421 protein-coding genes, 2 tRNA genes, 3 rRNA genes, 1 other RNA gene and 4 pseudogenes (1 of these 431 running past the window's edge) are annotated in these 461,373 nt (G+C 42.1%); 163 read left to right on the top strand and 268 right to left on the bottom strand.

Annotation, left to right across the window (positions count from 1 at the left end; translation table 11 throughout):
* Nucleotides 1-23: 23 nt before the first annotated feature.
* Entirely contained in the window at nt 24-1,205 is a 1,182-nt protein-coding gene (locus AC0KVP_RS12300; protein ID WP_473336975.1) for an OmpP1/FadL family transporter, read from the top strand.
* Nucleotides 1,206-1,283: 78 nt separating this feature from the next.
* Here the strand turns inward: AC0KVP_RS12300 and thrH are convergent, their stop codons facing one another.
* Entirely contained in the window at nt 1,284-1,901 is a 618-nt protein-coding gene (gene thrH, locus AC0KVP_RS12305; protein WP_473336978.1) for a bifunctional phosphoserine phosphatase/homoserine phosphotransferase ThrH, read from the bottom strand.
* 202 nt (nt 1,902-2,103) lie between these two features.
* Here thrH and AC0KVP_RS12310 point away from each other — a divergent pair, with 202 nt between their 5' ends.
* The gene (locus AC0KVP_RS12310; RefSeq protein ID WP_473336981.1) at nt 2,104-2,838 is read left to right on the top strand and encodes a phosphoadenylyl-sulfate reductase; all 735 of its coding nucleotides are present in this window, start codon (nt 2,104-2,106) and stop codon (nt 2,836-2,838) included.
* Nucleotides 2,839-2,999: 161 nt separating this feature from the next.
* Nucleotides 3,000-4,379, top strand: coding sequence for a WS/DGAT/MGAT family O-acyltransferase (locus AC0KVP_RS12315; RefSeq protein ID WP_178896256.1), 1,380 nt, complete (start codon nt 3,000-3,002; stop codon nt 4,377-4,379).
* 63 nt (nt 4,380-4,442) lie between these two features.
* On the opposite strand, the gene AC0KVP_RS12320 is transcribed toward AC0KVP_RS12315, so the two are convergent.
* The 6 genes from AC0KVP_RS12320 to AC0KVP_RS12345 all read right to left on the bottom strand — a co-directional run bounded on the left by AC0KVP_RS12320 (nt 4,443) and on the right by AC0KVP_RS12345 (nt 9,192).
* Nucleotides 4,443-4,616 carry a PA1571 family protein gene (locus AC0KVP_RS12320; RefSeq protein ID WP_162841312.1) on the bottom strand — a complete coding sequence of 58 codons (174 nt, stop codon included), beginning with the start codon at nt 4,614-4,616 and terminating at the stop codon, nt 4,443-4,445.
* A 131-nt stretch (nt 4,617-4,747) separates the two neighbouring features.
* Nucleotides 4,748-6,202 carry a ribonuclease G gene (rng, locus tag AC0KVP_RS12325; RefSeq protein ID WP_004981336.1) on the bottom strand — a complete coding sequence of 485 codons (1,455 nt, stop codon included), beginning with the start codon at nt 6,200-6,202 and terminating at the stop codon, nt 4,748-4,750.
* Between the two features lie 38 nt (nt 6,203-6,240).
* Nucleotides 6,241-6,807 carry a Maf family nucleotide pyrophosphatase gene (locus AC0KVP_RS12330; protein ID WP_126035664.1) on the bottom strand — a complete coding sequence of 189 codons (567 nt, stop codon included), beginning with the start codon at nt 6,805-6,807 and terminating at the stop codon, nt 6,241-6,243.
* Nucleotides 6,795-7,286: a rod shape-determining protein MreD gene (mreD, locus tag AC0KVP_RS12335; RefSeq protein ID WP_126035663.1), complete on the bottom strand. Its 492-nt coding sequence runs from the start codon at nt 7,284-7,286 to the stop codon at nt 6,795-6,797. Before mreD ends, AC0KVP_RS12330 begins: the two co-directional genes overlap by 13 nt.
* Nucleotides 7,273-8,130 (bottom strand): rod shape-determining protein MreC, encoded by an 858-nt coding sequence (mreC, locus tag AC0KVP_RS12340; protein WP_004694667.1) that lies wholly within the window; start codon nt 8,128-8,130, stop codon nt 7,273-7,275. The genes mreD and mreC overlap by 14 nt, the downstream gene beginning before the upstream one ends.
* A 15-nt stretch (nt 8,131-8,145) precedes the next feature.
* Nucleotides 8,146-9,192 carry a rod shape-determining protein gene (locus AC0KVP_RS12345; RefSeq protein WP_004694670.1) on the bottom strand — a complete coding sequence of 349 codons (1,047 nt, stop codon included), beginning with the start codon at nt 9,190-9,192 and terminating at the stop codon, nt 8,146-8,148.
* A gap of 133 nt (nt 9,193-9,325) precedes the next feature.
* Here AC0KVP_RS12345 and gatC point away from each other — a divergent pair, with 133 nt between their 5' ends.
* From gatC to AC0KVP_RS12365, 4 genes are all read left to right on the top strand, one after another.
* Nucleotides 9,326-9,640, top strand: coding sequence for an Asp-tRNA(Asn)/Glu-tRNA(Gln) amidotransferase subunit GatC (gene gatC, locus AC0KVP_RS12350; RefSeq protein WP_004694671.1), 315 nt, complete (start codon nt 9,326-9,328; stop codon nt 9,638-9,640).
* A gap of 53 nt (nt 9,641-9,693) precedes the next feature.
* Nucleotides 9,694-11,172 (top strand): Asp-tRNA(Asn)/Glu-tRNA(Gln) amidotransferase subunit GatA, encoded by a 1,479-nt coding sequence (gene gatA / locus AC0KVP_RS12355; RefSeq protein ID WP_473336987.1) that lies wholly within the window; start codon nt 9,694-9,696, stop codon nt 11,170-11,172.
* A complete protein-coding gene (gene gatB / locus AC0KVP_RS12360) occupies nt 11,172-12,647 on the top strand; it encodes an Asp-tRNA(Asn)/Glu-tRNA(Gln) amidotransferase subunit GatB (protein WP_058952198.1) in 1,476 nt (491 codons plus the stop codon). Before gatA ends, gatB begins: the two co-directional genes overlap by 1 nt.
* Before the next feature lie 111 nt (nt 12,648-12,758).
* Entirely contained in the window at nt 12,759-14,063 is a 1,305-nt protein-coding gene (locus AC0KVP_RS12365) for an IS4 family transposase (RefSeq protein ID WP_032048861.1), read from the top strand.
* 17 nt (nt 14,064-14,080) lie between these two features.
* On the opposite strand, the gene AC0KVP_RS12370 is transcribed toward AC0KVP_RS12365, so the two are convergent.
* Nucleotides 14,081-15,955: a DUF4209 domain-containing protein gene (locus AC0KVP_RS12370; RefSeq protein WP_473336989.1), complete on the bottom strand. Its 1,875-nt coding sequence runs from the start codon at nt 15,953-15,955 to the stop codon at nt 14,081-14,083.
* A 370-nt stretch (nt 15,956-16,325) separates the two neighbouring features.
* Between AC0KVP_RS12370 and AC0KVP_RS12375 the strand changes: the two genes are divergently transcribed.
* Nucleotides 16,326-16,799 carry a hypothetical protein gene (locus AC0KVP_RS12375; protein ID WP_473336991.1) on the top strand — a complete coding sequence of 158 codons (474 nt, stop codon included), beginning with the start codon at nt 16,326-16,328 and terminating at the stop codon, nt 16,797-16,799.
* A gap of 222 nt (nt 16,800-17,021) precedes the next feature.
* Nucleotides 17,022-17,600: a DJ-1/PfpI family protein gene (locus AC0KVP_RS12380; protein ID WP_473336993.1), complete on the top strand. Its 579-nt coding sequence runs from the start codon at nt 17,022-17,024 to the stop codon at nt 17,598-17,600.
* A 172-nt stretch (nt 17,601-17,772) separates the two neighbouring features.
* Here AC0KVP_RS12380 and AC0KVP_RS12385 read toward each other — a convergent pair whose 3' ends face one another.
* The 4 genes from AC0KVP_RS12385 to sbmA all read right to left on the bottom strand — a co-directional run bounded on the left by AC0KVP_RS12385 (nt 17,773) and on the right by sbmA (nt 21,714).
* Nucleotides 17,773-18,291: a hypothetical protein gene (locus AC0KVP_RS12385; protein ID WP_473336995.1), complete on the bottom strand. Its 519-nt coding sequence runs from the start codon at nt 18,289-18,291 to the stop codon at nt 17,773-17,775.
* A gap of 110 nt (nt 18,292-18,401) precedes the next feature.
* Nucleotides 18,402-19,265 carry a hypothetical protein gene (locus tag AC0KVP_RS12390; protein WP_473336997.1) on the bottom strand — a complete coding sequence of 288 codons (864 nt, stop codon included), beginning with the start codon at nt 19,263-19,265 and terminating at the stop codon, nt 18,402-18,404.
* A 59-nt stretch (nt 19,266-19,324) separates the two neighbouring features.
* Nucleotides 19,325-20,377 carry a hypothetical protein gene (locus AC0KVP_RS12395; RefSeq protein WP_473336999.1) on the bottom strand — a complete coding sequence of 351 codons (1,053 nt, stop codon included), beginning with the start codon at nt 20,375-20,377 and terminating at the stop codon, nt 19,325-19,327.
* A 143-nt stretch (nt 20,378-20,520) separates the two neighbouring features.
* Complete coding sequence (sbmA, locus tag AC0KVP_RS12400) at nt 20,521-21,714, bottom strand: peptide antibiotic transporter SbmA (RefSeq protein ID WP_126035649.1); 1,194 nt, start codon at nt 21,712-21,714, stop codon at nt 20,521-20,523.
* 451 nt (nt 21,715-22,165) lie between these two features.
* Between sbmA and AC0KVP_RS12405 the strand changes: the two genes are divergently transcribed.
* The gene (locus AC0KVP_RS12405) at nt 22,166-22,360 is read left to right on the top strand and encodes a hypothetical protein (RefSeq protein ID WP_004694700.1); all 195 of its coding nucleotides are present in this window, start codon (nt 22,166-22,168) and stop codon (nt 22,358-22,360) included.
* A gap of 456 nt (nt 22,361-22,816) precedes the next feature.
* On the opposite strand, the gene AC0KVP_RS12410 is transcribed toward AC0KVP_RS12405, so the two are convergent.
* Together AC0KVP_RS12410 and AC0KVP_RS12415 are read right to left on the bottom strand one after the other, a co-directional pair.
* Nucleotides 22,817-23,602: a 3-hydroxybutyrate dehydrogenase gene (locus AC0KVP_RS12410; RefSeq protein WP_473337002.1), complete on the bottom strand. Its 786-nt coding sequence runs from the start codon at nt 23,600-23,602 to the stop codon at nt 22,817-22,819.
* 37 nt (nt 23,603-23,639) lie between these two features.
* Nucleotides 23,640-25,064, bottom strand: coding sequence for a GntP family permease (locus tag AC0KVP_RS12415; RefSeq protein ID WP_336955478.1), 1,425 nt, complete (start codon nt 25,062-25,064; stop codon nt 23,640-23,642).
* Between the two features lie 575 nt (nt 25,065-25,639).
* Between AC0KVP_RS12415 and AC0KVP_RS12420 the strand changes: the two genes are divergently transcribed.
* The 3 genes from AC0KVP_RS12420 to AC0KVP_RS12430 all read left to right on the top strand — a co-directional run bounded on the left by AC0KVP_RS12420 (nt 25,640) and on the right by AC0KVP_RS12430 (nt 28,110).
* Nucleotides 25,640-26,521 (top strand): LysR family transcriptional regulator, encoded by an 882-nt coding sequence (locus tag AC0KVP_RS12420; protein ID WP_473337005.1) that lies wholly within the window; start codon nt 25,640-25,642, stop codon nt 26,519-26,521.
* A 234-nt stretch (nt 26,522-26,755) separates the two neighbouring features.
* Nucleotides 26,756-27,460: a CoA transferase subunit A gene (locus tag AC0KVP_RS12425; RefSeq protein WP_234951319.1), complete on the top strand. Its 705-nt coding sequence runs from the start codon at nt 26,756-26,758 to the stop codon at nt 27,458-27,460.
* Nucleotides 27,461-27,462: 2 nt separating this feature from the next.
* On the top strand, nt 27,463-28,110 hold the full coding sequence (locus AC0KVP_RS12430) for a CoA transferase subunit B (protein ID WP_473337008.1): 648 nt from the start codon (nt 27,463-27,465) through the stop codon (nt 28,108-28,110).
* Between the two features lie 65 nt (nt 28,111-28,175).
* On the opposite strand, the gene AC0KVP_RS12435 is transcribed toward AC0KVP_RS12430, so the two are convergent.
* Nucleotides 28,176-28,352, bottom strand: coding sequence for a hypothetical protein (locus AC0KVP_RS12435; RefSeq protein ID WP_473337011.1), 177 nt, complete (start codon nt 28,350-28,352; stop codon nt 28,176-28,178).
* Between the two features lie 12 nt (nt 28,353-28,364).
* Between AC0KVP_RS12435 and AC0KVP_RS12440 the strand changes: the two genes are divergently transcribed.
* Nucleotides 28,365-28,751, top strand: a complete 387-nt coding sequence (locus AC0KVP_RS12440; RefSeq protein ID WP_473337013.1) for a carboxymuconolactone decarboxylase family protein — start codon at nt 28,365-28,367, stop codon at nt 28,749-28,751.
* Nucleotides 28,752-28,850: 99 nt separating this feature from the next.
* Here AC0KVP_RS12440 and AC0KVP_RS12445 read toward each other — a convergent pair whose 3' ends face one another.
* From AC0KVP_RS12445 to AC0KVP_RS12510, 14 genes are all read right to left on the bottom strand, one after another.
* Nucleotides 28,851-30,998, bottom strand: coding sequence for a TonB-dependent receptor domain-containing protein (locus tag AC0KVP_RS12445; RefSeq protein WP_473340515.1), 2,148 nt, complete (start codon nt 30,996-30,998; stop codon nt 28,851-28,853).
* Between the two features lie 93 nt (nt 30,999-31,091).
* A complete protein-coding gene (locus AC0KVP_RS12450) occupies nt 31,092-33,515 on the bottom strand; it encodes a glucose/quinate/shikimate family membrane-bound PQQ-dependent dehydrogenase (RefSeq protein ID WP_473337015.1) in 2,424 nt (807 codons plus the stop codon).
* Between the two features lie 178 nt (nt 33,516-33,693).
* Entirely contained in the window at nt 33,694-34,971 is a 1,278-nt protein-coding gene (locus tag AC0KVP_RS12455; protein ID WP_473340517.1) for a carbohydrate porin, read from the bottom strand.
* 105 nt (nt 34,972-35,076) lie between these two features.
* Complete coding sequence (locus AC0KVP_RS12460) at nt 35,077-36,537, bottom strand: NosD domain-containing protein (protein WP_473337017.1); 1,461 nt, start codon at nt 36,535-36,537, stop codon at nt 35,077-35,079.
* 44 nt (nt 36,538-36,581) lie between these two features.
* A complete protein-coding gene (gene aroD / locus AC0KVP_RS12465) occupies nt 36,582-37,439 on the bottom strand; it encodes a type I 3-dehydroquinate dehydratase (protein ID WP_473337020.1) in 858 nt (285 codons plus the stop codon).
* A gap of 149 nt (nt 37,440-37,588) precedes the next feature.
* A complete protein-coding gene (pcaG, locus tag AC0KVP_RS12470) occupies nt 37,589-38,218 on the bottom strand; it encodes a protocatechuate 3,4-dioxygenase subunit alpha (protein WP_473337022.1) in 630 nt (209 codons plus the stop codon).
* Between the two features lie 15 nt (nt 38,219-38,233).
* Nucleotides 38,234-38,959: a protocatechuate 3,4-dioxygenase subunit beta gene (pcaH, locus tag AC0KVP_RS12475; protein ID WP_087014105.1), complete on the bottom strand. Its 726-nt coding sequence runs from the start codon at nt 38,957-38,959 to the stop codon at nt 38,234-38,236.
* 26 nt (nt 38,960-38,985) lie between these two features.
* Entirely contained in the window at nt 38,986-39,420 is a 435-nt protein-coding gene (gene pcaC / locus AC0KVP_RS12480; protein WP_473337025.1) for a 4-carboxymuconolactone decarboxylase, read from the bottom strand.
* A 14-nt stretch (nt 39,421-39,434) separates the two neighbouring features.
* Nucleotides 39,435-40,790 (bottom strand): 4-hydroxybenzoate transporter PcaK, encoded by a 1,356-nt coding sequence (pcaK, locus tag AC0KVP_RS12485; RefSeq protein ID WP_100355949.1) that lies wholly within the window; start codon nt 40,788-40,790, stop codon nt 39,435-39,437.
* A 42-nt stretch (nt 40,791-40,832) separates the two neighbouring features.
* The gene (gene pcaD, locus AC0KVP_RS12490; RefSeq protein ID WP_473337030.1) at nt 40,833-41,609 is read right to left on the bottom strand and encodes a 3-oxoadipate enol-lactonase; all 777 of its coding nucleotides are present in this window, start codon (nt 41,607-41,609) and stop codon (nt 40,833-40,835) included.
* On the bottom strand, nt 41,606-42,961 hold the full coding sequence (pcaB, locus tag AC0KVP_RS12495; protein ID WP_473337033.1) for a 3-carboxy-cis,cis-muconate cycloisomerase: 1,356 nt from the start codon (nt 42,959-42,961) through the stop codon (nt 41,606-41,608). The genes pcaD and pcaB overlap by 4 nt, the downstream gene beginning before the upstream one ends.
* Nucleotides 42,962-42,983: 22 nt before the next feature.
* The gene (pcaF, locus tag AC0KVP_RS12500) at nt 42,984-44,189 is read right to left on the bottom strand and encodes a 3-oxoadipyl-CoA thiolase (RefSeq protein WP_473337037.1); all 1,206 of its coding nucleotides are present in this window, start codon (nt 44,187-44,189) and stop codon (nt 42,984-42,986) included.
* 66 nt (nt 44,190-44,255) lie between these two features.
* Complete coding sequence (locus AC0KVP_RS12505) at nt 44,256-44,909, bottom strand: 3-oxoacid CoA-transferase subunit B (protein ID WP_473337040.1); 654 nt, start codon at nt 44,907-44,909, stop codon at nt 44,256-44,258.
* 13 nt (nt 44,910-44,922) lie between these two features.
* Nucleotides 44,923-45,603, bottom strand: coding sequence for a 3-oxoacid CoA-transferase subunit A (locus AC0KVP_RS12510; RefSeq protein WP_336955493.1), 681 nt, complete (start codon nt 45,601-45,603; stop codon nt 44,923-44,925).
* 279 nt (nt 45,604-45,882) lie between these two features.
* On the opposite strand from AC0KVP_RS12510, the gene pcaU reads away from it, so the two are divergent.
* The gene (gene pcaU / locus AC0KVP_RS12515; protein WP_473340519.1) at nt 45,883-46,707 is read left to right on the top strand and encodes an IclR family transcriptional regulator PcaU; all 825 of its coding nucleotides are present in this window, start codon (nt 45,883-45,885) and stop codon (nt 46,705-46,707) included.
* A 79-nt stretch (nt 46,708-46,786) separates the two neighbouring features.
* On the opposite strand, the gene alr (AC0KVP_RS12520) is transcribed toward pcaU, so the two are convergent.
* The 8 genes from alr (AC0KVP_RS12520) to AC0KVP_RS12555 form a co-directional block, all read right to left on the bottom strand.
* Nucleotides 46,787-48,013 carry an alanine racemase gene (gene alr, locus AC0KVP_RS12520; RefSeq protein WP_473337043.1) on the bottom strand — a complete coding sequence of 409 codons (1,227 nt, stop codon included), beginning with the start codon at nt 48,011-48,013 and terminating at the stop codon, nt 46,787-46,789.
* A 55-nt stretch (nt 48,014-48,068) separates the two neighbouring features.
* On the bottom strand, nt 48,069-49,568 hold the full coding sequence (locus AC0KVP_RS12525) for an amino acid permease (protein ID WP_168158444.1): 1,500 nt from the start codon (nt 49,566-49,568) through the stop codon (nt 48,069-48,071).
* Between the two features lie 403 nt (nt 49,569-49,971).
* Nucleotides 49,972-50,949, bottom strand: a complete 978-nt coding sequence (astE, locus tag AC0KVP_RS12530) for a succinylglutamate desuccinylase (RefSeq protein WP_183173258.1) — start codon at nt 50,947-50,949, stop codon at nt 49,972-49,974.
* Between the two features lie 21 nt (nt 50,950-50,970).
* On the bottom strand, nt 50,971-52,311 hold the full coding sequence (gene astB, locus AC0KVP_RS12535) for an N-succinylarginine dihydrolase (protein ID WP_183173259.1): 1,341 nt from the start codon (nt 52,309-52,311) through the stop codon (nt 50,971-50,973).
* 23 nt (nt 52,312-52,334) lie between these two features.
* Entirely contained in the window at nt 52,335-53,804 is a 1,470-nt protein-coding gene (gene astD / locus AC0KVP_RS12540; RefSeq protein WP_183173261.1) for a succinylglutamate-semialdehyde dehydrogenase, read from the bottom strand.
* Nucleotides 53,804-54,835 carry an arginine N-succinyltransferase gene (gene astA / locus AC0KVP_RS12545; RefSeq protein WP_183173262.1) on the bottom strand — a complete coding sequence of 344 codons (1,032 nt, stop codon included), beginning with the start codon at nt 54,833-54,835 and terminating at the stop codon, nt 53,804-53,806. Before astA ends, astD begins: the two co-directional genes overlap by 1 nt.
* 13 nt (nt 54,836-54,848) lie before the next feature.
* Nucleotides 54,849-56,066 carry an aspartate aminotransferase family protein gene (locus AC0KVP_RS12550; protein ID WP_201706150.1) on the bottom strand — a complete coding sequence of 406 codons (1,218 nt, stop codon included), beginning with the start codon at nt 56,064-56,066 and terminating at the stop codon, nt 54,849-54,851.
* A 77-nt stretch (nt 56,067-56,143) separates the two neighbouring features.
* Complete coding sequence (locus AC0KVP_RS12555) at nt 56,144-57,418, bottom strand: Glu/Leu/Phe/Val family dehydrogenase (protein ID WP_171065411.1); 1,275 nt, start codon at nt 57,416-57,418, stop codon at nt 56,144-56,146.
* A 203-nt stretch (nt 57,419-57,621) separates the two neighbouring features.
* Between AC0KVP_RS12555 and AC0KVP_RS12560 the strand changes: the two genes are divergently transcribed.
* Nucleotides 57,622-58,044: an Lrp/AsnC family transcriptional regulator gene (locus AC0KVP_RS12560; RefSeq protein ID WP_004981435.1), complete on the top strand. Its 423-nt coding sequence runs from the start codon at nt 57,622-57,624 to the stop codon at nt 58,042-58,044.
* Nucleotides 58,045-58,473: 429 nt separating this feature from the next.
* Here the strand turns inward: AC0KVP_RS12560 and AC0KVP_RS12565 are convergent, their stop codons facing one another.
* The 3 genes from AC0KVP_RS12565 to gabT form a co-directional block, all read right to left on the bottom strand.
* On the bottom strand, nt 58,474-59,406 hold the full coding sequence (locus AC0KVP_RS12565) for an IS5 family transposase (RefSeq protein ID WP_473336427.1): 933 nt from the start codon (nt 59,404-59,406) through the stop codon (nt 58,474-58,476).
* Nucleotides 59,407-59,613: 207 nt separating this feature from the next.
* A complete protein-coding gene (locus AC0KVP_RS12570; protein ID WP_473340521.1) occupies nt 59,614-61,062 on the bottom strand; it encodes an NAD-dependent succinate-semialdehyde dehydrogenase in 1,449 nt (482 codons plus the stop codon).
* A 16-nt stretch (nt 61,063-61,078) separates the two neighbouring features.
* On the bottom strand, nt 61,079-62,341 hold the full coding sequence (gene gabT, locus AC0KVP_RS12575) for a 4-aminobutyrate--2-oxoglutarate transaminase (RefSeq protein WP_473337048.1): 1,263 nt from the start codon (nt 62,339-62,341) through the stop codon (nt 61,079-61,081).
* A 578-nt stretch (nt 62,342-62,919) separates the two neighbouring features.
* Between gabT and pdxR the strand changes: the two genes are divergently transcribed.
* A complete protein-coding gene (gene pdxR, locus AC0KVP_RS12580; protein ID WP_419326514.1) occupies nt 62,920-64,422 on the top strand; it encodes a MocR-like pyridoxine biosynthesis transcription factor PdxR in 1,503 nt (500 codons plus the stop codon).
* Between the two features lie 413 nt (nt 64,423-64,835).
* Nucleotides 64,836-66,281, top strand: a complete 1,446-nt coding sequence (locus tag AC0KVP_RS12585) for an amino acid permease (RefSeq protein WP_058952237.1) — start codon at nt 64,836-64,838, stop codon at nt 66,279-66,281.
* A gap of 116 nt (nt 66,282-66,397) precedes the next feature.
* Here the strand turns inward: AC0KVP_RS12585 and AC0KVP_RS12590 are convergent, their stop codons facing one another.
* Entirely contained in the window at nt 66,398-67,624 is a 1,227-nt protein-coding gene (locus AC0KVP_RS12590; protein WP_473337052.1) for a heparin lyase I family protein, read from the bottom strand.
* Between the two features lie 464 nt (nt 67,625-68,088).
* Here AC0KVP_RS12590 and AC0KVP_RS12595 point away from each other — a divergent pair, with 464 nt between their 5' ends.
* The 6 genes and pseudogenes from AC0KVP_RS12595 to AC0KVP_RS12620 all read left to right on the top strand — a co-directional run bounded on the left by AC0KVP_RS12595 (nt 68,089) and on the right by AC0KVP_RS12620 (nt 74,555).
* Complete coding sequence (locus tag AC0KVP_RS12595; RefSeq protein WP_473337054.1) at nt 68,089-68,916, top strand: OmpW/AlkL family protein; 828 nt, start codon at nt 68,089-68,091, stop codon at nt 68,914-68,916.
* A 309-nt stretch (nt 68,917-69,225) separates the two neighbouring features.
* Nucleotides 69,226-69,923 (top strand): annotated as a pseudogene (locus tag AC0KVP_RS12600) (alpha/beta hydrolase).
* A gap of 551 nt (nt 69,924-70,474) precedes the next feature.
* Nucleotides 70,475-71,935, top strand: coding sequence for a cytochrome ubiquinol oxidase subunit I (locus AC0KVP_RS12605; protein WP_473337057.1), 1,461 nt, complete (start codon nt 70,475-70,477; stop codon nt 71,933-71,935).
* The gene (gene cydB / locus AC0KVP_RS12610; RefSeq protein ID WP_473337059.1) at nt 71,928-72,932 is read left to right on the top strand and encodes a cytochrome d ubiquinol oxidase subunit II; all 1,005 of its coding nucleotides are present in this window, start codon (nt 71,928-71,930) and stop codon (nt 72,930-72,932) included. Before AC0KVP_RS12605 ends, cydB begins: the two co-directional genes overlap by 8 nt.
* Nucleotides 72,933-72,946: 14 nt before the next feature.
* A complete protein-coding gene (locus AC0KVP_RS12615) occupies nt 72,947-73,069 on the top strand; it encodes a hypothetical protein (RefSeq protein ID WP_004694789.1) in 123 nt (40 codons plus the stop codon).
* A gap of 79 nt (nt 73,070-73,148) precedes the next feature.
* Nucleotides 73,149-74,555 (top strand): aminotransferase-like domain-containing protein, encoded by a 1,407-nt coding sequence (locus AC0KVP_RS12620; protein WP_473337061.1) that lies wholly within the window; start codon nt 73,149-73,151, stop codon nt 74,553-74,555.
* Between the two features lie 133 nt (nt 74,556-74,688).
* Here AC0KVP_RS12620 and AC0KVP_RS12625 read toward each other — a convergent pair whose 3' ends face one another.
* The 6 genes from AC0KVP_RS12625 to AC0KVP_RS12650 all read right to left on the bottom strand — a co-directional run bounded on the left by AC0KVP_RS12625 (nt 74,689) and on the right by AC0KVP_RS12650 (nt 80,055).
* The gene (locus tag AC0KVP_RS12625) at nt 74,689-75,615 is read right to left on the bottom strand and encodes a hypothetical protein (protein ID WP_473337064.1); all 927 of its coding nucleotides are present in this window, start codon (nt 75,613-75,615) and stop codon (nt 74,689-74,691) included.
* 18 nt (nt 75,616-75,633) lie between these two features.
* On the bottom strand, nt 75,634-76,344 hold the full coding sequence (locus AC0KVP_RS12630; RefSeq protein WP_339421538.1) for an LrgB family protein: 711 nt from the start codon (nt 76,342-76,344) through the stop codon (nt 75,634-75,636).
* On the bottom strand, nt 76,337-76,753 hold the full coding sequence (locus AC0KVP_RS12635; protein WP_473337066.1) for a CidA/LrgA family protein: 417 nt from the start codon (nt 76,751-76,753) through the stop codon (nt 76,337-76,339). The genes AC0KVP_RS12630 and AC0KVP_RS12635 overlap by 8 nt, the downstream gene beginning before the upstream one ends.
* A 1-nt stretch (nt 76,754) precedes the next feature.
* On the bottom strand, nt 76,755-78,407 hold the full coding sequence (locus AC0KVP_RS12640; RefSeq protein ID WP_473337069.1) for a nitrite/sulfite reductase: 1,653 nt from the start codon (nt 78,405-78,407) through the stop codon (nt 76,755-76,757).
* Nucleotides 78,408-78,476: 69 nt separating this feature from the next.
* Complete coding sequence (locus tag AC0KVP_RS12645; RefSeq protein WP_473337072.1) at nt 78,477-79,298, bottom strand: hypothetical protein; 822 nt, start codon at nt 79,296-79,298, stop codon at nt 78,477-78,479.
* A 295-nt stretch (nt 79,299-79,593) separates the two neighbouring features.
* The gene (locus AC0KVP_RS12650; protein ID WP_473337074.1) at nt 79,594-80,055 is read right to left on the bottom strand and encodes an Lrp/AsnC family transcriptional regulator; all 462 of its coding nucleotides are present in this window, start codon (nt 80,053-80,055) and stop codon (nt 79,594-79,596) included.
* 108 nt (nt 80,056-80,163) lie between these two features.
* Here AC0KVP_RS12650 and rarD point away from each other — a divergent pair, with 108 nt between their 5' ends.
* Nucleotides 80,164-81,069 (top strand): EamA family transporter RarD, encoded by a 906-nt coding sequence (gene rarD, locus AC0KVP_RS12655; protein WP_473337076.1) that lies wholly within the window; start codon nt 80,164-80,166, stop codon nt 81,067-81,069.
* 159 nt (nt 81,070-81,228) lie between these two features.
* On the opposite strand, the gene AC0KVP_RS12660 is transcribed toward rarD, so the two are convergent.
* Nucleotides 81,229-82,140, bottom strand: a complete 912-nt coding sequence (locus tag AC0KVP_RS12660; protein ID WP_473337078.1) for a LysR family transcriptional regulator — start codon at nt 82,138-82,140, stop codon at nt 81,229-81,231.
* Between the two features lie 147 nt (nt 82,141-82,287).
* Between AC0KVP_RS12660 and AC0KVP_RS12665 the strand changes: the two genes are divergently transcribed.
* Together AC0KVP_RS12665 and AC0KVP_RS12670 are read left to right on the top strand one after the other, a co-directional pair.
* The gene (locus tag AC0KVP_RS12665) at nt 82,288-83,490 is read left to right on the top strand and encodes an MFS transporter (protein WP_473340524.1); all 1,203 of its coding nucleotides are present in this window, start codon (nt 82,288-82,290) and stop codon (nt 83,488-83,490) included.
* A gap of 13 nt (nt 83,491-83,503) precedes the next feature.
* A complete protein-coding gene (locus tag AC0KVP_RS12670) occupies nt 83,504-83,839 on the top strand; it encodes a gamma-glutamylcyclotransferase family protein (RefSeq protein WP_473337080.1) in 336 nt (111 codons plus the stop codon).
* Nucleotides 83,840-83,967: 128 nt separating this feature from the next.
* Here the strand turns inward: AC0KVP_RS12670 and AC0KVP_RS12675 are convergent, their stop codons facing one another.
* The 9 genes from AC0KVP_RS12675 to madL form a co-directional block, all read right to left on the bottom strand.
* Complete coding sequence (locus AC0KVP_RS12675) at nt 83,968-84,885, bottom strand: acyltransferase domain-containing protein (RefSeq protein WP_473337082.1); 918 nt, start codon at nt 84,883-84,885, stop codon at nt 83,968-83,970.
* Nucleotides 84,863-85,741, bottom strand: coding sequence for a triphosphoribosyl-dephospho-CoA synthase MdcB (gene mdcB, locus AC0KVP_RS12680; protein ID WP_473337084.1), 879 nt, complete (start codon nt 85,739-85,741; stop codon nt 84,863-84,865). The genes AC0KVP_RS12675 and mdcB overlap by 23 nt, the downstream gene beginning before the upstream one ends.
* On the bottom strand, nt 85,719-86,399 hold the full coding sequence (mdcG, locus tag AC0KVP_RS12685; RefSeq protein WP_473337087.1) for a malonate decarboxylase holo-[acyl-carrier-protein] synthase: 681 nt from the start codon (nt 86,397-86,399) through the stop codon (nt 85,719-85,721). The genes mdcB and mdcG overlap by 23 nt, the downstream gene beginning before the upstream one ends.
* 10 nt (nt 86,400-86,409) lie before the next feature.
* Nucleotides 86,410-87,126: a biotin-independent malonate decarboxylase subunit gamma gene (mdcE, locus tag AC0KVP_RS12690; RefSeq protein ID WP_473337089.1), complete on the bottom strand. Its 717-nt coding sequence runs from the start codon at nt 87,124-87,126 to the stop codon at nt 86,410-86,412.
* 4 nt (nt 87,127-87,130) lie between these two features.
* Nucleotides 87,131-88,018 carry a biotin-independent malonate decarboxylase subunit beta gene (locus AC0KVP_RS12695; RefSeq protein WP_473337091.1) on the bottom strand — a complete coding sequence of 296 codons (888 nt, stop codon included), beginning with the start codon at nt 88,016-88,018 and terminating at the stop codon, nt 87,131-87,133.
* A gap of 3 nt (nt 88,019-88,021) precedes the next feature.
* On the bottom strand, nt 88,022-88,330 hold the full coding sequence (mdcC, locus tag AC0KVP_RS12700; protein WP_062035317.1) for a malonate decarboxylase acyl carrier protein: 309 nt from the start codon (nt 88,328-88,330) through the stop codon (nt 88,022-88,024).
* A gap of 5 nt (nt 88,331-88,335) precedes the next feature.
* The gene (gene mdcA, locus AC0KVP_RS12705; RefSeq protein WP_183173284.1) at nt 88,336-89,991 is read right to left on the bottom strand and encodes a malonate decarboxylase subunit alpha; all 1,656 of its coding nucleotides are present in this window, start codon (nt 89,989-89,991) and stop codon (nt 88,336-88,338) included.
* A 21-nt stretch (nt 89,992-90,012) separates the two neighbouring features.
* A complete protein-coding gene (madM, locus tag AC0KVP_RS12710; RefSeq protein WP_062035313.1) occupies nt 90,013-90,774 on the bottom strand; it encodes a malonate transporter subunit MadM in 762 nt (253 codons plus the stop codon).
* A gap of 63 nt (nt 90,775-90,837) precedes the next feature.
* On the bottom strand, nt 90,838-91,239 hold the full coding sequence (madL, locus tag AC0KVP_RS12715; RefSeq protein WP_062035311.1) for a malonate transporter subunit MadL: 402 nt from the start codon (nt 91,237-91,239) through the stop codon (nt 90,838-90,840).
* Nucleotides 91,240-91,375: 136 nt separating this feature from the next.
* Here madL and AC0KVP_RS12720 point away from each other — a divergent pair, with 136 nt between their 5' ends.
* Both AC0KVP_RS12720 and AC0KVP_RS12725 read left to right on the top strand, forming a co-directional pair.
* Nucleotides 91,376-92,044, top strand: coding sequence for a GntR family transcriptional regulator (locus tag AC0KVP_RS12720; protein WP_062035309.1), 669 nt, complete (start codon nt 91,376-91,378; stop codon nt 92,042-92,044).
* 305 nt (nt 92,045-92,349) lie between these two features.
* Nucleotides 92,350-93,306: an NAD(P)-dependent oxidoreductase gene (locus AC0KVP_RS12725; RefSeq protein ID WP_473337098.1), complete on the top strand. Its 957-nt coding sequence runs from the start codon at nt 92,350-92,352 to the stop codon at nt 93,304-93,306.
* A gap of 105 nt (nt 93,307-93,411) precedes the next feature.
* Here the strand turns inward: AC0KVP_RS12725 and AC0KVP_RS12730 are convergent, their stop codons facing one another.
* The 4 genes from AC0KVP_RS12730 to kdgD all read right to left on the bottom strand — a co-directional run bounded on the left by AC0KVP_RS12730 (nt 93,412) and on the right by kdgD (nt 97,129).
* The gene (locus AC0KVP_RS12730) at nt 93,412-94,125 is read right to left on the bottom strand and encodes a FadR/GntR family transcriptional regulator (RefSeq protein ID WP_168158475.1); all 714 of its coding nucleotides are present in this window, start codon (nt 94,123-94,125) and stop codon (nt 93,412-93,414) included.
* Between the two features lie 216 nt (nt 94,126-94,341).
* Nucleotides 94,342-94,533, bottom strand: a complete 192-nt coding sequence (locus AC0KVP_RS12735; RefSeq protein ID WP_004981514.1) for a type II toxin-antitoxin system Phd/YefM family antitoxin — start codon at nt 94,531-94,533, stop codon at nt 94,342-94,344.
* Nucleotides 94,534-94,600: 67 nt separating this feature from the next.
* On the bottom strand, nt 94,601-96,187 hold the full coding sequence (locus AC0KVP_RS12740; RefSeq protein WP_473337102.1) for an aldehyde dehydrogenase (NADP(+)): 1,587 nt from the start codon (nt 96,185-96,187) through the stop codon (nt 94,601-94,603).
* Between the two features lie 30 nt (nt 96,188-96,217).
* Entirely contained in the window at nt 96,218-97,129 is a 912-nt protein-coding gene (kdgD, locus tag AC0KVP_RS12745) for a 5-dehydro-4-deoxyglucarate dehydratase (RefSeq protein ID WP_168158477.1), read from the bottom strand.
* Nucleotides 97,130-97,609: 480 nt separating this feature from the next.
* Between kdgD and AC0KVP_RS12750 the strand changes: the two genes are divergently transcribed.
* The 3 genes from AC0KVP_RS12750 to AC0KVP_RS12760 all read left to right on the top strand — a co-directional run bounded on the left by AC0KVP_RS12750 (nt 97,610) and on the right by AC0KVP_RS12760 (nt 101,564).
* Nucleotides 97,610-98,971 carry an MFS transporter gene (locus AC0KVP_RS12750; RefSeq protein ID WP_473337104.1) on the top strand — a complete coding sequence of 454 codons (1,362 nt, stop codon included), beginning with the start codon at nt 97,610-97,612 and terminating at the stop codon, nt 98,969-98,971.
* Between the two features lie 76 nt (nt 98,972-99,047).
* Nucleotides 99,048-100,598 carry a galactarate dehydratase gene (gene garD / locus AC0KVP_RS12755; protein ID WP_473337106.1) on the top strand — a complete coding sequence of 517 codons (1,551 nt, stop codon included), beginning with the start codon at nt 99,048-99,050 and terminating at the stop codon, nt 100,596-100,598.
* A gap of 75 nt (nt 100,599-100,673) precedes the next feature.
* Nucleotides 100,674-101,564, top strand: a complete 891-nt coding sequence (locus tag AC0KVP_RS12760) for a DMT family transporter (RefSeq protein WP_336955658.1) — start codon at nt 100,674-100,676, stop codon at nt 101,562-101,564.
* A gap of 171 nt (nt 101,565-101,735) precedes the next feature.
* Here AC0KVP_RS12760 and AC0KVP_RS12765 read toward each other — a convergent pair whose 3' ends face one another.
* Both AC0KVP_RS12765 and AC0KVP_RS12770 read right to left on the bottom strand, forming a co-directional pair.
* Nucleotides 101,736-103,577, bottom strand: a complete 1,842-nt coding sequence (locus AC0KVP_RS12765) for a monovalent cation:proton antiporter-2 (CPA2) family protein (RefSeq protein ID WP_473337108.1) — start codon at nt 103,575-103,577, stop codon at nt 101,736-101,738.
* A 414-nt stretch (nt 103,578-103,991) separates the two neighbouring features.
* Nucleotides 103,992-104,852 carry a DMT family transporter gene (locus AC0KVP_RS12770; RefSeq protein WP_473337109.1) on the bottom strand — a complete coding sequence of 287 codons (861 nt, stop codon included), beginning with the start codon at nt 104,850-104,852 and terminating at the stop codon, nt 103,992-103,994.
* Between the two features lie 127 nt (nt 104,853-104,979).
* On the opposite strand from AC0KVP_RS12770, the pseudogene AC0KVP_RS12775 reads away from it, so the two are divergent.
* Nucleotides 104,980-106,376 (top strand): annotated as a pseudogene (locus tag AC0KVP_RS12775) (aminotransferase-like domain-containing protein).
* Between the two features lie 50 nt (nt 106,377-106,426).
* Here AC0KVP_RS12775 and AC0KVP_RS12780 read toward each other — a convergent pair.
* Both AC0KVP_RS12780 and AC0KVP_RS12785 read right to left on the bottom strand, forming a co-directional pair.
* Entirely contained in the window at nt 106,427-107,203 is a 777-nt protein-coding gene (locus AC0KVP_RS12780) for a class II aldolase/adducin family protein (protein ID WP_004696021.1), read from the bottom strand.
* Nucleotides 107,204-107,369: 166 nt separating this feature from the next.
* Nucleotides 107,370-108,194, bottom strand: coding sequence for a helix-turn-helix transcriptional regulator (locus AC0KVP_RS12785; RefSeq protein ID WP_473337112.1), 825 nt, complete (start codon nt 108,192-108,194; stop codon nt 107,370-107,372).
* Nucleotides 108,195-108,261: 67 nt separating this feature from the next.
* Between AC0KVP_RS12785 and AC0KVP_RS12790 the strand changes: the two genes are divergently transcribed.
* Both AC0KVP_RS12790 and AC0KVP_RS12795 read left to right on the top strand, forming a co-directional pair.
* The gene (locus tag AC0KVP_RS12790; protein WP_346311890.1) at nt 108,262-108,675 is read left to right on the top strand and encodes an Mpo1-like protein; all 414 of its coding nucleotides are present in this window, start codon (nt 108,262-108,264) and stop codon (nt 108,673-108,675) included.
* A gap of 455 nt (nt 108,676-109,130) precedes the next feature.
* Nucleotides 109,131-110,372, top strand: a complete 1,242-nt coding sequence (locus AC0KVP_RS12795; RefSeq protein WP_473337114.1) for an OmpP1/FadL family transporter — start codon at nt 109,131-109,133, stop codon at nt 110,370-110,372.
* 43 nt (nt 110,373-110,415) lie between these two features.
* Here AC0KVP_RS12795 and AC0KVP_RS12800 read toward each other — a convergent pair whose 3' ends face one another.
* Together AC0KVP_RS12800 and AC0KVP_RS12805 are read right to left on the bottom strand one after the other, a co-directional pair.
* A complete protein-coding gene (locus AC0KVP_RS12800; RefSeq protein ID WP_473337116.1) occupies nt 110,416-111,579 on the bottom strand; it encodes an alanine racemase in 1,164 nt (387 codons plus the stop codon).
* A gap of 186 nt (nt 111,580-111,765) precedes the next feature.
* Nucleotides 111,766-113,046, bottom strand: a complete 1,281-nt coding sequence (locus tag AC0KVP_RS12805) for a D-arabinono-1,4-lactone oxidase (protein ID WP_473337118.1) — start codon at nt 113,044-113,046, stop codon at nt 111,766-111,768.
* Between the two features lie 156 nt (nt 113,047-113,202).
* On the opposite strand from AC0KVP_RS12805, the gene AC0KVP_RS12810 reads away from it, so the two are divergent.
* Nucleotides 113,203-114,291, top strand: coding sequence for an AraC family transcriptional regulator (locus AC0KVP_RS12810; protein ID WP_473337120.1), 1,089 nt, complete (start codon nt 113,203-113,205; stop codon nt 114,289-114,291).
* 76 nt (nt 114,292-114,367) lie between these two features.
* Here the strand turns inward: AC0KVP_RS12810 and AC0KVP_RS12815 are convergent, their stop codons facing one another.
* The 6 genes from AC0KVP_RS12815 to AC0KVP_RS12840 form a co-directional block, all read right to left on the bottom strand.
* Nucleotides 114,368-114,985, bottom strand: coding sequence for an ATP-binding cassette domain-containing protein (locus tag AC0KVP_RS12815; RefSeq protein ID WP_473337122.1), 618 nt, complete (start codon nt 114,983-114,985; stop codon nt 114,368-114,370).
* Between the two features lie 4 nt (nt 114,986-114,989).
* Nucleotides 114,990-115,682, bottom strand: coding sequence for a molybdate ABC transporter permease subunit (gene modB / locus AC0KVP_RS12820; RefSeq protein WP_004982482.1), 693 nt, complete (start codon nt 115,680-115,682; stop codon nt 114,990-114,992).
* Nucleotides 115,682-116,422: a molybdate ABC transporter substrate-binding protein gene (gene modA, locus AC0KVP_RS12825; protein ID WP_473340527.1), complete on the bottom strand. Its 741-nt coding sequence runs from the start codon at nt 116,420-116,422 to the stop codon at nt 115,682-115,684. The genes modB and modA overlap by 1 nt, the downstream gene beginning before the upstream one ends.
* A gap of 279 nt (nt 116,423-116,701) precedes the next feature.
* The gene (locus tag AC0KVP_RS12830; RefSeq protein ID WP_078389621.1) at nt 116,702-117,052 is read right to left on the bottom strand and encodes a winged helix-turn-helix domain-containing protein; all 351 of its coding nucleotides are present in this window, start codon (nt 117,050-117,052) and stop codon (nt 116,702-116,704) included.
* Between the two features lie 84 nt (nt 117,053-117,136).
* Nucleotides 117,137-117,937: a formate dehydrogenase accessory sulfurtransferase FdhD gene (gene fdhD / locus AC0KVP_RS12835; RefSeq protein WP_473337125.1), complete on the bottom strand. Its 801-nt coding sequence runs from the start codon at nt 117,935-117,937 to the stop codon at nt 117,137-117,139.
* A 91-nt stretch (nt 117,938-118,028) separates the two neighbouring features.
* Nucleotides 118,029-120,440, bottom strand: coding sequence for an FdhF/YdeP family oxidoreductase (locus AC0KVP_RS12840; RefSeq protein ID WP_473337128.1), 2,412 nt, complete (start codon nt 120,438-120,440; stop codon nt 118,029-118,031).
* A 376-nt stretch (nt 120,441-120,816) separates the two neighbouring features.
* Between AC0KVP_RS12840 and moaA the strand changes: the two genes are divergently transcribed.
* From moaA to AC0KVP_RS12870, 6 genes are all read left to right on the top strand, one after another.
* A complete protein-coding gene (gene moaA / locus AC0KVP_RS12845; RefSeq protein WP_473337130.1) occupies nt 120,817-121,824 on the top strand; it encodes a GTP 3',8-cyclase MoaA in 1,008 nt (335 codons plus the stop codon).
* Between the two features lie 145 nt (nt 121,825-121,969).
* Nucleotides 121,970-122,893, top strand: a complete 924-nt coding sequence (moaCB, locus tag AC0KVP_RS12850; protein ID WP_279735445.1) for a bifunctional molybdenum cofactor biosynthesis protein MoaC/MoaB — start codon at nt 121,970-121,972, stop codon at nt 122,891-122,893.
* Nucleotides 122,890-124,107, top strand: a complete 1,218-nt coding sequence (locus tag AC0KVP_RS12855; protein ID WP_473337132.1) for a molybdopterin molybdotransferase MoeA — start codon at nt 122,890-122,892, stop codon at nt 124,105-124,107. The genes moaCB and AC0KVP_RS12855 overlap by 4 nt, the downstream gene beginning before the upstream one ends.
* 140 nt (nt 124,108-124,247) lie before the next feature.
* Nucleotides 124,248-124,853, top strand: coding sequence for a molybdenum cofactor guanylyltransferase (locus tag AC0KVP_RS12860; RefSeq protein ID WP_473337133.1), 606 nt, complete (start codon nt 124,248-124,250; stop codon nt 124,851-124,853).
* A 194-nt stretch (nt 124,854-125,047) separates the two neighbouring features.
* Nucleotides 125,048-125,299, top strand: a complete 252-nt coding sequence (locus AC0KVP_RS12865) for a MoaD/ThiS family protein (protein WP_151836062.1) — start codon at nt 125,048-125,050, stop codon at nt 125,297-125,299.
* Between the two features lies 1 nt (nt 125,300).
* Complete coding sequence (locus tag AC0KVP_RS12870; RefSeq protein WP_473337135.1) at nt 125,301-125,759, top strand: molybdenum cofactor biosynthesis protein MoaE; 459 nt, start codon at nt 125,301-125,303, stop codon at nt 125,757-125,759.
* A gap of 344 nt (nt 125,760-126,103) precedes the next feature.
* Here AC0KVP_RS12870 and AC0KVP_RS12875 read toward each other — a convergent pair.
* Nucleotides 126,104-126,851, bottom strand: a protein-coding gene (locus AC0KVP_RS12875; RefSeq protein WP_473337137.1) for an IS5 family transposase whose coding sequence is annotated in 2 segments (ribosomal slippage) — nt 126,104-126,409 and nt 126,411-126,851 — 747 coding nt in all. Because the reading frame shifts where the segments join, the coding sequence is not laid out codon by codon here.
* Nucleotides 126,852-126,994: 143 nt separating this feature from the next.
* Here AC0KVP_RS12875 and AC0KVP_RS12880 point away from each other — a divergent pair.
* The 3 genes from AC0KVP_RS12880 to AC0KVP_RS12890 all read left to right on the top strand — a co-directional run bounded on the left by AC0KVP_RS12880 (nt 126,995) and on the right by AC0KVP_RS12890 (nt 130,023).
* Entirely contained in the window at nt 126,995-127,924 is a 930-nt protein-coding gene (locus AC0KVP_RS12880; protein WP_473337139.1) for an XRE family transcriptional regulator, read from the top strand.
* 343 nt (nt 127,925-128,267) lie between these two features.
* Nucleotides 128,268-128,999, top strand: a complete 732-nt coding sequence (locus AC0KVP_RS12885; protein ID WP_473337141.1) for a Fic family protein — start codon at nt 128,268-128,270, stop codon at nt 128,997-128,999.
* A gap of 73 nt (nt 129,000-129,072) precedes the next feature.
* Complete coding sequence (locus AC0KVP_RS12890) at nt 129,073-130,023, top strand: LysR family transcriptional regulator (RefSeq protein WP_473337143.1); 951 nt, start codon at nt 129,073-129,075, stop codon at nt 130,021-130,023.
* Here AC0KVP_RS12890 and pcaF (AC0KVP_RS12895) read toward each other — a convergent pair.
* From pcaF (AC0KVP_RS12895) to AC0KVP_RS12905, 3 genes are all read right to left on the bottom strand, one after another.
* Nucleotides 130,007-131,212 carry a 3-oxoadipyl-CoA thiolase gene (pcaF, locus tag AC0KVP_RS12895; protein ID WP_473337145.1) on the bottom strand — a complete coding sequence of 402 codons (1,206 nt, stop codon included), beginning with the start codon at nt 131,210-131,212 and terminating at the stop codon, nt 130,007-130,009. The two genes, AC0KVP_RS12890 and pcaF (AC0KVP_RS12895), sit on opposite strands and share 17 nt — an antisense overlap.
* A gap of 66 nt (nt 131,213-131,278) precedes the next feature.
* Nucleotides 131,279-131,932, bottom strand: coding sequence for a 3-oxoacid CoA-transferase subunit B (locus AC0KVP_RS12900; protein WP_473337040.1), 654 nt, complete (start codon nt 131,930-131,932; stop codon nt 131,279-131,281).
* 13 nt (nt 131,933-131,945) lie between these two features.
* Nucleotides 131,946-132,626 carry a 3-oxoacid CoA-transferase subunit A gene (locus AC0KVP_RS12905; protein ID WP_336955493.1) on the bottom strand — a complete coding sequence of 227 codons (681 nt, stop codon included), beginning with the start codon at nt 132,624-132,626 and terminating at the stop codon, nt 131,946-131,948.
* A 153-nt stretch (nt 132,627-132,779) separates the two neighbouring features.
* On the opposite strand from AC0KVP_RS12905, the gene AC0KVP_RS12910 reads away from it, so the two are divergent.
* Complete coding sequence (locus AC0KVP_RS12910) at nt 132,780-133,148, top strand: nuclear transport factor 2 family protein (protein ID WP_473337147.1); 369 nt, start codon at nt 132,780-132,782, stop codon at nt 133,146-133,148.
* Between the two features lie 36 nt (nt 133,149-133,184).
* Here the strand turns inward: AC0KVP_RS12910 and AC0KVP_RS12915 are convergent, their stop codons facing one another.
* The 10 genes from AC0KVP_RS12915 to AC0KVP_RS12960 form a co-directional block, all read right to left on the bottom strand.
* Nucleotides 133,185-134,393 carry an OprD family outer membrane porin gene (locus AC0KVP_RS12915; protein ID WP_473337149.1) on the bottom strand — a complete coding sequence of 403 codons (1,209 nt, stop codon included), beginning with the start codon at nt 134,391-134,393 and terminating at the stop codon, nt 133,185-133,187.
* Between the two features lie 15 nt (nt 134,394-134,408).
* The gene (locus tag AC0KVP_RS12920; protein WP_473337150.1) at nt 134,409-135,338 is read right to left on the bottom strand and encodes a formylglycine-generating enzyme family protein; all 930 of its coding nucleotides are present in this window, start codon (nt 135,336-135,338) and stop codon (nt 134,409-134,411) included.
* 82 nt (nt 135,339-135,420) lie between these two features.
* Entirely contained in the window at nt 135,421-136,350 is a 930-nt protein-coding gene (locus tag AC0KVP_RS12925; protein ID WP_473337152.1) for an MBL fold metallo-hydrolase, read from the bottom strand.
* A 16-nt stretch (nt 136,351-136,366) separates the two neighbouring features.
* Nucleotides 136,367-138,082 carry an arylsulfatase gene (locus AC0KVP_RS12930; RefSeq protein ID WP_473337154.1) on the bottom strand — a complete coding sequence of 572 codons (1,716 nt, stop codon included), beginning with the start codon at nt 138,080-138,082 and terminating at the stop codon, nt 136,367-136,369.
* 117 nt (nt 138,083-138,199) lie between these two features.
* Nucleotides 138,200-138,532, bottom strand: a complete 333-nt coding sequence (locus AC0KVP_RS12935; protein WP_473337156.1) for a Rieske (2Fe-2S) protein — start codon at nt 138,530-138,532, stop codon at nt 138,200-138,202.
* Between the two features lie 2 nt (nt 138,533-138,534).
* Nucleotides 138,535-139,392: a dioxygenase family protein gene (locus AC0KVP_RS12940; RefSeq protein WP_473337158.1), complete on the bottom strand. Its 858-nt coding sequence runs from the start codon at nt 139,390-139,392 to the stop codon at nt 138,535-138,537.
* 36 nt (nt 139,393-139,428) lie between these two features.
* Nucleotides 139,429-140,496 (bottom strand): maleylacetate reductase, encoded by a 1,068-nt coding sequence (locus tag AC0KVP_RS12945; protein WP_473337160.1) that lies wholly within the window; start codon nt 140,494-140,496, stop codon nt 139,429-139,431.
* A gap of 1 nt (nt 140,497) precedes the next feature.
* Nucleotides 140,498-142,033 carry an aldehyde dehydrogenase family protein gene (locus tag AC0KVP_RS12950; protein WP_473337162.1) on the bottom strand — a complete coding sequence of 512 codons (1,536 nt, stop codon included), beginning with the start codon at nt 142,031-142,033 and terminating at the stop codon, nt 140,498-140,500.
* A gap of 50 nt (nt 142,034-142,083) precedes the next feature.
* Nucleotides 142,084-143,088, bottom strand: a complete 1,005-nt coding sequence (locus tag AC0KVP_RS12955; RefSeq protein ID WP_473337164.1) for a hydroxyquinol 1,2-dioxygenase — start codon at nt 143,086-143,088, stop codon at nt 142,084-142,086.
* A gap of 13 nt (nt 143,089-143,101) precedes the next feature.
* Nucleotides 143,102-143,593, bottom strand: coding sequence for a cupin domain-containing protein (locus AC0KVP_RS12960; protein WP_473337166.1), 492 nt, complete (start codon nt 143,591-143,593; stop codon nt 143,102-143,104).
* Nucleotides 143,594-143,781: 188 nt separating this feature from the next.
* On the opposite strand from AC0KVP_RS12960, the gene AC0KVP_RS12965 reads away from it, so the two are divergent.
* Nucleotides 143,782-145,041 (top strand): MFS transporter, encoded by a 1,260-nt coding sequence (locus AC0KVP_RS12965; RefSeq protein WP_473337167.1) that lies wholly within the window; start codon nt 143,782-143,784, stop codon nt 145,039-145,041.
* A 121-nt stretch (nt 145,042-145,162) separates the two neighbouring features.
* Here AC0KVP_RS12965 and AC0KVP_RS12970 read toward each other — a convergent pair whose 3' ends face one another.
* Together AC0KVP_RS12970 and mobR are read right to left on the bottom strand one after the other, a co-directional pair.
* Complete coding sequence (locus AC0KVP_RS12970; protein ID WP_473337169.1) at nt 145,163-146,446, bottom strand: MFS transporter; 1,284 nt, start codon at nt 146,444-146,446, stop codon at nt 145,163-145,165.
* Between the two features lie 208 nt (nt 146,447-146,654).
* Nucleotides 146,655-148,340, bottom strand: a complete 1,686-nt coding sequence (mobR, locus tag AC0KVP_RS12975; RefSeq protein WP_473337171.1) for a phenol degradation transcriptional regulator MobR — start codon at nt 148,338-148,340, stop codon at nt 146,655-146,657.
* A 391-nt stretch (nt 148,341-148,731) separates the two neighbouring features.
* Here mobR and AC0KVP_RS12980 point away from each other — a divergent pair, with 391 nt between their 5' ends.
* The 8 genes from AC0KVP_RS12980 to AC0KVP_RS13015 all read left to right on the top strand — a co-directional run bounded on the left by AC0KVP_RS12980 (nt 148,732) and on the right by AC0KVP_RS13015 (nt 155,480).
* Complete coding sequence (locus AC0KVP_RS12980) at nt 148,732-149,022, top strand: phenol hydroxylase subunit (protein WP_336955551.1); 291 nt, start codon at nt 148,732-148,734, stop codon at nt 149,020-149,022.
* Nucleotides 149,023-149,040: 18 nt separating this feature from the next.
* Nucleotides 149,041-150,045, top strand: a complete 1,005-nt coding sequence (locus AC0KVP_RS12985) for an aromatic/alkene monooxygenase hydroxylase subunit beta (protein ID WP_473337173.1) — start codon at nt 149,041-149,043, stop codon at nt 150,043-150,045.
* A 12-nt stretch (nt 150,046-150,057) separates the two neighbouring features.
* The gene (locus AC0KVP_RS12990) at nt 150,058-150,327 is read left to right on the top strand and encodes an MmoB/DmpM family protein (RefSeq protein WP_473337175.1); all 270 of its coding nucleotides are present in this window, start codon (nt 150,058-150,060) and stop codon (nt 150,325-150,327) included.
* A gap of 64 nt (nt 150,328-150,391) precedes the next feature.
* A complete protein-coding gene (locus AC0KVP_RS12995; protein ID WP_473337177.1) occupies nt 150,392-151,930 on the top strand; it encodes an aromatic/alkene/methane monooxygenase hydroxylase/oxygenase subunit alpha in 1,539 nt (512 codons plus the stop codon).
* Nucleotides 151,931-152,005: 75 nt separating this feature from the next.
* Nucleotides 152,006-152,371, top strand: coding sequence for a phenol hydroxylase subunit P4 (locus AC0KVP_RS13000; protein ID WP_336955556.1), 366 nt, complete (start codon nt 152,006-152,008; stop codon nt 152,369-152,371).
* Nucleotides 152,372-152,383: 12 nt separating this feature from the next.
* Nucleotides 152,384-153,445, top strand: a complete 1,062-nt coding sequence (locus AC0KVP_RS13005) for a 2Fe-2S iron-sulfur cluster-binding protein (protein ID WP_473337181.1) — start codon at nt 152,384-152,386, stop codon at nt 153,443-153,445.
* Between the two features lie 143 nt (nt 153,446-153,588).
* Nucleotides 153,589-154,509, top strand: a complete 921-nt coding sequence (gene catA, locus AC0KVP_RS13010; RefSeq protein ID WP_473337183.1) for a catechol 1,2-dioxygenase — start codon at nt 153,589-153,591, stop codon at nt 154,507-154,509.
* Between the two features lie 89 nt (nt 154,510-154,598).
* Nucleotides 154,599-155,480: a SphA family protein gene (locus AC0KVP_RS13015; RefSeq protein ID WP_473337185.1), complete on the top strand. Its 882-nt coding sequence runs from the start codon at nt 154,599-154,601 to the stop codon at nt 155,478-155,480.
* A gap of 122 nt (nt 155,481-155,602) precedes the next feature.
* Here AC0KVP_RS13015 and AC0KVP_RS13020 read toward each other — a convergent pair whose 3' ends face one another.
* From AC0KVP_RS13020 to AC0KVP_RS13060, 9 genes are all read right to left on the bottom strand, one after another.
* Nucleotides 155,603-155,863: a YkgJ family cysteine cluster protein gene (locus AC0KVP_RS13020; protein WP_473337188.1), complete on the bottom strand. Its 261-nt coding sequence runs from the start codon at nt 155,861-155,863 to the stop codon at nt 155,603-155,605.
* Nucleotides 155,860-157,545, bottom strand: a complete 1,686-nt coding sequence (locus tag AC0KVP_RS13025; RefSeq protein ID WP_473337191.1) for a DNA repair protein — start codon at nt 157,543-157,545, stop codon at nt 155,860-155,862. Before AC0KVP_RS13025 ends, AC0KVP_RS13020 begins: the two co-directional genes overlap by 4 nt.
* 74 nt (nt 157,546-157,619) lie before the next feature.
* Nucleotides 157,620-158,693 (bottom strand): chemotaxis protein, encoded by a 1,074-nt coding sequence (locus AC0KVP_RS13030; RefSeq protein ID WP_473337192.1) that lies wholly within the window; start codon nt 158,691-158,693, stop codon nt 157,620-157,622.
* Nucleotides 158,694-158,763: 70 nt separating this feature from the next.
* Nucleotides 158,764-159,666, bottom strand: coding sequence for a helix-turn-helix transcriptional regulator (locus tag AC0KVP_RS13035; protein ID WP_473337194.1), 903 nt, complete (start codon nt 159,664-159,666; stop codon nt 158,764-158,766).
* A gap of 114 nt (nt 159,667-159,780) precedes the next feature.
* Nucleotides 159,781-159,957 carry a hypothetical protein gene (locus AC0KVP_RS13040; RefSeq protein WP_473337197.1) on the bottom strand — a complete coding sequence of 59 codons (177 nt, stop codon included), beginning with the start codon at nt 159,955-159,957 and terminating at the stop codon, nt 159,781-159,783.
* A gap of 330 nt (nt 159,958-160,287) precedes the next feature.
* A complete protein-coding gene (locus AC0KVP_RS13045) occupies nt 160,288-160,992 on the bottom strand; it encodes a M48 family metallopeptidase (RefSeq protein ID WP_473337199.1) in 705 nt (234 codons plus the stop codon).
* Complete coding sequence (locus AC0KVP_RS13050; protein WP_473337202.1) at nt 160,989-164,081, bottom strand: type I restriction endonuclease subunit R; 3,093 nt, start codon at nt 164,079-164,081, stop codon at nt 160,989-160,991. The genes AC0KVP_RS13045 and AC0KVP_RS13050 overlap by 4 nt, the downstream gene beginning before the upstream one ends.
* On the bottom strand, nt 164,078-165,943 hold the full coding sequence (locus AC0KVP_RS13055; protein ID WP_473337203.1) for a DUF262 domain-containing protein: 1,866 nt from the start codon (nt 165,941-165,943) through the stop codon (nt 164,078-164,080). Before AC0KVP_RS13055 ends, AC0KVP_RS13050 begins: the two co-directional genes overlap by 4 nt.
* A gap of 30 nt (nt 165,944-165,973) precedes the next feature.
* Nucleotides 165,974-167,047: a restriction endonuclease subunit S gene (locus AC0KVP_RS13060; RefSeq protein WP_473337205.1), complete on the bottom strand. Its 1,074-nt coding sequence runs from the start codon at nt 167,045-167,047 to the stop codon at nt 165,974-165,976.
* A gap of 65 nt (nt 167,048-167,112) precedes the next feature.
* Between AC0KVP_RS13060 and AC0KVP_RS13065 the strand changes: the two genes are divergently transcribed.
* Entirely contained in the window at nt 167,113-168,138 is a 1,026-nt protein-coding gene (locus AC0KVP_RS13065) for an IS30-like element ISAba125 family transposase (RefSeq protein WP_004994718.1), read from the top strand.
* Here AC0KVP_RS13065 and AC0KVP_RS13070 read toward each other — a convergent pair.
* The 3 genes from AC0KVP_RS13070 to ssrA form a co-directional block, all read right to left on the bottom strand.
* Nucleotides 168,129-168,308 (bottom strand): hypothetical protein, encoded by a 180-nt coding sequence (locus AC0KVP_RS13070; RefSeq protein WP_473337206.1) that lies wholly within the window; start codon nt 168,306-168,308, stop codon nt 168,129-168,131. The two genes, AC0KVP_RS13065 and AC0KVP_RS13070, sit on opposite strands and share 10 nt — an antisense overlap.
* 2 nt (nt 168,309-168,310) lie before the next feature.
* On the bottom strand, nt 168,311-169,507 hold the full coding sequence (locus tag AC0KVP_RS13075; RefSeq protein WP_473337207.1) for a tyrosine-type recombinase/integrase: 1,197 nt from the start codon (nt 169,505-169,507) through the stop codon (nt 168,311-168,313).
* 183 nt (nt 169,508-169,690) lie between these two features.
* Nucleotides 169,691-170,049: a transfer-messenger RNA gene (gene ssrA / locus AC0KVP_RS13080) on the bottom strand.
* 130 nt (nt 170,050-170,179) lie between these two features.
* On the opposite strand from ssrA, the gene glpK reads away from it, so the two are divergent.
* Complete coding sequence (glpK, locus tag AC0KVP_RS13085; RefSeq protein ID WP_473337209.1) at nt 170,180-171,664, top strand: glycerol kinase GlpK; 1,485 nt, start codon at nt 170,180-170,182, stop codon at nt 171,662-171,664.
* A 96-nt stretch (nt 171,665-171,760) separates the two neighbouring features.
* On the opposite strand, the gene AC0KVP_RS13090 is transcribed toward glpK, so the two are convergent.
* From AC0KVP_RS13090 to AC0KVP_RS13100, 3 genes are all read right to left on the bottom strand, one after another.
* A complete protein-coding gene (locus tag AC0KVP_RS13090) occupies nt 171,761-173,290 on the bottom strand; it encodes a DHA2 family efflux MFS transporter permease subunit (RefSeq protein WP_114837482.1) in 1,530 nt (509 codons plus the stop codon).
* Nucleotides 173,291-173,296: 6 nt separating this feature from the next.
* Nucleotides 173,297-174,448 (bottom strand): EmrA/EmrK family multidrug efflux transporter periplasmic adaptor subunit, encoded by a 1,152-nt coding sequence (locus AC0KVP_RS13095; protein ID WP_473337212.1) that lies wholly within the window; start codon nt 174,446-174,448, stop codon nt 173,297-173,299.
* A 247-nt stretch (nt 174,449-174,695) separates the two neighbouring features.
* Nucleotides 174,696-175,193: a thioesterase family protein gene (locus AC0KVP_RS13100; protein ID WP_473337214.1), complete on the bottom strand. Its 498-nt coding sequence runs from the start codon at nt 175,191-175,193 to the stop codon at nt 174,696-174,698.
* A 108-nt stretch (nt 175,194-175,301) separates the two neighbouring features.
* Here AC0KVP_RS13100 and hemB point away from each other — a divergent pair, with 108 nt between their 5' ends.
* On the top strand, nt 175,302-176,315 hold the full coding sequence (gene hemB, locus AC0KVP_RS13105) for a porphobilinogen synthase (protein WP_242760079.1): 1,014 nt from the start codon (nt 175,302-175,304) through the stop codon (nt 176,313-176,315).
* A 27-nt stretch (nt 176,316-176,342) separates the two neighbouring features.
* Nucleotides 176,343-177,452, top strand: a complete 1,110-nt coding sequence (gene thiO / locus AC0KVP_RS13110) for a glycine oxidase ThiO (RefSeq protein WP_473337216.1) — start codon at nt 176,343-176,345, stop codon at nt 177,450-177,452.
* A 7-nt stretch (nt 177,453-177,459) separates the two neighbouring features.
* On the opposite strand, the gene AC0KVP_RS13115 is transcribed toward thiO, so the two are convergent.
* The 3 genes from AC0KVP_RS13115 to AC0KVP_RS13125 form a co-directional block, all read right to left on the bottom strand.
* On the bottom strand, nt 177,460-178,380 hold the full coding sequence (locus tag AC0KVP_RS13115; protein WP_473337217.1) for a TIGR01777 family oxidoreductase: 921 nt from the start codon (nt 178,378-178,380) through the stop codon (nt 177,460-177,462).
* Between the two features lie 53 nt (nt 178,381-178,433).
* A complete protein-coding gene (locus AC0KVP_RS13120) occupies nt 178,434-178,886 on the bottom strand; it encodes an ABZJ_00895 family protein (protein ID WP_473337219.1) in 453 nt (150 codons plus the stop codon).
* Between the two features lie 334 nt (nt 178,887-179,220).
* Nucleotides 179,221-180,198, bottom strand: a complete 978-nt coding sequence (locus AC0KVP_RS13125; RefSeq protein ID WP_473337221.1) for a GGDEF domain-containing protein — start codon at nt 180,196-180,198, stop codon at nt 179,221-179,223.
* 397 nt (nt 180,199-180,595) lie between these two features.
* Here AC0KVP_RS13125 and AC0KVP_RS13130 point away from each other — a divergent pair, with 397 nt between their 5' ends.
* Both AC0KVP_RS13130 and AC0KVP_RS13135 read left to right on the top strand, forming a co-directional pair.
* Nucleotides 180,596-181,849 (top strand): exonuclease SbcCD subunit D C-terminal domain-containing protein, encoded by a 1,254-nt coding sequence (locus AC0KVP_RS13130; protein WP_473337223.1) that lies wholly within the window; start codon nt 180,596-180,598, stop codon nt 181,847-181,849.
* Between the two features lie 9 nt (nt 181,850-181,858).
* Nucleotides 181,859-185,455, top strand: coding sequence for an AAA family ATPase (locus tag AC0KVP_RS13135; protein WP_473337225.1), 3,597 nt, complete (start codon nt 181,859-181,861; stop codon nt 185,453-185,455).
* 116 nt (nt 185,456-185,571) lie between these two features.
* On the opposite strand, the gene AC0KVP_RS13140 is transcribed toward AC0KVP_RS13135, so the two are convergent.
* Nucleotides 185,572-186,306, bottom strand: coding sequence for a hypothetical protein (locus tag AC0KVP_RS13140; RefSeq protein WP_148826638.1), 735 nt, complete (start codon nt 186,304-186,306; stop codon nt 185,572-185,574).
* Between the two features lie 190 nt (nt 186,307-186,496).
* On the bottom strand, nt 186,497-187,186 hold the full coding sequence (locus AC0KVP_RS13145; RefSeq protein ID WP_473337227.1) for a YggS family pyridoxal phosphate-dependent enzyme: 690 nt from the start codon (nt 187,184-187,186) through the stop codon (nt 186,497-186,499).
* Between the two features lie 122 nt (nt 187,187-187,308).
* Here AC0KVP_RS13145 and AC0KVP_RS13150 point away from each other — a divergent pair, with 122 nt between their 5' ends.
* Nucleotides 187,309-188,346: a type IV pilus twitching motility protein PilT gene (locus AC0KVP_RS13150; RefSeq protein ID WP_004694862.1), complete on the top strand. Its 1,038-nt coding sequence runs from the start codon at nt 187,309-187,311 to the stop codon at nt 188,344-188,346.
* 26 nt (nt 188,347-188,372) lie between these two features.
* On the top strand, nt 188,373-189,494 hold the full coding sequence (locus AC0KVP_RS13155) for a PilT/PilU family type 4a pilus ATPase (RefSeq protein ID WP_473337231.1): 1,122 nt from the start codon (nt 188,373-188,375) through the stop codon (nt 189,492-189,494).
* 59 nt (nt 189,495-189,553) lie between these two features.
* Here AC0KVP_RS13155 and fur read toward each other — a convergent pair whose 3' ends face one another.
* The gene (fur, locus tag AC0KVP_RS13160; RefSeq protein WP_004694866.1) at nt 189,554-189,991 is read right to left on the bottom strand and encodes a ferric iron uptake transcriptional regulator; all 438 of its coding nucleotides are present in this window, start codon (nt 189,989-189,991) and stop codon (nt 189,554-189,556) included.
* A gap of 112 nt (nt 189,992-190,103) precedes the next feature.
* Between fur and AC0KVP_RS13165 the strand changes: the two genes are divergently transcribed.
* On the top strand, nt 190,104-190,502 hold the full coding sequence (locus AC0KVP_RS13165) for an outer membrane protein assembly factor BamE (RefSeq protein WP_004694868.1): 399 nt from the start codon (nt 190,104-190,106) through the stop codon (nt 190,500-190,502).
* Nucleotides 190,503-190,548: 46 nt separating this feature from the next.
* On the opposite strand, the gene AC0KVP_RS13170 is transcribed toward AC0KVP_RS13165, so the two are convergent.
* The 9 genes from AC0KVP_RS13170 to AC0KVP_RS13210 form a co-directional block, all read right to left on the bottom strand.
* Nucleotides 190,549-190,872 carry an RnfH family protein gene (locus AC0KVP_RS13170; protein WP_473337233.1) on the bottom strand — a complete coding sequence of 108 codons (324 nt, stop codon included), beginning with the start codon at nt 190,870-190,872 and terminating at the stop codon, nt 190,549-190,551.
* Nucleotides 190,872-191,954 carry a hypothetical protein gene (locus tag AC0KVP_RS13175; protein ID WP_473337235.1) on the bottom strand — a complete coding sequence of 361 codons (1,083 nt, stop codon included), beginning with the start codon at nt 191,952-191,954 and terminating at the stop codon, nt 190,872-190,874. Before AC0KVP_RS13175 ends, AC0KVP_RS13170 begins: the two co-directional genes overlap by 1 nt.
* 142 nt (nt 191,955-192,096) lie before the next feature.
* Nucleotides 192,097-192,552 carry a bacteriohemerythrin gene (locus tag AC0KVP_RS13180; protein WP_005400160.1) on the bottom strand — a complete coding sequence of 152 codons (456 nt, stop codon included), beginning with the start codon at nt 192,550-192,552 and terminating at the stop codon, nt 192,097-192,099.
* Nucleotides 192,553-192,826: 274 nt separating this feature from the next.
* On the bottom strand, nt 192,827-193,675 hold the full coding sequence (locus AC0KVP_RS13185; RefSeq protein ID WP_183173953.1) for a class II glutamine amidotransferase: 849 nt from the start codon (nt 193,673-193,675) through the stop codon (nt 192,827-192,829).
* A gap of 167 nt (nt 193,676-193,842) precedes the next feature.
* The gene (argB, locus tag AC0KVP_RS13190; RefSeq protein ID WP_004984290.1) at nt 193,843-194,745 is read right to left on the bottom strand and encodes an acetylglutamate kinase; all 903 of its coding nucleotides are present in this window, start codon (nt 194,743-194,745) and stop codon (nt 193,843-193,845) included.
* A gap of 10 nt (nt 194,746-194,755) precedes the next feature.
* On the bottom strand, nt 194,756-196,183 hold the full coding sequence (locus AC0KVP_RS13195; protein WP_473337239.1) for a phosphomannomutase/phosphoglucomutase: 1,428 nt from the start codon (nt 196,181-196,183) through the stop codon (nt 194,756-194,758).
* Nucleotides 196,184-196,379: 196 nt separating this feature from the next.
* Complete coding sequence (dut, locus tag AC0KVP_RS13200; protein ID WP_004694889.1) at nt 196,380-196,832, bottom strand: dUTP diphosphatase; 453 nt, start codon at nt 196,830-196,832, stop codon at nt 196,380-196,382.
* 43 nt (nt 196,833-196,875) lie between these two features.
* Nucleotides 196,876-198,915: a UvrD-helicase domain-containing protein gene (locus AC0KVP_RS13205; RefSeq protein ID WP_004694892.1), complete on the bottom strand. Its 2,040-nt coding sequence runs from the start codon at nt 198,913-198,915 to the stop codon at nt 196,876-196,878.
* 126 nt (nt 198,916-199,041) lie between these two features.
* Nucleotides 199,042-199,692: a YiaD family glycine zipper/OmpA-like lipoprotein gene (locus AC0KVP_RS13210; RefSeq protein ID WP_062034242.1), complete on the bottom strand. Its 651-nt coding sequence runs from the start codon at nt 199,690-199,692 to the stop codon at nt 199,042-199,044.
* 257 nt (nt 199,693-199,949) lie between these two features.
* On the opposite strand from AC0KVP_RS13210, the gene AC0KVP_RS13215 reads away from it, so the two are divergent.
* The 6 genes from AC0KVP_RS13215 to AC0KVP_RS13240 all read left to right on the top strand — a co-directional run bounded on the left by AC0KVP_RS13215 (nt 199,950) and on the right by AC0KVP_RS13240 (nt 204,363).
* The gene (locus AC0KVP_RS13215; protein WP_286407116.1) at nt 199,950-200,882 is read left to right on the top strand and encodes an acyltransferase; all 933 of its coding nucleotides are present in this window, start codon (nt 199,950-199,952) and stop codon (nt 200,880-200,882) included.
* Nucleotides 200,883-200,892: 10 nt separating this feature from the next.
* Nucleotides 200,893-201,942, top strand: coding sequence for a preprotein translocase subunit SecA (locus AC0KVP_RS13220; protein WP_473337242.1), 1,050 nt, complete (start codon nt 200,893-200,895; stop codon nt 201,940-201,942).
* Between the two features lie 123 nt (nt 201,943-202,065).
* Nucleotides 202,066-202,797 carry a septum site-determining protein MinC gene (minC, locus tag AC0KVP_RS13225; protein WP_473337244.1) on the top strand — a complete coding sequence of 244 codons (732 nt, stop codon included), beginning with the start codon at nt 202,066-202,068 and terminating at the stop codon, nt 202,795-202,797.
* A 69-nt stretch (nt 202,798-202,866) separates the two neighbouring features.
* Nucleotides 202,867-203,679, top strand: a complete 813-nt coding sequence (gene minD / locus AC0KVP_RS13230; RefSeq protein WP_039889843.1) for a septum site-determining protein MinD — start codon at nt 202,867-202,869, stop codon at nt 203,677-203,679.
* A gap of 2 nt (nt 203,680-203,681) precedes the next feature.
* The gene (gene minE, locus AC0KVP_RS13235) at nt 203,682-203,954 is read left to right on the top strand and encodes a cell division topological specificity factor MinE (RefSeq protein WP_004694905.1); all 273 of its coding nucleotides are present in this window, start codon (nt 203,682-203,684) and stop codon (nt 203,952-203,954) included.
* Between the two features lie 121 nt (nt 203,955-204,075).
* Nucleotides 204,076-204,363, top strand: a complete 288-nt coding sequence (locus tag AC0KVP_RS13240) for a PA4642 family protein (RefSeq protein ID WP_004694907.1) — start codon at nt 204,076-204,078, stop codon at nt 204,361-204,363.
* 64 nt (nt 204,364-204,427) lie between these two features.
* Here the strand turns inward: AC0KVP_RS13240 and AC0KVP_RS13245 are convergent, their stop codons facing one another.
* Nucleotides 204,428-205,333 (bottom strand): AEC family transporter, encoded by a 906-nt coding sequence (locus AC0KVP_RS13245; protein ID WP_473337247.1) that lies wholly within the window; start codon nt 205,331-205,333, stop codon nt 204,428-204,430.
* Between the two features lie 57 nt (nt 205,334-205,390).
* Nucleotides 205,391-208,483: a DNA translocase FtsK gene (locus tag AC0KVP_RS13250; RefSeq protein WP_473337248.1), complete on the bottom strand. Its 3,093-nt coding sequence runs from the start codon at nt 208,481-208,483 to the stop codon at nt 205,391-205,393.
* Nucleotides 208,484-208,778: 295 nt separating this feature from the next.
* On the opposite strand from AC0KVP_RS13250, the gene trxB reads away from it, so the two are divergent.
* The 3 genes from trxB (at nt 208,779) to AC0KVP_RS13265 (ending at nt 211,387) form a co-directional block, all read left to right on the top strand.
* Nucleotides 208,779-209,732, top strand: a complete 954-nt coding sequence (gene trxB, locus AC0KVP_RS13255; protein WP_004694912.1) for a thioredoxin-disulfide reductase — start codon at nt 208,779-208,781, stop codon at nt 209,730-209,732.
* 86 nt (nt 209,733-209,818) lie between these two features.
* Nucleotides 209,819-210,550 (top strand): leucyl/phenylalanyl-tRNA--protein transferase, encoded by a 732-nt coding sequence (gene aat, locus AC0KVP_RS13260; protein WP_234965346.1) that lies wholly within the window; start codon nt 209,819-209,821, stop codon nt 210,548-210,550.
* A gap of 21 nt (nt 210,551-210,571) precedes the next feature.
* Nucleotides 210,572-211,387: an arginyltransferase gene (locus tag AC0KVP_RS13265; RefSeq protein WP_087528314.1), complete on the top strand. Its 816-nt coding sequence runs from the start codon at nt 210,572-210,574 to the stop codon at nt 211,385-211,387.
* A 29-nt stretch (nt 211,388-211,416) separates the two neighbouring features.
* Here the strand turns inward: AC0KVP_RS13265 and rimI are convergent, their stop codons facing one another.
* From rimI to AC0KVP_RS13300, 7 genes are all read right to left on the bottom strand, one after another.
* Entirely contained in the window at nt 211,417-211,875 is a 459-nt protein-coding gene (rimI, locus tag AC0KVP_RS13270; RefSeq protein WP_058869027.1) for a ribosomal protein S18-alanine N-acetyltransferase, read from the bottom strand.
* A 104-nt stretch (nt 211,876-211,979) separates the two neighbouring features.
* A complete protein-coding gene (locus AC0KVP_RS13275; protein ID WP_130235181.1) occupies nt 211,980-212,861 on the bottom strand; it encodes a metal-dependent hydrolase in 882 nt (293 codons plus the stop codon).
* A 293-nt stretch (nt 212,862-213,154) separates the two neighbouring features.
* Nucleotides 213,155-214,345 (bottom strand): elongation factor Tu, encoded by a 1,191-nt coding sequence (gene tuf / locus AC0KVP_RS13280; protein ID WP_010325730.1) that lies wholly within the window; start codon nt 214,343-214,345, stop codon nt 213,155-213,157.
* Between the two features lie 93 nt (nt 214,346-214,438).
* Nucleotides 214,439-216,574, bottom strand: coding sequence for an elongation factor G (fusA, locus tag AC0KVP_RS13285; RefSeq protein ID WP_010326001.1), 2,136 nt, complete (start codon nt 216,572-216,574; stop codon nt 214,439-214,441).
* A gap of 130 nt (nt 216,575-216,704) precedes the next feature.
* A complete protein-coding gene (rpsG, locus tag AC0KVP_RS13290; RefSeq protein ID WP_004694929.1) occupies nt 216,705-217,175 on the bottom strand; it encodes a 30S ribosomal protein S7 in 471 nt (156 codons plus the stop codon).
* A gap of 177 nt (nt 217,176-217,352) precedes the next feature.
* Nucleotides 217,353-217,727: a 30S ribosomal protein S12 gene (gene rpsL, locus AC0KVP_RS13295; protein WP_002050319.1), complete on the bottom strand. Its 375-nt coding sequence runs from the start codon at nt 217,725-217,727 to the stop codon at nt 217,353-217,355.
* A 154-nt stretch (nt 217,728-217,881) separates the two neighbouring features.
* Nucleotides 217,882-219,339 carry an EcsC family protein gene (locus AC0KVP_RS13300; RefSeq protein WP_473337252.1) on the bottom strand — a complete coding sequence of 486 codons (1,458 nt, stop codon included), beginning with the start codon at nt 219,337-219,339 and terminating at the stop codon, nt 217,882-217,884.
* Nucleotides 219,340-219,617: 278 nt separating this feature from the next.
* On the opposite strand from AC0KVP_RS13300, the gene AC0KVP_RS13305 reads away from it, so the two are divergent.
* Nucleotides 219,618-220,847, top strand: a complete 1,230-nt coding sequence (locus AC0KVP_RS13305) for a beta-ketoacyl synthase N-terminal-like domain-containing protein (protein ID WP_004694933.1) — start codon at nt 219,618-219,620, stop codon at nt 220,845-220,847.
* 23 nt (nt 220,848-220,870) lie between these two features.
* A complete protein-coding gene (locus AC0KVP_RS13310; RefSeq protein ID WP_005011820.1) occupies nt 220,871-221,323 on the top strand; it encodes a CopD family protein in 453 nt (150 codons plus the stop codon).
* Between the two features lie 81 nt (nt 221,324-221,404).
* On the opposite strand, the gene AC0KVP_RS13315 is transcribed toward AC0KVP_RS13310, so the two are convergent.
* The 5 genes from AC0KVP_RS13315 to AC0KVP_RS13335 form a co-directional block, all read right to left on the bottom strand.
* A complete protein-coding gene (locus AC0KVP_RS13315; RefSeq protein ID WP_473337253.1) occupies nt 221,405-222,511 on the bottom strand; it encodes an acyltransferase family protein in 1,107 nt (368 codons plus the stop codon).
* Between the two features lie 183 nt (nt 222,512-222,694).
* Nucleotides 222,695-224,137 carry an amino acid permease gene (locus AC0KVP_RS13320; protein ID WP_004984251.1) on the bottom strand — a complete coding sequence of 481 codons (1,443 nt, stop codon included), beginning with the start codon at nt 224,135-224,137 and terminating at the stop codon, nt 222,695-222,697.
* A 143-nt stretch (nt 224,138-224,280) separates the two neighbouring features.
* Nucleotides 224,281-224,640, bottom strand: a complete 360-nt coding sequence (locus AC0KVP_RS13325; protein WP_004694941.1) for a RidA family protein — start codon at nt 224,638-224,640, stop codon at nt 224,281-224,283.
* 37 nt (nt 224,641-224,677) lie between these two features.
* Nucleotides 224,678-225,775: an alanine racemase gene (gene alr / locus AC0KVP_RS13330; protein ID WP_473337256.1), complete on the bottom strand. Its 1,098-nt coding sequence runs from the start codon at nt 225,773-225,775 to the stop codon at nt 224,678-224,680.
* Nucleotides 225,776-225,811: 36 nt separating this feature from the next.
* Nucleotides 225,812-227,071 (bottom strand): D-amino acid dehydrogenase, encoded by a 1,260-nt coding sequence (locus AC0KVP_RS13335; protein ID WP_004694945.1) that lies wholly within the window; start codon nt 227,069-227,071, stop codon nt 225,812-225,814.
* A 137-nt stretch (nt 227,072-227,208) separates the two neighbouring features.
* Between AC0KVP_RS13335 and AC0KVP_RS13340 the strand changes: the two genes are divergently transcribed.
* Both AC0KVP_RS13340 and AC0KVP_RS13345 read left to right on the top strand, forming a co-directional pair.
* The gene (locus AC0KVP_RS13340) at nt 227,209-227,673 is read left to right on the top strand and encodes an Lrp/AsnC ligand binding domain-containing protein (protein ID WP_004694947.1); all 465 of its coding nucleotides are present in this window, start codon (nt 227,209-227,211) and stop codon (nt 227,671-227,673) included.
* 84 nt (nt 227,674-227,757) lie between these two features.
* Nucleotides 227,758-228,501, top strand: coding sequence for a sporulation protein (locus AC0KVP_RS13345; RefSeq protein WP_473337260.1), 744 nt, complete (start codon nt 227,758-227,760; stop codon nt 228,499-228,501).
* A 98-nt stretch (nt 228,502-228,599) separates the two neighbouring features.
* Here the strand turns inward: AC0KVP_RS13345 and AC0KVP_RS13350 are convergent, their stop codons facing one another.
* Complete coding sequence (locus AC0KVP_RS13350; RefSeq protein ID WP_473337262.1) at nt 228,600-229,244, bottom strand: HAD-IA family hydrolase; 645 nt, start codon at nt 229,242-229,244, stop codon at nt 228,600-228,602.
* Between the two features lie 93 nt (nt 229,245-229,337).
* Between AC0KVP_RS13350 and AC0KVP_RS13355 the strand changes: the two genes are divergently transcribed.
* A complete protein-coding gene (locus AC0KVP_RS13355) occupies nt 229,338-230,105 on the top strand; it encodes a hydroxymethylpyrimidine/phosphomethylpyrimidine kinase (RefSeq protein ID WP_473337265.1) in 768 nt (255 codons plus the stop codon).
* Between the two features lie 120 nt (nt 230,106-230,225).
* Here the strand turns inward: AC0KVP_RS13355 and AC0KVP_RS13360 are convergent, their stop codons facing one another.
* The 9 genes from AC0KVP_RS13360 to rpe all read right to left on the bottom strand — a co-directional run bounded on the left by AC0KVP_RS13360 (nt 230,226) and on the right by rpe (nt 237,169).
* Nucleotides 230,226-230,879: a nuclease-related domain-containing protein gene (locus AC0KVP_RS13360; protein WP_228254591.1), complete on the bottom strand. Its 654-nt coding sequence runs from the start codon at nt 230,877-230,879 to the stop codon at nt 230,226-230,228.
* Nucleotides 230,880-231,000: 121 nt separating this feature from the next.
* Complete coding sequence (locus AC0KVP_RS13365; RefSeq protein WP_183174419.1) at nt 231,001-231,486, bottom strand: methylated-DNA--[protein]-cysteine S-methyltransferase; 486 nt, start codon at nt 231,484-231,486, stop codon at nt 231,001-231,003.
* Nucleotides 231,487-231,519: 33 nt separating this feature from the next.
* Complete coding sequence (gene sugE, locus AC0KVP_RS13370; protein WP_010325989.1) at nt 231,520-231,837, bottom strand: quaternary ammonium compound efflux SMR transporter SugE; 318 nt, start codon at nt 231,835-231,837, stop codon at nt 231,520-231,522.
* An 82-nt stretch (nt 231,838-231,919) separates the two neighbouring features.
* Nucleotides 231,920-232,237: a DMT family transporter gene (locus AC0KVP_RS13375; RefSeq protein WP_148826663.1), complete on the bottom strand. Its 318-nt coding sequence runs from the start codon at nt 232,235-232,237 to the stop codon at nt 231,920-231,922.
* Between the two features lie 233 nt (nt 232,238-232,470).
* A complete protein-coding gene (locus tag AC0KVP_RS13380; RefSeq protein ID WP_183174420.1) occupies nt 232,471-233,397 on the bottom strand; it encodes a copper resistance protein B in 927 nt (308 codons plus the stop codon).
* Nucleotides 233,384-233,677 (bottom strand): hypothetical protein, encoded by a 294-nt coding sequence (locus AC0KVP_RS13385; RefSeq protein ID WP_183174421.1) that lies wholly within the window; start codon nt 233,675-233,677, stop codon nt 233,384-233,386. Before AC0KVP_RS13385 ends, AC0KVP_RS13380 begins: the two co-directional genes overlap by 14 nt.
* Nucleotides 233,664-235,532: a copper resistance system multicopper oxidase gene (locus AC0KVP_RS13390; RefSeq protein WP_473337267.1), complete on the bottom strand. Its 1,869-nt coding sequence runs from the start codon at nt 235,530-235,532 to the stop codon at nt 233,664-233,666. Before AC0KVP_RS13390 ends, AC0KVP_RS13385 begins: the two co-directional genes overlap by 14 nt.
* A 45-nt stretch (nt 235,533-235,577) precedes the next feature.
* Entirely contained in the window at nt 235,578-236,051 is a 474-nt protein-coding gene (locus AC0KVP_RS13395) for a hypothetical protein (RefSeq protein WP_183174423.1), read from the bottom strand.
* Between the two features lie 431 nt (nt 236,052-236,482).
* Nucleotides 236,483-237,169, bottom strand: a complete 687-nt coding sequence (gene rpe / locus AC0KVP_RS13400; RefSeq protein ID WP_004694978.1) for a ribulose-phosphate 3-epimerase — start codon at nt 237,167-237,169, stop codon at nt 236,483-236,485.
* Between the two features lie 178 nt (nt 237,170-237,347).
* On the opposite strand from rpe, the gene AC0KVP_RS13405 reads away from it, so the two are divergent.
* On the top strand, nt 237,348-237,623 hold the full coding sequence (locus tag AC0KVP_RS13405) for a DUF2218 domain-containing protein (RefSeq protein WP_010325984.1): 276 nt from the start codon (nt 237,348-237,350) through the stop codon (nt 237,621-237,623).
* Nucleotides 237,624-237,640: 17 nt separating this feature from the next.
* On the opposite strand, the gene AC0KVP_RS13410 is transcribed toward AC0KVP_RS13405, so the two are convergent.
* The 9 genes from AC0KVP_RS13410 to AC0KVP_RS13450 all read right to left on the bottom strand — a co-directional run bounded on the left by AC0KVP_RS13410 (nt 237,641) and on the right by AC0KVP_RS13450 (nt 245,902).
* Nucleotides 237,641-238,696 (bottom strand): M48 family metallopeptidase, encoded by a 1,056-nt coding sequence (locus tag AC0KVP_RS13410; protein ID WP_473337271.1) that lies wholly within the window; start codon nt 238,694-238,696, stop codon nt 237,641-237,643.
* Between the two features lie 10 nt (nt 238,697-238,706).
* A complete protein-coding gene (locus AC0KVP_RS13415; protein ID WP_004694984.1) occupies nt 238,707-239,816 on the bottom strand; it encodes a YjgN family protein in 1,110 nt (369 codons plus the stop codon).
* Between the two features lie 125 nt (nt 239,817-239,941).
* On the bottom strand, nt 239,942-240,778 hold the full coding sequence (fghA, locus tag AC0KVP_RS13420) for an S-formylglutathione hydrolase (protein ID WP_473337274.1): 837 nt from the start codon (nt 240,776-240,778) through the stop codon (nt 239,942-239,944).
* A 23-nt stretch (nt 240,779-240,801) separates the two neighbouring features.
* Nucleotides 240,802-242,178 carry a C13 family peptidase gene (locus tag AC0KVP_RS13425; RefSeq protein ID WP_176537205.1) on the bottom strand — a complete coding sequence of 459 codons (1,377 nt, stop codon included), beginning with the start codon at nt 242,176-242,178 and terminating at the stop codon, nt 240,802-240,804.
* A 123-nt stretch (nt 242,179-242,301) separates the two neighbouring features.
* The gene (locus AC0KVP_RS13430) at nt 242,302-243,120 is read right to left on the bottom strand and encodes a class I SAM-dependent methyltransferase (protein WP_126035432.1); all 819 of its coding nucleotides are present in this window, start codon (nt 243,118-243,120) and stop codon (nt 242,302-242,304) included.
* Nucleotides 243,114-243,938: an undecaprenyl-diphosphate phosphatase gene (locus AC0KVP_RS13435; protein WP_335999707.1), complete on the bottom strand. Its 825-nt coding sequence runs from the start codon at nt 243,936-243,938 to the stop codon at nt 243,114-243,116. The genes AC0KVP_RS13430 and AC0KVP_RS13435 overlap by 7 nt, the downstream gene beginning before the upstream one ends.
* A gap of 12 nt (nt 243,939-243,950) precedes the next feature.
* Complete coding sequence (gene tsaB / locus AC0KVP_RS13440; RefSeq protein ID WP_419271935.1) at nt 243,951-244,616, bottom strand: tRNA (adenosine(37)-N6)-threonylcarbamoyltransferase complex dimerization subunit type 1 TsaB; 666 nt, start codon at nt 244,614-244,616, stop codon at nt 243,951-243,953.
* A 129-nt stretch (nt 244,617-244,745) separates the two neighbouring features.
* On the bottom strand, nt 244,746-245,276 hold the full coding sequence (locus AC0KVP_RS13445) for a gamma carbonic anhydrase family protein (protein WP_058868999.1): 531 nt from the start codon (nt 245,274-245,276) through the stop codon (nt 244,746-244,748).
* 23 nt (nt 245,277-245,299) lie between these two features.
* Entirely contained in the window at nt 245,300-245,902 is a 603-nt protein-coding gene (locus AC0KVP_RS13450) for an NUDIX hydrolase (RefSeq protein ID WP_183176127.1), read from the bottom strand.
* Nucleotides 245,903-246,025: 123 nt separating this feature from the next.
* Between AC0KVP_RS13450 and AC0KVP_RS13455 the strand changes: the two genes are divergently transcribed.
* Nucleotides 246,026-246,574: an NUDIX hydrolase gene (locus tag AC0KVP_RS13455; RefSeq protein WP_010325974.1), complete on the top strand. Its 549-nt coding sequence runs from the start codon at nt 246,026-246,028 to the stop codon at nt 246,572-246,574.
* A 60-nt stretch (nt 246,575-246,634) separates the two neighbouring features.
* Here AC0KVP_RS13455 and filF read toward each other — a convergent pair whose 3' ends face one another.
* From filF to filA, 6 genes are all read right to left on the bottom strand, one after another.
* Nucleotides 246,635-248,554 (bottom strand): putative pilus system protein FilF, encoded by a 1,920-nt coding sequence (filF, locus tag AC0KVP_RS13460; protein WP_473337280.1) that lies wholly within the window; start codon nt 248,552-248,554, stop codon nt 246,635-246,637.
* Nucleotides 248,555-248,573: 19 nt separating this feature from the next.
* Complete coding sequence (filE, locus tag AC0KVP_RS13465) at nt 248,574-249,797, bottom strand: putative pilus assembly protein FilE (protein ID WP_473337282.1); 1,224 nt, start codon at nt 249,795-249,797, stop codon at nt 248,574-248,576.
* Nucleotides 249,798-249,826: 29 nt separating this feature from the next.
* Nucleotides 249,827-251,491: a putative pilus system OmpP1/FadL family transporter FilD gene (filD, locus tag AC0KVP_RS13470; RefSeq protein WP_473337284.1), complete on the bottom strand. Its 1,665-nt coding sequence runs from the start codon at nt 251,489-251,491 to the stop codon at nt 249,827-249,829.
* Nucleotides 251,492-251,503: 12 nt separating this feature from the next.
* Nucleotides 251,504-252,649, bottom strand: coding sequence for a putative pilus system protein FilC (gene filC / locus AC0KVP_RS13475; protein WP_473337285.1), 1,146 nt, complete (start codon nt 252,647-252,649; stop codon nt 251,504-251,506).
* Nucleotides 252,650-252,708: 59 nt separating this feature from the next.
* A complete protein-coding gene (gene filB / locus AC0KVP_RS13480; RefSeq protein WP_473337287.1) occupies nt 252,709-253,542 on the bottom strand; it encodes a putative pilus system C39 family peptidase FilB in 834 nt (277 codons plus the stop codon).
* Between the two features lie 187 nt (nt 253,543-253,729).
* On the bottom strand, nt 253,730-254,677 hold the full coding sequence (filA, locus tag AC0KVP_RS13485) for a putative pilus system protein FilA (RefSeq protein WP_473337289.1): 948 nt from the start codon (nt 254,675-254,677) through the stop codon (nt 253,730-253,732).
* A gap of 253 nt (nt 254,678-254,930) precedes the next feature.
* Between filA and pabB the strand changes: the two genes are divergently transcribed.
* Nucleotides 254,931-256,280 (top strand): aminodeoxychorismate synthase component I, encoded by a 1,350-nt coding sequence (pabB, locus tag AC0KVP_RS13490; RefSeq protein WP_473337291.1) that lies wholly within the window; start codon nt 254,931-254,933, stop codon nt 256,278-256,280.
* A 71-nt stretch (nt 256,281-256,351) separates the two neighbouring features.
* On the opposite strand, the gene hisC is transcribed toward pabB, so the two are convergent.
* A complete protein-coding gene (gene hisC, locus AC0KVP_RS13495) occupies nt 256,352-257,443 on the bottom strand; it encodes a histidinol-phosphate transaminase (protein ID WP_473337293.1) in 1,092 nt (363 codons plus the stop codon).
* A gap of 174 nt (nt 257,444-257,617) precedes the next feature.
* Nucleotides 257,618-258,919, bottom strand: coding sequence for a histidinol dehydrogenase (gene hisD, locus AC0KVP_RS13500; protein WP_473340529.1), 1,302 nt, complete (start codon nt 258,917-258,919; stop codon nt 257,618-257,620).
* Nucleotides 258,920-259,095: 176 nt separating this feature from the next.
* Here hisD and AC0KVP_RS13505 point away from each other — a divergent pair, with 176 nt between their 5' ends.
* Nucleotides 259,096-259,350, top strand: coding sequence for a nuclear transport factor 2-like protein (locus AC0KVP_RS13505; protein WP_473337294.1), 255 nt, complete (start codon nt 259,096-259,098; stop codon nt 259,348-259,350).
* A 164-nt stretch (nt 259,351-259,514) separates the two neighbouring features.
* Here the strand turns inward: AC0KVP_RS13505 and hisG are convergent, their stop codons facing one another.
* The 5 genes from hisG to AC0KVP_RS13530 form a co-directional block, all read right to left on the bottom strand.
* Entirely contained in the window at nt 259,515-260,216 is a 702-nt protein-coding gene (gene hisG, locus AC0KVP_RS13510; RefSeq protein ID WP_004984172.1) for an ATP phosphoribosyltransferase, read from the bottom strand.
* Nucleotides 260,213-261,472 carry a UDP-N-acetylglucosamine 1-carboxyvinyltransferase gene (gene murA / locus AC0KVP_RS13515; RefSeq protein ID WP_004695018.1) on the bottom strand — a complete coding sequence of 420 codons (1,260 nt, stop codon included), beginning with the start codon at nt 261,470-261,472 and terminating at the stop codon, nt 260,213-260,215. The genes hisG and murA overlap by 4 nt, the downstream gene beginning before the upstream one ends.
* Before the next feature lie 6 nt (nt 261,473-261,478).
* On the bottom strand, nt 261,479-261,730 hold the full coding sequence (ibaG, locus tag AC0KVP_RS13520; RefSeq protein ID WP_004695019.1) for a BolA family iron metabolism protein IbaG: 252 nt from the start codon (nt 261,728-261,730) through the stop codon (nt 261,479-261,481).
* Between the two features lie 136 nt (nt 261,731-261,866).
* Nucleotides 261,867-262,199 carry a ribosome hibernation-promoting factor, HPF/YfiA family gene (hpf, locus tag AC0KVP_RS13525; RefSeq protein WP_004695021.1) on the bottom strand — a complete coding sequence of 111 codons (333 nt, stop codon included), beginning with the start codon at nt 262,197-262,199 and terminating at the stop codon, nt 261,867-261,869.
* Nucleotides 262,200-262,370: 171 nt separating this feature from the next.
* Nucleotides 262,371-263,825: an RNA polymerase factor sigma-54 gene (locus AC0KVP_RS13530; RefSeq protein WP_005400217.1), complete on the bottom strand. Its 1,455-nt coding sequence runs from the start codon at nt 263,823-263,825 to the stop codon at nt 262,371-262,373.
* A gap of 325 nt (nt 263,826-264,150) precedes the next feature.
* Here AC0KVP_RS13530 and AC0KVP_RS13535 point away from each other — a divergent pair, with 325 nt between their 5' ends.
* Nucleotides 264,151-264,705 (top strand): DJ-1/PfpI family protein, encoded by a 555-nt coding sequence (locus tag AC0KVP_RS13535; protein ID WP_473337297.1) that lies wholly within the window; start codon nt 264,151-264,153, stop codon nt 264,703-264,705.
* Nucleotides 264,706-264,765: 60 nt separating this feature from the next.
* On the opposite strand, the gene AC0KVP_RS13540 is transcribed toward AC0KVP_RS13535, so the two are convergent.
* A complete protein-coding gene (locus AC0KVP_RS13540) occupies nt 264,766-265,077 on the bottom strand; it encodes an ankyrin repeat domain-containing protein (protein WP_473337299.1) in 312 nt (103 codons plus the stop codon).
* 23 nt (nt 265,078-265,100) lie between these two features.
* Nucleotides 265,101-266,411: an ATP-binding protein gene (locus tag AC0KVP_RS13545; protein ID WP_473337301.1), complete on the bottom strand. Its 1,311-nt coding sequence runs from the start codon at nt 266,409-266,411 to the stop codon at nt 265,101-265,103.
* Between the two features lie 41 nt (nt 266,412-266,452).
* On the opposite strand from AC0KVP_RS13545, the gene AC0KVP_RS13550 reads away from it, so the two are divergent.
* Nucleotides 266,453-267,385, top strand: a complete 933-nt coding sequence (locus tag AC0KVP_RS13550; RefSeq protein ID WP_031953526.1) for an IS5-like element ISAba12 family transposase — start codon at nt 266,453-266,455, stop codon at nt 267,383-267,385.
* 243 nt (nt 267,386-267,628) lie between these two features.
* Here AC0KVP_RS13550 and AC0KVP_RS13555 read toward each other — a convergent pair whose 3' ends face one another.
* From AC0KVP_RS13555 to AC0KVP_RS13580, 6 genes are all read right to left on the bottom strand, one after another.
* Nucleotides 267,629-268,978 carry an aromatic acid/H+ symport family MFS transporter gene (locus AC0KVP_RS13555; protein WP_473337303.1) on the bottom strand — a complete coding sequence of 450 codons (1,350 nt, stop codon included), beginning with the start codon at nt 268,976-268,978 and terminating at the stop codon, nt 267,629-267,631.
* Nucleotides 268,979-269,450: 472 nt separating this feature from the next.
* Nucleotides 269,451-269,565, bottom strand: a 5S ribosomal RNA gene (gene rrf / locus AC0KVP_RS13560).
* Between the two features lie 179 nt (nt 269,566-269,744).
* Nucleotides 269,745-272,638: ribosomal RNA gene (locus tag AC0KVP_RS13565) — 23S ribosomal RNA — on the bottom strand.
* 338 nt (nt 272,639-272,976) lie between these two features.
* Nucleotides 272,977-273,052: transfer RNA gene (locus AC0KVP_RS13570), tRNA-Ala, on the bottom strand.
* A 68-nt stretch (nt 273,053-273,120) separates the two neighbouring features.
* Nucleotides 273,121-273,197: transfer RNA gene (locus AC0KVP_RS13575), tRNA-Ile, on the bottom strand.
* Nucleotides 273,198-273,258: 61 nt separating this feature from the next.
* Nucleotides 273,259-274,796, bottom strand: a 16S ribosomal RNA gene (locus AC0KVP_RS13580).
* Together the 16S, 23S and 5S rRNA genes with 2 tRNA genes alongside form the textbook arrangement of a ribosomal RNA operon.
* Before the next feature lie 548 nt (nt 274,797-275,344).
* On the opposite strand from AC0KVP_RS13580, the gene AC0KVP_RS13585 reads away from it, so the two are divergent.
* The 5 genes from AC0KVP_RS13585 (at nt 275,345) to AC0KVP_RS13605 (ending at nt 279,566) form a co-directional block, all read left to right on the top strand.
* Nucleotides 275,345-276,247, top strand: a complete 903-nt coding sequence (locus AC0KVP_RS13585) for an MlaA family lipoprotein (protein ID WP_114836809.1) — start codon at nt 275,345-275,347, stop codon at nt 276,245-276,247.
* A 98-nt stretch (nt 276,248-276,345) separates the two neighbouring features.
* The gene (gene gigA, locus AC0KVP_RS13590; protein WP_473337306.1) at nt 276,346-277,314 is read left to right on the top strand and encodes an RsbU family protein phosphatase GigA; all 969 of its coding nucleotides are present in this window, start codon (nt 276,346-276,348) and stop codon (nt 277,312-277,314) included.
* Between the two features lie 112 nt (nt 277,315-277,426).
* Complete coding sequence (gene gigB, locus AC0KVP_RS13595) at nt 277,427-277,948, top strand: anti-anti-sigma factor GigB (RefSeq protein ID WP_004692241.1); 522 nt, start codon at nt 277,427-277,429, stop codon at nt 277,946-277,948.
* Nucleotides 277,949-277,971: 23 nt separating this feature from the next.
* Nucleotides 277,972-278,796, top strand: a complete 825-nt coding sequence (locus AC0KVP_RS13600; RefSeq protein WP_224467375.1) for a carbon-nitrogen hydrolase family protein — start codon at nt 277,972-277,974, stop codon at nt 278,794-278,796.
* Between the two features lie 344 nt (nt 278,797-279,140).
* On the top strand, nt 279,141-279,566 hold the full coding sequence (locus tag AC0KVP_RS13605; RefSeq protein ID WP_005400731.1) for an organic hydroperoxide resistance protein: 426 nt from the start codon (nt 279,141-279,143) through the stop codon (nt 279,564-279,566).
* Between the two features lie 43 nt (nt 279,567-279,609).
* Here the strand turns inward: AC0KVP_RS13605 and AC0KVP_RS13610 are convergent, their stop codons facing one another.
* Nucleotides 279,610-280,188 carry a hypothetical protein gene (locus AC0KVP_RS13610; RefSeq protein WP_473337310.1) on the bottom strand — a complete coding sequence of 193 codons (579 nt, stop codon included), beginning with the start codon at nt 280,186-280,188 and terminating at the stop codon, nt 279,610-279,612.
* 117 nt (nt 280,189-280,305) lie between these two features.
* Entirely contained in the window at nt 280,306-281,793 is a 1,488-nt protein-coding gene (gspE, locus tag AC0KVP_RS13615) for a type II secretion system ATPase GspE (protein WP_473337312.1), read from the bottom strand.
* 114 nt (nt 281,794-281,907) lie between these two features.
* Here gspE and AC0KVP_RS13620 point away from each other — a divergent pair, with 114 nt between their 5' ends.
* Together AC0KVP_RS13620 and AC0KVP_RS13625 are read left to right on the top strand one after the other, a co-directional pair.
* Nucleotides 281,908-282,720 carry a hypothetical protein gene (locus AC0KVP_RS13620; RefSeq protein ID WP_332477296.1) on the top strand — a complete coding sequence of 271 codons (813 nt, stop codon included), beginning with the start codon at nt 281,908-281,910 and terminating at the stop codon, nt 282,718-282,720.
* 9 nt (nt 282,721-282,729) lie between these two features.
* A complete protein-coding gene (locus AC0KVP_RS13625) occupies nt 282,730-283,653 on the top strand; it encodes a mechanosensitive ion channel family protein (RefSeq protein WP_473337315.1) in 924 nt (307 codons plus the stop codon).
* A 49-nt stretch (nt 283,654-283,702) separates the two neighbouring features.
* Here AC0KVP_RS13625 and AC0KVP_RS13630 read toward each other — a convergent pair whose 3' ends face one another.
* Nucleotides 283,703-286,399, bottom strand: a complete 2,697-nt coding sequence (locus AC0KVP_RS13630) for a DUF2339 domain-containing protein (RefSeq protein ID WP_473337317.1) — start codon at nt 286,397-286,399, stop codon at nt 283,703-283,705.
* 162 nt (nt 286,400-286,561) lie between these two features.
* On the opposite strand from AC0KVP_RS13630, the gene polA reads away from it, so the two are divergent.
* The gene (gene polA / locus AC0KVP_RS13635) at nt 286,562-289,327 is read left to right on the top strand and encodes a DNA polymerase I (RefSeq protein ID WP_473337320.1); all 2,766 of its coding nucleotides are present in this window, start codon (nt 286,562-286,564) and stop codon (nt 289,325-289,327) included.
* 143 nt (nt 289,328-289,470) lie between these two features.
* On the opposite strand, the gene AC0KVP_RS13640 is transcribed toward polA, so the two are convergent.
* From AC0KVP_RS13640 to ppx, 5 genes are read right to left on the bottom strand one after another with little or no spacing between them, the layout of a single operon-like run.
* Nucleotides 289,471-290,040 carry a YggT family protein gene (locus AC0KVP_RS13640; RefSeq protein ID WP_004979206.1) on the bottom strand — a complete coding sequence of 190 codons (570 nt, stop codon included), beginning with the start codon at nt 290,038-290,040 and terminating at the stop codon, nt 289,471-289,473.
* A 25-nt stretch (nt 290,041-290,065) separates the two neighbouring features.
* Nucleotides 290,066-290,896 carry a pyrroline-5-carboxylate reductase gene (gene proC, locus AC0KVP_RS13645; protein ID WP_168157940.1) on the bottom strand — a complete coding sequence of 277 codons (831 nt, stop codon included), beginning with the start codon at nt 290,894-290,896 and terminating at the stop codon, nt 290,066-290,068.
* A 28-nt stretch (nt 290,897-290,924) separates the two neighbouring features.
* Nucleotides 290,925-292,271, bottom strand: coding sequence for a tRNA lysidine(34) synthetase TilS (gene tilS / locus AC0KVP_RS13650; protein WP_473337323.1), 1,347 nt, complete (start codon nt 292,269-292,271; stop codon nt 290,925-290,927).
* A complete protein-coding gene (locus tag AC0KVP_RS13655) occupies nt 292,208-293,032 on the bottom strand; it encodes an acetyl-CoA carboxylase carboxyltransferase subunit alpha (protein ID WP_078388708.1) in 825 nt (274 codons plus the stop codon). The genes tilS and AC0KVP_RS13655 overlap by 64 nt, the downstream gene beginning before the upstream one ends.
* A gap of 30 nt (nt 293,033-293,062) precedes the next feature.
* Entirely contained in the window at nt 293,063-294,586 is a 1,524-nt protein-coding gene (gene ppx / locus AC0KVP_RS13660) for an exopolyphosphatase (RefSeq protein WP_473337327.1), read from the bottom strand.
* 263 nt (nt 294,587-294,849) lie between these two features.
* Here ppx and trxA point away from each other — a divergent pair, with 263 nt between their 5' ends.
* The 3 genes from trxA to AC0KVP_RS13675 all read left to right on the top strand — a co-directional run bounded on the left by trxA (nt 294,850) and on the right by AC0KVP_RS13675 (nt 297,438).
* The gene (gene trxA, locus AC0KVP_RS13665) at nt 294,850-295,176 is read left to right on the top strand and encodes a thioredoxin (RefSeq protein ID WP_004692264.1); all 327 of its coding nucleotides are present in this window, start codon (nt 294,850-294,852) and stop codon (nt 295,174-295,176) included.
* A 330-nt stretch (nt 295,177-295,506) separates the two neighbouring features.
* The gene (rho, locus tag AC0KVP_RS13670; protein ID WP_004692266.1) at nt 295,507-296,775 is read left to right on the top strand and encodes a transcription termination factor Rho; all 1,269 of its coding nucleotides are present in this window, start codon (nt 295,507-295,509) and stop codon (nt 296,773-296,775) included.
* A gap of 411 nt (nt 296,776-297,186) precedes the next feature.
* Entirely contained in the window at nt 297,187-297,438 is a 252-nt protein-coding gene (locus AC0KVP_RS13675) for a hypothetical protein (protein ID WP_336956341.1), read from the top strand.
* Nucleotides 297,439-297,580: 142 nt separating this feature from the next.
* Here the strand turns inward: AC0KVP_RS13675 and AC0KVP_RS13680 are convergent, their stop codons facing one another.
* From AC0KVP_RS13680 to pheS, 3 genes are all read right to left on the bottom strand, one after another.
* Entirely contained in the window at nt 297,581-297,877 is a 297-nt protein-coding gene (locus AC0KVP_RS13680; protein ID WP_004649746.1) for an integration host factor subunit alpha, read from the bottom strand.
* A complete protein-coding gene (gene pheT / locus AC0KVP_RS13685) occupies nt 297,874-300,255 on the bottom strand; it encodes a phenylalanine--tRNA ligase subunit beta (protein WP_473337332.1) in 2,382 nt (793 codons plus the stop codon). The genes AC0KVP_RS13680 and pheT overlap by 4 nt, the downstream gene beginning before the upstream one ends.
* Before the next feature lie 136 nt (nt 300,256-300,391).
* A complete protein-coding gene (gene pheS / locus AC0KVP_RS13690) occupies nt 300,392-301,372 on the bottom strand; it encodes a phenylalanine--tRNA ligase subunit alpha (RefSeq protein WP_004979194.1) in 981 nt (326 codons plus the stop codon).
* A gap of 157 nt (nt 301,373-301,529) precedes the next feature.
* Between pheS and AC0KVP_RS13695 the strand changes: the two genes are divergently transcribed.
* Nucleotides 301,530-302,546 (top strand): hypothetical protein, encoded by a 1,017-nt coding sequence (locus AC0KVP_RS13695; RefSeq protein ID WP_473337334.1) that lies wholly within the window; start codon nt 301,530-301,532, stop codon nt 302,544-302,546.
* 61 nt (nt 302,547-302,607) lie between these two features.
* Here AC0KVP_RS13695 and AC0KVP_RS13700 read toward each other — a convergent pair whose 3' ends face one another.
* The 4 genes from AC0KVP_RS13700 to rpmI all read right to left on the bottom strand — a co-directional run bounded on the left by AC0KVP_RS13700 (nt 302,608) and on the right by rpmI (nt 304,219).
* A complete protein-coding gene (locus AC0KVP_RS13700) occupies nt 302,608-302,820 on the bottom strand; it encodes a KOW domain-containing RNA-binding protein (protein WP_004692273.1) in 213 nt (70 codons plus the stop codon).
* Nucleotides 302,821-302,949: 129 nt separating this feature from the next.
* Complete coding sequence (locus AC0KVP_RS13705) at nt 302,950-303,501, bottom strand: P-loop NTPase family protein (RefSeq protein WP_473337336.1); 552 nt, start codon at nt 303,499-303,501, stop codon at nt 302,950-302,952.
* A 152-nt stretch (nt 303,502-303,653) separates the two neighbouring features.
* Complete coding sequence (gene rplT, locus AC0KVP_RS13710; RefSeq protein WP_004692276.1) at nt 303,654-304,013, bottom strand: 50S ribosomal protein L20; 360 nt, start codon at nt 304,011-304,013, stop codon at nt 303,654-303,656.
* 11 nt (nt 304,014-304,024) lie between these two features.
* On the bottom strand, nt 304,025-304,219 hold the full coding sequence (gene rpmI / locus AC0KVP_RS13715; protein ID WP_004278281.1) for a 50S ribosomal protein L35: 195 nt from the start codon (nt 304,217-304,219) through the stop codon (nt 304,025-304,027).
* Nucleotides 304,220-304,440: 221 nt separating this feature from the next.
* Between rpmI and AC0KVP_RS13720 the strand changes: the two are divergent.
* Nucleotides 304,441-305,694 (top strand): annotated as a pseudogene (locus AC0KVP_RS13720) (MFS transporter).
* 104 nt (nt 305,695-305,798) lie between these two features.
* On the top strand, nt 305,799-306,530 hold the full coding sequence (locus tag AC0KVP_RS13725) for an energy transducer TonB (RefSeq protein WP_473337337.1): 732 nt from the start codon (nt 305,799-305,801) through the stop codon (nt 306,528-306,530).
* Nucleotides 306,531-306,636: 106 nt separating this feature from the next.
* Here the strand turns inward: AC0KVP_RS13725 and AC0KVP_RS13730 are convergent, their stop codons facing one another.
* The 3 genes from AC0KVP_RS13730 to AC0KVP_RS13740 all read right to left on the bottom strand — a co-directional run bounded on the left by AC0KVP_RS13730 (nt 306,637) and on the right by AC0KVP_RS13740 (nt 308,096).
* Nucleotides 306,637-307,065: a YqaA family protein gene (locus tag AC0KVP_RS13730; protein ID WP_473337340.1), complete on the bottom strand. Its 429-nt coding sequence runs from the start codon at nt 307,063-307,065 to the stop codon at nt 306,637-306,639.
* A gap of 1 nt (nt 307,066) precedes the next feature.
* Nucleotides 307,067-307,360, bottom strand: a complete 294-nt coding sequence (locus AC0KVP_RS13735) for a hypothetical protein (RefSeq protein ID WP_473337342.1) — start codon at nt 307,358-307,360, stop codon at nt 307,067-307,069.
* A 115-nt stretch (nt 307,361-307,475) separates the two neighbouring features.
* Nucleotides 307,476-308,096, bottom strand: a complete 621-nt coding sequence (locus AC0KVP_RS13740) for a glutathione S-transferase N-terminal domain-containing protein (protein WP_473337343.1) — start codon at nt 308,094-308,096, stop codon at nt 307,476-307,478.
* Nucleotides 308,097-308,217: 121 nt separating this feature from the next.
* Between AC0KVP_RS13740 and AC0KVP_RS13745 the strand changes: the two genes are divergently transcribed.
* Complete coding sequence (locus tag AC0KVP_RS13745) at nt 308,218-308,856, top strand: class I SAM-dependent methyltransferase (protein WP_473337345.1); 639 nt, start codon at nt 308,218-308,220, stop codon at nt 308,854-308,856.
* 91 nt (nt 308,857-308,947) lie between these two features.
* Here the strand turns inward: AC0KVP_RS13745 and infC are convergent, their stop codons facing one another.
* Together infC and thrS are read right to left on the bottom strand one after the other, a co-directional pair.
* Nucleotides 308,948-309,499 carry a translation initiation factor IF-3 gene (gene infC, locus AC0KVP_RS13750; protein ID WP_050796974.1) on the bottom strand — a complete coding sequence of 184 codons (552 nt, stop codon included), beginning with the start codon at nt 309,497-309,499 and terminating at the stop codon, nt 308,948-308,950.
* Between the two features lie 5 nt (nt 309,500-309,504).
* Complete coding sequence (gene thrS, locus AC0KVP_RS13755; protein WP_004692292.1) at nt 309,505-311,427, bottom strand: threonine--tRNA ligase; 1,923 nt, start codon at nt 311,425-311,427, stop codon at nt 309,505-309,507.
* Nucleotides 311,428-311,935: 508 nt separating this feature from the next.
* On the opposite strand from thrS, the gene AC0KVP_RS13760 reads away from it, so the two are divergent.
* Entirely contained in the window at nt 311,936-313,579 is a 1,644-nt protein-coding gene (locus AC0KVP_RS13760) for an acyl-CoA synthetase (protein ID WP_473337346.1), read from the top strand.
* A 79-nt stretch (nt 313,580-313,658) separates the two neighbouring features.
* On the opposite strand, the gene yjgA is transcribed toward AC0KVP_RS13760, so the two are convergent.
* The 9 genes from yjgA to mazG form a co-directional block, all read right to left on the bottom strand.
* Nucleotides 313,659-314,192: a ribosome biogenesis factor YjgA gene (gene yjgA / locus AC0KVP_RS13765; RefSeq protein ID WP_005400753.1), complete on the bottom strand. Its 534-nt coding sequence runs from the start codon at nt 314,190-314,192 to the stop codon at nt 313,659-313,661.
* A gap of 2 nt (nt 314,193-314,194) precedes the next feature.
* Nucleotides 314,195-314,464, bottom strand: a complete 270-nt coding sequence (locus AC0KVP_RS13770; protein ID WP_010325935.1) for an HPr family phosphocarrier protein — start codon at nt 314,462-314,464, stop codon at nt 314,195-314,197.
* Nucleotides 314,461-315,312: an RNase adapter RapZ gene (rapZ, locus tag AC0KVP_RS13775; RefSeq protein WP_004692298.1), complete on the bottom strand. Its 852-nt coding sequence runs from the start codon at nt 315,310-315,312 to the stop codon at nt 314,461-314,463. The genes AC0KVP_RS13770 and rapZ overlap by 4 nt, the downstream gene beginning before the upstream one ends.
* A 26-nt stretch (nt 315,313-315,338) precedes the next feature.
* Entirely contained in the window at nt 315,339-316,181 is an 843-nt protein-coding gene (gene panC, locus AC0KVP_RS13780; RefSeq protein ID WP_473337350.1) for a pantoate--beta-alanine ligase, read from the bottom strand.
* Between the two features lie 3 nt (nt 316,182-316,184).
* On the bottom strand, nt 316,185-316,994 hold the full coding sequence (gene panB / locus AC0KVP_RS13785) for a 3-methyl-2-oxobutanoate hydroxymethyltransferase (RefSeq protein WP_004692301.1): 810 nt from the start codon (nt 316,992-316,994) through the stop codon (nt 316,185-316,187).
* Between the two features lie 36 nt (nt 316,995-317,030).
* The gene (folK, locus tag AC0KVP_RS13790; RefSeq protein WP_004692303.1) at nt 317,031-317,519 is read right to left on the bottom strand and encodes a 2-amino-4-hydroxy-6-hydroxymethyldihydropteridine diphosphokinase; all 489 of its coding nucleotides are present in this window, start codon (nt 317,517-317,519) and stop codon (nt 317,031-317,033) included.
* Nucleotides 317,516-318,985, bottom strand: a complete 1,470-nt coding sequence (pcnB, locus tag AC0KVP_RS13795; protein ID WP_473337352.1) for a polynucleotide adenylyltransferase PcnB — start codon at nt 318,983-318,985, stop codon at nt 317,516-317,518. Before pcnB ends, folK begins: the two co-directional genes overlap by 4 nt.
* 137 nt (nt 318,986-319,122) lie before the next feature.
* Nucleotides 319,123-319,521 carry a ComEA family DNA-binding protein gene (locus AC0KVP_RS13800; RefSeq protein ID WP_473337355.1) on the bottom strand — a complete coding sequence of 133 codons (399 nt, stop codon included), beginning with the start codon at nt 319,519-319,521 and terminating at the stop codon, nt 319,123-319,125.
* A gap of 18 nt (nt 319,522-319,539) precedes the next feature.
* Nucleotides 319,540-320,301 carry a nucleoside triphosphate pyrophosphohydrolase gene (gene mazG, locus AC0KVP_RS13805; protein ID WP_473337357.1) on the bottom strand — a complete coding sequence of 254 codons (762 nt, stop codon included), beginning with the start codon at nt 320,299-320,301 and terminating at the stop codon, nt 319,540-319,542.
* A gap of 118 nt (nt 320,302-320,419) precedes the next feature.
* Between mazG and AC0KVP_RS13810 the strand changes: the two genes are divergently transcribed.
* Nucleotides 320,420-321,187, top strand: a complete 768-nt coding sequence (locus AC0KVP_RS13810) for an SDR family oxidoreductase (protein WP_473337360.1) — start codon at nt 320,420-320,422, stop codon at nt 321,185-321,187.
* Between the two features lie 39 nt (nt 321,188-321,226).
* Here AC0KVP_RS13810 and AC0KVP_RS13815 read toward each other — a convergent pair whose 3' ends face one another.
* The 4 genes from AC0KVP_RS13815 to cysM are packed head-to-tail and all read right to left on the bottom strand — an operon-like array spanning nt 321,227 to nt 326,735.
* On the bottom strand, nt 321,227-323,533 hold the full coding sequence (locus tag AC0KVP_RS13815) for a RelA/SpoT family protein (protein ID WP_004979149.1): 2,307 nt from the start codon (nt 323,531-323,533) through the stop codon (nt 321,227-321,229).
* Nucleotides 323,534-323,566: 33 nt separating this feature from the next.
* Nucleotides 323,567-324,955: a 23S rRNA (uracil(1939)-C(5))-methyltransferase RlmD gene (gene rlmD, locus AC0KVP_RS13820; RefSeq protein WP_010325927.1), complete on the bottom strand. Its 1,389-nt coding sequence runs from the start codon at nt 324,953-324,955 to the stop codon at nt 323,567-323,569.
* 6 nt (nt 324,956-324,961) lie between these two features.
* Nucleotides 324,962-325,783, bottom strand: coding sequence for a 3'-5' exonuclease (locus tag AC0KVP_RS13825; protein ID WP_004692313.1), 822 nt, complete (start codon nt 325,781-325,783; stop codon nt 324,962-324,964).
* Between the two features lie 22 nt (nt 325,784-325,805).
* The gene (gene cysM, locus AC0KVP_RS13830) at nt 325,806-326,735 is read right to left on the bottom strand and encodes a cysteine synthase CysM (RefSeq protein WP_005400763.1); all 930 of its coding nucleotides are present in this window, start codon (nt 326,733-326,735) and stop codon (nt 325,806-325,808) included.
* A 153-nt stretch (nt 326,736-326,888) separates the two neighbouring features.
* Between cysM and AC0KVP_RS13835 the strand changes: the two genes are divergently transcribed.
* The 5 genes from AC0KVP_RS13835 to rsfS all read left to right on the top strand — a co-directional run bounded on the left by AC0KVP_RS13835 (nt 326,889) and on the right by rsfS (nt 332,804).
* A complete protein-coding gene (locus AC0KVP_RS13835; protein ID WP_473337361.1) occupies nt 326,889-329,702 on the top strand; it encodes a GacS-like sensor histidine kinase in 2,814 nt (937 codons plus the stop codon).
* 113 nt (nt 329,703-329,815) lie between these two features.
* The gene (locus AC0KVP_RS13840) at nt 329,816-330,604 is read left to right on the top strand and encodes a crotonase/enoyl-CoA hydratase family protein (RefSeq protein ID WP_004692317.1); all 789 of its coding nucleotides are present in this window, start codon (nt 329,816-329,818) and stop codon (nt 330,602-330,604) included.
* Nucleotides 330,605-330,638: 34 nt separating this feature from the next.
* Entirely contained in the window at nt 330,639-331,514 is an 876-nt protein-coding gene (locus AC0KVP_RS13845) for an NAD(P)-dependent oxidoreductase (RefSeq protein WP_473337363.1), read from the top strand.
* A 15-nt stretch (nt 331,515-331,529) separates the two neighbouring features.
* Complete coding sequence (locus AC0KVP_RS13850; protein WP_473337365.1) at nt 331,530-332,324, top strand: hydroxypyruvate isomerase family protein; 795 nt, start codon at nt 331,530-331,532, stop codon at nt 332,322-332,324.
* A 75-nt stretch (nt 332,325-332,399) separates the two neighbouring features.
* The gene (rsfS, locus tag AC0KVP_RS13855) at nt 332,400-332,804 is read left to right on the top strand and encodes a ribosome silencing factor (protein ID WP_004692321.1); all 405 of its coding nucleotides are present in this window, start codon (nt 332,400-332,402) and stop codon (nt 332,802-332,804) included.
* Between the two features lie 47 nt (nt 332,805-332,851).
* Here the strand turns inward: rsfS and AC0KVP_RS13860 are convergent, their stop codons facing one another.
* The 6 genes from AC0KVP_RS13860 to AC0KVP_RS13885 form a co-directional block, all read right to left on the bottom strand.
* Nucleotides 332,852-333,460: a hypothetical protein gene (locus AC0KVP_RS13860; RefSeq protein WP_078425177.1), complete on the bottom strand. Its 609-nt coding sequence runs from the start codon at nt 333,458-333,460 to the stop codon at nt 332,852-332,854.
* A 16-nt stretch (nt 333,461-333,476) separates the two neighbouring features.
* Nucleotides 333,477-334,814, bottom strand: coding sequence for an ammonium transporter (locus AC0KVP_RS13865; protein WP_473337366.1), 1,338 nt, complete (start codon nt 334,812-334,814; stop codon nt 333,477-333,479).
* 184 nt (nt 334,815-334,998) lie between these two features.
* The gene (locus tag AC0KVP_RS13870) at nt 334,999-335,700 is read right to left on the bottom strand and encodes an FG-GAP repeat protein (protein WP_473337369.1); all 702 of its coding nucleotides are present in this window, start codon (nt 335,698-335,700) and stop codon (nt 334,999-335,001) included.
* A 97-nt stretch (nt 335,701-335,797) separates the two neighbouring features.
* Entirely contained in the window at nt 335,798-337,252 is a 1,455-nt protein-coding gene (locus tag AC0KVP_RS13875) for an NAD(P)(+) transhydrogenase (Re/Si-specific) subunit beta (RefSeq protein ID WP_004692329.1), read from the bottom strand.
* Between the two features lie 3 nt (nt 337,253-337,255).
* Nucleotides 337,256-337,579, bottom strand: a complete 324-nt coding sequence (locus AC0KVP_RS13880) for a proton-translocating transhydrogenase family protein (protein WP_004692331.1) — start codon at nt 337,577-337,579, stop codon at nt 337,256-337,258.
* A gap of 11 nt (nt 337,580-337,590) precedes the next feature.
* On the bottom strand, nt 337,591-338,718 hold the full coding sequence (locus AC0KVP_RS13885) for an NAD(P) transhydrogenase subunit alpha (protein ID WP_473337371.1): 1,128 nt from the start codon (nt 338,716-338,718) through the stop codon (nt 337,591-337,593).
* Nucleotides 338,719-339,784: 1,066 nt separating this feature from the next.
* Between AC0KVP_RS13885 and AC0KVP_RS13890 the strand changes: the two genes are divergently transcribed.
* Nucleotides 339,785-340,975 carry an MFS transporter gene (locus AC0KVP_RS13890; protein ID WP_473337373.1) on the top strand — a complete coding sequence of 397 codons (1,191 nt, stop codon included), beginning with the start codon at nt 339,785-339,787 and terminating at the stop codon, nt 340,973-340,975.
* Nucleotides 340,976-341,037: 62 nt separating this feature from the next.
* Here AC0KVP_RS13890 and AC0KVP_RS13895 read toward each other — a convergent pair whose 3' ends face one another.
* The 3 genes from AC0KVP_RS13895 to AC0KVP_RS13905 form a co-directional block, all read right to left on the bottom strand.
* Nucleotides 341,038-341,682 (bottom strand): hypothetical protein, encoded by a 645-nt coding sequence (locus AC0KVP_RS13895; RefSeq protein WP_473337375.1) that lies wholly within the window; start codon nt 341,680-341,682, stop codon nt 341,038-341,040.
* Nucleotides 341,683-342,414: 732 nt separating this feature from the next.
* Nucleotides 342,415-343,293, bottom strand: coding sequence for a DUF3037 domain-containing protein (locus tag AC0KVP_RS13900; protein ID WP_473337377.1), 879 nt, complete (start codon nt 343,291-343,293; stop codon nt 342,415-342,417).
* Nucleotides 343,290-344,174, bottom strand: a complete 885-nt coding sequence (locus AC0KVP_RS13905) for a hypothetical protein (RefSeq protein ID WP_473337379.1) — start codon at nt 344,172-344,174, stop codon at nt 343,290-343,292. The genes AC0KVP_RS13900 and AC0KVP_RS13905 overlap by 4 nt, the downstream gene beginning before the upstream one ends.
* A 157-nt stretch (nt 344,175-344,331) precedes the next feature.
* Here AC0KVP_RS13905 and dusA point away from each other — a divergent pair, with 157 nt between their 5' ends.
* Entirely contained in the window at nt 344,332-345,375 is a 1,044-nt protein-coding gene (dusA, locus tag AC0KVP_RS13910; RefSeq protein ID WP_473337381.1) for a tRNA dihydrouridine(20/20a) synthase DusA, read from the top strand.
* 62 nt (nt 345,376-345,437) lie between these two features.
* Here dusA and AC0KVP_RS13915 read toward each other — a convergent pair whose 3' ends face one another.
* From AC0KVP_RS13915 to AC0KVP_RS13960, 10 genes are all read right to left on the bottom strand, one after another.
* Nucleotides 345,438-345,947 carry a hypothetical protein gene (locus AC0KVP_RS13915; RefSeq protein ID WP_473337383.1) on the bottom strand — a complete coding sequence of 170 codons (510 nt, stop codon included), beginning with the start codon at nt 345,945-345,947 and terminating at the stop codon, nt 345,438-345,440.
* A gap of 64 nt (nt 345,948-346,011) precedes the next feature.
* The gene (locus AC0KVP_RS13920; protein ID WP_473337385.1) at nt 346,012-347,121 is read right to left on the bottom strand and encodes a DUF695 domain-containing protein; all 1,110 of its coding nucleotides are present in this window, start codon (nt 347,119-347,121) and stop codon (nt 346,012-346,014) included.
* A gap of 96 nt (nt 347,122-347,217) precedes the next feature.
* Nucleotides 347,218-347,985, bottom strand: a complete 768-nt coding sequence (locus tag AC0KVP_RS13925; RefSeq protein ID WP_010325913.1) for a tRNA threonylcarbamoyladenosine dehydratase — start codon at nt 347,983-347,985, stop codon at nt 347,218-347,220.
* Nucleotides 347,986-348,099: 114 nt separating this feature from the next.
* The gene (gene acnA / locus AC0KVP_RS13930) at nt 348,100-350,853 is read right to left on the bottom strand and encodes an aconitate hydratase AcnA (RefSeq protein WP_473337388.1); all 2,754 of its coding nucleotides are present in this window, start codon (nt 350,851-350,853) and stop codon (nt 348,100-348,102) included.
* Between the two features lie 127 nt (nt 350,854-350,980).
* Entirely contained in the window at nt 350,981-351,796 is an 816-nt protein-coding gene (locus AC0KVP_RS13935) for a TatD family hydrolase (protein WP_473340532.1), read from the bottom strand.
* Between the two features lie 12 nt (nt 351,797-351,808).
* The gene (locus AC0KVP_RS13940; RefSeq protein WP_473337391.1) at nt 351,809-352,759 is read right to left on the bottom strand and encodes an RsiV family protein; all 951 of its coding nucleotides are present in this window, start codon (nt 352,757-352,759) and stop codon (nt 351,809-351,811) included.
* Nucleotides 352,760-352,806: 47 nt separating this feature from the next.
* Nucleotides 352,807-353,625 carry a hypothetical protein gene (locus tag AC0KVP_RS13945; RefSeq protein WP_473337393.1) on the bottom strand — a complete coding sequence of 273 codons (819 nt, stop codon included), beginning with the start codon at nt 353,623-353,625 and terminating at the stop codon, nt 352,807-352,809.
* 90 nt (nt 353,626-353,715) lie between these two features.
* Nucleotides 353,716-355,305 carry a peptide chain release factor 3 gene (locus AC0KVP_RS13950; protein WP_473337395.1) on the bottom strand — a complete coding sequence of 530 codons (1,590 nt, stop codon included), beginning with the start codon at nt 355,303-355,305 and terminating at the stop codon, nt 353,716-353,718.
* A 168-nt stretch (nt 355,306-355,473) separates the two neighbouring features.
* Nucleotides 355,474-357,552 carry a bifunctional diguanylate cyclase/phosphodiesterase gene (locus tag AC0KVP_RS13955; RefSeq protein WP_473337398.1) on the bottom strand — a complete coding sequence of 693 codons (2,079 nt, stop codon included), beginning with the start codon at nt 357,550-357,552 and terminating at the stop codon, nt 355,474-355,476.
* Between the two features lie 265 nt (nt 357,553-357,817).
* Nucleotides 357,818-360,013, bottom strand: coding sequence for a carboxy terminal-processing peptidase (locus tag AC0KVP_RS13960; protein ID WP_058868923.1), 2,196 nt, complete (start codon nt 360,011-360,013; stop codon nt 357,818-357,820).
* 241 nt (nt 360,014-360,254) lie between these two features.
* On the opposite strand from AC0KVP_RS13960, the gene nagZ reads away from it, so the two are divergent.
* Together nagZ and AC0KVP_RS13970 are read left to right on the top strand one after the other, a co-directional pair.
* Nucleotides 360,255-361,271, top strand: coding sequence for a beta-N-acetylhexosaminidase (gene nagZ, locus AC0KVP_RS13965; RefSeq protein WP_473337405.1), 1,017 nt, complete (start codon nt 360,255-360,257; stop codon nt 361,269-361,271).
* A gap of 158 nt (nt 361,272-361,429) precedes the next feature.
* Nucleotides 361,430-362,305 carry a class I SAM-dependent methyltransferase gene (locus tag AC0KVP_RS13970; protein ID WP_473337409.1) on the top strand — a complete coding sequence of 292 codons (876 nt, stop codon included), beginning with the start codon at nt 361,430-361,432 and terminating at the stop codon, nt 362,303-362,305.
* 62 nt (nt 362,306-362,367) lie between these two features.
* On the opposite strand, the gene AC0KVP_RS13975 is transcribed toward AC0KVP_RS13970, so the two are convergent.
* Nucleotides 362,368-363,699 (bottom strand): alpha/beta fold hydrolase, encoded by a 1,332-nt coding sequence (locus tag AC0KVP_RS13975; RefSeq protein ID WP_218288705.1) that lies wholly within the window; start codon nt 363,697-363,699, stop codon nt 362,368-362,370.
* Nucleotides 363,700-364,005: 306 nt separating this feature from the next.
* Here AC0KVP_RS13975 and AC0KVP_RS13980 point away from each other — a divergent pair, with 306 nt between their 5' ends.
* The 6 genes and pseudogenes from AC0KVP_RS13980 to AC0KVP_RS14005 all read left to right on the top strand — a co-directional run bounded on the left by AC0KVP_RS13980 (nt 364,006) and on the right by AC0KVP_RS14005 (nt 372,369).
* A complete protein-coding gene (locus tag AC0KVP_RS13980) occupies nt 364,006-365,271 on the top strand; it encodes a glutamate-5-semialdehyde dehydrogenase (protein WP_168158291.1) in 1,266 nt (421 codons plus the stop codon).
* 609 nt (nt 365,272-365,880) lie between these two features.
* A complete protein-coding gene (locus AC0KVP_RS13985) occupies nt 365,881-367,098 on the top strand; it encodes an acetate/propionate family kinase (RefSeq protein ID WP_004979078.1) in 1,218 nt (405 codons plus the stop codon).
* 55 nt (nt 367,099-367,153) lie between these two features.
* Nucleotides 367,154-369,295: a phosphate acetyltransferase gene (gene pta / locus AC0KVP_RS13990; protein ID WP_473337414.1), complete on the top strand. Its 2,142-nt coding sequence runs from the start codon at nt 367,154-367,156 to the stop codon at nt 369,293-369,295.
* A 399-nt stretch (nt 369,296-369,694) separates the two neighbouring features.
* Nucleotides 369,695-370,460 (top strand): annotated as a pseudogene (locus tag AC0KVP_RS13995) (IS5-like element ISAba31 family transposase).
* A complete protein-coding gene (locus AC0KVP_RS14000) occupies nt 370,461-371,042 on the top strand; it encodes a N,N-dimethylformamidase beta subunit family domain-containing protein (protein ID WP_473337416.1) in 582 nt (193 codons plus the stop codon).
* A complete protein-coding gene (locus tag AC0KVP_RS14005) occupies nt 371,038-372,369 on the top strand; it encodes a N,N-dimethylformamidase beta subunit family domain-containing protein (RefSeq protein ID WP_473340536.1) in 1,332 nt (443 codons plus the stop codon). Before AC0KVP_RS14000 ends, AC0KVP_RS14005 begins: the two co-directional genes overlap by 5 nt.
* Nucleotides 372,370-372,710: 341 nt before the next feature.
* Here the strand turns inward: AC0KVP_RS14005 and AC0KVP_RS14010 are convergent, their stop codons facing one another.
* Nucleotides 372,711-373,616 carry a DMT family transporter gene (locus AC0KVP_RS14010; protein WP_473337418.1) on the bottom strand — a complete coding sequence of 302 codons (906 nt, stop codon included), beginning with the start codon at nt 373,614-373,616 and terminating at the stop codon, nt 372,711-372,713.
* Between the two features lie 179 nt (nt 373,617-373,795).
* Between AC0KVP_RS14010 and AC0KVP_RS14015 the strand changes: the two genes are divergently transcribed.
* The 3 genes from AC0KVP_RS14015 (at nt 373,796) to AC0KVP_RS14025 (ending at nt 377,481) form a co-directional block, all read left to right on the top strand.
* Nucleotides 373,796-374,656, top strand: a complete 861-nt coding sequence (locus tag AC0KVP_RS14015; RefSeq protein WP_473340539.1) for a helix-turn-helix transcriptional regulator — start codon at nt 373,796-373,798, stop codon at nt 374,654-374,656.
* Between the two features lie 646 nt (nt 374,657-375,302).
* Nucleotides 375,303-376,829 carry a fumarate hydratase gene (locus AC0KVP_RS14020; protein WP_004692421.1) on the top strand — a complete coding sequence of 509 codons (1,527 nt, stop codon included), beginning with the start codon at nt 375,303-375,305 and terminating at the stop codon, nt 376,827-376,829.
* Between the two features lie 103 nt (nt 376,830-376,932).
* Nucleotides 376,933-377,481: a DUF2059 domain-containing protein gene (locus tag AC0KVP_RS14025; RefSeq protein ID WP_234304072.1), complete on the top strand. Its 549-nt coding sequence runs from the start codon at nt 376,933-376,935 to the stop codon at nt 377,479-377,481.
* A gap of 5 nt (nt 377,482-377,486) precedes the next feature.
* Here AC0KVP_RS14025 and AC0KVP_RS14030 read toward each other — a convergent pair whose 3' ends face one another.
* The 4 genes from AC0KVP_RS14030 to tig form a co-directional block, all read right to left on the bottom strand.
* On the bottom strand, nt 377,487-378,203 hold the full coding sequence (locus AC0KVP_RS14030; RefSeq protein ID WP_010325895.1) for a DUF2846 domain-containing protein: 717 nt from the start codon (nt 378,201-378,203) through the stop codon (nt 377,487-377,489).
* A gap of 158 nt (nt 378,204-378,361) precedes the next feature.
* The gene (clpX, locus tag AC0KVP_RS14035; RefSeq protein WP_473337421.1) at nt 378,362-379,672 is read right to left on the bottom strand and encodes an ATP-dependent protease ATP-binding subunit ClpX; all 1,311 of its coding nucleotides are present in this window, start codon (nt 379,670-379,672) and stop codon (nt 378,362-378,364) included.
* Between the two features lie 28 nt (nt 379,673-379,700).
* Nucleotides 379,701-380,306, bottom strand: coding sequence for an ATP-dependent Clp endopeptidase proteolytic subunit ClpP (gene clpP / locus AC0KVP_RS14040; RefSeq protein ID WP_004692427.1), 606 nt, complete (start codon nt 380,304-380,306; stop codon nt 379,701-379,703).
* A gap of 192 nt (nt 380,307-380,498) precedes the next feature.
* On the bottom strand, nt 380,499-381,830 hold the full coding sequence (tig, locus tag AC0KVP_RS14045) for a trigger factor (RefSeq protein WP_004979052.1): 1,332 nt from the start codon (nt 381,828-381,830) through the stop codon (nt 380,499-380,501).
* A 272-nt stretch (nt 381,831-382,102) separates the two neighbouring features.
* Between tig and AC0KVP_RS14050 the strand changes: the two genes are divergently transcribed.
* From AC0KVP_RS14050 to rdgB, 10 genes are all read left to right on the top strand, one after another.
* Complete coding sequence (locus AC0KVP_RS14050; protein WP_473337425.1) at nt 382,103-384,379, top strand: TonB-dependent receptor domain-containing protein; 2,277 nt, start codon at nt 382,103-382,105, stop codon at nt 384,377-384,379.
* 330 nt (nt 384,380-384,709) lie between these two features.
* Complete coding sequence (locus tag AC0KVP_RS14055; RefSeq protein ID WP_473337427.1) at nt 384,710-386,989, top strand: TonB-dependent receptor; 2,280 nt, start codon at nt 384,710-384,712, stop codon at nt 386,987-386,989.
* 116 nt (nt 386,990-387,105) lie between these two features.
* Complete coding sequence (locus AC0KVP_RS14060) at nt 387,106-387,789, top strand: Fe2+-dependent dioxygenase (RefSeq protein WP_126038226.1); 684 nt, start codon at nt 387,106-387,108, stop codon at nt 387,787-387,789.
* Nucleotides 387,790-387,838: 49 nt separating this feature from the next.
* Nucleotides 387,839-388,945: an alpha-hydroxy acid oxidase gene (locus tag AC0KVP_RS14065; RefSeq protein WP_473337431.1), complete on the top strand. Its 1,107-nt coding sequence runs from the start codon at nt 387,839-387,841 to the stop codon at nt 388,943-388,945.
* 358 nt (nt 388,946-389,303) lie between these two features.
* The gene (gene leuA / locus AC0KVP_RS14070) at nt 389,304-391,001 is read left to right on the top strand and encodes a 2-isopropylmalate synthase (protein ID WP_004979043.1); all 1,698 of its coding nucleotides are present in this window, start codon (nt 389,304-389,306) and stop codon (nt 390,999-391,001) included.
* 101 nt (nt 391,002-391,102) lie between these two features.
* Nucleotides 391,103-392,263, top strand: coding sequence for a homoserine O-succinyltransferase MetX (gene metX, locus AC0KVP_RS14075; RefSeq protein ID WP_473337434.1), 1,161 nt, complete (start codon nt 391,103-391,105; stop codon nt 392,261-392,263).
* Nucleotides 392,263-392,856 (top strand): methionine biosynthesis protein MetW, encoded by a 594-nt coding sequence (metW, locus tag AC0KVP_RS14080; protein ID WP_004979039.1) that lies wholly within the window; start codon nt 392,263-392,265, stop codon nt 392,854-392,856. The genes metX and metW overlap by 1 nt, the downstream gene beginning before the upstream one ends.
* Nucleotides 392,853-393,443, top strand: a complete 591-nt coding sequence (locus AC0KVP_RS14085; protein ID WP_473337438.1) for a tetratricopeptide repeat protein — start codon at nt 392,853-392,855, stop codon at nt 393,441-393,443. The genes metW and AC0KVP_RS14085 overlap by 4 nt, the downstream gene beginning before the upstream one ends.
* 78 nt (nt 393,444-393,521) lie before the next feature.
* A complete protein-coding gene (locus AC0KVP_RS14090; RefSeq protein WP_473337440.1) occupies nt 393,522-394,022 on the top strand; it encodes a hypothetical protein in 501 nt (166 codons plus the stop codon).
* A gap of 133 nt (nt 394,023-394,155) precedes the next feature.
* On the top strand, nt 394,156-394,782 hold the full coding sequence (gene rdgB, locus AC0KVP_RS14095; RefSeq protein ID WP_473337442.1) for an RdgB/HAM1 family non-canonical purine NTP pyrophosphatase: 627 nt from the start codon (nt 394,156-394,158) through the stop codon (nt 394,780-394,782).
* Between the two features lie 119 nt (nt 394,783-394,901).
* Here the strand turns inward: rdgB and AC0KVP_RS14100 are convergent, their stop codons facing one another.
* A complete protein-coding gene (locus AC0KVP_RS14100; RefSeq protein ID WP_473337444.1) occupies nt 394,902-395,786 on the bottom strand; it encodes an AEC family transporter in 885 nt (294 codons plus the stop codon).
* 159 nt (nt 395,787-395,945) lie between these two features.
* On the opposite strand from AC0KVP_RS14100, the gene tatA reads away from it, so the two are divergent.
* The 4 genes from tatA (at nt 395,946) to AC0KVP_RS14120 (ending at nt 399,834) form a co-directional block, all read left to right on the top strand.
* A complete protein-coding gene (gene tatA / locus AC0KVP_RS14105; protein ID WP_473337446.1) occupies nt 395,946-396,167 on the top strand; it encodes a Sec-independent protein translocase subunit TatA in 222 nt (73 codons plus the stop codon).
* Between the two features lie 17 nt (nt 396,168-396,184).
* Complete coding sequence (tatB, locus tag AC0KVP_RS14110; protein ID WP_473337448.1) at nt 396,185-396,631, top strand: Sec-independent protein translocase protein TatB; 447 nt, start codon at nt 396,185-396,187, stop codon at nt 396,629-396,631.
* Nucleotides 396,628-397,407, top strand: coding sequence for a twin-arginine translocase subunit TatC (tatC, locus tag AC0KVP_RS14115; RefSeq protein WP_176537127.1), 780 nt, complete (start codon nt 396,628-396,630; stop codon nt 397,405-397,407). The genes tatB and tatC overlap by 4 nt, the downstream gene beginning before the upstream one ends.
* Before the next feature lie 174 nt (nt 397,408-397,581).
* On the top strand, nt 397,582-399,834 hold the full coding sequence (locus tag AC0KVP_RS14120) for a PhoX family protein (protein ID WP_473337450.1): 2,253 nt from the start codon (nt 397,582-397,584) through the stop codon (nt 399,832-399,834).
* A gap of 46 nt (nt 399,835-399,880) precedes the next feature.
* On the opposite strand, the gene AC0KVP_RS14125 is transcribed toward AC0KVP_RS14120, so the two are convergent.
* Nucleotides 399,881-400,663 (bottom strand): NRDE family protein, encoded by a 783-nt coding sequence (locus AC0KVP_RS14125; protein WP_473337451.1) that lies wholly within the window; start codon nt 400,661-400,663, stop codon nt 399,881-399,883.
* A gap of 93 nt (nt 400,664-400,756) precedes the next feature.
* Here AC0KVP_RS14125 and lgt point away from each other — a divergent pair, with 93 nt between their 5' ends.
* From lgt to AC0KVP_RS14140, 3 genes are all read left to right on the top strand, one after another.
* Nucleotides 400,757-401,569 (top strand): prolipoprotein diacylglyceryl transferase, encoded by an 813-nt coding sequence (gene lgt / locus AC0KVP_RS14130; protein ID WP_004979021.1) that lies wholly within the window; start codon nt 400,757-400,759, stop codon nt 401,567-401,569.
* A gap of 100 nt (nt 401,570-401,669) precedes the next feature.
* On the top strand, nt 401,670-402,053 hold the full coding sequence (locus AC0KVP_RS14135) for an AzlD domain-containing protein (protein ID WP_058868896.1): 384 nt from the start codon (nt 401,670-401,672) through the stop codon (nt 402,051-402,053).
* 3 nt (nt 402,054-402,056) lie between these two features.
* The gene (locus AC0KVP_RS14140) at nt 402,057-402,425 is read left to right on the top strand and encodes a hypothetical protein (RefSeq protein ID WP_473337455.1); all 369 of its coding nucleotides are present in this window, start codon (nt 402,057-402,059) and stop codon (nt 402,423-402,425) included.
* A 39-nt stretch (nt 402,426-402,464) separates the two neighbouring features.
* Here AC0KVP_RS14140 and AC0KVP_RS14145 read toward each other — a convergent pair whose 3' ends face one another.
* Complete coding sequence (locus AC0KVP_RS14145) at nt 402,465-402,974, bottom strand: CHAP domain-containing protein (protein ID WP_087011366.1); 510 nt, start codon at nt 402,972-402,974, stop codon at nt 402,465-402,467.
* Nucleotides 402,975-403,500: 526 nt separating this feature from the next.
* On the opposite strand from AC0KVP_RS14145, the gene thyA reads away from it, so the two are divergent.
* The 5 genes from thyA to msrA all read left to right on the top strand — a co-directional run bounded on the left by thyA (nt 403,501) and on the right by msrA (nt 407,246).
* Complete coding sequence (gene thyA, locus AC0KVP_RS14150) at nt 403,501-404,343, top strand: thymidylate synthase (protein WP_005400836.1); 843 nt, start codon at nt 403,501-403,503, stop codon at nt 404,341-404,343.
* Between the two features lie 115 nt (nt 404,344-404,458).
* Entirely contained in the window at nt 404,459-404,971 is a 513-nt protein-coding gene (locus AC0KVP_RS14155) for a dihydrofolate reductase (RefSeq protein WP_473337460.1), read from the top strand.
* 26 nt (nt 404,972-404,997) lie between these two features.
* On the top strand, nt 404,998-406,050 hold the full coding sequence (locus AC0KVP_RS14160) for an Lnb N-terminal periplasmic domain-containing protein (protein ID WP_473337462.1): 1,053 nt from the start codon (nt 404,998-405,000) through the stop codon (nt 406,048-406,050).
* A 95-nt stretch (nt 406,051-406,145) separates the two neighbouring features.
* Complete coding sequence (locus AC0KVP_RS14165; RefSeq protein ID WP_183173518.1) at nt 406,146-406,604, top strand: META domain-containing protein; 459 nt, start codon at nt 406,146-406,148, stop codon at nt 406,602-406,604.
* A gap of 114 nt (nt 406,605-406,718) precedes the next feature.
* Nucleotides 406,719-407,246 (top strand): peptide-methionine (S)-S-oxide reductase MsrA, encoded by a 528-nt coding sequence (gene msrA / locus AC0KVP_RS14170; protein ID WP_234965256.1) that lies wholly within the window; start codon nt 406,719-406,721, stop codon nt 407,244-407,246.
* 57 nt (nt 407,247-407,303) lie between these two features.
* On the opposite strand, the gene AC0KVP_RS14175 is transcribed toward msrA, so the two are convergent.
* The 5 genes from AC0KVP_RS14175 to AC0KVP_RS14195 form a co-directional block, all read right to left on the bottom strand.
* On the bottom strand, nt 407,304-407,708 hold the full coding sequence (locus AC0KVP_RS14175; RefSeq protein WP_058868889.1) for an ExbD/TolR family protein: 405 nt from the start codon (nt 407,706-407,708) through the stop codon (nt 407,304-407,306).
* A complete protein-coding gene (locus AC0KVP_RS14180; RefSeq protein WP_004692475.1) occupies nt 407,708-408,331 on the bottom strand; it encodes a MotA/TolQ/ExbB proton channel family protein in 624 nt (207 codons plus the stop codon). The genes AC0KVP_RS14175 and AC0KVP_RS14180 overlap by 1 nt, the downstream gene beginning before the upstream one ends.
* A gap of 19 nt (nt 408,332-408,350) precedes the next feature.
* Complete coding sequence (locus tag AC0KVP_RS14185; RefSeq protein WP_183173516.1) at nt 408,351-409,118, bottom strand: energy transducer TonB; 768 nt, start codon at nt 409,116-409,118, stop codon at nt 408,351-408,353.
* 215 nt (nt 409,119-409,333) lie between these two features.
* Nucleotides 409,334-410,200, bottom strand: coding sequence for a formyltetrahydrofolate deformylase (purU, locus tag AC0KVP_RS14190; protein ID WP_004692478.1), 867 nt, complete (start codon nt 410,198-410,200; stop codon nt 409,334-409,336).
* A gap of 71 nt (nt 410,201-410,271) precedes the next feature.
* Nucleotides 410,272-410,973: a TetR/AcrR family transcriptional regulator gene (locus AC0KVP_RS14195; protein ID WP_005400842.1), complete on the bottom strand. Its 702-nt coding sequence runs from the start codon at nt 410,971-410,973 to the stop codon at nt 410,272-410,274.
* Between the two features lie 116 nt (nt 410,974-411,089).
* Between AC0KVP_RS14195 and AC0KVP_RS14200 the strand changes: the two genes are divergently transcribed.
* From AC0KVP_RS14200 to AC0KVP_RS14215, 4 genes are all read left to right on the top strand, one after another.
* A complete protein-coding gene (locus AC0KVP_RS14200; RefSeq protein ID WP_183173515.1) occupies nt 411,090-412,538 on the top strand; it encodes a coniferyl aldehyde dehydrogenase in 1,449 nt (482 codons plus the stop codon).
* Nucleotides 412,539-412,697: 159 nt separating this feature from the next.
* Nucleotides 412,698-412,934, top strand: a complete 237-nt coding sequence (rpmB, locus tag AC0KVP_RS14205; RefSeq protein ID WP_000048256.1) for a 50S ribosomal protein L28 — start codon at nt 412,698-412,700, stop codon at nt 412,932-412,934.
* A gap of 12 nt (nt 412,935-412,946) precedes the next feature.
* A complete protein-coding gene (gene rpmG, locus AC0KVP_RS14210) occupies nt 412,947-413,102 on the top strand; it encodes a 50S ribosomal protein L33 (RefSeq protein ID WP_003654787.1) in 156 nt (51 codons plus the stop codon).
* A gap of 144 nt (nt 413,103-413,246) precedes the next feature.
* Nucleotides 413,247-414,962 carry a cation:proton antiporter gene (locus AC0KVP_RS14215; protein WP_279686733.1) on the top strand — a complete coding sequence of 572 codons (1,716 nt, stop codon included), beginning with the start codon at nt 413,247-413,249 and terminating at the stop codon, nt 414,960-414,962.
* Between the two features lie 57 nt (nt 414,963-415,019).
* Here the strand turns inward: AC0KVP_RS14215 and AC0KVP_RS14220 are convergent, their stop codons facing one another.
* The 6 genes from AC0KVP_RS14220 to AC0KVP_RS14245 all read right to left on the bottom strand — a co-directional run bounded on the left by AC0KVP_RS14220 (nt 415,020) and on the right by AC0KVP_RS14245 (nt 420,043).
* The gene (locus tag AC0KVP_RS14220; RefSeq protein ID WP_004692486.1) at nt 415,020-415,298 is read right to left on the bottom strand and encodes a hypothetical protein; all 279 of its coding nucleotides are present in this window, start codon (nt 415,296-415,298) and stop codon (nt 415,020-415,022) included.
* A gap of 105 nt (nt 415,299-415,403) precedes the next feature.
* The gene (locus AC0KVP_RS14225; protein ID WP_473337474.1) at nt 415,404-415,907 is read right to left on the bottom strand and encodes a DUF6586 family protein; all 504 of its coding nucleotides are present in this window, start codon (nt 415,905-415,907) and stop codon (nt 415,404-415,406) included.
* Nucleotides 415,908-415,982: 75 nt separating this feature from the next.
* A complete protein-coding gene (locus AC0KVP_RS14230; protein ID WP_062035019.1) occupies nt 415,983-416,345 on the bottom strand; it encodes an ASCH domain-containing protein in 363 nt (120 codons plus the stop codon).
* 40 nt (nt 416,346-416,385) lie between these two features.
* Nucleotides 416,386-416,646 (bottom strand): RNA recognition motif domain-containing protein, encoded by a 261-nt coding sequence (locus AC0KVP_RS14235; protein WP_004692489.1) that lies wholly within the window; start codon nt 416,644-416,646, stop codon nt 416,386-416,388.
* 98 nt (nt 416,647-416,744) lie between these two features.
* Nucleotides 416,745-418,733 carry an ATP-dependent helicase gene (locus tag AC0KVP_RS14240; RefSeq protein ID WP_473337478.1) on the bottom strand — a complete coding sequence of 663 codons (1,989 nt, stop codon included), beginning with the start codon at nt 418,731-418,733 and terminating at the stop codon, nt 416,745-416,747.
* 155 nt (nt 418,734-418,888) lie between these two features.
* Complete coding sequence (locus AC0KVP_RS14245) at nt 418,889-420,043, bottom strand: glycerate kinase (protein ID WP_473337480.1); 1,155 nt, start codon at nt 420,041-420,043, stop codon at nt 418,889-418,891.
* A 300-nt stretch (nt 420,044-420,343) separates the two neighbouring features.
* On the opposite strand from AC0KVP_RS14245, the gene AC0KVP_RS14250 reads away from it, so the two are divergent.
* Nucleotides 420,344-420,793, top strand: coding sequence for a carboxymuconolactone decarboxylase family protein (locus AC0KVP_RS14250; protein ID WP_473337482.1), 450 nt, complete (start codon nt 420,344-420,346; stop codon nt 420,791-420,793).
* A gap of 81 nt (nt 420,794-420,874) precedes the next feature.
* Here the strand turns inward: AC0KVP_RS14250 and AC0KVP_RS14255 are convergent, their stop codons facing one another.
* The 7 genes from AC0KVP_RS14255 to AC0KVP_RS14285 all read right to left on the bottom strand — a co-directional run bounded on the left by AC0KVP_RS14255 (nt 420,875) and on the right by AC0KVP_RS14285 (nt 427,527).
* A complete protein-coding gene (locus AC0KVP_RS14255; RefSeq protein ID WP_348937803.1) occupies nt 420,875-421,444 on the bottom strand; it encodes an HdeD family acid-resistance protein in 570 nt (189 codons plus the stop codon).
* A gap of 119 nt (nt 421,445-421,563) precedes the next feature.
* Nucleotides 421,564-422,322: a hypothetical protein gene (locus AC0KVP_RS14260; RefSeq protein WP_473337484.1), complete on the bottom strand. Its 759-nt coding sequence runs from the start codon at nt 422,320-422,322 to the stop codon at nt 421,564-421,566.
* A 47-nt stretch (nt 422,323-422,369) separates the two neighbouring features.
* Nucleotides 422,370-422,816, bottom strand: a complete 447-nt coding sequence (locus tag AC0KVP_RS14265) for an NUDIX hydrolase (RefSeq protein WP_114836435.1) — start codon at nt 422,814-422,816, stop codon at nt 422,370-422,372.
* A 96-nt stretch (nt 422,817-422,912) separates the two neighbouring features.
* Entirely contained in the window at nt 422,913-425,555 is a 2,643-nt protein-coding gene (gene topA / locus AC0KVP_RS14270; RefSeq protein WP_473337486.1) for a type I DNA topoisomerase, read from the bottom strand.
* Between the two features lie 36 nt (nt 425,556-425,591).
* The gene (locus AC0KVP_RS14275; RefSeq protein ID WP_004692510.1) at nt 425,592-426,041 is read right to left on the bottom strand and encodes an ammonium transporter; all 450 of its coding nucleotides are present in this window, start codon (nt 426,039-426,041) and stop codon (nt 425,592-425,594) included.
* A 70-nt stretch (nt 426,042-426,111) separates the two neighbouring features.
* Nucleotides 426,112-427,101: a hypothetical protein gene (locus AC0KVP_RS14280; RefSeq protein WP_473337490.1), complete on the bottom strand. Its 990-nt coding sequence runs from the start codon at nt 427,099-427,101 to the stop codon at nt 426,112-426,114.
* A 180-nt stretch (nt 427,102-427,281) separates the two neighbouring features.
* A complete protein-coding gene (locus tag AC0KVP_RS14285) occupies nt 427,282-427,527 on the bottom strand; it encodes a SlyX family protein (RefSeq protein ID WP_004692513.1) in 246 nt (81 codons plus the stop codon).
* A gap of 35 nt (nt 427,528-427,562) precedes the next feature.
* Here AC0KVP_RS14285 and AC0KVP_RS14290 point away from each other — a divergent pair, with 35 nt between their 5' ends.
* Nucleotides 427,563-429,449 carry an ATP-binding cassette domain-containing protein gene (locus tag AC0KVP_RS14290; protein WP_473337492.1) on the top strand — a complete coding sequence of 629 codons (1,887 nt, stop codon included), beginning with the start codon at nt 427,563-427,565 and terminating at the stop codon, nt 429,447-429,449.
* 92 nt (nt 429,450-429,541) lie between these two features.
* Here the strand turns inward: AC0KVP_RS14290 and AC0KVP_RS14295 are convergent, their stop codons facing one another.
* Nucleotides 429,542-429,985, bottom strand: a complete 444-nt coding sequence (locus AC0KVP_RS14295; RefSeq protein ID WP_473337495.1) for a hypothetical protein — start codon at nt 429,983-429,985, stop codon at nt 429,542-429,544.
* A gap of 730 nt (nt 429,986-430,715) precedes the next feature.
* Here AC0KVP_RS14295 and AC0KVP_RS14300 point away from each other — a divergent pair.
* Nucleotides 430,716-431,654, top strand: coding sequence for an LpxL/LpxP family acyltransferase (locus AC0KVP_RS14300; protein ID WP_473337497.1), 939 nt, complete (start codon nt 430,716-430,718; stop codon nt 431,652-431,654).
* A 290-nt stretch (nt 431,655-431,944) separates the two neighbouring features.
* On the opposite strand, the gene AC0KVP_RS14305 is transcribed toward AC0KVP_RS14300, so the two are convergent.
* Nucleotides 431,945-433,054: an endonuclease/exonuclease/phosphatase family protein gene (locus AC0KVP_RS14305; protein WP_473337499.1), complete on the bottom strand. Its 1,110-nt coding sequence runs from the start codon at nt 433,052-433,054 to the stop codon at nt 431,945-431,947.
* Between the two features lie 186 nt (nt 433,055-433,240).
* Between AC0KVP_RS14305 and asd the strand changes: the two genes are divergently transcribed.
* From asd to truA, 5 genes are all read left to right on the top strand, one after another.
* Nucleotides 433,241-434,359 (top strand): aspartate-semialdehyde dehydrogenase, encoded by a 1,119-nt coding sequence (gene asd / locus AC0KVP_RS14310; RefSeq protein ID WP_004692521.1) that lies wholly within the window; start codon nt 433,241-433,243, stop codon nt 434,357-434,359.
* Between the two features lie 141 nt (nt 434,360-434,500).
* Nucleotides 434,501-435,868, top strand: a complete 1,368-nt coding sequence (locus tag AC0KVP_RS14315; protein WP_473337501.1) for a type IV pilus assembly protein FimV — start codon at nt 434,501-434,503, stop codon at nt 435,866-435,868.
* 65 nt (nt 435,869-435,933) lie between these two features.
* Entirely contained in the window at nt 435,934-437,238 is a 1,305-nt protein-coding gene (locus AC0KVP_RS14320; protein WP_473337503.1) for a hypothetical protein, read from the top strand.
* A gap of 49 nt (nt 437,239-437,287) precedes the next feature.
* Nucleotides 437,288-438,256, top strand: a complete 969-nt coding sequence (locus AC0KVP_RS14325; RefSeq protein WP_473337504.1) for an asparaginase — start codon at nt 437,288-437,290, stop codon at nt 438,254-438,256.
* Between the two features lie 12 nt (nt 438,257-438,268).
* Nucleotides 438,269-439,066: a tRNA pseudouridine(38-40) synthase TruA gene (gene truA, locus AC0KVP_RS14330; protein ID WP_473337506.1), complete on the top strand. Its 798-nt coding sequence runs from the start codon at nt 438,269-438,271 to the stop codon at nt 439,064-439,066.
* Nucleotides 439,067-439,153: 87 nt separating this feature from the next.
* Here truA and AC0KVP_RS14335 read toward each other — a convergent pair whose 3' ends face one another.
* Nucleotides 439,154-440,161 (bottom strand): AraC family transcriptional regulator, encoded by a 1,008-nt coding sequence (locus AC0KVP_RS14335; protein ID WP_473337508.1) that lies wholly within the window; start codon nt 440,159-440,161, stop codon nt 439,154-439,156.
* A 230-nt stretch (nt 440,162-440,391) separates the two neighbouring features.
* Here AC0KVP_RS14335 and infA point away from each other — a divergent pair, with 230 nt between their 5' ends.
* From infA to AC0KVP_RS14350, 3 genes are all read left to right on the top strand, one after another.
* Nucleotides 440,392-440,613, top strand: a complete 222-nt coding sequence (gene infA / locus AC0KVP_RS14340) for a translation initiation factor IF-1 (protein ID WP_004692529.1) — start codon at nt 440,392-440,394, stop codon at nt 440,611-440,613.
* Nucleotides 440,614-440,769: 156 nt separating this feature from the next.
* Entirely contained in the window at nt 440,770-441,144 is a 375-nt protein-coding gene (locus AC0KVP_RS14345) for a hypothetical protein (RefSeq protein ID WP_473337510.1), read from the top strand.
* A 117-nt stretch (nt 441,145-441,261) separates the two neighbouring features.
* Entirely contained in the window at nt 441,262-441,690 is a 429-nt protein-coding gene (locus AC0KVP_RS14350; protein WP_473337512.1) for a hypothetical protein, read from the top strand.
* A gap of 53 nt (nt 441,691-441,743) precedes the next feature.
* On the opposite strand, the gene leuB is transcribed toward AC0KVP_RS14350, so the two are convergent.
* The 4 genes from leuB to leuC all read right to left on the bottom strand — a co-directional run bounded on the left by leuB (nt 441,744) and on the right by leuC (nt 445,626).
* Entirely contained in the window at nt 441,744-442,823 is a 1,080-nt protein-coding gene (gene leuB / locus AC0KVP_RS14355; RefSeq protein WP_473337516.1) for a 3-isopropylmalate dehydrogenase, read from the bottom strand.
* A gap of 37 nt (nt 442,824-442,860) precedes the next feature.
* Nucleotides 442,861-443,421: a hypothetical protein gene (locus tag AC0KVP_RS14360; protein ID WP_473337518.1), complete on the bottom strand. Its 561-nt coding sequence runs from the start codon at nt 443,419-443,421 to the stop codon at nt 442,861-442,863.
* A 99-nt stretch (nt 443,422-443,520) separates the two neighbouring features.
* Nucleotides 443,521-444,171, bottom strand: coding sequence for a 3-isopropylmalate dehydratase small subunit (leuD, locus tag AC0KVP_RS14365; protein WP_473337521.1), 651 nt, complete (start codon nt 444,169-444,171; stop codon nt 443,521-443,523).
* A 21-nt stretch (nt 444,172-444,192) separates the two neighbouring features.
* Nucleotides 444,193-445,626: a 3-isopropylmalate dehydratase large subunit gene (gene leuC / locus AC0KVP_RS14370; protein ID WP_087011311.1), complete on the bottom strand. Its 1,434-nt coding sequence runs from the start codon at nt 445,624-445,626 to the stop codon at nt 444,193-444,195.
* A 500-nt stretch (nt 445,627-446,126) separates the two neighbouring features.
* Here leuC and AC0KVP_RS14375 point away from each other — a divergent pair, with 500 nt between their 5' ends.
* Both AC0KVP_RS14375 and AC0KVP_RS14380 read left to right on the top strand, forming a co-directional pair.
* A complete protein-coding gene (locus AC0KVP_RS14375; protein ID WP_004692541.1) occupies nt 446,127-446,363 on the top strand; it encodes a DUF2061 domain-containing protein in 237 nt (78 codons plus the stop codon).
* Nucleotides 446,364-446,523: 160 nt separating this feature from the next.
* Nucleotides 446,524-447,381 carry a LysR family transcriptional regulator gene (locus tag AC0KVP_RS14380; RefSeq protein ID WP_004692542.1) on the top strand — a complete coding sequence of 286 codons (858 nt, stop codon included), beginning with the start codon at nt 446,524-446,526 and terminating at the stop codon, nt 447,379-447,381.
* A gap of 58 nt (nt 447,382-447,439) precedes the next feature.
* Here AC0KVP_RS14380 and AC0KVP_RS14385 read toward each other — a convergent pair whose 3' ends face one another.
* The 3 genes from AC0KVP_RS14385 to AC0KVP_RS14395 form a co-directional block, all read right to left on the bottom strand.
* Nucleotides 447,440-447,946, bottom strand: coding sequence for a DUF2628 domain-containing protein (locus AC0KVP_RS14385; protein ID WP_473337523.1), 507 nt, complete (start codon nt 447,944-447,946; stop codon nt 447,440-447,442).
* A 70-nt stretch (nt 447,947-448,016) separates the two neighbouring features.
* Entirely contained in the window at nt 448,017-448,262 is a 246-nt protein-coding gene (locus tag AC0KVP_RS14390) for a DUF2789 family protein (protein ID WP_004978928.1), read from the bottom strand.
* Between the two features lie 212 nt (nt 448,263-448,474).
* Nucleotides 448,475-449,125, bottom strand: a complete 651-nt coding sequence (locus AC0KVP_RS14395) for an HAD family hydrolase (RefSeq protein ID WP_473337526.1) — start codon at nt 449,123-449,125, stop codon at nt 448,475-448,477.
* Between the two features lie 182 nt (nt 449,126-449,307).
* On the opposite strand from AC0KVP_RS14395, the gene AC0KVP_RS14400 reads away from it, so the two are divergent.
* A complete protein-coding gene (locus tag AC0KVP_RS14400; protein ID WP_004692547.1) occupies nt 449,308-449,790 on the top strand; it encodes an RNA pyrophosphohydrolase in 483 nt (160 codons plus the stop codon).
* Between the two features lie 81 nt (nt 449,791-449,871).
* Entirely contained in the window at nt 449,872-452,169 is a 2,298-nt protein-coding gene (gene ptsP / locus AC0KVP_RS14405; RefSeq protein ID WP_078389544.1) for a phosphoenolpyruvate--protein phosphotransferase, read from the top strand.
* Nucleotides 452,170-452,175: 6 nt separating this feature from the next.
* On the opposite strand, the gene AC0KVP_RS14410 is transcribed toward ptsP, so the two are convergent.
* A complete protein-coding gene (locus tag AC0KVP_RS14410) occupies nt 452,176-452,364 on the bottom strand; it encodes a DUF7230 family protein (protein ID WP_004978921.1) in 189 nt (62 codons plus the stop codon).
* Between the two features lie 189 nt (nt 452,365-452,553).
* Nucleotides 452,554-453,168 carry a LysE family translocator gene (locus tag AC0KVP_RS14415; RefSeq protein ID WP_473337529.1) on the bottom strand — a complete coding sequence of 205 codons (615 nt, stop codon included), beginning with the start codon at nt 453,166-453,168 and terminating at the stop codon, nt 452,554-452,556.
* Nucleotides 453,169-453,318: 150 nt separating this feature from the next.
* Between AC0KVP_RS14415 and AC0KVP_RS14420 the strand changes: the two genes are divergently transcribed.
* Together AC0KVP_RS14420 and AC0KVP_RS14425 are read left to right on the top strand one after the other, a co-directional pair.
* Nucleotides 453,319-453,771: an Lrp/AsnC family transcriptional regulator gene (locus AC0KVP_RS14420; RefSeq protein WP_473337531.1), complete on the top strand. Its 453-nt coding sequence runs from the start codon at nt 453,319-453,321 to the stop codon at nt 453,769-453,771.
* A 281-nt stretch (nt 453,772-454,052) separates the two neighbouring features.
* Nucleotides 454,053-455,189: a DUF389 domain-containing protein gene (locus AC0KVP_RS14425; protein ID WP_259233684.1), complete on the top strand. Its 1,137-nt coding sequence runs from the start codon at nt 454,053-454,055 to the stop codon at nt 455,187-455,189.
* A 6-nt stretch (nt 455,190-455,195) separates the two neighbouring features.
* Here AC0KVP_RS14425 and AC0KVP_RS14430 read toward each other — a convergent pair whose 3' ends face one another.
* Nucleotides 455,196-456,848, bottom strand: coding sequence for an acyl-CoA dehydrogenase family protein (locus AC0KVP_RS14430; RefSeq protein ID WP_473337534.1), 1,653 nt, complete (start codon nt 456,846-456,848; stop codon nt 455,196-455,198).
* Between the two features lie 78 nt (nt 456,849-456,926).
* On the opposite strand from AC0KVP_RS14430, the gene AC0KVP_RS14435 reads away from it, so the two are divergent.
* Nucleotides 456,927-457,544: a TetR/AcrR family transcriptional regulator gene (locus tag AC0KVP_RS14435; RefSeq protein ID WP_473337536.1), complete on the top strand. Its 618-nt coding sequence runs from the start codon at nt 456,927-456,929 to the stop codon at nt 457,542-457,544.
* Nucleotides 457,545-457,664: 120 nt separating this feature from the next.
* On the opposite strand, the gene AC0KVP_RS14440 is transcribed toward AC0KVP_RS14435, so the two are convergent.
* The 3 genes from AC0KVP_RS14440 to AC0KVP_RS14450 all read right to left on the bottom strand — a co-directional run.
* Nucleotides 457,665-458,174, bottom strand: a complete 510-nt coding sequence (locus AC0KVP_RS14440) for a hypothetical protein (protein ID WP_473337539.1) — start codon at nt 458,172-458,174, stop codon at nt 457,665-457,667.
* A 139-nt stretch (nt 458,175-458,313) separates the two neighbouring features.
* Nucleotides 458,314-460,506, bottom strand: a complete 2,193-nt coding sequence (gene katG, locus AC0KVP_RS14445; protein ID WP_473337541.1) for a catalase/peroxidase HPI — start codon at nt 460,504-460,506, stop codon at nt 458,314-458,316.
* 434 nt (nt 460,507-460,940) lie between these two features.
* Nucleotides 460,941-461,373: the 3' end of an MBL fold metallo-hydrolase gene (locus AC0KVP_RS14450; RefSeq protein WP_473337542.1), read on the bottom strand. 623 nt of this gene lie beyond the right edge of the window; the window shows 433 of its 1,056 coding nt (coding positions 624-1,056); the start codon falls outside the window, past its right edge; its stop codon occupies nt 460,941-460,943.

The following is a 461,373-nucleotide window of genomic DNA, read 5'->3' on the forward strand; positions in this document are numbered from 1 at the left end:
AGCTACAACAAGGAATGTTCCCTATGAAGCTTACAGCTCTTCGCTCGGCTATTTTGCTCAGCTTAATCCCAACAACTTCAGTATTTGCTGCAGGTCTTGATCGCTCAGGTCAATCTATTCTGCCATTTCTACAATCTGGAAATTATGCAGAAGCATCGATTAGTGTGCTCGACCCAAGTGTAAGTGGCAAAAGCAACAACGGCGCAACTGTTACTGACATGGCGGATGACTATTATTTCCCATCTGCTGCACTTAAAGTTCAAGCAACCGACCATTTTTCTTTCGGTTTACTTTATGACCAACCTTATGGTGCCGACTCACAATATTCACCAGATCTAGGCGCTTTTGGTGATGGTACTGAAGGAACAAGTGTAAAAGTACGCACCAATAATCTTTCATTAATTGTAGGTTACCAACCAACCGAAAACTGGAACATCTACGCAGGTCCTGTTTACCAAACAGTTAAAGGTAATGTATCTTTACGCGGTACAGCCTACTCATTACTTTCTGGCTACAACATTGACCTAAAAGAAGGTGATGCATTTGGTTGGTTAGCTGGTGCAGCTTACCAAATCCCTGAAATTGCACTAAAAGCAGCGATCACGTATCGCTCTGAAATTAAACATGAATTAGATACTACAGAAACTTCAAATGTTTATATTCCACCAAACTATTTACCAACATTACCAAGCGGAATCGATTTACGCTCTATTAGTAGCCAAACTGAGGTAGTAACACCTCAATCGGTTAATCTTGATTTTCAAACAGGTATTGCAAAAGATACTTTAGCTTTTGCCAATGTACGTTGGGTACATTGGGATCAGTTTGCCGTAAGCCCAGCAGCTTTAGCAAGTGCTAGTAAACTCGCTAAAGGTAAAGCTCAGAATTTAATTGACTACTCAGATGATCAAATTTCTGCAACCGTTGGTGTAGGTCATAAATTTACTAGCAAATGGTCTGGTTCTGCATCTGTAGGTTGGGATTCTGGTGCAGGTAACCCTGTAACCACTTTAGGCCCTGTTGAAGGCTTCTGGAGCGTAGGTTTAGGTGGACAATACAGCCCAGCTGAGAACTATTTCTTACAAGCGGGTGTAAAATACTTCTGGTTGGGTGATGCAAAAGCTCAAACTGGGGGTACAGTTGCTGGCGACTTCAGCGATAATGATGCTATCGCTTATGGTCTAAAATTTGGTTATAAATTCTAAAACGTAGCACTATATCCAACAAAAAAGGCGTATCTATTGAGATGCGCCTTTTTGTTTTCGTAGATATAGCTGTTTGTTTTAAGCAGGAATATCACGAACTGAAGCATTACGAATTGCCTCTTTTAAAGCTTCATAACCATGAATTGCAGGGAATTGTGGGAATTCTTTAATCACATTTTCTGGTGCATCAAACAAAAAGCCTTTATCCGCTTCACCCAGCATAGTGGTGTCATTATAAGAATCACCTGCGGCGATCACACGGTAATTTAGTCCATGCAATCCTTTAACTGCTTGACGTTTTTGGTCAGGTTGGCGCAGCTTATACGCTGTAATCATACCCTTTTCATCAGTTTCTAACTTATGGCAAAAAATTGTTGGCCAGCCCAGTTGCTTCATTAAAGGATGGGCAAATTCGTAGAAAGTATCTGATAAAATAATCAACTGAAAGTGTGTGCGCAACCATTCAACAAATTCTTTTGCCCCTGGAAATGGGCCCATCTCTGCAATGACTTCTTGAATATCATTTAAACCTAAACCATGTTCTTTTAATATGTTCAAACGCTGTGTCATGAGCACATCATAATCAGGAATATCACGTGTGGTTGCTTCAAGCGCTTTAATGCCTGTTTTTTTAGCAAAGTTAATCCAAATCTCTGGAACTAACACCCCTTCTAGATCAAGGCAAACAACTTCCATGAATACTCCCTTTTATTTACGTGGAAAAATTTTGAACTATCATAGCTTAATATTTGTCTAATGCATTGCTGTTTTTTAAATCTATTTTTTTCATAAGCATTTATTTTTTAGTGATAAGTGGCTTATTTCAACTCTATTAAAATACGCAGCAAATAACGTAATATAGGTCTTGTTAGATTCCAAGCCTATTGCCAGGATACTCATGACAACCATTCCAACTATTGATCTTGTTGATGCTCTCGCAGCTGAATATGCTGATAAATCTCCAAGTGAAATTTTAGCACTCGCACTAAATCAAACGGGTGAAATTGCCATCTCGTTTTCAGGTGCAGAAGATGTCGTACTTATTGATATGGCTGCTAACTTAGGTAAACCCTTTCGTGTCTTTAGCTTAGACACTGGACGTTTACATGCAGAAACCTATCAATTTATCGAGACTGTACGTAAACACTACAACATTAATATCGAAATTTGCTTCCCAGAAGCAGATGCAGTTCAACAATTGGTCAATGAAAAAGGTTTATTCAGCTTTTATCAAGATGATCATAAAGAGTGTTGTGGTATCCGTAAAGTTCAGCCTTTACGTAAAAAATTAGCGACTTTAGATGGTTGGATTACGGGTCAACGTAAAGACCAAAGCCCAGGCACACGAACTGAGATTCCAGTTGTTCAAGCAGATGCGGGCTTTTCAGGTGAAGGCAAACAGTTGATTAAATACAATCCTCTTGCCAACTGGTCCAGTGCCGATGTGTGGAGCTACATCCGCATGATGGAAGTGCCTTATAACCCATTACATGAACACGGTTTTATTTCTATCGGCTGTGAACCATGTACACGTCCAGTGTTACCAAACCAACATGAACGTGAAGGACGTTGGTGGTGGGAGGAAGCGACACACAAAGAATGTGGCCTGCATGCAGGTAATTTGAAAAAGTAAAGACTAAAACCACTGCTTCGCAGTGGTTTTTCGCAACCAATGGATACACACAAAGCGCTCCCATTGTTAAAAAAAATCGATATACTAGCTTTAAGTTCTATAATTCTAACAAGATTGCTCACATAGGAGCGGTCAGATATTGCAGTGAGGCAATCCAGACTATGCGTCCATTACATCCGATTGACTTTATTTTTTTATCGCTTGAAAAACGCCAGCAACCCATGCATGTCGGTGGATTATTCTTATTCCAAATCCCTGAAAATGCACCTGCCAGCTTCATTCAAAATTTAGTTGCAGATATTCGTAACTCCAAATCTATTCCTATTCCTCCATTTAACAACAAACTCAACGGTTTATTTTGGGATGAAGATGAAGAGTTTGATCTTGATCACCATTTTCGTCATATCGCACTCCCACAACCGGGGCGTATTCTTGAACTGCTCACCTACATTTCACAGGAACACAGTAGTTTAATTGACCGCGCTAAACCGTTATGGACCTGTCATATTATTGAAGGCATTGAAGGGAATCGTTTTGCCATGTACTTCAAAATTCACCATGCGATGGTGGATGGTATTGCGGGTATGCGTTTGGTGGAAAAATCATTATCACAAGATCCAAACGCAAAGAGTATTGTGCCACCATGGTGTGTTGAAGGCCCTCGTGCGAAGCGTTTAAAAGAACCGAATGTTAGTCGCTTTAAGAAAATAATGAATGGCGTAATGGGCCAGCTTGAGTCCACACCGCGTGTCATGTATGAATTGTCACAAACCGTCATGAAAGACATGGGACGTAATCCTGATTATGTTTCAAGCTTCCAAGCACCCAGCTCTATTCTTAACCAGCGGGTTAGCTCCTCCCGCCGTTTTGCAGCACAGTCTTTTGAGTTTGACCGTTTACGTCATATTTCTAAAAGTTTGGGTGTCACGATTAATGACATCGTACTGGCGATTTGTTCAGGTGCCTTGCGTGAATATTTATTGTCCCAAGACGCACTTCCTAAAAAGCCTTTAATAGCCATGGTACCTGCCTCGGTTCGCGATGATGATTCGTCTATGTCGAATCGTATCACCATGATTTTGGCAAATTTAGGCACGCATAAAGAGGATCCTTTAGAGCGCCTTGCAATTGTTCGTCGCAGTGTGCAAAATGCCAAAGAAAAGTTCAAACGCATGAACTCAAACCAAATTTTGAACTATAGTGCGTTTGTTTATAGTGCGGCTGGACTCAACATTGCCTCAGGCTTACTGCCTAAGCGCCAAGCGTTTAATCTAGTGATTTCAAATGTTCCTGGCCCACGTGAACCATTGTATTGGAACGGGGCACGACTCGATGCGCTATACCCTGCCTCAATCATTTTGGATGGTCAGGCACTCAACATCACTATGACCAGTTATTTAGATAAACTTGAAGTTGGTTTGACGGCTTGTCGAAATGCGCTGCCGAAGATGCAGAATCTACTCACGCACTTAGAAGAAGAGATTCAACGCTTTGAAGCGATTGTGGGGGTCGAAGGCCCAAAGCTGCAAGCGGTCAGTTGATGCCGCAAAACGAATCAGAAACACAAGAATAATCAATAAAACTAAGGGGCTTCGATAAGCCCCTTAGTTTTTAATGCTACGACATTGTTTTAATAATTGATGACACGCAGTACGAATCATGGCAGTTGTAATTTGAACTTCTTTACCCTGATCATCCACGATATACGCATTATGCGTTACTTTCGCATCTAATAAATGTTTCAAACTAGGTTGAATAATTGCTTCTCTAACACCCATATCACACCTCATTTGCTAAACCTATTTGGGAGAATAAGCTTTGGCTATTTCCGTGTTTCTAGTATTAAAAATCTAAGATCGAAAGTAAAATTTCAGTTGTAACAACTATTTAACCATATATTGTTACAATTTCAGCTCAGAATGATATCGTATTGCTCTTGCGTATATAAATTTTCCACCTGAAATTTAATCACACGACCAATGAAATGCTCTAAATCAGCGACTGCTGGCGCTTCTGCGGTTAACAAGCGGTCAATCACTGATGGATGCGCAACGACAGTAAAGCCAGTCTGAGATTGATACGCACGTGTATATCTCATGATTTCTCGAAAGATTTCGTAACATACAGACTCAGCTGTTTTCACATAACCCCGTCCCTGACAGGTCGGGCAAGATTCACATAATAAGTGCTCTAATGATTCACGCGTACGTTTACGTGTCATTTCGACCAAACCAAGCTCAGAAACCTGTGTAATTTTGGTTTTTGCATGGTCTTGCTCAAGCATCCGTTCAAACTGAGTCATGACCTCAGTTCGATGTTCCTGCTCTTGCATGTCAATAAAGTCGATAATAATAATACCGCCTAAATTGCGTAGTCTCAGCTGCCGCGCAATGACCTGTGTCGCTTCCATATTGGTTTTAAACACAGTATCTTCTAAAGAGCGGCCACCCACATATGACCCTGTATTGACATCGATAGTCGTCATAGCTTCAGTCTGGTCAATCATCAAATAACCACCTGACTTCAACGCAACGCGCGTCTGTAGAGCTCTTTGAATGTCTTCTTCGACATTATACAAGTCAAAAATTGGGCGCTCACCCGGATAGTGAATGAGACGTTCTTTGATATTAGGGACAAATTCTTCTACGAACTCTTGGAGCTTGCCATGTATTTCACGCGAGTCGACTGAAATTTTAGCAGTCTTTTCACTCGCAAGATCGCGAATAATGCGTTGGGGTAAAGGCAGTTCTTCAAAAATTAACGATGGCACCGCAATACTGATTTGCTTGCGCTGAATAAATTCCCAAAGTTTTGCCAAATAAGCCATATCTTGTGCAATAGCAGCTTCCGCAATCCCATCAGCAGCTGTACGAACAATCACTGAACCCGGAAGTTTATGTTCCGCTTGAATACGCTCAATCATCGAACGTAAACGATCACGCTCAGCTTCAGACTCAATACGTTGAGACACACCCGTATGATTGCCATAAGGCATCATCACTAAATAGCGCGAAGGAATGGAAAGATCAGTTGAAAGCCGAGCCCCTTTGGTGCCCAGCATATCCTTCATGACTTGAACAGTAAGAATTTGTCCCGGCTGTAAGAGCTCAAAAACATTGGGTGTGGGTTGATTACGTGACCAAACCATATCATTAATATGTAAAAAAGCAGTTCGTGACAGTCCAATATCGACAAAAGCAGCCTGCATTCCCGGAAGAACACGCACCACTTTACCTTTATAAATATTGCCCACTAAACCACGTTTCACCGTACGCTCAATAAATAATTCATTGACCGTGCCGTTTTCAATTAACGCGACGCGACATTCCATAGGCGTGACGTTAATTAATAACTCGTCAGACATAACAAACTCAAAACATTATAAAAAATCTTTTGAGACAGTTAATTTAGTGCCTTAACTGCCTGTAATAACTGTACCGTTTCATGCAACGGTAGTCCCACGACATTGCTATAGCTTCCCTCTATACGTGGAATATAACGTGCTGCAATGCCTTGTATGGCATAGGCTCCCGCCTTGCCAATGGGTTCAGATGTAGCCCAATATGCTTCCATATCATTCGGACTCAAATGCTGAAATTCGACTTCAGTACGAACTACTATACTTGAAATTTGCGTATTTGTACGAACACAAACCGCAGTATATACATCATGCTTGCGCCCAGAAATTTTTTCCCACATTTCAAATGCATGCTGCTTAGACTCAGGTTTGCCTAAAATCTCTTGATCGACCCCTAAACTGGTATCGGCAGCTATCACAATTGCATCAGGATATTGAAGCTGTACTGCCTCAGCTTTGGTACATGCCAGTCGCTCCACATAATGAGCTACTGGCTCGCCTACTTGTACAGATTCATCAATATCTGGGCTATAGATATCAAAGACTAGACCAAGCTGCTCCAGCAGCTCGCGGCGACGGGCCGAACTGGACGCTAAAATTAAACGCGCCATTTTTTCAAGATGAAGTAGACAATCGGGAAAGTCAGCACACTACTCAACAGCGGTTGCCAATGACGTGCAAGGGAAAACTGTGCCCCAATCATAATTTGCGCGATCCAGGTAATAAACAGATGCGCGACCACAGCCAAGGTAGCGATGACCCAAATATTGGCAAAGGTCATAATCCGACGTTCACGCGTTAAAAAACGGGACACAAAAGTAATCAGAACAAAACTGAGTGCGTTTAAACCCAAAGGTGCATCGAGCAGTAAATCGGTAAAAATCCCAACTGCAAAGGCAAACCAAATCCCGCTCCATGTCGGCTGGCATAGCACCCAAAATAGCATCACCATCATCATAAACAGTGGACGCCAACCAGAGAGCGCATAAGACAAAGGATAAACCATCAACACTGAAGCAATGATCACTGAAAAAATGATCGGAAATAAAGGGTCACGCTGTTTGGCAGCACGAAGTTTAGCGATCGGCATGCGGTTGCTCCATCGCTAAAGAATCGGAAAATAACACAACGACATGATGCCCACCCGCTAACTGCGCAGCAGGAACAACATCAATTTGAGCAAATTCGCCTGAATTATGACGACTGATTTTTGAAATGGTGCCCACCAGATAACCTGCTGGAAAATGCTCACCTAAACCAGAGCTATACACTTTTTCACCCACTTTGATTTCGGCACTGGTCGGCACGTATTCCATTTTCAAATGACCCAAATCTCCAGTCCCTGAAACAATGGCACGCATTCCAGATCGCTCTAAGCGAACCGAAAGAGAATGTTCTTTATCTGAAAGCAACATGACACGACTACTATGCGGATAGACATTAATAATCTGTCCCATAATACCTTTGTCATCGAGCACGGTTTGCCCGACCTTCAACTGACTGTTGGCACCACGGTTTACCACAATAATATGACGCAATGGATCGGCATCTGTCCCAATGACTTCTGCAATTTCCATACGACCATCAATGATCAAAGGTGTATCTAACAGACCGCGTAAACGCGTATTTTCCGCAGATAATTCAGATAATTTTTGTAAACGCACCTGCGCCTGCAATAACTCGGCTTGCATCGCGGTATTTTCACGGCGCAATTGAGCTTCAGACTTGGTTTGTTGATTCAGCCACTCTCGCGATAACACGGGATAACTTGCTACGGCATAAATTGGATTATAAGCGGCGTACAAGACATCTCTTGCAGGTTGAATCACATGCGGCATGCGCCAGTTAAAAAACAGCACGACCAAACATGTGATCACTGCAATGATAAATGAGCGAAAAGATGGCGGTTGTCTGGAAAACAGATTTGTTTGCACCCGCCGATTCCTTTATTAGCCTACAAATAACATGTCGTGATTTGGATTATCGAAGAATTCTAAAACTTTACCACCACCACGAGTGACGCAAGTTAGAGGATCTTCTGCAACCACCACAGGTAAGCCTGTTTCTTGTGCAAGAAGTTTATCGAGGTTACGGAGTAATGCACCACCACCTGTCAACACTATACCGCGCTCAGCGATGTCTGAAGACAACTCAGGAGGCGTTTGCTCAAGTGCAGATTTCACTGCTGAAACAATACTTTGTAATGGATCAGAAATCGCTTGCGTGATTTCGTCCGAAGTCACAGTGATCGCACGTGGCACACCTTCAGCAAGGTTACGGCCGCGAACTTCAATTTCAAGTGCTTTGGCATCGGCTTCTGGTAAAGCCATACCCACTTCTTTCTTGATAATTTCAGCGGTAGTTTCACCAATCACGCAACCATGTGCTTTACGTACGTAGTTAATGATTTGTTCATCAAATACATCACCACCAATACGTAGTGAGTCAGCATAGACACAACCTTGCAGCGAAATAATCGCAATTTCAGTTGTACCACCACCAACATCGACCACCATAGAGCCGCATGCTTGTTCAACTGGCATACCTGCACCAATTGCAGCAGCCATTGGTTCTTCAATCAAACGAACATCACGCGCGCCTGCATTAAATACAGCTTCACGAATAGCACGACGCTCAACCAAAGTTGATTTGCAAGGCACACACACCACAACACGAGGTGCAGGTGGGAACAGACGTTTTTCATGTACTTTACCAATAAATTGGTTCAGCATGGTTTCGGTCACTTCAAAATCGGCAATCACGCCATCCTTCATTGGACGAATGGCAGAGATATTTGCAGGTGTACGGCCCAGCATTTGCTTTGCATCAAGACCTACCGCGGCAACGATTTTTTGTGAACCACTGTGACGAATTGCCACAACTGTCGGTTCATTTAATATAATGCCTCGTCCTGGTGCATAAATAAGTGTATTTGCTGTACCTAAATCAATGGCTAGATCGGGCGAAAACAAGCCAATTAGTCTTTTTAGAATCACGGAGACGTTCTCGATTAAACTTTATGTGGACGCAAGGTGGCAACTTTAACTAAATGTGATGATTTGAACAAGTCAATCGCTTATTATAACGCACGATATTTTGAAATTTTTTAATACTGACTCAGGTGATGTTATGTCTACATCGGATGCACAGCATTCTGCAGATTTAAATGCACAAACAGTTTCAGCAATCGCCAATCTTGCTCGATTGTCGCTAGATGATACGCAATCTGCTGAATATGCTCAAAGTCTAAATAAAATTTTAGGCATGATGGAAACCTTAAAAGGCATCGACACCGATGGTGTTGAGCCGCTTAAAAGCCCATTTGATCACCCACAACCCTTACGTGAAGATGTGGTTTCAGAAACCAATCATCGTGATGAATATCAAGCCATTGCACCGCAAGTGCAAGACGGTTTGTACCTAGTTCCTCGCGTGATTGAATAATTTCTATTCAGTTAAACCATTATTTTGTAAAAATTAACGTAAAGACATTTCTCATGACAGATTTACATCGCTTATCGATTCGTGAACTCTCTGAGGGTTTAGCTGGGGCTAAATTTTCATCTCGCGAACTGACTGAACATTATTTAAAGCGCATTGCAAAACTGGATACACAAGTTAAATCTTATGTAACCGTGACTGCAGAACAAGCGCTTGCACAAGCCGATGCTGCCGATGCTGCAATTAAAGCAGGCACAGCAACCGCATTGACAGGTGTGCCAATTGCACACAAAGACATTTTTTGCACCCAAGGCATTAAAACCACTGCGGGCTCAAAAATGTTGGATAACTTTATCTCTCCTTACGACGCTACCGTTGTAGCGAAAGGTAAAGCCGCTGGTCTAGTCACTTTAGGTAAAGTGAACATGGACGAGTTCGCAATGGGTTCAACCTCTGAGAACTCATTCTACGGCGCTACAGCAAACCCTTGGAACTTAGGTCATGTGCCGGGTGGTTCATCTGGTGGCTCTGCAGCGGCTGTAGCGGCTGATCTTGCTCCATTTGCAACAGGTACAGATACAGGCGGTTCGATTCGTCAGCCTGCATCATTCTGTGGCTTAACTGGTCTTAAACCGACATACGGTCGTGTGTCGCGCTTCGGGATGATTGCTTATGCATCATCACTGGATCAGGGCGGGCCAATGGCGCGTTCGGCTGAAGACTGTGCCTACCTCATGAATGTCATAGCAGGTCATGACGCGAAAGACTCAACATCGGTTGAAAAAGACGTTGATGACTATGTGGCGAACCTAAACGGCACAACAGTCAAAGGCTTACGCATTGGTATTCCAAAGCAATACTTCAATGTCGCTGGTTTAGACGCAGACGTAAAAGCACGCGTTGAAGAATCATTGAAAAAGTTAGAAGACATGGGCGCGACCTTGGTTGAGATTGATCTCAACATGACTGAAGCTTATGTTCCGACCTATTACTTGATTGCGCCTGCTGAAGCATCATCAAACTTGTCTCGTTACGATGGCGTACGTTATGGCTACCGTGCAGAGAACCCTGTTGACCTGATGGACTTATACAAACGTTCACGTTCTGAAGGTTTTGGTGCAGAAGTACAACGTCGTATCTTGATTGGTACATATGCGTTGTCTGCGGGTTACTACGATGCTTACTACGTGAAAGCACAAAAAGTCCGTCGTCTAATTCAACAAGACTTCTTAAAAGCGTTTGAATCGGTTGATGTGATTGCTGCACCTGCTGCTCCAACCACGGCTTATAAAATTGGCGCGAACTTGTCTCCCGTTGAAATGTACTTGGGCGACATTTACACCATCGCGGTTAATCTTGCTGGTCTTCCTGCGATTAACGCACCTGTTGGTTTTGACAAAGACAACTTACCTGTGGGCTTACAGCTAATTGGTAACTATTGGTCAGAATCTCAACTGTTGTCTGTGGTACATCAGTACCAACAAGCGACGGATTGGCATACGAAACGTGCGGCAATTGCTGAGGAGAATGCATAATGACTAAAAATGCTGCTAAACCAAAATCATTATTGATTGATGGTTGGGAAGTCGTTATTGGGATCGAGATTCACACTCAGCTTGCGACCCAATCTAAAATCTTCTCAGGTTCATCGACTGAATTTGGTCAAGACCCAAATACACAAGCCAGCCTCGTTGACTTGGCAATGCCGGGTGTACTGCCTGTATTAAACAAAGAAGTGGTCGATTTAGCCATTCGCTTTGGTTTGGGTATCGATGCTTATATTGACCAGGCATCTGTGTTTGCACGTAAGAACTACTTCTACCCTGACTCGCCAAAAGGCTACCAAATTAGCCAGATGGATAACCCGATTGTGGGCTTGGGTCATATCGACATTCAACTTGAAGATGGTACGGTAAAGCGCATTGGCGTAACGCGTGCCCACCTTGAGGAAGATGCAGGTAAATCGATCCATGACCAGTTTGAAGGTATGTCAGGTATCGACTTAAACCGTGCAGGTACACCTTTACTTGAAATCGTGTCTGAACCCGATATGCGTTCGGTTGAAGAAGCGGTGGCTTATATCAAGTCGATTCACACTTTAGTGCGTTGGTTGGGTATTTCTGACGGTAACATGGCGGAAGGTTCATTCCGTGCTGACTGTAACGTGTCGTTACGTCGTCCGGGTCAACCGTTCGGTACACGTTGCGAGTTGAAAAACCTCAACTCATTCCGTTTCATTGAACAAGCGATCAATGTTGAAATTGAACGCCAAATGGAAATTTTGGAATGGGATGGCACGATTGACCAAGAAACGCGTCTATTTGACCCTGTGAAGATGGAAACACGTTCGATGCGTTCGAAAGAAGAAGCGAACGACTATCGCTACTTCCCAGACCCTGACTTGCTGCCTGTGATTATTTCAGATGCGCAAATTGAAACTGCTCGTGCTGCATTGCCCGAACTTCCTGCGGCACGTCGTGAGCGTTTCGTAGCGGACTTTGGTGTTACTGAGTACGATGCGCATGTGTTGACGTTGACCCGTGAAATGTCAGACTTTTATGAAGTGGTTGTGGCTGCTGCTGGCGGCGCTGCACAAGGTAAAGTGTCTGCAAACTGGGTGATGGGCGAATTCTCAGGTGCTTTAAACAAAGCAGGCTTAGAACTAGCAGACTCTCCTGTTTCTGCTGAAAAGCTTGGCGGCATGGTTGCACGTATCGTAGATAACACCATTAGCGGTAAGATTGCGAAGCAAGTATTCGGCTTTATGTGGGATGAAGGCAAAACTGCGGATGAAATTATTGCGGAAAAAGGCTTGAAGCAGGAAACTGATACAGGTGCGATTGAAGCGATTATTAAAGACGTTCTTGCTGCCAATGAGAAGATGGTTGAAGAGTTTAAATCTGGTAAAGAGAAAGCTTTCAATGGTCTAGTGGGTCAAGTGATGAAAGCATCTAAGGGTAAAGCCAACCCTGCGCAAGTAAATGAGTTGATGAAGAAATTGATTGGTTAAGGCTAATTGATGTTGAATAAAAAACCCGTCTTAGGATTAATGCCAGTCAGTTAAGCAAATATTAGAAAAATGTAGTAAAAATGAGTGTATGTAAATACGCTCATTTTTTTTATGTCTTTATCTGAACATTTAGAATCCACTCTTGAACATGCTCTCCCATCACTTAGCCATTTTTGTGAACTTATTGACTTAAATTGGATTGAAACATCTCTGCATCAAACAGGTAAGGCATCGATCAGAAGGAGAAAATTACCTGCTGAGCACGTGGTTTGGCTTGTTCTTGGGCTTGCCTTGTTTCGCAATCAACCCATCAGCTATGTGGTAGAACAATTAAAACTCGTGTTTGGTACAACAGATTATTGTGTTCCTAGTGCAGCTGTCCAAGCTCGACAACGTTTAGGTCGAGAACCCTTAGCTGCCTTATTCTCCTTAATCAGCCAAGCATGGTTTGATGAATCACAACAACAATATTCAACCTTTCAAGGTCTTAGTGTATGTGCTGTTGACGGGGTGGTTTGGTCTATGCCACTGACCAAGGAGAATTTTAATCATTTTGGCTCATCTAAAGGTAAAACTGCTGTAGCACCTTACCCACAAGTTAGAGCCACGTGTCTAGTGAATACCAATACTCATGAAATCATAGATGCCCAAATAGGCAGTATGGATCAAGGTGAACTCACATTAGCAAATCAATTATCTCCTCCAGCACAAAGTATTACTTTGTTTGATCGAGCTTATTTCTCTGCTGATTTTTTAATAGGCTGGCAAACACGTGGAGAATCAAGCCATTGGCTTATGCGAGCTAAAGATAATTTACGTTATGACATAATTAAACGGAATTCCCCACATGATTTTCATATCAGGATGCCAATATCAGCAAGAGCCAAAAAACTTAATCCAGCATTAGGAGATTACTGGGAAGCACGTTTAATTGAAGTTGAGCAGGCAGGAAAAATCAGACGTTACATTACTTCATTATTAGATTCAAAGACATACCCACTTATAGCCTTGGCAAAGTTATATGCTCAGCGTTGGGAAATTGAAATGTGTTACCGAGAAATTAAAAGCAATTTACAGGAAGGTAAGCACTTAAGGAGCAAACAGCCAGACTTAATTTATCAAGAATTATGGGGTGTCTTGATTGCTTATAATGTTCTAAGAAGACAAATGAAATATATGGCTCAACGTGCCAAAGTAAGCCCGTTGAGGATCAGTTTTCATATTGCATCTATTGCCCTTCTTAATTTACTCAGATTCGACTCTTTGGCTTCTGCAGGTAATCTACCCAAACATCTGGAAAGTTTAATGGAGAAATCTGATAGATATGTTTTACCTGAGAGACGGATGAGGAGTTACCCAAGAGTTGTAAAAGGAAAACCTCAAAAATACCCAAGAAAAAGCCAGTCAATCTCTTAACTGACTGGCATTACGTCTTAGGATGGGTTTTTTACTAAATCCTGAAAACCATCTTCGTCTAAACTTTGTACGTCTCTATAAAAATGCATAAAGGTAATCCTTAATACAAAATACCAAGCATAGAAAAAGCCAACCTGATTGTAATTATCAGAACTTACTAAACCATGAGCCACATCATTTCTAATATTGAAACCACTTGGGTGCGTAAATATTGTTTTTAACTCAATTATCAAAGCTTCATGAAATACTGTTTTTGTCTCTTCTTTTTTTAATAATGCATTAAGACTTAGCTCTGTTTCGACACCATCTTCAATCATGGTAGTTTTTACATCTGAATTCTTCAGATGATATCGAACAATATGCTCAATCTGAGGTGCTAACAAATGAAGTGACGTCAAAAAATCACCGTCGTAGCCAAAATATAAGCCTTTAGCTATATCTCTTGATCTATCTTCTGGGATAAAAGAAGAAAGTTTAGTTAAGTGAAAAAAATCTTCCAGTCTAAGGTTATGTTCTCTTTGTAAAATTTTGAAACCCTCTATTAGCGCTGATTTTGTCCAAAATTCTGTATCACGCTTACACTCTTCAATAATTTTTTCTTCTAAATGTTCATTAGTACCTATTGCCACTGATCTCTTAATGACTCTTGCATCCCCTGAAAAATGCTTTTCTCCAAACAAATTTGATAAAAAATTATTATTCGTTTTTTCAAATACTTCCTCTTGTAAATCATCAAGTTTAGCCATAGGCTTTATGGACAAAAACCTATGTAAGGCTATTGGAAATTCTTTACCACTAGTTTCAGATTTAACCCAATCTAATATGTCCTTTATATCAAATTGATGACTAATTTGAGGGACAGTTTCTAAAAATAATTGGGCAGCACCATGCATTTTCTCATATAGTTTTTGCTCTATTCGGGCATATTTAAATTTTCCTCTAAACTTTCTTGGTATAGTCGCTATAATTTGCAATGCTTTTTCATAGAAATCTTGGGCTAATACAGCTCCTACTACTTCTTTTCTTAAATGCTTATCACCTTCTTTTTCATAAATTTTGACTCGTTGCATAATAATTTCAGAGGTTTTATCAAATTGTTTTAGGTTCTCATATATACCTATAACTGCTTTTAAGTAACCATCAGCCAAATGAATATTATCTTCTTTACAAAAATCAGCCAATTCAAGGTACTTTACAATTAATTGATTTTCATAATTTTCGAGCAAACTATAATTAGCCAAAAGCTCTCCCATCTGTAAAACAATAAAATTTGGAGACTTATACTCATTCAAAATAATTCTTATTTTAGCATCTCTCATTTTTTCTATATCGACATTTACCTTTGGATTTCTTCCAAATTTGGCAACTAGAAAAAATGCTCTTTCATGGCAAAGCCCTACATCTTTAGACCAATTTCCCATTGTTTCTTTCATTGATAAATAGCAGTCGATCGCTGTTTGTATCCAACTTATATTTTTAGGCTTTTTTACTAACCATAATATTTCTGCTACACGTGCTTTTAACCATGCATTAGTTAAATTTTCATAGGTATTCTCTAATATTTCAATCTCAACTTCGGACAAATCTTCAGGTCTAGCACTTCGACCATGCTCAAAAAAATTAAGCCTTTCTTTCAATGGCTGATTCATGCTATCGGGTACAAGCATCATGAAACATATTTTTGAGCAAACTTTTAAAACTTCTTTTAGAGTATCATTAGCATCTTCAATTTTTTTATCCAACAACGTACTAATACTTGAATATCCATAAAAACCCTCCCCCTGACAAAAAACATCCAATTCTTCCTCAAAATATTTCCATTCAACCATAATAGTGCTACCTATCTGTTCCCTATATTTATAATTTTTTAACATATCAAAATTTAATGTCATATTTAAAAAATCAATTCAAATACTTCATATATAAAAACATACCATTAAAAAGTATCATCTATCGCTAAACTCGAAGACTTAGGACGTGTTCAACTTTCAAAGTCATTCTTTATGCGCGACTTCCAATACCCTCATCCCCCGCCTTCTCCCACTGGGAGAAGGAGCTTTCATTGTAAATTTGAAAGCACCATATATTTAATAATGAATGTCCCCTCTCCTTTTTAAGGAGAGGGTTAGGGAGAGGTATTTAAAAATTCAAAACTCTGCTTCGTAAAAAGATAATTAAAACTACCTAGCTAATTCCCCAAAACTACTACACTAAACGTGTTCTATTAATTAAAAATCCATCACTTTCAAAAAAAAGACAAAAATGAAAACTACCATCCTCACACTTTCCACTCTTGCCTTCCTCAGCACCACTGCCTTTGCAGAAACCAAACCCAATGTTCTTACCATAGAAGCTAACCAAATATTTAAAGCCGCAGGCTTTTCAAAAACCAAACATGGCTGGGAAGGTAGCTGTGACACAGGTGAAATCACCACATACAGAGACCTCAATGGTGATGGCCTAAAAGACGCAGTTATTTCAGACTACAGCACCATGTGCTATGGCAACACAGGTGTCGGCTATTATATCGTTACTCAGCAAAAAACTAGAAATTGGAAGCTCATTTTTGAGAACATGGGCATCCCTACTTTCCTAAAAACCAAAGGAAAAGACGGCTGGCCAGATATTGAAAATGGTGGCCCCGGATTTTGTTTTGCAGTTTACCGTTGGAATGGTCAAAAATATGATGTCAACCGTTATGAATATCAGGGCAAAGCCTGCACATTAAACTATTAACATGTCTGCAAGGTAATTTCATATCAATGAATATATAAAATGATTGATTTATTATGCTTTTATATACAGTTAAAGTGTCTCAATCAATTGGGGCTTTTTTATAAAAATGACATCAGCTATACAACTAAAGAGCACTGAATGACTTAAAAATGACATCTGAACTGTGCTAATTTAGATCAAAATTGAACATAAATATGCACAAACAATTAAGAGGGTTTAAAGATGTCAAAACAAATTTTAATGCTCGTTGGTGACTATGCTGAAGACTATGAAACCATGGTGCCTTTTCAGTTTTTAACAGGTCTCGGTTATACCTTACATGCGGTCTGCCCCGATAAAAATGAAGGAGAAAGCATCGCCACAGCCATTCATGACTTTGAAGGCGAGCAAACCTATAGTGAAAAACGCGGTCATAACTTTGCCATCAATTACAACTTTGAAGCCGTACACACTGCGGACTATGTTGGTTTAGTCATTCCCGGTGGCCGTGCGCCCGAATACTTACGTATGAATGAACGTATCCTTGAAATCGTGCGGGAGTTTGATGCTGCGAAAAAACCTATTGCAGCAGTTTGTCATGGTGCACAAATTCTTGCAGCAGCCGATATACTCAAAGGCCGTACTTGTTCAGCTTACCCTGCGTGCGCAGCCGAGGTGAAACTAGCAGGCGGGACTTATGCGGACATTGAAGTGACACAAGCTGTAACCGATGGACACTTGATCACAGCACCTGCTTGGCCTGCACACCCTGCTTGGATGGCACAGTTTATTCAAGCTTTAGGGGCGACTGTGACGATTTAATTGTGTTGTTCCTCAAATGAATCTTTTATGAGATGGCCTATCAGCCTTTAGATTCAAAAATAAAAAAGCTCCTTCGATTCAAGGAGCTTTTTTAATGGCTTTTTTTATAACATTAATGCTTTCGATTCAGTTTATAAATCGCTCTCACTATTCATAATCTTCAAAGGCCGAACTACCTCGTTACACCCAACTTATTCCAAATCTCTGGGGTTAAAAAAGTCGTGACCAATTTATTCAAATCCACATAGCGCAGTACACCTTGCAACTGCCCATTCACTTCAGGGTTCTTTAAAATTTCTTCACCCGTAATCTGCCCAAGTTCCTGAAAACTGTCTCCAACCGCTTGTAAGCCTTCAGCTTGAATCACTGCTTTAGTCTGAGCTGAACATTGCTCCACTAAAATGCGTTGTAAAACCTGTGCGAGATTTTTATCTAGCTGTGTCCGCTGCGCATCGGTGACATTACTATATACCTTCAGATCTGGATGTGCAGCCAGTGCCGCAAACGTCCACTGCAACACGGTAGTTTTATCTGTTGCTGTCGTTGACTTCACCAAACAATTACTCAGTTGATCGACTGTGGTACTGGCCGTGGCAACTTGGACTGAACCACACAAGGCTGCTGCCAAAAGAACATGACGAAAAATAACCGAAGACCGACCACGTAAAACGCTTAAAACAGGCTGTGACATAAACTCGACTCCAATCAACAATTGCATTCTTTGTATCACAAAGCCCGTCTATCAGCCTGTTATGGAACTGTAAAATTACCGTGTAGTTCAAGGAAAAAATAAAGCTCAACTCAAGCAATTTCTCTATTTAGCTCAGTAGTTTCAAATGCAGTGAGCTGTGGGTGTATGGTCGGACAGCCATTCCAAAACCAATAAAAATAACCGTTGGGGTCAAGCAAAGTATGCATCTGAATCGTAGACTGACTACTTTCGCCCTTCCAACACGCTAAAGCAGCATTACGGTTATTATGTAAATCGATAAATTCAGGAGCGACTTGCTTCGGCATTTCAGGAATATAAAGTGCGTCACCATGTTCTACCCACAAATCAGCCAAGTAAATCTTTCGGTCTTTGGGAAAATATCGTCCTGCTGAAATCACCAATGGCAAATGATTGAGATCGGTCGAAGCAAACACATGCGGAAAGTCATGATGTTCTAAGTCTGTGATGACAAAGGGGTATAAGGTTTTTGCGACTAGATTGATTTGAGTTGGGTCATAAGGAAAAAAATGGCCCGCCAACATGCCATATTGATATTCAATTTGAGACAACTTTTTCTGCGTAGCCTGCACCTCTATCGCCTGTCCAGCTTTCACTAAAGTCATACCAAATGCAGCAGCTGTTTCAGGCGTGGCTTTGAGTGGCATAAACTCAAAAAAGTTTCCTGCGAACGCTAATTGGGTCTGCTCTCCCCAATGGGTTTGGATCGTCGCAATTTCTTCAGGCACACTATAAACATGCCCCCTACTCATACGGGCATTGGTTGAGGATACTTGAATCAACTCAATAGCATCTGATACTTCGGCTAAATACTCGGGTGTTCCGCCATTGTTGTAAAAATAAGGCTGAGCTGAAATATCAACGTCTATTTCTTGCATGGTCTGATCCAGCAAAGGCGCAGTAAAATATGTGGCCGGTGTTTGGACATTACTCATGATGTATTTCCTTTGGTTGAGGTGCTCACATGAAGTGCGGTCGCAAACAGCCGAAAATCTTACTTCATTTGCTTGAGCATATTTTTAGCACCTGTGTGGTTATGGTTTTTGGCTAAGTTCTGCAAAACATATTTTGCCTGCCCTTTAGGGTTGGAAAAACGACTGCTATAACTTGGAATACCCGTTAAACAACGTGCAACTAATATGCCCGATTCGGTATAGACATTTGAGGCATCCGACCCCGGCAAACGACCATAGTTATATGCGCGTTGTGCACTGTTACAGGCAGCGACTTGGTTGCGCCCACTGTTAATGTCACGGCGTGCAGACACATACAGTTTGGCCTGTTGCTGCTGTGGTGTTTCTACAGCTTTGGTGGCTTTAGGCGGTACTTCCACTTTGTTTTCTTTTTTAGGCTCAACTTCTTTTTTGCTTTCTTCCTCTTTCTTCCCTTCTGCCTTGGTCACGGGCGCCTTCGTCACCGTTTTTTTGCTTGGCGTAATAGGGGGCATACTTCGTGGTGCTGGCTCAGTCAATACTTTGCTTTGTAGATTAACCACACGAGTATCATTTGAGTTAGGCAGTTTACGTTCAGACAATGCCTCAATACTCACCAGCCACTTTTCACCATTATTGAGCTGGCAACGAAAAGTACCCGTGCCCTGTTTTAAACTGTTATAGGTGCGAAGTAACTTTTTCGCCCACGGATCTTTCACTAAGCTGAAACTACTTTTTTGTGTCTGAGTAAAACGCCCACCATGTGCTTGGCAATACTGACTAAACATGCTGCGTGGGTATAACGCCTCAATATCTTTTTCATTTTTTACGCCTACCGTGTGATACACGTATTCTTTGCTGTTTTTATCGCTATCATTAATTTTTCGTTCTACGATTAGTTCTTGTGGTGATGCAATATTTGTAAAAGCTGTTTGTGCTATATTTCCCAGACTGGTACAGCCCTGCAACACACTCCCCAAAACCCCGAATACACATAAAATTTTATAATTCACTACGACTTTACTCTTAAACACCCGCATAAAAACATTAGCGGAAAGCTCATAAAATAACAAACTTAAACAACTGTTTTTATTATTTATTTTAGCTTGACGCACACATCATTCTGCTTTGTTTTATGATAACCTCAACAACATTTCATAAATTTAGTTTGAACCGCACAACAAAAGTTACAGACAAGATGATGCTTGAGCACATAAAAAACCTGCCGTGAAAGGCAGGTGAGATACATCAAAAATATTTAGTCATCCAAAGTCGATTCAAAAGCTTTTAGACGCTTATAAATCGAGAGCAGTTCAATAATGGTTTTCCATGACAAAATTAGATATTGAAATGACTCTCGTACTTTATCAAACACATTACCAATTTGGTTGATTAAACCTAGAGTCATTTTCCCTGCTGCAATTGCGGGAAATAACACCACCAAACTGTATAAAATATCCAGTTGTCGATACCATGTCGCGACTAAGTTAAAATAAGCATAGTGAAAATAAAGTCTAAAATAATTCTTTCTTACTCTGCTAAACAGTTCGACCAATGTTGCAGGTTGGGCACGGTCTGCATGGTCTTCCCCATACACCAACTCTTTACGGTAAGCCGCTTCAACCTTCTGATTATTAAACTCTAAACCTGGTAGTTTACTTCCCACTACCATTAACAAGACCGTACCAAAAATAGCCCAAATAATAGAAGCCCAAACTAGGGAATGCTTTACTTCACCCACAATAGGCAATTCAGGAACATGCTTTGAAAGCTCAAATAGAATTGGTAAGAAAGCCACCAACACCATCACAGCCTTGATCAACTCAACGCCCAAATCTTCTAAAATAGTAGCAAAGCGCATAGTGTCTTCTTGCACACGTTGTGATGCCCCTTCTATATGACGTAATTTTTCCCAGTGTTGGGTGTAGTATTCATTCATCGCTGTACGCCACCGAAATACATAGTGGCTGGTGAAAAAGGCATTGATCACTGCGAAAGTGACCGCAACCATCGCAATATACAAGAAGGTTAAAGTACCCATATATAGGTCTTTAATATTCCCTCCTTTGCCAAGCATGCTTTGAATGAGATCCCAAAATGGTCCATACCATGCGTTGATGGCAACACTGACCTGTACACCAAACCAGATGTTAAACAGAATAAATGCGGAGCCCCAAATCGACCATCGTTGCCATTTATTGTCTGAGACAAAACGCCAAAATAAAGCAAAAAGTGTTGTTGCTATAAAAAACCAGAGATAGAACCACAGAAAAGACGGAGACCAAAAACGGCTCACTCCAATAGGCAGTTCAGCCGTTGCATATCCTTGCGGCCAACCTATGGCGCTTCCCCATGTATTTCCCCCTGTGTACCACAGTACGACATTGATCACCGACCAAAGTAATACCGAAATGAAGAACCATCTAGGGTTTGGGAAAAATGACTTAAACATGAACGATATATATCCCTTTTATATTTCAGGTATGCAATCCGTGCATACTAATCCTTATTTCTTAATTTAGTACAATCGCATTACAGCAAGTTTGTACACTTTACTTATCCTTATTGAGTTATACGTTATTTGATTTGTATGTCCCTCCACAAGAGCTCAGGACATTATTTTCCGACTTGATCAGTCACATCACAATCAAAATAAATTATTTCAATAACTTATGAAAATAGGAAAGGACTTGGCCCCAGATTTAAAATAATATTTTATTGCTTACAACTTTTGGGTTTCAAACTGAAAAATTGCTTAGGATTTAAAGCGAGTGCACTAACGGTATTTCTCTGAAGCAACTATATGATTACTTGTTGATTTTATGTATAAAAGAATCAAACTTGCACATTTTAAAATGACTTCATGCTACTATCTTTTCATTAAAAACTATTGGATCTATGACATGGAAACCCTAGTACTTGAACTGATCAAACCACTCACACTGACAAAAGAAGACTTTCCACCCATTAACTTTGAAGAAGGCACTGTGCTCAAAGTTCTCATGAAAACACCTACAGGTTACTTGGTAACGGCAGATTCTCGTTTTAATTTTACGGTGTCTTTTGATGATGAAAATCAAGTGTGGCAGAAGCTGTAATTTGCAACGCACTTTAATAAAAGAATAATCCATTCAATAAGATAAAAATAAAAATCCATCTTTTTTTATTGATTTAAAACTGATTATTTTTATTAAAATTTAGTTTTTTATACCCAATCAGCAAATGAATACCGTGCTGAGAGTTTTCTGTACCTATTGATTTTGTGATTTCTAGGACTCATTTGTAGCATCGTTATGCATTCATTTTCTCCTTAATCTATTGATTTAATTACTCTACATTAAGCCCTTCATCCTTGGTATTTAAAATAATGAACTATAAATCAGAAAAAGAGAAAGGATTTGAAAATCTTCAGTCTATAACTCTATATTTACCGGCTCATTCACCAAGCTCACCACTTATTTAAACCTAGGTCTTTCTGCAAAACCTCTCGCTATAAAAAAGCCTCAGATACGAACATCCGTGGCTTTCAATTTTTAAACGTGTACTGAGGTAAATTATTGCGCGGTATAACCACCGTCCATCACCACGGCTTGACCCGTTACACCACCGGCCTTATCACTGGCAAGAAAGATCGCATAATCCGCAATTTCTTCTACACTCAATAAGCGTTTTTGCGGCACCATTGCCAAAATCACATCTTCTAATGCACTTTGCTCACTGACATTTCGGGTTTTAGCCAAGTCATGAATTTGACCGCGTACCAACGGTGTATCGACATAGCCCGGACACAGAGCGTTCACAGTGATGCCATCGCGCGCGCACTCTAAAGCCGCAACTTTGGTCAAACCAATCACACCATGCTTAGCACTGTTGTAGCCGGCCTTGCCAGCAAATCCAATCAGACCGTTAATCGAAGCCATATTAATCACGCGACCAAACTGCTGTGCTTTCATGATTGGAAATGCGTACTTAATGCCAATGAACGACCCCACCAACATGACATTAATCAGCTTTTGATAGACTGCAGTTGGAAAGTCTTCAATCACTGCAACATGCTGAAAACCCGCATTATTGATGAGGATGTCCAACCGCCCATAGGTTTTCTGAGTCAGTTCAATCGCTGTTTTATATGCCTCTTCATCGGTCACATCACAAGGCGCAGACAATGCTTCAAAGCCTTGCTTTTGAAGTGCCGCCACAGTTTCAGCACACTTCTCTGCATTCATATCAGAAATGACAACTTTTGCACCTTCACTGGCAAATTTCTTTGCAATTTCATGTCCAATACCACTGGCTGAACCAGTAATAAATGCAACTTTATCTTTTAACAGTTGACTCATGATGTACTCCGTTGTCTTCTTTTTTCATTCCAAAGTCTTAAACAATACCAAACCAAGTAAAGGCAGCAATAGCAACAAATACCGCGATGGTTTTAATAATCGTGATGGCAAAAATGTCTTTATACGATTGTTTATGGGTTAAACCTGTCACAGCAAGCAAGGTAATCACTGCGCCGTTATGCGGTAAGGTATCCATACCGCCAGAGGCCATCGCGACAATACGGTGCATCACTTCAGGTGGAATCCCCATGGCTAGAATCGCAGCATTGTACTGATCAGCCATCGCACTTAAAGCGATACTCATCCCGCCAGAGGCTGAACCTGTCACACCCGCTAAGACTGTCGTGGTAACCGCACCATTGACCAGTGGATTGGTAAAGGTATTGCCCAATGCATGACTAATGATCGCAAAGCCCGGTAAGGCCGCAATAATCGCACCAAAACCATATTCAGATGCGGTATTCATCACTGCAAGTAAAGACCCGCCAATACTGGCATTGACGCCATCTTTGAAGCCCGTATAGACACGACGGAAGTCAAATGAAATTGCCGCAATGATCCCCACAATCAAGGCCAAACCCACGGCCCAAATGGCAGAAGTTTTGGCAACATCGACAGTGTAAGCTGCAAGTCCAATGGCATTGAAATCAAAACCGTTTGGATACCATTCTTTAATTGCAGTGGATAAATACTTATTGGTCACAGCAACTAAAATAAGAGGTACAAAAGCCAACCATTGACGCGCGGTAGAACCATTCGAGGTTGTATCTAAGTTTTGCTTCAGTTGTTGTTGCTCGGCCTCAGTCAGCTCAATACCTGTGGCATAACCATCGCCATTTCGAGCAGCTACACGGCGACGCCATTCCAAATAGCTCAAACCTGTAACAAGAACAAATACACCACCAATCAAACCGAGAAAAGGCGCTGCATAAATGTCTGTACCAAAAAAGGTCGTCGGAATAACGTTTTGAATCTGCGGGGTTCCCGGCAAGGCATCCATGGTAAACGTAAATGCACCAAGGGCAATGGTTCCCGGAATCAAACGCTTTGGAATGTTGGCTTGTCTAAAGAGTTGATTTGCAAATGGATAAACTGCAAAGACCACCACAAAGAGACTGACACCGCTATAGGTTAAAATCGCCCCTAAAAGCACAACGGTTAACATTGCATTTTTAGAACCAATCAGGTTCACAATGGTTTTGGCAATGGATTCTGCAATCCCTGACATTTCAACCACTTTACCGAAGATGGCCCCGAGTAAAAACACCAAGAAATAATCTTTAATAAACCCAACCATTTTGGGCATAAACACGCCTGAATAAAAAGGCAAAACGTTAGCAGGGTTAATCAGTAAAACCGCCAACAAGGCACAAATCGGTGCCATAAGAATTACGGAAAAACCTCTGTAGGCTGTATACATCAGTAGCCCAAGAGACAATAAAATTACACCCAAATCCCACATATTTTTTACTCCATCCTTAAAGAAAATATGTCTTGATGTGCTGTGATATTAATGGCGAATGATGTCAAATCTAGTTGAGTCACAGTGCAATCAGCCTGTGTGGAAAGACCGAATACGCATTCATAGACCGTCTATTTCCCTCATGACGAGATGTCTATTTGCACTCTGATCTATGTACTATATTTATCCATCAGAGCATTAATGTTTCAGCTTATGGGTCAGACTATAATGCATATAAACCCACTCATTGTTTGAAAATAATCATTGAGTAAGAAGAAAAATTGATTAATATCTAAGCCCTAGTAAGACTGATAAAACTAATTGCATCAAGTTAAAGGTAAAATTTCACAATCGCACGAAATGACTATTTTTTATATTTTTCATTCAGTTAAAACATATTTTTACAGACTATCACGTTGTTCGATTTATACTGCTTTGACGACTTGATAAAAATGACATCCACTTCCATCACTTGATCTGTTTTGACCGTCTGTTGTATTTTTCATGTAAACCATTTGAGAAAAACACGTTCATTTTCATTCAACATCGTGTTGCATCATTGCTCAGGGAAGCTCATGACACTCAAACAATTAAAAGCCTTTTTGGTCCTTGCACGTACGCTTAATTATGCCAATGCAGCCAATGAACTGTGTCTGAGCCAATCTGCTTTAAGCTTAAGCATTAAAACATTGGAAGAAGAACTGGGTGGAAAACTGTTTAAACGCAACACGCGTCGAGTAGAAATCACTACTGAAGGTCAGTCCCTCATTCCCTATGCCAAAAAGCTTCTGGCCAACTGGGAGGATATGGAAAAAGATGTCAAACAGCGCTTTAAACTCAACCGTGGCACTTTAAATATTGCCTCAATGCCCTTTGCCACTCATGCGGTACTCCCCGCAGTGATGCATGATTTTTCACAGTTACACCCTAACATCAGTTTTTCAATCCATGACATCACCAATGAAAAAATCATTGAAAAGGTTCAAGAAGGCATTTTTGAGATTGGTATTTGTTTTGAACCCAAGGCCAATGACCAACTGATTTTTCAGCCTATATTCAATGAAGACTTTTTGGCTCTCTTGCCCAAACACCACGTCTTAGCCAAACAAAAAAGCGTGACATGGCTTGAACTCTGCTCTTGTCCTTTTGTGACCTTACAAAACCCCTCGATTATTCGCCATGTGATTGAGGAACATTGTGCTGCGCATCAAGTGGTGTTGGATTTAAAAGTCGAATGCCACCAAATCAGTTCGCTTTCACACTTCGTTGCCTATGGTATGGGCGTCAGTGCTATTCCACGACATTTCCAAAAATTCATCGACCTTGAAAAAAATGTGTTGGTTGAAATTGAGGACAACCAAGCGCAACTCGCGGTGGGCATTATTTATAAAAAAGATTATGAACTGTCTAACATGTCGTCTCAATTTATTGAAACCACACTTTGGCATCATTTCTAGGCTATGTTCCCCCTTTCACTAAGCGAAACTGAAGCTAAACCTTAATAGCTCAAAATAAGCCGTATGATTGTTTGCACAGCTTTCACACATGCTTTGACTCTTCTTTTATTTATTTTTCTTCGTAAATATTCTGCATTAATGAGTTTTTCTTATTATACGTTAGAAAGATTCAATTTCTAAAAAGTGCAGCGCAATGCTAAAAAATAACAAGCAAGGAAGATAAGGAAATAAAAGATGAATAAAGTCGTCGCAAATGCAGCCGAAGCATTGGCTGATGTAGTTGCCAATAATCAAACTATTGCCGTGGGTGGTTTTGGCCTCTGTGGTATTCCAGAAGCATTAATTGATGCCTTAAAAGATACAGGTGTCACAGGTTTAACCTGTATTTCGAATAATGCAGGTGTGGATGGCTTTGGTTTGGGTAAATTATTAGAAACCAAACAAATTAAAAAAATGATTGCCTCTTATGTCGGTGAAAATAAAGAGTTTGAGCGACAGTATCTCAATGGTGAACTTGAAGTTGAGCTCACCCCGCAAGGCACACTCGCAGAAAAACTACGTTCAGGCGGCGCAGGTATTCCTGCATTTTTCACCCAAACAGGTGTAGGCACCCTCATTGCCGAAGGTAAAGAAGTCCGTGACTTTGATGGTCGTCCGCATATTTTAGAAATGTCCCTTACTGCGGACATTGCTTTAGTGAAAGCCTACAAAGCCGATAAAGCCGGTAACTTGGTATTCCGTAAAACAGCACGTAATTTTAACCCTGACTGCGCCATGGCAGGCAAATTCACCATTGCCGAAGTTGAACAGGTGGTTGAAATTGGTGAAATCGATCCAGATGACATCCATTTACCGGGTATCTACATCAACCGTGTTGTACTGAATGCCACCCCAAAAAAGCAGATCGAACAACTGACCATTAAAGCAGAGGAAGCTTAATCATGGCTTGGACACGTAATGAAATGGCGCAGCGTGCTGCCCTTGAACTCGAAGATGGTTTTTATGTCAACTTAGGTATTGGCTTACCGACTTTAGTGGCCAATTATCTGCCAGAAGGGATCAATGTTTGGTTGCAGTCAGAAAATGGCTTGCTCGGTATTGATGAGTTTCCAACCCGTGATGCAGTCGATGCAGACTTGATTAATGCAGGAAAACAAACCGTCACCGCACATAAAGGGGCTGCATTTTTCTCAAGCTCAGAATCTTTTGCCATGATTCGGGGTGGACATGTCAATATTGCTATATTAGGCGCAATGGAAGTCTCTGAAACGGGCGACTTAGCAAACTGGATGATTCCGGGTAAAAAAGTCAAAGGCATGGGCGGTGCAATGGACTTGGTTTCTGGTGTACAAAAAGTCGTAGTTCTGATGGAACACTGCGCCAAAGATGGCACGCCAAAAATTGTGCCTCAATGTGCCCTACCACTCACAGGTAAAGCTGTCGTCAGCCGTATCATTACTGACTTAGGCGTGATGGATATCACTGCTGAAGGTATGAAACTGGTTGAACTGGCAAGCGATGTGAGCCTAGAACAAATCCAGAAAGCGACTGGATTAGAACTTATCATCAATGACTTTAAAGCCGCTTAAGTACAAAACAGCATCATTCAAAGCAGCTTCGGCTGCTTTCTTATTGGGCTCAATCAAAAAGATTTTCAGTTACCAATAGGCATTTTTATAGCCTTTAAATCAGACATAAAACCATCATTACCTTGATCAAGAGTATTTCTATACTCCCAAATATATTGAAGGATGACTCCCGCGCACATCTTTTTAACCCAAATACCTGATGAAAAACCAAACCGCTCGGCTACTATATTTGCATTCCACATTCAGAGGTTCCCATGTCACAACAAGATTATGAAAATGGTTTAAAAGTTCGCACAGAAGTCATGGGCGAATCTTTTGTTAAACGTGCTCAAGACAATACTGTACCTTTCACCCAACCTTTGCAGGACTGGATTAATGAACATGCTTGGGGCTCAACATGGCAACGTGAAGGTGTTTTACCACGTAAATATCGCTCGTTAATTACCATTGCATTTTTGACGGCACAAAAGAGTCCAACTGAGCTGAAAGGTCACGTTCGCGGTGCGCTAAATAACGGTGCAACGGTTGAAGAAATTCAAGAAGTCCTTTTACACAGTTTGCCTTATTGCGGCGCACCTGCGACTCAAGAGGCATTCCGTGCTGCGCTGGAAGTGATTCATGAATATCAAAGCAATTCATAAATAGATTAAGCGCCCATACAAAAGCGTCTTTTGCAGTCGTATGGCGCGATTCATCTGGTTTGGCTATGCAGCATTTTTTGCCTAGCCAAACCATTTCCATTAAAAGGCTTTGGTTACACTCATGCCAACGCTAAAGTTTCGACCATCGGCAGGTTCAAAGAAGCGACTATTGCCGTCATTCACAATCACTGAGCCAACATAGTTACGGTCAAATAGGTTATCGACTCGGGCATAGCTGTTTACTTTCCAGTCACGGTTTACCCATAAATAGCCGACATTTGCAGCCACAACGGTATAACTTGGTGCAGTATCTGAGTTGATATCATCGACATAAATTTTATCCATATAGCGTGCTTCTAAGCCTGCTTGGAAACCCTGTTCAGGTTGCCATGCAATACGGGTAAACGCTTGGTTTTTGGCAACTCCGGGAATCTTATTTCCTTTATTAATGGCTTTCGCATAAGGTTTTTTTGAATCATCTGGATTCGCTATTTCTGCTGTATAACTATCAAATTCAGCATCGATATAACTAAAGCTCGATTGTATGTTGAGCTGTTTCCAGATCGTTTGTTGCCATGAAAGCTCTAACCCTTGTCGCGTGGTTTGATCTGCATTACGAAAAGTCGCACGACCATCACGTGTTCCCGCTGTCACTATATCGTTTTTTGTATCTGTCTGGAAAACAGCTAAAGTGAAGAGCCCGAATGGATTCTGCGACTTTAAACCTAGCTCGTAATTATCACTACTCGCAGGTTTTAACGCAAAATTCATACCCGATTTCGAAGGATCAGTGTTATAAGCCATTTCTGTAAAGGTTGGCGTTTCAAAGCCTTTGCCATAACTGGCATAGGCATAAAGTTCAGGTGAAATTTCCAAACCTAATGCCACAGATGGCAATAATTTTTGATAATCGGTTGAGCCACTGTCATCACCATTGCCAGCTACAATGTAATGGTCATCTGATTTGTAATGCACATTGCTATAGCGTAAGCCTGTATCAAGATGCCACGTGGGTAAGAACTGCCATGAGGCCTGCACATATGGATCTAAATTCCACAGGGTATTATTTTCATTACGGCGTAAATTACCTTTAACACCATAAAATTCTTTACCATTTACCATTACAAAATTATTATAGCCCTTACGGTCTTCATCCATATTGTCTAAAGCAATACCAGCACTAAATGTAGTATTCGGTAATAATTCTTTACCTGTCCAACGGAAATCAGCACCATAATAATTACGCTCGAAATCAATCACAGCACCGGCATGAGTAGGTAGCTTCTGGGAGGTAGCTCCATTAGGAATTGCCTGATATTGAGTGACTTGGCGGTTGCCTAAATATGCCATGGCATAGAGTTCATTTTTATCATTAATCGGTTTAAACCAAGTCACACCTGTTTGAGTTTGTTCAATATCTTTGCGCGCGTTAAACCCCATATTTTTTACATAAGGAGCGATTTGTTTTGGGTTTGCTTGCCAATCCTTACGCTCTAACCCCATTGGGTCATCTGCATGGATTTTGACATAGTTGGTGACCCAGTTGATTTTACTGCCATCTTCAAAGTTCCACGTCAATTTGGCATTATTCAATACTTTTTGTGCTGCACTATGGTCTCGAAAACCATCGGTATCAAAATAAGAGGAACTAATCACATAAGCGGGTTGATTGGCCTGTTCGGAACCCCCTTGTAATTGGATATTGGCTTGTTGCTTATGGTGGCTGCCTGCATTTAGACCCACTTGGATTGAGTCTTTCCCTTGTCCTTCTTTGGTCTCAGCCAAGATGGTTCCCCCTGATGAGTTACCATATAAAGATGAAAATGGCCCTGTCAGTACTTCGATGTGATCTAAACTATTGAGGTCAATATTGGAACTTTGCCCTTGACCATCAGGCATGGTCGCAGGAATACCATCGACATACATCCGAATGCCACGCACGCCAAAAGTCGAACGAGCGCCAAAGCCACGCATCGAAATCTGTAAGTCTTGCGCATAGTTTTCACGGTTATTAATTTGTAAGCCTGCAACCCCTTGTAAAACTTCCGATAAATTCACATTGGCATTGTTTTGTACTGTAGCCGCTTGGACTTTTTGAATGGATGCAGAAGTCGATAACAACTCGCTATCGATATGTACCGCTTGGACAGTAATAACGGAGAGTTGATATTCTGTCGTTTCTGCATAAGCATGCATAGATTGTAAAATAACCGCAGTCAATAAGGCTTGTTTAAAAGGCGCAGGCATCAAATAAGTTAATCGCACAATATTTCCTTGCTTATTATTACCATAAAATGGGAAGCCTATCATCTCGACAGGCTTCCCATACAATAAAACGTTTTAATCGGCTAAGCTATACGCAACCACATAATCACCATGATCAGGCGACTGACGTGCCCCACCTGCGGAAATGACCACATATTGCTTGCCTGTTTTTGGAGACATGTAGCTCATCGGTGTACCTTGGCTACCTACAGGTAAACGCGCTTTCCATAACTCTTCACCATTAGATGAATTGAAGGCGCGCAAGTAGAAGTCTTGCGTTGCAGCAAAAAACACTAAACCACCTTGAGTCGCCATTGGACCACCAATGGTTGGCATACCAATCGGCGCTTTTAAGCCCATTTTAATGCCCATTGGACCCGTATCTTCAACCGTACCTAAAGGCACCTGCCAAGCCACTTGACGGGTTTTCATATCAATCGCCGTCATGGTTCCGAAAGGTGGTTTTTGACATGGAATGCCCAATACCGACATAAAACGGTTTTTATTCACTTTATACGGTGTACCTTTCATTGGCACTGCGCCCATACCTGTGTTGACCTTCTCTCCACCACTTGCTTCAAGTTTTAAATCTTCAGGCGTTTGTTTAATCAGCTGAATCCACAGACCTAGGCGCATGTCGTTGACAAACATATAACGATGCGTTGGGTCAAATGCGATACTGCCCCAATTCATCCCACCCAGCGAACCCGGAAAACTTAAAGATATATCAGAACCCGGTGCTGTAAAGAGACCGTCATAACGCATCGATTTAAAGTTAATGCGACACATCAACTGGTCAAATGGCGTTGCGCCCCACATGTCCGATTCAGTCAAAGTTTGATTGCCAATTTGTGGCATTTCAACTGAACGTGGGTGAGTTGCACTGTATTGCTCATCAGGAATATCTGCAGCTTTTACAGGTTGCTCAACCACTTTGGTTAAAGGCTGACCCGTAATACGGTCGAGTACAAAGAACTGACCTGACTTGGTGCCAATGACAACAGCAGGTTTGGTTTGCCCATTTTGCATTGGAAAATCGACCAAGCTTGGCTGCATGGGTAAATCGAAGTCCCAGAGGTCATTGTGAACGGTTTGATAAACCCACTTCTCTTGACCTGTGGTTGCATCTAAAGCCAAAACGGAAGAATTATACTTATGATCGACAGGTTGACGGTTTCCACCCCAGACATCAATCGACGAACTTCCCATCGGTAAGAACACCGTGTTCATTTGCGGGTCGTAGGACATTGCCGCCCAAGAGTTAGCTGAACTACGTTTATAGATTTCACCCGGTTTTAGGACATAGTTTGGATTTGGGTTACGTGGATCAAAAGCCCAACGCAGCTGCCCAGTAATCACATCATAGGCACGAATCACACCACCCGGCATATCGGCTGCAAAGTTGTCAGCAATACGACTCCCGACGATGATGCTGGTTCCCGCAATGGTTGGCGCCGAGGTCACTTCAAAACGAGGCGCTTGCGTGCCCGCACCTAGACCTTCCAGTAAGTTCACCGTTCCATCGACACCAAAGTCTTTACAGCGTTCGCCTGTATCGGCATTGACTGCAATTAAACGACCATCAGGTGTATTGGTATAAACACGACGTGGACATGCGGTATTGTTTGCCACCGCAGTGACAGCACTTGCACCGGCTAAAGTCGGTTGTACCAAGGCTTGAGTCGAGTCAAAGTAACCCACACCACGGCAACGCTCCCAAGCATCGGCTTTAGAGTTCACTTCGGCCTTCCAGATTTGTTTACCTGTGTCCGCATCTAAAGCAATAATGTTGTTATGCGGTGTACATAAAAAGACTTTTTCACCGACCTGTAAAGGGGTGAGCTGGTCTTCTGCGCCATTACCCGTACCTGTGGTCATATCGCCTGTTTGAAAGCGCCATGCTTCCTTTAACTTAGATACATTATTTCGGTTAATCTGATCCAACGCAGCAAAACGACTCCCACCAGCATCATTACCATAGTGCGACCAATTCACTTGTTGGGTTTGAGCTGTTACAGGCACTAGGGGTAGCTCTTCACCACTGGCTTTGACTGTAGGATGTGGAATAAACATGCCATATAAACCACCGAGCATACCTAACACTGTCAAACCACCTAAGGCATAAGCAGGTGCTGAAGATGCTATTTGAAATTGGTACTTACGAATAGCAGGTAAAGTAAAACATAGTGCGGAAAATAAACCCGCAGGGAACATTAAACGTGAATGGAGTGCCCAAAAATCCCAACCTGCATCAAACAGTGCCCAAACCACGGTTCCAAGAAAAACCAGTGCAAAAATCCAGACACCCAATGCTTTTTTTCTAAAAATAAATATTGCGGAAATGGTGGTCAATAAACCTGCAATGAGGAAGTACCATGAACCACCTAAACTAATCAGTTTTCCACCACCGATTAAATAAAATAAGCCAGTCAGCAATAAAGCTAAGCCTAATATAAAGCACCATATTTTAAATATGGGTTGAGATTGCGCTTCGGACATACTTTTTACTCCAAATGCTGTGTTTTAAATGATCTCGCCTACTTTGTTTTGAGCATCATTCACACCACATCCAAACTTTGAGCATCCACAATTAACTTGCTTCAACAATGAAAAAAGAGTGTTTAAATTCAGCAACAGTATTGCTGATATTTTAAACACTCTTTCACTTTAAATACGATTAAAAATTCACCTTAACGCTAAGGCCCGCCACCCAAGCATCATCCACTTCTTTTACGCCAGAAGGTTGATAGATATATTGCAGGTTGGGTCTGAGCATCACCGCAGGTGACCATTGATAGGTATAGTTCAACTCAACATTGAGTTCGTCATGTTGAATTGGGACATAATCGCTGGCGAGCGCGTCATAACTGTAATAACCACGACTTTCATTGGTGGCTATTTGCTTATCTGTCACACGGTCATTCACCACATAGTTGGCTAAACCAAAGCCGATGGAATCATTTGGACGGCTATCGAATGGACCTTTATACCAAAGTGCGAGCTGTTGTGTACTTTCTACAAATGTTGTGGCCTTATCGTTCACTACCCCATTAAAGCTAATGTATAAACCACGCTTCGGATCAGCCCCGTGTTGAGTCAGTTGTTGTTGAGCATTCAACCAAAAACTATATTTGCCATCGTGGATTTCTCCTGATGTGCCCACATCTTTTGCTTCTGCTGTGGAATACAGTGCACCGAGTTTATATTCGCCCGGTAAACTATTAAATGTGGCAAGTTTTGGTTTCCATGCCAGTTCAACTGGAATGGTAGCCCCTTCGACATTGTCCATATCGAGGTTAAAGCCATCACTGTCTGAGTCTGTTTTGACATTGTCTGGGTTGACTTCATAGACGCCAATGCCAAGTGACCAGTCTGGTGCAAATTGGTATTTAACATTGGTGCCCCATAAGCTGACAGGCCAGTTATACCAAATCGAACCGATGGATTTTCCAAGCTGCCCACCACACAAAAGTAAGTTCTGAAACTCACATTGTGAGCTGTTAAAGTCATCGGACATGCCCATACGACCAATCTTAAATTGGACGCGGTTGTCGTCAAATCCTGTTTTGATCCATGCTTGGGTTAAGCGCCAAATTTTGCCACGACCATAAATTTCTTGGCTGTTGCCCAAGGTACTAGCACGAGGGTCTTTAATGCGTTCAAGCGTTAGGGCGTTACCATCACGTTTTGTAATCATTAAGCCGGCTGTGGTATTTTCCCAACCTGCAATTTTATTTAAATCAAAATTGGCACCTAAGGTCAACTGTGCAGCATTGTCAAAACTTCTGTCATCGTTATAACCACTAGCCAAATTGGTCGCTGCTTGGCTCATAATTGAAGCTGTAAATTTATAACCTTGATCTTCCAGTTGCTTCCGTTCACCGTTCCAATCACCGAATAACCATTGACGATCTGCCGAATAAAATTCATTGGCTGAAGCCAATTGGCAAGTCATAAGCGCCAAAGACAATGTGCCGATTCTTAATAATTGTTGTTGCATCCCAAACATCCTTTTCTGTGAGGAAAGCTCAACTCAAGTGAGCTTTCCATGCGGTTTTTATTATTTGACTCGAACGGCTGGACTCAGTTCAGAAGTTGCCCCTAAACGGTCAGTCACATTGGCGGTGACATTCGCCACACCACTGGCTACTTTCCACATTGCTTGACCTTGACCTTGTGCATTCGTAGTCACCACTTGAGTACCTAAATACTGCTCTGCTTCTTGACTCTTCGCTTGACGATTCGCAAAGAATTCAACTTGATAGCGTTGATTTGGCTGTGCTTGAACTGTAGCGGTGACTTGACCTTTGCTATAGCTTAAACGTGGTGCTTGGATGTTTTGGTTTGGCATCGCATTACAGCCCTGCTCATTTGGCTGGGTACAGGTTTTTTGCAGTTTCGCCGCTTCAATGACCACACCACCCCCACGAGAACCGACAAAGCCCGCATGTTCAAGCGCAGGCACAGCAAACACAATTGCGCCTAAACGCTGATTAGGTACACACGAACCACCTGCTTCACAGCGTTTAATATCTTTGCCATTGTCCCAAATTAGGTTTTTGGTCAAGGTTGTACGGGCATTGGCATCTTTTTCTGAACGAATGGCTATCCCTAAACGGTTACCATGAACTTTGTTACTGTCAAAAATGTTGCCATCACCGGTGAGGTTAAAACCTATCGAGTTGTTGGTCAGTTCGTTATAAGCGATGTAATTGCGCTTACCCCAGTTGATTTGCAAACCATCCGAGTAGTTTTCAAATTTGTTCCCCACCACCGCGTTGTCATTACCCCACAGGATCTCGATACCTTGTGACGGTTCTGGATTGGCTTTGGTTGAAGTAAATAGATTATTAGCGACAAGGTTAAATGCCGCGCCACGCGTCAGCTCTAGACCATCACCATTATCTATAAACAAGTTATTTAAAACTTTGTTGTTATTGGTGGTGGTTGAGGTTGGATTGCCCTTACCATCATCACCTGTCAGCATCACGCCTGAACCACCGTAGTTATTACTGATACGGTTATGTTGAATCAAGTTATTGCTTGAACGGTTCACCAAAACGCCAATACAGAAACGGTGAATATCCAGACCTTTTAGCGTCACACCATTCACATCTTGCAGCACTAAACCGGGTAAAGTCATGGTACGGACATTGGTGCCATACTGTTCAGGATTTGCCCCCGGGCATGCTTTAGCACCTTCACCTTTAATATAGTTGGAACCATCAATCGCAATAAACTCGCCTGTTTTGTCCCACTGCGTCCCAATGATCTTCACTGAAGACTTAATTGGCGGTAAAGCTTGATTCAGTTTAATTACATAGGGTGCTTTACCCACAGCTTGGATTTGAATTTCATTTTCTTGCGTCGCATTGGCATTTGATTGTTCAATCGCCCAACGTAGTGAACCTTTTGCAGTATCGTCCTGATAACGATCCACAATATAAGTTTCTGCACTGGCAAAACCTGATGCCGCTAAACTCAAAACCAATGTGGTCAAACGTAAAGTTGATGGTTTCATATTTTAAATCCTTTTCTATCCTTGAAGATGAATAACACAGTGCATTAAGGGGTCGGTTGTACTGTTTTGAGCAACTGTTTGAGTTGAATCACATCAATTTGACCCGGTGCAGAGGCTTCACCAATCATGCCGAAACTTAGGCTGCCGCCCATATTGGCAGTCGCGACACGTGAAATCGTACCCAACTGCCCCATCGACATGGTTAGCAGTGGTTTCTGACTTTTTTGGCTGACCGCCAACGTGGCATTCATGAGGGTAAAGACATCTTGTTTTGACTTTGGCATCACCGCAATTTTTAGAATGTCGGCACCCATCTGATCTTGTTTTAGCAGACGGTTTTCAATGTCTTGTTGCTCAGGTGTTTTGGCAAAATCATGATTTGACATGATCACCAACACTTTCTTGTCATGTGCCAATTGGGTTAATTTCGCTACACTGCCAGCATCGCGGAACATTTCGATATCCAGCAATTGCATAAATGGCTTTTTCAGGTATTCACGATAAATCTTTTCATAGTCTTGATCAGACACCGTCATTTTACCGCCTTCGTTATGGGTACGAATGGTCGCAATCAACGGTTTGTCTTTTAAAATTTGATTCAACTGCTGACCCAGTGCGATGACTTTTTTTGTGTCAGCAGAAAATTCCAATAGGTCGATACGAAACTCAGCCACGTCAGCGTTTGGATTGTTGGCAATCACTTGCGCTTGGGCAATGGCTTGCTCCGCTGTCTTTGCGGTAATCGGCACAATAGTTTTGACAGGTAAGTCACCAATATTAAGGTTTTTCACCATATAGTGTTGTGTTGTAGGAGCAACTTCGGCTGAAAATGCCGTAGGCATTCCCGCTAAAACAGCACTGCTTAAACAGAGTTGCATCGCAATTTTTTTAATCTTCATCATTACATTTCCTTGTATTTACAAACTATTGCCTGACTTCTGGCATCAACGGCAAACATACGTGGGATGGATGAAATGGGTCATACCATCACCACGTATAAACTTTTATCTATCGAGCCTGTGCAAAGTGTTCTGCACTGAACTGAATCAACTTAGATATCTAAAAACACGGTTTCGTCTTCGCCTTGAATACGAATGTCAAAGCGATACACCACTTCTCCATCACGTTCTTCACGTTTCGCAATTAAGGTTTGACGACGAGGTGCCCACTCAATGCCTTTGAGTACAGGATCTTGTGCATTGGCTTCAGCTTCATCTTCAAAATACACACGGGTGTTTAAGCCAATATTGATACCGCGTGCGAAAATGATCAGTGCAATATGCGGTGCCTGAGTTGTCCCTTTACGTCCCGGAACCGCACCCGGTTTAATGGTATTGAAACTCCAAAAACCAGTTTCAAAGTCTGCGCCTGTACGACCCCAACCATGGAAATTTGGGTCAACTGCTTTGCCTTGAATATCGGCTGCACTTGGATACACACCGTTGGCATCCGCCTGCCAGATTTCAATCAATACATCACGTAACGGCAAGCCTAAACCATCGAACACTTGACCTTCTAAGCGAATACGTTCGCCTAAGGTTTTTTCTTGAACCAACTGATTATTAAAGTTGTTTTCAAAGACTTCAATGTTGGCTTGTTGTGGTAACAAACCAATGTGTACGTATGGCCCACCTGTTTGAGATGGCGTTTCATGCAATTCTTGAAAGTTCCAATGGTTCATGTTGTTCTCCCTGAATTAAGTCAAATCATTTTCGAAATAAGTCGCACGACGACCACGTAAAGTGATGTCAAAACGATAACAACGGCTGTCTGCTTCAATGAAGTTGCTCTTGTCTTCCAAGGCAATCAATGCACGACGTTGTTCTTCCGAAGGAATGGTTTTAATAATTGGACACGAATCAATCAGCGTATCGCCTTCAAAATAGAACTGTGAAATAAGACGCTGCGCCCAACCATCTGCAAGTAAAGAGAAATGGATATGCGCTGGACGCCATTCATTAATACGGTTACGCCATGGGTAAGGACCCGGCTTAATGGTACGGAATACAAAATAGCCATTGGCATCGGTCATCATGCGACCACAGCCGCCAAAGTTCGGATCCATCGCACCAATAAACTGATCATTTGGATGGCGATAACGACCTGAAGCATTGGCTTGCCACACTTCGAGTAAGGCATTTTTGACTGGACGACCAAACTGATCACGCACATAACCATGCACAATAATGCGCTCGCCAATCGGCAAACCTTCTTTGGCGTAGTTCAAAATCAAATCGTTATCTTTAGGCCCAAACTGCTCCGCACTAAACTGCGGTGAAGTCACTTCAGTTAAGGTTTCTGCAATCGAAATCAACGCATTTTTTGGCGAGCGTAATACACTGGTTTTATAGCCGGGTGCATATGCTGGCGGATGATCATCGGTATTGCGTTGTGCATAAGCACCTAAAATAAGTTGCGACATGTGACGTCCCTCTTAATCTTGTTCCATTACTCTTGATTCGTTTGTTCTTGGCTCAGCTGCTGTTCGTTCAGCTTTTGCGGGGCAATACCCAAATCTTCGAAAACTTCTTCTGCCATGTGCATGGCTGCATTGGCTGCAGGTAAACCGGCATACAGGGAACAATGCAAAATCAACTCTTTTAAATCGTCCTTGGTCACACCATTGTTAAAACAAGCACGTAAATGCATACGTAGTTCGTCTTCACGGCCCAGTGCCAATAAAACGGCAATGGTGACTAAGCTACGGGTATGGCGCGGCATGCCTGGTCTAGACCAGACTTCGCCCCACGCAAAACGGCTAATAAAATTTTGAAAGTCAGCATTGAAATCATTCAAGTTCTCAAGTGAACGACCGACATGCTTTTCACCCAGCACTTCAGTGCGTACAGTGATTCCTTGTTCATAACGTTGTTCATCATTCATGGGAGAAACCTCAATTAGGTCGCATCGGTATGTGCGACCAGTGATTTAACAAAAATAGCGACCGCTGCTGCTGTTGCTGGAATTAACAGTAGACTTAAAATAGCTGTAAACGACCAGTCATTGCCCAGTAAAACTGCGCCGATCCATGCACCAAATACCGCACCGAAACGACCAATCCCAGACATCCAAGCCACACCTGTTGCACGGCATTGGGTTGGGTAAAAACGAGCGCTGAGTGCTGGCATAGCCGACTGTGCACCATTAATTGCAACACCAGCGCAAAGCACTAAAATGGCAAGTAAGGTTGGATTTGCTAAGCTCTGACCTACGGCAAAGGCAAAGATTCCAGCGACAAAGTAGAAGCCTGCAATAATGCGGTTCGGGTTGAAACGGTCCATTGCCCAGCCAATAAATAAAGCACTGAGGACACCGCCAAACTGGAATAAACCACCAATAAATGCAGCACGTTCCATCGTTGCGCCAGTTTCACGCATTAAGGTTGGTAACCAACTGGTGAGCAGATAAATCATCACCAAACCCATAAAATAGGTCAGCCACAATAAAACCGTGCCTTTGACATATTTCTGAGAGAACAGCATGCCAAACACACCTTTCTTCTCTCCACCTTCCGTTTTTTCTTCAGGTACATGAAACTCAGTAACACCATGTACTTGCGTCGGTGCAATACGCGTTAGAATTTTGCGAACTTTTTCGGGGTCACGACCTTTCACAATCAAGAAACGATAAGATTCAGGTAAGAAGAAAATCACCAAGATCATCAAAATCAGTGGCGACCAACCGCCTAGCAAAAATAAGCTGTGCCAACCAAAGGTTGGGATCAACCAACTGCTAATAAAACCACCTGTCGCCATCCCCAAGTTGTATCCACAGAACATACAGGTCACGAGTAGCGAGCGAGAGCGTTGTGGGCAATATTCAGAAAATAGCGTGGTTGCATTCGGCATCGCTGCACCCAAACCAATACCGGTTAAAAAGCGCAGGACCACCAAGGTATTTAAATCAGCTGCATATGCCGATGCCAAAGTAAAGCCACCGAAAATCAGCATCGAAACACTTAAAACAATCTTTCGCCCAAAGCGGTCAGCGGTTGGACCAGACACCAAAGCACCAATAATCATGCCGCCTAAAGCCGCACTCATGACTGGACCCAATTGCGAGCGGTCTATTCCCCAGTCTTGTGCCAAGGCTGGAGCAATAAAACCCATTGCCGCAGTATCAATACCATCAACAAAAACAATGAGAAAACATACAATTGCGATCAACCACTGATATTTGCTAATCGGTGCATCATTAATCAGTGCTTGTGCGTCTATACTCGTTTTTTGAGTAGCGTATTCCTGAGACGCCATACCTGCCTCCTTGGGCTGAAAGTCCTTTTAAAAATCCTTAAACTATTGAATCGATCCAATGAACTGACTGAGAGTTTGGTTAAACAGCTCAGGTTGCTCAATATTGGAAAGATGCGATGCATCAATCACCGCTAATTCACTCTTTTGAATCTGTTGTTGCATAAAGACGCCATCTGCTACTGTGGTAACTGGGTCAAGTGCGCCTGCAATCACTAAAGTTGGAATCTGAATCTGTTGAATTTGAGTAGATAGATCTGCTTGCGCGAGCGCTCGGCAAGATTCTGCATAGCCCAGTGCTGGTGTAGTCGCTAAAGATTGGATGGTACGCTGCGCCAAAGTATCGTGTTGATAATCAAACTGCTCACTAAACCAGCGTGTATGCGTGGTCGCGACCAAATCTGCTAAGCCATTGGCTGTCACAGCATCTGCACGTGCATTCCAACCTTCTTCAGTCCAAATTTTGGCTGCTGAATTCGCCACAGTGATACTATGAAAACGATCTGCATGGTGAATACCGAGCCACAAAGCCGTCATGCCGCCCATTGAAATCCCGCAAAAATGCGCTTTTTCAATGTTTAAACCGTTCAGAATATCAATCACATCTTCAGCAAGGTTTTGTACAGTGGTCTGCTCAATCACATCACTTTGCCCATGACCACGCGTGTCATAAGTCACCACTTTGAACTGCTGTTCGAAGGCAGCAACTTGTGGCTGCCACATGCCTTTATCTGTACCCAATGAGTTTGAAAATACAATCACAGGTGCATGGTCTTGCCCACTGATTGCAACAGATAAAGTCTTGCCTTGACGATTGGTCATCGTGATATTCCTTTTGCTTCCCGCAAAACCGAATCAATCTGGTCTTGAATATTGCCTAGATATGACGCGGGTTTAAAAATTTCTGAAATCTGAGCTGCACTAAAATAGGCTTTGACTGGATCGAGTTCAGTAATGACCTCTTTTAAGTGAACACCTTTTTCAACCGCTATTTTGCATGCTGCTTCCACTACATGATGTGCCTGTAAGCGCCCCATATGTGGTGCCAAAGCCATCATCACCGCTTCCGCCATAATCAAGCCTTGGGTACAATCCAAATTGCGTTGCATATTTTCAGCATTGACTTGCATGCCTTGTAACACATCCAGAGTCCGCTCTAAAGCACCCGCACAGAGTTGGAAAATTTCAGGCAATGCCAACCATTCTGCATGCCATCCACCTAGACTACGCTCATGTTCCTGCACCATGCTTTGATACAAACTCGACATCAACACAGGTACACGATTGGCTGCTGCCAAAACGGATGCCGCAGCAACAGGATTACGCTTGTGTGGCATGGTCGATGATCCCCCACGCCCTTTCGCTGCCGGCTCAAACACTTCTGCAATTTCAGTTTGCATCATCAACGACCAGTCACGCGCCATTTTGCCCAGACTACCTGTCACTATCGCTAGAACACTCGCCACTTCGACAATACGGTCTCGTTCACCATGCCAAGTACAATTTGGGACTGAAAGCTGTAGCTGAACGGAATAAGCATGAACCACAGCAGTACCTTGTGCTTGCAATGAAGCCAATGAACCCACAGCACCGCCTAATTGAGCAGTAAAAACACGTGCTTTCATGGCTTCAATACGGGCTAAATCACGATGAAATGCCGAGGCCCAACGCGCGAATTTATGCCCCAAAGTAATCGGCAACCCTTGCTGCAACCATGTGCGTCCAATCATCACTTGTGAGCGATACTGTTCAGCTTGGGTCAATGCAGTGCGGTAACATTGGTGAATTAAAGCTTCAACATGCGTCATTGCAGCACGACATTGTAAAATACAGGCAGTGTCTAAAATGTCTTGACTGGTTGCGCCCCAATGCACATAACGCGCTGCATCTTCATCATTTTGTTTCACAATCGCAGTTAATTGCTTCACAAAAGGAATCGCAATATTGCCCGCCAAGCCTGTAGCAATAGCTAAAGCATCAAAGTCAATCTGATCAATTGCAGTTGCTGCAATGTTTGAAATTGCTGTTGCCGCAGATTCTGGAATGACACCGACCTGAGCCTGTGCTTGTGCCAAGGCAACTTCAGCCTCAATCATGTATGACACCAACACGCGATCACTGAAAATTTCAGTCACCTCGTTTTGGTAAAATAAGCTGGCATATAACTGGCTCATGATCGCTATCCTTAACTCTGCTTTAAACGCGCTGAATAATCAAAGCAATGCCTTGACCGACACCAATACACATTGAACATAGCGCATAGGTGCCACCGGTTTGTTCCAATTGATTTAATGCTGTGGTGACCAAACGTGCACCCGATGCACCCAGTGGATGACCAATCGCAATTGCACCGCCATTTGGATTCACTTGTGTGCTGTCATCCGTTAGACCAAGGTCACGCGTTACCGCCAGTGCTTGTGCCGCAAAGGCTTCATTCAGTTCAATCACATCCATCTGTTCTAATGTCAGATTGGCTTGTTTCAGTAACTTTTTGATGGCAGGTGCTGGCGCAAAGCCCATGATGCGAGGTTCTACACCCACTGCTGTTGAAGCAATGATTTTGGCACGTGGTTTAAGCTGGTACTCTTTAATCGCTTGTTCTGAAGCGATCAGTACAGCAGCCGCACCGTCATTGATGCCTGATGCATTCCCCGCAGTGACGGTGCCTTCTGCTGTCACGACTGGCTTAAGTTTGGTTAAACCTTCTAAGGTAGTCGATGCACGTGGATGTTCATCGGTATCGATCACAATTGGATCACCCTTACGCTGCGCAATGCTCACCGGGATGATCTCATGTTTAAAAAAGCCTTGAGCTTGCGCGGTTGCGGTGCGCTGTTGACTCGCCAAGGCAAACTGGTCTTGATCTGCGCGATCAATATTAAATTGTTGTGCCACGTTTTCTGCGGTTTGCGGCATGGTGTCTACACCATACATCGCTTTGAGCTTCGGATTGATAAAACGCCAACCCATGGTGGTGTCTTCAATCTTCTGGCTACGGCCATAGACAGTTTCTGATTTGCCCATCACAAAAGGTGCACGAGACATACTTTCGACGCCACCTGCAATGATTAAATCCGCTTCTCCGGCTTTAATTGCACGGGCTGCCATGGCAATCGCATCCAAAGATGAACCACATAAGCGATTCACAGTCGTGGCAGGAACTTCAACGGGTAAACCTGCAAGCAGTGCAGACATGCGACCGACATTACGGTTGTCTTCACCGGCTTGGTTGGCACAGCCATAGATCACGTCATCGACTTGGGTCCAATCCACGCTGGGATTGCGTTGCATCAAGGCTTGAATCGGCACTGCACCCAAGTCATCGGCACGGACTGGGGCGAGTCCACCGGCATAACGTCCGAATGGGGTACGAATAGCGTCAATAATGTAAGCGTTTTTCATATTTCATTTTCCCTTTGAATCCCCCTTTTTAAAGGGTGAGAAGCACTGCTTCGCAAGAGGGATTAATTATCCTTGTGTCGCATCCACTAAAGTTGCACTGGTCATTGCCTGCAATTCTGCAAAGCTTAGACCGTCGACTTTTTCAATCACTTTAAGACCGTCCGCGGTCACATCGATTACACACAAGTCGGTGTAGATACGATCAACACACTTCAAACCCGTGGCTGGATAAGTCAGTTCCGCAACAATTTTCGGTTCACCTTGTTTGGTGACATGATCAGTGGTGATAAACACTTTCTTAGCACCAACAGCTAAGTCCATTGCACCACCAACAGCAGGAATCGCATCAGGTGCACCGGTATGCCAATTGGCCAAGTCACCATTGGCTGCCACTTGAAAGGCGCCCAATACAGCAATATCTAAATGCCCGCCACGCATCATGGCAAAAGAGTCCCCATGATGGAAAAAGGCACCGCCTTGCAGCATGGTCACATATTCTTTACCTGCATTGATCAGTTCAGGGTCTTCTTGACCTTTTTCAGGTGGTGGACCAAAAGCCAATAAGCCATTTTCAGAATGTAAGAACACGTCTTTGTCACTTGGTAGGTAACTGGCAATCTTGGTCGGTAAGCCAATCCCAAGATTCACATAAGCCCCATCGGGAATATCTTGTGCCACACGTTCTGCAATTTGGTTACGGCTGAGTTTTTGATAGCTCATGATGTTCTCCCGATTACACAGCAACTGGTTCAGGTTTAACCTGCACCACGTGTTGAACAAAAATACCTGCGGTGATGATGTGTTCAGGGTCTAAAGCCCCTAAGTCCACGACTTCAGAGACTTGTGCAATGGTTACACCTGCGGCCATAGCCATAATCGGGCCGAAGTTACGTGCCGATTTGCGGTAGACCAAGTTACCCCAACGGTCACCTTGCTGTGCTTTAATCAAAGCAAAGTCAGCTTTGATTGGATATTCCAGTACATAATCTTTACCGTCGATGTGACGGGTTTCTTTGCCTTCGGCCAATAAGGTGCCATAACCTGTTGGGGTGAAGACTGCGCCGAGTCCCATGCCTGCAGCTTGGATACGACAGGCCAAGTTGCCTTGAGGTACCAATTCCAGTTCGATTTTGCCTGCACGATAGAGTTCATCGAAGACCCAAGAGTCGGACTGACGTGGGAACGAACAGATGACTTTTTTCACGGCACCCGCTTTGAGTAATTTCGCCAGACCATAGTCGCCATTACCTGCGTTGTTACTGACGATGGTGAGGTCTTTAATGCCGAGTTGAATTAAGCCATCGATCAGTTCAGCAGGTTGTCCTGCTGTACCAAAACCACCAATCATGATGGTTGAGCCGTCGGTGATTTGGGAGAGCACTTCCGCGAGGGATGCCGCGCTTTTATCTATCATTAGATAACTCCATTGTGCATCATGCAAATTTGAAAAGGCGCGGAAAACTAACTTATACTGGAGGATGATTCAGCTAAAACCACATTCCCTAGTTTTTTAGTTCGATTTCCTTATCTGTTCATTTTTTATAATTTCTCCACTTTAGGATAGATAGTGACCATAGGTTTTGTTCGATGATCGAACAAAATTCCTATATATCGAACAAAACCTGATTATTTCACTCTGATTTCACGTTATAGTAAAAATAATGAAGAAATAAAAATGGATAAAGGGAACACGATGGAAGAAGCAACTGAGACAACAGAAAAATGTCTTCAACATAAAGACAAAAAAAAAACCATTCGACATGAAGATTTTGTCGCAGGTATTAGTAAAGGCATGGCCATTCTCGACAGCTTTGGTACTGATCGACATCGTTTAAATATCACTATGGCCGCAGAACGCACAGGCATGACCCGTGCCGCGGCACGACGCCATTTACTCACCCTTGAATATTTAGGCTATTTAGAATCTGATGGTCATTATTTTTATTTAACTCCTAAAATTCTTAAGTTTTCAGGCTCTTACTTGGGTGGAGCACATCTTCCTAAAATTTCACAACCTTTGCTGAACCTGCTCACCAATCAAACCTCACTCATTTTTTCCGTTATGGTTCTCGATGGCTATGAAGCCATTACCATTGCACGCAGTGCCGCGCACCAGCAAACAGACCGTGTCAATCCTTATGGTCTACATTTGGGAAATCGCTTACCCGCACATGCGACATCGGCAGGCAAAATTTTACTGGCCTATCTAGATGATCAGGAACAGTGTGAATGGCTGAATCAGTATCCGCTACAACGCCTAACCAAATACACCCATACCAACAATGAAACGTTTCTGGCCTTATTGCATGAAATTCGAGAGCAAGGTTGGTGCTATTCATGTGAGGAACATGAATTGGGCGTACATGCCCTTGCCGTTCCGATTTATGGGCAACAGTTAAAAGTGATTGCCGCCTTAAATATTGTTTCACCTACCATGCGCACAACCAAAGAGTATTTGATTCAACACATACTGCCATTACTACAAGAAACCGCACGCGAACTACGTAATATTCTGTAACTGTTGCGCGTTCGGCATAACTTTAGTTAATTTCATGCTGTACACACTTCAGCACGTACAGCATTTTCTGTTGAAAATATTATTTCACCACAACTTTCGGATTAGAGTTACCCCACATGGTGTAGACATCTGCCAGCAAAGCGCTATTGTATTCTTCCAAATCACTTTGCTTCACTATTGCGCCCCCTTGTTCGCCAAACAGAACCACTTCATCATTGGCACGAATATCTGGAAAATCAGTGACATCCACCATAGTAGTATTCATGGAGGTACGCCCGACTACAGGCACTTTATGCCCTCGAATCAGTACATAGGCTTTGTTACTAAATGCCCGTCGATAACCATCTGAATAACCAAGCGGCAAGTTCGCCAATAGTGAATCACGCTTCAAAGTATACGTTTGGTCATAGCCAACTGTTGTGCCTTTCAAATAGGCATTGACTGTTGCCACTTGAGTTTTAAAGGTCATCAGCTTTTTATATTCAACTCGATCTGGCAGGCTGTCACCATAAATCACACCGCCTGCACGTACCATATCTAGGTGTGACTCTGGAACCGTCAAGGTCGCAAAAGAATTTGCAGTATGTAAAGTCAGCGCTTCTCGCTTTAATTTGGCTTTTTTAATTAACCACTCTGTTTGCTGGTTAAAGACAGCCAAACGTTCACGCACATATTTTTCATCTTCCACAGCATAATGCGTCATGATGCCCACCAGCTTTAAATTTGGCAGTTTGGTCATGCGTAGCGCTTCCTGTTTACCTAGTGCACTGTCCAGCTCTAAACCGTTTCGGTCCATACCCCCTGCATTTAAACCCAAATGATACGCAAGGGTTAAACCTTGTTGTTTTGCCCATTCTGACAGGCGCTGTGCTTGTTCATAGTTCCCCAACAACTCTTCCATGTTTAAGGAAGCAGCATTTTGGATTTCTTGATCAGTCGCAGCACGTAGTCTTAACAGCCGTCCCTGATAACCAGACTTGCGCACCATCGCTGCTTCAGCATTACTGGTGATGCCAACACAGGGCACATTCAACTTGATAATACTTGGCATCAACAGTTCAATTCCGTGACCATAAGCATCGGCTTTCATGACCGCACAAATCTGGCTTTTGTCTTGTAGTTGCTGTTGTAAGGTCTGAATATTCTGCTCGAAGGTCTGAACATTAATTTCAACCCATGCATTGGCCTGTGGTGCTGCCACTTGTGTCGCTGAAAGATGTGGCGTCAATAACGGTGCGGCAAAACTGCTCTGTATATGTAGTAATCCAGCACCCAATATGCATGCCCAAAGTGTTGCTTTTTTCAAAATAAATCCCTCTGTTTTGCGATAAAAATAAAGGGGGAATATTCCCCTCTGCTCCTTAATTATTTTCTGGCATTTCATCCTGTTCAATGCGGCGACCATGGGTCAAAATCCAGTTACGCTCAGCATATTTTTTCGTTTTATAGTAATAAGCAATACCCAGTCCAATAAACCAAATTGGTGAGAACGCCAAAGAAATCATGGTGTCATGATCGAGCGCCAAAATCGCGACCACAAAGATTAAGAACAACAAGGTAAACCATGCCATAAAACGTCCACCGGGCATTTTATACGCCGACTGTTCATGCAATTCAGGCGCTTTTTTGCGATAAGCCAAGTACGACAAAATAATCATGGCAAAGGTGAAAATACACAAAATCGAAGTGAAGGCTGAAATGATGATAAATGCCGTCATGACATCAGGCACAATGAACAAAATTGAAGTACCCACCACCACACAGAACATCGAGAACATTAAGCTGAGTACTGGCACTTTACTTTTCGACAGACGAGCAAAGCTTTTCGGTGCATCTTTTTCTACCGCTAAACCGAACAACATACGACTGGTGGCAAACACACCGCTGTTCGCGGAAGACATCGCTGAAGTAGCCACGACAAAGTTGACAATACTGGCTGCTGCGGGCAAACCAATTAAAGTAAACATTTCAACAAATGGACTCTTGTCAGGTGAAATCTGCGACCAAGAAGTGACTGCGATAATACAAACCAAAGCACCGATATAGAACAATAAAATACGTAATGGAATTGAGTTAATCGCGCGTGGTAAAGCATGATGCGGATCTTTAGTTTCTGCTGCTGTGGTACCCACCAATTCAATACCAACAAAGGCAAATACTGCGATTTGGAAACCAGCCAAGAAGCCCGTTAAACCATAAGGGAACAGCGACTCTTTCTCGACCACATGTGCTAAAGACGCTTTCACACCATCTGGAGAGACAAAACCAATCGTAATCAGATAGACACCGACCAAGAGGAACATAATGATCGCGATAATTTTAATTAAAGCAAACCAGAACTCCACTTCACCAAACAGTTTTACCGCAACAAAGTTCAATAAAGTCAAAATGGCAATGGAGGTGAAGGCGGGTATCCATGCGGGGAGATCGGGATACCAAAACTGTGCATAACCTCCAATCACAATCACATCTGCAATTGCGGTGACAATCCAACTGAGCCAGTACGACCAACCTAAAAAGAACCCTGCCCACGGTCCCAAATAAGCCGTTGCAAAGTCTGCAAAAGATTTGTAATTGGTATTAGAAAGCAGTAGTTCCCCCATCGCACGCATGACGAAGAAGAAGAAGAAGCCAATAATGAGGTAAGTTAAGATGATCGAAGTACCCGACACAGCGAGTGTCTTGCCCGACCCCATAAAAAGACCCGTACCAATCGCACCACCAATCGCAATCATCTGAATATGACGATTGGTCAGTGAGCGTTGCAGTTGTTCTTCCTCAACTGACTCGTAATGATGTCCACCCAGTAAATCACCTTCTAAGGGCTCTTTTTGTTGATGGGTCTGTTTTCCATTCATCATGTTTTTACTCCAATTTACAACCCAATGGGTGTAAATATGGGACTCAGATTTAGATAATTCCTTATTTCATCTCAGTCCCAAATTAAGCTACATATTATTTTTCAATAACATTAATTTTTATTATTCAGCGCCACACTATTTATCTCTTTATGGCGGCAAAATAATACTCACACAGGCTGCAAAAACCATGCCTAATATAATTATTTAATATTAAAAAACAATAGCTTAGTTAAAACACAACGCAAAATCATCCATCGATTATAAGTCCCCTTATGATCGACAGATGAAAATATTGAATTAATATTTTTCTCAATATCCATATATTCAATTCCATTGAAAATTAATTTAACGACTTAAGTTCGATAAACCACCATCATCACATTTAATAAATTAACTGAAATCATCAAGGATGAATCTCAGTTAATATCAGCCCTGCTCTTAATCCCTTTTTCACTTGAGTATTCGGAAATAAAATTCGAACCTGCTCAGGTGCAGTCACATACGGTTTGCCCTGTTGTAGAGCAATCACGGCATCGGTTTCGAACACGGAAAAATTAGGTGCAGAATCTGCCAAATTAAGCTGGAAGTCATCTTCAGTTTTGATGATCGAATCAACGACTCGAAAAGTTTGAATTGCTTGTTTCTGACGTACAGGTAAGGACTGTTCACTCACCACGGCGCGAAGCACATGATTAATCGCGGCGAAAGCCGCCAAATCATTTTGTCCAAAGGGTTTGGCATGACCAAGTTCGAGGGTCGAACTGGCTGCTTGAAACTGAGAACTGCTAAAGTGCGTAAAGGTACGGCCTACTGCATTGTGATACACCAAGGCATCTAGTTCCGCAGCTTTTAGGCTATCCAACATCGCAGCATCATAGTCATGGGTTTGATAAGGAAATAAGGCAAAAGTCGGCAACAAAGATGGGCGAATTGCAGTGTGCAAATCGTAATGATAGCGCCGTACTTGAGCTGGACTATCATTAAAAAAAGCGGTGACGATCTGTTCTAAGACCGCCACCCGCTGCGCTTCAACTGTGTCGGTAAATTGTTGATAGGCCCCGCAGAACATGCGATTCATATCATTTTCAACATAACGTTGCCCTGTGCGAATCGCGATAGGGTTACCTAAAATCAGTAATAACTTAACCTTGAGCTCTAATGCCCCTGCAAACAAATCTTGACTCAGCTGCGCCAACAACTCGATTGGCGCAGTTTCATTGCCATGCACACCCGCGGAAAGCACGACCGCTTTTTCATAAGCCTGTTTCGGCGTAAAAGATAAAACACCTTCAGCCAACCACTCCCAACAAAAATCATGCTGTACGCCATACGCTACAGTCGGGACACGTTGTGCTAAAACATCACCTAGAAAATCTATCATCTGCTTTCCCTGCACGATTGCTTAACGTTGGAAGTGATACACCGAACCTAAGTTCAAAATTTGCGTCAGTTCATCTAACGCAGTACGGCTTTCAATCAGTAATTGCGGGTCAGCCAAATCTTGCTGCGCCAACTGGTCACGATAGTATTGATCCACCCACGCATTTAAACGGGTAAACAAGGCATCATTCATGAACAGGTTTGGATTGATTGCATTCAACTCCGCTTCATTCACCGCCACACGTAAACGTAAACATGCAGGACCACCGCCATTGCGCATACTTTCACGCAGGTCGAAGACTTTGATGTCATCAATCGGCGTGCCCATTTGGATCATGTCGTTTAAATAGCCCCACACTGCTGGGTTTTGACGTGACTCTTCAGGCACCACAATGCTCATACCGCCATCGGCACGCGTGAGCAATTGGCTATTGAACAAATAGGTATTGACCGCATCTTTAACCGAAACACGCTGATCAGGCACTTCAATGGACACGAATTCTTGACCCAAGCGCGCCATTTTTTCGCGAATTTCTGACAATGCTTCAGATTGATGCAAAAATGCATGCTGATGGTGAAACAGGACGTTTTGGTTACTCACCGCAATCACGTCGTTGTGGAAGACACCTTGGTCAATCACATCGGGATTCTGCTGTACAAACACTGTTTGTTCCGCTTTGAGCTGATGTAAACGTGCCACTGCTTCACTCGCCTCACGCGACTGGCGTGCAGGATAGTGTTTCGGACCAATACCACCACCGAGGAACTGCTGACCATAGACAAACACTTGCACGCTGGCTTGATCATAAGCACCGCCTAAACGGTTATGGTTCGCCGCACCTTCATCACCAAACAAAGCCACAGGTGGCAGTGCTTCATGATGGGCGAAGTGACGCTCATCCTTAAACATGGCTGCCATCACGCGAGACGTGGTGTCATGCTCAATTGAACGGTGGAATTTGTTGTTCAAATTTGCCGCAGTAAAATGCACACGGCCATCTGCACTGTCCGCCGACGGTGAAACCGTTGCTGCATTGGCAGTCCACATGCACGATGCAGAACTCAAAGCGGATAATAATGCAGGCGAAGTTCGCATCGCTTGTTCAATCACACTGTGATCATCCCCACGGAACCCCAATTTGCGCAAAGTCGGGACATGTGGGCGTTCTTGCGGTGCAAATACACCTTGCTTTAAGCCCATGTCGGCCAAAGCTTTCATCTTTAACAGACCTTGCTTGGCAGCCAACTTCGGGTTGGAAAGATTATTTTGGTTTTTGGTGGATGCTTCGTTTCCGAATGACAATCCCGCATAGTGATGCGTTGGACCGACTAAACCATCAAAATTAATTTCATAGCCTGACATTTCTAAACTCCCTTTTTGTCGACTTACAGCACAATGCCTGGCGATAATTTTTCAGGTAGGCTTACCTGCTGACTTTCCAATGATGCCATTGGCCATGCGCAATAATCTGCGGCATAGAAGGCACTGGCACGATGATTCCCTGATGCACCTACACCACCAAAGGGTGCAGCACTTGACGCGCCTGTTAACGGTTTGTTCCAGTTCACAATGCCTGCACGGGCTTCAATCAATAAGCGATCAAACAGTTCACGGTCTGGTGAAACTAGACCCACCGACAAACCGAATCGAGTACCATTCGCTAGTGCCAAAGCTTCATCGAAATGGTCATAACGATAGATACAGCTCAATGGGCCAAAATATTCTTCATCTGGCACATCGCTGATATGGGTCACATCTAAAAGACCCGGACTTAATAAGCTGCTGTTGACATCCGCTTGAGTGACAGGCAATAACACCTCAGCGCCCAAATCCACCAAACGTTGTTGTGCTTGTAAAATTTGCTGTGCAGCATGCAATGAAATCACACCACCCATAAACGGTTGTGGCTGAGCATCCCACTGACCCACCACCAAATTACGGCTGACTTCAACCAAACGTTGAATGAAGGCATCGCCTGCTGCACCATTTTTGATAATCAAACGGCGTGCACAGGTACAGCGCTGACCTGCAGAAATAAAGGCAGATTGGACGGTTAAGTTCACCACCGCATCAATATCGGCAATTTCATCGATAATTAATGCGTTGTTACCGCCCATTTCTAGAGCAAGAATTTTTTCTGGAGCACCAGCCAATTGTTTATGCAGGTGGTAACCTGTATTGGCACTGCCTGTGAACAACAAGCCATCAATTTCATGCGACTGCGCAAGTGCCTCACCTGTGCTACGACCACCTTGCACCAAGTTCAATACGCCTGCTGGTAAGCCTGCTTCTTGCCATAATTTGACTGTTTCTTCTGCGGTCCACGGCGTCAATTCACTTGGTTTAAAGACCAAAGTGTTCCCTGCAATCAGCGCAGGAACAATGTGCCCATTGGGTAAGTGACCTGGGAAGTTATACGGGCCGAATACAGCCAATACCCCATGTGGGCGGTGACGTAAAGACGCTGCACCATCTGGCATTTCCGTCAGACTTTCACCTGTACGTTCGTGATAAGCACGTACTGAAATCCCCACTTTGCCAATCATTGACTGGACTTCAGTCAACGTTTCCCAAATCGGCTTACTGGTTTCACGACTAATAATCGTTGCAAGCTGTTGTTTATTTTGTTCTAACAAGCTGGCAAATCGTTGAATAATTTCAAGGCGCTCAGCTAAAGGACGGCGTGCCCAAGCGGCAAATGCTGCGCGTGCAGACTGACAAGCCTGTTCAACTTGCTCAGCTGTTGCTTCTGTACCATGCCAAATTGTTTCTTGCGTAACAGGATCGAGTTTGTCCCATGCTGCACCTTGCGCTGGAGACCATGTCCCGTTTATATATAAATTCCCTTGTGACATTATTTTTGCTCCATCTTATCTAAAGGCAACATACGAATGCTTTGCCCTGCTTGCACACCAAGGGCATGCGCTTGTTCTACCGTTAAACTTAAACTGTCTGTCTCAGCCGCATGCTGAATTAAAATCGCGCGATAGTCTTGATAGCGATCATTCGCCACCAAATAACGCCCTGCACCTTCTGGTACGCTATCGACAATTTTGACGGCACAAGTGTGACTTTCTTTGACTGCACGCAGGCTACTGACTTCGGCTTCAAGCGTCGGGCCTGCATCGAAAATATCGACATAACCTTGGTAACACAGCCCTTCTGACTCCAACACACGAGAGGCAGGAACAGTCTGAGGATGCACCTGTGCAATCACTTGTTGCGCAGCCATCGGCAGCAAGTCGATATACACAGGAAAACGTGGCATCAACTCTGCAATAAAGACTTTTTGCCCAATACCGCTGAGATAATCCGCAGTTGAGAAGTCCATATTGAAAAAGTGATGGCCTAAGGCATCCCAAAATGGCGAACGACCATTTTCATCCGAATAACCACGCATTTCTGCAATCAGCTTATTTTGAAAAGCCTGTTTGAAAGCTGTGATAAACAGAAAACGGATCTTCGACAGCAGTTTTCCATTTTGGTCTTTGCGGTACTCTGGGTCTAAAAACAGCGTGCAGAGTTCGCTACAACCAGTATGGTCATTGCTTAAAAACAGCGTATTTAAGGTTTTATAAACATTCAGAGTTTGTGAGGCATGGACTTGTTTGCCCACATGGTAGTTATAGAAAGGCTCAGTTAAACCCACTGAAACTTCAATTGCACTCACGCCAACCACACGTTGTAACAAGGTATCTTCTAATACAAATAAATAGCCCTGTTCACTCGGTGTTGCCTGACCCGCTAAAGTCTTTTGCGTACGTGCAATACGAGCCGATAAGATCTCTTTATTTTGGGGTAAAGAAGTCAGGCCAATGCCAGACTTCCCCGCCAGAATGTAGATATCATCTAAATCTCGATGCTCTGCATGTCTAACAATCATCATAACCAGTGGCCTATCACGCGCCAACAAAGCGCGCGAGCGCACGTTCAAAGCGTTGTAAACCTGCTTCGATATCTGCTTCTGGAATAATTAATGATGGCGTGAAACGAACGACATTTGGACCTGCAACCAGCGCCAATAAGCCTTCTTCGCCCGCTAAAGTCACGATGTCTTTGGCTTTGCCTGCATATTCCGCTTTCAGTACACAGCCAATTAATAAACCTTGACCTCGGACTTCTTCAAATAGACCATAGCGTGCATTTAACTGATTTAAACCGTCGGCAAAAATTTGCGCACGTGTACGTACACCATTCAACACTTCTGGGGTATTGATCAAACCAAATACGGCATTGGCTACTGCAGACGCCAATGGGTTACCACCATAAGTCGTACCATGGTCACCCACCACAAACATGTTGGCAAACTTATCTGTTGTGATCATGGCACCAATTGGAAAACCACCACCAAGTGCTTTAGCTGTAGTTAAAATGTCTGGGGTTACATCAGTGTTCATATACGCATATAAAGCACCTGTACGACCAACACCTGTTTGCACTTCATCAAAAATCAGTACCGCACCATGTTGGTCACACAGTTCACGTAAGCCTTTTAAAAATTCAGGGCTTGCCGTAATGACACCACCTTCACCTTGAATCGGCTCAACAATCACCGCACACGTGTCTGCATCAATCGCTTCACGTACTGCATCTAAATCATTGAATGGTAAGTGGTGAATACCTTCTGGAAGCGGTGCAAAATCTTGTGAATATTTCGGTTGACCACCAGCCGTAACAGTAAATAAAGTACGACCGTGGAAAGCATTTTTAAATGCAATAATTTTATTTTTACGTGCAGAGCCTGAAAGTAGGCCCACTTTGCGCGCAAGTTTCAAAGCCGCTTCATTGGCTTCTGCACCAGAGTTACAGAAGAACACTTTATCTGCAAAGGTGTTATCAACTAATTGTTTTGCAAGCGCAAGTACGGGTTCATTGGTATAACCATTGCCAATGTGCCAAAGCTTTTGACCTTGTTCGACCAAAGCTTTAACCGCCACAGGGTGAGCATGTCCAAGCGCATTGACCGCAATACCACCTGCAAAATCGATATATTCCTTACCTTGCTGATCCCATAAACGAGAACCTTCGCCACGCACAGGAATAAACTGAGCGGGTGCAAAAACTGGCACCATGTACTGATTAAAATCTTGGCGATTTGGTTGACTATTCTGGTTCATGGTTTGTTCGTCCTTAATAAATCTGATGTTGTTCTTTCTAATAATGTGGTGTGCCCCGAAGGGCACGAAACTTCCCCTTAACCTGGGAAAATTCCTCGTTCTTTACGTGCTTTTAAGATACGTTTACACGCCAAGATGTATGCTGCTGTACGTAGGCTGCACTGCTTTTCGCTTGCAGTGAACCAAACGTCTTCAACTGCTGACATCATGAGTTTGTCTAAACGTTGGTTAATTTCTTCTTCTGTCCAGAAGTAGCTCGCCATGTCTTGAACCCATTCGAAGTAACTCACGGTTACACCGCCTGCGTTACACAGTACGTCAGGTACAATCGTAATTTGACGTTCTAATAGAATGTCTTCTGCATCTGGATACGTTGGACCGTTCGCACCTTCCAAGACTAATTTTGCAGTCAATTTTTGTGCACGTTCAGGCGTAATCTGACCTTCTAAAGCCGCTGGAATTAAAATATCCATTTCAACCGACCAGAACGCTTCGTCTTCAATTAAAGTCGCATCTGGGAAGCCAGCTACACCTTTATGAATCGCAACGTAGTCTTGTAACTGCTTAACGTCCATGCCTTCAGCATTAAAGATCGTGCCTGTATGGTCTTGCACACACACCACTTTCGCATTGGCTTTATGGAATAAGTAACCCGCTTCGCTACCCACGTTACCGAAACCTTGGATTGCTACACGGCTGCCTTCAAGCGCGAGATTGATTTTCTTAGCAACTTCTAAACCAGTCACAAATACGCCACGACCTGTTGCACGTACACGGCCTAAAGAACCACCCAAGTGCACAGGCTTACCTGTCACCACACCTGTTACGGTATGACCTTTGATACTTGAATAGGTATCCATCATCCAACCCATGATGTCTGCATTGGTGCCTACATCTGGAGCAGGAATATCGACCTGTGGGCCAATCACTAGGCTAATTTCGCTGGTAAAACGGCGAGTCAGGCGTTCAAGTTCACGTGGAGACAATTTGCGAGGGTCTACACGAACACCACCTTTAGCACCGCCATACGGTAAGTTTAATACCGCAGTTTTAATCGTCATCCACGCTGAGAGTGCCATGACTTCATTGAGTTCTACGTCTGGATGATAACGAATACCACCTTTACCCGGTCCACGCGACAAATTGTGCTGTACCCGATAACCTTCGAAGTGCTGGATCGAACCATCGTCCATCACGATTGGTACATCAACAATCAAAGCGCGCTTTGGACGCTTTAAAGTATCGATGAATGGAATTAAGTCGTCTTCCAGATATGGCGCAACACGGTTAATCTGTGCAAGATAGGTCTGCCAAGCGCCACTATTGTCCATTTCATATGACAAAGACATGATGTTTCCCTTTGAAAATTTGGTGAATCAAATCCATTAAATAGATATGAGACATCACCCGCAGAACACATCGCCTCAGCTCGATGTAACGTTCATGTGAATACTGCTCAATATGCATAGTATGAAAAATCAAACTGCGCCGAAAAAGTTGTAATTTTGATTAAAATGAAATAAATTTCATCAAATTGATAATAGGAAAAATCAAAATGAATGATACGGATAGTCAAATCCTCGGCTTACTGCAAGACAATGCGCGTATCTCGATTACCGAGATTGCAAACAAGCTCCGTATCTCTCGAAATACGGTACAAAAGCGTATTGAATATTTGGAAACCAGTGGCGTCATTACAGGCTATACGGTGCGGATTAAACCGGGGACTGAGAAGAATAGTATTCGTGCATGGATGAATATTATGGTCGAAGGCACCAAGACCAGTGCGGTCGTCAAAGAGCTCAGAATCGACCCTGCTGTGCATACCTTACATAGCACCAATGGCAAGTGGGATCTGTTGGTAGAATTGAAGTCTGATAGCTTAGAGAATTTTGACCGAATTTTAGAACGAATTCGAAATATTTCAGGTATTTATAACACTGAAACCAGTATTTTACTTTCTACCTATAAAGTTTAAAGTCACTCAAATATCAACCTGAACATTCTGCCCTCAATACAAAAAAAAGTATCAATGATTCGATCAATATAGAAACGCACACTTGCTAAAAAGCGAAAGTATTTCTATTTTAGAATAAACATGGCTGATGAAAGATGATAAACCTATTTACTGCGCATTTTTAGATTTGGTCTCTTTCATCAATCGAAAAGAAGTCAAATATTCTACAAAGTTAAAATCATGATCTGTTGGTTGGAGGGGGGGCTGTGTTTAAGATTATATTTATTTCTGTTGTTTGTTTTATTATTGGAGGGTGTGTTAATAAAGAGACTGAGGGTATAGAGGATTTTAAGATTCAAATAATTTCTAAGAATAGTGAGAAACATCTAAGTCTAAACGGCTTTGTTGCACAAAGATTTAAAAATTAAGATTTCCCATATCTACTCAAATTTAAGTGGCAACTTGGGTGTGAGGTCGGCCTAACTCTGTGAATTTATTTAATACTGCTACACGTGCATGCATCTCATTGACTTGGCTTTGAAAGTTTCTCGAACTGAGTTTATCCCCCAATAATTTGATGCAATGCATCTTAGTTTCGACCAAACTTCGCCGATGATAGCCTGACCATTTTTTCCATAGTGTCCTGCCTAAACGTTTAACTGTTCGAAGTAATTCATTTCGCTCTAGCGAGCTGATCTTTGTATCTTTCCAAGGTTTCGCATTTTTTCTTGGCGGAATCACCGCATGCGCTTGCCGATCTGCAATGACCTGACGGCATTGCTTGGTGTCATAAGCTCCATCGGTATAAACAGAGTCAATCTGATCATCTTGTGGAATCTGATCGAGTAAATCACCAAGCACTTGTGAATCACTCACATTATTTGTAGTGAGTTGAATAGCGCGTATTTGAAGGGTTTCAGCATCTATACCAATATGAAGTTTACGCCATTGGCGACGATATTCAGGTTGGTGTTTCTTACGCTTCCATTCACCTTCGCCTAGAAACTTTAAGCCAGTAGAATCGACGAGTAGCTGGAGACCATTACTGCTTTTTTGATAGTTAATTGCAATATCAATATGCTTTTGTCTTCTGCAGATGGTGGAATAGTCTGGTGCTGTCCAATCTAATCTACAAAGATGAATGAGACTTTGCACAAAGCCAGTGACCATGCGTAAAGACAATCGAAATAGGGATTTGATCATCAGACAGCATTGGATGGCTGTATCTGAATAAGTTTGATTTCGACCATGTTTACCTTTGGGTTGAGCGTACCATTGAGTCTTGGGATCGAACCAAATTGAGAGATTTCCTCGATTTATTAATGCACTGTTATAAGAAGACCAATTGGTTGTACGATAGATTTTAGGTGTGGGCTTATTCATTTGCGAATTATATTGCCGAATAAGACTTTATCGGTAGGTTTGTGCAACAAAGCCTCTCATAACTATAAGTTTCAGGGTCAGACTAATGTTAGATATTACAATATCTTAAAATAAATCCCCCAATAATACTCCCCCATCTATACGCCCAAAAAAAATCAGCCTTGAATGGGCAAGGCTGATTCTTTAACTGATGGTTGCGGGGTTATCTTAAACAGATAAGTCCACACACATATATTTCATTTCGAGATATTCGTCTATACCGAATTTAGAGCCTTCACGACCTAAGCCTGACTGCTTCACACCACCAAATGGAGCCACTTCATTTGAAATTGCACCCGTGTTGATGCCCACCATACCGTATTCAAGCGCTTCACCAACACGCCACTGACGTGCGGTATTTTGCGTAAATAGGTAAGTTGCTAGACCAAACTCAGTGTCATTGGCCATTTGAACCGCTTCTTCTTCCGTTTTGAAACGGAACAACGGTGCTAATGGACCAAAGGTTTCTTCTTTCGCGACTTTCATCTCTTGCGTCACTTCGATTAAAAGTGTCGGTTCAAAGAAAGTTCCACCTAGGCTTGAGCGTTGACCACCGGTTTTAACCTGCGCACCTTTACTGATGGCATCGGCGATATGCGACTGTACTTTTTCAATCGCAGCTTCATCGATCAGCGGGCCTTGTGTTGAAGTCTCAACTCGGCCATCACCCACTTTTAAGTTCGCTACAGCAACTGCCAGTTTTTCAACCAAAGTATCGTAAATACCGTCTTGTACATAAATACGGTTGGCACATACACAGGTCTGTCCGCTATTGCGGAACTTGCTGGCCATAATGCCTTGTACAGCTTGCTCAAGATTGGCATCATCAAACACCAAAACAGGTGCATTACCGCCTAATTCTAAAGACAGTTTTTTGATGGTTGGCGCACATTGTTGCATCAAGATACGACCAACTTGAGTTGAACCTGTGAAGCTCAACTTTTTCACCGTGTCGCTTTCACACAGTGTTTTACCCACTTCGCTTGAATCACCACTGATGTGTAATAACACGTCTTGTGGCAAACCCGCACGTAGCGCTAACACTTCTAAAGCATAAGCTGTTAAAGGCGTTTGCTCAGCAGGTTTCACAATCATCGAGCACCCTGCTGCAATTGCAGGTGCGGCTTTACGTGTGATCATTGCTGCTGGGAAGTTCCACGGCGTAATTGCTGCCGTAACCCCAATCGCCTGTTTGATTACCAACAAACGCTGAGTAGCAACCGTTGGCATCAACACTTCACCATCGATACGGCGGGCTTGTTCTGCAAACCAACGAATAAATGAAGCAGCATAGCCAATTTCACCACGTGCTTCTGCTAAAGGCTTACCTTGTTCAGCAGTCAAAATCTGAGCCAATGACTCTTTATTTTCCTGCATCAAATCAAACCAAGCCCAAAGTACATCAGCGCGTTGTAGAGCTGTTTGCGCTTTCCACGCAGTTTGTGCCTTTTGAGAGCGAGCGATCACTTGCTCAACTGACGCGCGGTCATGGGATTTCACCCATGCCAAGGTGTCATGTGTTGCTGCATCTTTGACTTCGATGTAACCGCCATTTTCAGGCTGATCAAAACGAATATCTGGATGCTGTAATAAGTCTTTATATTGCGCTTGAAGCATAGTCATTACTCTTCAATTATGCTGCAGCAGAAAGTGCAAAACCTTGTTTTAAAATGTTTAAGCCAGCACGGAATTGTTCTGCAGGAATCGTTAAAGGATATAAGAAACGGATCACATTACCATAACGACCACAGGTCAAAATAAGCAAGCCATTTTGCATTGCATAGTTTTGAATTGCTTTCGCTTGATCCGCCGTTTCCAACTCAATCGCGACCATTGAACCCAACGCACGAATTTCTTGGACTGTAGACGAAGACTGTTTTAGTTCATTCAGAACTTCAACCAACTCTGCGCCCAATACATTTGCACGTTCGCAAAGGCCTTCTTCTTCAATCACGTCTAGTACGGCATGTGCAGAAGCCACAGCCACTGGGTTACCTGCATAAGTACCACCTAGACCACCTGGGTTTGGTGCATCCATCACTTCAGCACGGCCAACCACACCAGAAATTGGGAAACCACCACCAAGACTTTTCGCCATAGTGATTAAGTCCGCTTTGGTCTCATAGTGATCCATGGCAAATAACTTACCAGTACGGGCAAAGCCTGTCTGTACTTCATCTGCAATAATCAAAATACCGTGTTGATCACACAGCGCACGTAAACGTTTTAAGAATTCAGCTGGAATAACATTGAAACCGCCTTCACCTTGCACAGGTTCAAGCACAATAGCGGCTACATCATGTGCCGCAATGTCTTCTGCAAAAATGTCTTCAATGCTTTCAATCGCAATATCTACAGTAATGCCTTTTGACTCTACAGGGTAGCGTGCATGGAAAACACCTGAAGGCATCACACCAAAGTCACGTTTGTACGGTGCAGTTTTACCCGTCATTGCCATAGTCATAAATGAACGACCGTGGAAACCATTACCAAAAGTCACAATGCCATGACGACCTGTGTAAGAGCGTGCAATTTTCACTGCATTTTCTACAGCTTCAGCACCAGTAGAGAAGAATGTTGTTTTCGCTTCACCTGCAATTGGCGCACGTGCATTAATACGTTCAGCTAAAGAAACATAGCTTTCATACGGTACAACTTGGTACGCTGTATGGGTGAATTTAGTTAATTGTTCAGTAACAGCAGCAATAATTTTAGGATGACGGTGACCTGTGTTCAGTACCGCAATACCGCCCGCGAAGTCTGTATATTGATTCCCTTCAGCATCCCAAATAGTGGAGTTTTCTGCTTTCTCCGCATACCATTGACACATGACACCCACGCCACGGGGAGTCGCTTTTAATTTACGTGCGTTCAGTGCAGAGTGTTTACTGTCCATTTTGTATCCTCATTCTTGATTCATACATTTATAAAATTTCAGCGTCCCGATCATGCTTTTTGCTGATATACAAAGGACGTGGGGTTTATTGCATTTTGCGCTTTTATTGGCACTAGACGAGAGCCACTTTTCATCAGACAGATGGAGCCAATTCACCCCACCCCTTTATAGTTATTTTCCAGATAAAATATTTATTCATTAAAAATAAATGACTTAAATAATATAAATTTTAAAAAGGCATACTTATACAAGAGAGCCATTACGGTATTCAACCGAATCACCCAAAATGCTAAAGAAGCCCAAAATTCAGCAAATGACTATGCCAACTCAGAACCTATTTATATCCAGCCTTAAGCTTTTCTGATTGTATTTTCAAGCCGTTGTATTCGATTATGTAAATCATCTAAAAAAACTTTTGCTTTGGATGCGACTTGTGTATATTTCCAGCCCCTTAGTCGCGGGCATTTGCTCCCAACGTCTACAAGCGAAATGCTTTACAACGGCTGCCTGACGAGATAATTTTGCATTTATGGTAATCGCTCACGAAAAGCCATTTTAATATTGTAGGAGAGAGCCAATTGCGTAGCTTGCTTGGAGATTATTTACTGCAACGATTACAGCAAGATATTGACGGAACCCTACAATTGCGGTTGTTTCGCTGCTTACGCAACGCCATTATTGACAGTGTGCTCGCCCCCAAAACTCGCTTACCTGCATCACGTGATTTGGCCAAAGAAATTAAAGTCTCACGCAATACCGTGCTCAGTGCGTACGAACAATTACAAGCGCAAGGCTATGTTGAAGCACGTACAGGCCAAGGCACTTGGGTGGCTGAAAAACTGCCTGAATCCTTTTTGGTCAAAGCTGAAAATACCAATAGCCAAACTCAAGAAAAAAAGCCCCAGCAGAATTACAATTTGTCGCAACGCGGTTCCTATCTCATCGGCTATTCAGCGGCATCGCCTTACCAATGGGGTGCTTTTGTGCCTGGTGCCCCCGATGTCACAGAGTTTCCGCACCATATTTTTAGCCGTATTCAGACCCGCCTCAGCCGTGAACCCGAGATTAACAGTCTCATTTATAGCAATGCGGGCGGTTGTTTAGAGCTGCGCCAAGAACTGGCGGAATACCTCAAAATTGCGCGTTCGGTGCAATGCGATGCAGACCAAATCATTATTACTGAAGGGACACATCAGGCGATCGATTTGGTTTCACGGACCTTAAGTGACCCAGGCGATGAAGTTTGGATTGAAGATCCTGCTTATTGGGGGGCACGTAATATTTTACGCATTAATGGCGTGAATCTACGCTCCTTACCTGTCGATCAAGAAGGCATTATTCCTGACCTAGAGCCAAAAACCCCGCCTAAACTGATTTTTGTGACGCCTTCACATCAATACCCTTTAGGCTCTCACTTAAGTTTAGAACGTCGTAAACAACTGATTGCCATTGCGCGCCAGCATAAAAGTTGGATTGTGGAAGATGACTATGATAGTGAGTTCCGCTTCTCGGGTCAGCCCTTCCCTTCTTTGCAAGGTTTGGAGCCTGATGCACCTGTCATTTATATGGGAACCTTCAGTAAAACCATCTACCCTGCCTTGCGCATTGGCTACTTGGTGGTCCCTAAAAAGTTGTTTTCACCACTGCGTATTGTGGCATCGGAGTTATATCGGGGCGGGCATTTACTGGATCAAAAAGTCTTGGCAGAGTTTATCCGTGAGGGCCATTATGAAGCACATATTCGTCGTATGCGTTTACTCTATAGCAAGCGTCACGCCTTTTTAATCGATCTGATTACACGTCATCTTGGGGCAGACTTCCTGCATGAATACAATACCGCTGCTGGTTTACATTTGATTTTAAAGCTGCCGAGCAACATGGATGATGTGTTGATTGCCAGCAATGCACTTGATCAAGGCGTAAAAGTTCGAGCGCTGTCACAATACTATACCAAGCATTATTCAACACGGCAGAAAGGACTGCTATTGGGCTTTGCCTGTGTCCGAGAACAGGAAATATTGGTGGCTTTTGGTGTGTTACTCAAATGTCTGCGAAATGCAGGAGTTCGTACGCTGAGTTGATTATTTTTATAAATTAGATACTTAAGTTTTTCTACAAGCATTCGACTTGCGACTAAAGCCGCAGTTACAAAGCTGAGTTTTGCTGCTTCATTCTATAAATTATTGAGATGAGAGTAAACATTGGCTCCCCAGCTTTTCATATTTTAGCTGCAATTGGCTCCTTCCAAATGCTAAAAAATGGCTCTCGTTTACTGAGAACAAAAAAGAGAGATTAGGTGCATACATAAACAACATGTAACCGTTTTGTAGCCAAAGTGTGATTTTTCATGCTTTGACAGGAATATCAGATTTATTCATTTTTGCCTTAATAATGATAAAGCCTCTGATCACTCGGTTACAGTTTTAAAGGAAAAGTAGTCCGAAAAAGGCTTTGCCCATTTTGAAACTACCTCCTTAAGATTAAGGAAAATTATATGGAAGCACCTAAACAAAGCGCTGTGCCGGATGCATCTCAAGGCTTAAAAAATGGACTTAAGTCGCGTCATCTCACCATGATCTCGATTGCGGGTGTCATTGGTGGTTCACTATTCATCGGCTCGGGAAACGTTATCTATTCGGCAGGCCCTGCTGCAGTTTTGGCCTATGCGTTTGGTGGATTACTCATTCTGTTAATCATGCGTATGCTGGGTGAAATGGCCGTTCTCAATCCAGACAGTGGGTCATTTTCAACCTATGCTGATCGTGCCATTGGGCGTTGGGCTGGTTTTACCATTGGCTGGCTGTATTGGTGTTCTTGGGCTTTGCTGATGGGTTGGGAAGCCTATGTCGCAGGTAAAATTCTCAACAGTTGGTTTCCCTTTATCCCAATCTGGGGTTACATGCTGGTCGTAATTGTGTCCTTAGTTTTGGTTAACTTACAAAATGTCAAAAACTATGGTGAATTTGAGTTTTGGTTTGCACTCATCAAAGTAATTGCGATTGTCATTTTCTTAGTGATTGGTAGCTTGGCTATCATGCATTTATGGCCATGGGGTCAAGCAACTGCATCAGGAATCACGCATTTAACTGCGGACGGCTTCATGCCAAACGGTTTCTCGGCAGTCATCACCGCCTTACTTGGGGTTATGTTTGCCTACATTGGTGCTGAAATTGTTACGGTTGCGGCGGCAGAATCAGAAAATCCTGCCCGTGAAATCCGCAAAGCATCTAACTCTGTGGTTTGGCGGATTATGTTGTTCTATGTCGGTTCAATGTTTATTACCGTCTGCCTAATTCCACATAACAATCCACTGTTAAAAGATCCAACTTGGGGAACCTATAGTGTGACTTTGTCAGCACTTGGCATTCCAGAAGCAAAACACATTGTTAACTTTGTGGTCCTGACCTCGGTATGCAGCTGCTTTAACTCGGCACTTTATACCTGTTCACGGATGTTATTTTCACTGTCAAAACGTGGCGACGCACCGAAAAGCTTCGGTTCAATCAACCGTAATGGTAGTCCGTGGATGGGCGTTCTGGTGTCGTCATTATTTGCTCTGGTGGCGACGTACCTTACTGCAACTGAAAGTATGAATGTCTATGACATCTTCATGTTAGCAACAGGTACAGCAGCGTTGTATGTCTACCTGACCATTGCCTTCTCACAATTACGTATGCGTAAAAAATTAGAAGCCGAAGGACAAGTGATTGACTTTAAAATGTGGTTATTCCCTTGGCTTACTTATCTTGCCATCGTCTTTATCATTGGTGCACTCATTACCATGCTTGTGGAAGGCACCTACTTCAAAGAAGTGACTTACACTAGTTTACTTGCCTTGTTTATTGTTGGATTAGGCATCTGTGCACAGAAGTTTAACTGGGGAAAACATGCTCAGGATAAACCTATGAACACTCAAGCCGATTTGAGCAATAACCTTTAATTTTAAAATAATGTGGTAATGATCTAAGGTCAAACCAGATTCGACCGATGGCTTTCAAGTGAGAGCCATCGGTTTTTTAGTGATAAGAAATGACCACTTAGATGAAACTCAAAATCTTAATTGAGATCTTTAATCACCACGTTTTTATGGTAAGCCTCGACAGGCTGCCCCACGATTACACGGTTCTTCAGTGCCCCTTCACGCCAACTTGAACGGTAAATGCCCATTTGGAAATAAGGCGACCACTTTTGATGGTAATTATTGACCCCACTGATGTTGGCTACTTCTTTTCCATTGTGTTTCACTACCACTTTCCCGGGAATCAGTTGATTGTTTGCATCAAGTTCTGACCATTGGATATCAAAATTCCAATCATTCCACTGGTTATACGCCACAGGCACATCTAAGACATAACGCTTCAAAAGCGTTTCTGGAACCGCCAATGGTGAACTCATTGGCTTTAACTCATATAAATGTAACTGCCATTCAGGTTTTAGACCTGAAAGCACCAAGGCTATTGGAGGGTTCAAATCCTTTCCATTTAGGTTAAAACCATGCCACTGCGCCAGTATTGTTCCATACTGAAATGCTGGCCATGTTGAGGGAATATAATGAGAAAAAGAATAGTTGTAATGCCCCCAGCCAAATTGCTTTCGTTGTATTTCCGCGCGATAGCACTGCCCATCATCAGGCACGACAAATTTGGCAACATTCTGCCCTGTACCAACAGGATCTTTAACTATCGTGGCTGAACTACGATTTTCAAAGTGGAGAGCCATTGCATTCCACGTCGACAGATCATTACTGTATTTATCAACACGAATCGTCCCCGTCTCAAAGCCATCACGAAAAATGACCTTACCCTTTTCTTCTGTATTGTCGACCAATACATCATCATTTTCTGGGTCTGGTATCACATCAGATGGATTGACTACTTGCTCTGTATTTCTTGCGAAGACTTGTAGTTTGACCGTGGTGGTTTGACTGTCTTGTTGACCATCATTCACCACTAAACTCAGTTCATAATTTCCTGTACGGTCTGGAATAAAATGAAATGTTTTATCTGTACTGGCACCCAGACTGGGAAAGCTATTTTCAGGCTTTTTAACAACCGACCAACGATAGTTCAATGTCGTCGCGCCATCATCGATACTTTCAGAACCATCTAAAAGTATACTATCGCCCACCATTGCACTGTCTTGCGTTGACTGAATTACGGCTACAGGCATTTCATTTTGAACATCTTTTACCGTTGCTGTTGTTGACTGCTCATCCTCACCGCCCCCGCAAGCACTCATCCCCAAAACTGTAGCGAAAACTAAAAAATATCTAATTTTTTTCATGCAAATGCACTCTATTTATACCCACCTAAAATCTGCCATGCTCCTTACCTCACCCATTTCTCGTTGAGAATAGGAAGCAATGGAACATGGCCAAATTCAATTTTTAAAACCCTAAAAACGAGCTTCATTTGAAACAATGAAACGTGCTGCTTTAGTTGTTGATAAATGATCAATTTTCCCCAAAATCAACCATTCAGCACAGCCTGCTCATCTTATAACATTATGAAAATTCAGCTCTGCTTTTTTTAATGACTGAACACCACAAAAAATGAGTATCAGTGATAAATATTTTAAAAAAACTAAAAACAGAACTAAGAAAAACCAAAAACACTGCTTTAAAATCAATATGTTATTTTTTGTATCTTGATATGTATTTTATATCAAACAGTAAATAATATCTAAAACAGATTTCCTATAGGATTTTAGGGAATTGATAAAAAAAATTAAGAAAGGAATGTATTATTATGAAGTTAACTTTAAAAACTGCTTTACCAATTGCCTTGATTTGCGCAGTTCCAACCGCTCAAGCTGCCACTTCTGATGGAAAAACATGGGGTGTTTCAGCAGGCTGGTTACATGTAATGCCTCAAAGTGAAAAACAAGGTGTATACGGCAGTACGACAGAGAAAGCCCCCTTGATCCCTAATACTGCTGCATCATCCCCTCAAGCTGGTTTTGAAGTACAAGATGCCGACACCGCAGGTTTAATCCTCGATTATTTTGTGAATGATAATGTGTCTCTTGAATTGGTTTTAGGTGCGCCGCCTGAAATGGAACTCTCAGGGAAAGGTCTCATTACTGTTCCTCTTGGGGGCATGGAACTCACAGCCGCCAATTTGAATAAGTTTGATAAAATTGCGACCACAGATGCTTATACGCCGACCTTTTTAGCCAAATATCATTTTGGGGCAATTAACAATAAACTCCGCCCTTATGTCGGTGCTGGGGTCATGTATGCACATTTTAGTGATGTCAAAGCAGATCCAAATGTAAATGCTGAATTGAACAACGATAATATCCTAAAGTTACTAAAACCTGAGCTTGGAAAAATTAAGGTCGATGATGCTTTTGCACCTGTGGTGATTGCAGGTTTAGATTACAACATTAACTCAAATTGGTTCGCCACAGCATCCGTAAGTTATGCTCATCTTTCCACCAAAGCCGAGTTAAACGTTATTGGTAATACCACTATATTTGACCCGAATAGCCCACGTGATAGCATTCTCAAAGGTGAAAGTAAAATTGAAATTAACCCAATTGTGACTTATTTAGGGATTGGTTACCGTTTCTAAGATTTGAGTATCTATTAGTTGATTTTATTGAGGTTACTCTGGCGACAGAGTAGCCTTTAAAGCACCTAATTCACCGATAAAAATGCGTTCATCCAAAACTTCACTTCATCAATAAAATCTATATAAAAATAAAACATTAATCACATAAAATGCCCGTTTTTTAGTCTAATTGACATTTTTATAAGTCTTTTATCTATATTTTTTTAACTTACAATTAGTTAAATTAACTTGCATTGATAATCATTAGCTCAACCTAGCACGACCACTTTTTTAACTATAAGATGATATTTTTACTCTAGGGATGAGAAGATGAATAAGAAGCCAACAATTATTTTAGTACATGGATTTTGAGGCGGCGCTGCCCATTGGTCTAAAGTCATTACTGACCTATCTCACCGAGGTTACGAAGCCCTCCGTGCCGTTGAACTGCCTCTCACCTCTTTGGCTGATGATGTCGAACGAACCCGTAAAATGATCGCACAAGTACAAGGCGATGTACTTTTAGTTGGCCACTCCTATGGGGGGGGGCGGTCATTACCGAAGTGGGTAATCAACCTAATGTTGTAGGTTTGGTTTATATTGCTGCTTTTGCACCTGATGCTGGTGAAAGTCCAGGTGGCATTACGCAGCAACATTTACCCGTTGGTGCACCTAACTTAGAACCCGACAGTGACGGATACCTTTGGGTTAAGGCCGATAAATACCATGAAAGCTTCTGTCAGGACTTAACGAATGATGAAGGACTGGTTATGGGTATCACCCAGAAAGCCCCTGTTGCGAGTACCTTTGGCGATACCAGTTCAAACCCAGCATGGAAAAACAAACCATCTTGGTACCAAATTTCAACTGAAGACCGCATGATTCACCCTGAAAACCAAGCCATGATGTCTTCACGCTTAAATGCTCAAAAAGTCATTTCTTTAGATGCCAGTCATGCCTCACTCGCGTCTCAACCCAAAGCCGTTGCTGATTTAATTGATGAAGCCGCAACTTTCCTTGCGCGTTAAACTATCTATATTGAAGGGAGTCTACAGACTCCCTTTTTTAAAGGTGTTTTAACTATCAAACGACTTTCGAATCACAATAGATAGCGCAATATCATTATTCTGTAGGTGTGAATATTCACACATACTCGGTTCGATTGCTTTCAGCTAGATCTCGGTTTTTGCTACTGAAGCTATCCTTCATAATAAAACTCCTTTGTTAAAGTTTTTATTCAAACTAGGCTATTTCAAACAATGTGTTATGCGAGTTTTGAATAACATTTTTTAACTAACTCAGCGTCCAAACTTTGTGTATATTTTAATGAAGTAATAAGAATGAATAGATCATAAAAACAGTTCAAAAAATATAACAGACTAAGTGCAATTTTCTATTTTGTTATATTTTTTCTCTCCAATTCTTGTACCTACATCTTCTAGACATCCTGATGCAAGATCATCATCAGTATTTTAAGTAGGTAGTTTTTAATGAAACGATCTATGCTTTTTTATCATTCCGATCTAGACAGCAACTGGGTATCGAACCGTCGATATTCCTGCCAGCCATGGAGGATGCAATGAGCCTCGGATTAACCGCACTTGAGTTGGCAAGAATTCAATTTGCCTTTACTGTTTCCTTTCATATTATTTTTCCTGCAACCTCTATTGGTTTAGCCTGCTTTCTTGCCATGCTGGAATGGAAGTGGCTTCGCACCCAAAATCCAATTTATAAAGACTTATTTAAGTACTGGATTAAGATTTTTGCCGTGGCATTTGCTATGGGGGTTGTTTCGGGCATTGTCATGGCCTACCAGTTCGGAACCAACTGGAGTGAATTTTCACGCATCGCAGGTAGTGTCACTGGACCACTACTCACGTATGAAGTCATGAGCGCCTTCTTTTTAGAGGCCGGTTTCTTAGGCATTATGCTATTTGGTTGGGGACGCGTCAGTCCCAAAGCCCACTTTTTTGCCACGTTAATGGTCGCCATCGGTACCTGTATTTCCATGTTCTGGATTTTATCCTCCAACAGTTGGATGCAGACACCTCAAGGTTTTGCCATCGAAAATGGCATTATTGTCCCCACAGACTGGTGGGCCATTGTGTTTAACCCATCCTTCCCCTACCGATTTGCCCATATGGCTGCAGCGGCCTTCCTTGTCTCATCACTTTTAGTGGTTGGCACCGCAGCATGGCATTTGCTGAAAGGTCGTCGTGATGAGTTGGTGAAAAAGTCTTTTTCCATGGGCTTATGGATGGTACTGGTCACATCTTGCTTACAAGTTGTGATTGGGGACAATCACGGTTTAAATACCTTAAAACACCAACCTGCAAAATTGGCAGCCATTGAAGGCCATTGGGAAACCAATCGTGATCATGGCATGCCTTTATTACTGTTCGCTTTACCGAATATGGAAACAGAGTCGAATGATTTTGAGATTGGTATTCCCAATCTGGGCAGTTTGATTCTGACGCATTCCCTAGAGGGTCAGGTCACTGGTTTAAAAGACTTCGCAGCTGAAGACCGTCCGAATGCACTGATTGTGTTTTGGAGTTTCCGAGTCATGGTCGGCTTGGGCATGTTAATGGTTTTACTCTCATTAACAGCACTGTGGCTACGTAAAAAAGGCTCTCTATACGAAAGCAGTTGGTTTCATAAATTTGCCATCATTATGGGACCTACAGGTTATATCGCGCTCCTAGCAGGTTGGGTCACTACAGAAGTTGGCCGTCAGCCTTGGGTCGTGTATGGCGTCATTCGGACTAAAGACGGTTTATCGCATACAGTCACCGCAGATCAAGTCGGCTTGAGCCTGATTATTTTTGTTCTGGTCTATACCGTCGTCTTTGGCGCGGGAATTTACTACATGCTACGCTTGATCAAATTAGGCCCTGCTTTTTCTACACCTTTAGATGCCGTGCAAGATACTGGTCCGGGGCATTTTAAAACCCCTTTACGTCCACTCAGTGCTGTTGAAGAATCTATCGATACCACTGATCCTTCTGCTCAAAATAGTAAGGAGAAACCACATGATTGATCTCGCTTTGGTTTGGGTCGGTATCATCGGGCTCGGTGTGCTCATCTATGTGGTTATGGATGGTTTCGACTTAGGTATTGGTATTCTGTTTCCCTTTATGAATGGAACGCAAGAACGCGATGTGATGATGAATACCGTTGCGCCCGTTTGGGACGGCAATGAAACATGGATGGTCCTAGGTGGTGCTGGGTTATTCGCTGCATTTCCTTTGGTCTATTCAACTGTTTTATCGGCACTGTATTTACCCATTATCTTTATGGTGGTTTCCTTGATTTTCCGCGGTGTGGCCTTCGAGTTTCGTTTCAAAGCCACGCGCACCAAATACCTCTGGGATCTCGCGTTTATCTGGGGCTCTATCTTATCGAGCTTTTTCCAAGGCGTGATTTTAGGGGCTTATATCCAAGGTATTCAGACCACCAGTGGTATTTACAGCGGTGGTGGATGGGACTGGTTCACGCCATTTACATGCTTTACAGGTCTAGGGGTCGTGGTGATGTACGCCACTTTAGGTTGTGGTTGGCTCATTTGGAAAACCGAAAAAGAGATACAGCAGCGGATGTTTCATCTCATGCCTAGGCTGATTATTGCTTTGCTCATCATCTTCGGTGCCGTGAGTTTGTATACGCCGCTGACCCATCCTGAAATTGCACAGCGTTGGTTCTCTCTGCCGAATCTATACTATTTTAGCCCAGTGCCAATTTTAGTCTTACTGTTTGTTGGCTTGATTCTATCTGCGTGCAAAAAGCAGCATGAACTAAAACCGTTTATCTATACTTTGGCTTTAGTCTTTTTGGCTTTTACTGGCTTCGTCATCAGCTTATGGCCCAATATTATTCCGCCATCGGTCACGATTTGGCAGGCCGCTGCACCTGAGTCAAGTTTGAAGTTCACCTTGGTGGGAGCTTCAATTTTAATCCCAATCATCATTGCCTATACCTTCTTGTCCTATTGGGTGTTCCGTGACAAAGTACGTATAGGGGATCAGGGTTATCATTAATTGAGGAGATAGACATGAAAAAATTTGTTGATCGACTCAGCCCACGATTATGGTTTATTTTATTGTGGTGCTTTGGCTTTATTTCTCTCGCACTGATTGCGGGTTTCTTTAAGTTGTTGCTGAGTTTTGCTTACTAAAGCCAGCCAAGCATTTTTTATGAATTAGGCACAGGACTTTCAATACATGTCCTGTGCCTTTTAATTGCAGCGAACCCATATGTATAAATCAGAAAAACTTGCGCTCAGCCTGAAACATTTGATTGAAAGTGGTTTTTGGAAAGCCAACGATAAACTGCCTTCTCTACGTCAACAAGCTGAAACATCGGGTTTTAGCCTGATGACGGTGATGAATGCCTATCAAGAACTCGAAGCGCAAGGGCTGATTTATTCACAAGAAAAACTCGGTTACTTTGTGACAGGCGATGCGCGCTCAGAAAACAACTCCAATAGTGTCATCCTCAACGAAAAAATTGAAATCAACTCTAAAATTTTCAGATACTTAAAATCGATCCAATCTGAACAAATGATTCCCTTTGGCATTGCCTTTCCCAACAGCCAACTGCTCTACTCTGCCAAACTGATGCAAACGTTGGGACAACGCGCCAAACACCGTCTTAGTTATGAACAGATGCCAAGTTTACCCCCCGGGAACTTTGAGCTGAGGAAACTGATTGCGCAGCGCTACTGTATGCAAGGGATTCCAACAGACCCGTCCGATATCGTAATTACCTCGGGCGGATTAGATGCCTTAAACCTTTCCTTACAAGCTATGACCCAACCGGGTGACTATATTTTACTTCAAAAAACAATATTTTATGGCGCATGGCAAGCGGCTGAACATTTGGGCCTAAAAGTCATTAGTATTCCGGAACATGAAGAACACGGTATTGACCTTGAGGCATTTAAAGATGCAATTGAACGTTATCCAATTAAAGTCTGTTTGCTGATGCTCAACAGTCACAACCCAATTGGTTTTACGGTCAGTGATGACATCAAATATCAACTGGCAAAGCTACTGCATGAGCGCGATATTTATTTAATTGAAGACGATGTTTATGAAGAACTTTATTTTGATCATAAAAAACCGCTGTCGATGAAATACTTTGATCAGAAAAATTTGGTTTTACACTGCTCTTCTTTTTCAAAAACTTTAGGTGCGGGTTTTCGGATTGGTTGGGTCTATGCGGGTAAATTTTCGGAGCATATTCAGCATCTACAGCTGATGAGCACGCTTTCCGTCAACTCGTTTATTCAAAATGCCTTGGTCGATTATTTATCGCATCGACACTATGAAAAGCACTTAAAAACCTTACGCAACACCTTAAAGCGCCTCAAGAATCAGTATTACACTTATTTATCTGAACATTTGTCTGAAGATTATCAAATTCATTATTATCCATCGGGCTATTTCTTATGGATTACTTTGCCCGAGCAGATCAATGGCAATTTAATTTATGAGCAGCTTTTAGAGAAAAATATCAGCATTGCGCCCGGCTCATTATTTTATCAAACGGATAATATCCCACATCATATTCGGATCAATTGTTCATTTGAAATCAATGAACGTATTCAAAATGCCTTAGATGCCTTGATCCAATGTATTTATCCAGAAGCCTTTGAATAAAAGTTGAATGGTTTAAATCAAGGCTGATTTAAACCATCTTTTTATTTGAAGAGACTCACTGCCCATACTGCAAATATCACTATCCCATAGATAAAATGACATGATCAAATCGGATCATATCATTCCTCTCAAGCTAGGTATAAGATTTCTCAGCACTCATATTTTGAAAATAGGTGCGATAGATATAGACACAGCCAAGTGAAAAACCAGCCATCAGGCCAGATGCCATGGGTAAATGCATCACACTGTCTTGTGGAAAGACGAAAACCAAAAATGGAAAGGCATATACTGCTGGAATTCGCATATCAAAGAGCTTGAGCAAAAGAAACATCAAGGGCATATATATGAGGGTGAGCAAGATCCAATCTTGAATCCACAACTGCATAAGCACAGCCATTGAAATCGACAGTGTCAACACAGCAACCTGCTTAAGATACATTTTCAACGAATACATCATCATATTTAATGATTCGTACACCACCACTGTAATCGGTGGAATCAGTGCCATCGCTTCAACCTTGAAAATAGCAGCGAGTGCAAAAACAATTAAAGTAATACTGGCATATACACCTATTTTTCGTCGATCAAAATTGCCTTTTCTCTCCACGCCTTGGTTCAGTTTAAAGAGCACAACACCCAACATCAGGATAAAACTGGTGGCAAAAATCGAAATCAAAAACGATATTTCATAGGCTTGGGTCACAATCGGCAAGAAACCTGTGGCCAGTGCAGGTAGTAATATATAGTTAAACATCCGCATCACGAGCAACATGGCACAGAGAACCAAAACCAGTTTGAACAGATATGAAATCGGCATCAAGTTAATACAGAAGCCTATAACAGCGGTCAGACTCGGTAAAATAAAAATTTTATCTGGCTGATTCAGCCACTGTTTATCTCGATAGACCCACAGCCCAACCGCCATCGCCGCCATTTCAGGCAGAATAATTTCACGGTCATTCAGGGCATAGGCAACCGCCACCATAAGCCCTATAAAGACAAAGGCCACTAGATAGCTTTTGGGACTTAAGATTGTCTTTGCATGTGACATAGGATTCATATTCGATTCCTTATTGATTTAAAACGATATAAAGCCAAGTAAATACTTCGTCACTGCAATCAGCGATGGCGCAAATAGCACCATAATGATTCCTGAAATAATCATCGAGAGACTGGCAATGACGCCTTCCAATTCATGCCGCTGTCTTGCCCGAGCTATGCCCATAGCATGTGCGGCATTACCTAGTGCTGCGCCCGAAGCAAGATGATTTTTATATTTCATCCAAAGCAAAAGGAGGTCTCCCAACAACATACCGACCAAACCTGTAATCACAGTAAATAGCGGAATCAGGCTGATAGAGCCCCCCACTTTTTCGGTAAGCACCAAAGCGAAAGGAATCGAAATGGAACGCGCCAACAGGCTATTTTTAACGATGTCATCAAAATCCAATAGGCTCGCCAAAAACCAACTGCTGAAAATACCCACCAACATGGCGAGGCTAGAACTGAAGAGCAACACTTTAAAATGTTGCTGAATCATGCGGCGATAACGAAAAACAGGAATAGCAAAAGCCACTGTGATTGGACCGAGCATGGCCACCAAATATTGGGTATAAAAGTAATAGTCTTGGAACTGATGCTGTAAAAGAAAGATCAGTACGATGCTCAAGCTAGGAACAACAATAATGGGGGATAAATAGATTTTTTGTGTTCGAACAAAGAGCCTCTTTGCCATGAAATAGCACAGCACGGTCCAAACCAAGTAAAAAATTCCCCAGAATTCAGTCATTCTGATCTTCCAGTTTTGGTTCTTGATTTAGCTCTGGCTGCTTTAACAACAACCGCACGCTATATACAGAAACCATCATCACTAAAGCGGTGCTGATTAAAATCACCAGCAGAATTTTCCAACCACTGGCAATCAATAAATCCTGATATTGAATCACGCCGACCACCGGCGGAATGAAAAACAGCAGTAATTCCGCCAGTAACAGTTCTGCACCGCGTTCAACGTGGGCTAATTTCAACCACTTCATTTCAAGTAAGAACAACAGCAGAAAAAAACCTAACACCCCTGATGCCACAGGCAAATTCAACAGCTTTTGCAAGACATAAGCACAGCTCCAAACGGCCAAAATAATGATGATTTGGCAGCTCGCGGTTTTTAGCGTCTTCAGCCGAGTTCGGTCATCCAACATCTTAATTTATGTCCGCATATGCCCGCGCTTTAAATGGCTGAATCGAGACACGTTTGTAGGTTTCTAAAAAAGATTCATGCTCCAAACGCAAATCCAGATAAGTATTCAGAATTTCTTCGAGCACATCGGGAATATCTTCTGCAGGAAATGATGGCCCTAAAATATCACCGATGGATGCATCATGATCTGAGTTACCGCCTAAACTAATTTGGTAATATTCAGCGCCTTTTTTATCGACACCTAGAATACCAATATTGCCGACATGGTGGTGTCCACACGCATTCATACAGCCTGAAATGTTCAAATCAACCTTGCCTAAATGATATAAAGCATCCAGATCATCAAAACGGCGAGCTATCGCCTCATACACCGGAATAGATTTGGCATTTGCCAATGAACAAAAATCGCCACCTGGACAGCAAATCATGTCAGTCAGAAAGCCAATATGCGCACGAGCCAAATTGCCACGATCTAAGACTTGCCACAGTTCAAACAGATCCTTTTGGCGTACATCGGTTAAGGCAATATTTTGCTCATGCGTGGTTCGCAGCTCACCAAAGGTATATTGGTCAGCCAAATCTGCAATTAAACGCATTTCATCGGAAGTCATATCCCCCGGTGCTACACCCGCCCGTTTTAAGCTGATTGTGACTATGCGGTAGCCCGCGACTTTATGTGCATGGGTATTGATACTGAACCAGTGTTTAAACTTCGGATACTGTTGGAACAACGCCTCAAAATTTTCCGCATCTAAAGCTTCATAGGCAAACGGTCGAAATACGGCATCCATTTGCGCTAAAACACTAGGCTGAACTTTGAGCAGTGTTTGAGTATGTGCAAACTCAGCTTCCACTTTTTCCGCAAAGCCAGCTGGAGTGAGGGCTTTCACTAAAATTTTAATACGCGCTTTGTATTTATTATCACGGCGACCATGCAGGTTATATACGCGCATAATGGCATCTAAATAAGCAATTAAGTCTTCACGAGCTAAAAATGGCTTAATGACATGTCCCGCTAAAGGTGTACGTCCAAGCCCACCACCGACTTTAATTTGATAGCCCAATTCTCCTGCTTCATTTTCCACCAGATAAACCCCAACATCATGGAAGGTCGTGGCAGCACGATCTTGTTCAGGGTGTGCACAAACTGCAATTTTGAATTTACGCGGAAGGAATGAAAACTCTGGATGAAAAGTACTCCACTGACGAATCAGTTCACAGGTGGGACGCGGGTCTGTGAGCTCGCCCTCAACTACACCTGCATACTGGTCTGTGGTGGTGTTTCGAATACAGTTGCCACTGGTCTGAATAGAATGCATGTGTACCGTAGCGAGTTCCTGCAAAATATCAGGAACATCTTCAAGCTGCGGCCAATTCAGTTGAATATTTTGACGCGTAGAAATGTGTGCATAACCACGGTCATACTTCTGTGCAACCTCAGCCACCTTCCGCAGTTGTGCTGAGTTCATTAAGCCATAAGGCACTGCCAAACGTAGCATGGGAGCATAGCGTTGAACATATAAACCATTTTGTAAGCGTAAGGGACGATATTCTTCTTCAGTCAGTTTTCCCTCTAAATAACGCTGGGTTTGGTCGCGAAACTGTGCGACACGTTCATTTAATAAATTTTGATCAAAGTCTGTATATAAAAACATGGGGATGACCTAGGTATATGCATCAATATGAAAGAAAAGCTGTTTTGAATGGGAGATCAAAAATGCAAGTTAGGCGAAAAAAGTCGCCTGCTTTCGGGACACGCCATGTTGTAGACAGGTCTGCATATACTCGGCATAGACCGATAACTTTTCATAAATATGCTCGGCATAGAACATATCTTCAACCAACTGGGTCGCTTGCTGCTGGTTATAACTGCCATAACTCAACAATAACTGCGCATTCAATGTGGCGAATTTTTCACATAAATCGATATATTGCTGATCTTTGTTTTTAAAGAACAATTTCCGCATATTCCATTCACTACTGTCGATGATGGCATCTTGTGGATGGGTAGAAATATAGTTAATTTTGACTTTAAAAAACTGTTCCAGCTCCGCAAGTTTTTGTGTATTGAGCGCTAATGATGTCACCAAAAAAATCTGAGAGACATCAGTTCGACATAGTGCTTTGATCAATGAAAAATAGAAAAAATCGACATCATTTAATACGCTATCACTCAAATCTAAATAAACATTGAGTGCCTCAAGTACATCATCTATTTTTAGGTTTTGTTTTTGCTCTGCTTGATAGTAACGATTGAGGATATTAAGTACGGTTGGCGTTGCAGGACTGCTATAAATCACAGGATGGTTCAAATTTGCCAAGATAAAAGGCGCAAATAAAAATGCGACCTCGGCATGTTCTGCTTGAATGGCAGACTGCACAATATACTGAACTTTAGCGCTTGAAAAATCACGTAAAACTTTAGCACGTAACAAAGTCGCTTCTAAGTTTAAATACTGCTGCGCAAGTAGATGTTGCAGTTGATCTGAAAGACTCTGCCCCTCAACCAATTCAGAAATTGTATTCAGTTGCTGTGTTATAAACATTACGCCACCATCAAGATTGTGATCCCTTCTTGAATCAAATTTTCAGCTAGTTTGGTGCGAATGAGTAGCTACAGTAAGGCTTGAAAAAACTATAACAGCGTGCCTCCTTCTCAAGTTTTATGGGTACAAAACCATCAAAATTAGAAAAATAAATTCGCTATTTAAATAGAAGCCAATCCGATCATGGCGTTATTTTGAGTGCCTAAAAATTCAGAAACTACTCTTCTCTTTTCCTATTTCAAGCTGACTGTTTAGCCATTGAATCTAAAATGGAATATAAAAAGGAGAATAAAAGTTATGGCTGACAAGACACTTCTAAAGTTGTTTTGATCCGTTCTAACACAACGGTGGTTTTAAACCATTGCACATTGGCATTATGATGAAAAAGCTGATCACATAAGGCTTGAAACCGGCTCATACTTGGCACCATAAGTACCAGCATAAAATCTGCCTCGCCTGTTACGTAATAACACTGCTGCACTTCTGGAATTGAAAAACTTGCTTTCAACTCGTCAAGGTCAGTCACGTGGGTTTGATTGACGCGAACCTCAACAAAAATCGTAATCACTTGCCCCAATTTGTCTGGATCAAGCACCGCGGTATTGCCAATAATATAGCCTCTGTCTCTTAATTTTTGAATGCGACGTTGTACCGAGGCAGTTGATAAATGCACTAAATCGGCCAATTCTCGGAGTGGCGTTAAGCAATCTTTTTGCAGATGCTCCAATAAAGCGAAATCAAATTTATCCAATTGCATGAGCAGCTTCCTGCGAGAAATTTTCTCATTCAAAATAATAATTACAAGCCATTTTATCAATAGGATTGCAATAAAATATCATCCATCCATACAGTTTTAGAACCGCCTATGTCTACGCATCCCAATACAGCACTTGGTATTAGCTTAAATGTCACGGCCTCGGTATTATTTGCTTTAATGTTTGCCTATACCTCACTTTTGGGCACGCTGGCAGGTACAGAAATTTACGGCTGGCGCATTGTATTGACTATTCCATGCCTGACGCTTTTTATTTGGCTCAAAGGCAATTGGCCTCAAGTGATTGTTATTTATCGCCGCTTCTACCAAGAGCGCTTTTTCTTTTTAACGCGAATTTTATCTTCGTTTTTAATTGGGATTCAATTATGGCTGTTTATGTGGGCACCCAGTCACGGCTATGGACTGGATGTTTCACTCGGTTATTTTATGATGCCGATTAGCATGGTGATTGTCGGTCGGATTGCCTTTAAAGAGCGAATGTCACGCTTTCAGCAACTGTCCTGTATTTTTGCAGTGCTGGGGATCTTGAACCTCTTGGCGATTTCTCAAACACTGGCGTGGCCCACTCTACTGATTTGCTTAGGTTATCCGATCTATTTTTGGCTCAGACAAAAAACGGAGACGAATAATATAGGCGGACTTTGGTTTGACATGATGCTGAGTCTCCCTGTCTGTATTTTCTTTATCATGCAAGGCAGTATCGTCACAGAAAGCCTATCTGAAAGCTCACATACGCTTTGGCTCATTTCAGGACTTGGACTAATCAGTGCACTGGCTTTGGCATTTCAGTCCTTATCTGCCCCGCATTTAAACTTAAGCCTGTTTAGACTGTTGGTTTATGTTGAACCAATATTGTTAGTGGCCGTTTCAATCACCTTAGGGGAAAGCATTACTTCAGCAGAATGGCCAACCTATATCGCCATTTGGCTCGCAGTTTTTACCCTCATGCTTGAAGGATTACGCAGCTTTAAAAAGAATCGTAAACTTGCAACATAGGCATTTTTTATGCATATTTTCCTCTAGATCGCTTAAATTTAGCCGTCTAGACATGTTTTGGTGCTGAATCGAGAACTGACTTTCTGATTGTATTTAAATGGCTATTTGACTCAGTGAGTGACGTGCTGACAATTCATATTTAAAACGACATAGAGTGAATTACAGCGAACCTTTTAAATGATGATGCTGCCTCACAATACTATTCAATAAACTGGAAAAGTTGATTGCAGGTTGGCTATGCAAATCCGCCTTGAAGGCAATACCGAGTCCAATCGTAGCGGTCTTATTCTTCAGGTATTTATATTTAATCCCTTCAATTTTGAGCTGTTGGGTGGACTCAGGCACCAAAGAAATGCCCAAATTCGCCGCAACCAACGATAAAATTGAAACAATCTGAGGGGCTTGCTGTCCAATTTTAGGCGTGAAGCCATGCTGTTGGCAGCTATTTAAAATCGCGGCATACAGCCCCGCACTCACCTCTGGTGGAGAGACAATAAAGCTTTCATGCTTAAATTCTGCCAAATCTACTACCTCATCTTCTGCGGAATATTGAATCGGTAAGGCTGCAATCAATTTTTCATCGATCAAATTACGAATCGTAATGGCTTTAGGATACTGTGCAGGTGGTCGTACAATTGCAATGTCTAATTCATTATTCAATAAACTTTCAATCAAAATCAAAGAATTGGCTTCTTTTAATACCAAATTCACCTGAGGGTATTGCTGTTGAAATACTTGAATGGCTGTTGGAATTAAAGAGTTTAAAATTGAAGTGCCTGTAAAGCCAAGCCGTAGTTCTCCCAATTCGCCATTGGCCGTACTTTGGGTCAATTTCACCGCATTTTTCAGTTGGTTCTGAACGGGCAAGACCATTTTAAGAAAAGTTTCCCCTGCTGGTGTCAGAGCTACACCATGAGAGTAGCGATAAAAAAGTTCAACGCCGATTTCCCTTTCCAATTTTTTAATTTGCATACTCAACGGTGGCTGACTTATGCCAAGACGTAAGGCTGCTTTAGAGAAACTTTGCTCTTCCGCGATAGCAATGAAATATTGAATATTGCGCAGCTCCATATATTAAAGCTATACCATTATTGAGTTATATATATTATACATATATGTATGTAGTTATTAAAATAAAGCTTCTCTCCATTTTAAATCCGCCATGTTATGAAACTGAGCTCTTCACTAGAAGCAGATTGGTCTACCCCTCAACAGCCGATGCCACAGACCATCAGCCAAGGTACAGTTGAATATAAAAGAGCGGGCATGGCGCTGTTTTTGTTGGGCTTTGCCAGTTTTTCACTGATCTATTGCGTACAACCCTTACTACCGAACTTAAGTCAGAGCTTCCATATTGCACCCAGTGCAAGTGCTCTAGCACTGTCCTTAACCACAGGCTTTTTAGCCATGTCAATCGTGCTATCCAGTGCTTTTTCACAAACATTGGGCAGAAAAGGCCTCATGTTTTTCTCTATGCTTTTGGCTTCTATACTCAATGTGGTATGCGCAGTTTCACCGAGTTGGCATGTGCTCATGGTTTCAAGAAGCTTAGAAGGTTTTGTTCTAGGTGGAGTTCCCGCTGTTGCAATGGCTTGGATTGCAGAAGAAATTAGCCCCAAAAACCTAAGTAAAACCATGGGGTTATATATTGCAGGCACAGCATTTGGCGGCATGATGGGACGTGTTGGCATGGGCATTTTGACCGAGTTTTTCTCGTGGCGTATTTCCATGGCCATTCTCGGCGTCATCTGTCTGTTCTGTGCATTAGGTTTTTTGAAACTCTTACCCAATTCACGAAATTTCATTGCCCAGCAAAGTATTTCTTTTAAGTTCCATATACATGCATGGTATGCACACTTAAGTCATACACGGCTGTTAAAAATCTATGGGATTGGCTTTTTACTCACCAGTGTATTTGTCACGCTGTTTAACTATGTCACCTTCAGACTGTTTGCAGCACCATATCATTTAAGCCAAACCCAGATTAGCCTCATTTTTTTATCTTATAGTTTGGGTATTATTTCCTCTTCGATTGCAGGCAATATTGCAGACCGAATAGGCAAAAAGCAGGTAATGATTTTGGGCTTTTTGTGCATGCTCTTAGGCGTGCTACTCACTCTTTCTGCCTCGTTGTTTTTGATTATTCTCGGGATTGGCTGTGTGACCACTGGCTTTTTCATTGCCCATGCCATTGCCAGCAGTCGTGTTGGAGAGCTCGCAACATTCAATAAAGGTCATGCCACTTCCTTGTATCTGCTTTTTTATTATTTAGGTTCAAGCATTATAGGTGCCTATGGCGGAAATATCTGGCAAAGCCATGGCTGGAATGGCATCGTTATATTAAATATTTTTCTGATTCTAATTGCACTCATCGTTATTTTTTCAATAAAACCGCTTCATTCTCCATCTGTTACCCATTAGGAACATCTACATCATGCAACAACACTTATTTGTCTACGGTACTTTAGGGCCAAACAAACCCAATGCTCATATTTTAGAAGTGATTGCCGGTACATGGAGCAAAGGTTCTGTGAAAGGTTTGCTTAAGGAAGCGGGTTGGGGTGCAGAACTTGGCTTTCCTGGGCTAATGCTGAGCCCAGATGGACCAACTGTTGATGGATATATATTTAGTTCAGAGCAATTAGAGACGCTGTGGAACAGCTTGGATGAATTTGAAGGAAGTGAATATCAGCGTGTTTTAACTGAGGTCACTTTAGAGAATGGGCGAATACAACAGGCTTATGTTTATGCGTTAAACCCAAATACATAAAAAGCATGACATCATATCGTTAGCGTATAAATGTTGTGCATACATCGAAAACTTGTGTGGTATTTGAATGTTGTCCCTAATATTCAAATACCCCTAATTTTTTGAATCCCTTAACCTCATTATCAAATTCATGCAAAGTTCTGTTTTTCTAACCATGCCTGCAAGCCAGACCAACTCTTAAAGTCATCCACCGCACGTACGATACAATTTGGATTACGTTCTAATAGCATTTTACTTAAGGCGCTGCCCGGCCCAATTTCTAAGACAACATCAGGCTGATTTTCTTGTATTGCACTTAAACAAGCATCCCAATCAATCGCATGATTCATTTGGTGAATTAACGCATTCACTGCGTCTGTAGTCTTAAAAAACTTATGTCCACCCGAACCGCTAATCATGGCCGTACATAAACGAGCAAAGTCTTGCTGCTGTAAAACCTGCTGATAGGGCTGAACCGCGGCATCCATACATACAGTATGCGATGCTATGGTGACATTCAAGCGTTTAACAAAACGTGTTCCTCTCAATTCGAGTTGCTGAGCCAGCTGCTGTAAATTGGCATCAGCCCCACCCACGACAAAACTACTATCACTCAGTTTGATGGAAAGTGCGGTTGACGTTTCAGTCAACAACGGTTCAAGCGTATTAAGATTGATACCTTGAACGGCCATTAAGCCACTTGCGTGCTGAGTGGCTGAAGACATCAACGAGGCACGCTGCTGGGCTAAATACAGGCCTTGCTCTAGGCCTATCTGCGTAGCACAAATAAGTGCGCTTAACTCTCCGAGTGAATAACCTGAGAAGCTCATAAGGTCTTCAATCTCAGGTTTTAACTTTTGCCAACGACACCATTGCAAAGCAAAAATAAAAGGCTGCGCGAACTCATTCGGATACAGATCCGCTTCGGTTAAATCGGAACAAAATAGCTTCGGCAAATGCTGCTTTAAAATATCTGATACATGAAGCTCACCGGCCAGAGTCAGCAGCTCTTGCACATGCGCTAAGCTTTGGAGTCCTTGCCCACTAAATATGATTGCGAAATTCATGTTCCACCTTCAGCATGAACAAAGTCACCCCCAATAAATCAGCACTGCCCCCCGGACTTAAGCGATGCTGAACGAAATAATCTTCCACTTTAGCCACATCTTGCATCCAATTGTGTTGTAACACACCACCACGGCCCAAAAACTGCTTAGCTAGATCCTGCACAATATATAAGGCAGATAAACCACCACGCCAAACAATATTGGTATCTTGTACATAGGCCATAAGACTGAATAAGGTCTGAGTTGCAGCCTGCTGTGTATTGGCTGTTTTGGTATAAATGTCGATATACGTTGGCAAGGCAACATCCATCACCGTTTTAAAACCTGAAGCCACTTCTTCAATCGCCCCTGTGATGCCATATTGACTACGCATACGTTGCCCATGACTGTTGGGATTTCGCTCTAAATGATGTAACAGTTCATCCTGCCAAGTGCTTTGAATTTTTTGACTGATCGAGCCTGCATTCAAGGGACTATTATCTGCTAGACATTGCCCGACTGCTGCACTGGCAAAACCTAAATTAAAAATCGCCCCTTTATGGGTATTGATCTGCTGAGTTGCAATCATCATTTTTTGTTCAGCTAAAATGCCACACTGGCGAATCTCGTCAAAATCGACATCGTGATACCCATTCAAACATTGTGCCTGAAAATAGCCCTGTAAAGCATCCACACTACATTGGAACAAGCTAAAGTCCATGTCACGATGACTGCCCTGCGAACTTGGGCAAACCAAACCGGGCTTATGTTCTAAACTGGCTTCATCCAATAACGCCATACATGCCAAACAGTCTAAAGTTTCAGCAGTAGTGATAATGCTTGGACATAAAACTTCATGTGGTTGTGGTATCTGCATATTCAAGCTTCCTTTCGAATAATTGTTCTAATCTCAGCATCTCGACACGCTGAATTCCTTTTACGATCACTTGCTGTTTCATTTCAGAAAAAACCGCAATTAGTTCATTAAATGACACATGCCAGTCCGGATGGATTTGAATCTCGCCATCTAACTGAATAGAACTCTGGGCTTGGACTTGTTGAATGAACTGTAAAATTTCCGGTACATCATGTTGATGCTGTGGATACAACAACAGATCTAAGTCTGAAGTCGGTCTGACATAAGCCTCCTGCGTAAGAGACTGGTAGGCATAGGAGCCATAGACATACACTTTGCAACCCAATTGTTCTAAGTTGTCTGCAAAATCACTCCACACTTTAGGTTGTAGGAGCTGCGAGTCAGCTTCTAACAAAGCCTGTAGAGAAAGTGGTCGAGTGATCTGCTCGATCTCGTGTTTCTCTACTAAGCACGCCACACGATATTTATAACCCTCAAGCAAGCAGTTGATCGCCAGCTTCACTTGTCCCGTATCCACATCTTCCTGCCGACAAACGGTCATTGGAATATGTTGATTCAACAACTGATACACCTTTTGTTTCACTGTTTCTGGTAAAGAAACATCTAAAAAATGTAGGGTTGCTGAATCACGAAGATAAGCTAAGTCATGACGATCCATATCTGCTTCCTTAACTGTGGACAACTTTCTCGATGATGGTATTACACAACACACGTCCTTGACGCTGCTGCCCCACCACACGGCGTTGATCTGTCATATAACTGTCCAGATGTTGCTGTTGCTTTAATAATGCTTGGCTGACCCAGTCGGTCTCCAAATCTGGCCAAATAGCATTGATTGCGCCCATTTTGTAAAAGTTTTCTGCCCCTGGGGCAAAAATAGCTGAGCTTTGTGACAACTCTTTTAACTTTTCGACTGGAATTTTAGTTACCCGTGCCATCGCATTTAAGTCCATGACTTTCACTTGCGAATCACTGAGTGCATAAACTTCGTTTGCCATTAAGCCATAAGAAAGGAAGCCGCCACTGACCGCTTGACCAAAAATAATCGCGAGATTGGCATGTCCACTTCTGCGCAGTAGATCAACACAAGATGCCAAATGCGCGAAGGTACGGTTTAAGCACAATAACTCATCCGCACGGGAAAGATCTTGGCCTTGCGTATCCACAATAAATACCACGGGAGTTTTATTGCCTTGTTGTACCAATTTCAAAATTTCTGAGGATAATTGAATGGCAATGTCTTGATTGATGGGCGCTGCATTAACTGTACCCAAAATCCGTACTGGACCTGCATCCGTCTGCGCATTACCCTTAATCACATAACCTTCGATCTGATAATCCAGTTGACGCGGAAACAACTGTTGTAAAAGTAATTCTGTATTCATGAGCTCATCCTTGCTTTAACAACACAACTTCATGGGCAGACAACATCGGAATTTTTTCTGGCTGTGAAATTCCCATGTCATGCCAAATCTGTAAACCATCATTTTTACCAAACCAGCGTTGGTACTGCTGCTCAAGCTGTTGCTGCTGTTGCAATAATTGTTCTAAGTTTAAAGGAGCAGCTTTGGCGTCTAGTTGCGTTAAAATCGCATCACGAATATCTGCAATATCATCCTCGACCAAAGCCTGTACATGGTTCAGTAAATAACGATGTTTACCGCCTGTAACGCGCCAAACCAGAGCACGGTCTTTCGAGTCAAATTCTTCTACGCCTTTCACTGTTTCAATCACTTCTGGGCCAGACAGTGCCAAACGCCCTTCTTCCGTCATGATGATGGCACTGCTCAAACAGGCACTGATGCCCATCCCACCGAAAGCGCCACAGGTTCCGCCAATCACGGTAATAATGGGAATGCCTGCATTTCTTACCTGCAACATGGCACGCATAATTTCGGAAATGGCAATGAGACCTGCATTGGCTTCATGCAGACGCACACCACCTGAGTCGACAAAAAACAGTACCGCTTGCGCTTGATCTTGAATGGCTTTATGCAAGAGACCGACAATTTTCGCCCCGTGGATTTCACCCACAGCCCCACCCATGAATTGACCTTCTTGAGCCATGATATGCACTGGTGTTCCGTTTAAACGCGCTGTACCAATAATCACGCCATCATCAAAACTACCTGGAATATCCAAAGCAGACAGGTGTGGGCTAACTTCAATTTCAGCCGGTTTGAGTATTTCATTAAAACTCTGAGCATCGACGACCGCTTGAATACGCGCACGTGCGGTTTTTTCATAAAAACTATTTTTGAGCATCACTTGATCCATGTTCTATACTCCCTTAAACATAGATATTGCTTGGCTTAAGCGTAGATTCACCACCGCTGGGGTCGCGCCCATATCATTTAACTGAAATTTAAGCCCTGCTACCGCATGACGTTGTGCAAACTCGTTCAGTACAGACTGCCAAACATGTTGAAAACCGACGGCTGATGTCGTGACTTCAATCTGACAAATATCCGCCTGATCATGCTGTGAAACCAAAACTTCTAAATTTCCAGAACCAACCACACCACAAATGACTGCCGCTTGTTCAGCGCTCAGCGGTGTTGATTGCAATTCAAATTTTAATTTTTCCATGTCGATCACCAATTTCTGAAACGGCTTGGCGGGTTGTATAAACCACCTGACCATTTAACTAAATCTTTTACTGATTTTGCTGCCAACAAATCACGGCTGACTTGGGTGGGATCAATGCCTAAATCTTCTGGGCGTTGAATAATCCCACGCTTGCGTAACTCATCCACTTTGGCCGTATCGCGTTTCATGCCAACAGGGGTATAACCTGCAACACCACGGATGGCTTGCTCGCGTTCTTCTGGTGTACGACACAACAACAGGTTGGCAATCCCTTCCTCCGTCACAATGTGTGTGACATCTTCACCATAAATCATGATAGGTGGCAGTTCGCTGTCCATTTTTTCTTGCAATTGCCACGCATCAAGTTCTTCGACAAAAACGGGATGCATATGCTCACGATAGGTTTCAACGGTTTGCACCACCAGTTTGCGACCTTTAATGAGTTTGCCATCCACTGCTTCACGGCCTGCTTTGGTATAGGCATAACTGGCATGACGACGCCCGTGCGGATCAGAACCCATATTCGGTGCACCACCAAAACCCGAAATACGGTCTACAGTTGCGGTTGAACTGTTGCCTTGTAAATCAATCTGTAAAGTCGAACCAATGAAGAGATCGCAGGCATATAAACCCGCAGTTTGACTAAAAGCACGATTGGAGCGCATGCTGCCGTCACTACCTGTAAAGAACACATCTGGACGTTCTTTAATATAATCTTCCATCCCCACTTCAGAACCAAAGCTATGAATCGATTCGACAAATCCACTTTCAATGGCAGGAATTAAAGTCGGGTGCGGATTCAAAGCCCAATTGGTACAAATCTGTCCCTTTAGTCCTAAGGATGCCCCATAGGTAGGCAGTAACAATTCAATCGCCGCGGTATCAAAACCAATACCATGATTTAAACGTTGAATTTGATATGGTGCATAAATACCTTTAATAACCATCATCGCCATTAAAATTTGCACTTCGGTAATTTGTGCAGGATCACGGGTAAACAAAGGTTCTATATAGTTATGCTTGGGACTTTCGATATAAAAATCGACCCAATCCGCAGGTACATCGACACGCGGTAACTTATCGACAATTTCATTAACCTGCACAATCACAATACCGCTTTTAAATGCTGTCGCTTCAATAATCGCGGGCGTATCTTCCGTATTCGCACCTGTATAAAGGTTGCCCTCACGGTCAGCCGCATGTGCCGTAATCAGGCAGACATTTGGCGTCAGATCGATAAAGTAACGCCCATACAGCTCGAGGTAAGTATGGATCGAACCAATACTGATTTTTTGCTGCTGAACCAATTGTGCTAGACGTAAACTTTGTGGGCCTGCAAAGGAAAAATCGACCTTAGAAGCAATGCCTTTTTCAAAGACATCAATATGACTGGGTAAAGCCAATACTGACTGCACGATATGTAAGTCATGAACCACCTCTGGATTACACTGACTTAAACTCTTTGACAAAAAGTCGGCCTGCTTTTGGTTATTACCTTCTAAACAAACGCGATCACCACTGGAAATTACCGTTTCCAAAAGTTCAATCACCCGAGCATGCTCAACTTGTTTTGCAAAGCCTTTTTCTTTGGCAAGATTCAACTTTTCTTGTCTACGGGTGCGCTGCTTATCCCATAAGCGCGTCTTAACCATTTGGTTCATAGGGTCACCTTTATGCTGTGCTTAGCCGAAGATGGCATTAATTGTGAGAAAAAATACAGAGGGTCCAAGTAAGCAACCAAGACCGGTATAGAAGGTTGCGACCAATGCACCATAGGGTACTAAACGCACATCAGTTCCTGCCAAACCTGCTGCTGTACCACTGGTCGTTCCCGCCATTCCACCAAAAACCATGGCAGAACGTGGACTTTTGAGATACATAAATTTTGCGAACAACGGCGTACCCACCATGAAAAACACCGCCTTGATCAAACCAATTGCAATTGATAATGCAATCACTTCTGAGCTTGCACCAATGGCTGAACCTGTTACTGGTCCAACAATATAGGTCATCGCACCTGCGCCAATCGTGGTCATCGAAACGGGATCTTTATAGCCCATCAACCAGGCCACCATTGCACCAATCAAAAATGGAATCACGCAACCCAGTGCAAGCGCGATCAAGCCCACTTTTCCTGCTTTTTTCACTTCTTTGACGTCGACTTCAAACGCCGTTGATGCGATGGCCAAATCACGAATCATGGCACCACCGAGTAAAGCAAAACCTGAGAAAATAGCGATATCTGAAATGCCCTTTTCACCTTGAGTATAAATCCCTGCAAAATAAGCCAAGACTAACCCCATAGTGATGGCAATGGCTGAGCTTTGTAACTTCCCTTTGGTAAGATATTTAGACAAAAGATGCGACACATACATCATCAACCCAGTCACTGCGAGCGCCGCGACGAGGGAATTTTTGGTAAAAACCGTAATTATTTCTTCCATTGCGTTTCTTCCTTGTAACCGTACAACTGATTGTTATTTCGTGTTATGACAACACCCTTGTCCTTAAGCGGCTTTTTCAGTCTGCTCTACAGCCCATTCATAGCTGTCATAATCGCCACTGGATTTATTCAACCAACGAATCACCAAGACGGTACCAATCAAAGATGCAAGCGAAACAATCAGACCTAACATCCCGCCCGACATAGCAGCAACTACGTTTTGACCTGCCGACATGGCAACCACAATCGGGATATACATACCTGACCAGTACAACACACCAAATTGAGTCACTTGTGGTAAGTGCCCACGTTTAGCTAACAGTTCCTTCGATAGAATTAATAAAATCATGGCGATGGCCACACCACCTACATTGGCTTGGACACCAAGGGCAATCCCGAGGGCATTGCCTAGATAAACACCAAGTAAATGGCAGACTGCCAATATGGCTGTTCCGTAAATAATCATTGCTGAATCCTCCCTGGATCATGCAGCGCTTCTAATAATCTGACTTATAATTTGCTATAGTTATAGCTTATCTGTATCCAGTGTACAATGCTTTGTACTCAAATAAACATAAATTGTATACAATTTTTGGTGATGTATGACTTCAATTGCGGAACTTCCTCTTTCTATTCAAATTAGTAAAAAGTTAGAGGATGATATTATTTATGGCTTTTTCCTACCTGGGACTAAGCTAGATGAACAAGAGCTTTGCGACCGCTATGGTGCTTCACGCACCCCGATTCGTGAGGCATTAAAGCTATTGGCCGCTGAAGGTTTAGTTGAAATTCGCCCACGTCGTGGTGCAATTATTCCAGCCATTAATTCACTTACCCTTTGTGAAATGTTCGAGGTGATGGCTGAATTAGAAGCCATGTGTGGACGTTTAGCAGCACGGCGCATTCAACCTGAAGAAAAGCAAGAATTACAGCGCTTACATCAGTTATGCCAAGACTATTTAAATCAGAACGACTCAGAAAATTATTATGAGGCCAACCGTTTATTTCACTTTGCCATTTATCAAGCCAGTCATAATGCCTTTTTAATTGAACAAGCATGTACCTTGCACAAACGTTTGCACCCCTACCGTCGCCTACAACTCCGCGTTAACCATCGAATGAATCATTCATTTTCAGAGCATAGCGCAATCTTAGAGGCCATTTTTTCAGGTCATGAACAAGAAGCTGAGGCCTTGCTGAAAGCGCATGTGGTGATTCAAGGTGAGAAATTTACGGACTTTATTTCAACCTTAGAGCATTTAAATACTTAACTAAAAACTGGACTTGTTTGAGCTGAGTTGTTCATGCTTTTTGATGTTTAGCTTCATGTTTAAGACCATTCATGTAGCGAAGATAAATACCAAGAAATACGTATCGATTTCTTGGTATTTTTTCTTGATGAGTGCCTTGATTAGAGCAGTATCAGGCCCCTCTCCTTCCTAAAAACTCACCGAATTGAAATCAAAAAGTGGCTTGAAAGATGCGCAACTGCCCTGCGTATAATGATGTGATATAGAAATCAGCACCCAGATGACATATGATGTCTTATATCCAGTTTTATATTGAATACTTTCTTATGTCGACTCTCAAAGTAACCTGTGCCGAAAAATATGTCTTAATTGATCAAGCATTTCAATTCGATTTTCCTGTGCAATACAGCGAATTTCAGCAACTCGATCAAGAACAGTTTCAAACACAAGTCCATAATCAAGATGTCATTATCATTAGTGATTTAAATGTTAACGAACAAGTTTTAGCCAACAACCCCAATCTAAAGCTCCTCGCACTCTGCTCAACTGGCTTTAACCACGTCAATCTGCCTCTGCTCAAACAACATGGTGTGCAGGTCTGTAATATCCGTGGCTATGCAGGCGATGCCGTTGCCGAACATGCGTTTACCTTAATGATTAATTTAATTAAAAATTTTCCTCAACAGGTTGATGGCGTTAAACAAGGTCTCTGGTCAAATGGCAACAGTTCATTTTATCTTGCTGCCCCAATGGGTGAACTTAAAAACAAGACCCTAACCATCATGGGTAAAGGTGAAATTGGCTTATCGCTAGCGCAAAAAGCCGAAGCATTTGGCATGAAAGTCATTTTTAGTGAGCGTAAAAATGCGGCGCAATGCCGTGATGGATATGTGCCATTTGAGCAAGCTATACAACAAGCAGACATTCTGTCTTTACACTGTGAGTTAAATGCTGAAACTCAACATATGATTGATGCAGCTGTACTCAATCTCATGAAAGACAAAAGTATTTTAATTAATGTCGGACGTGGTGGATTAGTGCATGATGCCGATCTGATTACAGCAATTGAAAGCAAAAAAATTGCAGGTTTTGGTGCTGATGTATTGGATCAGGAACCGCCTGCCGATGACCATCCGCTACTCCAACTGCAACGCCTGCATGCCAATGTCATGATTACTGGGCATATTGCTTGGGGTACAGACGAAGCACAACAACGTTTATTTGACATTTTACAAAGTAATATCAATCAAAATATGCAAGGTGTAGAACAAAATCTTGTTTAAATACATCATACCTCAATAGGCTTTGTATCAATAAAAAAGCAGCAGACTCGAATTAAGTCATGCTGCTTTTTTATATCAGAACTTTAATCGTCGTTAAGTCCGAAACTATTGCTTAAACTTTTTAATGCTTTTTGATAGATGAGCACGCATCATTTGACGCGCCAAAAGTCCATCTTGATCTACAATCGCATTGAAAATATTGACATGATCATGGTGTACTGTTTTTAAATAATCTTCACGATTCACAGGGCTGTGTTCAATGGATTTTACTCGCGCGCGCGGAATAATTTTTTCACCTAAGTATTTCAGAAAATCAACAAAATATTGATTTTCAGATGCCTCGGCAATTGCAATATGAAAGTCATAATCAGCTTTCACTGTACCGTCATTCACATCAGACGAAATATGCTTTTCAAAGTCATCCAGTGCTACTTTCATTTTATCGATATGCACTTGTTTACGGCGTTCCGAAGCAAGAAATACTGCCTCTGACTCCAAACTAATCCGCAATTCCAGTAAGGCCACAATGTCATTGATGGTTTCTAGGCTGGCATTTGAAAGTAAAAAATTTTGTTCAATAGAATGTTCTTTGACAAAAGTACCAATGCCATGACGGGTCTCGACATAACCGAGAGAACGTAATTCGGTAATAGCCTCTCGAATAACCGAACGACTCACTTCAAACTGTTCAATCAGTTCAAGTTCTGTCGGAATTTTTTCTCCAACCGTAAAGTCTCCTGATTGAATTTTTTCAATCAATTGCGCGACGATGATTTGGCTTAATTTTTTTGTTGATCTAGATTTAATCGCACTAGACATAATGAAAGAGACTCACCAAATATTGGAAAATTAGAGACTTAGTTTACTATAACCCGACCCAATAGTCCTATAGTAAGTTGTTTGGACTTCAGTTGTTATCGGGAGTGGGGATACATCATATCAGTCTGATCCTGCCATTCAAACTAACACTGTTTATTCAAAAAAGGAAATACACGCCTGACATGCTCGGGCACTATATTTTGAAGCCCCAAGCCTTCAGTAAGATTCGGACTGTTTTGGAAATTTCGCCTCAAATTCTGCTTTTTTATAAGCCTCATAGGAAGCCTTGCTGATCATGACCGCAGACTCTCGGCCTTTTCTGGTGATTTCGACAGGATCACCCGCGACTGCTTTATCCATAATCATGGACAACAGCGCTTTAGCATTACTGCAATTAAAACTTTCCATAGAATACTGTCCTAAATAAAGCCACGCCATGATCAATCACAGCGTGGCTTTTGTTTAATCCATTGAATTAAAGTGCTGCTTTAGTCAATTCACCATTAATCAAACGATTAATTTGTAATGGATTTTCATCTTTAAGCGCTGCTGGCAACAGAGCTTGTGGGGTATTTTGATAACACACTGGACGCATGAAACGTTCAATTGCGCCCGTACCAACCGAAGTACCACGCGCATCACTTGTCGCAGGGAATGGACCACCATGTACCATGGCATCACACACTTCTACCCCTGTTGGGAAGCCGTTAAACAACACACGACCCGCCTTACGCGTAAACAAAGCCAACAATTGAGCTGCCGTTGCTAATTCAGCATCTTCACCAATAATGGTTGCCGTCAATTGACCTGCAAGTTGCTCTAGCCCTTGTAACAGCGTTGCTTCATCATCGACTGCAATCACAATTGACATTGGACCAAACACTTCGTGTTGTAATTTGGCATTACCTGCCAATAACACACTTTGGTCTGCTTGGAACAAGTTCGCTGATGCTTGTGAAATCAACGTCGCTTCTTGACCTTGAGCAATCAATTCAAAGCCAGCTTCGGTTTTTAACTCAGCAACACCTTGTTGATAGCTTTTTAAAGTATCTGGATTCAACATCACTTGTGGCACAGCTTGCTGTGTATGTGCAATTAAGCCTGCAACAAACTGATCAAACTCAGGGCTTTTCACGCCTAAAATTAAACCCGGTTTGGTACAGAATTGACCACAACCCATGTTAAATGAAGCAACCGTGTCTTGTGCAATTTGTGCACCACGTGCAGCTAATGCCTGTGGCATCACCACAACTGGGTTCACGCTCGACATTTCGGCAAATACAGGAATGGGTTGAGGACGGTTTTGCGCAATATTGTATAGCGCCATACCACCTTCCAAAGAACCCGTGAAACCTACTGCTTGAATCAGTGGATGTGCCACCAAATCTGCACCAATACGACCACCAAAGATCATATTGAATGTACCCGCTGGCATTGCACAGTTCACAATGGCTTTTTCAATCGCTTCACCAACCAGTTCCGCAGTCGCCATATGACCTGAGTGAGCTTTAAACACGACTGGACAGCCCGCAGCCAAAGCTGCAACCGTGTCACCACCAGCGGTAGAAAACGCCAATGGGAAGTTACTTGCACCAAATACTGCAACAGGACCTACAGCCACTTTGCATTGGCGAAGGTCAACGCGAGGCATTGGCTTACGTTCTGGCAATGCAGGATCAATACGTGCGCCATAGAAATCGCCACGACGTAACAACTGAGCAAATAAACGCAACTGGCCCGTTACACGACCTGTTTCACCTTGCAAACGAGCCAAAGGTAAACCTGTTTCCAACGATGCAACTTCTTGAAGCTTTGGACCCAAAGCTTCAATCTGCACTGCAATTTCTTCTAAAAATTCAGCACGTTGCTCTTGTGTCGTTTGGCTATATACAGCAAAGGCAGCATCTGCAGCTTTTGCAGCAGCATCCACTTCTTCAAGCGTTGCTTGGCTGTAGACATAACCCGTCAGTTGGTAGTCAGTTGCGTTAATGCTTTCAATTGCAGGTGCATGTGTTGCGACACGCTGACCATTGATAAATTGCTTACCATTATTAATTGCCATGAATAAACTCCAATGCCTAAATTTCTAAACTTATTGCGGACCTAAAGTTGCAATTAATGCAGCCAAATCTTCGTAGTCTTTCGGAGTTAAATCACTTAATGGTGGACGTACAGGACCTGCATCATAACCACTAATTTTCGCACCCGCTTTAATCATACTTACACCATAACCTGCTTTACGGTCACGAATTTGGATTAATGGCAAGAAGAAATCTTTGATTAAACGATCAGTTGTAGCTGTGTCGTTGGCACGAATTGCGTTATAGAATTCCATTGCCGTTTTTGGAATAAAGTTAAATACCGCAGATGAATACACTGGGCAGCCCAATGCTTTGTAAGGTGCAGCAAATACTTCAGCAGTTGGTAAACCACCTAAGTAAGATAAACGGTCACCTACAGTTTGCGTAATACCTGTCATCATGTCGATTTGACCAGAACTGTCTTTGAAACCAATCAGGTTTGGACATGCTTCTGTTAATTGTTGTAATGAATCAAGATTTAAAAGAGATACGCTACGGTTATAGAAAATTACACCGAAGTCTACAGAGTTACACACTTGTTTAACGTGTTCGATCAAACCTTCTTGGCTCGCTTCAGTTAAATAGTGTGGCATTAAAAGAATACCTTGAGCACCTAAACGTTCAGCTTCTTGCGCTTGTGCAATCGCTTGACGAGTTGGACCACCCGCACCTGCAATAATCGGCACACTGCCCTTACAAGTATCCACAGCAGTCTTGATGACTTCAGAATATTCATTGCCCGTTAATGAGAAAAACTCACCTGTACCACCTGCAGCAAAAAGTGCACTTGCACCGTAAGGTGCTAACCACTCTAAACGCTTTGCATAGGTTGCTTTGTTAAAATCGCCATTTTTGTCAAAGTCAGTTACTGGGAAAGAAAGTAAACCGTCAGAAATAATACTCTTTAACTCAACTGCTTCCATTGTAACTCTCCGTAGTCATCTATAAGTTGTCTGACATCCTACAACATAAAATTGAAAAGTCCAATCTTTTTTGTGCGAAAGTCTCGAAAAGCGCCGCTAATATGCATCAAAAGCAAGAAAATCTATACTTATTCAACTAATTGATGATTCAATTCTCTTTTAAAAAAGAATAAAATACTTTGTTAGGTGCATAAAAATAACTCAAATTTAATCCAATCACTCAGTCATCATACCTCTAAATTTATTTAATTTATTAATTTTCAATAGTTTAATAAACAACAACCCAAAACTTCAAAAAAACAAATTGCAAACAATTCCAAAATAATCATAAGATGTCATACATCTTTAAAGACTGCTTTGAGCATTTTGGAAGAAATCGGTATTTAATCATGATGAAAAAATACCTATTTCGTTAAATAGACATGAAGTCACTCTAATTTGATTGCGCACAAATTAGGTTACGGATAGAAGAGTTTGTGTATGGAAAATTTACAAACGCAAAGTGCCGCTGCCGCTACTACGGCTAGTCACAAAAAGACCCGCTATTTTATTTTAGCGATGATCTTTATTATCACCTCATTAAACTATGGTGATCGTGCAACCCTTTCAATGGCTGCTTCACCAATGACACAAGAGTTAGGTATTGACTCTGTGACGATGGGATATATCTTCTCTGCGTTTGCTTGGGCATACGTGATTGGACAAATTCCAGGTGGTTGGTTACTCGATAAATACGGCGCACGAAAAGTATATTTCGGCAGTATTTTCTTATGGTCATTATTCACCGTTCTTATTGGCTTCTCTGATATTTTCGGCAGCACTGGCGCAGTCATTAGTGTCTTATTTTTATTGCGTTTTATGGTTGGTTTAGCGGAAAGCCCTGCGTTCCCTGGAAATAGTCAGATCGTGGCTGCATGGTTCCCGACCAAAGAACGCGGTACGGCTGCTGCAATTTTTAACTCTGCACAATATTTCGCAACGGTTATTTTCGCTCCATTCATGGGCTGGCTTGTTGCACAAGTCCACTGGCAATCTATTTTCTGGATCATGGGTGGTCTAGGTATTGTGATGTCATTTGTGTGGTTGAAAGTTATTTATAGCCCAGTCAATCATCCAAGTATTAATCCTGCCGAACTTGACTACATCAAAGAAGGTGGTGGTTTGGTAAATATGGGTGAAGATAAAAATAATACTCAGCAAAAGAAAAAGACCTCTTTTGCCGATATTAAACAGCTTCTTTCTTCGCGTATGTTACTGGGGATATTCATTGCGCAGTATTGTATTAACTGCTTAACCTATTTCTTCTTAACTTGGTTCCCTGTGTACCTTGTAAAAGAACGTCATATGACTATTTTGCAGGCTGGTTTCGCTGCGGTTGCACCTGCACTCTGTGGTTTTATTGGCGGTATTTTAGGTGGTTTGGTATCAGATCGCTTAATCAAAATGAATCACTCAGTGACTTTCGCACGCAAGTTGCCGATTATTTTAGGTCTATTCTTATCGACCAGCATTGTGATCTGTAACTATGTGGAATCACATACTGCCATCATCTTCTTTATGTCATTGGCTTTCTTTGGCAAAGGCTTTGGTTCTTTAGGTTGGGCGGTGATGTCAGATGTCGCACCAAAAGAAATGATCGGTTTATCGGGCGGTTTGTTCAATACCTTTGGTAATACCGCGGGAATTGTGATTCCAATCGTAATTGGTTACATCATCAGCTCAACAGGTTCATTCAATAATGCTTTAGTCTTTGTGGGTATCCATGCTGTGATCGCACTGCTGTGTTATCTATTCATGGTTGGCAAAATCGAACGCTTCCAACTGAAAACCACTACACCTTAATTCATCCGCTTCATGCTTTACCAGAGCTGGCTATCTTCTAGCTAGCTCTGTTTGCCACTTAATACAAGGAACGATCATGCAACAAAGACCACTACTCATCAAAATTAATCCGCAAGACAACGTCGCGATCGTGGTGAACGATGGTGGTCTTGCACAAGGAACTTATGTTGAAGCACAAGACATCACTTTGGTTGAAGCTGTCCCTCAAGGACATAAAGTCTTATTAACAACATTGAAAGAAAATGATCCGATTGTGCGCTACGGTGAAATTATTGGATATGCAAATAAAGCGTTAAATGCAGGCTCATGGGTCAATGAAGCGGTTACACTGATGCCTGAAGCACCAACTTTAGACTCTTTAGAACTTGCGACTCGTCCTGCACCAAGCCTTGAACCCCTTTCTGGCTATACCTTTAAAGGTTATAAAAACAAAGATGGTTCTGTTGGAACCAAAAACTTATTGGCAATTACCACCAGCGTGAACTGCGTTGAAGGGATTGTCGATCATGTGGTTAAAATCGTAGAACGTGAATTACTGCATAAATATCCAAATGTCGATGGTATTGTCGGACTCAACCACTTATATGGCTGTGGTGTCGCGATTGATGCCCCTGCGGCGATTGTACCGATTCGTACCATTCATAACTTAGCGCTCAATCCAAACTTCGGTGGTGAAGTGATGGTGGTCAGCTTAGGTTGTGAAAAAATGCAGCCTGAACGTTTATTGAATATTCCTGCTGAAAACAAACGTATTCCTGTCGAAGACCAAGATATCATTCAACTGCAAGATGAACGTCATAATGGCTTCCAAAGCATGATCGACCATATTTTGGCTGTAGCTGAACATCATTTAGAAAAGTTAAATCAACGCCAACGTGAAGATGTCTGTGCCTCTAATTTAGTCGTTGGTATGCAATGTGGTGGTAGTGATGCTTTCTCTGGGGTTACCTCTAACCCTGCTGTAGGCTTTGCTTCTGACCTGATTGTCCGTTGCGGCGGTACAGTGATGTTTTCAGAAGTCACTGAAGTCCGTGATGGCATTCATTTATTGACCCCTCGTGCTGAAAATGAGCAAGTTGCAAAAGACCTCATTCGTGAAATGCAATGGTATGATGACTACCTCGCCGCAGGTAAAGTAGACCGCAGTGCCAATACCACCCCAGGTAACAAAAAGGGGGGGTTAAACAATATTGTGGAAAAAGCCATGGGCTCAATTGCTAAGTCTGGCAGTTCTGCCATTGTTGAAGTCTTGGCACCAGGACAAAAACCAACCAAGAAAGGGCTGATTTTTGCTGCGACTCCATCTAGCGACTTTATTTGTGGTACACAACAAATGGCGTCTGGTATTACTGTACAAGTCTTTACCACCGGTCGTGGCACACCTTACGGTTTAGCCGCAGTTCCTGTGATTAAAATGGCGAGCCGTAACACCATTGCCAACCGTTGGTATGACCTGATTGATATTAGCGCAGGTGATATCGCGATTGGTAAACGCAGCATTGAACAAGTGGGTTGGGAGTTATTTGAACTCATTTTACAAGTTGCAAGCGGTGAAAAGAAAACTTGGTCAGATCACTGGGGAATTCATAATTCACTTGCAGTCTTTAACCCTGCCCCTGTGACCTAAACTTTATAAGCTAAGTAGAGGAATCGGCTGATTCTTCTATTTACCTGTTTATGTACTCGGAAACACAATCTTATGATGCAAAACACATCATCGCCCTCAACGGCTGTGAGTAAAGCACTGCTCTGTTTAATGACTTCAGCCTTGCTGTTTTCGATTATGGGCGTGTGCATTCGTTTTGCATCTGAAACGGTAGATAATCCGACAGTGGTCTTTTTTAGGAATGCTGTCGGATTATTTATTTTTATTCCTATGCTGTTTAAGCAGGGTTTAAGCTTTATTAAAACCGATAAATTGTGGATGCATACTTGGCGCAGTGTCGTCGGTTTAGCTGCAATGTATGGTTTTTTCTATGCCATTGCACATCTAAAACTGTCCAATGCGATGGTGTTTAGTTACTCCTCACCGATTTTTATTCCACTGATTGCCTACTTCTTTCTCAAAGAAAAAATAAGTCTCGGCATGATTATCGCGGCAGTTGTCGGTTTAATTGGGGTGCTGTTGGTGGCAAAACCCGATCAAGGGATGTTTAATGCATTGTCTGTGATTGGTCTAGGTGCTTGCTTCTTATCCGCAATGGCCTTTGTCACTGTACGTGCGCTGACCAGTACCGAGCCACCCGAACGAATTGTTTTCTATTTTTGTATTTTTGGCACGCTCATTTCATCTATTCCAATGTTTTGGCACTGGCGTATCTTCACACTCAAAGAATTGGCCCTACTGATTACCGCAGGGCTGTTAGCCAACATTAGTCAGCTGTTTATGTCTTATGCCTATAGTTTAGCCCCTGCTGGGCAAATTGGGCCGATGAATTATATTGCCATCGTATTTGCAGGGATTTGGGGCTTTATTTTTTGGCATGAGATTCCTGACATGTTCAGTATTCTCGGTATCTCTATTATCTTAATTGCAATTTTGGCGTGTAATCCTATGATTACGAATAAAGTTAGGCATCTTTTGAAGTTTTAAGTTAGCCGATTAACCGAGATAGTTCATTCATCAATTGGATTTATATATGTATATGATCATTCAAGAATAAATTTACTGACTGCAGTGCGACCTTAGAGTATTTAAATACTTAAACAGAAAAAGAGATCTGTCATAGACCACTTTTTATTCAAGATGATGCAACTCACATTTTTAAGTCCGATCATCTACCTCACTCGTTTTTTCTAGTTCTGCATCATTTAACAACTGCCCCGTATGTTGTGGCTTAATCAAGGGTGCAGTCGGACGTGGGTTGCGCTGCGTATATTGTATGCCTATGCCCGCTTTGACATCATCAGCGGCAACTTCCGTTTCAAAACGTTGATTATCTAAAGCTCGGATATCATCACTCACCTGCTGAATTTCATCCTGACTTGCGCCCAATTCCTGCAAGGCCATTTGACCTAAAGCCAATGCAGACTCAAAGGTTTCTCGAACCATCAGACTGACATTTTTCTTGGACAAATACAGCGCGTGTTCACGGTCATAGGAACGAACAATCAGCTTAGCCAAAGGAAATTCAGCATTCACCAACTCTACAATTTTATTAATCGTTTCTTTGTGGTCAACACAGACTAAAATTGCTTCTGCGGTATCTGCCCCTGAAGCATGTAAAATATCTAAACGACATCCATCGCCATAGTAGACATCAAAACCAAACTTTTCCGCGTTTTGGATCATGTTGACGTCATTATCAATAATGGTCACATCCACACTCCGTGCCAATAATAACTGACTGGCCACTTGACCAAAGCGACCAAACCCAATCATCAATACTTTACCCGTTAAGCCATCGGCAACCCTGACCTGATCAAGTGAGCTTTCATCCTGTTCAAGGGTAAAGCGTTTAAATAACACGCCGATGATTGGCGTTAGCACCATAGACAATACGACAATCGCGGTTAAATTGGACTTGATGGTGTTATCGATAATTTGGGCTGTCGTCGCAGCACTAAACAATACAAAGGCAAATTCGCCCCCCTGCGCCATCAGTAATGCACGATCTAAAGCTTCGGGATGATTACTCTTGGTCAAACGCGCGACTACATAGATCATCAGCGCTTTGGTCAACATCAACGCAATTACACCACTGACAATCAGCGGCCAATTTTGTCTGACCACTGCCAAGTCTAAAGACATCCCGACGCCCAAGAAGAACAAGCCCAGTAATAAGCTTCGAAAGGGTTCAATATCTGCTTCAATTTGATGACGGAAAGTCGATTCGGACAGTAACACTCCTGCTAGAAATGCACCCAGTGCCATGGATAAACCACTGAGTTGCATCAGCAATGCCGCGCCCAATACCACCAACAATGCCGCAGCAGTCATCACTTCACGTGCTTTAGCAGCAGCTAAAATTTTAAATAATGGATTGAGTAACCAATGCCCTGCAACAATTAATCCAGCGATGGCCAACAGTCCGATGCCAATCCCTTGTAAATCGATAGATGAGCTTTCCGCTACTTGATTGGGTGCCATAAAGGCAACCAATGCCAATAAAGGAACGATCAATAAGTCTTCAAACAATAAGATCGCAACGATCTTTTGACCACGTCGTTGATGCAGCTCTCCGCGATCATTTAACAGTTGCATCACTATCGCAGTCGACGTCAGAACAAAGCCCGCAGCACCAATGAACGCTATTTTCCAGCTAAAGCCAAACAACATGCCCATACCCGTTAAGGCAATGACCGAAATAAGGATTTGCAAACTGCCCAATCCAAAAATCTCTTTCCGCAAACTCCATAAGTGCGAAGGCTGCATCTCCAATCCGATGATAAAGAGGTACATCACGATGCCGAGTTCAGCAATATGTAAGATAGCTGTGGGATTGTTAAAAAAGGCAAAACCAAACGGCCCAATAATCAATCCAGCAATTAAGTAGCCTAATATCGAACCTAGACCAATACGTTTAAAAATAGGGACGGCAATGACCGCTGCACTCAACAGTACAACAGGCCCAACCAGTCCTAGTGAATCTACTTCTGCACTCATCTTGTTCCCATCTTGGTTGTTGGCAATCCATGCCAATTTAACGCTATTTTAATTTTATTCACTAAGGTCTACGCCTGTACGGATAGGATGTCTCAGCGGTGATCTTTTCACTCTGCATGTCCGAAGACTTATCATCAACACTCAACATGCTGCGAATTTAAGCATCGCCTGACCTGTCTATGTTTAAAACTATATACAGCATTGTTGCTATACAGCAAGATTTTATTCGAGGAATAAAAAACACCTCACTACTTATTGAACAGAAGATAATCAAGACCAGATTTTTATAACAGATAGATACTTAACAATAGTGTTTAGTAAGATTCTATCGTCAAAGATAAATTGTATCTTTGACGATATAGAGCTGACATTCAGAGTTTTTACTTCATCAAAATAAAATTGGACGCCGTATGTTCAAGCATATTTTCTCGCCCCAGCCACACAGATAATGGCTGCCAAAGTGACGGCCAACATCATCCAACTCACGCTTTCATGTAGTAATAGAGCGGCAAGTGCAAGTCCCATAAAGGGTTGGAATAATTGCAGTTGACCAACAGATGCAATGCCGCCTTGTGCTAATCCTCGATACCAAAACACAAAACCCAGCAACATGCTAAAGACAGAAACATAAGCTAAACCCATCCATGCCGCTGGACTGACATGCTGAAATGACATAGGCATGCTCAATAATGCTATTGGCAACATCACAGGTAACGAGAGCAGTAAAGCCCAACTAATGACTTGCCAACCACCCAATGTTCGTGAAAGTTTTGCTCCTTCTGCATAGCCTAGTCCGCATAGAATAATTGCTGCCAACATGTATAAATCACCTTTCCATGCGGTACTCGTCTCTCCAAGTGCAGCATAGCCCGCTACAAAAATGGCTCCCAGTACTGAAAACAACCAAAAAAGTGGCTTGGGGCGTTCACCTCCGCGTAGAACTGCAAAAATCGCAGTACTGATAGGTAATAATCCTAAGAAAACGATGGAGTGTGCAGAACTTACATGCTGTAGGGCCAAAGCAGTTAAGAGTGGAAATCCAATGACCACGCCCAATGCACTGACTGCAAGTGCAGGTATGTTTGAAGCGGTCGGGCGTGCTTGGCGAAGTAAAACCAGAAAAAAGAATCCTAATAGCGCTGCAATTGTGGCCCGTGCACTGGTTAAAAATATGGGCGTAAAATCGGCAACGGCGACCCGTGTTGCAGGTAAAGACCCCGCAAAAATAGCGACACCGATTAATCCGTTTACCCAGCCGCTGGTTGCCTGTTTCATGGCGTGATTCTCTTATCTTTAATCGCTTAAGTTGAACATAGACCGCATGTTTGAATCGAGATACAATCCAGTACAATAAATAAAAACTGTTATGCATAAAAAGCCCATACAGTTTAGGAGAAATGGAATGCGCAGCCAAACTCGAATTGATGCAGTCATGGATGAAATTAAACTCAAAATTAGCTCACGCACCTATCTCCCCAGTCATCGCCTTCCCTCTGTGCGCCAACAAGCACGTACATTGCAGGTCTCTGTTTCAACCGTTGTCGAAGCCTATGAACGTTTAATGGCTGAAGGCATCATTCTTTCTAAACCCGGATCAGGCTTTTATGTGTCTGGCCCCGTCGCGCCACTGGCTTTAACCCAAATGGGGCCTAAGCTAGATAGAGAGGTCGATCCTTTATGGGTCTCTAGACAAGCCTTAGATACAGATCACAGCACACTCAAGCCGGCTTGCGGTTGGTTACCGCCCGAATGGTTATATGAGACAGGTGTTCGGCGTGCTCTGCGTAGCATGGCAAAAGCAGATAGCTTAGAACTGGTGGAATATGCAACAGCAGCAGGACATCCTGAACTGCGACAATTAATTTCTCGTCGTTTAACCCACATTGGCGTTGAAGCTTCGACTGAACACATCATGCTCACCGAATCTGGCACGCAAGCGATTGATTTGATCTGTCGTTTTTTATTGGAAGCTGGCGATACTGTCATTGTCGATGACCCCTGCTATTTTAATTTTCATGCGCTCCTCAAAGCCCATCGCATCAATATTGTGAGTGTACCGTATACTCCCCATGGCCCACAGATTTGGAGATCTTTCAGTCTGTTTTAGCTGAACACTCACCACGGCTGTATATCACCAACTCAGGCATACACAACCCAACTGGCGCAGTGCTTTCTCCCGTCACGGCGCATCGCTTACTTAAACTGGTCGATCAAACCAATTTAGTCATTGTGGAAGATGATATTTTTGCCGACTTTGAACATACCCCTGCCCCACGACTGGCTGCTTTTGATGGACTCAATCGTGTCATTCAAGTTAGTAGTTTTTCAAAAACGATTTCAGCCTCTTTGCGCTGCGGCTATATCGTGGCCAAAAATGAATGGATTGAAAATCTAATCGATTTAAAGATCGCCACCTCTTTTGGTGGAGGCCGACTTGCCGCCGATATGGCACTGATCGCCTTAAAAGACAGTGGTTATCGTAAGCATATGGAAACAGTGCGCTTACGCCTTGCCCATGAAATGCAAAAAGTCATCACTCAGCTCGAAGCTTTGAATATTCAACCGTGGTTGATCCCGCAGGCGGGTATATTCCTCTGGTGTAAACTTCCCGACGGCTTCGATGCTGCGCTCATTGCGCGAGAGTGTTTAAAACACGGCGTTGTTTTAGCACCAGGAAATGCATTTAGCCAATCCTTAAATGCACAGAATTTCTTACGCTTCAATGTCGCACAATCGGTAGATCCGCGTATTTTCGAAACGCTCAAAAATGTGTTAGCTCAACAGCAGAACTCAACATAATCAAAGCCTCTACGTAGAAATAGAGATTTTTATTAAAATGGTTAAATGGCTTATGAACAATATTCGTCGCGTTGATGCTCAATTAAAGACAACGCGGCATTCCATGCTTTCAGCATCACCATTTCAATCAATTCACTTTCAAACTGTTGAGCCGTATGTTGACGTACAGCTTCAGACGGAAGATGAAGCTCTGCTCCTCCCGCCATCGCTTTAATCTGCGCTTGGCATGCACGTTCAAGGAAATAGATCTCGTGGAAAGCACGTTGAATCGAATCTCCTGTCGATAGCAAACCATGATTACGTAAAATCATGACTCGGTTGTGCCCCAAGTCTTTCACGAGACGCTCACGTTCTTCGGTTAATAACGCCACCCCTTCATATTCGTGATAGCTAACTTTGTTATAAAACTTCAAAGCATGCTGAGACAAAGGCAATAAACCGTGTTTCTGTGCAGACACTGCAATGCCATCTGCTGTATGCGTATGAATCACGCAGTGCACATCTTTACGTGCATCATGGATCGCGGAATGAATCACAAAACCTGCGGTATTGACCAATTTCCCCTGATCATAATCCGCAATAATATTGCCTGCATAATCAATTTTAACCAAATGCGAAGCCGTCATTTTTTCAAAGGGAATGCCATATTGATTAATCAGAAAATGACCGTCTTCGTCGGGTACACGTAGACTAATATGCGTATCAATTAAATCGGTCATGCGGAAATGCGCAATTAGACGGTACAACCCCGCAAGCTGACAACGTGCATCCCATTCTTTTTCGGACACGACATCTTTTAGACTTTTCATCGCATGTAAACTGGTCATTTGTTATCCCTATTATCTCTATCCATTAAAGTTAACATTGAGCTTGAAGGAAAAAGCCAAACCCTGCTTAAGTCCTTCTCTCAACATAAACTGATTCTTCGTAAAATAGCGAAACCTGTCTTGAATGATTCTGCTATTTCCGTGTGCTATCAAGCAACTTAACACGCTATGACGTCGATGGTGTTTTAATGGACTCATTCACGAAGATGGTTTTGCCTTTCAGCATCGAGGGTGCAAAATCAGCCATGCTGCGTAAAGTTCGGGTAAAATGCGCCTGATCGGCAAAACCCGCTTCCAAGGCAATATCAATCAAACTCCGACCTGCTGCCCAGAGTTTGATGGCATAGCGGATACGCAACCAAAGAATGTAGCGCCGCATGGAAATCCCTAGTTGTTGGCTAAACAAGTGCATCAGTCTTGACTCAGACAGTCCCGTATATGCAGCAACCTGAGCTACTGTAGGAATCTGCTGAGGTACAAGTTGTTGAATATAACGACAGGCTTGTAAAACGCGGGCATCCCATGGCAATACTTGCAACGGATTTGGGTTTAAGGTCGACAGTAGCGCTAAGACCAATTGTTTGGCTTCATCAGGACTGAGTTGCCCAGCGATCAACTTTTGAAACTGTGAATGAAACGTAGAAAGGCAAGAGACAGGTAAAGAACAAATTTGTTCGCCATTCAGCAATGGATACAAGTATCCATAGAGTGCATGATCAGGATCAATCATTAGCGCTAGATAAGGCTGATTCTCTGAATCAGTACTGTGCATCACATTGGGTGCCATCACCACAATATCGTGATAACTACGTACGTGGTCGTCTAAAGTGATCGCAAAAGGTGTGCCCAAGCCTATTTGTAAAAGTGCTGGAAAATGGGCATGGGCATTATTCAACTGCTCATGAGTCACATACAAAATGACGCCATCCCAAGTGTAAATTTTACTTTGGTGCGCCAACCCTAAACTCGCATCCTTGCTTTGCGATAGCATATTCGTTCAAGACCATCTTTGGTTTACTGTTTAAAACTACGCCTTGTAAACACTAAAGGAGTAGGACATGTTACAGAATACCCAAACCCAAATTAAAAACAATATGCAAGATTTGGTGAATAATGCCCATCTTTCTGCTGCATTGGTTGCAAGCCCTGCTGTGCAAATTAAGGGAAGTGATGGCCGTTATAAAACCTTAAAAGAATTCTATCCCTTCTATCTTTCTCAGCATGAAGACCCCACTTGCCGACGTTTACACTTTGTGGGAACCACCTGTGTGATCGGGATTACTGCGGCTGCGGCGATGACCAAAAATGCAAAACTACTCTGGGCTTTGCCTGTGGTGGGTTATGGATTTGCTTGGGTCGGTCATTTCTTTTTTGAACATAATAAACCAGCCACATTTACATATCCGTTTTACAGTTTCGTTTGTGACTTTAAAATGTATAAAGACATTTTATTAAAGCGCGTCGATTGGTAAATAAAAATGCGACTGTCTTATATATTTGTAAGGCAGTCCGTTTGATCGAAATCTGACGATTATTGCTAAGGTTACGCGCCACAAACTATCTATAAGAGCGACGCTCCTTAATCACATCAAATCAAGCCATCAACTTAGACTGCATCAACGTCCACTATATACGACGTCATCATCTACTCTAATGCAAGGCGATCAACACTCGCCAACAGCTCAATCAAGTCACTCATTTCTCACAGGTTCAATTTATAAAATAAGTCCTTTCTTTTGACCGAAAATCCCCCCTTGAATGCTCATTTACAACCCTACTCTCTAATTCTTTTCAGTGATTAACTTGAGCTTGGACACCATGGTTTTCAATGTTGAGTGACTTTTATCAAGTCACCCAAAACTAAAACATAGTGCCAAGAAGACAAACAATAGCGATTACAAGTCAAAAATTCTCAAGGACGACTTACATGAAACTCAGCCCATTGGTGATTGGCATATTTGGAATATCCTCTTGTAGCTTGATCCATGCATCTGCTCTGGATCAATCCGGCCAGTCGATTCTGCCCTTTTTAGAAACAGGACATTATGCTGAAGTCAGCATTGCCAGCGTAGATCCAGACATTTCAGGGAAAATTCGCAACCGACCCGATTTAGTCAGCGATGCGACGAATCTCAATACTGGTAATATGGGAAATAGCTTTCAATATTACAATGCCGCCTTAAAACTACAGCTAACCGAACATGTCAGTTTTGGCCTTTTGTATGATCAACCGTTCGGTGCTGACATTCACTATCCGATGCAGCCTAATAATACATTTTCAGATAATGAGTTCAGCCAACAAGGCACTTCTGTAAACGTGGATACCCACAATATCAGTATGCTTCTCGGTATCAGCCCATTCACAAACTTTCAACTTTACGGTGGTGCAGTTTATCAATCGGTAGAAGGTGATGTCTCACTCCGAGGAAATGCCTATGGCCCTCTTTTTAATGGATATGATGCGAAATTTAAAGAAGACCATGCAGTGGGTTGGTTAACAGGTTTAAGTTATCAAAAGCCGGAGATTGCTTTAAAAGCAGCCATCACCTATCGTTCTAAAATCGATCATAAACTGCACGTCACGGAAACGGTCTTTGGTGAACCTTTAGAAGCTACACTTCCACATAAAACAAAAATTTCTACGCCTCAATCCGTCAATCTCGATATTCAAACAGGGATCGCTTCGAATACCCTCGCCTATGCCAATCTGCGCTGGGTTAACTGGAAAGAGTTTAAAATTCGCCCGACCCAGTTTGGTGCTTTGACCGAATATATCTCTTCAATCATCAGTGACGGTACTTATGTCGACGGCTTTGATTTAGACAGCTACCAGCACGATCAGTGGACAACTACATTGGGAATTGGACATCAATTCACCCCAAAATGGAGTGCATCAACAGAAATCAGTTGGGACTCTGGCACAGGTGATCCTGCATCTAATTTAAACCCAACAAAAGGCTCTTGGGGATTTGGTTTCGGTGCACAATTTAACCCTACACCCCATTACTTTATTGCAGGTGGAATCAAATATTTTTGGCTCGGTGATGTTGTTGCAGAAGATGGAACTTACCATCTGCCTATATCTGGTATTCAATCCACAGCAGAGCAAGCAGATTTTAAGAATAATAGCGCTATCGCCTATGGTTTAAAAATGGGTTATCGCTTCTAAATTAAGTCCATAAAATAAAAGCCACTCGATTGAGTGGCTTTTATTATTCTCGAAAAGTTTGCCATGTTTCAAAAGCATGCTGTTTATACAGTTTTAATTCTGAAAACTGAGGAAGAATCGCTTCACTCTGTGTAGGCCTTAAAAACACAAAATCATCCACTTGAATATCGCAATTTCTAGAAACATTGACCAACTCTTGATTACTGCTCCGCCCATACAATAGATGCGGACGACACTGATTGGGATAAACATAATCCGCCAGCCAATAACCACCATAAATAAACAGTGCTTTCGATTTATGCGGTAATTTATTCAATAAAGACATTGCAGGTAATTGCGCAAAAGGCAGAACTTTTAGCACAGGAGTCGCAATCCATAACGCAGGCTGTAAAGACTTTAATGATTCACTTTCAAAGTCGCTGGGTTTGAGCAGCATCGAACCAAAAGATAGATCATTACAAACGCTCTTTGAGACATGAAAAGTAAAGGTCGGACTACCGCCACCATTAAAACAAAGATCACTATTCCAAAGGGCTGGAAACTGCATTTGAATGACCTTTTGATAATTTAAATACATCTGCTGCGACTCTTGATAGGCCTGATCTGGTGTTTTGATGATTAATGGTATTTTAGTGACATGCGCATCGTAGCCCATCAAGCCTGACAGTTTTAAATATTCTGGATATTGCTGGATCACGCTTAACATTTCAGCGAGTTTCTTTTCAGACTGCACCCCACCCCGATGTAAGCCCACATCAATTTCAATATTCACGTGCAGACTTATGGCATAGTCTTTGGCTATCTCTAAATATTGCAACAACCGTTCTTTAGTATCGACTAGCCACTGAATATTTGCCTTTGTCCAAGCTGAGTTTTGTGCATAAAAAGTGCGAGCTGCTTGGGCAGGCATGGGCTTACCCAATAAAAGATCAACTGCTGTGAAATTTTCTAATATCAACTGGATATGTGGCAGATGAAAGACCATAAAACGCTGTGTATTCAACTTCTCCGACAGCAATTGGAGTAAATTTAGGCTGGCCAACGATTTGACCACTAAACGTGGTTTTAACTGTTCCACCTGAACAAGCTTCGTTTGAATATATTGGAGGTTCTGTTGTAATGCAGCGTCATCTACAATCAGTTGGGGTGTCGCAATCCCTTGTGTTTTTAAGTCTGAATTGAGTGTTTTAAAATAATGATCCAACATTCTTTTTGTCCTATTCTGAATAAAAGCGGCCAACTTAAACCAGCTTACTAAGCGTATGACCTATTGCTAAAAGCCAAAGCCATCAATTTGAGCTTTAGTGTAGAGCTCATCGTCAGGCTTGTGATTAGCGAACCATACAGCCCTACACTTTAGCCATAGCCTACTCACCTCAAGTCATCGCCCCAATCATCCCAAAAATAACTGCTCTAAATAAGGGTTTAAAAACTTGCGCTCAGGGTCCAACTGCTGACGTAATGCAAGAAAATCGTCCCACTTTGGATATAAACTTCGAAGCTGCGTTGCCGTCATACTGTGCATTTTGCCCCAATGGGGTCGTCCCTTATATTTCTGAAAAATAGGCTCCACAATATCAAAAATTAACCGTGGGTCTTGCTTATGATATTGATGTACCGATATCGAAATAGAGTCTTGCTGATAAAACGGACTGATCCAAATATCATCCCCTTTGACAAAACGAAACTCGAGCGGAAAAAAGGTCGCAACCTTATGGTGTCGTAATGCCGCTAATACCTCTTCTAAACAATCCAAACCATCATCAACAGGAATCTGATACTCCATTTCATTAAATTTCGTATTACGTACTGTCGGAAAGATCTTGCTTGACCAATCCACTGCTGTTGTTGGTTTAACAAAAGTGCCTAACAGTTTTTGCACATAAGGATTCAAGGATGGAACGTTTTTGATTAATTCAGAGCAGACTGTTAACAACGTATCTTCCGATGGATAGCTTTCTTTACGAGGTTGTAGCTCTTCATCTGTCTCATCTAAGGTTTTTAGCATCAGTTTTTCAGCATGGGAAAAAACAAAACATTCAATATGTCGATGCTGATGTTTCCATTGCTGAATAAACTGCATCATGTCTGCTACTGTACAAAGCTGAATATGTTCCTTCAATTTAAAGCGCGGACGATTTTGCATGGTAATTTTGGTCAAAATACCCAGACTACCTAATGAGACACGTCCAGCCGCAAAGATTTCTGGATTTTCTGTACGATTACAGTTAAGAATTTCACCGGAAGCAGTTAATAAATCAAAATCTTCCACATAAGCTGAAATACAGTGTAAATCTGCACCTGTACCATGTGTTCCTGTTGAGACCGCACCCGCAAGGCTCTGCTGGTCGATATCGCCTTGGTTCATCAAAGCTTGATTGATGGGTTCTAGATATTGATCCAAATTGTACAATCGAGTCCCTGCATAAAGACTGCACCGACAGTGGGCTGTATCAGATGAAGCCACACCAGAAATTTGGTTCAATGACACCAAAGTCGCATCGGTACATACTAGGGGGGTAAAGGAATGTCCTGCCCCCACAACCCGTATTTTCGGGTGACTTTGTACAATATGCTGTAACTCCAATACATTGTCAGGGTGCAAAATGTGTTGTGGATGAGCCTGTTGAAACCCTGACCAGTTCGACCACGTATATCTCTCTTGAGTTTTCATGGACGACTCACTCCACATTTGCCCAGTAAATACTCTTTACTCAGCTGACTCATTTGATTTTCTTGCTTTGTCCAATCCTTTGGCTTCATTTGATTTTCCTTTCATCACTACGTTGAATTGATCTGCGCTTTGGCATATTGAAAGTTAAACAAAATTATGAGATACCAAAAAGGGTTGAATGATCGCTATTCAGGGGGGCAAAACGGACTTATGCCTAAACAGTCGAATTACACCGTTCATACACGGCAATATATCCCACCCACAATATTGGCTGGACTGCTACATTATGCAGAACAGCAACATTGGGATTACAGCACGTGGTTTCAGCATTCAGGCGTGAATATCAATCAAATCCAGCAAGCACATGGTTATGTGAGTTTTACTCAGTTATGTCATGTGATTCAGAATGCCTTGGTTTCGAGCCAGCAACCTAGCTTAGGCTTAAAAATTGGCAGTAGTGAAGGCTTGATTTCAATGGGTATTTTAGGTTTTGCCATGCAATCCTGTAAAACTGTAGCGGATGCCTTAGAGATTGCCCTACGTTACCATCAAGTTTCAGGTAGTGTTTTAAACTTAAACTTTAAAATTTTTGAGGAAAGCGTTGAATTAGAGTTCATCGAAAATATTACACCGACAAACCTTAAAATATTTTTCTGTGATGAACTGCTAAGTAGCATCATGGCCTGCCTCAATGCCATGTTAGGCGATCATCAAGATATTATTCTGTTAGAGCTGAGCTATTCTCCGAACACGCATCTTGCCGAATATCAAAAAATTGTCTCCTGCCCGATTCACTTTAATGCAGACAGAAATGTCATTCGATTTAAACGAAGTATGCTAGAGCGCCCACTCAAAACTTATAGCCCTGCCAACTATGCAACTGCCATCCAGATTTGTGAACGTGCACAGCAAGAAATTGATCAGCTCAATCATGCACAATATTCGTATTTATTAGACCAGCTCATCGATCAGCACCTTCCTGTACGCTTTGATATGCAACTCGCATCAAACTATTTACAAAGGAGTGAGCGTCATCTTCGACGCTCCTTATTGCTAGAAGGCATTAGTTTTCAGCAAATTCGACAAACCGTGTTAGAGCGAAAAGCGAAACAGATGCTTGAAAATAATCTCTCCATTGGTGACATTAGCCAAGCTTTAGGTTTTAGTGAAGTACGTGAATTTCGTCGGGCATTTAAACGCTGGACAGGTCAAGCCCCGTCTGTTTATAAAAATGGCACCGAATAATCCTAAGCTAATATGGAAGCCTTTTTTCTGTTTTAATTCGTTCTCTATTGAAAAGTTGAAGCTGAAATGTGTTCGATTAAAGCAACCAAACTGCTTCGGTCAGCTGCTTAATTTCATCTATATCATGGCTGACATACAGCATCGGGATATGGGTTTCATGTTGGACGGTTTGAAAAAAAGGAAGGATTTCCTGTTTATGTGCAGCGTCTAACGCAGACAAGGGTTCATCTAATAATAATAAATTTGGCGAATACAACAGTGCCCGACCTAATGCAACACGCTGCTTTTCACCACCTGAAAGCTTCGTCGGCATACGACTGAGTAAATGGTCGAGTTTAAGCAGTTCAATAATATAATCGGGATCAAAACGTCGATTTTCAAACCGAATGCGCTTATAACCAAACAATAAATTTTGCATCACCGTCATATGTGGAAACAGTTGTGCATCCTGAAAAACCAAACCAACATGACGTTGCTGCACATTTAAATTGATCTTATTTTCAGCATCAAACCATGTCTGATGATTGATTTTAATCCAGCCCTTGACTGGAGTATTAAGTCCTGCAATGGCATGCAAAATACTGGTTTTTCCTGAACCTGAAGCCCCAAATAAACCAACGACATGATGTTCAGATGAAAATGTCTGATCGAGTTTAAATTTGCCTAAATTTAACTGAATATGACAGTCAATCATCGTCTTAATGTCCTCGCTTGTTTTTCTGATAGCGATGGAACCACTGGGCAAACCATAACGCCAAAAATGCCACAGTTAATGACAGAATAATCAGTCGCCAGACTGCCTGTTCTGTGTCAGGTTGCTGCATCAGGCTATACATGGCCAAAGGCAAAGTTCTGGTCTCGCCTGCAATATTACCGACAAAGGTAATGGTTGCGCCAAACTCGCCCAAACTGCGACAAAAACATAAAATCGCCCCCACCAATATGCCACTGCTGGCTAAAGGCAAAGTGACATAAAAAAAAGTGCCCAAGGAGGAAGCACCGAGCGTTTTCGCCGCCATTTCTAGACGTTGATCCACCAACTCTATGGCCAAACGAATCGATTGAACCAAGAGTGGAAAGCCCATCACGGCTGAGGCCAAAACTGCGCCTTTCCAGTTAAATGCAAAATTGAGTCCAAAGGGCTCAAGATACTTACCCAGTATCCCGTTTCCTCCAAAAACCTGTAATAGCAAATATCCCGGCACCACAGGCGGCAGCACCAGAGGCAAGAAAATAAAGGTTTCAAATAAGGATTTGCCAAAAAACTCTTTACGTGCCAAAACCCAACCCACTGCCAATGCAGGGATCAGGCTAAATGCCAAACAGGTTGCAGCCACTTGGCAGGATAACTTCAGTACCTCTATTTCTTCAGCCGATAAAGAAAACATCATCACTTAGCAGCAGATAAAACGGTAAAGCCATATTTTTTAAAGACTGCATGTGCTTGTTTACTTTGTACAAACTGATAAAAAGCTAACGCATCTGGATTATTTTTGACAAGACCTAAGGGATAAACAATCGGGGTATGGATGCTGATAGGGAAAACGCCAACGACGGTGACATCTTTACTGATGGCAGCATCGGTTGCATAGACAATGCCAAGCTGACATTCACCACGTGCTACAAAGTTGAGCGCAGCTCTGACATCTTCAGTTTCAACCAATCTGGGTTCAAGTTTTGACCACCATCCTAGTGCGGTCAGCGCCTGTTTCCCATATTTTCCTACAGGAACACTTTTGGTGTCACCTGTACAAAGCTTGCCCTGAAAGGCGGTAGAAGGATCAAAACTTTTATCCATTTTTATTTTGACAGGCTTAGCTTTTGGTGAAATCAGAACGAGCCGATTGCCCAATAAATTCACACGTTTATTCGGTACAATTAACTTTTTATTTTGCAGATAATTCATCCATTGTTCATCTGCCGAAATAAAAACATCCGTAGGTGCACCCGCTTCAATTTGCTTGGCCAAAGTCGATGACCCTGCATAAGAGGTTTTCACGCGTACTCTTTTTTGTTGTTCAAACATTGCATCAACATCTGCTATAGCATTGGTCAAGCTGGCTGCTGCATAAACGGTGATAGCTTGCTCTGCATGTACCTGTGCCGCAAGAGTCAAACCACAACATAACATCGCATATTGCATATACTTATTCTTAAAATTGAGCAGCACCATGTTCCCCTTAAGCGTTATAAATTGACCGATATGTTTTCAAAAATATATTGATACATAAGCAACGTCAATTCCAGAAACAGATTATTTATCGTTCAAGTTAAAGGGTTTGTATCTTAATCACGTGACTGATACTGCTCTTGCAATCGAGTGAATAGATAAGAGGTTTTATCAAATAGAGGAAGCTTATTCGTGTATGTCATGAATCAATACGAGAAGTATTTAGTTGAACTAAATAGATTATTGTTTCAGGTGTTGAGCTATTTCTTCAAAATCCTGCTCAATCGCAACGCGTGCTTTTATTTCCATCTGTCTAAATTGACTTAAAATACTTTCGCCCAAGTCCGTGAGTTTTGCCCCACCACCATGCGTTCCACCTTTTTGAGTTTCGACCAATCCTGACTGAAAGCTATGATTCATGGTTTCAACCAACTGCCATGCACGGCGGTAGCTCATATTCATACTTTTTGCAGCTTGAGAAATTGAACCTGTACGGCGAATTTCTTCCAATAACTCGGCCTTACCTGGCCCAAAGGCAATGTCTTGATTGAGAAGTATTCTGAGCTGTAATTTTAATTTGACGTCTTGCATACATTCACTCAAATAAAGACCTATCATCAAAGCAGATGACCTAAAGAAAAACCTTTTACTTTTTATACAGCAAAATTTTAAATATCAAGTATATAAAACAAAACCATTACCGCGGCAAAAACTCGCTAAGGTCAAACCTGACTGCTTTGCCATATTAATCGCCATACTGGTTGGGGCTGAAATACACGCCAGCAAGGCAATATTCAGTTGAGCACACTTACGAATCAACTCATAACTGGCGCGACTGGTCATCACGACAAAACCTTGATTTACATCATAATGATGTTCTGCAATATAACCCAATAGTTTATCTAAAGCATTGTGTCGGCCTACGTCTTCAAACAAAGCCACTATTTCCCCCGCTTCAACCCATGCAGCCGCATGTGCACCGCCCGTCATTTGGGTGATTTTCTGTCGGGTATTGAGTTGAGCAATGGCTTGGGGGATTTGAGCCAACCATGACTCAGTAACTTGCGTGGTAACTTGAGGTAAATCCAAATGAAGCTGCTGTAAACTTTCAATTCCACAGAGACCACAACCCGTGCGTCCAACCATCATCCGTCGATGTTGTTTGAGCGCCATAAAGGCGCGGGCAGAAATCGTCATTTCGACTTGGATTCCAAATTCCGTTTCGTGTATGTCTAAAGAATAAAGCTCTTTCAAACTCGTCAAAATACCTTCAGACAAGCTAAAGCCTTTCGCAAAAACTTCAATATCTGCTGGCGTTGCCATCATTACTGCATGGGAAATCCCATTATAAACCAAGGCAATAGGATATTCTTGCACCACAAAATCAGATTGTTCAACAGCTCTATTTTCACTTAAACGCTGGATATCAACAGTTTCATACCCCAGAGAACTCAACTTAGACGCCCGAATATCCATAATAATTTTCCAATCTCCCCTAAACACTAAACCTTTCAATCATGCAAAAAATGACACCTGCAAATCAGGCGCCATTTCAGCATTGAATCAACTAGCCAACTCGATTCACGATCTGATTGGCATCTTCAGGATCAACGGCTTGTGCCAAGTTGAAATGTTCAGGAGCTTGACCTGCATGTAAAATCACAGGCACGCTTTTCGAAGCCGGTATTTTGGCGTGTTTATCATGACTACTGAGCGCAACCAATGGATTGGTCTCCGGATAATAGGCTGCGAGGCTACCTCGTGGAATGTTATACGGTACGATACGGAAGCTTTGAACCACACGTTTAACACCGTCCGAATAAATACTTTCGATATCCACCCATTGATCTGCAACAAAACCAGCCGCAGCGATATCTTCGGCATTCATAAACAAGACACGGCGCTGACCAAATACCCCACGATAACGGTCATCGAGTCCATACAAGGTTGTATTGTATTGGTCATGAGAGCGTGTGGTCATTAGGGTATAGACTTTGGCCCCTGTATATTGTTCAGCGTATTTATTCTCTTTATCAGCATACACTTCAGCCAACGGCGTAATTAAAAACTGTGCCTTGCCTACAGGCGTATTCCACACATGCTGATTGGCTGGATGCTCTAAGTGAAAGCCACCCGGCTGATAGACGCGTGCATTAAAATCATGGAATTCATCAAACACCTCTTCAATCGAATCTCGGATACGGTCATAACTTTCTATATACCATTTCCACTTGATATCACTGTCTGGCAAGACGGCTGCCGCCATACGCACCACAATGTCAGGCTCTGAAAGGAGATTCTTGGATGCAGGTTCATTACGCCCTGCTGAAAGATGCACATTACTCATGGAATCCTCAACACTCACTGCCTGTGGCCCATGCTGTTGCATATCAATTTCGGTACGGCCCAAACAGGGTAAAAGTAATGCCTCTTTACCACAAACCAAATGGCTACGATTCAACTTAGTTGCAATCTGTACCGTTAAATTACAACGACGTAAGCCTTCTTCGGTATAAGGTGTATCTGGGGTGGCAACAGCAAAGTTACCACCTAAACCAATAAAGACTTTTACACCACCTTCATACATGGCCTGAATGGTATCCACCACGCCAAAACCATGTTCACGTGGCGACTTAATGCCGAATACTCGGTCCAGACTATCCAGCAATTTTGGGCTTGGTCGTTCATTGATCCCCATGGTTCGATCGCCCTGCACATTACTGTGCCCACGAATCGGAGCTAAACCTGCCCCTGGACGACCAATATGCCCTCTTGCCAACATTAAGTTCGCGAGCATATGTACATTTGCAGTCCCGTGTCGATGCTGTGTAATCCCCATGCCCCAACAGAAAATGGCCGTTTTGGCATCCAAATACATTTTAGCTAAAGATTCTAAATGCTCAGGGCTAAGTCCCGTATGTGCATGAATATCGGACCATGCAGTACGATCTATTTCTTCCATCATGGCATCGAAACCGACTGTATTCATTTCGATAAAAGATCGGTCAAAAACGCTCTTTTTCCCAGCTGCCAGTGCTTGAATGTCCCATTCACGTAAATGTTTCAGCATCCCAAACATGAGCGCATAGTCACCGCCCACGTTGGGTTGGAAATAATAACGACTAATAGGTGTACTGCCATTGGTCATCATCTCAATAGGCGCTTGAGGATCTTGGAAGCGCTCTAAACCGCGTTCTTTTAAGGGGTTAATTGCAACAATATTGCCACCACGACGCGACACTTCACGTAAAGTCCCCAGCATCCGCGGATGGTTGGTGCCCGGATTATGCCCAAAACTGAAAATCGCATCGGCGATATCAAAATCTTCTAAAGTCACCGTTCCCTTACCCAAACCAATTGAGTCACGTAAGCCAACACTGGTGGTCTCATGGCACATATTGGAACAGTCTGGGAAATTATTGGTACCAAAAGCACGGACAAAGAGTTGATACAGAAATGCTGCTTCATTACTGGCACGACCCGAAGTATAAAATGCCGCTTGATCTGGATGATCCAAGGCATTTAAATGTTTTGCAATTAAAGCAAAAGCATCATCCCATGAGATGGGCACATATTTATCGGTTGCGCTGTCATAGCGCATTGGGTCGGTTAGACGACCTGAATCTTCAAGCAAGAAATCACTTTGTTCAGACAGCCAACTGACTGTATGGGTTGCAAAAAATTCAGCCGTAACACGTTTTGAAGTTGCTTCAAAGGCAACGGCTTTGGCGCCATTTTCACAAAAGTTAAAGGCGTGCGCATCTTTCTTTTCAGGCCATGCACAGCCCGGACAGTCAAAACCCGTGGGTTGGTTAATATTGAGGAGCGTAATCGCACCTTTTTTGAAAACTTCCTGTCTCTTTAAGTTTCTTGCAACACTTAACAATGCCCCCCAACCACCCGCAGGATTGTTATAAGGCTCGATTCGTGCATAGCTGGTTTCTTCATCGTCATGCTTTTTATCTTCAGTGTTTTCCATCTCACCGCCCTCAATATTTATCTTCGGTAAAAATTTCTGCAATGATCAATTCACTGTTCGCTTTGCTAATAGTTGCAAGCGATTTGGATTTCTCATCCCTTTTTTGTTGTCTATTTCTTATTCATCATGCCCGCGTTTCTTGGCACAATTCCAAAACACTTATGATCAAAAATATCACCCTTTTGGCATGCAATTTCAATAGATTAATTATTACAAAGGGCAAAGACTTAATGGATTGCGTTCAGGGAACACTCACTCATTTTTTGAAAATGAACGAACTAAGCTACTTCAAGACTCCGTTTGATCTTTGAAATAAAACATTTCATACTCTCGTTTATAAAAACTAAATCGTATGTAAATACGAAGTGGAGCGACTATGGACGGTTCGACGACTACACCCTTAAAACATAGGTCAGCGCAACTGATCGATCAATTTGGCCGTCATAAACATAAACTCCGAATATCTCTGACAGACCGTTGTAACTTTCGTTGTAGTTATTGCATGCCAGATACCCCTGAGTGGTTAGCCAAAAAAGACATCTTGAGCTTTGAAGAGCTGTTAACGTTTTGTGAAATGATGGTCAGTTTAGGCATTCGGCACATTCGTTTAACAGGTGGCGAGCCTTTGATGCGTCAAGGCGTGGTCAATTTTATTGATGCTTTGAATCGACTCAAGGCACAGGGCTTAGAGCGTATTTCCATGACCAGCAATGCTTCCTATTTAAACAAGTATGCACGAGCGCTAAAAGAAGCAGGACTAGATGATCTCAATATCAGCCTCGATAGCATTCATGCAGACACGTTTATGAACATGACCAAACGTCCGATAGCACCTGTTCTCGAAGGCATTGCGGCAGCACAGCAAGCCAATCTCCCGATAAAATTAAACTGTGTTTTAGTCGCAGGACAAAATGATCATGAAGTGCTTGAACTGACTCAATGGGCTTATCAGCAGAAGATCGCATTACGTTTTATTGAATATATGCCCTTAGATCAACCTGAACATTGGCAGCCTAAAAAAGTCATCACTGAAGATAACATTATCCAAATACTTGAACCCCATTTTCAGATTCAGAAACAAGCCAGACAACATGACCCTGCAACTATTTATCTGCTTAATGATCAGTACAAATTAGGCATTATTTCCACCATCAGCAAACCATTCTGTCAAAGCTGTGACCGTTTACGTATTACTGCAACGGGAGAGCTTTTTACCTGTTTATTTGCCAATACGGGAACACCGCTGCGTCATTTACTTCAACAAAAAGATCCCGCTTTATTACAAACCCAGATTCTGAACGCGGTATGGCATAAAAAAGCGGGGTTTATTGAACATCAACATGCCCCAACACGCAAAATCAGTATGCATGCCATAGGGGGTTAATCAACTGGTTAATTTTGAGTTTGTCAGTCATTCGACTGTATCCGCTTTTATTTTTGTGTTATCTAAATACGTCATAAACTTTTTCTCTTGATCGAACAGTTTCACTTTAACTTTAGATCAACACTTCAATGTTTCGGAATACTTTATGAAAAACGTTGGCATGAAGCCAGAAAGCTATCGCGTTGCAACTGCAAGCTCTGAACTGCTTGCCCCTGCACATTGTTTACAACTTCTTGCCGAAGGCAATACCGAAAAAGGTGATGCTCTCAAAACAGCCCGCATTGCTGGGATTTTAGCCGCAAAACGTACCGATGAACTGATTCCGCTGTGCCACCCCCTGCCTATTTATCGCGCCGATGTTGATTTTGAACTGCTTGTCGACCGTGTGGTTATTCGTGCAACCGTTGAAACGATTGGGCCGACAGGTGTAGAAATGGAAGCTTTGACCGCTGCCAGTATTGCGGCCCTTACCATTTACGACATGCTCAAACCACATTGCGAACCGCATGAGCTGATCATTCAGCAATGTAAACTCGATCTAAAAAAAGGCGGAAAATCACACTTTAAACGTCATTTGCGTCAGCCTGTTTCTGCGGCAGTATTGGTTCTATCAGATACCGTTGCCGCAGGTCGTAAACCCGATACTGCTGGCCGCTCCGTCGTCGAGACCTTAACCGAAGCTGGTTTTGATCCAATTCATTATCAAATTTTACCTGACGAAGCCGATCAGTTAAAAGCATTGGTCTTAGAGCTCACTCAATCTTATGCCTGCATTATTACTGTGGGTGGAACAGGTATCGGAAAGCGTGACATTACTGTAGATACACTTGAGCCTTTACTTGAACGTGAGCTCAATGGACTGATGGAAGCTGCACGTGCTTTTGGACAAAAACGTACCCCTTATGCTGCGATGTCACGTGGCGTTGCAGGTTTTATCGACCGTTCATTGGTGATTACCCTGCCGGGCAGCCGTGGCGGTGCAAGTGAATCTATGGCAGCCATTTTACCTGCTTTGGTTCATATTTTTGATGTCTGCCGTGATCTACCTCATCCGGGAGGTTATGAATGAGTTGCTCTGGCGTTGGTTTAATTACACTCGATCAAGCTCTTGAACACTATAGCGCCGTCCAAACATTGCCTGTAGTTACTTTGCCTTTAGTACAGGCACATCGGCATGTTTTAGCGGCAGATGTTTTATCAACAGTTGCATTGCCTCTATTTACTCAAAGTGCAGTTGATGGTTATGCGCTGCGTTCTGAAGACTTGCAAGCTGGAATTACTCGCTTTGAATTGGTCGGAGAAATTCGTGCAGGTGTTGAAGAACATATTGAGATTCAAGCAGGTCAAACAGTGCGTATTTTTACTGGGGGCAAGCTGCCAAACTCAGCAGATACTGTGGCTCGACAGGAAATTATTACGCGTAGCCATGATCAAGCGACTCTAACTCAAGCTTTAGACAAAGGCGCAGACATTCGTTATCAAGGTGAGGAGTTGTCCATCGGGACAACACTTGCACAGCAAGGCCAGCGTTTAGGCAGCGGTTTAATTGCGGCACTGAGTATGGCGGGTGTTCAGGATGTCGAGGTTTATCGCCAACCTAAAATTGCAGTGCTTATTACTGGTGATGAAGTTAGTACGCAACTGGACAATGAATCTAAAGTGTTCGATGCCAATGCACCAATGATCCGTACTTGGCTTAAAGAACACGGTTTTGCTGAAGTGCATTTAGAGCATGTGATTGATGATGAGAAGATACTCACACAAGCACTCTCGAATGCCATGAATCATTATAATGTAGTCATTACCACAGGCGGTGTTTCGGTTGGCGATTATGACTTGATTCGACCTGTTTCAATGGATTTAGGTGCAAAAGAGATTTTCTGGCAAGTTGCACAAAAACCGGGTAAACCGCTGTATTTTGCTGAATATCAGACAGACCATCATCATTCTTATTTGATTGGCTTGCCTGGGAACCCTGCTGCTGTGCTCACTTGTCTTGCTGTACATGTGTCGACATTATTGGCGGCTTTACAGGGGGTTACGTCTCCTGCACCCGCTTGGAAAAAAGCTCGCTTCAACGACAGCATTAAACAAGACAGCCGTGAGCAACTGGTTCGCATGGTATTAGATGTCAACGAGTTTGGACAATTAACCGTTTCCAAACTCGGCAAACAACAATCCCACATGCTCAGTAATTTAAATCGAGCCAATAGTATTGTTCGAATCCCTGTTCGATCTGATGCCCCTGTAACATTGGACTATGTCGATTTCATCTCGATCTAAGAACATCGATTGGATACTGATACAAACCAAGTGCTTTTTTGCACACGGTCTAAGGCTTGGACAGCTTTGTCTTAGACCGTACATCTCAATATTGAACGATCATTATTTATCTCCCTACACACGGATGTTAGGTCAAAATCATGCAAAACTACCCAGCAACAGCACTGGTGATTTTAGCGGGTGGAAAAGCCACACGAATGAATGGGGTCAATAAGCTTTTGCAAAGATTTGACCATGAAGTGCAGTTGTTAAAAATATATTCAGCTTTTGATGGAAAAGTTCAGGACATATGGATCAATAGTCATCGCGATTATGCGCAATATGGTGAGTTCATTCCTGATATTCGCTGTTTCAAAGATAATAGTGCTGGTTTTTTAGGGCCTTTAATCGGTATGCAAACGGCATGGTCATATGTGCAAGCTGATTATATTTTATTTATCCCGTGTGATATTACCAACATTCCACAAGACATATTGCCGCGCCTCCATCACACATTAGAGCAACATCCGCGCTCTTCTGTTGTCTACCTGAATATCAATGGACAAGCGCTCTACCCTTTTTGTTTGTTAAAACGCAATAGTCTAGAAACCTTAAATAAGCATTTACACCAACAACAATTCAGCTTAAAACACTGTTTCAACGATCTGTCGCCACAAACTTTAGATATTCAAAATGCGCATTTGACTTACCACAGCCTCAATTCATTTGAAGAAGTGCACGATTACCAAAAGTCATTAGACTCTTAGTCCAGTCACATCATGAGTACTAATCAGTCATAGATAGATATAGCGAAATAATAAGAAAAATGGCGTTTTATTTGTCTGTACAAACTGACTTTTCCATTTTGATGATCAAATTAAATAATACTAAAGTGAATCAACAAGTATCCAATAAACTGAAGACAACAAACTATTTTTAAACCCGTTTTGACAGAGGCAACATACAGGACATTCACATCAAAATCGAGGCTTATGGTGCAATTGAAAAGCATCTTCCTGCTGAACTCAACCTGAGTTGTGTGCCGAACAGTCTAGTTGCTGATGTACTCGATCAAATAAAAATACGTTATCCATCTGCTTCTGACCTGCTGGAACGCTGTGCTTGTGCGATTGGTGAAGATATTGTGGCGCGTCAAAGTCGATTAGCACAAGATAGCACCTTGGTATTACTTTCACCTGTTGCTGGAGGCTAAGATGTTAGAGTTTGCTCGTATTCAAGATACTGCTCTCAATTTAGAGAATTTTGACAGCATTCAAGCATTTCCTGAGTGCGGCGGAACAGGTATTTTTATTGGTACGGTTCGAAACCATCATGAAGGACGCGCGGTTCATGCACTGAAATATACATCTTATGCACCTGTTGCCGAAAAGATGATAAGAACGATTGAACAAGAGATACAAGAAAAATATGCGCTTCGCTATGTTCGAGTTGTACATCGGATTGGTACATTAGACATTGGCGATAAAGCTATTATTGCCATTGCGTATGCTCCACATCGCCGAGAAGTATTTCAGGCCTGTGAAGAAGCGGTCGAGCGTGTTAAACATGAAGTTCCTGTTTGGAAAGAAGAGTTTTATACCGATGGAAGCAGCCAATATGTTGCAGGCTGCTGTATTCGCCAAGACTATGATGAAAAGCATGAACATCAATAATTTAGTGCATGATATAGATAAAAGCTCTTTATTATTAAAAGATTGGAGGCTAGTTTTAGTTTACCGAAAAATAAAACTCTTTCATGCCGAAAATCGGTTTTAAAGTCAATTTATGCCGCTATAAAACCAATGTAAATGGGCCTGCCTCATAAATCAATATTCATAAAATTTAATATAAAATCATCTTCGTAGAATGATTGATTATCCGAGACAAACAACCTTAAAAATCTAGGACACTCTCAATTTTTTAGCTTTTTATAGATTATAAAGCCATCATTATTTGCCAATGGCTTCCAATAAAATACTTGAAAGTTTCAGTAAAAAAATTAGGGTCTGTTGACATTTCATAATGGTAACCAAATAAATATACAAGCTAAAGCAACTGAATTTTCGTAGTTCTGCTTTAACTTGTCATAGCGTGTTGCAATTCCTCTAAATTGCTTGATTCTTGCAAATGTGTTCTCAACTAAGTGCCTGATTTTATATAAGTGCCAATCCATATAATGATTGTTCGAAAGTGTGTTGAATTTCTTTGGAATATTTGCTTTTGTGGATGTTCTTTCTATCTGCTCTCTCAAAGCTTTCGAGTCATATCCCTTATCAGCGCTAAGAACATCCGTATCTGTTAAGTCTATTTTATCAACCAAATGCAGGAGCAACTTTCACATCATGAGTTGTGCCATCATGAATAAGAAATTGAATTGGGTTCCCATTTGAATCTACGGCTAAATGTATTTTAGTACTGTTTCCACCGATGCTTCTTGAAATAGCTTGATCCTTGAGTCCTGTAGCATGTTGATGTGCTCGAATATGGCTAGCATCAATAAATACCCATTCTAGATCAGCATTTTTTGACAATAACTTAAATATTTTTAATAGCTTATTATCTTTATACCATCGGGTGAACCGTTTAAAGATCGTATTGGATTTACCAAAGGATTCAGGTAAATCTCTCCAAGGACAGCCAGTTCTAATTCTATAGAGAATTACTTCAATAAAACTTCTGAGATTATGTTTGAGATAAATACCAAAATTATGGACAATAGATTTCAGCTTTAACCAGTGTTGATCAGTCAGCATTGTACGAGGCATAGCGAGAAGTAGATTTGGTTTGGCGATTGAATTTTACTTTCCCGCTACTTTTTTGCACAGTAAATGTCAACAGACCCTAAATTTATTTACTAAACTTCAATGAATAGCATCCCATATATTGATCTAGCATTAAAAATGCTTAAATGTTCTCAAAAAGAGCTAGTCCAAGCTTTGGAAGTTTCCGCGACCCAAATTACAAAAAGGGTGAATATATATCTTTTGAAATGGAGGAAAAATTTAAAAAATTACTTAACTTAGGTGATTTTTCAGCAGAGTTTATTTTATTAACAGGTTCCATTGAAAATGCTGAAAAATGGAACAAATTGACTCAATTTATTGCTGAAATGGTGCGTGATAATGCAGAAACTGGTTATAAAACAACACCTCTTTATGATGAATTAGATCTTCTAAGTCAATCAACACTGAGAACTTTGCAGCAAATGGGGATACATTTTCCACCTGAATATCCCCAAGAATTAGATTTAGCATTTAATGTTTCTATAGATGATAAGCAATATGATGAAACATTTAACCGTATAGATGAAGTAATTTACGAAAACCCTTATTCATCATTAATTTATCAAATTTTTAGCGCACTTAATGACGTTTATGGCTTCTACGCAGCATACATTTTCGACTTTTTTTATGACGATGATTTGGGGCTAGAAAATACAGATGCATGTAACATCGAACCATGCTTGTTAGAACTTGCAGCAAGTAAAATTGAACCACCATTAGAATCTTTTGCACCCAATTTTCAAGAGTTTCAATATAAAACCACTCATTCATTTGAAAAATGGATCAATATTGTCAAGGAAAAAGCTTTTCGAGCAGGTATCCCTCTTCGAGCAGAGCTGATGAATCTCATCTATGACGATCATGATTCAAATAGACATGAAGCTGAAGCAGAAAGCTTAGGATTTAATAAAACAAGAATTCATCCTGATATTTATATGAATGAATTATTAACGGGCATGCGAGTAATTCATCAGGTTTTACCAGAAATTCTTAAAAAACTTGAAATTTATGAAAATTTTGTTGTTGATGAATCTAATCTGAAAATCAACAAGTAAATCATATGTGACAAAAACGTGGCAACAAAAAAGTCACTTTTACAAGTGGCTGATTTATATAAAGAATTTTAGTGGGGTGGCGTCAATTGAACTCAAAACCCAAACCATTAATTCTTAAGCCATTTCATTGAATAAAAAAATTCATTGACCCAATTTTGACCCACATCAGATTTAGTGTATTAAATCACTTAGAAATCTTGTTCAAATCCGAATTCAGGATTTGAAATGGTGTACCGAGTATAACAGCATTAAGAGCACTATAAAATATCACGATATAACATATCATTTCTTTGATATTCTTTTTTGATGTATCATTCTTTTAGACACATTCAGGGATAAGGTAATGTTTGAAATTATTGATGATTTAAAAAATAAGTTAGATCAGCATCGCCCCCTATCACCTACAATAGTAAAAAATTTACAAGAAGACCTTATTGTACGATGGACGTATCATTCCAATGCTATTGAAGGGAATACACTTACTCTATTAGAAACCAAAGTTGTGCTAGAAGGTATAACTGTCGGAGGAAAGGCATTAAGAGAGCACTTCGAGGCAATTAACCATAGAAATGCCATTTATTACGTTGAAGACATTATTAGAAAAGAAGAACCATTTTCTGAATGGCAAATTCGTAATATCCATCAACTTATTTTAAAAAATATTGATGATGACAATGCAGGGCGATATCGCCAACAAAATGTATTGATTTCTGGTGCTACAACCACCCCTCCTGACTATACATTGCTAAATGACAAAATGGCTCAGCTAGTTGATTGGTATAATAGCGAAAGCCATACATTACACCCTATTGAACGTGCAGCCAAAGTACATGCTGATTTCGTTGGTATTCATCCCTTTATTGATGGTAATGGCCGTACATCACGTCTACTAATGAACTTAGAACTAATGAAAGCTGGTTATCCACCATGCGTGATTACTGTAGAGAATCGTTTGGCTTACTATGAAGCATTGGATCAATGGATGGCTTATGGAAAGACTGAGCCTTTTATTCAATTGGTAGCTGATGCTGTATTGGATGGGTTTAAGCCATATCAAATGGTTTTGGGAGTTTAAATCCATTATAAAATATAAAGTTAACACTTCTTGTTAGTTGGTAGTCTAAGTTTAATTTTTAAGGTAGATAAAGATGGATAAATTACAATGCATGGAAGCATTTGTACGTGTAGCAGAAAGTGGAAGTTTTATTAAAGCCTCAGAACAATTAGGTGTAACTCGCTCAGTAATTAGTAACCGTATTCAACAATTAGAAAACTTTATCAAGGCGCCCCTTTTCCATCGAAGCACACGTTCTGTAAGACTTTCAAATGTGGGAGAAAAGTACTATAGAGAGTGTGCATCACTCATAAAGCAATTTGAAATATTAGCTGATGAAATGGCACATGCTACTTCAAAAATGCAAGGTCGATTGCGAATTCACATGGCGCCTGGTTTTGCTATTGATTATTTTGGACATCTTCTAACAATATTTCTAAAAGAATACCCCGATTTAAACATTGATATTGTAGTTAATGATCGAATTATTGATCCTATTGCAGAAGGTTTTGATATTGTTTTTCAAATGTTTCCTCCAACAGGTGAAAGTCTAATTGAACGTAAACTGTTTAATGTGAACCGCGTATTATGCTGTTCACCTGAATATTTAGAAAATATCCAAAACATTTATAAACCAGAACAATTAAAAGAAATTCCTATGGGATATTACTCTGGTTACCCTACTCGTAATCGAATTCGCTATTTAGAGGAAGGTGAGTTTAAGGAAATGGACATTCATATCCATGTACTCTCATCGTCAGTACATTTATTACGTGATTTTGCTTTAAGTGGCGGAGGCGTCGTATGCCTCCCCACATTAGTCGCACATAAATATTTGATGAACAAACAACTTACAACAATACTGTCCGATTATCCTTTATCGAATTATGGATTACGTGCAGTGTTTCCAGCGAATTCAAAAAATCTTTCTAAAATTCGTAAGCTATTAGATTTTCTGATTATTCGTCTAGATACTATTCCAAGCTGGGATATTGAATTAATTGATGCCAAATATTTATCTGAAAAAGTTAAATTTTTTCAATAATCAAAGCAATGCCTTGCCCGACACCAATACACATTGAACACAGGGCATACGTCCCACCGGTTTGTTCTAATTGGTTTAAAGCCGTGGTGACTAAACGTGCACCCGATGCACCCAGTGGATGACCAATCGCAATTGCACCACCATTTGGATTCACTTGTGTGCTGTCATCCGTTAGACCAAGGTCACGCGTTACCGCCAGTGCTTGTGCCGCAAAGGCTTCATTCAGTTCAATCACATCCATCTGTTCTAATGTCAGATTGGCTTGTTTCAGTAACTTTTTGATGGCAGGTGCTGGCGCAAAGCCCATGATGCGAGGTTCTACACCCACTGCTGTTGAAGCAATGATTTTGGCACGTGGTTTAAGCTGGTACTCTTTAATCGCTTGTTCTGAAGCGATCAGTACAGCAGCCGCACCGTCATTGATGCCTGATGCATTCCCCGCAGTGACGGTGCCTTCTGCTGTCACGACTGGCTTAAGTTTGGTTAAACCTTCTAAGGTAGTCGATGCACGTGGATGTTCATCGGTATCGATCACAATTGGATCACCCTTACGCTGCGCAATGCTCACCGGGATGATCTCATGTTTAAAAAAGCCTTGAGCTTGCGCGGTTGCGGTGCGCTGTTGACTCGCCAAGGCAAACTGGTCTTGATCTGCGCGATCAATATTAAATTGTTGTGCCACGTTTTCTGCGGTTTGCGGCATGGTGTCTACACCATACATCGCTTTGAGCTTCGGATTGATAAAACGCCAACCCATGGTGGTGTCTTCAATCTTCTGGCTACGGCCATAGACAGTTTCTGATTTGCCCATCACAAAAGGTGCACGAGACATACTTTCGACGCCACCTGCAATGATTAAATCCGCTTCTCCGGCTTTAATTGCACGGGCTGCCATGGCAATCGCATCCAAAGATGAACCACATAAGCGATTCACAGTCGTGGCAGGAACTTCAACGGGTAAACCTGCAAGCAGTGCAGACATGCGACCGACATTACGGTTGTCTTCACCGGCTTGGTTGGCACAGCCATAGATCACGTCATCGACTTGGGTCCAATCCACGCTGGGATTGCGTTGCATCAAGGCTTGAATCGGCACTGCACCCAAGTCATCGGCACGGACTGGGGCGAGTCCACCGGCATAACGTCCGAATGGGGTACGAATAGCGTCAATAATGTAAGCGTTTTTCATATTTCATTTTCCCTTTGAATCCCCCTTTTTAAAGGGTGAGAAGCACTGCTTCGCAAGAGGGATTAATTATCCTTGTGTCGCATCCACTAAAGTTGCACTGGTCATTGCCTGCAATTCTGCAAAGCTTAGACCGTCGACTTTTTCAATCACTTTAAGACCGTCCGCGGTCACATCGATTACACACAAGTCGGTGTAGATACGATCAACACACTTCAAACCCGTGGCTGGATAAGTCAGTTCCGCAACAATTTTCGGTTCACCTTGTTTGGTGACATGATCAGTGGTGATAAACACTTTCTTAGCACCAACAGCTAAGTCCATTGCACCACCAACAGCAGGAATCGCATCAGGTGCACCGGTATGCCAATTGGCCAAGTCACCATTGGCTGCCACTTGAAAGGCGCCCAATACAGCAATATCTAAATGCCCGCCACGCATCATGGCAAAAGAGTCCCCATGATGGAAAAAGGCACCGCCTTGCAGCATGGTCACATATTCTTTACCTGCATTGATCAGTTCAGGGTCTTCTTGACCTTTTTCAGGTGGTGGACCAAAAGCCAATAAGCCATTTTCAGAATGTAAGAACACGTCTTTGTCACTTGGTAGGTAACTGGCAATCTTGGTCGGTAAGCCAATCCCAAGATTCACATAAGCCCCATCGGGAATATCTTGTGCCACACGTTCTGCAATTTGGTTACGGCTGAGTTTTTGATAGCTCATGATGTTCTCCCGATTACACAGCAACTGGTTCAGGTTTAACCTGCACCACGTGTTGAACAAAAATACCTGCGGTGATGATGTGTTCAGGGTCTAAAGCCCCTAAGTCCACGACTTCAGAGACTTGTGCAATGGTTACACCTGCGGCCATAGCCATAATCGGGCCGAAGTTACGTGCCGATTTGCGGTAGACCAAGTTACCCCAACGGTCACCTTGCTGTGCTTTAATCAAAGCAAAGTCAGCTTTGATTGGATATTCCAGTACATAATCTTTACCGTCGATGTGACGGGTTTCTTTGCCTTCAGCCAATAAGGTACCGTAACCAGTTGGGGTGAACACTGCACCGAGTCCCATACCTGCGGCTTGAATACGACAGGCTAGATTGCCTTGAGGCACCAGTTCTAACTCAATTTTTCCTGCACGATAGAGCTCATCGAAGACCCAAGAGTCGGACTGACGTGGGAACGAACAGATGACTTTTTTGACGGCACCGGCTTTGAGTAGCTTAGCTAAACCATAGTCGCCATTACCAGCATTGTTACTGACGATGGTGAGATCTTTAATGCCGAGTTGAATTAAGCCATCGATCAGTTCAGCAGGTTGTCCTGCTGTACCAAAACCACCAATCATGATGGTTGATCCGTCGGTGATTTGGGAGAGCACTTCCGCGAGGGATGCCGCGCTTTTATCTATCATAGGACTACTTATCATTTATGGGCTTATATTTATTATATTGAATAAAAAACTGTCTATTCTTTTAATTATACAAACTGATTGTTTCCATTTTAGAAACAAAGCATTCATACAATTTAAAATAGAATAAATGATTTAAACCTAGGATTTTATTTCATGGACTATATTCACCTTGTAAAAATAGCTGAGAAAGAACGCTTTCAGGCTTTAACGCAGCAAGATTATAAAAAATTTGAAAGTTTATGTGATCCAGAACTGACCTATGTGCATAGCAGTGCCAAGATAGATCATCTTTCTAGCTATATGCAGAAGCTAAAAAGTCAGCATTACATTTATCAAACCATTGATTATCACATTGAAAATATTGTTGAATTTTCAGACAACCTTTTAGCTTTCGCAACATTTGAAGCTGAACTACTTTTGCAAGGGAAACCTACCAAATTGAAGAACCGTACACTATCGATATGGAAAAAAACCAAGGATGGTGTTGTACTTTTTGCTTATCAGCCTACACCTATAAAATAAATGAAGGGGGGGAAATCCCCCTTCATTTAAAAAAATTTAAAACTTCATCGTATAAGTGGTAAAGAATCTATTCTCCGTGTAATCACCTTGAATATCATTTTTATAATTCAAATTTAACCACTGAAAACCCAAACCTTTAAATCGTCCTTCATTCACACGATAATTCATAATGATATCAAATTCACTTTCATCAAATCCTTTTTGGCCATTTATCATATAGTTTTGGCCATCCACATAACGGAGTAAAAAATTTAAACCAGGTAATGCCCAACTCGCATCATGGTTGAAGGTAACGTGATATGAGAGTTCATTTGCCTTATTAAATGTACCTTGTGTCCAGTTAATATAGCTGAGGACAGGAACAGCACCATCTAACATTGGAAAGTTACTATCACCTTCAATTTTTTGGATACCTAAACCAATGGTATTCGGCCCATAGCCAAATTCTTGCATTAAGCCAAAGTACTGGTTATCAATATCACCAAGCAGTTCATCACCAGATTCTTTTGTATAATAATACCTAAATTTAGTATTCAATCTAAATTGGTCAACACTATTTTTATAGTTTAGGCCAATAGAATATTGATTATACAAATCTTCTAATTCACTCACAAAAATTTGAGTCTGTAATTGACTATCAAAAGCTTTATGCTTTAAATCAATATAAGTTAAGCCATCAGATTCTTTTTTATTGACAGAAAGCTTTCTAAAATCCTCTTCATTTCGCGGTGAGTATTTATCTAAATAGCCGATATCCAATTTTAATTGTTCATTCAATTGGCCCGAATATAATAGACCTTGATAAATTGTAATCAATTGTCGACTGTAATCTGTTGTTGCAAGAGGCGTGTCTACCCATTGTTCCCCCCAACTTAAGTGATGCTGCTTATACTTCGCTCCAATCGAACCTGCAACTTTATTGTAGCTGGATGCCTGCTCTTTGGTGACTGGGTCAAATGGTAAAATCATGTCATTTAAATGTTTATCATCACTTAAACGCTTTGCATATTGAATAGAACCTGTAAATGTTAAAGCAAGATCTTGTGTTAGTTCATGCTCACCATTGGCACGGGCGATAATCCCTTGACTCCAACTCCCTACTGAGGGCTTGACAGAATCATCAAAATCCCGATCTGCGTATAAGTTTTTTAACGTGACATCAACGTTAATCTCTTTTGCAAAGGCGCAGTTCACCATTGCAGCCATCGCAGTAAGCAATGGCACAACCATTATATTTTTACTCATATCTAATCCATTAAATTATTTGATAATTTTTATCGTCCTAAAACCGACATGGCTAATACCTAAATTGATTTCCTGAGAATGTCTTGCTGAAGCTCGATAACGCATACAGTAATTTGATGCGCACAGGAAAGACCCACCTTTGATGGTATAAAAATTAAATGTGGGGTTATCATGATGATTCTCAAGTTGATCCATTCCCATGTGATCATCATGCGTTCCCGTAAATGGGCTTTTGGTATATTCCCAAACATTTCCAATCATATCGTAGAGGCCAAAACCATTTGCTGCAAAGCATCCCACTGGTGCAACATCTGGATAGCCATCTTTATTGTCATTGTTGTAAGGAAACTCACCTTGCCAAACATTGGCATCAATATGCTTTAAATCTGCACTGACATCTCGGTCATGGGTAAAGCCTTTTGCAGCATATTCCCATTGTTCTTCAGTCGGAAGCTCTCGACCTAACCAATCGGCATATGCCATCGCATCTTTTAAAGTGATCATCCGTACAGGTTGATTGGGCTTAATTTTACGGCTACTATTCGGCCCCCACGGCTGTTTCCAATTCGCTCCTTTCATCAATGACCACCAAGCTAACTCCTTGACTGGTTTTTGAGGTTCAGTAAATACTGCTGCCTCTCCCTGCTTTTCTGCTTCAGTCACATAGGCTGTGGCATCGACAAAGCTTTGAAATTGGGCATTAGTCACTTCTGTTGCATCTATCCAAAAGTCTGCAACCTTCCGTTCACTTTTATAAAGCGCTTGTTCTTCTGGGTAGCTTTCATTGTTCCCAATATTGAAAGTTCCACCATGAATTTTGACCATGCCTGCCTCAGGTTTTTTTTGCCAGTTTTGTGGCAAACCTGAATATTGTTGGCATTGCACTTGACTGCCTAACTTGACTGGTTCTACTTTCGATAGGGTACCGCATGCTGATAACAGCATGCTCCCAATTAATATTGAATATTTAAAAGTATTTATCATCCCTGACCACCCATTTTAATGCATTGGTATTTCAATTTCAGAACTACTCAACGACGATATTCATCAGATCTTTACCGACCGTGATTTCTCCAGAATAAAAAGGACTGATTTCTGCTTTCCATTTTTCATCAGTTAATGTTTTATCTTCCGCAGGAACCAAATGGCTGAGCACCAAATGTTTCACTTCAGCTTTTTGAGCTGTTTTACCCACATCTTGTGTCGTAATATGATGAGAAATCACTGCATCAATAAATTTCTGACCATATCCCATGCGTTGTGCCAAACCATTTACACCTTCGATATGTACGACTTCACTCACTAGAATGTCGGCATTTTTAGCAAACTGTACAAAAGGCTTGTTAAAATTCATGTCCCCAGAGAACACAATGACTTTGTCACCCACCTTGAAACGAAAAGCGTAGGCTTCTCCCATCTTGAATGGAGAATGTGGGACAGCTAAAGCACTGACGGAAACATTATCATCCTGATACACTGCACCCTGTTTATAGCCATGTACTTTCATAAGTGAATGAATATCTACACGGCCTTCATCTTCTATGCGTAACTGAATGTCTCGTTTAAAAGCTGAATAAATATCATTGGTGGTTTCCTGAATGCCTGGCGGACCATAGATTTCAACAGGACGTTTAAGACCTGATAACCAAGAGTTCATAATCAACGAAGGATAATCAAGAATATGGTCACTGTGCATATGGGTAATAAAAATGCCCTTAATATCCTTTAACTTAATTCCTGCTTCTAGCAGTCGATAGCTTGCGCCATAGCCTGCGTCAATAATGTATACATCCTTCCCAACAACCAAAGCCGAAGACTGAGGTAATACTTTATGTGTCAGTAAAGATGGACCACCTTTTGTACCCAATAAAATTAATTTAATCTCTTTATTTTCTGCGGCGAATGTCACCACAGAAAATAAAAGTAAGGTAAAAAGTAGACAGATTTTGTTTAGCATAATCGTCTCCTTAACATCATTTACTTAAGTTTTTTAAGAATTCAGGTTGGATGCATTTATCGTAGAAGCAGTTCATTTGACCATACTTATAACGAACAGGTGCTTCAACCACACCAACACGTTGTGTGTAATCTACCCAATCTTTTGCTAACTCTTGAGTTTTGATTGGATTTTGAGATGACAAATTGTTCAGGAATGATGGATCAATTTTACGATTATAAAGTTCCCATTCTCCAGTGCCATAAGGTGGTGCCTGATATTGAACAGCCCAATCTCCTTTATACAACGCTCGGCGTGTATTAAATTCCCATCCTAAAGTACGTTCTGGCAAGGCTTTGCCTTTAAATGCTGGAAGGAATGAACGACCTTCCATTTTCAACAATGGATTGCCATTATAACTTTCAGGTCTTTGGGCACCTGTAAGCTCAAGTACTGTTGGAACAAAATCAATCACATGAATGGTTTCTGACTGAATCTGTCCAGATTTAATTTTGCCTGGATAGCGAATGATTGCTGGGGTATGGATTCCGCCATTTGACAAAATACTTTTGAAATAAGGCAGTGGCGTTGATGCAACCTGCGCCCATTGTGGCCCAAGTGTGACATAAGACCCTTTTTTACCCATATTTTCTGGACTATTATCGAATGTAGCGTCTACCCATTCACGAATACCATTTTTATCTTCTGTCGTTCCTAATGATTCTGGTGTAGCAGATTCCGCACCATTGTCAGACATAAATAAAATCAGAGTATTATCAAGTTCACCACTACGCTTTAAATAATTAATTACACGACCAATATTGTGATCCATGTTATCGATCATCGCTGCATAAATTTGCATAGTCTTCACTTGATCTTTTTTCTGCGCCTCGGTTAACTTATCCCAAGCTGGAAATACATCCGCCAATGGGTTATTGATCTTGGTTCCTTTCGGCATAATGCCTAATTTAATCATACGTTCTAGACGTGCTTGACGAATTTTTTCATAACCTTCTTTATAGTATCCATCATATTTCTTTAAATATTGATCTGGAGCTTGCAAAGGCCAATGTGGAGCGGTAAAAGCCAAATATCCAAAGAATGGCTGACCTTTTTCACGGTCATTTTCCATATAGGAAATCATTTTACTGGTAAAGAAATCGCTTGAATAAAAGTCTTTAGGCAAGGTTGCGTCTTTGCCATCTTCTAAATATCGTGCTTTATAATTTCCAGGGAACATTTGGCTTGCATCCATATGTGCAGCGCCACCCGGCATGAGTGTAAATGAGCGATCAAAACCACGTGCTTTTGCATTGCTATCTTCTGTTGCACCCAAATGCCATTTGCCCGTAACGAATGATGCATATCCCTGCGTTTTTAAAATTTCAGCTAAAGTAATAACACGATTGTTTAGACGACCTTCATATCCCGGTTTACCTTTCTGTTCTGGCTGTAAATACTCAGCCATCGTACCAAATCCAGCCTGATGGCTATCATTACCAGTCAATAACATTGAACGTGTCACTGAGCACGTTGGGCCTGTATGAAAATTGGTTAATACCGCACCTTCTTTGGCTAATTTCTTAATATTCGGAGTAGAAATTTCACCACCAAAAGGTTCTGTATCAGAGAATCCAAGATCGTCAGCGACAATCACCAAAATATTTGGTTTTTTGGTTTCAGCCGCTATAGCCAAAGATGAGACAAGCATTGTCGGTATAAATAATGCAAGTGTAAGTTTTTTCATAACCATTGGATTTTCCTTAATTTGGTTAAAATAAATGTCATCCTGAACATATCTAAATTAATCTAGTTCCATCGCTTAAAAAACAATCTTTGATTGAATTCAGTGTTCACGAATTCAGAACAATTACTTAAAATAGAGATCTTGATTTATTTGTTCATTCTCAACTTTTATTAAATGTTGCCCTTTACATGGTCCATCAATACATTCACCTGTTTCGATATCGAACAACGCTGAATGATGCGCGCACATAATCACTTGATTCTGGTAAATTGAAAATTGTCCCGAACGGTAATCAAGTTGTACTGAAAAATGCGGGCAGACATTTTCATAACTGTAAAATTTTCCATCTTTGCGAATAATGACAATACTCTTGTCTGCTTTTAACGGATGAGTGACTTTCAAAACCTGTTGATTTGAAAAATCATCAACCTCACAAAGCTTGATTCGTGTTGACATCATCATTCTCCTTGACTGAGAACAAAGTCATAATCGATTAAGTTATAGTTTGAATCTAAAGCATATTTAGTCTGATCTTCAGCACTAACACGTTGTTGCTGAAAGCCAACAATTAACCGATCTTTGACGCCAAATACGGCATCACCATTCAAATATTCATCATTTTGAATAAAAAGATGCGTTACTAAAGGTTGATAACCCTCTGCCGTGATCATGAAGTGAATATGCGCTGGCCGCCAAAAATGGCGTTTGGAATAGTTTAATAACTCTCCCACCGTCCCATCTGAGGGAATTTGATAACTCACAGGTAGAATCGATTTAAATGCATATTCACCCTGTTCCTGACTGAAAAACGCACCACGTAAATTAGTGAGTGTCTGGATTGGGTCTTGACCAGAATACATACCATTTTCAGCAGTTTGCCAAACTTCAATTTTGGCACCTACAATGGCTTCACCCTGTTGGTTTAATATCTTACCTTTCACTAATAAGGGCATTTCAGCATCAGCATTCTCTTCAACAATGCTCTCTGCATAGTGACGAACTGGCATATTGGCGATAAAGAACGGGCCAAAAACCGTGCTTGGGGTCTGCTCTGTATTTTTACTATGATTGATTTCATCGACCAACATAGATACACCCAGCACGTCAGACAGCAAAATATACTCCTGACGTTGGTCGTGGCAGAGCTGTCCTGTTCGGGTCAAAAAATCAATCGCCATTTCCCATTCAGACTGAGTCAATTCAACCTCATCAACATAGTCATGAATGGATTTGACTAGCTTCTGGATCAGCATTTTGGAGCGTACATTACCAATCTGATCAAAACTATTTATTGCGCTTATCGTCACGTCATGCATATCAAAACTCCATTTTTGATCAAGCCAATGATTGAATTATCGAGGTTCTAAACCTGCATAAGCCAGATCTAGCAAAGCTTGCAGTTCATCTCGCTCATAACTTCTTGGGTTGTAATACGGACTTTCACAGGTAATACGAGCAACCTCACTCGGTCCATCTTCTGGTAAACCAATATCTTTTAAAGCCATTGGAATACCAAGCTGCTGATTGAGTTTGTAAATCAGTTGACCAACTTGTTCATGACTTTGTCCACCCAGTGCTTGAGCCAGTTGATCCATCGCTTCGATATCTGCATTACGGTTGTAGTGTGCAGAATAAGCAAGAGTGATCGCATGCGCCTGTGCGTGTGGCAAGTTATAAGTTCCACCTAAGGTATGACAAAGTTTATGATGAATCGCCATGCCGACTGAACCTAGACAAATTCCTGCTAGCCAAGCGCCATACGTCGCTTGTTTACGTGCTTCAATATCTTGAGAATTTTTCACAATTTTTGGCAAAGCCTGACTGAGCGATTTAATCGCTTCAATTGCCATCATGCTAATAATTGGGTTTTTATCCTGCGCATATAGGGCTTCAACAGCATGTGCCATTGCATTCATCCCTGAACTTGCAGAAATATCAGCAGGTAAAGTCAGACTTAATTCAGGATCATAGATCACCACTTTTGGTAATACTTTGATATCTTTACCTGTTTTTTTGAGATTATTTTCAGTCAAACCATAGACTGTCGTCATCTCACTGCCTGCATAAGTCGTTGGAATAGCAACAATTGGCGTTCCAATTTTTAGTGCAATAGCCTTAGCAAGTCCAATGGTTGAACCACCGCCCAAAGCTAGACAGCAATCAATCTGATGTGTTGTCACAAACTGGACAGCTTGATCTGCAACATCAACAGGAACATGCATGACAGCATGTGGGTAAACCCCTGCGGCCAACTCACCCAGTTGTTTCGCCATCATCAAACCTGTGTCTTCTTGTTCTGGTGTGGTAATCACCAGAACAGAAGAATAGCCATGTTCCGCTAAAATACTTTTGGTCTTTTGCGATTCGCCATTACCAAAATACACATTGATGGGCAGTGCTTTATAATGAAAATCTTGCATCTCATTCACCTCTTTGGAAATGAGGCGGTATTTGAGCATCCACATTGACCCAAACCGATTTCACTTCGGTATAGTCATGGATCGCTTCAAAGCCCATTTCACGACCATAGCCTGACTTACCTACGCCACCAAATGGGCTACCCGGATTGACACGTTTATAACTATTGATCCAACACATACCCGCTTTGATTTTTTTGGCAAATACATGTGCACGTTGTAGGTTATTGGTCCATAAACCACTTCCTAAACCATATTCAGTACCGTTGGCGATTTGTAAAGCTTCGGCATCATCTTTAAAACGAATGACGGTAACAAAAGGACCAAAGACTTCTTCTTGCGCCACACGATCATCAACTTTTGCTTCGACAATCGTTGGTAGAACGTAATAGCCATTGCCCAAACTTGCATCTTGCGGTGCAGTACCACCAAGTAAGATTTTTCCGCCTTGTTCCTCAGCAATTTTGGCGTATGCCAAAACTTTGTCACGATGTAGCGCTGAAGTTAATGGTCCCATCTCAGTATTCGGATCTAATGGGTCGCCCAAACGGATTGATTTTGCCAAAGCGACAAATTTTTCTAAAAATTGATCGGCAATTTTTTCATGTAACACCAGACGTGAACCTGCAATACACGCCTGTCCCTGATTATGGAAAATCGCCCAAGCAGCTCCATTCACCGCAGCATCAAGATTGGCATCTTCAAAAACAATATTTGCACCTTTACCACCAAGCTCAAGCTGCACACGTTTCAGGTTGCCTGATGATGCATTCACAATTCCACGTCCTGTTTGCGTTGAACCTGTAAATGAAATTTTGCCGACTTCAGGATGATCTGCTAAACGTTGTCCTGCTGTATGACCATAACCCGGTACGATATTGACAACACCATCAGGAAAGCCTGCTTTTTTAATCAATTCAGCAATTTTAAGCGTAGATAATGGTGTGATTTCTGAAGGTTTCATCACGACAACATTCCCTGCAGCAAGTGCAGGACCCAATTTCCAACTGGTAAACATCAATGGGAAATTCCATGGCACAATCTGCCCAACGACACCAATCGGTTCACGAGTTGTGTAGTTTAAGAAACCTTGCTCAACTGGAATCACATTGCCTTCGATCTTATCGGCAATACCACCAAAATAACGGAAACACGCTGCTGTACGTGGTACATCTAAACGACGTGAGTCTTTGATTGGATGCCCAGTGTCTAAAGATTCGAGTTGTGCCAACTCTTCTGAGTTTTCCTCAATTAAATCAGCAAGTTTTAACAATAAACGACCACGTTCTGCCGCAGGTGTTTCAGCCCAAGCAGGAAATGCTTTTTGAGCTGCTTGTACTGCAACATCAACATCTGCTGCTTCTGCTGCAGCAATCTTGGTGATCAACTCACCAGTGGCAGGGTTCACGACATCAATCGTTCCGCTACCGAGCGCAGGGACAAACTCACCATTAATAAACAGTTGAGTATTTATTTTACTCAGGTCCAATGCCTTTTGTTCAGACACAGCTGTCCCATCAACACGTAATTGCGTATTCATATTTAAAAACCTTTTAAAAAGGGCTAATCACTTAGCCCTAGAACATGTGCTTAGAATGACACTGGGTAAGGTGGTAACTCACCAGATGCATATTTTTCTGGTAAATCTGGTGTTGCATTTTCCCAAACTAAAAGCATTGAACGTTTGGTTGAGTAACCTTGATGACGAATATCAGCAGGCATTGCACAGATATCACCTGCTTTCATGATGATGCGGGCAAATGGACTACCGTCATTTTTATCTGCAATATCCCAAGTGATTTCATCAGAAATTTGCATAAACCATTCCACACGGTCATTACCATGGAAAATAGGTAGAATGTATTCTTCTGTTGTTGGGCAGAATAAACTTGCTTTACAGACTGAAGTTACTGATGGGTTCCATGTCACATCTGAACGTGACATATATTTAAAGAGATTAAACGCACTAAGCTCACCTTCAAAACCAGGCTCACAATGTACTAAAGGCTCATCTTGATCGACATCGGCAAACTGACGGTTAACAGGTAGATCTTCACGTAATGGTGAATCCTCGGCCATACCTGGCATACGTTTGGTTGCAATACGATAACGATCAATCGCTTCAACGTTATCACCGTTTTTTCGACCAAATGCACTGCCTGTCTCTTCTGGTGCAGCAAACGGGTCAAAGCCTGCATTCACCCAATCATGTAAAATTGCTTTAAAAGTTGCCATGATTTTTGGTGTTTCAAAATTTTCCACATAATCAACGCCTGCAGCACTCAGTACACCATTAAATGTACCTGCATACATATCAACGCTACCATAATGGTTTTGCGTACCAATCACATGGTCAAAGTTCACCCAGCCATAGAAAAAGCCCCATGCAACATCACGCATAACCGCACGTAAAAATGCATCAACAGACATTAAGTGTGAATGTTCACTACCTTTTGCAGTCCATGTAACCTTGGCAAAGTATTCATCACGACTAAAGGTAAAATTACCCAGCTTAAAAGTGATATATCCCGTATTTTCGTCTTTTCCAACGACTTCAACTTGCTCACTTGCAAATGTATTTTGTGCAGAGTTCATCCCTAATCTCCTATTACTTCAAGCAAATTTCTGACCATTTCTCAACAGAAAGTGGCCCTTTAATCGTATGTAAAATTAGCGTTGCTGGCTTTTGACTATTGAAACGATAGGCTGTTCCGACAGGTAGAATGGCTTGATGACCTTTTTTCAGTACCACATAGCCCATTGGTTTACCTTTCGGCTGTTCACCTGCGACTTGAGTACCTTCAATTGATGTATCAATTTCTTGTTCCAGTTTTAAAAACTCAACACGAATTTCGCTATCCATTGAAATAACGAACTCATCATGTGCGCAGCAGAACCACTCAGAGGTACCTTCTGCACGGATGGATTCGATTACATATTTTTGGTTGATGCCTACAACAGTTTTTTCATAAGGTTGAGCTTGGCTCGCAACTTCAAAGATATTTGAAAAGACATAATTAGATGCCTTGCCTTGAATCAATTGAATTTCACCTTTTTCGAAATTGTCGATACTTCCGAATTTTGTTGTATATGTATTCATCCTATTTCCTCGATCGTCTTCATGACATAGCTAAAAGTTAAGCCATGCTACGATCAGAGACAATGTACGTTTTATCGACAAGACTGTTCGGTTTAATCGAACAAAAAAGTCCTAAAAAGCAAATTATACTTTTTGTCAACTCGCAGGACTCGTGAGTTAACCACTTCGCACATGACAAGGATTATAGAATGCAAAAACAATGGGACACTTCTTACGAATGGAAGATCGTACTTTTACTCACGCTCGGATTTGGTTTAGTCGGACTAGATCGCTGGATCATCGCTCCTCTTCTTCCCTCCATAATGAAAGATCTTTCTTTAAACTATCAAGATGTTGGTTTAATTTTTGGTGCTTTAGGTGTGACTTGGGGCATCTTTGCAATCTTTGCTGGTCGACTTTCAGATAAAATTGGACACCGCAAAATTCTGATTCTTTCTTTGGTTGTTTTCTCTCTGGCATCAGGCTTTTCTGGTGCTGCAATGGGCCTGACCAGTTTGATTTTTATTCGTGCGCTGATGGGGGTTTCAGAAGGTGCCTTTTGTCCTGCCAGTTTTGCAGCAACGGCTGTAGCGGCAAAACCATCACGTAGAGGAATGTTACAAGGATTGCAGCAGAGTGGATTTGCTTTATTTGGTCTAGGATTAGGACCTATTATTGCGACTCAATTAATGCTTGTTCTTCCTTCATGGCGTGAAGTTTTTTGGGTCGTGGCTATTCCTGGTTTTATTCTTGCAGCATTTCTCTTTTTTGTTTTGCGTGAGCCTGAACAAACGCAAGGTGGGCAATTACTTATTCTAGAGAAACAAAATCAGAGTCAAGAAAAAGTGAATTGGATTTCTGTATTAAAAAACCGTAATATTTTACTCAGTATGATTGGATTGTTTTGCACAATGTCTTGTGTATTTGTCATCAGTGCAATGGTTCCACTTTATTTAGAGAATTATCTTAAATTGAGTGTACAGGACATGGGCCTCATTGTATCTGCGATTGGTTTTGGTGGCTTTTTAGGGCAATTCTTGATCCCTTCATTATCTGACTGGATTGGCCGTCGTGCAGCATCAATCTTAAGTTTTATTGGTTCAACTATCTTTATTCTATTATTTTCAAATGCAACACCCTCTCTTTTTATTTTATTCAGTCTATTATTCATCTTGTCCTTTTTTAGTTTAGGGTTAATAGCGCTACTTTCTGGACCGATTGCAGCAGAATCGGCACCTGCTGGTTTAGTCGCATCCTCAATTGGTTTAGTTGTTGGTGCTGGAGAAATATTTGGTGGTGGTATTGCACCCGTCCTATCCGGAATAGTCGCAGAACGTTATGGTATCCAAAATATTTTTTATTTAAGTTTAGTTGGCACGAGTATCGGTATAATCCTTAGTTTCTTTATTAAAGAAACTGCACCTCGTAAAGTTAAAACAATACAATCAAACCAAATGGCTGTAGAGTAATAAACCATACAAAAGCTGTATCATTCCAAAATGATACATGATACGCACTCAGTAAAGACAGTGTTTAAACTTTTTTCTCACTGTCTTTATTTTGAAAAATATTTTATCTATTTTAAAATATTTAACTATTTGATGTCTTATCACTATTTATTTCTAATTCTAATTTAGTTCTTGAAGGATTAATCATACTTATTCCAAGCAACCCAGTAGTACAAAGTAAACATGCCGCAGATAAAAATGAATAAAAATAACCACTTAAATTGGAAGACATATCGTCAACTAACCACCCTGTCACAAATGGTGCAATAACTCCCGCTGATGTTGCAATTGCATGGACAATAGCCAGTAATGCCCCTCTCTGCTGTATGGGAACAATTTCTGCAATAATAGTCGGACCTAAGCTAAATGCTAAATTAGGCAAAGCAAATCCTAGTGCAAAACAAATTAAAAATAAAATTCTATTCTGTTCAATAGAGATTGCCAGAAAAAGAAAAAGACCACCTAAAAACACACACAAACTGACTAAAACCGCACGGCTTAAACGTGTGCTATAACCTTTATTTGAAAGATATTGAGATAAATATATACCGAAGAAACTAATTGGAATCATCATCAATACAATCAAAACCACCATGTAGCTCATATCCATTAGCCCCATAGAAAATTTTAATTGTAAATACGAAGGAACCCATGTAATTAACATGGTTAAAATCCAATAAGAAGCAAAAGAGAGGAATGCCACACCTTGAACAGATCGATTTAAAATCAATTTTTTATAACTGATATTATGAGTTCTGGATTGGCTTCCAGCGACTACTTTAGCCTGGTCTAAGGGGCCTTCTTTCCCAATATTCAGCCAAAAAAATAGCCAAATAATACCCATCATACTCACACATAAAAATGAGCTTTTCCAACCATATTGGTCGGTGATCCATGCCAGCAAAGGTACTGCACAAATAATCCCAATTGGCCCCCCTTGAGCAATAATCATAGTAACCTGATTGCGCTGATGATCTGGAAACCATTTATATAAAGCATGGATTGCAACTGGATAAGCAGGTCCTTCACCGATACCTAGTAATATTCTAGAAATGAGTAATACACTAAACGAAGGCCACCAGACAATCGGCAACTGAGTTATAGACCAAATGAAAACTAAAAACGCAATGATCCATTTAGTCGTGAAATGATTCGATAAAAAGCCAAAGATAATCCCAGAAATGAAAAAAAAGAAAAAAAAGCTACTTGCAATAAAACCATATTCTGATGCGGTGAGATTCAAGTCCTGCATTAAAAAAGTTGAAACAATGCCTAGAATAGCTTTATCTGCAAAGTTAATAACCATATAGAGGAACAACATAAAAACTACTGATTTTCTGCTGCTTTTTCTAATTTCCACATCCATATTCAGCCCATTCCTTTGAACTAATTATTTAACTTAGAGATTATCCACAGTATTCTTACCATTAAAGAGTCTCTTATTTTATTTTGAAGCCCTTGATCAAATCGATTGCTGAATTCATCTTAGAAAGCTTGAAGTTGTATTAAGCAATCGCGGAAAATTTGTCTTTAAAAAAACTAATCATAACAGTCAATCTGTGCTTCATTGGAATCTACTCTTTCCTACCATTAATAGCCTGCTTTTTTAAACGGTAATCCAATGCTGCTCGGCTAATACCCAATATACGGGCTGCTTCAGAAACATTATGATTCACTTTTTGCATTGCGATAAAAATCAGTTGCCTTTCATGGTCTTCCAAACAAAAGCCTTCTTTTATTACTGCATCTAAGTCCACTTTTTCAGACTTTGTTTCAATATCTTGTTTAATCTGCGGAAACAAATGACTAAGTTTAATTTCCTGCTGATGATCCGTTAGTAATGTGGCCCGCTCTAATAAATTCTCAAGTTCACGAATATTGCCAGGCCATTCATAAGTCATAACAAAGTTTTTGGCTTTGTCGCTTAAACCTTTTAAAGTCTTTCCATACATGTTTTCAAAACGTGATAAAAAGTGCGTAATCAATAACGGAATATCATCACGGCGCTCACGAAGCGGCGGAATAATTACAGGGAAAATGTTTAATCGATAATATAAGTCAGCACGGAATCGTCCCTCTTTCACAGCTTGTTCCAAATTTTCATTAGTAGCTGCAACCAGACGTACATCAGCCTTTCGGGTTTGATGATCACCAACTCTCTCATACTCTCCTTCTTGTAACATCCGTAATAAAGCTGCTTGTGCACGTGGTGAAAGCTCAATCACTTCATCTAAAAAAATAGTTCCTTGATGAGCACGTTCAAATTTTCCACTCCGAGTTTGCGTTGCACCTGTAAATGCACCTTTTTCTACACCAAAAAGTTCCGATTCAATTAAATCTGGTGGAATACAGGCACAATTTACCGCAACAAATGGCTGCCCTTTACGGGAACTACCTTCATGAATTCCTCTTGCAAACGCTTCCTTACCAACCCCAGTTTCACCTTGCAGTAATACAGCAACCTTACTGCCTGCTGCCTTTTTCAAAAGGTCACAGACTTTACGATATGCAACTGATTCACCAATAGAATTAAACATGGTGTAGTCTGCTTCTATATCCGTATAGATATTTTTCTTTAATTCATTCAGTTCCGCCTGTAAGGCAATTAATTCATCAGACACTGGATCGGGTGACATAAACTGGATCAGCTCATCGGCATTTCCCCATTCTTCTAAAGGTTTACCAATAATTCGACAGCAATCATCCCCTTTGGCAACACAATGGGTTTCTTGATAAATAATGGTTTGACCCATGACCAGACTGGTATAACCACAGGCATAACCCAATAGCATCCAACAAGCTGATTCTTCCGAAGCACCAAACTCACTTAAATGAACTTCCGCTTCAAATGAATTTCGCCAGTTAAAATCCGCATAAAATTCATGCTCATCATGACTTAATTGAAGCTCATTGACTTCAACTTGAACCATGCCACGAATACCATGCATTTGCGGTCCAGCCATAAATGCTTCAGCTTCATTTAAATTCGGGCGTAATTTAGAGGTGACTTCTGCATCCCTCACACCCGCCTGATAACCCAAACGAATAAAAAAACGCTTAGTTCGTTCCCAACCCAGCATGTTATACAAATCTTTTCTTAAAAAGCCCATGATGCTGGTATGCATCAGCAACATACGGTTTTCTTCAAACCAAATTTTTCCATGCTGGCTATCAAACTGAATTTTATCCAGTAAATCTTGAATATCTTTGTTTTTCTCCAAAATTTGAGTATAAAAATTCGCATCTTTGGCTTTAGGCATGACTGAATATCCATCCTTGGCTATAAGGTCTCCCCCCTATCTTACCCACATCCAACTAAAAAGCTTTACTACCTTATTATCATAACTTTATACCTCTAAGGTATTTTAAAATTAAAACTATAAAATCATATAGATATATCACTTGACCTATAAAAAGTATTTTCAAATTCCTCGCCTAACCATTCATTATTTGATGAAATCAAACATTTTTATGTTCATCATTCCATGAATCTTTATCATTCAAATGATATAAACAAAGCAGATAAAAATTATAAATAATTGATTAATAATAATTAATAAAAGTTGGCATGAGTTTTGATATATCTCTATCAATAAATGCAAGGTTGCATCACTGAAATGATTTCAGTGTAGAGATAAAAGGATGATTCCAATGACTCAAGCACTACAACATGACCAACTCACCAAATACATCCGTGTAACAGGCGACCGTCATGCCAAGTTTGTTGAATTTGACTTCGCAATCCACGACCCAACACTTTTTGTCGAACTTATTCTCCCTCAGCAAGCCTTTCAACATTTCTGTGAAATTAATCATGTTGTAGAAATGACTGAAGCGCAGCGAGCATGGAATGATGCACAAGAAGATAAATGGCGTTATGGCGTTGAACCAACAGTCCTGAGCCAAGTTCGTGAACATTTAGATCAAGAAGATCCATCTTAAGCCCATAAGGAAATCGTGATGACTTTAGAAATTAAAACCTCCAACTTAGAACCTATTCGTCAAACTTATGCCTATATCGAACGTCGTTTTGGTAAAAAGCCTGCGACTCGTTATCAAGAAGTCAGTTTTGATGTACAAGGTACAACCAATTTTCATTATCGCCCATTGTGGAAACAAGACAAAACTTTAAATGATCACACCCATACAGCGTTACAAATGCAAGACTGGTATGTATTTAAAGATCCACGTCAATTTTATTATGGTGCTTATGTGCAGCATCGTGCACGTTTACAAGAGACCGCTGAAAGCAATTACTCATTCTTTGAAAAACGCCATTTAATTGAAAATCTAAGTGATGAAGTAAAACAGAAAATCATCACTTGCTTATTACCGTTTCGTTATATCGAGCAAACCGCCAATCTACACATGATGTCAGGCAGTGCCTATGGTTATGGCACAGTCATTACTCAAGCTTGTATTTTTGCGGCAATGGATCGTTTAGGCATGGCGCAATATCTCTCTCGTATTGGCTTACTCATTGATGGCAATACCGGTGAATCATTACAACAAGCCAAAGATAGCTGGATGAATGATGCCTCTTGGCAACCACTGCGCAAACTGTGTGAACAAAGCTTAACGGAACAAGATTGGTTCAAGCTATATATCCTGCAAAACCTAATCATCGACAGCTTAATGCAAGCTCTGGTTTACGGTGAACTGGATCAATGGTTAGTTGAGCACGGCGCACGTGATGTGGCGATGTTGACTGAATTTATGAAGGACTGTTTAACCGATTTACGCAAATGGTCAGACCCTGTTTTAAAAACAGCCATTGCTGAATCTGAAGAAAATAAAACCTTAATTCAAGGTTGGATAGACACACTGTTACCTCAAGTGACTGAAGCCTTTAGTGCATGGTCAAATACCGCTCTTGGACATCCATCTATAGCCAATGGATTAACCGTCATTGCAGAACGCAGTAAAAAAGCGGGCTTAACCCTTGAATTAAATTCAGTTGCATAAGGATACGCAGACATGAACTCTAAAGTTTATTTGGCATTACAAGATAACGATACCTCACGCTACATCATTGAAGCGATTGAGCAAGATAACCCAGAAGCCACGATTCAATATCTTCCTGCCATGATTCGTGTGGAAAACCTCGGAAAATTAGTGGTTCGTGCTGAAACTGTCTCTGAAAAACTAGGACAAGATTGGGATATTCAAGAACTGCAACTCAACATGATCACCTTAGGTGGCAACGTTGATGAAGATGATGACACTTTCACTTTGCAGTGGAATTAATCCCACACGGAAGAAATAAATACAAGAAGCCGACTGCTTCAACAGATTGAAAAGGATGATCAAGATGAATAGCCAAGCACAAAATGCGACAAACACAGCAACCAAAAAACTCAATGCGAAAGACCGTTACCGTATGCTGACTCGTGATCTGGATTGGGATTTTTCCTATGCAGATCGTAAAGAGGCTTTTCCTTACGAAGAATTTGAAGGCATTAAAATTACAGACTGGTCAAAATGGGAAGACCCATTCCGTTTAACCATGGATTCATATTGGAAGTATCAGTCAGAAAAAGAGAAAAAATTATATGCCATTTTTGACGCCTTTTCTCAAAATAACGGTCAGATGAATGTCAGTAATGAACGCTATTTAAATGCCATTAAACTATTTTTAACTGCCGTAACGCCACTGGAATATCAGGCATATCAAGGTTATGCACATGTTGGTCGTCAGTTTGGCGGAATCGGTGCACGTATTGCTTCGCAAATGCAATCGATTGATGAACTGCGTCATGTCCAAACACAAATTCATGCCATGAGCCATTACAACAAATTCTTTGATGGCTTCCAAGATTGGGCACACATGCATGACCGTGTTTGGTATCTCTCTGTACCAAAATCATTCTTTGAAGATGCACGTTCAGCAGGCCCCTTCGAATTCTTATTGGCCATTAGTTTCTCTTTTGAATACGTTCTGACTAACTTATTGTTCGTGCCGTTTATGTCAGGTGCAGCTTATAACGGTGATATGGCTACAGTGACCTTTGGCTTTAGTGCCCAGTCTGATGAAGCACGTCACATGACCTTAGGTTTGGAAATCGTAAAATTCCTACTGGAACAACATGAAGATAACGTCCCGATTGTTCAGGAATGGATTGATAAATGGTTCTGGCGCGGTACTCGCTTACTGTCGATTGTCGGCATGATGATGGATTACATGTTGCCAAACAAAGTGATGTCTTGGAAAGAAGCATGGGAAACCTATTTCGAAGAAGCGGGTGGCGCATTGTTTAAAGACCTCAGCCGTTACGGTATTCGTATGCCGAAATATTCCGACGTGATTGTGAAAGAAAAAGAGCATATTTCACATCAAGCATGGTGGATTTTCTATAACTTTGGCCATGCTGCTGGTTTCCATACGTGGATTCCAACCGATGAAGAAATGGATTGGTTATCTGAGAAATATCCAGACACTTTCGACAAATATTACCGTCCTAAATGGGAATTAGCGCGTAAGTTAGAAGCCGAAGGTAAACGCTTCTATAGCAATGGTTTACCGCAACTATGCCAAATTTGTCAGATTCCAATGACCTTTACTGAAATGGATGGCGACCCAACCATGTTCAGCTACCGCGACAGTATTTATAAAGGCGAGCGTTACCACACTTGTTCAGACGGCTGTCATGACATTTTTGAACGTGAACCTGAAAAGTATATTCAAGCTTGGCTGCCAGTGAATCAAATTTTACAAGGCAACTGTGGCGGTCCCGATTTAGAAAGTATTTTACGTGACTATTACAACTTTAATGTTGGTGCAGACAACCTAGACATTGAAGGCTCTCCAGACCAAGAACGTTGGAAAAAATGGAAAGGTCACGTCGCTTAAAAATAAAGGATTAGAAGTCATCTTGTAGATCACAATTTCGAGATGGCTTCACTCAAGGAATTTAGGAGTTTTCTCATGCCAGTACAAGCTATTCAAAAAAACTATGAATTTGATGCACGTGATGCACAAAAAAATTATGGCGACAACATGCTGCTCTATGTCGGATGGGATCATCACACATTATTTTGTGCAGCTCATGCTTTCGTGGTCTCGCCACAACAAAGCTTACAAGAGCTGATTGATCAGCAAATTCAAGCGGGTTTTAATCAGCATCCTGACTTTGAACATATCGACTGGTCAAAAGTGCAATTCACCTTGAATCGTCAATTATTAACAGATATCGATTTTTCTAAGACTTTAGCTGATTTAAATTTTGATCATAAATCTCTACTGCGCTTTGTGACACCTGGTCTAGATGGCTACAACGGCACGCATGTATAATGGAGAACTATCATGAGTTATCAAGTCACGATTGAACCTGTAGGCATGACTATTGAAGTTGAAGAGGATCAAACCATTTTAGACGCCGCTTTACGTCAAGGGGTTTGGCTGCCCTTCGCCTGCGGGCATGGCACATGTGGCACCTGTAAAGTTCAGGTGACTGACGGTTTTTACGATGTTGGTGAAGCTTCCCCTTTTGCACTGATGGACATTGAACGCGAAGAAAATAAAGTCCTTGCCTGCTGCTGTAAACCTGAATCTGACATGGTGATTGAAGCCGATGTTGATGAGGACGAAGATTTTCTGGGTTACTTGGTACAAGACTACCAAGCCAAAGTTTTAGAGATCAAACAACTGTCACCGACTATTAAAGGTATTCGTTTACAGATTGACCGTCCAATGGAGTTTCAAGCTGGGCAATACATCAATCTTCAATTGCCGAATATTGAAGGGACGCGTGCATTTTCAATTGCCAATGCACCGAGTGAATTAGGTGTAATTGAGTTGCATATTCGCCAAGTACAGGGCGGTGCAGCCACCACCTATGTACACGAAACCTTACAAGTGGGTGATGAACTTCAAGTTTCAGGACCTTATGGGCAATTTTTTGTGCGTAAATCCGACGAAAAAGATGCCATCTTTGTTGCGGGCGGTTCTGGTTTATCCAGTCCACAATCTATGATTTTAGATCTTTTGGAACAAGGAGATACACGTACCATCTATCTTTTCCAAGGCGCGCGTGATGTTTCTGAACTCTACAACCATGAAATGTTTGAAACATTAGTCAAAGACTATCCAAATTTCCGCTACATTCCTGCACTAAATGCGCCCAAAGCAGAAGATCACTGGACAGGATTTACAGGTTTTGTGCATGAAGCAGTGGCAGATTATTTTGAAAATAAATGCAGTGGCCATAAAGCCTATTTATGTGGTCCGCCCCCCATGATTGATGCGGCTATTTCAACACTGATGCAAAGTCGTCTCTTTGAAAAAGATATTCATACCGAACGCTTCTTAAGTGCCGCTGATGGTGCAACAACAGCCTCTCGCTCAGCGCTATTTAGACACATATAGCAACAGCACAACGCTGATTGAAATGTTTTAAGACTTTCTAGACATAGAACCAATTTTACTTGGTTCTCCCCTTTTCGGATGCTCTGTTTCATGTCCGTTTCAGAGTATTCGGAACAATTACACGATAAAAAAGGAAGATAAAAATGAACCGTCAAGAAATCGACACATTAGTAAAACAAATGAATGTAGATACTGCGATACATGAAGTAAACCCGCGTGTGCAGCAAATTGTTGTCCGTTTATTGGGTGATCTTTTTCAAGCCATTGAAGATTTGGATATTTCTCAAACTGAACTATGGAAAGGCTTGGAATATTTCACCGATGCAGGTCAAGCCAACGAACTTGGATTACTCGCTGCGGGTTTAGGCTTAGAACATTATCTAGATTTACGCGCGGATGAAGCCGATGCTAAAGCAGGAATTACAGGGGGAACACCACGGACCATCGAAGGTCCACTTTATGTGGCTGGCGCACCTGAATCCGTTGGTTTTGCACGTATGGATGATGGTTCTGAGTCAGACCATGTCGATACCTTAGTGATAGAGGGTCTAGTCACTGATACGAATGGAAATATTATTCCAAATGCGAAAGTTGAAGTTTGGCATGCCAATGGTTTAGGCAATTATTCATTCTTTGATAAATCACAATCCGAGTTCAACTTGCGTCGTACCATTTTTACCAATGTAGATGGTAAATACACAGCTTTAACCACCATGCCCGTAGGCTATGGCTGTCCGCCTGAAGGCACCACACAAGCCTTACTGAATAAGCTTGGTCGTCATGGTAATCGCCCTTCTCACGTTCATTATTTTGTCTCAGCACCAGGTTATCGCAAACTCACCACCCAATTTAACATTGAGGGTGATCAATACCTTTGGGATGACTTTGCATTTGCAACACGTGATGGATTAGTTGCAACTGCAACCGATGTTGACGATTCAACAGAAATGTCAAAATTCAATCTAGATAAGCCCTTTAAACACATCACATTTAATTTCGAATTAGTCAAAGAAGTTGATCAAGCACCATCGACAGAGGTCGATCGTCGCCGTGTTAGTGCTTAGTGCAAAATACGCACCAATGAGTATTTTTATTGGTGCGCTATTTATTACATCAATCGTTGTAATAACAACATCATTGAAAAGGATTTTCTATGAACAAACTGACCTTCAAGCTATCCCTGAGCCTAATCATGGGCTTGAGCAGTACATTCACTTTTGCAACAGAGAATGGTGCTGATTCATTTGCCTTAGGTGCTGAAGGTATGATGGCTGGTGCATTACCTCCACCTGGAGTGTATTTGCTTAACTATTATCAAAATTATCATGCAGGACAGTTTGACAATGGACCTCCAGATTTTCATCTAGATGTCAACGCATTTATTCCCCGTTTAGTCTGGGTAACAGAACAAAATTATTTGGGTGGGCAACTCGGTTTTTTTGCAGTACAACCTATGGTCGACTTAAGATTAAATGCAGCAGGCATGTCTGATCATAACAGTGCTTTAGGCGATTTAATTCTAGGCTCAATGTTAGGTTGGCATCATGGTAATCATCATTGGATTGGTGCTGTTGAAGCATCCCTAGCAACTGGAAAATATGATACACCAACAGCAACCCACCCCGTGGTTGCCAATATTGGTAAAAATTACAATACAATTCGCCCCATCATTGCCTATACTTATGCCCCTTCAAATGGCTTAGATATTTCGACCAAACTTTCTTATAATTTTAATGATGAAAATGATGATACACATTATAAATCTGGGGAGTATTTTGCCAGTGATTACAGTGTAGGGTACAAACTTACCGATAACTTCAAAATTGCAGTTGAAGGTTATGCATTTAAACAAACCAAATCTGATAAACAACAGGGTGAAAATATTGGAATGCGTGGACAAGTATTCGCTGTTGGTCCAGCCGTTCAATACCAAGATAAAAACTGGTCGATTGAAGCGAAGTACTTAAAAGAAACCAATGTTGAAAATCGCCCTGAAGGACATACTGGCCTTTTAAAATTTATATGGGCTTTTTAGGGTCTGTTGACATTTGCTGTGCAAAAAACTAGCGAGAAAGTAAAATTTAATTACCAAACCAAATCTACATCTCGCTATGCCCCGTACAATGGTTTTGGGCTTTTAAAAGTATATTCGATCAATCAATCTAGCTGGTCCAACTGCTTACAAGCGATCAAATTAAGATGTACAAACTGTTCCCAAGAAATTTTTTGTTTAAAGTGTTGTTCATAATAGGTATCTACTCGACATACTTCTGGACGATTTTCATAAATTTTACATAAATGTGAATTCAGATCATGGTGATAGCAAATACCATCACCACGATCTAAAAACTTTGTTAATTCTGATAAATTAACGTGCCGACAACAGGCGCCACACTGAGTACATGGAAAAGCTATCAATTTCTAACCAATCCTAATAACCAATTTTGCGTACTTTCAGCATTTCCCATTTCAAATGGAAGTTTGATTTCCTGTTTCTCTATTTCTTGCTTCAAAAGTATATTACGTTCCAACTCAGAGTTAGAGTTTGTAAGTTGTTCTGTAAATTTTGAGATTTCATCAATATTTAATCCAAACTCTAATTGAGTCAATTCGAGAATATAGCGATCTAACTCTTTATTAATTTCTTTGAAATTATCTAAGACTTTTTCATATTTAGTTTTAATTCGATCTAAATAAGCCCAAAAATTCTGCATTATTTCACTTTGTTCAATGAAATAATTTAAAGTCAAAATTACAATACCACTTGTCAAAGCACTCACAAAGTCGACAACTAAACTTCCTAAAGGCAGTGAGTTCACAGCAGCTAAACTTTCATGTATCAGCATACCTATGATTAAACCAATACTTGCTGAAAGGATTTTGAAAGTTGCTTTAGTTAATTCACCAGTAGATAAGTTCTCTGGATTAAAAAATGCCATCTTCATGATTTTTATCAAGTTTAACCAACTCTCTCTTATGATTTTCCCCCAAAGCTTTGTTGTTGTAAGAAAAATATTCAATACCGTTGTTGAAAGATTTGCAAAAATACCTGTAATTGTTGCATCCCGAAAACTAGAAACTACATCCTTAAACCGGTGCTTTACACGTTCAATAATATTTAAAACCGTGTCTTTTAAATCACCTAAAAAGTTTTTAACTCTAAATTCAACTGTTTTATACTTCGCGTATATAGAAGGAATTACCTCTTTTATTTCAAACCAAATTTCAGCAAGAATAAGTCCTAAGGCTTCCCTTAATCCCATTTTTAATCCTGCTACTCCAGCAGCACTTAAACTAGATTTAAAGAATTTCGTACTAGAATAATAGAAATTAATCTCTTTCTCATAAGCATCTCTTGCAGCGTCTACGACTTCTGAGGATGTACTTTTATCAATACTTTCTAAAGTTTCAATATTTTTTTTATGATCATTAATTTCATTTTCTAACCTTCTTTTCGCATCTCTTTCCGCAGGAGAATTCATTGGTAAGTTATTTAATTTCTGTAATTTATTATTTAATTCAATCTTTTGCTGATTTATCTTTTGAGGAACTATTTCATTAAAGAATTTTTCAGGAGAATGGTCACGTTTAATATTATTAATATATCTATGCGTAGAAGTTAAATTAATGTCTTCATTCGCTAATTTTACACCATCTTTTTCTGCAAGTATTCTACCAGCATCATGATGAATTTCTGACGCTGAAATAACATGGTCTAATTGACGATCTTCATTCAGCTTCATGGTTTTATTTCTATATTTATCAGCTAGCTGTCCATTGTCTTTTAGTTTAGCATCCTTCTTTCCTCTTTCCCTGTATGTCCCATTGCGATAAACGTCTTTTCTTTTCAGTTTACCATTATTGTCATAAAGAGGATTTCCATCATTGCCCAATTCTATTGGCTTATAATCACCTTTATTCTCATACTTTTTCTTTTCTTCTTCTGTTGCCCATATACCTTGCCTCACATTTTGGATAGTATCAACATCTCCTCCTTTTTTATCCTCGAAAAATAAAAAATCAAGACCAAATGTTGTTACTAAACTTTTTGTCACAACTTGGTTAATTTCATCAGACCAATCAAATGTTTTTACTGACATATATATTCCTATGTAAGTAATCCTTCTGTCATATGACAGAAGGATTACTTATTTATACTCTATAAATTATTAGCTTAACCCTTAAAACCTTCATGGGTTTCTTTCAGTGCTTTTTCTACACCTTCATGATCAATTACTTGCATCCCAGATTCGTCAACTAAAATCTCAGGCTGACCATCTTTATCAGTAAATACATCACCATGTATATTTCTTTTTACTTTGAATAAAGGTGTTGAAATTAGCTTAGCCATTATTGCCGCTAAGCTCATACCATTTTGAATACATATATTGGTTTCTTGCGAAATACTTAGGATCTTTTCCTTATCACCTGTTTTCACAATTTCGTTGATATCTTTTAATTTTTCAAAATATAAACTAAATACTTCATATATTTTAGTTAGTTCTGCTTTAATACGATCCGCATAAAATTGAACTCTAATTAATTGATCTTTTGCTGATTCCATTTTTAAAACAGCTTGATCTACTTCATAACGTATATCTCTAGCATTATCTAATGCTTTAGCACCATGGATAGCATAGGCTATTCCAGCAACAGCAAGAACAGGAGCAACAACGGCCCCACCTAATACCATTGCACCACCAGCCATTCCCCAACCACCAGCGGCAAGAGAACCTCCCCCTATAGCAGCCATAGTTGCATTATATGCAGCTACGCCAGATAAAGAAGCTATCGATGTTCCTGTCGATGCAGCCCCTAGTGCCATAACGCCACCGTATACGGCAAATCCTGCAGCTGCTCCAGAGACCCCACCACCAATTGCTGTCTTTAAGTAATCAGTTACTGTTATGGCTACTTCTTTAATTTGATTTAATTTATGCTGAGGAATTTGAATTTTTGTGTCGCTATATTTTTGAAAATTATTATTTTTTAAAATTTCTTCTACTAAACGATCAAACTTATCAAAATCTGAACCTATTTTGAGCTCTAACTCACCTAAGCTTTCTAATGACTGACTGGTTTTATTATTTACTTCGTTAAGAGCTTCCTTATGCTTTTTATACATATTTTTTGAGCGTTCAACAATATCATCTGCAAGATTTTTATCCTGGTGCCCATCATAAGCTTTTTTAGCACCAATAGCGGTAGCTGCAGCTGCAGCTCCAATCAAAATAAATGGTAATGGCATAACTTTTCACCCTTTGCTTGTTTTATAAAAATGTATTACGTAATAAAATAAGTCTGATACAGCTTTTTTATTATTCCAGTCTAAGATATTTCTTCAGTCCACTTTCTAATTTATGTTGTAGCTCTAACGGTTGAACAACTTTAATATTTGGAAGCCAAAAACGTATTAATGGAAATAATTGCATATCATGATTAATTTTCGAAGAAACTAGCAGCTCACCATTTCCTAATTCTCTTACAATTTTTTGCTCAGGAAGTATTGATCGTTGCTTAAAATAAAAAGCTACCGAACTGTCAACAGATAAAATAATTTCCTGTTTATCCTGTCCAAACCAAATGCTGTCATCATTCTCTACTAGCTTTACAATGTTTTGATCTGGGGTAAATTGAGAATATTCATGTGGAGTGTGCATAAGCTGAATATGTGAAATTCTATAAGTCCGTAATTGTTCTTTTCTTACTGCAGCTAGATACCAACTACCATGATGGTTAATTAGGCGATATGGTTGAACCAATCGAGATTCACCTTTATATAAGAAACCTATTTGTCTATGTTCTAAAATTGCTTGGCTTACTTTTTTGAATATATCAATGAATTGAGTCGAATCTTCAAAAGAATACCCTTTTGAACTATAAACTTGATTTGCACGGCTATCCAAAAGCTCTCTCAAAAATGACATATCTAAATTAGGATAAAGATCACTTATGCCTGAGAGCTGAGCAAAATTACGAATATCTTTATGGCTAATTTTTCCTAAATAATTCTGTTCTAAATAGTATTTCTTGGTTATTTCGTCTTGTTGTAAAGGAAGATACCCCCCCAAACGATCAAAATCTCGGATAATTGTTCGGTTATTAACTCCAAATTTTTCAGCTAACTCTTTAGAGCTCAAATGAGAACCTATATTTAACATGGTCAAAATATTAGCCAAACGATCAGCTAATCGCTCATGAGTAGAACTATTTTGTTTCATCAATCAATCTCAGGCGCTTACTGCTTATACTTTTTGTAAAGATATGTTGTAATTATTACACAATAAATCCACATTTGTATAAATAATTCATATTTAAAACTAAAATCTAATCTTTTAAAGCTGAGAATTTTTAAAGTATAGATTTTCAAGATAAGACTCCATATGAAGTGCTGCCACATAGGCAACTCTCAACTGATTGGTTGTTATTTTATTAGCAATTAATTCCCTAAATATTCTAACCAATGCATTAGCTTTTTTATGATCTGAATATGGACCAGAGTTAATTTTCATATGAACTGCCCTTGACTTAAATTTTTACAATACGTTATTAACAGGAATGAATTAAAAATCCCATAAAGCAAATTTATGTGGGTTAGTGGACAGGTTGTGTCATAGTTTTTATTCTTTATCTTAAGTTATTAAATTTTTTCAATGTAATTTAAATTCTCATCTTTGCTGATGGAGATGGTGGCAGATGAACTACCACTTTACTCATTAATATATTTAAGTTTTATTATTGGTTGAACCCAATTATTACCCCGTATAAAACCTCTCAATCAACTGCCATTTCTTGACCAGAAAATTGGTCAGGATATTATCGCGTTCAAATAGTTTCAAAACTTAAAAATCAGTAATCAGTTGATATTTCAATAAAGCTTTACGTTGTTTCCAATCTGGCACATGCACATCCATTAAAGCTTTAAACTCATCATTATGGGTTCGAACTAATAAGTGTACTAACTCATGTACCACAATATATTCTAAGCACTCGTAAGGTTTTTTTGCTAACTCAAGATTAAACAAGGTTCGAGACGCATCTGTATTACAGCTCCCCCACTTCGTTTTCATTTTGCGGATACCATAAGCATTCAATTTAACATGTAGACGTTTCTGCCACTGAACCAACAAATCATCTAGAGCTATCTTTAACTCAATACGGTAAAATGCTTCAATAACTTTACGACGATTATTCTCTGTAGCATTAGGGTTTACATAAAGATCTAGCCATGTTCCATGCTTTTTAATGACATGCTTTCCATTACGCTCTATCACATTCAAGCGGTAGTGCTTACCCCATAAATAGTGACTTTCACCACTTATCATTTCACGCTTAGATTGCCTTCTCTGCTCTTTAAAATCAGCCTGCTGTTTTTTTATCCACGCTAAACGCCCAATGATTGCCATTCGCACTGATGTTTCAGACATGCTTAAAGGTGCAGAAACACGTACATCCCCCAATGGAGGATGTACGGTGATATTTAAATTTTTCACATCTTTACGATGAATTTCTATATCAATAGAACCTATTTTTAGCGTTTCGCTCAATGGTATTCCTGATGTTGTTTAGCCAACTCTATGTACGCTATTAAAGCATCCCTGTCTCGGGTTCCCAAGGCTTGACTAAGTTCTCTAAGCAAAATCTTTTCTTTTGCATGATCACCAACCCATGCCGCCAACTTATTAGACTGAATTGTTTGATCAATCTTTAACGTGAGTTCTACATCTTTGCCAAAGTTGTCATATAGCGCTTGTTTACCAACAGTATTAATTTCTTTTGGATAATTACTTCTACCTGTAGGCTGAGTCACTTTTTGAGCAACTTTACGAATTTTTTCTAAGTAATCTTTATACTCAATCGCTTTTTGACGTCTCAATTCAATAAGTTCATCAAGCAACACAGACATCTGATCATAATACGCAGGGTTTACTGGATTTTCCTCTACAATTTTTTTCCTGACGTTGTTTTCTATTGCTTCCGCCATCGATTCAGGATTTCTACGAATACTTTCGGGGATACCCTTAAAGTCGTTATCTTCTCGTAAAATCAAATCAATTAAACCTAACTCTTCAAACTTAACGACTTCTTCACTGCTTTCAGCTTCAATATACATATCCAGTAGTTGACGCATCGCTGGCTCGTACACTTTCATGTCTACAGCATCACCACTGTAAGCTTTAATTTCCTTACTCAGATTTTCAAAAAACTTAACATCTTGCTCTATCGAATCTATCTCAGAATCTGTATAACCAGCTTCAACCATCTCACTGGCAAGATTGGCATAACTACGTAAAAGTTTATTAATAGCCTTATAAAAGCTTAAACGCAGAGCTTCTTTTTCTTTAATTTCATCAGAATTTAAACCTGATTCTCCACAGAAATAATGCTGAAAGTCTTGGCTCAATCTTGGTGCAGGAACTGGTTCACAAAGTGCTTTTACCATCTCTAAAGCCGTATCTAAATCTAAACGTGCTGCTTTAATACGATCTTTTAAAAGTCCATCTACATCTTCTTTGTCATAGCCATCTAAAGCTTCTGAGGTATAGTCTTTAATGGTCTTATCAATAGATTTAAAGAGATCTTTATAATCAATAATATAACCGTATTCCTTATCATCAGAATCTAATCGATTGACCCGACAAATCGCTTGGAACAAGTTATGATCAGCCATCGTTTTATCAATGTACAAATAAGTCGCTGAAGGCGCATCGAAACCTGTAAGCAATTTATCGACTACGATCAGTAGACGCATTTGACCAGGTTCATCAATAAATTTCTTTTTGACTTGTATTTCAAATTCTTCAACTAATCCACCGACTTGATCTGCGGGTTTCTCAAAATAGTCTGCCAGCATTTGTCGATAAATATCATATTTCGCAAGTTTTTCAGTTAAACCAGCACCTGATTCTTCACCTTTGATACTTGCAGCAGTCGGCTGATAACTTGTAACAATCGCGACTTTGCCTTTTAAGTCAGTTTCATTAAATAGCTTATAAGCAGTACAAGCTTGGTAGACACTCGAACAAACAAGCATCGCATTGCCTCGTCCATCCATCAGGCGTGGACGTGTGTCCATATCCATTAAAATATCAGCAACAATTTGTTCTTGTCTTGAACGGCTTGAAAGCACCTTTTGCATGGTGCCCCACTTTTGCTTGAGTAAGGTTTTACCCAAATCTGAAAGCTTCCGTGTTTTTGCTTCAAACCATTCATCTACTTTTTTAGGGGATTTTACACGCTGATCGATATCTCTTGCTTCGTAGCGTATATCGAGTACAACGCCATCTTCAACCGCTTCATTAAATTTATAGGTATGAATATAGGAGCCAAAGACCTCAATGGATTTTTTCTTATCCTTTTTCATCAATGGTGTACCTGTAAAGCCAATAAATAAGGCTTCAGGTAATATCTGCTTCATGGCTTCATGAAGCTTTCCAGACTGCGTTCGATGACATTCATCAACAAAAACAAAAAGATCGCCTTTCGCTTTAAAGTTATGAGGCAATGCTCTTTTCATTTCAGCAATAAAATCAGCCGATGACTCTTCATCATCTTCTTCATCTTCCACATGACGACCAAATTTATGTACTAATGAACAAATCAAGGATGGATTGACTGTATTCAGCGTATGAATTAGATCTGCACCACTTTTAGTGCGATAAATCTTTTCCTCAACCCCGCTAAAGACTTTTTCGATTTGTTCATCTAGCTCAGTCCTGTCTGTCACGATAAGCACACGGCTATTTGTCACATTTTCACGAATCCATTTGGCTAACCAAACCATGGTCAGGCTTTTACCCGAACCTTGGGTATGCCAAATAATACCGCCTTCTCGTTGAGCAATTCGTTCTTTTGCTGCTTCAATACCAAAGAACTGATTATGACGACAGGTCTTTTTAACACCTGCATCAAAAACAATAAGATCATGAATCAGCTGTAAAAATCTTTTTTTATTGCACATAAGGCTTAGATGAAAATCCAACTTGTTTGTGTAAGGATTTTCTAGCTCTTCTTTCCATTCCAAATAGTGTTTTTCTGGAGTTTCAATCGTTCCATAACGTAGACCTTGTGAATCATTACCAGCCATAACCAATTGCATAGTGGTAAAGAAATCACGAATAAAGTCTTTTTTTTGGTTATCGAGATTTTGTCGAATCCCTTCAGTTAAGCCAACTGTAGAGCGTTTAAGTTCAATTACACCTAAAGCAATACCGTTGACATAAAGTACAACATCAGGACGTTTCTTATTTTCACCCTGTACAGATACTTCTTCAGCAATGGCAAAATCATTATCTTCAGGGTTTTCCCAATCAATAAGCCAAATGGTTTGGTTTTGCTCGCCTGCCCCTTCTTTATCTTTTACACCGTAACGCAATAACTGATAGACATCTTTATTGGCATAGTAGAGCTTTCTCCCTTCACCTAAAGCCGATGCTGTATCTAATTGTCGAAAGGCTTTTTGAATAAGAACTTCACTGATACCACGCTTTTTCAGCCACGCCTTTAAATCGTGTTCACGAATATTTTTATTATTTTCTTCATGTAGATCCCCAAGGTAGCGATAATCTAAATCATTTTTGAATAACTGAATGACACGGTTTTGCGTAACTCTTTCAAGTTGACCAACACGACTCATACCGCCTCTCCAACTTCTACACTTTGCACAAAATTTTGTATTACAGGTTTAATATCAAGAACTTTATAAAGTTGCTCTTTCAGTAGCACTTTTCTCTTTTCATGGAATGTTAAAAATTCTGAAAATGCTAACGAAACATCAGTTGGGTATAAGCCTGTTGACCGTATTGCTTCTTGGTCAGCTTTAGATTGTTCAGCAAACCATTCCACTAAAGCCTTATCATTTTTACCTGCGTTCCAGCGAGCATTTAGCAACTGTAAATTTGGCAAACTATCCTTGAGATCAATTATCTTTTGGTGTAGTTCCACAGGAATTCCAGCTTTCGACATTTCTGTTTTATTAAATTTAGATTTTGGATGGATATGATCCTGTGCAAAATTGACATCACGCAATCTAAAATCTGGATTCAGTAATACCAAAATATTGAATGTGATCGCACCGTATTCTCTCGATAAAATATCATCAATATTGTCATCAGTTACGAGTAAAGATTTCCCCCCCGATAACTTTGTTGACTTTAAAACTTCAAAATCAAATTTATGATGTTTTAAAACATAAGCACCCAGCTCATTTTTATTGCGTAGTGATCTTCTCAGCTCTTGTAAAACAGACTCTTGAGAACTACCAAATATTTGTTTCACATTAGCGTGAACCAAGTATTTGATCATTTGCTTTTTACTGATGTCATCTACCTGACCACCGTTGTACACGTGGTACACGATTGGCAACAGAGCATTTTGAGAAGGTAAGTGTTCGCCCGAATATCCAAATTCATCCAAAATACGTACAGTTCGATCAATTGCTTTTTGAATGTTTTCCCAGCTGTTTTTAATTTTTTCTACATTTTCAGCTTTAAAGGAGTTTACTTTATATTTCACATCTAAGTCTGTGAGATACAAGCATGCTCGCATAATGAACTCATTACCAAACTTGAAGCGTTTACCGATATCATTAATGTCTTTATTGAGCTTTTCAATTTTATCTCGACCATCTGACCATGTTGCCACAACAGTTGAAAACAATAAGTCTGTTTTACTTAGTATCGTTCCACCACTGTTCACACGTACGAAAATTTTAAGAATATTTTCTAAATCATTCTCACGTACTTGAAAGTAGCTAATCAGCTTTTCATCATGAAGTCGTGCATGTAATGTTTTCAAACCCAATAACACTTGTATCAGATGTTGTTCCCATGCTTCTAAAAACGTTCTTTGGTCTTGGTATGTACTTTGTATTTGAGCTGCTAATGTCTGATAGTAAACGTCAATATCTTCATCTTTGTCCCAATACAAAGAATCTCCAACTTTAAACCAGTAACATGGTTTGATTTGATCCTCAATTTTACGTTCTAACTTTTTACTTTCTTTCTCTGTCAAAAAGCTGAATGGATAATTTTCCGCTTCATTGAGTTTGATTTCACCTGACTCAATAATATAAGGTAAATTCAGTAAATCAAGATATAGGCGTTTTTCAGGGTAAGCATTTGGATTAGACTTCCAAGCATAGCTGTTTTTGGTTTTGTGAAATCCGTTAAAACCAATATACATTGAGCTTAGTCGTTGTTGTCCATCAAGAACACCAATAATTTGCTCGTGGCTAAAAGCCCCTTCTTTACGACGATTGTAGGGAGTTCGCTCATCATAGTCTTTTAAAAACTCATAGAACACATAGTCTTTTGCTACTTTGGCATCAAGTTCCCAAAATAGAAAAGCCCCGATGGGATAACCACGCATAATGGAATCAAATAGGCGTTCAATTTGTTCTTTTTTCCATACAAACTTACGTTGTAAGGCTGGTAAAAAAACTTTGTTTAGTTCTATTTGTCGAGTCACTTCTCGAATTGATAACGTGCTATACCCCATAACTCCCCCTTTAATATTTTTCAACCGTACTTAAACTAAACGTGTTTTACCTGTTAAAAGCTCTTGCATCATTCCACTTTTAATATGCAATATTTTTTTTCTCTTATCTTTCAATCCAGTAATTTCGTTTTCAATGTCATTTAAAATTTTTACTATTGCTTTCTGTTCCTCTAATGAACATACAGAGATCAGAACATTTTCAATAGTTTTAGCATTCAAACTTGGTACACCCGACGCCTCATTGTAATTATTCCAATCAATACGACAAAACTTATAAAATAAAAATTTTGCACAATATTTAACATTAATTTCAGAATAAAAAAGTGTATCAACTGACCAAAAAGGTTGATCAAAAAATTTAGGTTTGTTAATCGTTCCCTTCCGCCCAATTAGAACAGAGGGTTGATTATATAAGTATTCTTTTGCCCAACCTATTTGTCCTCCTGTAGCAAGTATAGGAAATGCGCCATTATCGCTTTCTACTGACTTCTGAGATTTTCCATGTTTGATTGTTAAGGTATTTCCAATTCTAGTAACTCCCCAATCCTCAGGAATCTGCCCTAACTCACTCTCTTTATAAGCTTTAGACGTGCCATCTTCACGCAAAGCAAATTCAGGCAAACGAGTTTTACCTGTTAAAAGCTGTTGCATGGTTGCGGTTTTAATCGCTTGTTTTTTCTCAATGAGTTTTTCAAGTTCAGAGATTAAGGCATCGGTATCGGATAAAGCTGTGGCGATTTTCTGCTGCTCTAAAGTCTCAGGTACATAAGTTTTTAATTCATTAATATTTTTTAATGATAAAGACTTATAACCTGATCCAAATGATCCATTCTCTATTTGTTGCCATGTAGTTTTGCTATTTAACGCATAGTATAAATACTTTGCATCTATGTTAGATTTTATTACAACTGTATTCTGTCCAATGCAAAATTCCTCTCCAGTTGCAACAAAGCTACTAACTCCATAACTACCTACACGACTCAGCACAATGTCATTTTTCTGGGGTTTGTAGTTTCTTATAAAGTTTAAAAATACATGTCGATCAACTTTTAAAGTGTTCGATAGATCTAAATTTCCCGTCTTTATATCCGCAACTCTTACCATTGGATAACCATGGCAGAGTAAAACTTGAAGTGCGACATAAACCACCTAATTAATTTAAAGGGTTTATGGAGTATATAAAATTGTCATACCATCATCTTAACTTTGAAGATCGTACTGCATTAATGCTTGAGTCAAGAAAAGAAGGCTTTTCAGCCAGAAAATTTGCTGAACTCATTAAAAGACATCCTAGTACGATCTATCGTGAGCTTAAAAGAAATAGCATCAATGACGTTTATCAAGCTCGATATGCTTCTGATAACACCTTCGCTAGACGTAGACGTGGTCACAGAAAACTCAAAATCGATTCAATCCTCTGGAAATTTATTGTTGAAGCGATCCGTTGTTTATGGTCTCCTCAGCAAATAGCAAAGCGTTTAAAGACATTTCCTGATTTGGATCAAACAATGAATGTAAGCCATACAACGATTTATTCAACGATACGAGCATTACCAAAGGGTGAGTTGAAAAAAGACTTATTATCCTGTCTGCGTCATGAAAATAAAAAGCGAAAAGCTAACGGTGAACCTAAAAAAGATTCTATATTACAGGATATTAAAACTATTCATGAGCGCCCAGCCGAAGTTCAAGAAAGAAAAATACCGGGTCATTGGGAAGCTGATTTAATTAAAGGTAAAGACAATAAAAGTTCGATAGCAACACTTATTGAACGAAATACACGGCTCTGTATCTTGGCAACATTACCTGATGCAAAGGCAGAATCAGTGCGCAAGGCTTTAACTGAAGCTCTGAAATATTTACCTGCAGAACTGCGTAAAACGTTGACCTATGACCGTGGACGCGAGATGTCAGAACATAAAATACTCGAAGAAGATTTAGGCATAGATGTATATTTCTGTGACCCACATTCACCTTGGCAAAAAGGCACATGCGAAAATATGAATGGTTTAATTAGGCAATATTTACCTAAAGGGATTGATTTAAATCAGGCAGATCAGCATTATTTAAATCAAGTTGCCATGTCACTGAATACTCGTCCTAGAAAGGCGTTAGATTGGCTTACACCATTAGAGAAATTTGCTCAGCTTGTTGATTATCATATGGCTTTTGAAACTGTCGCACCTCATGTTTGAATTCGCCCATCATTACTAAATGACGGTGTCATGTGCAAAGAATCAATAACTTTCGCTATATCCTTAACAGGCTTAATTTCCCAATTTAATGGACATATCCCTAAATCAGATGACTTATAACCATTAGGAATTAAATTATCTTCTGTAAGCACTAAATCATTTAAAGTCATTATTACCACTCCAAACCCATTGCTTTTAAATGCTCAACCACTTTTAAACTTAAAGCTTCAACATTTTGGGTAATTTGCGGTAATGGCTCGGCATACCACTCCATAATTTTTACCCGCTCATCCCAGTACTGCGCTCTGTTATAAGCGGAACGAATTCTGTTTTGAGGAACATGAGCAAGTTGGCGTTCAATAGCATCAGGATTAAAGAGATTTGATTCATTCACGACTGTACTGAATAGCGATCTAAAACCATGTGTGGTCATTCGACCTGCATAACCTGAACGCTTAATGACTGCCAAAATGGATTCACTACGCATCGGTTCTTTATTACTTAGACGATGTGGGAAAAGCAATTCTTGATTATGAGTAAGTCTTAAAGCTTGCAGTTCTTCAATCATCATGTCCGTCAACGGTACACGATGTGGAAGCCGATTCTTCATACGTTCTTCTGGAATATCCCACTTATGCCCTTCCAAATCAAACTCTTCCCAACGTGCCTGTAGTAACTCACTGACTCGAACACCAGTCAGCATAATTAAAATGATGGCATGATGTGTTTGAGCATCAGCAGGATAAGCCTTAATACGTTTGAGAAACTCAGGCATTTCAGTGGCAGCTAAAGAGGCTAAGTTTTTAACCCTTTTATTCTTAAGGGCATAAACCAAATCACCAGCAGGATTATCATAACGATAGCCATGAGCTATGGCATATTTCATGACCATCCCACAACGTGACAAAGTACGTTTAGCCACTTCAAGTGAGCCTCTTGCCTCGATCTTTTTTATGATCTGCAAAATTTCAGGCGCTTGAATTTGGTTAATAGGCTTACTGGCAAGAGCAATATAAAGCTCATCCAAAGAAGCTCGAACATTGCTAATGTGTTTAGATGACCATGTTTCTTTTTGATTATTAAACCAATCTTCTGCAACCTCTTGAAAATGAGGCTGCATCACTTCAGCCTCAACCGTATTTTTGAGTTTATACCTTAGATCAAGAGCTATCTCTCTTGCACGTTTTAGGCTCAGCTCGGGATATATACCTAATGCTTTTGACTTCCTTTGCCCATTTTCCGTATATCGAATAGACCAATATTTTTTCCCATTAGGATCGATTCGCAAAGAGAGACCGTTAGTATCAGAAAGGCGATACTGTTTTTCTTGAGGCTGCGCTTTTTTACACATCACATCAGTTAGTGACATATCTTTGTCCCACTTAATTAAACTTATTTAGTGGGTCAAATTGTCCCAATATTGACCCACACAAAGCAAAAATAGGGTCAAATCGCTTAGGACAGTATCGGACAATACAGCCAATAAAAAAGCCTTTAAACATTGAGTTTAAAGGCTTTTTTAGATTCCGATGGACTACTTCGGAAAGAATTTTGGTGGAGGTGGCGGGAGTTGAACCCGCGTCCGCCAGCACTACGCTCGAGAATACTACATGCTTAGATATCGTCTACTGTTTTAACTCTTTGTGACCCGACGAACAGGGTACAAATCGCGATCCTCTTAATTTAGTACAAAACCCCGAGGCTTGGTTTTATACGGACTTGTGTGCGTGCGCTTCAGTCGGACTCTCTAACCACAAGTATTCGGAGAGGCGGACAAGCTGCCCTTAGGCAGCTAGAGCGTATGATTCGTCGTTTGCGACTAAAAAATGCAAATTTGATTTACGAGAGAAAATGCGCTCTCGACATGCATCTATGAGTTTCATCACCAGCGTCGAAGCCAGAAACACCCCCAAAGTAGCGGCAATCATAGCATAGTTGCTAGAAAATACGATCTATTTTCTAAACAAACACACATATTGATGCGCTTAATTACATAATTGCGCTAATATTTTGGTTTTCAAGTCCAACAATAAAATAATTTATGAGCTACTTACTTGCACTCGACCAAGGAACCACTTCGAGTCGTGCCATTATTTTCAATGAACAAGGTCAAGTTCAGGCAACGGCGCAACGCGAAACACGTATACATACCCCCCAATCAGGCTGGGTAGAACAAGATGCCCAAGAGATTTGGAGCTCACAAATTGCAGTTGTACAGCAGGCTCTGGCCTCTGCTCGTATTTTAGCCAAAGACATCAAAGCCATTGGTCTTACTAACCAAAGAGAAACGACTGTCGTATGGGATAAACGTACAGGGCAACCACTTGCGCCTGCCATTATTTGGCAAGATCGTCGTGCTTTTGAGTGGTGCAACCAACTCCTACAGCAAAACCTAAAAGATAAAATTCAATCCAAAACTGGACTCCGAATTGACCCTTACTTTAGTGCAGGAAAATTGGTCTGGTTACTTGAGCATGTCAATGGTCTACGCAGACTGGCTGAACAGGGGAATGTGGCCTTTGGCACGATTGATAGTTGGCTGATTTGGAATCTTACCCAAGGTGCTCAACATGTCATCGAAGTCAGCAATGCTTCTCGCACCATGCTGATGAACTTAAGTACGCAGCAGTGGGATGAAGAGCTGTTAGATTTATTTAATATTCCACCTGCATTATTGCCAAAAATCATCAACTCAGACACCTACGTCGCCGATACCGCGGCAGGCTTGCTCGGTGCCAATATTCCGATCACAGGCATATTAGGCGACCAGCAGTCTGCACTTTTTGGACAGTCCTGTTTTGAGATTGGGACTGCCAAAAATACCTATGGCACAGGTTGTTTTATGCTGTTCAATACAGGCGAGACCGTTCAATACAGTAAAAATAAACTGCTTTCGACACTGGGTTGGAAAACCCAACATCAAACCACTTATGCCCTAGAAGGCAGTGTATTTATGGCAGGTGCAATTGTTCAATGGCTACGGGATAATTTAGGCATTATTCAAAAAAGTAGCGATGTTGAAAAATTAGCTTGTACAGTTCAAGATAGCGATGGCGTGATACTTGTTCCTGCCTTTACTGGACTCGGTGCGCCACATTGGGACAGTGAAGCACGTGCCCTGTTATGTGGAATGTCACGCGGCACCAATAAGGCTCATATCGCCCGTGCAGCTTTAGAATCTATTGCCTTCCAAGTCTCGGATGTACTGACCGCCATGCAAGCCGATATCCAGCAGCCACTGAAAGAGCTCCGTGTCGATGGTGGCGCCAGTCAAAATGATATGCTCATGCAGTTTCAAGCCGATATTTTAAATGTGCCTGTACTACGCCCTAAGATGCAGGAGTCAACCGCATGGGGTGCGGCGGCCATGGCGGGTTTAAGGTCTGGCGTATTTTCAAGTTTGGACGAAATTGCACAGTCTTGGCAGCTTGAACGTGCTTTTGAACCAAAAATGAGTCCAGATCAACGTGAGTTTCACTTACAACAATGGCAATCTGCCTTAAAGCGTGCAAAGTCAGAACTTTGATTATTTAACGCTATTGTTTTGAGATATCAAAAACATCATAAAACTGCATAACATGCAGAATAAAAAACCGCTTCAAGAAAGCGGTTTTTTATTACCTTAATGCGCATGCCCGCCACCGCCTGCCCCTATTTTAGGTTTAGGGCAGAGCCAAATAATAGATGCAGCAAATAGGAACACCAAGGCCAAGATCAGGAAAATATAGTTTGCCGACAAGGTCAATGCTTCTTTATCCACTAAACTAGAAATATAGCCTAATGCACCTTCCGCACTCATTCCCTGCTGCATCAACACCGACTGGGTTTGATCTGTATGCAAACTGCCGACCATTTCGCTACGTGCAACTTTAGTATGGTCGTCCCAAATAGTGACAGCAATAGAGGCGCCTATCGCCCCTGCCATAGTTCTTAAGAAGTTCATCAATCCTGCGGCAGATGCCATTTCATGCGGTAATACCGATGACAGCGCCATGTTTGATAATGGGATAAAGAAAAATGGTACAGCAAAGCCCTGCAAGATTTGCGGCAATGCCAATGCAAAAAAGTCAGCATCTGTGGTCCAGAACGAGCGCATCAAGGTCACCCCGCCCAAGATGCTCAAACCAAAACTGGCCAGTGCACGTTGGTCATATTTGGTTGCCAATTTCGCCACAATAGGTGACATGGCTAAACTACCAAAACCCATGGTTGCAGTTAAATAACCTGCCCAAGTTGCGGTATAGCCCAAATTAATCTGTAACCACTGCGGAATCAGCACAATACTGCCAAAAAATGCGCCAAAACCAAAGGCCAGTGCCAAGACTGAAATAGTGAAACTACGGTATCTAAAGATTTGGATATTCACCACTGGATGCCGTTCTGTCAGCTCCCAAATGGTAAAAATCACCAAACCAATCACAGCCGTTAAAGCCAGTATCACGATCGCAGGGCTATTAAACCAATCACGTTCATGCCCCAAATCGAGCATGAGCTGTAATGCCCCAATCCATAAAATCAGGAGGATCAATCCACCGCGATCAATTTTGAGTTTGGCCGTTGCTGTTTCCGCAGGTTTAAGTAGACGCATCGCAGCAAAAGCACACGCTATACCGACGGGAATATTAATAAAGAAAATCCAGTGCCAAGACATGTTGTCACTGATGGTTCCCCCTAAAATCGGACCAAGAATCGGGCCAACCACCGTCGTCATTGCCCACATGCCCATCGCTTGGGATTGCTTTTCTGGAGGAAAAATCCGCATCAGTAGCATCTGACTGAGCGGCATGATCGGGCCACCAAATAAACCTTGGCCAATTCGGCAGAAAACCAGCATTTCTAAACTGGTCGATAAACCACACAGTACCGAAAATATGGTGAAGCCAATCAGACTTAAGGTAAAAACCCTCACGCCGCCAAAACGACCTGCGAGCCAGCCTGTTAAAGGAACACAAATCGCTTCAGCCACGGCATAAGAGGTAATCACCCATGTTCCTTGCGAACTCGATACGGCAAGGCTCCCCGTAATATGAGGCACAGAAACATTGGCAATGGTCATGTCCAGCACGACCATAAAGTTGGCCAAAGCAAGGACGAAAGCCGCCAGCATCAGGCGACCACCCTTTAAGTCACCATAGGGAACGTAGCTATTCATGCGCAATTACTTCGATTTCAAATCGATTTGAGCTTCCATCGACAGGCCAACACGTAAAGGATGTTCAGCCAACTCTTTCGGGTCGAGTTGAATACGCACAGGCAAACGCTGTACCACTTTAATCCAGTTGCCTGTGGCATTTTGTGCAGGAATCAGTGCGAAGGCAGAACCTGTTCCACCAGAAAAGCCCAGAACCGTGCCATGGAACTCAACCGAGTCGCCATACAAGTCTGAGGTTAAAACTGCCTTTTGACCTGGGCGTACGTTTTCAAGCTGGCTTTCTTTAAAGTTTGCATCGACATATAACTGTGAAATTGGAACCACCACCATGAGTACCGAACCCGGTGCCACACGCTGTCCAACTTGAATTTTTCGGCTCGTCACCACCCCATCAAATGGTGCTTTAATTTCAGTACGTTCTAAATCAAGTAAGGCTTGTTTCAGTTTTGCTTGAGCAACCAAAACATCAGGAGTTGAATTTTCATTGCTGCCTTGAATTAAAGCTTCATTTGCAGCCAAATTACTTTGCGCAGCTTTCTGACTTGATTTAGCCTGCGCCCAACCCGCTTGCGCCAAGTTATAGCCCGCTTGTGCATTATTTAAAGCAGCTTGTGCCGTGCTTAATTCTTCTTTAGAAATCGCGCCTGTCGCACTCAACTGCTGACGACGGTTCAAGTCATCTTGCGCTTTATCCAACTCCGCTTTGGCTTTAGCCACTTGTGCTTCAGCACTATGAATGGCGTCATCACTCACAAAGACTTGCGAGTTTAGAGAGCTGCTGTTGGCCGCACTTTGTTTATACTGGCGCTGTGCTTTAAGTAATTCGGCCTGAGCTTGCGCTAGAGCAATTTCGGCATCACGATGATCGACCAAAACCAACACATCGCCTTGCTTTACAGTTTGCGTGTCACTGACCAACACTTTTTCAACTTGGCCTGTCACCATAGAGGTAATCGAGGCAGTTTCTGCGCCCACATAAGCATTATCAGTTGAAACCGAATGGTTAAAGAACAGTTTCCAAATCAAGAATAAAATGGCAGCAATGATCAGGATCACAGCTACGAAACCTAAGCTTTTCTTACGTTTAGCTTTCAGTGCTTGATCATTGATTTGATCGGCTGGATCAGTATCTGGCAGTGTATTTGGGGCATCTGTCATTGATTTTTCCTAAATCTAACAGACTTGGTCAGCCGGCATCATCCCTACGAAAGGGACATCAGACAAGTATTGTCTGCATTGGTGTCGATGAGAAAGTCACAATAAAATTTGATGCATTCTAAGAGCAAATAATCACATTTTGAGAAAATAAATTGTAACTGCTCAGTCTATTTTAGTTTTCAGCATCCAACTTCCTATTAGATGCTGTAAATTTCACTTGAATATTAACTACTTAATTAACTTAAAACTAATAAGCATAAGAAGCAATCGCTGTTGCAATCGATTTGCCTTCATCATTGACCATGGTCATGCGCATCGTGCAGCCTTTACGCCCCAATCTTAGGGTTTCAGCACGGGCAATAAAGTATTTTCCACGTCCCGGCGCGAGATAATCGACCCGCATATCGACTGTAGCTAAACGGGATACTTTTTTAATGGTGTCCGCAATCGTGTCAGGTTCCGCTTTTTTATACAGCTCCCCCATCGCCACAATACCGCCAATACTGTCCAAAACCGTTGCAGCTACGCCCCCGTGTAGAATTTGGAACGCAACATTGCCAATTAAGTAATCTTGCATATCGATATAGGCTTCAATTTGCCCATCAACGACTCGCATGCTCATGGTGTTGTGCTTAAAAAATGGCGATGCATTAAAAGCCTTAACCAACTGCTCAAAAACCACATCAATATCCACTTTTGCTCCTAAGTGTATGCTGCCCGTCCAGCTTTTTTCACCACTACTCATAACAATCTGCTTCACTCTTAAAACAATAAAAACCCGTCAATATGTGCCCAAAGCCATAAGATAGGTCTACAATACTGACCTAGTTTAATACCGATTATCGAGATTTGTATGACCTATACGTTCAATCGTCCCGCCTTCCCCGCTACTCGCATGCGCCGTATTCGTAAAAATGAACATCTGCGCTCTATGGTTCGCGAGACCCATTTAACGACAGATCATCTTATCTATCCAGTATTTGTCCTACCAGGACAGAACCAGACGCAAGACATTCCCAGTATGCCGAAGGTGCAGCGTCTATCTGCGGACTTACTCTTAAAAAAAGCAGAACGTTTACTTGAACTTGGCGTGTCGAAACTGGCGCTATTTCCAGTTACTCCCCAAGAAGATAAAAGCTTAAGTGCCGAAGCAGCATGGCGTGAAGATGGTGTGGTTCAAAACACGCTACGTCTGCTCAAAAAAGAATTACCTGAAATGGTGCTAATTACCGATGGCGCACTTGACCCGTATACCACGCATGGTCAAGACGGTATTATTGATGACACGGGTTACGTACTTAATGACGAAACCGTTGAAGCACTGATCAAACAAGGGTTAAGCCATGCTGAAGCTGGAGCAGATATTTTTGCGCCAAGTGACATGATGGATGGTCGTATCGGTGCCATTCGCCAAGCCTTTGAAGCCAATGGTCATATCTACACTTCAATCATGGCCTATTCAGCAAAATACGCGTCGAGCTTCTATGGCCCTTTCCGTGATGCGGTCGGTTCATCCAGCAACCTTAAAGGTGGCAACAAATACAACTATCAAATGGATGTCGGCAACCGCGCAGAAGCATTACATGAAATTGCCCTTGATATTCAAGAAGGGGCTGACATGGTGATTGTGAAACCGGGTATGCCGTATTTGGACATTGTCCGCGAAGTCAAAGACAACTTCGGCGTGCCGACTTTCGTTTACCAAGTCAGTGGCGAATATGCCATGCTCGCAGCGGCCATCCAAAACGGCTGGTTATCGGACAGCGTGATTATTGAGTCACTGATGAGCTGTCGCCGCGCGGGTGCAGATGGTATCTGGACCTATTTTGCAGAAGAAGCTGCACTGAAACTAAAAGACATGAAATAACAGCCTGTTTAGAAGGATTAAGTTGCAATGCATATTGCCATCATTGGCGCAGGAATCAGTGGTTTACTGACAGCGCTTGAGCTGATTGAACACGGTTGTTCGGTTGAGATTTTTGACCAACAGCAAGCGGGACAAGCGGCTTCATGGGCAGGTGGAGGAATTCTCTCCCCGATGTACCCATGGCGCTATCCACAAAGTGTCAATGACCTCGCCAAGTATGGCAAATGCATGTATCAAGCATGGAATGAAAAAATTAGTCCGGTTTCGGGGATAGATTTTGAAATCCATGAAACAGGTATGCTGATTTTTGATGAAGCTGATTTTGACATTGGCCTAAATTATAAAGATCAACACCAAGAACCGATGCAGCATTGTGAACTTTTACAACGCGAGCAACTTGAACAGGTCAATCCGCACATTTCCTCGCGCTTTCAACAAGCCATCCATTTTCCGCAGTTGGCCAATGTCCGCAATCCGCGACTGCTCAAGTCGATTGTGGAATATCTCAAACGGCAGCCACAAGTCATCTTTCATGAGCAAGCGTGGGTACATACGTTTGACATGGTCAATCAGCAAGTTCAAGGGGTAAAAACTGCTGATGGTCAGAGCTACCATGCAGATCATGTGGTGATTGCAACAGGCGCATGGTCACAGCATTGGTCCGAACAACTCCAGTGCAGCATTCCAGTGAACCCCGTACAAGGGCAAATGTTACTGTTTAAAACTCCGGAAAACTGGCTATCAACCATGTGTATGAATCAGGTTATGTATCTGATTCCACGTTTGGACGGTCATATCGTTTGTGGTTCAAGCATGGCGGATGTCGGTTTTGACCAACGCCCTTCACTACAAACCCAGCAAAATATTTATAAAGCCTGTTTGGATATGGTGCCTGAGCTGGCCGATTTCCCAATTGTGAAACATTGGGCAGGTCTACGCCCAAGTTCGCCAACGGGCGTCCCTTATATCGGCCCCTTCCCTGAAATAGCCAATCTCTGGACAAACTTCGGTCACTATAGAAATGGTCTATGTATGGGGCCTGCATCTGCACGACTGCTACGCGAATTGATGTTAGGCCAAAACTTAACGGTTGACGCCAGTGCCTATAGCCCTGAGCGTTTGACAAGCTTTGCTTGATCAAACGCTATTTGGGTAAATTTTGCGGTTGAATAATGTGGATCAAGGCTTCTTTTAAAGTGGGATATTTGAACTCAAACCCCTGTGCTTTCAATGCTTCGGGGCGAACAAACTGACCATTCAACACCAGTTGAGACTGCTCGCCTAAAAGTAACTTCAGCACAAAAGCGGGTAAAGAAAGTACAGGTCTACGTTTCAGAATTTGCGCTGCGGTTTGTGCAAATGCTGACTGGGTGACTTTTTCTGGACCGACGACATTAAAGACTTGTGCAGTGGTTTCATGCAGCATTAGAAACTCAATCGCTCGCAGCACATCTTGAATATGCACCCAGACCACAGGTTGCCGACCCGAACCGATACGCCCACATAAGTTCATTTTGATCGGAAACAACATTTGCGGCAAAATGCCAGCCCCACGTCCAAAGACCACACCTAAACGAATAATTTTGGTATTTTGCGACGGGTCTTGCCGTGCAGATTGTTCCCATTTTTGACACAACTCTGACATAAAAATAGACTGCGGCGCTGACTGCTCATTACAACACTCTGACCATTGTTCAGTCGGATCAATACCGTAATAGCCCACTGCCGAACCCGAAATAATACATTTCGGTTGAATCTTTCTTTTAGCGAGATATTGATAGAGCATCGTCGTCATTTCAACGCGACTGGCGATCAGCTTTTGCTTGCGGGTATCTGTCCAACGTCCCTGAGCAATACTTTCCCCAGCCAAATTCACCACATAATCAATGCGATCATGCTTGAGTTCTTCTAAAGCTCGAATCCAAGTCAAATGTGGGTGAATTTTAGGCAAATTTTTCTGTCGACTTAAGCCGATCACTTCATAATCTTTTTCTAATAAATAATCGAGCAAGTTTGAACCAATAAAACCACTTGCTCCTGTCACCAATACACGTTCTTTTTGCATAGCGTGATCTCAAATGATGCTTTTGCTCAAACTATAGCATTTAGAGGAAAGCTTTACGATTGATCGATCATTTTTGCTGCCATACGCTCCGCTTGTTTGCCATAAAACCAGTAAGTCAGCACATACAGCGGAATCGCAATCAATAAAATCAGAATCACCACCATACTGATAAATTGCGGTTGTTGGACGTAGAGCGTAAAGTTTTGCCAAACTTCAGCATCTCCTTGCGCAAAGATAAATAAACCTAACATGAGAAAGGCAAAGTTATAGCTCCAAAAAATTAGACTAAAACCTAAAGTGAATTTCTTCCGCTCTGCTTGGCTTGGCGCACGGCGCTGCTGCTTAATAAATTTAAGTAAAACCCAAATCATGGCCACCAAATAAGGTACAGCCGTTAATACAGCTCCCATCCCTGTCGGAAGTAGTGCAGCGAGCACACCACAGACACAACTAAAGACAAAACATATGAAAAAAAACCAGAGAAAATATCGTGTTAGCGAAATCATAGCGCTACTTTAAACCCAGCCAAAAAATCATTATAAAAAAAATTCAGTTTTTTTTCATTTTCATGTCAACCAATCGAAGTTGATGTGCGTTAAATAGGGTACAAGGTCGCAGCAACCGTCAACATTGTACCGGCATCCACAATACGTACGGTGACCTTTCCTAGAGCAATAAGATTGGCTCCAAATTTAAATGTTGTCAGCAGCCGACATTTAAGCGTGAAGCAGTTTTCTTTGACCGACGATTTCATCATCACTCGAATCGTCGGTCTTTATTTTTTTGAGGACTGATTTTTCAGTGCTCCCCCACCTCAATAGATGAAGAAACCCTTAAAATTTAATATGAGTTTAAGTGCTGGACGTCTTCTGCATCCTGAATGACATAACCATTGCGTCCCTGCTCTTTGGCCAAATACAAGTTCTGATCGACCTCTTTTAAAAAGGCCATTTTGTCATTTTTCTGGGTTGGGATAATGGTTTTCACCCCTAAACTGACCGATAAACGCTGATCCAATGGCGATGAACTATGGCAAATATCAGCGGTTCGAATACTCTGTAAAATACGCTCCACCACTTCAATTGCAGACGCTTGTGTTGTATCAGGTAATATCAAAACAAACTCTTCCCCGCCAAAACGTGCCACCAAATCACGTGGTCGTGAGACACTTTTTTTCAGTATTTGTGCAATTTGTTTCAGACAAGCATCACCGAGAATATGACCATTATGATCGTTGTATTGTTTAAAATAATCGATATCCAATAAGATGAGGGTCAAAGGTTGCTGTTCACGCTGGGCATTGAGCCACTCACGTTGGTAGCTATCTTCAAAGAAGCGACGGTTGGCAATCCCCGTTAGACCATCTTGATACGAATATTCTTCCAGTTGTTTTTTCAGTATTTCTAACTCTTGTTCCTGTTTTTTACGCTCCGAAATATCGAACATAAATCCAACCAAACTATCGACTTCCCCATTGGGTTTTCGCACTACATGCACCACATCGCGAATCCAAATATATTCTCCATTGATGGTTAGTGCGCGATAATCCGCCTCATGATCAACCCCAGAAATCGACTGCGCCACACAAAAATCAACCACCCATGCACGATCATTTTCATGCATTCGCATCGCCCAATCTTCGACTGTTCTCCACGAGTCTTGCTTCCAACCCAGCACTTTTTCAATTTGTGGGCCAATATAACTAAACTTTTTGGTACCCCAATCAATACTCCAAGGAATAGCAAGTGTTGATTCAATCAGCGTCTTATACACCAGATCATTGACAATACGGGGCGAACTGAAAATAGAATCAGACATAGTTATGTTCTCCTTATACCTTGTCCTATTCAAGGCATAACTTATTTTTTAGACATTCTGCATAAATCATTCTTATAAAGTCTCAAAATTGAATCCGTGATCGATGTTCACATTTCATTTACGACTTCGACACGATATACAATTTCACAGAATTACATAATACCCCATTAAAAGAACATTTTTTAATCAAAATTTATCTTTTTACTATGGTGTTAATCAAATAAACCCATCACTTTCTTTTTCACATAATCACTCACTAATTTTTCTGTGCAATCAAACTTAACAATAGGCACTCAACTGTCAGGTCAGAGATTGTCGTCGTAGCGACAATTATCCATCGCATAATTTTGATTTATGTTAGCTTATAGCTCTATTGCGCTTTGAGCTTGGGGGATCTATGGCTGTTCGTTTTTTTCATACATCTGATTGGCATTTGGGACAGTTTTTTTATAACCATTCCCGTCAGTATGAACATGAACAGTTTTTAGCATGGCTACTGGAGCAAATCAGTGCAAGACAGCCGCATGCGCTTTTGATTGCAGGAGACATTTTCGATGTCATCAACCCTGCATCGTCCGCACAAAAGCAACTCTATCAGTTCTTAGCAGATGCGCATGCACGTGCACCGCATATGCAAACCCTGATGATTGCAGGCAACCATGACTCAGGCTACCGCATTGAACAAGTTGAACCTTTACTGGCCAAATACAACGCCAAAGCGGTGGGAGTGATTCATAAAAATAGTCAACAGCAGATTGATCTTGAGCACCTATTGGTCCCGATTTTAGATGAGCAACAAAATACTGTGGCATGGTGTCTGAGCCTGCCCTTTTTACGTCCTGCTGAAATTACAGGCTTTAATGAACATACTACCAATAGTCAAAACGCGATTGCCTATTTGCATCAACAATTGATTGCCGAGGCCAAAGCCCGCAAAACAGCAGATCAAGCGCTGATTTTAATGTCTCATGCACATATGCAAGGCGGCGAAACCTCAGACTCTGAGCGTCCTATTGTGATTGGGAATGAAGAAGCACTCTCAACAGCATTATTTGATGAAATCATTGACTATGTGGCGCTCGGACATTTGCATAAACCACAGAAAGTCGGTGAAGAGCATATCCGCTATAGTGGTTCACCGATCCCTCTATCTTTTAGTGAAATTAACTATAAACATCAAGTTGTTGAAGTGACACTTGATCCCACACGAAATGATACCTCCCGTTTTCAATTGAATGTTTTAGCGATACCACGAAGCATTCAACTGCATAAGATACGCGGTGAACTCAATGAAGTACTGGAAAAGCTGCAAGCATTACCTCAAGGCGCCATCACGGATATTGATCAACGTGAATATGTTGATATTGAATACCATACTGCTGTTCCACCGCAGCCCAATTTAAGACAACAATTCGAAGAGGCACTACCCAAAGATCGTTATCGTTTAGTCCGTATTTCTCGTCAATATTTAGCGACAGAGCAAGACCCCAATGCACCCACTAAAGTGAGTTTAGAACCGCCAACACCAGAAAAACTTTTTCAGCAAATTTGGGAAAAACAGGGTTATCACAATGATGCAGAAGTGTTGAACGATTTTATCAGCTTAATGCGTGAAGCAGAACAATCCCTTGCTGATGAACAAGAGGCTTAAAGGTTTAGTATGAATATTTTATCGATTCGAATTAAGAACCTTGCTTCACTTTCTGGCGAACATTTGATTGATTTTGAAAGCGATCCCCTTGCCAGTGCGGGTCTCATTGCCATTGTGGGGAAAACAGGCGCAGGCAAATCCACCATTTTAGATGCTATGTGTTTGGCCCTGTTTAACCGTATTCCACGGCTAAAAGACAGTGATGGCAAACTTCAAGATGTCGATGGCTCAGAGCTACTTACCAACTCCCCCTTGACCGTACTGCGTCGTGGCACTGCACATGGCTATGCCGAGCTATGCTTTATTGCACAAGACCAAAAGCGCTATATCGCGCGTTGGGAATTAAAACGTTCACGGGAAAAAGCAGACGGAAAACTGCAAAGTGTGCAGCGCTCTTTAAAATGTGTCACCGATGGTGTTGTGGTTGCGGATAAAGCCAAAGCCGTCGATGAAAATATCAAACGCATCACACAGCTCAGTTTTGAACAATTTACTCGTGCCGTTTTATTGGCCCAATCTGAGGTCACCGTTTTTTTAAAAGCAAGGGACAATGAACGCGGTGAGTTGCTGGAATATCTAACCAATTCCGCTATTTTTGGGAAAATTGGTCAACTGGCGTATGAAAAAACCAAATCCGTCGCCACACAGCGCAAAGAACTGGAAAATGTGCTGGGTCATATTGAACTGTTAACCGATGAACAAGTCACAGCATTATCGACTGAGTTCCAGCAGTGCGACAGGGATTATAAACAGCTTGAAGCTCAAAAGTCGCAACTGGAAAAACAACAACAATGGTTTGAACGCAAACATAAACTCGGCAGTGAAATCATTAGCAAACAACAACTATTCGATACGCAAAGCAAGTTACAACAAGATTTAGCTCCTGAGCGCGAACACTTGGCTCGTTTGGAGATCTTTTCAGAAATTCGTGCTGTGGTCTTCCAACAACAACAGTTACAGCAAACGGTGCAGCAACTGACGCCCCGTATTCAACAACAGCAACAACTGTTCGATCATTTACAGCTTAAATTTGAAAGTGAAAAAGCCCAATTCACTCAAGCTGAAATGACAGTGAATGGACTACAACAGTTTGAAAGTACCCATCATGCTGCATTGAATGAGGTGCGTAAATGTATTCAAGAACGTGATTTTATTGGGGCTGAGTTTAAGAAAGTTCAGGAAAAATTGCAGGCTTTAGAACAGTCTAAACTGCCCCTAACTCAGCAGCAGCAAAAGCTTGAACAGCAGATTCAACATATTGATCGACAGCAAACCGAGTGTAAGCAGCAACTGGAAAGCTCACAACAGTTTACAAGCTTAGACAAAGGTCTCAGCGCCCATGCCCAACAGCTAGAACAGTTCATTCATCAATATCAAAAAATTGAACATCAGCTCGGGCCACGTGCTCAAGTGGAACATCGGCTAGTATCAGAAAAAGAACAATTACAGCAGTCGATTCAACAGTTCGGGACGATCGAACAGCTTGAACTCAAAGTTGCGCAGGCACAACAGCAACGCGAGTTGAAAATCAATCAACTCAGCCAATTCGAGCTGATTCAGCAAAAAATTCAGCAGTTTTTTGACTTACAAGCTGAGTCGACAGAACAACAATTACAGCTCGACAACGCCAAAACACAGCTTCAAGCTGTGCAACACAATAGCCGACAAGCTGAACATGCCTTTCAGGCTGCCAAAAGTGAACGCACCCAGCTACAACAAGTTTTGCAACAACAACGACTTTTACATGCTGAAAATATCGCAGATTTACGCTCAGCACTCCAAGACGGCGAACCTTGCTTAGTCTGTGGAAGTACCACACATCCTTATAAACTGGAAGATACTGCGCTCTCCAAGGCCCTGTTTGAGCTTCAACAGCAGCAGGAACAACAGGTAACACTGAAAGAACAAAATTGCTTTGATGGCTGGCAACAAGCGCAGCAGCAGCTGACTAAACTAAATACTGAAATAGAACAACGCCAAACTTTAATTCAGCAACTTTCTGAAAAAATTAGTACTTTGCAACACGTGTTAATCGAGCACAGTCAAACAGCAAATATGACACTCGACTTCACCCTAACAGCATCGGAGTTGAAGACTCAGTTCATGCAAGTGGCTGAGCAATATCACTCGGATTTGCAACAACTCAAACAACAGTCTGAGCAGTTCCAACACAATATTAAGATCCAGCAACAATGTATCCAAAATATTCAACAGATTGAACATTTACTACAAACAGCGAACGGTTTGCACAACCAAGTTCAGCATATCGTGCAGTGTTTATCGGAGGGTGAAAAAATAGCTTGGCAACAGCAGACCACCCAGACCGCTCAGCAAATTTTGGTACGCCTAAATACCCGTTCACAACAACTGGAACAGCTGGAACAATGGCGTCAGCAACGCGAACAAACCACGCAACAGTTCAAGACCAATCAACTGAATATCGAAAATACCAGTAAGCACATCTCTGAAACCAACGAGCAGCTCAATGAGATCAAACAAAAAGGACAGCAAAATACAGAAATAGCCAATCAATTGATCCAACAAATGACTGGCTTAACTGACATCAAAACCAATGAGTGGCTCATCCAGCACGATCAACATCGCCAGCAGACGCAAAGCCATTATCAACAGCTGAAACAGCATTTTGATCAATTGCGCCATCAATTCGAACAGGAAAAAAATCAGCTAGAACAGCTCAAAGTCCAGTTACAGCAGAATCAGACCAGTGCCAGCCAAGTAGAAAATACCCTTCAACACTGGCTCAATGCGCATCCTGATTTCCATAAGCCTGATTTAGATGCGCTGGCTCAAATTAACTCGGCTCAGGAACAACACATCCGTCAGAAATTACAGCATGCAGAACGCCTAGTAAATGAAGCACATGCTGCATTGAAAACTATGCAAGAGCAGTTGAGTGAACATCTGGGCCATCAACCTGAGATTGACCCAGCACAGTTACAACAGCAAATGCAGGAGCATCAAGCGGCACTGCAAACACAACTTGAACTACGTGATCAGCTCAAACTTAAACTTGAGTTGCATCAGCAAAATGTCGCAAAACAAAAGCAATTTGCAGATCAGATTCAATCCATACAACAGGAAGAACACCGTTGGGGTAAAATTTCAGGTCTGATGGGAGATGCCACAGGCAAAAAATTCCGTGATTATGCGCAGCAATATAATCTCGATATTTTACTGGAACATGCCAACCAACAACTCAACCAACTCTCGCAGCGTTATACCTTGAAGCGTTTAGAGCATTCGCTGAGTCTGGCCATTATTGATCATGACATGGATGGCGAAACCCGCTCTGTTGCATCACTTTCTGGGGGCGAGTCTTTCCTGACCGCCCTTGCCCTATCTCTTGCCATTGCCAATATGGCCTCAGGGTCAATGAAAATCGAATCTCTATTTATTGATGAAGGCTTTGGGACTTTGGATGCATCGTCCCTGCACATGGTCATGAATGCTCTCGACCAATTGCAGAATCAAGGACGTAAGGTGGTGCTGATTTCACACATCCAAGAAATGCATGAACGTATTCCTGTACAAATCCAAGTTAAAGCTTTGGGCGCAGGTGCCAGTACTATTGAGGTGGTCGGATAATTTCACATTTTTGAAATGTCAAAGTTTGATTTGTTTTAAGACACCATCTCTCGGTTAGAAATAAAGGGAGCATCCTACTTGATGTAAATGCTCCCTGTGAGATCCAAACGAATGCTTTAATCCGCTGGGAATGCTTTTGGTGGAGGTGCATATTTAGATGCATCTGCGGCTTTGTCTGTAGTCGCCACAGACTGTAGCGGGTAGATCACGGTACCTATCACACCTGTATTTTGGATGGAACCATGATCTGAGTTTGCAGCATAGGCATCTTCAGGTCGACTAAAGGTAAAAGATGCCACCGCAGAGTCACTCTTACGGAAGCCTTCAATAATCAACTCCCCCTGTGGACGAAGCACATAACCTGAATTGCTGCGTGATGCTGCACGTCCATCAATAACATCTAAACCATCCACACTGGCAACCACTTCAAACGTGCTATTGCTATGGTTCTGGTATTTGAGTTGATAACTTTGTCCATCTTTGCCAGATAAATAATACTGCTGACCATCTCGAAATAAAGGCAGTGGACGCTGTGCATCATCTACAATCGAAAAACTGATTTTTCCAGCGGCCAATGACAGGCTGTTCACGGCTTTCCCCACGTATTTTTTGCTGGCATAGCGAACTTGTGATTCAGCAATTGGGCTACTGGATAAACGTTTTAAATTGACTTCCGTGACGTTTGAACTGATCTCATCGCCCCACTTGGTGCCTAATTTTTCACTTTTAGCGACCTGAGCATTCTGAACCGTAGATTCCGCACTCATCTCACTCATTTTGGTATTTGTGCTACTACAAGCTGCTACAAATAAACTCAAAAGCAGGGAGATAAATAAATAGAGTTTTTTCATTTTGGCTTCATCCTAAATGCAATTTTTATCGTTGTCAGGAAATCATTTTTCATCGTTAATCAGTCCAATTTGTAGACGATTCAATCCATGAGTTTAAATTAAGCCTATTTTTTCAGCAGCCTATTAGTTTTATATAATTGTAAGTTAAGCGCTTCTCACTGCCTTTAAGCACAAGAAGCCCTATTTAGACTTAATGCTGTGAATAATCTCTCGCTCCGAACAAGGCGGTTCCAACGCGAACCATAGTCGACCCAGCTGCAATCGCATCGACCATATCGCCTGACATGCCCATACTTAAGGTATCCCAGTCTTCAGGATGTACATGCAGCTCTTTCACTTGGTCAAATAACACTTTCGCGGCCTTAAAGGCTTGAGTATTGTTCGGTGCAGGAATCACCATCAAACCACGCAGCTTGATGTGAGGCAACTGACTGATACTTTTTACCAACTCAGCAACTTCATCAGGTTGGCAGCCATCTTTGCTGTCTTGAACATCGATATTGACCTGTAGACAAAGATTTAATGGTGGTTGTGTTGTCAGACGCTGCGCCGATAAACGCTCTGCAATAATTAAACGATCAACTCCATGCACCCATGCAAACTTTTCAGCCAAATGTTTGGTTTTATTGCGTTGTACATGCCCAATAAAATGCCATTCAATCTCTAAGTCCTGTAGCGCCTCTATCTTCTGCAAAGCCTCTTGTAGATAGTTCTCACCAAAGGCGCGTTGACCACAAGCGTACATGTCTCGTAACACTTCACTCGGATGTGTTTTAGAAACCGCCAAAAGTTCTACAGACTCCACGTCACGGCCTGAAATTTCGCAGGCCTGTTGAATTTGGGATAACACGTGTTGACGTGAATTTTGCAAGATATTCATTGACGAGGGTCTCATTTCGGTCATCTTTTTTGCTTTGCCTTTCAACAAACTGTTGGTTAAGTTGATTGAAAGCCTTATTATTCTATCAAAATAATTAGCATTTAAATGAACTCGGGGAAATAATGGATATCACAGAATTACTAGCCTTTTCGGCTAAGAACGGGGCATCAGATTTACACTTATCTGCGGGTATGCCACCGATGATTCGTGTCGATGGTGAAGTTCGTCGTATCAATTTACCAGCTTTAGAACACAAAGAAGTGCATAAACTGGTCTATGACATCATGAATGACAAACAACGTCGTGATTTCGAAGAAAAATTAGAAACAGACTTTTCCTTTGAAGTTCCAAGCATTGCTCGCTTTCGTGTGAACGCATTCAACCAAAACCGCGGTGCAGGTGCAGTATTCCGTACCATTCCGTCCAAAGTTCTGACCATGGAAGACTTAGGCTTAGGACAAACCTTTAAAGAGTTGTGTGAATTGCCGCGTGGTTTGGTTTTAGTGACAGGGCCTACTGGTTCTGGTAAATCTACCACGTTGGCAGCAATGATCGATTATATTAACGATAACCGCTATGACCACATCTTAACGGTTGAAGACCCAATCGAATTTGTACACCAGTCAAAAAAATGTTTGATCAACCAACGTGAAGTACACCGTGATACGCATGGTTTTAACGAAGCGCTGCGTTCAGCACTACGTGAAGACCCCGATATTATCCTAGTCGGTGAGATGCGTGACCTTGAAACCATTCGTTTGGCGCTAACTGCCGCTGAAACGGGTCACTTGGTCTTCGGTACACTACATACCACCTCTGCGGCAAAAACCATTGACCGTGTGATTGACGTATTCCCTGCTGAAGAAAAAGACATGGTTCGTGCCATGTTATCTGAATCGCTACAAGCCGTGATTTCTCAAACCCTACTCAAGAAAAATGGCGGTGGTCGTGTTGCCGCGCATGAAATCATGATTGGTATTCCTGCCATTCGTAACTTAATTCGTGAAAACAAAGTAGCACAGATGTATTCTGCTATTCAGACTGGTGCAAACTACGGTATGACCACACTGGATCAAAGTTTGAAAAACTTGGTCACCAAAGGGGTGATCAGTCCACAGACTGCACGTACAGCTGCTAAGCAACCTGAAACCTTCTTATAAGAAAACAATGGATTTGGGGTATAGATATGGATTTTAACGACTTACTCAATTATATGATTCAACAAAAAGCGTCGGATTTATTTATCACCGCTGATGTTGAACCCTCCATGAAAATTAACGGTCAAATTGTGCCTGTGGCTAAGGGTAAGCTGACGGGTGATGTCGCGGGGCAACTGCTCAACTCGATTATGAGTGAAAAACAGCGTAAAGAATTTGCAGATACACGTGAGTGCAACTTCGCGATTATGAATCGGGATAAAACTGCACGTTTTCGTGTCAGCGCATTTCAACAGCGTGATATGCCAGGTATGGTTTTGCGTCGAATTGAGACGCAAATCCCAACCATGGATGAGTTAAAACTCCCGCCTGTACTCAAAGAGTTAGCCATGACCAAACGTGGCATCATCATCTTTGTGGGTGCAACTGGTACAGGTAAATCGACCTCTTTGGCTTCGATCATTGGTTACCGTAACCAAAACTCGAAAGATCATATCATTACCATTGAAGACCCAATTGAATTTATTCATGAGCATGCAGGCTGTATCATTACCCAGCGTGAAGTGGGCATTGATACGGACTCTTTTGAAATCGCGCTGAAAAATACCTTACGTCAGGCACCCGATGTGATCCTAATTGGTGAGATTCGTTCCCGTGAAACCATGGATTATGCAATTGCCTTTGCTGAAACAGGTCACTTGGTATTTGCAACGCTACACGCCAACAACGCCAACCAAGCCATCGACCGTATTATTCACTTCTTTGAGGCAGACCGTCATAGCCAATTGTTTATGGACTTGTCTTTAAACCTTAAAGCAATGGTTGCACAGCAGTTGATTCCAACACCTGACGGTAATTCACGTCGCGCTGCGATTGAGATTTTGATTAACTCACCGTTAATTTCCGATTTGATCCGTAAAGGTGAAATCCACGAAATTAAAGACCTGATGAAACGTTCTCGTGAACTCGGTATGCAAACCTTTGACCAAGCCTTATTCGATTTGTACAAAGCCAAGCAGATTACCTATAAAGATGCGCTGAAACACGCCGACTCTCCAAACGACTTACGTTTACAAATCAAGTTGTCCGAAGAAGGCGGTGATCGTCTATTGCATGCCAGTGCAAACATCACGTTTGACGGACAAGCTTAAGCATTTCTTTAAACAATAAAAAAGGGCTTCTCATGAAGCCCTTTTTTAGATCTAAGTTATTACTTTTTACGAAGTGCTTCTTGGCACTCTGCAGCATCACAGTAACCGTATAGGTTGAGTGAGTGACCTGTTAAAGTAAAGCCATGCTTTTCAGCAACTTCGTGCTGCTCATGCTCAATCACTTCGTTGCTAAACTCAACCACTTTGTTGCAGTTTTGACAAACGATATGATCATGATGATCGTCTTGCATGATTTCGAAAACAGAATGGTTATTTTCAAAGTGATGGCGCTGAATAATGCCCGCTGCTTCAAACTGCGTTAACACGCGATAAACAGTTGCTAAACCGACATCTTCACCTTGTTCAAGTAAAGTCTTATAAATATCTTCCGCACTTAAATGGTGTTGCTTTGAATTTTCTAGTAGTTCTAATATTTTAATTCGTGGAAGTGTAACTTTAAGTCCAGCTTTGCGTAGATCTTGATTTGAAATTGGCATGTAAAAAGGTCTCTCAACAAATTTAAAGTTAGAATATGCAACAAAGTGTAGATGCAGTATGATCTATCCGTGGCTCAATTGCATCATAATTAATTTGGGATAGTGTAGCAAAATGCAAAAAATCATGTTGGCGTTATTCGTCACTTCACTGCTCGCAGGCTGTTCGACCTTGGGCGTTTATAAAGTTGATATTCCTCAAGGTACGCCATTAACTCAAGCACAAGCGTCAAAAATACAAGTTGGCATGAGCCATCAACAAGTTCGCTTTTTGCTTGGCAGCCCGACAGTTTCAGATCCAATGAATCCGCTACGTTGGGACTACATCTACAATTATACCCCAGGAACGTATGCTAAAAAAGCCAAGATTCCTGCTGCACAAGGTCAACACCTGAAAGTCTATTTCGACCCAAACGGTATTGTCCAAAAAATTGAAGGCTTAGAAACCATTCCTGCATCTCAGCCGGGCTTACCAGCATCGAAAGAAGCGATTCTAAACGCGCCCCCACTATAAAGCCTTATTCTAAAAAAGAAACCCCTCGACTGAGGGGTTTTTCATATCATTTCGATTGTTTTAAGCGATTGCCTTTTGCAAAGCGCCCCACGGGGTTATTTTGTGCACGTATCCTTCGAATATCTTTAGGATTAATGCTCAAAGGGCGATAAATTTCAACACGATCCCCTACCTGCAAAGCCTGTTGAGGGTCTTTTAAACGGACACCAAAGATGCCCAATTGTATAGGCTCAGGCAATTCAACCTGCGAGCCTATACCACTCAGTTGAATCGCATCTTGCGCCGTCATTCCCTCAGAAAACGGCACACTGATATGAAACTGCTGGTCTGCTGTTGCATAGGCAACCCAGACTTGTTGAAGCATGCTCATTAAATCAGTTTTCCAAGTACAGCTACTATTGCCAATACGATAGAAACAGGTAATACCACACGCACGGCAATGCGCCAAATATTATAAAAAGCTTCATTACTAAAGTTCATCGACTTACGTAAATGGCTAATTTTCATAATCCAACCGGCAAAAATGGCATAAATCAAACAAATCACTAAGCCCCACAACATCAGTAAAATGTTAAAAATCGGGCCAGTGGCTGGAATCAACCACACCAACGTTGCAGCCAGCAGCACGAGCCACTGAATCACAATATTTAACTGGCGCTGTGCCAACTGCTCACGTGCCATCTGCAACAACACGGCTGCCGCTGCAACCGCAGTTAAAGCAATCGCATACGCAGGTAATGCCGCTTGGACTGAAAAAAATGCAAAAGCAACTACCGCCAAAATTTGTGCAATCCAAATCGGTAAAACAGTCTTGCTTGCAGCATCTTGCTGTTGAACTTGTGCCAAACTATTTTGCCAGTACAGACCGAGTCCTAAACCACTTGCCACCAGAGCCAATACTGTTGCACTGCCCCATTCTGAAAATTCAACCGGCGTCACTTGCCACTCAGCAGTTCCTGTACCAAAAAGATTTGCAAGCACTAAGGAGATCAGCACACCGACCGCCGTTAACGCTAAGGTCAACAGACGTGGGGCAAAAGACAACGCGATGGCAACCACAGCCAAAGCAATAAAGATCACGGACGATGTCATATCGGCCAATGCATATTGATTTAATAGTTGCGCAGTATTAGACAACATGCCGCCCGCTAAAAAAGGAATAAAGATGACAGCAAGCCATCCCACAAGACGCCACGTCTGAGAAGCATCGGCATCACGCGTCAAACTCGACAAAGCATTCAATGCCGTGGTTTTGGAACGCTTGGCTAAGGCAATTTCTAAGTAACACACAGGTAAAGCCAAGATCACCATGGTCACTAACCAAAGTAACCAAAAGTCGAGCTGACGTTCAACCTGAATTCCCACCAAGGGTGCAAGTGTGGCAATAATAATAAATGATAAACAAAATGCCATCAGCGGCGATAACCATCGTGACAGAGCATTGTCTTGCATGATGCGTTCCTTCAATAAGTCTTGCGCTATTTTGCCTTGCTCGCTTATGAAAATCAAAAACAAAAAGCAAACCATCAAAACTGATGATTTGCTGCGCTAAATATAATTAAAATTTATTGTTTTTATCCCTCGTTTGGCTCACTTATGAAAAGAAACGAGCAAACCAGTTTTTCCCTTTTTTCTTTTCTTTTTCTTTGATAATGCCCATCATATTTTCTTTTACGGCACCGACATAATCTGCATCATCGTGCTGGATATGGTTAATCAGCCATTTCGACAACACTTCATGCAGCTCAGCTTCGATTGAATGACCCAGCTCAAAACGGTCACGATAAGATTCAATTTTTTTAATAAATAAATCATGTACACGTTTGTGCGGTACACGATATTTATAACCCGCTTCTTCTTGGAGAGACTCTTCAAAAGTAAAGTGAGACTGTGTGTAATCAATAATATTTTCTAAAATCTGTTTCACGCGTTCACGGTCAGTATTGACATCAATCGCATCAATTTCATTGATATAATCGAGAATACGACGGTGTTGATCGTCAATCACATCGATACCAGTATTATATTCTGGAACCCACTTCATTATCATTCCGACCACCCAATAAAAATTAAAAGATTAATTACATGAATTAATCATATCGATTAGAATTAAAAATAAAAGTGAATCAAATTGGTTGGTTTTATACTATTTTCACAAAATTAAACTTAAGTATATATTTTAAATAGGTAAATAAATTTAAACCCGACCAAAAGAATCAGTTATTATTTAATCAATTTTATTATTTTATAAGTATGTACCAAAATAAAAGCATGTTTTATTTTATTATCAACATGCTTTTATATTCTAATCATTTTGAAATAAATTAATATTGATCTGCTTTAGTAACGCGTTTTAAAGACGGATCTTTGGCTTCTCGGATTAAACGTTCCACACGGGTCATTTGGTGGCGGATCGCTTTACCATATTGAAATAAAATCATTTCACCGGGTGCAAAGGCTGTCCACGCTTCATTTTGAGTCAACGGTTCGGTAGTAATCACGGCCACACGATCTTCTGCTGTAGTGACTTGGCTAAAATCAACCTCAACATCAATATCAATCAGCTGCGCAGGTTTAAATGGGTACTCACGCACCAACCAATGCAGTTTGGTAATGGCATAACTAAACAAGGCTTGTCCATTCGATAAACAAAAATTGAACGTGCCATGCTCCGCAATCCGTGGAGAAACATCGGTTAATAAATCAAAAACTTGATCTAGACTTGGCTCAGTATAGCCAAATTTATTCACTAGTTGGTCCAGTAAATAGCAAAATGCACGTTCGCTGTCGGTATTACCCACTGGGGTAAAGCGTCCTGAAAGTGCAGGATCAAAGTCATGCAAATCGCCATTATGGGCAAAAATCCACTGTCGTCCCCATAACTCACGGCTAAATGGATGTGAGTTTTCTAAGTTAATTTTTCCCTGTGTCGCTTTGCGGATATGTGCAATCACATTGCGTGATTTGATCGGATAGTTGCGAATTAATTCAGCAATCGGCGATTCAACTGCAGATTGATTATCCACGAATAAACGGCAGGCTTTATCCTCAAAAAAAGCAATCCCAAAACCGTCACAATGGTCTGAAGTAATCCCCGCGCGCTGTGAAAAACCTCGAAATGAAAAGGTAATATCAGTCGGTGTTGCACAATTCATTCCGAGCAGTTGGCACATAATCTTGATCTTATTTAAACATATTTATTTATGATGGTTTTATTGTGCATGAGTCCAGACGGGCTTGCAATTCACAATGCTTCATAACCCGAACACATTCACGCATAAAACTATTTTTATAAAATGCATCGGCCTAAAAAAGCCTCCGAAGAGGCTTTTTTAAAATGCTAGTGTTTATTACTGCGATTGGTAATTAATGTACCGACACCATGATCGGTGAAAATCTCCAACAGCGTTGCATGTGGCACACGACCATCCACAATATGTGCGCTCACCACACCACCTTTCACCGCATCTAGAGCACAGCCCACTTTCGGAATCATCCCGCCGTAAATCACACCCGTTTCAATGAGACGGTCAACTTCTTGGGTGGTTAAACCCGTAAGTAGGTTTTTATTTTCATCTAAAACACCTGAAATATTGGTCAACAAAATCAGCTTTTCAGCACCCAAAGCTTCAGCCACTTTTCCAGCCACCAAGTCAGCGTTGATGTTATAAGTATTCCCCTCTTCATCCACACCTAAGGGTGCAATCACTGGAATAAAATCACCACTGGTAAACATTTCCAATACATCGGTTTTAACACTGGTCACTTCGCCGACTAGGCCAAGATCAATTTTTTGTACTGTGCCATCTTCCGCAGTTTTTTCCATCAGTAACTTTTGTGCACGCAGTAAATTACCATCTTTACCCGTTAAACCAATGGCACGACCGCCATGTTGGTTAATCAAGTTCACGATGGATTTATTCACACTACCACCCAACACCATTTCAACCACTTCCATGGTCGCTGGATCGGTCACTCGCATGCCATCAATACGGTCAGACTCACGCCCCAATTGCTTTAAAAACGAGTCCACTTGTGGACCACCGCCATGCACCACAATCGGGTTTAAACCGACGGTTTTTAACAAAACGATGTCACGTGCAAACGAGCTCTCAAGCTCAGGATCGGTCATTGCATTGCCACCATATTTCACTACTAGCGTTTTTCCAGCAAAACGTTGAATATACGGCAAAGCTTCAGTCAGGACTTGTGCTTTGTCGAGGCCAGTATGTTGATGTGGCATGTGCCTCTCCTTAATGGGCGTCTAATAGGTCTTGTGCAATCTGCGGATAATCTGCCGTCAGCATGTGCACAAAGTTATGGCGAATTTGATGGAGCCGCTGATCACTGTCCGCGTCGAAACGTACGGTAAAATACTCACCTGTATTCGATGCTCGAATAATGCCAAATCCATCCTCAAAATCAAGTCTTACGCCATCAATTTTACTCATTTCCGCTTGAAAGTGCTGACTTTGTTTTTCCACATTCGCTAAAACCAGCGCGGGTGAAATCTGATGGGTGCTGATATAAATATCCTCTGTACTGGCACGTTCTGGGTAGTCTGCCAGTGCTTCCGACAAAGTGCATTGCTTCAAGCTTAAGTATTCCAGCACACGTAGTGCGGCATATAAACCGTCGTCATAACCAAAACCACGACCATCATTAAACACATAATGCCCTGCATATTCACCGCCAAAAACTGCATGCCCTTCTGATTGCGCCAAATATTTCCGCAAAAAAGAACTGCCTGTGCGAATCATTTTTGGAATACCCTGATGGGCCAGTACTGTATTTCGAACCATGGTGGAACATTTCACATCAAAAACCACTTCATGCTCAGGATGATCGGCCAAACACATATGCGCAAACAAGGACAATAAGCGGTCTGCTGAAATGATTACGCCCTTTTCATCAATCAATACAACACGGTCACCATCACCATCAAAGGCAATACCGATATCGGCATGCTGCTGTTGCACGGCATTTCGTAGCAGATCTAGATGTTTGGCTTGAGAGGGATCGGGGGCATGTTCAGGAAATTCACCATTGGCCTCACAGCGTAAAGCATGCACCTCACAGCCGAGTTTCTTTAAGACCAAAACGGCACAACGTCCCGCTGAACCGTATAAACCATCCACCACGACTTTATAGGGTCGAGGTTGAGGCATGAGCTGTATATCATTGAGCAATGCCGCCTGATAAGCCAGACAATATTTAGGCACGATCTGATGTGGCAACGTTTGCCAGTTCATCTCTGCATGGCTGTCAAAATATTCATTTGCATCGCGTGCCACCTGTTGGATTACCTCAGGTAAAGGGGGCTCACCCAGCATAATCCATTTGATCCCATTATCCGACTTTGGATTGTGGCTGGCTGTCACCATAATGCCGTTGCCATCAAACTGACGTGCCGTGTAATACAACACAGGACTAGCACAACATCCGATGATTTGCGCATCTAAGCCCTGTTTAAGACATTCTTTGTAAATAATTTCTGCAAAAGCAGGACTGCTTTGTCTAGCATCATAACCAATGGCTAAACGTGTCTGCCCAGTCTTTAAATATTGAGTTGCGAGCGCTTGTGCAATGGCACGAATCAGCTCAGCACTCATAACATCCAATTTGCCACGGATGTCATAGGCACGAAAAATATGTGCAGGAAATTTTGGCTGAAAATCCATAGGTCTAACTTCTAATTTATTCAGATCAACAGCTCTTTCAGCTGTCCTTGTTGTTATGCTTAACGCTGGGTTTAATTTTACTAAGGATTCAAAAAAGAGTTGTAACTTTTTATGAACTAAAAATGATCATTCAGCATTAAAACAACAAAGCCTCTTTCATGGAGAGGCTTTGTTGTTTTACTTTATCACTGAGAGATTAGTTTTGACCAGTATGTCCGAAACCACCTGCACCACGTTCTGTCGCTTCAAATTCATTTACAATATCGAACTGTGCTTGAATCACAGGTACGAGTACATACTGTGCAAGACGTTCACCTGGCTCTAAACTGAAAGCTGTTTGGCTACGGTTCCAAACCGACACCATCAATTCACCTTGATAGTCCGAATCAATTAATCCCACCAAGTTACCCAAAACAATGCCGTGCTTATGACCTAGGCCTGAACGCGGTAAAATTAAACCCGCAAAGTGTGGGTCTTCAATATAAATAGATAAGCCCGTTTTGACCAAAACAGTTTGTCCCGGTTCAATGACGGTCGCAGCATCGACACATGCACGAAGGTCTAAGCCTGCTGAACCCGTTGTCGCATAGGTTGGCATTGGCCATTCATTGCCTAAACGTGAATCCAACACTTTAACCTGAACTTTCATTCTCTTTTTCCTAGTACAATAAATTTCTAAAACAAAAAAATATTTAGCGCTTAATCAACGCACGTAAATTGTCTAAATAATGCTGCGCTTGTAATTTCGGATCGACATTGCCCGCCAGTTTCTTTTTACGCCCCAGCCATTCCAACTCATCTTGCGGCAACTCATCCAAGAAGCGACTTGGTGTCATTTGCTTCATTTGACCGCCCGCCTTACGTTGTTCTGCAAGCGTGATGGTTAAACCCTGACGCGCACGAGTGATGCCCACGTACATCAGGCGACGCTCTTCCTCAACTGTATCTGCGGCAATCGAGTTTTTATGCGGCAGTAACTCTTCCTCAAGACCAATCAGATAGACATATGGAAACTCAAGACCTTTGGATGCATGAAGCGTGAGCAGGTTTACTTTGTCAGTGTCTTCTTCTTCTTGCTGCTGCTCTAACATATCCAGCAACACCATTTTACGAATTACACTTTCAATGTTTTTCTCATCAACATCTTCAGCACGGTTAATCAAACTTTGAATACTGCTATACAGCACTTCAATATTATCCAGCTTGGTTTTTTCTTGCGCAGGCGTCGCCGCAGACTCTTTGACATAGTCGATATACCCAGCTTCAACCATCATCTTGCGGATAATCGGCACAGGTTCATCATCCTCAAGCAACTCACGGGTAAAGGTGGTAATAAAGTCTGCAAACTCCGCCAACTGTGTGGTGGCTTTTTTAGGAATCACCATGGTGAGACGCTGATCACCCGCCGCAGAGAGCAAAGACAAATGATTTTCTTGTGCAAACAGCCCCAGCTTTTCTAAAGTCACAGGCCCAATGGCACGTTTAGGTGTATTGATAATTCGCAAAAATGCACTGTCATCTTCAGGGTTAATAATGACGCGCAAATAGCTCATCACGTCTTTGATTTCAGCCCGTCCGAAGAACGACTGACCACCCGATAATTTGTACGGAATCTGCATTTGACGCAGTTGTGTTTCCAGTGCACGTGCTTGGAAATTACCCCGATACAAAATGGCGTAATCTTTCCAATTTTTACCATTCATCAGTTTATGCGTAATTAAGTCTTTCACTACGCGTTCTGACTCATCGTCATCATTGCGGCACGTAATCACTCGAATTACTTCACCATGACCTTTATCTGACCACAGTTTTTTATCAAAAATATGCGGATTGTTACCAATCACGGTATTGGCTGCTTTCAAAATACGACTGGTCGAACGATAGTTCTGTTCGAGTTTAATCACTTTTAAATTGTGAAAATCTTCATTGAGCAAAGCCATATTTTCAGGCTTGGCACCACGCCATGCGTAGATCGATTGGTCATCATCACCCACCGCAGTGAACTGTCCCATCACCCCGACCAGCAATTTCACCAAAATATACTGTGCGGTGTTGGTGTCTTGATACTCATCGACCAATAAATAGCGAATACGGTTTTGCCAGCGCTCACGTACTTCAGCATTTTCTTGTAAAAGACGCGTCGGCATCACAATTAGGTCATCAAAATCGACCGCATTATAGGCACGTAAATTACGCTCATACAGTTGATATAAGTGCGCAAACTGAACATCTTCTGCGGTTTCACAGGTGGTGTGTGCTTGCTCAGGCGGAATCAGGTCATTTTTCCAATCTGAAATCATCTTCATGGCTTTGGCAATCAGTTCTTTACTTTCCGCACCGGATAAATTGTCACGGTGCATCAAGTCCATCAAAATACGCTTACAGTCGTCTGCATCTAAAATAGAAAAATTATTTTTTAATGGCGTGTGTTTCAGCTCTAAACGCAGCATGTTTAGGCCAAAGGTGTGGAAGGTCGAGACTGAAAGCCCCTTTGCCTCTTCACGTGACAGCAACTTGGTAACACGTTCTTTCATTTCACGTGCTGCTTTGTTGGTAAACGTCATCGCGGTAATACGATAAGCAGGAATGCCGCAATGTTTCACCAAGTAGGCAATCTTACGGGTAATCACCGAAGTTTTACCTGAACCAGCCCCTGCAAGTACTAACAAGGGTCCTTGAGTGTATTTCATGGCTTCAAGTTGCTTGTCGTTTAATTGACTTGCCAGTGACATAGTCTTTCCTCTATTTCATTCCGAGCTCGATTATAGTCATCTCAGCTACAGATGCATAATGCAAATTCATATTTTAACAGTCATAAAAAAACCACCCGAAGGTGGTTTTTCAGTCTTCAATAAAAATTATTGAATTGCATAGATGCTAATTTCTACACGACGGTTTTGCTCACGGCCTTCAGCAGTCGCGTTAGACGCGATTGGGTTTGCTGAACCTTGACCTTGTGCATTAATACGTGTTGTAGAAACACCTTGAGATGCCAAGTAGCTTGCTACAGATTGCGCACGCGCTTGAGACAGAGGAATGTTGATTGAGTCATTACCTGTGCTGTCTGTATAACCTGTTACAAGAATACCGCTCTTGTTATCTTCAGTTAAAGTTTGCGCAACTTTGTTTAAAGTTGAATAGAAGTTCGGCTTGATATTTGATTTGTTGGTATCAAAGGTAATGTTACCCGGCATAACCAAACCTACAGAACCATCTGGATTACGGTTAACTTCTACACCAGTACCCGCCATTTGTTGACGAAGTTTCTTCTCTTTGTTGTCAAGGTAAACACCAGTTGCACCACCGACAACTGCGCCAATCGCTGCAGCACGGTTGTTTTGACGGCTAGTATTTGCGTTTCCTTTAGAAATACCATAACCCGCAGCAGCACCAATTAAGGTTCCTAAAGCAGCTTTATCGTATTCTACACCACCAATGTTATTACCAGTGCTTTGACAACCTGTAAGAACCATTGCCCCAACGACTGCGGAAATTGCTAGTGCACGCATCGCATGCCTCCTTCTTTGTGTGTTTTGTTTATAGAACGAATATTGTCGTAAAACGATGATCTAGACCATTGATTTTTTGTTAATAATAAAGCTTTTATTTACAATATGTAATAAAAAATTTCCTTTTCAAGGCTTTCTTCGTCACAATTTCTACACAGTTAATGTTTGGTGCTTTTCTATTTGATCATCCCGTACTATATTGACCTTTAGAAAATAGAACGAGTTGCGAAACGCATTATATTTTAGGGTTTATTTTTATGTCATCACCAAACCAAAAACAACCTTTATTAAAAAAAATCACACGTGGTTTAACTGTTGGTTCAGTCATTACAGGCAGTACTTTTTTTCATGGTCCGCCAGTGCTGGCACTCGGCCTGACCAAACTGTTTAAAAAATCAAAAAAAGTGGATGAGACCAATATTCAAATCACCAACAGCTGGTTGGCTGTGAACAATTATTTAATCGATCATGTCCTACCCAACACGAAATGGGACATTTCTGTCGATGATGATCTTGAGCTAAGTATGCAGGGTCGTTACCTGATGACTTGCAACCATCAAAGTTGGGTCGACACCACGGTTAACCAATATTTTGGTTTAACCCGTATGCCCCTCACCCGATTCTTTACTAAGTGGGAACTTATTTTTATTCCATTTGTCGGCCAAGCTTTTAAAATTCTAGGCTTCCCGATGATGAAGCGGCATAGTAAAGAACAAATTGCGAAAAATCCTGCGTTGAAAACACGCGATATGGAAGAGGCACGCAAGTCTTGTGAACAACTGCTTAGCCAACCATTCACCCTGTTAAACTATTTGGAAGGCACGCGTTTTACTCCAGAAAAACATGCACAGCAGCAATCGCCTTATCAAAATTTACTTAAACCGAAAGCGGGTGGCTTGGCCCTAGCCTTAAGTATTTTAGGTAATGACATTGATGCCTTAGTGGATATGACCATTGTCTATCCCGACGGCGCACCTGGCTATAGCGAATTTTGGCTCGGAGAAGTCCCACGGATTGCGGTCAATTTGCGTAAAATTGATATTCCTGCATGGGTACTCGCTGGAAACTATGAAGACGATGCGGATTTTCGTGAACAATTCCAACAGTGGGTCGATCAACTTTGGACTGAAAAAGACCAGTTGATTGAAAAAATGAAAGCCAAATACTCAACGTCCAATTTAACCCAGTAAGGGTCTATGCATGATGCAGAATAACCAAGTCAAAAAGTCTAAATATCATCAGGTTGATCCACAAAGTTTGTATTTCAAACTGTTTTTGATCTATGACATTTTTATGGTGTTTCTCATCATTTTTAACTTGTTTTGTTTGTGTGCTAATTTTTTTATCATGAGCAATATTGGTGGATGGTTTTTTCATGCCATTCACCTAGAAAGTGTCTTAAGCTTCTATCGTGAGCATTTACATCCGTGGGTCATCACCACAGAAGCTTGGTTTATTCTGTTCTTGATTACTGAATTATTAGTGCGTTGGGGCATTGCCATCGTGTATCGACACCATCGTCGCTGGTTTTTCTTTCCCTTTATTCATTGGTACGAAATTTTAGCGATTATTCCTCATTTACGTTTTTTAAGATTATTTCGTGCAGGGGTGATTGCTTTTCGACTGCATGAATTAGGCTATAACGTGATTCCAGAGTCGGTACAAGCCAAGGCCAAATTTTACTACCGCGTGGTGATGGAAGAGCTCTCTGACCGCGTCGTGATTACCGTCTTGGATGGGGTGAAGCACGAATTAAATACCAGTTCGACCCATAAAAAAATTATCCATGACCTCGTCGATCATCATCGGGCTTTATTTGCACAAGCATTGGCTGAAATTTTACAAGAATCTCTCGCCACCGAACTGAAACAGCGACAGTATTTCATTGCCCAAAATGTCGGTCTGATTGTCAATCACGCGATTGAAGATACTCCTGAACTGACCCAATTACTGCGTTTGATTCCAATTGTGGGGGGAAGAATTGAACAACAAATTCAAAGTATCGGACAAAGACTCGGTGAAAACATCACACAAGGTTTACTGGAACCAATGGTAACTGGAAATTCTGCACAGCCCAATGCTACCTATCGCTTGATAGCTGAAAAAGTCAGTGATTTAAAAATCGACAATCAGTCTTTGGAACAGTTGGTTGAGTCTGTTGTTTATGAAAGTTTGGATGCCATTCGCAAGCAAGTTAAGGTGAAACAGTGGTTAGAAGAGCTTGAAAAAGATGATCAAGCCAAAGAATAAGCATTAAGGTAAAAATATTACAAACGCAGCTAGTGCAATCCTTCATTTTGTTCTAGGATTTGCTCTATTTACAACATCACTTCTTTAGTAAAAAATAAATCTGAGAAGTCTTAAGGAAAAATTATGGCTGATATCCGGATAACTGGCAGAATGGTCAATGCGATTCGCATTACCCTTGACACCAATGATCATGATGCAATCCGACAGCAATTAAGTAAAACATTACAAAATGCATCGACTGCTGGGGCGTTAGTTGTTCTAGAAAGTAGCGTTGAGCAAGAGTTAATTTCCTTGATTCAATTATTGCTGGATCTAGATGTACAGCCGATGGCAGTACAAGAAGGAATTTTGGCTGAACAAGCCCGTGCCATTCAGTTCCCTGTGATTCCCGCGCAAGGTCATGGTATTAGCTCGCAACTTCAAGAAGTCAAAGCAACCAAAGAGCAAGTGGTTGAAGCCCCAGCTCCTGCTGCGACAGCTTCTACCAATACGCCAGTTGCAGCAGCATCTGTCATTCGCCATGCGACATCATACCATGACGAAATTTTACGTACGGGTCAGTGCTTGGTTCAAAATCAAGGCGATATCATTATTACCGCAGGTATTAACAGTGGTTCGGAAGTGATTGCTTCAGGAAATATACATATTTATGGTAGTGCTCGTGGTAGAGTCATTGCCGGCGCGGGCGGAAACAGCGCTGCACGCATCTTCTGTCATGCTTTAGAAGCTGAATTGGTTTCAATTGCAGGGACCTATTGTGTTGCAGATGATATTCCAGCGCAGCATTTAAAACGCCCAACACATATTTACTTAAATGATCAACAAGAGCTTGTATTTGAAGCGCTTGAATTTTAATGTATAAATAAACACCAAAAGCCCCAAATGATAAATAAGGGGATTTAAACCATAACAGGAGTGGATTCGGTGGCGAAAATTGTTGTCGTAACATCAGGCAAAGGTGGCGTAGGCAAAACTACGACAAGCGCATCTTTTGCAACAGGTTTAGCCCTACGTGGTCACAAAACTGTTGTGATCGATTTTGACGTAGGTTTACGTAACCTTGATTTGATCATGGGTTGTGAACGCCGCGTTGTGTATGATTTTGTCAATGTATTAAATAACGAAGCTCGATTACAACAAGCGCTTATCCGCGATAAAGATATCGAGAATTTATATATTTTACCTGCGTCGCAAACCCGTGATAAAGATGCCTTAACTGATGAAGGCGTAGCACGTGTCATGGATGAATTGTCACAAGAGTTTGACTACATTATTTGTGACTCACCTGCAGGGATCGAACGCGGTGCAATTTTAGCAATGTACCATGCCGATGAAGCGATTATTGTGACCAACCCTGAAATTTCATCTGTACGTGACTCTGACCGTATTATTGGTATGCTCGACAGCAAAACCAAAAAAGTTGAAATGAATGAAGGTCGTATTCGTAAACACTTGTGTATCACACGTTTCAACCCTGAACGTGCCGATAAACAAGAAATGTTAACCATTGACGACATTTCTAAAGATATTTTACGTGTGCCAACTTTGGGAGTGATTCCTGAATGTAAGAGCGTTTTACAAGCATCGAACGAAGGTAAACCTGTCATTCTCTTTACTGAAGAATCCGCAGGCCAAGCCTATGATGACCTTGTAGCACGTTTCTTAGGTGACGAACGTCCTTACCGTCATATTACCGTAAAGCCTAAAGGCTGGTTAGCACGATTATTTGGAGCGTAGACATGGCAGGATTTTGGAGTAAGCTTTTTAGTAATGATGAAAAACCGTCTAGTGCTCAAACAGCGAAGGATCGTTTGAAAGTCATCGTAGCGTCTGAAAGTGGTTTAGGTAAACGTCTTAGCCAAGACAAAATCGACCAAATGAAGAAAGAAATCATGCAAGTGGTGAATCGCTATGTTCGCGGTGTAGATGAACAGCACATTCAAATGGCTGTACGCTCTGAAGCGAATATTGAAATGCTTGAAATGAATATCAATTTGCCTGAAGAACGTTAATCTGATTTTTGATTAGTCAAGCAAATTGAATCAAGGCAGAATATGCGCAGACACAAGAAAGTATTTTCTTTGTCTCCCATATTTTGCCTTTTTTAATGATTAAACCAGCAAGGAGATTGCTATGGCATTATCTCAGCCAGCAACGTTCAATGAAGAATGGTCAGATGAGCGTGTATTTGCCTACTTAACTCAGCTTCCTCCTGAAGGTGTGAATGGCGATTTTCATGTGTTGTACCATGCATTTAAACACATGCGCCCAAGTGATTATGAGCGACTGCTCACCCAATTTAAAACGGATGGTCGCGACATTAATGCCACCAATCCAGAAGGTCAGCGTATCCATGACGTGATTGCCGCTTATCCACGTCAAGCAGCTCCCTTCTTAGAGGTTTTGGCTAAATTTGCCTAAGTCTAGATCTGCTTAATGCGCATGATCTACAAATGCCAGTTCATTCCTAGGAGACTGGCATTTTTTATGACTGTAAAAACCACATCCAAAGTGGAAAAGTCAAACCGAAACACAAAGTTTGCAAACTAATGATTGCTGCCATGAGTTGACTGTCCCCTTGAAAATATTTGGTCAGGACATAGGCTGCTGAAGCCGTTGGGAGCGAGAAGAATACCACCACAATCATGGTTTCAAATGTTGCTAAACCAAATAAAAGACAGCCTACATAGGCTAAAATAGGTACCAAGATTAAACGTCCAAAAGTGTTTAAGATTAGCGCTCGACCTGCATATTTTAACGCATTAAACTGGAGTGCTGCGCCCACACACAAGAGCCCAAGCGGGAGGCTCATCCCTGCTACTAGCTTTAAAGATTGGTTAATGCTCTCGGACAAATGCATACCTGAAAAATTAAAAAGAATCCCGACCAGACAGGCCAGAATCAGTGGATTTTTCGCAACCGACCACGCAATATTTTTATAAGACAGTCCCTGCCCTTGAGAAAAACCAAGTACGGACAGTACATTCACCAAAGGAATGACAAAGGCAATAATCATGGCAAAGACTTGCATCCCCGCAGCGCCAAAAATCAAAGCCATACTGGTCAAACCAATATAAGTATTAAAGCGAATATGACTCTGTAAATAGACGCCAAATTTCGCCACAGGCGTACTATACAGCGCTTTTAATACCCACAGCACCACACTCATCAGCAAGGTCACAGTAAAGACCACAGCAAGCGCTGGCAGGACTTGCCCGACATTAAAATGAACGGTGGCTAGACTACTGAACAGCAAAACAGGAAATAAAATCCAATAATTCAGTCTTTCAGCGCCTTGCCAAAATTCCACTGTTAAAAAGCTATACCGCTTTAATACATACCCCATGGCAATGAGTACTACCAACGGAATTAATGCATCAATAATTTGCATGACTGGATGCCTAAACTGAATGATTAAGAAAAAGCCTGCGATCCGCAGGCTTTCTTTTTAAACTAAAATTTCTCGCTTACCGTTCGCACCTTGCGCACTCACGATCCCATTTTCTTCCATTTGGTCGACAATCCGCGCGGCACGGTTATAGCCCAAACTAAACTTACGTTGTAGCGAGGACACCGAAACCTTGCGTGTTTCCAATACAAAGGATACGCACTGGTCATAAAGTGCATCACGGTTTGGATCGCCATCACCATCTTCAAAGCCACGAGAACTTGGCTCTTCATCAAATGGCGTTAAGATTTCATCAACATAGTTTGGCGAGCCACGTTCACGCCAAGCATCACAGATGCGGTTGACTTCATCATCGGCAATAAAGGCACCATGTACACGTTCAGGTTCAATTTTACCCGGGCCTAAGAACAACATATCACCATGACCCAGTAAGTCTTCCGCCCCACCAGCATCCAAAATCGTGCGAGAGTCAATTTTTGAGTTCACACGTAAAGCCACACGTGTTGGAATGTTGGCTTTAATCAGACCCGTAATTACATCGACCGATGGACGCTGCGTCGCAAGTAACAAGTGAATGCCTGCGGCACGTGACTTTTGTGCCAAACGCGTAATCATTTCTTCAGCTTTCTTACCGACCTGCATAATCATATCGGCAAACTCATCCGCCACAATTACAATCGATGGTAATGGAGTCAAACGTGGTGCGCGCTCACCGGCAACCGAATCACTGGCTTTCCAGGTCGGATCAATCAGCTCTTCGCCATTGGCAATCGCTTCTTCCACTTTACGGTTATAGTCCGCAAGCTTACGAATTTTTAAGAAAGACATCAGCTTATAGCGACGTTCCATTTCATTCACACACCAGTTCAAGGCACTGACTGCATCCTTCATGTCCGTGACCACAGGGGTAAGCAAATGTGGAATATCGTTATAGTTAGCAAGTTCTAACTGTTTCGGGTCAATCAAAATTAAACGCAGCTCATTCGGCGTATATTTCAACAACATCGATAAAATCATCGAGTTCACTGCAACAGACTTACCTGAACCTGTGGTGCCTGCAACCAGCATATGCGGGGCTTTACCTAAGTCAGCAATGACTGGATTACCCGAAATATCTTTGCCCATTGCCATCGAAAGAATGCTATTCGGATCGGTAAAAGCAGGAATGGTCAACAACTCGATTAAACGCACCATTTCACGTGTGCTGTTCGGCACTTCAATCCCGATATACGGTTTACCCGGAATGACTTCAACCACACGTACAGATGCCATCGACATCGAACGCGCAAGGTCACGGGAAATATTGGTCACTTTAGAGGCTTTAACGCCTGGTGCTAAATCCAACTCAAAACGAGTTACTACAGGCCCTGGCTGCGCTTCGACCACTTTAGCTTTGACATTGAACTCTTGTAGTTTAATTTCAAGTAATTCAGATAAACGCGCCAACTGTTCAGCAGTGAAATTGACTTTTTTATTGAGGTCAACTTCATCCAGTAAATCCAGTCCTGGCAGCGGTGATAAATCACGACGACGCTCTGCTACTTGCATGGACAAAGACATTGGACGGCCTGATGCATCCGTTAGTGGCGCATCAAAGTCAAACTCTTCTTCGTCTTGCGGTTTTCCAGCAGTGTCCTGCCATGCTTCAATAAACGCTTCTTTGGACAAAACTTCTTTGGCTACAGCCGCTGTAGCACTTGTGCTCACTGTATTATGATGCTGAATGGGTGCTTGTACAAAAGCTGATGACTGCGCATAGCTACTGCTGGTGCGTACATCTGAAGCAGCTACTTTCTGCTCTGACCAATCCTCAGCAAGGAATTCGTCTAAATCATCCAATTCATCAAGCTGTGCTTTTGCAATTCCACTCGGCGCTGGTTGTAACGCAACGGGACTTGCAGCAGCACTTAAGGTTGCAACCTCGGCTACCGCAATTGGATCTTCAACCACATGTAAATGAGACACAGGTTCAGGCGTATTGAATGGGCTGTGAACATCCGTTGCTGTTTTGCCATTGGGTACGGCAGCAAGCAGCTCGTCAAAGATTTCATCATCATCCCAATCGACATTTTTCTTCTGTGCAGAGGCATCGTCTTGGAAATAATGAGGATCAGCAATTGGCGCTGTATGATCTTGCACCACTGCTTGAAAATGTTGTTCTGGGCTAAATGGGCGATCTTCTTCGGCAGCACGAAGTAAAGCATCAATATCATTTTTATGACGTTGATCTTCACCTGAGTTTAATGCACGCCACACTTCTCCTGTCGCCACCACGCGCTGACTGTCTTGTTCTAATTGGTGCGCTTTTTCTATAGTCCGCTCAAGTTCTGCTTCATCATCTACGTCCACCTGTTGTTCTTGAACACGTTGCTCTTTGGCCACCATGTCATTAAACAAATGCTCTGCTGAATAGTCGCGCTGAGGTGCTTTAACTGATGCCTCTTGCACGGCTGGTGCCTCGACCAATTCGGTCTCTTCAACACTCTTTTTCGGTGCCGTTGCAATCACTTCTTTTTTCACACTTGGCGTCGTGCGATCAAAGGCAGACTCGCTTTCAGGCACATTACGGTAAAATAAATCTTGTAAATACGCAGGAGTTGCTTTGAGCGTCGAGAAAGTACGGTTCCATTTGATACCGAAAGCTAAGGTCAATAAGACCACGTTAAACACGACCAAAAATAAGGTTGCACCGTAAATGGTTAAAATCTGCGACAAACTTTGTCCCAGTTCATAACCAATAATGCCGCCAGAGGCATTGTCTAAAGTGTCCGCTGGAACTTGCCAAAACAAGAACAGTAAGCTGGCGGTTGCAAGCAAAATAAAGAATTGTGCAGCATAACGAAATGGGCGGTTTAAAAAACTATGCGGCCACCAGACTTGAATGGCTTCAATGAACAAAAACATAGGAATAAGTAGACTTGCCCAGCCTAAAAAACCGAACAGTAAGTCAGCAATCCACGCCCCAGCAACGCCACTGGCATTCGAGACTTGCAAGGTATCACTCGATATATGCATCCAGCCCGGATCAAATGGGGTATAGGTCACGGTAGCAAGGAACAAATAAATGCCAAACGAGACTAAAAATAATGTCATTAATAAGCGCTGTGCATAAGCACCCGACACCTCAGTCATATACTGTCCTGTAACAAATTCTTCATTAATGTTTTTGTTCGAAACCTAAAGCAAAAGTTTCACAATAAACGTCATATTATGCACCTCTTCTTTATAAAAAGATGCACTATTCTTAAATGCTTTATGTATAGCGAGCAGATGATTTTTCCACTTTTTCCCGCTCTACACCGCATATTTCTTCTATATAGCTCAAATCGATTTGATTGATCAATAATATCGACATTGAACTCACACAACTGTTATAGAGTTTCACGTATAATTCCACAAATTTCTAAATAAAAAAAGGATTCTACGTATGAGCGCTCGTCACTCACGTTTGATTATTCTCGGTTCAGGCCCTGCGGGTTACAGCGCTGCGGTATATGCTGCGCGTGCCAACTTAAAGCCGACATTGATTGCGGGTATCCAACTCGGTGGTCAGCTAACGACAACGACTGAAGTGGATAACTGGCCGGGTGACCCTGAAGGCTTAACAGGCCCTGCACTCATGGAACGTATGCAAGCCCATGCAGAACGTTTTGGTACTGAAATCATCTACGATCATATCAATGAAGTCGATCTTTCTGTACGTCCATTCGTCCTTAAAGGTGATATGGATGAGTTCACTTGTGATGCACTGATTATTGCCACAGGTGCGACCGCTCAGTACTTAGGTCTTGAATCTGAAGCTGCTTTTATGGGTCAAGGCGTAAGCGCATGTGCAACTTGTGATGGTTTCTTCTACAAAAACCAAAAAGTCATGGTTGTGGGTGGAGGCAATACTGCCGTTGAAGAGGCGCTGTACTTGTCTAACATTGCATCGCATGTGACTTTGGTTCACCGTCGTGACTCATTACGTTCTGAAAAGATTCTTCAAGATCATTTATTTGAGAAAGAAAAAGAAGGCAAAATCAGCATCATTTGGAATCACCAAGTGGATGAAGTTTTAGGCGACAACACGGGTGTAACCGCAGTTCGCTTAAAATCAACTCAAGACGAATCTACACAAGATATTGATGTTCAAGGTTTGTTTGTTGCCATTGGCCACAAACCAAACAGCGCAATGTTTGATGGTCAATTGAACTTACGTGATGGCTATATCCAAGTTCAAAGCGGTACATCTGGTAATGCCACAGCTGCTTCTGTCGCTGGTGTATTCGCAGCAGGTGACATTGCTGATAGCGTTTATCGCCAAGCGATCACTTCAGCAGGTTCTGGCTGTATGGCTGCGCTAGATGCAGAAAAGTATTTGGATGCTTTAGGCGAATAATCTAAGCCTTGAAAAAGACCGCCTTCCATAGGCGGTTTTTTTATGTATGATCTTAAAGTCATTTTTTATCATGTATACACACCACTATGCAGCAGTTACCGCCTTCTGAGTATATCTTTCCCGATCCGCTTGAAGTTGACCCCGAGGGTGAAGGCTTAATTTGTATCGGTGCAGACCTCTCCCCTTCTACCCTGTTTGAAGCCTACACCCATGGTTTATTTCCATGGTTCTCAACAGGTGAGCCCATTTGCTGGTGGTGCCCCGAGCCACGTTGCATCATACGTCCGCAGGATTATCAGCCCAGTAAAACCCTCATTCGGAGTATGAAAAAGCAGGATTATCGCATCACCATCAATCAGGCTTTTGAACGGGTGATCCGTGCCTGCTCACTGCCACGCAGCTATGCTGATGACACGTGGATCAGTGATGATATTATTGATGGCTACTGCGCAATGTTTGATGCTGGTTATGGCTATAGCGTTGAAGTTTGGGATCAAACACGCTTGGTTGGTGGACTATACGGCATCAGCATTGGACACGGCTGTTTTGGGGAGTCCATGTTCAGTACCGAAACGGATGTCTCAAAAATGGCATTTTATACACTGATGTTGATTGGACGTGAAAATAAGCTGCCTTGGATCGACTGCCAATTGGTCAATGATCATCTTTTAAGCCTTGGCGCTTGTACACTTTCTCGGCAAACCTACTTAAAATCGTTACAAGATGTTGTAAATCAACCCGCTATCGATTGGAAAATGTATCAGGAGGGTGTATTTTCAAGTAAAACAATAGCGCAAAATGCGCGACTGACTGAATAAAGAATAATAGAGGGATTTATCATGAATTCGTATCACCCGAAGTCCCTACTGAATGATTTACAGTATTACATCACGCCACCGCATGACTGTAGCTATCTAGAAAAAAAGTCAGCTCGGATGGTATTTCTCGATCCAACACATCGTATTGATGTCGTCACGCTGTCTGAACTTTCTCGGGTGGGTTTTCGCCGGAGTGGTGATTTTGTCTACCGCCCAGAGTGTCATCTGTGTCGACAGTGCCTATCTAGCCGCGTACCAGTGCGCGAATTTAAAATGAACAGCAGTCAAAAAAAAGCATGGAAACGCAATCAAGATCTGACTTTAAAAATTACCCGCACTGCGGATGCCACCAAAAAACATTATGACTTATATGAGCGTTATATTTTTAAACGCCATGCCGATGGAGACATGTTCCCACCTAGCCGCGATCAATTTGATAAATTCCTCGTGCATAGCTGTACCGAGAGCTTTTTCTTAGAGCTGTGGAAAGAAGACCAGCTCATCTGTGTTTCGACCTGCGATCCTTTAGATGATGGTTTATCTGCGGTTTATACGTTTTTTGATCCCGATGAAAACAAACGCTCACTAGGGACTTTCGCCATTTTAAAACAAATTGAGCTCGCCAAAGCACGCGCTTTACAGTTTGTGTATTTAGGATACTGGGTGCCGCACTCAGAAAAAATGAACTACAAATCGCAGTATTTACCGCTAGAATTGTTGATTGATGGTCAGTGGCGCAGACTCAATCATAGCCTGAGTAGCGAGGAAGTACAGCAACTGGGAAACTCCTTAATGACCACCCTACCTTCGGGGTGGAATAACGCCATTATTAAATAATGACGTTATACAGAAGCTCGACTTTTCTCTTATTTAAATAACTCGGAAAAATCATCACTACACGATTTCACCATAATAATGGCATGCTCACGGCCACCATCTGGTTTAGGATAATAATTTTTACGCAAATCAATTTGATGAAAGCCGGACTTCTCATACAAGGCAATCGCTGCTTGATTGCTCTCACGGACTTCTAAGAACACTTGTATCGGGTTGTTTTTGAGTTGTGCCAGTGACGCATCTAACAGCTGATACCCCAACCCTTTGCCTTGCTGGCTTGGATGAATGGCCATCAACAATAAATTAGCTTCATCAAGAACGGGTTGGAGGATACAAAAGCCTACGACCTGCCCTGCCTGTTCAATCACGGTACTGTGATAAGACTGCATGGACTCTTGGAACTGTTGTAGGCTCCAAGGATGGGTTTGAACTAAATTTTCAATCTGCGCAACTTGGCTTAAGTCCGCAGCTTGCATTAAACGAATCATCTTCGTTTATCTTTCTAAAATGTGGAGGTCACAGTATAAAAAATTTGTGCTAAAAACCGAACAAAAAAAAGAGCGATTTACATCGCTCAAAGAGCCAAAACTGCTTAAAACCCTAATTTTAGCTTCCACTTCTCAAGTAAAGCGTCGGTGTCGTGATGATTAGGATGAAAACCTGGTTTAAAGTACATGATCATTTCACGTGCCATCCCTGTAATAATCCCTTTCGATGGACTATATGCATAGGTATAAATATCCTTCAACGCCGCCCTGTTCAGTTGTTTATCTTGCTTTAATAACCGAAACACAAAATACGACTGCACGCAGAATAAAATGGCCATGGCTGCAACCAGTGATCCCGTTCTCAGTAAATAGGATTTGACTCCCTTTCCAAAAACACCTTCAAACACATCATAAGCCACAGCTTTGTGCTCATTTTCTTCAATGGCATGCCATAACCACATGGTTTTCATGGTTTCATCGCTCATCAGCTCTTGAATGTGGTTATTGACCAACAACTGAGAGGCAATAGTTGCAGTAAAATGTTCCAACGCGGTGGTTGCTGTTAAATCCACCATCTCTTGTGTAATACCCACAGGCTTGCCTAGAAAAGCAAATACTTTACGCGTGGTTTGAATTGCACGATCCGTATAGTGATCAAGTGTTGCAACATCGTGCCCATACTTTTGCGCAGACGCATTAAAACCTTCATGTTCTTGCGTATGCATCGCTTCTTGACCAATAAAGGCTGAAATTTCTTTTTGTAATTCGGCATTATCCTTGATCGAGGGATGCTGTCTAACCGCACGAACACTATCGATAAAAAACATTTCACCTGCTGGAAAGAGTGCTGACAGCGCGGTCATAAAATGGGTCAATCCAGCTGAACCATTCATCCAATATTCAGGTACGCTTTCAAACTCAAAGTTCATCCGACGTACAGGGAAACTCGCGCCCGCACGGTTGGTGATTTTTACCTTTGCATTCATCTTTCTGCTCCTATGAATATCCTGAAGACATCCACTACTTATAGTTGTTTTCGTCTTTTTATCTTACGTGATTGGGCTCCGCCCATAAGTGCAGTTAGGGTCAGCAAAATATCAGTTTAGGACAGTTTTGAAGGTGGATTGTTAGACAATTTAGTGTGCATAAAGTTCTACGCTATTTTTCAGAATGGATGCTAAAGCATGCTGTATCTTGCCTTAGAATCATCACTTGCGCAGTAAAATGAATAGATAAAAAAAGCGCCCCAAAGGAGCGCTTTTTTTACACAATCAGATGATTATGCAGTTACTTTAGCAACTACACCAGCACCAACTGTACGACCACCTTCACGGATCGCAAAACGTAGACCTGGGTCCATTGCGATTGGGTGGATTAATTCTACTGACATTTCTACGTTGTCACCAGGCATAACCATTTCAACGCCATCTTGTAATTTGATCGCGCCAGTTACGTCAGTTGTACGGAAGTAGAACTGTGGACGGTAACCGTTAAGGAATGGAGTGTGACGACCACCTTCTTCTTTAGAAAGTACGTATACTTCTGCATCGAATTTAGTGTGCGGCTTGATTGCACCTGGTTTAGCAAGTACTTGACCACGTTGTACGTCTTCACGCTTAGTACCACGTAGAAGAACACCACAGTTCTCGCCCGCACGGCCTTCGTCTAGAAGTTTACGGAACATTTCTACGCCAGTTACAGTTGTTTTAACTGTATCTTTGATACCAACGATTTCAACTTCTTCGCCTACTTTCACGATACCAGTTTCTACACGGCCAGTTACTACTGTACCACGACCAGAAATAGAGAATACGTCTTCGATTGGCATTAAGAATGCTTGGTCGATTGCACGTACTGGCTCTGGAATGTAAGTGTCAAGTGCGTCAACAAGCGCAACAACTGCTTCTTCGCCATACTGACCAGCGTCACCGTTAAGTGCAAGAAGAGCTGAACCACGGATAACTGGAGTGTCATCACCTGGGAAGTCATAAGTAGAAAGAAGTTCACGAACTTCCATTTCTACTAATTCAAGAAGTTCTTCATCATCAACAAGGTCACACTTGTTAAGGAATACAAGAATGTAAGGTACACCAACCTGACGAGAAAGAAGGATGTGTTCACGAGTCTGTGGCATTGGACCATCAGTCGCAGCACATACAAGGATCGCGCCGTCCATCTGAGCAGCACCAGTAATCATGTTTTTAACATAATCGGCGTGGCCCGGGCAGTCTACGTGTGCGTAGTGACGAGTTGGAGAATCGTATTCTACGTGTGAAGTATTAATTGTAATACCACGTGCTTTTTCTTCTGGTGCAGAGTCAATTGCAGCGTAGTCTTTCGCTTCGCCACCGAATTTCTTCGCACATACAGTTGCAATTGCAGCTGTTAAAGTTGTTTTACCATGGTCAACGTGACCGATTGTGCCCACGTTAACGTGTGGCTTATTACGTTCAAACTTAGCCTTAGCCATGAGATCTTCCTTTTTAAACTACTCATGCAGGATCACTGCATGAGCACTTGGTTTTTAACTATGAATTAGTTTGGGCTTATAGTAATCGAAAGATTACTCGTCGTCACCTTTTTTACCGCCAGACTGGAATTTAGAAATGATGCCTTCAGCCACGTTACGTGGAGTTTCAGCATATTTAGCAAATTCCATAGAGTATGTTGCACGGCCTTGAGACATAGAACGCATTTGAGTCGCGTAACCAAACATCTCTGCAAGTGGAACTTCAGCTTTAATTGCTTTAGTACCGCCAGGCAAGTCATCCATACCTTGAACCATACCACGACGACGGTTTAAGTCACCCATGATATCGCCCATGTAGTCTTCTGGAGTTTCTACTTCAACTTTCATGATCGGTTCAAGCAAGATAGGATCTGCTTTCATGAAACCGTCACGGAATGCGTAAGAACCTGCCATCTTGAACGATAATTCGTCCGAATCGACATCGTGGTAAGAACCGTCAAACAATGTAGCTTTAATGCCAACAACTGGGTAACCAGCAAGGACACCATTCTTCATACGCTCTTGGATACCTTTATCCACAGCACCGAAGAATTCTTTAGGAACTACACCACCAACAACTTCTTCAGCGAACTCGTAGTCTTTACCAGCATCAGCATCCATTGGCTCTAAACGTACGTATACGTGACCAAATTTACCTTTACCACCAGTTTGACGAACGAATTTACCTTCTTGTTCAACTGACTTTTTGATCGTTTCACGGTAAGAAACCATTGGTTTACCAATGTTTGCTTCAACACCGAATTCACGCTTCATACGGTCAACAATAATGTCAAGGTGAAGTTCACCCATACCAGCGATGATTGTTTGACCTGACTCTTCATCAGTACGAACGCGGAATGATGGATCTTCCTTAGCCAAACGACCTAAAGCAATTGACATTTTTTCTTGGTCAGCTTTAGTTTTTGGTTCAACAGCCAATGCAATTACTGGCTCTGGGAATTCCATACGCTCAAGTGTGATGACATTTTTCTCATCACAAAGTGTATCACCTGTAGTTACGTCTTTAAGACCTACACACGCAGCGATATCACCCGCACGAATTTCTTCAACGTCTTGACGATCGTTCGCGTGCATTTGCACGATACGGCCGATACGTTCACGTTTAGATTTAACTGGGTTATAAACAGAATCACCTTGTTTAAGAACACCAGAGTAAACACGTACGAAAGTTAAGTTACCTACGAATTTGTCGTTCATGATTTTGAACGCAAGTGCAGAGAACGGAGCTTCGTCAGATGCTTCACGAATCGCTTTAGTTTCAGCTTTATCGTCAAGAACACCTTCAATCGCTTTAACTTCTGTAGGCGACGGTAAGAATTCAATTACTGCGTCCAACATACGTTGAACACCTTTGTTTTTGAATGCTGTACCACAAAGCATTGGTTGAATTTGACAAGCCAAAGTTTGAACACGTAGACCATTAACGATATCTTCTTTAGAAAGATCGCCTTCTTCTAGGTATTTGTCCATTAGCTCTTCAGAAGCTTCAGCAGCAGCTTCAACCATGTTTACACGCCATTCTTCAGCAGTAGCTTGAAGTTCAGCCGGGATTTCACCGTATTCAAACTTCATACCTTGTGAAGCTTCGTCCCAAATGATCGCTTTCATTTCGATCAAGTCGATTACGCCTTGGAAGTTTTCTTCAGCGCCAACAGGGATTACTACAGGTACTGGAGATGCACCTAAACGTGTCTTCATTTGCTCAACAACACGGAAGAAGTTGGCACCAGTACGGTCCATCTTGTTCACGAATGCTAAACGAGGCACTTGGTATTTGTTCGCTTGACGCCATACAGTTTCAGACTGAGGTTGTACACCACCTACAGCACAGTAAACCATACACGCACCATCAAGAACACGCATAGAACGTTCAACTTCAATTGTGAAGTCAACGTGTCCCGGTGTATCAATTACGTTGATACGGTGTTCAGGGAACTGTTTAGACATACCTGACCAGAATGTAGTCGTAGCAGCAGAAGTAATGGTAATACCACGTTCTTGCTCTTGCTCCATCCAGTCCATTGTTGCTGCACCATCGTGTACTTCACCAATTTTGTGAGATACACCTGTGTAGAACAAAATACGTTCTGTAGTTGTGGTTTTACCCGCATCAATGTGCGCAGAAATACCAATGTTACGATAACGAGAAATTGGGGTTTGACGAGCCATGATTTCTTGCATTCCTAAATTTTGTTGTTTAAAACAGGCGCTTTAAGCTGACGAACAGCTTAAAGCGATTCGATGACAGTTTGGCGTAAACCAAGCTATCACCCTCCTGAATAGGGGCTGTTTTAGTCGCTTAGAAGCGGTAGTGAGAGAATGCTTTGTTGGCTTCAGCCATACGATGCACGTCATCACGTTTTTTAACCGCTGCGCCTTTACCTTCAGCTGCATCAAGCAACTCACCAGCAAGACGTAAAGCCATAGTTTTTTCAGAACGCTTAGCAGCAGCATCTACTAACCAACGCATAGCTAGAGCAGTACGACGGGATGGGCGTACTTCCATAGGTACTTGATAAGTAGCACCACCAACACGGCGTGCTTTTACTTCAACCATAGGACGAACTTTTTCAAGAGTAGTCTCGAAAAATTCAACTGGGTCTACTTTGTTTTTTTCTTGAACGCGGTCTAAAGCACCGTAAACGATACTTTCAGCAATAGATTTTTTACCATCTTGCATTACGTGGTTCATGAATTTAGCGATTGTTTGGCTGCTGAACTTAGGATCCGGAAGGATTTCACGAGCAGCAACTACGCGACGTCTTGGCATTTTAAACTACCTATATATATGACACTTCAGGTTAATCCAGCCGTAGCACAAAGTGTCATGTGCTTTCGCTGGCCTTACTACACGTCGCTTGAATTTCACAAAATTAATGCAGAAATCAGACAAGCGAGACGATAAAGGATTGCAGTTCTAGCGAACTAAGAGGTTAATCTCGAAAGATTATTTCTTAGGACGTTTAGTACCGTATTTAGAACGAGACTGGTTACGATCTTTCACACCAGCACAGTCTAAAGAACCACGAACGGTATGGTAACGTACACCTGGTAAGTCTTTAACACGACCACCACGGATAAGAACAACACTGTGCTCTTGTAGGTTGTGGCCTTCACCACCGATGTAGCTAGAAACTTCAAAGCCAGAAGTTAAACGCACACGGCAAACTTTACGCATTGCTGAGTTAGGTTTTTTAGGTGTAGTTGTGTAAACACGTGTACAAACACCACGACGTTGTGGACAAGCCTTCAACGCAGGAACTTTAGATTTTTCAACTAAAGTCGTACGACCCTTACGGATCAACTGATTTGTTGTTGCCATTTGGCAATTCTCCCGTTAATAAAAAACCCAAAAAAAGACGACTTTTTGAGGGCATGCAATTGTAAGCTAAGACGTAAAAATGGTCAACATTTCAAACTACATGTAATGTTGACCAAATCAGGGCTTTTACAAATTTCTATCTATTTTAAATGGTTTATTTTTTACTTGAAGCATTTCGTCTTTTTGTAACCTTTTTTTCCGTCGGCTCTACCGCAGGTTTTGCTGTGACTTTTGAAGCCGTATTAGGTTCATTTGGTGCTAAAAACTCATTATTGTTCTGTGTGGTCTCTTCAACCTCATCCATTGGATATAAATCTGCAAGATCTTCTTCTATTTGTAGGGCTGGTTGCTGCGGTGCGACAGCATCATGAGGTTCAACCATTTGATCTGCGAGCTGTTCCAGCCCTTGTTGAACACGCTCTTCGGTTGCGACAGGCTCTGTGACTTTGTCGGACTTTTTCTGAACTTTTACCTTAGCAATACTTTGATGACCATTTAACTCCACTTCAGCTCCAAGTTTCAAATCTGGGCTATCTGTGTCTGATGTACTGCGCTGTGACAGCAGTCGTGGCGAGGCTTTCACCAAAAGCTCAAGTGAGCGTTCATATGCAGTTAAAGCACTCAGGCTGGTATCTTTTTGTTGAATGATATATTGACGGGCTTGTGAAAAAACCAGTTGTGCTTTTTGGTGTACATCATCAACAAGGCGCCAACTATAGGCTGCACTCACCCCTGCACTGGCAATTGGTGTGAGTTTTGCTAGCTTATTCAGTAGCGAGAGGTTGGCAATCGACTGTCCCCATTTCAGCTGACCATCGGCATTGGTCAACCATTTCTTTAAGGCTTCAATATCATTGCTTGAACCTAAAAGCTGTTGTAACTGAGAGACATCATGGGTTTGCAAGGTACTTGAAATGGCTTTTATCGCCATCAACAAAGTTTGTTTTTCCGCAATCAGCCCAAGATCAATCTGTTTAAAAATAAACTGGACGATGTCTTGATCGGATTCTTTACTTAAGTCAAAACCATAAGAACGCCCCACCTGATAAATCATACGTAACGACATTACCAAGGAAGCGGGTACATCTACGGTTGAGCCCACAAAGCCCGTTGCTCCAGTCAGTGCACCTTGCAAGATAGCAATAATTTTATTTTGTTCGGACAATGCCTGACTAATCCGTTTTGAACGGTCGACATCTTGGGTCAGCATTTCTAAATCACGCACGCCTGCTTCATCTAAAACGGCATCGACCGAGCTCATACTCGAGCTAAATTGATTGAGCTGGCTAAAAAAATAATCTGCGGCTTTATCGGAAAGTTGTGGCGACACAAAATGTGCCACTCGATTTGCGTTGACATAATGACGTCCTAATAAATGACGTGATACTGTCGGCAGATGGTCTCTTAAGACTTGCTGCGGGTGTTCATAACGCTTATTTTTCGATTTTGTTCTTGTACTCGCACTATCACCAGTTGTAGCATTGGTCAGTGCTGAGGCCGTATCTGGGCTCACTTGGTTTAATATGTTTAAACCTGTATGGCTGAGCTTTTTAGCCACTCCGAAGGCATTTGAAAAGAAACCACTGCGCTGTTTATTGTTTGAATCCGCCATTCCGTACCCCGTACTTTATAATCTTTCATTTCTAGCTAAATACTAGGTGTAGTACGCATTTATCTCAATAAGAATATGTGTCTTTTAGTAAAGTTGAAATGCCCTGCTCCTGATTTTAAGACAAGTCAAATTGGCATAGGATTTGCCATAAGAATTAAAAATTCTTTCTGCTATTATGATCTGCATTGAAAACATAAGAGTTGCAATTGGCTTAGAAATAAATTGTTGATTCATCTTTAAGCGTAACTCTGCAAAACCACCATATAAGGGATCTTTAAATGAAACGTGTAGTAATCACTGGCATGGGTATCAACTCATGTATCGGTAATACTTTGGAAGAAGTTACTCATGCATTACAAAACGGGATTTCTGGGACACGTTTTAACCCAACCTATGCTGAACTCAATTTTAAAAGCCATATCAGCGCTGCTGCTGAACAAGACTTTGATGGCATCGACCGTAAGCTAAAACGCTTTATGGGTGTTTGTGCCATGTATGCATACAATGCTGCGGTTGCTGCGGTTGAAAATGCAGGCTTAACAGCAGAGCAAATTGGTGGCAACCCACGCTATGGTATCGCGGGCGGTTCAGGTGGTGGTTCAACTGCGTCTGTAGTTGAAATGAAAGAATTGTTAGACACCAAAGGCGCACGTAAAGTTGGTCCGTTCTTCGTACCACGTAATATGTCGAACACAATTACAGCAAACGTTGGCGTTGCTTTTAAAATGCAAGGTGTTGCACACACCATTACTAGCGCATGCGCAACGTCTGCTGATGCCATTGGTTATGCCTATAACCTGATTCAATTGGGCAAGCAAGACTTAATGCTTGCAGGCGGTGGTGAAGAAGATCACTGGTCTCAAAGCTTGTTGTTTGATGCGATGGGTGCACTGTGCTCAAAATACAATGACACACCAGAAACAGCGTCTCGTCCTTACTCTGCTGACCGTGACGGTTTCGTAATTGCTGGCGGTGGCGGTTTTGTAGTGCTTGAGTCTTTAGAACATGCGCAAGCACGTGGTGCCAACATTTTGGCTGAAGTTGTAGGCTATGCTGCAAACTCTGACGGTGCAGACATGGTTGCGCCATCGGGTGAAGGTGCAACACGTTGTGTACTAATGGCACTTGAAGAAGCAAAACAACACGGCGTAGACAAAATTGACTATGTGAATACGCATGGTACGTCAACGCCCGCTGGTGACATCACTGAATTAAAAGCAATGGAACGTGCGTTTGGCGAAGGTCAAGTTCCTCCACTGAGCTCAACCAAGTCAATGACAGGTCATAGCTTGGGTGCTGCTGGCGTACAAGAAGCGATCTACTCAGTCCTAATGATGCAAAATGACTTTATTGCACCAAACATCAACGTGACTGAACTGGATGAAGGCGCAAAACCATTTGATATCGTGCTTGAAAAACGTGACGCAAAATTGAATACTGTGATGAGTAACAGTTTCGGTTTTGGCGGCGTAAATGCATGTCTCATTTTCAAAAAGTGGGAAGGCTAAGCCGCCCATTTTAGGGTGACTTGATGGATGCTCCTTCTGATGCTTTCTTGTGGGTAAAAGCATTACATATTATTGCCGTGGTGTGTTGGTTCGCTGCATTGTTCTACTTACCACGGCTCTATGTTTACCATGCCATGAGTGATGATGCCGTCAGTCATCAACGTTTTGAGGTCATGGAACGCAAGTTGTACCGTGGCATTATGTGGCCGTCGATGATTGCAACTCTGATCACGGCACACTTCTTGGTCGATTGGGGTGATGCAACGCGCCACTACCATGAAGCCCTGTGGTTCTACCTCAAAGTTGGTTTGGTTGGACTGTTAGTGATTTATCACTTTGTCTGCGGTTATTACCGTAAGAAATTGATTGGTCATGCGCACTACAAGTCACACAAATTTTGGCGCTTCTTTAATGAAATGCCGACCCTCATTTTATTTGCTGTGGTGATTTTAGTCGTGGTTAAACCGACATTTTAAAATCCCGCACTTAAAAAGCCCCGATTGATTCGGGGTTTTTTAATGTCTGTACAAAATCAACAACACAGTTCAAGATCAGTATTACGAACGTATCCAAGACTGACGAATTTTTAAATTGAGTGGGGTCGAATAATATTTCTCAATCACCCAACTCAAAATAAACACTGCGATAAAATAAACAGGCAACAACATCAACTTTTCAGCCGCTAAAGTGTCTTTTGGGAAATACACCACTTTCATTAAGCCGAGAATAATCAAATGAAACAGATACATTTCATAGCTACGCTGTCCAATCCAGACCAAACTGCGGGCCGTGGATGAGGTAGGTTTAACTTTCGGGTCTTGGGTAAAACACAATATGAGTAACGCCGTAAGTAAAGCAAATACGCTGATGCCCCAAGTACTCACCTCTTTGATGGGTGCATAAAAATATAAAGCGGTCATCAGCAACGCTGTTACTGCAACAATAATTTTTTGATTGTAAATGGCACCTTTAAAATGTTGCGCATACATTGCGGTGAGGCAGCCAATGGCAATTCCATCGAAACTAGAAGAATAGTGATACAGATAAGCACCACTTTCCTCACCAAAATGGAGGGCACGAAAATATGGTGTATACGCGATGACAGCGAACAGAAAAACAATAAAGCCTTTGCCTCGACCCAGTGCTAAACACAGGACAGGAAATGCTAAATAGAAGACCTCTTCAACCGATAAAGACCATAATACGCCCAAGGCATAGTTCACCCAGCCGTATTCAATAATCAATAGATTCATCCAGAAACTCAAAGCTGAAAGAACAGTCACAGCATAGGACACCTCTACGCCATTGGGCGACTGATTGATAAAGGGTTGCAACCCTAAACTTCCGAGCACACTGACCATCGCAACCAATAACACCAGACACGGTATGATGCGGGCAATACGACGGATATAAAAATCTTTCAGCTTAATCTGCGCCAAAGACCCACTACGCTGTAAGGTATGCTGGGTAATCAAAAAACCTGAAATGACAAAAAACATGGTCACCCCATAGTTGCCATTTCTTGCAATCAAGGTACTTAAGCTCTCACTCCCAATGGGGGTGCCGAGAAAGGTATCGTGTAATTTATAAGGGATATTGAAATGGTGAATCAGCACCAACAGGATGGACACGCCACGCAGAATGTCTATTTTATAATTACGCATAAATCATTATTAAAATTTTAAAGTGCCTCATTAAAAGTGAAATCGCCTGATTTAGAAAGCTTTTATATATAAAATCATACAATGATCTAACACTTAATAAGAACCCATTGATTCAGCTCAAGTAAAAAAGAAAGCCCTACTTATGCAGGGCTTTCTTTCAAATATCCGAATGCAGGATGAATTTTAGTTATCCAATTGCTGCCCTAACAGACGTTTTTTCATACGCGGTTTGTACAGCAGTTGATACGTCACGGCTAAAATAATCACCCATAGTGGACTGATCATGAGTGCACGAAGAGTATCCGCCTCTAAACTCAAAATAATCAACGTAAAGAACAAGAAAATTAAGACCACATAAGACATCCAAACACCACCCGGCATTTTAAAGGTCGATTTTGCATGTAGCTCAGGACGCAATTTACGGTAGCGGATATAGCACACCATAATAATGCTCCAAATACTGATGAACAGAATCACACACAATGAGCTGGCTAATGTAAAGGCTTCAACCGTGTTTGGTACAAAGTACTGTAGCGCCGCACCTGCCATGATAAAAGCACATGAGAAGAATAAGCCTTTTGCTGGTACCGCACGTTTTGATAAACGCGCTAGACTCTGTGGTGCTTGCCCTTCTCTTGCCAAACCAAACAGCATACGTGATGTAGAGAACACGCCACTATTCATTGAAGACATCACTGAAGACAGCACCACCAAGTTCATAATGATGGCTGAAGTCGGGATACCTGCATGTAAAAATAGTGAAACGAACGGACTTTGATCCGCAGGAATTTGATTCCACGGCGTCACCGACATCACCACAAATAATGACAAGACATAGAACAAAATGATACGGGTTGGAATCGCATTCACTGCTTTCGGTAAGTTCTTTTCAGGATCTTTGGTTTCAGCAGCCATGGTTCCAATCAGCTCTACACCGACAAAGGCAAAGAGTGCAATTTGAAAACCTGCTAAAAAGCCACTGCCACCTTGAGGGAACATACCACCATGTGACCAAACATGACTGAAGCTTGCAACTGAACCGCCCGGTGCTTGGAAATGGCTAAACACCATAAAGCCACCAATCACGATCAGCCCTAAAATGGCTAAAATTTTGATTAAAGCAAACCAAAATTCAATTTCACCAAAGAGTTTCACAGTCAGCAAATTTAACCCAAGGACAAACAGCACACAGCCGACACTGATTAAAGCCTGCCCCATGGGAGTAAAGGCCATGTCTGGCGGGAGCCAAAAGCCGAGATAGTTAATAATGGCGGCCAAGTCCGCAATACCGACCAAGACCCAACCGAGCCAATAGGACCAACCGATATAGTAACCCGCACCCGGCCCAATCAGATCATGAGCCATGTCGATAAACGACTTATAGTGCAAATTTGACAATAAAATTTCGCCCAATGCACGCATTAGGAAAAAGAACATGGTCCCGATAATCATATAAATGATCAGAATAGAAGGACCAGCAAGAGAGATGGTTTTGCCCGAACCCATGAACAGGCCCGTACCAATCGCGCCACCAATGGCAATCAATTGCAGGTGGCGGTTGGATAATTTCCGTTGTAATTCATGCGATGATGCATTTGCACCGTCAGCTTGTGGGGTAGTCGTCATAATTTAACATCCTGTTAAAGTCCTTTTTTGCGTATAAACCATGTTCATACAGTGCTCGTTATCCTAACGGGCGGCATTTATACGCTCATCAGCACTTCAGTTGAAACCCAAGCGCTGATATACACGGGGAGAGTTTAAAAAAATTAGTTTTGTGCAGCTGTCACTGCAATTTCGATCAACCAGTTTGGATTAACCAAATCAGCCTGAATCGTGGCACGTGAAGGCGCTACACAACCATTCATCCAATCAATCCAAATCGCATTGACTGTAGAAAAATCAGAGAGATTTTTGATGTAAAGCTGAGCAGATAACAAACGTGATTTATCTGTATTTGCCAAAGCTAAAAGCTCATCAATTGTTGCTAAAATTTCACGGGTCTGACCTGCGACATCATTGTCGGTATTCTTTGGCACTTGCCCTGACAAATACACCACTTGATTAAACACAGTGACTGCACTCATGACTTCGTTGGTGTTGAATTTTTGAATGTCTGAATGTGACATAGGTCTTTCCTTGTATGAAACTGTATAAAAATAAAATTTAATCTTGGATAAAATTGACACGTGCCGTGACAGCACACATCAGCTCATAGCCAATCGTGCCTGAACCTGCTGCGACTTCATCAATGCTGAGTACAGCACCCTGTTTCGATGTACCCCACAGCACCACTTCACTGCCGACTTGGGCATTTGGAAGGTGAGATAAATCGACCGCCAACATATCCATGCTGACACGCCCGACCAAGCTGCTGCGTTGTCCATCGACTAAAATAGGTGTACCTGTTGCGGTAATCCGTTGATAACCATCAGCATAACCACAAGCCACAATACCCACACGCATGTCGCTTTCAGCAATGAACTTTGAGCCATAACCTACGCTATCGCCTGCTTTTAATTGCTGAATGGCAATCAACTCGCTGCGCAAACTCATGGCAGGTTGCAACTCCCAGTCCTGAATCGTATGGCTTGGATAATCTGGAGAACTGCCATAGAGCATGATGCCGCTACGGATCACATCCGACTGCAACTGTTCATGGCGTAAGATGGCTGCACTGTTGCTAACAGAACGTGCACCCGGCAGATCATGGGTAATGGCATCAAATAACTGGCATTGATGTGCAATGCCATCACGTCCGAAACGCTCACCATCGGCATCCGAAAAATGCATCATATGGGTTAAACGTTGAACTTGAGGCAAGCTGGAAAGCTGCTGCCACACTTGACGGTACTGTTCAGGACGGAAACCCAAACGATTCATGCCGCTGTTCATTTTTAAATAAACATCGAACTGTGCCTCTAAAGGAAAACGTGCTAACCATTCAAGTTGATATTCACTATGAATACTGAAGCTTAGACTCAGCTCATGGCAGTCAAATAGATCTTGCTCTGAGAAAATACCTTCGAGTAACAGAACTGGACCTGTCCAGCCCAAAGCACGGATGCGTTTTGCTTCTGCCAAATCGAGCAGCGCAAAACCATCGGCAGATTTGAACGCTTGATAGACGCGCTCAATCCCATGACCATAGGCATTGGCTTTGACCACCGCATAGACTTGGCTATTCGGCATTTTAGTGCGAGCAACATTTAAATTATGCTGCAGTGATTGGCTATGAATCACTGCAGTAATTGGACGTGGCATTTTCTTCTTCCTTGAATCAATATGACCTAAAACGAATTAGGCTGCTGAAGGGTAACGTTGAATCGATAGACCTTCAGTACTGATGTCTGGTTGATGATTCATCACCAAGTCACTAATAAGCTTGCCTGAACCACATGCCATAGTCCAACCCAAGGTGCCGTGTCCTGTATTCAAGAATAAGTTTTTAAAACGAGTCGCACCAATAATTGGTGTAGAGTCTGGTGTCATTGGACGTAAACCCGTCCAGAAACTTGCTTCAGCTAAGTTTCCACCTGGGAATAAGTCTTGAGTCACCATTTCCAAGGTTGCACGGCGGTCTTGGTTTAAACCGTGGTTGAAACCACTCAGTTCAGCCATACCCCCCACACGGATACGTTGGTCAAAACGCGTAATGGCAATTTTATAAGTTTCATCAAGAACCGTCGACTGCGGTGCAAAGGCAGGATCTACAATTGGAATCGTCAGTGAGTAGCCTTTGACAGGGTACACAGGCAAATTCAAATTCAATGGTTTTAAGAAATCACGTGAATAACTACCGAAAGCAAGCACATAACGGTCTGCTGTAAGCACTTGACCATCAACCACCACACCTTTGATTTCATCACCTTCAACCACTAGTTTTTCAACATTTTGGTTAAATTTAAATTCTACGCCCATGTCTTTCGCAAGATTTGCCAAAGCATTGGTAAATAGGTAACAGTCACCTGTTTCATCATTCGGTAAATGTAAACCACCAACCAGTTTGTCTTTGGCATAGGCTAAAGCTGGCTCGACTTTGGCTAAGTCATCTTTTAATAATAATTCGTAGTCGACGCCACATTCTTTTAACACTTGGATGTCACGTTGTACTGCATCAAGCTGTGCTTCATTACGGAAAACCTGCAAAGTTCCTTTCGCGCGGTTTTCATAGTGAATGCCTGTTTCTTTACGCAGTTCACGTAAGCAGTCACGACTGTATTCAGCAACACGCGTCATACGTTCTTTGTTAATGGCATAACTTTGTGGATTGCAGTTTTTCAACATTTGCGCCATCCAGTTCAACTGCCACATGCTACCATCGATGTTAATCGCTAACGGTGCATGGTGTTGGAACATCCACTTTACGGCTTTAAATGGAATACCAGGTGCAGCCCACGGTGTAGAATAACCTGGAGAGATTTGCCCTGCGTTACCAAAGCTAGTTTCTTCAGCAGGACCAGCTTGACGGTCTAAAACCGTAACGCTTGCGCCTTGTTGTGCAAGGTAATACGCACTTGCAACACCGATGACACCACTACCTAAGACAATTACACGCATGACTGATCCCTTACACACACTAGTTTATTTCACTAGTATATTTTTAGGTTAATAGTTTTTTTCACTGTTTTTAACATTATAATCTAGGTAAATCGCCATTTTTGTCGCGCTAAAATTCTAAACATAGGAAATTTATAATGCGTAAATTAGATCGGATTGATCAGCAGATTTTAGACATTTTGCAGCGCGATGGACGAATTGCGATTAGTGAATTGGCCTCTCGCGTCAACCTCTCAACCACACCCTGTTCAGAACGTGTCAAACGCTTAGAGCGCGATGGTATTATCATGGGTTACTACGCACGCCTCAATCCACAACTGGTCGATCGAAACTTATTGGTATTTTTAGAAATTAAGCTATCGGCCAAGTCTGGCGATGTGTTTGATCAAGTGGCACGTGACTTGGTCGAAATCCCTGAAGTTTTAGAATGCCATCTGATTTCAGGTGAATTCGATTATTTAGTCAAAGCCCGTTTAAAAGAAATGAGTGCCTACCGACGCCTATTGGGTGATTTACTGAAAAAACTGCCCTCTTCAGCGTCATCGCACAGTTATATTGTGATGGAAGAAGTCAAAGAAAGTTTTTATTTGGACATTCGCTAACAGCTTATTAAAAATATGCATTTTAAAAATGCATTCACTTTAAATGTTTAAAACTTATCGATTCCCTATTGGAAGTTCTGCACCATGTTTAACAAACTCATGTCTAGTCTTGGCTTACAAGGCATTCAAGTCGATACTCGTCTACACACCACCGCGCCACAAGCGGGTCAAGCCATTCAGGGTGAGGTTATTTTTAAAGGTGCAGCGTCTAATAAAATTATCAACGGTATTTATTTAAAGCTCATGACCACAGCCGAGGTTGAGTCAGACGATGCTGAGTACAATAGCGCGTTAAGTATTGCCGAATGGCACATTAGCGGGGCTTTTGAGTTACAAGCCCATCAGTCACATGCATTTCCTTTTTCGATTCAACTGCCCTTTGAAACGCCAGTTACAGATGTGCCTTGCCGCATCAATAAAACTAGAGTGTGGTTACATACGCATTTAGATGTGGACTGGGGACTCGATGCCACTGACAAAGACTATTTACAAATTTTACCGACACCGGCTATGCAGGCGTTTATTCAAGCCATGCAGCAATGCGGTTTTCAGTTGATGAGCGTCGATGTTGAAAAAGGTCAACTACGTGGCAACGGCTTCCACTCGAGCATTGGTTGTTATCAAGAACTTGAATTTAAACCTACGCAATTGTTCAACAGCATCAATGAAGTTGAAGTGTCCTTTGTGGCAGAGCAACATCAAACCCATGTGCTTTTAGAAGTGGATCGTAAATTTCGTGGTGATGGCTTCAACAGCCTTACCATTCCCCATCAGCAAGCCAATCCTGCACTGTTAGTGAATGAAATTAGACGTATATTGGGACTTTAATTTTTAATCCCTGCGCACGACTGTTTTTTATGTATAAAAGTCGTGCGCAGTCGAAAAAGGCGTTATTTAAATCCTGTCCGAATTAAATTCTGTCTGAGTTAAATCAAGTCCAAGATATCAGCAAAGGTTTTAATTCGTGCTTTAGGTGCGGCTTCCGTCAACTCTTGATCAGAACCATAACCGTATTCCACCGCAATGGTTTCAATACCGTTGCGACGTGCACCCAAAATGTCATGCTCACGATCACCAACCATCAGACACTCTTCTGCTTTTAACTGCTCTTTTTCTAAAATATAAGCAATCAAATCTCCCTTATTGGTCCGCTCACCGTTCAGTTCACTGCCATAAGGATGCACAAAGTATTGCAGTAAATTGAAATGCTCTAAAATTTGACGGGCATAGACTTCTGGTTTTGCTGTCGCCAAATACAAGTGATAGCCCTGCTCAGTCAGTTTTTTTAAGGTCGGTTCAACATCGGCAAATAAATGGTTTTCATATAAACCTTTCACCGCAAATCGCTCACGATAACCCAATAAAGCTTGCTCGGCCAAAACATCGTCCACTGCAACATTTAAGAGTTTTGCCAAAGACGCTTTTAGTGGTGGCCCAATAATCCAGTCAATGTTTAGATCTTCAGCAATGGGGTGTCCGACTTTGTTTAAGCCATAACGCGCACTGGTGGTAATGCCAACTTTCGGATCTGTTAAGGTTCCATCTAAATCTAGCAAAATATATTTAATCACAGCTGATCCTTCTTAGGCTTTAAATAAAATACTATCGAGAGTTCTGCCAAAGTTGCCTATACTATCGCAAATTTTCGCAACAAGGATATTTCTGTGCGCGCAACCGTACTGTGCTTTTCTGGTTTAGACCCTTCAGGTGGTGCTGGTTTACAGGCCGATATCGAAGCGATTGGTCAAAGTGGTTCGCATGCAGCCATTGCGTGTACAGCACTCACTGTTCAAAACTCGCAACAAGTGTTTGGCTTTGAAGCGACGTCAAAAGAATTGCTGTTAGCTCAGGCGAACGCTGTTGTCGGTGATTTACCGATTAAAGCCGTAAAGTCTGGCATGTTAGGCACCACAGATAATATTGCAGCACTGGCTGAGTTTCTACGTGAACATCCTGAGTACAAGTATGTGCTCGACCCTGTTTTAGTGGCAAACAGTGGCGGTTCACTGGGTGATCAAGCAACATTGGTCAAAGCCTTTGTTGAGCTGATCCCATTGGCGGACATTATTACCCCAAATACAGTTGAATTACGGGCGTTAACGGGTCTCGATGACTTAGCTACCGCAACGCAAAAACTGTTTGAAATGGGTGCCAAAGCGGTACTGGTCAAAGGTGGTCATGAAGACACACCAGACTATATTCGTAATGCCCTGTTTGTGAATGGCGAGCTCATTTCTGAAACTCGCTGCCCGCGTTTAGCAGGCGAATATCACGGTTCAGGTTGTTCGCTGGCGAGTTTTATTGCAGGTCGTTTGGCGCAAGGTGACAGTGTTAAAGTTGCAGTACATCATGCCGAAACATGGCTCTTTGGCGTATTAAAACAGGCAGAAACACCTGTTGAAGGCGGTCAAAAAATTCCAAAGCGTTTTTAAGTTAGAAAAAAACTGCAAAGGTAAAAGCCAGTCCATTAAGAAATGGACTGGCTTTTTTTTTAAAATTCTAGATTTTAGTTTTCGGCACAAAATGAATGAGTCACCTTTGGAATGGAGTATTTAACCATCTTGATGGCGTTGTTTTAAATGTGCCACATGCTCACGGTTGGTTTTCCATGACTTTTCTAACACTTCTTTTTCAATCCGAAGCTGAATCCGTTTCAGTTTCATCGCTGGAATCACCACTGTGTCAAAGGTCTTAATATAATCGACCCATGCTTTACCTTTAAATACCGTACTGGGCATCGCAGTTTTAAACTCGCATTCAGGCATGAACACCACAGTAGAATGGATATAATCTACATCGACAATATCTTGCAACACACTTTGAAGCACTTTGACGTGTTTATAATTTTGATGCAGCGGATTTTGAAATTTAAAACTCTTTTTATAAATTTTCTGCGTCCACATCTTTTGACGTTCACCACCAAAAATCCAGCCCTTATAGTTTTTGGTTTCAATCACAAAAACACCAAAGGGACTCAATAGAATATGGTCTATTTGAGTTGTCCCTCCCTGCTCATCAGGCAAAGTCACATCGTTAATTAAAATATAACGCTCATCCAAATATAATTTCACATGCGCTTGAACTGCGAACTCACCGAATTTTCCTTTCAGATAAGGCTTAAACGCTTTTAAAAGGCCGATCCCGAACAAGATCAGTAGCATCCACCACAGTTCTGAAAACACATTCCCCACAATTTGACTCATCATATTATTCATCGTTATTTGAGTTAGAGACACGATTCTTTAAAAGAATACAGATTAAAACATAAGGCACTGATTTTTAAATTATTAAACTAAAATACGAGCGTAAAAACTCCGAAACACATGCTTAATTCGCATTTTTCTCAAGTTTCAATAAAATATCTTTATTGTCCAAACCGCCTGCAAAGCCAACCAATTTTCCATTCGCACCTACCACCCGATGGCACGGCGCAATAATTGAAATCGGATTTTTGCCATTGGCTGCACCCACTGCACGAACGGCTTTGACATTGCCGATCTGTAGCGCAATATCTTTATAGCTTCGGGTTTCACCAAACGGAATTTGTAATAAAGCCTGCCAAACTTGCTTCTGAAAATCTGTCCCCGCAAAATCCAAAGGCAAATCAAAACCTTGACGCTTTGCAGCAAAATACTCGCTCAACTGTCGTTCAGTTTCCAGCAAAATCGGATGCTGATTGTGTTCGATCAGCTCAGCTAAACGTACCCGTTTTGGGTTTTCATTTTCCCACAATACGGCAACCAAGGCTTGATCATGTGCCACCAGTCTCAGCACCCCGACAGGAGATGGCATATATTTAAAAAATAAGCGCATGGTTCACCACAAAAATTGTCTATGTATGCAACATTATGACGATGAAAGTTTCATCAGTACAAGCCCAGAAATAATTAAAACCGCTGCGAGCATCCGCATGGCATTGGCAGGTTCACCTAAAATCAAAATCCCCACCAAAAATGAACCTATCGCGCCAATCCCTGTCCAAACCGTATAGGCAGTGCCCAAAGGTAAGGTCTTCATGGCATAAGACAGCAGCGCAAAACTGGCCACCATAAATACGAGGGTTAAAATACTCGGTGTCAGTTTAGTAAAACCATCCGATACTTTCATTGCATAGGCCCAAACCACTTCGAGTAAACCTGCAACTATTAAAATCACCCACGCCATACGCAAAACACCTTTTATTAAAAGCAGAAACAACAAAGCTTCAAACGAAGGATCGCTTGAAGCTCTACATATTTGAATGAATTTAGCTGGATGAGAGTTTCATCAAAATCAATCCCGATACAATCAGCACCGCAGCAAACATCCGTATAGCTGTCGCGGGCTCACCTAAAATAAAAATCCCCACCAAGAAAGACCCTATCGCACCAATTCCAGTCCAAATGGTATACGCAGTCCCTAGCGGCAATGTTCGCATTGCATAGGCCAGTAAACCAAAACTTAAAATCATGAATACAATGGTGATGATGCTGGGTGTGAGTTTGCTAAACCCTTCAGACAGCTTCATTGAATATGCCCAAACGATTTCAAACAGACCCGCAAAGATCAGAAAAACCCAAGCCATGCTACTGACTCCTCTTTACTAGAGTCAGGCCGTCCTGACGAATTTTCTCAATATGAGGGAGGTCGTTCCTCCTAAATATGCCTCAAATTATAGCAAAGAGTGCACCAAAATGAATTATTTTCACACTTAGAAATCATTAAAGCGCAAAAAAGAGTGATCCGAACCAGCAGATCACTCTTTCAGCACAACCTTGGTGCAATCTCAGATATTTACTTTAAACCTAAACGTCCGACTTAAAACTTAAAGCGAAGACCCATTCCATACTGCCAACCTTTCTCTTCATCACTTTCAGCTTGCCAAGCCGTCGCTTCATTGCCTTTGCTATATTCATAGGCAATGTCCACATAAGGCATGACTTTTTTGCTGATCTCATAGCGTGTTTCAAGACCAGCGGCTGCGCTACTGAGACCTGATTTTTTGGCATATTTAGAGTCATCACTGAAAATAATATTCATATCTAAATAAGGCTTGAAAATCAGCTTTTGGGTCAGTAACAAGTCCCGCTCAGTTTCTAAACTAAACGCAGTATAGTTGTCTGCACCAGCATATACGTAGGCATCGGTTTCAAAGAAATACGGCGCTAAACCATGTAAGCCAAGTACCCCATCCACTTTGTCTTCCGTATCCCATCCCTGCTGTTGACGCTCTACTTTTTCAGCCCGGTAACGAGCACCTGCCTGTACATCCCAAAAGTCTGAGATCATACGGCTATACAGCACTTTGGCATCATACTCAGCCTTATGCGCTTCCTGCTTATCCGCATGTACTTTGATAAACATCTTATTTTCATCTGTGCCGATACGAGTTTCAAACTCAGACTTTAAACCACCATCGCCATCTTCATTCAGTAACCATTTGTTATCGACAGTGGTGACCGCATAAATTTGCGCACCGTGCTCTTTGCGGTGATCATGCGTATGTGCTGTTGAATCATGATTCATCTGCTGCACATGTTGTACGCTAGACTGTGGAGCAGCTTGAGGAAGACTGGTCATCGCCTGATGCTGTGTATGTTGTGACATAACAGAGTCAGTGGTCATGGACATATTGACGTTTGCTTCAGCAGGCATATGATGCCCTTCATGCGCCATAGCCGCAGCACTCATCAACACGAAAGAACTGCTTAATATGCTTTTAGAAAAAAGATCAATGGTGCGCATGATAATCCCCCTTCTGAACATTTGGCTGCTTGCTTGGTTGAGCCTGAGCTTGCTTCTCCGATGAAGACTGACCCACCGCATTTTTCTGTTTCAGCATCTGATCATGCTCATCGGTACTATGCTGATGATGCTCATGCGCCATTTCTTTGGACTGAGCTTGACTTGTTGGTTTGGCTGTTTGTTTTTCATGCTGTACATGAGATTCGGCAGCCATAGCAAACGAACTCAATAAGACACTAAGAGCTAAAGTAAAACCTGAAAAAAGATTAGTGATGCGCATGCTCATCTCCTTTTAGCTCAGCTTGAGCTGCTGTTTTTTGCCCTTGAATTGGGGTGGTGGACACTTGACTATCACTCACATTGGCCACAATCAGTTTATTCATCATGCCTGAGCTCATGTGGTAAAGCAGATGACAGTGAATGGCCCATTCGCCTAACTCATCTGCGGTCAGTAAAGCAGTCACTGTTTTGCCCGGTGGTACAATCACGGTGTGCTTATTCGGCATATCAACTGCGGCTTGCCCATTTTCCAGTTGCATAAACATACCGTGCAAATGCATCGGATGCGCCATCATACTGTCATTGATAAATTTGATCCGAATACGCTCGCCATACTTCACTTTCAACGGTTCAGCGTCGCTAAATTTTTTCCCGTTGATGGTCCACAAATAGCGCTCCATAGTTCCACCCAAACGAATCGCTAACTCGATCGTCGCCTCACGGGTATCTTTTTGAGGCTCTAAAGATTTCAGATCGCTATATTGCAATGCCTTATCACCTTTAGGAGTAGAGGCATTCGCCCACCCATAAACTGGTGTAACAGCTTTCTGTACCGAACTTGCTGTCGTATTCTGTTGCGCATGACCCATCTGTGTATGATCCATTTCAGGCATCGCCGCATGATTCATTTTTGAATGATCCATTTCAGCCATCGCCGCATGATTCATCTTCGAATGATCCATTGCAGGCATCGCTTCATGATTCATCTTTGAGTGATCCATTTCAGGCGTTGTTTCATGGTTCATCTGTGAATGATCCATGCCTGAATGTTCTGAGCCGTGCCCCATATCTTCCATGGTTAACAATGAGCGTGGACGTGGCGCAGGCATATGTATGCTCTGTGCCATTGGAGCCAACTCATTGTGTAAAGTTCCAATGGCGTAGCCTGAACGGTCAATCGACTCTGCTTCAATTTGATAATGCCCTGCTTTCGGTTCCACAATCACATCATAAGTTTCAGCAGTTCCAATCCGAAACTCATCCACAGGAACGGGTTTAACAGGCTGACCATCTGCACTGACCACGGTCATTTTTAAGTGAGGAATACGGATATCAAAAAATGACATGGCTGAAGCATTGATAAAACGCAACCGAACCTTCTCATTCGGCTTAAACATACCTGTCCAGTTCTGCTCAGGCGTTTTACCATTAATGAGGAAGGTATAACCCGTGACATCTGACAGATCCGTTTTTAGCATGCGCATTTGGTTCCACATGGAACGGTCTTGCCACGCGGCTTTTAAGCCCTCACGTTGCACTTGCTTCCACACGTCAGCAACGGTTTCACGCTGATTTTGATAATACTCGGCAGAAATTTTCAAATTCTTCTGAATCTGTTCACTACTCTGCTCATGAAAGTCCGATAGCATCACCACATAATCACGCTCGGCTTTTTCATGCTGAGCTAAAGGCTTTTTGTCTTTGGGATAAATAACCAATGCGCCATACAACCCGTCTTGTTCCTGTCCTTTAGAATGCGCATGGTACCAATAAGTGCCACTTTGGCGCACTTTGAACTTATAGACAAATTCGCTCTTCGGCTGAATACCATTAAACCCGTTAAAACCTGGTACACCATCCATCAGCCCGGGCAAAAGCAAACCATGCCAGTGGATCGATGAATCCTGTTTTTTTAAGTTGTTTTTAACCCGAATGACCGCATCATCGCCCTCCTCAAATTCAAGCAGAGGTGCAGGAAACTGCCCATTAACGCTAATGCGTTTTAACGACTTTCCCGTTAAATTGACGGGACTTTCATCAATGACTAATTGGTATTCTTTGACTGCGGCAAAGCTCCAAGAAGATGACATCAGACACGCCCCAAGGATGAGGCTTTGTTTAAATTGAATAGACATGACTAAATCCTAATAATTTTAAAAATAAAGTTTTAAAAATCAGGATTAGGCTTTAGGAGGACGTAGAATTTCTTGCCAATAGCCCACTAAATGTTGAGCTTGATAACGAAAATGGGGGGATGATTGTACTAAAGCGGCTTCAAGCTGAACGAATGCAAGTGGTTCAACGTCTAAAAGCGTCAGCATCGTTTGGCAGTGATACTGTGCACACTCCTGACACTGAACTTGCTTATTTTGCAGCATATCCGAGGCATGACAGTTGCTCTTCGCTGTCATGTCGCTTTGAGTCATATGCATTTGATGTCCAGAGACTGGACTCGATGGTTTTGTTTGATGACAGTCCGGCATGCTTTGCATACCTGTTGCATACGCTGAACTTTGCTCACTGGTTGCAGCCTGCATACTGAGCTGCATCATTTGATGCATCGGCGCTGCCGAAGCTTGGGCAATACCACTCCACCCCATTACCAAAGTAATGAGTAAGACAAACCAAGAATGTGTCTTGAGCAGTGAACGCACAATCAATCCTATTTAGTCAGTGAAGAATGATATTTCAACGCAACAAAACGTTCTGTGCATGTAAATGCCTGACCTTTTGTTGCTGATCCCAATCAACAGGATAAGCAAAGAATGGCTTATACACAAGATTATAAATTTAAATTCAATTACTGCGACAGTTTAGCCACTACGCACACTTAAACAATAAAGTTATTTTTTAAACAGCGCTATTTTTAAGTAAAGATGAATAAAGCATCAGTAACAATCAGGCTTTCACACCATAAAAAAGGACTCAAATGAGTCCTTTTTATACATTTAACGTCTAAATACTAAACCATTGCTGTGTAAACGTTTGAATATTAATCAAGTTATCCATATCGTTATCAACATAGATATCCACCAGTTTATCCATAAAGTTATCCACAGTCTGTATAGCATTTATACCTATGAGCTTAAACCTTTACCGCACCCACTTTTGCAAGCTCTGCACGCATATCATCAATCACAGCTTTATAATCTGGCTTTCCAAAAATAGCTGAACCAGCAACAAACATATCTGCACCCGCTTCCGCAATCTCGCGAATATTTGCAGGTGACACACCACCATCCACTTCTAAACGAATATCACGCCCTGAAGCATCAATAATTTTGCGTGCTTCACGTAGTTTGTCTAAAGTCATCGGAATAAACTTTTGACCGCCGAAACCAGGGTTCACACTCATCAACAAAATTTGATCGACTTTATCGAGCACATAATCTAAATAATGTAACGGCGTTGCTGGGTTAAAGACCAAACCAGCTTTTGCACCGCCTGATTTAATCAACTGTAAAGAACGGTCAATATGGTCAGAGGCTTCTGGATGAAAGGTAATAATGTCCGCGCCTGCTTCTAAGAAGTCACCAATCATACGATCGACAGGTTTGACCATCAAATGCACATCAATTGGGGCTTTGATGCCGTAGTTCTTGAGGGCCTTACAAATACCCGCACCAAAAGTCAGGTTTGGCACATAGTGGTTATCCATCACATCAAAGTGAACCACGTCTGCACCTGCTGCAAGTACATGTTCAACGTCTTCACCTAAACGGGCAAAGTCAGCAGAGAGAATAGATGGTGCAATTAAATAAGGCTTGGACATGCGCGTACCTGGCTTATACAAAAGGGAATAAAGGCATTATAGCAAATTCAGCTTTTGAACTGGGACTTGTGAAAAAAGAAAGCGTTAAGCTTTCTAAATTTGCAACGTAGCGTTGTAACATTCAACTTTTCATTTGACTTGAAACTGTTATGGTAAGAGATCAATCGACGAGGTAAATATGAAAAGTACTGCGGATATTGTCACGACAGATGCGGCTCGAATTGCAAAACGACTGGTGAATCATTGGAAACATAAGTTTGAAATCGAACAAGAACCCAGTAGTTTTACCATTATCATGCCTGAAGCCCGCGTACAGTTAAGCCCTCAAGCCGAACATTTACATGTCAGCATTGAGGCGAGTGAAGAGAAACTGAGTCACTTAGAGCACGTAGTCTTAGACCACCTGATCCGTATGGGACAAACGCCACTCACGGCAACATGGACACAAGTTTAAGTCAGCGGCTGAATGAATTAGTTTGATAACCGTTGCTGTTGGTTAAATTGGCGAATAGCCGTAATACGCTCTTGGGTCGCAGGGTGACTTTGGAAAAATGAACCAATGCCACCTTCCTCCTCGTCTTCGGACTTCCCTTGCGGCTGCTTTCCTTCCTCTTCGGCACGTGCATCATCTTCCATACGTGCCAAGAAATTCGCCAAATGTAAGCTTGAAATCTGGTTTTTATCCAAGACATGCATTGCATATTGGTCAGCATCACTTTCAAAATTGCGTGAATAACTGGCACCAACCAAAGCCACAGGCAAAGTTGTAAATAAGGCTGAACTGTCCCCCGTCACCGCAATCAACAGCACACTAAAACCTAAACTGGATAAGGCTTGCTGTAGGCTATGTCGCTCGACCAAGTGCCCTTGCTCATGTGCTAAAACGCCAATAATTTCATGATCACCTTTGGCAAGGTTGACCAGTTCATCGGTCAGAATAATGGTGTTGTTTGGCAGCGCTAAAGCATTCGTTCCAATTTGTCCGCCTGCACGAAACAGTACTTTGGCAGGTTGCCCATTGGCAACAAGGTCTTGATAGCTTTGTATGATTTGTTTTTGACGTGCAAGAGGGATAGTCGAAAGTGCCGTCAGATTAAACACTTGTTCTTGCGCTTCATCACCGAGTTTATAGATGGTATCGGCAGGTAGTTGCATCGCGACATAATGTGCTGCGCTTGGAATACCCCATCTTAAAATGGCGAAGATAAAAGCGGCAACAAACACCACACTAAATAAGATGAGACTTGGTGAGCGTTCTAATTTCCAAATCGAATGCTGTACATGCTTTTTGTTCAGCTCAAACCAGTCAGGCAACGCTTGTGGAAATTCAATCCGTGCATCATCTTTCAACTCAATCACAGGTTGAATCTGCCCCAATGCCCCAATCAACTGCATATCGGCATAGTAATAACGACGCTGCTGCTGGTTATAACAGATCAACACCGTTTCTCGGTCTATAGGTGCAATCGTGGCTAGATAAGGCTTAGAAATCTGCCCATCGTAAAAGGTGATGTTTTGTTCCTGCATTTAAGCCCCGTTACAGCGAAATATCGATGTCAAAAATATCACTCAGCTCTTCAGCTATCGCATTCGGGTCATCTTGAGCCAAATTGTACATACGATCTGGATCATTTTTTAGGGTTAAAGTTAATGACTCAATTTGATACTGATATAAACGTACCGCAGCCCATGCAGATAACAAACCGAGCGAGAGGATTTTTAAAATCCAGTTGGTCATCACGATCCATGCATAATGCATCTGACCACAGTCCGTTTGGAAAGGACTACGCCCCAACGTGGCTTTATTCCATGTGGTAATAAAAATACGCGCCATCATCAACGGCCAAATCATAAAAGCAGCAATCATATAAATCACCGCCACGATGATCCCAAACTGGGTTGGAGAACTGCTCCCAACTTGAAGAGTGAAGGCAACGAATAATCCTAAAACAAAGACGATTCCAATAAACAAAAACACAGGGACGTACATAGCACGCATATAGTCAGGCCAATCGGCATGTAACTCAAAACGTAATTGCCCGAGTTGTAAATTATCCAGCGTGTATTTTTTAAAATACCAAAACAGCACAGGGAAAAAGATCCCAAGGGTAAAGATGTAAATCAAAATGCCTTTCAGCGCCAAGATATAGGCTTCTTTGGTTGTGCCTGTAAAATAAAAGCGGCTATTGCCAAATTTACTGTTCCGCGCTCGGAAACGAATGGTTGAACGCACCAACCACGGAACCAATAAAAAGATGATGAGGAAACCAATTAAAGAAGCTTGCCAAGATACCTGAGCCAAAGCTGAAGCGCCAAAGTACACGCCCAAAGCAATAATTCGACCAATCAGGATACGTGTAGGTACACCCGTAAAATCAAACTTGCGGCGATAAAACACCGTGTTGCCATAAAAATAGCGTAAGCGTCTAACCTTCGCCCAAGGCGCATATAAACTGAAGGTAACAATGGTCAATAAGATATTCACAATCCAAATGCCAAAGTACTCTCGGGCATTACCACGGAACTGGAAACGAAAGGTCTGTCCCAAATAGGCGTTTGGCTCATCCGTGGGAACGGCTGGTGGAGGTGGCCAGCTTGCTTCAAAAGAAGCCTCTACAGGTGGCAAAGATGCCTCTGAATTTTGCATGTATACCCTATCTATTATTTTACTGTTTTATTTTTAAGAACAAAAAATCAATCACCCAACCATGTTAATGCCAGTGCTGGATGATTTCTAGTCAAAAATTAAGAATAAATATGACAAATCAAGATTTAAGATTCGAGCTGTACGGCATGAAACTGCAGGTGATCATCAATAAAACTTTGAATAAAGTAATAACCATGGTCATAGCCTGCATGTTCACGAAGCGTCAGTGGCTGGCCCGCAGCCTGACAGGCTTGCTGAAATAATGCAGGATTGAGCTGGCTATAAAACTGATCATTCAAGCCCTGATCAATTAAAATATCGGCAAAATGGGCTGTTTTTGTTTGCACCAAAGCGCTTGCATCGTGTTTCTGCCACTCAGCTTGATCTGAACCTAAATAGTTTGAAAACGCTTTTTTGCCCCAAGGGCATTGGCTTGGTGCGCAAATCGGAGCAAATGCAGACACCGACTTAAACTTCTCAGGATATTTCAAGGCCAAGGTTAAAGCACCATGACCGCCCATGCTGTGCCCGAAAATACCTATACGCTCTGCTTGTACAGCAAACTGCTGAATCACCAAATCATACAACTCTTCAGCGACATAGCTTTCCATCTGGAAATGCTCAGCCCACGGTGCTTGGGTGGCATTGATATAAAAACCTGCCCCTTGCCCAATATCCCAATGATCACCTTGCGCAACCTGTTCACCACGAGGTGAAGTATCAGGCGTTACCAAAATCAGACCTAGCTGAGCTGCTAAACGCTGTGCGTGCGCTTTAATGGCAAAGGTATCTTCAGTACAGGTTAAACCTGCCAAATAAAATAATGTTGGACACGCTTGCCCTGCTAACGCTTGAGCGGGTAAATAAATACCAAACTTGCTCTCGCCTTGAAGGCTGATGGAATTAAATCGGTAAATACGCTGTTCACCATCAAAACTACGGTTAGATTGTACTAATTCCATCAGGGTTCCTTTTTAGATCCAAATTAAGGGGTTGTAACAGCTTTAGGTGGAAACAAGCGCTGTTCAAGTTGTGGAAGCATCAGCTCCATATTTTTACCCATCGACCACTGAGGTTCAGACGGTTCAAAACCTTGTGCTGTTTCCCATTGGCTCACAGTCTTTTGTGCTTGGCTAAAAGCAGTTTCTATACTGTTTTGTTCACGCATTGCTTGATCAAAAAACGCCCGACCAAAATAAGTATAATCTGCTTCATTGGTACAACCAAAAGACTGACGGTCTGCGGCCGAAGCGGTAATGATCAAAGTATTGTCATTTTGCAGTGCAGGCACAAAACTCCCAGAGAAACACGATGAAATAACAATCACACGCCAGCGAATGCCCGATGCATCTAAGGTTTCGCGTAACCATTTCGGGTCGACCTGAGTTAAATCTAAAGGTGCATTTTCCATTTCGAACTGGTTCGGTAAACCATGCGAAGTCATATATAAAAATAACACATCGCTTTCACGGTTCATCTGCTGTCCCATACGACGCAGCGCCATTTCAATACTGTGTTTAGAGGCAATCGGAATTTCTGTTCGTGTAGCAGGGTTATTCACCAACATCATCGAACGGCCCAACGTACCAAAACGCGTGTCGAACTGTTCTTTTATTCGCTCGACTTCTGAGCGAAATACATCTTGATAACTCGCTCCTGCCACACCAAGGAAGTACCAATGTGACTGGGCAAATTCACCATATTGCACAGACTCTAGTGCTTTATTCAGTAAACGACTTTGTGCATAAAAGGCATCTTCTGCAAAGGTTGGTGGCGTTTCTTCTACTTTCCAAATCGGCTGACTGGTCACTGACATTTGCCAAACCACAAGGGTAAACAGCGTAGCCAAGACAATCAGAGCACGCTCCCACCAAGGCCATTTCAGCTCACGCGAAAACACCCACACCACCGCCAAACTCTGCCAAACAAACAGTACCATGAACACATTCGGCAGGTAGTCGTAGAAGAAATACGGCAGGACATCGATCATGCCTAAATATTGGATAAAACTTTGTAATAACGCGATATGCGTATCCAACACCAACCAGAGCAGTGCTGGCACCAACATCAAACGCGGATTATTCACCCGTTGAGACAGAAAAATCCCGACAATCAGGGCAATAAAAGGCCAAAGTGCGTAACTGACCAAACCTTGTGGGTTAAAGTCACCGATCTCTCCTGCGCTCAACCAGCTAAATAAAGTATTGGCTGAGCCACCTAAAATCCCCCAAAAAATGAGCTGCATAATCGAAGGATGGACAATTTGCAAAGAACGTCGTGAACCCAGAAACAACCACATCCCCGCAGTTTGGTTGCTTTTAAAATCATGCCAAAAGTTGATGGAGGGTTTGAAGTCGATCATAAGATTCTAATTAAATTGTGACTTGCGTAGGGACACACTAAGTTTATGCTTGATCAGCATTTTATCAATGATGTTTTTAACTATATAACAAATCTTTGCATACTTTTGAAGCAATCTTCCACTTCAGTCTAAGCGTTCATGCTGAAAATAGGCATCAAAACGGCATGCATCACCCAGCCACTGATGAGTGGTTTCTTGATTTGCCAAAAATACGGCCAAGCGAGGACGTTTGACCACCACCCGTTTTGCCACTTTTTGCGCTAAGCCAAGCAGATTATCACCCAGATCCATTTCACCATCTTCAGGCAATAACATATGTAAAAGTTGCATTTGCTTCTTCACTTGTGCCTGTTTTTTCACCGCTTGCTGATTTTGATCCCGTTGTGGAAACATCGGATCTAGATAAACCACATCGACCGTATTGCCCTGCTCTGCCTGTTGCTGCAAATACTGTGCGGAATCTGAAAAAACCAAGTCAATTCGAGTCACCACAGGGTTTAAAAATGCATCCTGCAAAGCCTGTTCCTTACTTGACTCTAGCAAGGTGAATAAAATGGGATGGCGTTCTACCAAAGTAACCTTGGCCCCCAAATGTGCCATGAGCAGTGAATCATGCCCAAGCCCTGCCGTTGCATCAATAAGCTTAGGTTTTTCAGTCAAGTGGCAAGCACGCGCAATCATTTCAGACTTTAACGACGCACGCTTTAAACGTGGAATTTCTGCTTTCCAATCCGGCTGCATTTTCATGCCATTGGCACAAAGCCAAAGCCCATCGGCATCGGCACACAGACCCAGTTCAGGATGAAAACGGAAGAAACGTGCATTTAACTTTTCGGCAACTTCAATACTGACCTCGACACCACGAGAAAAAAGCACAGCAACATAGTGCTGTGCTTTTTCTAAATGCTCTTGTTCCACATATAAGCGCATTGGGCTTACCATAACTTCCAACCCGTAAAGGCAAACAATAGAATCACTAAGCCCGAAGCGATGCGATACCATGCAAAAATCATGAAATCACGCTTCGCCACATAAGCAACTAAAGCACGAATCAGCAGTAAAGCTGAGACAAAAGAAACAATAATACCTGTTGCCAACACGATCCAATCTTGTTGTCCATCAAACACATGCGCACTTTGGTACAAATCTAAAAGACCCGCACCAATAATTACTGGAATACCCAAGAAGAATGAAAACTCAGTGGCTGCTTTGCGCGATACACCTAAGAACATCGCGCCAATAATGGTTGCCCCCGAACGTGATGTCCCTGGAATTAAAGACAACACTTGAATCAGACCAATCCAAATCGCATCTTTGATACTCAGGTCTTCAACTTCATGCACGCGCTCTTGTGGTGGATGCTTTTCAATCCAAATAATAATCAAGCCACCCACAATCAAGCCGATTGCAATGGCAATATCATTAAATAAAAGCTCTTTCACCGTTTGACCAAATGTCAGACCAATCAGCACAATAGGAATCGACGCTAAAATTAGCCCAATCCCAAGACGGCGACCTTGGGGTTCACCACTAAAAATCCCCGTTGCTGCTCCCCACAAACGTGCCCAATATTCATAAATGACGGCTGCAATTGCCCCCATTTGAATGGCGATCACAAAGACATCACTTTTTTCTTTGGTCCAGAAATTCATGAGTTCTGAAGCTAAAATTAAATGTCCAGTACTCGAAATGGGTAAGAATTCAGTAATACCTTCAACAATACCCATAATTGCCGCTTTGAGCAGCAGTAAAAGATCCATAAAAAACCCTAATTATGCTTTGCCCTGTTCCGGGATTTTTTTCCAAGCGTTATCACGTAAATAGACTGGAAGTGCAAGTTCAGCACTCACCCAGTGTTGTTGCTGTGCATTCTTACGCGCAATTGTGGCAATATCTTGCGCGGTTGCACTTAAATCTTTGTATTGTATTTGTGATGGATCAATTAAGGTTGCGCCTGAACCGACTAAAATAAACGGTGTACATTCAGTAGCCGCGGCATAGCTTAAAAGCTGTTCTTCATCGACGGCTTGCATGATGCCATCTGCATCTAATTGAAAACTTGCAATATAGACTTCACTCATACGAGCGTCTAAAACTGCGGTGACTGTGGTTAGACCATGCACGCGATGTGCGGCTTGTGCGAGCGCTTGTAAAGTTGAAACAGGAACCACAGGCAAATCATTCGACCATGCCAAAGCTTGAGTCACAGCAGCATTAATACGAACACCGCTAAAAGAACCAGGACCACGACTAAAAGCGATACAAGACAAATCTTCTGTCTTTATATCCAACTGTAAAAACCCTTGTTCAATCATTGGGAGAATCGTTTGCGTTTGTGCTTTTGCGCGCGTATCCAATTGGAAAAAAAGTTCTTGATTTTCATCTACAATAGAGACGGAACACTGCTCATTTGCAGATTCCAATGCCAGCACTTTCATGCACAACCTTAATGATTTAATCTATAAAAACGTGGCTATGATACTCCACTCAAAAGCACTAGGCGAGATGTTCTCGGAACAGAGCTAAAAAAGCCTAGAAAAATCTAGGCTGAATGGGAAAAAGTAAGCTTATAACTGTGCCGGCTCTAAATCGATAAATTGTTTAAAGTGTTCTGCATAATGCAGTGCACTCATTTTCAAACGAGCCTCAGCCGTTTCATCCAAAGTTTTAACCACTTTACCCGGTGAGCCCATAACCAGAGAATTATCTGGAATGACTTTACCTTCCGGAATCAGTGCATTCGCGCCAATAATACAATTTTTCCCAATCACAGCATTGTTTAAAACGACAGCATTAATCCCAATCAGACTATTATCCCCCACTGTGCAACCATGCAACATGGCTTGATGCCCAATCGTGACATAATTGCCAATATTCATTTCAATCCCAGCATCGGTATGTAAAACCGCATTTTCCTGAATATTGGTAAAGTCACCTAATCGAATCTTGCAATTGTCTGCACGTACGACCGCCCCAAACCAAATACTAACCTGCTGCCCCAATTCGACTTGACCGATCACTGTAGCATTTTCCGCAACCCAGCCATTCCATGGTTGATGCATTGCCTGTGGGGCATGACCTTTAAATTTGTACAACATATTTTTTCCTTAAAATACTCAACTTACTTTGGGAACCGAAAAGTCGGTGAATTGACTAAAAATGGCCACTCTTTATGGTAGCCTAAACCATATTGAAATAATGCAACCAACATACGTGCTGTCAGCCCCCAAACAATTTCATTTTCCACCCGCATACTCGGAAAATAGAGAGATTGATGGGCAAAACGAACTTCATAAGGCACCGCAGGCACTTCCATCAGCTGTTTGAGTGATGCAAAGAAAATACGATCAATTTCTGTCGGCTGGGCAACCAATTCGACTTCAGGCGGAATCAGCCCGACCACAGGTTTGACTAGCATGCCATTACGGGCCTTTTGCATCGGCAAATCACCGAGCAGCTGTACATCAAAAGGATTCAATGCGGTCTCTTCATAAGCTTCACGCAAGGCAACCACGATATTACTGGTATCTTGCGGATCTCTTTTTCCGCCAGGAAAAGACACTTCACCAGCATGATTAGATAGGTAAACAGAGCGGCGGGTCAGTAAAACTTTGGGATTCTCTTCATTGGTGATCGCGATTAACACAGCTGCATCTGCCGATTTAATTTTGCTTGAAAACCGTAACTGTTGCTGCAGTATGCGTGTTAATGAATGTTCATCCATTGAACGTCGTCCCCATCATTCTTTTTTTCATCATAGCTGAATTTGATACTGAAAAAAGAGAAATGATGCCAAAATTTAATTTTTAAGTTATGCTGAGTCTGAACTTTATCATTGATGATGAATATGGACTTTTGCAGCAATTGCGGACAAAAAACAACAGAACAAATCCCTCTTGGCGACCATCAATTGCGTCGTGTTTGCACCTCTTGTAGTTCTATTCATTATGTGAACCCTAAAGTGATTTGTGGCGCACTCGCACTTTGGGAAAATAAAGTATTGTTATGCCGCCGCGCTATTGAACCGCGTTATGGGCTATGGACTTTACCAGCAGGTTACATGGAGTTGTTTGAAACCATGGAACAAGGTGCTGCACGAGAAACCCGTGAAGAAGCTGAAGCGGAAGTTGAAATTGAACAGCTATATTGTATGTACAATATTCCGCGTATTGGTCAAATTTATGTGCTCTTTAAAGCGAACTTAGTGGATGGAAAATTCGGTGCTGGCGAAGAAAGCATTGAATGTCGTTTATTTGAAGAAGATGAAATTCCTTGGTCAGAACTGGCTTTCCCTAGTGTCGAACATACCTTACGTCACTATTTTGCCGACCGTAAAAGTAATCAATTTAATCTTCATCTCGAAACCCTAGGTACACGCTTAGACCACACAGGTTAATGTTGCCTAATATCAAAAAAAGCCCATCGATGATGGGCTTTTTTTGTGTTTACAACGATATTATTTTGCTAACACTTTATAGCAATCAGCAATTTCAATTGAAACTTCGCCTTCACGGAAGTCTGCGGCTGCTTGATTGGCAATGCCATTTTTTTCATAATAGTTACTCAAATACGCCTTATAGATATTGGTCCACTTTACCCCTGCACCAGAAAAATCACTGAGGGAAATATAAGCACTTTCATTAACATTGGCAGACAATAAATTACCGAGATTAACGCGTGCCCCACCAATCACTGTAGAGGTCTGTTTTCCTTCACTATTCACATCACTCACAATATTGGTATTTGCGCCAATAACTGCACCATCAATTTTATCAAAGATAGGATTTGCCAAGAGGATACGGAAAGTCACAGCTTTATTGCTTGTATCCGTCGCACCCAGTGTCCCAATTCGATACTGTACTTGATTGTTCTCTGTCGTTAACGTTGCACCCGAAGTAACTAACGGAGAACATGCTGCTGCTTTATTGCTAGTGGACTGCATATCAGTACGAATATCTCCCGACTCATCAATTGCAATACCTAAAGTGATTTTTTCACTCGAGTCTTTCCCTGTAAAAATTAAATTGGCATATAATGGAAATACATACTTCTGCCCAACGGCTACATTGCTCTTAGACTTAAATACATCATTATCTAAATAGCCAATTGGAAAAATTTTAAAGGCATCAAATGAACCTTTGAAGGTATCTGTGCCATAGTTTTGCTGCCATAAACCATAGGATGATGGGCTAGCATTCGGATCCTTGGTTAATTGCTTATAAAATTTTTCCGTCCCTGCAATCAAATAATCATTAAACAGCTTACCTTGGGTAATGGTGAAATCATCCGAATTTGGATCTGTCAGGTTAAACTTAAACGGTTGCTGAATACTTTTAGTTAAGGGGTTAATCCAAGACGTTTGCGCTAAAGCATTCATTTTGGCAGGTTCAATATTTTTCAGTAAATCGACCGTCACACTGGTTGCCAAATCACTGCCTAATTGTTCTTTTAATGGTCCACGCCACTGCACACCTGAACCAAAGGTATAACCTTGTCGATCTGTTAAAATAATAAAGCTTCCAATTAAATGGCGAAGATTAGCAGGACTAGTCTTGCAGTCTGTAGCATTACAACCATATAAGCCTTGCGGTAAACCAATCCCTGTCTTGTCCGATAGGGTATTTGCAAAAATCGGGAAGTCAGCTTGGTAGGTGGCAGAGTTATTCATGAGCACCAATGTTTGGACCACTTTAAAAGCATCCTCATTGCTGATTTGGCTGACATCAATCCATGGTCGGATTTTATCGACATACGCTCCTGAGGCATAATCTTCAGCGCTAATTGATGCCAAGAGGAGTGATAAGTCTGCTTTTTTAGAGGCTAAAATACCAAAAGGTTGTACATCTCCAACCACACCAGCACCACGCTCTAGACCTAAAGCTTGAAAAATTTTCGCCAAAGCCATCGCAATTTTTACGGTCTTATCGTTTGGACTCAAACTGGTTGCAGCCGTTCCACCATTTAGCCCTTTTGCCATATCTAAAATACTAAGGCGTGGCAGTGAAGCTGAAACCGTACTCACATTTCCAATTTCAGATAAGGGAACTGTACCGAGTTCGACCTGTTTATCTGAACTTCCAGTCAACAAGAAGTGAATTTTGTCCCCTTCAGAGCATCGGCCTGTTGCCGCATTGGTTTTCGGCTCCATCAGAGTCATATACGTATTATCGGGGTCGCTACTACAGACAAAATTAATCCCATCAACTGGATAATCCAAGGCAAACTCAACACAATTTTTATCTTTCAGTAAACAGCTTCCGTTGACAGAATTCACTTGATTCGGCTCTGGATTCACATTGGCACTTTCTCCACCACAACCAGCTAAGGCAACAACCAATGTCGACAAGGTAAATGGCCATAAAATTTGTTTTTTCATTTTCATACTCTATTTATTTTTAGCGAATTGCGATTAATTTTAACTGACCATGATTGGTTAGAACTTTATGTTCGACATCTACAGCAGAAGAGAGTGGTGTCAACAATAAATAATGACTTTGTTCAGGTACATGTAAAATACCTGCGATCATTTCATGCGATAGCATAGAGGGTGAGTTTTCATCATTTTTAAACCCTCCTACCCCTTCAAGCACACAAGCATTCTGGTCTAAGAACACAGCAAAAGGCCAATAAAATGTGGGATCATTTTGTGTAGATGCATACGAGTTTAATTGAATATTTTGGATATGACTGTCCACTTTAATGACTTCAAATTCAAAATTTTCTTTGATCGGCTTTTTCGGCCAAACATTAATATCGTGATTGGCTTGTAATCTTTTTGCTTTTTTCAGCTTTTTATCCTTAAAACAGCTTTGTCCTAAGCTATCGATCGTGTCTTGTTGTGACATTCTGTAATAGGTCGATGCTAAGGCAATCGGTGCTAAGTTTTCTTTTTGCTTTGGCTTAAACATAGCGTTAAGGACAGATTTACTCACCCCTTTTTCTCGCTCAATGACCTGAAAACGAGTCGCTCCAGTTTTATGATCAATCACTCCTTCAGGCATGGTATAAAAACGGCGTTTGCCTTCTAAGTTAAATTCACGGTCTTCTAAATATTCATTGCGAACGTAATCAGTTCCATCCATTTGATTAAACATGCTTGAGGATGCAGTTGATTTCTCTGCAGTTACCGAATCCATATGAGTTATGCTTTGAGGCGTTGATGCAGGCTTAATGGTTTGAGTACTACCCACTTCGGCTTGTGGGATCTGCTGAGTGGTTTCAGTCACTTTTTGTTGAACCAGAACCTTAATGTCAGTTTTGCCTAATGGACGCTCAGCCTGAGTCATTATAGAAGTAGAAGAAGTGGCTTGCTTCTCAGCAGAAAGTTTTTCTTTTTGCGTAGGCTTTGTATCTGATAAATGAGCCTTCATTTCGGTTACAGGCTGTATCGTTTGTGGTACAGATTCCTGCGCGGGCATTAGTACTGGTACCTTAACCTCAGCGACTTCACGCGTTTCCTTTTCTTCCTGCTTACGGTCCTGTTTCACTTGCTTTACTGGGGACTCACTGGCTTTGCGTTGTACCACCATCGGTCTACCATCTGGACCAATAATCGTAAAAAACTCCCCCGCAAAACTTGCACTCGAAATCCCACCCAATAAGCATAGTGATGAGGGCAATAAAATCCTTTTTATTGTATTCAATGTGCTTACCACCGTGTTCTATAGTTCAACCCTAAAATCGTAATGGTTGTATCTGTTTTTACATTTAAACCTGCATATGGGTTTAATAAAATATTATTTACCCCAGTTTGGTTCGCTAAGGTACTAGAATTTGCAGGAATTTTATCTCGGCTTTGCAAGAAGCCAATCGATAGATCTAAATCAGTATCTGCATCAAAACGATAACCGACACCTAAACCAAACAAGCGTGCGTTGTTAATTGGTACCATGGTATTACGTTTATCATCAGGGATCGCACTGGTGCGTGGCTCATAGCCTGCACGGAGTTTTAAACGATCTGTTGCTGAATATTCAATCCCTATACCGTAGTTCCACGGTGACTCAAACGCCAAAGGTAAAGCCAAACTACTATCTGAAATATTGGCTGAAAGCAATTTTGCAATTTTGAGCGCAGAAACTTGACGGTCAAATTCAAATTTAAATTTGTCCCATGCTTTATAGTCGGTCCAACCCACATCAACATTGACTTGTAAGTCGGGTAAAAGTTTATATTTAATCCCCGCTTGGAAATGTGCTGGATATTCTAAATCCATCGATACCAGCCCCGACTCGCTGGCTGGTACAGAGTTTGGGAAACCTAAAACAGCAGCCAAAATCTGTCCTGTTGGTGAAGACATCAGCCCCTTAATCATCTCACGTGGTGCTTTCGAGTTATCTATGTGATATTTACCTTTCATCCGCATTTTGGCAGCACTTTGGTAGACCACACCAAAACTAAAATCTTCTGTCGGCTCCCACAGTACACCTAAGTTATAGCTTGGACTCAGAGACTGTTCTGCTGAAAGTTCTAGTTGGCCAAAACGCCCAAAAGGATTCATCCCCTCTTCTGCATTACACATCCCCAGTAAGAGAATATCGGTAATCACATCTGAGTTTTCTTTAAACGGGGTACAGACAACATCATCAATCATACGCAGCATCCCAATCAACTCATTGGGAAAACGTAGATCATTTTTTAATGCCAATGCTTGATAAGACATTCCAATTGAACCACCAATGGAAAGCTGATCATTGATTTGGTAGGCCATAGACGGTGATAAATAGGTGATCCGTTCTAGCGCAACTTGTTGTCCCATAAAGTTGCCAGGGTTACCACTTTCCGCACCGAACCCTGCAATTAATGGCGCATACATGGCTGTTGCAAACCTCATTTTGGAGCCAGGCGGATTATATGCTATACCCGCAGTCGGAGCAGCCACAGGCATACCTTTGCCCAAGTCCACCATTTTTTTCAAACCAGGTACATATAAGCTCGGGTATTCAACATCACCGCGGACCGGCCCTTTAAAGTCGGTACAGATATCGGCATCAACTTCAGGCCCATCATTACAAACAATCGGGTCATCTGAATAGCCAAACACGTTATAGCCTGCGGGAACAGAGAACTCACGCTCGATATTAAAATCAGCGAGAATACCCTGCACATCCGTTTGCAAACCTTCAATTTTGGTCAGGGCTGCTGGGTTAAAGTGAATAGCACTGATCCCTGGCGGATCAGCAGTGACCGCATTGCCCATAGCCAAAGAGCGAATATCAACTGATAAGTTTTGCCCTAAAGCAGCAAAGGTAACACTAGAATAGCCCGTTAATAATATGGCAGACACCAAAGGGCTAAGTCGGATATTTTTCATACGACTCCCCTATTATTTAAGCTTTTTTCCAAAACCAAGAATATCTAATGGGAAAGACAACCCTAATGACACATCAGGGGCATCTTCTGTTAAACCAAGGCCAACCGTCCCATTCACAATCGTTTCAGGTGAGACGCGTACACCTAAGGAAATCGCAAAAGTTGAGCTGGTTTGATCTGCTGGAGAATAACTTTCTCCCGAGCTATAGGTAAATTCAGCCCCAGTATTGAAACTTTGCTGGTATGACATCGTCATCGAGACATCATAGTTAAAAGAATAGGCAAAGCCGAAGGCAAAACCACCGCTAATCCCAGGTTCAAACTCTTCAATCACACGGCTACCACGGCGCTGATCTAAGCCCGATTCTTTGAAACCATAGTTTGCAGACACCGATGCAAACAGCACCACGGGATCAATATATTTACGCGTACTTGCCCCAACTCCTGCTGAATAATATCCCTTGCCTGTTGCTAAGTCTGAAGTGGCATTAATTTCATAAGGACTATCCCCAGTTTTAGTGGAAACGTTACCAAATAAAATCAAAGGCAAACGGCCAGCTTTGAGCGGGAACGGTTCCCAACGTGCACCAAAGGAAATGTCCCCAAGACCCGCTGTAGAGGTATCTTTTAATAAGTCCGTTTTGGCAACCAAAGGCAGTGATGCTGTTAAAGTTAAGTTATCTCTTAAACCATACTGTGCCGTAAAGGTATTGGTTAGACTGTGCGTTGCATTTTCTTGTACCCGCAGTTGATAGAGCTGACCTTGTGCCATCTCTAAATCAAGTTGAGTATCTCGGTAATAGGTATAATCGATGTCGTAATAAGATGAAATATCACCCTGTTTAATCAATGAGTACTGACGTTCATTTGAGGTAAAAACTTCTTCTAAGTTGGTCTCTTTAGTTGCATCACCCTCTTGCTGCTGCAATGCAGAAGACGCGGCTTGTTCAACACTTCCAGTGTTTACAGATGCTGGCTTTTCTGGTTGCGTAGACACAGTGGGTTGATCCGATCCAACTTGATCTTGTGCCTGCCCAGTAGCTTGTTCTACCTCAACGGTTTCACCGACTGCTTCATACCCTCCTAAGCTCGGTTCTTCTGCTGCATAGGCCACCCCAAGAATCATCTGCACACTCACTGCGAGCAGTGTTTTATTCATCCATGTCTTCATCATTATCCCTTACTACACCATTGTTCTTGTTTTATTTTTTTCACACTTTATTTATTTTTATAATAAAGCCTGAGAAAATTGTACGTCGGCTGTCCATAGTATTCCGACTCTTTATTTTTATTACGCTCTAGGCGAATTGTGGATGCACGATCGGCTATTTTTTCCATATAATGTTGCGGATATTGAATATCGACGAGTGCATAGCGATTGACCGTAGCATCATCTACATGTCGCAGATCGGCTTCCTGTAAAGCCAACATATTTTTACGCATTTCGGTTGGAACATTAATTAAAAACAACGTGTTATTTTCCCAAACATCTTTGAAACGTTGCTCATCAAAACTAATATTTCCTAAAGCAGGATCGGCAACATAGACCCGTCCATCTTTATAGCCCTTATACACCACAAAATGCTTAAAACCAGCATAGGAGATCGGAACAATGGCAGGTTGACTTTGCTTGACCAAATCCTCAAATTCCCCCTTATAGCCTCCACTTTCTAAACCAAGTGCAGTCACAAAGCGTTTCATGTCCAATAAAGAAAAACTACGACGCTCAATAATTCGCTCATATTCGCCATAGCGAAGCAAGCCATCCATGGTTTGTTGTTCTGTGAGTTGGGCACCGACATAGCCATTGATTAAGGTGGTCAGTGCTGCTGAACCACAACTATAGTCATAAGCTTGACGGACAATGCCTCGAAATTGATCTTCTACAGCAGGGTTAATTAGGACAGGTTCATGATGCATTCTGGTAAAAGATGCATTCCGAGAGTCTAAAACTTCAGTATAGTAAACCGCTTCCGCTGGTTTTTTCTTAATATCAAAGGCTTCGGTGGCAAAGTAATACATCATTGCTGAGCCCAATGCGATCTCTAACATAGCTTTTTACTTTTTTTAATAATATAGGCATCCCGCCCATTTTTTTGTTTTTAGAGTTAATACTCTATATCCATACATTCAAGAAGATACTGTGTTTTTTCTAAAAAAAATAGTCTTTTTTGCATTTTTTATGAATATATTTTGGAAAAAAAGCGCGTGAATTCACGCGCTTTCTTAAAGTCTAATTTTAGTGACCCGAAATGGTAATCACAGCACCTTTTGTATATGAACCTGGCGTAGTGCTATAGTAGGTTTGTAGACCTTGAACCTCCACATCACCAATGGAGCCAGCTGTAGCAGTACCACGATTACCTAAAGCTGCTGTTGGTTTAGTTCCCAAAGCAATTGCTTGTACATAAATATCTGTTGCAGCTTGACTGTCATTCAAAATTCTAAGCCCTGCTGGCGTTACTGAAATTTTGTTAGAAATACTCAAATCAGTATTACTAGAATCAGCGACTTGGATCTTACCTAGCCAGATTTCCCCACCACCAGAACTATCCACGATACCGAGATCTGAAATTTCCAACCCACCTTGCATAGTAGTTGTTAAGTTAATCATAGCTCCTTGTGGGGTCGCCCCTAACTGAACGTTTGCATCCATTTTACCTGTTTTTACAGTCAGACCCGATAAGATTTTATTATAATTAGTGGTTGATGCGCCACGACGTATACCCGTTGCAGCAGCATCCCCAGAAGCAGCTATACCAATCTCACCAATTTGAATATTAAGACCTGATACTTCCGCAGCTATATTAATAAAAGCACCGCCATTATTCGTATCACCAGCATCTGAATCAATTTTTAAATCAGCTAAATTGTGAGACGCTAATAAGCTTGCTGGATTTGCCCCAATAACAATACCATTATTTTCGTTTACACTGTTTGCAACGCCATTACCCTTGATAACGATTGCACCTGCAGTTGATGTACCACCTAAAGTAGTATCCGTTAAGCCATCATTATCGTGAATCAACAACTTTTCGATTTCGATTTTAGAAATACCGATACCGATATTTAAACCATCTTGACCTGTAGCTGCACTGAGCGAAGCGTCATCCATTGCTTGCATTGCCATTGCATTTGCACTGATTGCTATTGAAGAAACTAAAGCAAGTTTAGTAATAATTTTCATCTTGTTCCTCTCCTAAGAGCTTTATTTTTGTGATATCGATCACTCGGTGTTAGTTACTGTTTTTTTATTTTGTCGCAGTATTAACACCTATCCTTGAGTGACTTTATTGCCTGAACTAAGTTATATGCGAGTGATTTTTTGATCAACTGCTGTTGGTCGCAATCCATAGCTTACCGATAAACGGTATTTCCTCTATGCGTACACGTACAATGCGGTAAAATAGCCTGAATTTTTTGATCCTATTTGCGTTAGCATGACTCTAAGCCAATCATTTAAAAAGATAATTTTTGATTCAACCCTCTCTATATCTCATATACTACAGGCTTTGAATGAGCTCACACAGTTAGTCTATTTACAAAATGTCGATGCACCTGTCATTGCTTTTTTACCCGAGCGTTATCAAGTTTTTCAAAAAAACCAGCACTTTTTCTTTCAACGCACTCAGGATTTTTGTTACATCCACGATGACAAAGAAATAGATATTTCCAGTAATATTCAGCCAAGCTCAGAACAAAAAGAAGCATCTTTTAGTGGCGGACTCATTGGATTCGTCAGTTATGATTATGCCGCCCAGCAACACGTTCCGGTTCAAATTAAGTCACAGCCAAGCCTATTTTTAGGTTTATACAGTAGTTATCTACAATGGACTGATGCAGGCTGGCTATTTTGCAGTAGTGATTCACAAGCCGAACGCATTTATCGCAAAATTGAATCGTATTTATTACAGCCATCTACCTTAACCCATCCACTCCAACTCGCATCGATCTGCCAAGCACGCTGGACTGAAACCGAATACAAACAAGCCTTTCAGCAAGTACAGGAATACATCAAAGCTGGGGATTGCTATCAAATCAATCTGACACAAGAGTTCACTGCCAAGGCACACGGTCAACTCCTAAGTGCAGTCGAAGCATTTTGGCAATTGACCGATGCACCTTACTCGGGCTATCTCCGTATCAACAATTTTGAACTCTTAAGTTGTTCGCCCGAGTTGTTTATTGATTTTCAAACCCATCGTAAAATCATCACTAAGCCGATTAAAGGCACCATGCCGCGCTATGCAGATCCAGTCTTAGATGAACAATCGAAACAACGCTTAATGGCTTCGGAAAAAGATCAAGCTGAAAATGTGATGATTGTTGATCTACTGCGTAATGACTTGAGTGTTTATGCAGAAACCGGCTCAGTCAAAACACCTAAACTGTTTAATATTGAAAGCTTTAATCAAGTCCATCATATGGTCAGCGAAGTCGAAGCAACACTTAAAGCAGAAGTTCATCCCTTTCATGTACTACTCTCGGCACTACCTGGCGGGTCTATTACAGGAGCGCCTAAAATTCGAGCAATGCAGATTATTGAAGAACTCGAAGGTGCACCACGCGGAGCGTACTGTGGCTCAATGGGTTATTTTAATTTCGATGGTACGGGTTCTTGGAACATTCTGATTCGTTCTATTCAAAAATTCCAAGATGAGGTTTCACTTTGGGCTGGCGGTGGAATTACCATTGCATCAGAGTGTGAGGCTGAATACCAAGAATGCTTTGACAAGGTCTCAGCACTTCTTACTTTACTCAATACCTTTGTACAAACGGACGCTGAATAGCCTCCACAATAAAAAAGTGAACCTTCACATCAGTGAAGGTTCACTTTTCAAAGATCAAAACTGTTGAAAGTTTATTTTAAAATATCATTTTTCAATGTATCGACTAAGCGTTGATTTTGTTCATCAGTTCCAACCGTGATACGTAAAAACTGGTTAATACGCGGTTTATTGAAATAACGCACAATAATGCCTTGTTCACGTAATTCAGCCGCTAATTCACCTGCATCTTTGCTAGGCAATGATGCAAAGATAAAGTTGGCACTTGATGGCAAAACGTTAAAGCCCAGCGCGGTCAGTTGTTCAACCAAATGTTCACGGCTTTGAATCACTTTTTGATTTTGTGCTTCGAAATAAGCTTGATCTTCAAATGAAGCGACCGCAGCAGCTATCGCAAAACGGTCCATCGGATAAGAGTTAAAACTGTTCTTCACCGCTTCAAGTGCCGCAATCAAATGTGGTTGAGCAATCGCAAAACCAACACGTAAACCTGCCAGTGAGCGAGACTTAGACGTAGTTTGGCACACCACCAAGTTCTCATACCTTTCCACCAAACTGACTGCCGATTCAGCACCAAAGTCTACATAAGCTTCATCAATGACCACCACTGAATTTGGGTTGGCTCGAAGTACTTCCTCAATTGCAGCTAAACCAATATCAATACTGGTTGGCGCATTTGGATTGGTGATAATTATGCCGCCATTGGCTTGTTTATAGTCATCCACCACAATTTCAAAGTCATCATTGAGTGGCAAAATTTTGGTTTTGACCCCAAAGAATTGGCTATAAACAGGATAGAAGCTATAGGTAATATCGGGGTAAAGTAAAGGCAGCTCTTGCACAAAAAAAGCTTTAAAAATATGCGCTAAGACCTCATCTGAACCATTGCCGACAAAAACATTTTCAACCGCAACATTTTGTTGTTTCGCAATCGCCTGCTTTAACGCAGAAGCATCTGGATCTGGATATAAACGCAATACATCTGCAGAGTTTTCCAAAACCGCTTGAACAGCCTCCACCACTTTTGGTGAGGGTGGATATGGGTTTTCGTTGGTATTGAGCTTCAATAAATTTTGAATTTTCGGTTGTTCGCCTGGCACATACGGTTCTAATTCACGTACTTCAGGACTCCAAAAACGCATTTGTTCTGTAGTAATGTTAGACATTGTCTATCTCATTTATGCACTCAACTTACTTTTATGTAAGCCCTCTCCTTCTAGGAGAGGGTTTGGGAAAGGTTTATGATGTCCCAAACTGAATTAAATATTTTCCCCTCTCCTAACCCCTCCCTATGGGAGAGGAACATTCATTACTGAACAAATGAGGGATCTAAATTTATATTATTGATAACGATAACGTGCCGAACGCGCATGCGCATCTAAGTTTTCCTGCTGCGCTAAGATATCCGCGGTTTTCGCCAAAGTTTTCACACCTTGCTCAGAGCACATAATCAAACTTGAACGCTTTTGGAAATCATATACACCCAACGGGGATGAAAAGCGTGCTGTACCTGAAGTTGGTAAAACGTGGTTTGGCCCTGCACAATAGTCGCCGATTGCCTCTGGGGTATAACGCCCCATAAAGATTGCGCCTGCATGGCGAATATCCTCTGCCATTTCCTGCGCTTCATCTAGGCAAAGCTCTAAATGCTCAGGTGCAACTTGATTAATTAAATCAATGGCTTCTTGACGGTCTTTGACCAATACCAAAGCCCCACGATTTGCAATTGAAGTGCGCGCAATTTCAGCTTTTGGTAATATGGCTAAATGCGCTTCAATAGCCAGTTCTACTTCATTTAACAACTGCTCATCTGGTGTAATAAACACTGCTTGTGCCACAGTATCGTGTTCAGCTTGGGACAATAAATCCATTGCCAGCCACTGCGCATTATTCGCGCCTTCGGCATAAACTAAAATTTCAGACGGCCCTGCAATCATGTCGATACCGACTTGTCCGAATACTGCACGTTTCGCAGCCGCGACAAAACGGTTGCCCGGCCCTGTAATCTTATCTACCGCTGGAATCGTTTCTGTACCATAGGCTAAAGCCGCAACCGCTTGTGCCCCACCAATGGTAAAGACACGGCTGACACCAGCCAAATAAGCGGCTGCTAATACCAAAGGATTCAACTCACCATTCGGTGCAGGCACGACCATAATAATTTCAGGTACACCCGCCACATGCGCAGGTACAGCATTCATCAGTACAGAAGACGGATAAGATGCCAAACCACCAGGTACATAAATACCAACGCGATCTAAAGGCGTTACTTTTTGCCCAAGTGTGTTCCCCAAGGCATCCACATAGATCCAGCCTTCTTGTTTTTGCGCTTGGTGAAACTCACGAATGCGGTTTGCAGCAAGCTCTAACGCCTCGCGGACTTCGGTACTCAAACCCTCAAAAGCGGTTTTTAATTGTTCTTGAGTCAGTTCTAAATCGGAGAATTGATGCGCGGGATGTCGATCGAACTGTTGAGTGAGTTTAAGAACATGAGCATTACCATGCTGACGAACATCAGCGATGATTTGATCTACGGTTTTTAAAAGTTCTGGGTCACTCACGGTTTCAAAAGCCAACAAATCAGCAAAGACTTGTTTAAAGTTCTGATCTTGAGTCGATAAACGTCGCATCAATTTATCCACAATGAAAATAAAGGGAAGCTTTAGTTTACCTTGTTTCCTGTATTTTGTGGGCAACAATCCTCCAGCTAAACACGGAGTGTAATGAAAAATTACTTTTAACTTCATCGGGAAATGAATCTGATTCAATATTTTTAAACTAGAATTACCAAACATGACTAAAAAACAGGCAAAACGAGATGACCCTCACGGACATAGCCACCTACTTTTCAACGGGACAATTTAGCCGAATCCAACAGTATTTTTCAGAAACCATTACATGGGAAATTGTGGGCGAACAACCGCTTTCAGGTTTTGATCAAGTACTCAAGCATTGCCAGTCTATCGAACATTATTTTACGACGGTCACGCATGAGTTCCATATTCAAGCAATTCATCAAACAGGTCATCATGTGATTGTTCAAGGTGAAGCGCAATTTCATGACACCCAGTAGACATCGCGAATTTCTGCTTGTGATGTCTATACTTTTAACAATTTGAATCAACTGGCCCAAATTCAATCCTATTGTATTTCAATCCAATAGAAATATTAAAAAACGAGCAGGTACAAAAAAACCGCCATCATCGATAGCGGTTTCTTTAAATAAAAAAGATCAACTTATTTGTTTTTTAACGCTTCACGTTCAGCGACTGCTGTTTCTAACTGTGCAAGAATTGGGTTTAACAATGCTTGCTTACGTTTGAAACTTGCCTTGTTCACGATCAGACGTGAAGACACTTTACAAATTTCTTCCAAAGGTTCTAAACCATTGGCACGTAAAGTATTCCCCGTATCGACCACGTCAACAATGTAATCACCTAAACCCACCAACGGTGCAAGTTCCATTGAACCGTACAACTTAATCACATCAACTTGCTCACCTAAGCTTGCATAGTACTGACGGGTTAAGTTTACGTATTTGGTGGCAATTTTTAAACGACCTTTGGGACGCTCCATGCCAACTTTGCCTGCAGTCATCAGTTTACATACTGCGATTTTTAGATCGAGTGGTTCATAAACGTTTTGCGCGCCATGTTCCATCAGCACGTCTTTACCCGCAACACCAATATCAGCCGCACCATTTTCCACATAGGTAGGTACGTCAGAAGCACGTAAAATTAAAATACGGACTTGTTTATGGGTGGTTGGGAAAATTAACTTACGTGATTTATCAGGATCTTCCAGTAAGTTAATTCCAGCCGTTTCAAGTAAAGGCAGGGTTTCTTTTAAAATACGACCTTTACTCAATGCCAATGTTAAACCATGATCAAAATTGCCCATTACGTCAAAATTTGGATCATCGTTTCTCATATCGCTCATGAACTTACTCGCTTAATTTGGGCGCCTATACCTTGTAATTTCGCTTCGACATCTTCATAACCGCGGTCAATATGATAGATACGATCAATCAGCGTCTCACCATCCGCAGCAAGTGCAGCTAACACCAGCGAGAAAGAAGCGCGTAAATCTGTTGCCATCACAGGTGCCGCAGAAAGTTTCTCTACACCCGTCACGACAGCATCATTACCTTCGACCTGAATATTGGCACCCATACGTGACAATTCAGGTACGTGCATAAAACGGTTTTCAAAAATCGTTTCAGAAATAGTAGCAAAACCACGACCAATCGCATTAACCGCCATAATCTGTGCTTGCATATCAGTTGGGAAGTCCGGATGTGGAAGCGTTTGGAAACTCACTGCTTTCGGGCGTTTACCCATCATATCCAGTTCAATCCAATCATCACCACGGGTCACTTCCGCGCCCATTTCTTCAAACTTTTCCAAGACCGATTCCATCAAAGTTGGATCAGTATGTGTAGTTTTTACACGACCACCCGTAATAGCTGCAGCAGCCAAATACGAACCTGTTTCAATACGGTCAGCAACCACAGCATATTCACAGCCATGTAGTTTTTCAACACCTGTGACCACTAAGGTATCCGTATCTAAACCTTCAATTTTTGCACCCATCGCGATCAACATTTTCGCAAGGTCCGTAATTTCAGGTTCACGTGCCGCATTACGAATCGTAGTCACACCTTCTGCCAATGCCGCAGCCATTAAGATATTTTCGGTACCACCCACGGTCACCATATCAAAAACGACTTCACCACCTTTCAGACGGCCATCAACTTTAGCGTGTACATAACCCGCTTCAACTTCAATCTCTGCACCTAAAGCTTCTAAAGCTTTTAAATGTTGATCGACTGGGCGCGAGCCAATCGCACATCCACCCGGCAAAGACACTTTTGCACTACCATAGCGCGCCACCAATGGGCCCAGCACTAAAATAGATGCACGCATGGTTTTCACCAACTCATACGGTGCAAACTGATTGTCCAGTGTTGAGGTATCCGCAGTAACCGTGTCGCCTTCGTAGGTCATGGTAATGCCTAGACCACCAATCAACTGCACCAAGGTATTTACATCTTTTAAATGCGGTACGTTGGTGAGCTTGGTTGGAGTCTCAGGCAAAATCATTGCTGCAAGCAACGGCAAGGCAGCATTTTTAGCACCCGAAATACGAACTTCGCCTTCGAGCTTAGTGCCACCTTGAATTAAAAATTTATCCATCTAATTTTAAGCTCCGAATAAGCTTGCTTTACGCCATTCTTCTTTAGTCATTGCACGAATAGTCACCGCATGCACTTCGCCACTTGCGATATAAGAATTTAATGGTGCATAAACAGCTTGCTGACGTGCAACAGGACGTTTGCCTTCGAATTGGTCGTCGACAATACGTAAGTCAAACTTTCCGCCTTGCCCACTAACTGCAACTTCAGCTTCAGGAAAAGCAGCTTTTAAAATTTCAGTGAGCTGTTCACTATTCATCACAAAGACCTCTTATAGGACCAACGGTGTAAAAACCTGCCATTTTACTATAAATCTGAAAAATAAATCATAAACCCGCACACTTTATATATAAAAAAAAGAGGTTTTAAAAAACCTCTTTTGCATAAAAATCAAACTAAATGGCGATCGGTTGGTAAACCTGCTGCATTTTACGGTGCTTATCGAGCTGTCTTTTTAGTTTTTCTGATAATTTTTTAATCGACGTATACATATCATCTGCTGAAGCCTGAGCAAAAAATTCAATGCCCGGTAAACGGATAATTGCTTCTGCAATATGATTGCTACTGCCTTTTTTAGTATGCTTATCGACCTGATGATCCTTGGTCAATTTCACCTGCATACTGTTCACCTGATCAATATGCTTGGTCATTTCTGCAAATTTGCAGCGAATGGTATCTTCAATAGCTGGGGTAATGCTCAAATGATGTCCACGAATTGTTATTTGCATATATCTATCCCTCACCTTCATTAGGATTAATGAGGAAAAGCCAAGACGATTTAATGACTGCAAAATAACCAGCGCGCATAGAAACATCAAATCATTTTCGCCATTCCTTAAAGAAAAAAGAGGTTCATTATGTTGTCATAATGAACCTCTAGAATAGTCAGATTTTAAATTTTAGATCAAGACTTTTCGTTCAGAAGATGACGGAATATGTAACGATTCGCGATACTTTGCCACTGTCCGACGCGCTACATCAATTCCATCGTCCTTTAACAGATTGGCAATTGCGTTATCAGACAAAGGCTTACGTGCATTCTCTTCAGCAATCAATTTTTTAATCTTGGCGCGAATTGCAGTTGAAGATGCTTCACCGCCTGACGTAGTCCCCACATGGCTTGAAAAGAAATATTTCAACTCGAACAAGCCGCGTGGCGTCAGCATATATTTGTTGGTGGTCACCCGAGAAACGGTCGACTCGTGTAATTCTACCTCTTCTGCAATATCCCGAAGTACCAAAGGCTTCATCCCTTCAGCACCAATTTCTAAAAATGCACGCTGATGTTCAATGATACACGTCGCCACTTTCAGTAAAGTTTTATGGCGTTCATCGACACTTTTAATAAAGTTCTTCGCATCCAACATTTGATTACGTAAGTACTGATTATCTTCACTTTGATCAGCACGCTTAATCATATTGGCATAAAACGAGTTCACACGAAGTTTTGGCATCACATCAGGATTTAAAGCCACTTGCCATTGTTCGTTTTTCTTCATTACTACGACATCAGGAATTTGATAATCTGAGTCTTTATCTTCAAACTCAAGCCCTGGATGCGCTTTTAGGGTTTTCAATAAATCAACCGCGCACTTGAGCTGCTCTTGATTTAAACCCGTTTGTTTAATCAGTTTCGCTAGTTCATTGCTGATCAATAGTTCATAGTTTTTCAGCAGATTCATGGCATCATTTCGACATGCGGTCTGCATCGGCAAGGCTTCCAACTGTACCATTAAGCACTCTGCAAGATTCCGCGCCCCAACGCCAAGTGGGTCTAAACGCTGAATATGCTTGAGCACTACAACCACTTCGTCATCTTCGACTTCGTCGTCATAATCCATGCTGGTTAAAAGATGTTGAACTGAAGTCGTTATTTCTGAAATATCACTGTCTAAAAAACCTTTATCGTCCAACGAGTCAATAATGCAATAAGCAATCAACATATCTACTTGCGAAAAATGCAACAGATTGATTTGCTCCAACATATGCTCTTTTAAGCCCAAATGACCTTGGCGATTATCTTCTCGCTCTTCAAATTCTGCCGCGCCCAAACTGGTTGGTTGATGCGTATAGACATCATCCCAGTCAGTATCGACGGGTAAATCATCGGGTAAATGGTCGGCGTTGAGTTCGTTGGTTAAATCTTTCTTATCCTGTTCTTGCTCTTGCACACTGGATAAGCTTTCGATAGATGACTGTTCTTCTACTTTTTCTAAGAGTGGATTGCTGTCGAGTTGAATCTGAATTTCCTGTTCAAGTTCAAGGCTCGACAATTGAAGCAATCGAATAGCTTGTTGTAATTGGGGGGTTAGCGACAAAGAGTTCGAAACTTTCAATCCAACCGATAACTTCATAAAACTCTACTCATCAATACAACTATTTTTAAAGCACGCTTTATAAGCAATTTTTGTGCCGTTTTATTTTTTATAGCATAGAAAATTCAAAAAACCTACATTTTTTGAGCAGATTGTTTTTCATTTCCTACCTAGTTTTAGATTTTATGGATGTATTAATGCATATCAATTATTGAAAAGGATCATTAAAACCTTCACACAGTCTAAAGTTACACGAAACACTGCATCGGCTACTTTCACTTACTTACAAGAGTCCGTTAAATCAAAACATCGGTATCATTCTGCTTTGTTAGGCTAAAGCATAGACATTATTTAGGAGGTTTATATGACTCAAAAAGTATTGTCCATAACCTCAAATATAGGCGTAGAGCATGATGAGCTAATTCAGCCTCTCCATTTTCTACAGTCCAAAGGCATAGAATGCATTCATGCCGCGATTGAAGCTAGTGATGTTCGAACTGTCAAAATGGACTCAGACTCGGCAGCAAGCTATCCTCCAGACGTCGATTTGGATCATGTTCATTATGACGACTACGACTTGCTGATTATCCCCGGCGGTGCAGTTAATGCCGATCTATTACACCACCATCCTAAAGCGCTCGAAATTATCCAAAGTTTTAGCAACCAAGCCAAACCAATAGCTGTGATTTGTTATGCGCCTTTAGTTTTGATTAAAGCTGAACAGATTAAAACTAAGCATCTGACTTCGCATAAAAATATACGACTCGATCTGGAAAATGCAGGTGCTATATGGGTCGATGAAGCCGTTCACACATGTAATGCAGGTGGTTGGACGCTCATCAGCTCACGTAGTTCAGAAGATCTTCCCGCTTTTAATCAAGTGATATTGAAAGAAATTGAATCCAATTCGTCCATTTAAGATGCCATAAAATAAAAAGAGCCTGATATTGATCAGGCTCTTTTATTCACTTTTTAAAAGTCACAGACTTTTTAAGTATTCAATAATTTCTACTTGTTCTGCCATTTCAGCCAGTTGAAGCGCAGTATATTCACCTCTGTAATAGACATTCGCACCTTTTTCAACCAGTAGTTTTACCACATCTAGATAGCCATTTTCAGCCGCCGCTTGCAGTGCGCTATAGCCTTCATCATCGGTGGAGTTCACATCTATACCATTAGCGAGACTTTTTTCCACTTCAGCGAGTTCACCTAAAGATGCCCAGTACACCAGTTCAGGTAAATGCAGTTCATCATCGTTTTCAGGAATTGGGGAGAATGAGTTGAGTTTCATATGTTATCTCTATTTAATAGCTTCTAATTATATCTTCTAGCTGTTTCCGTACCCTTTTCTGTTAACTGGTATGCTGCAGTATAACGTGTACGCCCCGGAACTGGTTCTAATAAACCACTGCTTACAAGACCTTGCAAAATTCTTTTCATTTTGTTTTCCGATTTAATAAAACAAATATCTCGAGCATGTCTATTAGCAATTTCCTGATTTTTTAGTAAATATAAAAGGATTGACTCTTCAGGGCTTGCTAAAGGCTCATGTTTCAAAATTACTTTTACATAATTACCATCTTGAATGATTTCAGGCATTTTCAATTTTAAATTTCTCATAGACTCAAATGCAGTATTTAAGCCTTCACCAATATCTTTATTTGGTGGATCCGGAAATTTATTTATAAGCCTTACTAATCCAGGGTTTCTCGCATATCTCTCTGTTAAAATATTATTTGGTGTAATATGCCCAGGTAGTTTACCAGGACTCCAAACCTCTACTCTATTATCAAAAATGCGAATATGAATATCTTCAGAAATAGAATAATCTCTATGAATTAATGCATTTGTAATAATTTCATGTATAGCTTCTTGTGGATATTTAACAGAAACCAAACCATCTGAAGTCTGTAATCTAACAGATTCAACTATTCGGACTGTATCTACTACAGCCTTAAAGACCTGCTTATATACGTTTCCATCTATTGAAATTGGTTGAAAGTCCAACTCTTCACGATGACCATCCTCATCAGAGGTTTTATATTTATAGATTTTTAGTCCACTCCTCTTAGGCAATATTGCTTGCGGTTCCTCAGCAAAAAGTAGTATTGATAAAACTGTTGGCTTACCATTTTGTATAACCATCTGTTTCTTTAACCATACTTCAGGTTCTGCATTTGGAATTACATTAAGTAGAAAACCAATAATTTCTTCGGAATTTGTTACAAACTCTAGAGGACAATTTACTAAATCAGTTTCAAATGAAATAATTCCCTTGTCTCTACGAAGCGTTTGTAATCTTTCCTCATCTTCAATAGGAAGACTCTGTGCACCTCGTCGTATATATACTTTTCCATCATTAGCAACTTTCAAATCTCTAGATTTATTAATAGTTACTTTAAAAACAAGTCCATTATAAGATTCTGATTTCAAAAACTCACACTCGATATCACCACCTAAAGGGAATATTTGATCTAAAACTTGAATATGTGAGTTAGCACTTTCTATATTATCAAAACCTACCCATTGTCTTGGGTTATCTTCAATTCCAATTAATAACTCACCACCTTCTGCATTTGCAAAAGCTGCTATAGATTTTGTTAACTTTGCTGGGCTTTGTTGCACAAACCTATCTGTAAAGGGTTTTTCAGCGATATAATTTTCAAATGAAGAAGCCTACACACAAAATCTACCGCACAACCAATTGGCCCGCATATAACCGAGCACTCATGAGTCGCGGAAATATTGCCATTTGGTTTGATCCTGCTACGCAATGGTATGCGCCATCAAAAGGCAAACAAGGGCGAAATCAAACCTACTCCGACGCAGCCATCCAATGCTGCTTAATGATTAAATCCTTATTCCGTCTGTCTTTACGTATGGTCACTGGCTTTGTGCAAAGTCTGATTAAACTTTGCGGATTAAATTGGATAGCTCCAGATTACACCACGCTTTGTAGAAGACAAAAGCATATTGATATTGTAATCAGCTACCAAAAAAGTAGCGATGGGCTGCATCTACTCATGGACTCTACAGGCATGAAGTTTCTAGGTGAGGGCGAATGGAAACGCAAGAAACATGGACCTGAATATCGTCGCCAATGGCGTAAACTTCATATTGGTATAGATGCTAAAACCCTACAAATACGAGCAGTTCAGCTTACAACCAATAATGTCAGTGATTCACAGGTGCTTGGTGATTTACTTAATCAGATTCCACAAGATGAGCAGATTAACTGTGTTTATACCGATGGAGCTTATGACACCAAGCAATGCCGTCAGGTCATTGCAGATCGGCAAGCGCATGCGGTGATTCCACCTAGAAAAAATGCGAAACCATGGAAAGATACAAAGAGTAGCTCGCTAGAGCGAAATGAATTACTTCGAACAATTAAACGTTTAGGCAGGACACTATGGAAAAAATGGTCAGGCTATCATCGTCGAAGTTTGGTTGAAACTAAGATGCATTGCATCAAATTATTAGGAGATAAACTCAGTGCAAGGAGTTTTGATAGCCAAGTGAATGAGATCCATGCACGTGTAGCAGTCCTTAACAGATTTACGGAATTAGGTCGACCACTTACCCAAGTTACGCCTTAAATTTGGCTCAATTAGGGGCGCTTTGCATTTCAAATCTTTGTGCAACAAAGCCACTTTGCTGGAGAAATTCGAATAGACTTAAAATCTAAAAAATGCCCTTCGCTTAATGTAAGTAGCTGCTCCACTTCCTTACTAGAAATTTTTATAGTATCCAAGATCTTATCAACATATTTTTCGGTTATAGCCATCTTATGTAAATTTTAATAATTTTAAAAGCCCCTTTATGGAGGCTTCTTTTTCATTTTATACTCTAGAAATAGCTGACTGACTTGCACCAATCTTTTCGGATTCATCCTCATGCATAATCAGCGCAACCGCAATAGCAGTAATCAACACAGGTAAACCCACAGCCATAAAGTTATAGTGGGCAGGCAAATTCATACCCAACAAACTCCCGATTAAAATTGGTCCAATGATTGCACCCATACGGCCAATCGCAGACGACCAACCAATCCCCGTTGAACGAACAGCAAGTGGATAGTACTGAGCGACATAGCTATAAAGCAGCATTTGCGAACCAATGGATGCAGCACCCGCCAAGAATACTAAAATATATAAAAGGAATTGATTCGATTGAAAGCCCATCAAGCTCATCACAACAGCACCCATCATCCCCAAGCACATCAGAACAGGTTTCAAATGGAAGCGATCTGCCAAGATCCCTCCACCCACAATACCAATCACAGCACCAATGTTCATCACCATCATAAACATCAAGCTATTGTCCATTGAGTAACCTGCTGCCATCATTAACTTCGGCAACCAACTGCTTAAAGCATACATAGTCAGTAAGCAGGTGAAGAACGCCAGCCAAAATAACAAGGTATTTACTGCGCGCCCACGTTTAAATAAGCTCACAACATTTGCAGACTCTGGCACATCAACCTGATGCAACTCAAAAGTTGTATCTTCTTTTACTATCACTGTTGGTGCTAAACGACGAACAATTTTACGTGCTTCCGCCTGACGGTTTTGTTGCACAATAAAAGTCAAAGACTCGGGCAAAAACTTCCAAATAACAGGTAATAACAACAATGGAATACCGGCAATAAAAAACATAATTTGCCAACCAAAACTTGGAGTAAACCACGCACCTAACAATGCAGCCATTACACCACCCACAGCATAACCACTAAACATCGTAGTCACCAAAGTACTACGCATTTTTTGTGGTGCATACTCAGATGTCAGCGCAACAAGGTTTGGCATTACCCCGCCAATTCCAAGTCCCGCAAGGAAACGTAAAACCGCAAATTCTGTTGGGTTTGATGCAAAACCACCTGCACAGGTAAGCCCGCTAAAAAGCACAATACAGATCATAATGACTTTTTTACGGCCAATTTTATCCGCCAAAGAGCCAAATATCATTGCACCAAACATCATGCCGGCTAGGGCAGTACTGGCTAGCATTCCCGCCTGTACAGCACTTAAGCCCCAGTCTTCCATTAATAATGGCAATACCACACCATTAATTGCCAAATCATAACCATCAAATAAAATAATTAGCAAACACCAAGCAATAACTTGAAAATGGAAACCGGAAAATTTTGCACGATCAATAATATCATTCACATTAACTGCTTTAGCTGACATTATTCACCTCCTATGAGCTATTGTTTCATTGCACTTTAACTAGCGCCCTTCAGTTTTTATAATGTGCTAATTTAGCCAAAACAGAAGTCATTCACCAAAGTAATTTGGTGTTATATTCACACAATTTATAGCAATATAAAAATTCAACATTAGTCTAAATAAGTGATTTAATTCTCATTAAAAATAAATAAACTAACTATTAATATTTGGTTTTCTTATAAAAAATAAAATAAAACTTAACAATAAAACCTAAAGTAAATTAGATATAAATATAGTATTTAGTTCATAGTAAAAATTAACTAAAAATAGAAATAAAAATAGAAAATTTAATTTAAATAATAATTATGACTATTTAGGATATTTTATTTAATTACGATAAACCTCAATTAGACGATTGATTCGTTTATTTTTTAATCTTCCTTGCATAAAAAAATCCCCCTCTGCATTAAGCGGAGGGGGATTTGAATTAATGAGCTGGCGATGACTTACTCTCACATGGATAACTCCACACTACCATCAGCGCTAAGAGGTTTCACTTCTGAGTTCGGGAAGGGATCAGGTGGTTCACTCTTGCTATTGTCGCCAGCACAACTGTTTATGACTATTCGTTTGGTCTTATTTACACATTGTGTATGCCTAACTTTCATCAAATGAGTTATTAACAGAATATCTGAGTTAATTTAATTTGCACATTGTACTTAGCTTTATAACTAAATCAAGTTGTTTGCAGTGATTTGAACCACAACACCAACTGTTTGGGTGTTGTATAGTCAAGCCTCACGAGCAATTAGTATTGGTCAGCTTCACATATCACTATGCTTCCACATCCAACCTATCAACGTCGTAGTCTTCAACGGCTCTTTAGAGGACATAAAGTCCTAGGGAAATCTTATCTTGAGGTAGGCTTCCCGCTTAGATGCTTTCAGCGGTTATCCCTTCCGAACATAGCTACCCGGCGATGCGACTGGCGTCACAACCGGTACACCAGAGGTTCGTCCACTCTGGTCCTCTCGTACTAGGAGCAGATCCTCTCAAATTTCCAACGCCCACGGTAGATAGGGACCGAACTGTCTCACGACGTTCTAAACCCAGCTCGCGTACCTCTTTAAATGGCGAACAGCCATACCCTTGGGACCTGCTTCAGCCCCAGGATGAGATGAGCCGACATCGAGGTGCCAAACACCGCCGTCGATATGAACTCTTGGGCGGTATCAGCCTGTTATCCCCAGAGTACCTTTTATCCGTTGAGCGATGGCCCTTCCATACAGAACCACCGGATCACTAAGACCTACTTTCGTACCTGCTCGACTTGTGGGTCTCGCAGTTAAGCGCGCTTTTGCCTTTATACTCTACGCGTGATTTCCGACCACGCTGAGCGCACCTTCGTACTCCTCCGTTACTCTTTAGGAGGAGACCGCCCCAGTCAAACTACCCACCAGACATGGTCCTCGTCCCGGATAACGGGACAGAGTTAGAACCTCAATATTACCAGGGTGGTATTTCAAGATTGGCTCCACCGAAACTAGCGTCTCGGTTTCAAAGCCTCCCACCTATCCTACACAAGTAAGATCAAAGTTCAATGTCAAGCTGCAGTAAAGGTTCACGGGGTCTTTCCGTCTAGCCGCGGGTACACCGCATCTTCACGGCGAATTCGATTTCACTGAGTCTCTGCTGGAGACAGCGCCCCCATCATTATGCCATTCGTGCAGGTCGGAACTTACCCGACAAGGAATTTCGCTACCTTAGGACCGTTATAGTTACGGCCGCCGTTTACTGGGGCTTCGATCAAGAGCTTCGCTTACGCTAACCCCATCAATTAACCTTCCAGCACCGGGCAGGCATCACACCCTATACGTCCACTTTCGTGTTTGCAGAGTGCTATGTTTTTAATAAACAGTTGCAGGGGCCTGGTTTCTGTGGCTGCCAATAGCTCAAGGAGTAAATCCTATCACCGTCGGCAGCGTACCTTCTCCCGAAGTTACGGTACCATTTTGCCTAGTTCCTTCAGCAGAGTTCTCTCAAGCGCTTTGGTCTACTCGACCTGACCACCTGTGTCGGTTTCGGGTACGATTCCTATGTAACTGAAGCTTAGAGACTTTTCCTGGAAGCATGGTATCAGCCACTTCACTGTACAAGTACAGCTTGCTATCAGTTCTCAGCATAGAGTACCCCGGATTTGCCTAAGATACATGCCTACAACCTTCCACCTGGACAACCAACGCCAGGCTGACTTAACCTTCTCCGTCCTCTCATCGCATTACATAGAAGTATTGGAATATTAACCAATTTCCCATCGACTACGCCTCTCGGCCTCGCCTTAGGGGTCGACTCACCCAGCCCCGATTAACGTTGGACTGGAACCCTTGGTCTTTCAGCGTGCGAGTTTTTCACTCGCATTGTCGTTACTCACGTCAGCATTCGCACTTCTGATACCTCCAGCATACTTCTCAATACACCTTCATCGGCTTACAGAACGCTCCCCTACCACTTGCAATAAATTGCAAATCCGCAGCTTCGGCATATAGTTTTAGCCCCGTTACATCTTCCGCGCAGGCCGACTCGACTAGTGAGCTATTACGCTTTCTTTAAAGGGTGGCTGCTTCTAAGCCAACCTCCTAGCTGTCTATGCCTTCCCACATCGTTTCCCACTTAACTATAATTTTGGGGCCTTAGCTGGCGGTCTGGATTGTTTTCCTCTTGACTACGGACGTTAGCACCCGCAGTCTGTCTCCCGGATAGTACTCATTGGTATTCGGAGTTTGCATCGGTTTGGTAAGTCGGGATGACCCCCTAGCCGAAACAGTGCTCTACCCCCAATGGTATTCGTCCGAGGCGCTACCTAAATAGCTTTCGGGGAGAACCAGCTATCACCGAGTTTGATTAGCCTTTCACCCCTATCCACAAGTCATCCCCTGGCTTTTCAACGACAGTGGGTTCGGTCCTCCAGTTAGTGTTACCCAACCTTCAACCTGCTCATGGATAGATCACCCGGTTTCGGGTCTACACCCAGCAACTAAACGCCCTATTAAGACTCGATTTCTCTACGGCTCCCCTATGCGGTTAACCTCGCTACTGAATGTAAGTCGCTGACCCATTATACAAAAGGTACGCAGTCACCGAACAAGTCGGCTCCCACTGCTTGTATGCATGCGGTTTCAGGATCTATTTCACTCCCCTCACAGGGGTTCTTTTCGCCTTTCCCTCACGGTACTGGTTCACTATCGGTCAGTCAGGAGTATTTAGCCTTGGAGGATGGTCCCCCCATATTCAGACAAGGTTTCACGTGCCCCGCCCTACTCGACATCATCATATAAGCCCTTTCGTGTACAGGACTATCACCCACTATGGTTGCACTTCCCAGAGCATTCCACTAGAACTTATATGACTTAATGGGCTTTTCCCCGTTCGCTCGCCGCTACTGAGGGAATCTCAATTGATTTCTTTTCCTAAGGGTACTGAGATGTTTCACTTCCCCTCGTTCGCCTCGTATGACTATGTATTCATCATACGATACCTGCCTTATGACAGGTGGGTTTCCCCATTCAGAAATCTCCGGATCACAGGATATTTGCCGCCTCCCCGGAGCTTATCGCAGGCTATTACGTCTTTCATCGCCTCTGACTGCCAAGGCATCCACCACATGCACTTAATTACTTGACTATACAACCCCAAACAGTCGTAGTACCTACAAGTAGTACTAGGACAGATCGATTGCTCGATCATACAGTTTGTTGTTCTGTGTACTTAAACACTGTACAGCTTCAATTCAATTCACATACCAAAACGCTTGATTCAGTTAATTTCGCTAGTAACTCATTTCTTCAATCTTCATCAATCAGTAATAAATCACTGTTAATGTCGATCTTAAAAACGAGTATGAACAAATTATTTCAACTCAAATATATTCTGTTAATGATTTTTCCAGCCTTCGTCAGGTCAGGAAACTGCGATAAATCACAGAAGTTAATAAGCTTTAACTTACTAAGTTCTATAATCTATGGTGGAGACTAGGAGAGTCGAACTCCTGACCTCCTGCGTGCAAAGCAGGCGCTCTACCAACTAAGCTAAGTCCCCAGCTTATCAATAAGTCAATGTCTCTGTTTTTCTGTATTCAGCATTGAACAATGCTTGTTAGTCAGATTTGGTGGGTCTGACAAGACTTGAACTTGTGACCCCACGCTTATCAAGCGTGTGCTCTAACCAACTGAGCTACAGACCCTCAGATACATCGTCATGAAGAACAACTTGTTGTGGATTCTTACCAATCGTCAATCTTTCGTTAAGGAGGTGATCCAGCCGCAGGTTCCCCTACGGCTACCTTGTTACGACTTCACCCCAGTCATCGGCCACACCGTGGTAAGCGTCCTCCTTGCGGTTAGACTACCTACTTCTGGTGCAACAAATTCCCATGGTGTGACGGGCGGTGTGTACAAGGCCCGGGAACGTATTCACCGCGGCATTCTGATCCGCGATTACTAGCGATTCCGACTTCATGGAGTCGAGTTGCAGACTCCAATCCGGACTACGATCGGCTTTTTGAGATTAGCATCCTATCGCTAGGTAGCAACCCTTTGTACCGACCATTGTAGCACGTGTGTAGCCCTGGTCGTAAGGGCCATGATGACTTGACGTCGTCCCCGCCTTCCTCCAGTTTGTCACTGGCAGTATCCTTAAAGTTCCCGGCTTAACCCGCTGGCAAATAAGGAAAAGGGTTGCGCTCGTTGCGGGACTTAACCCAACATCTCACGACACGAGCTGACGACAGCCATGCAGCACCTGTATGTAAGTTCCCGAAGGCACCAATCCATCTCTGGAAAGTTCTTACTATGTCAAGACCAGGTAAGGTTCTTCGCGTTGCATCGAATTAAACCACATGCTCCACCGCTTGTGCGGGCCCCCGTCAATTCATTTGAGTTTTAGTCTTGCGACCGTACTCCCCAGGCGGTCTACTTATCGCGTTAGCTGCGCCACTAAAGCCTCAAAGGCCCCAACGGCTAGTAGACATCGTTTACGGCATGGACTACCAGGGTATCTAATCCTGTTTGCTCCCCATGCTTTCGTACCTCAGCGTCAGTATTAGGCCAGATGGCTGCCTTCGCCATCGGTATTCCTCCAGATCTCTACGCATTTCACCGCTACACCTGGAATTCTACCATCCTCTCCCATACTCTAGCTTCCCAGTATCGAATGCAATTCCTAAGTTAAGCTCAGGGATTTCACATCCGACTTAAAAAGCCGCCTACGCACGCTTTACGCCCAGTAAATCCGATTAACGCTCGCACCCTCTGTATTACCGCGGCTGCTGGCACAGAGTTAGCCGGTGCTTATTCTGCGAGTAACGTCCACTATCCAAGAGTATTAATCTCAGTAGCCTCCTCCTCGCTTAAAGTGCTTTACAACCAAAAGGCCTTCTTCACACACGCGGCATGGCTGGATCAGGCTTGCGCCCATTGTCCAATATTCCCCACTGCTGCCTCCCGTAGGAGTCTGGGCCGTGTCTCAGTCCCAGTGTGGCGGATCATCCTCTCAGACCCGCTACAGATCGTCGCCTTGGTAGGCCTTTACCCCACCAACTAGCTAATCTGACTTAGGCTCATCTATTAGCGCAAGGTCCGAAGATCCCCTGCTTTCCCCCGTAGGGCGTATGCGGTATTAGCATTCCTTTCGGAATGTTGTCCCCCACTAATAGGCAGATTCCTAAGCATTACTCACCCGTCCGCCGCTAGGTCAGGTAGCAAGCTACCCTTCCCCGCTCGACTTGCATGTGTTAAGCCTGCCGCCAGCGTTCAATCTGAGCCATGATCAAACTCTTCAGTTAAAATCATTAGTAGCTTATGGCTACAAATCTTGGCTCATCAATTTTCTGACAAATATTTCTCAAATAAACTTCGAGTAATTTTTACCATCAATCAATGAAATATTTTCGATCGATCAATCAGTAAAAATCCACACAAGTTGTTCTTCATAATCTCTTAATGATCTTCTCACTGATTCGTCATCAGCAAGCTAGGTCGGCTATACTACTCTCTTTCAAGAAGAAGTCAACTGGTTTTGTTAATTATTTTTAAACCTATTCAAGACTTCCAGATTCTACCGCTTGGGCTAAATCCTTGTTTCTCAACAAGTTTTAATCAACATCACCGCCGATGGATGTGCATTCTACAGCATTTCCAAACCAACACAACCCCCTTTATTCAATTATTTATAAAAAAACCTCCAACTGTTTACTTATTCAGCAAAATGTCGCTTTTTTACTAACATTTCTTAAAATTTGATTTAACAATGAGCAATAAAGAGCTGTTAAGATAGTTAAAAGATTATTTTTTTAATTCACCTGCTGATTATAAAGTTCCGGAACTCTTTTATATGCAACACATTCGCCACTTATGTGCTGGTCTACTCTTTGTAGGCTTTACAACATTTGCATTTGCTGAAGATGTAGCGCCTACAGCTGCCAGCGAAATAGATACCAGTGCTGATCCGCAAACAGCTCAATCTTCTTCGCTTAAAGAATTAAAGAATATTAAAGCAAAAGATTTAAAAGTAGATGCCAATGCAGCACAACCTGATAATGTAAAAGATCCGCTTCAACCTTTAAATAGACAAATTTTTGCCGTCAATGATGCTTTAGACCGTGCGATCGTTCGCCCAATTGCGGTTGAATATAAAGAAAAGATCCCTTCTCCGATTCGTGACTCTTATAGTGGCTTTCGTAAAAACCTCGGTGAACCTTGGAATGCGGTGAACCAACTTATACAAGGTCGTCCCGGCCGTGCCGCAAAAACTTTAGGTCGATTTACCATTAATACGGTAACTACTTTAGGTTTTGCAGATCCTGCTTCGCGCTTGGGTTTAGAAACTGAAGATGAAAACTTTGGTACGACTCTTGGCTATTGGGGGGTTCCATCTGGCCCATACCTAGTACTTCCTGTTTTTGGGCCAAGTACTTTCCGTGATGGTTTTGGCTTGGTTGTTGATGGCTATGCGCGCCCACAAAGATACATATTAGAAGATGAAGAAGGCCTGTATTGGGCGGAACAGACTTTACGTGGTATTGATGTGCGATCACAACTGATTGATATTGAGGGTGCGATTCAAGGCGACAAATATTCCTCAATTCGTGATATTTATTTACAACGTAAAAACTTCATTATTGCTGAGAAAAAAGGCCAAGAAGCTGAAGGAATGTTCATTGATGAGGTCGGTGATGATGATTCTTCTAGCTCTCCATCAACCAATGAATCGCATCAAATGTTAGATACGGAATAACAATGTATTGCAGCTAGAGTTGAATTTTTTTTCTCTAGCTGTAATTTGCTTGTTATAGTAAAGCAATAGCTTAATGCTAAGGATAAGCCATTTTTTTTATGTATTTCATTCAACCCTCTCGCCATATTCCATATTTAGAACAGGTGCTAGACACACTACCAAGTGTGCAAATGATTCGCATAGAAGACCTTGATCTTTATGACCCGACTATTATTGCTATTGCCGATATCCAAGATTATTTAGATTATAAATGGACTCTGCCCACCATTGTCCTTGCCTTTGAAAATGAAGGTAGTGCTTTAGCCCAAGCTTGGGAACTCGGTGCTTTAGCAGGTTGGATGTGGAATAAACTGCCCAGTAACCCACAGCAATCCTTACTCAAAATTGATGCTCAATATAAGCGTAATCAAGACAGTCGAGATTTACCTTCTGCAGCAGAGTTACAAAAGCGACTTTTGCCAAACGCTATAGAACTCCAAAACTACACCGTTGAAACGTTTTTTCAGCCTTCTGCTTATTTGTCTGGAGACTGGTTTGATTATTGGAAAATTAGCGATAAAGAAGTGATGTTCTATTTGGCTGATGTATCTGGTCATGGGGTCACCAGTAGCTTATTAACCTCTTGGATGGCGGCTTTTCATGGTCGCGCCAAAACACCGCGTGGGTTAATTAAGAAACTCAATGGCATGTTGGTTCAAGAGAATATTGAAAAGCACATCACCATGATTGCAGGGATTTTAAACCTCGAAACCCATCAACTTCGCTGGTCGAGTGCAGGACATTACCCCCCCGCAATTATCTTTGAGCCAAATCAAGCTCCTAAAATATTACATACCAGTAGTTTTCCTTTAGGCCTTACTGAAGAATTGGAAGTTGAAGAGCATGAATGTGTACTCAACCGTCATGCCCGCTTCATTATTTGTTCCGATGGCGCACTCGAACCTTTCAATGGCGGGCTGAATGATCAGTTCACACAATTGGTCTATCATTTGCAAAATCAATCCTTTGAAGCACCAGAGCATGTTGCAGACGATATTGCTATATTAAGTTTACGCCGAATGAATTAATCAAATTATCAATAACTTATTACAATATCCTATCTTCTAAGACTGTTAGATACTTGAGTAAGTATTTGCCCTATGGGATAATTTCCTATCCTTCTCTGCAAATGGCATTTATATGTCAACAGGTCATGTTGAATATGCAAGCTTGAATGGAACGCATATTTTTAAGCTTATTGGCGAAGTGCGTGCCCAATCTTGTATCAGTCTAGACAAACTTTTAAACCGTATTGAACAACAGTCAAATGTTGTTGGTGCAATCGTAGATTTAACCCAAACTACATTCATCGACAGCACTGTGTTAGGCATTTTGGCAAAGTTAGGCTTAAAGCTTAAACAGATCCATAATATCCAAGCTGTAATGTTGTCCACCAACTCTGATATCACTACCTTAGCCAACAGTATGGGGCTAGGGCAGGTTTTTGTGATTTTAAACTACTGTGGCGATCCAAACGTTTGTACCCTCGAACTGATGGAAGAACACATTACACATCGTAATATGTTAAACACCGTACTAGATGCGCATAAGACTTTGATGGAACTGAATCAAAGTAATCAAAATATGTTTGAACCGCTGGTCAAACAGTTGCAAAAAGAACAAGACAGCCTCGATCAAGTGTCACAGCAACAAAACGCATAACAACAAATTTTATAGGCCCATTTATGACTTTACTTTCTGTTGTACAGATGAACTCTCAAAATGACATTGAAGCAAACTTCCTTGTCATTGAGTCTCTCATTCAACAAAGTAAAGCAAATGGTGCTGAACTTATTGTATTCCCCGAAAACTTCGTTTGTTTTGCCGCAGGCAAACAACGTGAGACCGCTGCACAGTTTGAAGACATTCAAAAGCGTTTAGAAAATCTTGCTCATCAATATCAGATCTGGATCGTCGCAGGTACTCTCCCATGCCCGTTCCGTCCAGATGGTTCTGTTATTGAAGATGGTCGTGTTCGTACAGTCAGTCTTTGCATTAGCCCTGAACGTACTGAAGCACGTTATGACAAAATTCATTTGTTTGACGTACAAGTTGGCGATGCTGTGGGTGGCTACCAAGAATCTAAGTTTTTTGAACCTGGTACAGATGTCGTTGTGTCAAAAACACCTTTTGGTAATATTGGCTTAATGGTTTGCTATGACTTACGCTTTCCTGAACTGGCTTTAACTTTACGCGCGCGTGGTGCAAATATTTTAACTGCTCCTGCTGCATTTACCTACACTACGGGGCAAATGCACTGGCAGTTATTATTACAAGCCCGTGCGATGGATAGCCAAAGCATCGTGTTAGGCGCAGCGCAACAAGGCTGGCATGGTGAAAAAAGACAGACTTGGGGACATGCAGCAGCAACCAATAGCCGTGGTCAAGTTTTGGATTTAATTCTTAACCCGGGTGCACAGTTGATTACTGTACCTTTTGACTTGGCAGAACAAGCTCAAATCCGTGAAAGCATGCCGTTAATGCAACACCGAAAATTAGTGCAGTTTTAATCACGCTGCGATCGTTTAAGACAAGGTTATTCTTCGCACAAAAACTTCATATTGATTCACTGCTGCTCTTTCATTGAGTAGCTCTAGCACTCATAAAATGCATGACTCTATTTACCTTTAAAAATTAATAATATCCCGAATCGCTCTCAGTTTTCATTCACATCGACAAGCCCCGATCGCGAATGTTAAAAAACAATAGTAGACATCCATATCATTGATATTTAATAGACTAAACCTTCAACCTAATCGTAAGCACACTCTGTATAAATTTACAAAAACACTGCTTATTCTTTCTGCAATTTAGGACAGGATAAGGACTCAAATACAATATTCAGGGAATCACAATGTCTTTAGAAAAAGTAGTTTATACAGCACATGCTAAAGCGACAGGTGGCCGTGATGGTCGCGCAACCTCTTCTGATGGAATTTTAGATGTAAAACTCACCGTTCCTAAAGAAATGGGCGGCGCAGGTGGTGGAACGAACCCTGAACAGCTTTTTGCCGCAGGTTATTCTGCATGTTTTCTAGGTGCAATGAAGTTTGTTGCTAACCGTGACCAATTAAAAATTACACCTGATGTTTATATCGAAGGTGATGTAGGTATTGGCCCGATTCCAACAGGCTTTGGTATTCAAGTGACTTTAAATATTCATTTAGAAGGTTTAGAGCAAGCCGAAGCGCAAAAATTAGTGGATGCAGCACATATTGTTTGCCCTTATTCAAATGCAACGCGTGGCAATATTGATGTGACATTGAATGTGATTGTTTAAGTCATCTTTTCTATCCCGAAGTCATTGCTTTGGGATAGAGCTTTCATAACTTACAAGGGTTTGGAAATATCTTTTTAAATTTCTTTTGATCATCGATTTCATCTGCCAGCAAAATCAAATTTCCTTTTGGATCAAAATATGAAGTGCCTTGGAACACCGTGTATTGGGCAATATCAAAAATAGGGACATTTTGAAAAATAGGGTGCTGGGTACTGATCAAAGTATGTCTTTTTTTCGAATTTAATTGGCGAGCTGTGATTTTATTGTGTTTAGAATCAGTTTCAATTAAACAATTACTCTTCGTATCAATAGCGATAAATTCTTGAGTCACATCATCTTCTTGTTTATTTCTCGATAGAAAACTATGAGCCTGACATGGACTGCCACATGACATTTGAACATGATAATAATTTTGATTTAACCGCTCAATATTTGGTGATTTCATACCACCATAAACTTTTTCTTTCTTGCCATTGGTGTCTCTAATAACATCACAAGACCACTCCATTTCATCATGGCATTGTTTATAAACATTAAAAGTTTCATCTTTTGCAAAACTGAGTGGAATAAAAAATACCATACCACTCAGCACACCAAACAAGGCTAAGGATTTATTCATCATTATAAAGTTCTTTATTTTCATTCTAAAAGTAAAACGGACGCTGCCATACAAACACATCAGGTAATTTCAGGATAATACAACTACACGCATAACCCGTATCTACTAGTCGATATTCTATTATTCAGCCGCTTCATTGGTCACACGTAATACTTCTTCCAACGTAGTCTTCCCCGTCAACACTTTACGCAAACCATCATCACGAATAGAGCCTGAGTGTTGTCGGGCATAACTTTCTAATTCATATTCAGCGGCATTACCATGAACTAAACGACGCATTTGATCATCCACAGCGACAATTTCATAAATTGCCGTCCGTCCCGTAAAACCCGTATGTGAACAACGTTCACAGCCATTCGGTTGAGGTAACTGAAGTTCTGCTTTTGGGTTCAAATGCTGAAACAGTTGTGTTTCAAAAGTATCGGCTTCATGCCATGTCACACAATGGCTACATAAGGTTCGCACTAAACGCTGTGCAATGACACCAATCAAAGAACTCGACAGCAAAAATGGCTCAATGCCCATATCTTTTAAACGGGTCACCGCACCAATGGCCGTATTGGTATGCAGTGTAGATAAAACCAAATGCCCTGTGAGCGATGCTTGTACCGCAATTTCAGCCGTTTCCAAGTCACGTATTTCACCCACCATCACCACATCTGGGTCTTGACGCAGCATGGCCTTTAAGGCTCTCGCAAAAGTCATATCGACTTTGGTGTTAACTTGCGTCTGGCCAATCCCTTCCAGTTGATATTCAATCGGGTCTTCTGCGGTCAAAATATTTTTCGAACCATCATTGAGGTCCGAAAGTGCCGCATAAAGCGTTGTCGTTTTACCTGAACCTGTCGGCCCTGTGACCAAAATAATCCCGTGTGGACGATGTACCAATTGGGTTAAACGCTCATAGTCAGGTTTCAATAAGCCCAAATGAGTCATATTCAAACGACCGGCTTGTTTATCTAATAAACGCATCACTACACGTTCGCCATGTGATGAGGGCAAAGTCGATACACGCACATCGACTTCACGCCCAGCCAAACGCAGCGAAATACGTCCATCTTGTGGAATCCGTTTTTCTGCAATATCCAGTTTTGCCATGACTTTAATACGAGATACCAACAGCGGTGCGAGTTCACGGCGTGGCTGCACAATTTCACGTAATTGCCCATCGACACGTAAACGCACCGATAGTTTCTTTTCAAAGGCTTCAATATGAATATCGGATGCGCCAACACGAATGGCTTCAGACAATAATGCATTAATCAAACGAACAATTGGAGCATCATCTTCTTGATCCATCAGATCTTCAGCTTCAGGCACTTGGTCAGCTAAACTAAGTAAATCGGGATGATCTTCTAAACCTGCGGCCACTTGTTGTGATTCGCCACTATCCCCGGCATAACTACTGCTTAAAAGCTGGTGAAATTCTTCATCACTACACAGTTGATGTTGTGCTGCCACACCTAAAAAACGGCGTGCCTCTTGCAAAGCCAACAACGGCGTACTTTCACGGCGCACAATAAAGGCTTGATCGCCTTCGTAACGCAACAGCACGCCATGACGCTTCGCAAAACTATAGGGAATTTGTAATTGTTTAAGCACTTGCATCTTAAAATTATAATAATGATGAAAAATATTATTTTGAGTGTACTCTAAGCATATGACAGCGTGAAGTCTGTTTTTCACTGATTTGCAATATAAGGAAATGTGCTGTTGCCTAATATGAATGAACTGTTTGAATCGGATAGCCCCAATTTAAAATGGTGGGGGGAATACAACTTCGAGTTGAATCAAGCCCGTGCGTGGCAGTTCGGCTCATTACTTTTTCGCCTCACCCGCGGCCTACAAGAGTGGCGTTTAGAGTTCCATCGCCCTCAAGTTCAGTATGACTATGAGCAAAAATGGCATGCGATAGAAGACCCACATTTCGCCTTTCCACACCCCGTTGAAATTAAACGCTACATGTTTAAAAACACCCACCATACGATTCAACTGATGCCACGTTTGGCCGATCGTTCCGTGGTGATTAAACCTGTCGATCCGATTTATATTCCAGCGGGTCAGCGTGGGACGTTGTATATCAGCACCCCGTTATGGATTTCGGGTTTTATCGAAGGTCAGCGCGATCCCCTATTTGATATTCCTGTGATTTTACCCAAAGAAACGTGGTTTGGGCCAAACCACCGTACAGGTGAAATTGCCTACGCTACGGCTGTCGATGGTCGAACTGAATTGCATCAACTCAAACCACGTGCATTTCGTGCAGTGACGCCCATTGAGTTCCACAACACCAGCCATTTACAACTGCGCTTCGACCGCATGAACGTACCTGTTTCAGCCCTGCCTTTATTTTATAGTGAAAGTACGGGACGACTTTGGACATCACAAATTAAAGTCTTGCATGAAGGTGCCGATCGACCACCGCGAATTCGCATTGAAAACCGTACGCCTCCGCATGCAGGCAAAGTGATTTATGTACATCCACCGCGCTCTTCGGCGAGTGCGTTATTTAATATGTTTGATTCATTCTTCTAAGGGGGACATATGCCAAACTCAAATATTCCCCAAGAAATTACCAGTAGCCTAAAAGGTATTTTTACTAACATCAATACAGAACGATTAACAGAAATCTTAATTGCCGTAGTGCTGTGTTTTGTTGGGTTTCTCTTGGCACGTCTGGTTTCAAATACCTTTATCCGAACCATTGGCACCAAGTTTAACGCCCACCAACGACTGGTCTGGCGACGTGGTATTTTTTACTTTATTTTCCTAATTTTTGTGATGGCCAGCCTCAAAGAAGCTGGTTTTAAACTCAGTGTGTTTTTAGGCGCCGCAGGTATTTTGACGGTTGCTTTAGGTTTTGCCTCACAAACCTCTGCATCCAACTTAATCAGTGGATTGTTCCTGATTGGTGAAGGTTCTTTTGAAATTGGCGACACCATTTCAATCACCCTTATTCGCGGCAATACCATTGAAGGTGAAGTCATTTCAATTGACCTCCTCTCGGTTAAGTTACTCACTCAAGACAACATTTATGTACGACTGCCGAATGAACAACTGATTCGAGCGCCTGTTCACAACCTCTCTAAGTTCCCAATACGGCGTATTCCAATCACCCTAGCCATTAACTTTCATGAGAACATCATTAAAGTACGTGAAGTGCTGATTGATGTCGCCAATAAATATCCTTTGGTGCTGGCCGACCCTAAACCTGCCGTCACCGTCACCGCCTTTCGCGAATCTTCGATTGAGTTACTGTTTGCCGTGTGGTGTCAGCAAGAACACTTTTTGCAAGTGCGTGATGAAATGCAGGAACGTATTCGCAATGGTTTCTTAGATAACCAAATCGAAATTCCTGTGCCGAAAATGGGCTTTGTCGATCATCCGCTTTCGCGTCCTTTATCCAATGAAGAAATTGATCAATATGCCAATGCACAAGCCTTGAAACGAGAACCGAATATCAAATAAATCGTCTCAGCTCCTTATGATCCCTGCAGACATAAGGAGCTGAACTCGTTTAATTTTCCTTTTCCTCAAGTTCAGGCATCGGTGCAATATACGCAATTATTAACATCACCAAACCTGCACCTAAAAATGAAATCACGCGGGTGAGTGTCCCAATGTGAGATAAGTCAAACAAGACCAATTTCAGCGTCACCAAGACCAAAATACAGCCGCCGAAAATCCACAATGAACGCAGGTTGCGTTTGGTTGCCGTCAGCATGCAAATGAAAGCCAAACTAACCCAAAGCAAAGTAAAGCTGAGTTGCACCAAAGCATTTTCCCACATTTGCCAGTCATTATAGGGTGTTAGGAAATAGACATGCAGCGCACGTAGAACCACATAACTACTGAGCCAAAGTAGACTCGACATCATCAAAATGGCACCCAGACTTTTTTCCAAACCCGCCTTCATTTGTAAATTCAGCATCCAAATAAAACCGATCAGCATTGCAATACTGACCAAGTCGAATGGATTGAAAATAGGTAACCAGTACCCTGCAAAAGCTTGTTGGCTAAAGATCTGAGAACACACGATCCAAAACAACATAAGCACTAAGGTATTGCGGGCCTGCCAAAACTTTCTCCATCGCGTTTGAATCGGTTTCACATAACACCATGCAGCAAAGGCCAGTGGTAAAATAACCATGCTCAGATACGGCATACTTGGAATGAGAGTTAAGCTGGTGAGCGCCAAACTCAATAAAGCCCCCAAACTCACCCACTCCACCTCATCCTCCACGCCCTGTAGCGGGCGTAACCACAGCAACGTGAGTAATCCACTCGTTAAAGCAAACAATAGGCGGTCTAAACCAGACGACCATATAATGACGCCATCATGGCTCAAGCCCACCAAGAAAATGAAGGCAACTGCATACAGCGGAATCAGGCCAATCCATTTGGGTAATAGCCATGACCAACTGGCTTTTCGGTAGAGCAACCATTCATTCAGCACTGTATATAAAAGCACGATGATCAGCAGCGCCATCGTCACCTGACTTTTACTGTCGATTTCATCCAAAAGTAAAATAAACAACATGGTGGTTGCTGAAAGTAGTTGTAAGCAAAAAAAGGCAATGGTGGCAAAAGACAGCTGTTGTCTAAAGCGCTCTACACTGTTAGCAACGGCAACCACAGCAAAATAACTCAGACACAGTGCCCAATAGACTTCCGTTGGAAAACGATTGAGCTCCACCAGATAGTACAGACTTGAGAGCCCTGCCACGGCCAGTAAACCCATCGCCAAATAACGACTCAAGCTCGAGGTACGATACAAAGCATACATAAAGATCAATGCACCCTCAACACTCCAACCCACTACGCCCCACTGATCAGGCAGTAAAATAGGGGGAATCAGCGCCAAGAAGACCAAAGTCAAACTGAGATAACTTTGCGCAATCAGATCAATACTATGGGTTCTTTTTAGCAGTTGATAAAGCATAGCATAGAGCGCTGCGAAGCCTAGACTAAAGCCTGCCTGCCAAATCGTTTCCTCAAAATACATCACATACAAAAAAGCAAAAGCAACAATAGGGGCAGCAAGAATCAAAGCCACATCCAAGATCGGTTTCAACTTAAACTGAGTTAAATCCTCACGCGCCAACAGTTGACTATAACGAAAACTCAACCAAATAAAGACCGCACTATGTGCCAAAACCAACACGGCCAGCATGTCTCGCTCAGGCGCTTCACCCTGATAAAAGGCATAAGCACCTCCTACGACCACCGTCATTAAAAAGGCAATTTGGTTGAGGACTTTCCATGGCCTGAACGTACTTAAAACCGCGACCGCAATATTGATGACCAAATAATAGGCCACCAGCTCTATCGCAGTGGCATTCCGTACAGGTAAGGTAAAAGGCGCCAAATATGCAATGATCATCGCCATCAACGCCAGCTCAATCGACTGCTGTTTTAAACTGAGCCAAAGTGTCACTGCCATCACCACCACAAAGCACAGGCTTGCAATCGCTAAACTTGCAATCACACCGTTGTAGTAAGCAAAAAACAAAGTCAAAAATAAACCTGACAGTCCAAGTGCTTCCAAAGCCAAAGCAAAACTACGGTTTTTTTGTAGGAGCGCATAACCAAAAACCACAACGCCCACACTTACCGCAGCAACGAGACTCAGTTTAACAGCAAGACTCAACTGCCAATGTTCGGTGGCAAAGCGTAATAATAAAATAAGCCCAATCAGCAGTATCACAATCGCAACTTTTAAGACAGGATTGCCCTGCCAAAGCCAGCGCTTCACTTGCTCACTGAGACTTAAATCATCTGTGTTGTTTAGAGTAGTAGGTAAAAAGGGAGCATTTTCAGATTCTTGAAATCGGTCAGATATCACCTGATATGGCTGTGCTTGCACGGATAACAATAGATATTCTAGGCGACGTAACCATCGAAAGAAAAAGAACAACCAACCACTGATCCCCAATCCAATGAGTCCGCCCCATTGCCCCACCATACCGATCAAAATGACGAAAGCAGCAAGGTAAAGCGGCACTTTTGACGTTGGCTGAAAAGCAATGCCCCGTTGTTCCGCCAAGGTCATACTAGGGTTTTCAATGCTATCGACATAGTGCATAACACTCATGATCAACGCGATTCCACACAATGCACTCAACAGCGGCACGGCCAAAAACCATGCTGCAATCGCAACAATCGTCAGCCCCATTAACCACATCATGCGAATTTCACGCTGCCCAGTTTGCATCCGTTCTCAATCTCTTTTTCTCATCTTCAAATAATACATCAGCTTGTAGTACATCTTTAAGCGCATAACCGTAACCATCTATGCCAATCGGTACATCAATACACTTTGTTCTGTGCCAAAATCACGTACAATAAACGGGTTATTTGGATAAGGAATCTTGCAATGCCACCATTTGTCTTGGTCGATGGCTCATACTTTTTATTTCGTGCTTTTCATGCTTTGCCACCGCTCACCACGTCAACTGGCTTACATACCAATGCAATTCGTGGGGCAATTTCTGCCATCCAAAAACTGATGCGTCGTACCCAGCCAACACATATGGCAGTCATTTTTGATACACCAGAACCAACTTTTCGTCATGTGCTATCGCCGATTTATAAAGGTGACCGCCCGAGTATGCCTGAGGAGTTATCAGAGCAAATTCCATATTTGCATGCCTTAATTCGTGCTTTGGGTATCCCCTTGTACATGCTCCCAGGTGCCGAAGCAGATGACATCATCGGGACATTGGCCAAACGTGCGGAAGCCGCGGGACAGCAAGTGCTGATTTCCACAGGCGATAAAGACATGGCACAGTTGGTGACAGATAAAGTCACCTTAGAAGACAGCTTTAAAGACAAGCCGATGGATGTAAATGGCGTGTTTGAAAAGTTTGGGGTGTGGCCAAACCAAATTATTGACTATCTGACTTTAATGGGCGATGCCTCTGACGGCATTATGGGTGTTCCGGGTGTCGGGGCTAAAACCGCAGCAAAACTATTAACAGAATATGGCTCAATTGGTGGCATTTTAGAAAATGTCGATAAAATTAAAGGCAGAGTCGGTCAAAACATCAAAGAACATGCCGATGGAATTGCTCTAGATCACCAACTGGCAAGCATTGTCTGTGACTTAGAGACAGGTCTGACCTTTGACGATCTGAAACTCCAAGACCCAAATACCGAAGCCTTGCGTTCACTGTATACCGAGCTTGAATTCCGCCAGCAGTTACAATCGCTCGATCATCCAAACAATCCGAATAGTGCAACCTACAAACAAGCGACGCAACACATTGCTAAATCAGCACAGTCTGAAACCGTCATCAATACAGAAGATCAGGCCATCCAAAGCAGCGTCGATGACCAACTGGGGCAAGCGAACTACCATACTGTGCTCAGTGCAGAACGGTGGGCACAATTATTCAAACGTTTAAGTACAGAAAAACGTTTTGCCTTTGATACTGAAACCACCAGTTTAGACTATCGCGTAGCGCAAATTGTTGGTTTTTCGGTCGCGTTCGATGCGCAAGATGCATATTACGTTCCACTTGCGCATGATTATGAAAATGCCCCTGCGCAGTTAGATCGTGAACAGATCTTGGCGCAAATTAAACCTATTTTAGAAGATGAGTCGGTTCAAAAAATTGGTCATCATTTGAAATATGATGCACATGTCTTAGAAAATCATGACATTGAGCTAAAAGGCTGGTATTTCGATACCATGTTGGCATCTTATGTACTCAATGCTGTGGCGACTCGTCACGGGATGGATGATGTTTCACGTCTCTACCTCAGTCACTTAACCACGACCTTTGAACAAGTAGCAGGTAAAGGCGCAAAACAGAAAACCTTTAACCAAATTGAGATCGAAACCGCCGCGCACTATGCTGCTGAAGATGCCCATGTAACCTATCGCCTGTTTGAAGTGCTCGATGCCAAACTACAAAAGCATCCCGAACTGGTCAATATCTTGCACAATGTCGAAATGCCAGTTGCCCGTGTCCTGACTATCATGGAAGAAAATGGCATTGAATTGGATCTAGGCTTCCTTGACCAACTTGGTGTTGAGTTTGCCAATACCATGGCCAATCTTGAAAGCCAAATTACCGAACTTGCAGGACAAAGTTTCAATGTCAGCTCGCCGAAGCAAGTCGGTGAGATTTTGTTTGATAAACTCGGACTTAAGGGCGGCAAAAAAACCGCAACAGGTCAGTACAGTACCTCTGAAAGCGTTTTAGAGAAAATTGACCACCCGATTACCGAGCTGATTTTGGACTATCGCGGTTTATCCAAACTAAAAAGCACCTATACCGATGGCTTATTAAAACAAGCCAACAGTGATACCCATCGTGTGCATACCAGCTACCACCAAGCACTGACCGCAACTGGTCGTTTGTCTTCGACCGACCCCAACTTACAGAACATTCCTGTGCGTGAGGAAATTGGACGCCAAATTCGTAAAGCCTTTATTGCACCACAAGGTCGCGTGCTCTTGGCAGCCGATTATTCACAAATTGAACTGCGTTTAATGGCGCATTTCTCACAAGATGAAGCCTTGGTCGATGCTTTTAATCATGGACAAGATGTACACCGTCGTACAGCGGCTGAAGTCTTAGGTGTCGCACTTGAAGATGTCACGTCAGACCAACGTCGTCAGGCCAAAGCAGTCAACTTCGGTCTACTCTACGGCATGTCTGAGTTTGGCTTAACCCGTCAACTCGGTTTTAGCCGTGAAGAATCGCGTGGCTATATTGCGAAATACTTCCAACGTTATCCGGGCGTGCTCGACTATATGGAACGTACCCGTCAAATTGCACGTGAACAAGGTTTTGTCGAAACCATTTTAGACCGTCGCTTGTATACGCCCGATATTATGGCAAGCAATAAAATGATCAAACAAGCGGCCGAACGTGCCGCGATTAATGCGCCACTGCAAGGTTCTGCTGCGGACATTATTAAAATGGCGATGATTGCAGTTGATCAAATGCTGCCTAAAGATCAAGCCAAAATGCTACTACAAGTACACGATGAATTGGTTTTTGAAGTCGATGAAAGTATTGCGGATGAACTGGCTTCGAAACTGGCAGACGTGATGCAATCTGTTTTGCAAATTTCTGTGCCATTGTTGGTTGAAGTCGGCAAAGGTCGAAACTGGGATGAAGCCCACTAAAACATTTGCACCTTCCTCCTCCTAGGAGGAAGGCTGGTATGGAGGTCATTTGCCGCCTAGAAGAAATATCAACGTCCTCACCTGAAAATTTCAACCACAAAAAAAGGACTCGCAATCGAGTCCTTTTTTATATCGCTACAATCTTATAAACCAGTGAGCAGGACAATCGCCACTTCATTCATAATCATTTCAGCAATATACAGCGCCAAGAACGCTACGATTGGAGAAAGATCAATCATCCCCATATTGGGCAATAAACGGCGAAACGGTGCCAATAATGGTTCTGCAAGTTCTTGAATCACTTCGATATAAGGCGAACGTGACTGCGTAAACATCACCACCCAACTTAAAATAATCGTTGCAAAAATCAGGTAACGACAGAAACGAATCAAGTCCTGAATCATGGTCACAAAAGTTAAAATGACCAAATGCACAGGACTATTCGGCATCGCTCCAGAGAGATACATGACGCCAAAAATTTTCAGTAAGTACAATAAAACCAAAAGCACTAAAGCCGCTAAGTTAACGCGGCCTTTCGCTACATTTGGAAAAATACGACCAAACATATCCACAATTTTTGTGGCTTTTACGGTCGACATCACCACTGGGTTATAAAAGTTAACCGCTGCCAACTGCATGAGAAAGCGGAAGAACACCAGTAAAATTGCAACGTTAATAATGATGCCAAAAATTAGCGCAGAGTTTGCACCCATACTTGAACTTTCCTAAATAAAACGATTATTTGCTACTTTCACTCAGCTCTTGAGCAAGTTCCTGACTGCGCTTTTGAGCAGCAGCCAATGCAGCTTGGATATTTTGTGAAATTTGTGCACGATCGAACACTTCAAGTGCCGCTTGGGTTGTACCATTCGGTGAAGTGACATTTTTACGCAATTCAGCTGGTGTATTTGAGCTGGTGATTGCCATTTGTGCTGCACCCAGTGCAGTTTGCAACGTCAACGCCGTTGCTACTTTTTCATCTAGACCGAGGTTTTTACCTGCACGGATCATGCTTTCCATCATATAGAAAAAATACGCAGGACCTGAACCAGACACCGCAGTCACAGCATCAATTTGCGCTTCCTCGCCTACCCATAAAGTCAAACCTGTCGCAGCAAGTACTTGACTCGCCAAATCACGGTCTTCTTTATTTACAGCCTCAGTGGCATATAAACCATGCGCACCCGTTTGTACTAAAGCAGGCGTATTTGGCATCACACGAACAATACGATTACTGCCAGCTAATGCAGCAATCGTTGCAATTTCAGCACCCGCAACAATCGAAATAATCAACTTACCGTCAAATAAACCGTTTAATGGTTTTAAAACATTGGCTAAAACTTGAGGTTTAACCGCTAAGACCACGACATCGGCTTCACGAATAGCAGATGCGTTGTCCTCAGTCACCACCAAGTCTTTTTCAGCCAATAAATGACGAACTTGTTCAACAGGATCAGAAACCGTAATGCGAGTTGAAGGTAAACCACGTGAAATCAAGCCACCAATGAGGGCTTGAGCCATGTTACCACCGCCGATAAAACAAATATTACGATTCAACACTGCGCTCATGATTATTTCTCTATCCTGAATTTTTTAACTAAGCGATTAAATTTGGTTGCCATCCACCCGCTTCACAATAAGCCGACTCGACCAACCAAAATCCTTTAGGCGTAAAAACACCAAGCATAACATTATCTATGCTTAATATTTGTATTGTATGACGTTGCCACGGAAAAATTTGTGCGCTCTGAATGGCTTTTTTCAACGGCCAAGCCCCAACACGCCCATACAAATGCAATTTTTCCCCACCTAAGCGCGGTTTTATCTGTAAAGGCTGCTCCAATAATGCAGAAGACAGTCCATATTTTTGTGTTTCAATCCGATATTGCCCTGAAGCAAATCCATAAGCTTGATCTAAACTAAAACGCTGCTCAATTGACTCAATAATCTGACATGCTTCCGCCAAATACTCTGCTTTACAGACACGAAAGAGTTGCTGTTGATAACGCACATAATAATATTGGTTCCAATGCAATGCGGCTTGGGCATCCACTTTGGATTCAATCACTTCATCAAACAAGCGTTGCACCATATCAAAAGCGGGGCGATATAAATCCTCACCTTTCATCCAAGCGGACAGTAACTGTCGCTGTCTCGGTGCAGATAACTGACGAAATGGGGTTAAATTTAAAACCGAAGCATTCCCGCAACTGGCCCAATCTTGCGCCAACACATCGGCTAAAATCGTTTCGGCATCCTGCATCAAATAACTGGTACGTGCCAAAGCTTGCTGCATTTTAGGAAAGCGTTGTTCTAAGATTGGCCACAATTCAGCTCGGCACCATGCCCGATCATAACTGGTATCAAAATTGGTTTGGTCTTGAATATTTCTCAGCTGCATCTCAGCAGCCCACAGCTCAATTTGCTGTCTGGACAAAGCCAATAGCGGGCGCCAAATTGTAAATTGCTCTCGTATGTCGATGCCCTGCATGGCGGCTAGTCCATGAATTCCCGCACCAGAGAGTAAACGGAGTAAAACGGTTTCGGCTTGATCTTGTTGATGATGGGCGAGAACTAAAATTTCATTGGCAAGAAGATGCTTCTGAAAGGCCGCATAACGTGCACTACGCGCTTGGCTTTCTACATTGCCTGTATCAACATCCACCGCTTGAATCACACATGGGACATCCAAGACATAGCATTGTTCTTGAACAAAGCTACCCCACTGCGGACTGACATCCTGCAATTGATGATCAATATAGATGGCGCGAATGCGCTTGGGAAATAAATGAGACATCAAATGGAGTAGCAGCATGGAATCCATGCCACCACTACATCCGATTAAAAAATGAGGCTGTTCAGGCGTATCCTGAAACTCAGTTAAGACACTAGCCCTAAATTGTCGCTGCCAAACTTCATTAAACGTTGGTAACGTGCTTCGCATCGTTCATTCGCATCCATTGGTTGCAACTCAGCCAATGCATCTTTTAAAACAGTTTTTAAAGCATGCATGACTTGTTCTGGGTTGAGATGAGCGCCTTCACCTTCATCGACCACATATTCAACAATACCAATTTTCTGTAGTTTTTCCGCAGTCAATGCTAAAGCTTCGCTGGCTTGCTCTGCTTTTTCAGCTGTTTTCCATAAAATAGATGCACAGCCTTCAGGTGAAATGACTGAATAAATACTATGGGATAACATCACTACACGGTCAGCCACACCAATACCCAGTGCGCCGCCTGAACCGCCTTCACCGAGTACAGTTGCAATTACAGGCACTTTCAAGCTTGAAAGTTGTGCCAAAGACGTTGCAATTGCTTCAGCCTGACCACGTTCTTCTGCACCTACACCTGGGTATGCACCCATGGTGTCAATAAAGGTAAAGACGGGTAGATTAAAACGTTCAGCCATATCGAGTAAACGTTGTGATTTACGGTAACCTTCTGGGTTACTCATACCAAAGTTATGTTGTAACTTTTCACGCGTACTGCGACCACGGTGTTGACCAACAATCATGACTGGCTGACCATCAAAGCGAGCTAATCCACCGATCATTGCACCATCATCACCAAATAAGCGATCACCATGCAAAGCATCAAATTCGGTAAAAATTTCACTCACATAATCTAAAAATTGCGGACGCTCAGGATGACGTGCAATTTGAACCGTCGTCCATGCTTTGGATTGCGCAGCTTTATTCTTCATAGCTCAACCATAAATCCCTAATTGACCAATTTATTCATCGACAAATTGTTCTGATTGGATATCCAGCTCAACATCCCAATGCTTACATTGCGCTTGCTCATCATGCAAGTCTGCAACCAGCAAAGGCCATTGCGCGGCATTACCAGAAACACTCAGTTGCCATTGTTGCGCATTGCCTACTGTTAATTCAATGGCAGGAAGCATCTGATCGCTACGACTATGATTCAGTAAAACTGCGAGGCGAAGTAACAAACATAGATAGACTAATTTGTTGCCGCCAACCTTCATCACATCGACACGCGCGTCACTGCGCAGCTTACGACGGTGATGGGCCACCAAATGCGACAGATGGTTTTGATCAATTTGTGAGAAGCCCGCAATGTCAGAATGTTGCAATAAATATGCACCATGACGATGGTAGCCCGCATGACTAATCGCTAAACCAATTTCATGCAGATAAGCCGCACGACGCAGTAAATCACTGTCTTCTGTGGTTAATTTTAGTGAATCCGCCACACCATCAAACAAATGCTGAGCCATGTTCACGACCCGTTCTGCTTGTTTTGGATCGGCGTTATAACGACCCATTAACGCTTGTACAGAACGATCTCGAATATCTTCATGTTGAAAACGCCCCAACAAGTCATACATCACCCCTTCGCGTAGGGCACCATCTGAATACACCAATTTATCCAGTTCGAGTACATCGAAAATGGCATAAAGTATAGCGATTCCGGCTGGCAAAACTGCTCGACGGTCTTCTTTTAGGCCATCAAATTCCATCTCAGCGACGTGTTTATATTTGAGCAATTTTTCTTTGAGCTTATCTAAACCGTCACGGGTGAGTTCTTCTTTTTCATTACTCCAACCCATATTTACGGTAATTTGACGACACGCTTTGATGGTTCCACTCGAACCGACCACCGTATCCCAACCCGCTTCTTTATAGGTATTGGCAATACCAGACAACTCCTTACGTGCTGCCACCACGGCTTTATCAAAACTTTTTTGGTTAATTTCACCATCAACAAAGAAGGCTTTGGTAAATGCTACACAGCCCATTTGTAAAGATTCAGTATGAATGGGTTCAAATTCTTCACCAATAATCAGCTCTGTCGATCCCCCACCGATATCAATCACAAGGCGGCGCCCACTGTTTACCATGGTATGAGATACACCCAAATAAATCAGACGAGCCTCTTCACGACCTGCAATAATTTCAATATGCTTCGGCAAAATTTCTGCCGCTTTTTGAATAAATTCATGTCCATTTTTGGCTTGGCGTAGCGCATTGGTCGCCACAATTCTTAAACGATTCGGCTGAACCGAACCTAAGCGTCCGACAAAGCGAGATAAACAGGCCAAACCGCGCTGCTGTGCGGCTTCTGTTAAGTTTTTATTTTCATCTAAACCCGCTGCTAACTGTACTTTTTCTGACATTGACGCAACTTTTTTCACTTCGCCATGGTCCACTCGTGCAATCGCTAAGTGGAAGCTGTTCGACCCCATATCGATGGCAGCAAGTAACTCTTCATCAATCAAAAAATCAGACATGATTTAATATAAACCTATACAGAATTGTGCTTAGATTAATTCACCTCCATGCAATTTAAAAGCCATTTGTGGTCAGAAATTGACGAGCTTTTAAAATTTCGGCATATATGACAATTGTGTTACACGATCAGTAACATCGTGAGCTTCAATTAGACAAATTCAAACTAAAGGTTGAAAATTTAGTAATCCATCTACTCAGTGATAGCAGGCTATGACATACTATTAGCCATAAAACTATCCAAAAATTGAAACTGGAGCTATCCATGTCTGGCAATATCGTAAATACAACTGATACAAACTTCGACGCTGATGTACTTCAATCAGACGTTCCTGTGCTTGTTGACTTCTGGGCAGGCTGGTGCGCGCCATGTAAAGCAATTGCACCTGTATTAGAAGTATTGGCGAACGAATACGAAGGTAAAGTGAAAATTGTTAAAGTTGACGTGACTTCTTGCGAAGCAACGGCTGTGAACTATAACATCCGTAACATTCCTGCATTACTTATGTTCAAAAATGGTGAAGTTGTTGCTCAACAAGTGGGCGCTGCACCAAAATCGAAATTGACTGCTTTCATTGAAGAAAACATTTAAGCAGCCGTTTAAATTGAAAATGAAATACGCTGTCTAAACAACAGCGTATTTTTTTCGGCTATAAATTGACAAGTCTAACTTTCTCTCTTATATTGCATGATCAAGAGATAAAGGATTATTCAATCCTGCCATTTTCTTAAAAGACACAACACATAAGATCGCCGCTCGGCAATACAAATTGTTTTGACACGTTTCTCTTCAAACAATGAATCAGTCCTCTGAATTGTTATAGTTCAAATACAATTGCGTTACTTCATTGCATGTCTGCGGCTAAATGTTGCTTCCTTTTCATCCTGTAATTTAGAATTTTTGATTCTTATCTGACCTCCTATGAATTTAACCGAACTCAAGAAAAAACCGATTGGCGAACTCATCAAAATTGCTGAATTTATGGGCCTCGAAGGAATGGCTCGTAACCGTAAGCAAGACATTATTTTTGCCATCTTAAAGCGCCATGCGATGAATGGCGAAGAGATCTTTGGTGATGGCGTTTTGGAAATTCTGTCAGATGGCTTCGGCTTCTTACGCTCTGCAGCGGGTTCTTACCTTGCAGGCCCAGATGACATTTATGTTAGCCCATCTCAAATTCGTCGTTTCAATCTACGTACTGGTGACACCATTACGGGAACCATTCGCCCACCCAAAGAAGGCGAACGTTATTTTGCACTGTTAAAAGTGAACCAAATTAACTACGACACGCCAGAAAACTCACGCAACAAAATCTTGTTTGAAAACTTAACACCACTTTTCCCAACCGAGCAATTGGTGATGGAACTTGGTAACGGGACGACAGAAGATTTAACTGCACGTGTAGTTGACTTGGTTGCACCTATCGGTAAGGGCCAACGTTCAATTATCGTAGCGCCGCCAAAAGCGGGTAAAACCATGTTGTTACAAAACATCGCTCAGTCGATCGTGCGTAACAACCCTGAGTGCTTCCTGATCGTTCTTCTCATTGACGAACGTCCTGAAGAAGTGACGGAAATGGAACGTACAGTTCGTGGTGAAGTCATTGCTTCAACGTTTGATGAATCTCCTGCTCGTCACGTTCAAGTGGCTGAAATGGTGATTGAAAAAGCAAAACGTTTGGTTGAGCACAAGAAAGATGTTGTGATTCTTCTTGACTCCATTACCCGTTTAGCACGTGCTTACAACACCGTTGTGCCTTCATCTGGTAAGGTTTTAACTGGTGGTGTCGATGCACATGCGCTGGAACGCCCTAAGCGTTTCTTCGGTGCAGCACGTAATATTGAAGAAGGTGGCTCACTAACCATCATTTCTACAGCCCTGATTGAAACAGGCAGTAAAATGGATGAAGTGATCTACGAAGAATTTAAAGGTACAGGTAACCAAGAAATTACACTGGATCGCCGTATTGCAGAAAAACGTGTCTTCCCTGCAATGAATATCAAAAAGTCTGGCACCCGTCGCGAAGAGCGTCTAATGTCTGAAGACAATCTACGTAAGGTTTGGATTTTACGTAAGTTACTTCATACTCAAGATGAACTTGCAGCAATGGAGTTCTTACTTGATCGCATGAAAGAAACCAAAACCAACGATGATTTCTTTGATCAAATGAAGCGTAAAGCGACCAGCTAACCCGACCTGCTTCACCTAAAAAGGCTGTCTTAACGACAGCCTTTTTATTTGGTTGACTTAGCTTACACAAAGCAACATTTCATCCGATTCTCTGTAAACTTATTTGCAAGTTTTTGATAAACAAAAATTTGAAATAAAAAACCTTCATCTTTTTAAATGTTTATTCAGCACTTCTCCAATACAAACCTCATCATTGATTGTTATTTTCTGTTAAAAAAGCCCTGTTTTTAGACCTTTTTTATCACTTTTTTCATCCCAGCTAGTAGCAATTCAAAATGCGCAGTGATAGCATATTTGCAGACCAGTTAGGCTGCTCCTGCATTGTTAGTCCCTAGCAAAATTAGGAACAATAAAAGCACACAACAGACTAACGTCGGTTTTTTTTAATCTCATATTTTAGAGAGTGATGCCATGTTATTCAAAAAAATCGCTATTGCTGCTGCAGTTGCTACTACTTTAGCTTTCGTTGGCTGTGCTAAGAAAGAAGAAGCTCCTGCTGCTGCTGCTGCATCTGAAGTTGCTGCTGCATCTGAAGCTGTTCAAGCTGCTTCTGAAGTTGCTGTAGACGCTGCTGCTGCTGCTTCTGAAGCTACTGTTGCTGCTTCTGAAGCTACTGCTGCTGCTTCTGAAGTTGCTGCTGCTTCTGAAGCTAAAGCTCACTAATCTCTTAGAGATTAGTCAGAAAAAGAGAGCCCTTGGCTCTCTTTTTTTATGCTCAAAATTTATCAAAAAACGATGTTCCATGATTTGGCAAGAATTTAATCAGCCAAACGATCACCAAAAATTCTAAGCAAAAAAAAGCAGATCAATCGATCTGCTCATTTCCCACACGCTGGCGGAATTTCTGCCCTGCGCGGAAGGTTACTACACGGCGTGCAGAAATCGGAATTTCTTCACCCGTTTTCGGGTTACGACCTGGACGTTGACGTTTATCACGCAACTCAAAGTTACCGAAACCAGAAAGTTTAACTTGCTCACCAGAGATTAGCGCTTGGCTAATCTCGTCAAAGAACAACTCGACCATTTGCTTAGCTTCACGACGGTTTAAACTCGTGAGCTCACTTAGATGGTCAGCCATTTCCGCTTTTGTTAATGCTGTCATGAAGCCCTCAATGTCGCCTGATAAGTGTTTTCCAACACTTGTAAAATATGATCCATACCGGATTTAATTTCAGCATCTTCAAGCGTACGTGATGGGTGTTGCCAAAGAAGTGCAAATGCCAATGAGCGCTTACCGTCTTCAACGCCTTGCCCAGTGTACACATCGAACAACCAAGTCGAGTCTAAAAGCTCACCACCTGTTTTTTCGATAAGTTGCTGAATTTCACTTACATTTATCTTATCACTAATTAAAAGCGCAATATCACGTCTAACCGACGGAAAACGTGATAATTCTGTAAAATTAGATACATAAGTTTGCAAAACAGCCGATTGATCAAGTTCAGCCACCCAAGTTGTGCTCAAATCCAGCGCATCTTCTAAAGATGGATGTAATCGACCAAAGTAACCAATAGATTGGCCATCGACTAAAACCTCAGCAGACTGTCCTGGATGCAACCAGCTACGTTCAGAACGAACATAGTCTACTTGCACACGACCTGCTGCCAATACTTCTTCAATTTCACCTTTGAAATCAAAGAAATCCATAGCTTGAGGTTTAGCATGCCAAGTTTCTGAAGTTTTTGCACCTGTTGCAATCACTGCAAGGGTAGGAATTTGTTTCAAATCATGAATAGATTCAGCGTCTTGATAGTCAAAACGTAAGCCTAGTTCAAAGAAACGTACACGGCTTTGTTGGCGGTTCACGTTGTATTGCACACACGGAATCAAACTAGAGAGCAGTGTTGAACGCATCACTGCTAAATCGCTTGAAATCGGGTTAGCCAAAGCCAAAGGATTCACAGCCGCATTGAGTTGCTTCTCAAGCTTTAAGTCTGCAAAGCTAAAGCTAATCGCTTCTTGATAACCCAAAGTCACGAGGGTTTGACGAAGCTGAGTCATTTCAAATTGGTCTTGATATTGCGCCAATTGCGCTTCAATTTTTGGCAAACTGATTTGAATATTGTCATAACCATGAATACGCGCGACTTCTTCAATTAGGTCTTGATAGATCGCCATATCATAACGGTGTGAAGGCGGCACCACAGACCACTGATCTTCTGCTTTAACCGTCACAGCACAACCTAAACGGGTTAAGGCATCCGCAATAAATGCAGCATCTACGCGATAACCGAGCAATTGATCCACTTGTGCTTGTTCTAGCTCAATCGCTTCACGCTTCGGTAAAACAGCCGCTTGTTCCGCAGTCGTAATCGGACCGAACTCACCACCCGCCAATTCTGCAATCAATTGTGATGCACGGTGCATCGCGAGCATTGGGAGTTCAAAATCTACACCACGCTCATAACGCTGCGACGCATCGGTATGCAAGCCAAAGCTACGGGCACGACCCGCAATTGCTAATGGAGCAAAGAATGCAGACTCTAAGAAAATGTCTTGGGTTTCATCGGTAACAGATGAAGACAAGCCCCCCATGATACCTGCAATCGCTAATGCTTTTTCATCATCTGCAATCACCATGACTTTTTCATTGAGCTCAACTTCTTGTTCATTCAGTAGAACCAATTTCTCAGCTACATTCGCTTGGCGGACTTGAACCGAACCTTGAATTTTTGCCGCATCAAAAGCATGGAGCGGTTGACCCAACTCCATCAGTACATAATTGGTAATATCAACCAAAATACTGTGTTGGCGAATCCCTGAGCGAACCAAAGCGCGTTCCATCCACTCTGGGGTTGCTGCTTTGGTATTCACATTTTTAATTACACGACCTAAATAGCGTGGGCAGCCTTCAGTGCTCACCACAACTTTTTTCTCATCAGCAATGGTCGCAGCAACGGCATTAATTTCAGGTGCAGTCACGGTCAGTTGGTTAATCACCCCAATTTCACGGGCAATACCACGAATACTGAAACAGTCACCACGGTTTGGCGTGATGCTGATATCAATCACATGATCATCAAGCTGTAAGTATTCACGAATATTCGCACCTACGGGTGCATCAACGGGCAGCTCTAAAAGACCATCAATTTTATCTTCTAGATCAATTTCAGATGCACCACACAACATACCTTGTGACTCAATGCCACGAAGCTTGCCTTTCTTGATTTTGAAATCACCTGGAAGCACAGCACCAATGGTTGCCACTGGGACTTTCATACTAACCCGTACGTTTGGTGCACCACAAACAATTTGTAAAGGTTCACCTGAACCAATATTCACCGTGGTCACACGTAAACGGTCTGCATCGGGATGTTGCTCTACAGTCAACACTTCACCAACAACCACGCCAGTGAACGGTTTTGCCGCAGGTGATAAATCATCGACCTCTAAACCCAGCATGGTCAGTTGGTCAGATAAAGTATTGCTATCAACGGCTGGGTTAACCCATGTACGCAACCAATTTTCGCTAATTTTCATAAATTCAATGTCCTTAATCTCCCCTAACCTCTTTTAAAGAGAGGAAAACACACCACCGTTTTAGGTAGACCAGTCCCCCTTTATAAAGGGGGATTTAGGGGGGATTTCAATAATTCTAAAATAACTGTTTAAACTATTAAGCAAATTGGCGTAAGAAACGCACATCGTTTTGGTAGAACATACGCAAGTCATTGATGCCATAACGAAGCATCGCAAAACGTTCCACACCTAGACCGAAAGCAAAGCCTTTGTATTTTTCAGGATCAATCCCTGCTGCCTGCAAGACATTTGGATGCACCATGCCACAACCAAGTACTTCTAACCATTTACCACGCTCATCCATAATATCCACTTCAGCACTTGGCTCTGTGAATGGGAAATAAGATGGGCGGAAACGCACTTTTAAGTCTTTTTCAAAGAATTCGTTTAATAGATTGACCAATAAACCTTTCAGTTCTGCAAAGCTAGTATTTTCAGCGACATACAAACCTTCAATTTGATGAAACATTGGCGAATGCGTTTGGTCAGAGTCACAGCGGTATACACGACCTGGACATACAATACGAATCGGGGGTTGCTGGGTTTCCATGGTACGAATCTGCACACCCGAAGTATGAGTACGTAGTAAATGTGTCGCATCGAAATAGAATGTATCGTGCATTGCACGCGCAGGGTGATGCCCTGGAATATTTAAAGCTTCAAAGTTGTGATAGTCATCTTCAACTTCTGGACCAGTTTCAATCACAAAGCCCGCTTTGGTAAAGAACTGACAAATACGCTCTTGCACTTGAGTAACGGGGTGAATACTACCAATCGTTTGACCACGACCCGGTAAAGTAATATCCACCGTTTCACTTGCAAGTTTTTGAGCCAACGCTGCTTGTTGTAATTGTGTTTGGCGTTCAGTTAAAGCACCGGTAATCGCTTCGCGGACTGCATGAATTTGCGCACCAAAATTTTTACGCTCTTCAGGGTCCATTTTACCTAAAGCTTTGGATTGCTCAGCGAGCTGGCTTTTCTTACCCGTAAACTGCACTCGTACTTGATCGAGTGTAGCAAGGTCCTCTGCTGCTGCAATCGCAGCAAGCGCTTCAGTGGTCAGGGCTTCCAGTGACATAGTAACTCTCAAAGCAACAATTTATAAAATTAATAAAACCCCATATTCTATCAGTTTTTAAGCACGTTGATGAAGCTCTACGATCAGGAAAATTTGTTTAGTACATGGTTTTGTAAACAGGTTAAGATAGTGTCATCACAGAAGAGAACAACAAACGATGTCGCTTGATCCTATTTGGCAACAACAACTTACTTTAGTTACTTATGGCAATGAATATTTGCGCCACAACCTAAGTTTCCAACGTTGGTTAGAACATGCCATTTTTGACCGACATTGCTTTCAGTTTCGTGATCTGAATAGCCAACATTTACTGGCTCAGCATTTTCAAGTGTGGCTTGAAGCCTTAAAAAAACAAGGGGTCAAACAGCTCAGTCTGCATAGCTCAACATTGCTAGCAGATGAAAAGAACCCTAACCCAAATGTTGAACTCCTCGCTACACCACATATTATTGTTAGCCATCAAGCACAGCAAAAAACTGCTTGGATTTTTGGTAAAGAACTGGCTGAATGGTACAGTGCTGAACACGATTTTATAACTCCAAAAACGCAACAAAGCTCAATCCGTAGCGAAAATTTATGGCGTTTTGAACTGAATCACAAGCTCAGCAAACGTATTGAAGCGGATTTACAAACACCGAAATGGGATGAAATCGAAAACTTTACCGAACAAGAACTATTTAGTGCGCCATTTGCACAAGGTTTAGTAGAACCCGAGACAGTAGACTTACCGTACTATGGACAACAAGAGGCCACAGATGAAGCCCACCGTCTCGCTATTTTACCAACAGACTATACTGCTGATTATGCACATCAAACGCTGTATCGCTTAGATGCGTTATCAGCATTTATCCAGACTAAAATTCAACATCCTTATAATGCAGAAGGCCAAGTGCTCACGCCAGATGAGCAATTGAACTTACGTCATTTTGAGCAAAAGATTGATGATTTAAGTACTAAGTTTATTGTGAAAGTGGCCAATCACTATCAAACGGCGCAGCTCACACCCAAAGACATGACTACACCACTTGATGCTCGCAATCATTCAACACCTAAATTAAGTGCGATAGAGACTAAGCCTCATGAAACACACCATAAATCAGGGAAAACTGGGGTATTTGCTTTAATCGTAATTACGATTTTGATCTGTGTAGTTGGTTATTATTTTGGCTTATAAGCTATTATAGATATATCAAAGCGCTCCTCTCAAAGAGCGCTTTTTTATGGGTCCAACTTCTTCAGGCGGTAATTAGAAGATTGAAGGGCCTAATCTTGATTTGCACCTTATGCTGATTGGCATGTTGATTAATATAATGATTAACCGAAACAACCTCGCCTTCAAGCTCCGCATCAGGTCCATACATAATTTTGACTGACTCGCCTTTTCTGGGAATCATTTGTAATTCCACCGTGATACTTCCCTGTCCCATCCCAGTAATTTCTGCAAGCATATCCTGCTCCTTTTCTTTTTAATCTTTTTATTTATTAGGCATCGGCCACCTTTGAGATTAAAGCAGATTTATGTAACTAAAGCTTAATGGTTCATCTTGATCACTGAGTAGGCACTGATATTTTTTTATTTAAACGCTAAGCTTTTCAACAGCCAACTGATCTAAAAAATGACTCACCTGTTTTGGTGTCTTTAAATGAATCCACTGTATATGTTGATATTCAGGCATCTGCATCATTTTTAAGTATTTCTGTCGGTTTTTAGCATGCGTTTTGATCATCCACCAAATAATCGAATCCCGACCAAACATCCGTAGTAAGCTTTCCCGATTATTCGAGTTTTCCCATAAATCCTGTTGCGCCCATGCCCGCTGAACCGCACGCTTCACAGAACGGTAAAGGTTGATTGGAAACGGTAAGTCCAACCAAATGACAGTATCAATTTCCGCCCATTTCACAGGAATGGCGCGAGTATAGTTACCATCGATCACATAGCCCTGTGTCGCCTTCTGTACTTCTGCCTCAATCTTGGCAAAGAACACCTCATCGGGACATTCTTGCCAGTCATCCAGCCAAAATAGATTATCCAACTCGATATAATGCAAATCTAATTTTTCGGCCAAAGCTCTGGAAAATGTAGATTTACCTGTAGCAGAAGTTCCTACGACATTGATTTTTTTCATTGTACTGGCCTAACGCTGATGCGGTCTTTCTTATCATATGTAATTATGGTTGTATCACAGTCTCACCTTTGACCCATAAAAAATTTGCCTCAAAAAATAATCGGCAATAAAAAAGACCGCTAAAAAGCGGTCTTTCTTTAAGCCTTAAAGACTTATGCAGCTAATGCATCTTTAGCTTTAGAAGCTAAAGCAGCAAATGCAACTGCGTCATGCATAGCGATGTCAGCAAGTACGCGACGGTCGATAATCACTTGAGCTTTTTTCAAGCCAGCGATCATACGGCTGTACGATAAACCATTTAGACGAGCACCAGCATTAATACGCGCAATCCATAGAGCACGGAATTGACGTTTTTTCTGACGACGGTCACGGTAAGCGTATTGACCCGCTTTGATTACTGCTTGGAACGCTACGCGATATACGCGTGAACGAGCGCCGTAGTAACCTTTAGCACGAGCAAGAATTTTTTTATGACGGCGATGAGCCTGTACACCACGTTTTACACGAGCCATTTATAATCTCCTTAGATGTATGGGCACATACGACGAACTGAAGCAACGTCACTCACGTGAACCATTACACAGCCGCGTAATTGACGAATACGCTTAGCAGATTTTTTGGTCAAAATGTGGCGTTTGAACGCTTGTTTACGCTTGAAACCGTTAGCAGTAGCTTTAAAACGCTTAGCTGCACCACGGCGAGTTTTCATCTTAGGCATAACAACCTCTTTTGAACACCTGTTCGGAACGTTTGCACCATTGCAAAACGACCTGCAGGTAAGGGAGCGAATATTCTAATCGAACTTTGTCTAAAACAAAAGCAAATAATCAACAATAAAAGCACGCTTAGTTTATTTCCCGATAAGCTTTAAGCGATGAATTTATAACCGAGGTTTAGTCCAAGTCGTATAATGCTTCATCCATTCCATACTGTACCCTTATGAACGCCACACAGGATGCTTTTGCCGCACTCCGATACCGAGACTTCTCTATTGTTACGCTCAATCAATTTTGTCTGACGCTTGCCATTTTGATTCAGGAAATTATTGTGGCGTATTCTTTGTATAAAATTACCAAAGATCCTCTCACTCTAGGCTTGATTGGTCTAGCAGAAGCAATCCCCTTTATTGCGCTCTCCTTATGGGGCGGTTATTTTGCCGATCGCTTTAATAAGCAAACCATCATGAAAATCTGCTTATTCTTTGCCATTCCTCTGCCCTTGGTTTTATGGGGGCTATTTCATGTTTATGGCTTAAAGCAAATTGAACTCTCCACCCTGTCATGGGGTGTTTATGCTGTGATCTTTGGCCTAGGAACAATTTGAGGTTTCTATAATCCATCCGCAACATCTCTCAAACCTTTTTTAATTCCACGAGACATTTATGCCAATGGTGCCACATGGACCACCATTGGTTGGCAAAGCGGGGTGATTATTGGCCCGATGCTCGGTGGATTTATGCTGGCATTTTTCGGCCGTGAAACCAGTTTAATCAGTGTAGCGGTACTGCTCAGCCTATGTTTCTTACTCGTCAATCTTTTAAGCAAACGCACTTTTCCTAAAATTGAAACGGAACGTGTACTACAAAGTTTAGGTGAAGGCTTTCGCTTTATTGCTAAAACTAAAATTGTCCTCTGGGCCATATCACTCGACTTAGTCTCGGTACTGTTCGGCGGTGTGATCGCTTTACTCCCGATCTTTGCTGAAGATATTTTGAAAATTGGGCCTGAAGGATTGGGCTATTTACGGGCAGCACCATCGATTGGTGCACTCATCACCATGATTGCACTGACACGTTTTCCGCCCACCCGACATGCATGGCGCAATATGCTGCTTGCTGTTGCAGGCTTTGGCCTATTCACCTTATTGTTCGCTTACTCAAACTATCTCTGGCTGTCTTTATTTGCTCTTGCTATGACGGGTGCATGTGACAGTATTTCAGTGGTAATTCGTCAGACCATTTTACAAATTTATCCTCCTGAGAATATGCGAGGCCGTGTTGCAGCTGTAAACGGTATGTTTGTGTCGAGTAGTAATGAACTGGGGGCATTTGAGTCAGGTCTTGCAGCAAAATATTTAGGCCCTGTGATTGCAACGGTTTTTGGCGGCGGCATGACACTCTTGGTGGTCGCACTGAGTTGGGCTAAAACCAAAGACTTATTTGGTGTAGACATCACCCAAGCCGAGCAAAAATAGTTTTAATTTAACAATATAACTTGCGAGTCTTTCCAATTCAGGAAATACTCGCAACAATTATTTAAGTCATGCGCACTGGATGCGTTATAAAAGAAATCGATCATATGAAACCACTCTTCTTGCTCGCATTATCTACACTGCCTTTTCATCTAAGTCATGCAGCTCAACCACCATTAGAACTCACCATTCAAAAAAGCTCAGCTCAATCGGCGCATTTGACCACGCGTATTCAATGGCTAGATTTCCCCAAACCCCAATATAAAAATAGTGATTTAAATCAACAAAACCGTGCAGCAATTATTCGTGTGTATGCAGATGAAACAGGTGAAGTAACCAAAGCGACAGTCCAAGAAACAACTGGAATCAAAGCTTTGGATGAAAAGCTGGTGAATGCCGTGCTTCAAGCCAAAGTAAAACCTTTTATGGAGGACGACACCGCTTTAGCTGTCATTGGTTATCAAGTTTTTAATTTAAACTTGACCCCAGATGATGTCGAAGCATGTCACTATAGCTTTGACTCAAAGAACTGGCTTGCACAACAACAGCAGCAAAAAGTGCCTTTTCAATATCAGGCTCAACCTACGCTTGCGTTAGATTCAACGCAGTTGAATGATCATGACCGTCAAATTAAATTTAGCTTTAAAGCCGATAAACACGGCAACATCAAGAAGCCTAAAATTATCAAAGGTTCAGGCATTTACGCGCTTGATCAACAAGTTTTACAAGCCGTTGCAAACAGCAAAGTCAGTGTTAAACGCACGGCAAGTACACTGTGGCTCTATAAAAAGTCTAAATTTAAAGATGCGATTGAATTCGATATGAATGCTTGTCGTTAAAAATTTAGCATGACACGAGTTTTCACTCACTCGTGTCATCTCTCTATATAAACTTTAAACCCATTCAGCCAATATAAGCATGTGGCCAGTTGGTCTCTGAAAATAATTAGAACTGACTAAACATCCAATACACAAAAAGATAGCGTCCTATTTTCGCAATACTCACCATCACGACAAAACGAACAAAGTTTTCTTTGAGTAATCCTGCAATGAGGGTAATCGGATCACCAATGATGGGCACCCAACTGAGCAATAAAGACCAAAAACCATATTTTTGATAAATGCCCTGCGCCTGCAACATCTTTTGCTCTGAGACGGGAAACCATTTTTTGTTTTTATATTGCTCAACTTTCAAGCCGAGCCACCAATTCACACAGCTACCTAGAATATTGCCTAGGCTTGCAACAGCTACCAACAACCACACTGGATACTGCGTCTGAGCCAACAATCCCACCAAGACAGCCTCTGATTGCAAGGGTAGCAGTGTCGCTGCCCCAAAAGCAGAAAGGAAAAGTAGTCCTAAGGCCCACAGCATTTTATGATTTTAAACCCAGCTTTTTCTTGGTTGAGCTATAGGCAAAACTTGACCAGATCAATGCCAGAATCAACAAAGACCAACGCGACCATGAATATTTATCGGCAATGGGTTCAATTGCAGCGCGAAGTACCACCTGATCCTTGGTATTCAGCAGTTCAATGATTTGTTGAATGTGTACCGCTTCAGCTACAAATAGCACCAAACATCCTGCAATCCCCACAATAATACTGAGATAGATTTTAGGATTCGCTTCAATAATGCGGGTTAAATTGAGGAAAAACTCTTTTTTCATTACACTAATGTCCAAACAACCTTTCAACAAAAAAGCCACCCATCGGTGGCTTTAAAGAATGGCTTATACCTTGAAGGCGCTAAGCTTAACACAGTTCAAGTCAGCGCTTCTGTAACTAATTAACTTGAAGCGCCAACGCACGCTGAACTGCAGAACGCGCTTGAATACGCTCCATATAAGCCTTCACATTTGGGTAGTCATTTATGTCAATTTGTTGCCATTCATAACGCAAAATCCATGGAAAAATTGCCATATCCGCTATCGAGTACTCTCCAGCCACATAGTTTTGACCAAAAAGCTGCTTGTCTAGTACACCATACAAACGCTTGGTTTCATTGACATAGCGTTCAGTTGCATACGCAATACGTTCGGGAGCAAATTTACTAAAGTGATGGTTCTGTCCAAGCATTGGGCCAAAACCACCCATTTGCCACATCAACCACTGCTCAACTTCAACACGAGACTGTTCATCGCTTGGATAAAACTGCCCTGTTTTACGCCCTAAATACTGTAAAATCGCCCCTGACTCAAACACAGAAATGGCTTCACCTTTAGGACCATCTTGATCCACAATCGCAGGGATTTTATTGTTGGGTGAAATGCGTAGAAAGTCGGGCTGGAACTGATCATTTTCTAAAATATTGATGGGAAAGACTTGATACTCCAAACCCATCTCTTCTAATGCGATGCTAATTTTATGTCCGTTGGGTGTTCCCCAATAGTACAAATCGATCATTCTTATTTCCTGAGTTTATTCACTTATTTTGGATACACGATATCATAATTAAACATGACTATTTTTATGTAATTTTATATATTATTTAGCTCTTATTCGAATAAAAAAATGACTTAACAACATGAATAAAATCATTGATATTCCAAGCCCAATCGATCTTAAAGATCCGCTACATGCGACACAGTGGGCAAAGGAAGTAAACCTTAAACGACCTTACCGCATCAAGTTCTTCGAACACTATATTTCTCAAATTTTAAATCATCCAAAACCAGATGTCCGTATTTTAGAATTAGGCTCAGGCCCTGGTTTCTTTGCATATGAGCTCTTAAGTAGACGAGCTAATATTAACTATACAGCCGTCGATTTTTCTGCGGCTATGCATAACTTAGCCAAACAGCGCTTAGCTACTATTCCCCATACGTCCGCAAATTTCATCATCGCTGATTTTAAACAGCAGGATTGGTATACAGTTCTGAATGATCAACGCTTTGACTATGTCTTGATTCATCAAGCTTTACATGAACTTCGCCATAAAGCATATGCCTGTGATTTTCATAAAACTATTGCACAACAAGTTATCCAACCCCATGGCTCTTACTTCATGACCGATCACTTGGCACAACCCGATGGAAACATGAAGAATCTTGAACTATATATGACCAAAGATGAACACATGCAAAGCTTAAGTAACGCTAACTTTAGGGATATTCAGATTGGGCTTGAGATAGACGGTTTATGCACTTTGCAAGCAACTTTATAAGGTCATAATCAAATTGGTTAGCAACCTTCTCTTCATGTTGTAATAAAAAAAGCACTGCATAGGCAGTGCTTTTTTTAAGATCAATGGATCATTACTTTTTCTTTTTAGGACCAAGCAACATACCCATTTGACGACCTTCCATTTTTGGTGATTGCTCAACAACACCAATTTCAGCCACATCTGCTTCAACTTTTTGAAGTTGAGCCAAACCAAGCTGTTGGTGCGCCATTTCACGACCACGGAAACGAAGAGTAATTTTTACTTTGTTGCCTTCTTCAAGGAACTTAGTAATTGCACGTAGTTTTACGTTGTAATCACCAACATCAGTACCCGGGCGGAGTTTGATTTCTTTCACCTGTACTTGATGCTGTTTTTTCTTCGCTTCTTTCTGCTTTTGCTTTAGATCAAACAAATGCTTGTTGAAGTCCATGATTTTACAAACAGGCGGTTCAGCGTTTGCTACGATCTCAACAAGATCAAGCTCAACACTTTCAGCAGCGCGTAATGCTTCTGCCAAGCTAACAATACCTTTTTGCTCACCATTTTCGTCTACAAGACGGACTTCTTTCGCACGAATTTCATCATTCAAAGCAGGACGGTTTGATTTGTTACCGCCCTGTTGATTACGGTCAGGCTGTTTAATCGCTGTTACTCCACAATGTACCGGCCGCGTTCGGCAACGGCTGCTTTTACTAGGTCAACGAAAGCGTCGATTGACATAGTACCCAAATTTGTTCCTGAGCGGGTACGCACGTTCACTGTACCTTCCTCTACCTCACGATCCCCAAGTACCAGTAAGTAAGGAATACGCTCTAATGTACGTTCACGAATCTTAAAGCCGATTTTCTCATTTCTCAAGTCTGAAATCGCACGGAGACCGTTTTCTTTAAGTTTAGCGACGACTGACTCACATGCTTCCGCTTGTGAATCGGTAATGTTCATCACACATGCTTGAATTGGTGTTAACCAAGGTGGCATAAAGCCCGCATAGTGTTCGATTAGTATACCAATAAAACGTTCAAAACTGCCAAGTATTGCACGGTGCAACATTACAGGTTGATCGCGATCATTGTCTTCAGTGACATATGACGCATCTAAACGTTCTGGCAAATTGAAGTCACATTGGATTGTACCACATTGCCATACACGGCCTAAGCAGTCTTTCAGTGAGAATTCAATTTTCGGACCATAGAATGCACCTTCACCCGGTTGAAGTTCCCACTCCAAACCAGCAGCATCTAAAGCATCTGCTAAAGATTTTTCAGCCATATCCCAAAGTGCATCATCACCCACACGTTTTTCTGGACGTGTAGACAACTTCATTTGCACTTCTTCGAAACCAAAGTCTTTATATACATCTAAAGTCAGTTGAATGAAGTCAGCCACTTCTTGACCAATTTGTTCTTTGGTACAGAAAATGTGTGCATCATCTTGCGTAAAGCCACGAACACGCATAATGCCGTGTAATGAACCTGATGGTTCGTTACGGTGACACGAACCGAACTCAGCCAAACGAATTGGCAAATCACGGTATGATTTTAAACCTTGGTTGAACACTTGTACGTGACAAGGACAGTTCATCGGTTTAATTGCATAGTTACGACTTTCTGAATGCGTCGTGAACATGCCATCTGCATAGTTTGCAGCATGGCCTGATTTTTCCCAAAGTGTGAAATCAACCACTTGCGGGGTACGAATTTCGAGGTAGCCATTGTCTTGCTGAACTTTACGCATGTATTGTTCAAGTACTTGATAAATGGTCCAACCGTTTGGATGCCAGAACACCATACCTGGTGCTTCTTCTTGCATATGGAATAAATCTAAAGCTTTACCAATTTTACGGTGGTCACGCTTTTCAGCTTCTTCAATACGTTTGATATACGCTGCAAGCTGTTTTTTGTCTGCCCACGCTGTACCATAAATACGTTGTAACTGTTCATTCTTCGCATCGCCGCGCCAATAAGCGCCTGACATTTTAGTCAACTTGAATGCTTTTAAAAATTTAGTATTTGGCACGTGTGGACCACGGCACATATCCAAATAATCTTGATGGTAGTACAAGCCCATTTCTGTTTCTTCAGGCATGTCTGCAATCAAGCGTAATTTATAATCTTCACCACGCGCTGTGAATTCTGCAATCACCTCATCACGTGGTGTCATTTTTTTGATGACATCATAGTCTTGATCGATGAGCTTTTTCATGCGCTCTTCAATGGCTACCATGTCTTCTGGTGTAAATGGCTTTGCGCTAAAAATATCGTAATAGAAGCCATCTTCAATGACAGGACCAATCACCATTTTCGCTTCAGGGAACAATTGCTTAACCGCATGTCCCACCAAGTGAGCGCAAGAGTGACGAATGATTTCGACACCTTCTTCGTCTTTAGGCGTAATAATTTGAAGGCTGGCATCCGTGGTAATCAAGTCAGATGCATCGACTAAACGACCATCGACTTTTCCTGCAACTGTATTTTTCGCAAGACCCGGACCGATGCTCAGTGCAACGTCCATCACAGATACAGCTTGATCAAATTGTTTTTGATCGCCATTTGGCAAAGTGATAATTGGCATAAAAAATCCTTAAGGAGTGATGCCCCGTACCATGGAGCATGTCACCGCGAGATTATGATCGAGGTAAAACCTCAAAAGATAAAAACGGTGGATAAATAAAATCAGTCGAATTTTACACGTGTTATCCACAGGATTAAACCTTTTCCCCTAGAAAATTCACGTTTCGGCGCATTTTGAATTCATTTGCCAGTCCCGCAGCCTCCCTAAAATGAGGGAATTGATGTGCCGCAATCCTCATAGCTACATTTTATAATGACTGTATCGGTCACTTTTTATTGAACAATGCAGTAACACATGCATACACATTTTGCTTAAAAAGCAGGCTAAAATCTAACTAAAAGGGTTTATATCGCATAGAACTCATAGATTCGGTTTAGATAAACTAAACAAAAAAGTTCAATAAATTCATCTAAAAAGCGCAACTCGACTAAAGCATAAATGCAAGATGGCTGAAAAATGCATATCTTTTAAGCAATGGAAAAATAATACTGAATTTGGAGTGATAAACATGGTCAGCGCTTATGACGAACTACCAAGAACCCCCGCAAACTTTGTGGCTTTGTCACCGCTGCGTTATTTAGAACGAGCTGCCTATATTTATCCCCATCAAGATGCCATCATTCATGGCCACCGTCATATTTCATGGCGTGAAACTTATCAACGTTGTCGCCAGTTTGCTTCACAACTGCAAAAATTGGGAATCACAAAGAACGATACTGTCTCTGTTTTGCTGCCCAATGTCCCTGCAATGATCGAAGCACATTTTGCAGTCCCAATGGCAGGTGCTGTGCTCAACACATTGAACACGCGCTTAGATGCCAAAACCATCGCATTTATGCTTGATCATGCAGAAACCAAAGTCTTATTGGTGGATCCAGAGTTTGCATCGGTTGCACAAGAGGCTTTGGCTTTGGTCAAGCGCGACATTTTTGTGATTGATGTAGATGATGCTGAGTACGAAAACTGTTTTGCAGCTCCCATTGGTCAAATTGAGTATGAAGACTGGTTAACCGAAGGCGATGAAAACTTTGAGTGGCATTTACCTCAAGATGAATGGGATGCCATTAGCCTAAATTACACCTCGGGAACAACAGGTAACCCGAAAGGGGTGGTCTATCATCACCGCGGGGCTTATATCAATGCAGCCAGTAACATCATTGCTTGTGGCATGACACCTCGTGCGACCTACTTGTGGACCCTACCCCTGTTTCACTGCAACGGTTGGTGCTTTGCATGGACCATGGCAGCCAATGGTGGCACCAACATCTGTTTACGTAAAATTGACCCTGAACTCATTTTTAAACTCATCGCTGAGCACAAAGTCGATTATTTCTGCGGTGCGCCGATTGTGTTATCAATGCTGATCAATACCCCTGAAGAGCAACGGGTTCACTTTGAACACCGCGTCGAAGTAATGGTAGCAGGTGCTGCACCTCCTGCTGCAATTATTGAGGGCATGCGTCATATCGGCATCAATGTCACCCATGTCTATGGCCTCACTGAAACCTATGGCCCTTCTGCGCTTTGTGCGTCTCAAGCGGGTTGGTCTGACTTATCGATTCAAGAACAAGCACAACTGCACTCACGCCAAGGTGTTCCGTACCCACTGCAAGATGGCATGAAAGTGCTGGATCCAGATACCATGCAACCTGTCCCGCATGATGGTCAGACCATGGGTGAAATTATGTTCCGTGGCAACATTGTGATGAAAGGTTATCTCAAAAACCCTGAAGCCACCGCAGAAGCCTTTGCTGGTGGTTGGTTCCATACTGGCGATCTTGCAGTCTGCCAACCCGATGGCTATGCCAAAATTACCGACCGCTCTAAAGATGTGATCATTTCTGGAGGTGAGAATATTTCATCACTAGAAGTTGAAGAAATTCTTTATCAACACCCTGCTATTTTAACGGCTGCGGTGGTCGCGAAACCCGATCCTCGCTGGCAAGAAGTGCCCTGTGCATTTATTGAACTCAAAGCAGGCAAAGAAACCACACCTGAGGAAATCATTGAATTCTGTAAGCAACATCTGGCACGTTTTAAAGTCCCAAAAGATGTGGTGATTACTGAAATTCCAAAAACGTCGACAGGCAAGTTACAAAAATTTGTCCTACGCGATTGGGCCAAAGAGCGTGCAACGGGCGAGTTTAGCTAAACATTCAGCAGTTTATACAAACAAATATTCTCAAATAAAAAAGCGACCTTGAAGGTCGCTTTTTTTATGTCTAAATGACTTAATTATCTGAAATTAAAGCCACTTGCTGAATGTAGTTAAACAACTTTAAACGAGAAGCTTTAAGTTGTTCTTCATCAGCCTGCTGTTTCATATCACGGTGAATACGCAATACATGCTGACGAATGGTATGACGTTCCGCGGCATTATAAGTTTTGGAAAACTCATTAATGACCACATCACCATCTTTGATCATACGATCAACCCAACGCTGTAATTGAGCAGTTTTTTTCGCGCCTTGTTGCGGTGTCAAATAAGACAAAATCACCGTTTCATCTTCATTACGCAACAACTTACCAATACGTAAAAATTGGCGACGACGAGCTTCATTTGATGTAATCAGTTTCACATCCAAAAGGGCTTCAATCAAACGCTCTTCAACAGGTAAGTTTTGAATTTGTTTAGTGTTCAACTCTGCAAGTTGAGAACCCAAAGATGCCATACGTTGTACGGCTTTTTTCTGTTCAGTTTTACTTGCACGTCCTTCTAAAGATTCAAAGTCTTCTTCAGTAAAACTATGCGGTCGACGTGCCACGATTAATCTGCCTCGTAAAATTTTGCTGCAAATAGTGCCTGAATCTCAGATAAAGCTTGTTCTTCATCTGCGCCTTCAAGCACCAAGCGTAAAGTGGTGCCCTTTCCTGCGCCTAACATCAGGAGGGACATAATATTTTTGGCATCCACCAATTTGTCTCCTTTTCCAATTTGGATTGAAGAACGGAATTTGGTGGTCACTTCAATGAGCTTGCCAGATGCACGCGCATGTAACCCTAGTTTATTAATTACGTCAACTGTTGTGTCAATCATGCCCAGTGCTTCATTTCTCGATGGAGGACCTGAATAGACCATTTTGCCTCAAGGGCTTTTTTTAGTCTATCCACAATATATACAGAGCGATGCTGCCCACCCGTACAACCAATTGACACGGTCATATAGTGACGATGCCCTTCAGCAAAAGCTGGTAACCATTTATCTAAAAATTTGTAAATATCTTGGAACATTTCGTGCGTTTGCTCACTTTGTTCCAAAAATTTTTGCACAGGGGCATCTAGTCCTGAATACTTCCGCAGTTCTAAATCCCAATGGGGATTGGGTAAATGTCGAACATCAAACACATAGTCAGCATCTAACGGGATACCGTGTTTAAAGCCGAAAGACTGCAAAATCAAAATCAGGTTATCCGACTGCCCCAATTTTGACAGCAAGGTATGCTTTAAATCGTGCACACTTTTATCGGTGGTATCAATATGCACGGTTGAGCGCAAATTAATCGGCAATAAAAGGGTTTTCTCTTCTTGAATACACTGGTTCAAACTTTGAAAGCGTGTCGCTAACGGATGTGGACGACGTGAAGCACTAAAGCGCGCAATCAGCTCTTGGTCACGTGTGGTCAAATAAATAATATCGACCGTACCATGCCTTTGCAATTGTTCAAACACCAAGTCGAACTCTTGCAAATCTGCACGTGTACTGCGTACATCCACACCAAGCGCCAACTGCTCAAGATTATTTTCCCGATCCAGCTTAGCCACAATCTCTGGGAGTAAGGCCAAAGGCAAATTATCAATACAGTAATAACCGAGGTCTTCCAACACTTGTAATGCAGAGGATTTACCCGAACCAGACTGTCCTGTAACAATTAAAATGCGCTTCATCTTAATCCTTTGAGAGGTGAGCTTGATTAAATATGTTTCACTTTCAAGTTATCAATTAAACGAGTTGCCCCGAGTTTTGCCGCAACAAAAAGCACCACATCTTGGTCAAACGCATCTACGTTTTGCAATGCAGGCGTGCGTGCTTCCACATAATCCACAACAAAGCCAGCCTGTGTCAATGTCGCCTTTATATTTGCTAACACATCCGCTAAAGCTGTACCAGTTTGTAGCGACTGCTCTGCTGCTTTTAAGCTTTGATAAATGATCGGTGCCTTTTGACGGTTTTCTTCGCTTAAATAACCATTACGGGAACTTAAAGCCAAACCATCTTCTGCACGTGCAATTGCCACACCCATCACTTCAAGCGGCATATTCAAATCACGAACAAATTGACGAATCACGGCCAACTGTTGATAGTCTTTTTCACCAAAGAAAGCAAAATTAGGTTGCACAATATTGAACAGTTTCGTCACCACAACGGCGACACCATCAAAATGACCTGGGCGTTGTAGACCACACAAATCATTGGTGATATCTGAAACAGTAATATTGGTCAAACGTGGACTGTTGCCATACATTTGCTCAACCGATGGTGCAAACACGATGTCACAACCAACCTCGGCCAACAAGCGCTGGTCTTGTTCCAAGGTACGTGGGTAACTGTCAAAATCTTCATTGGGTCCAAATTGAATCGGATTCACAAAAATACTGACTACAACCACATCACAGAGTTTTTTCGCTTCGCGTACAAGGTTCAAGTGCCCCTGATGCAAGTTCCCCATGGTCGGGACGAAACCAATACTTTTTCGAGCCGTTCGCGCAGGGTTCAATGATGCTGATAGGCCTTGGATCGTGGTTTCAGTTTTCATGTTTTACAGCTCGACTTGGAATGTTTGTTCTTTCGCAGGGAATGAGCTATCAAGCACCGCTGCATGGTATGCCTTGAACGCATCCAAAATCGCCGTTTCCCCTGCTTGTTCTTTCATAAAGTTACGCACAAATTTTGCAACACGACCAAAAGTCAGTCCAAGCATATCTTGCACCACCAAGACTTGACCATCGGTATCCACACCTGCACCAATGCCAATGACAGGTACATGTGGGAACAACTCACTAATTTCTTTACCGAGCTGCGCAGGCACACACTCTAATAACAGCACCGCAGCGCCTGCATCGACCACCGCTTGGCAGTCCGCAATCAGTTGATCTGCCGCTTCACGTGTACGTGCTTGTAATTTATAGCCACCAAACACATGTACAGACTGTGGGGTTAAACCTAAGTGTACACATACAGGAATACCGTTTCGTGTCAAAACTTGAACCGTTTCAGCCAGCCATGCACCACCTTCAACTTTGACCATTTGCGCGCCCGCTTGCATCACCACTTTTGAGCTTTGCAAAGCATCATTTAAAGTGGCATAGCTCATAAACGGTAAGTCTGTCATGATCAAGGCATGCTGATTACCACGGCGTACAGCTGCGGTATGGTAAGCCATATCTTCAACTGTAACCGGCAAAGTGGAATCACGACCTTGAATCGCCATACCAAGCGAATCACCAATTAAAATGGTATCAATTTCAGCAAGTTCCATTGCCTTTGCCATACTTGCATCATAGCAAGTCAGGCAGGAAAATTTGCGACCTTCTGCTTTAAATTTTCTTAAGTCATTTAAACTAATCATCAAACTATTCCTTTCAACATCTTTAGCTCGGCTAAATTAAATCTCTGCCCAATTGCCTGCATCCAGCACGCTCAACGTGGGTTGTTGTACAACAGGCAACTGTTTCAACGCAATACCATCAATGTGTAAATTTGGGTCTAAATCCAGCAACGGAATCAACACAAAATCCCGTTCCATCACACCGACATGTGGCACGGTTAAGCGTTCATGCTGAATTTTCTCTTCTGCATAGATCAGTAAATCTAAATCTAAAGTGCGTTCACCCCAATGGCGTAAACGTACACGTCCCGACTCTTGCTCAAAACGTTGCAGCTCATCCAGCAAAGCCAACGGTGCCAAGTTTGTGCTGAGTTGCACCACGGCATTTAAATAATTGGGTTGGTCTTGCGGTCCCATCGGTGGGCTTTGATACAACTTGGAGATCTTCACATCGCCAAGACTAGCCAACTTGTGCACCGCTTCAGTCAAAATCACTTTAGAGTCGCCTAAGTTGCTACCTAGACCAATGTACGTGACGATGCTCATTGTGTCGGCCCAAAAATCACGCTGCTTAAATCACGTTGAACACGCTTACGTTTTAAAATCGGGTGATCTGCACCAATCTCGGTTGAGCTGTGACCTGTTCCCTTACCAGTCTGGGTACGAGCTTCAGCGTGTTGCTTCGGTTTACGTGCACGGCGACTGCGTGATTCTTGCTCTTGCACCAAAGGCTCAATTTCATGACTTACCGTTTTGGCAATCGCCGCTTCTTCAGCACTTGCTTTACCACTGCGACGTGATTTTGCACGTTGGCGATTATATTGACTAATGGCACGTTCTTTTTCATCGGTGCTCATCAACTGATAGGCATCCCACCACTGTCCCATGCCGAGCGTACCCTCATCACCGGATTTTTCGCGAAGCAATAAGAAGTCGAAGCCTGCACGGAAACGTGCATGGCTAGATAAGGCTTGAATTTGCTGTGCTTTCGGGTTGAGTAGTCGAGTTTGCATTTCCCACACCTCACGAATGAAGGTTTCAGCAAAACGTGGAATAATGGTCCGCGTGGCTTGGCGTTTTAATACATCAAGTCCCGCTTGTGCACGAGCTTCAGCCGCAACCACACCTTTACTGCTATAAAACTCACAACGCTCCAAGAACGGCTTCCATAACAACACCGCATAGAAAAATGCAGGATTGATGGTTTTGCCCACTTGAATACGCTGATCGGTATTTTTAGCGGCACGTTCAATAAATGGGGTGATATTCGGTTGGATATCTGCAAATAACTGCTTCCAAATGCCGAAATCGATCAACATTGGCAACACACGATTTAAATGTCCCATCGTGAACAGCTTCTGAGATTCATCATATAAACGGTGCGGCGAAACATCACGCAGCAACTGTGTCATTTCCAAGGTGAAAACGTCGAGAATTTGCTGATCGATTGAGAAGCCTAATTTTGCGGCAAAACGTAAAGTCCGCAGCATTCGCACAGGATCTTCTTCAAAACGCGTTTGTGCATCGCCCAGTAGACGTAAGGTTTTATTTTTAATGTCATCCACAGCATGACAGAAATCTAAGACAACGCCCTTACGTGGCTGATAGTACATTGCATTAATTGAAAAATCACGGCGAGCAAAGTCTTGCTCTATCGTACCCCAATTGTTATCACGCAAAATCATGCCTTGCGCAGAGGTGACTTCTTTCTTCGGCGGTGCACGGAAAGTTGCCACTTCAACCAACTCACGACCTGAATAGACATGAGCCAGCTCAAAACGGCGCCCGATAATACGGCAACGTCGTCCGAAAACTTCTTTTACCTGTGACGGTGTTGCATTGGTCACTGCATCAAAATCTTTGGGATTTAGACCAAGCATCATGTCGCGGACACCGCCACCGACGATATACGCTTCATAGCCTGCCTTAGTTAATGCATCGATCACATCTAAAATGTAAGAAGGTAATTGAGCGGTTGATAAACCACATTTTGACGCGCGCAAAGTTTGCAAAAGCCGCTGTCTCCTACGCCTAAACGTAAAATTCTAAGATGACGCTAATCATATATCTAACACAATCAAAGGGCAATTTGATTATCGAAAGCAAAGCAGGATTCTGATCAATTCACCAATAAATGACACCGCTTTTTTCACAAGCCCAAACGGGTTTTATTTTTTGCAAAAATTGCCGGTCCAATCCCGCGCACCTGTTGTAGCTCATCTATGGTCTTAAATGGCCCTTGTTTTTGGCGATAGGCCACGATTGCCTGTGCCTTTTTTAGACCCACACCCTGAAGTTGCTGTAGTTGATCGACACTGGCTTGATTTAAACTAATTTTATTTGCACCCGACACAGGTTGGGCCTGAACAGGAGACACAGCACGTTTCACGCGCTTTGGTGCTTGAATACGATCATCCCACGCCTGCTGCTCTGCTTTCCAGTTCAGGTAGTTCTGATCAAAAGACTGTGCATAACTGGTCGGCACCCAAGCCAGCAAACTCAGTAATAACAACGCAATGATCAACAAACTTACTTTTATTTTTATCAATTCAAGCCACCATTTTTATTATTTCAGTTGTAATTTGGCTTGCTCCCACAGTTGATCCATTTCTTCTAAAGACATCTGCTCTATCTTTTTTTGTTGTTGCAAAGCTTGATCTTCAATGAAAGCAAAACGAGTGCGAAATTTGTAAATCGTACTCAAAAGCGACATTTCGCTTGAGACGCCCAGTTTACGTCCAACATTGATCATTGAAAATAAACAATCGCCAAATTCATCTGCTATTTCATCGGAATTCTGCTGTTGAACCGCATATTTCAATTCAGCTAATTCTTCTTCAAGCTTGGCATAAGCACCGGCCACATCAGGAAAGTCAAAACCGATCTGTGCTGCATGTTTTTGAATCTGTTCCGCTTGTTGTAAGGCAGGGCCATGCTTGATGCTGTCTAATCGTGACTGTGCCTTACCTTGTTTTTCCTGTTGTTTAATTTGCTTCCAAAGCACGCCCACATCTTCGGCAGACAAAGCTGAAAACTGCTGTGCTTGAAAGACATGGGGATGACGACGAATTAGTTTTTCTGTGATGGCATGAACCACATCTTGAAAATTAAAAGCCCCTTGCTCGGCATACATCTGTGACTGGAACACCACCTGTAGCAGCAAATCCCCCAACTCATCACGCACCTCATCAGCTTTACCTGAACGCACGGCAGCTTCAACCTCATAAGCCTCTTCAATGGCATAGCGAGTTAAACTTTCCGGGGTTTGCTGTTGATCCCATGGACACTTTTCACGTAACTCACGCATCACGTTCAGCAATTGTTCCATGTTTATCTCTCTTCAAAAATCATATTGATAAAAATTACATTATGACGGCATTCATTTGTTATGCTCAATCCAATCACAACAATAACATCAAGAAAAAGAGCAACAAGGAGCAGTTTCAATGCGCAGTATTTTGATTAGCGGTGCAGCCCAAGGTATTGGTGCAGCCATCGCCCGCTTATTTTATGCACATCACTATAAAGTCGGGATTTATGACATCAATAGCGCTCAAGCCCAACAGCTGGCAGCTAGCCTCGGCCCAAATGCCAAAGCAGGACAGCTCGATGTTTCCAACTATCAAGACTGGCAAACTGCTTTAGCCGAGTTTGTCGCATGGGCAGGCGAGCTCAATGTCTTGGTCAATAATGCAGGAATTCTATTCTCAGGGCCTTTTGAACAAACAGAGATCGGGGCACATCACAAAACCATGTCGATCAATGTCAATGGTGTACTGAATGGTTGCCACGCTGCATTGCCCTACCTCAAACAAGCGAATTTTGCCCGCATCATCAACCTCTCTTCAGCTTCAGCCATCTATGGTCAAGCCGATTTAGTCTCGTACTCTGCCAGTAAGTTTGCGGTACGCGGCATCACCGAAGGCTTAGATACCGAATGGCAGAAATATGGCATTCGCGTATTAGATGTCATGCCGCTATTTGTACAAACTGCTATGGTGCAAGATATGCAAGCGAAGAGTATTCAAAACATGGGGGTACACTTAACTGCAGAAGATGTAGCGCAACACGTTTTTCAACGTGCTGTTGCAAAAGATACGGCACTCACTGCAACGCATCAAGCCGTGGGCGCTAAAGCCAAGCTTTTATTTCAACTGAGTAAAATCAGTCCCCAATTTCTCAATCGCCTGACCAATTTGTACCTTTCCAAATAAAAAAAGCCTGCAATTGCAGGCTCTTTCTTTTCAATTCGCTTAGTTACCTTGCACCAAACGACGCGCACTAATAATGCCTGGTTGTTGCTCTAATCGCGCCAACAGTTTTGATAGTTGCGATAAGCCTTTAACTTCAATCAACAATTTCATATTGGCAATACCGTCTGCTTCAGAGATGGTATTGACCTGACGAATATTGATTTGATCGGAGAAAATCACTTGGGTCAAATCTTTGAGCAAACCACGGCGATCATAAGCTTCCACCACAATTTGCACACTCTGACCACGCGTTGGCTGCATTTCCCAATCGGCTTCTACTGCACGTTCAGGTTCATTTTGAATCATGCGTAAGTAGTCAGGACATGCCACTTTGTGAATGCTCACCCCACGGTTTAAGGTGATATAACCCGCAATTGACTCACCATGCACAGGCTGACAACACTGCGCCACATGTAGCTCAACGTTATCTAAACCATCAATCAAAATGCCATGCGCTGACAAGGTATGACTAGCACGTGGATTCAATGTCGGCTTCAGCACCAGTTCAGGTTCGTCCTGATCCAAATGCATATGACGATTCACCTGATTGATCAAGGCATGCAGGCTAATGTCACCATTGACCAGTGCAATCAGAATATCTTCACCCGCTTTGACATTAAAATGATTGCAGTAATCATTCAAATCAATACTTTTTGGGTGAATTGCTAAACGTGAAAGTTCTTTGTTAAGCAGGTCACGGCCTACTTCCAAGTTTTTGCTGCGGTCTTGTTGTCTAAACCAGTGACGCAGCTTGTCACGCGCACGCGCCGTCTTGATATAACCTAAAGAGTTCACCAACCAATCACGGTTTGGCTCACGGTCTTTCTTGGTTAAAATCTCAACTTGCTCACCCGTTTTTAAGGTATAAGTCAGCGGAACATAGCGCTGATTCACTCGCGCGGCATAACACTTATTACCGACTTGAGTATGCACATGATAAGCAAAGTCGAGTACGGTCGAACCACGTGGGAGCTCTTTAATATCGCCATCACGGCTAAATACATAAATCTTCTCAAAATCCTCAAAATCTTGAATTTGCTCAAAATTTTCAGAGTCTTCATCCGACTTATGTACATTCGCATCATTGCGCTCTTGATAGTGTTCAAGTACTGCACGCAATGAATGTAAACGATGGTTAAAAGAGCGATCAGTATTCTTACCGCCCTCTTTATAGTTAAAGTGCGAACACACCCCAAGCTCTGCTTCTTCATGCATGCTCTTGGTACGAATCTGAACTTCCAGTGATTTGTTTTCCGCAATCACAGCCGTATGCAGTGAGCGGTAACCATTGGCTTTGGGATTGGTAATATAGTCATCAAACTGATGCGGTATATGCCGCCAAATTTGATGAACAATCCCCAACGAGTGATAGCACTCAGGAACCGTTTTAACCAAGACTCGAACGGCACGAATGTCATAGAGCTGATCGAAGCTCAGGTTCTTACTTTTCATTTTTCGATAAATCGAATAAATGTGTTTTACCCTGCCACTAATTTCAGCTTCAATACCATGCTCGTTCAAAGATGCACGCAATGTATCAATCACAAACTGAATATATTGCTCACGCTCCAGTCGCTTTTCATTCAGCAGCGTCGCAATTTCTTTATAGCGATCGGGTGCTAAATAGCGAAAGGCTAAATCTTCCAGTTCCCACTTTAACTGCGCAATCCCTAAACGGTGTGCCAGAGGTGAGTAAATGGTTAAGATTTCTCGTGCTACTCGCTCTTGACGTTCTTTAGATGAGGTCGCCAATTCACGCAGTGCATAAGTTCGCTCAGCCAATTTGATCAATACAACGCGCACGTCTTCCGTCACCGAAATCAACATTTTATAAATGCCGTTTAAGTGCTCGCGCTGATTGTTATTAAAGTGATCTTCGAGGCGTTTATTCTGCTCGATGAGGTCGGACAACTTACCCATAGCCAAAGTGCCTTTGACCAGTGCATGCACTTGTTCGCCAAAATGCTCTTGTACTTCCGCCAAAGGAATCACGCCTTCGCGTACACCACGATAGAGCATCGCAGCAGCCAAGGTGTCTTCATCGACATGTAGATGGGCCAGAATATCCGCCATTTCAATACCGGTATAAAAGGTATTGGAACGATGATTAACCGTGGTTTCTAACTCTTTTTGTAAAGTCAAATTGGCAACTTCTTCGAGTTGCTCAAGCTTCGCATCATCTAATATGCTTCGAACACGATCTAACCATTCAGCCAAATCATGTTGAGCTTGTTCGGCATGCTCTACAGTCGCCTCCTGAGACAACTCATTGAGTCGTCCAGGTAGTTGCTCACGTACTGTGACCATACCCTTCTCCTACACTTTTACGCTTCATATTCTTTAATCGTTTATCTCATTATCTTTTTCAAACAATGCTATCGACTCAACGTGACCTGTGTGGGTAAACATGTCCATCACACCGGCTTTCACTAATCGATAACCCTGTTGTACCAACAGCCCCGCATCCCTTGCGAGTGTCGCTGGATTACACGACACGTAAACGATTCTTTTTGCACCAAAGTTAGGCATATAATGCATTATTTCCTCTGCGCCTGCACGTGGAGGATCTATCAATAATGCATCAAATCCTTGATTTGCCCAAGAATGATGCGAGAAATCTTTTGTTAAATCTTGTGAAAAGAACTTCAACTGGCCAAGAGCATTGCGTTCCGCATTTTCTGCACCACGTTGAACCATTTCTTCACTGCCTTCAACACCAACCACTTGTCCTGTTGCTCCCACGCATCGAGCCAAAGGCAAAGAGAAATTTCCTAGACCACAGAACAAATCGAGAACACGTTCTCCTTGTTTTAAATCTAGCAAGTCACATGCCAATTTCACCATTTGCGGGTTAATGGTTGAGTTTACTTGAGTAAAGTCGTGTGGGTTAAATCCAAATGCCACATCAAAATCATTTAAACGATAATGTAAACGCATCTCTGCATGTTCATCATCCATACGCTTTAGACTGTCTGGGCCAGCAGCTTGTAAATACAACTGCCACCCTCTGTCTAACGCAAATTGTTTTAATCGGTTGACATCCTCTGTGTTTAATTTTTCAGTATGTCGCACCGTGAGGGCGATGTCACAATCCCCCATGGCCAATTCTATATGACCAATAGCCGCTTTGGCTGTTAGACTTTGGAGTAACTGCTTCAAGCGTGTGATTGAACCAAACGCTTGATCTAACACCAAGCAGCGATCAATTGAAGTTAGTTTATTGGTTTGACGCTCTCGAAAACCCACGACCAATTGATCTTTGTGCGGCAAATAACGCACCCCAATGCGTGCTTTACGGCGGTAGTCTTCACGTAAAGAGCGCAAAGGCGGCAACCACTCTTCAGGTTGAATCCCTGCAAAATGCTGCAAATGCGATTTAAGCACTTCTTGCTTTAAACGAATTTGCTCATCGGGATGAATGTGCTGCATATTACAGCCACCACAGCTTTTAAAATGCGGACACTTCGGCTCAACCCGAAAAGCAGAGGCTTCACTGAGGAGTTGAACAGCATCGGCTTCCTCTAAACGCTTTACCGCATGGGTAATCTGCGCTTTAACCGTTTCACCCGGCAATGCATAGTTAATAAAGACTTTTTTACCCTGCTTCTCTGCAGGATGGTCTGGATGCGAACCATAGTGCGCTATGCCGCGTCCTTCATGCGAAAGTGACTCAACCTGAAAAATATAACTGGGCTGTTGAGTTGGACGAGGTTTGGCTCTATGTTTCATGTGTACCTATAGATGGGAAGGGGAAAAATCGGCAGCGGTAAAAGCTGTCTGCTGTGAAGTCTCACGCCACACCGACAAAAAGTCTTGATGCTGCGGTTGAGCCTGTAAAAACTGGATGGTTTGATCGATAAAGTGACGGTGGTCTTGAGCGAGCAATTGCCCTTTGAGCAAGAGCCAACGCAAATACACCAACCATGTATTTAGCACATCACCTTCACAATAACTGGTGAGTTTGAGCCATTCCTGCGCCCGAACATATTCAGGTACATGATAAGCCCCATCGCCTCGTTTACCGGGATACCCCAATAAATGGGCAACATCATCTAGCTTTTGGAAATGACGTCCATTAAACATTGCCATCACATCCATCAGGTCGATGTGACGCTGATGATAACGGTTCTGATAGTTATTATAGCGCTTTTGTGTGTCAATTTCGCCTTGATCGAACAAAGCAGGTGCAGTTAAACCATGATACATAGCACGAAGCATGATTACAGGTAAGTCAAACTGAGCACCATTCCAGCTCACTAAAGTTGGTAAGCGCTTATCAAATATGGATAAAAACTTACTGAGGATTTCTGCTTCCGAATATTGCTCACGGCTAAAAGAAAAAAGTTTCATCTGGCCTTGGTCATCCAGCCATAAGCCTGAAATACACACAATTTCATGCAAAGCCAAACGCTGAAAATCCATGCCTGATTCTTGGCGACGCAATTTGGTCAGTGCCGCCTCCAAATCAGCCTCAGGCAAATCTAAACCATATAAATGCGCCCCCGATCTCAAATCTGTCATTGTTTCGATATCAAAGGTGAGAACGGGTAAACGCATAGCAGGACTCTCTTTTATTGTTTTATTCAGGATCGACCACAGAGAAAAGACCCGTCGATAAATAACGGTCACCACGGTCACAAATAATGCACGCAATGACAGCACCAGGGTTTTCTTCAGCAATTTTAATCGATGCCCACACCGCACCACCTGAAGAAGTTCCTGCGCTAATCCCTTCTTTTTGCGCCAATTTACGCATGGTTTTTTCCGCTTCAATTTGCGGAATATCAATAATTTGATCAATCCGACTGCGGTCAAAAATCGTTGGTAAATATTCTTCAGGCCAGCGGCGAATCCCTGCGATACTTGAACCATCCGATGGCTGTAAGCCAATAATTTGAATGTCGGGGTTCATCTCTTTGAGATATTTAGAGACCCCCATAATGGTACCTGTAGTGCCCATTGAACTTACAAAGTGAGTGATTTTGCCACCTGTTTGCTGCCAAAGTTCAGGCCCAGTCGTTAAATAATGTGCTTCAACATTATCAGGATTACCAAACTGGTTGAGTACGTGCCCTTTGCCTTCTTCTTGCATTTGCAAAGCCAAATCACGTGCACCTTCCATGCCCTGTTCTTTGGTCACTTCAATCAGTTCCGCGCCATAAGCACGCATTGCATCCTTACGTTCTTGGCTCATGTTGTTCGGCATAATCAGTTTCATCTGATAGCCACGCATCGCAGCAACCATCGCCAATGCAATGCCGGTATTTCCACTGGTCGCTTCAATCAAGGTATCGCCCGGCTGGATTTGCCCTCGCTTTTCCGCTTGCATAATCATGTTATACGCGGGACGGTCTTTGACAGAACCTGCGGGGTTGTTACCTTCTAATTTCGCCAATACTGTTGCTTGAGTGTGACTAGCCAGACGCTGTAAACGCACCAGTGGAGTTTTTCCAACATAGTGATCTAACAAAAATTCGTCTGCTTGAAAATCAGTGGATGTAGTACTCATTCTTTTTACCTTGATCGAGGTGCGCCTATTGTATGGAAAAATGCCAGTCCCTGCACCCATTTAGCGTGCTTTTTCGTGAAAGTGATTAAAGCACCATCGATTTTTTATAAAGCGTGCTACACTTCAAAGCATAGGGAATAAATCACTTGCACCATGTCAAATATCAATAAAAAGTTATTTAATCGTCTGCACTTAAACCATGCTTATGGACAGCTCATTGCACTTATTTTCGTGCCGATTATGATTTTGGCCTGTGTAGGTGCATTACTGGTTATTACCGAAACTTCAAATGCGGCCAAAGCCCAGCAGCGACAAATGGCGATAGCGATTTTAACGCGCTATCAGCTGGATGCAGAAGCGGCGATCAATTTGGTGAATGCCTCCCCTTGGCAGTATGAAAATGCACGTTATTTGATGCAAAAGATGTTAGATGAAAAACATCTGATTCGTGCCGCAATTATTGATGACAAAGGTAATAATAAACTCAGCATTGGCTACCAAGACCAAGCGCCGTGGCCAGCGCTGAGAAAAAATACTGATTTTTTTGGCCCAATGAATTTTAAAGGCAATACTGTATATGGTTTACCCATCAACCAATTTACAGGCACGCCTGCGCAGTTAGTGGTTGAATTAGATAACCAGCCCTTACAAATTGCCCGTTATCGCGTGTTGATTGTGTTGATTGCGACAGGTCTGTTGACACTCTTATTGCTTTTACTCTGTTTAAATTTCTACTCGCGTCGCTGGATTGCGCCGATGTATGAAATTCGCATGCAGCTGCAACGTTTAAATGCCGATACCCTCGATCAACACATGCTGATTAACAGCACCGGTGAATTACGCTTGCTACAACGCGATATTGCCAATGTGGTGAAACGCCTGCATTTTAGTTTTTTAGAATTGAAAGAACACACTGAGCAAACGGAAGACGATTTACGTCGAACCCTTGACACTTTAGAAGTGCAAAACATTACCTATCGTCAAGCGCGTGACCAAGCCATTTCAGCAAGTCAGTCCAAGTCAGTGTTCTTGGCCAATATCAGCCATGAACTGCGCACGCCACTGAACAGTATTGATGGTTTTATTCACCTCTTACTGCGTCAAGACAACCTCAACAATGATCAAAATCTGTATTTACAAACCATCCGAAAATCATCTGCACACTTACTGGCACTGATTAATGATGTTTTAGATTTTTCAAAAATTGATGCCGGTAAACTAGAACTCGATACTGCAACTTTTGATTTAGAAGAAGCAATTTTTGATGTTATGGATATGCTGTCTCCTCTTGCTGCACAAAAGCATATCGATATGGCCTTTTACTATGCCGACAATGTGCCAAAGCATGTGGTTGGAGATGCCCTACGCTTCAAACAAATTTTAACCAACTTGATTTCCAATGCCATTAAGTTTACTCCTGATGGCGAGATCATCGTCCGCGCAAGAATGGAACAAGATGATATTGGACAGTGCCTATTGCACTTTAGTGTACAAGACAGCGGCATCGGACTCAGTGGAACCGACCGTAAAAAACTGTTTGAGTCTTTCTCGCAAGGCGATGCTTCGGTCACGCGTCAATTTGGCGGTACAGGTCTAGGCTTAGCGATTTCCAAACAGCTGGTGCATTTGATGCAGGGGCAAATTGGATTTGAGGACAACCAAGAACGCGCGCCAACCGAAAAAGGTTCCACCTTCTGGTTTACCGCCATGTTTATGGTCAATGAAGAAGATGAGTACGTTGAACATCCTCAGTTTAGCGATATGCAAGTGGTCTCGTATTTGGCACATCCTGCAACAGCCAATATTCTGCGCCATTATCTTGAAGATTATGCTGTGGAGCACATCGAATCGAGTTCAATTTTAGACTTGTTCAGTCACCTCAACAGACTGCCTCAAGATGTGGAAAACACATGGTTGATTGTTGACCACAGTGGTGATACCGAAGCCTTATTAAAAGAAATTCGTCAGCGTTATAGCGGTAACCTTGCGGTTTATGGCTACCAGATGTCACTTGATTTAACCACGCTGAATGAGTATCGCGCACGACCATTATACCAACCACTCAGTCGGAGTGCTTTGATTCAATTGCTCAGCAATCAACCGCTATTTGAAGAAGACGAAATGGAGTCCTTCAATGGTCAAGGCTTACATATTTTAGCGGTGGATGACCATCTTCCCAACCTGATTGTCCTTGAAGCCCTACTGGGCGAGTTGAATGTCACGACAACAAAAGCTTTAAGCGGTCAACAAGCCTTAGAGATTTTACAAGAACGCGCTGAACACGACAGCAAAGCTTTTGATTTGGTATTTATGGATATTCAAATGCCTGTCATGTCGGGGGTCGATACCACACGTGCCATTCGTGCGCTGGAGTCAACCATTGAAAATCATAAGCGTTTGCCTATTATTGCCCTCACCGCACATGCATTGGCTGACGAAAAACAAAAACTACTGCAAGTCGGCATGGATGACTATGTCACCAAACCTATTCAAATTGATCAGATCATTCAAATCTTGACCCATTGGACCACTGATCGTTTCAACAAAGGCTCACCTGTTGAAAAAGCCATCGTGATTGAAGCACTCGATCCGAAGGTACTCGACTGGCAGCAAAGCTTACAGTTGGCCGCCAATAAAGAAGACTTAGCAGTCGACTTATTGCGTATGTTAATGGATAGTTTTGATACTGAGCTACATGAAATGAAGCAGTTGATTGAAATGGAAGATTTCCCACAATTGGAACATGTGCTACACCGTCTGTATGGTGCAACACGCTATGTCGGTGTACCCAACTTACAAGAAGCAACAGGGACATTTGAACAGTTTGTTTCAACCTTACGTAAAGAGCGTCGTAAAGCAGATGAACAGTTTGTTCAAGAAACCATCAAGCGTTTCAATGAACTCAAAGTCGTGATTGAACAAGTACAACATGCGGCACAGCAAATTTTAATCAAACATAGCCCATAAAACATTCAAAAAAGCATGACACCAAAGACAAGTTGCGACGTGACTCTTGGTGTCATTTATCCGCACGGGAGCTATGCTATGCTCCGTGCGAGCAAAAAATAAGAGTTCTCATCATGGCTTTACTTCGCATTGAAAACAAAAACGGCATTGCCACTGTTTCACTTAACCGCCCAGACAAACGCAATGCGATGAGTTTCGACCTGTTGCGCGAATTGGTTAAAACTGCTGAAAAAATTAAAAAAGACCGCAGCATTCGCTGTGTCATCCTTACTGGTGAAGCGCAAGTCTTTAGTGCAGGCATTGATCTTGCCGATTTGAACAATCCGAAGAATCGCGCCTATGCCGCGTGGGAACTGATCAAACCGGGACAAAGCCTCTTTCAAAAAGCCTTCCTAATTTGGCAAGAACTGCCTGTTCCTGTGATTGCCGCGATTGAAGGGTTTTGCTTTGGCGCTGGTATGCAACTGGCTTTAGCGGCGGATATTCGTGTGGCACACCCTGCAACCAAAATGTCGATTATGGAAAGCCGTTGGGGACTGGTTCCGGATATGGGACTGACGCGTTCTTTGAAAGGTTTGATCGGACTAGATCTTGCCAAAGAATTAACACTTACGGCACGTATTTTCGATGCAACTTATGCCAAAGAAATTGGCTTAGTCACACATCTTGATGAATCACCGCTTGCTAAAGCTCAAGCCATTGCAGAAGAAATGTTACAACGCTCACCAGATGCACTCATGGCCTCAAAATATGTGTTGGATGCTATGCAGCATGAGCCTAAAAAATCCTTACGTTTGGAAAAAATTTGGCAGCTCAAATTACTGTTAGGTAAAAATAGCCAAATCGCACGTAAGAAAGATAAACAACCCGACGTGCAGTATCTACCACGCCAATACAAATAACAGTATTTAACCACTGACAATCCAAGAGGGTCCCATGAGTTTCGATCGACACACTAAAATTGCATTTCTCGGCATGGGACTCATGGGCAGCCGTATGGCCACCCGCTTACTTCAAGCGGGTTTCGAGGTCGCGGTATGGAACCGTACCAGTAGTGCCTGCGATACACTCATTGATTTGGGGGCAACAGACTTAGCACTACAGAATATTGCCGAATATCCTGTAGTGCTGACCTGTTTAGCTGACGACAAAGCTGCACTCAGCGTTTATGAACAAATCGAACCATTTTTGACGGCAAAGCAAGTGATCATCGACTTTTCCAGTCTTTCGGTGGAGCAAACCCTGAGTCTTGCAGCACGTGCCGAACAAAAACAAGTGCAATGGATCGACTCACCTGTTTCGGGGGGAACTGTCGGTGCAGAACAAGGTACGCTGGTCATCTTTGCTGGTGGCGATACACAGACGATTCAAGACCTGTCTTTGATTTATAATATCTTGTCGCAACGTGTCACCTGTATGGGCAACACTGGAACAGGACAAGCCACCAAAATTTGTAATCAACTGATTGTGGCAGCCAATAGCACTCTGATTGCAGAAGCGGTTGCTTTAGCAGCCAAAGCTGGCGTGGACACTCGCTTACTTGCACCTGCACTTGCAGGCGGTTTTGCAGATTCGAAACCCTTCCAAATTTTAAGTCCGCGTATGGCGAGTCATCTATTTGAGCCCGTACAGTGGAAAGTTCAAACCCTGTCTAAAGACTTAAACAATGCCGTGCAGCTTGCTGAGCAGCACCAACTCGACATTCCTGTTGCAGCGCGAGCACTTCAGCAATTGCAAGCACACCAACAACAAGGCTATGCTGAAGCTGATCTTGCCTCAGTCATCTTACAAGTAGAACAACAAGCCAAATAAAATCAGGAGAAAATCATGACCAAACTTGCTGTAAATTTATCCATGATTTTTACCGAAGTGCCGCTGCTTGAGCGTTTTGCCTTAGCTCAAGCCGTTGGTTTTAAACATGTGGAAATCCAATTTCCCTATGAACTTAGCATTGAACAAATTCAAACTCAGCTTACGCTTCATGACTTAAGTCTCTGCCTCATTAACGTTCCTGCGGGCGACCTAATGACAGGTGGCAATGGTCTCGCCGGAGTTCCCGGCAACGAGCTAGAGTTTCATCACGCTCTTCAGTTAGCAGTGCAATATGCCAGCGCACTCAAAGTGCCAAGTGTGAATATCCTTGCTGGCAAACAACCCCTAGATGCCGACCTACTGCCCTGTTTAAATACCTTGTCCAAAAACCTGAAACTGGCCTGCCATATGTTCAGTGAACATGACATTCAACCTGTCTTTGAAATGATCAACGGCACGGATATGCCACGCTTCTTAGTGCAAAATATTGCCCAAGCACAGGAAATGTTAGAAGCAGTACAACACCCTGCACTTAAAATGCAATATGACTGCTATCACATGGCCATGATGGGTGAGGATGTGTTGCAAGGGCTACAAGAAAATATTCAAGATATTGGTCACATCCAATTTGCAGACTGTCCGGGGCGGCACGAGCCAGATACTGCACAAATTATGTATGCAAATATTTTTGAATGGCTACAACACAGCAGTTATGACGGTTTTATTGCGGCGGAATATCGACCAAAAACTGTTTCAACTCAGTCCTTTGCATGGAAGGCAAAATACTTTGCTGCACATCCTCAAAGTTGAACCATTGTGGATTTGAAATTTTCGCCTAAAAACGCTATATTATAAGATGAGTTATTGTCCGGAAAAATTCCCTTTATGAATTTAGAACCATCGCCCAGCGCTTCTAATTCTCACGATTTCGCAATGAATACCCAAGCTGCCGACGTACAAGCTTGCTTAAAAGTTGTACATGAAGCCCTTGAAGATGTAAAAGCAAAAGATATTTTAGCGATTGATGTCAGCCTAATCAGCAACGTCGCTGATGCAATTGTGATTGCAAGCGGTACATCAACGCGTCACATCAAAGCACTTGCTGATAACGTTGCTGAAGAAGCACGTAAAGCAGGCTTCCGCCCTCTCGGTGTCGAAGGCGAACGTGATGCAGAATGGATCTTGATTGATCTTGGCTTTGTTGTTGTGCACGTGATGTTGCCAACAGCACGTCGTTTCTACGACCTAGAAAGCCTTTGGCGTGCAGCCCCAGAAGAAACTGTAGCCTAATATGAAAAGAGCGACCTGAAGGTCGCTTTTTTTATGTCTATTTTTATTTAAATTAAGCGATGCATATCGACCATTGGGTAACGCTCTTTCACTTGGCGCTTCACATGGGCATAGAGTTGATCTGCTTTTGCTGGACCATAAAATTCACAATAATTTTCATAACAGACCGTCAAGACCTGCGCATATTGAGTCATGGGCAAAGCTTCGAGTACTGCTCGATCATCCAAGGCCTGATATGTATCAATCACAATGGATAAAGCGTCTAGCTGCGTTTTCACCTCACGCTCAAACTCCTGCACATCAACGGCTTTGACTGCTTGACAGATATTTTGCATAAAAAACGTCAATGCATCGAGTAACACTGCTCCCCCTTGTTCGCTTTTCGATGCTTTTGCAGATGGGTTCAACAACACTTGTTTTTCAACTTGGGCCATCTCTGCCAAGACATTTTTGAGCATGTCTTTTCGAAAGTAACGTAATTCCTCTGTGGTACAAATTTCACTCAAAAAACGATTCAGGACAAAGGAGGGTTGATCACCATATTTCGCTTCCCAGTGATTCAATACTTGCTCTAAAAGTGTTCCTTGTAAGTACTGACTCAATCCACGCTCGATCGCTTGGCGTTTTTGTACAATAGTTAATGTTTCAGTCGACATGAGCTATCCTCTTTCATTAATGACGTTTGGTCATATCATCAGTTTCAAACGTCACATCACGCTGAAACTCGGGATAAGACAGTTCTGCATGTTCGGTATAGTCCAAGCCACGTTGTTCATGTTGTTTACTCACCCGCAAACCACCAAGAACGGCGTCTAAGATTTTAAAGACGATCAATGCCACACCAAAGCCCCATGCAAAGGCTGTCAAAATACCCAAGCCTTGTACCGCAATGATCCCCGCATTAAACATTTGGTTTTCAAAAAACAACCCTGCAGCCAATGTACCCCACGCCCCACAAAAACCATGTACAGTCACCGCATCGACCACATCATCCAAGCGGAGTTTTTCCATCACCACCGGTAAAATACTGACCAACACACCTGCAACCGCACCACTGATAATGGCATACACTGGACTCATGGTTGCACAGCCCGCCGTAATTGCAACCAGTCCACCCAAGGAGGCATTAATGGTGCCGCGCATTAAAATTGCTTTGCCACGTATTAGGGTATAAACCATATAGGCAACTGCCGAAGCGCACGCCGCCAAATGCGTATTCAAGGCAATCCGCCCAATACTCACATCTGCCTTCACGGTAGAGGCCGCATTAAAACCAAACCATGCCAGCCATAGAACAAAACCGCCTAGCGCCACCAACGGTAAATTATGCCCTGCCAGATAATGTACTTGCCCATTGCGTCCAAACCGCCCTAAACGGGGTCCCAGCACAATAATTCCAGCTAAGGCTACCCATCCACCAATCGAATGCACCACCGTTGAACCAGCAAAGTCGATAAAGCCCATGGCTTTTAGCCAACCTTCGCCGTCAAATAAACTTCCCCAAGCCCATGCACCAAAAATCGGGTAGATCAAACCACTGACCACCGCAGCACTCACAATATACGCCACGAAGTGAATCCGCTCAGCCATCGCCCCACTGGCAATCGTCGTGGCTGTGGTAGCAAACATCATTTGAAAGAACAAGAGGTTCCAGTGCCAGTCATCCATGGTATTGGGGGCAAAGTGTGAGGTTCCTATCCAGCCACTCGAATTGACACCAAACATCAAACCAAAGCCAATCAACCAAAACACCAAGCCCCCTAAACAGGCATCCATATAGTTTTTCATGAGTACATTAATGGTGTTTTTAGAGCGCACCGAACCGCTTTCAATTAGGGCAAAACCTGCTTGCATGAAAAACACTAAAATGCCACCGAGCACCACCCAGACACTATCGAGCGAGAGACGAATTTCTTGAATATTTTGAGCCTGTGTTGGCAGGGGCTCTGCAGCAAAACTGGGTAAAGCAATACAGCACACAAAGAAGAGTAAGTATTTTATTTTTTTCATGAATAATCCCCCAAAGATTATTCATCTCAATTGCAAAATCAATGCCAGTGTTTCAACACCTTACAGATATTTAATCATGATCCATGCCCGCCAATATAAATGGACAATTCAAACAAGGTGAAAAAGCGATACACCATACACGAGGTCAAAATGAATTTATCAGCGGATTGATAAAACATAGCTTTTAGTTTTTATAGTACTCATCCACAGCATAATAATGAACCCTCTCTACCCATCGACCACGATTCAGCGTTCGCTCCGTCACTTTAACCTTTCCCTCTTGGACTGTTGCATCTTCAATAAATTCTTTGACTAGACTCAAACCATGTTTAGGAATCACAATATATTCCGAACGGATGTGATAACAACATCCACTTTTATTGAAGGTTAAGATTCTTTTCTGTTTTGGATCGACCTCAAACATGCCCAAATTTTCATGAGTTAAGGCCGATAACTCCTGACTCAGCACAAATTTATTTTTAGTCCGATGAAACACATAAACATCGTAAGTTGGCCCGCCATAAGCACCATAGTTACCATTACGGATGGCCACATCTTCACTCCCGTCAAAATTAAAGTCGGCAAAAATCACGGCACTTTGCTCACCATAAAGCTGCACCACATTGACAGATGGTTTGTCAGTTTCGTCCAGATCCATCGTCAATTCAGCCGAGGAAAAATGCTGAAAGCGCTGTGCTGTCCCTTTTAGGTAAAGATCAATATTGGCTTGTCCATCACAGCTACTGTCCGTACAGTTCGTCGTCATTTTTACATCATAGTGCTTCGATGCATTTTTTATTTCGAAGACCTGAGCCCGTGTAGTTTGACTCAAAACAAACACACCAAATATCAGCAACACCTGAAACCAGATCTGATTTATGTTCATATTGTTTTCTTATTGAAAAGTTAAACATCATCTTAGCAAAAGCTGCAAACATAAAAAAACCACCCGAAGGTGGTCTTTATATACTCTAGGAGGAGGATTAGTGTCCACCACCATTGATTGCTTTGGTCATGTCTTCAACCACTTTCTTCGCATCGCCGAAGATCATCATGGTTTTTTCGTTATAGAACAAATCGTTGTCTAGACCTGCATAACCTGTCGCCATAGAGCGTTTGATGACCATAATGGTACGTGCTTTATGTGCTTCAAGAATTGGCATGCCATAGATTGGAGATGTTGGATCATCTTTCGCCGCAGGGTTGACCACGTCATTCGCACCAATCACAAGCACCACATCTGTTGCAGGGAAGTCAGAGTTAATCTCATCCATCTCTAAGATGTCTTCATAAGCTACGTCTGCTTCAGCCAAAAGTACGTTCATGTGACCCGGCATACGACCAGCAACTGGGTGAATGGCGAAGCGCACTTTTACACCTTGTTCTTTCAAGATTTCACACAATTCTTTCACCGCATTTTGTGCACGGCCTTGTGCCATACCATAACCCGGTACGATCACAACGCTGTCTGCATTCGACATCAAGAAGCCTGCATCATCTGCTGAACCAGAACGATGGTTACGCTGTGCTTGTTCGCCTTTGTCCGCAGAAGCTACCGCAGTTCCACCCATTGCACCACCAAACAAAACGTTGATGATTGAACGGTTCATAGCTTTACACATAATGTAAGACAGAATCGCACCTGAAGAACCCACCAGTGACCCCGCAACGATCAACATATTGTTTTCAAGTGTGAAACCAATACCTGCTGCTGCCCAACCAGAGAAAGAGTTCAATAGCGATACCACGACTGGCATATCACCACCACCGACTGGTGCAATCCACACCCAACCGAATGCAAGTGCAAGTGCAGTCATGGCCCAAAATGCATTCATGTTGCCTGTCGTGAAGAAGTACACACCACACGCCAACATTGCAAGGAAAATCAGTGCTTGTACAGGTTTAACCCATGCACCAGAAATGGTTTTTGCCCATTTTTTCGCAGCCAATTTACCATAAGCGAATACAGACGCTGTAAAGGTAATCGCACCGACGAAACAGCCCACGAACAATTCAAATAAATGAACCTTGCTCATGTGTGCATGTTGCACACCCGCAGCAGTTAATGCAGCTTCATTTTGTGCAAATAACGCAGTCAGTTGGTTATTATGTAGAATTGCCGCAATTGCAATTAATACCGCAGCCAGACCCACCAAAGAGTGCATCAATGCGACCGTTTCAGGCATCTGCGTCATAGGTACAGTACGCGCACGGGCAATACCCACAATCGCACCCAGCACCATCGCACCGCCAATCATCCAAATCACAGGATGATCTGCCACAAAGAAGGTGGTCACTACAGCAATCGCCATTGCGATCATGCCGTAACGGTTACCTTGAATTGCCGTCTTCGGGCCAGACAAACCACGTAAAGTTAAGATAAAGAGGACAGCACCAATCAGGTAGAACCAATCCGCATAGTCTCGAATGAATTCCATATATTAGCCCTCTTTTTTCTTTTGCTTTGGCTTGAACATTTCAAGCATACGCGCTGTTACTGCGAAGCCACCGAAAATATTGATACTTGCTAAGAACACCGCAATTGCACCTAAGATGCTCACTACATTCACACTTTGGAATGCAACATTCGCATCAACACCAATTGCAGGAATCCCCACCGTTTGAATCATTGCGCCCACCACGATGATCGATGACAACGCATTGGTTACTGCCATAAGCGGTGTATGTAGTGCTGGCGTAACGCCCCACACGACGTAGTAGCCTACAAAGATGGCAAGGACGAAAATTGTAATTGTTTCAACCATGATCTATCTCCTTAACCACGCTTCAGCAGTACTTGACCGCCATGAGTTACTAGAAGGGCTTTTTGAATTTCTTCTTCAGGATTGATGGCAAAGTTTTTCTCTGCATCAAATAGAGTATCTAAGAAGTTCAAGACATTTCGTGCATACAAAGCAGAAGCTTCAGTTGAAACTGTAGACGGAATGTTTGGAATCCCTAAAATGGTCACACCGTTGTCAGTCACAACATTCTCACCATTTTTAGAACCTTCAACGTTACCACCTGTTTCAACCGCCATATCAAGGATGATTGAACCTGGTTTCATTTTGGCAACCGTTTCAGCTTTAATTAAGCGAGGTGCATCACGACCTGGTAAAAGTGCAGTGGTAATCACAATATCCGCATTTGATACGGCTTTATCCACAATAATGGCTTGATCGCGGATATAGTCTTCACCCGGCATCCAACCATAACCATTTTTCGCAGCATCGGCTGCTTTTTGCTGTTCTTCCGCTGACATAGGTACGTCTAACCATTTGCCACCGAGTGATTCAACTTGGTCACGTGCAGTTGGACGCAAATCTGTTGCTTCTACGACCGCACCCAAACGTTTAGCCGTTGCAATCGCTTGTAGACCTGCAACACCGACCCCCATGATCACGACACGTGCAGGTTTTACAGTACCCGCAGCCGTCATCAACATTGGGAACATGCGCTGGTACTCTGCTGCAGCAAGAAGCACTGACTTGTAGCCTGATAAGTTGGCTTGTGAAGATAATACGTCCATGTTCTGCGCACGAGATAAAGTCCGTGGCAGTAGCTCCAAAGCAAATGCAGACACGTGTTGTGACGCAAATTGATCAAGCTCCGTATTACGGTACGGGTCAAACATGGCAATAACCGATGTATTTGGCGCAAGCTTTTGAATTTCAGCACCCTGAGGGGCACGTACTTTTAAAATCATTTGGCTACCAGTATAGGCATCATCTGTCAGCGTAGCACCGACTTGCTCATAGGCACTGTCGATATAAGCAGCTTTCACACCCGCTCTACGTTCAATCACTACACTATGACCAGCACTGATCAACTTTTTTACCGTTTCTGGCGTTGCGGCTACACGATTTTCACCGACGACAGTTTCGGCTGGAATTCCGATCTGCATGAGCGTCCCTCAAGCTAGTTTTTCTTAAAGTAAACATTGCCCATTAGGCAATGTTTTCTCACAGGATGTTCTTATGAATTTTTGGATTCTAATGAAACTTTTTTAAAATACCACCCACTATTTATTTAATAAATACCCATATACTGAACTGGTGATTCATAAAAAATATTGGGTGATATTGCGTTTATTTACTTTGAATCCGCTTAAAAATTGATTTATTTCTATTCAAATTCTGAACCACAGATCTTTACACACTAAAATCTGCACTTTTTTTGCACAAAACCAAGTCCTTTAATTCCGCAGTATTGATCTTTTTGACCAATTCAAGAATATGAACCACCACGTTCAGATTAACCCGAACCTGTCATTCATCGAGCTTTGCCATCTCCCGTCACGCAAACTTTGCAGGCATTGACTTAAATGACAGTTTTGCCCCATTTGCAAAAGCTTCGAATTGGCCTGTCCCTATTTTTCATCGATCAAAAATGCCAATGCTCAAAATTTAGCTCAACTAAAACGCGTATTTGGAATGGATCATCTAAAAATACAAGGAGGGGTTGATCACGTTTAACTAGATCTGAAACGAGAAATAACCAACAAAAATGTTTTTTTCATATTTTATCGGATGATAATGGCGCGCATTGACATACTAACCCTAAGCAAAAATGCACCATAATTGATCAAAAATACCTTAAATAGATGAATATTTCAGTAATTTGTCCCAAATCTTTGATGTGCAAGATGTGTAAAAATAATCGAATGCAACAATTTCATACAAAATAGACGGCCATGTTCAGAATTTTTTAAAGATTTTTATTATTTTTTGACAGGAAATTCGAAATATCATCATTTTTTGATTTTATTAGATGAAAACGTCGGCCTGAAAACAGGTCACACTATTTTCTGTGTCTTCATCTTCGACTCATTTTTTTATGCAGCCTTTTCTCGCTTGTTTTAGGCTTTTGAATCAGCTTCGTATACAATTTCTGAAACGATGCATCTATTTAGCTCAAAGCACGATGTAAACGTCTTTCTGAAAAAAATACTCCCTCATCAAAGGCTAATTATGAATACTTCTTTCGACATCAGTCGAGATAAATCTCTGCTCTGGCTGATGGCAATTGTCTGCGGCTTATGTGCAGGGGCAAACTATTATTGCCAGCCTTTGATTTCCTCTATTCAGCAAAGCTTTCAAGCACCAGAAGAACAAGTGGCTTTGACCGTGACCTTTGCGCAAGTTTCCTATGCTTTGGGTTTACTGTTCATTGTGCCCTTAGGCGACATGCTGAACAAAGCCAAACTGATTCCATTCCTGATGTTTGGAGCATCTGCTGGGCTGTTTATCTGTGCGACATCCACCAACTTATCGATGCTCTGGCTAGGCACCATTATTACAGGACTCTTTTCAGTTGCAGCACAAGTGCTGATTCCTCTGGCCACGATGGCAGTCAAACCTGAAAAAACGGGAGAAGTGGTCGGTTTCCTCATGAGTGGCTTATTGGTCGGGATCTTACTGTCGACCAGTGTGGCGGGATTACTCTCAGATTTATGGCACTGGAAAATGATTTATGTGCTGAGTGGCATTGCCATGTTTGCTTTGGCTCTTCTGATGAAAGGAAAACTGCCGCAACTACCAAAACTCAAAATCACCTATTTCGACATTTTTAAGTCCATGGGGAGTCTGCTACAACAAGAACCTCGTTTAGTGTTTCGCTCAATCACGGGTGGATTTGCTTTTGCTGCCATGAGTATGCTGTTTTCAACCATTGCCCTACTTTTAACCTCTGAGCCATTTCAACTTTCGGATGTTTTAGTCGGCGTAGTGACTTTGGTCGGCGTATTTGGCGCACTCTCCACTCAGTGGATTGGTAAATGGGCCGATCGCGGTTATACCCTGCTTTTGACTTGGGTCGGCTGTGGGACGTTAGCCCTCAGTTGGGCCTTTCTATACTTAGGTGGAAGTTCTCTCATCAGCTACATCATCGGTTATGCACTGATTAACTTAGGACTTGCAACTACACATAGTTGTAACCAAAACGTAATTTTCCGTTTACGCCCCGATGCGAAGTCGCGGGTGAACTCCATCTATATGACCTTATATTTTATTGGTGGCGCGTGTGGCTCAGCACTGGGTGTCTATGCATGGCATCACGGCGGCTGGACTAGTACATGTTTGGTCGGTATTACACTGGTGATGATGGCGGGTGTCTTTGCTCTGCTTGATACCTTATATAACAAAAGACATGGTATTGCTTAACCCTCAAAAAAGACAGTTTACTGAGTAAACTGTCTTTTTGTTTGGGCACTTCATTTTGAGCGCTAACTAACCTGAGCCACTGGGTAAAAAGGTTTACCCAAATCGAGACTATCAGCATTCTCCAAAGCAATGTACAAAAATGCGGGCAGCAAAGCCGATAAAATTTGACAGCCATCTTGTAGCTGCTTGCGGTTCAACGAACTCTTATAGGTTGAGCCACCATGCATCAGCTGATTTCTCAAGGTATATAAACCGTTAAACAGTACCAGTAAAATATCAACCGAATGCTTCTGCTGTAGCGCTTTCGCCACTTTCTTCTTTTCTTGTTCAAGCTGAGCCTTACAGACCTCTAAAGCAATTTTCTTATTTTGATAGTCCCAATACCCTTGATAGGTGTATTGGTTGTCTAAGAGCATACGAATAGGCTGACTAAATTTGTCCCATAAAATGCTATAAATTCTATGATCGACATCATGTTGGCAAATTAAATGTAAGAACTGACGTAAACTCTGTTTGTCCTGACTTTGCCCCAAGTCTTGTGCATATATCGCATTGAAGGAAATCCAGAGGCTGATAAATTGTAAATCGGGATCATGATCGAGCAGTAATGCCTGCTTTAACCAACTCAGCCCACGATGTATTCTCAGATTAAACTCATCACTCTGTTGTACTTTTTTAGTTTTAAAAATTTCTTCTAAAAGCAACATCGGCTTTTCCTATACTTTATTCTTCTATGTATTCAACATACTGAATGATTAAGCTAAATTCAATTCAACCCTGCTAGGACATAGTGATTGATAAATCCCGCTAGTTCAGTGTGAAGGTTCTATCGAAAAAAAACATTCTGTTTTCTATATTTCAATGTATCTAATGAATATTGGCTGCTCCTCTTACCATTAATTATAAGTTCTAAGCTTGATAAAAGCAGATAATACCTCTCAATGAATGTATTCCATTTTTGTGATAGTATTGCGTGCTATCGGAAATACCTGAATAAAAATGAAGCATCGAGTTTCATTTTTCGTCCATTCCCAAAGATCCTCCTATCGGTAATGAATGCATTTCAGCTCATTACATTGTGCTGTATCGTGCTCAATAAATGGATTGACGCTTTGGCTTTGCGACATCTGATTTTCATGTAATTTCCCACATATTTCTTTGCACCACTTCTACTTCAAAACATAGTGCGTTAACCATGTATTTGCCGATAGAAACTGATGAACACTGATGAAGAGTCTGATTTTTTAATGAATACTGACAAAACCATTGAAACCCCTCAATCTCCACGAATCAGTGTTGCACCGATGATGGACGGGATGATATTTAAAATTTAATATTTACTATCAAAAGCTTACACAAAAATAAGAAAAACATGGTGCAAATACGGTGCAAAAAATAGTGAATAAAAAACCCCAATTAAGGGGTTTTTTAATGTTATATCAAGCTGCTATATTTTGTTTTTCAGCCCATTCTTGCATTTTAGTCATTAAACTCTGCTCATTACTTTCACAGATTAAATCTACTCCCTGCTGCCTCATTTTAAAATTCAAACTATCAATTGTTGAATCAATTTGATCAACTTTCCGATCGTCTAGTTTTTCAAGCTCACTATCAGCTGGTTGCAATACAAAAAACGTAGGTTTACGATTATCTGCTTTAGCAGCAACCATCAAGTCAGTAGCAGCCATCAAATAGTTATTAGTAATAGTATTTATATTAGGTGTAACAACTGATGTAATGCTTCCGTAATGAGTTCTAGATTGAATCGGCACATGTAATCTGTTATCACCAACGGTTATATAAGTTTCAGTTGGAAATAAATTAGCTAATTCTTGTCGCTCGGACTTCATGAATTTTTCACGGAGTTTTCTAGGAATTCTCTTAATAAAATCATTATTTCGAACGATAGAAAAAGTATCCCTATGCGTTACCTGAGATTCATTATGTGGCTTACCAAGTGTAATAACTCGGTTATAAAGCCTTTCTAATATTTCTTCCTCAGTATTACCTTTAGCGAGCCCTTTCTCTAGGATTTTAATTTGTTCTGAAATTCTAAAGTGACTATTATTAAATGCACCTTCTACCAATTCAAGAACATCTTGAAGATGCGTTACAGCTTGCTGATCATAAAGACACTTAACTCTATCAAAATAATCTAAAAATTTATAATTATAGGAATCTTCGACTTTGAGCATTACACCAATATTGTGTACTTCTTCAGAAACAATATCAGGATTCCATTGAATCAAAGACCAATGACCTTTAACTTTTCTTTTAGTTTGTGAATCCAAGACAGATTCTAAATTTAGACTATTCATACAGCCACCTCATGTAGTGACAATTTTGCAGTAAATCTTGCTTTAGATGTTGAAGCCCTATATTGACAGTAATTAATGAAACTATCAGCATACGTATCACTGTTAGCCGGCATTTTTAATAATCCGAATAAATCTAATGTTACAGTTTTTAAATCATCCCGAATGTCTTTAAATTTTTCACTTTGAACCTGTACTTCGTGCAGTATTGGAGTACAAGCAATAGAATGTGGATTGCCTCCATGCGCAATTCGAAAAACATCAAAAGCAATATTTCTAAATTCATAAGCAGGCATCAACGGTTCATTTAACCAATTGATTACTCCAAACAATCTACCATGATCAATTACAGCAAATCGATTTGCATTGATGAAAATAATGTTTCCTGCATTTCTATCTGAATTGCCTATCCAATCATCCAAGGTAATCAGTTTAGGTAAATCATCCCATGCCTGCATCGCATTGATAAAATTTGCCTCTGAGCTAGCATCATCAGGATGAAAGTAAATTTTCTTTAGGCTCTGTGAGCCAATTGATTTAGTTGCCCAAGCATATAAATATCCATGAGCAGCGGCAAAATCGTCTTCTAGCCCATCAAAAACACTGCTAACACACTCTGGAATATCATCTAAACTAATTTTAATAATTCCAACTCTTAATGGCTGTTCTAGACCGACAACATTTGTACACATGTGCCCAAAGGCTTCATTAATAATTTCCTTAACACGTAATGCTGGAGGAAAAAACTTCACAAATGTTTCTTCAATCTCACCATCAGGCCATTCAACATTTGCCAAAATAGTCCTAGCAGAAATTCCGCCACTGGTTGGACTTACTACTTTTAGAACATCAAGTAAACTATCATCTTCAATTAATTCAATCATCCCCACCCCTCTAAAACTCTAAAATTGCTTTAGATCTAATATTCCTATAAATTTGCACCCTTTTTTATTCGAAACTCGCGGTGCAAATATGGTGCAATTAATGCGAGAATATACGAATAAATGCGAAAATATTCAGAAATTTTAAGGTTAATTCGTCATGACTGTAGCAGAAAAATCTTTTTTTAATCAAAAAGATGAATTAAATCAAATAGTTAAAAGAATTTCTGTCGCACCCATGATGGATTGGACAACCAAAGACTATCGTTTCTTTGCGCGTCTATTTAACCCAAACGTCATTCTTTATACAGAAATGGTGACCACTGGTGCTATTTTATTTGGTGGTGCAAATCGCCATCTCGACTATAACAATGAAGAACACCCGATCGTTTTACAACTCGGTGGCTCAAATCCTAAAGACTTAGCCACTTGTACCAAAATGGCACAAGACTGGGGCTATGACGAAGTCAACTTAAATGTCGGCTGCCCAAGTGACCGTGTACAGAACAATAAAATTGGTGCCTGCCTCATGGCAGAACCTGATCTTGTAGCAGAATGTATCGCTGAAATGCAAAATGCCGTCGATATTCCAGTAACGGTAAAGCACCGTATCGGCATTGATGACATGCATTCTTATGAAGAAATGCTGCATTTTGTCGATACCGTAGCCAAAACAGGCTGTGATAATTTTATCGTACACGCGCGTATTGCCTTGCTTCAAGGACTTTCTCCGAAAGAAAACCGTGAAGTTCCGCCACTGCGTTATGAAGATGTCTATCGTTTAAAGCAAGAACGTCCAAATCTATTGATTGAGATTAATGGCGGGATCAAAACCTTTGCTGAAACACAAGAACATCTCAAACATGTGGATGGCGTCATGATTGGTCGTGAGGCCTATCATAATCCCTATCTTTTGGCAGAGCTGGGGCAGCTGTGGAATTTGGATCTACCTGATCGCTTTGAAATTATCGAGCAAATGCTGCCGTATATTGCCAAGCGTATGGCTGAGGGTGCGCCATTGTCGATTATCACGCGCCATATTCTTGGGCTATTCCAAAACCTTCCGGGTGCTCGAAAATGGCGTCAGGCTTTAAGTGGTGGTAATGCCAAGACTTTTGCCGATGTTGAAAATGCAATTCTTAACATTAAAGACGCGATACAACGTACCGAAGATTATTTAAAAGAACACACTCTAGCTCAGTAATTTAGAACGTTGATCTAAAAGAAAAAAGCGAAGCATCTGCTTCGCTTTTTTATGTTTCACTGTTATAGCCGAGTGCAAGCGTTTACTAAATTACGCTTGTGTATATTGGTGACACATTTGATTGTTTCAGTTTTAAAATCATAATGATAAGAAATATACTTTCCTGCAATAAGCTCACTGACAAAGGGTTCTTTTCTAAAGTAAGCCGTAGTTACACAACCATGTAAATCAGGTGTGGCATTGACTTTGATCTGTTCAACAAATTGACTTTGCTGACGAATTTGATCCTGTAATTTTAAAATACGATTCATATTTTGAAATTCTACGGATTGCGCAATCTGTTGTATATTTTTAAAATGACAAGCCTGCGTTACATCATCATGATGCTGATGCATTGACCAAACCAATAATGACTGTATATCACTCATCCTTTCTTTGGCTTGATTGATCTGATTTAAAACATAAAAATGACGAACGGTTGAATAAATAGCATATGCAACCCCGCAACTCAAAATGATCCCCAAAGCCACTATTTTAAAATCAAGTCTGAAACGCTCAGAAAAATGAGTCATTAAATTACTTTATCCCGTTATATTTTAAAAGTGCTTCAGGCGAACTCTTCTTTTATATAAGAGCTTAACCGGTAAATTTACTCAGAGCACGCCAGTATTTGTCTTTAAACAAACTGACCTCTATTTCAAAGTTGTCTTTATATTTTTCAATCACTTGATCAATGACTTTAGATGGTTTTCTAAACTCTTTACAGGCAAAATATATGGTTCTTAAGTGATTACCCGTTTCACGACCAATATTTAAATAGCCATCCACATCTTTCAACTCTTGTAATAATACATCTTCTATCAAATTCAGTAGTTCATAATCTGTAGACGCAGGCATACCATTTGAATGCTGACCATCATAGGAGATTTCTATCAGCATCATCCACGGATGTGAGGCTTTTTGATCCCATGTTAAAAGTGTACGATTTAAAGTCGCCAGCAACGGTAGACCTTCATTAGTTTCACCTTCCAAGCTAACAAATTCATCGGCATCCGTATTTGAACGGGTAATTTTGTCTAATCTTGAAATTTCACTACTTTTTAAAATTAAAATGTTTTTGAGCAAGTTAATCGGTAACAATTCTTTTTCAGCACCTTGCTTAGACTGCACAGAAACATTGTCCAATTTAGTGACCGCATCGTACTCGCCCAGATAGTTGTCGAGAAAAATATACACAGCCTGTAAAAATGCATCGTTTTCAGCTGCATTATATTCATCATGTACTACAACCAGATCTATCTCATCGGGGTATTCAGCTTGCTGGTTAAAATAAAAAGATAAAGTCTCCTGACTAAACTCATAACCATGCATATTAATCCCGACTTGATGAATATCGCTTTCAGGTTTAAGCGCAGTAAACTTCCACCCTGCAATCTCAGGTGCAGTCGCAATCAGCTCTTCCACAAAGACAATATTTGGAATGATGCCATCGGGGGTAAGAATTAATTCAGCTGTTTGCGGGGTCAGCATGCCCGTCAGAAAAAAGATGCCGCTATGGACTTTTTCCAATTCAGGCGTCAGTCGATCAAAGAAATCTCGCTCGATTTCAGTTTTACTGCCTTGATCCACAATGTGGTGAAAATGCTGTTGATGCTGCTGAAACCATTGCCAAAATGCAGTATATGCATTTTCATTCGCAGGCATTTTTTGTTTTTGAGAACCCCATAATTTTTTTAAAAAGCTCATTTTTTTCTCTTTTTTCTATTGGTTTCAATCTTTTTTGTGGTCTATGGACTGTATCAATATATCGATGGATACAGTCCAATTAAACCTAAAACAGTCTTATTGTTTCGCTTTCATTCCATCTAATTTTTTCAGCACTTCCGCCACTGCCACCATCGCAAAGCTTGAAGTCACCACCACCGCAGAACCATAGCCACCACAGCGTAGGCCTGCACTTGGACACACATCTGCACTGGAAAATGGATTATCAATCGAATAGACACAGCTAATGCCGAACTTTTCTTTTGGTTTTTTACAAATCCCCATTCCACGCAACTGGGTCCGAAGTTTTGCCAACATTGGATCTTGTTCGGTTTTAGACAGATCAGCCACTCGGATTTTCAGTGGGTCGAGCTTACCACCCGCTCCTCCTGAAACAATCAATGGGATCTTATTAAAACGACAGTGCAACATCAGTGCTAATTTAGCTTTAACGTCATCAATACAATCTAAAATTAAGTCTGGTCGATGTTCTAAAATTTCTTTGACGTTTTCTGGGGTTAAATAGTCATCGATCAAATTGATTTTGATCCGTGGATTGATGGATCGACAACGCTCAGCCATGACTTCAATTTTTTCATGGCCCAAGGTTGAGCTCATGGCTGGCAGTTGACGGTTAATATTCGAAGCCGCAATCGAGTCCATATCAACCAGTGTTAATTCGCCGACCCCTGTACGCGCTAAAGCTTCGACTGCCCACGAACCTACCCCACCAATTCCGATCACCATCACATGACTTTTTTCATAATATGAAAAGGCCTCGTCTCCATAAATTTTGGCTACACCAGCAAAACGGCGGTCATATTCATCATGTTGCAGATCAGTCATGCGTACATCTATATCGGTAAAATCGTGTTCATTTTACCTGAATACGACCTTGGATTGAATGTATCGCTACAAACAATAAAGCCCTGCTACTGACAGGGCTTTATTTCATTGAGATTAGGCTGCAATTAAATTACGCAGTACATAATGCAAAATGCCGCCAGCTTTAAAGTATTCCACCTCATTCAAGGTATCAATACGGCACAACACTGTAAATTGGTCTTGGCTGCCATCTTCTCGAAGTACCTGAATATCCAAAGTTTGATGCGGCTGAATATCATCCGACAGTCCATGAATCGAAAGTACTTCACGACCTGTCAAATTTAAGGATTGGCGCGTTTGTCCATCGACAAATTGCAATGGCAATACTCCCATACCAACCAGATTGGAACGGTGAATTCGTTCAAAACTTTCGGCAATCACCGCTTTAACTCCCAATAAGTTCGTACCTTTGGCAGCCCAGTCGCGCGATGAGCCTGTACCATACTCTTTCCCAGCAATAATGATTAAGGGCGTATGTTGCTGCTGATAAAGCATAGAGGCATCATAAATCGGCAAGGTTTCTCCGGTTGGAATATAGATCGTGTTTCCACCTTCTTCTCCACCGAGCATTTCATTCTTAATGCGGATATTGGCAAAAGTGCCTCGCATCATCACTTCATGGTTCCCACGTCGAGACCCATAAGAGTTGAAGTCTTTGGGTTCAACCCCTTGTTGTTGCAAATAGCGTCCAGCGGGGCTGTCCTTCTTGATATTACCCGCTGGGGAAATATGATCGGTGGTGACCGAGTCTCCAAGCACAGCCAAAATACGTGCCTGTTCAATATTGGTAATCGGTTTCGGTGGCTGACCAATCTCTTCAAAAAATGGCGGATGGCGAATATAGGTTGAATTCTCTTGCCAAGCATAGGTCTGACTTTGAGGAATCTGAATAGCCTGCCATGCTGCATCACCATCAAATACTGCGGCATACTCTTTATGGAACATCGCGGTATTTACGCTCTGTAGCGCATGATCAATTTCAGCCTGACTCGGCCAAATATCTTTCAAGTAAACCGCTTGCCCATCTTTGCCTAGACCAATCGGTTGCGTGGTCAGGTCTGTACGGATATTGCCCGTCAAACCATAAGCCACCACCAAAGGCGGCGAAGCCAACCAGTTGGTTTTCACCAGAGGATGCACACGCCCTTCAAAGTTACGGTTGCCTGAAAGCACTGAAGCAACATTAAGATCATGGCACTGAATCGCTTCTTCAATCGGTTCAGGCAGCGGTCCAGAGTTACCGATACACGTTGTACAGCCATAGCCGACAAGGTTATAACCCAACTCATCCAAATACGGTGTTAAACCTGCCGCAACCAAATAATCAGTCACCACTTTAGAACCAGGCGCAAGCGAACTTTTCACCCACGGTTTACGCTGTAGGCCTTTTTCAATGGCTTTTTTAGCGAGGAGTCCCGCGGCTAACATCACGCTGGGATTGGACGTATTGGTGCATGAGGTGATGGCTGAAATGACCACATCACCATGATTCAAGGGGTAAGATTTTCCATCAATGGTACAAGATGGCTCCTCATGCGGTAGATTGGCTTTTTTAGCTTCAACAGCCGTGCCACCACCTTCATTTTCTAAACGCTCTTTGGCTTCTTTGGCTGGCTTGAGATTTAGTTCCATCAAATCATGAAAAGTTTTAGGTACATCTGCTAGCAAGACACGATCCTGCGGACGTTTAGGGCCTGCCAAACTGGCCTGCACTGTGCTCATGTCCAAGCTCAACGTATCTGTAAAAACAGGTTCATCACCTGCATTTCGCCACAGGCCTTGCGCTTTACTATACGCTTCAACCAAATCAATCCGTTGTTGCTCACGACCTGTCAACGCTAAATAGGCCAAGGTCACGTCATCAATCGGGAAGAAACCACAGGTCGCACCATATTCAGGAGCCATATTGGCAATAGTCGCACGGTCAGCCAAAGGCAAATCCGCCAAACCATCGCCATAAAATTCGACAAATTTACCAACCACGCCTTTTTGGCGTAACATCTGTGTGATGGTTAAAACCAAATCTGTTGCGGTAATGCCTTCATTGAGTTTTCCTGTGAGTTTGAAACCGATGACTTCAGGAATTAACATGGATACAGGCTGCCCGAGCATCGCCGCTTCAGCTTCAATCCCGCCAACACCCCAACCGAGCACGCCTAAGCCATTGATCATGGTGGTATGTGAATCTGTTCCTACTAAGGTATCAGGGAACGCAAAAGTTTGTCCCTCATCCTCCCCCAGCCATACCGCTTGAGCCAGATACTCTAAATTGACTTGGTGGCAAATTCCAGTACCGGGCGGGACAACGCTAAAGTTATTAAAAGCTGATTGCCCCCAACGCAGAAATTGATAGCGCTCACCATTGCGTTGCATTTCAATTTCGACATTTTCAGCAAAGGCATCTTTATCCGCAAAATGATCGACCATCACAGAATGGTCAATCACCAAATCGACAGGGGACAAAGGATTAATCAAATTCGGATCGCCACCCGCTTGTGCCATTGCGGCACGCATGGCAGCCAAGTCAACCACGGCAGGAACCCCTGTGAAATCCTGCATCAGCACACGTGCAGGCCGATATTGAATTTCCTGATCAGAGCTTCTGGTTTTTTGCCAATCGACTAGGGCTTGAATATGCTCTACTTTTACACTTTTTTGATCTTCAAAACGGAGTAAATTTTCGAGTAAGACCTTTAAAGACTTGGGTAATTGATCAATATTACCCAATGTTTGGGCGGCTTGAGGGAGGTTAAAAATTTGATAGGATTTTTCACCCACCGTGAGTATTTGTAATGCATTAAAACTATTGATTTTGCTATATCTGGCCATTCGGTTGCCCTCCCAGTATTGGCGAATTTATTTATTATGATGTTCTTTCTTTAATGTAATCTTGTTTAGAAAAGAGTATGTTCCCTTTTGGTTATCTTATTTTTATCGAGATTATTGTCTTATTCTTCTAAAGTTTTAAATGCAGAGCAGTCAAGGAGTTCTGCCAGAGTTGAGTTGCTAGCGACCGCTCAGACTGATCCAGTGTCTGCGCGAGACTCTCCAAAACATAAGGTAAATTCACTGGCGTATTGCGGGTGCGATGCTGAGTCGATGTTTGACAACACAACGGCGTCATATCTGGACAGTCCGTTTCAATCACCAAATGTTCACTACCAAGTGCTTGCACCACTTGATGCAATTTTTTGGCATTTGGATTGGTGATTTGCCCTGTCACCCCAATTTTAAAACCGAGTTTGACCAAGGCCTTGGCTTCTTCCACCCCACCACTAAAGGCATGAGCGATACCACCGAATTTAAATTTTTGGGCTTTTAAAATGACAATGCTTTCTGCATGTGCTTTGCGAATATGCAATAACACAGGTTTTTGATATTGCTGAGCAAGTTCCAGTTGTTCAGAAAAATAAGATTGCTGCTTAGCGAAAAGTGCAGGCTGTTTATGCTCTTTTAAAAAAGTATCTAAACCAATTTCACCCACAGCTACGCAGTCCTGCTGCTGCAAGACCTGCTCTAAATGCTGTAAGTGTTCAGTCTGATGCTGTTCGATATAAAACGGATGTAAACCTGGTGCAAGGTAAGAGCATGGAACATTCTCCCAGCTTTTTAATTGCTGATGGGTCTGAATCAGCGCATCAAATCGTGATTCAAGAAAACCAATGAGGACCAGTGCCTCTACCCCAACACGTTTTGCTTGCTCAGCCAAATGTTGCCGATCAGTATCAAAATCGGCAACATCAAAGTGAGTATGGGTATCAAACAGAGGCAAGCTCATGCTTGATTAGCTCTTGGCTTCTGAAGCAGCCTGTGCGCTCTGTTTGGCTTTTGGCAAATACTCAGGCTTTAAAATTTTCTGGAGTTGATCATAGCCAAGAGTTAAGCGCGGTAAACCCACCACATAAGGGCCAATTTCATACTCGCCATATTGCAAAATCAGACCTTCAGTGCCCAAGTAATAATTGTTACTCAAGCTAAACTTCCACGCTTGCTCATATTCATCGACATTGGTCGCTAACTTAGAGTCCACAACCCAAGCACGAAAGGCTTCATGCGCTACTCTATTTAACGCCGCCTTCTGATTCGGCAACAATAGATCATCCAAACTCACCAGCTTTTGCTGCTTCAAGTCAAAATTATAATAATGCTGTGATGATGAACCATGTGCACCGCCTAAGTAGCTACTTGTGTTCAATACCACCGTGGCCAAAGGGTCTTTAGCATTTAAAATCTTCGGTTTAATCATCAAACTAATTTGATGGTTAGAACTTAATGCTTTCAACTCTTGATCTAAACCCAGAAAAGCAGCCAAATAAGGTTGAACTTGTTTCTCTAGTTTCAGTTTAGGCGTGAGGACTTGGCCCACTACCGCAGGTTCAGAACTTGCCACCACCGCACTTGATGCCGTGCTATCAGAACTGCTATGCATCGGTGAAATATCAATAATCTGCGATAGATCTTTCACAATTTGTTGATCAATAAATTCATCAATAAATGCTTGATTACTTTGCAAACGATCAATGTTTAATTCTGGGCAAGCATTGCCATCACATTCAGGTAATTCGAATTGTAATTTTTCTGTGTCACCGACCAGCTTTAAGGCGGTTTCTGCCTCTGAAGCTGCTGTGGTTTGCGTTGCAGGAGTTTGAGGCTCTTTGTCTTTTGGTTGGCAGGCTGTCAAACTGATGGCAGCTGCAAGTACGCTGATTGTAAATATTGTTTTGCTTTTTAACATAAATAACCTATTACCTTTTGAAGCCAGCTCTTGCTTTGGCCTATGCCCTAAAACAACTGGGTATAGACATCGGCTTTTAATACCTGTTGAGTTTGTGCCTTCGTCAAATAAATATCAAGCTGAGTCCCATCTTTTACAATCTCATGAGTCCGATAGTGTAAACCGATGCCCTCTTGGTCAAAGAACCAATCTGCTTGCCCCCAGTACAACTTCGCTGGTGCAGATTTTCTCACTTCAGATTCTTGTTTCTTCAACCAGTCTTGATACGCTTTTTGCACCAACACATTCATCGCCAGTTGCTGTTTCGGGTGAATTAAATCTAATAATGCCACCGCTTTTTGATTTTTACGATCTGCAACAAAGAAATAATACCGTTCCTTAACATTTACATTTTCTTGATTGGTATCCACCCCAATTTGCATTAGCACAAACTGATTGCGCTGATACGGTATACGCGTATACATCGCCAAGCTATAAGCCTTGTTACCCTTGAATTCGGCTTGCCATGTATCCGACTTGTTCACATAGGCATTAATAGCTTGCTGTAAGTTCATATCTTGTTTTAAGCCAATTTGATCTTGAATCACTCGAGCCTGACTTTTGGCAATCCATTGGTTTAACCACGGATCTGCCGTTGTTAAACTTTGCAGATCTAATTCAATACAATTCTTGGTTTCACAAAATGGCTGTGCAATATCAGCCGCTTGTTGCTGAATATTTAAATATGGTAACACTTCAGCCTGCTCTGTTTTAAATACCGAACCTTTGGCATCTGCGTCTGTTTCAGATTGTTTAGAGGAGTCACATGCCGTCAATAAGACAGTCAAACTCACCAATATTGTATAAATAGCCTGTTTCTGCAACATGCGTCTTCCATGAAATTCATGATTAAAATAAAGTATCTTTCATAATAAAACAGCTTCACGAAGAAGCTGTTTTATTTTTTAACATCCCGATTAGTGCTCGCGGGTATTGCGGAACACGATGTCTGGATAGCGCTCTTGCATCAGTTGTAAGTTCACACGACTCGGTGCCAAGTAGGTCAAGTGACCACCACCATCTACCGATAATTGATCATGTGCTTTTTTCTTAAATTCATTGAATTTTTTGTCATCATCACATGACACCCAGCGCACAGTGTTAATGCTCACAGGCTCGTAGACGCAGTCGACTTTGTATTCTTCTTTCAAACGGTATGCCACCACTTCAAACTGAAGCACACCTACCGCACCGACAATCAAGTCATTGCTATTTTGCGGCATGAAGACCTGTGTTGCACCTTCTTCTGAAAGTTCTTTTAAGCCTTTTTGTAACTGTTTCGATTTCAATGGATCTTTCAAACGTACACGACGGAACATTTCAGGGGCGAAGTGCGGGATACCCGTAAATTGTAGTTTTTCACCTGAGGTAAAAGTATCGCCAATTTGAATCGTACCGTGGTTATGTAAACCAATAATGTCGCCCGGCCATGCTTCCTCTAGATGCTGACGATCACCAGCTAAGAAAGTCAAAGCATCACTAATACGTACATCTTTATCTAGACGCACATGCTTCATTTTCAAACCTTTTTCATATTTGCCTGAACAAATACGCATAAAGGCAATACGGTCACGGTGTTTCGGGTCCATATTGGCTTGAATTTTAAAGACAAAGCCAGTAAAACCCTCTTCAGTGGCTTCAACCAAACGATTTTCTGTTGGGTGCGCTTTAGGTTCAGGCGCATAAGTACTAAATGCATCTAACACATGGTCTACACCAAAGTTACCTAATGCTGTACCAAACAATACAGGCGTTTGACGACCCGCAAGGAACTCTGTGCGGTCTAAAGGCTCATTGGCCATTTGCACCAACTCTAGAGACTCTTCAAAAGCAGCCCAAGCCAGCTCACCGACTTTTTCACGCAAGTCTGGATAGTCATAGCCATCACGGACTTCGATTTCGGTAATGGTTGAACCAAAACCTGCTTTATACACATAAAACTTCTCTTCGATCAGGTTAAACACCCCAGCGAAGTCACGACCTGTACCAAGCGGCCAAGTGATCGGCACACATTTGATTTTGAGAACGTTTTCAATTTCATCCAACAGCTCTAAAGGCTCACGGATTTCACGGTCCATTTTGTTCACAAATGAAATGATCGGTGTGTCACGCATACGACACACTTCCATCAGTTTCACAGTACGATCTTCGACACCTTTTGCACCATCGATCACCATCAAAGCTGAATCGACCGCCGTTAAGGTACGATACGTATCTTCCGAGAAGTCTTCGTGTCCCGGCGTATCCAGTAGGTTGATCATCTTGTCTTTAAATGGAAACTGCATCACAGAGGTGGTGATCGAAATACCACGTTCTTTTTCCATTTCCATCCAATCCGAAGTCGCTGCACGGTCCGATTTACGGCTTTTCACCATACCTGCAATCTGAATGGCCTGCCCCCACAACAGTAGTTTTTCTGTCATGGTGGTCTTACCAGCATCGGGGTGGGAAATGATCGCAAAGGTGCGACGCTGCGCAACTTGCGCGGCTAATTCATTTTTAAACATAAATTAAATCTGCAATTGATCATAGCCCTTATGATCGATACGACCACAAAGTCCTATAAAAGAAATTCTAAATTGGGCTAATTGTATCCGAATACCGCTTGAGCTTCTATTGTCTTTTATCAAGCAAAGCGAGAAAGCACCTCACGCCAAAGCGTTTCAATCAACGGCTTAATTGAAATAAGTTGACGATGTGTACTCAAACTCTTCTAAGCGCTTAACATCCATAGGCATGCCCAACAAATAGCCTTGTAATTGCTGACAGCCTAACCGCGACAAGATTTCCATTTGCAGAGGACTTTCTACACCTTCTGCCGTCACGACCAAACCCAAGCGGATCGCCAGATGAACAATACTTTCTAAAATCATTTCATCTTTTGAGCCAACGGTCAGCTCATGAATAAAACCACGATCAATCTTCAACTCATCCACAGGAAGGTTTTTTAAATATAAAAAGCTGGAATGTCCTGTCCCAAAGTCATCAATCGCCAAACGAATCCCCATTTCACGTAACCGCTGTAAGGTACGAATGCTGCCTTCGATATGGTGCATGGCCGTACTTTCAGTGATTTCAATAATTAAATGATTGGGATTGACTTTATATTTATCAAAAAGATGCTCAAGATTATTAAATAAATGCTTATGCTCAAACTGCACCGCTGATAAATTCACGGCAATCGGATACAGTTCAATTTTCTCTCGCTCCCAGATTTGCAGCTGTTTACACGCTTGCTCCAAAGCCCAATAGCCCATCTGGATAATCAGCCCCGTTTTCTCCGCGCCTTTAATAAACATATTGGGGGTCAGCAAGCCTAAAGTCGGATGCTTCCAGCGAATCAGCGCCTCGACTCCACAAATCCGTTGATCTTGAATGGTAAATTTAGGCTGGTAATACAAAACAAACTGTTGTTCTTCTACGGCTTTATATAAGTCATTGATCAGCTTAGTTTGGCTTTTCGCTTCTTGTTGGTCAAAACTGTAATTAAAAATAGAATAGGTATTTCGTCCCTGATATTTTGAGGTCAGCATCGCTGCATCGGCATTAATCAGTAAATCCTGCAAATTACTACCATGTTCGGGATACATTGCAATACCAATACTCGCAGATACATTGATTTCTTTACCCGCAATCAAAAAGCTATCTTGAATCAACTCCAGCACGTGCTCCGCCATTTGGCACGCTTGCTCAGGAGTGGCCTGCTCCAGCACCATCAGAAACTCGTCCCCCCCAATTCTGAGAATTTTTTCATTTTTGCTTAAGTGGCGATGAATCCGAGTGGTCAGTTGAACCAATAACTGATCCCCAACATGATGCCCAAAAACATCATTCACGGCTTTAAAGCGGTCTAAATCGATATATAAAAAGGCGATGCTTTGATTGCGGAAGCGCTGATCTGTAAACAAAAAATGGGCGTATTCCGCCAAATACAATCGATTGGGCAGCTTGGTTAAATTGTCCTGTACCGCCTGATTTGCCAACTCTTTATTGGCCAGAGAAAGTTGGATATTTCGCTCTTCTAAACGTTGCTCCAGCACCGCAACAACAAATGCCGCCACCAAAATCAAACAGGTAATAAAGATAACAACAAATAAAACGATGCTTTGCCCTGCTTCAAGGGTCATCACCAGCTTGTCACTATGGGTCGGATAGAACGAGACTGCAAGCATGCCGGTATAATGCATGCTCACGATGGTCAAGGCCATCATCCCTGCAACATACCATTGGTACAACAGTTTCTTACTGACTGCACTTTTATATTTAAAGATCAGCCAAAAGGTTAAACCCGAGCCACTGATGGCAAGCAGAATAGAGAAAACTGTTAATAAAGGATCGTAAACACTCTGATAGCCCTCAATGATCAGCCCCATCATGCCAGTATAATGCATGCCTGAAATACCAAGCCCCATCAGAATAGAGCCTAAGACCAATCTTAAAAAAGGTAAGGTCTGACGCGTGGTCAACCAAATTGAAAAAACAGATGCAATAAAAGCAATAAAAAAAGAAAGAATCGTCAGTACAGGGTCAAAATAACTATGCGTCGGCAAATCACAAGCCAACATGCCCACAAAATGCATGGCCCAAATGGCACAGCCTAAGAAAAAACTACTGAGTAAGATTAACCCTGTTTGAAATTTTTTACGCCAAGCACGAAATAATAAGCGTTCAGTCGACACTGCAAAAAAACACGCCAACAATGCCACAACAATTGAACCTAATACCAAACTAAAATCGTAATGCACATGCATCATATAAAGTGTCCGTATTAATTGCTCTTTTTCTTCATTTATATATCCTTTTTATCAAAGGCGAAAAGCATTGCTACCCGATTAAGAATCTTATACAAACAGGTTCAGGTCAAGAAAAAAACATAGAAATCTTATTAGAATTTATAGATTTATTTTACCTTGAAGATCGGTTTGGTAACCAGCCAAACCTGCATTTGTGTTTTGAATCACAATTTAAATAAAAAGCCAGTCGAAACTGGCTTTTTAATACATTGCGTCAGAGATTAAACTATTTTGCAGTGCCTTTTTGCAACTTGGCATAATCTAATAAGACATTTGCAGATTCAGTCACAAATGCTTCCTCTTCAGGCAATGCAGGACGCTGATTCGCTTTCATTTTAGCGCGTGCTTCAACCAAAGCTTCCATAGAGGCTTGATAGCTTTCCCAGTTTGCATAAGGCTTTTGTCCTGCAATCTGACGGCGCTTGTTTTCCGAGTCTAAAGTCTGTTTTTCCAGTGCCAACAATTCAGCTTTACGTTGATCAATATCTAAAACTACACGTTTTTGATCTTCGGTCTTTTTCGAGATGTCTTTACGCTGTTCAAGATAGTTAAACTGCGGGTCGACTTTAACGCGTGCTTGCGACAGCTCACCTAAACGTTTTACATACGGTGCAATGCTGCCTTCTCGTTTAAACGGTGCTGTTGGAATGGTGTCCCACTCAAGCGCATTTTTCGCTTTACGCTCACCAAACTCTTCATTGTAAATGTCTACCAATTTCACGTCTGGAATCACGCCTTTGTTTTGCGTACTGCCACCCGTTACACGGTAAAACTTACGTTGCGTTAATGTGGCTTGGCCATGTGCCAAGTTATCGAGCTGAACTTGTGCCGTTCCTTTCCCTGTGGTGGTACTACCAATCACAATGCCACGTTCATAGTCTTGAATCGCAGCAGAATAAATTTCACTTGCTGACGCAGATGCTAAATTTACCATCACTGCCAATGGACCCGCATAGGTTTGCGCACCATTGTCATCGTCTTCGAAAACGCTCACATTACCGTTACCATCTCGAATTTGCACCACTGGACCTGACTTAATCACCTGTCCAAGCATACGAGCCACTTCTTCAAGTGAGCCCCCTGGGTTGTTACGTAAGTCGATAATAATCCCTGATACATTCTTGGCCGCTAAAGTTTTCAGCGCATTGTTGGTATCTTCAGATACAGAACGATATTCCGTGCCCGCACGACGTGCACGATAGTTTAAATAGAAAGATGGAATCTCAATCACACCAAAAGTGTACTGCTGACCATCACGAGTCACATTTACGGTACGTGAACGTACCCCAGCATCTTCTTCTTGAATGACGTCACGGGTAATGGTCACATTACGCGCTTGGCTCATCGGTGCACCTGAACCGAGTAAGCGTATGGTAACTTTGGTACCACGTTTACCACGGATTAAGCCCACAATTTCATTGCTCGGCCAACCGATCACATCCACCATTTTTTCGCCATCTTGCGCCACACCAATAATGCGGTCACCCGACTTCACCTGTCCAGACTTGCTCGCAGGACCACCTTCTACAATGGTTTCGATTTTGGTGTAGTCTTCATTGCCCCGTTCAGGTCGAATCGATACCCCAATCCCTTCAAGCTGCAAAGTCGTCTGACGGTTCAATTCCATTGCATCAACAGGTGGGAAATAGTTACTGTGCGGATCATAGGTAAGCGTCATTGCATTGAGTGTTTTGTCTAACACATCATCACTTTTCACCCGTGAAATACGTTCTAACTGGCGCATATAACGCTTGGTTAAGGTTTGTACTGGGGTTAAATCTTCCGAGCTAGTGAGATCTTGTCCATTGGCCAATTCTGGATTGGCTTTAAGCGCTTTTTGCTTCGCCAACTCTTCTTCTTTACTAATGGTCAAATTAATCAGCTGCGAAACCAACATTTTGTTCCAATGCTGACGCTGCGCCGCTTCATTGGCAAAATACGGTGCCTTTTCACGATCAGTTTCGATATAAACATTGGCTTGTTTTAAATTCTGCGGCTTTTTCAGCTCATCCAGCATATAGGTATAAAACTGGGTCAAACGATCTCGATACTGTGCATGAATCGCATACGGTCCACTTAAGTCACCTGCTTTTAAAGCCGCACCTAAGTTTGAGCCATATTTACGCTTATAACTCTCTACTTCAGAGGCAAGAAACAACGAATGATCTGGATCTAAACTGTCCAGATAGAAATCGAGAATACGTGCCGATGTTTTCGCATCTAAACGTTGATTGAGATAATGTTGACGGTCAACCAAGGTCGCCAGTTGACGAGACACCAAAGCCTGCTCCTGCGACGGAACAATAGCTTGTTTGGTTACAGCGGTAGTTTCAGTCGCTGCAATGGCTTCATTAATGGCATGGGTGAAAAAGAATCCACCCGTTGCAATTGCAACCGCACAAGCAATGGTTTGAAGTTTCATAAATAATTCTTAGTTCCTTGGTTTTTGACCAAAATTACAATGTCATTTTTCGACATGAATTGAGAATATTCAAAATCTTAAACAACTTAATCTGTTTATGTCGTGTAGTTTTATCATAATCTGTGCTGACAAAATGTAGCAAATCATTGCAAAATTCGGGTATTGTTTTCGACGACCTGTTTCGCTCTCATTTCAGAGCCAAAACAGTCACTGACCAAAAAATCAAATACGGACACCCAATATGATTGGCGCATTGATGCTCGACATCGCAGGCACAGAACTTACTCAAGAAGATATTGCACTATTACAAGCACCGCAAGTCGGTGGCATGATTTTATTTGGACGAAATATTGAGTCTCCTGCACAAGTTCGCGCCCTCACCGACCACATGCGCCGAATTCGTCCTGATATTTTGATTGCTGTCGATCAAGAAGGTGGACGCGTTCAACGCTTAAAACAGGGCTTTAGCCTACTTCCAGCAATGGGTAAGTTTGGCGAGCTATTCTTAAGCGAACCTGAAAAGGCTTTAAGCTTGGCAGAACAGTCTGGCTGGTTGATGGCGACAGAAGTGCTTGCCGTCGGCATCGACTTTAGCTTTGCCCCTGTACTCGACCTCAATGACATCAGTGATGTGATTGGTGACCGTGGCTTTGCCAAAAATATTCAAGACATCGTACCGCTAGCCAGTGCATTCCTAAAAGGGATGAAAGCCGCAGGCATGGCATCGACAGGCAAACATTTTCCGGGTCATGGTTCAGTCCAAGCAGACTCACATGTCGCAGCAGCCATCGACTCACGCACGTATGATGAAATTTATGCCAAAGATATGCAGACTTTTATCAAACTGATGCCACAGTTGGATGCACTCATGCCTGCGCATGTGATTTATAACCAAGTCGATCCAAACCCAGCAGGTTTTTCACCGTATTGGATTCAAACCATTCTACGTCAGCAACTGGGCTTTGATGGTGTTTTATTCTCAGACGACTTAAGCATGCAAGCCGCATGTGTTGCAGGTGGTGCAGATTCCCGCATTCAAGCCGCACTCCATGCAGGCTGTGACATGGGACTGGTGTGTAATGACCGAGCATCCGCATGTGTAGCCTTGGAGGGGATCAACCAACTGGCGCTGCCAAACCAAGCTCGCTTAGAACGCATGCGTGGTCAGATTCCAAATATCAGCGTTCAATCAACACTGCATTTAGGTGACAATTGGGCCAAAGTACGTGACCAAGTGGAACTGTTTAGATTAAGTTAAGCACTTCATCTTTGACCATTTCAACCACGATATTTCGGACAAAGGGACATCACAAGATGTCCTTTTTTCATTATGATAAACTCAAAATAAATCAACAGGCTTGCTCTGCATTGCCCAAACAACAACGCTAAAACAACAAAATATCGGGTACGGATACCATGACAGATGTTTTATCGGCTCATCGCCATATCTCTTTTACTGCACACTATACAGGCTATATTTGGTATAGCATGGGCATCTCACACCCTGTATTTGCCACCCGCAAAGGGAAGTTACTGGCCAAACTGGTGCATCCACTCGAAAGTTGGGCTGAGAAACACGTCGGTGGCAGCATGCGTACCACCTTAAAACAGCGTCATCAAATGATTGATGATCACCTCAGCGCACTGATCCAACAGTACCCAAATTTACAAGTTTTAGAAATTGCCAGTGGCCTGTCCCCACGCGGCTGGAGCTTTCGCCAACAGTATCCTGAGATTGACTATCGTGAACTCGACTTACCTGACATGGCGAAAATCAAAACTCAGGCCTTAAAACAGATCGATCAGACCAGCCCAGCAGTTCTCTCCGCCGACTTATTTAGTGCAGATTTTGCCCGTGCTTTTGAGGTGTTTGACCCAAACCGCCCTTTGGTGGTGGTGAGTGAAGGTTTGATCAACTACTTTAGCAAAGACATGCTCACTCAACTGCTACAAGGCATTGTCCAATACGGACAGCAGTTTGATCAGTTATATTATCTGACTGACCTCTACCCTGAACCTGTGAAAAATAAGCTGGCTAACTTTATCTGGAGCAGTAGCAAGCTTTTAAAATGGATGTCCCGTAGCGCCTTTGGCTTTCACTTTGTCAGTCCGCCTGAAGCGGCTCAATTTTTCAAACAAGTAGGCTTCAACACTGTTACAGTTCACCAACCCACTTTAGCTTTCAATAGCACTCAGTCCGACACTTCAAACTTAGATCAGCAGGACCACTTAGGCGACTTGGTCTGGTTGGTGCATAGCCAATGGCAAAAGCCCAATCAACCCGAGCAATAGCCTAAAACCCAACCCATAAAAAAACAGCGATGAAACGCTGTTTTTTTATTTTTGACTTTCACTTAACTCACGGCTTCGAGCAACGTCTGTTCTTGTTTCTGATGCCCCACAAAGCGAAGCAGTCGCTCCGCGAGTTCAAAACTGCCATGTTTAAATAAGGCACGAATATACGGCCCATCTTCCGCAAAAATTAAACATTCAATCTGAAACTCGCCTTCTTCATCACTCAAGTGTAAAGCCAAATCACGTGGATATTCAGCCGCGACAGCAACCAAGTCTGACTCAAAGCGTAAAAGTACCCCAAAGTAGTTCAAATCCACCACTTCTGTCGCAATCACCAAATCCGAATGACGATAACTTAAGAAGGTTTCAGGGTGTTGAATCTGAACCCGCTCTTCACCGCGGCGCTCCATATCCAGCATTTGTGCCCGACTAAAGGGGATAATCCCGTCTAAGTGCTGAATGGATTCATCCTTCAAAAACGTCGCAAACAGGTGCATGGTTTCTTTACGACGTTGTAGCTGTGGCACATGGTCTGCATTGGCAATTTGCGCATACTCCATGTCAGGACATTGCAATGCAAAGTTAGCATTTTCATGTGGCAAGGTAAAACTGTCATATTGGCCACAGGCCACCAAGACTTTACACTGTGGAATCGGCACATCGGTGAGGCGAAGCAAACGATTACAGTTGATTTCATAGCGCTCTTGTTCTGTTGCGGTAAACTCCGCCATCTGTCTGAAGAACAAACGCTTGGCTGTGGGTGACATTTTGGTTTTATCCATTTTGGCATGATTGACCAAATACAAAATCACGGCCTGACCAAACTCATCCATGCGTTGTTCACGCATTAAGTGTAACGACTCTTCTAGCAACATCCGCCAGCTTTTGCGGGTCTTTTGCATCACACCCATTAAAATCATACGGTCAATGAGCTCCGGTCGTTGATCGGCCAGACAAGACGCCACCACTGAGCCCAGTGACATGCCCATCACTGAAACTTTGTCTAATCCTTCAATATCTAACCAAACGCCGAGCATTTTCGCGAGATCACCCAGTTCTAACGTGCCCGCAGACAAACCTGTATCGATATTACGAATTTGTTGATTGGCACCCATTGAAGGCAGATCAATCAGGATAATCGGACCGGCATCGAGCAGTTGCTCAACGCAATATTTGTAGGAATTAAAGTTTTGAAATGCCCCACCGATAATCACGATAGGCGTACGATGGAATGAATCTGGCCGAGCAATCGCCATGTATTCGACTTTCCAACCCTCAATCCATGTGGTTCGTGCAGGTTCTTTAAAGCTGTTACGATGGTAAACATCAAAAAAACCTAAGCGTAAATTCGCGTCATCCAGCTCGGCATCCCTTTGAATCATAGAATTCATGTTCCTTCCCTCTACTCTTGCCTGTACTTTTTGTTTTGCAAGAAATGCACGATCACGCCTGTCAACGACAACAGGGTGTTCAGTGTTGTAATAATTATGCAAGGACTTCATGTCCTAAAATTCATTCTATACAGAGCACTGTTTTACACGCAACAGATTGTGTAACCGCTCATCATGTTTTAGATAAAAAACAATTTCAAAATATGTATAAGTCCGCCTATACACTGGATTTTTCATGTAGAGACTATGCGGTCGAGTGTTAGGCTGTTACTATCTTCTGTGAAATTTCTAAGTGATCAAACCGCTATGCAAGAGTCGATTGAACAATATATGCAAACGGTAGGACAGCAAGCACGTCAAGCTTCTCGTATTTTGGCGCGTGCTTCTACCGAAACTAAAAACAATGCGTTGTCAGCTATTTATACTGCTTTAGTCAACAGTGAGCCCACTATTTTAGCGGCAAACCAAGCAGATATGAACAAAGCGCACAGCAACAACTTAGACAGTGCTTTACTTGATCGCTTAGAACTGTCTCCCGCACGCTTTAAAGGCATGTTGCAAGGCTTAAAAGATGTGATTGGCCTCAAAGATCCTGTCGGTGAAATCACCGATATGGCCTATCGTCCGTCAGGAATTCAGCTCGGTAAGATGCGCGTTCCTTTAGGCGTGGTTGGCATGATTTACGAGTCTCGCCCAAACGTGACCTTAGAAGCCGCGTCTTTAGCACTTAAATCTGGCAATGCCATTATTTTACGTGGTGGTTCTGAAGCCCTCGAATCCAATAAAGCCATTGCTGAAGCCATCCAACGCGGTTTAAAACTGGCGGGTTTACCTGAACATGCGGTTCAAGTGATTAACACCGCAGACCGCGCAGCCGTGGGTCAACTGATTACACTCACCGAATTTGTCGATGTGATTGTTCCACGTGGAGGCAAAGGCCTGATTGAACGTATCAGCAATGAAGCCCGTGTCCCTGTAATTAAACACTTGGATGGGAACTGTCACGTTTATGTTGAAGCACAAGCTGACCTACAAAAAGCCCTACCGATTGCACTCAATGCAAAAACTCACCGTTATGGCGTATGTAATGCAATGGAAACTTTGCTGGTCGATGAAAAAGTCGCAGATGAGTTTTTACCGCGTGTCGCTGAGCTCTACACTGAAAAACAAGTGGAGTTGCGCGGCTGTGCTGAAACTCAGCGCATTTTAGGTGCTGCTGTCAAAACGGCGACAGAAGAAGATTGGTACACCGAATACCTCGGTCCAATTTTAGCAGTGAAGGTGGTGTCTGGTATGGAAGAAGCGATTGAACATATCAATAAATACGGCTCACACCATACCGATTCGATCATTACAGAAAACTACTCTCTAGCTCGTGAGTTCTTGGCCGCTGTGGATTCGAGTTCGGTCATGATCAATGCGTCAACCCGTTTTGCCGATGGTTTTGAATATGGCTTAGGCGCAGAAATTGGCATCTCAACGGATAAAATCCATGCCCGTGGCCCAGTCGGCTTAGAAGGCCTGACTTCACAAAAATGGATCGTGTTTGGTGATGGTCAAATTCGCCAATAACTCATCCGACACATTTTAAATATCTATGTTCAGCTCTTTCCAAAGGGCTGAACATTTTTTATATCTGAACGCCCTCTGCAAGCACTCTTAAAACAAAAGCATGATCATCATAAGATGCACGCGTATTTTACTGATCCCCTATCGGCTGTTGTTTTGACTTTACATCCCTTTTTTTACATAAAGGCGTTTGCCAACCTAATCAGTGCCATTTCAACTCGAATGCTTAAAATTTAGAGGAAATCATGCTTTTTTGATGGTCACGTTGATTGCGTATGTGATTGTGCGTGTATCTAAAATGACATATCAAAAATAAACAGGAACGCCACAATATATTCAGCTCTTTTCAGCAGATAGCATGTTATTTTTATAGCGTTGAAGCTGATGAATAATTCAGCATCATTTCATGAATAAATGAAAATCATGAACCGATAAATTTTAATTATTATTCATCAGACGGTCGATAGTGCTTAAGTCTAATCACCTAAAGTCTATCTTGGACTAAAAATATACACATGATACAACATAAAAAATGATCAAGATTGCATAAGAACGTACTGCATGAAGATCAGTTCTAGGACGGATAATTCAATTAGAATCGGGTATTAAAACGTGTCTACATCAGTATTAGTAATTAACTGCGGATCTTCATCAATCAAATATGCGCTCGTTTCTGAACGTCGTGAAGATCGTATTTTCGGTTTAGCTGAGAACTTAGGTTCTGCTGACGCTCGTATCAAAGGCATTACAGCGGGTGGTCAACCCCTTGAATTGTCTATTCCACATGCCGATCATGAAAAAGCATTGGAAACCATCTTAGAACGCCTTTCACATTATAACCCTCAAGCCATTGGTCACCGCGTAGTACACGGCGGTACATTGACCAAAGCTGAGCTTTTAACAGAAGAAATTGTCGAACGCATTCGTGCGGCGACACCGCTTGCTCCGCTGCACAACCCTGCGCACTTGGTTGGGATTGACGCCACGATGCGCTTATTCCCCGAGCTACCACAAGTGGCTGTATTTGATACAGCATTCCACCAAACCATGCCTGCACACGCTTATCGCTATGCTGTGCCAAAATTTTTATACACTGAGCATAATGTCCGTCGCTATGGCTTCCACGGTACGAGCCATGCTTATGTGTCTGAACGCGGTTCAGAACTGGCAGGTAGCTTCAAACAAGGAGGCTGGTTAACCGCACACTTGGGTAATGGTAGCTCTACTTGTGCAATTTGGAATGGGCAGAGTGTCGATACCTCAATGGGCTTAACTCCACTTGAAGGTGTCGTGATGGGCACACGCAGTGGTGATGTCGATCCAAGCTTACATAGTTTCCTTGCCAACAACCTAGGCTGGGACATTTATAAAATTGATAAAATGTTGAATAGCCAATCGGGCTTACTCGGTTTGTCTGATCTTTCAAATGACATGCGTACTTTGATTGAAGCCTCTGAACAAGGCAATGAAGATGCGACTTTAGCTATTGAAGTGTTCTGCTACCGCCTCGCAAAATCATTGGCTGCACTGAGCTGTGGTCTACCACGTCTTGATGGCTTGTTCTTCACGGGTGGTATTGGCGAGAACTCGGCATATATTCGTGAAAAAACAGTCGCCTTCCTACCGCACTTTGGTTTTAACTTGAGTAAAGAAGCCAATGACAGTTTAAAACGTGGTACCGAAGGTCGTATTGATACAGGTACAGGCCCGCAAATTTGGGTTGTACCGACCGATGAAGAAGGCCGTATTGCCAAAGAAACTGCTTCCGTGGCCGATGAGGTGATTCAAACTGCTGCAAAAAAGTCTGAAGACAATGTAGCGATCGCTTAAGCGGTCGTTACATTCCCTCAAGTCTGTTTTAAATTCTTGTATGACGAATAAATATATGAAAACGATTTTACTTGTGCCCACTGGGGAAGGCGTCGGCTTAACATCCGCTTGTCTGGGTTTGGTTTATGCGCTGGAATGCCAAGGTGTTAAGGCTGGATTTTTAAAACCTTTTTCTCAAGAACTGACTACAGGTGCAGACCGCACAACAGCGCTCTATCACCATGTTTCAAAAAACGAAACCGTAGAACCGATTAGCTATCACACCATCTTGCAACAACTCAGCGCAGGTGAAAATGATGAGTTACTTGAAGATGCGGTTCGTTTGCACCGTGCTATTGCGCGTAAGCATGACCTGATCATTGTTGAAGGCTTAGTCCCGAATAGCCGAGATTCTTTTGCCTCTGAACTAAATGCACAACTTGCGCAAGCACTCGATGCCAAGGTCATTATTGTCAGCAATGCAGACATTAATAAACCAAGCGCGACGGCTGAAAAAGTCGATAGCCAGCTACGCTATTTTGGCGGTGCCAGTTCTGAGCGAACTGCGGGCGTGTTATTGATGCGCACCAAAGGCTTGCCCGATGACTCAGCACACATTCCAGTGACGTTTGACCCAAGTCTGCGTTTAATCAGCGATACCAATAAATTTATTATTGAGCTCCAAAAGACCCATCCAAAACTCGGATCAGACAAACTCCCTGTGATTGGCTTGGTTCCGTTTAGCAACACGCTTAGCGTACCGCGTATGTCGGACTTGGCTTCACACATTCAAGCGGAATGGATCAATCAAGGCGACGCGACCCAACGTCGTGTGTTGCATAGCAGTTTGATTGCATCGAACATTGAGCACGAACTTCATAAGTTTGTCGCAGGCGAGCTGATCATTAGTGCATCAGATCGTATCGATGTGCTTTTGGCATCTAGCTTAGCCAGCAGTAACGGTATTCCACTGGCAGGTTTGGTCCTAACTGAACACCATACACCAAACGAGCAAGTGCTTGCGTTCTGCCAAACAGCGATTAAGCAAGGCTTACCAATTTTACATACAGCGCTCAGCACGTTCGACACGGCGCAGAGCTTAGCCAATCTCAGCAATGAAATTCCGGTCGATGATACGGAACGTGCTGAACAAGTCACTCGTTTTGTATCGAGCCATATCAATGAAGAATGGTTAACGGCAATGTTGAATGGCTCGTACCAACCTCGTCTCTCACCTTCGGCTTTTCGCCATGAATTGGTCCAAAAGTCGATTGCTGCGAAGAAGCGCATTGTCCTCCCTGAAGGCGATGAGCCACGCACAGTTCAAGCGGCGGCTATTTGCCAATCTCGTGGCATTGCACACTGTATTTTATTGGCGAAACCTGAAGCTGTAGTAGAAGTGGCAAAAGCACGTGGTATTGAGCTTCCACATGACTTAGAAATTATCGATCCAGATTTAATTCGTGAAAACTATGTCGAAAAAATGGTGGAACTGCGTAAAGGGAAACTGAACGAGCTGCAAGCGCGTGAACAGCTGCAAGACACTGTCGTTCTAGGCACCATGATGTTGGCACTCGATCAAGTCGACGGTTTGGTTTCAGGCGCAGTACACACCACAGCCAATACTGTACGCCCAGCCTTCCAACTGATTAAAACAGCGCCTGAGTACTCACTGGTCTCTTCCGTGTTCTTTATGCTATTACCCGATGAAGTCTATGTTTATGGCGACTGTGCGATTAACCCAGACCCAAATGCCGAAGAGCTCGCTGAAATTGCGATTCAATCGGCTGACTCGGCAAAGGCCTTCGGTTTAGACCCACGTATTGCAATGATTTCATACTCTACGGGTACCTCTGGTGCTGGAGCTGAAGTTGAAAAAGTCGCTGAGGCAACACGTATAGCGAAAGAACGCCGTCCTGATCTGTTGATTGATGGGCCGCTTCAGTACGATGCAGCATCGGTTGAAAGTGTCGGACGCTCGAAAGCACCTGATTCTAAAGTTGCAGGTCGTGCCAATGTGTTTATTTTCCCAGACCTAAACACAGGTAATACCACTTATAAAGCCGTGCAACGCTCTGCTAATGTCGTAAGTGTCGGACCAATGTTGCAAGGTTTGAATAAACCTGTAAATGACTTGTCTCGCGGGGCTTTGGTCGATGATATTGTGTTTACGATTGCACTCACTGCAATTCAAGCAGAACAACAAGCAACAGCTTAAAGTAACTTGATGTGATCCAAACCATCCAACGGAAAAGTTGGGTGGTTTTATACGCAACACCTATTTTAGGTAATAAGAAAATGTTGTTCGGTATTGAAATACAATAACAAAATCAAACAAAAATAAAACCAAATAAAGCAACATTTAATAAAGTTAGAACATAACCAAAACTAACCTCTAAAAATACATAACAACACTAATTACAGAAAATATTAAATTTTTTTTATCAACTAATAAAAGTGAGTTTAGATTGTCTAACACTAGAAATATCATTTATAAATGAGTTAAAGGTTAAACAAAAAATTAATACACAAATAATTAGGGTGTGTTGACACTTTTAGCTTAAAAAAATAGCGAAGTAGTAAAATCAAATCGCCAAACCCAATTTTACTATTCGCTATGCCTCGTACCATGCTGACAGATCAATACTGGCAAAAGTTGAAAGTTATTCTGCGTAATTTATCCATTCACCACAACTCAAATTTACGCAATTTTATTGAAGCTATTCTCTATAGAATTAGAACAGGCTGTCCGTGGCGAGATATTCCTTGTTGTTTTGGTCATTCAAACTCTATTTTCAAACGTTTTAATCGTTGGTCAAGCAGCGGTAAGTTACTTAGATTATTCAAATTATTAGCCTCATGCCCCGATATGGAGTGGATTTTTATTGATGGCTCTCATGTACGTGCTCATCAACATTCTGCCGGCATAGCGAATCAATCTATTTCTAAAAGTGTAGGAGGAAACTCCTCAAAAATACATTTGATTGTTGATGCACATGGCAATCCTATTGATTTCATGATTACCGATGGAACCACACATGATGTTAAAGTTGCACCTGATTTAATATCAACATTAGATTTAAAAGAGACAAAAGTGGTATGTGCAGATAAAGGCTATGATTCAGAACCACTGCGTGAACAGATCAGGAAAACAGGGACTAAAGCGAATATACCAAAGAAAACAAATAGCCAATCGAACAATGACCATATGGACTGGTATTTATATAAAATCAGGCATTTAGTTGAAAATATGTTTTGTAGATTAAAGCAATTTAGAGGAATAGCTACTCGATATGACAAGCTCAAAAGAAATTATCAAAGTTCTGTTGCTTTAGCCTGTATATTTTTATGGCTACCTTTATAGGGTTAATTATGAACAGTAAATGTCAACAGACCCTAATAATTTACAAATTCTCCAATTTATTTCTAAGTATAGAGGTAAGAATATGGCGGTTTTTGGTTATTCATCAGCAACATCAGTTCTGGCAGGAAATTCTGTCAGTTTTCATCTTAGCACCGACACGCCAGGGTTAACCAATCTGACCATTGAGCGTATAGGTAACACCTCAATCTCAGCCATCATTTCAACAACTCTAAGCAGCCTCTCCCCCCCAACATTAAATCCATGGGAGGGTTTTAATTGGCCAGTTACAGCATCATTTAATATTCCATCAAATTGGCCTCCAGGTTTATATAAACTTGCCTACATGTCTGACGACATACTCACTTTTGTAGTTCGATCAACCACTTCTGGCTCTATCTCCAAAATCCTTTTTCAAGTCTCTTTTCTAACACCTACTGCCTACAATGCAGCAGGGGGGAAAAGCCTTTATGGGTTTAATAGTGGTGGGGAAAGTAGCCGTGCCAGCAAGGTTTCGTTTGACCGGCCTGGAGGTACCCCCATGAGCTCATGGCTGGGAAGGGAAGCTCATTCGTTGGCTCGAAACAGAAAATATAGCAATTGAATATTGTTCAAGTATTGATCTACACACCATACCAAACTTACTCTCTAATTATGAATGCTTAATCATTGCAGGCCATGACAAATATTGGACAAAACCAATGCGCGATCAGACTGAACAATTTATTGCTAACGGTGGCAACATGATCGTACTCTCAGGCAATACGTGCTATCGTGCAGTTCGATTGGAACAAGAAAACCGGTTAGTTGTCTTCTACAAATATGCAGGTAACGACCCGAATCAAAATAATGAAGAAGCAACAGTCGCATGGGCAGAACCACCACTCAATCGGCCACAGAATTTACTTCTTGGTGTTGGTTTCACAGATGGTGCATATGATGGACCTGCATCCGCATACACGGTTAGGTTTTCTAGTCACTGGGTCTTCAATGGAGTTACAGCCACCACCACATCAGCATTCATGAGTTATGAAGCAGATGCTGCTGCCTATGTAGATGAACTGGAGGGTTACCCTCGTGCTACGGGTGAGGAGAACACCCCTTTAACAACTACAATACTTGCCACTGCTGACCTGAGCTCTTGGACAGGTAAACCTGGTAGAGCGACTATGAGCATTTATTCCCGTAACGGCACGGTTTTTAATGCGGCGGCTATCGACTGGCTGGATGTTCTAGGGACTGACCCTGTTGTTACTAGCGTTACACGCAATGCCTTTAACCACCTCAAACAGAGTGTGCCATGGGATTGGGAGAATATTGGTCACGCAGATGATGGTCGCGCACTTACTGCTCTGAATGGTAAGCTTTTCATGGCAACATCACTAGATAGACTATTACAACGATATCCTATCGGAGCAGATGTAGTTTGGCGCGATATCCACCATGCATATGATGTTATCGCTATGGCAGGAATTGGGGACACGCTTTACTGCATTACAAGTGATAATCAACTCTGGTGGTCTCCTTCCGAAGAGAACAGTATATCTTGGGTTCCAATCGGGGCTGGACCTACAGGTGGGACAAATGCATTAGCGGCAGCAGGTGGAATGCTCTATGCTGTTGATAATAGAGGAGCTCTTTGGAGAGCTCCAGCCAGACGTTCAACCCCCTTATGGGGCTCAATGACATTTTTCACAGGGGATGCGACAGTTAATGCGATGACTTCTTACAGTGATATTCTCTTTGCCTCAACTTCGGATAATCGCTTATTGCGTTCGAATCAAGATATTATCAATGAATGTAGTGCTTGGGAGCACATACATCATTGCAATTACTCTGCAGGTCTTGCAGTTGTCGAATGGATGCTCTTCGTTGTCACAACAGAAAATATTATTTGGCGGATTTATCTTTCTGGTCTACGGAAGCCTTAATTTTCTCTGAACATTATGTGGGTTTACATCATCCATCTGAACAAGGTCCTAACTGGCATGTATTTATCTGCAATAGCACAGAAACTATAAAAGAGCATTGGACACATTTATGCAATGATGACGGTGGATTAGAATTTAATTTCTTTTGGCACCCTCTGTTTGAGTCACCAAGCGCTGAATGGCATCCATTATTCCAAGAATTACTCGCGTTTATAAAATCAAAATATTGAGCCGTAGCTTAGGAAAAATTTTAATTCACTAGAGCTAACAGCGTATAGATTTAAAAGCCCAGATCTCGTGTCTGAGCTTTATAAACTGTAGTGTCTTTAGATCTTCATCACTCAGCTTCGCTTCAACATTTGACTGAATTTCAACTTGGGCGCTTGAATAAAGAAAATTGCATTACCACATAAAATCAAAATCACCCCAATCACCGCATTCATATGCCATTGATACCCTTCCCAGATGGTCGAAATCACCAAAGCCACCAACGGAAATAACAAAGTACTATAAGCAGCCTTACCTGCCCCAATCCGTCCAACCAAATAGAAGTAGGCGGTAAAGCCAATCACTGAACCAAAAATAGCCAAATACAATAAAGCACTCACCGCACTGAATTCCATAGCAGGGAAAAACTCGTCTTGTTTAAATCCAGCAATCAATGCCATCAAGATTGAACCATACAACATGCCATAAGCATTGGTGGTAAAAATATCCAGACCTTGTTTTTGATGACGCGCACTGATCATATTGCCCAATGAAAAACCATAGGTTCCCAACACACAAAGGCCAATTCCCATCAGCGTATAATTGTTTAAGGTACTCCCCACTACATCATGCCAAAACAAGGCAATAATTCCCAATCCACCCAATAAAGCCGCAGGATAAAAACGCGTAGACACCTGTTGTCCAAAGAACAGTTTAGCGTTGAGGGTATTAAAAATGACCGCCATCGAAAAAATAACAGCCTCCAAACCGCTGCTGATATATTGAACCGCATAATAGAAACAAACAAAGTTAAAACCAAAAATACAGCACGCTTGCAACATACAAAATAGATGGTCTTTTACAGCCAGCTTTTGCAGTTTTCGGCACAATACAACAAAAGCAAACAACACAATAGACGAAATAAAGAAGCGCCAAAATACGGCTACATTGGTCGATATTCCACTTTGTTGTTGCAGACTTATCGCAATCCATGTCGTTCCCCAAATCACCACCACCAAAGCATATAACAGCGCATTCATACTCTTTAAACCAAACTCAAACCACTCACGCTATTGTGCTTGGTTTAGGTTTCTCATTTCTTGCACCTTCTTGTGGTCACTATCATAAACTTGTGATTTTTTACTGATTTTCGGATATAGATGACAAAATGAAATCAAAGTCCTACACTAAATCTTCCATTTGGCACTGCGTATAGATGATGAAATATCAGATTCTAGATCAATTACAACAACATAAAGCTCAACTCCTCGACTCGGTCGAGTTGGGTTCAGGCATGCAGCTGGCCATGTGGCAAAACAACCAAGACCGTGTCAGTGTTTGTAGTAACCACCATACACTCAGTATGTATATTCAAGGTGGATATCACAGTTATCAAAAGACAGCTCAAGGTTGGCATAATGGCGGTGGGCCAGATCATATGTGCTTGATGCCACAGAATTTTGAGTCAACATGGGATCTGCGCGACCCACTGACTTTTGTGCATCTGTACTATACTGAAGAACACTTACAACGCGTCGCTGAACAAGTGTGGGATCGTGAGCCGAGCCAAATTATTTTAAATCCGCAAAGTTTCGTAGCTGACCTACAGATTGCCATGATCTATCGACACTTTTTACTCAATGGGGCTTGGCAGAACAGGGAAAATCACTTGCAGATGAGTACTGCCACCACGCTTCTGCTCAACCATCTAATTAAAAATTATAGCCATACCGAATGGCAAGCCCCTGAAGTCAAAGGCGGGCTGTCCCCGTATACCCTGAAGCAGTTATTAGAATGGATTGATCAGCATATTCAGCAAAGCTTGACCCTGTCAGATTTAGCCGAGCAAACTCAGCTCAGTGAATACCATTTTGCCCATATGTTTAAGCAATCCATGCACATGCCACCACACCAATATGTAATGCAACGTCGACTTGAACTGGCACATCAAGCTCTACAGCAAACGACTGCTAATATGACAGACATTTCGGAGCAGTATGGATTTAGCTCCAGCAGCCATTTTAGTCATCGCTTTAAAAAGCACTTTGGCTACACTCCATCCCAAATGCGGAAAAATTAGAACCCGTCGATAGGATAAAGCGAAGATTTGAAGATTTGAAGATTTGAAGATTTGAAGATTTGAAGATTTGAAGATTTGAAGATTTGAAGATTTGAAGATTTGAAGATTTGAAGATTTGAAGATTTGAAGATTTGAAGATTTGAAGATTTGAAGATTTGAAGATTTGAAGATTTGAAGATTTGAAGATTTGAAGATTTGAAGAAAGCTTAAAACAAAAAAAGAAGATAAAGCTTAAGCCTGATCTTCTTTTTGACCGTACATCCAAGTCGCTGCGATATATACACAAAAGCCCGCAGCCATCACTAAACCTGTCAACATGCTCGATGTCCTATTGTTTGATGAATGCATTATGCGAAAGTTTTATGACAACTTTATGACAGTGTTGTCATATTTCAATATTATTATTTTTACATTATATTCAACACCTTAAGTAATAAATCATATTCATAATCCAAATTTAGACATGAAATATTTCATTAAATTTAGATATTTTTGTCATATTTACCACCGTTTATAACCTCATTTTCTCATCAATTTTGTTCAACTATTAAACTTTCGCCCAAAGGCTTCGCAAAACATCCACAACCTCGGCATTTTGTCTTATAATTTAGCCCGCTAGCTATCAGCCCGCTCAAGAGATATTTGTATGACCACTATTATCAAGCAAGATGATTTGATCACATCGGTCAAAGACGCGCTTCAGTTCATTTCTTATTATCACCCACAAGACTTCATCCAAGCGATGAGCCGTGCGTATGATCGTGAAGAGAACAAAGCTGCGAAGGATGCGATCGCACAAATCTTAATTAACTCGCGTATGTGCGCAGAGGGTCACCGCCCAATCTGTCAAGATACAGGTATCGTCAACGTATTCGTTGAAGTGGGCATGGATGTTAAATTTGATTTAACTATGAGCTTAGACGATGCAATCAACGAAGGCGTACGTCAAGGTTACCTAGAAAACTCAAACGTACTGCGTGCTTCTGTATTGGCTGACCCAGCATTTGGTCGTAAAAACACCAAAGACAACACCCCTGCTGTGATCTATCACAAACTTGTTCCAGGCAACAAAGTGGATATTACCGTTGCGGCAAAAGGTGGCGGTTCAGAAAACAAATCTAAACTGGCTATGTTAAACCCATCTGACTCAATCGTGGATTGGGTACTTAAAACTGTTCCAACTATGGGTGCTGGCTGGTGTCCACCAGGTATGTTGGGTATTGGTATTGGTGGTACTGCTGAAAAAGCCATGATGCTTGCGAAAGAATCGCTCATGGAAGAAATCAACATGGACGAATTACTTCGTCGTGGCCCTGAAAATAAAATCGAAGAACTTCGTATGGAAATCTTCGAAAAAGTAAACGCACTGGGTATTGGCGCGCAAGGCCTAGGTGGGTTAACCACAGTTCTAGATATTAAAATTAAAGATTACCCATGTCACGCTGCGGGCAAACCAGTGGGTATGATTCCAAACTGCGCAGCGACTCGTCACGCGCACTTCCAACTTGATGGTACAGGTGTTGCACACATTCAAGCACCTAAACTTGAAGACTATCCATCAGTCACTTGGGATTCATCAACCTCTAAGCGCGTTGACCTCGACACCATTACCCAAGAAGAAATGAACGCTTGGCAACCAGGCGACACCTTACTTCTGAATGGTACAATTTATACAGGTCGTGATGCTGCACACAAACGCATGGTCGACATGCTGAACAATGGTGAAGAGCTTCCTGTCGACTTAAAAGGTAAATTCATTTACTACGTTGGCCCTGTAGATCCAGTCGGTGATGAAGTGGTTGGTCCTGCTGGCCCAACAACAGCAACACGTATGGACAAATTCACACGTCAAGTGCTTGAAGCAACTGGTATGTTCGGCATGATCGGTAAAGCGGACCGTGGTCCTGCAGCGGTTGAAGCAATCAAAGACAATAAAGCGACTTACTTGATGGCAGTGGGCGGCGCAGCTTACCTTGTGTCTAAAGCAATTCGTGAAGCTGAAGTGGTTGCTTTTGCTGACTTAGGTATGGAAGCGATTTACAAATTTGTAGTGAAAGACATGCCTGTATCGGTAGCAGTTGATGTAAATGGCACATCTATTCACGCGACAGCACCAAAAATCTGGCAAGCGAAAATTGGTAAAATTCCAGTAGTCGATGCTGCAGCGGGCTAAAACTTAAGTTTTACTTTTTTGGATACCCTTAACATGCTAAGGTCATGTTAAGGGTATTTTTTTACCTACTTTTATAGACTTAATCAAAAAATATAGACCAACAATGAAAAAATTAAATCACATCCTTTGCGGTATTACCTTATGCGTCCTTAGCACAGCATCTTTTGCCAAACCCGCGACCGAAGCATCGGTAGAAAAGGCGCTCAAACTCGGCGATATTAAAGGTACATTAGCGCAGTCTCAGCAAGAAATGCGCCCCGTTTATGACCAGCAAGCCGAAGAAATTATTAAGAATATTTTTAAAACATCAACACTCAATACTGAACAACAAAAAGCAGCCAAGCAAATCGCTGAAATTACGGCATCATTTAGCAGTAAATTGATTTCAGATCCAAAATTTATGCAAATGCTTAAAAATGTCTATATGCAGACCTTTACCGAAGAGGAAGTGTTGGCCAACATTCAGTTCCTCGAAACGCCTCTAGGCCAGTCTATCAATAAAAAAAGCAGTAAAATGATGAGTGAAATCATGCGTAATAGCATCGCCATGTCTGCTGAAATGATGCAAGATCCAGCTATTCAGCAGGAAATGAATCGTCAAATTGAAAAGACTCTTACACCATTATTTGAACAAGCCAAAAAAGTACAATAGCCCACTTACCAGGTTAAAGGATTCCACAGCTTAAAGGGCTTCATCAGCTGAACATCTTCACTTGGGTCATATTTGGCAGGTTTAAGTTTTTGCGCTTTCTTTCGTAGCTCACCCGTGTGTTGATCTTCCGCTACAAAGTTGTAGCTGTTGGACTTTAACTGGGTAAATGCAATTTCTTGAATCGCAATTTTTTCAGGGATAACTGCCAAAGGCCCCGAAACATCACGGCGTGTGGATAAGTTCTCTTCATCATACTTGATAAAATAAGACTGCCCCGCTTCTACGCTAAAATCGATATATTTCGGCTTTTGAAAATGGTTAATGCCCAAAGGCCGACTACTCGATAAACGATAAGTCCCAGCGGGCAGTTCGACCCAATAATAATGATTGTTCAGCAGGCTTGGAATGCGTTCTTTATTGATAAATAAACTCGACGCCACAATTTCTTGTCGGTTCCATTTTGAGTCTGGACGATACAGATAAACCATCGCCGCTTGTTCATGCTGGGGTTGGACACGCTGAAAACGCTGTCCTAATTTTTGATTGACCCATCCACCTACGCTAAACACCCCAATGCGGTACTGCTCAATCATGCCTGGGTCATGTTCAAAATCAACCTCATGACTGAGGGTTGATGTTAATTCAGGTTGTTCAACTGTCGCTTTTCCATGACAACCCAATAAAATTAAACTGCTTAAAAGCGTAATCGTCATTGCACGCATGACTATTCCTCACGACGTATTTTTATTTTGATACTGAATTTTTAGTTTTAATCTAGGCATCCCAGCCTATTGATGCAGAGTAGCATTCCCTCTTTTTTTTGAATATAAAAAAACGTGTGAAAACACTCGATTTTCACACGTTTCAGATGAATAACAACTTAAGCGGACTTTGAGTTAATCACTTTTAAATCAACTTTAGCTGTATCTTTCTGTTCGATTCTTGGTAAACGTTCTGGCTTAAATAATGGTGCAGCCGTGCCGTTAATCACGTCTTCATTCACCACAACTGTGCCAACATCGGTACGACTTGGTAAATCATACATCGTTTCAAGCAGCGTATTTTCCAAAATAGAACGTAAGCCACGTGCACCCGTATTACGGTCTAAGGCTTTTTTCGCCACAGCGCGCAGTGCTGAATCTTCAAAAACCAAATCAACATTTTCCATATCAAACAAATGTTGATATTGACGGGTCAATGCATTCTTCGGTTCAGTCAGAATTTGCATCAAGGCGTCTTCGTCTAACTCTTCCAAAGTCGCAATTACAGGCAAACGACCAATAAACTCTGGAATCAGACCAAATTTCACCAAATCGGTCGCTTCAACTTGACGGAACAAATCAGACAATTTCTTGCCTTCATCTTTCTTCTTCACTTCAGCCGTGAAGCCAATTCCACCTTTTTCTTGGCGCTGTTGTACGATTTTCTCAAGACCCGAGAATGCCCCACCACAGATGAACAAGATATTTGAAGTATCAATTTGAATAAATTCTTGCTGCGGATGCTTACGACCACCTTGAGGTGGAATGGAGGCAACCGTACCTTCGATCATTTTCAGTAAAGCTTGTTGTACACCTTCACCCGACACATCACGCGTGATCGATGGGTTTTCAGACTTACGGGTAATCTTGTCGATTTCGTCGATATAGATAATACCTTTTTGCGCTTTTTCTACATCGTAGTCTGCTTTTTGTAGAAGCTTTTGTACAATGTTTTCAACATCTTCACCGACATAGCCCGCTTCGGTAAGTGTCGTTGCATCAGCCATAGCAAAAGGAACATCGAGAAGACGCGCCATGGTTTGCGCAAGCAAGGTTTTACCCGAACCTGTTGGTCCTACTAACAAGATATTACTTTTTGCAATTTCAACAGCATCATCGTTTTTATGTCCACCATGTGTCGCTTTAAGACGTTTATAGTGGTTATAGACAGCAACTGACAAGGTTTTCTTTGCCACATCTTGACCAATGACATATTGATCTAGTGCCGCACGAATTTCATGCGGTTTAGGCAAGGGTTTTGCAGCCCAGTCACCTGACTCAACTTGTTGACTGGTTTGCACCAAGTCTAAGCATACGTCCACACATTCATTACAGATGTACGCGTCCTCGCCTGCAATCAGTTTCCCAACTTCAGACTGCGTTTTACCGCAAAATGAACAATGCTTTTGTCCTTGAGGATGTTCGGACATATTCACTCCAATTCTAAACTTTTAAAACTTATGGACGTTTAGATAATACTTCGTCCACGAGACCATACTCTTTTGCAGCTTGCGCTGTCATAAAGTTATCACGGTCAGTATCACGTGCCACAGTTTCATAGTCTTGACCACTGTGCTCTGCCATTAAACGGTTTAAACGTTCTTTAATGAACAGAATTTCACGAGCATGAATTTCAATATCAGATGCCTGACCACGGAAACCGCCTAACGGTTGGTGGATCATGACACGTGCATTTTCAAGGCAATAACGTTTACCCTTCGCACCTGCATTCAACAAGAAAGCACCCATTGATGCTGCTTGACCCATACAGTAGGTCACAACATCTGGTTTAATAAATTGCATGGTATCGTAAATCGCCATACCAGCAGTCACTGAACCACCTGGTGAGTTAATGTAAAGATGAATATCTTTATCTGGATTTTCCGCTTCTAAAAACAACATTTGCGCGACAATCAAATTCGCCATGTTATCTTCAACTTCACCAGTCATAAAAATGACGCGTTCACGCAAAAGACGTGAATAAATGTCAAATGAACGTTCACCGCGAGATGACTGTTCTACAACCATTGGAACTAAGGCATTATCGATAGTTGGAATATACATACGTTTACTTATTCCTAAATTTTTTGTTACTCAACTCATAGTCACAATATGAGGGATAATTGCTGAAAATGCAAAATATTCCCAAGTAAATAACAGATATTTTTTGCATAAGCTTTGTGAACGCAAGGCCTTTTACAAACCCAGATCACAATAAAAAAGGCGCTCAAAGCGCCTTTTTTACTTTAGCTAAACTTAGCCTTGTTGACGAGCTTGTTGCTCTTTCAATAAGTCTTCGTAGCTTACAGCAGTATCTGTTACTTTAGCAGACGCTAAGATGTGATCAACCACTTGGTCTTCTAACACAACAGCTTCGATTTGCGAACGTTGTTGTTTGTCATTTTTGAAGTATTCGATCACTTCAGCTGGATCTTCATAAGAAGAAGCCATGTCTTCGATGTAAGCATCAACACGTGCTTGATCTACTTCAATTTTAGCATCAGCTAAAACTTTGCTTACCAGTACGCCTAATTTTACAGATTTTTCAGCTTGTTCTTTGAACAATTCATCTGGAAGCATGCTTGAGTCAAATGCTTTCGCACCTTGAGCACCAAATTGCTGAGTGAACTGTTGGATCATTTGTTGACGTTGACGGTCAACTTCTTGAGCAACCATAGACGCAGGAAGTTCAACTTCGTTTGCAGCTACAAGTGCATCAAAAGCTGCACCTTTCACTTGATTACGCAAACCATTTTTCACTTCACGTTCCATGTTTTTACGAACGTCAGCTTTTAACTTCTCAATGCCTTCTTCTTCAGTTAGACCAAAGATTTTAAGGAATTCAGCATCAACTTCTGGAAGTTTTTGTTTTTCAACAAGCTTCACAGTGATTTTGAATTGAGCTGATTTACCAGCAAGGTTTTCAGCTTGGTAGTCTTCAGGGAAAGTTACATCAATCACTTTCTCTTCGCCTTTCTTCATACCAACGATGCCGTCTTCGAAGCCAGGGATCATACGACCTGAACCTAAAACAAGTTTAAAGTCTTCTGCAGAACCGCCTTCAAACTTTTCACCGTCTACTGAACCTTCAAAGTCGAAAGTTACTTGCATGTCTTTTTTAGCCATGCCTTTCGTTTCAGCCCAAGAAGCACGTTGCTTCTGAAGGTTTTCGATCATTTGATCAACATCTTTGTCGTTTACTTCAGATGCTTTACGTTCAACTTCTAAACCATCAAATTTCACGTTAACTTCTGGATAAACTTCAACAGTCGCTTCGTATACAAGCGCGTCGTCTTTTAATTCAGATTTTTCAATGTTTGGCATGCCAACAGCATTGATTTTTTCTTGTTGGATCGCTTCAAATACTGTGTCACGAATAATGTCGCTTACGACTTCTTGGTAGATACCCGCACCATATTCACGACGAACAACATTTACTGGCACTTTACCTGGACGGAAGCCGTTGATCTTCACAGTTTTAGCAGTGCGTTTTAAGCGAGCTTCGAACTGCTCGTTAACACGGCTCGTCGGTACAGATACATTTAAACGACGGGTAACACCCGAAACCGCTTCAGAAGTTACTTGCATGGCTTCCTCAATCTTTTGGTAAGAACAATTTTAAAAAGTGCCACATTATATGACAACATTGAACGATATACAAAACACCCGATTGAAACCACATATTTTTTCTTCATTTATCGTTTTTTATTTTGAATATTTTTAAATCGCTACTGATTAAGCGCAAAGTATTATATTTTTTATGGCTTTTTGTTGCAAATGATAAATATTACCATTAATATTTGCGTCAACTTTGATCGTTTTTTTCAATTTTTTTCTCGTCCATCATTGGAACTCTAGTTATGAGTAAGTTTAATCTACACCCTCTTTCATTGGCATTGCTTGGGGCAATCACCACTCCTGTTTTCGCAGAAACAACAACTGACGACTCATCTACCCATCAGCTTTCCACCATTGTGGTTTCAGCTGCGGGTTTTGAGCAAGATATTAAAAATGCGCCTGCGTCTATTACTGTATTAAATCAAGAAGACCTCAAATCCAAACGCGTAAACTCATTAGCAGATGCTTTACGTGGTGTAGAAGGTGTAGATGTTAGCCCTACTGCTGGTAAGACAGGAACACTCAATATTCGTATGCGAGGTATGCCTGCGGAATACACTTTAATTTTAATTGATGGTAAGCGCCAAAATAGTGTAGGAAACATTACACCGAATGGTTTTAGCGAATCTAATAATAACTTTATTCCACCAATTTCAGCTATTGAGCGAATTGAAGTCATTCGCGGCCCAATGTCAACTTTATATGGTTCAGATGCTATGGGGGGCGTCATCAATATCATTACTAAAAAAGTGTCTAATGAGTGGACTGGCTCTGTAAACTTAAACGGCACGGTCCTACCAAATAGCTCAGAGTTTGGTAACCAATACGCTGCCGAAATATTTACCTCAGGCCCGCTGGTAAAAGATTTGGTTGGTCTGCAAATCCGCGCACGGAAAGCTGAACGCCAACAATCATATATTAAAGTCCCAGCTGCAAATAACGAGATCAATACGTTAGCTCAAGGAAATAGTCCGACAAAATCAGATATTGAAACCTTTGGTGGCCGCTTAACTTTTACACCACATGCTGATCATACTTTTGCACTTGACGTTGAAAACACTCAACAATGGTTTGACAACAGTCGTGGACAACTTGGTACATACCTAGATAATAATGGTAAACCACTAGCACCCAATAGCACTCAAGGCTATGGACCTAGTCAAGAATATGAACGCACTAAAGCCTATATCTCTCATGAATGGCAAACAAATTTTGGTCGTTTAGAAAGCAGTATTTCTCATGTAGAAACAGAAACTATTGGGCGTCTTTTACCCGCGGGCATGTTAACGACACCAGAAAACCAAAAATTCGTTAATCGTGAATTAAAAAGTGAAGATATCTATTTCGATACTAAATTCACGACACAGAACATTGAGAATCACAACATTACCATTGGTGGTCAATGGTGGGATGCCAGCCAAAAAGATGGTATTCGTCGTGCCAACCCTGAGCTAACTTTTGAGCAATATGGTCTATTTATTGAAGACACATGGTCTATTTTACCAAACTTAAATTTAACCTTAGGTGGCCGTTTTGATGATCACAGTGCTTTTGGTGATTTCTTTACGCCACGCGCATATTTAGTCTGGAATATGAATGATCAATGGACTGCTAAAGGTGGCTACGCAGAAGGGTATAAAGTTCCTCGCTTAGAACAACTAACCCAAGGGTTATCCAACATTGCTGGTCAAGGACGCACACCAGTTTTAGGTAATATTAATTTGCAGCCTGAAACGAGTGAAAGTACAGAGTTAGGCATTTATTTTGATAACCAACAAGGTTTTAATGCGAACCTAACGTTGTTCCAAAATAAGACTAAAGATAAAATTACAACATCAGGTGCAAACTATGCACTCACCTTTATTCGACAAAGTGATGTAGACCGACTGACCAATGATGGTACCTATGTACCAGGTGTTAGCTATGATGGTCGCCCAATCGAGTTTGACTGTACAGGTAATCAAGCAGCCTGTGATGCCAAGTTAAAAGAATGGGGCGTAGACTGGACAACTGCAGCAAATCGCAACTTAACACTTGCACGCCCTTATAACGCAGAAGAAGCTGAATCACATGGTATTGAAGTTGGTGCCTCATACCAAATTAATAACCAATGGCAAGTTTCTGGCAATTATACATGGACAGAAGGTGAACTAACTGATGCGACAGGTCGTACCATTGATGATGCAGATAATGCTGAACACATGGCTAACCTCCTAGTTAATTACCAACCGGCTGATAATGCATCACTTTGGTTACGTGGTGAATATCGTAGTAGTCAAATCCGAGAAGATGGTAACGTTAAAAACACTTTAGGTGACTATAAAGGCTATACACAATGGCATCTTGGAACCAACTATATAGTGAATGACAACATCGAAGTTGGTGTCGCACTTTATAATATTTTTGATGTCAATTTTGTTGATTATCAATATGTTTCCACTGAAGATGCTTATTATAACCGCTATACAAACACCCAAGAAGGACGACGCGTTCAGCTAAGTACGACCTTTAAGTTCTAAGCTACATCTAAAACCCTGCTACGGCAGGGTTTTCTTCATACATACCAAATATAGATCCAACACAATTTCTACATATTCTTTTGAGATACGCCTTTAAAATTGGCTTGAAAAAAGTAAATTTTAAATTCCAATAATATTATAAAAATATAATCTAATTTTCCAATTTAAATAAAAATCAAAAGCTTAAAACCAGTTTATTACATTATTACATTTGTTTTTTATGCATGAATAGCTCTAAGCATCGACAATTCCAATGTAATAGTTATGCTACAAAAAATAAGAATCATTATTATTCGCATACTAATTTACAACGCTAGAACTAGATTCGTTATGGCCTTCATCAAAACACGTAAAAAGCTGGTTTCTTCAGCAATCGCTTCAACACTCTCTGTGGTTGCAGTCAATGCTGTTGCGCAAGATCAAATCGCGCAATTAGAAACAATTCACACGGAAGCGGCAGCAGAACAAAGTTTGAAAGTAGACAAATCTGCAAACAGCAAGTTCGTTGCTCCCCTACTCGACACACCAAAGTCAGTGTCGGTTATTTCTAAACAGTTGATTGAAGACACTCAAGTTACAACTTTAAGTGATGCTTTACGCACAGTGCCTGGTATCACACTTGGTGCAGGTGAAGGTGGTAACCCAAATGGTGACCGTCCATTTATCCGTGGTTATAACTCTGAAAGTTCAATGTACGTAGATGGTGTACGTAACTCTACTTCTCAAAACCGTGAAATGTTTGCGATTGAGCAAGTTGAAATTACTAAAGGTTCTGCATCTGCTATGGGCGGTGCAGGTACAACTGGTGGTAGCATCAACATGATTTCTAAAGTTGCAAAAAAAGGTGACTTTTTAGAAGGTTCTGTGGGTGCAGGAACGGATGATTACCAACGTATTACTTTAGATGGTAACAAAGATTTTGGTAATGGTATTGCTGCTCGTGTTGCCGTAATGGGTCATCACAACGACAAAGCGGGTCAAGAAGAAGATGGTACTGAATATGCGCGTGCAGGTATTGCGCCAAGTATTACTTTTGGTCTAGACAGCGACACGCGTGCAACTTTAAGCTACTACTACCTCAAAACTGATGACACCCCTGATTCAGGTGTGCCATACAACAATCCTACGGGCTATTCACAATACTCAGGAAAACCAATTGATGTAAAACAGGGTGTTTACTATGGTTGGAAAGACCGTGATTTCCAAAAACAAGAGAACCAAATCGGTACAATCAAATTAGAGCATGATCTTACCGATGATTTAACCATTAGTAATACCACTGTTTATAACAAATCAAAAAATGACTATCTTTGGACGAATCCAGATGATTCTAAAGGTAACATTTATAAAAATGGCAATGTATGGGCGCGTGTTAACTCACGTGTAGCTGATACTGAGACCTTTACAGACCAATTGGCTTTAACAGGTAAATTTAATACAGGTCGCTTAAAGCACAGCTTTAACTTAGGCGCTGAGTATTCAGACCAAGAAACTGATCGTACCCAATATATTATTAATGGCGACAACACAACTGGGAATAAATATCAAAACTGTACCCCAGCTGATTCAATAAGTTCAGGCTGGTGTACTTCTGTCCAAAACCCTAATCGTGGCCCATGGACAGGCAGCATTAGTACCGAAGGTGCTGACCAATACAACACTCAAACAAAATCTACTTCTATTTACTTACTAGACAACATTGAATTCAGCCCTCAGTGGATTTTAGATTTGGGCTTACGCTGGGATAAGTTTGATACTGAACAGACCATGACTTATGGAGCTCGTAACAGTGCTGTTATTGCTAATCCTGCTACAGCAAAAGTCGGCGATAAGGTAAAAACTGAAAGTGATACCGACTTTTTCACATATCAAGCAGGTATTACTTTTAAACCTGTTGAAAATGGGTCTATTTATGCAAGTTATGCCACTTCTGCAAACCCTGTTGGTATAGATGCTGGTGACGGTTCAGAAGGCATTGGAGCGGCTTATAGCAACCTAGATCCTGAAGAAAGTCGTACTTTTGAAATCGGTACAAAATGGGACTTGCTACAAGATCGCCTAAATTTAACAGCTGCTATTTTCCGTACTGAAAAACAAAATGCTCGTATTCAACTGTCTCCTACAACCTATAGCAATATCGGTGAAAGTAAAGTGGATGGTCTTGAACTTGGTTTAAACGGTAAGATTACTGATAAATGGGATATTAGTGCTGGTTATACTTATTTAGACAGTAAAGCGACCAAAAATGGTGTAAGTTGCCGTGGTACAACATGTACAGACCAATCTATATTTAATGGCAACCAAATGCCTAACGTTCCTAAAAACAGTGCTACGCTATGGACAACTTACCAAATTGTGCCACAGTTAACTTTAGGTGCCGGCGCAATTGCGATGGACAAAGTTTATGGTGACTTAGCAAACACAAAATATGTACCAGGTTACGTTCGCTACGATGCTATGGCGCGTTACAACGTAAACAAAAATGTTGACCTTCAGTTAAATGTCAACAACTTGGCTGATACACGTTATTTCACTAAAGCTTATGCATCTCACTATGCAACAGAAGCTGAAGGTCGTAGCGCAGTACTGTCTCTAAACTTCAAATACTAAGTTTATAACTAAAATCTCTCTTCATCCTGAGATTTGATAAAAATAGCCTCTCATTGAGGCTATTTTTATATATGCTTAAAGACTAAATAGATCTTTCATTTTCAGTAGGTCATGTTGTGATCCATCATATTCCCAATGTATTAAGCAAAGAACAGGTACAATACTTTCGTAATGAAATGGCAAAAGTGGAGTGGATTGATGGTAAAAAAACCACAGGATCACTCTCAAAAAATGTAAAACAAAATCAACAGCTCCCCGAAGATCATCCTCTCACACAACACTTAGGCAATATCATCTTAGAAGCACTTGGACAACATCCACTCTTTATGTCCGCGGCCCTACCTTTAGATATTTTGCCACCTTATTTTAACCGCTATGAACAGGGCGAAACTTTTGGCTTCCATGTGGACAATGCCATTCGCTGGGTAGCCGGAAGCAAAGATCGGATTCGTACTGATGTATCCTGCACTGTTTTTCTAAGCGAACCTGACGAATATGAGGGTGGCGATTTGGTAGTAGAAGACACCTATGGCTATCATGAAGTGAAATTACCTGCGGGTGATATGATTTTATATCCATCTACCAGCGTGCATGAGGTAACACCAGTGACCTCAGGCTGCCGTGTCGCTTCGTTCTTTTGGGTTCAAAGTATGATTCGAGATGATGCTGACCGTCATATCTTATTTAATCTTGATCAAACCATTCAGAACCTACGTGTGCAGCTCGGTGATCAACATCAAGAAGTAGTTAAGCTCACCAGTCTGTATCATAACCTGATGCGCAAATGGGCTGAACTGTAAAACAATAATCCCAGCTCAACGTTAACTACTGTAGCAACTGGACCGTTCCATGACATCAACAACTGTTTTGCCACCACTCACCCAAATTCCTGCCTCATTGCAAACGATTGCGGACTATGAAATTGAGGCAGAAAAACATCTGCCTGAGATGGTCTGGCACTATTTGCAAGGTGGTGCTATGGATGAAATCAGTGTTCGGAATAACCTCGCTCAGTTCCAAAACCTGCACTTGATACCACGTATGTTAAGAGATCTCACTCAAGGCAATACGAGCTGTGAAATCTTAGGGCAAATCTTTCCACATCCTATTTTTGTGGCACCGATTGGTCATCAACAGCAGTTTCATCCTGAAGCAGAAGCAGCAACCGCACTGGCAGCTGAAGTACTCGGTAGCAATATGATTTTGAGTACTTTTACCAACACCGACATGCGAACATTCAAACCTGAAAATCCCTACAAATGGTTTCAACTGTACTGGCAAGGTGACCGTGATAAATCTCTGGCTTTGCTTAAGCTCGCTGAGGCACAAAACTTCACCGCAATTGTCATCACTGTGGACTCTCCACATACAGGCATCCGTGACCGTGAACGTCGTGCTTTCTTTCACCTTCCTGAAAACATGCAGCATCCGCACACTCCTGCCCATATTCCACTGCCTGAACTGCAAGAAGGCGATCATCCCGTGTTTAATGGGCTAATGAAAATTGCTCCGACATGGGATGACATCGCATGGATGGTTCAACAGACTGATTTACCCATCCTGTTAAAAGGCATCGTCAGTCCCCTCGATGCACAACTGGCCATTCAATATGGCATACAAGGCTTAATTGTGTCTAACCACGGCGGTCGTGTTTTAGATACCTGTATTTCGCCACTGAAAGCCTTGCAACTCATCAAAAAAGCCGTTCCGCACGACTTCCCTCTTTTATATGATGGCGGTATTCGTCGCGGCTCAGATGTGTTTAAGGCGATTGCCTTAGGGGCTTCCGCGGTTTTAGTTGGACGACCATGTATTTATGGTCTTGCCACTGCAGGTGCCTTAGGCGTTGCCCATGTGCTTAAAATCTTAAAAGAAGAGTTTGAGATCACCATGGCGTTGATGGGCACTGCAACCCTTGCAGATATACAGCCAGATATGGTCATAGAGTTCTCATAGCCTCTTTAAAAACGCGAATGAAATAAACCAAATTCGTGAAATGAAGAAAAAGATTAAACTCATCTCAAAAATACACGGAAATATTTCCCCTAAATATCAAATTAAAGGGAAATATTTTTTCAGATACGACTAAAAGCCATAAAAAAAGAAAAATCTTTTCGACCGAACTGGATTAAACTCTTAAATATAACGTTACAAGGTTACTCACGGTAAATCTAAGTCGTATCAAATATTTACGTTTAAAAACACCCTGAAGACTCCCTTGTAAATAGAGACCATAGACACAATCTATATTCAGTAGTAGGTTGCTTTTTATTACCCACTCAAATGCAACCCGTACTATGTAAGGAGTTACCTCATGATGTTGGCTGATCCAAGTAAAAAATATCGTCGCATGTATCAACGTGTTGACTTGCCAGACCGTCAATGGCCAAACAACGAAATTACAAAAGCGCCTATTTGGATGAGTACTGACCTGCGTGATGGTAACCAAGCGATTTTTGAACCGATGGACATGGAACAAAAATTTAAAATGTTCCAAATGTTGGTGAAAATTGGATTCAAGAATATTGAAATCGGTTTCCCTTCAGCATCTCAAATTGACTTTGACTTTACCCGTAAATTAATCGAAGAAAATCACATTCCAGATGATGTGTATATCGAAGTGTTAGTTCAAGCACGTGATCATTTGATCCAGCGTACCTTTGAGTCTTTAGCAGGCGCAAAACGTGCCATCGTGCATATTTATAATTCAAATGCACCAACCTTCCGCCAAAAAGTCTTAAATGTCGATGTTGCAGGTGCGAAGCAATTAGCGGTCAATGCAGCCAGCAAAGTCAAAGAATATGCAGCACAATATCCTGAAACAGAGTGGGTGTTCCAGTACAGCCCTGAGTGTTTCTCTGCAACCGAATTAGAAGTTGCAAAAGACGTGTGTGATGCAGTTACCGAAATTTGGGAAGCATCGCCAACCAATAAAGTGATTTTAAACTTACCTGCTACGGTTGAAGTTTCAACCCCAAACGTTTATGCAGACCAAGTCGAATGGATGCACCGCAACATCGCTCGTCGTGATGGCGTGATTATTTCTGTGCACTGTCACAATGACCGTGGCTGTGGGATTGCTGCATCAGAATTGGCCATTATGGCCGGTGCAGACCGTGTCGAAGGTTGTGTGTTTGGTAATGGCGAACGCACAGGTAACGTCGATGTCGCTGCGATTGCTTTGAATATGTACTCTCAAGGTGTTGCGCCAAACTTAGATTTTTCAAATATCAATGAAATCATTGCAACGGTAGAAGAATGCACAGGCTTGCCTGTTCACCCTCGCCACCCTTATGCAGGCGACTTGGTCTTCACAGCATTCTCTGGTTCGCATCAAGATGCCATTAAAAAAGGTTTCGAGTTCCAAAAGAACGAAGAAATTTGGGATATGCCATACTTGCCAATCGACCCGAAAGACTTGGGCCGCGACTATGATGCTGTGATTCGCGTCAACTCACAGTCAGGTAAAGGTGGTATTGCTTACTTGTTAGAAGCAAATTACAACGTAGTATTGCCACGTCGTATCCAAATTGAATTCTCTCAAACCGTACAAAAACGTACCGATGAAGAAGGTACTGAAATTACCGCACAAGAAATTTGGAAATTGTTCAAAGAAACTTATGTGGACACCAAAGATACGCATTACTCGACTAAAAACTACCGTTTGTATGACAACAACGGCAAACAAGTCGTTGAGCTTGAAGTTGAAGTGAATGGTGAAACTCAGCAATTACGTGGCGAAGGCAATGGTCCAATCTCTGCAATGTTGGATGCTTTACAGTTACCAATTGATGTCTTGAGCTACGAAGAGCGTGGTATTAGCTCTGGGGCAAATGCTAAAGCCTTGGCTTTGGTTGAGTTACAAGTCAAAGGTACAGGTAAATCAGCCTTCGGTGCGGGTATTCACGACAACATTGTGACCTCATCGATTGAAGCTATTATTGCGTGTACCAACCGCTTAATTGATCAAGGTGTGTTAAGCACAGATCAAGTGATTGCTGCTGCGGTATAAGTATTAGCAATAATAATTAGCACTAAAATGACTTTAGAAGGATACCCTCAAGTGGTATCCTTTTGTTTATTAACCCCAAAGATTTAAGGCGAATTATTCCTGTGTCTTTTCCTGCTGACTCCGTGGGTATCGTTAGTCCACAAAAGTTTACTTTTGAAGAGCCCTTAGAGCTCGAATGCGGTCGTATTCTCCCTCGTTATGAACTGATGGTTGAAACCTATGGTGAGCTCAATGCAGATAAATCCAATGCGATTTTAATTTGCCATGCACTATCGGGTCATCATCATGCTGCGGGTTACCATCATGCTGACGATAAAAAACCGGGTTGGTGGGACGCCTGTATTGGCCCAGGTAAAGCGATTGATACTTCAAAGTTTTTCGTGGTTGCACTGAACAATATTGGGGGCTGTAGCGGTTCAACAGGGCCAACTTCGCCAAACCCTGAAAATGATAACCGTCCTTATGGTCCTGACTTTCCTTTAGTCACAGTCCGTGACTGGGTTAAAACCCAAGCCATTTTATCCGATCATCTGGGCATTCAAGCCTGGAGTGCGGTGATTGGTGGTTCGTTGGGTGGTATGCAAGCCTTGCAATGGTCGGTTGATTATCCTGACCGTTTGCAAAAATGCGTGATTATTGCCAGTGCACCGAAACTGTCTGCTCAAAATATTGCCTTTAACGAAGTCGCACGTCAGTCAATTTTGTCTGATCCAGACTTCCATGATGGTCGCTATCTTGAAAATGACAGCTATCCAAAACGTGGCCTAATTTTGGCACGTATGGTCGGTCATATTACCTACTTATCTGAAGAAGCCATGAAACAAAAATTTGGTCGCGATTTAAAGTCAGGCAAATTTATGTATGGTTTCGATGTCGAATTCCAAGTCGAAAGCTATTTGCGCTATCAAGGTGAGCAGTTCAGCCGTAACTTTGATGCCAACACTTACCTGATTATGACCAAAGCTTTGGATTATTTTGATCCCTCGCGTGAGTATGAGCAGTCTTTAGTTAAAGCCATGTCACAGACTAAATGTCAGTTCCTTGTGGTGTCCTTTACCACCGACTGGCGTTTTACCCCGCAACGTTCACAAGAAATTGTGGATGCGTTGATCACCAACCACAAACCGGTGAGCTATTTAGATATCGACGCTGAACAAGGCCATGACTCATTCCTGTTCCCGATTCCTTTGTATGTAAAAACATTACGTGCATTTCTGGGCGGTTCTGAACACCTTCAAGCAACATCTCAGGAGGCTGTGTAATGCGTATTGATCATCAACTGGCAGAAAAATGGATCAAACCTGATTCCAGCGTACTTGATTTAGGCTGTGGTGACGGTGAATTACTGGCCCATATGAGTAAAAAGCACAATATTCGCGCATATGGACTAGAAATTGATCAAGAAAAGATTGCAATTGCGGTCGGTCGCGGGTTAAATATTATCCAACAAGACTTAAACTTGGGTTTAAGCCGCTTTGCAGACCAGTCTTTTGACTATGTCGTTATGGCACAAGCCTTGCAAGCGGTAGATGCACCAGATGTTTTATTACGTGATATGGTGCGCGTAGGGAAACAGGCGATCATTACTTTTCCTAACTTTGCTCACTGGAAGACCCGTTCTTTCTTGGCACTGAAAGGAATGATGCCCGTTTCTGAAGCTTTGCCGTACATGTGGTATAACACACCCAATATCCACTTATGTACTTTCCGTGATTTTGAAGCACTTTGTGCGGAAAATAACATCAGAATTATTAATCGACTCGCTGTAAATGGGGATCAACAAGATAGTTTACTCAGTAAACGTCTCCCGAATTTGTTTGGTGAAGTCGCAATTTATCGAGTGAGCGCTCTATGAAAAAACTATTCTTAAGCACGACACTACTGGTTGGACTTTTGAGCATTCAAGCTCATGCAGATTATGTTTCCCCAACCACGTCTGTTGCGAGTCAAGCTGCACAATATTCTGTTATGGATATCAATAGCTTAATTAAAGCGGCAAAAGCAGGTCAGCCTGCTGCGCAGTTCTATCTTGCAACCAAGTATCAACAAGGTAAAGACATCTCTGCAGATGAACGACAGGCCTTTGCTTGGTACAAAGCCGCTGCAGATCAAGGTCTTTCAGCGGCTCAGCTGAATGTTGGTCGTATGCTTGCAGATGGCCTAGGCACCACAAAAGATGAATCTTTAGCACGTCAATACTTTGAAAAAGCAGCCAGCCGTGGTGATAACCGCGCAAGCTTTAACTTGGCGATGATGGAAGAGCAAAAGAAAAACTACATGGGTGCTTACCAGTGGTATGAGCTTTCAACCCGTGATGGTATGCTTGACAATAAAGTGATTACACTTTCTGAAGGCAAGAAAACAGCCTTGGCGGCAAACTTAACACAAGATCAAATTCGTCAAGCACGTGACCGTGCAGACAAATGGATTCAAGCCCAATAAGCTGAATGTTAAAGATAGAAGAGCCGACTTGTGATAGTCGGTTTTTTATATCAAAGATAACTAAAACTTTTTGATATTATGATGGATTACTCTTATTTAGATACACTGATTAACGATTGTGAAATAGCAAAGCAATCAAAACCTATAAACACCTATATTTATTCAAGTAATGAAGATTTAGAAACATTTTTCATTCTTCACAGAAAAGCGCTAATACAAGAAGATATTTCTGCAATTTATATTATTAAAGAAATCAATGGTAATTCAGAAGAAATACGTTTCAAATTCGAACAGTTTAAACGTAATAAAGAAATGGCTTGCCCAAAACTCAACCACAACCCTTCTGATGTTTTGTATGTAGGTTCTTCCTCGAAGAACGTGATTAACCGCTTAAAACAGCATATTTTAGGTACTCATAATAAAACCTACGCTTTAAAATTGGTAAACTGGTTTCAAGGCGAATACGAAATTGAAATTCGAACATATAAAGTCGCGCCTAATATATTACAGCTAATCGAAGACAATTTATCTCATAACTTACATCCAGCATTTGGAAAAACAGGAGGAAATAATAAATAGTTTGAAATAGAACAAAATGTAAATTTAAAGAATTATTCTCCTAATGAGTCCTAAACATAACGACTCAACACTATCCTATTCTAATGAAAAACCCTAAAATCCAAATTAATCTATGCTAGTTTCAAAAACAGATATGTCTACACAAAATTGGTTATCTCAAAGCACGTTAGTCCTCGCAAGTAATAACAAAGGCAAAATTGCGGAATTTGAAAAATTATTTGCAGAACTCAACTTACCTGTTGAAGTGATTGCTCAAGGTAAATTGAATATTGAAGATGCCATTGAAGATGGTTTGAGTTTTGTCGAAAATGCGATTATTAAAGCACGCCATGCTTCTAGAATCTCAGGAAAACCAGCCATTGCAGATGACTCTGGGATTTGTGTCCCAGTTTTAGATGGTGCACCGGGGATTTACTCTGCGCGTTATGCAGGTGAACACGGCGATGATGCTGCCAATAACCAAAAACTCTTAGCTGAACTCAAGCTACTGCGTAAAGATGGTCAAGCGATTGAAGGCATGTTTGTATGCGTTTTAGCGTTAGTACAACATGCCGACGACCCTCTTCCGCAAATTTTCCAAGGCATTTGGAAAGGTGAAGTACTGGAGGCTGCACGTGGTGAAAATGGTTTTGGTTATGACCCGCTGTTCTGGTTACCCGAGTTAGGGCTTTCAAGTGCAGAAATGAGTAAAGAAGAAAAAAATAAAATCAGCCATCGTGGTCAGGCGATGCAACTGTTTAAAGCCAGTTTAGAACAATAAAAACTAAGCTGCGCAATGTTGCCCCTTCTCCCCTCGGGGAGAAGGGTAGCGAAATATTTTCTATATTCTCCTCTATCGCATTTGCGCAGCACTATGCATTTCCAGCTAAAAGTGAGTGCTTAAATCACAGCAAATACATGCAGCAGTAAACCATAAATACTCACCACGACACAGCTGATGATCGTACCTGAAGCAATGTATTTTGCCGATGTGCCTGTACCTTGATAATGCGTTTCCAAAGCCACAATATTGGCTGCTGGCGGTAAACAAAACAATAAGAACATGACCCCAATATATTGTTCAATATTAGGAATAGCGAGATAACGATAACTCAGCCCACACAACACCACGCCACATGCTAATTTTAATAAAGCTGTCTGACTACTTTGCCACAGGTCCGCTTTCTCAACTTTGGTGTGCCTCAACCACATGCCCAATACACACATGCCAGAGAAGCTCATACCAAATTTGGATGCACTATAAATCACATCAATCAGATCATGCTGTGACCAATGTTGCACGCCAACGAAACGAAAAATAAGGGCCAACATCAAAGCAATCATGGGTGGAGCACAGAGCACTTTTTTTAAAATAAATGAAAAAGGTAGCGATGTTTGGCTCACAGCCGTCACTGCCCAGAGATTGCCAAAAATAGAACCACCGATATATAAGGCCACCATTGCTGGACTAATTTTTGTGCCAAACAACGCAATCGCAAAAGGAAAGCCTAACCATGCCATATTGACATAACTAAAACATAGGGCGCTTAATTTATTCTTTGAAAAGTATAAGAAAAAGTAAAATAAGAGCACTGCCACGACAAAACTGAATAGCATCAGACTAAAGCTACCGGCCTGATAAAACACCATGTTGTAGACAATAACAATCGGAATAAAGCAACGCGCTAAAAGACTTGAAAAGCCTGTTTTCAACCGTGTTGCCAATGGGGTGGATGCAAGGAATAAACCACTAAGAAAGGCCAACAGAGGGAGCAGCAACGTCACTTCAATATCCTTGAAATTTCACCGAATCATCATAACACTGCTTTTTCTCAAAATCAGTGCGGAGCGATCGTTTTGTCTTGAAATTGAAACATCATCGTCACCGCAATGTCACACAAGCCTGTTGATATAGGGAAAACGAAAAATGATGAGGATCTACCCATGGCGGGATTATCAATTTGGCACGTACTAATTTTTGCAATTGTGGTTATTCTTCTTTTTGGTACAGCCAAACTTAAGAACTTAGGCAAAGATGTCGGCGGTGCGGTGAAAGACTTTAAAAAATCAATCCGTGATGAGGATGCTGAAGCAGCTCAACTCAATGAGCCACGTACCTTAGAACATCAAAATAACAATACAACCAACTCAACCGTCAAACATTAAGTCATTGGAGTTTTGCGATGCTCAATATCGGCATGACAGAGCTTTTGGTGTTTGGCATTATCGCACTATTGGTTCTTGGACCAGAGAAATTACCTGAAGCTGCGCGCTTTGCGGGCAAGTGGTATGGTAAAGTCAAACGCATGGTCAGTAATGTGCAAAATGACATTGACCGTGAGCTACGGATGTCTGAATTACGTGAACAAATGCAAAATGAAATGAAGCGAATTCAGGAGCTTGAACAAAAGATGCAACACATACAACAACAAAATATTTTGGCAAATGAAAAACACCAAGAAACTGCCACACTCGATAATAAAAATATCTCCCATACTTATCAGTATGTGAATCAAAAAGTGCCTGTATTACTGACACTTCAACCTATGAAACAAAAGTCATCTGTAGATTCGGTACCTTATTTAGGCTGTGTTCAAAATAGCTTTGAACCGATGCGGGAGGCCGTATGAAATCTAGCAACTTAAGCCCTGTAGTGACTCAAGACTCAGAGCAACTGCTGCTTGAAGAAATGCCGATTACTAAGCACTTGATCATCTTAAGAGGTCATTTATTTAAAATCGTCGGTTTAATTCTCATTTTGTTTTTTTGTTTATTGCCTTTTGCCAATCATAGCTACCAAATGCTATCTGAACCCTTACGAGCACAACTTCCAGTTAGCTCATCTATGATTGCAACGGATGTTACTGCCACCTTCATGGCACCATTTAAACTGAACTTTTTTGTGGCTCTCATGCTGGCCATGCCTTTTATCATTTATCAGCTTTGGGCTTTTGTAAAACCTGCGCTATACGAAAAAGAAAAATCGCTCGCAACACCTCTTTTGATTGGTAGTATTGCTTTGTTTTATGCAGGTGTCGCTTTTGCTTATTTCATTGCGCTGCCATCCATTTTGCACTTTTTTATCAGTGTTTCCCCTGACACTGTGGCCCCAATGACAGACATCAACAGCTATCTCAGCTTCTGTCTAAAACTGTTTTTGGTTTTTGGCTTAACATTCGAAATTCCTATTGTTACCTTGATACTCATCTTGATTGGGGTGGTGAGCACACAACAATTGGTTGAAAAACGAAAATTCATTATTGTCGGCTGTTTTTTTGTTGCAATGTTTGTGACCCCACCTGATGCTCTTTCGATGATTATGCTCGCGATACCGATGTGGCTTTTATTTGAGATTGGTCTCTTTTTTGGAAAACTGATTGAAAAAAAACGAGCGGCTGAAGTTTAAGCTCCCCCCGATTAAAAACAATGAGCAGGCAAAATTGCCTGCTTTTTTTATGGCTAAATGTGCTACCGATCATTTCATGTTTTTGACATATAAACTTCACTACGCTGTCATATTGACGCTTTACCTTGTTTGTAACTTTCTAAAAACGACCAAGCAAAGACGCTAGGAAAACTTATGACTGAGCAAATGCCTTTTAACGACGATTATGATAGTAATAATTCGGGGAATGCTGAATTTTCAGAACTGTTTAATAAAAAAATTACACGTCGTGATTTAATCACCAAAACTGCAGGAGGTGCTGCTGCGCTCACATTAGCAGCGTCTTTGACAGGCTGTGGTGATGATGACAATAACGACTCGACACCCACAACACCTGAACCAAGTAAAGAATCAAGCTTAGAATTCAAAGCAGTAAATAAAAACACCTTAAATGAGTTTACAGTGCCTGAAGGCTATGAAGCACGTGTTCTTTATGCACTAGGCGACCCTATCACTTCAGGACTTGAAGAATGGGATGACAGCAAGATTCCAACAGGGGCTTCATTTACTTTACGCTCAGGTGAGTGCCATGACGGCATGACTTTCTTTGGTATGCAAAATAGTACATTTAATGCAACCACATCAGATACTGGTTTGTTGGTGATGAACCACGAATATATCGACAACCCAAATATCCTCCACCCAGCGGGTCATACTCACGGTCTAGGCGAAGACAACATTCAGCTTACAACTGGCTTAATTCCACGCGTTGAAGATGAAGCACTCCGTGAAATTAACTGCCACGGTGTTTCAGTCATTTCAGTGAATAAAAACCCAACGACGCAATCGGTGAACGTAGATAAGTCATCTAATCTCAACCGCCGAATTACAGCTGCAACACCTATGGATATTCGTGGTCCTGTCAAAGGCAATGTTTTGCTACAAAACCGTTTAAGCCCAGAAGGCACCTTTAGCTTTGGTACCATCAATAACTGCGGCAATGGCTACACGCCTTGGGGTACCTATCTTGCAACTGAAGAAAACTTTAACCAGTATTTTTCACGTGATGACGCAAAGCAAGATGCCAATAAAAAAGTAGCACTCGCTCGTTATAAGATCCCCGCAAATAGTAGCTATAAATGGCACACAGCAATTGCTTCAGAAGCTTCGCTTTCAACTGACATTACAAAGCATGGCAAAGTGAACTTAGCAAATGCTCAAGACCTGTATGAACGTTGGTTAGTAAAAGCAACGGATGGAACAGCTCAACAAGACTTCCGCCATTCGGACAACACTTTTGGCTGGATTGTAGAAATTGATCCGTTCAATGGTACTGAACGCCCTGTAAAACGTACGGCTCTCGGTCGCTTTGCGCATGAAGACTGCCGTGCAAGCCGTGCTATTAAAGGCCAACCGCTAGCGTTCTATATGGGTGATGATTCACAAGGTGAATATATCTATAAATTTGTATCGGATACCAACTGGGATCCTACGGATATAAACAAAGGCTACACTGCCGGTGACAAATATATGGATCACGGCAAACTTTATGTGGCTAAGTTCCATTTTGATGAAGCAACGCAGAAAGCAACAGGTGAGTGGATTGAGTTAAATATCTCCAATCCAATCATTTCAGGCTATAGCAAATATAAATTTTCAGATCAGGCTGATGTCTTGGTGAATACCCGTCTTGCAGCAGATGCTGTCGGTGCAACCAAAATGGATCGTCCAGAATGGGTTGCTGTAAACCCTCACAATGGCGAAGTCTATGTGACGTTAACCAATAACTCATCGCGTACTGCTGAAACAACAGATGCAGCAAACCCGCGTAGCTATATCGATCAAAAAGCGGGTAAAGACCAAAAAGGCAACGTCAACGGGCATATTATCCGCTTCCGTGAAGACGCTGACCAAGTAACCGCAAGCAAATTTGTGTGGGACATTTTCTTATTTGGCGCTCAAGCTTTAAATGATGCAGGTCAAGCAAACCCAGAAAACCTATCAAAACTAAATGCAAACAATGACTTCTCTAGTCCTGACGGTATGTGGTTTGACCCACGTGGCGTACTATGGATTCAAACCGACGATGGTGCCTATACAGACCAAACCAACTGTATGATGCTTGCTGCCCTCCCTGGTTCGATTGGAGATGGTAAAACTGAAACCTCAACTGTAGGCAAAAAGACCCCGATGGGTCTCAGCTTAGACGATAAAAAATTACGTCGCTTCCTTACAGGCCCAAGTGGCTGTGAAATTACAGGGGTTACAATGACACCTGACTACAAAGCAATTTTTGTCAATGTGCAACACCCAGGTGGTGTCTGGCCATCCAATCATAGTAATACTGTAAGTGGTGGTAAAGGCACGCGCCCACGTTCAGGAACTGTAGTGATTACACGTAAAGATGGTGGTGAAATTGCAGGCGAAGGTCTAATTCAAGCCAAATAATATTCGTTCACCCATAAAAAATGCCGACCTCATGTCGGCATTTTTTTTATGGTTTAAAAAATACCACCTGTTCTATGATTTCCCCTTTACACTCACCCTGCTGCTGCTTTTCAAGCCAAGACCATTGTTCATGAGTCATGCTCAGGAAGTTAGAACAGCGTGTCCCATAAATCGGACTTTGAATAAAGGTCGAAGATAATAGCTCTTCCATATCCTGACTGATCCCAGTTTGTGGCAACAAGTCTGGAATAATCTTGCGTTCATCCTCCAAAATATCCCAAGCCGTTGTCTCTAATTCACTTTGTAAGATGTGGGATTGTTGCAACATCGGTAGGAACTCTTGGGTAAAGCGCTTACGTAAATGTTTGGTTTTTTCCCAATGTTCCGTCATCAAACCATTCGACACCACATACACGCCTTTCGGAAGAACCTGTGGTGCTTCACCACGATTGCTCATGTAGACCGCCTGATGCCGATCCCCCATAAAAAGATTAAAGCCCGCATAGTCACATTGTTTTTTCTCTAAGTCTTGAGCAAAACGAATCGGGGTTTGTTCAGACTCTAAAAAGGATTGAATTAAATGTCCACGAGACGTTGGATAGCTGGTTTGATCAGTGCCATCGCGAAAGTTGGTTAAAACTGCCCAACGTCCTGTTGGCGTTATACCCATCCATGTGCCGCCAGACTGCAAATCTTGCCCTGCAATAATCGGGCTATTTTCCCACTGCTTTAAATGGCTCGAAGGGCGCTGATAGAACTCATCTCGATTTGAAATCAAACACAATGGCATCTCATCCAAGACCTGCCATGCTATTGCCACAATACACATAAACGATACTCATCATCTTTACACATTGAATGTACAACATTTTTCATCTCTTTCAGCTAAAATCTGTTCAAAACATAATGACTAGGAATATGCATGCTGACCTACCCAAATATTGACCCCGTCGCAATAGCACTTGGCCCTTTACAAGTTCATTGGTACGGACTGATGTATTTATTGGCCTTTTTGTTTGCTTGGGGACTTGCAAGCTACCGCGCAAAAGAACGAGGTTGGACACCAGATATGGTCTCCGATTTGATCTTTTATGGCGCTCTAGGTGTGGTTATTGGTGGTCGTGTCGGTTACGTCTTCTTTTATGGCTTTGAGCAATTCCTTGCCAACCCTATTTGGCTATTCCAAGTCTGGACAGGCGGAATGAGTTTCCACGGCGGCTTCTTGGGTGTAATGCTTGCCATGCTGTTCTGGTGCAAGAAATACAAAATGACTTGGTTCCAAACCCTCGACTTTATTGCGCCATGTGTACCTACAGGGCTCATGTTTGGCCGTATTGGTAACTTCATTGGCGGAGAGCTTTATGGTCGTCCTGTTGCAGACCCAAACTTTGCACTGGGTATGATTTTCCCAACTGACCCGCTACAGCTAATTCGCCATCCTTCTCAACTCTATCAGGCCTTTTTTGAAGGGTTATTGTTGTTCATCGTACTGTGGTGGTTCAGTTCAAAGCCACGCCCACGCATGGCAGTTTCAGCTTTATTCCTGATCGGTTATGGTATGGCCCGCTTCATCGTCGAGTTTTTCCGTGAGCCTGACAACGGGCAACTATTCATCGCATGGATGAGTAAAGGTCAATTCCTCAGTCTGCCAATGATTTTGGTCGGTGCATGGATGATGTGGTATGCCTATCAAAAGAAAATCTATGATTGGGGCCCACAAAAGAATAATGGCTAATCCGATGAGTGGATAAAATATTGGGGGCGTCATTGCCCCCTTTTTTAGGACCAAATTATGCTAAAGTGACATATGTTTGGTTTTTAAATACATCACTCCCATGCTCGAATTTTGGTTTAATCCCTCAATTTCTATTCTTAAAAAATTACTTATTTTTATCGCAATTGCTGTTGTAACAGGTGTGTTGTATTGGATGGAACCCCTGAGCCTCAATGCCATTTTAATGTTCTTGGGTACGGGGATTGTTTTTCTGATTTGTCGTTACTGCAAAATTCACTTTGCGGCCAAAAATCCTACAGGTTTTCTGTATCGTCTACTGACTTGGATTCCGATTGCCCTACTCTTGGCGCTGATTTTTATGAATATTAAAGATGATGAGCTGCTGATTCCAGGTGCACAAGGGATTGGTTTTATGGCGCTGGGGATTTGCCTATTTTCCCCCCTATCTCTTTTGCATAGCAATACTCAGCCTGAGTCCAAATAAACCATGTTGAACTTTTGGTATTCTGAACGCTGTAGCCGTCAAATTAAACTCATCATTTGTATTGCAACTTGCGTGATGATTTTTATGGCAGCACAAGTTCAACAGCTTGGCGCGATTTTTATTGGTTTGAGTCTAGTGATTGGCATTGCAACGCATCTGCTACGCGGTGTGCAATTGAAGATTGCTCAGGACAATCCGTATCGGGAAGGTTTTTCGCGTTTGGTGGTTTTTCTACCCCTAATTGCCCTGATTTGTTTGCTGGGCTATTTACCCGCGCAAGATCAAATTGCACTTGCGCTCCAGTGTATCGGCTTTAGTGGAATTGGTTTATTTTTAGTATCTATTCAGGCACAGCGTGAAAAAAGAATTTAATCGGGATGCTGAGTTGCTCGACATCCCGTCAACATCTGCTTAATCCATTCTATAATAGCTGTAGTTCACATTTTGGTTACGGTAAACCGCATAACCACTTTGTTTAAAATCAGAAACCCAACCATTGCCTGAATAAGCGGCAATATGTCCATAACGGTTCTTTGCAGTACGGTCGATAATATAAATATCGCCTTTTTTAGGCTGATCAAAAGATAAATTGATTTTACGATAACCAATGCTGGTTAAGGTCTTACCCCAATCTGCCGCAGCCACAGGATGACTCTTGAAGCGTGCACCCGCAGACTCTAAGCCAATGCGAATACTTTTAGCACATTTTTGGGTACTGGTTTGACGGGTAATATTTCTTAAGAAACCTGTAAACTTTTCAAGATCCACACGCTGATGGTTACTAATGGCCCTTTCTCGTGCCTGCTTCGAGCTTAAAATATCCGAAGCGGTGACATTTCGCTCTGACTGAGAACGTATTATGATATTGGTTTGCGCAGGCGCATAGACGTCATTCATATTTACGTTTTGATCATAAGGCATACTAAAACCAACTCTCCTCCCAATCATTAGGGGTGTGCAACATTTCGAGTTCGAAATACTAACCGCTCAGCATTGAACTTTCATGTCGTAAATGTAATATTTTTTTTCAAAATGCAACACAACCTTTCTAAAGTTTTCTTTTCTCTGTACTTTTTGAAACCTAAATTAACTAAAAAATTTAATCTTCATCTAAGCTCTCATTAACCTCAAGTCCAAATTTTTCACCATTGGCTAATGAAGTCCTTAAATATGGAGTGGATTGCCCATCTAAACGGCTGCTTATTTAGATCCAATACAACTCAATCATTCCCGTTTAAATCCTGCACAAAACCACTTTGATCTGGTTTACTGTCATAGCCGTCACATAACTTTTATATGATTAATCATATCGCCAGACTTACTAATCTCGGGTGCGCAATAAGGCACAATTCAGTATAATCATCCGCAGATTTTGTAATTTAGAGTGGAAAGAACAGCCCCTTATTTTAAGAGATCTGTTCCCCCGAAGTGTTTATTTGAGAGTTTTATGAAAACGTATTTAGACCTGCTACAACACATCCTCGATCACGGCGGTGATAAAGGCGACCGTACTGGTACAGGTACGCGCTCGGTATTTGGTCATCAAATGCGCTTTGATCTTTCTCAAGGCTTCCCTTTATTAACCACTAAAAAAGTTCACTTTCGTTCAATCGTGATTGAACTGTTGTGGTTTTTAAAAGGCGATACCAATGTACAATATTTACAAGACAACAAAGTCAGCATTTGGGACGAATGGTCAACTGCAGAACAAACTGCGCGTTTTGGTCGCCCAGAAGGTGAACTGGGGCCGGTGTATGGTCATCAATGGCGTAATTTCGGTGCAACTAAAAAAGCCGACGGTTTGTATGAAAAAGATGGTTTTGACCAAATTGCTTGGTTAGTCAATGAAATTAAAACCAATCCAAACTCACGCCGTCTGATTGTATCGGGTTGGAATCCACAAGAAGCTGGGCAAGTCGCCCTTCCTCCGTGCCACACCCTCTTCCAGTTCTTTGTTCATAACGGCAAACTGTCTTGTCAGCTCTATCAACGCAGTGCCGATGTTTTTCTAGGTGTGCCTTTCAATATTGCCAGTTATGCGCTACTCACCCATATGATCGCGCAAGTCTGCGGTTTAGGTGTGGGTGACTTTGTTTGGACGGGTGGTGATACGCATTTATATGCCAACCATTTTGAGCAAGCGAAGCTTCAGTTAAGCCGTGAACCTTTAGGGCTGTGCCAACTGAAACTCAATCCTGCGGTTAAAGATATTTTCGACTTTAAATTTGAAGATATCGAAATCGTGGGTTATGAATCACATCCCGGGATTAAAGCACCTGTCGCTGTTTAAAGCAGATAAAGCCGAATTCAATCTCGCCTTGAATTAGCGGGATTGAGGTTTACTAATAGATACTCATCCTCTCCTTGAGGAAGAGTGGAAATATGACCCAACATTTGAGCGCGTTATGGCCTTTCAAAACTTAGAAGTTGTACATGTAGTCGCAATGGATCAGCAACGCTGTATTGGTAAAGGCAATGACCTACCTTGGCATATTTCAGCCGATCTGAAACACTTCAAAGCCATCACCCAAGGTGGTGTGGTCATTATGGGGCGTAAAACGCTGGAATCGATGGGCCGTACATTACCCAAGCGTGTCAATTGGGTCATTACTCGCGACACTTCTTGGGCTTTTGAAGACACAAAGGTGGCTTACAGCATCGAAGAAGCTTTAGCGCAAGCTGTTGCCGATGTTCAAGCTTCAGAAAAACCCGACAGTATTTTTATCATTGGTGGCGGTGAAATTTTTAAACAGACCATCAACATTGCGGACCGTTTAGAACTCACGCATGTTGAACTCGATGTGCAAGGTGATGCGCATTACCCTGCCATTCCAACAACATTTAAAAAAGTCGCATCAGAACAACATATTGATGACAAAACTGGAATTGCTTTTGAGTTCGCAACCTATCAAAAATAAAGCATATTCTTTTTGCTAAAAGCACGATGCGCAACATGATCAAAATAGAATTTTGGCGGACACTGGGCTTTGGATTACTCCACACCCTGTTTAGTATTTTTGTCTTGTTCAGTTCAATTTGGCTGTGTTTTGCATTGTGGATTCAAGAGCCTTTGGGCTGGTTGGTCAGCCGTATTTTTATTGGGATCTGGATTGCTTTTGCGCTCAGCATTTTAGGCATCTATATCACCCAAAGCTTTTTTGGTCGTCGCCTCGATATCATCCTTTATCTCCTTGGTTTTTTATTGGCGTTGTCTTGGTATTTTAGTTTAGATGCACGTCAAGACCGCGACTGGCAACCTGAAGTAGCAAAAATCTTGCATTATGAAAAACAAGGCGACAATGTCACCCTTCATAATGTCCGTAATTTCACATGGCACCCAGACGGCTCCTATACTGAACATTGGGATACCCGCTCTTTCGATCTAAATCAAATCACTGGGGTCAATATCATTACCTCATACTGGATGGGGCCGCAAATCGCACATACCTTGGTTAGTTTTGATTTTGCCAATACTGCACCGCTGACTTTTTCCATTGAAATTCGCAAAGAGAAGAATGAAGAATTTTCAGCGATTGGTGGTTTTTTCAGAAAATATGAGCTGAGTTTAGTCGCCTCAGACGAACATGATATTGTCTATACCCGTAGCAATATTCGTCATGAACAAGTCTATTTCTTTCCTGTTCGCCTCGGACAGGCTGAAAGTAAAGCACTGTTTGTAGAGTATTTACATAAGGCAGACGAGCTCGCCAAGCATCCTAAGTGGTATAACACCCTTACCAGTAATTGCACCACATTGGTGTTTGATATGGTTCAAGCCGTTTCACATGACGCTTTACCAACCGACTATCGTATTTTAGCTTCAGGTTATTTACCGAACTATCTGTATGACTTAGGCGCAATTAGTCCACAGTGGGATATGAAAACATGGTATCAAAAAGCCTATATCAACCCACGTGTAAGCAAACAAACAGCTTTAACCAGTCCTGAGTATTCACAGCTCATTCGTCAGGGTTTACCCGTTGACCAAACACGCTAAGGTCTGCAACGAAAAGCTGCAAGTTAAAACTGGCAATCAACGACAAAATTTGCTTTGATAGTTCAGACGATACATCAAAATAAGAGTCTGATCCCATGTTAAAAAAACTGATTGCAAGCAGTCTTTTAGCGAGTAGCTTAATCATGACTGGTTGCCAAACGACACCACCGCCATCCGACACCATTGAAATGACCAACATTCAACAGCTTCAGCAACGGACTTGGATTTTGACGCAAATGGGCAATACCGAAATTAAAACAGCACCCAATGAACGTAATATTCCAAGCCTTAAGTTTTCAGCTGATAACCGCATCAGTGGTGCAGATGGCTGTAACCGCATTATGGGCAGCTATACCGTAGGACGCGATACGCTCACCTTGAGCCAGCTCGCAACCACCCGAATGGCCTGTATCAATAACAGTACTGTTCCGCAACAGTTCCAAGAAGCGCTGGCAAAAGTGACACATTACCAAGTGTTTGGTAAAACTCTGAAACTACTCGATCGACATGGCAACTTGCTGCTACAGTTTGGCTCTGCCATTCAACCACGTTAAATTATTTCTATAAAAAGCCTGTAATCACAGGCTTTTTTAATCTGTAGCAGACAACATTGTACTTAACCAATCTGCCCTTATATAAACAGATATAAACACAATTAGGATTTTAAAATGCAACAAGCACTCTTTGGTGGTGGATGTTTTTGGTGTGTAGAAGCGGTTTATTTAGAGCTTCAGGGCATACATAAAGTGACCAGTGGTTATGCAGGTGGAGATACCGACAACCCAACGTATGAAGACATTTGTCGTGGCGATACCAACCACGCCGAAGTTATTTTAATTGATTTTGATGAAACTCAAATCAGCTATGCTCAGCTGCTCGATGTGTTTTTTGCCACTCATGATCCTACGACACTCAACCGTCAAGGCAATGATGTCGGCACCCAGTATCGTTCAGTCATTTATTATTTTAATGATGCGCAGCGTGCTGACGCAGAGCAAGCGATTAACGACTTAAAGGCAGAAGGTCTCGAGATTGTGACCGAACTCAGTCCTGTACCAACGTTCTATTCGGCTGAAGACTATCACCAGAACTTTTACGCTCGTAATCCTTCTCAAGGCTATTGCAACTTTGCCATTCCGCCAAAACTGATGAAGCTGCGCTCTAAGTTTCAGGCTTTATTGAAAGACAGCAAATAACTCAATAATTCACAATAAAAAAAGCGACTTCAAGAGTCGCTTTTTTTTAACATCAACTTAGTTGTCGCTTACGAAAGCAATATCCGCCAGTCCAGCTTCACTCGCACGAGACATCACTTGTGCGACCATATCGTAACGAGATTCTTTATCTGCACGAAGTTGAACCGTTGGCTTGGTTTCCAACTCACCCGCTTCATTAAAACGCGTTTGTAGTTCTTCCAAGCTAATCACTTGATTATCCCAAGCCACTTCGCCATTTGCATTAATGCTTACCGTAATGGCTTTAGGTGGAGGATCTACAATATCAGCTGTCGTTTTTGGTAAAGTTAATGGAATTGATGGGTTGGCAACGGTCGCTGTCACCAAGAAGATGATCATCAAAACCAGCATAATATCGATCAGCGGAATGAGGTTCATCTCATTCATGCCAGCATCGTTATCGTCACCCAATTGAAAAGCCATTAAGCTTGACCTCCAACTAAACCTTGTTGAGTCGCTTTACTTTCTACTGCCGCAGGTGCTGAGTCTTGTTGCAACATGGTATCAATGAGCAAGCCGTGTGCTTGGTCTTGAAGCTCATGTGCCAAAGTACGGTTTACACGCGCACAGATGTTATACGCTAACACCGCAGGAATCGCGACAGCCAAACCTAAACCCGTCATGATCAGTGCTTCACCTACAGGAGTTGCAACTTGCGCTAAGCCCGCTTGACCACTTTTGCCAACAGCAACAAGGGCATGGAAAATCCCCCATACTGTACCGAACAAACCCACGAACGGTGCAAGCGATGCAATCGTACCTAGAACTGAAACACCTTTCTCAGCATTCGCTTTTTCAGCAGAAATTTGACGAAGGAGTGCTTGTTCTGCAACTGCTTTACGTTGTTCAAAGTTCAATACAGCAAACTTTGATTTTAACTTAGCTAAAGCTTGCGAAAGTTGAGCATAAGCTTGTTGTTTCAATTGACGTGTACCCATGATACGTAAAACAAAGATGGTCCACGTTGCAATCGACATTGCCAACAAGATGAAATACAGTGTTTTACTGACTGCATCAGCATGTTGCCAATAAACTGAAAAGTTCATACTCGAACTCCTGATAAAGTTAGCGTTTTGTATTCAATTCTAAATCAAATGGTTGCTCAGCCCGAATTGGATAAGCCACACCATTTTCTTTATAAGGTTTAAATTTAGCGCCTTTGACAGCTCTTAAAATCTTTTCATCTAAAGCAGGCACACCACTTGAGCGCGTAATACGGGCATTCACAATCGACCCTTTTTCATTCGCCTCAATCAGCACCACTACTCGACGGTTTTCACCTTGTAAATCTTGATTACTATAAACTGGTTTTGGAGAGCGGCTCCATTGCACACCTGAACCCCCAATCGACACCGACTTAGGTGAAGTATCAGCTGGTGCAGCCTGAGTAACAGGTTTCGCTTGCTCTGGTTGCACGACAGGTTTTTCGACTTTTTTCTCTGTAATCGTCGTGGTGACTGTCGGTTTTACTGGAGTTTCGGTTGGTTTAACAACCGGTTTAACCACTTCTGCCTTTTTAACTTGTTGAACCTTTTCTACCTTTTTCGGTGGGGTCGGTTGTGGTTTTTCCACAATCTTCACTTCCTTCGGCTTAGTCGGTTCCTTTTTCGGTTCTTCCTTCGGCTTAGGCGGTAGCGGTTTTGGTGGTTCTTGAATTTTAACGAAGCGAACCTTCAAGGGTTCTTTTTCAATCGGTTTGAGTTCAGGAGCTTTCATGTGGTTCACTGCCCACAATACGCCCATATGGCCCACGACAACCGCGATCAAAGCAACAAGAACTTTCTTTTTCATCGGGTTGGGAGTCTGCATAGGAGAAATAACTGTTGAACTCATTAAAATCGGTGACCTAATTTAAGCGGAGTGGCCACTGGGTTGGTTTCCACTATAACGCTTATCGGTTAGTACAATAAAGTAGCGCAATGATAAATGAGAAGTGTTTTCATTTGCAACTATTAATTTGTCACTTTTTATGGTTTTTTCTAATCATACCCAAACAAAAAAGGCATACTTAATGTATGCCTTTTTAAATCGTGCTTGCAACCCATTTTTTATTGGAAAACGACTGTTTTGTTACCATCAACAATAATACGGTCTTCTAAGTGCCACTTCACTGCACGTGCCAAGACATTACGTTCAACATCCTGACCCAATTCACGTAATTGATCAACCGTAAAGTCATGGTTCACACGCTCTACATCTTGCTCAATGATCGGACCTTGATCCAGATCCGCAGTGACATAGTGCGCGGTTGCGCCAATAAGTTTTACACCTTTTTCATGCGCTTGCTTGTATGGGTTTGCACCAACAAAAGCCGGTAGAAATGAATGGTGAATGTTGATCACTTTCATTTCCCACTTTTCGACAAATGCTTCATCTAGAATTTGCATATAACGCGCAAGTACCAATAAGTCATTACCCTGCATTAATTCATCAATTTCAGCATAAGCTTCGCGTTTGTTGTCCTTCGTTACAGGGACAACTTCAAACGGAATGCCAAAGTTCTCAACCGCTTCACGTAAAGTTTCGTGGTTAGAAATCACTTTAGTAATTTCGCATGGTAAACCGCCACGCGCATGACGCCATAACAGCTCAAGTAAGGCATGGTCTACTTTAGACACTAGAATCCCGACTTTTTTCACATCACTGACCAGCGCCAAACGCCATTGCATTTCATAACGCTCTGCTACATTTGCAGCAAAAGTTTGAGTGATGCTTTCTTTACGAGACTGTAAATTGTCTAGTTCAAACTCAACACGCATAAAGTAACGTCCGCCCTGAGCTTCAGTCGCGTATTGATCAAGCGCAGTAATATTCGCGCCTTGATGATACAAAAAGCTCGATACAGCTTGCACGATCCCTGGCTTATCTTCACAAGTAATCAGTAAACGTGCCGTGTTAGCAGTTGTCATATTCATGTCAGTTTAAATCAGTAAAATGAAAATCAAGCCGAGTATTCTAGCGCTTTTTACTCAGCTGTCAAAACACCTTATGGCTTATCATCCGATTTAAATGACGCCAAGCTCGAAAACAGTTCAGATGGCCCCATCGTATCCAACAAGCGCTCATACGTCTCACGACTTTCACCACGCAAATAGGCCCCTTCTAAGAACACCATTTGACGGAGAGCCTGCCAAACCCACTTTTCTTCTAATGTATTAGAGTCAGTGATATGACCCGACATATAAAGGAAGTTGGTCCAGTTGGTCAGTACAATCCATAAATTGATAATCAAGGCTTCAATTTCAGACGACGTCATTTGCATCAGACCTGCATCAACAAAGGCCTGATAGATCTTTTGTCCTTGCTGCATCACTTGTCCTGCAAAACGTGGATACATCTTGCGGAAGTCTTCATTGTTTTCAACCAAATGATAGACATCACGGTGTAAAAAGCGATAAGCCCACAACTGGCTGCTCAGCACCTGGAAATAACGAATTTTATCATTGGCATCTAACAGACGGTCATCGGGCAAAGCCAGCATCTGTAGCGTTTCGCCTTGATACTGTTCCATGAGCTCTTTGATAATTTCACTTTTATTGCGAAAGTGATAATACAAATTGCCCGGACTCATATTCAATTCAGCGGCAATATGATTGGTCGTAACAGAACGTTCTCCACGCTCGTTAAAAAGCTGCAAACTGAGTTGCAAAATACGTTCTTTGGTTTTCAACGTTTTAGTTTGAGACATCCTAAAATAACCATTCATTCAGTGCATTAGAAGACTAACACATAAAGTAACTTGACTAATTAGAGTAATTACTCTAAAAATTAAACATAAATTGAAATTTGAAATGGTAGTGCGGCATGAACAGTCAAACAAAAACAACTTCATTGACACCACATTCTTATGATATTCAGCACCTACATGATGTGCTTGAACAGCAAAAGCACGCTTATTTACGCTATCCATTGCCAACCGCAAAAGAGCGTATTGACCGTTTGGCACGACTTAAGCGTATCTTAGTTAAGTATCAAGATCAATTTGCAGAAGCAATTAATCAAGACTATGGCAACCGTTCCACCAGTGAAACCAAAATTGGGGAATTACTCACCTGCCTTGAACACATCAAATATTATAGCAAGCATTTAACCACGTGGATGAAACCCTCGAAACGTCACGTTTCCATCATTCACCAACCGGCTAAAGCATGGGTGCAATATCAACCTTTAGGTGTGATCGGCATTATTACCCCTTGGAACTATCCTTTATTACTCTCGATTGGACCCTTAATTTGTGCTTTGGCGGCAGGCAACCATGCCATGATCAAAATTTCCAGTTCATCGGGCAACTTTGGTCGCATCCTTGAAAAAGCGCTCTCTGAAGCCTTTCCTCAAGACTTAGTTTCCGTGACCAATGGCGGTGGCGCGATCTCGGATGCCTTTTGTCGTTTGGCTTTTGACAAACTGATTTTCACAGGTTCAACCAATGTCGGTAAAACCGTCATGGCTGCTGCGGCAGAGAACCTCGTTCCCTTGATCCTCGAACTTGGCGGAAAATCCCCGGTATTAGTACATCCTTCTATTCATTTACGGGATGTTGCGCAGCGGATTGCTGCAGGTAAACTGTGGAATGCAGGTCAAACCTGTGTGGCACCTGACTATATGTTCTTGCCTAAAGGTAAAACAGCCGAGTTCATTGAACACTTCCGCGAGTGTGTGGAAGAGATGTATCCCGACATTCTGCATAATCCAGACTACACCTCAATTATTAATGACCGCCAATACAACCGCTTACAAGGTTATCTTGAAAATGCACGCGAGCATGGAGCGCAGGTGGTTGAGATCAACCCAGCCCATGAAACCTTCTCCGATACACGCAAAGTGCCCCCTACACTGTTAACTGGGGTCACACCTGACATGCGTATTATGCAAGAGGAAATCTTTGGGCCACTGCTACCGATCATGGAATATGATCAAATAGACGATGTTATCGAGTTTATTAATAGCCGTCCGCGTCCACTTGCATTATACTACTTCGACTTTGATCAGGCGCGTGCAGATTATGTTGCACAGCGTACTCATTCAGGGCATTTCGGACAAAACACGGTTTTGACCCATGTCGCACAAGACGATTTACCATTTGGTGGCGTTGGTGCATCAGGTATGGGGAAATATCATGGTCCAGAAGGTTTCTTCAGTTTGTCGCATGAACGGTCAGTGATGTCGAATCCCAAGTTATATAGCTTGAAATTCATTCTCCCACCGTTTAACAAACCAATTCACAAGTTGATTTCAAAGACCCTTCTTCGCTAAATGATCAAGGCATGACCTATCGCACGGGTTCATGCCTAGTTTTAATGAAAATCGCTTGTCTTTTAAGCGCATTTTTGGTATAAAACGCCCCTTGAATGATTTCATCCGTTTACTTAATAACTAGCGCACAATCGGTGCTGTCTAGCAATGGAGTTCACCATGTCTAAGGTTTGCCAAGTTACCGGCAAGCGTCCAGTCGTTGGCAACAACGTCTCGCACGCCAATAACAAAACCAAACGCCGGTTCGAGCCGAACCTGCATCACCACCGTTTCTGGTTAGAAAGCGAAAAACGTTTCGTACGTCTTCGTCTAACTACAAAAGGTATGCGTATTATCGACAAATTGGGTATCGAGAAGGTTGTTGCTGACCTACGTGCTCAAGGTCAAAAGATCTAAGGAGTCTGAACCATGCGTGATAAAATTCGCCTAGTTTCTACTGCTGGTACAGGTTATTTCTATACCACAACTAAGAACAAACGTACTATGCCGGAAAAAATGGAAATCAAAAAATTTGATCCAAAAATCCGTCAACACGTAATCTTCAAAGAAGCTAAAATTAAATAATTTTAGTTTTTTGAAAAAAACGACCTGCTTTAGGTCGTTTTTTTTTGCTTTTTTTTCGTTCGACTTGTTAAACTTTTAATCTCTTTTGGCACCTTTTGTGCTTTGCTTCTTTTTCACCCTTAACTTTTGCTTAAGGAGTTTTTAGTGCCTCATGACGTAGATCTCATTATATTACTTGCTGTCGGTTTTGGGCTCGCGCTCATTTTCGGCTATCTTGCCGTACGCTTACGCCTTCCCCCACTCATTGGTTATCTGATTGCGGGTATCATTATTAGTCCCAATACCCCTGGTATTGTCGCGGACATTCATCTGGCGAACCAATTGGCTGAACTTGGGGTCATGTTCCTCATGTTTGGTGTGGGCATGCATTTTTCCCTCAATGACTTATTACAAGTTCGCCGCATTGCATTGCCTGGTGCTATTTTACAAATTGCTGTCGCGACCCTGCTCGGAATAGGCGTCAGTATGATCTGGGGATGGAGTTTTGGCTCTGCCTTGGTCTTCGGCTTAAGCCTGTCTTGTGCCAGTACAGTGGTATTACTCAAAGCACTGGGAGACCGTGGTCTACTCAATTCAGTCAACGGTAAAATTGCCGTAGGTTGGCTCTTAGTTGAAGATCTGGTCATGGTCTTGGTACTGGTACTCTTACCTGCAACAGCAGCTCTACTCGGTGGAGAAGCCTTTACAGGCAGTACTGATGACAACATTTGGCTTACCTTAGGCATCACCTTACTTAAAGTAGTAGGCTTCATCGCTTTTATGCTGATCATCGGGAAACGTCTCGTTCCAATGATCATGCAATTTGTCGCTCGCCTTGGTTCGCGTGAACTATTTACCTTAACCGTGGTGGCTGCTGCGGTCTCAATCGCCTTTGGTGCGTACAAAATTTTCGGTGTTTCCATGGCACTGGGCGCATTCTTTGCCGGGATGGTCGTTAAAGAGTCTGACTTTAGCCACCGTGCCGAAGAAGAAACCCTCCCTCTACGTGAAATTTTTGCCATTTTGTTTTTTGTTGCAGTGGGCATGTTATTTGACCCACGCATCTTAGTGGAACAACCGGTGCATGTGCTTGCAGTCGTTGCAATTATTATGGTCGGCAAAACCATTGCCGCTATGGCACTGGTGCTCTTTTTCCGCTACCCCATCAATACTGCCCTCACTGTCGGTGCGTCACTGGCACAGATTGGTGAGTTTTCCTTCATCTTAGCGACACTCGGGGTTTCACTTAAACTCTTGTCCTTAGAAGGGCAAAACCTAATTTTGGCAGGAGCACTCATCTCCATCACCTTAAACAGCTTTGTGTTCTCCGCAATTGAGCCTGTACAACGTTGGATTCGTGAGCGCTCGCATCTAGCACGCTTACTGGAGCGTAGTGGTGACCCACTGGCAATGCTGCCTGATGAAGTCTCACAAGACTATTTACGTGACCAAGTGGTAATTGTTGGGCATGGTGAAGTGGGCCGTCGCATTACCAAACAATTGATGGCCGAAGACATTAAAGTGGTGATTGCGGAAGAAAACCGTGAAATTGTAGAAAACCTGCGTGAAAAAGGCATTGCGGCTGTTTCTGGGATGGCGACAGACCCTGGGGTACTGATTCAAGCCCATATTCAACATGCACGCCTGTTGGTACTTTCCCCGATGGATATTTTAGATATTCATAAAATCGTGGATATTGCCAAAACCCTCAATCCTGAGATTCAGGTCTTAGTATGTGCGGAAAGCAAAGAAGAAGCCGAAGTGATTCGCCGCGATCAAATTGGTGAAGTTTATTTTGCAAAAGAGGAAATGGCGAAAAATATGAGCAATCATATTTTAAATCAAATTCAGATTGCACATCATCAAGCACCCACCCACTAACCAACCAACACTGGATACAAAAAAACGCACTGTTCAGTGCGTTTTTTCATATTCGGCTTAGCTGAAGAACTGTGGCTTTTCGTCCACCACTTCAGCCTGCCATTCGCCCACTTGTTTTTCAAGTAAGCCGTATAAAGCCGCTTGCACCATCTGCTGAGCAACGACTGTTGTCTGGTCGCCCAATAATGCTTTGAGCTCTTCATTAAACTGGATCGTGACTAAAGGCGCACTCTCCGAACCTGCGTTACGTAGTGCGAGCTCACCACCTTCAAGTTGAACCAATTCTAAAATGGCTTCTTGATTTCCAAATAATTCTTTCAATTGTTCTATAGACATATTTCCTCCATGTTCAACATGGTGGCAAAGGCAGTTGCACTTTGCTTCGCTTAGACTTATTGATATAAGGACAAATTTTCAAACTTCAAGCGTTGGTCATCGCTTTTAGAATTCAACCATCTCATTCCGAAAGCCATCGATCAACGCCGTTAAGTCTCGATGCCACTCGCGTAAAATTTTGGTATCGGGTAACCATGCCTGAGGGGTTTGAGTCACTTTAATGATCAGATTCGATGAAGTTTCTGACTCAGGTTCAGGTGTACTCGGCTCTGGCGCATACTGACACAAGCGATAAGCACGTTTTAACTCGGCAATGAAACCTTCTTTCGAGAGTTGTTCCATTACAGTCACTTCAGGCGAGACTTGGCCCTTAGCTGCCATATGCTCCTCTATGGACTTCAACGTCGGGTTTAAGTCATTTAAGCGGTAGTAACGGACCAACTCTTGTAGAAACGCAAGCACCGCGCCATGCAAGTGAAACACAGCAGCCTCACGGTAAGCCTGAGCTTGTTGCACATGATCAATTTGTTCTGCTTGTTGACATGAAAGTCGAGCAAAGTAGAGTTTTTGGTTAGTGCGATCAGCATGGTAACGGGCAACACGAGTCATGAAGGGTGTTCCTAAGTTTTGGCGTTTATAACAATTCTAAGAGTAATCTTTCTATACAGCAGTGCATAATAAAAATTATGCATGATCTATTTCAATAAAATAAATCTTTCTTTTTGCTATGACAGGCATCGAAACATGGATTGGACGTACATTTGTGAGTACCCAAGCCCAATATCCCTCTTCCCAATATGATGCCATCGCCGAATCAAGCTCATCCTCTCTCCATGAGTGAATCGACTCAACATCAACCATAGCAACAGCATACCCCAACTCTTCATCGTCCTCGTGGATTAAATAGTGCTTATTTTCCACGATAATCAAATCTTTGAGTGGCCATTGCTCTGGTCGCCAAGAACGGATCTCTAAGGTTTTATTTCCTTGAGAGATTTGTCGTCCCATCGGTGCAACAATCGATAAAGCTGGATAGAATTTTTTCATTTTATCCCATAAAAAAGGAGCATCAATTGCTCCTTTTTATTTATGCTTCTGGCTTCTCAGGTTTATCTTCCGCCTGTTTGACGCGAATACCAGTGCCATGTAAACGTAGTGTATTAAGCCCTTTAATGGCTTTAATGGCTTCACGTGCATGTGGCATTTCAACAAAAGCAAAACCTTTCGATTTACCTGTTGCTGCATCAAGGATTAAATTACATGATGCAACTGTGCCGTATTGCTTAAATAATTCAAGCAGTTCAGCTTCAGCCACTGTACGCTCTAAATTACGAACTAAAATTTTCATCTTACAACCTTCAAAAATAGGCAAAATCATCAAAAAGCAATCGCCTACGCTACTTTCTGAACATTGCACAACAAATACCACAATGTAATCTGTTTAGTTTAATCGAGATTAATCCCAAAATCTAAATTAATCGATTGACGCTCAATTAAAGCACTCTTTACCGTTTGCTGACGAGGCTTATGATGGGTTTCCATGCTACACAAATTTCGCGTCAGATCATTCAAAAAATAACTTTCGACTTTGCGCCCTTGCTCATCAATCACGTCTCGTGCCCATAGACTTAAATTTTGCTTGGTTAAAATCAATTCATTCTGCGCACGGGTCAGCGCCACATACAAGACCCGACGTTCTTCTTCGACATCATTAAAATCACCTTGGGCACGTGCATGTGGATATTGCCCTGGAGTTACATTGACGACATAACAGACCTTTTGCTCTGTGCCTTTGGCCGAGTGAATGGTAATCAGGGTGACGACATCGCTATCGGACTGTCGTTCGATTTCAGAAATCGACACAGGATCAAGCACATATTCCTCTAAGAACTCACTTAACTGGGTATGTTTAGACGCCAATTGTTTAACCAGTTCAAAGTCCCCTTGGCGGCGGTTCCAGTCTTTTTTATAATTTTCCGCCAATTGTGCTTCAATCGCCTGAATACCCAAACCGACACAAGCCTGTACTTCCTGTTTCAGTACCGTCATTTGCTTCATGATCAACACAGTTTCAGCTGGAATTCGCCCAAATTTCTCTAATTTATCAAAGATCAAATCAAACTCAGGCTCTAGTAAAAGTTGCTGAGCAAGACGGCTTGCACCCACATCTCCCACCCCATTCCACAAGGTAAGAAAACGCATCCATGCAATATCATCGAGAGGATTGGCAATCACGCGCAGCAAGCTCAGTAAATCTTTCACATGTGCGGTTTCAAGCAGTTTCATGCCCCCAATAAAGCGATAGGGGACATTGGCCGCTATACACGCCGCCTCAATATGACGTGCTGCAAAGCTAGAACGGACCAAAACCATATGATCCGACCATTTACTGCCTTGTAAGTAATGGCGCTCTTTAATGTCGATCGCAATCCATTTTGCTTCATCAAACTCATTTGGGAAAATGTGCATGCGAGGCTTCACGCCCTCACCCCGATGCGCATCTAGGCGTTTGTTATATTGAATCTCAGATTGATCGAGCAGCCAATTTGAAAGGTCTAAAATTTCTTGGGTTGAACGATAGTTTTGCTCCAATTTAAACACCTGAGCATTCGGCACACTGTCTTTAAAATGGTGAATATTTTCAAAATCTGCCCCACGGAAACCATAAATCGACTGTGCATCATCACCGACGCAGAACAGGCTCACTTTGTCTTTAAGGGGCTCAAGCAAGGCCCACTGCAAAGGATTGGTGTCCTGCATTTCATCGACCAGCATGTGTTTGCAGAGCGATGCCACATAGTCGGCTAAACCATCTGACTGGTCGAGTGCTGAGGCCACGATCGCAAGAATATCGTCATAATCTAAAAAGCTACGCGCACGCTTACGTGTCTCGTACTCTTTCATGATTTCCGCAATTTGATCTTTAAAGGCCAAATGCTCAGGATGCTGCTTTTCTAAGGCATCACTCAACTTCTGACGCGTATTTCGTGCAAAAGAATACAGATCACACAGTTCTTGTGGTTTAGGCAGCTGATTGGGATTTTTCTTGTCATCTTTCCCACGAATCAGACGAAACATCATCAGCTGATCATCACGATCAATAATTGAAAACTGCTCTAAACCAAAGGCTTTCGGTACACGGCGCAGCAGATACATACAAAAAGTATGAAAAGTAGAAGCACGCAGCCCTTTTGCCTGCTCACCTAAAGCCAGCTCCACTCGCGCCACAATTTCACTGGCTGAACGACGAGTAAAGGTTAAAATCTGAATTTGGTTGGCAGGAATCCCTTGATCAATTAGGTACGCCGCTCGTGCCACAATGGTTTTCGTCTTGCCACAGCCAGCCCCTGCGAGCACCAGACTGTGTTGCGACTCAGTCGTGGCAGCTTGTTTTTGTTGCGGGTTTAATTCATCAATTAGGCTGGCTAAACTCATAATCACTCATCAATTCGTGGATGCTGCTAGTCTAACAAATCTATGACGTCAATATGAGGCTACAGCAACGATTATCCATTTCTGTCTGAAATACACCTTCAAATCTGGGGCTAAGACCTTAGGCTCGAACCGCTTACTGCCTCAAAAATTTAAAATTAAGCTTGCTCAGTATGATTTAAAAGCAAAAGTCGAGTGATGTCCTCACAGCTGTTTTGTAAATTCTGCTCTGCGTTTTTCAATGCTGTTGCTAAATCACAGTCAGGTTCATTTATCGAAACAATTTGACTAAACCCTTCATCAAATAATGCCTCAACATCCTCTCCGACACGTCCAGCAAAGGCAATCACTGGTTTATTCAACTGCTTGGCTAACTGAGCCATCGCCCACGGCGTTTTGCCAAACTTGGTTTGGAAGTCGATACTGCCTTCACCCGTGAAAACATAATCGGCTTGCTTTATTTTCTCCGCCAGTTGAGTTTGCTCAATCACCCACTTCGCGCCAGACTGAAGCTGAGCGCCCGTAAAGGCCATTAAACCAAAACCCAGCCCTCCTGCGGCGCCTGCCCCTGCAACATTCCGTATCTGTAGATTAAGCTGTGTTTCCACCACATCTGCAAAATGACTCAAATTTTGATCCAACTGCTCAACCATCTCTGCGCTCGCCCCTTTTTGCGGGCCAAACACATGCGATGCACCCTGTGCTCCACACAGCGGATTAGTGACATCGGAGGCAATTAAAACTTGAATCTTTTGCAAGCGTGGGTCTAAAGCCTGCATATCAATCCGTTTAATATCTCGTAAATGACCACCACCAACGGGCACTTCCCGCCCTTGTGCATCTAAAAAGCGTACTCCAAGCGCCTGTGCCATGCCACTGCCTGCATCATTGGTGACACTGCCTCCAAGTGCCAAAATAATTTTGGACACACCTGCATCCAAGGCATACCGAATCATTTGCCCCGTTCCCAAAGTTGTGGTCAGGAGTGGGTTTCGCTGTGCGGGCTCAAGTAGATGAATACCATTGGCTTTGGCCATTTCAATAACAGCCGTTTGCCCGCCATCAAATAAGCCCCAATACGTTTTAACTCGTTGTGATGGCAATGGCCCTGTTACCTCACATTCGATCTTTTGGCCTGCTAATGATGTTAATAAAGCATCGACTGTGCCTTCGCCGCCATCTGCCATGGGTACATGTATACATACAGCATCAGGGATTATGTTTTTAATTCCACGCTGCATCGCCGCACAGGCCTGTTCTGCTGTCATACTTTCTTTGAATGAATCGGGCGCTAAAATAAAAGTTGTCATCATCCATAATTTTTTTAGAAAATTTAATTTATTAATAACACGATTTATAAATTTCCCGCCTGCATTTTTCTCTTTTCAATGTCCTTGGCACAGTTCGTTATCATTGAAGTTGAATACATCTCGATAAAGTTAATAGCCTCAATAATTTTTTAATTCTAAACAGAGAAGAGTTTTACTGTGCGCGTCACCAAAACGACCATCATAGTTCATTTGGTTTTAATGCATAAATTAAACAAAGTGCAAATCAGTTAGCCGATAAAATCATTACTAAACATTCAAGGCTCTTAAAAAAATAGGTGATGTATGCAACGTATTAATTTGGGAAAAGTCGCACCTGAACTGTATAAAACAGTATTAGAACTCGAAAACTTATCCATGCAAAAAGTCCAACAAGCAGGTCTTGAGATTGGATTTTCACACTTGCTGAAACTGAGAGCCTCACAGATTAACCAATGTGCGTTCTGTGTACGTATGCATACACAAGATGCCATGAAAGCAGGTGAATCAATCGAACGGATTGCCCTCATCAGTGCATGGCAAGAAAGTGGATATTTTTCTGAAAAAGAACGCGCCGCACTGATTTTAATTGAAGAAATCACACTCATTGCTCAGCAGCATTTCCCCGATTCGGCGTATCAAGAAGCAGCAAAAATCTTATCCGATGCAGAAACTGCCGCTATTGAATGGATCGCGATTGTGATTAACACGTGGAATCGTATTGCGATTTCAAGTCAATATGCCGTCAATCCGTAAACCTGCCATTCAGCCTTGCAAGTGATATAAACCACACAAAAAAAGGGAGCCTGTATGAGGCTCCCTTTTTTTAATCAGACTTTATTCAGATTGGCTTGCTGGTGGAATCTGCTTAATGGCTGCCGCTAGAGTCAGATAATTAATACCTTGGAATAAAATATCAAAAGCAAGGAATAATCCAAGCACCCAAAATGGGGCATCTGGTGTAGTTAAAATCATAATGCCTGCCAGCAGGGTTAAAACGCCAGAAAAAAGTGTCCAGCCCCAACCTTGGAATGCTCGAAATAATATTGCATTAAAGATACGAATGCCCCCTGCAAGAATCAAGAAAACTGCTAAAACACTGGTCAAGACAATGGCTGTTTTCACAGGTGTGCTAAATGCATAATAGCCCGCAACCAAATACAATACACCAAACAAAGCCCATAACCAGCGGAAGCCACCCTCAAAAATCTTAAAAGCGGCGATGAAGTGTAGAACACCACCAATCATCATCAGCACGCCAAAGATAAACACCACAGATAAGGTGGCAAAAGGCAAAGCGGCCAAAAGGATGAAACCAAACAACACCAATAAAATCCCTAAACCCAAATACCATTTACGATTTTCATGGAGTTGATGGCGAACTAAATCATTACCGACTGTTTTCATCTTCTGCTCAAGTTTGATTTTCGTTCACTTAGTTTTAACATGTTTTGCAGCGAACTTGTAGGTTTGAGTTTATCCACACTATCAATCCATGCTGTGGATAAACCTAGCATTATCCACCGTTACTTTTTCCATCCAATTTCAATCGCAGTGATCTCATTCACCAATGTTTCATCAATCGACTCAGGCATTTTACTCTGTGTTTGCGAGGTTGGAATGTGCCCGGCCATTAATTCAGCTTTGGCTTGAGGGAACAGTGGTTGTTGATTTGGATATGCATAACCCGCAGGATACATCGGCTGTCCTGTGGCTAAGTCGTATTTATCACTGGCACCAAAGGCATGTAAAAGCTCATGTGCAAGCACGACTTTGTTTTGCTCGGTTTGCTTGTTAGATGCAAATAAATTCACCGAACCGATGCGACCTTTTTGCAAAGCTGTCGAGTGTTTCAGCTCTTTATTCAGTGCTGGGTCATAATAGTTCAAATACAAAGTAACAGTTGGTGCACCATCTGAACCTTGATGGTTTTTCCATGCATAATAACGGAACTTTAAACTCCACAAGACCGTATCCAATAAGCTTGCCTGCTCAGGCACTTTCGGCGGTAGCTGTTTGAGTTCACGCCCTAGTTGAAAATAAATCGCAATCGGTTGCCCGCGATATGTCGCCGACATCTGCTCTAAATAACCTTGTACCCCTTTTAAGTTCGTAGGCGTCAATTGCTGTATATATTGCTGAGTTGTACCTTGTCCATCTGCATTAACTGGATGCAGTAATACAATAATTGGCTTACTCCAATCTTGGTTCTGATCCCGATAAGCATTCAAAGCAACCACCAATAAAATCAGCAGCAAGATTAAAATACGAAGTTTTTTCCACATCTTTGATCCCCAATTTTTAATAATTTTTTATCACAATGATCAGCACATTACGTAATTTCTAAATGTATTATAGGTTGTTGTAATACAAAGTTTTCCCAAATAAAGTCGTATAATTTTCTTTGATTTGAAAATACAGCCAAAGTTTTAGCTTCAGATAAGCTGCACCACCGATATTCAGTATGCTCATGATTCAATAGAACAGATTGGTTTTCAGCACAGAAGCCAACAAATGCGGGAATCATTTCAATCACATTCAAGCTTGGCTCATAAAACTGCTCGATGTAATCTGCACTAAATAAACGTTGAGGCTGAATGGCTGTTTCTTCTTTGATTTCGCGAAGTATCGCTTGGCTGGCGGTCTCATTTTCTTCAACCTTTCCTGCGACATGGCACCAATAATCACCTTTAACACGCTTCATCAATAACAGTTTAATTTCACTCTCAATTTTTGACAGTAAAACTGCGGATACAACAACAGAGCGAATAGGAATCATACATTAACCAGAATCTTTTTTTATTTATAGCTGTACATCATATAAAAAATGCCCACCAAAGTGAGCATTTCTTGATTATTTCTAAGCAATTAGAACTTAAGCTTCAACCCATTTTCCATCATTGAACACCAATGACCACTTGGTTTGCTTACCTTCAGGCGTTTCAGAACCAATATATTGCGCTTGATTCTTACGACTAAATTTCACCAAAGTTGGATTCCCTTCAGGGTCAACATCAGGTGCTTGCAAAATAAACTGATACTTCGGATCGAGCTGATCGGCAACACTACGAAGTTCCGAAACTTTAGGTGCACGTGTTTCACGTACTTTCGGGAACTTACTTGCCGCCAAGAATAAACCTGCTGCCCCATCACGTAATACAAAAAAGTCATCATGCTTAGTTGAACGTAAATGTTCCATCTTAATCGGGTCTACACGCGGAGGTGCAGGTTGACCACTTTTTAAGACTTTACGTGTGTTATCACAGCTTGAGCAAGCAAAATAAGGACCAAAACGACCCGTCTTCAGCTGCATTTCCCCATCACACTTATCACATGGAATGGTTGGACCATCATAACCTTTGATTTTGAACTCACCTTCTTCAAGTTCAAAACCAGCACAGTCTGGGTTATTACCACAGACATGTAGCTTACGCCCACCATCGATCACATAACTGTCCATCGCAGTTTCACAGATTGGACAGCGTTTTTTCGACATCAAATCTGCTGTTTCTGCTGCGTCATCATCAGAAAGTGCGGCAAGTGATTCAACAGGCGTTAAGTTCAACGTGCCTTTACAACGCTCTTTCGGCGGTAAGTTATAGCCAGAACACCCTAAGAAGACACCTGTGGTTCCCGTACGAATCTGCATTGGACGGTCACATTCTTTACAGTGTACTGCTTCCACCTCTACAGGTTGATTGCGGCGCATACCGTTTTCACCTTGCGCATTGGTCAGACGTTTTTTAAAGTCGCCATAGAAACTATCGAGCAACTCTTTCCAATTGCGTTCGCCATCAGCCACTTTATCGAGTTGACCTTCTAAGTCCGCAGTAAAGTCATAGTTCATGAGGTTATTGAAACTTTCATCTAAACGATCAGTGACAATTTCACCCATTTTTTCTGCATACAGACGGCGGTTCTCGAGTTTGACATAACCACGGTCTTGAATGGTCGAGATAATCGCCGCATAAGTCGATGGTCGACCAATGCCCTTTTTCTCAAGCTCTTTCACTAAAGATGCTTCAGTAAAACGTGCAGGTGGCTTGGTAAAGTGTTGCGATGGATCTAATTTTTCAAGCTTCAGGATTTCACCAACTTTCACCGCAGGCAATAACACATCATCGTCCGACTTGTTTTGACCACGGACTTTAGTGAAACCGTCAAAGACTAAGGTGCGACCTTTGGCTTTAAGCTCAACACCGTTGGCATCCACTAAAATAGTCGATGACAAGTATTCTGCTGGTGTCATTTGACACGCGACGAACTGACGCCAGATCAAATCATACAAACGTTGTGCATCACGTTCCACACCAACCAAGCTGTCGCCTTTTAACGCCACATTCGATGGACGAATCGCTTCGTGGGCTTCTTGTGCACCCGCTTTGTTACCATAGCGGTTCGGCTTAGCAGGTAGATACTTCGTACCAAACTCTGTCTCAATATGATGACGCACCATATTCACCGCATCGTCACTCAAAAAGGTCGAGTCGGTACGCATATAGGTAATAAAACCCGCTTCATACAAACGCTGCGCCAACATCATGGTTTTCTTCACAGAGAAACCCAAACGTGTACTGGCTGCTTGTTGTAAAGTGGAGGTGATATACGGTGCGCTCGGATTCACCTTGGTTGGTTTATCTTCACGTGCTGAAACTTTGTAATCTGCGTCTTTAATGAGCTTCAATAAAGCATCGGTATCGGCTTTATTGCGTAGCTTTAAGGCTTTACCTGCTTGTTTGACGGCTTCTAAACGAATCTCATCGGTCTGTGACTTGGTGTCTGCAAAAACTTGCCAGTATTCTTCGGGAATAAAAGCACGAATCTCGCGCTCACGCTCAACCACCAGTTTAACTGCGACAGACTGAACACGACCTGCCGATAAACCACGGGCAATTTTTTCCCAAAGTAATGGCGAAATCATAAAGCCGACAACACGGTCTAAAAAGCGGCGTGCTTGTTGCGCATTAACTTTATCGATATCAAGGCGTGCTGGATGCTTGAATGCATCTTGGATGGCATTTTTGGTAATTTCGTTGAACACCACACGTTGATAACGTGAGTCATCGCCACCAATTACTTCTTTTAAATGCCAAGCAATTGCTTCTCCTTCACGGTCCAAGTCCGTTGCGAGATAGACCTCATCAACTTGCGAAGCAAGCTTTTTCAGTTCAGCAACTACATGCTCTTTGCCTGGAAGCACTTCATAATGTGCTTTCCAGTCATGCTCAGGATCAACCCCCATACGATTGACCAGTGCATTTTGTGCTTTTTCAGCTTTCTGAGCATCGGTCAGTTTGGTTCGTGTTGCTGGCTTCTTTTCTGCGGTCTTACTGGAACCACCTGTAGGTAAATCACGCACGTGACCCACAGACGACTTCACAATGTAATTCGAGCCTAAATATTTATTGATTGTTTTCGCTTTTGCAGGCGACTCCACAATCACTAAAGCACGCTTTTTCCCAGCCTCAGGAGAATCTGCTGTAGTACTTTTGGATGTGGACCGAGGAGCTTTCGCCATATTAACCGTTAATCCTGTTTCAATGGGTCTGTAAAATTAAAGTTCAGCCAAAGACTGTAAATATGCTTTCATGGCATCTAACTGGGTTGCTCTTAAGTCAGAATGCTCATCCCAATAGAGTCCCACGCAGTTTGCTTGCATATCAATAGCATAAATACCCTTTAATTCAATGGGTAAATGTTTAAACTTGTCATCACCTGTAATGAGTTCAAGCTGTTGATCAACAACGCGAGCGCGCATTAAAGGTAGGCGTGCTTCTGGAATCAGGACACTGTAGTACGCCACCATGCTGGCACGGTTTTCCGAAGCCATTGGTATTTTCGTCCAGTCAGGTGCTGCGACTAAACGCGGGTGTAAACCCATCTTGCGCGCTTTATCACGCATTTCACCTAAAGCTTTTTCTCTTGGACTTACACGAAGTCCAAAAATCGAGCCGAGGATGAATAAGATGATAAATCCGACAACCCAAATTCCAGTATTTTCCATAGCACAACCTTTTTATTCCTTTATTAGAGTTGCATAAGCACAATATAAAACGCAAGTTTGAACGATAAAATTAATTTAAGAACATTTCATGACTATATAGAACTTCATGTCCATTCCAGTAAATATAGCCTTTATCGAGTAACTCTTTCAGTAACATACGTACATCTGACTTCGGAAACATTTGCTCAAGCAAATCACGTAGTGCATAGATATCTTTGGGTTTATTGGTTTTTAACTCGCGCAGTTTTTGTGCAACCTCAAGCTGTACAGGGTCAATCTGTGCAAAGTTTTTAAACAACTCTTGTTGCGCAGACTGCGTATCTACAGTTGGTTCAAGCTTATCCACGACACTGTCTTTTTGCAGTTGCTGTAGCGCTTGCTGCATGCTTTGCGGCTGTGTAATTGGGTCTTGTTCATCTAAATTCAGTGCTAACCACTGCTTCAACACTTTTTTACGAAAGCGAATCTGCTCATCATAGCGTTTGATGATTTTGAGATTAATCAACATCCCCACTACCCGCTGCGTCTTTTCAGGTACGAGTTGCAAAATATTACTTATTGAATTTTTTAGACCGTCCAATGTGTTCGGCTTACCTGACATTTCCCCCAAAGCATCACAATATTTTTTGACCATTTTTAAATAAGGCTGATTTTTGATGCGGTCTAAACTGGGAAGATGACGTTGACTTGGTACAGCTTCAGACTGAATGAGGATCAAATTGCTCTGAATATCCGAAGATTGCATTAAGTCCAAAAGTATTTCTGCTGTATTGACCGCAGAGATAATTTCAACCTGCGTCTCTGGCTCAAGCAAAGCCATTAACTGCCCCACCACCACGGCATATTCGAACTCTTTTTGCTCGGCTTTGGGCGTGTCTAAAATCACCACTTGACCACTACTGATCCAAGCAGCCAGTTCCGTCAAATCTTGCAATGCATACTCAAATTGACCTTGGCAATGAAACAAATACAAAGTCGGATAATGCTCCACAATCTCACGCAACAATTTGGCCGTCGGAACATTATTTTCAAGGTCAAGAAGAACAACTTTTTGAGTCATAGGACAGTTTTTATGGGATGCACCAGAAAGCGGGTATTAGAGTAGGAACTGCATCAAAGGTCAAATGATTTCGTCAGTCAAATCGAGCTTTGAGTTGGGTAAAACAAAAAAAGAGAGAAGACTCAGCAATATCTATAACCCACATCACAGCATTTTTTTAGCCCAAGACAGCAAATGAACTTAATAATGTGGTGGACGATCGGCCATCGGGTCAAATGTCGCAATTCCATCGGACAAATCTGAAGATTCAACACGTTGATACAAAATTTGCATTTGTTTTTTTAAATCAGCAATTTCCAGTCCTTGAATCACCAATTGTTCATTGAGCTGTTCAACTAAATCATCTAAAAATGCAATTCGGACTTGCAAATCTTCAATGGGTGCGGACAATGGCGCTTGATTATCAATATTTTGTTGTTTAGACACTTCAAGTCCTCATTTGAGATTTTTCAGGAAACATTATGGCCTATATTACTTTAAGGGATGTCCAACTTGCGTTTGGTGGACCTGCCTTGCTCGACGGCGCGAACTTTTCATTGGAGCGCGGTGAACGAGTGTGTTTAATTGGTCGTAATGGTGAAGGTAAGTCTACTTTACTTAAACTGATCGAGGGAAGTTTATTACCCGATTCTGGTGAAGTTTCTCTACAGAATGGCATCACCATTTCGATGTTAGCGCAAGACGTGCCGATGGACTCAGGCAAAGTGGCGGATATCGTGGCGGACGGCGCAGGTGAAGCCGCGGATGTACTCAGAGCCTATCATGAAGCCAGTGATGCTTGTGTACTTGGAGACATGGAAGCGTGTGACCGCATGGGTAACTTGCAACATAAAATGGATATGCTAGATGGCTGGGCTTTAGAAACCAAAGTCAATTCTATTTTAAGTAAAATGGGCCTAGACCCAGATGCCGATTTGGCCGATTTATCCGGTGGACGTAAGCGCCGTGTCTTACTTGCACGTGCACTCCTCACCCAACCCGATGTACTATTACTGGACGAACCAACCAACCATTTGGACGTTGAAAGTATTGAATGGTTAGAAAAATTTCTACTCGATCAAAATAATTTAACTTTACTGTTCATCTCGCATGACCGTTCATTTGTTGACAGTATTGCAACTCGTATTGTAGAGCTCGACCGTGGCACTTTGCGCAGTTACGAGGGTAACTATTCACGCTACCTCGAACTAAAAGCAATGCAGATGGAAGCAGAAGAAAAGCAAAATGCTCTTTTTGATAAGCGCTTAGCTGAAGAAGAAGTATGGATTCGCCAAGGGATTAAAGCCCGTCGTACCCGTAACGAAGGTCGTGTTCGTGCCCTAAAAGAATTACGTGAACAATCAAAAGCGCGCCGCTCTCAGCAAGGCAAAGTCAGCATGGCAACGCAAGATGCTAATCGCTCAGGTAAATTGGTCTTCGATATTGAACATCTCAGTGTGGCTTTTGGCAATCAAGAACCTATTATCAAAGACTTCTCTGCATTGGTGCTTCGTGGCGATCGTATTGGCCTAGTCGGTGATAACGGTGTCGGTAAAACTACACTCATCAAAGCTATTTTGGGTGAGATTGAGCATGGCGGATCAGTCAAAACAGGTACACAGCTTGAAGTGGCTTATTTTGACCAATTACGTAATGCACTTGATCTTGAAAAATCGGTGAAGGATAACGTCTCTGAAGGTTCAGATTTTGTCGATGTCAATGGTAACCGTCGCCACATCTACAGCTATTTACAAGATTTCTTATTCTCACCAGAACGTGCACGTACCCCAGTCAAAGCCTTGTCAGGTGGTGAACGTAACCGTATCTTACTGGCAAAATTATTGCTTAAGCCATCCAACTTAATCGTGATGGATGAGCCGACCAATGACTTAGATATGGTGACTTTAGAGCTTCTTGAAGAAATGCTCGGTGGCTACAAAGGTACATTGTTGTTGATCTCGCATGACCGTGCCTTTATGGACAATGTCGTCACATCGACTTGGGTGTTTGATGGTAAAGGTCATATCGATGAGTACATCGGTGGTTATCAAGATTATCTTGAACAGCGTCCAGATGACAAAGTCGTCGATCAAAAAAGTGATGTGAAAAAAGCACTTGCAAAAGCAGATGCTGCGCCTAAAAAAGCTAAATTAAGCTATAAAGATCAGCGTGCGCTAGAACAACTACCTGCCGAAATGGAAGCGCTGGAGAAAGAGCAAGCTGAAATCAATGCATTACTCGCAGATGGTTCATTATTTATATCAGATGCCGACAAAGCCATGACGTTGTCAAATCGTTTGACTGAAATTGATGAACTGTTGCTTGAAAAACTGGAACGTTGGGAAGAACTGGAAAATTTAACCAAATAATTTTTCATGAGCTCCATAAAAAACTCCGCACGATGCGGAGTTTTTTATGGCAATGTATTATTTTTTAAGAACAGATTTATATCAGCTATGATTCATTTTAATAAACCCATAGTAGGGAATAGAAAGTCTTTCAATGTTTTTATTTTTCTGTCTAATATCGGATGATCTTTTACAACTATTCTAAAACTATTTAGTTTCAATGATGCTTGATAAACTTTTACATCTTGTTTGAACTCTTTATTGAAAAATGAAATCGCAGCTATTATTTCCTTCTTATTTAGATCTTCTTCCTCTAATTTTGCTCCTAAAATCACAGATGAAATATATTCAGGAGGTATTATTTTTAATAGTGAATTAAAGTTATTAGGGTCATAATCATGAGCTAGTGTTCTGAATTCATTTTCATATTGCCAATCTTTGGATTTTACTAAATATTGATTTGTTACAAAATCTAGCATTACTTTAGCATCATCAAAAAAATTAGACGGATTTAACATTGCTAATGACAGTTTAGGAAATTCGTTTTGGTATTTCACTGGTTGCACATTAAACGCTGTATGTACTCACTCTATGGTCGGATGTGGAATCTTAAATTCAACTAAAAAACCTGTGTGACTTTGGGCATAATGCGACCACATCAACATATTCAAAGGATTATTATTAAAACAAGTTACAGATAAATTAGACTTAATGCTTTTAGAAAACCGTTTTTGTAATTCTTCATGATTCGATTGCTGGATGTCATCAAATTCTATCGATGCCAAGCAGTCATAAGGATCATTAAAACTGTCTGGATGTGTAAATTTAAGTTGAAGTTTTCTAAATAAATTGAGGACATATAGATTTGGATCAAAGCTTAAATGCTTATATAAATAATAATATTGATCATCACACTTTATATCAACAAATTGCTTTTGGTATTCATCTGTTGAAGTTTCTTACATTGTAGCAAGTAAGATATTTTCTAAATTCACCATTCTACACTAACATTTTTTACAAAGGATTAAGAAGAAATCAAAGATATGCCATCTATTATATTAAGATATAGAGTTAAAGAAATATCTTAATATATAGCTTTGAGAGTAAACAACATTTGAGCAAGTCAAAAACTAAAATAGACCTTATAAAATTTACTTTCAACATAAAATAGCAAAGGAAATAATGCTAAAAGCATATGAGCTGTTTGGAAGGCAACTTCATTTCATCCTTTAAAACTCGCTTCATGCTAAACTCGAAACATTCTTTTTTCAGCCTTTATTACAATTTATGAGTTCGAAGCCAGACTATCAACCCGGTGAATTTCAGTGGTCTTTTCTGCATCCCAAATATTGGGGCGTTTGGATTGGTATCGTCTTTCTCATGATATTGGCGATTCTTCCATGGGCAATTCAACACCGACTGGCAACCCTCTTAGGTAACCTCAGCTTTAAATATTTGAAGTCGCGACGTAAAACCACCGTTCGTAATCTGGAGGTGTGTTTCCCTGAATGGTCGGCCCAAGAAGTCCTTGAAAATGCCCGTTTAGTTTTTGTCGATCAAATGCTGGGCGTATTTGAAACGCTGAATGCGTGGTATAGCCCAAAGTGGTTTACTGGCCGTGTCAGTATTGAAGGTTTAGAATATATTCAAAAAGCACAAGCAGAAGGTAAAGGCGCACTGCTTTTAGGAACCCACTCTACTTTGCTCGATGCGGGTGGTTATCTATGCGCGCAGTATTTTGAACCAGATGTGGTGTATCGCCCACAAAATAATCCACTGCTGGATATGCTCATCTACCGCTGCCGCGCCACCATTTATGCACATCAAATTGATCATGATGACATGCGTGGTTTGGTCCGCAACTTAAAAAATGGCCATGCCATTTGGTATAGTCCAGATCAAGACTTTGGCTTAAAACAAGGTGTTATGGCGCCATTTTTTGGCGTTCCCGCAGCGACAGTTACAGCACACCGTCGTTTATTGAAAATGACCAAAGCCGCAGCCATTCCTCTGTATTTTTATCGTGATGGGGATATTAAAAACCCACAATACAAAGTGTTGATTGAACCTGCGGTGGAAAACTTACCCAGTGAAGATGAAGTCGATGATGCGACACGAGTGAATCAAATTATTGAAAATCAACTCCGTATTGCTCCAACTCAATATATGTGGTTCCACCGTCGCTTTAAAACTCGCCCTGCAGGCTATGACAAGATTTATTCTTAACAAAAAAAGAGCTGCTTAAAAAGTAGAACCCGAGTTCTGCGTCCTGCAAAACTCGGGTACATGAGGTTGTGCTTTCAACGTTATTCTTGTTTTATTCGGTGGCATTCCATACCTACATCATATCCATGATGATTTCCATCAGCTTCAACTTCCATACTGGGATAATCCATTCCCGCTCCATCTGCTGATGAGACTAGAATACGGGCATACCAAATGACTAACCATTCGTCAGATTCCCAAATCCCTGTAAGCCATATCCTACACTGATGAAATCCGAGCACCCCGTATGTTTACTGGTAATCTTTGGCAATTTTATCTGTCACCTGCTTACCTTCTCGTTCAGCTTTCTCAATCCCCTCTTGAATTGCAGCCTGTGCTTCTTGCTCATCATCTTCAGTTTGTTCAAGCTCTTCTTGCACCTGTTCAAACACCCGACCTGTTTGCAGCACCACATATACAGGGAAATGGTCTGAACCAATGTGAGCTAAACGCTGCATATGGACTAAAGCGAAATCTGAACTATGAAAGACATGATCCAGTGACCAACGCAGTAAGGGATAGTCTGCATGAAAAGTATTGACAAAATGTCTTCCGACTCGGGGGTCTAGCAGTCCACTAATCCGTTGAAAAAGTCGTGTCGTGCGCGACCACGCCACGTCATTCAAATCCCCCATCACAATGCAGCTCTCATCCAAATCTTTAATCTGATCACCAACTATCAATAATTCAGCATCACGTAAAGTAGAGTCTTTGGCTTCGGTCGGACTTGGCGGTTTCGGGTGTAAGCAGTACAGTTGTACTGGCTGCCCTGACCTTAAAATGACCGTGGCATGTATCGAAGGAATTTCATCGCTCAAAATAAACTTAACGTCAATATTTTCAAGCGCTAAACGAGTGTACAAATGCATGCCATACAAATTATCCAAAGGCACTGCAACCCGATAGGGATAGTCATCTTCCAGCTCACTCAAGGCTTGTTGCCAATGTGCATCCGACTCTAAAGTCAAAATCAAATCCGGTTGATGCTGACGAATCTGTTGCAGTAATAAGTGATATTGAGTATTGGGTGTTAGTACATTCGACACAATTAAAGAAATCTGACGTTCTGGCTGTAACTCTGTTTTGGCAACGGTTTTGACCTGCTTTTTCCATACAAAGGTATAAGGCAACACCATTTTGAGTTGGTACGCCACTGCCGCAATTAACCCCAGCAAAATCACTTCACGCACCCAATCCCAAGGCGCATCCCAAAGCAACATTAAGATAAATGCAATCAATCCCAATGCCAAAATCTGTAAGCGTGGAAAATCTGCGCCTCGAAACCACCATTCATCTCGTGGAATCAGAGACCAGAAGCTTAACCAAATCACAACACATGCCAGCAACTCAACCCAGATCATAGATACCCACTCTTATATTCTTAATTTTTTGTAGATTCATAAATTAATATCAATTTTGCATGTAACATAAACAAGATATATTGCACAATATAATTGCTGTTTTCATTGTGTAGTGCTTGCAGTTAAGCGCTCTTTTGATACACTCGAATCCCCCTTTTAATTTTTAATGCACCGAGGCAAAGTGACATGAAAGTAGGTCTGGTCGGTTGGCGCGGGATGGTTGGTTCCGTCCTTATGCAACGTATGGTTGAAGAGAATGATTTTGCTCATTTTGAGCCATTTTATTTCTCTACCAGTAATGCAGGCGGTGAAGCGCCTGCGTTTGGCGGTAAAACTGCCCCAGCACTTATGGATGCATCAGACATTAACAGTCTGAAGCAAATGGATGTCATTATTACCTGCCAAGGTGGCGACTATACCTCAGAAGTTTTCCCGAAGCTTAAAGCGGAAAACTGGACAGGCTATTGGATTGATGCGGCATCTACACTTCGTATGGAAGATGAAGCCATCATCGTGCTTGACCCTGTCAACATGAACGTGATTAAAGATGGTTTAGTGAACGGTACCAAAACATTCGTGGGCGGTAACTGTACAGTTTCACTGATGCTGATGGGCTTAGGTGGTTTATTCCAAAACAATTTAGTGGAATGGGCAACCTCGATGACTTATCAAGCAGCATCGGGTGCTGGTGCGCAAAATATGCGTGAACTGATCTCTGGTATGGGCTATTTGTACAACAACACCAAAGATTTGTTAGATGACCCACGCTCTCCAATTCTAGATATCGACTCTAAAATTGCGGAATTACAACGTGGCGAAGGTTTCCCTTCAGCAAACTTTGGCGTGCCATTAGCAGGCTCACTCATTCCTTATATCGACAAACAATTAGACAGCGGTCAGTCGAAAGAAGAATGGAAAGGTCAAGTTGAAACCAACAAGATTTTGGGCAACCAGCAAATCGTTCCGATTGACGGTCATTGTGTGCGTATTGGTGCGATGCGTTGTCACTCTCAAGCTTTAACATTAAAGCTCAAGAAAGACGTGCCTCTCGATGAAATCGAAGATATGTTACGTAGCGCAAACCAATGGGCAAAAGTGGTTCCAAATACCCGTGAAGCATCTATGACGGACTTAACACCTGTGGCTGTAACAGGCACATTAACAGTTCCTGTTGGTCGTCTACGCAAATTGAATATGGGCAAAGAGTACTTAGGTGCTTTCACTGTCGGTGATCAATTGCTTTGGGGTGCTGCGGAACCCTTACGTCGTATGCTCCGTATCCTGATTGACTACAAAAATACTTAAGCATTTACCCGCTAAAGTATTAAGCCGATCACACTTGATCGGCTTTTTTTTGTAACCTCAATGTTAACGTTTTACAAATAACACACAACTCGCTAATCTATAATTTTCGCTTTGCGATCTGTGACCGAGCTAAAGATTAAGATGACCGTAAATAACAAATTAAAGATAGCCATTTTAGCCATTATTGCTTCTCAAAATGTGAATGCGATCATTGTTGATCCTATTCAAATTCAGTCTGCACCTGGGGAACTGTTGTATGCAGAATTGAACTTTCACGATGCCGATCCGAATGCTCCGATTCAAGCCAGTCTAGCCAGCGCAGAAGATTTGATGTCTCTTGGCGTCATGCATCAACCGCCCAGTAATCTGAACTTTTTTACCCGTCGTACCAGCGCCAGTACAGGTGTGATTACGATTACCTCTTCACGCCCTTTAACTGAAGCGGAACTGAACATTATCGTCAAAATCAAAGAAGGCAATGCGGCACGGCTACAACATATTAAAACAGCCAATAAACGCTCGGCAGCACTTCAAGCTCGTACAAATAATAATGAAAAAGCGTTAAAACCAGTGGTGATTGTCAACGAAAAAGATATTGCGCTGAACTTACCTGTCAGCACACAATTCAATAGCTTAAAAACAACAGCTGCGCCAACGACAAACACAACCCCCCTTAAACTCAATAACCATACCCCACCAAGCATGAGTGCGACCGCTATTACAGCGCCAACGCAAGTTATTTCAGTAGCCTCTACGCAAATTGCAGCAGCTGCTCAAACATCAACTCCACGTGTTGAACCGATTACGCCAGCGAAAAAATCGGCAGATCCGTTGGTGCAAAAGTACGCCGATTCAGTTCAAAAATCAGATGCGCCAATTTCAGCACAGGCTAACCCTCAAGCTACTCCATCAACAGCAAAAACAACACCTGCTGCCCCTGCAACTACTGCACGCCAAGCCACACCTCAAAGTGCCCATGTAGTTCGGTCGAATGAATCTCTATGGGGCATTGCATCGCGTATTGCCGCTGAAGAAAACCGTCCTGTCAGTGAAGTCATGCAACAAATTAAAGCCAAGAATGAACATGCCTTTATTCAAGGCGACGTAAACCGCTTACGTCGTGGTGCAAACCTCAATTTAACGGGTCTGCAAACAGCCAAATCAGAACAAAAAGTCTCCGTTTCATCACTTCCAAAACAAAGCTCACAGCAATCTGGCAAGGCGAAATACCGCCTCAATCAAGCCGAGATGAGTTTGGTTGCGGAGAAAGAGCAAGATTCAAGCCACGGTTCTGCAAAGAAGTCGACAGAAAAGAATCAAACATCAAATGAGTTGTCATTAAAAGTTATGACATCCCGTGAAAAAACCGTTAAATTACAGAGAAACGTAACACAATTAGAAGTGGTACTTAATCAGAAAGATCAGAGAATTCAATTACTAAATGCTCGTCTTGCACAATTGCAACAACAATTGAAAGCACAACAAACTGAGAAAAAGCCAACACACTAAAGTGTTATTTTGATTATTTGATTTTGGATGAACTTGCACAAAGACAAGTTCAAAAGGGGTAAAACATGCTTATTTATGTGATTCCATTTATCTTACTATTGGTTGTTGCCATAGTCTTAAAAAAGCGTGAGGCGAGTAAAGAAGCAGAACCAAAAACTCAAAAAGCAGTTGCTGCAAAAAACAAAGCCAAAAAAACCAGTTCGTCTAAAAAATCCCCACAACAAACTCAAGTCGTTGAGGATGTTATTGCTAAAAAAGCCACGACACCACTCGCCACAGATCTACGGAATAAAATTGAAGGTCAAATTCGCGACCGCAATTTCTTCTCAGCTGAAGCACAAATCAACCAAGCCCTAAATAAAGACAATTCACAACACGAATTATATTTACTGCTGCTCGATATTCACTTACTCCAAAAAGATGAGTTTGCCATCAGCCAATTGCTGAATCATTTACGTTCTTTAGAACTGGATGATATTTTGGCGCAAGCAGAAGCCAAAATATCGGATTACGACCAATTACATCAAAATAGCCGCGACACACTTGAATCAAAATCAATAGGAGTTGTTCCATCAACACCTAAATCAATAGAAACCATCAATACTGCTGACTTCGATGCCCTGATGTCATCAAATAATCCTGCGCCCGCTCCTGTGCAGGCTTCTGTTGTTGAACCTGTTCAAGACATTAAACCGCTTGATTTTGATACCTCAGCATTTACCACTACAACAACGGCTCAACCTGAACCGAGCATCGAAGTTCAAAGCTTAGATTTTGATATCTCTAGTTTAAATACACCAACAGCAGAACCAGCCAAACCTGCTGAAGAACTTAAACCGCTCGATTTCGGTTCACTCTCTTTAGAAAGCACACCTGCTCAACCAGCAGAAACTGCTGCAGCCGACATCCAACCTTTAGATTTCTCATTCAATCTCGACACAGCGCCTACAACAGCGCCAGAAGCAGAAATTTCGCCGCTTGCTGAAGATGAGCGTCCTGAATTTACATTTGATTTTTCAAGCAAATCCACGGCTGAAGCGGCAAAAGACATCCCTGCTTTTTCTTTCGATACGGTTAGTCCAAGCGAAGCGATAGTAGAAGAAACACCAGCAGTTGTTACGCCAAACCTCAGTTTTAGTCTAGAGTCTACTGCACCTGCCAATACGGTGGATCAAAGCGATCCTCTGGTACAGTCTTTCCCTCAACTGAGCGAAATCAATGAAATACACTTAAACCTTGAATTGGCTGAGCAATACATTCAACTTGGCGCTTTCGAAGCTGCACGTGAAATTTTGGTTGAACAAGAACCAAATTACTCTACGGAACAACGTCAGCAAGTCGAACAGTTGATGAGTCGCATAGCATCCTAAGCCATTTCGTTTTAAACTAAAGCAGTCATCACCGACTGCTTTTTTTATAATGAAAAAAATTGCGCTTATCTATATGGGTGGAACCTTTGGCTGTATTGGCGAACCCTTACAACCAATGCCTGCCAAAGACTTTATTCCCAAGCTCACACATGTCTTGCCGATTCATCTCGACATTGAATGTTTTATTGCACCTGTCATTAAAGACAGTAGCGCCTGTACGGCTGCAGACTGGTTATTGCTGATTCAGCAGATTCAACAATTGCAACTGCAACAATTCCAGCATTTTGTCGTGATTCATGGCACAGATACCTTAAGCTATGCCAGTGCTGTCGCGGCACACTTTATTGCAGATTCCGCACGTGTGGTTTTCACAGGTAGCCAATATCCATTACTTAATGTACAAGGCACAGATACGCGTGAATTTAGCGATGCGATCAGTAATTTGAATTTTGCCTTAGATGCGGTGATGAAACATCCTGTCGGCGTGTATCTGGCTTTTCATCAACAGGTATTGCATGCGCAAACTGCGCTAAAACGACATACTACTGAACTAGATGCTTTTACAGGCGTCATGGCTGAACAGACGATTCCACATAGCTTTAAAACGCAGATAGTACAAACAGGTGATGTAGAACAGTCCCACCTGTTCAATTGCCTCAATCTGATGATGCAGCCTGTTGCCTTGGTGCAGCAAGTACAAAACTTGAGAAATCTACTCCCCGCACCGCCTCATTTCCTCATTTTGCAAGGTTTTGGAACGGGTAATTTAGCTGTGAATGCCGAGTTGATAGCACTTTTCGATGAATTTTACGCACAAGGCTGTGTTGTTATCTTAAGTACCCAAGTCCCTTTCGGGCGTACGGATCAGCGCTATGCCGTTGCCGCGTGGACAACCCAAGCCAAAATAATTGTCAGTGATTGCCTCGGGCATGCAGATCTGTATGCCAAAGCCCTCAAAATGTATTTACAATACCCCACCGCTGAAGCACGCTTCAGCCATTGGTATGATTTGGGTTAATTTGAGGTACATATGCAACGTTTTGCGATCGGCATTGAGTTTTGTGGAACACACTATCGTGGTTGGCAAACCCAGCAAACAGGTGTGATCAGCGTACAAGAGACGATTGAAAAAGTACTCTCTAAAATTGCCAATGAACCGATTAGCTTACATGGTGCAGGTCGTACCGATGCGGGCGTCCATGCCACCAATATGGTGGCGCATTTTGATAGCTCGGCACTTCGTTCAGAGCGCGGTTGGTTGATGGGTAGCAACAGCCAACTGCCAAAAGATATCTCGATCCAGTGGATCAAAGCGATGGATCAAGACTTTCATGCACGCTTCAAAGCGCAGGCACGTCGTTATCGCTATGTCGTTTATAACCACCCGCAACGTCCTGCTCTTATGCATAAACAAGTCACACACGCTTATTATGCGCTAGATGTGGCGAAGATGATGCAAGCCGCGCAAAAGTTTGAAGGCACGCATAACTTTGAAAGCTTCCGCGCAGCCGCATGTCAATCCAATCAACCTGTGCGCCATGTCAGCCATTGTCGCTTGATTCAACATGGTCCATATTTGGTCCTCGACATTCAGGCCGATGGCTTCTTACACCATATGGTCCGCAATATCATGGGCTGCTTACTGGAAATTGGTCAAGGTCTGTATGAAGTCGAGCATATTGAGACGATTTTCGCAGCAGAAGACCGCAAAGCCGCAGGCATTACAGCTCCTCCTGATGGGCTATATTTCATTCATGCCGACTATCCAGCGCAGTTTGAGCTACCAAAGCAGCCGCTTGGGCCGCACTGGCTAAATATGCCTGAATAATTTATTTTTGAATCCTCCCCCTAGCCAGCTTTTTCAAAGGAGGGGAGAAATTCCTCCCTTTTATAAAGGGAGGTTAGGAGGGATTTCTTAACGCTGCTTACGCTTGCGATATTCAACAGGGGTTTCATTGGTCCAGCGTTTAAACGCACGATAAAAGGTACTTGGCTCAGAAAATCCAGTCAAATAAACAATACGCTCTACACTTTCAGCTGTATTGGCCAAAAGTTTTTTCGCCAAACGGCAGCGATAATCGGACAAAATTTGCTGGAAGCTGGTATTCGCCTCACTCAGCTGTGTCCGTAAACGCCTTGGGGTAATACTGAGTTGTGAAGCCACTGTTTCAAGTGTGGTTTCGCCACTTTCTAAAGTTGAACCTATAGCGCGACGTACTTCACCCACCAAATCATAACGGGCTAATTCTTGAAGTTTTTCAATCGCTAACTGCTCATGCAGTTGTAATAATTCAGGTTCCGCCTGCCACAACGGATAAGTTAAAATACTTGGGTCAAAATATAGGCGGGTTTCTTTTTGCCCTAGACTGACAGGGCACTCATATACGCGGAAATACTCATCATCAAACGCGCCTTTACTGAAGTTAAAATCAATATAGATCGGTTCAAAGCGCCCTTCAGTAATAAATTTAAAGAACCGTAAAATACCGGACATCGCACATTCAGAAAAATGTCGATTGACCAAATTTTCAGCCCACGGTTGTTCCCCATTGGTCAAATAACACCGGTCATCTTCAACCACCAACTTGGCATGAAAGGCATCACTGATCAATCGCTGATAAGCCAAAGCGCGTTTCAAACCCTCACCAAAGTTTTCGGATGAAATAAACAAATGCTCAATCACTTGACCACGGTATAAAGGCAGATTTTCGCCCAAATGTAGACCGATGTCTGGATCGCGACTCACCTCTTCTGCCGCCACCCAAAAAGCGTATTGTGCGCTCAAAGGCGTACGCTCATTGGTTTCCATCTGATTTAATGCAACACCAGCCTTTGTTAAAATTTCTTCTGTTGGCAACCCTGAACGACGAATCGCTTGGTAGCCTAATCGCAATACAACCGATGCATCCGTTAGCTGACCCACGCTAGAACCTTCCTTGTATGTTCTTCATTTATACATAAAACATTAAAATTAGATTAACTGCGATTGACCGAACTGACAACAACTTATACAGTTTTTTTGTTGAAAATATTTATTCCGCTCGTTCGCTTATTTTACTGACAGATGATCAGGCAACCGCCCATTCCGCCTTGTTTTATGCAAAAAAATTGACTATAATTTGCGCCTTTCCAATTTATTCATTCAGGTAGGCTATGGCCAATAAAGAGGAACTCATCGAGTTCGAAGGCGTTGTCACCGAGACGCTTCCTAATACTATGTTTCGTGTACGTTTAGAAAACGGTCATGAAGTGATTGCTCACATCTCTGGTAAAATGCGTAAACACTATATTCGCATTTTGACTGGCGACAGTGTTAAAGTAGAAATGACACCTTATGATTTGTCTAAGGGTCGTATCACTTATCGTGCGCGCTAAGTTTTAGCGAAGCGAAAAAGCCACTTTTTAAGTGGCTTTTTTAATGTCTGCGCTCAGACTAAATGTTATAAATCGACTATATTTAAACCAACAATCAAACTATAATTTAATGCGATAACAACCTAATATGCCAAAACAATAATGAAGACAACTTCAATGAAGCGAGCAATTTTACTGTTCCCAATACTCTGTGTTGCTTGCGCCACAACAAGCCAAACTCAGCTCAACCAAACCTTACAACACTATATCGGACAATCGTCAGATCAAGTTCAAAATCAACTCAACCTCAATAGCATGGGCTATAAAGTGCTCGGTGCTCCTGTACATACCCTAGAGAAACTGACCTACACTCTGTTACGTAATATGCCTATTCCGATGGGAACCCCCAACCTTGGAACCAGTGTCAGTATGGGTGCACCCATTCCGACACCTTCCAGCGGTAGCCTGAATATTGAAATGAAATGTAAAATTGAGTTCAGACTGCATGATGATCTTGTGGAATCTATTCACTACATCGGCAAAGCGTGTTAACGGCTGCGTTATGTTGAGTCGCCTACATACCGTTTATCTCAAATTACTCGAAACATACTCAAACGAACGTTCAGATATAAAATACTAAAAGGGTCTTTCTCTGCTTAGGGGATGATCATGAAGCCCTTTATTGTCAGTTGTTTTAGTTCCATCTGCTTTCTACTCCTTCAAGCTTGTAGCAGCTCTCCAGCACAACACCAGACCGTCGTTTCACCCGCTAAAATTGCGCTCCCCGACTATTTAGAACAATATATCGGCCAAGATGTATCGAGCATTCGGCGCGAACTCAACTTACGTCAGCTCGGTTATGAAACCTTAGGTGCGCCGATTCAAACACCAAACCAACTGAGTTACACCATTGTCAGGCGGATTCAAATTCCTACCCCTATGCCCACTATGCGTAGCGACAGCAATATCGGTGCGATTCCTATTCCCACACATACACCATTTTATGATGTTCAGTTAGAGTGCCAAGTCCACTTCTTGTTAAAAGATAATATTGCGCAATCAATTCAATATCGAGGTAAAGCCTGTAAAGGTTATTAAATTTTGGGCATAAAAAACGCAGCGGTTAGCTGCGTTTTTAAATTATTTTTGGCTTAGTTCAGTGCAGCCACAACCGCCTGCCCCATTTCCGCAGTACCCACTTTGCTCATGCCTTCAGACATGATATCAGCGGTACGCAAGCCTTGATCTAGGACATTGCCTACTGCATCTTCAATCGCTTGAGCAGCAGCTTCTTCACGGAAGGTATAACGCAACATCATAGCTACCGAAAGAATAGTGGCTAATGGGTTGGCAATATTTTGTCCTGCGATATCGGGCGCCGAACCATGGCATGGCTCATACATCCCTTTTGAATTTTCATCTAAGGATGCAGATGGCAACATCCCAATGGAGCCTGTCAACATCGCGGCTTCATCAGACAAGATGTCACCAAATAAGTTACCTGTCACAATCACGTCAAACTGTTTAGGCGCGCGCACCAACTGCATTGCAGCATTATCGACATACATATGCGACAAGTTAATGTTTGGATAGTCAGCTTCTTTCATCGCCGTTACGGTTTGCTTCCAAAGCTCCGTCACTTCAAGGACATTGGCTTTATCAACAGAACAGACTTTTCCGCCACGTAAACCAGCCATTTCAAAAGCCACTTTCGCAATACGCTTAATTTCAGACTCAGCATAAACGTCGGTGTTAAAACCTTGTTTTTCACCATTCTCAAGTTCACGAATACCACGTGGCTGACCGAAGTAAATCCCGCCAGTTAATTCACGAACGATGAGAATATCAAGACCCGCTACAATTTCAGGCTTCAAGCTTGATGCATCTGCCAATTGCGGATACAAGATGGCTGGACGTAAGTTCGCGAATAAATTCAATTCACTGCGAATTTTTAACAAACCACGCTCTGGGCGAATCGAACGCTCAATGTTGTCCCACTTCGGACCACCCACCGCACCGAGTAAAATCGCATCTGCATTTTTGGCTTGTACTGCGGTCACATCTGGATAAGGTGAACCGTGTGCATCAATGGCAGCCCCACCGAGTAGACCCTGTTCCCACGTTAAACCTAAATTGAATTGATCATTGACTCGTGTAAGTACCTGCTCTGCGGCTTTTACAATTTCAGGACCAATGCCGTCACCAGCCAAAATCAAAATATGTTTAGACATGAAATATTCCATTGTTGGTGAGTTCTGACTCACACGATTAAAGTTTTTGTTCTACAAACTCGCCCAAGCCATTTAAGACATTGTAAGGTTTGCAAAAACGACGAATTGTTCTTTGGTTTTGCTTTAAATCGACACACAAAGGATCAGGTGCAGACATATTCAACAAGCTTCCCTGATGTCGACTGCGCGCACGGAACATTCTAAAGGTGTAACGTTCCGCAGGCTTAAAACGATGAATCACATGCAGTGTTTCAGCGCGATCGACCGAAACGGGATAGAAGCGAATCACCAGTTCATGTTGCCCCGCTGGCACTGACAAAAACAAGGCATTCACTTCATTCAAATCATCTCGTTTTAGACGCACGACCTTCTCTCGAATGGCCTCACGGCTGACACGATGATTGTCGGCATTCACAATTTTGATCTGATTCCATCGTTCAAATTCGCAGTTCACTGTACCAGTACAGTAAAGCTGCGCATTATTTTTACTCGCTGGGGTATCCTGAATCCGCTTTATGCTTGCCGTATTCATGCTTTGGCAGGCAGTTAATGTTCCCACCAAAGCCAGTAGAGCGATACGACTGTAACTCGTCACCATTGTTCAAGCCCAACCTTTACCAGTAGCAAAACGTTTAAAATTCTTTTGCTCGATATTAACAAGAGATGGACCCAAGCACTAGATGCATCGAATTTTCAATTAAGCATGAATTTCAGCAAACACCCACGGACGTGATGCTTTGGTCTTTTCTTCATAGGCTTTGATGTCATCTGCAACCTGTAAAGTTAAACCGATATCATCCAAACCATTTAACAAACAGTGCTTACGAAACGGATCGACTTCAAATGTGAAGGCTTCTCCCAATGGTGTACGCACTTCTTGCGCGTCCAAATCAATCGTCAACTGATAACCTTCTGTTGCTGCACATTCTTTGAAAAGTTGGTCAACAATTTCTTCAGACAAAATCACAGGTAACATGCCATTTTTGAAACTATTATTAAAGAAAATGTCGGCATAGCTGGGTGCAATCACGGTACGGAAACCATATTCTTCCAATGCCCACGGCGCATGTTCGCGGCTTGAACCACAACCAAAGTTCGCACGAGAAATTAAGATGCTCGCCCCTTGGTAACGTGGCTGATTCAATGCAAAATCAGGGTTTTTAGGACGTTTAGAATTGTCTTGCCCCAAAAAACCTTCATCTAAATAACGCAATTCATCAAATAAGTTTTCACCAAAACCCGTGCGCTTAATGGATTTCAAAAACTGTTTTGGAATGATCAAGTCTGTATCGACATTGGCACGGTCTAAAGGTGCAACGATACCTTGTTCAACGGTATATTTTTTCATGTCTATGCTCCCAAGCCCGAATTAAAATGAACGCACATCGACAAAGTGACCTGCAATCGCTGCTGCGGCTGCCATTGCTGGACTCACCAAATGCGTACGACCGCCATTGCCCTGACGACCTTCGAAGTTACGGTTAGAGGTCGATGCACAGTGCTCACCGGGTTGTAATTTGTCTGCATTCATTGCTAAACACATTGAACAACCTGGCTCACGCCATTCAAAGCCAGCTTCAATCAAAACTTTGTCTAAGCCTTCAGCTTCTGCTTGAGCTTTGACTAAACCAGACCCTGGAACCACCATGGCTTGTTTAATGGTACTTGCCACTTTTTTGCCTTTAGCCACTTCAGCTGCGGCACGAATATCTTCAATGCGCGAGTTGGTACATGAACCAATAAAGACACGGTCTAACTGAATATCTGCCAACGCCTGACCTGCGGTTAAACCCATATAGTTATAAGCACGCGTCCAATCATTGCGTTGCACTTCATCTTTGGCTTGTTCCAAAGTTGGTACAGCTTGAGTCACTGGAATCACCATTTCAGGCGATGTACCCCAAGATACTTGTGGCTCAATCTCTTCACCTTGCAACACAACCACAGTGTCAAAATGTGCATCTGCATCCGAATGTAAAGTATTCCAATACGCAACCGCAGCATCCCACTGTGCGCCTTGTGGTGCATATGGACGGTCTTTGACATAAGCAATGGTTTTGTCATCGACAGCCACCATACCCACACGTGCGCCACCTTCGATTGCCATATTACACACCGTCATACGACCTTCGATCGACATATCACGGAACACTTGACCACCAAATTCGATGGCATGACCTGTACCACCTGCAGTACCAATTTTACCGATAATGGCTAAAACCACGTCTTTCGGTGTTACGCCCTGACCCAATTGACCATCAACACGTACCAACATGTTTTTCATCTTCTTTTGAACCAAGCATTGGGTCGCCAATACATGCTCCACTTCAGATGTACCAATCCCGTGTGCTAAACAGCCAAATGCACCATGTGTTGCCGTATGAGAATCTCCACAGACCACCGTCATGCCCGGTAAAGTCAAACCTTGCTCGGGCCCCACCACATGTGCAATGCCTTGACGCACATCATTAATGTCAAACTGCACCACATTAAAGGCTTTACAGTTGTCATCTAAGGTTTGAACTTGGATACGTGAAGTATCATCTTCAATACCTGCAATTCCTTCTGAACGCTCTTTGGTCGATGTGGGAACATTATGATCGGGGGTTGCCACATTCGCACTTAAACGCCATGGTTTACGACCCGCTAGTTGTAAACCTTCAAAGGCTTGCGGGGAAGTCACTTCATGTAATAAATGACGGTCGATATAGAGTAAAGCCGAGCCATCGTCACGTTGTTTTACTAAGTGGTCATCCCACAATTTGTCATACAATGTTTTTGCTTGTTGGTTTTCGCCTGCCATGTCGATTGACTCCACTGGACTGGGTAATTCTTTCATTAAAATCGATTATAACGACGATTTCACATAAATCTAATTTATCATTTTTATTAATTTAAAAACTTTTTGGAATTATTTTAAATTCATACCTCTTTGTTTCAATCCCTTTAATTGCAAGCCCTCACTGCTGGTTTTAATCCAAGCGTTATACGCCTATTTATCAACCTATTGTAGACCTCGCAGTATATTTCCTAGCTCAGCCATACAAGGTTTATCTCCTCTATTTAGGCTGATGCTTTTTGAAGCTCCCTCCGTTTATCTGAAGAGAAGGACAGCGACCTATTCCTAGACAAAAGAGTAAAATCTACAGAAGCTTGTTTTCTCAAGTCAAACATTCCAAACAATCGACTGCATCGCCTCGCATTCAAAAACCCAATCACGAGCAATTAAAATTTCATTTTGACTTTATTAATGATAATAATTACTATTTACAAATGAAAGACATTATTGAGAGGGTATTTATCATGGCGAACATTCAGAAATTTGTAGCAAACAATCAGCGCATATTCAAAAAAACCCTAAGCTATTACATCATGCACATAACCGTGGCCATGATTGTGGCTTATTTTGTCACAGGTAACTTATGGATGGCGGTCACCCTCAGTTTATTAGAACCAACCGTGCAAGCCTTCGCATTCTTTTTCCATGAACGTATTTGGGAGAAAAAGAACCGTACAACCGAAGAAAATATTCCCGCTTAAGCCTTTATATCAAGCGCCCTCTCAACTCTCCAAAAGATCACATCAAGTGATCTTTTTTTATTTTAGTCCAGACCAAATAACCTACCGTTCATTTTAAAGATCGCAATTCATATAAAATTATTTTATAATTTAATTATACTTTCATAACTAGATTATCCTTATGAATCTTGCAGCCTTCGAAGCTTTTGTAAAAGTCATGGAAACCGGCTCTATTTCTTTAGCCGCAGATCAACTCTTCATTACGCAACCTGCTGTAACCAAACGTATTCATAGTTTAGAAGAATATTTTGGTGTGAAACTGTTTGAATCTGCTGGTCGTGGTGTACAAGCCACGCATGCCGCACATTCATTGCTGCCTAAAGTTAAAAACTGGCTAAATGAACTGGGTGACATTCATCACACCTTGAGTCATGAACAAGGCATGGTCCAAGGCAAACTCAAAATTGGCACCAGTCATCATATTGGTTTACATCACTTACCGAGCCATTTACGTAGCTATGTGCAAAGCTTTCCAAATGTCACCTTAGATGTGCACTTTGTCGACTCCGAGCAAGCGCATGAAAAAGTACTGGCTGGCGACTTAGAATTGGCTTTTTTAACGCTTCCACCCAAACTCGATGAACGTTTGCAGTACGTCACCATTTGGGAAGATCCTTTAGTTTTTGTAGCAGCACCATTTCATCCGTTGGCACAAATGCAAAACCTACAACTCGAAGACCTGATTCAGTACCCAAGTTTATTGCCTGCATCACAAACCTATACCAGCCAAATCACCCTAGCAGAGTTTGAAAAACAAGGGCTGAAACCTAAAATCACCATGAGCAATAATCCACTCGAGTCGATTCGTATGTTGGCATCGATTGGACTGGGTTGGTCAGTGCTTCCAAAAACGATGATTAACCAAGACCTACAGCAGTTGAATGTGAAGTTCGAAATGAACCGTCAACTTGGTATGGTTTGGCATCCGGGCAGAACCCAATCTCGTGCGGTGCAAGAACTGATTGCAATGATGAACTAAGCTTTGCAAGCATAAAAAAACCATCCACAAGGATGGTTTTTTATTTTGAGCGAGCGAATTAAGACGCACTTATGGCCAGTGCAATGAGCCCAAGCCAAATCACCAGCAAGATCGAACCTGCTATGAGATTTGTACCCCCACGATTTTCTAATTCCGTATTGACGTTGCTATTTCCAAATTGGCGAATTTTGGCAATCTGCTGATCGACATGATGCTTATACAAGGTATTCCCAAACATTCCAAAGGCTACGGCCAAGCCGATATTTGCACCAGAACTTTCAATCCCCAAAAGTATTTCAACCATCCCTATCGCCACAATCAAACCAATGGCCATAAAGCCATAACTGTACATTTTTCGATAAAACAACCAGACCACGCCTAAGAAAAAAGCGGCAATATTAAAGCCTGCATATTGTTTCTTTGGCGTGATTTTTTCAAATTGAGCTTGATAGTAAGACTCATATTTCGCACCGATAAACAGGGCACGATCTTGTTCTAATTGATTAACTGAAGCTACAGAATCTAAAGACGTAGAGTCAGAAAAAGCTTGATGATCGAAAGACATAAATTTCTACTTTTATCTTATTTTTATAAAGAGAGGCAAAGCTTCGACGCTCAGCCTCTTTGAGTTCTACTTATTTTTGGATCAGTGAATCTTCATGCAGGGATTCATTCAGCTGATCTACAATAATAGCCCACTCACCATCCGATTTAATTTTTTCTGCCAAAAACTGACGCTGCGCTTCAGTCCAATACTCTGCGTCAACAATCGTGGTTTGTGCATTGAGCTGATGCGTTACAATAAACAACGCGATGGCCTCTTCACTCGCATCTAAACCGAGTTGCTCAAACAGGTGGGTCATTCTTGGTCGTACACTCATATTTTTCTCCACGCTTATGTTCTAATTTTTCATAGTCAAAATAGTTCTAACCAAGGTTCAACATAGCATATTTGGTTAATTTTCCAAGATCAGCCCACCTCTAGCCCGATATTTTATTATCACTGTACGCACTTTTCATTTTTGACGTCGATGCCTTTCAAATAAAAAAGGCTGCCCGAAAGCAGCCTTTTCAAATAACTAAAGACAGATACTTAAATCGACCAGTCTTGGATTTCCCATGCCTGCTCTTTAGCCAATGCTTCTAGGCGGTCATCTGGATTGACGGCAATGGCATGGTCAGCGTATTCCAGTAAAAAACGATCATTGATGGAATCTGAATACGCCCAAGACTCGCTGACATCACGCCCTGCAAGCCATTGATCTAAACGCGTCAATTTGCCTTTTTGATAGCATGGTGTATTGATCACTTTGCCCGTGTATTTACCCTCAACCACTTCAGCATTGGTCGCAATAATTTCACTAATCCCAAATTCACGAAAAATTGGTGCCGTTATAAAATCAGAGGTTGCGGTAATGCCAACCAAAGCATGTCCAGCATCGCGGTGTTTTTCAATGGCGGCAAAACCTTCGGGACGCATTTGCGGGCGAATCACTTTGTGCATGAACAGTTCATGCAGTTCAGTAAGGTAGGCATTGTCATGTTGAGTTAAAAATTCAAATACAAATTCATTATAGGCAATCGGGTCGAGCTGCCCTGCTTTGTAGTCTTCATAAAATTTATCGTTCATGGCGCGATGGTGAACTGGATCGACCAAGCCTTCATTCACCAAAAACTCTCCCCAAGAATGATCTGAATCGGTGTTTAACAAGGTGTGATCGAGATCAAATAGCGCCAATTTCATGAAAATACTCGTAAAAACTGAAATTTAAGAAAAAATTTGTAAATCTATCTCCGCTAGTCGATAGAAATTCGTTAAGATCATAGCAATTTTAACATTTTTAAACTTTGCTTTTTTCGAGTTGGATACAGAAATAAAAATCCCCGATCGCAAAGTCATAAATTACACAATATTTAGGTAGCCAAATGATCGATTCGGAAGGTTTCCGACCCAATGTCGGGATCATTTTGGCAAACGAGTTTGGACAAGTTTTATGGGCAAAACGCATTGGACACAATGCTTGGCAATTTCCACAAGGAGGTATCCAATATGGAGAAACCCCTGAACAGGCACTTTATCGTGAGCTGAGAGAAGAAGTTGGCTTACTGCCCGAACACGTCCAAATTGTAGCGCAAACTAAAGGTTGGCTGCGTTATCGTTTGCCGCACCGATACATTCGTACAGATTCTGATCCCGTATGTATTGGACAAAAACAAAAGTGGTTTTTACTCAAACTCACTGCTCCCGCTCAGAATATTCGTTTGAATTTGTCTGATCCGCCTGAGTTTGACCAATGGCAGTGGGTCAGTTATTGGTACCCACTGGGGCAAGTTGTGAATTTTAAACGCGATGTATACCGCAAAGCGATGGTGGAGCTGTGCAATCAGCTCCCTCAAAAAAAGCCTTAAAAAATCTAGACGTCCTACAGATTTTTTAAGGATCTCTTGTTATAAATAAGTTGGACGCACATTATTTTTGGAGTAGACGCGATGTCGAATATGCAACTGGATACCCTTCGACGCATTGTACAAGAAATCAATGCGTCCACCAGTTTGCATGAATCACTCGACATTATGGTCAACCATGTGGCGGAAGCCATGCATGTTGATGTTTGCTCCATCTATTTACTCGACGAACGCAATCAACGTTATTTGTTGATGGCATCGAAAGGTTTGAACCCCGATTCGGTCGGCCATGTTTCACTGCATACCAGTGAAGGCTTGGTCGGTTTGGTGGGGCAACGTGAAGAAATCGTCAACCTTGACAATGCACCGAAACATGAACGTTTTATGTACTTACCTGAAACAGGTGAGGAAATTTATAACTCGTTCCTCGGTGTACCGGTCATGTACCGTCGTAAAGTGATGGGCGTACTTGTGGTGCAAAACAAAGAGTCGCAAGACTTTAGTGAAGCCGCAGAATCTTTCCTCGTCACGCTCTGTGCTCAGCTTTCAGGGGTCATTGCGCATGCGCATGCGGTGGGCAATATCGATGTTTTTCGTAAACCGAGTAATTTACCCGCTTACAAAACCTTCCAAGGTGTCCCGGGTTCAGGTGGAATTGCATTAGGCCGTGCTGTCATTCTCTATCCCCCTGCGGATTTGGCCGCTGTCCCTGACCGTGAAGCCGATGACATCAGTGAAGAGTTAGAGCTGCTGGATCGTGCTCTCACCTCTGTGCGTGATGAAATCAAATCACTTGATGACAAAATGCAAGATGCCCTCATGGCGGAAGAGCGCGCCTTGTTTAGCGTGTTCTTACGCATGTTGGATGAAAATGCGCTGCCAGCGGAAATTAAAGAACAAATTCGTGATGGTAACTGGGCACAAGGTGCGGTGCGTATCGTCATCGACAATCACATCGATCTGTTTGAACAGATGGAAGATGACTATCTCCGTGAACGTGCCGCGGACTTAAAAGATCTCGGACGACGGATTTTGGCTTATTTACAAGAAGCTGACTCCAGCCACCGTGAACTCACCGATGAAAGTATTCTGATTGGGGAAGAAATCTCAACCGCAGCCTTGGTAGAACTGCCAGTCGATAAAATTGCAGCCATCGTAACCACCGAAGGCGCCATGAACTCGCATATGGTGATTGTGGCTCGCGCACTCGGTATTCCAACCGTGGTCGGCGTCACTGAACTGCCGATTAATACCCTCGATGATGTGGAAATGATCGTCGATGCGCACCAAGGGCGTGTGTTTATTAATCCACCTCGTCGTTTACGTAGTCGCTATAAAGAAATTCAAAAAGAAGAAGAACAAATAGCCAAAGATTTAAAACAGTATGAAACCAAAGACGCCATCACTCCTGATGGTGTGGCAGTCAAACTGTTCGTCAATACTGGCCTGATGATTGATGTAGTCCGTGGTGTACAACGCGGCGCCAAAGGCGTTGGTCTATATCGCTCTGAAATTCCGTTCATGTTGCGTGATCGCTTCCCGGGTGAAGAAGAACAGCGTGCGATTTATCGTCAACAGTTGAGTCACTTCGCCAACAAACCTGTGGTGATGCGTACCCTCGATATCGGTGCCGATAAAGACTTGCCTTATTTCTCAATTGAGGAAGAAAACTCAGCTCTCGGCTGGCGCGGTATTCGCTTTACGCTCGACCACCCTGAAATTTTTTCTTCGCAGATCCGCGCCATGCTGAAAGCCAGTATTGGTCTCAATAACCTACACATTCTACTGCCGATGGTAACCAGTGTCAGCGAAGTAGAAGAAGCGTTGTATTTACTGGAGCGGGACTGGGTCGCGGTACAAGAAGAAGAACAGGTCAAAATCACTAAACCAAAAATCGGGATCATGGTCGAAGTACCAAGTGTCTTATTGCAGATTGAAGAGTTTGCAGAGTTGGTTGACTTTTTCTCAGTGGGTTCAAACGACTTGACACAATACTTACTGGCCGTTGACCGTAATAATCCACGGGTTGCTAATGTCTACTCACATTTCCACCCTGCAGTTTTACGTGCGCTCACCCGCTTAGTTAAAGAGTGTCATAAGTACAACAAACCGGTCAGTATTTGTGGGGAAATGGCGGGCGATCCTTTGTCTGCGATCTTACTGATGGCAATGGGCTTCAATACCCTATCAATGAGCTCAAGTAACATTCTGCGTGTACGCAAAGCCATTTGTCATGTCCCAATGCCAGATGCGGTCGAATTGTTAGAACGTGCCTTGAAAATGAGTAATCCACTCATTGTGAAAAGTCAAATGGAATATTATTTTAAAACACATGGTTTGGCCGATATGGTCAAATCCGCAACACGTATCGTGACGGCTTAAAGGTCTTTAAACCCAAAGAACGGACATTAAAAAAGGGAGATAATCATCTGAATATCTCCCTTTTTTGTGCTTGTCATAGCCTCGTTTTGCATTTTTCTTTCGGTCTACAAAGACTTGGCTTTGGTTAACTTCATGCATATGTTTAGCCACAAAGTTGTGAATCACAACTTTTGGCTCAGCTTTCTTCTTTGCCATTTTTTTCACCTTATTGATGTGATCATCTCACTGATGATGCGGTAGAAATTTTACGCCTTTTTGAACGTATTACAAGTGATTTTGGCTAGGCCTATGTCCCCCAACTCATGCGCTATTTTCCAATTCAATTACAGGTTATGGCAATGCTTTATTTTGCACTGCCTTTGATCCATATGCTTAAAATGTCGCTTAGACATAAAACTGTTCTAACAATAAAATCATCGCAATCAACATCATCAATGCCCCTGACACTCGACTGACCACCCTAGCAGCCTGTGGACGCGCTCCCAAAACTTTTTGCGCACTAAATCCAACCAAGAAATAAACAGCCGCGCAACTCATGAGGTGAATTCCCGCCAATAAAACAATTTGAGAGGTGGGCGACAAAGCCGCTTGCGGGTCGATAAAGGGCGGCAATAAAGCCAAAAATAACAGCAGGACTTTCGGATTTAAGCCACTTAAATAAACGCCTCGAATGTACCATGACTTTGACGATGCGATGGCAACCTGATCACTACTAATACTCGCAGGGCGCATCGATAGGCTCAGCCCCATCCACAGCAAATAAACAGCCCCAACACCCGTGAGTACTTGAAGCAATACGGGCTGACTGGTCACCAATGTCCCTACACCCGCCGCAACAATCAGTGCCGCCATCAAATGCCCAGTTAATAACCCGGTCACCGCAGGCAAGACTCTTTTGCCCTGTATTCCGGATGAAATGGCATAAGCCCAATCTATACCTGGGGTCATCACAAACAGGATCGAAACACCCCAAAATGCAATTAAAATATTCAGTGACATCCCTTTACTCTCTTATCTATCATCATTTTGAGGTTTAACCCAATTAACAAATGATCTGCATCAAATAATTTTGAAAGGATATCCTTTAGGCTCTAAAATGTGCTTTCAAATATTTGTGTAATAACACCTAAAAAGGGGAGATTCTTCCACATGGATAAAATTGATAAGAAGATTCTTGCTGAACTACAAGCCGATGGTCGTTTATCTGTTACGGAGTTGGCCCATAAAGTCGGGCTTAGTCTCTCCCCCTGTCACCGCAGAGTCAAAGCCTTAGAAAATGCAGGTATTATCAAAGGCTATCGCGCACAGTTAGATATTTCCCAACTCGGCTTGAATTTCTCCACCATTGTTTTTGTGACGCTCAAAAATGGCGATAAAGATTCGGTGCTGAGTCTTGAAGAAGCGATTCTTAAGGTTCCTCAAATTGTGAAAGCGCAGCGACTTTTTGGCGACCCCGACTACTTGCTGCATGTCGTGACCTATGACTTGGAAAGCTATCAAAAACTCTATGATGAGCACTTGTCAGCACTGCCAAATGTGCAACGTCTCATCTCCACCATGGTGATGAAAAATATTATTTCTAATCGTAGCGTTTTGTTCTAAAAGAACACGTTCTAGGGGTAGCTAAACATCTGCAATTGATCTGTCTTGTTATGGATGACATCGTGATTTCACGCAGATCTGTCCTGCTCTGAATTAAGAAACCTTTGTTACTGAGTGATGTTCAGCAAAATTAAGGAGCCTCGTTTCAATAAAAAGAAAGTGGCTAGAACATATTCTAAATTGAAGCGTGAATCATATTATTTCTCACCATTTTTTTGTTTGCTTCCCGTGATAAAAGCGCTAGATTAAATCTTAATCACCTACAAAATAAGAGCATCATCATGCCACTCGAAAAAGACAAAGATGCAACCATTGTAGTCAAAGATACACCTGACCAAGAAAAGTATGAGTTTCTGAAAGAAAAAATTCGTTATAAGCAAGCCTTGCGCGAAAACTCCAAAAAAATTGACCACCAAAAAGTCCGCTTGAATATCCAAGCGGATGCACTTCCAAGCAAAACCTTTTTTATTATGAATGCCTTGGCTGCTGTCATTGCAGGCTATGGACTGCTGTCTAACTCGGCTGCGGTAGTGATTGGCGCGATGTTGGTTGCCATGATGCTGGGGCCAATTTCAGGTATTGCCTTGGCTTTAATTGATAACCGATGGCTGCTGTTTAAAACCGCGTTGTCGACCTTGTTACTTGGCGTTGCCATGATTTATAGCATTGGGATCATTTTAGGGCTGGTGAACTATGACCTGCCCATGACCAATGAAATTTTATCGCGCACGCAGCCAACCATTTTAGATTTGATGATCGCTTTAGCGGGAGGGGCCGCAGGCGCCTTTGCCTCAGTATCCCCTCGCCTGTCTGTGGCTGTGGTGGGCGTCGCCGTTGCGACAGCCTTAGTTCCGCCGTTGGTGGCCAGCGGGATTTTATTTGCGCATATGGAATGGAAAAACTCAGCCAATGCATTTTTACTGGCGGTGACCAACATCTTCGCCATTCAGATTAGCTCATCTTTAGTCCTTTGGATTGCAGGCTTTAGACGGGGTTCGACCGAAGAAGTGCAGAGTAGTGTCAAAGAATTTCTCAAACGTAATGCTGTTAGCCTAATGTTCTTGGCGCTTTTAGGGATTTATCTCTCACTCAACTTTTATGCGCTGCTCAATACACGGCTGTACGAAAGCAGTACCGAAGCGACCATTAGCACAGAACTCAACCATGCCAATAATATTATTGATACCATCCAATACGATAAAAAAGAGGGTTTCACTTTAGTCCGTGTCTCTATCCGTGGAGATATTCCGCCTAGCCCATCGCAAATTGCAGCGCTCAATCAAAAGCTATTGCCAGACTTGAACGATAACCCAAGCATTGTTCAAGTCCGCTTTATTCCGATTGATATTATTCAGGCTGAAGACAGCCCCAACGTCAAACTCGAACAAGATGAAGCGCAAAAGCTTTCAGTACAATAATGAGCTTTAAGCTGCCAATGCTCTATGCAGCAGTCGTTCTACGTCGGGTTGTTTCATCTCAAGCATCCCGACAACCCGACCATGAAATGGACTATAACGGCTTTGAATAAAGCCATCAGCCACATAGTTGGGTGCATGCCGTTTCAGTAGGACTGCTTGTGCCAAAATCACCAAACGGCTGACCAAACTGCGCCCCATAAATTGTAGTTCTTCAGGTGCCTGCTGGAACAACTGAAATAGATTTTGCAGCTCTTGCTTTAAATGTTCATCTTGCATAGCCGTGGCAGCCAAATCTTGAAACAGGATGTCAATCGACTCTACATCACGGCTGATGGCTCGTAATACATCCAAACACATGACATTGCCTGAACCTTCCCAAATGGTATTGACCGGGGCTTCTTTAAAAATACGTGCCATGATGCCGTTGTCGACATAGCCATTGCCGCCAAAAACCTCCATCATTTCCCCTGTCAGCTCAACCGCACGTTTACATATCCAGAACTTCGATGCTGGGGTCATAATACGTTTCCACGCTACAGACAATGCGTCATCCGCTTCATAGCAATGTGCAAGATGGAAACTGAGTTGCATCGCCGCTTCCGTTTCTAAGGCTAAATCTGCCAATACCGCTTGCATCAAAGGCTGCTGTGCTAAGTGTTTGCCAAAAGCTTTGCGCTGACGGGTATAAGCAATACATTGCACCAAGGCTTGCCTAAGCATGGCAGTACTGCCCACGGAACAGGTCAGACGGGTGTAATTCGCCATCTCAATAATGGTGGGAATACCACGTCCCGCTTCCCCAATCATAATGCCCCACGCCTCTTTAAATTCGACTTCTGAGCTGGAGTTGCTACGGTTGCCCACTTTGTCTTTTAAGCGTTGTACATGAATTGGGTTCTTAGTTCCATCCTCTCGCCAACGTGGCACAAAGAAACAGGCCAAACCATCTTGTTCCGTCTTTGCCACCACCAAATGTGCATCACACATCGGTGCAGAGAAAAACCATTTATGCCCTGTGAGCAAATAAACGTGTCCACGCCCCGACTCTGCGACAGGTACTGCAATGGTTTCATTGGCACGTACATCCGAACCGCCTTGTTTCTCAGTCATGCCCATCCCTAGCCAAATTGATTTTTTCTGGCTGATGGGCACATCACGTTCATCGTATTCAGTCGAAAGTAACTTATCGCCAATTTTGGCCCACAGTTCAGGTTCACGTTGAATCAGTGGAATACTGCCCAAAGTCATCGAGTTTGGGCACAAGTTTCCACACTCCACCTGCCCTGCCAAATAAAAACGCGCTGCCCACTCGACCCATTTTGAGGATGAATTCGGATGATTAAACGGATGTGCATGGGTATCGAACTGACGGTTCAGTCCCATCCATTTATGCCATGCAGGGTGAAACTCGATAAAGTCTTTACGGCGTCCGCGCGCATCAAAGGCATGTAATATGGGCGTATGCCTATTGGCGAGATCAGCATAATCATAATATTCCGCCGAACCAATTACTTTACCCATCTCTGTGAGTCTTGCCTGATCCTGACTGCCATAACGGGCCAATATTTCTTGTAAAACGATATCAGTTTCAAACAGATTGTAATTTTCCAGTTCATCAAACTGATTGCTGATTTGATGGGTCATCCATGTCGTATTCATATCACTTTGCTCTTGTTATGCTGTGCTTTTCATTTCAGTATAGAGAAAAATTGAGTCTGCCATGTTCAGCTTTGTGCTATGAAGAATCCTGAGATCCAAGTCCGTCGTAGACCGCGCCAATCACGAGCAAAAATCACCCAAGAAGCTTTGCAAGAAAGTTTTGTTCGGCTTTTGCATGAGCGTCATGCACATGAAATTACCATTAGGGAAATTACCGATGTGGCAGGTGTCGGTTTAGGGACTTTTTATGAGTACTTTTCAAAGAAGGAAGATTTGGTTGCATTAACCATTCATCAGCACGTAAAAACCAATGCGGAGCAACTAAAAAGTTATGCACAAAGCCTGATAGAGTTATCCACAAAATCAACTTTTGAAGACTATTTACAACAAATTATTCACTTTCAGCTCAAACAGATTCAGACTCGACAGTTTCTCTGGGCGCAGACTTTTTTGCTGGAACGGCAGGTTTCAAACATTGAAAGCTATCGAAAAAGTTATGAAATGATGGTGCAAATGTGGCGCAGTATCCTTGAGCCTTATGTTGATGATGCAGAGCAACTCCTGCAATTGAGTTTAAATCTGCAGCGGGTATGTTATGGCTTTGTGTCGCAGACTTTGCTGGTCGAGCCAGAGTTTGATGAGTGGTATCAACTTGAAAAGGATATCCATCAAAGTCTGGTGAAACTTAATTTTTAATAAAAATAAGCTTTCTATTCATTTTCGCGCTTACATTTAAATTATAGGTGTTTGATATATAAAATAATACTAAGCCATGATTCGTATAAGCTCTATTATGTTAAATTGAAGTTTTAGTCGCTAAAGATTTGGAAAGCGAATTTTTGTTTCAGCTTTTCTAATTTCATTACTGGTAAAAGAAATAGTTGTTCCTAGTGAATAGGCATAGATTCCTTGAATAGAATCATTAGATGATTCATATGAGATATAGAATCCGTTATCAACTCTATTCACCCATTCGAAATTCATTTTATATTTTTCAAATAGAAATTCGATAATTTTCTTTTTTAACTCTATATCATTTGTATTAATATCATAAGCGATGCAATGAAGTTTACCTTGCCATTCTTGAAGTGAAATAGGCCCAACTGGGGTTGCCAATATATACCAGTTTGATTCTTTGATGAAATTCACGTTTGGAGTATGTTTTTCTAAATTGAATTTAGTCTGAATAGTTGAAAAATCTGAACCAATTTCAAATATAAACGGTTTTAGGACTTTATCCTGATTCAGTGTATTGGTTTCTGCATGCAATAAATTATTAGTAAAAAGTGAAATGAAAGCCATCAAGATAAAAAAAGCGTTTGACATAAGTAATTCTAAATTTAAGTTTTCATAAAATTAACACAATACACGTTATACGAACCCAAACTTATAAATCAAATAATATCAGCACCTTATGATCTATAAAAAAACCGCTCTTTCGAGCGGTTTTTTATTCTAGTGAAAACTACTTCACATCAAAACGGTCTGCATTCATTACTTTCATCCAAGCGGCAACAAAGTCTTTTACAAACTTCTCTTTGTTGTCATCTTGCGCATACACTTCTGCATATGAACGTAAAATCGAGTTTGAACCAAACACTAAATCTACACGTGTCGCCGTCCATTTGGTTGCCCCTGTCGCACGATCTACAATTTCATAACGGTTTTTACCCACGGGTTTCCAGTTATATTTCATATCCGTTAAGTTCACAAAGAAGTCATTGCTGAGTACCCCCACACGAGCCGTCAACACGCCTTCTGGTGTACCTGCATAGTTTGTGTCGAGTACACGCATACCACCAACCAATACCGTCATTTCAGGCGCAGTTAAACCGAGTAATTGTGCACGGTCTAACAACATTTCTTCAGGCTGTACGCTGTAATCTTCTTTGACCCAATTACGGAAACCATCATGCTTAGGCAATAAGTCTTCAAAAGAATAGACATCAGTTTGCTCTTGAGTCGCATCACCTCGCCCTGCAAGGAACGGAACTTTGATATTCACACCCGCAGCATGCGCCGCTTTTTCAACAGCTGCCGTACCACCCAATACGATGAGGTCTGCAATGCTGACTTTTTTTGCCAGACCCGCCTGAATTTCTTCAAGCTTCGCCAAAACTTTAGCTAAACGTTCAGGCTCATTGCCCACCCAGTCTTTTTGTGGCGCAAGACGGATACGCGCCCCATTGGCACCACCACGGTAGTCTGAACCACGGAAAGTCCGAGCACTGTCCCAAGCGGTATTGATCAGTTCAACCGAAGTTAAACCACTATTTAGCAACTTCGCTTTTAAGTCTTCAATTTCTGCTTCAGACAAAACATAATCGACCGATGGAATTGGGTCTTGCCAGATCAAATCGTCATTCGGCACATCTGCGCCTAAATAGCGGGATTTTGGTCCCATGTCACGGTGAGTCAGCTTGTACCAAGCACGCGCAAAAACTTCAGACAAGTAAGCTGGATCTGCATAAAAACGCTCTGAAATTTTGCGGTATTCAGGGTCCATTTTCAGCGCCATATCAGCATCAGTCATCATTGGGTTGCGGCGTACATTCAGGTTATGTGCATCAACAGGTTTATCTTCCTCTTTGATGTTAATCGGTTCCCATTGTTTCGCACCCGCAGGACTGGTGGCTTTTTCCCATTCATAAGTGAACAGCAGATAGAAAAACTCATTATCCCATTTGGTCGGGTGTGTGGTCCAAGCCCCTTCTAAACCACTGACCATGGTATTCGCGCCATTACCTGTACCTTCTGAGTTATGCCAACCGAGACCTTGGAACTCCACGTCAGCGCTTTCGACATCTGCCCCTAAGTTTTCGGCTTTACCATTCCCGTGCGCTTTACCTACGGTGTGACCACCCGCAGTGAGTGCGACAGTTTCTTCATCATCCATGCCCATACGGTCAAAAGTGACACGCATGTCTTGTGCAGTACGAAGGGGATCTTGGACGCCATCAACCCCTTCTGGATTGACATAAATTAAACCCATTTGTACCGCAGCTAATGGATTTTCAAGCGATTTACGGTCTTGGTCATTGGCATAACGGTTTGCCGTTGGTGCCAGCCATTGACGCTCTTCGCCCCAATAAATGTCTTTTTCGGGTGCCCAAATATCTAGACGACCACCACCGAAACCAAAGGTTTTCAGACCTGCTTCTTCATAAGCTACGGTCCCTGCAAGAACGATTAAATCGCCCCATGAAATTTTGTTGCCATATTTACGTTTGACTGGCCAAAGCAGGCGACGGCCTTTATCGGTGTTGACGTTATCAGGCCAACTGTTGAGGGGTGCAAAACGTTGGTTCCCTGTGTTAGCGCCGCCACGTCCATCTTGTTTACGGTAAGAACCCGCCAAGTGCCATGCGGTACGCACAAACATCCCAATGTAACTGCCATAGTCAGATGGCCACCATTCTTGGCTGCTGTTGATGAGTTCACGAAGATCTTGTTTCACCGCTTCTAAATCCAATGATTTGAATGCGGCTGCATAGTCAAAATCAGGATCCATCGGGTTGGTTTTTTTATCGTGTTGCGACAGGATGTCGAGATTGAGCGCATTGGGCCACCAATCAGAATTATTGGTGCTGGCTAAACTCGTTTGTCCACCATCTTTTTGGTGAAATGGACAACCTGATGCTTGCATATTCTGTGTCATGTCGAGCTCCAAATTTGATCATCAAATTATGATTATCATGAACCGTTTAAAGTAATTATTACTGTTCTAACATAGCCCCTTTTGATGACAATCAAAAGCGAGTTTTACGAATAAAAACAATCGGATTCTTCTATGTAAATATTTAAGAAAAAAAGAATTTTAATTTTTCAACAAGATAAGATCCGATGAAAACACAGCAGAAAGAAAGGCTTTTTATACAAGGTTAATGGGCATTTTTAATTGAGTTTATCGATTAAAACTTAAACAAGCCTTAGTAGCAATGAACGCGGCTCAGATTGAGTAAAAATCAAACTAGCAGAGAGACATACTTTCAGTTTTTAGATTTTATTTGAAAGATATTTTAGTGATGTCGTTATGCTCTTGGTGATGACTGTTTTGCCAGCCATCACCTGATCTTACATCTAAAGCATCAATTACACGCTTAAACGTCGACCTTCTCTTAAACAGACAAATGGATTCATCAGCTTCGAGCTATTTTTCATTGCCACTTTTAAGTCAATTTCAGGTTGTTCACGACTTTCATCGGTCAGCTGAAAGGTACGATAGTGAATGGCCATCGAGCATTTGGCATGCAGGTCTTTATGCGCTTGAAAAGCATCTTGCGGATTCATATGCATATAGCGCATCAGCTCACGCGGTTCATACGCCCCGATGGGCAGTAATGCAATTCGCGGTGCGCCAAAACGTTGATGCAGCTCTTTAAAGTGCGGTGAATAACCTGTATCCCCAGCAAAATAAGCATAGTCAGCGCCACAGTGAACACTAAACCCGCCCCATAACGCACGATTTTGATCGCGCAGACCACGGCCAGAACCATGCTGTGCTGGGGTATAGACCAGTTTTAAG

The organism is Acinetobacter sp. DL27 (assembly GCF_055810995.1).

Excerpts from the sequence above, each read along its gene's own strand:
- rho (WP_004692266.1), top strand. The coding sequence starts at position 295,507 with ATGAATTTAACCGAACTCAAGAAAAAACCGATTGGCGAACTCATCAAA.
- AC0KVP_RS12505 (WP_473337040.1), bottom strand. The coding sequence starts at position 44,909 with ATGAGCTATCAAAAACTCAGCCGTAACCAAATTGCAGAACGTGTGGCA.
- rapZ (WP_004692298.1), bottom strand. The coding sequence starts at position 315,312 with ATGAAGCGCATTTTAATTGTTACAGGACAGTCTGGTTCGGGTAAATCC.
- leuB (WP_473337516.1), bottom strand. The coding sequence starts at position 442,823 with ATGTCTAAACATATTTTGATTTTGGCTGGTGACGGCATTGGTCCTGAA.
- AC0KVP_RS13425 (WP_176537205.1), bottom strand. The coding sequence starts at position 242,178 with ATGATCGACTTCAAACCCTCCATCAACTTTTGGCATGATTTTAAAAGC.
- AC0KVP_RS13360 (WP_228254591.1), bottom strand. The coding sequence starts at position 230,879 with ATGATGAGTCAAATTGTGGGGAATGTGTTTTCAGAACTGTGGTGGATG.
- AC0KVP_RS14280 (WP_473337490.1), bottom strand. The coding sequence starts at position 427,101 with ATGACTCAAAAAGTTGTTCTTCTTGACCTTGAAAATAATGTTCCGACG.
- AC0KVP_RS14175 (WP_058868889.1), bottom strand. The coding sequence starts at position 407,708 with ATGGCTTTTCAATTGGGTGACGATAACGATGCTGGCATGAATGAGATG.
- AC0KVP_RS13075 (WP_473337207.1), bottom strand. The coding sequence starts at position 169,507 with ATGTCACTAACTGATGTGATGTGTAAAAAAGCGCAGCCTCAAGAAAAA.
- AC0KVP_RS13385 (WP_183174421.1), bottom strand. The coding sequence starts at position 233,677 with ATGCGCATCACTAATCTTTTTTCAGGTTTTACTTTAGCTCTTAGTGTC.
- sbmA (WP_126035649.1), bottom strand. The coding sequence starts at position 21,714 with ATGTTTAAGTCATTTTTCCCAAACCCTAGATGGTTCTTCATTTCGGTA.
- AC0KVP_RS14395 (WP_473337526.1), bottom strand. The coding sequence starts at position 449,125 with ATGAAATTGGCGCTATTTGATCTCGATCACACCTTGTTAAACACCGAT.
- AC0KVP_RS12450 (WP_473337015.1), bottom strand. The coding sequence starts at position 33,515 with ATGTCCGAAGCGCAATCTCAACCCATATTTAAAATATGGTGCTTTATA.
- AC0KVP_RS14055 (WP_473337427.1), top strand. The coding sequence starts at position 384,710 with ATGGCCTTCATCAAAACACGTAAAAAGCTGGTTTCTTCAGCAATCGCT.
- AC0KVP_RS13405 (WP_010325984.1), top strand. The coding sequence starts at position 237,348 with ATGAAAAGTACTGCGGATATTGTCACGACAGATGCGGCTCGAATTGCA.
- AC0KVP_RS14300 (WP_473337497.1), top strand. The coding sequence starts at position 430,716 with ATGAGTTCGAAGCCAGACTATCAACCCGGTGAATTTCAGTGGTCTTTT.
- asd (WP_004692521.1), top strand. The coding sequence starts at position 433,241 with ATGAAAGTAGGTCTGGTCGGTTGGCGCGGGATGGTTGGTTCCGTCCTT.
- AC0KVP_RS12650 (WP_473337074.1), bottom strand. The coding sequence starts at position 80,055 with ATGCAATTGGATAAATTTGATTTCGCTTTATTGGAGCATCTGCAAAAA.
- AC0KVP_RS13430 (WP_126035432.1), bottom strand. The coding sequence starts at position 243,120 with ATGGTAAGCCCAATGCGCTTATATGTGGAACAAGAGCATTTAGAAAAA.
- AC0KVP_RS12310 (WP_473336981.1), top strand. The coding sequence starts at position 2,104 with ATGACAACCATTCCAACTATTGATCTTGTTGATGCTCTCGCAGCTGAA.
- AC0KVP_RS14015 (WP_473340539.1), top strand. The coding sequence starts at position 373,796 with ATGAAATATCAGATTCTAGATCAATTACAACAACATAAAGCTCAACTC.
- AC0KVP_RS12420 (WP_473337005.1), top strand. The coding sequence starts at position 25,640 with ATGACACTCAAACAATTAAAAGCCTTTTTGGTCCTTGCACGTACGCTT.
- AC0KVP_RS13875 (WP_004692329.1), bottom strand. The coding sequence starts at position 337,252 with ATGGAATTCATTCGAGACTATGCGGATTGGTTCTACCTGATTGGTGCT.
- AC0KVP_RS12630 (WP_339421538.1), bottom strand. The coding sequence starts at position 76,344 with ATGACTGAATTCTGGGGAATTTTTTACTTGGTTTGGACCGTGCTGTGC.
- AC0KVP_RS12405 (WP_004694700.1), top strand. The coding sequence starts at position 22,166 with ATGGAAACCCTAGTACTTGAACTGATCAAACCACTCACACTGACAAAA.
- AC0KVP_RS14140 (WP_473337455.1), top strand. The coding sequence starts at position 402,057 with ATGTTGAACTTTTGGTATTCTGAACGCTGTAGCCGTCAAATTAAACTC.
- purU (WP_004692478.1), bottom strand. The coding sequence starts at position 410,200 with ATGAATATGACAACTGCTAACACGGCACGTTTACTGATTACTTGTGAA.
- AC0KVP_RS13600 (WP_224467375.1), top strand. The coding sequence starts at position 277,972 with ATGACTTTACTTTCTGTTGTACAGATGAACTCTCAAAATGACATTGAA.
- AC0KVP_RS13155 (WP_473337231.1), top strand. The coding sequence starts at position 188,373 with ATGGATTTTAACGACTTACTCAATTATATGATTCAACAAAAAGCGTCG.
- AC0KVP_RS12385 (WP_473336995.1), bottom strand. The coding sequence starts at position 18,291 with ATGTCACAGCCTGTTTTAAGCGTTTTACGTGGTCGGTCTTCGGTTATT.
- infA (WP_004692529.1), top strand. The coding sequence starts at position 440,392 with ATGGCCAATAAAGAGGAACTCATCGAGTTCGAAGGCGTTGTCACCGAG.
- AC0KVP_RS14050 (WP_473337425.1), top strand. The coding sequence starts at position 382,103 with ATGAGTAAGTTTAATCTACACCCTCTTTCATTGGCATTGCTTGGGGCA.
- AC0KVP_RS13585 (WP_114836809.1), top strand. The coding sequence starts at position 275,345 with ATGCAACACATTCGCCACTTATGTGCTGGTCTACTCTTTGTAGGCTTT.
- glpK (WP_473337209.1), top strand. The coding sequence starts at position 170,180 with ATGAGCTACTTACTTGCACTCGACCAAGGAACCACTTCGAGTCGTGCC.
- AC0KVP_RS12645 (WP_473337072.1), bottom strand. The coding sequence starts at position 79,298 with ATGTTTATAACACAGCAACTGAATACAATTTCTGAATTGGTTGAGGGG.
- gatC (WP_004694671.1), top strand. The coding sequence starts at position 9,326 with ATGTCTACATCGGATGCACAGCATTCTGCAGATTTAAATGCACAAACA.
- AC0KVP_RS12790 (WP_346311890.1), top strand. The coding sequence starts at position 108,262 with ATGTTACAGAATACCCAAACCCAAATTAAAAACAATATGCAAGATTTG.
- AC0KVP_RS12435 (WP_473337011.1), bottom strand. The coding sequence starts at position 28,352 with ATGTGGAATGCAAATATAGTAGCCGAGCGGTTTGGTTTTTCATCAGGT.
- AC0KVP_RS14220 (WP_004692486.1), bottom strand. The coding sequence starts at position 415,298 with ATGTCTATAGAACAATTGAAAGAATTATTTGGAAATCAAGAAGCCATT.
- AC0KVP_RS14020 (WP_004692421.1), top strand. The coding sequence starts at position 375,303 with ATGACCACTATTATCAAGCAAGATGATTTGATCACATCGGTCAAAGAC.
- murA (WP_004695018.1), bottom strand. The coding sequence starts at position 261,472 with ATGGATAAATTTTTAATTCAAGGTGGCACTAAGCTCGAAGGCGAAGTT.
- AC0KVP_RS12390 (WP_473336997.1), bottom strand. The coding sequence starts at position 19,265 with ATGAGTAATGTCCAAACACCGGCCACATATTTTACTGCGCCTTTGCTG.
- AC0KVP_RS13055 (WP_473337203.1), bottom strand. The coding sequence starts at position 165,943 with ATGGGGTATAGCACGTTATCAATTCGAGAAGTGACTCGACAAATAGAA.
- AC0KVP_RS14180 (WP_004692475.1), bottom strand. The coding sequence starts at position 408,331 with ATGAACTTTTCAGTTTATTGGCAACATGCTGATGCAGTCAGTAAAACA.
- AC0KVP_RS14240 (WP_473337478.1), bottom strand. The coding sequence starts at position 418,733 with ATGAGTTTAGCCAGCCTAATTGATGAATTAAACCCGCAACAAAAACAA.
- AC0KVP_RS12880 (WP_473337139.1), top strand. The coding sequence starts at position 126,995 with ATGTTCTCAAAAAGAGCTAGTCCAAGCTTTGGAAGTTTCCGCGACCCA.
- AC0KVP_RS13970 (WP_473337409.1), top strand. The coding sequence starts at position 361,430 with ATGACAGATGTTTTATCGGCTCATCGCCATATCTCTTTTACTGCACAC.
- AC0KVP_RS13705 (WP_473337336.1), bottom strand. The coding sequence starts at position 303,501 with ATGAAAAAAATCAATGTCGTAGGAACTTCTGCTACAGGTAAATCTACA.
- AC0KVP_RS13850 (WP_473337365.1), top strand. The coding sequence starts at position 331,530 with ATGACCAAACTTGCTGTAAATTTATCCATGATTTTTACCGAAGTGCCG.
- AC0KVP_RS14260 (WP_473337484.1), bottom strand. The coding sequence starts at position 422,322 with ATGTGGAAAAAACTTCGTATTTTAATCTTGCTGCTGATTTTATTGGTG.
- AC0KVP_RS12885 (WP_473337141.1), top strand. The coding sequence starts at position 128,268 with ATGTTTGAAATTATTGATGATTTAAAAAATAAGTTAGATCAGCATCGC.
- AC0KVP_RS13315 (WP_473337253.1), bottom strand. The coding sequence starts at position 222,511 with ATGCGTAATTATAAAATAGACATTCTGCGTGGCGTGTCCATCCTGTTG.
- aat (WP_234965346.1), top strand. The coding sequence starts at position 209,819 with ATGCAGCAGTTACCGCCTTCTGAGTATATCTTTCCCGATCCGCTTGAA.
- astD (WP_183173261.1), bottom strand. The coding sequence starts at position 53,804 with ATGTCACAAGGGAATTTATATATAAACGGGACATGGTCTCCAGCGCAA.
- cydB (WP_473337059.1), top strand. The coding sequence starts at position 71,928 with ATGATTGATCTCGCTTTGGTTTGGGTCGGTATCATCGGGCTCGGTGTG.
- AC0KVP_RS12635 (WP_473337066.1), bottom strand. The coding sequence starts at position 76,753 with ATGTTGGATGACCGAACTCGGCTGAAGACGCTAAAAACCGCGAGCTGC.
- AC0KVP_RS14160 (WP_473337462.1), top strand. The coding sequence starts at position 404,998 with ATGCGCAACATGATCAAAATAGAATTTTGGCGGACACTGGGCTTTGGA.
- AC0KVP_RS13900 (WP_473337377.1), bottom strand. The coding sequence starts at position 343,293 with ATGAATAGTCTAAATTTAGAATCTGTCTTGGATTCACAAACTAAAAGA.
- AC0KVP_RS12760 (WP_336955658.1), top strand. The coding sequence starts at position 100,674 with ATGCAAAACACATCATCGCCCTCAACGGCTGTGAGTAAAGCACTGCTC.
- AC0KVP_RS12890 (WP_473337143.1), top strand. The coding sequence starts at position 129,073 with ATGGATAAATTACAATGCATGGAAGCATTTGTACGTGTAGCAGAAAGT.
- rpsL (WP_002050319.1), bottom strand. The coding sequence starts at position 217,727 with ATGGCAACAACAAATCAGTTGATCCGTAAGGGTCGTACGACTTTAGTT.
- AC0KVP_RS13760 (WP_473337346.1), top strand. The coding sequence starts at position 311,936 with ATGGTCAGCGCTTATGACGAACTACCAAGAACCCCCGCAAACTTTGTG.
- truA (WP_473337506.1), top strand. The coding sequence starts at position 438,269 with ATGCAACGTTTTGCGATCGGCATTGAGTTTTGTGGAACACACTATCGT.
- AC0KVP_RS12800 (WP_473337116.1), bottom strand. The coding sequence starts at position 111,579 with ATGTTGGATCATTATTTTAAAACACTCAATTCAGACTTAAAAACACAA.
- AC0KVP_RS12730 (WP_168158475.1), bottom strand. The coding sequence starts at position 94,125 with ATGTCTAGTGCGATTAAATCTAGATCAACAAAAAAATTAAGCCAAATC.
- madL (WP_062035311.1), bottom strand. The coding sequence starts at position 91,239 with ATGATTATTTACGGAACAGCCATATTGGCAGTCTGCCATTTACTTGGT.
- mdcB (WP_473337084.1), bottom strand. The coding sequence starts at position 85,741 with ATGCAGATACCACAACCACATGAAGTTTTATGTCCAAGCATTATCACT.
- sugE (WP_010325989.1), bottom strand. The coding sequence starts at position 231,837 with ATGGCGTGGGTGATTTTAATAGTTGCAGGTTTACTCGAAGTGGTTTGG.
- AC0KVP_RS13845 (WP_473337363.1), top strand. The coding sequence starts at position 330,639 with ATGAGTTTCGATCGACACACTAAAATTGCATTTCTCGGCATGGGACTC.
- rpmI (WP_004278281.1), bottom strand. The coding sequence starts at position 304,219 with ATGCCTAAGATGAAAACTCGCCGTGGTGCAGCTAAGCGTTTTAAAGCT.
- leuD (WP_473337521.1), bottom strand. The coding sequence starts at position 444,171 with ATGAAAAAATATACCGTTGAACAAGGTATCGTTGCACCTTTAGACCGT.
- AC0KVP_RS13730 (WP_473337340.1), bottom strand. The coding sequence starts at position 307,065 with ATGCTGTGGGCCTTAGGACTACTTTTCCTTTCTGCTTTTGGGGCAGCG.
- AC0KVP_RS13950 (WP_473337395.1), bottom strand. The coding sequence starts at position 355,305 with ATGTTTAAAAATGAATTAGCCGCGCAAGTTGCGCAGCGTCGCACCTTT.
- AC0KVP_RS14350 (WP_473337512.1), top strand. The coding sequence starts at position 441,262 with ATGAAGCCCTTTATTGTCAGTTGTTTTAGTTCCATCTGCTTTCTACTC.
- AC0KVP_RS14165 (WP_183173518.1), top strand. The coding sequence starts at position 406,146 with ATGTTAAAAAAACTGATTGCAAGCAGTCTTTTAGCGAGTAGCTTAATC.
- pcaC (WP_473337025.1), bottom strand. The coding sequence starts at position 39,420 with ATGAATGATGAACAACGTTATGAACAAGGAATCACTGTACGCACTGAA.
- pcaH (WP_087014105.1), bottom strand. The coding sequence starts at position 38,959 with ATGTCGCAACTTATTTTAGGTGCTTATGCACAACGCAATACCGATGAT.
- AC0KVP_RS13860 (WP_078425177.1), bottom strand. The coding sequence starts at position 333,460 with ATGTCGACTGAAACATTAACTATTGTACAAAAACGCCAAGCGATCGAG.
- AC0KVP_RS13540 (WP_473337299.1), bottom strand. The coding sequence starts at position 265,077 with ATGAAACTCAACTCATTCTCCCCAATTCCTGAAAACGATGATGAACTG.
- tatC (WP_176537127.1), top strand. The coding sequence starts at position 396,628 with ATGAAATCTAGCAACTTAAGCCCTGTAGTGACTCAAGACTCAGAGCAA.
- panC (WP_473337350.1), bottom strand. The coding sequence starts at position 316,181 with ATGAAAACTGAAACCACGATCCAAGGCCTATCAGCATCATTGAACCCT.
- pcaG (WP_473337022.1), bottom strand. The coding sequence starts at position 38,218 with ATGAACCATTGGAACTTTCAAGAATTGCATGAAACGCCATCTCAAACA.
- AC0KVP_RS13140 (WP_148826638.1), bottom strand. The coding sequence starts at position 186,306 with ATGAAAAAACTCTATTTATTTATCTCCCTGCTTTTGAGTTTATTTGTA.
- AC0KVP_RS12625 (WP_473337064.1), bottom strand. The coding sequence starts at position 75,615 with ATGAATCCTATGTCACATGCAAAGACAATCTTAAGTCCCAAAAGCTAT.
- moaCB (WP_279735445.1), top strand. The coding sequence starts at position 121,970 with ATGAAAAACGTTGGCATGAAGCCAGAAAGCTATCGCGTTGCAACTGCA.
- AC0KVP_RS12770 (WP_473337109.1), bottom strand. The coding sequence starts at position 104,852 with ATGAAACAGGCAACCAGCGGCTGGGTAAACGGATTAATCGGTGTCGCT.
- AC0KVP_RS14135 (WP_058868896.1), top strand. The coding sequence starts at position 401,670 with ATGCTCGAATTTTGGTTTAATCCCTCAATTTCTATTCTTAAAAAATTA.
- AC0KVP_RS13135 (WP_473337225.1), top strand. The coding sequence starts at position 181,859 with ATGAATATTTTATCGATTCGAATTAAGAACCTTGCTTCACTTTCTGGC.
- AC0KVP_RS14415 (WP_473337529.1), bottom strand. The coding sequence starts at position 453,168 with ATGTCACTGAATATTTTAATTGCATTTTGGGGTGTTTCGATCCTGTTT.
- AC0KVP_RS13265 (WP_087528314.1), top strand. The coding sequence starts at position 210,572 with ATGAATTCGTATCACCCGAAGTCCCTACTGAATGATTTACAGTATTAC.
- AC0KVP_RS12920 (WP_473337150.1), bottom strand. The coding sequence starts at position 135,338 with ATGCTGTTATCAGCATGCGGTACCCTATCGAAAGTAGAACCAGTCAAG.
- AC0KVP_RS14290 (WP_473337492.1), top strand. The coding sequence starts at position 427,563 with ATGGCCTATATTACTTTAAGGGATGTCCAACTTGCGTTTGGTGGACCT.
- pcaB (WP_473337033.1), bottom strand. The coding sequence starts at position 42,961 with ATGAGCCAGTTATATGCCAGCTTATTTTACCAAAACGAGGTGACTGAA.
- AC0KVP_RS13035 (WP_473337194.1), bottom strand. The coding sequence starts at position 159,666 with ATGAAACAAAATAGTTCTACTCATGAGCGATTAGCTGATCGTTTGGCT.
- AC0KVP_RS13185 (WP_183173953.1), bottom strand. The coding sequence starts at position 193,675 with ATGTGCCAACTGCTCGGAATGAATTGTGCAACACCGACTGATATTACC.
- AC0KVP_RS13310 (WP_005011820.1), top strand. The coding sequence starts at position 220,871 with ATGGATGCTCCTTCTGATGCTTTCTTGTGGGTAAAAGCATTACATATT.
- AC0KVP_RS13825 (WP_004692313.1), bottom strand. The coding sequence starts at position 325,783 with ATGCGTTTACCCGTTCTCACCTTTGATATCGAAACAATGACAGATTTG.
- trxA (WP_004692264.1), top strand. The coding sequence starts at position 294,850 with ATGTCTGGCAATATCGTAAATACAACTGATACAAACTTCGACGCTGAT.
- AC0KVP_RS13300 (WP_473337252.1), bottom strand. The coding sequence starts at position 219,339 with ATGGCGGATTCAAACAATAAACAGCGCAGTGGTTTCTTTTCAAATGCC.
- AC0KVP_RS14065 (WP_473337431.1), top strand. The coding sequence starts at position 387,839 with ATGACATCAACAACTGTTTTGCCACCACTCACCCAAATTCCTGCCTCA.
- rsfS (WP_004692321.1), top strand. The coding sequence starts at position 332,400 with ATGAATTTAGAACCATCGCCCAGCGCTTCTAATTCTCACGATTTCGCA.
- AC0KVP_RS12980 (WP_336955551.1), top strand. The coding sequence starts at position 148,732 with ATGACTCAAGCACTACAACATGACCAACTCACCAAATACATCCGTGTA.
- AC0KVP_RS13095 (WP_473337212.1), bottom strand. The coding sequence starts at position 174,448 with ATGACAGATGCCCCAAATACACTGCCAGATACTGATCCAGCCGATCAA.
- AC0KVP_RS12810 (WP_473337120.1), top strand. The coding sequence starts at position 113,203 with ATGAGATACCAAAAAGGGTTGAATGATCGCTATTCAGGGGGGCAAAAC.
- filF (WP_473337280.1), bottom strand. The coding sequence starts at position 248,554 with ATGAAAAAACAAATTTTATGGCCATTTACCTTGTCGACATTGGTTGTT.
- AC0KVP_RS13170 (WP_473337233.1), bottom strand. The coding sequence starts at position 190,872 with ATGAGCATGCTTCAACAAGTCTGGGTTGCCTATGCAACAGCAGACCAG.
- AC0KVP_RS13215 (WP_286407116.1), top strand. The coding sequence starts at position 199,950 with ATGTCATCACCAAACCAAAAACAACCTTTATTAAAAAAAATCACACGT.
- AC0KVP_RS12620 (WP_473337061.1), top strand. The coding sequence starts at position 73,149 with ATGTATAAATCAGAAAAACTTGCGCTCAGCCTGAAACATTTGATTGAA.
- AC0KVP_RS12675 (WP_473337082.1), bottom strand. The coding sequence starts at position 84,885 with ATGAATTTCGCAATCATATTTAGTGGGCAAGGACTCCAAAGCTTAGCG.
- pabB (WP_473337291.1), top strand. The coding sequence starts at position 254,931 with ATGACTCTAAGCCAATCATTTAAAAAGATAATTTTTGATTCAACCCTC.
- AC0KVP_RS13175 (WP_473337235.1), bottom strand. The coding sequence starts at position 191,954 with ATGCAAGACAATGCTCTGTCACGATGGTTATCGCCGCTGATGGCATTT.
- gspE (WP_473337312.1), bottom strand. The coding sequence starts at position 281,793 with ATGCAAGTGCTTAAACAATTACAAATTCCCTATAGTTTTGCGAAGCGT.
- AC0KVP_RS14025 (WP_234304072.1), top strand. The coding sequence starts at position 376,933 with ATGAAAAAATTAAATCACATCCTTTGCGGTATTACCTTATGCGTCCTT.
- pcaF (WP_473337145.1), bottom strand. The coding sequence starts at position 131,212 with ATGAAAAACGCTTACATTATTGACGCTATTCGTACCCCATTCGGACGT.
- AC0KVP_RS12415 (WP_336955478.1), bottom strand. The coding sequence starts at position 25,064 with ATGTGGGATTTGGGTGTAATTTTATTGTCTCTTGGGCTACTGATGTAT.
- AC0KVP_RS13865 (WP_473337366.1), bottom strand. The coding sequence starts at position 334,814 with ATGAAAAAAATAAAATACTTACTCTTCTTTGTGTGCTGTATTGCTTTA.
- ppx (WP_473337327.1), bottom strand. The coding sequence starts at position 294,586 with ATGTCTGATTTTTTGATTGATGAAGAGTTACTTGCTGCCATCGATATG.
- AC0KVP_RS14315 (WP_473337501.1), top strand. The coding sequence starts at position 434,501 with ATGACCGTAAATAACAAATTAAAGATAGCCATTTTAGCCATTATTGCT.
- AC0KVP_RS13240 (WP_004694907.1), top strand. The coding sequence starts at position 204,076 with ATGGCATTATCTCAGCCAGCAACGTTCAATGAAGAATGGTCAGATGAG.
- AC0KVP_RS12930 (WP_473337154.1), bottom strand. The coding sequence starts at position 138,082 with ATGGTTATGAAAAAACTTACACTTGCATTATTTATACCGACAATGCTT.
- folK (WP_004692303.1), bottom strand. The coding sequence starts at position 317,519 with ATGAGCATCGTCACGTACATTGGTCTAGGTAGCAACTTAGGCGACTCT.
- AC0KVP_RS13620 (WP_332477296.1), top strand. The coding sequence starts at position 281,908 with ATGAATGAACTGTTTGAATCGGATAGCCCCAATTTAAAATGGTGGGGG.
- rpmG (WP_003654787.1), top strand. The coding sequence starts at position 412,947 with ATGCGTGATAAAATTCGCCTAGTTTCTACTGCTGGTACAGGTTATTTC.
- thiO (WP_473337216.1), top strand. The coding sequence starts at position 176,343 with ATGCATATTGCCATCATTGGCGCAGGAATCAGTGGTTTACTGACAGCG.
- AC0KVP_RS12915 (WP_473337149.1), bottom strand. The coding sequence starts at position 134,393 with ATGAGTAAAAATATAATGGTTGTGCCATTGCTTACTGCGATGGCTGCA.
- AC0KVP_RS12300 (WP_473336975.1), top strand. The coding sequence starts at position 24 with ATGAAGCTTACAGCTCTTCGCTCGGCTATTTTGCTCAGCTTAATCCCA.
- AC0KVP_RS13890 (WP_473337373.1), top strand. The coding sequence starts at position 339,785 with ATGAATACTTCTTTCGACATCAGTCGAGATAAATCTCTGCTCTGGCTG.
- mdcC (WP_062035317.1), bottom strand. The coding sequence starts at position 88,330 with ATGGAAAAATTAAAATTTGAATTGCAATCAACACCGCTGAGCGCTGAA.
- clpX (WP_473337421.1), bottom strand. The coding sequence starts at position 379,672 with ATGTCCGAACATCCTCAAGGACAAAAGCATTGTTCATTTTGCGGTAAA.
- AC0KVP_RS13325 (WP_004694941.1), bottom strand. The coding sequence starts at position 224,640 with ATGTCACATTCAGACATTCAAAAATTCAACACCAACGAAGTCATGAGT.
- rpe (WP_004694978.1), bottom strand. The coding sequence starts at position 237,169 with ATGTCCAAGCCTTATTTAATTGCACCATCTATTCTCTCTGCTGACTTT.
- clpP (WP_004692427.1), bottom strand. The coding sequence starts at position 380,306 with ATGTATATTCCAACTATCGATAATGCCTTAGTTCCAATGGTTGTAGAA.
- madM (WP_062035313.1), bottom strand. The coding sequence starts at position 90,774 with ATGGAAGAAATAATTACGGTTTTTACCAAAAATTCCCTCGTCGCGGCG.
- AC0KVP_RS12605 (WP_473337057.1), top strand. The coding sequence starts at position 70,475 with ATGAGCCTCGGATTAACCGCACTTGAGTTGGCAAGAATTCAATTTGCC.
- AC0KVP_RS12910 (WP_473337147.1), top strand. The coding sequence starts at position 132,780 with ATGGACTATATTCACCTTGTAAAAATAGCTGAGAAAGAACGCTTTCAG.
- AC0KVP_RS13090 (WP_114837482.1), bottom strand. The coding sequence starts at position 173,290 with ATGAATAGCTACGTTCCCTATGGTGACTTAAAGGGTGGTCGCCTGATG.
- AC0KVP_RS12380 (WP_473336993.1), top strand. The coding sequence starts at position 17,022 with ATGTCAAAACAAATTTTAATGCTCGTTGGTGACTATGCTGAAGACTAT.
- thyA (WP_005400836.1), top strand. The coding sequence starts at position 403,501 with ATGAAAACGTATTTAGACCTGCTACAACACATCCTCGATCACGGCGGT.
- AC0KVP_RS12455 (WP_473340517.1), bottom strand. The coding sequence starts at position 34,971 with ATGACTTGCCAATTGGCTTCAGCCAATGAATTTTATTCGGCAGATCGT.
- AC0KVP_RS12840 (WP_473337128.1), bottom strand. The coding sequence starts at position 120,440 with ATGGAAAACACTGAAGATAAAAAGCATGACGATGAAGAAACCAGCTAT.
- AC0KVP_RS13205 (WP_004694892.1), bottom strand. The coding sequence starts at position 198,915 with ATGTCACTGGCAAGTCAATTAAACGACAAGCAACTTGAAGCCATGAAA.
- AC0KVP_RS13740 (WP_473337343.1), bottom strand. The coding sequence starts at position 308,096 with ATGATCGATTTGTACTATTGGGGAACACCCAACGGACATAAAATTAGC.
- pheS (WP_004979194.1), bottom strand. The coding sequence starts at position 301,372 with ATGTCACTGGAAGCCCTGACCACTGAAGCGCTTGCTGCGATTGCAGCA.
- AC0KVP_RS13835 (WP_473337361.1), top strand. The coding sequence starts at position 326,889 with ATGTCAAATATCAATAAAAAGTTATTTAATCGTCTGCACTTAAACCAT.
- AC0KVP_RS14085 (WP_473337438.1), top strand. The coding sequence starts at position 392,853 with ATGAAAAAACTATTCTTAAGCACGACACTACTGGTTGGACTTTTGAGC.
- AC0KVP_RS12615 (WP_004694789.1), top strand. The coding sequence starts at position 72,947 with ATGAAAAAATTTGTTGATCGACTCAGCCCACGATTATGGTTTATTTTA.
- fur (WP_004694866.1), bottom strand. The coding sequence starts at position 189,991 with ATGCCAATTTCAAATCAAGATCTACGCAAAGCTGGACTTAAAGTTACA.
- tatB (WP_473337448.1), top strand. The coding sequence starts at position 396,185 with ATGCTCAATATCGGCATGACAGAGCTTTTGGTGTTTGGCATTATCGCA.
- AC0KVP_RS13340 (WP_004694947.1), top strand. The coding sequence starts at position 227,209 with ATGCGTAAATTAGATCGGATTGATCAGCAGATTTTAGACATTTTGCAG.
- panB (WP_004692301.1), bottom strand. The coding sequence starts at position 316,994 with ATGATTAGTTTAAATGACTTAAGAAAATTTAAAGCAGAAGGTCGCAAA.
- AC0KVP_RS14400 (WP_004692547.1), top strand. The coding sequence starts at position 449,308 with ATGATCGATTCGGAAGGTTTCCGACCCAATGTCGGGATCATTTTGGCA.
- AC0KVP_RS12950 (WP_473337162.1), bottom strand. The coding sequence starts at position 142,033 with ATGAATACGCAATTACGTGTTGATGGGACAGCTGTGTCTGAACAAAAG.
- aroD (WP_473337020.1), bottom strand. The coding sequence starts at position 37,439 with ATGATGAAGATTAAAAAAATTGCGATGCAACTCTGTTTAAGCAGTGCT.
- AC0KVP_RS12925 (WP_473337152.1), bottom strand. The coding sequence starts at position 136,350 with ATGCTAAACAAAATCTGTCTACTTTTTACCTTACTTTTATTTTCTGTG.
- ibaG (WP_004695019.1), bottom strand. The coding sequence starts at position 261,730 with ATGAATAGTGAACAGCTCACTGAAATTTTAAAAGCTGCTTTTCCTGAA.
- rlmD (WP_010325927.1), bottom strand. The coding sequence starts at position 324,955 with ATGAAACATAGAGCCAAACCTCGTCCAACTCAACAGCCCAGTTATATT.
- leuA (WP_004979043.1), top strand. The coding sequence starts at position 389,304 with ATGATGTTGGCTGATCCAAGTAAAAAATATCGTCGCATGTATCAACGT.
- AC0KVP_RS13895 (WP_473337375.1), bottom strand. The coding sequence starts at position 341,682 with ATGTTGCTTTTAGAAGAAATTTTTAAAACTAAAAAAGTACAACAGAGT.
- argB (WP_004984290.1), bottom strand. The coding sequence starts at position 194,745 with ATGCCACATCAACATACTGGCCTCGACAAAGCACAAGTCCTGACTGAA.
- AC0KVP_RS13870 (WP_473337369.1), bottom strand. The coding sequence starts at position 335,700 with ATGAACATAAATCAGATCTGGTTTCAGGTGTTGCTGATATTTGGTGTG.
- AC0KVP_RS14000 (WP_473337416.1), top strand. The coding sequence starts at position 370,461 with ATGTCAACAGACCCTAATAATTTACAAATTCTCCAATTTATTTCTAAG.
- AC0KVP_RS13810 (WP_473337360.1), top strand. The coding sequence starts at position 320,420 with ATGCGCAGTATTTTGATTAGCGGTGCAGCCCAAGGTATTGGTGCAGCC.
- AC0KVP_RS13115 (WP_473337217.1), bottom strand. The coding sequence starts at position 178,380 with ATGCAAAAAGAACGTGTATTGGTGACAGGAGCAAGTGGTTTTATTGGT.
- AC0KVP_RS14440 (WP_473337539.1), bottom strand. The coding sequence starts at position 458,174 with ATGTCAAACGCTTTTTTTATCTTGATGGCTTTCATTTCACTTTTTACT.
- AC0KVP_RS12945 (WP_473337160.1), bottom strand. The coding sequence starts at position 140,496 with ATGCAAGATTTTCATTATAAAGCACTGCCCATCAATGTGTATTTTGGT.
- AC0KVP_RS12375 (WP_473336991.1), top strand. The coding sequence starts at position 16,326 with ATGAAAACTACCATCCTCACACTTTCCACTCTTGCCTTCCTCAGCACC.
- AC0KVP_RS13250 (WP_473337248.1), bottom strand. The coding sequence starts at position 208,483 with ATGACTGAGGTGTCGGGTGCTTATGCACAGCGCTTATTAATGACATTA.
- AC0KVP_RS12805 (WP_473337118.1), bottom strand. The coding sequence starts at position 113,046 with ATGAAAACTCAAGAGAGATATACGTGGTCGAACTGGTCAGGGTTTCAA.
- mdcA (WP_183173284.1), bottom strand. The coding sequence starts at position 89,991 with ATGAACCAAATGGTTAAGACGCGCTTATGGGATAAGCAGCGCACCCGT.
- filC (WP_473337285.1), bottom strand. The coding sequence starts at position 252,649 with ATGAATAAAACACTGCTCGCAGTGAGTGTGCAGATGATTCTTGGGGTG.
- rdgB (WP_473337442.1), top strand. The coding sequence starts at position 394,156 with ATGTCTACACAAAATTGGTTATCTCAAAGCACGTTAGTCCTCGCAAGT.
- AC0KVP_RS14090 (WP_473337440.1), top strand. The coding sequence starts at position 393,522 with ATGATGGATTACTCTTATTTAGATACACTGATTAACGATTGTGAAATA.
- hisG (WP_004984172.1), bottom strand. The coding sequence starts at position 260,216 with ATGAGCGATATGAGAAACGATGATCCAAATTTTGACGTAATGGGCAAT.
- AC0KVP_RS12855 (WP_473337132.1), top strand. The coding sequence starts at position 122,890 with ATGAGTTGCTCTGGCGTTGGTTTAATTACACTCGATCAAGCTCTTGAA.
- AC0KVP_RS13025 (WP_473337191.1), bottom strand. The coding sequence starts at position 157,545 with ATGTCAGTAAAAACATTTGATTGGTCTGATGAAATTAACCAAGTTGTG.
- AC0KVP_RS14230 (WP_062035019.1), bottom strand. The coding sequence starts at position 416,345 with ATGAAAAAATTCTATCCAGCTTTATCGATTGTTGCACCGATGGGACGA.
- AC0KVP_RS13345 (WP_473337260.1), top strand. The coding sequence starts at position 227,758 with ATGTTTAACAAACTCATGTCTAGTCTTGGCTTACAAGGCATTCAAGTC.
- AC0KVP_RS13100 (WP_473337214.1), bottom strand. The coding sequence starts at position 175,193 with ATGAGTAGTGGTGAAAAAAGCTGGACGGGCAGCATACACTTAGGAGCA.
- AC0KVP_RS12590 (WP_473337052.1), bottom strand. The coding sequence starts at position 67,624 with ATGAAAAAAATTAGATATTTTTTAGTTTTCGCTACAGTTTTGGGGATG.
- AC0KVP_RS12695 (WP_473337091.1), bottom strand. The coding sequence starts at position 88,018 with ATGGATCAAGTGATGCTCAAAAATAGTTTTTATGAAAAAACCGCACGT.
- AC0KVP_RS12965 (WP_473337167.1), top strand. The coding sequence starts at position 143,782 with ATGCAAAAACAATGGGACACTTCTTACGAATGGAAGATCGTACTTTTA.
- AC0KVP_RS12460 (WP_473337017.1), bottom strand. The coding sequence starts at position 36,537 with ATGAAACCATCAACTTTACGTTTGACCACATTGGTTTTGAGTTTAGCG.
- AC0KVP_RS12585 (WP_058952237.1), top strand. The coding sequence starts at position 64,836 with ATGGAAGCACCTAAACAAAGCGCTGTGCCGGATGCATCTCAAGGCTTA.
- dut (WP_004694889.1), bottom strand. The coding sequence starts at position 196,832 with ATGAAAGTTCAGGTTAAAGTGTTGGATTCACGTTTAGGCAATGAATGG.
- AC0KVP_RS12985 (WP_473337173.1), top strand. The coding sequence starts at position 149,041 with ATGACTTTAGAAATTAAAACCTCCAACTTAGAACCTATTCGTCAAACT.
- AC0KVP_RS13880 (WP_004692331.1), bottom strand. The coding sequence starts at position 337,579 with ATGGTTGAAACAATTACAATTTTCGTCCTTGCCATCTTTGTAGGCTAC.
- AC0KVP_RS14255 (WP_348937803.1), bottom strand. The coding sequence starts at position 421,444 with ATGAAAACAGTCGGTAATGATTTAGTTCGCCATCAACTCCATGAAAAT.
- AC0KVP_RS12315 (WP_178896256.1), top strand. The coding sequence starts at position 3,000 with ATGCGTCCATTACATCCGATTGACTTTATTTTTTTATCGCTTGAAAAA.
- AC0KVP_RS13005 (WP_473337181.1), top strand. The coding sequence starts at position 152,384 with ATGAGTTATCAAGTCACGATTGAACCTGTAGGCATGACTATTGAAGTT.
- AC0KVP_RS13980 (WP_168158291.1), top strand. The coding sequence starts at position 364,006 with ATGCAAGAGTCGATTGAACAATATATGCAAACGGTAGGACAGCAAGCA.
- AC0KVP_RS12795 (WP_473337114.1), top strand. The coding sequence starts at position 109,131 with ATGAAACTCAGCCCATTGGTGATTGGCATATTTGGAATATCCTCTTGT.
- AC0KVP_RS12660 (WP_473337078.1), bottom strand. The coding sequence starts at position 82,140 with ATGGAGCTGCGCAATATTCAATATTTCATTGCTATCGCGGAAGAGCAA.
- AC0KVP_RS12525 (WP_168158444.1), bottom strand. The coding sequence starts at position 49,568 with ATGATGAATGGAAAACAGACCCATCAACAAAAAGAGCCCTTAGAAGGT.
- garD (WP_473337106.1), top strand. The coding sequence starts at position 99,048 with ATGCAACAAAGACCACTACTCATCAAAATTAATCCGCAAGACAACGTC.
- AC0KVP_RS14235 (WP_004692489.1), bottom strand. The coding sequence starts at position 416,646 with ATGAAAATTTTAGTTCGTAATTTAGAGCGTACAGTGGCTGAAGCTGAA.
- AC0KVP_RS13960 (WP_058868923.1), bottom strand. The coding sequence starts at position 360,013 with ATGAAACTTCAAACCATTGCTTGTGCGGTTGCAATTGCAACGGGTGGA.
- AC0KVP_RS12765 (WP_473337108.1), bottom strand. The coding sequence starts at position 103,577 with ATGAGTGCAGAAGTAGATTCACTAGGACTGGTTGGGCCTGTTGTACTG.
- AC0KVP_RS13745 (WP_473337345.1), top strand. The coding sequence starts at position 308,218 with ATGAATAAAATCATTGATATTCCAAGCCCAATCGATCTTAAAGATCCG.
- AC0KVP_RS13040 (WP_473337197.1), bottom strand. The coding sequence starts at position 159,957 with ATGAAAATTAACTCTGGTCCATATTCAGATCATAAAAAAGCTAATGCA.
- mobR (WP_473337171.1), bottom strand. The coding sequence starts at position 148,340 with ATGCCTAAAGCCAAAGATGCGAATTTTTATACTCAAATTTTGGAGAAA.
- tilS (WP_473337323.1), bottom strand. The coding sequence starts at position 292,271 with ATGCGAAGCACGTTACCAACGTTTAATGAAGTTTGGCAGCGACAATTT.
- AC0KVP_RS14375 (WP_004692541.1), top strand. The coding sequence starts at position 446,127 with ATGGCGAACATTCAGAAATTTGTAGCAAACAATCAGCGCATATTCAAA.
- mazG (WP_473337357.1), bottom strand. The coding sequence starts at position 320,301 with ATGGAACAATTGCTGAACGTGATGCGTGAGTTACGTGAAAAGTGTCCA.
- pcaD (WP_473337030.1), bottom strand. The coding sequence starts at position 41,609 with ATGACCAATCGTCAAGGCAAGACTTTATCTGTTGCAATCAGTGGGCAA.
- AC0KVP_RS12720 (WP_062035309.1), top strand. The coding sequence starts at position 91,376 with ATGACTTCAATTGCGGAACTTCCTCTTTCTATTCAAATTAGTAAAAAG.
- AC0KVP_RS14120 (WP_473337450.1), top strand. The coding sequence starts at position 397,582 with ATGACTGAGCAAATGCCTTTTAACGACGATTATGATAGTAATAATTCG.
- filB (WP_473337287.1), bottom strand. The coding sequence starts at position 253,542 with ATGTTAGAGATCGCATTGGGCTCAGCAATGATGTATTACTTTGCCACC.
- AC0KVP_RS13060 (WP_473337205.1), bottom strand. The coding sequence starts at position 167,047 with ATGGTAAGAGTTGCGGATATAAAGACGGGAAATTTAGATCTATCGAAC.
- fdhD (WP_473337125.1), bottom strand. The coding sequence starts at position 117,937 with ATGGATATTCGGGCGTCTAAGTTGAGTTCTCTGGGGTATGAAACTGTT.
- AC0KVP_RS13275 (WP_130235181.1), bottom strand. The coding sequence starts at position 212,861 with ATGAATGCAAAGGTAAAAATCACCAACCGTGCGGGCGCGAGTTTCCCT.
- filA (WP_473337289.1), bottom strand. The coding sequence starts at position 254,677 with ATGAAAATTATTACTAAACTTGCTTTAGTTTCTTCAATAGCAATCAGT.
- AC0KVP_RS12830 (WP_078389621.1), bottom strand. The coding sequence starts at position 117,052 with ATGCAAGACGTCAAATTAAAATTACAGCTCAGAATACTTCTCAATCAA.
- AC0KVP_RS13390 (WP_473337267.1), bottom strand. The coding sequence starts at position 235,532 with ATGTCTATTCAATTTAAACAAAGCCTCATCCTTGGGGCGTGTCTGATG.
- AC0KVP_RS13435 (WP_335999707.1), bottom strand. The coding sequence starts at position 243,938 with ATGGATCTTTTACTGCTGCTCAAAGCGGCAATTATGGGTATTGTTGAA.
- astA (WP_183173262.1), bottom strand. The coding sequence starts at position 54,835 with ATGATGATTGTTAGACATGCAGAGCATCGAGATTTAGATGATATCTAC.
- AC0KVP_RS12570 (WP_473340521.1), bottom strand. The coding sequence starts at position 61,062 with ATGCTTCAAGCGCAATATAAAGACTTATTACAGCATCCAGATATTCGT.
- AC0KVP_RS12870 (WP_473337135.1), top strand. The coding sequence starts at position 125,301 with ATGTTAGAGTTTGCTCGTATTCAAGATACTGCTCTCAATTTAGAGAAT.
- AC0KVP_RS13180 (WP_005400160.1), bottom strand. The coding sequence starts at position 192,552 with ATGATAATGAAGTGGGTTCCAGAATATAATACTGGTATCGATGTGATT.
- AC0KVP_RS13365 (WP_183174419.1), bottom strand. The coding sequence starts at position 231,486 with ATGCGCTTATTTTTTAAATATATGCCATCTCCTGTCGGGGTGCTGAGA.
- AC0KVP_RS14305 (WP_473337499.1), bottom strand. The coding sequence starts at position 433,054 with ATGATCTGGGTTGAGTTGCTGGCATGTGTTGTGATTTGGTTAAGCTTC.
- hpf (WP_004695021.1), bottom strand. The coding sequence starts at position 262,199 with ATGCAAATAACAATTCGTGGACATCATTTGAGCATTACCCCAGCTATT.
- thrS (WP_004692292.1), bottom strand. The coding sequence starts at position 311,427 with ATGCCAATTATCACTTTGCCAAATGGCGATCAAAAACAATTTGATCAA.
- AC0KVP_RS14320 (WP_473337503.1), top strand. The coding sequence starts at position 435,934 with ATGCTTATTTATGTGATTCCATTTATCTTACTATTGGTTGTTGCCATA.
- nagZ (WP_473337405.1), top strand. The coding sequence starts at position 360,255 with ATGATTGGCGCATTGATGCTCGACATCGCAGGCACAGAACTTACTCAA.
- catA (WP_473337183.1), top strand. The coding sequence starts at position 153,589 with ATGAACCGTCAAGAAATCGACACATTAGTAAAACAAATGAATGTAGAT.
- rarD (WP_473337076.1), top strand. The coding sequence starts at position 80,164 with ATGTCTACGCATCCCAATACAGCACTTGGTATTAGCTTAAATGTCACG.
- modB (WP_004982482.1), bottom strand. The coding sequence starts at position 115,682 with ATGATGTTTTCTTTATCGGCTGAAGAAATAGAGGTACTGAAGTTATCC.
- AC0KVP_RS12370 (WP_473336989.1), bottom strand. The coding sequence starts at position 15,955 with ATGACATTAAATTTTGATATGTTAAAAAATTATAAATATAGGGAACAG.
- AC0KVP_RS13375 (WP_148826663.1), bottom strand. The coding sequence starts at position 232,237 with ATGGCTTGGGTTTTTCTGATCTTTGCGGGTCTGTTTGAAATCGTTTGG.
- AC0KVP_RS14275 (WP_004692510.1), bottom strand. The coding sequence starts at position 426,041 with ATGGAAAATACTGGAATTTGGGTTGTCGGATTTATCATCTTATTCATC.
- AC0KVP_RS14225 (WP_473337474.1), bottom strand. The coding sequence starts at position 415,907 with ATGACTCGTGTTGCCCGTTACCATGCTGATCGCACTAACCAAAAACTC.
- AC0KVP_RS14195 (WP_005400842.1), bottom strand. The coding sequence starts at position 410,973 with ATGTCTCAAACTAAAACGTTGAAAACCAAAGAACGTATTTTGCAACTC.
- rimI (WP_058869027.1), bottom strand. The coding sequence starts at position 211,875 with ATGATTCGTTTAATGCAAGCTGCGGACTTAAGCCAAGTTGCGCAGATT.
- AC0KVP_RS13165 (WP_004694868.1), top strand. The coding sequence starts at position 190,104 with ATGCAAAAAATCATGTTGGCGTTATTCGTCACTTCACTGCTCGCAGGC.
- AC0KVP_RS13000 (WP_336955556.1), top strand. The coding sequence starts at position 152,006 with ATGCCAGTACAAGCTATTCAAAAAAACTATGAATTTGATGCACGTGAT.
- msrA (WP_234965256.1), top strand. The coding sequence starts at position 406,719 with ATGCAACAAGCACTCTTTGGTGGTGGATGTTTTTGGTGTGTAGAAGCG.
- minC (WP_473337244.1), top strand. The coding sequence starts at position 202,066 with ATGGCTGATATCCGGATAACTGGCAGAATGGTCAATGCGATTCGCATT.
- AC0KVP_RS12940 (WP_473337158.1), bottom strand. The coding sequence starts at position 139,392 with ATGCATGACGTGACGATAAGCGCAATAAATAGTTTTGATCAGATTGGT.
- AC0KVP_RS12970 (WP_473337169.1), bottom strand. The coding sequence starts at position 146,446 with ATGGATGTGGAAATTAGAAAAAGCAGCAGAAAATCAGTAGTTTTTATG.
- rpsG (WP_004694929.1), bottom strand. The coding sequence starts at position 217,175 with ATGCCAAGACGTCGCGTAGTTGCTGCTCGTGAAATCCTTCCGGATCCT.
- lgt (WP_004979021.1), top strand. The coding sequence starts at position 400,757 with ATGCTGACCTACCCAAATATTGACCCCGTCGCAATAGCACTTGGCCCT.
- AC0KVP_RS13815 (WP_004979149.1), bottom strand. The coding sequence starts at position 323,533 with ATGGTCACAGTACGTGAGCAACTACCTGGACGACTCAATGAGTTGTCT.
- tig (WP_004979052.1), bottom strand. The coding sequence starts at position 381,830 with ATGCAAGTAACTTCTGAAGCGGTTTCGGGTGTTACCCGTCGTTTAAAT.
- AC0KVP_RS12815 (WP_473337122.1), bottom strand. The coding sequence starts at position 114,985 with ATGATTGACTGTCATATTCAGTTAAATTTAGGCAAATTTAAACTCGAT.
- AC0KVP_RS12935 (WP_473337156.1), bottom strand. The coding sequence starts at position 138,532 with ATGTCAACACGAATCAAGCTTTGTGAGGTTGATGATTTTTCAAATCAA.
- AC0KVP_RS13905 (WP_473337379.1), bottom strand. The coding sequence starts at position 344,174 with ATGATTGAATTAATTGAAGATGATAGTTTACTTGATGTTCTAAAAGTA.
- tsaB (WP_419271935.1), bottom strand. The coding sequence starts at position 244,616 with ATGAAAGTGCTGGCATTGGAATCTGCAAATGAGCAGTGTTCCGTCTCT.
- AC0KVP_RS12665 (WP_473340524.1), top strand. The coding sequence starts at position 82,288 with ATGCCACAGACCATCAGCCAAGGTACAGTTGAATATAAAAGAGCGGGC.
- AC0KVP_RS14430 (WP_473337534.1), bottom strand. The coding sequence starts at position 456,848 with ATGAATACGACATGGATGACCCATCAAATCAGCAATCAGTTTGATGAA.
- AC0KVP_RS14200 (WP_183173515.1), top strand. The coding sequence starts at position 411,090 with ATGAACAGTCAAACAAAAACAACTTCATTGACACCACATTCTTATGAT.
- AC0KVP_RS13195 (WP_473337239.1), bottom strand. The coding sequence starts at position 196,183 with ATGGATTTTCAGCCAAAATTTCCTGCACATATTTTTCGTGCCTATGAC.
- AC0KVP_RS13125 (WP_473337221.1), bottom strand. The coding sequence starts at position 180,198 with ATGTCTGATTCTATTTTCAGTTCGCCCCGTATTGTCAATGATCTGGTG.
- pta (WP_473337414.1), top strand. The coding sequence starts at position 367,154 with ATGAAAACGATTTTACTTGTGCCCACTGGGGAAGGCGTCGGCTTAACA.
- AC0KVP_RS13145 (WP_473337227.1), bottom strand. The coding sequence starts at position 187,186 with ATGAATATCTTGCAAAATTCACGTCAACACGTGTTATCCCAAATTCAA.
- polA (WP_473337320.1), top strand. The coding sequence starts at position 286,562 with ATGCCACCATTTGTCTTGGTCGATGGCTCATACTTTTTATTTCGTGCT.
- pheT (WP_473337332.1), bottom strand. The coding sequence starts at position 300,255 with ATGAAAATTAGCGAAAATTGGTTGCGTACATGGGTTAACCCAGCCGTT.
- astE (WP_183173258.1), bottom strand. The coding sequence starts at position 50,949 with ATGATAGATTTTCTAGGTGATGTTTTAGCACAACGTGTCCCGACTGTA.
- pcaU (WP_473340519.1), top strand. The coding sequence starts at position 45,883 with ATGGAAGAAGCAACTGAGACAACAGAAAAATGTCTTCAACATAAAGAC.
- AC0KVP_RS13305 (WP_004694933.1), top strand. The coding sequence starts at position 219,618 with ATGAAACGTGTAGTAATCACTGGCATGGGTATCAACTCATGTATCGGT.
- AC0KVP_RS14265 (WP_114836435.1), bottom strand. The coding sequence starts at position 422,816 with ATGATTCCTATTCGCTCTGTTGTTGTATCCGCAGTTTTACTGTCAAAA.
- mdcG (WP_473337087.1), bottom strand. The coding sequence starts at position 86,399 with ATGGATCGTCATGACTTAGCTTATCTTCGTGATTCAGCAACCCTACAT.
- AC0KVP_RS13335 (WP_004694945.1), bottom strand. The coding sequence starts at position 227,071 with ATGCGTGTAATTGTCTTAGGTAGTGGTGTCATCGGTGTTGCAAGTGCG.
- AC0KVP_RS12905 (WP_336955493.1), bottom strand. The coding sequence starts at position 132,626 with ATGATAGATAAAAGCGCGGCATCCCTCGCGGAAGTGCTCTCCCAAATC.
- AC0KVP_RS13700 (WP_004692273.1), bottom strand. The coding sequence starts at position 302,820 with ATGCTTGCAGAAATTACTGGGATGGGACAGGGAAGTATCACGGTGGAA.
- pcaF (WP_473337037.1), bottom strand. The coding sequence starts at position 44,189 with ATGAAAAACGCTTACATTATTGACGCTATTCGTACCCCATTCGGACGT.
- AC0KVP_RS14360 (WP_473337518.1), bottom strand. The coding sequence starts at position 443,421 with ATGGTGACGAGTTACAGTCGTATCGCTCTACTGGCTTTGGTGGGAACA.
- AC0KVP_RS13030 (WP_473337192.1), bottom strand. The coding sequence starts at position 158,693 with ATGCCATTACCATTTATTTTGATTGGAGCTGCAGCTGCAGCTACCGCT.
- rplT (WP_004692276.1), bottom strand. The coding sequence starts at position 304,013 with ATGGCTCGTGTAAAACGTGGTGTACAGGCTCATCGCCGTCATAAAAAA.
- AC0KVP_RS14385 (WP_473337523.1), bottom strand. The coding sequence starts at position 447,946 with ATGTCTTTCGATCATCAAGCTTTTTCTGACTCTACGTCTTTAGATTCT.
- AC0KVP_RS12900 (WP_473337040.1), bottom strand. The coding sequence starts at position 131,932 with ATGAGCTATCAAAAACTCAGCCGTAACCAAATTGCAGAACGTGTGGCA.
- AC0KVP_RS14435 (WP_473337536.1), top strand. The coding sequence starts at position 456,927 with ATGAAGAATCCTGAGATCCAAGTCCGTCGTAGACCGCGCCAATCACGA.
- AC0KVP_RS12510 (WP_336955493.1), bottom strand. The coding sequence starts at position 45,603 with ATGATAGATAAAAGCGCGGCATCCCTCGCGGAAGTGCTCTCCCAAATC.
- dusA (WP_473337381.1), top strand. The coding sequence starts at position 344,332 with ATGACTGTAGCAGAAAAATCTTTTTTTAATCAAAAAGATGAATTAAAT.
- AC0KVP_RS12595 (WP_473337054.1), top strand. The coding sequence starts at position 68,089 with ATGAAGTTAACTTTAAAAACTGCTTTACCAATTGCCTTGATTTGCGCA.
- AC0KVP_RS14250 (WP_473337482.1), top strand. The coding sequence starts at position 420,344 with ATGCAACGTATTAATTTGGGAAAAGTCGCACCTGAACTGTATAAAACA.
- AC0KVP_RS14380 (WP_004692542.1), top strand. The coding sequence starts at position 446,524 with ATGAATCTTGCAGCCTTCGAAGCTTTTGTAAAAGTCATGGAAACCGGC.
- AC0KVP_RS14010 (WP_473337418.1), bottom strand. The coding sequence starts at position 373,616 with ATGAATGCGCTGTTATATGCTTTGGTGGTGGTGATTTGGGGAACGACA.
- AC0KVP_RS14325 (WP_473337504.1), top strand. The coding sequence starts at position 437,288 with ATGAAAAAAATTGCGCTTATCTATATGGGTGGAACCTTTGGCTGTATT.
- filD (WP_473337284.1), bottom strand. The coding sequence starts at position 251,491 with ATGAAAAATATCCGACTTAGCCCTTTGGTGTCTGCCATATTATTAACG.
- kdgD (WP_168158477.1), bottom strand. The coding sequence starts at position 97,129 with ATGGAAGCAGTTGAGTTAAAGAGTATTATTTCTGACGGTTTACTTTCT.
- AC0KVP_RS13920 (WP_473337385.1), bottom strand. The coding sequence starts at position 347,121 with ATGAGCTTTTTAAAAAAATTATGGGGTTCTCAAAAACAAAAAATGCCT.
- rng (WP_004981336.1), bottom strand. The coding sequence starts at position 6,202 with ATGTCTGACGAGTTATTAATTAACGTCACGCCTATGGAATGTCGCGTC.
- gabT (WP_473337048.1), bottom strand. The coding sequence starts at position 62,341 with ATGGACAGTAAACACTCTGCACTGAACGCACGTAAATTAAAAGCGACT.
- AC0KVP_RS14345 (WP_473337510.1), top strand. The coding sequence starts at position 440,770 with ATGAAGCGAGCAATTTTACTGTTCCCAATACTCTGTGTTGCTTGCGCC.
- AC0KVP_RS13380 (WP_183174420.1), bottom strand. The coding sequence starts at position 233,397 with ATGCGCACCATTGATCTTTTTTCTAAAAGCATATTAAGCAGTTCTTTC.
- AC0KVP_RS13725 (WP_473337337.1), top strand. The coding sequence starts at position 305,799 with ATGAAACCACTCTTCTTGCTCGCATTATCTACACTGCCTTTTCATCTA.
- pcaK (WP_100355949.1), bottom strand. The coding sequence starts at position 40,790 with ATGGCGTCTCAGGAATACGCTACTCAAAAAACGAGTATAGACGCACAA.
- tatA (WP_473337446.1), top strand. The coding sequence starts at position 395,946 with ATGGCGGGATTATCAATTTGGCACGTACTAATTTTTGCAATTGTGGTT.
- AC0KVP_RS13120 (WP_473337219.1), bottom strand. The coding sequence starts at position 178,886 with ATGATTTCGCTAACACGATATTTTCTCTGGTTTTTTTTCATATGTTTT.
- AC0KVP_RS13550 (WP_031953526.1), top strand. The coding sequence starts at position 266,453 with ATGAAGAAGCCTACACACAAAATCTACCGCACAACCAATTGGCCCGCA.
- AC0KVP_RS13445 (WP_058868999.1), bottom strand. The coding sequence starts at position 245,276 with ATGTTGTACAAATTTAAAGGTCATGCCCCACAGGCAATGCATCAACCA.
- minE (WP_004694905.1), top strand. The coding sequence starts at position 203,682 with ATGGCAGGATTTTGGAGTAAGCTTTTTAGTAATGATGAAAAACCGTCT.
- ptsP (WP_078389544.1), top strand. The coding sequence starts at position 449,872 with ATGTCGAATATGCAACTGGATACCCTTCGACGCATTGTACAAGAAATC.
- AC0KVP_RS13605 (WP_005400731.1), top strand. The coding sequence starts at position 279,141 with ATGTCTTTAGAAAAAGTAGTTTATACAGCACATGCTAAAGCGACAGGT.
- AC0KVP_RS14245 (WP_473337480.1), bottom strand. The coding sequence starts at position 420,043 with ATGATGACAACTTTTATTTTAGCGCCCGATTCATTCAAAGAAAGTATG.
- AC0KVP_RS13210 (WP_062034242.1), bottom strand. The coding sequence starts at position 199,692 with ATGCGTGCACTAGCAATTTCCGCAGTCGTTGGGGCAATGGTTCTTACA.
- AC0KVP_RS13450 (WP_183176127.1), bottom strand. The coding sequence starts at position 245,902 with ATGGATGAACATTCATTAACACGCATACTGCAGCAACAGTTACGGTTT.
- AC0KVP_RS12445 (WP_473340515.1), bottom strand. The coding sequence starts at position 30,998 with ATGCCTGCGCCTTTTAAACAAGCCTTATTGACTGCGGTTATTTTACAA.
- AC0KVP_RS13455 (WP_010325974.1), top strand. The coding sequence starts at position 246,026 with ATGGACTTTTGCAGCAATTGCGGACAAAAAACAACAGAACAAATCCCT.
- AC0KVP_RS12670 (WP_473337080.1), top strand. The coding sequence starts at position 83,504 with ATGCAACAACACTTATTTGTCTACGGTACTTTAGGGCCAAACAAACCC.
- proC (WP_168157940.1), bottom strand. The coding sequence starts at position 290,896 with ATGAGCGCAGTGTTGAATCGTAATATTTGTTTTATCGGCGGTGGTAAC.
- AC0KVP_RS13940 (WP_473337391.1), bottom strand. The coding sequence starts at position 352,759 with ATGTTAAAAAGCAAAACAATATTTACAATCAGCGTACTTGCAGCTGCC.
- AC0KVP_RS14410 (WP_004978921.1), bottom strand. The coding sequence starts at position 452,364 with ATGGCAAAGAAGAAAGCTGAGCCAAAAGTTGTGATTCACAACTTTGTG.
- AC0KVP_RS13955 (WP_473337398.1), bottom strand. The coding sequence starts at position 357,552 with ATGATGCATGTGCATTACGATTTTAGTTTGGTATTAGGTTCAATTGTT.
- acnA (WP_473337388.1), bottom strand. The coding sequence starts at position 350,853 with ATGGCCAGATATAGCAAAATCAATAGTTTTAATGCATTACAAATACTC.
- AC0KVP_RS12365 (WP_032048861.1), top strand. The coding sequence starts at position 12,759 with ATGTCTTTATCTGAACATTTAGAATCCACTCTTGAACATGCTCTCCCA.
- AC0KVP_RS12735 (WP_004981514.1), bottom strand. The coding sequence starts at position 94,533 with ATGGAAAGTTTTAATTGCAGTAATGCTAAAGCGCTGTTGTCCATGATT.
- AC0KVP_RS12440 (WP_473337013.1), top strand. The coding sequence starts at position 28,365 with ATGTCACAACAAGATTATGAAAATGGTTTAAAAGTTCGCACAGAAGTC.
- AC0KVP_RS12640 (WP_473337069.1), bottom strand. The coding sequence starts at position 78,407 with ATGTTTTTATATACAGACTTTGATCAAAATTTATTAAATGAACGTGTC.
- AC0KVP_RS14125 (WP_473337451.1), bottom strand. The coding sequence starts at position 400,663 with ATGTGTATTGTGGCAATAGCATGGCAGGTCTTGGATGAGATGCCATTG.
- AC0KVP_RS13415 (WP_004694984.1), bottom strand. The coding sequence starts at position 239,816 with ATGCAAAATTCAGAGGCATCTTTGCCACCTGTAGAGGCTTCTTTTGAA.
- AC0KVP_RS13770 (WP_010325935.1), bottom strand. The coding sequence starts at position 314,464 with ATGATTGACACAACAGTTGACGTAATTAATAAACTAGGGTTACATGCG.
- AC0KVP_RS13505 (WP_473337294.1), top strand. The coding sequence starts at position 259,096 with ATGACCCTCACGGACATAGCCACCTACTTTTCAACGGGACAATTTAGC.
- AC0KVP_RS13410 (WP_473337271.1), bottom strand. The coding sequence starts at position 238,696 with ATGCAGGAACAAAACATCACCTTTTACGATGGGCAGATTTCTAAGCCT.
- AC0KVP_RS12990 (WP_473337175.1), top strand. The coding sequence starts at position 150,058 with ATGAACTCTAAAGTTTATTTGGCATTACAAGATAACGATACCTCACGC.
- AC0KVP_RS13535 (WP_473337297.1), top strand. The coding sequence starts at position 264,151 with ATGACTCAAAAAGTATTGTCCATAACCTCAAATATAGGCGTAGAGCAT.
- AC0KVP_RS12560 (WP_004981435.1), top strand. The coding sequence starts at position 57,622 with ATGAATGATACGGATAGTCAAATCCTCGGCTTACTGCAAGACAATGCG.
- AC0KVP_RS13555 (WP_473337303.1), bottom strand. The coding sequence starts at position 268,978 with ATGTCAGCTAAAGCAGTTAATGTGAATGATATTATTGATCGTGCAAAA.
- AC0KVP_RS13945 (WP_473337393.1), bottom strand. The coding sequence starts at position 353,625 with ATGTTGCAGAAACAGGCTATTTATACAATATTGGTGAGTTTGACTGTC.
- AC0KVP_RS14390 (WP_004978928.1), bottom strand. The coding sequence starts at position 448,262 with ATGAGTGTACGACCAAGAATGACCCACCTGTTTGAGCAACTCGGTTTA.
- tuf (WP_010325730.1), bottom strand. The coding sequence starts at position 214,345 with ATGGCTAAGGCTAAGTTTGAACGTAATAAGCCACACGTTAACGTGGGC.
- AC0KVP_RS13925 (WP_010325913.1), bottom strand. The coding sequence starts at position 347,985 with ATGACTGATCTGCAACATGATGAATATGACCGCCGTTTTGCTGGTGTA.
- AC0KVP_RS12740 (WP_473337102.1), bottom strand. The coding sequence starts at position 96,187 with ATGGCAATTAATAATGGTAAGCAATTTATCAATGGTCAGCGTGTCGCA.
- AC0KVP_RS13675 (WP_336956341.1), top strand. The coding sequence starts at position 297,187 with ATGTTATTCAAAAAAATCGCTATTGCTGCTGCAGTTGCTACTACTTTA.
- AC0KVP_RS13680 (WP_004649746.1), bottom strand. The coding sequence starts at position 297,877 with ATGACAGCATTAACAAAAGCGGAAATGGCTGACCATCTAAGTGAGCTC.
- fusA (WP_010326001.1), bottom strand. The coding sequence starts at position 216,574 with ATGGCTCGTCAAACCCCAATTTCTCGTTATCGTAACATTGGTATTTCT.
- AC0KVP_RS13220 (WP_473337242.1), top strand. The coding sequence starts at position 200,893 with ATGATGCAGAATAACCAAGTCAAAAAGTCTAAATATCATCAGGTTGAT.
- astB (WP_183173259.1), bottom strand. The coding sequence starts at position 52,311 with ATGTCAGGCTATGAAATTAATTTTGATGGTTTAGTCGGTCCAACGCAT.
- AC0KVP_RS13640 (WP_004979206.1), bottom strand. The coding sequence starts at position 290,040 with ATGGGTGCAAACTCTGCGCTAATTTTTGGCATCATTATTAACGTTGCA.
- AC0KVP_RS13150 (WP_004694862.1), top strand. The coding sequence starts at position 187,309 with ATGGATATCACAGAATTACTAGCCTTTTCGGCTAAGAACGGGGCATCA.
- AC0KVP_RS13130 (WP_473337223.1), top strand. The coding sequence starts at position 180,596 with ATGGCTGTTCGTTTTTTTCATACATCTGATTGGCATTTGGGACAGTTT.
- AC0KVP_RS14030 (WP_010325895.1), bottom strand. The coding sequence starts at position 378,203 with ATGCGTGCAATGACGATTACGCTTTTAAGCAGTTTAATTTTATTGGGT.
- AC0KVP_RS12565 (WP_473336427.1), bottom strand. The coding sequence starts at position 59,406 with ATGAATAAGCCCACACCTAAAATCTATCGTACAACCAATTGGTCTTCT.
- gigA (WP_473337306.1), top strand. The coding sequence starts at position 276,346 with ATGTATTTCATTCAACCCTCTCGCCATATTCCATATTTAGAACAGGTG.
- AC0KVP_RS14420 (WP_473337531.1), top strand. The coding sequence starts at position 453,319 with ATGGATAAAATTGATAAGAAGATTCTTGCTGAACTACAAGCCGATGGT.
- AC0KVP_RS13065 (WP_004994718.1), top strand. The coding sequence starts at position 167,113 with ATGGAGTATATAAAATTGTCATACCATCATCTTAACTTTGAAGATCGT.
- hisC (WP_473337293.1), bottom strand. The coding sequence starts at position 257,443 with ATGTCTAACATTACTACAGAACAAATGCGTTTTTGGAGTCCTGAAGTA.
- moaA (WP_473337130.1), top strand. The coding sequence starts at position 120,817 with ATGGACGGTTCGACGACTACACCCTTAAAACATAGGTCAGCGCAACTG.
- topA (WP_473337486.1), bottom strand. The coding sequence starts at position 425,555 with ATGGCGAAAGCTCCTCGGTCCACATCCAAAAGTACTACAGCAGATTCT.
- AC0KVP_RS12330 (WP_126035664.1), bottom strand. The coding sequence starts at position 6,807 with ATGGCGCGTTTAATTTTAGCGTCCAGTTCGGCCCGTCGCCGCGAGCTG.
- AC0KVP_RS13655 (WP_078388708.1), bottom strand. The coding sequence starts at position 293,032 with ATGAAGAATAAAGCTGCGCAATCCAAAGCATGGACGACGGTTCAAATT.
- AC0KVP_RS13070 (WP_473337206.1), bottom strand. The coding sequence starts at position 168,308 with ATGACTTTAAATGATTTAGTGCTTACAGAAGATAATTTAATTCCTAAT.
- AC0KVP_RS14185 (WP_183173516.1), bottom strand. The coding sequence starts at position 409,118 with ATGAGTTCAACAGTTATTTCTCCTATGCAGACTCCCAACCCGATGAAA.
- modA (WP_473340527.1), bottom strand. The coding sequence starts at position 116,422 with ATGTTATGTTGTGGTTTGACTCTTGCGGCACAGGTACATGCAGAGCAA.
- AC0KVP_RS12995 (WP_473337177.1), top strand. The coding sequence starts at position 150,392 with ATGAATAGCCAAGCACAAAATGCGACAAACACAGCAACCAAAAAACTC.
- AC0KVP_RS13015 (WP_473337185.1), top strand. The coding sequence starts at position 154,599 with ATGAACAAACTGACCTTCAAGCTATCCCTGAGCCTAATCATGGGCTTG.
- AC0KVP_RS13885 (WP_473337371.1), bottom strand. The coding sequence starts at position 338,718 with ATGCAGATCGGAATTCCAGCCGAAACTGTCGTCGGTGAAAATCGTGTA.
- AC0KVP_RS13695 (WP_473337334.1), top strand. The coding sequence starts at position 301,530 with ATGTCGCTTGATCCTATTTGGCAACAACAACTTACTTTAGTTACTTAT.
- AC0KVP_RS12410 (WP_473337002.1), bottom strand. The coding sequence starts at position 23,602 with ATGAGTCAACTGTTAAAAGATAAAGTTGCATTTATTACTGGTTCAGCC.
- AC0KVP_RS12785 (WP_473337112.1), bottom strand. The coding sequence starts at position 108,194 with ATGCTATCGCAAAGCAAGGATGCGAGTTTAGGGTTGGCGCACCAAAGT.
- AC0KVP_RS13320 (WP_004984251.1), bottom strand. The coding sequence starts at position 224,137 with ATGACGACTACCCCACAAGCTGACGGTGCAAATGCATCATCGCATGAA.
- AC0KVP_RS12960 (WP_473337166.1), bottom strand. The coding sequence starts at position 143,593 with ATGAATACATATACAACAAAATTCGGAAGTATCGACAATTTCGAAAAA.
- AC0KVP_RS13840 (WP_004692317.1), top strand. The coding sequence starts at position 329,816 with ATGGCTTTACTTCGCATTGAAAACAAAAACGGCATTGCCACTGTTTCA.
- AC0KVP_RS12955 (WP_473337164.1), bottom strand. The coding sequence starts at position 143,088 with ATGAACTCTGCACAAAATACATTTGCAAGTGAGCAAGTTGAAGTCGTT.
- gatB (WP_058952198.1), top strand. The coding sequence starts at position 11,172 with ATGACTAAAAATGCTGCTAAACCAAAATCATTATTGATTGATGGTTGG.
- hemB (WP_242760079.1), top strand. The coding sequence starts at position 175,302 with ATGACCTATACGTTCAATCGTCCCGCCTTCCCCGCTACTCGCATGCGC.
- thrH (WP_473336978.1), bottom strand. The coding sequence starts at position 1,901 with ATGGAAGTTGTTTGCCTTGATCTAGAAGGGGTGTTAGTTCCAGAGATT.
- AC0KVP_RS13975 (WP_218288705.1), bottom strand. The coding sequence starts at position 363,699 with ATGAATTCTATGATTCAAAGGGATGCCGAGCTGGATGACGCGAATTTA.
- AC0KVP_RS13050 (WP_473337202.1), bottom strand. The coding sequence starts at position 164,081 with ATGAGTCGTGTTGGTCAACTTGAAAGAGTTACGCAAAACCGTGTCATT.
- gatA (WP_473336987.1), top strand. The coding sequence starts at position 9,694 with ATGACAGATTTACATCGCTTATCGATTCGTGAACTCTCTGAGGGTTTA.
- AC0KVP_RS12860 (WP_473337133.1), top strand. The coding sequence starts at position 124,248 with ATGCAAAACTACCCAGCAACAGCACTGGTGATTTTAGCGGGTGGAAAA.
- trxB (WP_004694912.1), top strand. The coding sequence starts at position 208,779 with ATGAGCGCTCGTCACTCACGTTTGATTATTCTCGGTTCAGGCCCTGCG.
- AC0KVP_RS12430 (WP_473337008.1), top strand. The coding sequence starts at position 27,463 with ATGGCTTGGACACGTAATGAAATGGCGCAGCGTGCTGCCCTTGAACTC.
- AC0KVP_RS12550 (WP_201706150.1), bottom strand. The coding sequence starts at position 56,066 with ATGAACCAGAATAGTCAACCAAATCGCCAAGATTTTAATCAGTACATG.
- rpmB (WP_000048256.1), top strand. The coding sequence starts at position 412,698 with ATGTCTAAGGTTTGCCAAGTTACCGGCAAGCGTCCAGTCGTTGGCAAC.
- AC0KVP_RS13915 (WP_473337383.1), bottom strand. The coding sequence starts at position 345,947 with ATGACTCATTTTTCTGAGCGTTTCAGACTTGATTTTAAAATAGTGGCT.
- katG (WP_473337541.1), bottom strand. The coding sequence starts at position 460,506 with ATGACACAGAATATGCAAGCATCAGGTTGTCCATTTCACCAAAAAGAT.
- AC0KVP_RS12425 (WP_234951319.1), top strand. The coding sequence starts at position 26,756 with ATGAATAAAGTCGTCGCAAATGCAGCCGAAGCATTGGCTGATGTAGTT.
- AC0KVP_RS12750 (WP_473337104.1), top strand. The coding sequence starts at position 97,610 with ATGGAAAATTTACAAACGCAAAGTGCCGCTGCCGCTACTACGGCTAGT.
- leuC (WP_087011311.1), bottom strand. The coding sequence starts at position 445,626 with ATGGCAGGCGAAAACCAACAAGCAAAAACATTGTATGACAAATTGTGG.
- AC0KVP_RS13735 (WP_473337342.1), bottom strand. The coding sequence starts at position 307,360 with ATGAAAAAAGAGTTTTTCCTCAATTTAACCCGCATTATTGAAGCGAAT.
- AC0KVP_RS12780 (WP_004696021.1), bottom strand. The coding sequence starts at position 107,203 with ATGACCAGTTTACATGCGATGAAAAGTCTAAAAGATGTCGTGTCCGAA.
- AC0KVP_RS12725 (WP_473337098.1), top strand. The coding sequence starts at position 92,350 with ATGTCGACTCTCAAAGTAACCTGTGCCGAAAAATATGTCTTAATTGAT.
- fghA (WP_473337274.1), bottom strand. The coding sequence starts at position 240,778 with ATGGAATTAGTACAATCTAACCGTAGTTTTGATGGTGAACAGCGTATT.
- metW (WP_004979039.1), top strand. The coding sequence starts at position 392,263 with ATGCGTATTGATCATCAACTGGCAGAAAAATGGATCAAACCTGATTCC.
- gigB (WP_004692241.1), top strand. The coding sequence starts at position 277,427 with ATGTCAACAGGTCATGTTGAATATGCAAGCTTGAATGGAACGCATATT.
- AC0KVP_RS13625 (WP_473337315.1), top strand. The coding sequence starts at position 282,730 with ATGCCAAACTCAAATATTCCCCAAGAAATTACCAGTAGCCTAAAAGGT.
- mreD (WP_126035663.1), bottom strand. The coding sequence starts at position 7,286 with ATGCCGATCGCTAAACTTCGTGCTGCCAAACAGCGTGACCCTTTATTT.
- alr (WP_473337256.1), bottom strand. The coding sequence starts at position 225,775 with ATGCCACGTCCAATTACTGCAGTGATTCATAGCCAATCACTGCAGCAT.
- cysM (WP_005400763.1), bottom strand. The coding sequence starts at position 326,735 with ATGAGTACTACATCCACTGATTTTCAAGCAGACGAATTTTTGTTAGAT.
- AC0KVP_RS14425 (WP_259233684.1), top strand. The coding sequence starts at position 454,053 with ATGCCACTCGAAAAAGACAAAGATGCAACCATTGTAGTCAAAGATACA.
- AC0KVP_RS12320 (WP_162841312.1), bottom strand. The coding sequence starts at position 4,616 with ATGGGTGTTAGAGAAGCAATTATTCAACCTAGTTTGAAACATTTATTA.
- AC0KVP_RS13630 (WP_473337317.1), bottom strand. The coding sequence starts at position 286,399 with ATGCAAACTGGGCAGCGTGAAATTCGCATGATGTGGTTAATGGGGCTG.
- AC0KVP_RS13610 (WP_473337310.1), bottom strand. The coding sequence starts at position 280,188 with ATGATGAATAAATCCTTAGCCTTGTTTGGTGTGCTGAGTGGTATGGTA.
- AC0KVP_RS13245 (WP_473337247.1), bottom strand. The coding sequence starts at position 205,333 with ATGCAAATTATTGATGCATTAATTCCGTTGGTAGTACTCATTGCCATG.
- AC0KVP_RS14145 (WP_087011366.1), bottom strand. The coding sequence starts at position 402,974 with ATGCCTTATGATCAAAACGTAAATATGAATGACGTCTATGCGCCTGCG.
- AC0KVP_RS13530 (WP_005400217.1), bottom strand. The coding sequence starts at position 263,825 with ATGAAGTTATCGGTTGGATTGAAAGTTTCGAACTCTTTGTCGCTAACC.
- AC0KVP_RS14155 (WP_473337460.1), top strand. The coding sequence starts at position 404,459 with ATGGCCTTTCAAAACTTAGAAGTTGTACATGTAGTCGCAATGGATCAG.
- mdcE (WP_473337089.1), bottom strand. The coding sequence starts at position 87,126 with ATGAATACAGAATTACTTTTACAACAGTTGTTTCCGCGTCAACTGGAT.